Raw genomic sequence first — 398190 nt, 5'->3', positions numbered from 1 at the left:
ACGTCGTTGCCCAGCACGCCGGTCGCGGCGACCGTCAGCAGGGCGCCTTCATTGACATTGCCGCTGTCGGCGGTGGCCGTCGGCACGTCGTCGACGATGGCGACGTTGATGGTGCCGGTGGTGGTGTTGCCGTTGGCGTCGGTGACCTTGTAGGTGAAGCTCTCTGCGGCGTTGACGGTGTCGGTACCGGCGGTCGCCGGTCCATGCACCGGTGAGGTCAGCGTGTAGACATAGGTGCCGTCGGTATTGACCTGGATGGTGCCGTAGGTGCCTGCGGTGGCGGCATTGCCGCCGCTCAGCAGCTGATAGGTCAGCGGTGCGAAGCCGCCAGTGGCGTTGAGCTGGTTGGAGGCATCGGTCTCGGTGGCCAGGGCCGGCAGCGAGCCGGTCACCGAGCCGTGCGCAAGGTCGGCGCCGCTCGTGGTGGTGTCGAGTGCGGCTTCGTTGACCGTCACGTCGTTGTCGGCCGGTGCAACAAGCCCGGCATCGGCCAGGTTGATGGTCAGCGTCGTCGTCGACAGGTCGCCGTCACCGTCCTTGAGCGTGTAGACGAACACGTCCGTGGTGTCGGCGGCGATGTTGTTGGCCGTCGACTGGTAGGTGTAGGAGCCGTCGGCGTTGAGATGCAAAGTGCCGTGCAGGCCGGCAATGTCGGTGCCGACACCGCCCGATACGGCCGTCGTGGTGTTGCCGCCGGCGGCGCGCACGCCATCGATGGTGGCGCCGTCGGCGCCGGCCACGTCGTTGCCCAGCACGCCGGTCGCGGCGACCGTCAGCAGGGCGCCTTCATTGACATTGCCGCTGTCGGCGGTGGCCGTCGGCACGTCGTCGACGATGGCGATGACGATTGCCGCCGGGGCTGACGAGGAGGTGCCGTCCGACACGGTGAGCGAGAAGGTCTCGGTCTCGGTGACCGCGGGAACGTCCGTGGTCGGACTGGTCAGCGTGTACTGGTAGGTCGCTACGCCAGTTACCGCGTTGTAGCCGGTGATCAGCAGCGTGCCGTGGTCGCCCGGGAAGGTCGAACCGTCGAGGCTGCCGATGGCAACCGTGGTGCCGCCGATGGTGACGCTCTGGACGTCGTCGAGGCCGTCGGGGTCCGATACCGTGAAGGTGCCGGTCGCCACCGTGCTGCCGTTGCCGGCCGCCGAGCCCGCCGCAAGGCCGGCTTCATAGACCAGGTCGTGCGCGCCGGCCGGGTTGCCCTGGTCGACGACGATCTGCGGCACGTCGTTGGTGCCGTTGATGGTGATGGTCAGGGACGCCAGAGCGGTATCGCCGTCGCCATCCGCCACAGCATAGTCGAAGCTCTCGGCCACGGTCTGGCCGACATCCAGCGCCTGTACCGCGGCATACCCGGCCGGGTTCTGGGCTTGGGTGTAGAGCACATATGTGTAGCTGCCGTCGGCGCCCACCGTAAGCTGGCCGTAGGTTCCAGCAACGTGGTTGGCAACGGCGCCGTCCCAGGTGATCGAGCCCAAGCCGTCGGTGCCGAGGTGATCCGCGTGGCCGTCGGTTGCGTTTGCGTCGGCGCCACCCACGCCCGTGATCACATTGCCGTCTGCCGTGAGCGGCCCATCTTCGGTGACCGAGTCCTGATCGTTGACCGCAACCGGGCCATCATCCTGGAATTCGATGCTCAACGCGACATGGGATACGGCGGTGCTCGTGTCGCCGTCGAAATCGGTGATGGTGGCCTTGACGTGCAGGTCGGCGGCGACGGTCGCTATGTCGTCAAAGGCTGCGGTGCTTGAACCGTCGACATTGTGAGCGATCGGCTGATATTGCCCGATCCAGACCGCTCCGGTCGGATCGACATAAACCTTGAAGACGTCGACGCCGTTGGCAGAACCAACGAGAACGCCGTCCGCATTTGTCGAGAGCATGATCGCCGAGCCGTCGAGTGTCTTCAGGCCGGAATCGACGTTTGACAGCGGATTGCCAATCGCGTCGGTGACGGCAAACGAGAATGTCGCGTCGTCATCGGCGCCGACCGAGGCGTTGAAAAGGCCGAGCGCGCTGGCTGACGATTTTGCGTAGCCCAACGCCCCCGGCTCGTCCACCAGAGCTGGCGGGGAGAGAGCGGTGTCATCCGCCGGATTGGGATCTGCGGCGTTGTTGACGCCGGCGGACTCGTCGTGGCTGACCCGGAAGACCTCGGTCTGCGTTGTGACTGTCGTGACCTTGGCTTCGATGCCGAAGATCTTGAACGGGTTGCCGCCAGTCAGGGTCGCATCGGTTCCGCCAGCGTTGGAATCGAAGGTAAAATCGTTGTAGTTGCCCACCTTGAGCTGGTCGAACGGGGTGCTGCCGATGACCTCGGCAGTCGCACCATCGGGCACGCCGGCGAAGGCATAGCCCACCTGCACGCCGCCCTCGAAGACAGCCGTGCCGGCCGTCAGCACACCATTGATGCTCACGGTGAACGGCTCGAATGTGCCACCGTCCTTGGCGCCGATGAACATCACGGCGGCTTCGACACCCTGGGCTTCCGCAACATCGATCGTGAACTTGACCGAGTCGACGTCGTATGAACCACCGTCGGTGATGCTGGGCGGATTCGGATTGTTGGGGGCGATGACAAGATTGTTGACGAAGTCCATCGTCACGATTTCGGGGCCGGTCAAATGCGGATGGGTTTCGTATCCGTCGATGATCTGGCCGTCGCCAACGCCGATCTTGGTGCCGGTGGTGTTGACGGAATTGTCGCCTTCGTTGATGTCGACGGCGCTGAGCTTGATGTCGTGGTTGCCTGCGCCATCCATGCCGCGAACATCGGTGTTGCCGGCCTGCAGCGTGTAGACGATCGTTTCGGTCGTGGTTGTGGTCGTCGTGCCGGCATCCCGCGCGACGATCTGCGGAACGTCGTCGAGCACCTGGACCTTGAATGTACCAGCCGCCAGTCCGATGGTATCGCCGTCACCGTCCATGGCAACGACAAAGGCCGAAAGATCGATACCGCCATTGGCAAGCGTATTTTCGGTGTTGTCGCCCGGGAGCATATCCAGAGTCGGATGATCGATCTGATCGATCAGGGTGAAGACATAGGAGCCGTCCGCACCGACGGTCAGGGTGAAAACAGGACGATCCGTGCCCGCCTGATAGCCGGCACCGGCGCCTACATCGACATAGCCGGTCAGGGTCGTGCCGTCGGAGACGATGAGGACATTGCCGCCTTTCGAATCAAATCCCGAATCCGATGGGGTGGTTTGGGTGACAAGGCCGAAGGCCGAAGTCGCATTCGGGCCGTCAGAGCCGAAGTCGACGATTGCATTCAATGCGCCGGCAGCACCGATGGCAACCGCGGAGTTTGTTCCGGTCACTTCGCCAGGCTGAAGATTGTCGGCATTTCCGGTGGACTGGCTGTTGTGCAGACCGTCTTCGTCGACATTCGCGGTGACCTGGGCGGTGCCAGTAACCTTCGGCCCGTCATCGTCGAAGGAGAATGCGGAGCCTTGGCCGTTGATCAGGTCGACGGTCGCCTTCTCTGTGATGGTGTCGCCGTCGCCATCCTGGCGCGTTACCTCATATTGCAGCTGAACCTGGCCGCCATTGGTCAGCGACAGATTGAGTTCGGAATCGAACTTGTTGCCGTCGGCGCCATGGTTGAGCGCTTCGTAGAGCGTGGTCTGCAGCTGCTCGGCGCCAGGCGCCCCGGTGATCGCGATGGTCAGAACCTGATCGCCATGCGTGTCGCGGCCGACGATCACTCCTCCTTCGAGGAAGAGCGTGACGGCGCCGCCGTCGGTGGCGGTGAGATTCGTGGCAAGGCCACCGGCCGGAATGCCGGTAAAGCTCAGATTCCCGGTAACGGTACCAGGACCGTCCGAACCATAGCTGCCGCCGACAGTGAACAGATTGGTCAGTCCGCCTGCTACCGCGGTGTTGACCTGCGCCAGGCCCGGACCGGCATCATCCGTGTTGGCGTTGCCGCCGGCATCTTCGGTCTCGCCGATAGCGCCATTGTAGCGATCCGCGCCAACCGTCTCGTCAAGCTCGACGGAAAGCAGGCCAGCCGCTCCATCGTGGGCGCCGACCGTTAGGCTTGGCCCATCGTCGTCGAAGGAGAATGCGGAGCCTTGGCCGTTGATCAGGTCGACGGTCGCCTTCTCGGTAATGGTGTCGCCGTCGCCGTCCTGGCGCGTTACCTCATATTGCAGCTGAACCTGGCCGCCATTGGTCAGCGACAGATTGAGTTCGGAATCGAACTTGTTGCCGTCGGCGCCATGGTTGAGCGCTTCGTAGAGCGTGGTCTGCAACTGCTCTGCGCCGGGCGCGCCGGTGATCGCAATGGTCAGGACCTGATCACCCTGCGTGTCGCGGCCGACAATCACTCCTCCTTCGAGGAAGAGCGTAATGGCCCCGCCGTTCGTGGCAATGAGATTCGTGGCAAGGCCACCGGCCGAAATGCCGGTGAATGCCAACTGCGCGGTCGTGCTGCCTGGCCCGTCGGCACCGTAGACGCCGCCAACGGCGAACAGCGAAGAAAGGCCACCCGCCAGGCCGGTCGTCACCTGGGCCAGGCCAACGCCGTCATCGGTGTTGGCGTTGCCGCCGGCATCTTCGGTCTCGCCGGCATTATAGCGGTCGCCGCCGACCGTCTCGTCGAGCTCGACTGAAAGCAACTGTGCCGCTTGCGCGGTTGCCTGGACCGAAAGCGTAGGGCCGTCGTCCAGCACACCAATATTGAGGGTCGCGGTGGCCGGATCATTGTCTGTGTCTGTAACCACGACGGCAAAGCTGTCGGAAACCCCCTCGGTCGTTCCGGTCGATGAGATGTCGTGATGATCAAGAGTGTTGTCGGCAAGGGTATAAATCCAGCTATAGCCGTTCGTCGGATTGCCGGTGACCACGAGCGTGCCGTATTGCCCGGCAACGCTGCCGCCGTTGGTTACGTCCACACCGTCAATGACAAGCGTCCCGATGCCATCACCCGAGACGATGTTGAAGGTCCCTGAAACCTGCTCGGCGGTGCTGGCCGGGTCCGTCCCGTCGGCAAGCGCGGCCTCGTTGACGACAAATCCGGAGCCAATGTCGATTGTCGGCGTCGTATCTTCTTCCCTGACCCCGATCGTCAGCTCACGCGGCTCCAGCCGTCCAAATTGCAGGTCCGTCGGCGGCAACAATGCGGAAAGATCGAAGCCGTCGCCGATACCACCTGGGGGAATGGTGAAGTCGCCGCCGGCACTGCCTGGGGCGCCGCCCGGGCCGGCCGAGATCGAACCATCGGCACCGAAGGCGACATCGACGTGGCTCGCTTCAAGAGCGGCCAGCAAGGCCACGCGCGGAACTTCGACATCACCGATGATGAAGGTCGGCACGTTGAGCGCGCCATCCTTGATGAGGATGACTGAACCGTCGGCCTGTTCCAGCAACAGATTGTGGCCGTCGACCTTGATGTTGTCGATGGAGACGTCCGCCGGAAGTTTCACGATGTTGCTGGCGTCGGCCACGTATTCATGCGGCGCGGCTGCCGCCGGCGCTTTCGCCTCCGCGGGTGCTGCCGGCTGAACGGGTGCGCCACTGCCGACATCGACCGGCACCGGCTCGGCAGGCGCCGCCTGAGCGACCTGCGCTACCTGGATGCCTGCCTGCGATGGCGAGCCGCCATGTTCATGTGAAGAGTGCTCGTCCCAAGAATTCGAGACGGTATCCAAATCGTTACTGGTCGTCATCGCCAAACCCCTCCGGCATTTCCCGGATAGAGACAGTGACGACTTCTGCTTTGCAACTGTCCCGCAATCAATTTCATATATCCCGGTATGCAAGTCTCGGCATTTTTTACGTGTGGTAAACCCGGAAGATATAATCTGATATACATTGGCCGCGCCGCGCTTCGTTTGATATCCGCCGGCTGAGCTGGATTGGTAAACAGAAGTATAAATTTGAATAAAGTTTTACACAAAATAGGTATTCCCGATTGAAGGAAACTTATCCACCTTCCTTTCCAGTAATTTGAGACAATATTGGTACCGTCCACAGTCAAGAGGTGGGCGTCATGAAAAAAGAAAAATCTGCCCTGGGAATAACCGGGCTCAGGCTCCTCCTGCTGGCAATGGCGATTGCAAGCCTGCCGCAGCCATCATCCGCGAAAGCAATTGCCGTGAATGCCGGCGCTGCCGCTGGAGTTCTGGCGGCGGTCGAAACCCCGTCCAGTCTCGGCGGCGTTTCGCTGGCTCGGCCGCAGCCATGGCAGCCGGTTTCAGCCTACCGGATCGGCATGATTTTCAGCAGCTCTGTTGCCGTTGATGAAAAGCGTGGTTCTTCGATCGCGCCGCCCGCCGCCGGGATCGACCTGATCCAGACGGCGGCGATCATTCCCGGCGTGTTCGGTTCTGTTGCCCTGTCGATGCGCAATTTCCCGGTTTCGGCGCGCTGGGCGCCGGTCTACAAGGCAATTGTCGACTGTACCGCGAGCAGCGCGTGCGAACGCAAGAACAGCGCCTTTGCCGAGATCGTCAAGGCAGCCGGGAACAAGCGCTTCATCGACAAGTTGTCCTTCGTCAACTCAAGTATAAATCGCGCCATCGCCTACAAGAAGGACAGCGTGGTTTACGGCAAGCTCGACTACTGGGCCAAGCCCCGGGAAATCCTTGAGCGGCGGGCAGGGGACTGCGAGGATTTCGCCATCCTCAAGATGGCCGCGCTGCTGCATGCAGGCATCCCGGCGCAGAGCATGTCGCTGGTCGTCTTGCAGGATCGCAAGCGCGGTTTCTTTCATGCCGTGCTGTCGGTCAGCACCGGCAGCGGCGTCTTCATTCTCGACAGTTTGAGCAATGTAGTTTCCCGCGACACAGACCTGCCGACCTACGTGCCGCTGTATTCGTTCAGCACCGATCGCGCGTGGATCCATGGCGCGAAGACCGGTTCTGCTCAAATAGCCGATATCAAGGGCGGCCTTTCGACGGTCGCGCCTGGTGAAGGTGTGCAGCCGTAAGCTCCCATCAGAGAGTCTTGAGCGCTCTATCTCTTGTTTGACGCAATTTTCCACGAAAACCGCTCACACTTTTCCCGGAATTGCTCTAGCCGCCGAAGACGAACGCCATCAGCAGTTCCGGCTCGACCACCGGCGCCCGCACCGCGCTCAGTTGACCGCGGTAGCGGCGGTCGCCGGCGCCTATGACGAAACCGGTCGCGACCGGCGTCTCGCCATTGGCGTCGAGCCTAGCGAATATGTCGGCGACATTGAGGTCCAGCGCCAGCTTGAGATCCTGGCGCGCGTCCTCGTTCGGCGCCACCGGCAATTGCCGCCGCACCAGTTGCTGGAACGGCGCGTTGAAGGTCAGGATCTTCTTCGACGATGCCAGGGCAAAGGCCGGCGAGGGACAGGCGACGAGAATGGCGCTGATGGTCTTGATCGACGCGAGCCTCTGCAAGGTGAGGTTTTGGTCGGCCAATCCACGCATGCAGGCTACGCGAATTGCCGATGTCAGGTTTCCGGCGTTGGCGTGGCTCTCTGCAATTTCCTCGATCAGTGTGCCGATCGTGCATTTGCGGCTTTCCGCCATCTGCTTCAGCGATGTCCAGAACGCCCGTTCCAGACGAATGCCGCGGCGCATGCCGCCACGCGCCACAACCCGGAACTCGAGACCGAAATCCTCACTCGCCAGCGGTGGCAGCAGCCGGTCGCGATCGACCGGGCGGGCGATCGCACTATCGCTCACTCATTGCCTCCTCCCGCGCCTTGTTGATTGGTTTCAGAAGGTAGGTGAGAATCGTTTTGCGTCCGGTCTTGATGTCGACCGAACAGATCATGCCGGGGATGATCGAATAGGTCTTGCCGTCGCGTGTCAGGGTCGATTTGTCGGTGGCGACACGCACCTGATAGTACGGTTCGCCGGTCTTCTGGTCGACAAGGCTGTCGGCAGTGATGTTCGACACCTTGCCTTCGATGCCGCCGAAGATCGAGAAGTCATAGGCGGTCACCTTGATCAGGGCATCCTGGCCCGGCCGGATGAAGGCGACGTCCCGCGGTGAGACCCGGGCTTCGACCAGCAGGGTCTCGGACGTCGGCACGATACCCGCGACGACCGCGCCGGGCTGGACGAAGGCGCCGACCGTGTTGATGTCAAGCGTGTTGACGATACCATCGACAGGCGAACGGATATCGGTACGCGCCACCTTGTCGGTGGCACCGCGTATCGTCTCGTCCACCACCGAGAGATCGGCCAGCGCCTGCGTCAGATCGCTGAGCGCTTCCTGTTGCAGCTGGAGGCCAAGTTCGTCGACCTGAAGCTTGGCTTCCGTGATGGCAGACCTGGCTTTCTTGATGGTCTCTCCGGCAAGCGTCAGCTGACCATTGAGTTCGGTCTGCTCGCGCTCGACGCGGAGCTGCTCGGTTCGCGCCATCAGGCCCTTCTTGACCATCGCTTCGACCAGCTTCGCCTCCTGGTCGCTGACGGCCAGGTTCTTGGTGAGGCGATCGGCATTGGCGTTGGCTTCGTCGAGTTCCTTCTCACGCTGATCGAGGCGCGACTTGAGAACCGACAGTTTGACTTCGAAGTTGTCGCGCCGCGCGATCAGCAGCTTCTGCTCGTTGTCGCAGATTTCCGGCGCCACCTTCTGGATCTCGGGTGGGCAGGGAAACGCGCCCTCGAGACTGCCGGTCTGTTCGAATTGGAGCCGTGCAATGCGCGTCTGCAGCGCCCGAGCTTTGGCCTGCTGCTCGCCAAGGCTGGAAGTGTTGAAGGTGTTGTCGAGACGAATGATGAGGTCATTCTTCTTGACGACCTGACCGATCGTCACGGCGATTTCCTGAACCACGCCCGGCTCGCTGGCCTGGATGATCTGGGTCTTCGACGCCGGTATGATCTTGCCGTCGCCGCGTGCGATTTCATCGACCTCGGCGAAGGATGCCCAGGCTACCGAACTCGCAAAAAGCGCTCCGATAATGAATATCGAAGCCGACGCAAAAAGCGGCGGACGGTCTTCCCTGGCTAGCATTTCCAACGCCCCAACGTGTTGTATTCACGCATAAGTCTGTTCGTCAGGCGCTTGTTTTCTGCAGCGCCTGTATCACTTGGTCTTTCGGTCCATCGGCAACGATCTTGCCCTGCTCGATGACAATGAGGCGGTCGGCCAGCTCGAGCATGCTGAAGCGGTGCGTCGAAACGATCAGGGTCGTGTTGCGATCGAAAGCCACTTTGAGCTGCTTGATCAGCTGGCGCTCGGAAGCCAGATCCATCGAGCCGGACGGCTCGTCCAGGAACACGATTTTCGGTTTGGTCAGCAACAGGCGGGCAATTGCCATTGTCTGCCTCTGACCGCCCGAGAGATTGGTGCCGCGCTCGCCGACATTCATGTCGTAACCTCGCGGATGGCGGGAGACGAAGTCGTCGACGCCGGCAGCCTTGGCCGCGTCGACGATCTGCTCATCGGTCGCCTCCGGGCACGCCATCAGGAGATTTTCCTTGATGGTGCCGGAAAATAGATCGTTGGCTTGCGCGACGATCCCGACCGCGGCGCGAACCTCAGATGGGTGGTATTGGCGGATGTCGATCCCGTCCAGCAGCAGCTCGCCGGAGGTCGGCAGGAAAAGCCTGCCGATCAGCCTCCCCATGGTCGTCTTTCCCGAGCCTATGCGGCCGATGATGCCAATCCGCTCACCGGGCTTCACCGAGAAATTCAGGCCGGTCAGCACTTCGTTTTCGGAACCCGGGTAGACAAAGCCGACATTCCTGAATGCCATTGCACCGTTGCGAATGGGGCGGTTGACGAAACCAACCGTGTCCGGCCGATCCTCAGGCTGCGCCATGATCGAATTCACCATTCGCAGGGACAGCATCGCCTGGCGAAGTCTGGACAAGGTGATCGCAATCTGCCCAAGCGGGGCCACCGCCCGGCCCGCCAGCATGACGGTGCCGATGATGGCGCCGGTCGAGACATGCCCTTCCGAAAAGGCATAGGCGCCGGCCACGATCAAAGCGACGGTGACCATCTGCTGGATGGCTTGGGTTATGTTGCCGGCGGCAGCCGAAAGCTGTTTGATCTTCTCGGACGTGTTGGATGCGTTCTTGGAATGCTCCGCCCATTTTCGCAGAAGGTACGCCTCTGCCCGCAGCGATTTGATCGTTTCCAGCGTGGAGATGGATTCCACCAGCAGGGCCTGGCGCTGCGAAGCCTCGTTCATGGAAGCGGCAACGCGTTTGCCGATGCGCCGTTGCGTGATCAGCCCGACGATCACCGAGGCGACAAAGGCAATGGCCGGTATGACGACCAGCCAACCGCCTATCGCATAGATGACAAGAAGAAAGACGAAGACGAAGGCTGTGTCGATGAAGACGCTGATGGTGTTCGACGTGAAAAACTCGCGCACGAACTCGTACTGGGTCACCCGATTTGCATATTCGCCGGTTGAGCCGGGCCTTGCCGACAAGGACGAGTTCAGCACCTTCTCGAAAAGCATATAGGAGATGCGAAGATCGGCCTTGCGCCCGGCATAGTCGATCAGTGACGCTCTGGCGGTCTTCAAGAGCAGGTCGAACAGAATGACCGCGCCGATCCCGATCGACAGCACCCAGAGAGTCGATATCGCCTTGTTCGGCAAGATCCTGTCGTAGACGTTCATGGTGAAGATCGGTGAGGCAAGAGCCAGCAGATTGATGAATACCGCCGACAGGATGACCTTCGAATAGGTGCGCCAGAACGGCCCCATCGTGCCGGTCAGCCAATGTCGCCGCTCGATCTTGGCCGCCGAACCGACGCTCATCGCCTCTACTGCGTTGGCATAGGTTATCGAGAAGGAAACGCCGCCACTAATATAACTTCCGGAAAACTCGGATTTGCTGATTGTCGTGCGGCCGTCTTCCTGGGGAGCGGTCGTAAATCCACCGTCCTCGGTCTGGGCAAGCAGCGCTACAGGCAACTGGCTGACGCGAAACAGAATGGCGGGAAGGTCGATGCGTCCGCGAAGAAAGTCGCGATGGCTGAATTCCGTGATTTCAAGACCGATGCGTTCGGCAAGATGCCGGATGGCGTCGATATCGATGCGGGTGTCTGACAGCGGCACGCCGGCAAACAGCACGGTCTCGGAACTCGGCCTGCCGAGGTACCCGGCAACAGCGGAGAAGCAGGCCTTGAACGCCTCTTTTGGGGAGAGGATTTTGGGTTGTGGGTTCACGATTGGCCCGCAGGACTATCGTTCGTCCTTGACCTTCCTACTTCTTTCTTACCGGTGCGAGGATGTCGAAAGGCAGATCGTTCGTCTGCTCCGACGGCGTGCGCGCATAGGTTTCGGTGTCGGCCGTTTCAGGCGCATTGAACTCGGCCTTGGCATAGGCGGTGGCCTGTTTTGCCGGCTGAAGATTCATGGTCTTCAGCAACTGCCCGGTTGCCGCCAGCAGCCGGTACTGCGCGAAAAGCGACGCGTAGGATGCGGTGTCGGCAAGCGTAGCTGTGTTGAACCGCGTGTTCTGCGCGTCGAGCACGTCGAGCAGCGAGCGCTGTCCGACCTTGAACTGCTCGCGATAGGACGCCACCAGCCTTTCGTTGGCGGCAGCCTGAAGCTTCAATGTCTTTGCCAGATCGGCCTGCCGGAAGCGGCGATCCCATGACGTACGGACGGCTTCCTCGATCTCGCGCAGAACCTGGTGCAGCACAAGGCGCTGCTCGCTGGTGCGGCGGACCTGCTCTTGCTCGTTGGCTTTGTCGATGCCGCCGCGATAGAGGTTCCAGCGCAGCACCAGCCGCGCCTGCAGGTCGCTAGCGTCGCCATCGTCGCCGTCGATGTCATAGCCGCCGCGGGCGCGGCCTTCGGCGATGACGGAGGGCCCGAATTTCGCCCGCGCCGCATCCACCAGGGAGGCGGCGGCGTCGATATCGCTGTTGGCCATGTGGACGCGCGGATTGTTCTGTCGCGCCAGCCCTAGCGCGTCGTCGAGCGACCTTGGCAGCGCGCTCGAGACATCGCTCGGCCTTGACGCGTTGGTCAGCGGCTTACCGACCGTCTTGAAGAACCGTATCTTGGAAGCCTCCAGTTCTTCGGTCGCCTCCTGCACACGTGCCTTGGCAGCGAACAGCCGCTCCTCGGCCTGCTGGCGATCAGCCTCGTTCAACGCGCCCCCTGCAATACCTTGCCGGATGTCGCCGAGGATTGCCTGGTGAAAGCCCAGATTCTTCTTCGCTTCCGAAACGATCGAAGCCTGCAGCATGTATTCGAGATAGTCCTGGACGACAGACAGTCCAATGAATTCAGACCGTTCCAGCACCCGGAACGATGCGCCGTCGACCCGCGACGCCTGACGGTTCAGTTCCGCCCGCCTTGCGCCGCTGTCATAAAGCGTCTGCGTGACAACGACATCGGCTTCCGACGGATAGAGCGCGTCATCCTCTATGGACAGCGAACGCCGGGAGGAATTGTCGAGACGACGAACCCCCGCCGACGCCTCGACATCGACGCTGGGAAGATAAAGTCCCTTCGCTTGGCGTAGCTCGAATTCGATTGCTTCGCGGTTTTCGATCGCTTGGCCAATTTCGGGGTTGGACTCCACCGCAACCGCCATCGCCTCCTGGAGAGTGAGCGCGTGAGCATTCCCACAACTCAATATGGCGACCGTCGTCAGCAGGCCGAGGCGCTTGCCTATCGCCGACATAGATGTCGTATTCATTTCACCCCACCCCAACGTTCCCCTGCGCCATTATTGCCAGGCGTTACAACTCAACCGTGATTGTTCACAAATTTGCAAAATATGGGAGCACTTATTGATTTAGTGACCGCTAAAACGCTAAATTCAAGCAAAATTCTATAGAATGTCGCAAAAATGGCACATAAAATACCCACTGCGGTTTTTGAGTAACAGCCGTCCGAGTTTGAACAGGCAAGCGAAACCGCTCCGGGAAGGAGGACCGCAAGGCCACCTTACGACCTATTTGCTCCTGATAGCTTGACTATTTCTGGGTGTATTTTTTCAGCGAGGTGACCGACAACATCTTGGTTGGCGGCTACAATCGGCAGGATAATCTTAGCCCGCTTGCCAGAGCCTGGAACCGACACCCCGGTCTTTCTTCGACCTGAAGCGTGGGCATAAATCCCTGAGCCGGCGAATAAAGGCCGACAACTGCTTCACTGGCCAGCGTGCCAGCATAGGGCTCATATGACGGCCGATCAACGACTCGGTCAACCGAAGAGGTGACGGTACTTTTTGAGGCGGTTCTGTAGGCCATCGAATGCCGCAAGGTCCAAAAATCGCTCCAGTGAACCCGATAGCTGGTGAAACCTCAAAATAGTTCTTGCGGCGATTTTCCGTTAAAATCAAAAGCGCAATTTTTTTGACGGTTAGTGTCCGCCTTTTCGCAGCTCAGAAAAAAATCTGACTGGAATTGAGTCATACGCTGTTTAAACAATGCGGAACGAAGTGGTCGGTTGCGCCACCACTTTGCGGGACGACATACGAGAGTTGCAGGACGAGCGCGGTCAAACATCGAGGGCCGCCGGCTCGTTAGATACCACTACTCGTTCCTCCGCGCCATTCCAACAGGCTGAACTTCGAGGCAAGTGAGCCGGTCCTGGTCCGGCGCCTCGACTCGTAAATCCATTCCACCGATCACAACTGCCTGCAAGCTGCCGCTTGTTTGTTACTTCCCAAGTCTCATCGGCCATATCGAGGCGCTAGACCGTCAGCTGGTCGCGCGCTGTTGCCACAGCTGCCGATCTGCAATCGTCCCCATTTCCGCCGTTCTGGACCCTGTCTCCCAACGTTTGCAAAACGAGGTCAGCTATGGTCGGCAGTTTGGGGTCGCGGGAGCATACGGGATGATACGGGACCTTTCAGATTTTGGCCCACCAAAATCCAGCAAAATCAACAATTTCCGTTCGCCCTCCGGGCCCACCAATAACTCACGGCTTACGCCGAACTCTTTGTTTTGTGATCGCATCCGCGAAAAAGCACTCTACCGTCAAAGCTTTTCCCCACCTCTCGATAATTTCGCAAGCTGCCGCTGGCTATCGGCGGATCGTTGATGCGCAACTGTGACGGCGGTCGTTACCGTGGCTCGAGTGTCAGCAGATGTGGTAAGGCTGATTGTCGACGAGTAGCAGAGGGTCCAGCAACAATGACTTTGAGACGAACCAGAGCTTACGGCGGATCCGGCTTGGTTCTGGCGGTTTGCACTGTATTGGCTTGGCAAAACGCCACCGCCGCTCAAGATTGCTACGCAGCCGCGACGCCTGGCGTCAATTGGCAGGAGTGTGACAAAAAGCTTCTCATCCTGGAAGGACAGGACCTGAGCGGGGCAAACCTGTTCGGTGTTGATTTCACTTCGACCGACCTCAGGAACAGCAATCTCCTTGCGGCAAATTTTGAGAAGGCAACGCTTGTGCGCGCTTCCCTGGCCGGCTCGACCGCCAAAGGCGCCCGGTTCGACAAAATCGAGGCGTACAGGACCGACTTCAGCCAGATGGACGCGCAGGGCGCTGTGTTTACGGGCGCGGAAGTGCAGCGCTCGAATTTCCAGAACGCCAATCTGGTCAATGTTGATTTCACAAAGGCGGAATTGGGGCGTGCACAGTTCCATGACGCCGATATCAGCGGCAGCCACTTTTCGTTTGCCAATCTCGCGCGGGCGGATTTCCGAGGAGCGAAGTTCACCGCACCGATAGACTTTGACGGCGCTTTTTTCTTTCTGACCCGTATCGAGGGCCTCGATCTATCCAATTCGGCGGGTCTGTCCCAGTGGCAGCTCAACATGGCTTGTGGAGACGCCCGGACCGAGTTGCCTTCTGGCATGACGAGGCCAGAAGATTGGCCCTGTCAATTCCAGCAGGAATAGCCCGCCCGTCCGCTTCCCGCCCAAAGGCTGCCGGGCGGCAAAGCGCCTCAATTCAGTCCTCGGCCGCGGGTCAAAGCACGACACTGCGGGACATTTCCGGCAATCTCATTTACCGGCGAACGACAACGACCAAATGGAGGACGGATGCCCAAGGTCAAAGGTGATACCGCTCTGGACAAGGAGCGCGCCAAAACAGAGAAGCTCCTCAAAAAGGTTGGATACACAGCCTTGAAGGAGGCCGGTGTGGTATCCAAGCGACCCGACCTCCCAAATCTAAAGATTGAAAAGCGAGGGAAGTAGCGGACACTCCCATGCTGACCTGACCGAAGGCACGCCCAAAATGTAGACGTCTGCTTTGCCTTCTCAAGCTAGGAGTGTGCAGGCGGCGCTTGCGACAACCACAAAGCGGACTGCTGGGGCCGGAAGAAGCTGTCGTATTTCCGCCCCGGTGCGATCCGATACTTCACAACTTTTTCACTTTCCAATTGGGGGGCCATAGCAAATGAACGAAGAGACCGGCGTTCAGAAGTTGGTGCGCACGCTGCGTGCTCGAGCACCTGATGACGCAGCTGAATTGCTCGCTAGAGAGTCTCCCGAGTTCATCCGCGACACACTAAAGCTGTTGCCGGACGGGCACGCCCATAAGGTGGCCGAGCATTTGCCACTGCATATGCGGCCTATCAGCTCTCATGACGGTGAGATGGGTTTCGCGATCCCCGAGTCGCTCGTCGACGTGATGGACCCGATCCCCGCCAGCGTTCCTGTCGGGACGACGGTTGCTGCCGCGGTGGAAGCTGTCAGAGGCGCCCAGGTGCCGACCGAGCTCACTTATCTCTACGTCACGGACGAGGGCAATAGACTGGTTGGCCTAGCGGTCCTGCGCGATCTGATGCTGAGCGAACCCGACGCGATTGTCGATCACATCATGCTGCCCAGGCCGTTCGCTCTTGATGTCGGTCTCTCTTTGAGTAACGCATGCAAGGCGGCGGTACGGCGTCACTATCCTGTCTATCCGGTGGTGGATGCGGAGAACCGGCTGCTCGGGCAGGTTCGCGGCTGGCGATTGTTCGAGCAGCAAATCATCGAGATTTCCGCCCAGTCTGGCCAGATGGTAGGCCTCCAGAAGGAGGAGCGCTCTTTTACGCCGCTGTTTTCAGCCTTCCTGAAGCGTCATCCGTGGCTGCAGTTGAATCTCCTGACGGCCTTCATGGCCGCATTCGTGGTCAGTTCGTTCACAGGCACGATCGAGAAGATCGTCGCTCTGGCGGCGTTTCTCCCGGTCTTGGCCGGGCAGAGCGGAAACACCGGCTGCCAGGCACTGGCTATGACGCTGCGTGGCCTTGCCCTGGGGGATGTGGACAAACGACCGAAGCTGCACTTGGTGATGAGAGAGGGCGCGCTCGCGGCCGCCAACGGCGTGCTCGTCGGCGTTGTTGCGGCTGCGGCGATGTGGTTCTATGCCTCGAGGCAACCGGAGTCGGCGGCGCAGGCGCCGATGCTGGCACTTGTGATCCTGCTTGCCATGTCCGGAGCGTGCCTCATGTCCGGCATCTCCGGCGTGCTGATCCCGTTGGGCCTGCGCCGGGTAGGCGCCGATCCGGCGGTCGCCTCGGCGATCTTCCTCACCACCGTGACCGATATTGTAGGCATGGGCCTGATGCTGGGGCTGGCCACCATGCTCGTGCTGTAGCAAGCTGCGTGCGGTGACGCGTCCCTGGGCGTTGAGGCAATGAGCTGACCTCGCGTTCAAAGAAATTGCAAGACCCGGGCCGAATCGCACACGCGTCGTGAGAAGCACCTTCCGGCAGCTCTCCGGCCCCTTGCGAAACGCGACGGAAGGCCTTTGGAAAAGCCGTGGGTGACCTTGAAGCCTGGTGACCAGATACGCAGGATCGCCCACCCAATATTAATCTTGTCGGCTGTGCGATCCACGCTGATGAGATTTGATTTTGTTAAGCCTTGGGCCAAATACTTCAATCACGTGCAGCAATGTTGAGAAGAGTTTTTGACAATCAGCGGAGCCGAAAAAGGAATAAACCGGATATCTCGTTGCGCAGCTGCAACAGCTGCTGAGACTCGCATAAGTCAGGCGACCGTTCAGTCGCCTTTTTCTTGCAGTCGTGCTAAATCCCTCGCACTAGTCGGGTTTGGGGTGGGTTCTCGGCATGCAATCTTCGTTTCGAACGATCTTCGGCGTCGCCGCAGCGCTGCTTTGTGCCGGCGTGTTGCCGGCCGGCGCACAAGGTCTTTTTGGGGCCTATGACGATGCGTTTGCGGCCCGCATCGCCAGTCCGGCCGACAATGGAACGCTCGCCCAATTCGTCACGGTTGCGGTCAACGCTGGGCAATACGATCAGGCGATCTCCTCGATCGAGCAGTATCTGATCCAATACCCGCGCGATGCGCGCGCCCGGCTTGCGGCCAGCCGTTTGTATTATCATGTCGGGTCCTATGAATTGGCCCGGCGGCAGGTGCAGTACGGCATCGAAGTCGGAGGTCTGACCGCAAGTGAGCAACAGGAAGCTGTTCGCCTGCTCGCCCGCATCGAGCGCGCGTTGCGTGGCGTCACCTGGGAACTCGCCCTGACCGGCGGCGTATTCAGCGCATTCACCGATTTTGAGCCAGGCGGGGCGCAGGACGACGACAGCTTCGTCTCGCCTTACGGGCAGGCGGAAGGTTTTGTGCGGTGGGACCTCGGCACGCCAAGTGCCGACGCGCTCGTTCTTTCGGGGTCGTTGACCGCGACTGAGCGTCTTTTCACGGAAGACCTGTCGGTTCCGGGTGGCGAGAAGACTTTTATCCATGGCAACGCAGCGATTACCTGGGACAAGGGACTGCCCAACAGCGGGATCGATTCGCTGCGCCTGCTGCTTTCCGCGTTCACCGTTACGGATCGTTTCGACAGCGACATTTACGAAACCGGTATCGGCCTCAGTGGACGTTTCGTCGTTCGCCCGACGGTCGAGACGACGCTCTTCGCCGGTGGCGGCTACATCGATCTAAGCGCCTCGCAAGGCATTTTCGCGGATAGCAGGGTCTTCTATGAGGCAGGCGGCAGCTACCGCTTCCGCAATGGCCAGGCGCTCGGCTTGCGCTTTGTCGGCTCGAATGACTTCGCTTCCGGATCGGGCGAAATCAGCCGCAGCTATACGGGCGAGGTCCGCTATGGCGGCCTGTTGATGAACGTACCGGATTTTTTCGCATGGTCGCACCAGATCGCCTTATCGGCCGGCCACAGCGACACTCCCGATCTGTCCGTCGGCATCGGCACAAATATCAAGAGCGACTTCTGGCGCATTGCCTCGGAAAGCGATTTTCAGCTGACCGAAGCGCAGAAGATCAGCGTCGATCTCGCCTACCGCAAAACCAACTTCGCCCTCGCCAACCGCGACCGAAAATCGTTCGAAATGCTCATGAGCTATACGTTGACGCTCAATTGAAAGAGGCCGCGATGAGGTATCATCTGATCGTCATTTTTATCGCCTGCCTCGCCTTCGCGGCACCATCCGCTGCTGAGACGGTCGGGTCGATGACGGCCTATCAGACCATCATCGTCCGCAATAACGGCGGGACGATGAACGTTGGCGCCGGCGTCGAACTCGGCGACCAGTTGCGCAGCAATCCCACCGGTCTCGGAATGCTGGTGTTCCGGGATGAATCGAGCGCCAAGATTGGTCCAAACACCAGCCTGACGATCGATGAGTTCGTCTACAATCCGGGCTCCGGGTCGGGAAAGATCGACATCGGGATGAACAGCGGCCTGGCCCGTTTTTATGGCGGCCAGGTTTCGAAAGGGGGCGTCATGCAGGTTGCGACGCCACACATGGTGCTCGGAGCGAGAGGCGGCATCATCGAAGTGCTGGTGGCAGCCGGCCAGACCGTCGGCATATTGCGCGCCGGCCGTATGACCTGCACGATCAATGGCAAACGGCTGGTCATCACGAACCCGGGCTACGCCTGCACGTCGGACGATGGCAAGCTTCTGGCCGGCTACGGCGGCATCGACGCCTTCCCGATCTTGGACAGTATCGACCGGATAGCGGGAACCGGCCTGCCGGGCGCACCGGGTCCTGGGTTGGACGTAAGCGCAATTTGTGCGTCGGCTCTAGGCTCCTCGCTCAAAGTCTGCGGGTCCAGGGACGGCGCACTGCCAGGAGTGGTCATGGAATTCCCTGACAGCCCAACGCCACCTGCGGGCAGCGGGGGGCGGCGGGGCGAGTGTGAGGGTGAGGGTTGCTGCTACTACTACAACTGCGATTAGGCCTGGCTGCACGAGATGAGCCACTCGGTTGGTAGGCGCTGGGCTGATTGGCGGCAAGCCGGCAGGCGCAAAATATCCGGCCTTGTGGTCGTGCTCCTGCTGCTCGCTTGCCATTTGGCTTTTGACGGGCCGTTGTCGCGCCTGCGTGAGCGGACGTACGACTTTTATCAGTTTCTCGCCCCACGCCAGGCGACGAGCAATCCTGTCGTGATCGTCTCGATAGACGACGACAGCCTCAAGGCACATGGGCGATGGCCCTGGAACCGTGGCCTCCTGGCCGATCTGGTCGATGGCATCACGCAATCCGGCGCGGCGGTGGTCGGGCTTGCGCTGGTACTCCCCGAGGCTGACACCTCGCCTGAGGGCATCGCCGGAGACAAGCGCCTGGCAGCGGCGCTGTCCAAAAATCGAACGGCGCTTGCCGTCAGCCTGGGCAATGAAGCGACGGTTTCAGAAGCAGAACCCAAAGCCGGCTGGTCGATCGTCGGGCAAGTACCCGATACACTTCCCGGCTTCACCGGTCTTACCGGCTCGCTTGCCGAATTCTCGAACGCCGCCGCAGGCCTCGGCGTGATTCGCACCTTGCCCGATCCCGACGGCGTACTGCGCCATGTGCCGCTGCTCTGGCTTCGCAATACCCCTCAACGCGCGCAGCTGTGGCCGTCTTTCGCACTCGAGCTCCTGCGCCTTTACGCTGGACAGGACGGTTACACAGCCCGGATGAATGCAGCCGGGTTCGACGCACTCAGGATGGCAGGCGCCATTGTGCCGCTCGAGCCGGAGGGGAGCATCCGCCTCTGGGAAACCGCCACGGACACGCCTCGCCTGTCTGCCAGCACTATCCTTTCGGGCCATGGCGATCCGCGGCTGCGGGACGCCATCGCCATTGTCGACCTGTCGGCTGTGGGCCTGACGCAGTACCTGCCCACGCCGACGAGTCCAGCGCGACCAGGAGCGGAGATCCACGCCGATGCGATCGGCCAGATGCTTGCCGGGCGCTTCCTGGCAGAGCCAGCGCACGCGCGTATGCTCGAGCGGCTCTGGTTTCTCCTCAGTGCCGTCGTTTTCATCGGGCTTTCTGGAGTGCTCGCCGGGCGTGTCGTGCTTGGCGCCATCTCCCTGGCGCTGCTGGCCCTCACGCCGTTCGTGTTCGGCGCTCTCGAGTACAGCCTGCAGGGTGCACTCTATGACCCGCTGCAGCCGGCGCTTGCAACCATCATGGTTGCGGGCTTCGAAGGCTATGTCCTCTACAGGCGCAGCGAGCAGCGCCGGTCCACCCTGACGCGACAGTTCTCCCAATATCTGTCGCCCTCCGTGGTGCAGCGCCTCGCAAGCTCGGACACCGAGGCAATCCTGTCCGGCGAGAAGCGCGAGATCACAATTTTGATCAGCGACATACGTGGCTTCACGACCATGAGCGAACAGCTCGACACCCAAGAGATCGCCAAGGTGGTCAACCATTTCCTCGGCATTGCGACCGATGAGATCCTCAAGCGCGACGGCACCATCGACAAGTTCATGGGCGATGCGGTGCTGGCCTTCTGGAACGCACCGCTAGATCAACCCGATCATCGTGAGCGTGCGCTCGACGCGGGCCTGGCCCTTATCGAGCGGGTGAGGCGCGAAGACGCCGCCTTCACCGCGGATGGCCATCGCTCCATCGAAATCGGCGTCGCCATCGAGACCGGCATCTGCTCGGTAGGCAATTTCGGCTCCGAACGGCGCTTCGATTACACCGCGATCGGCTCCCCCGTGAACCGCGCGGCACGGCTCGAATCGACGACCAAGAAGCTGGGCATCCCCCTGGTGCTTGGACCCGGCTTTGCGGCAGCAGCATCGATGCCGGTCGTCCAGGCGGGCGCCTTTGAGCTCCAGGGTTTCAAGGGCGAGGTGCCGGTTTTCACCGTTCCGGAGATGCAAGCTGCTCAACAAGGTATGAGCCGCGAAGTAGAGAGCCAACGTGGTGAGAAATCTGGCGCCCCCGCCATGGTGGTTGGTTCGCCGCCATCCGTGCAAATGGCGCCGCTTGACCTGACACCCCGAACCCGGAGCATCCGCTGATCGGATCCAGCGGATCGCAAGATGCAATTGTCACGGGCACAGACGGACATCTTGTTTCGGCGACCATCGAGGGATGCGACGGCTTGCGTCACTCGTCCTTGAAAGTCACCTTCATATGTTTTTGGACCATCGAGGCGAGGTCCTCGGCATCCCAGTTCGTGAGCCTGATGCAGCCGTGAGAGAAGGTCTTCCCGATCTTGCCGGGTTCGGGCGTGCCGTGAATGCCGTAGCTTTCGATGGAGAGGTCGATCCAGATTGATCCCACGGGATTGTTAGGGCCGGCAGCAATGGTGAAGGGCCGCTTGGTTTTGACTCCCTTGAATGCAAAATCGGGATCGTAGTGATAGGTCGGGTTGTGCACCACCCTTTGGATCTCTGCCTGCCCACTTGGTGCCGGCTTCTCGTCGCTCCCGATCGAGGCAGGGTAGACGGCAAGCGCTTTATTGGAGGGGTCGAGCACGCGCACCTGATGAGCGCCTTTGTCGACTTCCACGCCGGCAATGGTGGCGGGAGGTTCACCCCGGCCAACATCTGGTACCAGCAGCGTGGTTCCAGCTTTCCTGAATCCGGTGCCTGGGTTTAGCCTCCTGAGCAATGGTTCGCTCACATGGAAGCGCTCCGCCAGCTTCTCGATCGAGTCGTGATAGCCAAGCCTTCTCAGGCGAGCCATCCTCTCCATGCGCCCCGGAATGCGTTTGGTGAAGGGGCCGCGTACATCTTTGCGGGTCAGTTCATAGGTGACCAGAGCTGGGCTGGTGGAGGTTGCCATCAGCTTGTCCCAAGTCGCCTGGGTGAGCTTGCCATCTGGCGCCAGTCCGTTCGACGCCTGGAAGGCCTTGACCGCCTTGGCGAAGTTCTCTCCAAGGCGGCCGTCGATGAGCCCCGGTGAGAAGCGCGCACGATCCAAAAAAATTTGCGCCTTCAGCACGGCAGGATCGAGCCCTTTCGGACCGCCGGCGGAGAATTGCGCCTGATTTACCGCGGCTAGATCCAGCTTGGCCGCCTCCGTCCCGCCGCATGCGAAGGCGAGTGCAATGGCGAGGAGGAGAAGGAGCCTGATCATCGATGTCACTCCTTACGTTAAATCGCACCTGATCTGTCTCTATGACGCGCTGTGGCAGATCTGGTTCCATTCGCCGGTAGGAGGATCATAGGCAACCAGCCTTACGCCGCCGACCGGTCCGCGACGTTCGATGCCCATGCCTTGCCCCTCACGAGAGGCGTTGCTGGCCGCGCAGATCGGCAGTGTAAAAATGGTCTGGCCATCTTGACGTGAGCTTCTACCTTCAAAACTGCCCAATTACCTGGACCGGCAGTCAAATGGTCTCAGGGCAGCAATGAGGAGATGCGCTGGGAACCCGGCTCGTCGGGCGGGTATTCTATTGATCTTCGGTATCGACAGATCCATGTTCCGTCGTCACTGTGATCGCGTTGTCGCCCGCGATTGCCCTAGCGTATTCGAAGCGCTCCAACTTCTGTTCTGCCGACAGGCCTTTGAACATCGCGGTGGCCGAGTTCGTGATTTTGAAGTCGCCGCAACTCGGACAGCGAAACTCCCGGATGTCGCCAACTGTCTCCGAATTAACGAGTGCCTGCTCATCTGTGATAGGGCAAATTGCGGCCATCCAAGCCATCGTGGTCCTCCGTCCTAAGGCCGTCCTCGATTACCCAAAAGGCATCGTCGAGTGCAAAATCCATTTCTGCCGACGCTCACCCCACCTGGAGTACTCCACTGAGTAGATTGCGCTCTCCACTCTCCAACCCGGAATGTGGATTAAAGCCAGTTCCTCGGCGAGCGATTTGCTGGTGAGCGGTAGGCGCTCTCGCTCTGGAGCCTCTCCCAAACGATCGGAGATGTTCATGTAGCGTCGGGCAGGACCGAAGGGCCGGAACGTGGCGTTTTCATCTCTTCGGCAATCACCAGTAGCGCCTCCAGAGCGACGGCGATCCCCGACATCACCGTACTTATGTCTGCGCTGCCGCCGAGCGTCGAAAGTTCGGCCGCTCGCGTTTGCATGCTTTGGCTCAGCTCTTGTAACTTCAGGCGCAGCTCGTCATCCATGTATGTTCTCCAAGCTTGACGCTGGAGGAACGCGCCTGCTTACAACCCGTTCCGCCGGTGGCCGCAGAGAACCAGAGACACCGCAGATGCTACAACTCGCGCTGTGGCGGCGCTTAGGATGGGCGGTGGATTGAGCCTCAGCGACTGACCGTCGGCAAATAGCGGATGCTTCAGTCTCGAAAAGGTGCTGGACGGCTCGATATGCACCGCCCCTTGGCCCTGGGTGCTGGTCCCATGCACAGTAAGGCCGTGCAAGTGCGCGCGGCCTCTGGGCTCAACATTCCAGTCGTCATGGTCCAAAGTTGTCCCAAGGCGGGTTCTCACCAAAGTGGGCGGCGAGAAGCGTTACGAAGCTTTGAACTTTGGCGGAAAGATGCCTTCTTGACGGGTACATAGCGTAGATCGACCGGCTTACCGGCTTGAACTGGGGCATCACTGTCTCCAGTTGGCCCGAACGAATGGCTTCTCCAACAAGGAAAGTGGGGCAAAGTACTATGCCTGCTCCACCCAGCGCCGCATCGCGCAGGAGCTGCCCGTTCGTTGCCGTCATCCGTGCAGTGATTTTTACCGCCACTTGCCCCTTTGGTCCGTCGAACCGCCATTTTCCGCGGCTGGCGCGCAACGCGTAGTCCAGACAATCATGGTCGTGGAGATCCGACGGCTTTGTGGGACGCCCGCGTCTGTCCAGATAATCGCGCGAAGCGCAGACCACCTCGCGTGACGGCGCGATTCGGCGAGCAACCAGATTGGAAACCGTGAGTGGAGCGATGCGTACCGCGACATCCAGGCCCTCTTCCACGATGTCAACCACACGGTCGTCCAACACCAACTCAACCGACACCTCCGGGTAGACCGCGAGATATTCTGCAACGACTCTCCCAAGGTGCATCGCGCCGAAGGAGATCGGCGCGCTGACACGCAGTGAGCCGGTCGGACGTGTCTTGCTCTCGGCCGCGCTCGTACGAACTTCCTCGACATCCTCGATTATGCGCAGACTGCGCTCGTAGACGGAGGCGCCGAGCTCTGTCAGGCTGATGCGCCGGGTCGTCCGGTTGAGAAGGCGTGCGCCAAGCCACTCTTCCAGCATTTGGACATGCTTGCTCACAGCCGCTGGCGATAGTCGCATCCGCTTGGCCGCTCCAGCGAAGCTGCCTTCACCGACGACGTTGGCAAACACGGTCATGCTGGTCAGCCGGTCCAACTGCAATCACCTCTTTCATTCACGTTTCGTGAATTCACCATCCATATCTCCCTCGATTATCAATCCGCAGTGGACAGATTATCTGAAACCAGGCCGGGATCAATTGCCCGATCCGTCTCTCTAACGTTTGCCCGAAACGTTGGCGTCGAGTGCCTTCTCGCGGGCTGGAGGTGATCATGTCTCTGACCAAAGCAGCCCTTCGGGAGAAACAGGGAGCCACTTTTCGCATGTGGCTCTCCGTGCTCACTGTATCGCTGGGTATTTTTTCGATGATCACTGCGGAGCAACTCCCTGTGGGGCTGATTCCGGCAATTTCTTCCGAGTTGAATGTCTCTATTGGGAGTGGCGGTCTCACGGTGACGATACCCGGCGTAATTGCGGCGTTCGCTTCTATCGGTTTGCCGTTGGCAGTGGGGAGGCTCGACCGGCGTATTCTGATGGCGGGCCTGCTCGCGGTAATGGCTGCGGCGAGCGTGAATTCAGCGCTCGCAACGAACTTTCCCGTTCTGCTCGCGTCCAGGCTGCTCGTCGGGATCACCATCGGTGGCTTTTGGGCGATAGCCGGAAGCATCGCAGTACGCCTTGTTCCTGGACCGTCCGTGCCGCGCGCCATGACTATTGTCTTCGGCGGTGTAAGTGCCGCTGCGGTGCTGGGCGTGCCGGCCGGCACGATCATCGGTGATCTAGTCGGCTGGCGCGGCGCGTTCTGGTCTCTCGCCGGCCTGAGCTTTGCCATACTGCTCGCCGCCCTGCTTGTGCTTCCGAAGCTGGAGGCGGCGCAGCCTGTGGAGGTGAAAGCCCTGCGTGCGCAATTGCGCAATCCCGCCCTCCTGTCGGGCGTGGTTGCGACCGCACTGCTGGTGGCTGCCCACTACGGTGCCTACACTTTCGTGAGCCCGGTGTTGCTGGAGGTCTCGGGCGTCACTGCAGGGAGCATAGGTTGGTTACTGTTGGGGTATGGCATTCTCGGAATGATTGGCAACGCCGTCGCAGGCGTCTGGGCCGCCAAATCCGTCGGTCGCACATTGGCCTGCATCGTCATTGGGCTCGGCGCCACGCTGGCTCTCTTCCCGTTGCTCGGGGTCACGCCGCTCACAGGAACCATCCTGCTGCTGGTGTGGGGCTTCGCGTATGGCGCGGCGCCCATCACGCTGCAGACGTGGGTGCTGAGTGCAGCACCAGAAAGCGCGGAGACCGCGACGGCCATCTACTGCTTCACTTTCAATCTTGCCATCTCCGTGGGTACCCTAGCGACCAGTCAGATCGTCGACACGATGGGCGTGAACAGGGTCCTCTGGGTCGACTCCGCCATCATCCTGCTGGTGCTGCTGCCGGTGTGCCGCGCACCCATGCTTAACCGGAACATCGGAAACTCGTAGACAGCAAGCCATCCTGTGCCGCCCATCTGGCAATGATGTGATAGGTTGAAGTAGATCTTCGTTTCCTCTGTCTTGAAAGTCACGCGCATCACATCAAACGCGGGTTCCGCCGCACCGTGCGGGTGCCGATGCTTTGCGCCCCCGGAGGACAACTGGCTACTTGAAAAAGGACTTGATCCCCTCGTCGATATGTGTGCTGATATGAGATCGATCTCATGCCGCGCTCTCAGTTGCTGTTTCTCTACGGGAGCGCGCTCTGGGAAGCATATGTCTGAATGACGGTGAAGAGGGAGGTTCAAGTGAGGAAATTGATCGCGTGGCTGGCCTTGGCCACTACCACGCTCGCGTTCGCGTCTGCGGCCTCGGCGGGTGAAACCATCAACCGGGTTACCTCGAAGAAGGCAATGGTGGTCGCCACAAACAGCGGTTGGCCGCCGCAGAGTTTCCTCGACGACAGCAATCAGTTGGTCGGCTTCGACATAGATGTCTCGAAAGAGATCGCAAGGCGCCTCGGTGTCGAGGTCAGTTTCGATACGCCGGACTGGGCGACGATGACGGGCGGCCATTGGCAGGGACGTTACGATCTGGGTGTCGGCTCGGTGACGCCGACCAAAGCGCGCGCCAAGGTGATCGATTTCGAAGGCATCTATTATTATAGCCCCTACGTTTACGTGGTTCACAAGGACAGCCCGGCCAAATCGGTCGCCGACCTGAACGGCAAGATCATCGGCGTCGAGACCGCCACCACGTCGGAGGATTTCATCCGTAGACAACTCGAGATCGATGCTCCCGGCCTGCCGCCCATCGAATACAAGCTGGAGCCCGGTGAGATCAGGACTTTCGCTGACTCAATGCTGCCGTTCGACGATTTGAGGCTCGGCGACGGCGTGCGCCTCAACGCGGTCATCGCACCAGAACAGACGGCTCAGAACGCGATAAAGAACGGCTACCCGTTGCGTGTCCTGGAAGGCGGCTATGCCTTCCGTGAGCCACTGGTGGTGATCGCGGAAAAAGGTGATGCCGAGTGGAATGCCAAGATCGGCGGCATTCTCGACGAGATGAAGAAGGACGGTACCCTCGCGAAACTGACCACCAAGTGGTACGGCAAGGATTACAGCTCTGACTGAGAGGCATCGTGGATAAAGCTTGAGCGGGGTGCATTCAATTGAACATCCCGCTCCATCTGTTTTGTTTCAGCCGCATTTCCACGACACCGGGCGGCTCCGCCTGCCTGCAAAATGCTCTAGTGCCGCCACCTCATCATATTGATCATGACATGTCCTGACACATATTACCGACGCACGCTTGCCGACAACACCATCAGACCGCCGCTGAGCGGCGTTTCCGAGTGCGAGACAGTCGTTGTCGGCGGCGGACTGGCCGGCCTGACGACGGCGTTGCAGCTGGCTCGCGCCGGCCAGCAGGTCGTCGTGCTTGAGGCGCAGCGGATAGGATTCGGCGCTTCCGGTCGCAATGGCGGCTTCGTTAATCCCGGTTTCGCCACCGGCACCGACAACATCGCCGCGATGGCCGGCGTCGACGCGGCACAAAAACTGCACCGCCTGTCCATCGAAGGCGTCGACTTCGTGCGGCAGACGATCCGCGATCTCGACGTCAAGGCGGCAGAGCCGCGCTCCGGTATATTGAGCGTGCTTCGCCACGATGGCGGCGCCGTGCTCAAGGCATATGCCGAGCAACTGGCGCGGGATTTCGACTACCGGCTCGACTATCTCGATCGCGACCAGGTGCGAGCGGTGCTGCATTCGGATCGCTACCACCAAGGCCTGCGCGATCCCAGCGCCTTCCACATGCATCCGCTTAACTATCTGCGCGCCGTTGCTGGCGAGATCGAGCGGCTGGGCGGCAGGATATACGAGAGAACGGCTGCCGTTGAAGCCAACCTTGACGGCGCCGAAAAGATCTTGCGTACCGACAGCGGCGAAGTGCGCGCCCGCCAGGCCGTAGTTGCCACCGGCGGATATACGGGCCCACTGGTCGGCCGGCTGCAGCGGGCATTCCTGCCTATCGCCACTTACGTTATGGTGAGCGAGGAGGCGCCTGACCTCATCGCCAAGGCGATTACGACGACCGACGCCGTCGGCGATAACCGTCGCGCAGGCGATTATTACCGTGTTGTCGAAGGCGGCAGGCGGCTGCTCTGGGGAGGGCGCATCACCACCCGGGCAGCCTCATCGGGCGTGTTGGCGAGGCAATTGCGCCGTGAGATGGTCACCACTTATCCGCAGCTCGAACACCTCAAGACCGAACTCGCCTGGTCCGGGCTCATGTCTTATGCCCGGCACATGATGCCCCAGATAGGCCCGTTGCAGCCGGGCGTCTGGTACCTCACGGCTTTTGGTGGCCATGGCATCAACACCACGGCGATCGCCGGCAAGTTGATCGCCGAAGCCATACTGGGACAATCGGACCGTTACCGGCTGTTTGCACCATTCGGCCTTGCCTGGGCGGGCGGCCCGGCTGGACTTGCGGTTGCGCAACTCACCTACTGGAAGCTGCAGGCGCAGGATTGGTGGCGCGAGCGGGCCCGCTGACCGCAGGGAGATCGAAGACGTGATCGGCCGACTATTGCTCAACCACCCGGACGCGGCGCGCCGCGTTGGCGTGTTCTTCGTGCTCGCCGCCATCGCCGCCGGCCTGTATGGGCTCGGCATCAAAGCCAGTTGGCTCGGCAAGCTCGTTCCGGGGTCGGTCGAGTGGCTCGCCGCCAACCCGGACGTCGGGCGGGCGGTCTCGGCGGTGCTGATCGCATTGATCTTGGTGGCGAACTGGAACGCGCTGCGGTATCTCAGCCGCAAACAGCAGATTGTGGCAGTTTGGATAGAGCTGTTCGTGTTGCTAATGTTGTTTTTCTATTCCTTCGACCTGTCCTTCGCGTTCATCGCCAAGAAGATCGGCTTCCTCGTCTCGAAGGGTGTGGTGACGACCCTCTACATTTCGGCCATTTCGATCGCCATCGCCACCCTCATCGCCTTCGTTGGCGCCATCGCCAAACTTTCCCGCAACGGCGTGGTCTATGGCTTGGCGACCTTCTATACCTCTCTGTTTCGTGGCTTGCCGTTGCTGATGCAGATCTACATCATCTATCTCGGCCTGCCGCAGATTGGCTACGTGATCGGCGCCGTGCCGGCTGGCATCATGGCGCTGTCGCTCTGCTACGGCGCGTACATGACCGAGATCTTCCGGGCCGGCATCGAAAGCATCTCGCGCGGCCAGACCGAGGGTGCTACGGCACTCGGCCTTAGCGCTAACCAGACGATGTTCCTGGTCATCCTGCCGCAGGCGATGCGCGTCATCGTGCCGCCGACCGGCAACCAGTTCATTGCGATGCTGAAGGATTCTTCGCTGGTCTCGGTGGTCGGGGTCTGGGAGATCATGTATCTCGCACGCACGCAGGGCCAGACCGAGTTCCGCCACATCGAGATGCTCATCACCGCCTCGATGATCTATTGGCTGCTCTCGATGGGGCTCGAGTTCCTTCAGTCGCGGATCGAGGACCGGTTCGGGCGCTCACTCAAGCGCTGATCGTCATCCGTGATCTTCGCCAAAGCGAGTTGCACAGCACCGCAACAGCCAGCTTCGGAGAGCAGCTGCAGATTGTACGCGACAGCATGCCGTTCGGCGACGTCGTGAGGGGTGAATCAACCCGGTATTTCATCGGCTTAGCCCGATCGGAGGGCAGAATAGAGCAAGTGCTGGACGAGCATGTTCGTTGGCCGACCGCCCGGCAACTACGACCGATTGCTGGATTTCACCCGCGCCAATAAGTTAACAAAATTAATGACTCTAACATGTCTCCGGCCAACCATTATCGCTATGTATCGATGGTAGCCGAGTTCGCCACGTGGTTCGCCAATAGGTTTGTCAGCAGTGGTTTGCGCGTTACCAGCCGCACGACTCGGTCCATGCCCTGCACAGCCAAACGCACCGGCGAGACTTCCCGGGAATGAAGCTCGGCATGGTGTTTCGTTCCTTTGAAGTGGGCGTGGTTGGGGGAAGACCGTAGTCGGCGTGTTCGCGCCCGGTGGAATTTTCGAAGAGTTGTTTCCAACGGCGGGAACGAACCAAACTTCCATGCATTTAGCTCTGGCTTCGTTCATTCACTCTTTCTTCTGGGAGCTGGACCATTGTCATCCGGAGGCTATCTCTTGGCCGACCAACAAACCAATGACGTTTCCATCGTTGATCTGATACCTGCCCTGCGGGCTTTCGCGCGCACCTTCTGCCGCGTTCCAGACGATGCCGACGATCTGGTGCAGGAAACGTTGACCAAAGGGCTCGCCAACATCGACAAGTTCGAACCTGGTACACGCATGAAGTCGTGGCTCTTCACCATCATGCGCAACACCTACTACACCCGGATCAAGATCGCTGCACGGGAAGCGCCAGGCCTTCTCGACTGCGCGTCTTCGAGACCGATTTCGGAAGCTACCCAGGAATGGATCGTTCAGAGCAAGGAAGTTCACGGCGCCATCCAAAAGCTGCCCGAACATCAGCGCGAGGTGCTGATGCTGATCGGCGTTTTAGGAGTGGGCTACGAGGAAACCGCCGAAATCTGCGGCTGCGCGGTAGGGACGGTCAAGAGCCGGCTGAACCGTGCCCGCGCCAACATCCTTGAGCTACTCGGGGAGAGCTCGTTGCAGACATTGATAGAAAGGCGAAATCAGCTGTCGGATGGTCAGCTCGATATAGAGGTCGACAGCCGCAGATAATCAGCTCTTCACCTCTCGCCGACGCTTCTCGACGAGAGCATTTTGCAATTGGATCGCCAGCTTGGATAGGCGGTCTGGTATCTTTTCCTGCTCTATGGCGGCCAGCAGGGAAGCAATCTCCTGATCCACTGCCATCTCGACAAGCAGATCCGTGGTATCGTCGCTCGAATGAGACATCACGTTCTCTTGATAGCATCCCTAGATCCAAGTCTGATGATGAGCGCTCGGCACTACAAGGCGTTGTCGACCGCCGAGAGGCTCACCGGCGGCCCTTGCACAGTTTTCCTCCGTGCCGCGGCAAGACGCGGCGCGGTGGCGTCAGTCCTTCAGCAACCGGTTTGCGGCGTGATCCTGAAATTGATCGGACTTGATTCGATTGCCGTCCAGCCCGCGCTCTCGGCTATGTTGCTTCCTGTCGCGGTTGGACAAAACCGCGTTTTCTTCGATCTTGTCCTTGTCCAAGGTGGTCATTGCGCCGGCGCCGGCACCTTTGCCTTGGCTGCCTTGGCCGAAATGCTTTTTGCCGCCGGATGCCATGATCTCCTCCTTCGAATCCAGGACACCGATCGGTGCCGACGCCCGAACCGGCATCGCGCTGTAATGTTCCGTCTCACCCAGCAAGCAGGAAGGCGTCGCCATCCCATGACCCAAACGGCTTCTCGCCGTCGATGACGACCCGCAATTGGTGAGCTTGCGCAAGACGGCCGATGTCGGCCCGGTCCAAAGAAAGCGATCCGCGATAAGAATAGTTGAGCAATGCGAGCCGGCCCGGCCGTTTGAGAACGCGCGCAATTTCATCGAAAAGCCGCTCAGCCATGCCGGCCAGGACCAGGTAGGGAAAGCTGTCGACCGCCAACACGCAATCGAAACTGTCGTCGTCGAAGTCGGCCAGATCGAGACCGGAGGTTTGGCGCAGTTCGACATTGCCGAGCGCTGCGCATTGCTCGGAGGCGATAGAGATCATCCGCGATGATATGTCGATGCCGACCATCCGCTTGAAGGAATTGGACAGCGCGCGCTCGAAACGTCCGATGCCGCAACCGATGTCGAGAATGTCTCGTTCAATTCCGGTGAATTCTCGCGCCTCGAGCCATTCAACGATTTCGTCGGTCATGGCTGTCAGCCGCTCGTCATCGCCAAGGGATCCTAACTGGACACTTGCGGCTGTCGAAATTGCTGCCGCGGCATCAAAACTCGAGGCCAGCCGCGTGACGACGGCAATATCCGTCTCGCCGTTACCGCGTTCATGCCGAACGGCGCCGCCTGTCGCTCGCAAAGTGGCAAGGACGCCCGGTCTGTGGCGCAGCAGTCCAGCGACCTTTCGCAGTCTTTCAGCATCGCCGGTATCCGCCGGACGGACTTTCAGCACGAACTCCGCCAATTCCGCCGCTTCAATTGTGGGCGGCAGGTGAAGCGCCAGCCTGACGAGAACAGCTTCGGCGCAGGCACCATCGGCCATGCAATCTTCGACCGCCCGTCTGACCGATGTCCGGCGCTGCGCGTGCACACTCATGACATCAACTCCGCGTCCAGATCCTCCGCATCGTCCACCTGTCGACGGCGCCCCAGCCATATTTGTAGGCCTCCTGGCCGCGCAGGAAGTCGAATTCGCGCGCATCCTCGCGGATCGACTCCGCGATCGCGTGGCCGATCAGGATCGCCCCTGGGCTCTCCTCGGCATATGCAGGATCTAGGCCGCCGAGATAGGCATAGGCGCGGCCGCGGTGGTGAAATCCGTAATAGGCGGCGACAGTCGTGCCATCGATCGCGAGCAACCAGCATCGGACCAGGCCGTGAGCATCGAGCAAGGGAAGTGAAAGCCCATGGAAGTGCTGCACGGCGGGGTCGGCCAATACACCACCTCCATGTCCAACCCAGCGTGCCTGGTGCAGGCGGATCAATTGGTTCAGGAAGTTCTGATCGCCCCGCGCTGACGCCAACGCGAGCCGGCCGCGTCTGGACGCCGCTTGGCGCGCCCGGCGCAACTGGCGCCTGCGCCGAGCGGGAACGCAGCCGGCCAACGTGTCGTCGCCGGCAACAGCAAGCACGGGACAGGCTGCATGAATTACCGGCCTCTCGACCGTTAAACCGGGATGCGCGATCGTAAGACCGGCACTGTTTTGCGGCAGATCAGACAAGATCCATTGTGACCACCCGACCGAGCAGATCGTTTCGGCAATGGTGGCGACAACCGCCGCCTCGATATCCCGGACAGCCAGGATGTCCAGATAATCACTGAGCGAAATACCGACCGGAAGCAGCTTCGAACCGGCCGTTCCATGCTCGAGATAGAGTGGCGCCAGCCCGACCAGATCGCCGCCACGCCAGACCGCAACTGTCGCCAGTTCACCGGGTGCGAATGCGCGCCACCATGGCACCAGCCAGGCGGGGGATTGGAACGGCGTCGCAGAGGAACTCTGCTCCCACAGTTTCCACCAGTGCGGCGTCAAGGCATCGAATTTTACGGGGTCATCGATGATTTCGCTGCGCAACACTGCTTTTCTCACGGTGCCGCAGCGAAGCGCCGGCAATCTGTGCCAAGTTGTGCCAGCGCCTGATAGGCAGCCATATACGACGAGATCATCCGTTCCAGCGAAAACCGCCGTCGCGCCTCCACCCGGCACGCCTCGGCGTCCAGGCTGGGCGCCGCAAGAATGGCTTGGGCCATCTCGTCGACTGTGTTGACGAGAAAGCCCGTCCTGCCGTGCTCGATGACATCCGCAAGCGCACCATTCGGGAATGCGACCACCGGGGTACCGCAGGCGAGGGCCTCCATGGCGACAAGCGAGCTTGTCTCGGCGGCGAGGCTTGGAATGACCAGACAGCGGGCTGCGTTGAGAAAGCGCCTCTTGGCGTTAAAACCGAGCGGGCCCAGGAAGCGGCGGCGAGCATCAAGACGGGATTGGACCTCGTCGCGAAAGTAGCGCGTATGTGTTTCGTAGGGATAGACCTTGCCGCCGATGACCAGGGGCACGCGCGCCTGTTTGGCCGCGTCCAGGGCCAGGTGAATGCCCTTTTCCGGGCAGACCCGGCTGAGAACCAGGGCAAAGTCTCGCTTCGGCTGCACCAGGCTCAGTGCTTCGATGTCAACGCCGTTGGGAATCGGCGCCACCAGTCTGGCCCCTGGTGGCGCCGTTTGCTGCTGGGTGGGCGAGACCGCATGGAGCCACAGGTCGTCGCGCGTCGGTCGCAGAGCCTCGGCCGGATACCAGTCCAAGGGCAGGTGGAGGCTCACCAGGGTCGGACCATCGTCGGGCAGATAGGCATGAAAATCGATGCCGTGCAGATGAACCACATCGATCGGCCATCGGGCGCGGGCAGCGGCGATCGCTTTGCGATGAGCCTGCTGCGCGCGGCTCTTCGCCGCCTCGTCGAGCACGCCGTTTTCAGCCGGTATTTCCACAAGGGTACCGCTCGCGCTGGAGCCGCGGCAGCCAATGACGATAGAGCGGTGGCCGGCGCGAACCAGCTCCCGATCGAGCATCGACAGAACCTGTTCGGCACCGCCGACAGCATCGGGTCCGACGGGTGCGAGAGGGTAGGCGACATTGAGGACAGTGAGCGCCGCGGCTGGTTGCGCCTCGGTCCCGTATGCCGCACCACCTGCCGATGATGCCGCTAATTCGTCCAATGTGTCAGGCGTCTGATGCATTGGCAGCATGACACTTTCACGCTGCCGAGGCCCGCCGCGTCGGGAGCGAAGCGGACGTCATGCCGGGCGCATAGCGGCGGATCATGGTTGCGCAGAATTCCGCGAACTCCTCCGGCGCCAGTGGCGGGCTGGTGTGGTGGGGCATCATTCCGCGATGCTGCGGTGTAAAGCAAAAGGTGACCGTCACGTCGAAATCGGCGAGTGCCTCCATCTGCCGGTCGAACCAGTCCAGCGCGTTCGGCCGGAAGCTGTCTGCCCAGGAAAGCCCCGTGCGCATATTGGTGACGCCCAGCCGCTTCATCCAGGCGACGGCATCGTCCAGCCGGGGGTCCTCGAAATGAAACCACTGCACCAGCCCCATTGCGGGCGTGTAGCGCAGGAACTCCTCCAGCGCAGGTTTTGGCGTACCGTCCTGGCGCAGCAGCCCCATGTGGAAATGTCGATAGTAAGAAGAGCCCTCCGCCTCGCGATGCCGCGTCGTTGCTTCCCATTCGCGCGGAAGATCGTAGAGGCTGTACCACTGGATGCGTGGTGCGTTGCCAATCAGCAACTCGGCGGTGCGCTTGAGCCCCCAAACCTGGATTTCTTCCGCGCCGAAGGTCGATACGCCGACTTCGCTGACCCAGATGGGAAGGTTGGTGACGGTCGCGATCTCGCCGATCTTCTGTGGCCATTCGTGGATCTGCCACAGGTTCCAGTCGAGCGGAAAGCCGTGCACGGCGACGGCATCGACATGGTCCAGCACGCTGAATTCCTTCATGCGGGTGATAAAGCCCGGATCTATCGGCGAGATGCCACCGAGTACTTTCGTCAAAGACGGGTTCTCCGACGCGATTGCGTCAGCCGACAAGATCGCCATCCTGGCAAAGCGGCTCCAATCGGGATCGAGCTCTGGGTCCCAATGCGATTTGTTGTTGGGCTCGTTCCAGATCATGGCGGCTTCAATCATGGAGCTGTCCTTTCGAGGGGTAGATGGCGCCGCCGCCGGCCGGGTCCCCGGCTGCGCGGCAGAAATAGACCTCCTGCTCGGGGTGCAGAACGATCTCGAAACCGGCGCTGCGCAGCATCGCTTCGGTGCAGGCGCGGTTTGGAATCCACCAGTTGGTGGGATCGTCGGCATAGCGGTGCTCGATGAAATGCAGCTTGGGAAACTGCGGCTGGTCGAACAGGTCATGCGTCCAGAAATGATAGTTTTCCTCCAACTCGGGCAGATCCGCGCTGCCGCGCTGCATGGACTGGAAGATCATCAGGTCACGGGCGACATGTTCGCGGATCAGGTCGAGCGCGAGCAAGGGGTGGCGCAAATGGTAAAGCACCCCCATGAACAGCACGACATCGAACGTCTCGCGCAGCGACCCGACATCGTAGACCGAAAGCTTCTGGAATTCGATCTCGCAATCGGCAACCTCGGCGGCAAAGCGAGCTTGGGCCAGATAGGCGTCATCGAAATCGATGCCGAGGACACGGTCAGCACCTCGCCGCTTCATCTCGATGGAGTAAAATCCTGCATTGCAGCCGATATCGAGTACCGCCTTGCCCGTCAGATCAGCAGGAATGGCATTGGCAAATTTGCGCCATTTGATCAGCGGGTAGTTGCCCAGAAAATGGTTGGGAGCGGTTTCGACGCCGGCAAGTTCCATGTTGTGGAACCACGGGCCGAGCGCATCGATGCGGCGGCGGATTTCGGCATGGGAATGCAGCATGGCTCAGGCTCCTTCGCCAGGAACGACGGGTACATGCGACTGCGCGCCGGGCATGATCATGGTGGGCCGGCGCTGCGCGGATGAGGCGTCGTTTTCAAGCAACCGCAGAGCTGTTCGATAGCCGTTGAAAGTGCCGACATCGACATAGTCCGACCCAGCCCTGACACCAAAAGCTGTACCGCCGGCCGCAATATAGGCGTTGACCAAAGTGCCGATATATTCGTCACTGCGCTCGCGCTCACGCCAGAGTGCCGCAAGCTGATGCAGGATATGGCCCGGCATCTTGAACGCACCCCAAACCCAGTTCGTGGCGGCATCCTGTCGTTTGACCTGGATTTCGATCACGCGCTCGTGGACGTCGGTGACGACGGCGTCGAAGAATTCCGGCTGATCCACCGGGAAAAGCAGAAATGAGAGCTGATCGTCGGGCAAATGGCGGAAACCGTCCTCGGGAAACCAGATCGTATCGGGAAGGCCGACCAGGACGACCTCGTCGGGCGCGACGAGGGGCGCCGCCCGGAAGATCGCATCGCACAGACCGACGGGGTTCGGCTGCACCACGAAGAGAGCCGCCGCGTCACCGTAGCCGGCGGCGTAGTATTCAAGGATGTCGGATTTGCCCGATCCGATGATGAAGCAAATCTTGTCGACGCCGGCCTGCACCATGCGCCGTACCAGATACTCGCTCACGGCGCATGGACGCTCGGTCTGTCCATCGATCCGGCTACCGACCGGCAGCAGCTCTTTCGAGAAGCCGAGCGGCTGAATGCGGCTGCCGCGCCCGGCAGCGGGTACGATGCCCAACATTAGACCGCTTCCCTCATCGGTTCGCCGGGAGATCTTTGAAAGGCCTCGTTCAGGATGCGATCCAGTTCCGCCGCGCGCCGTGCGGAAGTGTGTTCGCCCAAGACCCGGTCGCGGGCACGCCTTCGAATGCCGTCGAGCTCGCGCTCCGGCAATCGCAATGCGGCGACCACATCATCGGTGTCATGCGCCAACAAGATTTCGCGGCCGGGTTCGAAAAATTCGGCCAGGCCCGGCCATGCATCGGTGACGATGGCAGCCCCACACGCGGCCGCTTCGAAGAGCCGTCCCGACGGGCACCAGCCCTTTTGCGCCATCGCCTCCCGGGTGACGTTCAGTGTCAGGCGAGATGATGAGAAGAAAGCCGGATGGTCGGCTGGCGGAAGATGCCTGACAAAGAAGATGTTGTCGCTCCATGGGAATTCCTGCGGATATTGCGCGCCGCCAATGATGAAACGGTGGTCGGGCAGGCGCGCGGCCGGGCGGACCAGCAGCTTTTCGACGCCGGCCTGGCGATCCGCCGCGTAAGTTCCGAGATAGGACAGATCACCGGCGAATTCGGCCCGCTTCTCTGCCGGCCGGTGTTGGTCGGGATCGACATGCCCATAGAGAGGCACCACGTGACGCGCGCCTAAAACCGACTTAAGCGCCTCGATCGCAGAGCCGCCGGTGTAACTCAAAACGAGGTCGAAATCGGCAAGACCCTCAGGTCCGAAATAGGGCGGACGCTCGCCTTGCTCGATGCGGGCAAGCGTGACCGGAGTGTCGAGATCGTAGAAGACACGCAATCCGCGACCTGTCTGCTGCGCCAGCCGCGAGGCCTCCACGGCGTCGGCACAGTAGGAGGTAACGACGACGACATCCGCTTGCTTCATTGCCCGCTCCGCAACGCGACGGATGTCTTCCCAGTCCGGATAAATGACGACGTTGCCGCCATCGAGCCGATCGAGATCACGCGTCCCGGCATAGTAGGGGGTATCGCGTTCGAAGAAGGTGATGGACCATCCCAGCCGACCCAGGGCGCGGATCAGTCCGCGCCAGAGCGTGGCATGGCCGTTGCCCCATGATGATGTAACGGTGAGACCGAAAATGACCATCTGCATCCGGAAAGTCCTCGTCAGGCAGCTTCGTTCATTCGCAGGAGCTTGGAGCCCCAGTCACCCGACACGATCGTCGTGATCGAGGCTGGATCGATGTCGAAGCGGAAGCAGTCGCCGACCGGCAAGCCAAGCACCTTGCAGACGGCGGCTTTGATCACGTCGGCGTGGCTGACCAGGGCGACACACTGATTCGGATGCCGCTCGCGCACTGCGTTCATCAGTGCGACGATCCGCTCCTGGACATCCAGCATGGTCTCGCCGCTCGGTGTCCTGGCCTCCTGCCGCTGGTCGTTCCACGCCCGCCAACCGGCATCGCCATTCAACTCGTCGAAAGTCTTTCCCGACCAATCGCCGAAATCGATCTCGTCGAGTTCGGCGCAGATCGCGATTTCGCCGACGCCGCAGGCAAGCGCGATCGGCACGGCCGTCTCTTGCGTACGCTCACGCGGGCTGCACAAGATGGCTTCAATCGGCTCCCGGGCCATGCGGCCACCAAGATGCGCGGCCTGCGCCTTCCCAGCCTCGCCAAGGCAAACGCCGTCCATCCGTCCTGCAAGATAGGAGCCGACATTGTCGTGCGCTGCATGACGGATCAAAAAGAACGTTGTCGTCATTCCGCGGCATCCAGCAAAGGCTCGTCCTTGCCGGCGATGAAAGCGAGCGTGCGCTGCCGCGCTTCGGCGTCGGTGAACTGTTCGGGAGGCGACTTCATGAAATAGCTGCAGGGGCCGGTCAGTGCTCCCGCTATGCCACGATCGAGCGCAAGCTTGGCGCAGCGTATCGCATCGATCACCACGCCGGCTGAATTTGGAGAATCCCAGACTTCCAGCTTGAGTTCGGCGTTGAGCGGCACGCCGCCGAAGGTCGTCCCTTCCACCCGGATATAGGCCCATTTGCGATCGGTCAGCCACGGTACGTGGTCGCTGGGTCCGACATGAATATTGCCCGGCTCCAGGGGAACATCGAACTGGCTGGCCACGGACTGGGTCTTGGAAATCTTCTTTGATTCCAGCCGCTCGCGTTCCAGCATGTTGAGGAAGTCGGTGTTGCCGCCGAAATTCAGCTGATAAGTGCGATCGATGCGCACGCCGCGCTCGCGGAAGAGATTGGCCAGCAGGCGGTGAACGATGGTCGCCCCGACCTGGCTCTTGATATCATCGCCGACCAGCGGCAGCCCTCGCTGCTCGAAGCGCCGGCGCCATTCCGGACGTGAGGCGATGAAAACGGGTATGCAGTTGACGAAGGCGCAGCCGGCCTCGAGCGCGCATTCGGCGTAGAAGCGCGTCGCCTCCTCGGAGCCCACCGGCAGGTAAGAGACCAGCACGTCGGCGCCGCTGTTGCGCAGGATTTCGCTGACGTCGGCAACCGGCTCCGGCGCCTCCTCGATTTCGTCGCGCAAGTATTTTCCGATGCCGTCAAGTGTCGGTCCGCGCTCGACGCGAACGCCGTTTGCCGCCGCATCGGCAAAGCGGAACGTGTTGTTGGGGGCGGCGTAGATTGCTTCAGCGACGTCGAGGCCAACCTTGCTCCTGGCGACGTCGAACGCGCAGACAATCTCGACGTCGTCGACATGGTAGCCGCCGAGGTCGGCATGCATCAGCCCTGGGATTGGTTCGTTGCTTTTTGCGTGACGATAATAGGAGAGGCCCTGCACCAGGGAGGATGCGCAATTGCCGACCCCGACGATACCGACACGAACCTTTTTCGATCCCACGAAACTGCCGCCCTATGCTGTTCAAAGGTAAGTTCCTGCCGCCGAACCACCAGCGTGCCGGAATGTTCCTTGGCCTGCCGAAAAATTGCGCAAGACAGCATGGATCGAAGCAGCGCTCGCTGCGTTGCCGCAAGGCAAAGCATTGGAAAACCGATCGATGATCGTTTACGGCGACCAGAAGCGGAGGCAGAGCGCAGAACGGCTTCGCGAAGCTGCCAGCGAGATTGCTCAAAGTCTGGACCGCATGGCTCATGGCGTCCGACGCCATGCCGCGTTGGTTGGGCTGTTCATCAGCGTATCGGAACTGGTTCGCGCGCTTGCCGATGTCGATTTCGAGACCAGCGGCATCGACATCTTTTCGCCGCGGCAACAGCAAGGCGCCAGATTGCTGGTTGGTCTTGCGGCAGAGGTGGCGAAGTCGTGGCGAAGCGGTTTCGCCGTGGGCGGTGGCATCGAGCCGGGACTTCTCCAACTGCTGGACGGGTTGGATTGCGAGGCTGAGGTTCTGACCGGTTCTGCCGAGGGTTACGCGCATTACGCGCTTTATCCCGAAAGCTATTTGGGAGCGGCGCAGGAGTCAGGTCTCGATGCGAACACATGCGTGATCGGCATCCGCAGCATCGGCCTGGGGCTTGCCGCCATAGTGGCTGCCGCGATTGGCGCGCCGGCGCCGTTCAGCGTTCGTCCGGTCGGCCATCCTTTCCGCAGGCACATCAATGCCGATCCGCGCTCGATCGCTTCCTGGAAGAACAATCCATCGGCACGCTTCGCCGTTGTAGACGAAGGTCCCGGTCTGTCCGGCAGTTCGATGCACGCCGTCGTCGCGTGGCTGCGGGAACTGGGTATTGGTATGGACCGCATTCACCTGTTTCCCAGCCATCCTGGCAACCCGGGCATCGAAGCGTCACGGGAGGCCAGGGAGACATGGTCGCGCTGTCCGAAACATGTGGCGACGGCGCTCGAATGCACCTTCCCCGAAAGCTCGAACATTCCCACGCTGCGCGACTGGGTGGCCGAGGCGGTCGGCAGCCCCGAATTACGCCTGACCGAACTGTCTGGTGGCGAATGGAGGAGCGTCCACTACGTCGACGAAAAGCATTGGCCGCCGAGCCCGCGCGGCATCGAGCGGCGTAAATTCCTGGCGTCCGCGGGGTGTGGTCGCTGGCTCGTCAAATTCGCCGGCCTCGGCGAAACCGGACGGCATAAGAAACGAGCCGCGGAAATGTTGGGGAAAGCCGGGTTGGGATCGCAAGTGGTCGGGCTTTGCCACGGCTTTCTGGTCGAACGGTGGATTGACGGCACCACGATGGACCAGGCGCCGCTGCCCAGAGGAAGGCTGGTCGCGGAGTTGACGCGCTATCTAACCTGGCGGGCGCTCAATCTCCGAACCTGCGAACCGGGTGCATCATTGCTCGCACTCGCGGAAATGGCTGCTTCCAATACATCTGAAGCCCTGGGCGAGAACCGAGCGGCGACGTTGCGCGGTTGGCTCTCGAAAAAAACCCCTGCGCATGTTCTGCGGCCGGTGGAAATCGACGGAAAGCTTCACGCGTGGGAGTTTCTCGTTTGTGCCGACGGCACGGTGGTCAAGACAGATGCTGTCGACCATTGCCGGGCACACGATTTGATTGGCTGCCAGCCGATAGAGTGGGACATTGCCGGCGCCCGTGTCGAATATGGACTGTCCGACAGCGATGTGACGACATTGGTCGAGGGGATGGGGCTCGATATTGACAATGGCCACATCGATTTTTTCGAACCCTGCTATTTGGCGTTCCAAATCGGGCTCTGGAGCACGGCTGCGCAATCCGAAAATGGCCAGGAAAAAGCAAAGCTGGCCGCGACCGCAGACCGATACAGGGCGGGGCTGATACGATTCCTGGACGAATCTCAGGTGTAGCGTTTCGATCAATCCAGCCTTCGTAGCATGTCTGCTTCCTGCTCGAGAATAGCGGCCACTTCCTCGCGCTGCAGATGCGTCATCATCAGGCTGACGCAGCACTCGAGATAGGTGATCGAGGAGCGCCGCAGATAGGCAGCCGCCTCGCGTTCGGCAATCTTGTCGACATCCTTCGCGGGTCGCTTGGGTTGCATGAGGATGATCCTCCGTATCGGGTCCCTCCCGCCAAACTACAAGGTTGGATGGATGTTCCGCACGATCTCCGGGCAGGTCCGGCCGCGGCCCACGTCATGCAGGAAGGTTCTGCAGCCCGCCTGCGGGTCTCCTTTTGGCAAGGCCTGTCATCTGATCGCCGATGCCGGTGCCTTCGAGCGCCGCGAAATAATCGATCGTCAGCTTGAGCCCTTCGTTGAGCGGCACTCTCGGCGACCAGCCGAGCAGCGTTTTCGCACGCGAAATATCAGGCTGCCTGCGCCGAGGATCGTCTTGCGGCAGGGGCAGAAATTTCAGATCCGACTTGGTGCCGGTCATCGCCTTCACCAATGCCGCCAGTCGCACGATGGTGAATTCTCCGGGATTGCCCAGATTGACCGGCTTGCCCGGATTGGGGTCGATGTTCATCAGGCGCATCAATCCATCAATCAAGTCGGAGACATAGCAGAAGGATCGCGTCTGCTGGCCGTCGCCGAATATCGTCAGCGGACGCTTCTCGAGCGCCTGCATGATCAAATTCGAGACGATGCGACCGTCGGCCGGATCCATTCTCGGACCGTAGGTGTTGAAGATGCGCGCGACGCGGACGTCGGCCTTGCCGGCCCTTAGATAGTCGAAGCAAAGCGTTTCGGCGGTGCGCTTGCCCTCGTCGTAGCAGGCGCGTGGGCCGGTGCAGTTCACATGACCTACGTAATCCTCCCTTTGCGGGTGTTGTTCCGGATCGCCATACACTTCGCTCGTCGAGGCCTGCAGCAGTCGCGCGTCATTGCGGACAGCGAGTTCAAGCAGGTTGAGGGTTCCGATCACGCAGGTACGCGTGGTGTGTATCGGGTCGGCCTGATAACGCGGCGGTGAGGCGGCGCAGGCCAGGTTGAAGATGTGATCCACGGGCTCGCCGAGATCCAGTGGCCGGCAGATGTCCTGCTCGATCAACCGGAAACCCGGCCGGTCCATGATCGAGATGATGTTTTCCATGCGCCCGGTCAGAAAATTGTCGACGCAGATCACGCGCCAGCCGTTGCGGAGCAATACTTCGCAAAGATGCGAACCGAGGAAACCCGCGCCGCCGGCAACAAGCACCGTCTTTGCCCTGTGCGCCTTTCTTGTCTGTCGCATCGCTGTTTTCTCCTGTCTGCCGTTCATGCTGCACTTCCAATGTCGAGATCGAGGGCCGTCGCCCTTGGTTGGGTCAGCGCCGCCACGAATTCGCGAGCCCTGGCCGCGCCGGTGTGGGAAGCGAGGACGAGTTTGCGAGCCCGGCCGGCCATGGCCAGGCGTGCGCGCTCGGACTCGCCAACGAGGATATCGATGACATCGTCCGTCTCCGCGGCGGTGTGGATCGCCGACGCGGGAAAGAAGCTGTCGAGCCCTGGCCAGCGGTCGCTGACGATGGGCGTGCCGCAAGCCGCCGCTTCGAACAGGCGCACGCTGGGCGACCATCCTGCGGTGATCATGGAACTGCGTGTGACATTCAGCGTGTAGCGCTGACGGCTATAGAACGCGGCGTGATCGGCTGGCGGCAAATGTTCGATGCGTTCGACATTGTCCGGCCAGATGATGTCGGATGGATATTGGGAGCCGGCCACGACGAAACGGAGGTTCGGCATATGCCGTGCGGGCTCGAGCAGCAGAGCGTTCAGCGTTGTCTGCCGGTCCATGCTGTAGGTGCCGAGATAGCCGAGATCCCAGCGGATCGGATCTCCTGTCGGGTGATGCCGTTCTGGATCGACCGAACAATAGAGAGGTTCGGCATGGCGCGCGCCGAAGTCTTGCGCCAGATGGTTGAGCGTTGGTCCGCCAGTGAAGGAGAAATAGACATCGAAATACGGAATTTGCCGCGAACTCAGATAATCGCAATCGTCGGCTGAAAGCTTGGCCAGGGTCACCGGGGTGTCGATGTCGTAAAAGCAGAGCTGCCCCTTGCAAAGCGAGGCGACGATGTCGATGACCTGGCGTCCTTCTGGAACAAAGGATCCGATGACGATGATGTCGGCCTGCTCCAGGCACTGTGCGTAGTCGCGTTGCAGCTCCGCAGTGGTTTCGTAGTAGCGCAAGGCGCAGAACTCCGGATCGCGCAGATCGCGGTGATTGGCGTACCACGGCACGTTGCGCTCCAGAAAAGTCACGTGGTGACCGAGTCCGTGCAAGCCTTTCAAAAGACCCCGGAAAGTCGTGGCGTGGCCGTTTCCCCAGGATGAGGACAGCGACAGGCCGAGAAAGACGATGTCCAGTTTCTTGGTCATTCCGCTGCCTCCACGGCCCCGTGCTCGAAATGACGTTTGAAGACGGCATCCGCCACATCCGCCCGAAGCGCGTAGGTATGGTCCGCCAGCACGCGGTGAAGTGCGGCTTGGCCGATTGCCTTGGCCCGCCCGGGGGTCAGCGAGCGCATTATTTCGGCGACATCGCCGCCGTCACGCGCGACCAGGATCTCCTCGCCTGGTTTCAGGAACAGTTCCACGCCCAGCCATGCATCCGTGATGAGACAGGCGCCCGCGCCGGCCGCCTCGAACACTCGCGTGGCCGGTGAAAAACCGTTGGCGGCCATGCTGTCGCGGCTGATGTTCAACACGGCTTTTGGGGTGACATTGAAGGCGTTGTGATCGCGGGTGCCGACATGGCCGAGCCAGCCTACATTGGTGGGGAGCGGCTTGTCGCCCCAACCCGAGCCTCCGAGCAGGAAACGCTGTTTCGGCAGCTGGCTGGCGGGATCGAGGAAAAACGATTCGACACGCGCTTCACGGTCCGGCAGCCGGTTTCCGAGGAACGCCAGGTCGCAGGCAAAACGCGCTTTGCTGGCGACCGGATGGTGCGTTTCGGGATCGAGCGCATTGTAGATGGGCACGCACTCCTTGGCGCCCATGGCACGATAGGCCCAGACAACGGGATCGCCGCCACCATAGGTCAGCACGAGGTCGATCTCCTGCAGTGCACGATGGAGCGAGTGGTCCGGCTCGTCGCGCAACTGGGCAAGCGTGGCTGGCGCATCCACGTCCCAGAATACGACAAGCGCGTCGCTGCGGGCGTGGTCGAGAACGGCGCGAAGCAGCGCCTCGTCTTCGAAACCGACGCCACTCGCCTTGACGACGATGTCGGCGCCGGCGGCACGTGCCGCGACCTGCATCAGCGCATGCTGGGTCGCCTCATAAACGACGACAGTGCACCAGTCGGGAGCTTCGATGTCGCGGTTCTTCTGCCGGTCGTAGACATCGGGTTCGTAGAACGTGATCTCGTAACCCAATTGCGAAAGTGCCTTGAGCAAACCGCGATAGTACGTCGCGGCACCGTTCCAGTAGGACGACAAAAGGCTCGATCCATAGAATGCGATCTTCATGCGACGGCTTCCTTTGCGGCTGTCGGGACGGCGGTGTGTCGGCTCGCGCATTGCGTGAGCACGCCGAGCAACTCGTCGACGCGGTGGCGGCAGGTGTGCCGCGAGCGGATGGTCTCGAGACCCGAGGTCACCAGGGAGGCCGCAAAGTCCTCGTCGGACAACACCGTCCGAAGCTGTTGCCGCATTTGCGAGCCATTCTCGGCAAACAGGAAGTCGACACCGGGCCTGAAAAGCTGCTCGACATCGGACCATGGCGCTGAAATCAGCGGAATGCCGCAGGCGAGTGCCTCGAACATGCGGATCGTCGGGATTCCGGGCAACCTCTCGCGATAGGGGCGCCGTGGGATGTGAAGTGTGACACGATGCGCGGCGAAGGCCTTCGGCACGTCGGCATTGGCGATCCACCCCTCATAGCGCAGTCCTGCGGTGGCCAGATCCGCAAGTGCGGTCTTGGGGTAGCGTACGCCGTGAACAGCGGCATCAAGGCCGAGATCGTGCACCGGCTCGATCAGAAACTCCTTGAGTTCGGCGGTCCGCTCATCATCGCCCCAGTTGCCGATCCAGACCAGATCGGAGGTGGGGTGGATCTCCGGGTGCGGCTTGAACAGGCGATCGTCCGCCGCTTCATGCCAAGTGAAGACGCGCTTGCCCCAGCCGGCGCGCAGATAGCTCTCGCGCAAGGTTTCGCCAAAGGCGAGAACGCCGTCATAGTGCTCCAGCCGGAGCGCCGAGAGTGCCTCGGTCGCAGACACGGCCCGGTGGTGGGTGTCGTGAAAAAGAAGGATGAAGTTGCCGCCGGCGGCCCGGGCACGGCCAATACGTGCGACAAGCTCCGGATCCGTCCACTCATGAACGATCACAACGTCGGCCTCGGCAATCCAGGCTTCGTGATCAAATCCGGCATCGTAGGTCACCGGCATCAGTTCGGGAAAATCCTTGCGGAAGCGTTCGATGGCGAACGACCCCTTCTCAGCCAGCAGATTCGACCGGCTCCAGCCATTCGCCGGCTCCAGCGCAATCGCCTGATGCCGGCGCTGGACCAGCTCTCGCATGACGCCGCGCAGGAAATGGGCATTGCCATGGTTCCAGTCGGAAACGACCGAGTGGGTGTAGAACACAAAGCGCATGATCAGCGCTCCGCCATCGCTAAGGCCGCTTTGTCGTAGACGCCGCGCATAGCCGCTGTCTGCTTTGTCAGCCTAAACCTGCGGCTGCGTCGGATGGCTGCCTGGCCAAGCTCTCGCCGGAGCTCGGCATCGCTGGAGAGACGGTTGAGGCAGGCAGCGAGATCGTGCGGATCGCGCGCGTCAAAGAATATCGCGGCCCCGTCCCATAGTTCGCGATAGGTGGCGATATCGGAAAGCACCAGGGGCGTAGCCGACATGGCGGCTTCCAGCGCGGCCAGGCCGAATGGCTCGTAGAGCGATGGCGATACGAAAATACCCGCGCGAGCCATCAACGAACGCACCTCATCGGACGGCACTGCTCCCAGAGGAACAGCATGGCTGAAGCTGACATGCTCGCCGTTTGGACCGTTCGTCGACCCGGCGGCAAACAGAGGCCATCGCGTCAGGGACGCCGCCTGATCGACCACCGCCGCATTTTTGCCCTCGTCCCACCAGCGGGCAGCGGCGAAGACGAGCGGTTGATGCTTTTCGGCCTTCGGCAGAGGACGGGCACCATTTCTGACCACACTCAAGCGCGCGATCGGGCCGTAGCAGGTCTCTAGCATGTCGGCATGGCTGCGGCTCGGCGCGATGACCGCGTCGGCCCGATCCATGCCGCGTCTGTTGCGCTCCTTCTGCCAGGCCCATGCGCCATCCGCCGCCTGTCCTCTGACCGCATGGAACCAAGTCGTCACGCAGGAATGGGAGACCACCACGACCGGGCATGGCGCGTCGAATCCCGCCGCCTGCGAAGGCGCGTTGAAATGGACAAGGTCGATGGCGTGGTCGCGCATGGGCGCATGCAACTCTCGCGTCAGCGCGTCGAGATCACCGCCGTTGCGGGTCATCCAATCCGGCGGCGTGTTCAGCCAGATCAGCTTCGCGAAAGCCTCCGCCTCGTCGGCCTGCTGCCTGGACGGTGGCGGACCGAGACCGGCAAGCACTACGCTATCGCCGCCGTTGACAAGTTCCCTGGCCAGGTCGAGCGCATAGCGCCACACGCCGCCCACGGCATCGACCGTCATCAGGATGCGCCGCGATCGCGGCGTCAGTGTCCGCAACATGTCGCCTCCAGTTCCGCCAGCGGACGCGGGCGCCTTTCCTGGATATCGCTGAACTTCTGGAATGATGCGAGATAGTGATCATGGGCGCGCTCCCAGGCGAGGTCGTCGGGTTCGCCCCAAAGCTCGCGATAGCTTGGCGAACTCGGATATGGATAAAGCGGTACGGGTTCATTGGCCCACACGCCGTTGTCGATGAGGTGCGTTCGCCAGTAATCGACGAGGGCAGGGTCATCCTCGACGACGCCGATCAGATTGGCCTGTACGAATGGAACGTGACGCCTGGCATTGACGAGCAGCGCGGCGAGTTCCTCGGTACCCAGCCGGCAGCGCTTCGCGAGCATCGCACGACCTTCCACGGTCAGGCTTTCGAGACCGGCCTCGATGGAGACGCAGCCGGCCGCACCAAGCAATTCCAGCAGCTCGGGCTTCCAAAGGTCGATGCGGGTCTGCACACCGAACTTCACGTCGCGATGGATCAACGCTTCCAACAGCGCTTTTTGCGGCAGGAAGATTTCATCGATGAAATAAATGTAGCCGACGCCCTGGGCAATCAGCCGATCGATTTCCGCTATGACCGCCTCGTGGTTGCGGCGGCGATAGGCATCGCGGAAATCGATCTTGGCGCAGAAGCTGCAATTGTAGGGGCAGCCGCGCGATGCTTCGACCTCCGCGCCGAACCCAACCTGCTTGTCATCGAACCTGTGATGGTGATGCGAATGGGCTGCGATCCAGTCTGATGGCCATTGGAGTGGCGGATGATCGACAAACGAGCTGGCGTGGACGCCGCCGTTCAAAACCACCTTGGCGTCGCGCAGGTAAGCGGTCGAGGGGACCGCGCTCCAGTCGTCGCGCCGGGCAAGTTCCGCGACGATTTCCTCGCATTCGCCGCGCACAACAATGTCGACGCCAAGCTTGCGCAAGGTTGGCGCGGGCGTAGCCGAGCCATGCGGCCCGACCGCGACTGTGCGTCCACCGCGCCCGGCGAGACGGTTGAGGAAATCGGCCGGCACGCGCAACTCGGGTGGTGCGCAGCGCCAGAACAGATAAGTCGGGGCGGTACTGACGACCGTCATTGCAGGCGCGAAATCAGCCACACGCTCGGAGAGGTCCGAGTTGTCGAGCTTCTGCAATTGCCCATCCAGCATCAACACCTCATGGCCGGCTGTTTCGAGGAGGGATTTCGAATAGCCGAGTTCCAGCGGGAGATGTGGTTGGCGGCAGCCGAAATAGATGCTGTCGTCATAGGTCCAGAACGGGTTTACCAGGGCGATTTTCATGCGACGTACCTCACGACTTCGGGGCGAGGCTGGAGCCGGTGTTGTTGCAGCCAGTCTGCGAGATCGCGAATGCCTTCGCGCCATGAAACACGAGCTTTCCAGCCAAGCATCGCTTTGATCTTGCGGGTGTCGGCGACGAAGAAGGGCTGATCGCCGGTGCGTTCGCCATCATGGCGGATCGAAAGCTCATGGCCGGTCAAGCTACGGATCTCGCTCAACAGCATGCGCAGGCTGATCGCATTATCGGGGCCGCCGCCAAGATTGAATGCCTGGCCTTTGGTCGTCTCGATACGATCGAGCGTGGCCCTGTAGGCGGCGACCGCATCGGAGACATGCAGTATATCGCGCACTTGTCTGCCGTCGCCGTAAATGGTGATCGGACGTCCCGTCAGCGCACTCAGCAGGAAGTGCGCGACCCAGCCTTGATCCTCGGTTCCGAACTGGCGCGGCCCGTAAATGCAGCTCATCCGCAGCACCGCCGTCGGCATGCCGTAGGATTTGGCATAGTCGAGCACATATTGGTCCGCCGCGCCTTTGGAACAACCATAGGGCGTGCAGAAATCCAGGCCGTGGGTCTCGTCGATGCCATTCGCTTGGATGATGCCGTCGCAAGGCAGGTAACGATCGCCGTCCTCGCGCACCGCGACGTCGGGCAGACTGCCATAGACCTTGTTGGTGCTGGCGAAGACCACCGGAACAAACTCACTGCTCAGCCGCGCCGCCTCGAGGACATTGAAGGTTCCTCGAAGGTTGATATCGAAATCCTCGTCCGGTTGGACCAGGCTCGTTGTGACGGCGGTTTGCGCGGCCAGGTGGAAGATCGCCTTGGAACTCCTCAGAACGGGCGCAAGCGCGTTGGCGTCGCGCACGTCAATCGTTTCGACCGTGAGGCGGCTTCCGTGTTTCTGCGCCAGCCATTCAAGGTTCTGTTCGACGCCGGGGCGGCTGAGATTGTCGATCACCAGCACCGGCTCGCCATCCGACAACAGGCTGTCGGCCAGGTTCGATCCTATGAAGCCGCTGCCGCCGACAATGGCGACGGGCGCGTCGCGTCGATTGCGCGTATTCATGACACCAGCCCACGTTCTTCAAGCTCGCGTTTCATGTCGGCGCCGCGGTCGATGGCGGACGAGTTGCGCACCCAGGAAACGAAATCGGCGAGCGAATTCTCCAGTTGTTGCCTCGGCTCGAAACCGAGCAGCTCACGGGCCTTGGAAATATCGGCGAAGCAGTTGCGGATATCCCCGGAGCGCGCCTTGCCGAGCAACTCTGGCGAGCGGTCCGGCGTTCCCATGGCCTCGGCAAGTACCCGCGCGACGTCGCTGATAGCATAGGCTCGGCCGCTGCCGATGTTGATGACGTGACCCCTTGCCTGGCGTTGCTGCAGCGCAAGACGAAAGGCGCGGGCGACGTCATCCACATGGACGAAATCGCGTTTCTGTTCGCCATCCTCGAAGATCATTGGACGTTGGCCGTTGGCGAGACGCGAAGCAAAATTGGCCAACACGCCGGTATAGGGGTTCGATAACGCCTGGCCGGCGCCGAAGACGTTGAACAGGCGCAGCGCGACCGTATCGATGCCATAGGCTTCGCCGAAGATCAGCACGGCGCGTTCCTGGGCGTATTTCGTCAGTGCATAGATAGAGGCGAGATCGACCGGCTTTTCCTCGTCCGTCGGCAGGGGGGAGAGGGGTTCGCCTTCCGGCGACAGCGGATTCCACTGTCCGTTTTTGGTGTCGCTCGCCTTGCGCCGGGCATTGTCGATGCGCCGGCCGTCCGATGTAGCATAGAGGCCCTCGCCATAGACACTCATCGATGAGGCGACGACAATGCGCTCGACCGGGTGTTTGATCAGCGCCTCAAGCAGCGTCGCGGTGCCGAGATCGTTGGTGCCGACATAGCGCGCGATCTCGTACATCGACTGTCCGACGCCGACTTCCGCGGCTAGATGAATGACCGCGTCAACGCCTTCCAGCGCCTTGGCGACCGCCTCCCGGTCCCGAATGTCGCCCTTGATCAGCTCGGCCCCGGCGGGAAGGGCGACTGTTTCGCCTGCGTGCACCTGCTCCAGCAGCACATCCAAAATGCGAACCGAATAATCCTGCTCGATGAGTTCCTGGGCGACATGCCGGCCAATGAAGCCGCAGCCCCCTGTAACCAATATCCGTTTCACGACCACTCCTCAGACAGGTAATCTTGGCGACCCGAACTTTTCGGCAAAAGGTTTGTTCCCTTGGCTTCAACAAAGTTCCTTTGGCCGGCTTCGTTCGGAAGCAGCCACATCGCGCTCGCCGCGCCGTGCCGGAACATTGCCGCCCTTGTGCTGTTAGGACGCCGGCAGCCCCGACGATGCCCGATGTTGGCAACGCCGATGATCAAAGGAGATTTCAATGTCCCAGTCGCAAACGACCACCAATCACGACGAAATCCGCAAATGGGCCGAGGAGCGGGATGGACGGCCGGCAGTGGTTCGCACCAAAGGCGCGGGCGGCATCCTGCGGATCGACTTCGGCAAACCCGAGGAAGCATTCGAGCCGGTCGAATGGGACGAGTTCTTCCGCATATTCGACGAGAACGATCTGGCCTTTCTTTACCAGTCCAAGACTGGTGACGGACAAACCAGCCGTTTCAACAAGTTCGTCGAGCGCAACCAGAAAGGCGAATGACGCACTTCGAGCCGGCCGATTTGCCTGACCTGGTTCTCGGGCAAATTTTTCTGGATGCAGTGGAACAATAGAGGGCTCCGATCCTTCGGTCGCTGAACCACAGCCGCAGCAAGGATCGAAGGCCTTGGCCCTGAGCTCAGGAGGCGGCGGGGCTGGATAGGCGTCAAAAGCTGGAAACCCGCTACTCGTCCTGCCGTGAAACCAAAACGCCGCTCATCAGTCGTCCTGCTGCCTGCGGTGGCGGTGTTTTTCGATTTCCTCGGGCTCTTCATCGTCGATCCGCGTGATGTTCGAGGCATTGTGGTCTGATCGCAGGATCTCATCCAGTTTGGCGTGAATGGCCTGAGTGTCGCGGTGCTCGGCACGCTGGATGAACAGCGTCATGGCCCACGTAAACAAGGTAGCCGCTCCATGCCAGTCCAGGGTCTGTCGCTCGAAGATCATCCAAAGGATTGCGTAGACCAACAGGATCAGGAATGCCGCGGGGCGGGAGGTTAATGTGCCGATTGAGGTAAGCACGCCGGTGACGGGATGATTGGCCATGCGAAAGAACTCGCGGCAGTGACCGTGGTTCCCGACCGCAGTGCATCGCGCCGGCACGAGCCAGCTAGGCGCGACGGATGAATTCACGGCGCAGTGCTTGCCGATCGCAGCTACAACGATGACCACACGATTGCCGGGCGCGCAATCATCAGCCAGAAGATGGCGAGCACGGCGCCGAAAGCTGGGAAGCCGAAGACAAACCAGCGTCTGAACAGCTGATGGTAGCGCTCGGGAGGAGGTTGGTTGGAGAGTGCGGCCTGTGTGGCTAGATTTCGCATCTCGATCTGTATCCACACGACAGGCAGCCAGAACAGGCCCGTTAAGATGTAGAGCAGGATCGAGAGAACGATCCATCCTTCGGACAGCGAATACCCCGCAACCCTAGCGAGGCCCAGTCCGGTCAGAGGTTGTGCGACAACGGCCGTAGCCGTGAACAGGAAATCAGCCAGCACGACAATTCGGGCGACAGCTGCGATCGTCGCGGCATTCCCGGTCCGGTGTGCCAAAAGCATGAAAAAAGCAATGCCGGCACCAGTTCCGAGCAGCACAGCAGCGCCGATCACGTGCAGGTATTTAAGCACGAAGTACGTCATCAGCGTTCCTCCAGAATGGCCAGCGCTGCAAAATGCAGAACGAGGATCGGGAGGATTTTGATCAACGGCCCGAGTGGCTCAAGCCAAAGATCCGGCCGCAGAATGCTCCCAGCGATCGCATAGAAAAGCGATACCGCGATTGCGCCGAAAAGACCAAGCCGGCTGGTTGGGCGCCAGGCGATAAGCGCCCCGACGGCGATGTCAGCCAGCGCGCCGGCGACTACCGCCGGTTCGGCCAAGGGGCCGGCAGCAGTGCCAATCAGCAAGTCAACTCCGCTGCGCCAGCCGGCAGTGAGGGAAATGATGCCCGTCATGATCCAGAAGAGCGGCAAGATGACAAAGAGCGCCGGCTTGACGAAGTAAAGACCGGCGAACCATCGCTCCTGCACCGTCGCAGGGTTTAAACGCAGTGCAGATGTAAGACTTGATGGTTGAATGCCGGTCGCCGTCATCCAGGGTTGGGGATCGCCGACAGCGCCACGGGCAATCTCTTTTGCTGCATTGCTGCGCATGGGCGGGCGCCAGCCCAGCTGAGCCGCGGCATCCCCGAACCTGTACAAGATAGCTGCGGCCCAATTCGGCAAGATGAACTCCCGAGCACTGCTCCATCCGAACCAGCGGCGATAGCGACCCACGACCTCGCTCATCGAAAGTGCCTCGGGCCCAGCCAGGTCCAGCGTGAGGTGCGATGGGCTGCCGGGTTTGAGGAAGAACAGGACGGTGGAGATGACGTCATCGAGCTGGACGACTTGGAGACGGCCCGTGCCGGGCATCAACGGCAAGAGCGGCAAAGCCGCGAGGCCGCGAAACAGTGCACTTGCGCCGAAGGCCGGCCTTCCCAGCACTACGGAGGGGCGCAGGATGACCCAGTCAAGGCTACGTGCCATCAGTGCTTCATCGCCGGCGAGCTTGCTGGCGGAAAAGGCGGACGGCTGCTGGCGATCGACCCCGATGGCAGAAAAGTGAATCACCTTGTTCACACCTGCTTGCTCACACGCGGTGAAGAGAGCCGAGGCGCCGGTAGAATGGACATGCCGGGTGTTTTCCCGGGCACTATCCTGCAGGACGCCGGCACAGTTTACGACGGCGTCCACACCGGCGAGATAGGGGATCCAGTCCTGAGGTCGCAAGGCCCGCGCGATATCCAGGGAAACGGTTTGGATCTCCGGGTGGACGCCAGTGTCTGGGTGGTGAAGCACGCGAACCACTTCATGACTCTCGCCGGCCAGGCGCGCGCAAAGCGCGGCTCCAATCAGACCTGACGCGCCGGTGACGAGAATTTTCATTCCTTCCTCCAGCCGTTCGCCAGCGCGTGCCCGTCCATCAACCCAGCGGCTGCGCCTGGGACAACTCTAGCAAAGCCGAAGCCGGTAGTCTCACGCCGGGTGGAACAGGTTCCGGGCATCAACGCAGCCAAAGGTGAGCCGGTAAAGTGCGTTCGCATCTGCAGGTCAACTTCGCCGGAAGTTCGTCGCCGGCTCGGCGCAATCGCGGAGGTCGTTATGAATGTGAGTTGCAGCCTTGGCGGCGTCTCCGAACGCAACAGCAATTTGATTGAGCCCCTCGGCCACGTCGCCAATGGCATAGAGTCCTGGCGTTGAAGTCTCAAGGTGTCGGTTGACCAGGACATAGCTTCTGCGTCACAGTTAGCCCCCAGAGCAACCGCTAGTCCGGAGCGTACGTCGCTGCCCATCGAAGGGTACACCACATCGATGTTGCGCATCGGGGCGCCCTCGGCCATGACGACATCGAACCCGGTTCGTCGAGGGATCAGGTCATCGACAGCGTCCCAGATTTCAACTCCGCCTGCCAAGGCGGCGCCGCGGGCAGCTTCGGAAACATCATCCTGGTTATTGGCGAGCAAGGCGACCTGACTGCCATATCCCTTCAGGAACAGAGCCTCCCTGACGGCGAGATGCTCCGGACCAACAACGCCGATGCGGCTACCCCGGGCCTCATATGCATCGCAAACCGGGCACAGTCTGACAATGCCGGTTGCGATCGCCTCCTCCAGTCTTTCAATGGGAGGTGCCTTGTCCACAATGCCCGTTGCCAGAATCACGCGCCTTGCTTGGACAATCCCGCAGGTGGTCGTCAGAACAAAAAACCCCTCGCGTTTTTCGGCGTGGCCTACGCAACCATGGACAAGGCTCGCGCCGTATAGCTGTGCCTGGGCTCGTAGGCGGCCGAGCAGTTCTTCCCCGCTGATGCCGTCGGGGAAGCCGGGACAGTTGCGGGATTTTGGGATGAGCTTGGCACGCGCATGCCCCGCGTCGAGCGAGATCACCGAACGCAGAAACCTGGCTAAATACATGGCTGCAGCGAGCCCCGCGGGGCCGCCGCCGACGATGGCAACGTCAAAAACTTGTGCGCCCGAAAAGCTTGGTTCGCCCGAAAAGCTTGGCATCGGGCCTAACTTCAACTCAACGAGCTTGTTCCACAGGGTCGAAATGGACGCAATCAGGATGCACACTGCACAATAAGAGTGAACTCCAATCGAGTCGTGAAGAGAAAGGCCACTGCCTCATCAAGCCTGCAAAAACCTCGTGGCTCCCAACGCTGTGAGTACAGCACCACTGGGAAAGTGAACGCATCATGGAACTTCGGCTCACCGTCGCGCTTAGTTTGGCGAAAGGGTGGTCTGAGATGAGCGCGACCAGAGAGTTTTTTCAAAACTGGCTACAGGAGAATGTCGGCACACTTCCTGGTCGAGAGGAAGTCAGCGTCGCGGTGCTCGCTCAGCAATTCGAGCAGGATGCCGAGGTGGCTGGTTATGGGCGTGAAGTAAGGGAGGACGAACTCGGAAACATCGAAGATGCTATCGTGCAAGCGATCGAGAACGCCGGGTCCGGGGTGCAGAGCCCGAGCTCCGAAAAGAGCGATCCGGCACCTGTAATGGACGCGTTGGAGGTCGATGATGCCAAGAGCGGACCGTAGCCCCTGACACCTTCTTCTGTTCGCCTGAACAAGCCCCCCGGCTGCTATACGAGCTGAAAAACGGACCTTAGGTGCTTTCCCGTTAGTTCCATGCACCATCGAGGAACATTCCTGCCGCCACGGCGTTAGGAAAGTTCCTTCACACCCGGTGCGCCCGTGCTGACTGCTACCCTTCCAGGCGAATGGCTGACCCGGCATGATCAGGGTCACATCTCGCGGCGGGCCGCTCTTGCGGGTATTTGTTGCTGGCTGTTGGGTGCTTCCGCAGAAGCCGCGTCACAGCCGTCGCCGCTCGTGCGATTTGGCGTGCTGGGATTTGGCACCGCCGCCTGGGAAGTTGACGTCATGCGGCGACATGCGTTGGACACTGTGCACGGCGTATCAATCGAGGCTCAGCGGCTTGCCGGTACCGAAGCCGGTAAGACCGCATTGCTGGCGGGCAGCGTCGACGTCATCGTTTCCGATTGGGTTTGGGTCATGCGCCAGCGCAGCGAAGGCGCTGATCTGGTCTTCTATCCCTATTCTCGTGCCGTCGGCGCGCTGGAACTGCCGCAAGGCTCGCCCATTCGAACTCTTGCGGACCTCAAGGGCAAAAGGCTGGGGATCGCAGGTGGTCCGCTGGACAAAAGCTGGATCCTGTTGCGCGCGCTCGGCCTCCGTCAGGTGAAGCGCGATCTTGCTGAAGAGGTGGAGCCAGTGTTCGGCGCGCCGCCTTTGTTGGAGCAGGAATTTCTGGCGGGGCGACTGGATGCACTGCTGACGTTCTGGAATTTCGCCGCCCGTCTCGAGTCGGAGGGGGCAAGGCCTCTGCTCAGTGTCGCGCAAATCCTGCAGGGGCTTGGCGTATCCGTGGACTTGCCGATGCTCGGCTACGTCTTCCATGAAAGCTGGGCGCGGGCCAACCCGATAGCCCTCGCGCGATTCACGAGCGCGACCGCGGCAGCGAAGTCGCTGCTCGAGTCTTCGGACGACGAATGGCGGGTGCTCGCGCCCCAATTGGGCACGGACGATCCTCACCTACAGGCGGCGTTACGCGCCGCCTATCGAGCCGGAATCCCTCGTCGGTTCGGCAAAGACGAACGTGATGGCGCGGCCCGGTTGTTTGCAATCCTGGCCGAATTGGGCGGCGAGGATCTGGTCGGCAAGGCGACGAGCCTCGATCCTGGTGTCTTCCGGGCCATACCGGCTTGAGCTCGCGCCAATGACCGATGTCCCAGCGTTCCCCATCACAATGCAGCGTTCGCAATCCACTGCGGCATTGCTGACCATGGTGCTCGTCTGGCAGATTGCATCATTGATCGCCGCCGATCGCCTGTTTCCTGGTCCGGTCCAGGTTGTTTCGGTTCTCCTGCACGAAGTGGTTCGGGGCGAGCTGCCATACCATTTGGGCATCTCGCTTGCGCGCGTCGTGGCAAGCCTCGGGTCGGCAATAGTCATCGGCGCGGCCCTTGGCTACGCGGCAGGCCGCTCGCACAGAGCCGACATATGGATGAGGCCTTGGATCGTGTTACTCCTCAACATGCCGGCGCTGATCACGGTCATTCTAATTTATATCTGGCTTGGTCTTGCCGAGACTGCGCTTGTCCTTGCGGTCGCGCTCAACAAGATCCCCAATGTCGTGGTGACTATTCGTGAAGGCGCCAGTCGGCTGGACAAGGACTTTGCCGAAATGGCTGAGCTCTATCGCTTCGGGCATGCTGCAAAGCTGCGGGATGTCGTGCTGCCGCAATTGGCGCCGTTCTTTCTCGTCACCCTGCGCAGCGGGCTGGCACTAACGTGGAAGATCGTGTTGCTCGCCGAACTGCTCGGCCGCTCCAACGGCGTCGGGTTCCAGCTACAGGTCTATTTTCAGAACTTCGACGTCACCCACATCCTTGCCTATGCGATCAGCTTCGGCGTTGTGATGCTTGCCATAGAGTATGGACTGCTTGTGCCGTTGGAACGTCGTCTGTTCGCCTGGCGACGCTGATGCTGAGGATCAGGATCGAGGACAAGACTTTCCCCGGTGACGACGGCCAGCGCCGGACGATCTTTCGCGCGCTGTCGCTTGATATAGCCGACGGACAGGTCTGCGTCCTGACCGGCCCTTCCGGTGTCGGCAAGTCGACGCTGCTGTCGATCGTTTCGGGCGTCGACCGCGAATTTCGCGGCAGCGTGAGCGGACGACCGCTTCCGATAGGCATGCTGTTCCAGACACCGAGGCTGCTGCCCTGGCTCACCGCCTTGCGCAATGTAGAGATGGCCATCCCGGATCGCGCGCCCGATGCGGCCCGGTGGCTTGCCGCTGTCGGCCTGAAAGGCAATGAGAAGAGCTATCCGCAGCGACTCTCGGGCGGCATGGCGCGGCGCGTAGCGCTTGCCCGGGCGCTCGCCGTGGAGCCTGCGCTCCTGCTCCTCGACGAGCCATTCGCTTCACTCGACGAGGCGACCGCGCAAGCCATGCGCCGCCTGCTGCAGGATTGTTTCGCCAGTCGGCGGACTACCACGCTGCTGGTTACGCATGATCTCGCATATGCCTCGTCGCTGGGGGATCGGGTTATTGTTCTGGAGGGATCGCCGGCCCGCATCGTGCGCGATGTCCCAATCTCTCGTGGCGATGAAGCGGGATCGTCGCGCTTTGGGCTGGGGGCGACACAATGAGACTGTTGCTGGGCCTTCTCTTTCTTTTGCTGATCACCGGCCCTGGCGCCACCGAGCAACAGACGATGGTGATCGGGTATATCGGCCAGGAGCGCAAACCGGCTCTGCCCCTTGGACCCCTTGATGAAACCGTCACCGACGACGGCCTGCAAGGCGCACGGCTCGGCATTGCCGACGACGAAAGCACCGGCCGGTTTCTTGGGCAGAAATTTCGGCTGGAGGAAAGGATATTGAAACCAACCGAAACGCCGGACGACGCGGTAAGACAATTCGCCGATGCCGGCATCGCCTTTGTCGTCGCCGATCTCGACGCCAGTCAGCTTCTACAGGCCAGTGCCGCGCCCGGTGCCGAGCAGATGACGTTGCTCAACAGCCGGGCGCCGGACGACGTGCTTCGCCAACAGGACTGCCGTCGGAACGTGCTGCACACGATCCCGAGCCGCGCCATGCTCGCCGACGGGCTGGCGCAATATCTCGCCTGGAAGCGCTGGCAGCGTTGGTTCCTGCTTGTGGGGCCGCATTCGCAGGATCAGGCGATGGCTGCGGCCTTTCGACGGGCGGCGGCTCGCTTCGGAGCCGAGATCACGATCGACCAGCCGTGGACATTCAGGCCCGCCAACGGACGTGCCGATACAGGGCATGTCACGCTGCAGACCGAAATACCGGCGGTCACGCAGGTCAGCGACTATGATGTGCTCGTGGTCGCCGACGAGGCGGATGAATTCGGCGCCTATCTGGAGGGCCGCACCGCGCTGCCGAGAATCGTCGCCGGCACGCAAGGGCTTGTCGCCACAGGCTGGAGCGCTGTCAGCGAGGAATGGGGCGCCACGCAACTGCAGGACCGTTTCCACAGGCAGGCAGGGCGCTGGATGTTGCCCAGCGACTACGCGGCCTGGCTCGCTGTGCGCAGTATCGGCGAAGCGGCGACGCGCCTGCACAGTCTCGATCCCGCGGCAATCGGCAGATATATACGCGGCGACGCGTTTCTTCTCGCTGGCTTCAAGGGGCAGGGGCTTAGTTTCCGTCCCTGGGACGGACAGATGCGCCAGCCCATTTTGATCGCCGGGCCTCGCCTCTTGATTTCCAGCTCACCGCAACCGGGCTTCCTGCATCAGCGCACGCCGCTCGACACGCTGGGCATCGACCTGGAGGAGAGCACATGCAAGTTCTGATGACGCTGTTGTTGGCGGCGTTCGCTCTTGCTGCTCCCGCCGCCGCCGAGACCATCTACGTTTCCAATGAGCAGGACAATACCGTCGCGGTCGTCGACGGCGTGACAATGACTTTGCTGGCGACGATCGATGTCGGCCGCCGTCCGCGCGGGCTGGCACTGTCGATCGACAACAAGATGCTGTTCGTCGCGGAAGGCGACGACAACCGCATCGACGTGGTCGACGTCGCGAAGCGGCGGGTCGTCGGCGAATTGCCTTCGGGAGCCGATCCGGAATTCTTCGCAGTCCATCCCGATGGCAAGCGGCTGTTCGTCGCCAACGAGAATGACAATCTGGTGTCGGTGGTGGACATCGCCGCGGCCAAGGTCATCGGTACCGTGGATGTCGGCGTCGAACCGGAAGGAATGGCGGCCAGCGCCGACGGCCGCTATGTCGCCTGCACTTCGGAGACCACCAGCATGGTGCATCTGATCGACGCAGGCACGCTTGAACTCGTCGACAATCTGCTGGTCGATACCCGGCCGCGCGCGGCTTTATTCTCGCCGGACGGGAAGCAATTCTGGGTGTCCTCGGAGATCCGGGGCACTGTCACCGTCTTCGACACGGCAACGCGCGCGCAGACCGGCAAAGTCGAGTTCGAGGTGCCGGGTATACGACGCGAGGGCGTGCAGGCGGTCGGCATGGGGACGTCCCGCGATGGCACGACCGTCTATGTGGCGCTCGGCCCCGCCAACAGGATTGCGGAAGTCGATGTGAAAACGCTGGCGGTCCGTCGGCTCTACCTTGTTGGTCAACGACCCTGGCACGTTGCGCTCTCCGGCGACCAGAAGCGCCTGGTCACCGCAAACGGGAATTCCGGCGATATCTCGTTTATCGATCTGGAAAACCAGGAGGTGGTGAAATCGCTGCCGGTGGGGCGGGGGCCGTGGGGCGTCGTGATCGGGCCATGAACGCCTTGTCGGTCGAGAATCTGGGTCATAGTTTCGGGAACCGGCGGGTTCTCGACGGCGTCTCTTTCTCTGTGGCCCAAGGCAGGATGTGCATCTTGCTAGGCCGCAACGGCGCCGGCAAGACGACGTTGTTCTCGCTGATCACCGGTCTTTATCACGCCCGCTCCGGCTCGGTGCATGTCTTCGACCAGGCGATGGATGTCAACCCGTCCGCCGCGTTGGCGCAGATGGGCGTCGTCTTCCAGTTGCCGACCCTCGATCTCGATCTGACGGCCGGCGAGAACCTGCGTTACCACGCGGCCTTGCATGGGCTTAGCCAGGCCTTGAGCAAGGAGCGCTCCATCCACGAACTCGGCCGGCTGGACGTGCTGGACAGGATCGACGATCCTGCCCGAGCGCTTTCCGGGGGGCAGCGTCGCCGTGTCGAGATAGCACGCGCTCTGATGCATAGCCCACGCCTTTTGCTGCTGGACGAGCCGACCACCGGGCTCGACGTGCCGGGCCGCCGCGCGCTCGAGCGGCACGTGCGGGAGCTTTGCCGCCAGCGCGGCATTGCCGTCCTGTGGGCAACACATTTTCTGGAGGAACTAACGGCGGATGACGATGTGGTGGTGCTGCATCGAGGCACAATCCGGTGGGCCGGCCGCGCCGATCGGCTGGCTGCCGATCTCGGTGTGGCGAGCACGGGCGAGGCCTTCGCGTCGCTGACGGAGTCCGAATGAAAACGTCTCACGCGGTGCGCGCGCTCAACGGCATCCTGCGCAGGGAGATGCTGCGCACGTTGCGGCAACGCGGCCGGCTGCTCTCGGCGATGGTACGGCCGCTGGTCTGGCTGGCAATCTTTGCCGCTGGCTTCCGCTCCGTTCTCGGTCTGTCGATCACGCCACCCTACCAGACCTATGTTCTCTATGACGTGTATGTGGTGCCCGGGCTAGCGGCCATGATGCTGCTCTTCCATGCCATGGCGAGTTCGCTGGCCATGGTCTACGATCGCGAGATGGGCAGCATGCGCTTGTTGCTGACCGCACCATTGCCGCGCTGGTACCTGCTTGCGGCGCGCCTGCTGGCCAGCGTGATCGTCGGCGTGCCGCTGGTCTATTTGTTTCTGTTGATCGCGCGTTTCTGGGATGTGCGGCCGCCCGTTCTCGGCTACGTCGCGGTATTTCCGGCGCTCGTGCTGGCGGGCCTGATGCTTGGCGCGTTCGGCCTGCTTGTCTCCTCGGTTTCGACACAGATGGAGAACTTTGCCGGTGTCATGAATTTCGTCATCTTTCCGGTGTTCTTTGCCTCGACGGCGCTCTATCCGCTGTGGCGGCTTGCCGAGGCGGGACCGGTGCTGGCAACAATCGCCGCCTGGAACCCGTTCAGCTCGGCGGTCGAGCTGATACGCTTCGCGCTCTATCTGCGGTTCGATCCTGTCGCGGCGATTGTGGTCCTTGGCTGCCTCATCGCCTTCTTCCTCGCGGCGGTCATCGGCTACGATCCCGGCCGCGGCTTGTGGTCCCGGCGCGGCGGCGAGGGCTGATTTACCTCAAAGCATAGAGATAAGCGGCGATGTCCCGCGCCTGTTGCTCGGTGATCCTCGTCGACGGCATGGCCGTGTGCGGATTGACTTCCCTCGCCGAGCGTATCCAGCGGATCATGTTCTCCGGATTGTTTGCCAGCAGGCCACCGATAAAGACCCTGTCGGCAAGGCCACCGTCTAGGCGGGGTCCGACCTGGCCTTGCGCACCCGGCACGCCGGGTATCGTATGGCAGCCGGAGCAGCCATTCGCCGTCATGATTGGAATGGCGCGGGCGCCTACGCCGCCGGTCGCCGCATCCGACTCGTGCCGGACGCGCTCGCGCCTGTCGGACCACAAAGTCGCCGCTGCGACAGCCGCAGCCAGCAGCAGGATTGCGGCAAGGGCGCCCCCGATCAGCCTACCCAGGTCGGAGCGCATGTGTTGCCTCCCTGGTTGCGCTGCTGCTTATCCAGAGGCCGGCGAGCAGCAAGGCGGCGCCGCCATAGATCAAGCCTGCCGGAACCCACATTACCAATCCGGCGAGCTGCTGGTCCTCGATCGCGGTCATTCCCCACAATGCCGCGCCGGCGCCATTCTCCGGATACCAGAGTTTGGGCGACATCAGCAGCAGGACACCGAGCAGGCCGGTATGAAGCGAGGTGAAGAAAAGATGCATGACGGAGTTGCCATAGGTCTGCTGTCGACCGGGGCGCGGTAGGAGCGCCCACCAGAACAGCAAGGCTGTGCCGAGGAAGCTCGCATGCTGGGCATAATGGAGAAAGCCCTGCTGGAGCGCTGCCTGGAACAACGCCGGAATGTGCCAGATCCAGATGGCGACGCCGTGAATGATCGTCGCGTTGAGGGGGCGGATCACCAGGGCCCAAACCGATTGCAGCGTCTTTGCGCGCGTGAGCTTGCCCGTTCCGCGGCGAAGTGAGGCCGGCAAGGACCAGAGCAGGACTGCGCCTGGGCACGCGGCGACAAGGAGAGGCGCCGCCACCGCCATCAGCAGTTCATGCTCGATCATATGGGCGGCAAACACCCGCTCGCCGAGCGCATGGATGGGGCTGACCAGTGCTGCCGTCAGCACGCCCCAACCGGCGGCGAACAACAACGCCTGCCGCATCCGCTCGGGACGGCCTCGGCTGCTGCGGCGCCACAACCGAGTCGCTCCGATGGCATAAAGGAAGGCAATCGCGGCCAGCGGAAACGTGATGGGAAATGCGAGCGTCCATCCGGCCTCGGGCGCGCCGGCGCCGTAGCAGATCGAGGTCGAGAAGAACGCGTCGAAGCTCATCGCAGGCACTCGTCGAGAATGAGAGCCGCGCTGCCTTGCATGATGATGACGAGGGCAAACAGCAATGCCGCAAGCATGCCGAGATCGGCGACGAACTGCTCGGTGCTGCGCGTGCGCTCAGGCTTGAAGGCGGCGCCGCCCTGCCGCTTCGCCCGCCATGACAAGGCACCGCCGAGCAGCGAAAGCACGGCGAGCACCAGTGCCACGGGAAGCACCACCGGCACCTGGCGGTTGCACTGCCATGGTACGAGTGCGTAGTTCAGCTGCGTCGAGATTGCCCAAGCCATCGGCCCCGACAGAAGACCACCCCAGGACGTTCCCATTTTCAACGCACGCATCAGCCTAGCCTCGGCATCCAGTAGATGAGCAAATAGATCGGGATCCAGGTCAGCACCACGAAATCCCAATAGAAGACATTGTCGCCGACATCGCCGAAGCGCCGGCCGCTATAGCCATGGCGTGTGAACATCAGCACCGTCAAAACGATGGTGTCGCCGACATCGGTGATCAGGTGTGTGGTGTGCAGCCCGAGCAGCACCCAGAGCATCGAGCCGTAGGCGTTCGTGTCCCAGTAGATGTTCAGCGCGGGGAATTCGAACCAGCGCACGACAAGCGGGGCCAGACCGAGCAGCGACATCACCACCAGCCCGATCCGCACCGGAACGATCGCGCATTGCTTGGCATGGCCGTGGAGGATGTGATTCGGCACCACGCTGATGATAAACAGGATGGTGACGATCGTCCCGGGCCAATGGTCGGGGTGCGGGGCGCTTAGACGCCAGTTGGGCCACAAAGTGGCGAGATAGAGATAAGCGCCCGCGGCCAACGCAAAGCCCATGCCTTCCAGCGCCATGAAGCCGAGCGTTCCCCACCAGGTCGGGCTGCGCGGACCATGTCCAAAGGTTGGGAGGTCCGAAAGATCCAAGCTGGGACGCTCACTCATCCCTCATCCTCCGGGTCGTCCTTGGGCCAGAACCAGCCGATCAAGGTGATGGCGATCGGCGCGGCGCCCCAGACGATCGCCCAGGGCGTGAAGATCGAATAGACAAACGTACCGCCGACGGCGATTGCCGCCAGCAGCGGCCAGATCGACGGTGTCGCCGATTTCTCGCGAATGTCGGGATGGGCTTCCGCCACGGTTGAGATCAACAACTCACGTACATCGACGCGGAGTCCGGTCGCCACAGGCAGCGCCTCGCGTTCGGCCCAGAGCGGCTCGACATGTGTGACAATCGGTATCCGCGCGAAATTATAGCTTGGCGGCGGCGAAGACGTCGCCCATTCGAGCGTACCGGCATCCCAGGGATTGTTTCCGGCCAGTGCGCCCTTCAACGCGCCGTGTACAAGATTGAAAGTGAACAGTACGAAGCTGAGGAAAAAGAGCACCGCGCCGGCGCTGATGAACAGGTTGATGTTGCCCCAGCCAAGCTCGGCCGGATAGGTGTAGACCCTGCGTGGCATGCCCCAGAGCCCGACGAGATGCATTGGGAAAAAAGCCGCGTTGAAGCCGATGAAAGCCAGCCAGAAATGCCAGCGCCCGAGACGCTCGCTCATCATGCGGCCGCTGATCTTGGGGAACCAGAAATAGGCCGCGCCCAGCAGCGGGAAGACCGAACCGCCGATCAGCACGTAATGGAAATGGGCGACGACGAAATAGGTGTCGTGCACCTGGAGGTCCAGCGGCACCGAAGCGAGCATGACGCCGGTGAGGCCGCCGATGACGAAGATGAAAAAGAAGCCGAACACGAACAGCAGCGGCGTGCGGATCACCGGCCTGCCGTCCCACAAGGTCGCCAGCCAGCAGAAGATCTGAACGCCATTGGGGATGGCGATCAGCATGCTCGACGCGGTGAAGAAGCTGGCGCCGAGCTTGGGTAGCCCCGTCGCGAACATGTGATGGACCCAGAGGCCGAACGAAAGGAAACCGACGGCGATCAGCGACAAGACCAGCCCGAGATGCCCGAACACGGGACGCCGGGCGAAGACCGGGATGATCGCGGAGACCATGCCCGTCGCCGGCAGGAAGATGATGTAGACCTCGGGATGGCCAAAGAACCAGAACAGATGCTGGAAGAGCAGTGCGTCGCCGCCCTCGGCGGGGTTGAAGATATGTGTGCCGACCAGCCGGTCGAGGATCAGGAAGGTCGAGGTGATCATCACCGCGGGCATGGCGAAGACGACGACGAAGGAGGTAACCAGCATTGCCCAGACGTAGAGCGGAATCCTGTCCAGCGACATGCCGGGGGCTCGCTGCTTGAACACGGTGACGATGGTTGCCACCGCGACGGCCAGTGAGGAAACTTCTGTATAAGTGATCATCTGGGCCCAGACGTCGGCCCGCTTGCCCGGCGCGAATTCGGGGCCTGACAGCGGCACATAAGCAAACCAGCCGACGTCGGGCGCCATGTTGAGCGCGAAAGACACCCAGGCGAATATGCCGCCCGAAACATAGATCCAGTAGCTGAACGCGTTCAGGCGGGGAAAGGCGATGTTGCGGCTGCCGACCATCAGCGGGACGAGATAAATGCCTGTCGCCTGCACGACGGGCACGGCGAACAGGAACATCATGGTCACACCATGCATCGTGAACAGCTGGTTGTAGAGGTCCGGGCCGATCAAACCGCGCTGCGGCCCTGAGAGCTGGATGCGCATGGCGACAGCGTTGAGCCCGCCCAGGCACAGAAACACGAAGGCGGTGATCAGATAGCGCCGTGCGACGACCTTGTGGTCGACGCTCGACAGCGCGCCGATGATGCCGGGAGGCGTGCGCCATGTCCGCGCCAGCCAGCGATCCAGGCTGGCATCGTCCATGCCGGTGTCGCGCGGTCCGTCATGCTCGGGTGCGACGTCGCCCGCGGTAGAGGTTTCACGCACCGGCGGCAGGTCGCGTTCGCTTGTGAGGTCCGCGCTGCTCATTTAAGCGCCTCGAGGTAGGCGACCATGGCGTTGAGTTCGTCGCCGCTGAGCTCCACCACCGGCATGTGGGATCCGGGCTTGATGCCCTGTGGGTCGGCTATCCAGGCGGCGAGATTGCCGCGGCTCATTGTCAATGTCCCGGCGGCAAGCGTCTGCCGGCTGGCTATATGGGTGAGGTCAGGGGCGACCGTTCCTCCGGCAGGCGTGCCGCCTATTCTGTGACACATCACGCAAGGGCGCTTCAGAAACAGATCCTGGCCGGCCTTGGCTTCGTCCCCCGTCGGAGTAGCGGCCGGCTGCAACTGGTCGTTCCACCAGGCGTCGAACTTCGCACGCGGCTCGGCGATGATGAAGGTGCCCATGTTTGCGTGCTGCGCCCCGCAGAACTCGGCGCATTGACCTCGGTAAACACCAGGCTTGTCTGCCTTGAGGTCGAGCACGTTCATGTGGCCGGGAATGAGGTCGAGCTTGCCCGAAAGGCTCGGGATCCAGAAGGAATGGATGACGTCGGTCGAGGTCAGAAGAAGCCGCACCGGCTCCCCGGCGGGGATATGGATCTCGTTCGCCGTGGTCAGGATGCGGCTTGGCGTGGCATCCTCATAGCGCACCTCCCACCACCATTGATGGCCGGTCACCCGAATGGTCAGTGCGGCATCCGAGCCGATCGCGGCGAGCGTCCTGTTGGCGAAGAAGCTCAGCAAGGTCAGTCCGATCAGGACAATGGCGGTCAACCCGACGGCGGTCATCACCGCGCGCAGCTTCCGGTCGTCGGCGCCGGCCTTGATCGCGAGCGGCTCCGCCTGCGCGCGCGACCGCATCATCAAGGGCACGACGAGGGCGATCATCACCAGCACCCACACCACGGCGCAGAGCGCGGTGAAGAACCAGATCAGCCATGCCAGTTCGCTCGCCGCGGGACCTTTCGGGTCGAGGGCGGATTGCCAGCCCGCGCATCCCTGGAGCAACAGAGCGCCGGCGGTGGCGAACGCCATCGAGACGAGACGTTTCACGGCGACTTCCCCAGCGTGGCCGCGTCCGGCATGCGGTTTTCCGAAGGATGCGCCATCATGTCGTCATTGCGTTGCGGTGCGGCGGAAGACGGCGCGTTGCCGCTCAGCGAGCGCACGAAAGCCGCGAGCTCCCAGATCTGGTCGTCGGGAATCTTGTCGCGGAAGCTCGGCATGCCGTTTGGCCGACCGTCGCGGATCGTGGCATGGATGCTTTCGATCGAGCTGCCATAGAGCCACTTCTGGTCCATCAGGGCCGGCCCCATGCCGCCGCCGCCATTGGCGTGGCATCCCGAACAGTTGAACCAGCCGAAAAGCCGTTTCCCTTCGCTCATGTGGAAGGCGTTGGCCTCGAAGCTCGCCGCCTTGTTGTCGCTGGCGGGGGGCCGCTGTCCGCCGGGCTCCAGCGTGGTCACAGGCGTCGGCTGCTCGCCCGATCCGAGCGCCGATTGCGGGCGCGTGTCACGTTCCTCGCGCTGGCAGGCAGCGAGCGCCAGGACTGGAAACAGGAGCATGGCCACAGCGGCTCTCATCGCACCGGGCTCCCCGAGGCATCGAGGCGCGGCACGCCATATTGTGACAGCAAGGCATCTATCTCGACCTTGTGCCTGGACAGGGCGCCATTGACATCGCCGCGCAGCGCATCGTCTTCGCGGCGGACGCCCATCGAGATGTCGTAGATCATCGGCAGTTGCGGTCCGTCGATGCGGGGCGCAACCGGCGTGATGCGGAGCGGCACCTTCTGCCTGGCGGCGAAGTAGCCGGCGAGGGGGCCCCAGACCACGGCAAGGTCGATCTCGCCACTCGCCACCGCTTCGACGATGCGCGCCGGCGGGTTGGGGGCGGAATAATCGCCATAGACCGGATAGCCGACGAGGTGCCCGACGATACCGCGGCGGCCAAGCGCCTGGACCGGAGGCGAATTGGCGCCATCGTCGCCGATGAGCTGAACACCGATCCGCATGTCGCGCAGCCGCGGATCATTGAACGATGCTACGTCGGGGCCGTCCCTGCGGGTGACGAAGACATAGGACGATCGGTAGTAGGGCGTGGTGGTGCGCAGCATTTCGAGGTTGCTCGGCGTGCCCGGCACGAGATCGCATAGACCGGCCTTCAGCGTGTTTCGGATGAAGCCGCGGCGCTGCGCCCACCAGGTATAGGTCAGCTTCGCGCCGAGATCGGACGCAACGATTTCGGCGATCCTGTTCTCGAAGCCCTGACCGGCCGCGTTGGAGAACGGCATGTTGTTCGGATCGGCGCAGACCCTCAGCTCACGTGCGTCGGCTGTGGCCGTCAAGAACACGAAGGCGATGGCGGCCATGCCGATCGCCAGTCGTTGACACGCCTTTCGCGCCGGACCTACGGTCAAGTACAATCCATCAAGGCAGCCGGAACACATAAAGCGTGCCTCCCGAGGTTGTCGCGTTCTTCAGATCCTTCATGGCATTGACGAAACCGAGCGCGGCGGTGGCGTCACGCGGATCAAGATCGCCCGATACAATTGCGCCGGCCCAGCCGCCGACGCCTGAGAGGATGGCGACATATTGGTGCCCGTCGGGACCGCGATAGGTGATAGGCTGGCCGATGATCCCGGACGAGGTCTTGAACTGCCAAAGCAGGTCTCCGGTCTTGGCGCTGACCGCCTTGAACCAGCCTTCCATCGTGCCATAGAAGACAACGTCGCCGGCGGTCACCACCGCGCCGCTCCACACCGGGAAATTCTCCTTGAGGCTCCAGGCGGGTTTCTCCGCGGCGATGTCCCAGGCGGTGAAGGCGCCGCGATTACCGCCGGGCCCTGGTATCATGCGGACGTTCATGCCCACATAGGGCGTGCCGGCGATGTAGTTCACCTCGACGCCTTCTTCATCCATGCACAGATTGTTGTGCGGGATGTAGAGCAGGCCGGTCTTCGGCGAGAACGCGGAAGGCTGCCAGTCCTTGAGGCCCGACGCCGTCGGACAGATATCGCGAACGACCTTGCCGGTGCCGGTCTTCTTGTCCGGGTTTACGATCAGCCGACCGGTTTTCAGATCCACACCTTTGCTGGAGTTGACCGGACCAAACGGTTTTGCCGACAGCACCTCGCCGGTTGTCCGGTCGAGGATGTAGAGATAGCCGTTGCGCTCCGGCCGGATCAGCACCTTGCGCGGCTTGCCCTGCCAGGTCATGTCGAGCAGGATCTGCTCGTTGATGCCGTCATAATCGTGGAGGTCATGCGGGCTCCACTGATAGAACCATTTCGCCGCGCCGGTGTCTGGATCGCGCGCGAAAATGCCAGACGTCCACTTGTTGTCGCCCGGCCGCAAATCCGGATTCCATGGTCCGGGATTGCCGGTGCCGTGGAAAATCAGGTTCAGATCGGGATCATAGGAAATCCAGCCCCACATGTTGCCGCCGCCGATCTTCCAGGCTTCCGGCGGCCACGTCGTGACGCCAAGATCCTTGCCTTTGTCCATGTCGTAGTGCGGCTTGAAGTCCGGTCCGATCAGCACGTCCTTGTCCGGCCCGGTGCTATAGGCGATCCAGACGACATGACCGTCGCCGGCGTCGAGCGCCTTTACCCAGCCGCGAACGCCCATCTCGCCGCCGGAATTGCCGACCAGCACTTTGCCCTTCACCACAAGCGGCGCCATGGTGATGGTCTCGCCGATGTTGATGTTGCCGACATGAGTGTTCCAGATCGGCTTGCCCGTGTTCGCATCAAGGGCAATCGTGTGGCCGTCCAGCGTATTGAAAAAGATGCGCCCGTCGGCGAATACCACCCCTCGGTTGACGACGTCGCAGCAGGCCACTCCCTGTGCCGCCGGCTCGGGATTGGGTTCGTACTTCCACTTCATCGGGGCGCCGGGCTTGGAGAGATCGAGCGCATAGACGAAGTTGGGAAACGGCGTCACGATATACATGGTGTTGCCGACGACCAGCGGCGCTGCTTCCTGGCCCTTGTTCACGCCTGTCGAGAACGTGAACGCGACCTGCAGGTTCTTGACGTTGCCTTCATTGACCTCGGAGAGGTCGCTGAAGCGCGTCGACGCGTAGTTCTTGGCCGGCATCGTCCATTGGCCGTCATCGGGTGGCGAGGCTGCGGCTGGTGGTACGATCGCTGGTGTTTTAGGGGGCTCGGACGCAGCGCCCAGAAGCAGCAGGCAGGCGAGCAGCGTCACCAAAAGGATGGCGCCAAAAGAATTCCCGGCTGCCAATTTGCGGGTATGTCGTTCTACGTCAACGCGCGTTAATGCCAACTGCGGCATAGCTTTCATTTATTGATCGAGCCTCCCACGCCGGCGCCGAGTTCGGCCGCGATGTCGGCCTCCGTTCCGGCACAAAGCGGATGGCCCCAGCCCGAAGCGCTTTTGCCGCCGGGGTCCAGATCGTAGACAATGGCATCCTTGCGATTTGGATTGACGCCTGCCGGGACCTTGTCGAAGCCGAGCGCCGCGCGGATACGCCAGGCGACATTGTGATCGGCGCATGAGGAGTCGCCTGAAACGCCGAGGCCGCCGACAATGCTCTTGCCGTCGTAGAGGGCAAGCCCGCCGCCAAACACCACGACGCCTCCGATCGGCTTGCCGACGAGCGGGTCGCCGGCGCTTCCGAACGTTTTGGGATCGCCCGTATAGGCCGCGGCCTGGTTGACGGGATTGGTCTCCTGCAGGCCAAATAGCGGCCCGCCCGGCTGCACCCCCGCATAGAGATTGGCCGTAGAGAGGGCCATCTGAGCCAGGCTGAGACCGTTGGCCGTGTTGGCTTTCTCCGCTGCTATGAGCCGACTTCCCGGCCATTGCGAGTCGGGGGTGGGGCCGCTGAACGCAATCGCGCAGACAGTGCCGTCACGGGCAACGATGGCTGCCCATTCGTTGGTTTCAAAGCCGCCATTGGCTGGTCCGCCGCTTGCCTTCACGTTGGCTTTGAGGGCTGCAAGCAGCTTATCGTGATCGGCCGGACAGGGCTCCTGCGCCATGGCATCGTGCCCGTGGAACAGGCCACCCATCAGCAACAGCAGGCCAAAAAGAGGTACGAAAAGCTGCGAGCGATACATTGTCCTGGCATTCGTTTACATAACAAGGACCACCCCGGCAGACCGCAGAATGCGAGGATACGTCCAGTGCGTCAGTGCCTAACTCGCGTAATGCTTCTATGTTCCTGCTTTGCATAAAATTCGTGCAGTTGGATTTGGGTGCAGGTGTTCAATCAAAGCATGGGACCTGGATACCCGTGGCCACAGGCCAAGCGGTGAGGCAACGCGGCTGATCCAGGAAAATGCGATCGGGATGGCGCAGACGCACCCGCCCTGACAAACGCTGTTGCCTTGTCAAGGCGTTCGACGATGGATGATCTCTTCAATAAGTTTCGCGTCGGCTTCGTACTCCGCGGCCCGCGCAGCCATTTGACTGGCCAGGCTGTGTCTTTCCCGCGCGGCTTCGCGTTTTGCCGTACGTTTCGCCAACTCAGCCCGCTGCTGGTGCGCTCTTAAAAGGCTCCAAAGAGCCTGCTCCGCATCGTCAGCCTGGGCCTGCATCAAAACGTCTGCCCCGAACGCATGTCCGGTGTGGCAGCGGTAACGGGTAATCGGCCCGTCTTCTATCTCCCATAGGGGGCCATGACATTCGGGGCAGACAAATGTCGAGGGGGTGCCAAGCTGGCCTTCGGTCAATTCCATTGTGCTGTGCTCCTGAGCTGCAATCGCTGCCTCAAGGCGGATGCCGGACGGGATTTCTGGTGTCGGTCCTGCGATTTCGGAAGCAAGCCTGTGCAACAGGCCAGCCATTTCGGACAGAGGGACGCAATGGTCGATTTCCACATTCTGCAAGGCGCTCAGCGGCATGTCGGGTACTGCGGCGTCGCCGGGGTCCTGGACTACGCTGACGCCTCCGCACATCTTGATTGCGTGCAGGCCGGCGGTGCCGTCGGAGAGGCTGCCTGTGAGCACGACGCCGATCACGCTGCCGCCAAAGCTGCAGGCCGCCGATCGAAACAGGGGGTCGATGGCGGGGCGCGCCAGGTTCTCGCGCGGCCCGCGCCGCAGCAGCATATGATCGTCATGTAACAGAAGGTGAGCTCCGGGCGGTGCAACGAAGATGTGCCCGTTTTTAACCTTCATGCCGTTGGAGGCATTTGCAACGGGCATGTTGGCAGCGCGACCGAGAATGTCGCCGAGGTAACTCGTGGGACCAACGTGCTGTACGACGAGGAGAGCCGCCGGGATGTCCGGCGAAAGATCGCGGACAAGTCTCTTCAGCGCGTCGACGCCGCCGGCCGATGCTCCGATTGTCACGATGCACCGGTTCTCGCAACCGTCGGGACGGACCTTGTCCGGCTGGCCCGCACGCTCCGAATCTGATCGTGGTGCGGCGGTGGCCATGGTTGCTTCACCCACATTCAGCACAGATGTCGATGCGAGCGCTCCGGCCAGTCCGTTGCTGGTCGGGCGCCCTGCCTTCGTCGGTGTTAGCTTCCGGCCGCATCGCGGAACATAGATGCCCGCGTCGGCTCTGTACTAACGCCTACGTGCGCGTTTGACAGCAGCCTCTGCCACGGCCGGGGCCTCCTGAATGCTTGCCGCGCCGCCGAAATCGGCGTTCTTGGTACGGCCAGCTCCCGGGCCTGCTCCTAGATCAGCGCCTGTTGTCGGATCGGAAGCCGGATCGGAAAGCGTACGGTCGGCCATCCTGGCCACCACCTTCATGTCTTTGGCCCCCAGCTTGACAGTTGCCAGGCCGTCTCCGCCGTCGACGGGCATCACCTCTTCAAGGTCATCGATCCGATCCCACTCTTCGCCGGAATTCCATGGGCCAGCGACATCGCCGTCGCCTTGAGAGGTGTTGACATACATGCTGGCGTACTTCTCTACGCCTGGGAGCTTGCCGGAAGGGAAATTGTTTTCGATCGCGTAGAGTGCTTTCTCAAACGACTTCTGGTGCGCGATCTCGCGGGTCATCAGGAAGCCGAGCGCGTCCTTGATTCCCGGGTCGTCGGTGATGTTGATGAGGCGTTCGTAAACGATCTTGGCGCGGGCTTCGGCGGCGATATTCGACCGCAAATCCACCGTAGGTTCACCGCGCGAGTCGACATAGGCCGCGGTCCAGGGAACGCCGGCTGAGTCGCACAGCGCGGGAGCGCCGCCGAACAGAATTGATTCCTTGGCTGTTGTGCCGCTGGCGCCGATCATCAGGTAAAGGTCGGCTTCCTTCATTTGGCCCTCGGCCAGCTGTGCCTTGAGCCCCTTGTTGAGCATGGTGACGATTGATCCCACCACTTCGAGATGGCTGAGTTCTTCGGTCGCAATATCGAGCAACATGTCACGACGGCCAAGATCGTCCTCGCCAAGCCCTTGCGTGAAATAGCGCATGGCCGCTGCAAGCTCGCCATCGGCGCCGCCGAACTGTTCCATGATCATGCAGGCCAGGCGAGGATTCGGCTCCGAGACGCGAACGGTGTATTGCAGGCGCTTGTTGTGCATGAACATGGACATCTCTCCGGTTAGATCATCCGAACATCCCGGCAAGTTGATTGTTCCATCCGGCCATCGGCCAGCGAGCATTTTTACGGTAACTTCAGTGTTGAGCATCGCAGGGAGCCAGAGGCGGCATTTATTTCTCCGACCGGTGACCGGCGGCAACGAGATTTCGATCGTGCTGCGCCATCACGGCAATGAGCAAGGCCGCGGATGGGCAAGAGGTAGACAAAATCTGGAGGGATACTGGCTCGGAAAAGTGAAGCCGGGCCATATTAATACGATGTCGGTGTCGACACCTTCGGCCCTTTTCGCTGCACACCCACGCGGCAAACGGCGCGTTCGGTCACGGGGCGAGCGTCGCGGGCTGTTGCCCGTTCACTTTCGATCCAGCACCTTCCGGACTTTCTCTGCCAATTCGTCGATCGTGTAGGGCTTGGTCAAAAGTTCGGTTCCGAAATCGAGCGTGCCGTTGTGGACAATCGCATTTCGTGTGTAGCCGGTGGTGTAGAGCACTTTTAGCGACGGGTGCATTGTCTTGACCTGATCCACCAGCTCCCGGCCCGACATCTCCGGCATCACCACGTCGGTGAACAGAAGCGACGGCACTTGCCCGCTTTCGACGGCCACCAGCGCTTCGCGTGGACCTTGCATTTCCAGCACGGAGTAGCCCAGTTCCCGCAGCGCTTCCGCGGCCATCAGCCGGACGCGATCTTCATCCTCGACAACCATGATGATCTCGTCTGCACAGCCGGGGTGCTCGCCTGCCACGACGTCGATTTGGCTGTCGAGCACGCCATGGTGCGAGCGCGGCAAATATATTTTCAAGGTGGTTCCGATGCCCTGCTCGGAATAGATCTTCACACTGCCGCCGGACTGGCGAACAAACCCATAGACTTGGCTGAGTCCCAGCCCGGTGCCTTTGCCGACCCCCTTGGTGGTGAAGAACGGATCGAAGGCTCTTGCGACAACATCAGCAGTCATGCCCGTTCCTGTATCGGTGACCGCTATCATCACATACTGGCCGGAGGGGATCGCGTTCTCCCTGGCATAGCGATCGTCGACGTGGGCGTTTGATGTCTCGATCGTCAGCTTGCCGCCAGCAGGCATGGCATCCCTTGCGTTGACGCAGAGGTTGAGCAGCGCGCTTTCCAATTGCCCTGCGTCGGCCTCGACATGCCATAGGCCCGCAGCGAGCACGGTCTCGATCTGGATGGTCTCGCCAAGCGTCCGGTTCAGCAATTCGCTCATACCGGAGACGAGGCGATTTGGATTCAGCCGCTTCGGCGCCAGTGGTTGCTGGCGGGAAAAGGCGAGCAGTCGTCTGGTAAGTTCTGCGGCACGTTGTGCTCCATCGATCGCGCCGGTTACGAATTGGTGGACGTTGGTATCGCCGTTTCTGAGCTTGCGCTGCACAAGGTTCAGGCCGCCGATGATGACGGCCAGCATATTGTTGAAGTCGTGCGCGATGCCACCGGTGAGCTGTCCGACAGCTTCCATCTTCTGGGCTTGGCGCAGGTGCTCTTCTGCTCTGGCGCGTTCCGCAACTTCATCTTTGACACGTTGTTCGAGCGTGCCGTTGAGTGTCTGCAGCGCCTTGAACAGCCGGGAGTTGTCGATGGCCGTCGCGGCATGGCCGGCAAGCCCCAGCAAGGCCGCTTCTTGCTGTTCGGCGAACACGCCGGTCTCTGAATGACCAAGGAAGAGGCCGCCCAGGACCTCGCCCGAACGCGAGACGACCGGCACGGCGAGATAGGAACGCACCGGCAGATGGCCCTCCGGCATTCCCTTGCGGGGCCAGTTCTTTCCGTAACGGGGATCCGTGAGGATATCATCGGAACGCACCACGCTTGTTCCGCGGAAAGTGGGCTCGAACACCGCGGTGTTGCGCGGCATGGGAAAGTTTTCGAAAGCAGAACGAGGTGCCCCCGAAAGGGCGTAGAGCACATAGCTGTCGCCCTTGTCGTCGATCACATTGTAGAAGAAAGCTCCAAATTGTGCGCCCGACAGCACGACGCCGGCATCGGTTACCGTCTGGACAATTCGCTCCACGTCAAGCTCGGCCGCCACGGCTGCCGCAGTAGTGTTCATCAACTGAAGCTGATGCTCCACCCGCTTTCGCGCGGTGACATCAACCACGGTGCCGATGAAGCGGATCGCACGGCCGGACTGGAAAAGTGCTTCCCCAGTTGCGGCAATCCAGCGCTCCTTGCCATCCCGAAGGCCGATCGTCCGGTATTCGATGTCGTAGCGGGAGGGGGTGCCCGGCGCGAGCGACTGGCGTACGGCCTCGTCGGCCCGTGCGCGATCTTCCGGGTGGAGGCCCGCCAGGAAGGCGCTTTCATATGTCACCTCCGCGTCCGGCGGCAAACCAAAAAGGGCTTTGCACCGGTCGTCCCAACGCAGCACTCCGCTGATGGGATCGTAATCCCAGGTGCCAATAGCGGCCGCGTCGGTGGCAAGCCTCAGCCTCTCCTCGCTGGCCCGTGCCGCCTGTTCCGAGCGAACGCGCTCGATGTGAGCCCAGGACCGCTCCGTCACCTCGGTCAGCAAGGACAGTTCGAGTTGCGACCAGACGCGGCGCTGCTTGTCGTGGATGGCCATCAGGGCAGTCAGTCGGCCTTGTTTGACCAAAGGCATACAGATGGTTGCCGTTATCCCGATATCCTGAAAGGTCTTCGCTTCCTCGGGAGCAATTTCCTCAAGGTTGTTGTTGATGATAAGCGGCTTGTTGGCGCTGAGGTTGGTGACAGCCAGGCGACCGAAATCGGCAAGACTGTAATATCCCCTGATGCTGGGCGAGCCAGGTGCGCTCCAATCGCCGCGGATGGTGAAATGGTCTTGGTCCTGCTCCATGTCGGCATAGGCGCAAATCGAGACGCCAAGATGTTCGCCGAGGAGCCGAGTGGTGATCTGCATGACAGCATCGGCGTCGGCCGCGAGGGCTATCTCCCTGCCGAGGCGGTCGAGAAAAGCAAGGCGTTCGGCGTTCTCACGCAGGGCCAGTTCGGCGCGAAGGCGTTCTATCGCCGTACGCGTCCGGTCAGCGACTGCCGAAATGAGGGCTACTTCCTCCGTCGCCCAGCGTCTGGGCGCGGAGTGGTTCAGGTATAACAGCGCCACCAGCCCGCCATGCTCGGTGACGGGCATGTTGATGACGGATTGGGCGCTGATGGCTTTGAGTGCCTCCGCATGGCCGCTGGTTCGCGGATCTGTCTCGGCGTTTTCAAAGACAACGGTTTCGCCTCGCTTCAAATCCTCGATATACGAGCCGTAGTTCCTGAAATTCAGCGTCCCAGCCAGGCTTTTGATGCCTGGCGCGTTCCAGTCCCTGTCGATGGTGATCGTTTCTTTCTCTAGATCGATCGTGCCGTATCCGGCTCGGCTGATGCCAAAATGGTTCCCCAGCAGTTCCGCGGCTGCGTAGGCCAGTTCTGCGGGATCCGTAATCTCGCGGATACGGTCGCCCAACGCTGCCAAAAGCTCGAAGCGCTGCAGTTCAGATCGCAGATTGCTTGAAGTGGCCCCCATTTCGCCCCCGTTTTGCCCGGACTTAAATGCAGTCTGCGGCCAAGAGTTCCCCGCAGGACGGCAGTTTCTTTGGCGGGCCGGTCAGCCGAACACGCCGCACCGGTCATAAGTTAATGACAGCTTGGCGCGCTGTGGCGGATAAAGGGGAAACCAGCGGGCACTTGACGAGCTCCCGCTGGCTGGGTGCCCGAACCGCACTTCACTCGTTTGGAGACGTTTTGATGCTTGACCGACCCATTCTTACGAATACGGACGCTCTCTATCCAGACGACCTGAAAACGCTTCGGTCGGTTTTCGACGCGCTGTGTGAGGAATTTGAGATTTCGTCGGACACTACCGCGGCAGAATCCATCGCGAGAGAGCTGGTCAGACTTTTCCAGACCGGGATGACGGAAGCGGCCATGCTGATCATTGCCGTGCGCGCACGTTGGCAGGGTGATTGGAAAATGGGAGGCAGCAGCGCTGCCCAGGCTTAACGGTCCCAACTCCATGGAGAAGGCCTACTTTAGCCGCTTGAGCCGGTTGTACAGCGTTGTCTTGTCTGGCGGAACAAGCTTTCGCCCCGAGAGTTGGGGTCGGGAGATAGTTTCCAACAGGCACGGGCATGGCGTTCGACAGAGATGGACCGAAACTCGCGACCGGGTTGCTCGCGGCCTCGTTGGCGGCGCTGGCGGCATACAACGCCATCCGCGCCAAACGTGCGATTGCCGGCCGGGCATGCGGACGTGTGATGGAGATCGATGGTGTGCGCCTGCATTTTATCGAAGCCGGAACCGGCATGCCGCTGCTTCTCCTGCATGGCAATGGATCCATGGCGGAGGATTTCAAGTCGAGCGGCATCTTCGATGAGGCGGCAAAGACCTACCGGGTGATTGCATTTGATCGTCCCGGTTTTGGGCGAAGCTCACGGCCGCGCGGCCGGCGTTGGTCCGCTCGCGACCAAGCCGACCTTATACATGCCGCCGCCTGCGGGCTGGGTATAGAGAAATACCTCGTGCTTGGACATTCCTGGGGAGCTTGGATCGCCCTCGAATTGGCGCGCAGGCATTCTCAATCGGTCGCCGGCATCGTGCTGGTCTCGGGTTACTACTATCCGCCACCGCGGCTGGATCTTGCACTGGCCGCACTCCCTGCATTGCCTGTGATCGGCACCGCGTTTCGTCACACCTTGCTGCCCCCGCTTGTAAGGCTTGCTTGGCATTGGGCAATGGAGAAGATCTTTAAACCCGCCGTCGTCGCCAGCGACTTCGCCGCACTGGCCAAAGATGTCGCCAGCCGCCCTTCCCAACTGCGGGCGGTTTCTCTGGAGACAGCATCGATGCTGGCCGCGTCCCTCTTGGGAAAAGCCAACTATAGGGACATTGCCGTGCCCACCGGCATCATGGCGGGATCCGGGGACCGGTTGTTCGACGCGCAACGCGATGCACGACGCTTGCACGTGGAAGTCGGTGGGTCTCTCCTTGAGGTGGTTCCGGGCGCCGGCCATATGGTTCATCAGAGCGCCCCGCAAGCGGTGGTTGGCATGGTGCACACTATTGCAGGCCGGCACACCTTGTTCCAAGCGGGCCGTCGGCAGCGACCCAAGTCTCGTGCCGTCGAGTTCAAGGCAGATCCGGCCTCGCGGGAGCCACCGGCGATAAGCGACGCCGCTTGCACGGAATGATCTCCAAACGGGGCTTTCAAATGAGCGACCAACGTCCAGCCGACATGCAGTCGGTGCTCCACCAGAACATACAGGCCCTGGTGGAGCACAGGCGGCAGCAAGAGGAGCACCAAGGCGTTCAAGCGTGGGTCGCCGGCGCTGTTTCGCGCTTCGCGGGAAGCATGACTTTCGTCTATCTGCACCTTGCAATTCTTGTCGTCTGGGTCCTCGCGAACCTTGGCGCGATACCAGCCGTCCCAGCCTGGGACCCGACTTTCGTGATCCTGGCCATGGTCGCCTCGGTTGAGGCAATCTTCCTGTCTACTTTCGTGCTGATCAATCAGAACAGAATGGCCGCACACAGCGAGCGGCGAGCCGAACTGGATTTGCAGATCAGCCTTCTGAACGAACATGAAACCACGCGGCTGATCGAGATGGTGGCTGCCTTGACGGCGCGTCTGAATATCTCGACTCCGGCCGACAAAGAGCTGCCGGAACTCGCCGAGAATGTCGATCCCCAAAAGGTGATGACGCAAATCCAGCAAGCTTCTGAAGATCAGGAGAACGCTTGATCAAAGCGACCTCGCCGGCAACGGTTCAGCGTCGGCTGCAGCCTGAATCAGCCTCATTGTCCAGGGCTGTCGAAGCAGCTAAGCCGGCGTCGGCGTTCTCCAGGGCGGCTTCCCGACGTCACAAGTCCGCCGCGCAATCGAAGCAGCGTAGAACTTCGATAACCAACAGGCTGCTGCGCGTCAGATGGAACCAAGTTGACGCCGAAATCGTATTAGCGGGCGGCTTGGGGAGATTCCGGATGAGCGAAGGTGCTGTTCTGATCGTCGAAGATGAGACAATGATCCTGCTCGACCTCGAGTCAGCTTTGGAGGAGGCCGGCTTCCAGGTGGTCGGCACTCGGAGTGCCGCCGAGGCGCTGGCGGCTTTCGACCCCGATCCGACCAAGTTCAAGGCCGTGCTCACGGACATCCGTTTGGGACCAGGACAGTCGGGGTGGGAGGTCGCTCGGCACTTGCGAAGGTCCAACTCGACCATCCCGGTTGTCTATATCAGTGGCGACAGCGCGGTACACTGGGGAGCGGAAGGCGTGCCCAACAGCATAATGATCACCAAGCCCTTTTTTCTGCCGCAGATCATAACTGCCGTTTCTCAACTTTTAAACGCGCAGCAAGGTGCAGAAACTCACCTCTAGGAATCGGACCGCGGCTCCGCGAACACCACCGAACATTCTTCTTCGGCCAATCGGCGCCGTCCGGCGTAAAGCGTTCGCGTCTGCCTGGGTCAAATGTCGGCGGCCTCAACCAGATGTCGACCTCAGCTCCTTTCCCCTCGCCACCGGCTCGCATCCACTCGGGAGCCCTCCCGAAAGCAGGGGCGCTCATTGGTTGAGCTTTCGGTCGAGTTCGTCAAGCAATGACCGATGCTCGCTAGGCATGTCCGCGTCTGTCGGAAGATCCAGCAACTGGCGAAGCTGGCGACGATTGGCGTCCGATGAAATCCACTCCCGTATGAGGCGGGCTATGACCTTTTGTTGTGCCTTGCCGATTTCTTCCATGTTAGATTCCGAGCTTGTCCGTTGGACGAACTCGGCGGCTCTTTGATGGTTCCCCGTCCTGTACACAAATCGAGGCACAATCTATGGGTTAATGCATGTCGCTCAAAAGTGGCCCTGGTTTTGAGACACGACATGCCAGTGGATGTTTGCAGTCCCAGTCCGCTCGCCTAACGCTGCGCGTAGAGTGCAAATTTATACGTTCGATTTTACCCGAAGCGAGAGGCTCAGCCGCAAAATCTTGGCGCCATTTTCATCGCGCACTTCGATAAACAATTGCTGCCCGTCGACGCTCTTCAGTGACTCTCTCGTGAGGTCGACAAGGCCCTCGAATCCCGCGCGGCGGACCTCCTCGAGGCCAGCGCATTCGACACCTATTTCGTCCTCGAAGATGAGATCGCCATCGCCGCTGTCGAAGAAAAATCGTGCCATCGGAGAGCTTCCGTCACTGCTAATCTGCGGGGTTCCTTTGGTGCAGGTAGGTCGTGTCGAAATCTCCTGCGTGAGTGAGGCCAGCCCAGTCCAGTGCGTGAACTTTTGATCCCGAGGTGGCAATGAGGCCTCTGCGTCGTAGTTCCTGGAGCATCCGGTTGACGTGGACCGTGGACAAACCCAGTGCATCGCCAAGGGCCGCCTGTGTAATGGGAATATCCGCCACGTGATCCTCAATGCGCCCCATGGAGCGCAAGCGAAAAATCAGTTCGCACAGGATGTGAGCCATGCGGGTGTATGCCTCGCGTCTTCCCACATTGATGACCCACTCCCTATAAATCGCGGCATCTATCAACGTCGACCGCCAAAAAGCGGTGGCGATGCGAGGGTGCTGGTCGCAAACGGCACGCAGAGTGTCATGCCGCATGAAACCTACTCGGGCCGGCGTAAGGGTCGAGAAGTTACAATCCATGACCGACAGATGCAGCCCATGCAGATCAGGAATGTCGCCAGCGACGAAGAATGATGTGATTTGTCGCTTTCCTTCGCCCGTATGTTTGGTGGAACCGACCAAGCCATCAAGAACGATAAACGAGTAAACAGGACGGTCGCCCTCACGCACCAGATCGTGGTTGGCCGAATATTCCTTCTCCTGGATCGGAATGCCTTTCAGAACGCCGATGTCGGCCTCTCGAAGATCCGAGATGGTCTGAAGCTTGCGAATGAGTACATCCGAGGATGAGGTGGGGAACAAATTGACTACCTGGCTGATGTTGGTGATCGAACTATTATCCGCGCCAAAAGTTCCGACTGGCATGGGGACATATGCGCGGCGGCAGAAGGCGCCGCCGTGCGGCATGGTCCCATGCCTGGAGCGTTTTGCCAGCGTCGAGCGTGGTTGAAGATCCCGGAATGATCGAAGCACCAGTTTTTTAGGACAGCCATAGGTGAGCAAGGCAGCAATGCATTAACCTATGACATAGGCTCGGTTAGAAATTTTCCCGCTGGGCAGCCAGCCCCAGGAGTTCGCCGATCACGGCGCAGCTTTGACCCTGTCGCTCCGCCCATTTCAAGGGCTGCACCCGCAGCCCGTCCTGGAACTCTTTGATGCGCCGCCAGGAACGGGGTGGCTCCGCTGACGTTGTCTCAGTGGCAAGGTGAGATTTCAGTGAACAGGCATATTTCGCGGACGGATGTCGAACAAATCGATCACACGGATGACAGCGGGTTTGCGATAGGGCACGGCGGACCGCCATCCTCAGCAATCGCGGTAGCGCTGGCCCGTGGCCTGGAGACCAGTCGGGACAAGCACATCATCCATATAGCTCCCTCGGAACGCAGTGCCGAGGAGATCGCCGGCGCCTTGCGTCAGTTCCTGCCTGACGCGGATATCATCTTGCTGCCGTCCTGGGATTGTCTGCCCTACGACAGGGTATGGCCCACACGCGCCAATATGGGGCGAAGGCTTCGCGCGTTGCGTGAGATCGCAACGAAGCCGGATCGCCCGCGCATCGCTGTAATGTCGCTCGAAGCCATTCTGCAGCGGGTGCCGCCTGCTCCGGTCATCGCTGGCGGTTTCACAATTCTGGAGGTGGGACAAAAGCTCGACCGTGACGATTTCAGAACCAGGTCCGAAGCCATTGGCTATGTCGTCGACGAGAGGGTCGACGAACCGGGTGAGATAGCCTTTCGGGGCGATCTCATCGATATTTTCCCTGCTGGCGCGGATGGCCCCGTTCGCGTCATCGTTGGTCCCGATGCCTGCATCCGCCAGCTCAAGACCTACGACCCGCTCAGTCAGCTCAGCGATCAGGTTCGAGACTCGGTTACGGTCGGACCGGCATCCGAGCTGATCTTTAAAGCTGGTGAGCATCCTGAGCTGACAGCGATGCGCGCGACGTCGATGGAAGAGCGCCTGGTCGCATCGTATGGCGCTATGCCGTCCGTCTTCGATGCGGCTTCCAGCGCCTCGATCTCCTTCCTTGAAGGGACCGACGGGCAGCCGCTCGGCAGAGTTCTGGATCTGGTCGAGGATGCACGTCGTGCCAGGCAGGAGGCAGCCGGAACGAAAAAACCTTTGCCGGGACGATTTTACCTATCCCGTGAAGAGTGGGACGCTGCTCTGCTTAACCGCTGCTGCGTGAGACTTGCCGTTTCTGCCGTGGGAGTTCCCAAATTCTTCCGCCAGGCCCGACCCGGGCATGATTTCGCGGAATTCGTCACAAGGCAGACGAGCGCCGGAGTCAGAGTAGTGTTCACCGGCGATGCCTCTGAATTGCAGCGAGCAGATCGCCTGCTCGATAGGAGACTAGGCCGGCGGGCAGAGGAAGCGGCCGACTTGCCGCAAATCCTTTCGGCCGCAAGGGGCTCTCTGCTCAAGGCTGAATTCGTCCTCGACGAAGGGTTTGTCGACGCGCAATCCAATATCGCCGTGGTGGCCGCATCCGACCTGTTTGGTCCCGCGTTGAAGGCGAACGGGAGCGCGACCACGGGCATACTCGAACCCGAGTTGCGCATTGGCGATGTCGTCGTCCATGAAGACCATGGCCTGGGCGTGCTCGCCGCGGTCGAACAGGTCGAGTTGGCTGGCCAGCAACAGGATGTCGTCAGACTGGAATATCATGGCGGGGCTTCCTTGCTGGTTCCGGTCGACGACTTTGGACGAATATGGCGCTACGGCTCGGAACCGGAGGCAGTGTCCCTTGATCGCCTCAACGGCGAGGGCTGGCCGAAGCGACGCGAAGCTGCGTTGCGCGAGATCGACAGGCTGGCCAAACGCCTCTTGGGCCTTGCCAAAATCAGGTCCAGCCAGCCTGCCGAGATCATGAAGCCCTCCCGCACGGACTTGGCCCGTTTTGCGGCGAGATTTCCCTATACGGAGACGCCCGACCAAGCGGCCGCCATCCGCGCTGTGCTCGATGATCTTTCGTCGGGAAGAACAATGAACCGGCTCGTCTGCGGCGATGTCGGCTTCGGCAAGACAGAGGTCGCCCTGCGTGCTTGCGCCGTCGCCGCTCTCTGCGGGAAACAGGTTGCTATCATAGCACCGACAACAGTGTTGGCACGACAGCACTATGAGACGTTCAGCCGCCGCTTCGCAGGAACCGGCCTGCAGGTCGCCCACCTTTCTAGGATGGTCGGGGCTGCGGAGGCGAGAGCGGCAAAAGAGGGTCTGCGGAGCGGCCAGGTTACGGTCGTTGTGGGTACTCAGGCCCTGGCGTCCAGGAGCGTCACCTTCGCCAATCTTGGACTGCTGGTGATCGACGAGGAGCACCGGTTCGGGGTCAAGTTGAAGCGGGCCCTGCGGACCATGACGCCTCGCCTCCATACGCTGAGCATGAGCGCCACACCGATACCCCGGACGCTGCAATCGGCGTTGTCGGGCATCCAGGACGTCAGCGTTCTAAACTCTCCGCCCGCCAAAAGACGTCCCGTTCGCACGATCTTGGCAGCGTTCGATCCAGCATCGGTGCGCGCGGCCCTCCTGCGTGAATTTCACCGGGGTGGACAGAGCTTTTTCGTGGTCCCGCGGATCGAGGATATTGCCCAGGCCTGTGACCAGCTGAACAGACTGGTGCCGGAACTCGGGGTCAAGACGGCGCATGGTGAAATGAAGGGGAGACAGCTGGACGAAGTCATGGTCGGATTCGCCGACGGTGATGGCGACATTTTGTTGAGCACCGACATCATCGAGAGCGGCCTCGATGTGCCGCGGGCCAACACCATCATCGTTTGGCGCCCCGACCGGTTCGGTCTGGCGCAGTTGCACCAGCTGCGGGGCCGGGTCGGAAGGGGGGCGGTGCAGGCCGTTGCGTTTCTTCTGACCCAGCCTGGCGTTGAACTGGCCGACGGCACCAGGGCCCGGCTTTCGACGATGCTTGCGCTCGATCGGCTCGGCTCAGGCCTGGCAATCAGTCAAAGGGACCTCGACCTGCGTGGCGCCGGCGATCTTTTCGGAGAAGACCAGGCCGGGCATATGAAGCTGATCGGAGTGGGCTTGTACGAGCACTTGCTGGAGCGCGCGGTCTCGGCGGCTGGCGGAGGGGCCGACTTCGGCAAGCAACTTGCCGAGATCAATGGCTCGGGAAAGGGGGCTTTTCCCGAGAGCTATGTCGACGAGCCTACGGTGCGCGTTGGCCTCTATGCGCGGCTCTCCCGAATCCGTTCGGAGCCGGACCTCGATACATTCAGCGAAGAGCTCGAGGACCGCTTTGGAGACATGCCTGGCGAAGTAGCCCTTTTGCTGGAATTTACCAGGTTGCGAATAGCAGCGTCGGAATTGGGCGTCGGCAAAGTCGATGTGGGTCCCGAGGCCATCGCGATCACCCCTCGGAACAAGCCGTCGGCGTCCCGATGGCGGAACAGCAAGGCGTTGGGCCTGGACTACCGGAACGGCCGCCTGATTTTCAGGCCGACCCAGCCCAGCGTCTCAGGCATCGATGCGGTTCGCTTAGCGCTTGATGCCCTACGTGCAGCCCAGCCAAAGCACGAGATCTGACGAGCCTTTTGTCTCCTGGGGCCATCGGTGCGAATGGCGCTGCGGGCGGCCGTGCGTTCGCGGGGAGCGTTCAAGGCATGGTTCCGGCTTGATGGGGTGTCATGGCAGCCATGTTTTCATTCAGATGGGCCATGATCCAGATAGAGCCCAGAACCACCAGCGCGACGATCAGCACGCCGAAGGCCAGGGCCAGGATGTTGTTGGTGTTATCCGGCCCGGTGGTCAGGTGCAGAAAGAAGACAAGATGAACGCCCATCTGCGCAACAGCGAGCACCACCAGGGCCGAGATGACCGCGGGCTGGTAAATCAGATCGGTTCGCGCCGCCAGGAATGACGCGATCGTGAGCAGAATGGCCAGCCCGAAGCCGAGCACATAGCCCGAGAGGCCCCCAGCGGTTTCGTGCTCGCTTATGTGTTCCTCGCCCGGCGCTGAATCGCGGCGGTCCTGCAACTCGCCGGTCTTGCTCTCGATCTCGGTCATGACGATGCTCCCAGCAGATAGACCAGGGTGAAGATGGCAACCCAGATGATGTCGAGGGCGTGCCAGAAGAGCCCGAAGCAGTGGAGCCGCCGCAAAATGTCGGGCCGAAAGCCCTTGACCCACAGCTGCGCCATCATCGTTCCCAGCCAGAGCAGGCCGAGACCGACATGGGCACCGTGGCAGCCAACGAGCGCAAAGAAGGCAGAAAGAAATGCGCTGCGCGAGGGGCCTGCCTGCTCGCCGATCATTGCCGCGAACTCCTGTAGTTCCAGGAACAGGAACGCTGCCCCGAGCAACCCCGTGACGAGAAGCCAGAACTGCGTGGCAGCCATTGATCTGCGACGGGTGGCGAGTGTTGCCACGCCGCCGGTGAAGCTCGAAGTGAGCAGAAGGCCCGTCTGGACCGCAACCCGTGTCGGTTCGAACAGATCCTTGCCTGTCGGTCCGCCGGCGGTTGCCTTGGCCAGCACGGCGTAGGCGGCGAAAAATGCCGAGAACATGATGATGTCGGACAGGAGAAAGATCCAGAAGCCGTAGGTCACCGTGACGAACTTTGAGGCCGGGCCGCCTTCTCCGTGGCCCGTCGCAGAGCGCACCGCATGCCGACCGGTGTGATTAAGCCGATACGGGTCCCGTGCCTGGGTGCCGGCGCTGATGTCGCCGGAGAATGCGTGATCGCTCATGCCGGGCGCTCCCACCCGCGCAACCGGGCAAACTGGGCTGCCTTGTGGTCATGGTCGATGCGGGCGACCTCGTCGACAGGGATCTCGTAGTCTCCATGATCGCGCCAGGCGAATACGACGAAGGTTGCGTAGGCGCCGATGAAGCCGACGATCGCCAGCCACCATATATGCCAGATCAGCGCGAAGCCGATCAGTGTGCTGAAGAAGGCGGTGACGAAGCCAGTCGGGCTGTTGCGAGGCATCTCGATCGGCTCATATGCCTTTTCCTCGTCCGAGCTCTGTCCGATCCCTCGTTGCTTGATGCTCCAGTAGGGCTCTTCGTCTTCCACGTGAGGCAGCCGTGCATAATTGAAGACAGGAGGAGGAGAAGATGTCGACCACTCCAGCGAACGCCCGTCCCACGGGTCGCCGGTTTCGTCGCGAAACTTGTCGCGATGCCGGATCGAAACGAAAAGCTGTGTGATCTGCAGCGCCGCGCCGGCGATCATCACCACCACGCCGAAAGCGGCCACCACCAGCCACGGTCCCCAAAGGTCCATATCGATATGTTGCAGGCGCCGCGTCATGCCGAGCAGACCGACAATATAGAGCGGTACGAAGACCAGCATGTAGCCGGCCAAGGTGACCCAAAATGCCGCCTTTCCCCAGCCTTCGTGCAAACGGAAGCCGAACGCCTTGGGGAACCAGTAGGTGAAGCCGGCGAATGCTCCAAACAACACGCCCGAGATGATGACGTTATGGAAATGCGCGACGAGGAAAAGGGAATTGTGTAGCACGAAGTCGGCCGGCGGGACGGCAAGCAGGACGCCAGTCATGCCGCCGACGGTGAAGGTGGTCACGAAAGCCAGTGCCCAAAGCATCGGCGTGTCGAAACGAACGCGCCCGCCATACATGGTGAAGAGCCAGTTGTAGATTTTCACACCGGTTCCCACGGCAATGACCGACGTGGCGATGCCGAAGGCGGCATTAACATCCGCTCCGGCACCCATGGTGAAGAAGTGATGCAGCCAGACCATGAACGAGACGATGCAGATGAACATCGTGGCCGCGACCATCGAACGGTATCCGAACAGCGGCTTCGATGAAAAAGTCGAGAAAATCTCGGAAAAGATTCCGAAGGCGGGAAGCACCAGGATGTATACTTCGGGATGGCCCCACGCCCAGATCAGGTTGACGAACATCATCTGATTTCCACCAGCTTCGTTGGTGAAGAAGTGGAAGCCGAGATACCGGTCCAGCGTCAGCATTGCGAGCGTGGCGGTAAGGATCGGGAAGGCTGCGACAATGAGCAGGTTGGACGCGAGCGAGGTCCAACAGAACATCGGCATTCGCAGATAGCCCATTCCCGGCGCCCGCATCTTGAGGATGGTCGTCACCAGGTTGACGCCGGTGAGCAGCGTGCCGACGCCGGAGATCTGGATCGCCCACAGATAATAATCGACACCGACGCCCGGCGAGTAGGCGGTTTCCGACAAAGGGGCATAGGGCAGCCAGCCGGTGCGCGCGAACTCGCCGATCACAAGCGAGATGTTGACCAGCAGGGCTCCGGAAGCCGTCAGCCAGAAGCTGACGGAATTGAGCGTCGGAAAAGCGACATCGCGTACACCAAGCTGCAGCGGCACGACGAAATTCATCAGGCCAATCATGAACGGCATCGCGGCGAAGAAGATCATGATCGTGCCGTGCGCGGAAAAGATCTGGTCGTAATGCTCCGGCGGGAGGTAGCCCGGCCCGTGAATCGCCAGCACCTGTTGTGTGCGCATCATGATAGCATCGATAAAACCACGAAGAAGCATGAGCATCGCCAGCACAATGTACATCACGCCGATGCGCTTGTGGTCGACCGAGCTTATCCACTCGCTCCACAGATATGGCCAGTACCCCTTCACCGTTATCCAGCCAAGCACGGCGGCTGCTGCCAGAAAGACGCCAAGGGCTGCGCCGAGGGGGATGGGTTGATCGAAAGGAACGGCCGACCAGTCGAGCTTGCCCAGCATCGTCATTCTGCGCCTTGTGGATGATGGGTCATCGTTGCCGCCGCCGCGGGTAATGCCCTTGGGCTCACCTGTGGCTCGCCGCTGGCTGCGCTCTCAGCAGGCCCCGGACCCGGTGGGAGCGTCTGCTGAACGACCGCTTCGAACAGCCCAGGCTGGACATGACCGAAGGAAGCCGGCGCCACATTTGTGCTTTGCCGGGCGAGTTCGCGATAGGCGTTGGCGTTGAGCACGCCGCCCCCGCCACGCAGCGATGACGCCCAGCGGGTGAAGGCATCGGCTGAAACCGCGCTCACACTGAAATTCATATCCGAGAAGCCGTCGCCGCTGAAGTGCGCCGACTGGCCGAAAAAGCTGCCCTCGCGGTCGGCCTGCAGATGCAATTCGGTCTGCATGCCGTTCATGACGTAGACCATGCTGCCAAGCTGGGGCACGAAGAACGTGTTCATCACGCTGGCCGAGGTCAACTTGAAACGCACTGGAACACCGGCGGGGATAACCAGTTGATTGACAGCGCCCACGCCCTGCTCGGGATAGAGGAACAGCCATTTCCAGTCGAGCGCCACCACCTGAATGTCGAGCGGCGGCTGGCTAGAAGGGATCGGTTTGCGCGGATCGAGCTGATACGATCCGTAGTAGATCAGACCGCCAATGAACAGGATGGTGAGCGTCGGGATCGACCAGACGATCAACTCCACGCGTCCCGAATAGGTGAACTCCGGGTTATAGCGGGCGTTGCTGTTCGAGGCGCGGAACTTCCAGGCGAATGCCAGAAGTGCAACAAGCGTGGGAACAACGATCACCAGCATCACCGCCAGCGAGTTCAAAAGGATCGTGCGATTACCGACACCAATTGGTCCTTGGGGATCGAGCACTCCCCCCGCGCAACCGGGCAAGAATGCGCCTCCGACGATCCAGAGCAGTTGGCGTGTCAACTTAGGGCTGGATGGCAAGAACACCGGCTCTGCAATCTCTCTTTGCGGGAACGCGGGCTAGAGGCATGCGTTCGTCGGGTTTCCATCTGAGCCTCCCCATGGCGCGGAACCTCGCGGCACTTCGCAGGGTGTCGCCACCTGAGCGAGTGCCCCAACTGTCGCCGGCCGGGTTTGTTCCGCTGGACCGAGTTACTCTGTCCGATGGTCCCGCGTTGGCCAATCCACCATAATTTCAGAACGATGGCGGCTCGATTGGCCTAGCTATCGGCGACGCTGGCTCGCGCACGAATTTCAATTTCGGCGGGACGGCGAATACCCTGAATCGCTCAGCCAGGTTATCGAGAGCCTGCCGCATGCCCACTCCCGCAGCAGCCGCACCGTGTCCACTGATGACCATCTGGGGGCCCAAGGCAGCCAGATGCTTCACGGACCTTTCCGCTGCATCCCAGTCTGGCGTGAAATAGCGCGGCGGACCGTGCATCTCGAGATCCTGAATGGCGACTTCATAGACCGACTCCTGACCGGTGGTGATGAAAGCGTCTCCTACGATGAGCGAGCGGTCTTGCTCGCGCCAGAGCGAGATATGCCCAGGGGCATGTCCGGGTGTGTGCAGCCATTGCCATCCGGGCATTCCGGGGATCGATCCATCGGCGGGCAAGGGTTCCAAACGGCTGCCAAGATCGATTGGCCCGCGTGGAAAAAGCGGTGAAAGCAGCGCCATCAGTCCACCCCCAACCCAGGGATCCGGTGGCGGATAGGATGTGGTTCCGTCCAAATAGGGGTGCTCGAGTGGATGGGCGAAGACAGGCACGTCCCAGCCATTTGCGAGTTCTAGAACCGTTCCCACATGGTCGAAATGGCCATGGGTCAGGATGATTGCAGCCGGCCGTGCGTTGACGCCGAACCGCTTTTCCGCGACCGCTAGAATGCTGCTGCGAGACGTCGGCAACCCGGTATCGATCAACACCCAGTTCCGATCTCCGCTGCCCGGTGCGCCGAAGAACACGACATTGACGATTGCTAGCCGCAAGTAACCCAGGTCCGGTGCGATGCTCCAAGCGCCGTCGCCACGATCCTCGCGCCTGGCGTGGTCGATCTCGGAAAGTCGAATCTGAACGGTCATGTGATCCCATGCCTCTGTTGTTGCTGAGCAGCCGCTCGAGTGGATGATGGCGGCGGTACATCGCCCCGAACTTGGGACGGGCCTCCTTGTTCCTCATTTGCCACGTGGCTCCCGGACAGTTCACCACCGGAACAAAGGCTCTACCAATGGGTTCGGCACTACCCGGCCACGCAAGGACGAGCTGGACTGAGCAACGAACATGGGGCGCGCCCGACTGAATTCGGTATTTCGCCAACGCGGTTCCCGGTCCGGACAAGGCGGCCGAGTTCGAAGCCGATTGCCCAAAGGAGACTTCGAAAAATGAGCGAAGTGGGACGCCAGACGGAGGCCTCGGTTCCGGAAGCTTCGCGCTTCGCCAGTTTTTTCATGGCAGGCTTTGAATGCTCCTCGCACCGGCGCAAGGACGGCGTTCGCCTCGATCTTATTCGTGCGACCTCGCATAATTTGCATGCCCTGGGCGACTACCGCGGCTGCGCCGAACTCGGCCTTCGCACCATCCGCGACGGCCTGCGTTGGCATTTGATCGAAACCGCTCCCGGAACCTATGACTGGTCAAGTTGGGCGCCAATGGTGGAGGCAGCCCGATCGGCAGGTGTTCAGGTAATCTGGGACATCTTTCACTACGGATCTCCGGACCATGTCGATCAGGGCTCGCTGCATTTCATCGACGCCTATGCCTCGTTCGCGGCAGAAGCCGTCAAGGTACACCGTTCGATCACCGGAACATCGCCTCTGTTGTGTCCCATCAACGAAATCTCCTTTTTCGCATGGGCTGTTGAGGTCGGCTATTTCCCGCGCGTGGGGCCGAACAAACGTGGATGGTTCAAGCGGCACCTCGTGAAGGCCGCCATCGCGGGTGTTCGTGCAATGCGGGAGATCGACCCCGCCTGCAGATTTGTCTGGGCCGAGCCGCTTATCCATATCGCCCCTCGCGACCGAACCCGCAGCGAACGGCGCCGGGCCGAAAACGCCCGACAGGGGCAGTTCGAAGCTTACGACATGTTGCTGGGCCGCGTCGAACCTGAGTTGGGCGGGAGCGAAGATGTTGTCGATGTCGTGGGCTTGAATTTTTATCCGCACAATCAATGGTACGTAAACGGGCCGACGATTCCGATGGGACACCACGAGTACCGCGCCCTGTCGGAAATGTTGCTAGAAGTTGCTCACCGGTACGGCAAGCCGATGTTCATTGCGGAGACCGGTTCCGAGGGATCCGGCGGGCCGGCTTGGCTCCACTATGTCTGCGACGAGGTGCGTTCCGCAATCAGTCTCGGAGCGCCGATCGAGGGTATTTGCCTGTACCCGATAACGGCCTACCCGGGCTGGGACAATTCGCGACATGCCGAGGTCGGTTTGTTTTCCGTCATCCAGGCTGATGGCAGGCGACACCTGCGCAAACCCACAGCAGATGAACTGGCCCGTCAGCAAGCTCTTCTCGTGGCGGACACGACGCCTTGAAGGGGCCTACAAACGGGGGAGGGGCGGGCGGGCGTCTGTTTCGAAACGCCGCCCGCGCCGGTGCGGTGCATCAGCTTTTTGCAGTCGCCCCAGCCTCGCGCAGCCTGGCATATCGCATGGTAACGTCGCTCAGATTTTCCTTGAGCCAGTTGGCCATGGCTTCCTCTTCGTTCAGGTTCTGCTTGAGGGCCCTTTCAGCATCCTGGAAGCCCCCGGCGTCGGCCAGTACCAGCAGCGAATTGTAGGCAGCGATCTCGTAGTTCTCGAATGCGAAATTCGCCAGGCTGTTCTTGATGATCTCGTCGCCGGCCATCGAATGTCCAATGGCGGCCACGCTGCCAACCATCGACAAGGCAGTGTCCTTGAGGGTGGAGTGCTCCTCACCAAGGCCCTCCAGGACGGACTCGAGTCTCGTGATCTGGCCTTCGGTTTCCTGAATGTGCCGGCGCAAGCGATCGGCCACCTCCGGATAGTTCTCTATACGCTCGACCTGAGGCTTCATGATCGACAGCGCTTGATTCTCCATGGCGTGCGCGTTGCGCAAGCCGACGATAAATATCTCACGGCTTTCCGAGTTGAAGTTTGTATCCATCGAGTTTCTCCTTCTGATACCCGCCCGATCTTCCGTCTTGGAAGAAACTATCTTCTCGGCTCGGCCAACAACGGCTCCTCCGTGCGTGCCCAGGCCGGGAGGCTTTTTTGGATGCGCGCGAAAGTGGCCAGAGCCTGTCCCACTACCTGGTCCATGTTGTAATAGCGGTAAGTTGCAAGCCGACCGACAAACCACACGTCTGGGCAGCTTGCCGCGAGCGCTTCATAGCGCTTATAGAGCACTTCGTTTTCGGGCCGGGGCACGGGATAGTACGGGTCCCCGATGTCCGTGGGGTATTCGTAGGTCAGGCTGGTCCGCGAACTCTGCTGGCCGGTCAGATGTTTGTACTCGGTAATGCGCGTGTAATCTTCCGTCTGGGGATAATTGACCACGGCAACCGGCTGAAATTGCTCGCAATCCAGTGTGACGTGCTCGAAACGAAGCGAACGGTACGGAAGGTGCCCGAGCTGCCAGCCGAAATATTCATCGATCGGGCCGGTATAAACCATGCGCCTGAACGGTATCTTCTCACGAATTTCACGGAAGTCGGTCTGCAGCATGATCTTGATGTTTGGATGATCGAGCATGCGTTCGAACATCCGCGTGTACCCGCCGGCCGGCATTTTCTGGAAGCTGTCGCTGAAATAGCGGTCGTCACGGTTGGTCCTGGTCGGCACTCGTGCCGTGACGGATTTGCTCAGCTGACTGGGATCGACGCCCCATTGCTTTCTAGTGTAGCCGCGGAAGAATTTTTCATAGAGCTCGCGCCCCACGGTGCTGACGACGACGTCCTCAGCCGTTCGGACGTCCTCCACCGTTTCGCGTCGCGACGCGAAGAAATCCTCCAGCTGTGCCGAGGTCAGGTCCAGCCCGTAAAGCCGGTTGATGGTGTCGAGATTGATCGGGATGGGAACCAGTTGCCCGTCTACGGCCGCCAACACCCTGTGCTCGTACGGCCGCCATTGCGTGAACTGCGAAAGGTAGTCCACTATGGCTTGGCTGTTGGTGTGGAAGATGTGCGGGCCGTAGCGATGGATGAGGATGCCGGCTTCATTGTAGCAGTCATAGGCGTTGCCTCCGACATGGCTGCGGCGATCGATCAGCAAAACGCTTTCCTGACGCTGCGACGCTATCCTTTCGGCAAGCACGCTGCCGGCGAAACCCGCGCCGACGATCAGCCAATCGAACATGGCTATGCACTCCTGCGAAGGGGCACGACCTTCTTGCGTTGATAGGCGCGCTCAATGTGAGCTGCCATGGCATTCCATGTCCGTTCCCAGGACATGTCCGCAAGATAGGCATCGACTTGCTGCAGGAGCATCTGACGCGGTCGCGAAAGGACGGAGCGCAGCTTGATTTCCAGATCGTCACAGTCGGCGATTTCCACCAGCCCGGCAGCACCGTAACTGCGAACCACGTCGACGATTGCCGTCGAGATCACCGGCAGACCCGCCGCGAGAAATTCCGGCGTCTTGGTCGGGCTGATGAAACGCGTCGCCTCGTTGAGGGCAAACGGCATCCATCCGGCGTCCCAATGGCGCAAATAGTCGGGCAGATCGCAGTAGGCTTTCGGCCCAAGCCAATGAAGGTTTTCGGCTTGCGGCAGGCTTGCAGGGTCGATCTTGACAACCGGACCGAGCATGACGAAATGCACGTCCGGCATTGTCTTTGCCGCTAGCGCCACGAGATCGACGTCCAGCCGCTCGTCGATGACGCCGAAATATCCAACCCTCGGGGAAGGAATGCCCGCCTGGTCGGCTGGGTCCCTTCCTGGCCGTCTTGCGGTGTGAAAGTGCCTCACATCGATGCTGCTCGGAAATGGAAAGATGGCGGGATGGAGGTGACGCTTGGTCTCGAACAAGCTTAGACCACCGGTGAAAACGAGATCCGCGCGGCGAAGAAGCGCCTTTTCCATCTGGCCCAGCTCGGGGGGCGCATTCCTGAACGCAGAGAGTTCGTCCATGCAGTCATAGACGCATATGTCTGGGTCGAGGAATTCCGTAAAGCGAAGAGCCATTGGGGTGTAGTACCAGGCGATCAGCCGGCTATGCGGCATAGAAGCGATGGTCTGCTGCACAAATCTCCGCTGGACGGCATCTGCTTTCGCGGCCGAGGTGCCAAGCGGCAGCACTGGTGTGACAATCAGAATGTTTTCCGATGCCACGCTCGTCCGCATCAGCGGCTGCGGCAATTCTTCGAAAACGGGTTCTTCAAAGTAGACCACTCGCTGCTGAGCGGATGCGAGAGTGAGGAGATGCTGCGGACGCTGGTGAACAAAATTCCATCGTAAGTGGGAGAAGCAAACCAGTATATTTTCGCGACGAACATATTGACTGCCGGTTACCCCGCCAAAGGCCGCTTCCATTGACATACTCCCTCTGTGACACTATTTATGTTACGATTAACATTTGTTAATCGCGAATGGAGAGAACTACTTAGTTCCAGCTCCTAACTTTCGATCAGGTGAGTTGTTCCAACTGAAATGAAGAAGGCCCGGTCGCCCGCTTGGTCCACGCACGAAGCGGGATCTGGTTGCGGAGGCGAGGGCGGCTGTCGGAACCCGGCCGCCACTGAAAGCGTGGTTGAACGAGGAATGCTGGTGGACAGCGGCATTGCCGTATTTGCGTTGAACTCGTTGGCTATAGAATGTGCCTAACATCAATGATTCGCCTGTATCTCTGCGCGTCTCCGACTGCCGAGGCGAATTCCGGGGCTGACATGAACATCAACTTTGAAACCAACGTTTTTCCACTGTTTCATCCGCAAAGCGTGGATGATCTCAAGGACCCGTGTCCTGTCTTCGATGGCCGTGTCTGGCACGTCTTCGGGTCAAGCGGCACGGTCACCACCGAGACGTGGAGAATCTTGCATGCCACGGCGCCCGATCTTTATGGGCCGTGGGCCGAGCATGATCCGATCGAACTTCCAATCAACGGCACTGGTGTTGCGGCTCCCGGTGTGACCCACGAGTGCGGCGTCTTCCACATGTTCATCCAGACGGAATTCATGAAGTCGGGTGGCCGTTGCGAGCATGCGGTTTCCAACGACGGGTTCCATTGGGTAGTCCTCAGTCCGGCCATTCTGGCCATCCCGGACACGGAAGAGGACGGCATTTACGATCCACATCCAGCAGTCATCGGAGGTGGGCGCTACCTGGTTTATTCGGCTATGCCAAAATTCACGAGGGTGCCTCAGCCCGACATCTATCTGGCACGTAGCCAGTCCGACTCGTGGTTCGGTCCGTGGAAGCGGATCGGCAAAATCCTCGACCACAACGATGTTCCCCACCATAACACCAGAGATGATCCCGACTACGAATGGGGCATTGAGGGCGCGCAACTGATCGAGCTGCCGGACGGCCGGGTGCTTCTCAACGCCACTTGCTTTCTTCCGAATGGCCTTCGGGGAAACCGGCAACGGGTGTTTTTTGCCATCGCCGACGAGGTCAGCGGGCCTTACGTTTCGATCGGCCCGGTGCTGGAGCCAGGTCAACCGGGCGAGAACGGCCACTCGACGGTGATGATCGATGGCAGTCAGCTTTCACTGTTCTACCAGAGCCGGGTTGCCACAACCGATCACCGATGGCGCTATGGTTTAGCCAGATGCGACGTCGCTCTCTTTTCAAAGGTCGCGTGATTTCCAGGCTGCCATTAGCGCCTTGAGGCCGATGCGCGTCATGCAACTCCGGAGGGTTGAAGGTGATCCGCGTCGGTGACGGTAGCAAAGTGTCATCCGACGCAGTAGGAGACACGACATGGCCGATGCGGATCGACGATTGCCGCGATCGCACTGGCGGGAGGCAAGTCGGGAAGGCCGGCCTTAACTCTGTCGCTTTTAGCGCAATGACTTGAGCCGTTCGTCAATTTTCTCAGTGGCATTGATGACACCGCCAGATGCCCTGCCAATGAGCTCATAGCTATTTCTTCGGTCCCTTGACAGGGAATGTCGCGTCGCCGTCTTTTTTGCCGGAGATCACCCGCGGATCGGCGCTGGCGACGCCATCGTTTCCGCCGCCCTTGTGGTCCTTTTCCGACTGACCCTTAGCGTCCTGCTCGGGTGTCCGTCTTGATGTTCGAAGCGTCTTGTCCGCCATCATGGCCTCGCGTTTGCCATCCAAACTTCCGGCAATTTCGAAAGTTCCACCGCTTTAGCAAGCCGAAGGACCCAGTGAGTTGGAACGTCGTGGCGGGACGTGAGTTGTAAGCGAGGATATTCACCCGCAGGAGGACGCTTATGGCTAACCGCCGAGAGCAGCAGACGGACCTCACGCCCGCCGAGGCAACAGACCGCATCTGGGAACTCGCCGAGGACATCGACGTCTGCATGTTTGTGACCTGGGACGGCGAGTACAATCGAGCCCGTCCGCTATCTGCGCGTGTGGTCCGTGAAGAAAACGCCATATACTTCCTCGTCAATGACGACAGCGCCAAGAGCGAGCAACTGTCGACCTATCCAAAGGTCACATTGGCCTGGAGTGACAACAGCCACTACAAATACGTCACGATGTCAGGCCCGGCCACAGTGACAAATGATAGGGAAAAGATCACCGAACTCTGGGAGAAAACTGACGCAGCCTGGTGGGATAATGCCGATGATCCCGAGATTCGTCTGATAACGGTCAAACCCGACGAAGGCGAATTGTGGGACAGCCCGGGGCTAATCATGGCTACCGCAACGATGGTGTTTGCGGCCGTTACCGGCGCCAAGCCGAATGTGGGCGACAACGCAAAGGTCGAGCTCTGAGCGAGCGGCTAAACTAACCTCTGCTTTAGAGGCAGCGTCGATGAGCATTTTGGAAACCAGCAAGAAAGTGATCGAGAACGTCACCGGTTTCGCAAGACCGCGCAAGCAAGCTGTCGCCGGATTTGTGAGGCAGCGAAAGTCGAATGAGTTCTGGTTCAAGGATGATGGACTTGTACCCAATCATCCAGCATGGCCGCTCGTCGTTTATCGAGGCGCCGTCGAATTGCCCGAAGGACTTGATCCAGCAGCCGTCATGGAGGTGCTTTTCGAGGCAAACGGATGGGGCGATAGCTGGCGAAACGGCATCTATGATTATGTTCACTATCATTCGCAAATACACGAGGTTCTGGGCATTGCGCGCGGAAACGCTGAAGTCCGGTTTGGCGGCAAGAAAGGACGAACGCTGTCGCTGAAGGCCGGTGACGTCGCGGTCCTCCCGGCAGGCACCGGGCACCAATGCCTCTTGGCATCCGATGATTTTTTGGTTGTCGGCGCGTATCCTCCGTTTGGGACTTATGACGAATGTAGGAGCAAGGATCAGCATAGCGGTGCGCTCGCAACGATCCCCAGGGTGGGGCGTCCGCGTAAGGATCCTGCATATGGGAGCCAAGGTCCGCTGCTGAAAAGTTGGAAGCGCTAATCTAGTCGTCGGGGTCGAAAGCCTTGGCAACCGCATCTTTCTCAGCCTGCGGCAGGACTGTCATTGTGAGAATGAACGCTGACAGCAGGAGACAGACGCCATTCGTGATTATGATCGGCCACTCTGCCTTCATGATGCCGAAGGCCAGCCACAAGGCGAAGCCCAACACAGTGATGGCATACATCGGTGCGGAGATGCCGCTTGTCTCTCGTGTCCTGATGATTTTCCAGGCTTGCGGGGTGAAACTGCTCATCGAGCAGACAGTCGCGAGATAGCCGATGAGCGTGACTGTCTACATGGAAGCGGCCCTGACCTACGTCGCAGATACGCGCTTGAGATCAGATACGCGGACCACGCCGTGCTGGCTGACAAAGGTCAGGGTGGAGTCCGTGCTCTGGCTCTGCGAAACACCGGATATGCGATGGTCGCCTGTGTCATAAATCTCCATCTTTCCATGATCGTCCATGACCAGGCGGCTTTGCTCAGGAAACGCTGCGTAGCGCATATTGTTTTGAGAACCAGCGGCAGACGGGCTCCCAAACTCCTCAGGCCACCATGAGCCGGCGTGGGCCATAGCTGCAGAACGATAGCTCGTGTCGTCGCGTTGTGGCTTGGCGGGATGATCGCGCAGGTAGGCCGAGAGCTCCGCCGCGATAGTGTTGAGCTTCGCCTTGAGGCTGTCATCGAACATGTCGCCGACCATCGTCATGCCGGAGGACCATTGTGACATTCCTCCGAAGTCGACGTGGCTGAACTGGGCCATGGTTCCACCACCACGCCGCAACGCCTCAAGGACAGCCATGACAGCGCCATCAGTGACGCCATGCTGGCGTGCAAGGCGCGCAATCAGTTCAGCTTCCTTTTGAGTGGTTGTCATCATTGCGTCCTTGATCGCTTGGCGCCGGCAGTCCTCATTGTTGACGATAGACATGCGCGGCCAAATGTAATCACGAAGGAGCGCCACCAGGTCTTCAGGCTCCTTGCCGAGGAAGCTCAATCAAGTTCTATCCAGGCTGGCGCATGATCGCTCGGCTTGTCCCATGCACGCGTTTCGGCATCTACTCCGGCATTCTTCAGGCGATCCAATAGGGATGAACTCAGCAAGAGATGGTCCATCCGGAGCCCGGAACTCCGATCGTACCCGCCGCGGTAGGAGAAGTTCCAATAGGTGTAAATTCCCTTTTCTGGATGAATGCGACGAACCGCATCGATCCAGCCCTGAGCAAGCATTTCGGCGTACGCGCTCCGGCTCTCGGGGAAGTAAACGGCATCGCCAACCCAGCGCCCCGGCACCGCCGCGTCGATCGGGCCTGGAACGACGTTATAGTCGCCGCACAGGATGGTCGGTGAGCTATCGCCGAGCAGCACCTGGCCATAGGTGATCAAACGTCGGAACCAGCGAAGTTTGTAGTCGAACTTCGGCCCCGGCGCTGGATTGCCATTGGGCAAATACAGGCAGCCGACAACAAGCCCATTCACATCTGCCTCGATGTAGCGGCTGTGCGAATCGTCGGAATCGCCCGGCAGACCTCGACGACGTTCCAGCGGCTCAATCCCGCGAGCGAGGATTGCCACGCCATTGTAGGACTTCTGTCCGTGCCAGATTGCGCCATAGCCGGCGTTTCTAATCGCATCGACGGGAAATTTTTCGTCAGAGGTCTTCAGTTCTTGAAGGCAGACGATGTCATAGCCGGTTTCGCCAAGCCACTTGAGAAGCACTGGCAGTCGGCCGTTGACGCCATTGACGTTGAAGGTTGCGATGCGGGTCATCTCGACGATTTAACGTCTTTGCGCCGCTTCGATGCGACCTAGAGTCGGTAGCCAAATCTTGCCTTTTGTCATCGTCCATCTGCATTTTTGCTCGAAGCATTGGTGCTTTGACCGGAAGCAGCGGATGTCTTTGCATCTTTGGAATGCGCGGCAATTGCCGGACCCGCGCCGGTAGCTTTCCGCATATCGCCGCTCCCCTTGCCGTCAGTCGATTTCTTGCTCAACAGTCCTGAGAAATATTTTCCAAAGAAGCCCATCCGACTCTCCATCTTGGCGCTCATTCGGCGGCTTTGCGGGCCCTGAACTCATCTCTGCGCTGTTCTCGCAGCTGCCGAGGACCGCTGCGCGAACCGCCAAGCGCGCGGCGCCTGACCAGCGCGGCCGAACACTCAAGCAGGAAACATTCCAGTCCTTTGTAGATATGCGTGATCATGTCCTTCATCTCCCGGGACCGCCTCGGCACATGGGTCGCCGAGGCGGTTGGGTAGGCGATCAATCAAGCCGCTTTCCGTTCTGCCGCTCGTTCGTTGACGCCGGCTTCACCGAGGGCAGTCAACGCCTCGTCGGTGGCCTTCTCCTCTTCAAGTGTCGCATTGAGGAGCGCAACCACGTCGTCCTTGCCGAGCGTCGTAGCCCAGGCGATCAGGGTTCCATACCTGGCGATCTCGTAGTGCTCCACGGCTTGCGCGGCACCGACGAGCCCTGCATCGAGCGAAGTCGAACCCTTGTACTCCTGAAGGATTTCAGATCCTTCCTCCAGGATGCCGTCGATCGCCGGGCAGGTTTTGCCGCGCGCGGCAGCGCCGAGAATCTCGAAGACCTCCTCCAGACGTTCGACCTGCCCCTCGGTTTCAGCGAGGTGCTTCTCGAATGCTGCCGAAACTTGCTCTTCGGATGCGCCTTTGGCCATCTTCGGCAAGGCTTTCAGAATTTTCTTCTCGGCATAGTAGATGTCTTTGAGGCCATCGAGGAAAAGGTCCTCCAGGTCCTTGTTGTTGCCATTGGCTTTCTTGGCAGTGGGCATTGTGCCGTCTCCTCTGTTGAAAATTGCCCGTCGCGAGCATTTTCTTAACTCGGAAACCCGAACCCGGTTCCGGCATAATGGAGATATCTAAATTTAAAGGGTCGTGCGCTTCAGTGAGAACAACGACCACGTCATTCTCGTCGAAGAGCCGCGGCGGGGCGCACGCCATCGGGCTCTCGCCAACAGTTCACGGTGTGAGGGGCTGGGACTACAGGAGAAGCAAGTTCCGCGGCGGCAGCAGAGCAGTCGGGGCAACGCCTCTCAAGCCTCCTGACCGCTCTGCAGCCGCTTGATTGCTGGGCCCCGCTTGCATCCAGGAATTGGGTGATTGGACGCTGCGTATGCAACCAGAATACCTCAGAATGGTTCTAGCTATGATTTGAGCGGGATGGCGCGAGCGCCGTCCAAAGGTGGCAATTTTCATGGACGTATCGGTTTCGCGAACCGCAGACCACAACATCAAGGCCGGCAAGAGCGGCTTGCTGCTTGTCTCGGACAATTATGACGCTTTCGCCGTGCGCGTGCTGGCGGCAAGGAGCGCTGAGCGCAGCCTCGACCTGATGTATTACCTTTGGCATGATGACCACACCGGCCGCTTGCTGCTTCGCGAGGTTTTTCGAGCTGCTGAGCGCGGTGTTCGGGTGCGCATGCTCCTTGACGACGTCAATCCGCGTAAAAATGATGCGGCATATCTGGCGCTGAACAACCATCCAAACATCGAATTGAAGTTGTTCAATCCGAGCGGTATCAGGCGCGGCCGGATCATGCGTGGTGTGGAAGTGCTGTTGCGGCTCTTTGCATTGACACGACGGATGCACAACAAGGCTTGGATCGTTGACGACAAATTTGCCATTGTCGGCGGTCGGAATGTTGGCGATGCCTATTTCGATGCGGCAGAAACCAATTTCCGGGACCTCGATCTGCTGCTCCTGGGGCCTGCGGTACGGCAAACCGCGGCGATATTCGATGCCTTCTGGGCTTGCAATGAAGCCAAGCCAATCAAAACCTTGGGATCAGTGGCTGAGCATGAGCATGCCAAATGGCTTGAAGGAAGCGATACCGGCCCCGATCCCAAATTCTTGAACGGCATCGGCAACCGGGGCTCGATCACGGAGTTTATTGCGGCCAGCAACGACGTTCATTGGGTGGATGGCGTGCGGGTCATTTCCGATCCGCCGGAGAAGGTTCGTGGTTGGAGACGTCGCAGCTGGCTTATGAAAGAGCTGCGTCCGATCATCCAATCCACGCGCGGGTGTCTGGAAATTGTGTCGCCCTATTTCATCCCCGGCAAAAGGGGCACAGCGATCTTGCTGGACCTTGTCGGCGCCGGTGTTGACGTTTCGGTTCTGACCAATTCCCTGGCCGCCACGGACGTCGCCGCAGTCCATGGCGCTTACGCAAATTATCGCAAGCGGCTGCTGAGGAATGGCGTCAATATTTTCGAGCTTCAGCCGTTCAACCGGCGCTCGGCAATCTCGGTGTTTGGCTCGAAGGGCGCCAGTCTGCATACGAAAGCTTTCACCGTCGACGACAATATCGGCTTCGTCGGTTCCTTCAATTTCGATCCACGGTCAGTGTCCTTGAACTCGGAAATGGGCGTGCTGTTTGAGGATCCGAAATTGGTCGCCGAGTTGCGGCATCGATTCCAATCGGAAATATCTCCGGAAACAAGCTATCGGCTCGAACTGAAACACAATGTCCTGCATTGGCATGGATGCGGCGAAGGCAAGATTCAGGACTATACGCATGAACCAGAAGCCGGATTTTTTCGCCGTATCCTGGCGGTCTTCGTCCGTCACCTCCCGATCGAATCTCAGCTCTAGCATCCGACGATGGCCGAGGACCTCGCGATCTCAGCAAATTGCCCTGCCGGGGATCGCGTGAGCGAAACGTGAAACCCTGATCTACCACGGGTCAGCCAGACCGCATCACACCCGGTTCTTCGACAACCGCGTCGCCAGTCCCATGCTGTCCGGCGTCCGGATCACTCGGCAACACGTCGGAAAAATTGACTGTGGCGACCAGATATCCGGCTTCATCGTAGACCTTGATAGTCGATCCCGATTGCTTGGTTCCTGACCCAGGTTCCGCCGCCACCGCTACGCGCGCCATCTCTATTGCTCTTGGACTGGCCATCTCCGCACTCGCTAGCTCTTCCTGGAAAGCAGTAGTCTGGCCGGATACTGTCGTCTCAAAGCGAAATTTTGGCATGGGCAACCTCCTGTTCCTATGCAATTCCGGTGTCCGGGTTGCGTTCCAAAGAAACAGAATTGGTGGGAAGCAGCTAAGATCGCCGCGATGGCCAGACCCGTGTCGCCACGAAGGTCAGCAAACCCGTGATCACAATCCAGGCTTGCACCTCGCGTTGGATAGTTGGCCCAGGGTTCGATGTCTGTCGCGACGGGCTCTCTGCCTCCACTATCGGTTGAAGGTCGGACCGACTGCCGAGACGGACGGAATAGGCCCGCGTGAACTCGGCGCCGAGCAGGAAGATCTCAGACGAATAGTAAACCCAAAGCAGCACGACCAGCAGTGCACCCGCCGCGCCATAGGAGGATGCGATCGCGCTGGTTCCGATATACCAGCCAATCAGCGACTTGCCGATGGTGAAGAGCAAAGCGGTCACTGCCGCGCCAATTGCGACATCGCGCCAAGCGAGCGACCGGTCCGGCAGGATCTTGAAGATCGCGGCAAACAGAGCGGAAATCAGCACGAAGGATACAACGCCGTTTATCGACGCGAGAATGATCGTGCCGAACGGCAGATGGGCGTTGATGACAGCGCCAAGCGCGGAAATGGCGGCGCTTGCCGCCAACGACACAAGCAGTAGAAATCCCAACGCCGCAACCAGGCCCAGGCTGGCCGCCCGCGCCCGCACCAATCGCGACACAGACATGGGTGGTGGGTCAATCTTCCAGATTGTGTTGAGCGAAAGCTGCATTTCGCCAAACACCCCGGAGGCTGTCACGAAGAGGGTGACGATGCCCACCAAGGTGGCAAGAGTGCCGGCGGTTCTGTGAGAAGCGCTTTCGATGGTGCTGCGCAGAAGGTCGCCGGTTTGCGATCCCATCACGCCTGCGATTTCGGCCGACAGAGCGAGTTGAGCTGCTTCATGCCCAAAGACAAGTCCAGCAATCGCAACAACGATCAACAAGATCGGGGCCAGGGACGTAACGGCATAGAACGCCATCGCCGCACCGTGGCTGAGGGCATTGTCGTTGATGAATCCGAGGATGCTCTCCTTGCCAAGAACCCAGGCTTCGCGTGCCACCCGCATGGGGAATTCCTTTTACCTCAACGAGCAACCTAGTGCTGTCGGCAACGAAAGCGAGACCTGCCGCCAGTGCGCGAGGCGCGATTGCAGAGACACGCCCGCTTGTCTCTGCACGAACGGCCAGAAATGTTCCATGCGGCGCCGGAACTCGCCGGGCTCGTAATGGTTATCGGTCATCCGATTGGAGTGATCAAAAATGCCTGATAATGAAAACCGTCGCGAGACCGGCGCAACGAAGTACCCGGCTAGAACAGGTCCTGATCCTTCGGATGCGTTCTCTCAGGATGCGGCCGGCAACAAGAAACCCAAGAGTGGGGTCGGTCTGACGCGGCCAGTCAATGAGGTGGATGACAAGACGCACCAATCCGATGGCCAGAACGCCCCGGCGAGGCCGGGCAGCGGAAACACGGTTAAGCCATGAACGTTGCCAATCTTCAGCTTGAAGGGTTGATGATGGCGGTCGCGTCAATCAACAACCTGCTCGTTCACAAAGGTCTGCTGTCAATTGACGAGATCGATACCGCCCTGCGAAAGGCAGAGGCGTCCATGACAGGTGACGAGCGGACCTACGAAGACATGTCACCGGCCAACCGTGACGCGATCTGCTTCCCGATCAGGCTTCTGCAGATCGCAAACAACGCGCAAGGCGAACTGGACATCCCACCATTTTCAGAGCTTGCAAAAATGGTTGGGCAAACCAAGGAACCTTAACGTCAGCGGTGACGACATGACGTGTAATCTCCGTGAAGGCCTACATTTGACGGCGATGCCACTCTGAAGCGGAAAAGCAGCATCGGCGCCGTCTCGGCCATGAACCGAACCAAATCTCACCCACTGCGTTGAGTCCGGCGTTGCGTCATTAGTCGGGGCACTTCCATGAAAACGGGCGAGCTTTCAACCTACCGGGCCAAAAGGGACTTCGCGAAGACGAAAGAGCCCAGCGGCGAAAGCTCGATTGCGGGTTCGAATCGACTTCGGTTTGTCATCCAAAAACACGCGGCCACGCGGCTGCACTATGATCTTCGCCTCGAGCTTGGCGGGGTCTTCAAATCATGGGCTGTGACCAAAGGTCCATCACTGGATCCTCACGACAAACGACTTGCCGTGGAGGTTGAGGACCACCCGCTGGAGTACGGCGACTTCGAAGGCACAATTCCCAAAGGACAATATGGTGGCGGCACGGTGCAGTTGTGGGATCGCGGATATTGGGAACCGGAAGGCGCCATGTCTCCCGAAAAGGCGTTGGAAAAAGGCGACCTGAAATTCACGCTGCAGGGCAAGCGCCTGCATGGAAGCTTCGTCCTCGTGCGCATGAAGCATGACCGCAATGGCGGGAAGCGGACCAACTGGCTGCTGATCAAACACCGCGACAAATACGCGACAGAGGGCAATGGCGATGCGGTGCTGGCTCAGGATCGATCCGTCGCCTCGGGTCGGAGCATGGAGAGGATTGCAGCGGGGAAGGGGGCAGGTCCGAAGCCGTTCATGATGAAAGGTTCATCGTTGGCCGATGCGGATGCCGTTTGGGACAGCAAGCGCGGCCATGCCGACAAGCGCGCCGCCAGGTCGGCAAAGCCTGCTCCGCGGCCGAAGCGAGCCGCTGGTGCCTCAGCGGCGAAGATGCCCGACTTCATCCCACCACAGCTTTGCGCGACGCTCTCCCGGCCGCCGGCCGGGACGAACTGGGTTCACGAAATCAAGTTTGACGGTTATCGCGTCCAGTTGCGCGTGGAAGACAAGGACATCGCGCTTAGGACCCGCAAGGGTCTTGACTGGACGGAGAAATTTGGCGCCATCGCAAAGGAGGCCGCCAGTCTTCCCAACGTCATCATCGACGGCGAGATCGTAGCGCTTGGCGAGAACGGCGCGCCCGATTTTGCCGCACTGCAGGCAGCGCTGTCGGAGCGCCGGACGAAGGACCTGATCTACTTTGCCTTTGACCTGCTCTTCGCAAATGGCGTCGATCTGCGAAAGATGCCTCTCTCACAACGGAAGGAACGTCTGAGCGAGATGCTCGGCGAAGTCGATCGCGGCGAGCAAAATCTCATCCGCTATGTCGAGCACTTCAGCAATGGCGGCGACGCGGTGCTGCGTTCTGCCTGTCGCCTTTCGCTTGAGGGGATTGTCTCCAAGAGGGCCGATGCAACCTATGTTTCGGGGAGGACCGACACCTGGGCCAAATCGAAATGCCGCGCCGGGCATGAGGTGGTCATCGGCGGCTGGTCGACGACCAACGGCAAATTCCGGTCATTGCTCGTCGGCGTCAATCGCGGTGAACATTTCGCCTATATCGGCCGTGTGGGGACCGGATTCAGCGAGGCAAAGGTCAAGCAGCTGATGCCCAGGCTGCAGGAGATGAAAGCCGCGACGTCGCCGTTTACCGGCGATGGCGCACCGAAAAGGAATTCAACCGTCTTCTGGACGAAGCCGGAATTGGTCGCGGAAATCGAGTTCGCCGGCTGGACCGGGGGTGGCAATATCCGGCAGGCCGCCTTCAAAGGCCTGCGTGAAGACAAGCCCGCAAAAGACGTCGAGGCCGAGCGTCCAGCTGATCCTCAAGAGACGCCGATTGCCGACCCTGCCAAGGTGACTGGCAAGACAGGAAAAAGCCCGGTTGTCATGGGCGTCATCATTTCCAAGCCGGACAAGCCGCTTTGGCCGAATGCCGGCGACGGTCAGCCCGTCGACAAGCTCGATCTTGCAGAATATTTCGAGACCGTTGGCCCCTGGATGATCAGACATATCAAAGGTCGTCCCTGTTCACTCGTGCGCGCGCCGGATGGCTACGCCGGCGAGCAGTTTTTCCAGCGCCACGCAATGCCAGGCACATCCAATCTGCTGGAACTGGTAAAAGTCTTCGGCGATCACAAACCGTATCTGCAAATCGACCGCGTCGAGGGTCTGGCCGCGATCGCCCAGATAGGCGGCCTTGAGCTTCACCCCTGGAATTGCCAGCCGGGTCATCCCGAAATACCTGGCCGACTTGTCTTCGACCTTGACCCCGGTCCGGAAGTCCCTTTTGCGAAGGTGGTCGCGGCAGCCAAGGAAATGCGCGATCGTCTCGAAGATCTGGGCTTGGTGAGCTTCTGCAAAACCACGGGGGGCAAAGGCTTGCATGTCGTGACGCCATTGGCGGCCGAACGCAGCAAGACGACATGGGCCGAGGCCAAGGCCTTCGCAAAGGCCGTCTGCATCCAGATGGCGGCAGACAGCCCGGATCTCTACCTCGTCAACATGGCCAAGAAGCTGCGGACATCCCGGATTTTTCTCGACTATCTCAGGAATGATCGCATGGCGACAGCCGTCGCCCCTCTCTCCCCTCGCGCCAGGGAAGGCGCGACTGTATCCATGCCGCTGACCTGGAGTCAGGTGAAGGCGGATCTCGATCCGAAAAAATACACCGTTCGCACGGTTCCGGGCCACCTGAAAAAGACCGTCGCCTGGGCCGACTACGACGATGGCGAACGGTCGATCAGCATCGCCATCAAACGGATCGGTTCAGCAAAGCTCGCCGCCTGACGACGTCGGTTCGCGCAAGAACGCCATGACGGCTGCGGCTACCGCCTCGGCTGCTTCTTCGGCCATATGATGTCCGCTTTCGATCGGTTGGCCCTTCAGTTCGGTGGTCCAGGGTCGCCAAACATCGAGCACGTTGCCGTAGAGTGCCTCAAGGTCATCGCGGGCGGACCAGAGCGCCAAGGTCGGGCACGCGACCCGGCGACCAGCTTTCCTGTCGTCGGCATCGTGCAATTGGTCGATGGCCAGACCTGCCCGATAGTCTTCAAGCATGCCGTGAACAACATTCGGATCGTGGATTGCGTCCTTGTAGTCGACATAGGCCTCAGCCCCCATGGACTCGGCTGAGCCGCCATACCATGCGTCAGGATCGGCCATGATTGCGCGTTCGGGCTTGTCCGGCTGTGCGAAAAAGAACCAATGCCACCAGAGCTTCGCAAAGCGGGCGTCGCAGCGTTCGAGGGCTTCCAGGATAGGGACGCTGTCCATGACGATCAGATGGCTGATCGCCGGCGGGTGATCCATGGCTGTTCGGAACGCTGTGTAGCTGCCGCGGTCATGGCCTGCGATGGCAAACCGGCGAAAGCCGAGATGTCCCATGAGAGCAATGCAGTCCCTGGCCTTGGCACGCTTGGAGGATCCAGCATGGTCCACGGCGTCCGCCGGTACCGAGGACTGGCCAAAGCCCCTCAGATCGGGGCAGACAACTGTGTGGTCGGCGGCGAGAAGTGGGGCTACCCGGTGCCAGGTAACGTGCGTCCGAGGATGGCCATGCAGCAAAAGAAGCGGCGGGCCTGAACCTCCATACCTGACTCTTAGTGAGGACTCGGGCAGTTCCACGGTCTCTAGCTTGAATCCTTCAAACATCCGCTTCTTTGTCGTCAGACTGTGAAAACAAGTCCCGCATGTCCATCTTCAACCCACCCCGGTGAAATTGGTTTCGGGCATTTGTCCGTTTGGACATTTCTCTCATTCCAATGGTTCGGCCGCCGTTCAGGATCCGCCAGCCCTGGCGCTGACGCCCGGATCCAGCCTCCTGCCTCACCGGTCTCTGGGATTGCCCTGGGTGGGGTCGCGCGCCCGGGTGTAGCCCTCGACGCGAGGCAAACCGTCATCCATCCTGATAAACGGCAGCCGCATTTCCCAATAGGCTTGAGCTTGGGGATGGAACTTCTCGGGCGCGTCCATGAATCCGATCGAGATGTAGAACTCGTTTGGCAAGCCTTCATCGGTGTACCCAATCGAGGTGCCACATTCCGAACAGAAGGAGCGCACGACGCCCCTGGTTTTCGAGAATGTTTTTGGTTTTGGGCCGAGCCAATGGACCTGATCTGGACGATAGCCAATCCAGATCGTCAGTGGGCTGCCGATCGCTCGTCGGCAGTCATCGTCGTGGTCGAAACAAATCCAAAAGGGATCGCCACTGAATTCAGCTGTGATGGCTCCGCAAAAGCAATGCCCTCGATCAATCCGGGCCGGTTTTCTGATCGTCGTTCGCGGTTTGTCGTCCATGGTAATCTTCCGGCCAGCGTGGTGGCGTAACGCCGCAGACGGCAAGCAGTTCCTTTGGACGTCACAGGGCCGCAGATGCGCGCAACCGGCGGGCTGCTCGTCAATATCATTTGAGGCAGATCAGGCCTTAATTTGTTGGGAACATTTTTTCAGGTCCGCACTTTGTTCGCCGTCTGACCAAAGGAGGCGACCTTGAAAACACGACGCATCGACAGGGAAAAGATCGAGAGGGCGGATCGAGAAGCCAAGTTGCTGTTGGAAGCGGAGCGGCATGCCAGGGAAGCCAAGACGGCGCGGCTTAGAGAACAGCGACAGTTGTTGGAGGCATCGATAGCGCAGACCCCGCCCGCGCCCGTAGCCGCAAAGCAGCCGCCCCGCCAACGAAAGCCGACGCGCAAGGTAATCGAGGTGGACTGACGGTTTGGTCAGTTGGGGCTTTTGCCAAGGTGGGGAGTTGATATGACAGGGCAGGGGATCCGGCAGCATGAATACCAAAGCGGTAAGTCCGGCCGTCGCCAAAGCGGCTGCTCGGCGTGCTGGATCGGGGTCTCATCACCGGTGCGTCCGACGACGATCCTGCGAGAGCCGCTGAAAAAGGCGCCGAGCGGGCCGAGAATGTGATCCAGCGAGTCCGGCTGGACACTTACGTCGGGAACAATCGCACGCGCGGACCGTTCCCCAAGCGATCTTCACGCTCAGGATTTGCTCTTGTTGCAGCGACCGGATGAAATTTTCAACGAGGCCTCGCAAACGGTTGGTGATCCCCTTGAGCGCGACGCTTTAGGTGGGGAGGCTAAGCTAACGGGCGATCGCGCCATCCCGCGTCGTCTGGTTGTCGTCTCGAACAGGCTGGGGAACATTCGCGATCTGCAAGCCGGCGGACTTGCTGTAGGCATCGGGGATGCGTTGGCCGAGCGTGGAGGCCTATGGCTAGGAGCAAGCGCCGAGTATCAGGACTACGCCGCGAGCGACGAACCGCTGATCCGCTTGGAACGCGTGGGAAAGATCGAGACAGCTGCGCTTACCCTGCCGTATGAGGAGTATTCGCTCTATTACAATGGCTATGCCAACAGCACGCTGTGGCCGCTTTTTCATTACCGACTGGACCTCGTGAACCACCGGGCAGAGTTTCTACAGGCTTACCGGCAGATCAATGCGCGGTTCGCGAAGGCGCTCGCAGGACTGCTGTCGGGCGACGACGACCTGGTGTGGGTTCACGACTACCACCTTATCCCCTTGGCCGCCCAGTTGCGGCGGCTGGGAGTCCGGAATCGGATCGGGTTTTTTCTTCACATACCGTTCCCGCCGCCTGACCTGTTTGTAGCCACGCCCGATCATAAAGAACTCATCGATGACCTGCTTCAATATGACGTCGTGGGGTTCCAGACCGAAACGGACGTGGGGAATTTCCGGCGCTCAGTGCAGGCGGCCAACTCCATTACTTTTGATATCAATGGTTCGGCTGAGATGAACGGCCGCACGGTGTTGTCGAGATGTTTTCCGATCGGCATCGACGTCGATTCAATCGCACGCATGGCCAATGAGGCGGCGGAGGATGTGCAGATCGATTCCATGCGCCGCCAGATTCTGGGCCTCAAGCAAATCATCGGCGTCGATCGGCTGGACTACTCCAAGGGTCTCCCCGGCCGCATGCAGGCTTTCGCTCGTCTTTTGGAAAGGCATCCGGAACACGAGCGAGCGGCAACCTATTTGCAGATTGCGTCGCCGACGCGCGAGGAGGTCAGCGCCTATGCCGACATCCGGGCCCAGCTTGAGGCAACCGCCGGCGCGATCAACGGAAGATACGCGGATTTGGCTTGGACCCCGATCCGCTACATCCACCGTGCCGTATCACGCTCTCGGCTTGCTGGCCTGTTGCGCGCTAGCCAGGTCGGATTGGTCACGCCCCTGCGTGACGGAATGAACCTCGTCGCCAAGGAATACATAGCCGCGCAGGACGAAGCCGATCCCGGAGTGCTGGTATTGTCGCGTTTTGCAGGTGCGGCCGAAGAACTTGCCGAATCCTTGATCGTGAACCCGTATGCGGTCGACGAGGTTGCCGACGCGATCGCAAAAGCGCTCGCGATGCCGCTTGGGCAAAGAATTGCAAGGCATAGTGCACTGCTCAAGCGCATCACGCGCAATGACGCAGCAGAATGGCGGCGGTCATTTCTCGCCACGCTCGCGGGCGAGAACTAGCGCCTGGCATCGATGCCTGAATCAGTCCGTGTGTCACGGGTTCCCACGCGGCCATAGCCCGGCCATAACCCGGCTTGCCTAGCAGTTCGAAAGGCCTTGAAGCTGATCATGTATCTTGTCCGTCCGCATCAGAAACTTTTCGCTCGTTGCCGGAAGCGCGATAGCCCGCCTCAATCGGTGGCCTATCGAAGGTTCCACGGAACACACCGCCGGTCCGGTCGTTTGGGCTCTGATAGGAGATCTGCGATGACAAGGAACCCCACGCGAAAGGACAGTGATCTCTCTGAAAAAGAGGCAATCAAGTTGGCCGAAGTCACCGACGTGTCACCCGGGCAGGCCAAAGAGCTTGCAGCCGAGCACGGCAAAGACGGCGCCAAGAAGGAAGCAAGAAATTACAAGGCGGAGGGCTGACTATGGCGGCCAGTGGATCCGCAAACGACAGAGACGCACGAGCCACCCTCTACGCACAAGGCGTAATGGAAGCCGAGCGCAAGGCGCGGGAAGAGAAAACGGCGCGATTGCGCAAAGCCCGTTTGGCGCACGAGGCGATCAATCCGCCTGCACCCGAGCGGAAACCGGCAGTGCCGAAAGCCCCAAAGCGGGCCGCCAAACCAGGCAGCCGAAAAGCTGGAGAAGATTAGCTTCAGCTTCTTCGGCTGTGCCGGCGGCACGCGTCGGGGAAGAGCAGACCGTGCGGTCGATCTGCACGATAAATTTGTACCTCGTCGAATGACACAAAGGAGTCCAGTGATGACGGAGCATGTGTCCCGGAAGGAAGAACAGCGTGGCACCCGAAATGTACTCGGGTGGGGCGTCGTCATTGCGGCTGTGATCTTCGTCGCCCTGCTAGCCTTCTTTGTGTTCATACCCCTTTCAGGCGGATCGTGGCAGACATCGCCAGTAAAGCGCACCCCGGAACAGAACCAAGGCGGTAATGCCCCCGCTGAGACATCACCCGCGCCCGGCGTTAAAAAGAACCCGCAAGAAAATACCGAGATGCCAGGGCAGCAGTGATCGACCTTGGGCTGCGACCCAAGTTGGCCCTGATCTTCCTGGTCGTCTCATCGGCGTCTGATGGGATCAGGGCCTTTTTCTGGGCGCAGGAACCGCTGAGCTATTGAGACTGGGGTTTCGCCCACATCAAGCGCAGAAAGATTACCGCAGCAGCATGGGTCTGGCGAACGAGGCGATGACACCATCGTGGAACTCGAGGCGAATCAAGATGCCTAGCTGCAGGCCGTTCAGTTGGGATTTTTCAGCTGCTTTGACAACAGCAGTTGCTGCTGCAGCTCAATGGCGAGCTTCAACAGCCGTTCAGGTGTTTCCTCTTCCGCGATTTCGTCGAGCAGCGCTGCGAGTGCGTCGCCCTCAACAGGATCGCGGAATGAGTCAGGTTTGGTTTGCGGAGGTTTGGCCACGAGGATTTCTAGCAGGAATGCGGCCGTATTTGCAAGACGAAGCGAAGCGCTCTTGGGGAGGGGTACCGTAGCGGGGGCGGTCGACAGGGCGGCCTGCGGCAAACTATCGGACAATCTTAATTCATGATGCCAGACCTGTCGTTGCGGAGCACCTCCTCCATGAGTGTATTGAGCCATTCGCTCAAGGGAAGGTCATGCCGCGTCGACAACCGCTCCTCCAGCGCCGCCTTCAATGTCCGTTCGACGAGGCGATCGGCCGCCTGTGGGTCGCCCAGCAGCAGCCGCGCGGACAGCCTCAGTTTTGGAAGAGCGCGGAAAACATTGTCTTCACCAAGCGCTGTTGATTGCGCGGCGAGGATCCCGGCAACCGTCCTGAACCCGGCCGGCTTGGAGAGGTTTTGGGTGTACCGGAACCGCTCCGGTAGGGTGATCTGATCGTTTCCGGAGAAGAATACGAACGGGATGCCTCTGTCCGTCAGCTCATCGGCGAGGGGAAAAACAGTCTCACCGTTAAGATCGATGTCCAGCACCGCCCCGTCCGCTGAATCGATATATCGTCGAGCCCGGCTGACTGACGACACCGGCCCCAAAACGGTCGCCCCACAATCGCTGAAATAAGAGGCAAGTTCGCTTGCCAGCAAGAATTCGTCCTCGACGAGCAGAATTCGCATGCCTAATAACATAGCAGCCCTCCGGGCTCTAAACGGCGGTCGCGTCCATCGGTTCCGTGGCTATCGGCGGTGCGGGATGGGAATTCGACCAGGAACGGTTTACACATTGGATCGAAATCAGCGCTGCCGCGTTGCATTTCACTGAAGCAGGACAATTGATGCAAAAGCTGCCGAGGTTCCCCATAGTCGGTATTGGCGCCTCTGCGGGCGGCATTGCCGCCATGGAGGGATTTTTTCGCGGGATGCCGTCTTCGAGCGGGATGGCGTTCGTGATCGTCACGCATCTCAGCCCGGAACGGGAAAGTCTGCTGCACGAAGTGATTGCGCTTTACACCGGAATTCCGGTTCGTGTCGCTGAAGATGCAATGGATATCCATCCTGACACCGTCTATGTGATGCCGCACAACGCGATCCTCACCATCGAAAATTCCAGCCTAAAGCTGCGCCAACCGAATTCGGTGTCCAGGGAGCGCAAGCCCATCGATATCTTTTTCAGCGCGCTGGCCGAGGATCAGGGCGAATACGCCGTCGGCGTCGTCCTGTCGGGCGGCGATTCCGACGGTACGTTGGGCATCAAGGCAATCAAGGAGCATGGCGGCCTGACGCTGGCGCAACTCTCCGACGAGTCGGGCCCGAGCAATCCCGACATGCCGCGCAGCGCGATCAGTTCCGGTCTGATCGATATCGCCATCCCGGCCGATGAGATGGGTGCGAAACTCATGGAATTTGCCCACAGCTTTGAACTGCTCGACGAGCTTGAAGCTGACGATGGCAAGGCCAGTGCTTTGAAACTCCGCAAGGGCCAGGAAGAAATCTACGCCATCCTGCGCAGCCATTCGGGACATGATTTCTCGGGCTACAAGGCCAAGACGTTCTTGCGCCGCGTCAGGCGACGCATGCAAATAACACAGAACACCGCGATCGATGCCTATATAGAGTTGCTTCGTTCAAATGCGGAGGAAGTGCGGTCGCTGTTTCGCGACCTGCTGATCAACGTGACAAATTTCTTCCGCGATACGGACGCTTTCAAGACCCTGGAAGAAACCGTCATCCCCAAACTTTTCGAAGGCAAGGACGCCAACGATACGATCCGCGTCTGGGTGCCCGGCTGCGCAACCGGCGAGGAAGTCTTCTCGATCGGAATGCTGATGCGCGAGCATATGGATACACTTTCGGCTGTGCCGCGCATCCAGATTTTCGCCACGGACATCGATGACGCGGCGTTGGGCATCGCACGTTCGGCGCGCTATCCGGAGTCATTGCTTGCGGGCGTTTCGCCTGAACGTCGCGAACGCTTCTTCAGCAATGACGGCACAAGTTTCATCTTGAGCAAGAGCGTACGTGATCTCTGCATCTTCTCGGCGCACAGCGTCATCCGCGATCCACCCTTCTCGCGCATGGACATGGTGTCGTGCCGGAACCTGCTGATCTATTTCGGCCCCGATGTGCAAAAGCAGGTTATTCCGACCTTCCACTATTCGCTGAAGCCCGGCGGCTATCTGTTCCTTGGCACCTCCGAGAGCATAAGCCAGCATGCCGATCTGTTTGCACCGGTCGACAAGAAACAACGGATATTCAAGGCACGAGAACATACGGCGCCGCCGCGGCTGCCGATCTTGTTGAATGCTGCGCCTGCAAGCAACTTTTCCAGCGCCAATGACACTCATGCCCGCCGCGGCTTGTCTTATTCCCTAAGGCAAACCGTTGAAGCCCATGTTCTCGAACGCTACGCTCCGGCCCATGTCGTCATCAATGGTGATGGAGATGTCGTCTATTACTCGGTCAGAACCGGCAAATATCTCGAGCCGCCGCAAGGGGTGCCGAGCAGACAATTGCTCACAATGGCACGCAGCGGCCTGCGTCTGGAACTGCGCGGCGCTTTGCGGGAAGCGGCCGAAGGCCGGCGCACGGTTGTGCGCGAAGCGATAGCCATTGAAGAAGATGAAGATCGGGTCCAGTTCGTCACATTGACGATCGAGCCCTTGGTTGATCGCGGCAGCGGCGAGCCGCTGTTTCTCGTCCTGTTCGAACCGGTGGGCCAGCCGCAGCCGCGGCTGGAGGCTCTAAAGGTTCGTCAGCCATCCGGGATTGCTGATTTCGAGCGCGAACTCCGCGATACGCGCGAGCGCCTGCAATCGACGATCGAAGAATATGAGACCGCATTGGAGGAGTTGAAATCTTCCAATGAGGAACTCGTCTCGGTCAACGAAGAAGCCCAGTCCTCCAATGAGGAGCTTGAGGCCTCCAAGGAAGAAATGCAGTCCCTCAATGAGGAATTGAACACCATCAATGCCGAACTGGTTTCCAAGATCGAGGATCTCGATCGGGCCAACAGCGATCTGAAGAACCTGTTCGAGAGCACACAGATCGCGACTGTTTTTCTCGATACCAAGCTGGTTATCCGCAGCTTCACGCCGGCGGCGTCTTCGTTCTTCAATTTGCTGCCGACCGACATCGGAAGACCGCTTACCGATCTTGCCAGCCGGCTCGATTATCCGCACCTGCGCGACCATATCGCGCAGGTTTTCAGGGCCGGCGAGATGATCGAGCACCAGCTACCGCGCGATAGCGACGGCATCCACTATCTCGTGCGGCTGATCCCCTACCGCGACAGCGTGCGGAAAATCCAAGGTGTGGTGGTGACCTTTGTCGATGTGACGACCATGGCTGAAGCCGAAGCCCACCAGCGGGTATTGATCTCGGAACTCAATCATCGGGTCAAGAACATGCTGGCCGTTACGGTCAGCATTGCCAGTCAGACCCTGAAAAATGCTCCCTCTTCGGAGGCTTTCGCCGAAGCGCTCATCGGTCGCCTGCGCGCCATGGCGCGGGCCTACGGAGTGCTCTCGCGCGAAAGCTGGAAAGAGGTCTCGGTAGAGGAAATCGTGCGGCAGGAAGTCGAGCCGTTCGGGCTGGAACGCATCAACACCACAGGCGAGGACATTCGGCTCAAGCCTCAGCAGGGCCTGTCGCTTGGCATGGTGATCCATGAACTTGCCACGAATGCTGGAAAATATGGCGCCTTGTCCGTGCCAAACGGCGTGGTGTCCGTGACTTGGTCGGCGTCGGATCACGGTTTTCAGCTCGAATGGTTAGAAAGCGGCGGTCCCGCTGTCACTCCACCTGAGAAGACGGGATTTGGTCTTTCGCTGGTAAAAGGCGAAATTGAGTATCGGCTTGGCGGAAATTTTGAAACATCTTTCGGTTCCGATGGTTTGAGCTTGCGGATTGAGTTTCCGTTTGATCATCGGGAGAGCGAAACGTGACTGCATCTCGTATCCTTATCGTCGAAGATGAATGGCTGGTCGCGGAGGAGCACCGAGCAATTCTGGAAGAGGCCGGCTTCGCCATCGCCGGGCCAGTGCCGTCCGTTGCTCGCGCGAAAAAGCTGATCGAGAGTGAAGTCATATCTGCCGCGGTCCTGGACATTGGTCTCGGCGGCGAGACCAGCGCTGCCCTTGTCCCTCTTCTAGCGCAACGCGGAATTCCGTTTGTTTTCGTCAGTGGGTACACGGCATCCGACATCCCGCAAGATTTGCGTCATCACAAGATGCTGTCAAAACCCGTGTGGGCTGCTGCGCTGGTCGAGGCCGTGCGAAATATGCTCGGTGTTCAACCGACAGCTTTGGCAAGACACCAGGACAGCGGAACGGTGCCAACCCAGCGAGAAGCCCGGTAACTGCACAAAGACACTGGTTTTTCATCAGATATGCGACGACATTCGGGTCCAGGCCCGAGACGACGTCGCCGGCAAGTGCCTGCGATCCGGCCGGCACGATTGGCATGCTCCCGGTCTGGCGTATTCCAGAGCTGGGCGAAACTTCGCGACCGCGCGACGATTGGTCAGGCGATGAGCCTAGCAAACAACGGGCAGTTCGCCCTCGGTTTGCTTCGCGTCGAATAGGACGCCAAGGCCGTAAGTGACGGCGCCAGCGGCAATCATCTCTGCCAACGCTGCGTTTGACACCGGGCAATGCGGCATGACCGCCTTGATCGCGAGTTCGGCATTCGCGATCGACACGAAATCGTGCCGTCGCTTACGGGTCTCCAGATATTGTTCGATCAACATCTGCAGTCGCCTTCTTTCTATTTCATCGCCAGCCATTGGTTCCTCCTGTAGACAGTCTGAAAGCCCACCACGCCTAAGGAGCGGTGGCCTTGGCGGCCCTTTTTGAGGACCGTGGACTCGAGTGAGGCGGGCAGCGTTGCTGACCAGGATGTCGAGACCGCCGAGGGGCGTTGCTGCTTCATCGACCAGCTTTCTGCAAAAGGCCTCATTGCGGATATCGCCGGCAAGCCTTTTGACCTGCCGCTTTTATTAGGTCCACCAGTTCGTCGGCGTCTTCCTGTTCTTCGGGGAGGTAGCCGAAAGCAACGTCCGCACGCTCGCGCGCGAATGCAATCGCCGCCGCACGACCAATACCGGAATCGCCGCCGGTTATCAGCGCTTTGCGGCCGGCAAGCCTGCCTGATCCTTTGTAGGTTGTTTCGCCGTGATCCGGGCGCGGCACCATCTTGCTGGCCAAACCCGGCCACTTCTGTTCCTGTGGCTTGAAAGGCGGCTGGTGATATTGCGTCACCGGATTCTGTTTTAGCATCGGGCTCGCAGGGCCTGCTTTAGCAGGCACTGTTCCCGTATCGGCTGACGCCGTGGAAGCATAAGCGGCGAGAATTCCTCCCGCCATGCTTCCGACGACAAGTCTGCGCGCTGCGTCTGGTACATAGTCATGCTGGTCGTGGTTCATCATGGGCTCGCTTTGACGGCAGGTGACCGTTACGGAAGTGGCACCTAACCGGCCGTCGACGCGAATGTTCCCTTGTGATTGCAGTGAGTGTCGGTCGCCTTGCCCGTCTTAGCTGTGAGGCCGCATCACCACTTTGACACAACCTCCTGATTGTCGCGAAACGTCTTGTAGAGATCCGGCCCTGCTTTCAGATCGGTCCGGTGGGTAATCACAAGGAGCGGTCGATTGCGCCGTTCTGGACCATGGCCAATAAAGGTTCCAGGTAGCGTTGCGTATGCGTCTGGCCCATCCGGAAAGCCGGTCCCTTATTCATTGCCGCCAAACGGGATGTGATCGACCAGACCAACATAGACGCCGGGAACCGAGATGGTGCCGCCCCTGCGGCAGCGATAGATTGCCTCGCGCAGCACATGCGGCCTTGGGAATGCCAGCCCTTTTGATGACGCGAATATTGGCTCAGTCGCTGGACGCCGACCCCGGCTCGGCCATCCTACGGTGCTGTTCGGCCAAGGTGCCTGCCGGCGTGACATGCGCGGCGGCGACCTGCAGCTTGTTTTTCCAACCGCTGACGACCTGTTCATCACCGGCCATCATCGCCTCGTAACCCGTCTTGGCGACATCGGCCGGATTGTCCTTTTCATCGGAGCCGACCTTGGTATCCATCATTTCAGCGCGCTCGAAGAATCGCGTCTGCGTGGGGCCAGGCATCAGCACGGTGACCGTCACGCCGCTATCTTTCAGCTCATGGCGGAGCGCGATCGAGAAGGAATCGATGAACGCCTTCGTGCCGTTGTAGACGGCCTGGAATGTTCCGGGCATGAAGCCGGCGATCGACCCGGTGAACAGGATGCGTCCGCGACCTCGCCGGGCCATCTTGGCGCCGAGTTCATGCGCCAGATAGACCGTTCCGGTGACATTGGTGTCGATGATCCGGCGGACTTTTCGCCAGTCCTGGTCGACGAAGCCGTTGCCGAGCCCGCGTCCCGCATTGAGAAACAACAGGTCGATATCGCGATCGCCGATCTGGGAGATCAACCGATCGGCGCCCTCGACGGTCGCCAGATCGGCCTCAATGGCTTCGACCGTTACATTGTGGGTTTCAAGTGCCTCTGCCGCCTGCCGGATAGCCGGCTCGTCGGCGGCGATGATCAGGTCGTAACCGTCTTTAGCGCACAGCTTTGCGAGTTCCCTTCCGATGCCACTCGAGGCGCCGGTCACCACAGCGAGTTTGGCGTCCGTCATCATATCCTCCATCTTCGTGCCATCGGAACCACGAGTGGGCACAATTGTTCCGCGGCGTTTGGGCTGGATTGATCGTGCGCTGTCATGACGGTCAGGCGACGGTCGTCGTCGCGGTCCTCGCGCGCATTCATGGATGGGCCGTTGCGACAAAAACCGTTCTACGCCATGAGAACTCGCGATGGCCTACCTTCAAAAGGCCCCCAAACGCATGGATTAAGTACTCAGAACGGATCAGTTGAAGTTGGAACAAGTGGCCCGGTTGGAAGTTCGAACCGTGCAGCGTTGTTGCCCTCCCATGTTGATGCTGCGCGATCGGGTCATCCCCTCGGCCCGATCTGCCCGCGCTTCTCCGCGCCAAAGAGAAGCGCGGGCCCCCCTCTTTTAACGGCTGTCCGGGATGGAGCGTTTTGTTACGTTGGACTAGCCGACCTCACAGGCTCGTCGTCGGTTTCGTTTGACGAGCTCTCCGAGCGCTCTAGATCATTGATGCCGGACGCAGTTGGTTCGGGCCGGGGAGGAAATCCGCGTGGCGCATCCAACGCGCGCTGTACCCCATAACGACCGTCATTTTCCGGTTGGCTGGCTGTGCTTGCTGCTGATTCTAGCCGGGTTGGCCGGATGCTCGTCTTCCAATCAGGTGGCGCAGCAATCACGAACCGCGGCCTCCGCGGCACAGACCGTATCGATGGTGCTGGATGCCTGGGTGGAGGGAGCGGCACCGTCCCCCTATGCCACGGCCGCACTGCACTCGGTCGGAAAAACGCTGGCCGATGTCGAGGCGCAAATTCGATCGGCCGAGACCCCTGAACCAGCCGGGCGAGCAGGACTGACGGCAGCAGTCAACAGTTTGTCGGTGGCGGTGGCGCATGCCGAGGCGGGATTGCGGGTGGACAATCGCACTGAGGTGAAAAGCGCACAACAGGATCTTCGGGCGGCCATGCGCTCGCTCGCCGCCGCTTACACCAGCGCTTTCGGACCAAAGCCGTGAAGAAGCTTCTGGAAATATCGCTTGGCGTCGTCACCAGTGTCGGAGGTTTCCTCGAAGTCGGGTCGATGGCTACGGCGGCGCAGGCGGGTGCCGCCTTCGGATTCCAGCTAATCTGGGCCATAGTTCTCGGCACCATATGCATCATCTTTTTGGTTGAAATGGCCGGTCGGTTCGCCGCGATGAGCCATCACACGATCTCAGAGGGCATTCGTGAAAGATTTGGGTTCAACGTCTTCCTATGGCCGTTGCTAGTCGTCCTTCTCGTCAATTTCATGGTGCTGTCCGCTGAGATCGGCGGTGTGGCCATCGCACTCGAACTTGCCACCGGCATAGGCTTCCAGTGGTGGGCACTGCCGGTGGCGTTGCTGGCATGGCTGCTGCTGTGGAAAGGCACGTTTGGCTTTATCGAGAAAGGCGTTTCGGTCCTCGGCCTCGTGACGCTGTGCTTCGTGGTTGGTGCGGTGATGTTAAAGCCCGACTGGACAGCGGTCGCTGGCAGCGCCGTGCCTTCGCTGCCGGCTCACGATGCCATCAATTACTGGTTCATGGCGGCCAGCATTCTCGGCGCGTCAATATCGCCTTATCTTTTCATGTTCTATTCCTCGGGAGCTATCGAGGACAAATGGGATGAAAGCCACCTTGGGGCCAATCGTGCCATCGCCGGGCTGGGCATGACCTTCGGTGGGACCATTTCGATCGGCGTGTTGATCGTCGCTGCTCTCGTTCTCGCGACGCGCGGCATCGACCAGGTGGACGACTATCACCAACTGCCGTTGATGCTGATCCCTATATTCGGCTTCTGGGGGTTCGTTCTATTCGTTGCCTCGCTCGCCATTGCCTGTTTCGGCGCCGCACTCGAAGTCGGGTTGCAACAGGCATATCTGGTGGCACAGGGCTTTGGCTGGACCTGGGGCGAGGATCGCAAGCCGCGCGATGATCCGGGCTTCAGTGCCGTCTATACGGCATCATTGTTTTTGGCCGCCATTCCGATCATGCTTGGCCTCGACCCACTGAGGCTGACCATCTTTTCCATGGCGGTAACGGCGGCGAGCCTTCCGCTGACGGTAGTTCCATTTCTCTTCCTGCTGAATGACGAACGCTATGTCGGCGAACATCGCAACGGCATCATTTCGAATGCCGCCGTTGTCTTCATTATCGCGCTTGCCTTCGTGCTCGCCGTGGTGACGATTCCGCTGCAGATATTCGGAGGCACATGATGGAATTGATGCGTGATCTCCTGGACAAGCAGGTGTTCGACCGCCGGCGGGTCAAGATCGGCAAGGTCGACGGAGTGGTGGCCGAGTTGCGGCGGGGCAAACCACCAAGGATTGTCGCGATAGAACTCGGCTCCATCACTTTGGCGCGCCGCCTTGGCGCGCGGCCCGGGGAATGGATGGCGCAACTGGCGACGAGGGTGGGTGGCAAACGCCACGCCGAGCCACACAGGATTGCGTGGAAAAAGGTGCAGGACAACGGGCTCGACATCGAATGTGACATCGAGGTGGGCGAGACGTCGATTTTCGCCTGGCAGGACTGGTTGCGCGATCATGTCATCGGGCGCATCCCAGGAGCGTGATGATGAGGACAGTCAACCTCGAACATCTTGCCGGGCGACGCGTGCTCTCGCAGCGTGGAAAGAGCATCGGTCACATCGAAGAGATTCTCGCCGAACAGCGTGGCGACGAGCTCGTCGTTACTGAATTCCACGTTGGCATCTACGCCGCGTTCGAGCGTCTGTCGGCTTCGACCATCGGCATCGCGATGCTCGACCTGTTTCGGCTGCGCCGTCGCGACGGCCTGTACCGCATTCCCTGGGATAAACTCGATATCTCCGATCCGGCGCGACCGCGGCTGCTATGCCCGATGACCGAGCTTCCCGGATGGAAAGGGCAAAAGGACCTTCGGGAGTAGATGGCTACGGCTGGGAGGGCTAAGGCGCCGGCGTTTTGCCGGCGAACAGCCGTTCGTGCAGATGGCGCCTCCGCAAAGATTACTGCAGGTTTCTTGCGAAGGAAGATGCGGGCATGTCCTGGAATAACGAATTCGACTTTGCCGAATTCCTCAAACCCATGAAGCCGGTAAAATTGAGGCGCCTGGAAACTGCTCGTCTCGACGACGGCTCTCTTGCATCCGCGCCTAATGGCTTCCTCCTCAATCGCCATAAGAAGCTGTGATCCATAGGATCGGCCACGCAATTTGTCAGGCAAGAAGAACATGTCGAGAAACAGGAGCCCCAGTTCCGTTCTGCCCCAAATTCCACCCCAGATCTTTCCCGAGGGGTCGGTAAGCTCCGCGCCGATCACTGCCCGGTCATCGATTCCGGTTTGTTCGATGTTGTGTCGATAGAGCGCAGCGGCCGCCTGCGTTCGTGCATCCCCGTTGTGAGCCAGAGCGATTGTAAATCCTTCGGATCGAGCCGGCATGCGTTCTGCTCCTGCGTCGGAATGGTCTTGAGATTCAACCGTCAGACTAACATCAAGGCGGCCGGTTCGCTCGCAGCTCTGATCGCCGCTTCTGTTGTAACCCGTCTTGCCCACATTCCGCATCGCGATCCGCGTCGGATGCATGCAGCCGCGCCCAACATATCGCTTTGGTGTTGAACAAAGCCCATCCTGCCCTTGTCAGGTCTCATCACAATTCGTGCGACGTCAAGAGTGTCCACCTCGACGAAGGCTGCTGCGGATCACAATCCATTACGCCGGGAACAATGAGAAAAACCTGTCGTTGGGAAAGCGATCGCAATTCGGCGATTCAAACACGGAGACTCCAATGTTGAAGAAAATTCTAGCCGCGTCGGTGCTAACTATTGCCTTGGCCGGTTCCGCCTTGGCGCAGACAAATGGAACGGGTGCTGGCGGCACGGCTGGCACGGGTAATGGAACTGGTACTGGAACTGTTGGCAGCGGCGGCGCCGCTGGCACTGGCAGCGGGAATGCGGCCGTGCCAACCGATCCGAATTCCACAAACTCGACTACAAAATCGAACGGCATGACCGACCGTTGCAAGGACGCCGCAGGCAATGACATCGATAACAACACTGCAAGTGGCGCAACGACCTCGACCGTGCAAAATTGCAACAAGTAGTCGATGGACCTAGCGGCTTCGGCCGCCCGAAGGCCCGCCATCAAGACAATGGCGGGCCTCCGAATACGTGCCTCGCATGCTGCCTGGATACATAGGAGCACATGTGTCCAAAGAGACCCGGCGGGCCAAACTCGATCGCTTAGCAGCCTCGATTCCGAAGCACGAATTCGAATTCCTAATGAAGATTGCAAAGCTAAGCCGTCATGACCTACTTGGCCTGATCGCTAAACACGATGGCGGCAGGGGCAAGGTCTATAGGGACCTTGCGGCCCACTTGGCAGCAACTCAGGCCGCCCCGGAGCCCGTGCGTGAGGCGGCAGCTGACGACGGCCAAACAGCTGGAGCATCTCCTGCCAGGAACTCGCCCGCCGGCAAGTAGCGGCGAAGATCATTTCGGTGCCAGCCCTGACGCTCCACGGAAGCGACCACCGTGTCGTCTTCCAAAGTCTTCGAATGGGTTGGACGAGCATTTCACCGCGCCTTACCGACGAGTACTGCTGGATACGGCAACCGATAGGCGCTTTAAGTCCGGCTGCAATTCAGGTTCATCGGTCATGCCGGAACCTGAAGCGCCGCCGCGCATTTCGTCTCCAAGCATGACCGATCTTGCGGTAATCGCCAGGGAGAAATCCAAATGCAAACTTCAGGCGCAACTTCACAGCAAAACCTTGGCCGATTGGCCATAGAACCGTTTTCCGGCACGGTGACGGTGCGGTTTTCCGACGCCATCGTCGCAGCTACGGAGCGGGCGAAGGTCCTGCGTGAAGACGGGCACGAGCCCGTTTTCTATATCCCCTTCGAGGACATCTATTTCGATCTTTTCGAAAAGACCGACACCACCACCCGGTGCCCGCTTAAAGGCACCGCAACCTACTGGCGTGTCCACGCCGTCGGCAGTTCTTCCGACGATTTCATGTGGGCCTACGAAACGCCCGATGCGGCCGCTCTGGCTATTGCAGGTCACGCCGCTTTCGATCCGGAAAAGGCCCGTATCGATGTCGACCCTGCCGAGGACAAGCGACACACGCCACATATCGTCGAATAGGTTTCATCAGGCAGAGACAATCACGGTAACGACAGGCGCGATGAGCAGTTTCTACCAGGCGGCAAAGATTGCGGAGGAGGTTCACGCGTCGCAGCGCGATAAGACCGGGCGGCCCTACATCGAGCATTGCCGCCGTGTCGTCGACGCTGTCGAGACAATCGATCAGAAGACTGTTGCCTACCTTCATGACGTTCTGGAGAAAGGCGAAGGCTGGACCCGCGCCAAGCTCGAAGAAGCAGGCTTCGGACCGACAATTGCCGCGGCGGTCGATGCCATGTCGCGCAGGCCGGATGAGGAGTATTTCGCCTTTGTCCGGCGGGCTGCGTCGAACCCAGTGGCGCTCCCCGTAAAACGCGCCGATCTGGAGGACAACATCTGGCAGTCGAGGCAGGTCGGAGCGTCGGCGGCCAAATATGAAGAGGGCCTTCGCATACCTGACCAAGAGTTCTCCCGACAATAGTGCGCGCCCGACGCTGGCATTGCATCTGCCGAGGCAGCCATCGCCTGCGAGAGCTTGCGGCGCACAGCACGTTTCGGCTCTCCTGGCCGTCAGTTTTTCCGCGCCGGCGTGCGCCTGGGGGTCGTCGTCTGGACCATGGAACGTGTGATCGGGTCAAAGCTCCTCCGGAGATGGATCGCAGCGTCTCGAAAAGGAGTAACGGCCCGGCTCGGAATCAGGAACTCCTCCGGCACCGGCGCGTTGACCAGCAAGCCGGGACGAGTTCCCGGCCTCCGCGGGTGGCGGGCAAGCCGCCGCCAAACCCGAACTTCTGCACAATGAAAGGTAAGGCCATGGGCTTCTTTTCGAAGGACATCAAGACACTCGACGATCTCTTCGTGCACACGCTGCGCGACATCTATTACGCCGAAAAGCAGATCGAGAAAGCGCTGCCGAAGATGATCGGCAAGGCAACCGATCCGCAATTGAAGGCCGGATTCGAAAAACACCTCGAGCAGACCAAAGGCCATATCGAGCGCGTCGAACAGGTGTTCGAATTGCATGGCGTCAAGGCCAAGGAGGTCAACTGCCCGGCGATAGACGGCATTCTCGAAGAAGCCGACGATGTGAGCGGCGACGTTGACGACAAGGAGGTCCTAGACGCGGCACTGATAGCGTCGGCGCAGGCGGTCGAACATTATGAGATGACCAGATATGGCACGCTCATCGCCTGGGCCAAGCAGCTTGGCCGCAGCGACTGCGCCAACGTGTTGGCCAAGAACCTGAAAGAAGAGCAGGCGACCGATCGCAAGCTCACCGAAATGGCGGAAAGCAAGATCAACATGCAGGCTGCCGAGTAGACCGTCCGAGGTCATGATGAGATCTGGTTGAAATCTCATCATGACCTAACCCTGTTGAAGCATGATTTTTCCAAAACCGGCACCAGTGCTGCGTTGAGTCGATCTCCATCGTTGTCCACGGAACTTTCATGACGGGCGAATCTGCCATCTCTCGCGATCTGCCGACGAGTGTAAAATCGTCTTTCGGCGTGGCGTTGAGCACGGCGCCGATGGAAGCAAAGGCTGCCGACACGTTGCCGGCCGATGCTGGCCGATGGCAATACGAACCCAAATGGGACGGGTTCCGCTGCCTGGCCTTTAAAGCCGGCGCGGCCGTGGAGTTGCGTGCAAAATCCGGCAAGCCGTTAGGGCGGTATTTCCCGGAAGTCGTCGCGATGTTGCATGAACTGAAAACAAAAGAGTTCGTGGTCGATGGTGAGATCGTCATCGAAATTGCAGGCTCTCTTTCTTTCGACGCCTTGCAGATGCGGCTGCATCCGGCGGAAAGCAGGATCCGGAAACTGTCGGTCGCGACGCCGGCAAAGCTGATCCTCTTTGACATGTTGGCGACCTCCGAGGGCGCCTTGATGCAGCAGCCGCTCTCGGTTCGGCGCGCTGCACTCGAACTGTTCGTGAAGTCGGCCGGGCGAAAGGATCTCGAACTGTCTCGGGCAACGCGTGATTTGGCGGCGGCAGGCAGATGGCTTGGCCAATCCGGACAAGGTTCGACCGACGGGGTCGTTGCCAAGCTTCTCGATGATGAATATCGGCCCGGCGAGCGCGCCATGGTCAAAGTCAAGCGCCTGCGCACGGCCGATTGTGTCGTCGGAGGGTTCCGCTACCTGGCGAATTCGCGTGAAGTCGGCTCCCTGTTGCTTGGCCTGTACAATGACCAGGGGCAACTCGACCATGTCGGGTTCACTTCGACGATTGCCCGGGAGGACAGGGCCAAGCTTACGCGACAACTTGAAGCTTTGCGATCGGCTCCTGGCTTCGCGGGAAAAGCGCCGGGCGGTCCCAGTCGGTGGAGCACGGAAAGAAGCGGACAATGGGAGCCATTGCGGCCCGAACTGGTGGCGGAGGTGCGGTTCGATCATGTCACCGGCGATCGTTTCCGTCATGGCACCAAATTTCTGCGATGGCGTCCTGACAAAAGCCCGAAGCAATGCACGTTCGAACAGATACTTGGAAAATGAGGCTTGGCGAAGCGTCGATAGGTCCACACTATCGAGACCAAATCCGTCAAGCATTCGGCGCAGCCAAATCCAGTCGCATTTCACTGGCGATCATGAACCCGGCGCCGAGATAAACGCCTTTGCAGGAGGATGCCGGACCAAACCCGTTGTTCAGTCTGTCACCACGCCTCGCTTTGGCGGATCACGGTTCTCGTCCGGATTAGGAACTGGCACTTCGTCGGGAAGAAGATCCGGCTCAGGCTCGCGTATGTCCGGCGTCCACGTCGGCGCATCCACTGGCGGCTCTTCGGTTGGCTCTGGTTTGGGGGGCACATCTATTCTCCGGGTTTCGCTTGGGCGTGGGTTCGGCCGCCACAGGTCGCGCGTCGCCGCGTCTGGAGGCGAAAGGGTCTTTTCACACCCCATGTATTTTTACCGATGGCCGGCGGTCCTGGGGCTTGTCGGCGCTCGATCAGAGTCCTGCGTTCCGGCTCCTTTGAGCGCAATGTTGGCATCCGCTGCATCTGGCTCTTTGAGGACTGCCCTGTCGACGTTCTTGATCTCGGCCGTAAGGCATCGTCCTTGGTGGCCAACGGGCAACCGCGAGAATTGTTCCAAACGATTTAGGGGCGGCTGGGGCTGCTGTGCGGACCTTCTGGCTGGGCAGTTATCAACTATGCTGTCTTGCGTTTCGGTGAGGCTCTCTTTGTGGATCTCGCCAGCCCTTCCTGTTTGAGGCTCTTCTTCAGCACCTCAGCGAGGTTGATGACATTCTCCTGTGGCCTTGGTGCGGGCTTCGGCAGCTTCTTGCCTTTGCGCTTTGCATCGATCATGGCGATCAGCGCGTCTTCATAGGTGTCTTCAAATTTCGAGGGATCGAAGGTCGTCACTTTTTTGTCAATAAGCATGCCGGCGATTTCGAGCAGATCGGGGTCGTATTTCTGCTTGGCCAATCCATCGAACACAGTGCTTTCCGAAACCATTTCGTTGTGGTTGCGAAGCTCGGTCATCACCATCCCCTTGCCATAGGGCTGAATCAGCACTTCGCGGCCGCGCTGGTAGAGCACCACGCAGGATCGAGCGGCCACGCCCTTGTTCTTCATGGCATCGCGGATCACTCCGTATGCTTCGATTGCGGCGCCGTCGGCCGGGATCAGATAGTAGGGCTTCTCGAGATAGCGCGTATCGATATCGTCAATCGATACGAATTCGCCGACTTCGAGCGTGTGCTTCGACGTCAGCTTCAACGCCTTTATGTCGTCAGGTTCGATCTGGAGAAATTCGTCCTTTTCGATCTCGAAACCCTTCACCTGATCCGCTGAATCCACCAGCTTTCCGGTCTCCTCGTCGGCGTAGACGCTCCTGACCGGCAGACCGTCCTTGCGGTTCAAAATCTTGAAATGGATCTTGGATGCTTCGCTGGTTGCGCCGACAATCTTCACGCCGCAAGTAACCGAACCAACCTTCAAGAAGCCCTTCCAGGCAGCACGTGGCGCGGCCATTTTGCGCTTATCCCGTTTCCAACTAGGGCAACGCGTTTCCGTTCGAATTGTTCCTGCGGCGGGGGCTCGGTGCACCGTGAATGTCCGGTGGGGGAAATCCTGTCGGTCTCGACAGCGATTTTCATCGGCACGGTGCATCTTTTGGCAACCTGTCGGCGTTGGAAGTGAGCCCATTTGCCGAGGTGAGTTCCATGAAAGTGTCGACGAGGGACGATTTGAAAACCGAGGCGCAGCTCTCGGAAGACGCTGACCTCATCGTAAATCGCACAGTCCATTTCGTCGGAGTATGGATTGAGGAGCATGTGATCGAAAAGCCTGCTCTCATGCGGAAGGGCGTCGATGCCGCAGAGGAACTCGCAAGCCAATGCATCGCGGATGCAGACGAGGAAGGCATCGCCCCTGAGGACATTCAGGACGAAGTCGGGGACCTCAAGGAGTACATTGCCGAGATGATCGTGGAGCAAGGCGGTCGCGGCTCTGCAGTTAATTCTGAACCAGACATGAGCTACTTCAGCGCAACGGCCTCGGCGCCGCAGCTTCGCGTTGACCGGCTATATCGCCGCTCCAAGTCCAACAAGAGCATCATTGTTGAGAGGAACAAGTCATCGATCCCGCCCACTGGATAGCATTCGTGGGAACGGTCGTCCTGCTGCAGATGCCGCCCGGGCCGGATAGCATGCTGGTGACGGCGCGCGGCATAGGGCAGGGACGCAGGGTTGCGCTGTTCACGGTATTGGGGATGACGGCCGGCGCCGGCATGGTTCAGCTTCCTCTCATAGCGTTCGGTGTTCGTCTCTCGTGCGAACCTCCCCACTAGCTTTTGGAGCACTGCAATGGCTTGGGGCGGCGTATCTCGTATGGCTCGGGCTAGGGCTGGTCGTCACGAAGCCGGAAACACAGGCCCGGCCGGATACGACCCCGATCAAGGCCGTTGCCGCGGCGCGGGAAGGCATGATTGCCAATCTGTTCAATCCGTGGCCCATCACGTTTATGGTAGCGTTGCTGCCTCAGTTCGTTGATCCGCATGGGAGTTCCGTGACGCTTCAACTGTTGCTGCTGGGAGCAACTCAGAAAATGACGGGCGTGTTGGTGTTGGGGACCTATGCCGTGGCCTCCGGCAGCATAGGCGCCTGGATCCTGAAGCGCCCTCGTGTGCGGCTTTGGCAGCAGCGGATCGCCGGCCTCTTCATTGTTGGCCTTGGGTTCCGAATGGCCTTTGGCGGCTGCGCAAGCCGTTAAGTTGCCGGGCCAGCGCCTGCATCCGCAGGAACCGAAAGCGCACCATGAACATTGTCAGACACAGGCAGGAGAGTGTCATGCAAGTCGTTCGGACCGAAGTGGTGAATGCCAGGGCGCCAGACGGGCAGTCGGTTCGCCGGGTGATATTTTGCGGCGAGGGCGGCGACTGCGTTACGGTGGACATGGCAAACGTCGGGATACAAGCTGAAGATGACGTGCTTGCCCGCGCAAAGGCAATCCTGGTCCAGACAGCGACCTTTGATCTCGCAGCCAATGGATATGACGCGAGCAGCAACGGCAATTTCGACCAGGTCGAGATAACCTCTGCAAGCGACGGCGCCGGCGACGTATATGTCTTTGAGTATCGCGATGGCGAAACCAGCCGACGCATACCGCCGTCGAGGATGGCGAGCCTTGAGGCGGCCCGGTCCGAAGCTATCCGCTGCGCAATCGATCTTCTTGCCGACCTGCAGCCTGGCACGGACGCTCTGTCCGGCTGGCTTGTGAGGGTATCCAACGAAAACGGTGAATTGCTTTACACTGTTGATGTGGCTGAGGCCGATGCAGCGCGGCAGGCAGGCCAGTAACCCAAACCCGACGGAATCCACCAGTGGCCGCCCAAGGATTGATTCACGGACCAATAGGCGACGATGGCCTGCATCTGTGCGTCGACATGCAGCGCCTGTTTGCGCCGGGTGGACCTTGGCCCGTGCCGTGGGCTGAAAAGGTGGTCCCGGCGATCGAAGAACTGGTCGCCAGACATGCCAGCCGTACCCTGTTCACGCGCTTCATTCCTGCCGCCCGCCCGGGCGAGGCGCCGGGAATGTGGGCAAACTACTATCGTCGGTGGGCGGAGGTAACCCTTTCCAACATCGATCCGCGCCTGATTGAGCTGATGCCTCAACTTGCACGATTTGTACCGCCGGCGACGGTGGTCGACAAACATGTCTATTCGCCCTGGACCGAGGGGCGGCTCGACGCGCTGCTGAGTGGCTCCGGCGTGCGTGCGCTCGTGATCACCGGTGGCGAAACCGACGTTTGCGTTCTCGCGACCGTGCTTGGCGCCATCGATCGTGGCTTCCGCGTCATTCTCGTCACCGATGCCATCTGCAGCTCTGCCGACCAGACCCATGACGCACTGATGGAAGTCTACCATTCCCGCTTCAGTGAGCAGATTGAGGCGGCCAGCATGGCGGAGGTGTTGGAGTGTTGGCCACAACTCACTCGCTGATCTGGGGGGCTTCAAGTGAAAGGGCCGACAATCGTCATTCTGGTCGGGTGGACTGTTTCAGTTGGCGGACGGCACTACAGTGAACCGGAAAACGTATATGAACGGCACGATTGCCTGATCTGGTCGCTCGCGTGAATCAGTGTCTGGAAGCGTACAAAGCCTTGCAGAGCTATCGACAGCGCGGCCAACCGTCATAGAATGAACAGGATACAGCGCCGAAGACTCGATGCCGGCATCTAGCAATCGTTGCGAGACATCCGGCGCCTCTGCCGTCGGCCTTCCGCAGGGAGGATGATGTGCTGAAAACCGAAGTCATTGACCTTGAAACCTATAGCGCAGTACGCGGTGATCTCTGGCTATCGCGCTGACGACATTATCTCGACGGCGTTTGCGGTCGATGAAATCCGCGCAAGGTTTCCTGAGTGTCGCTGCGACGACGAGGAATTGGTCGGGCTTATGGTCCATGCCATGTCCGGCAAGAAAATTGCCGTGAGCTTCGACCACCGGGTGGAACAGGTCAGGCGGCGTGCTGCGCTGCCGATCGCTTCGGAGAGCAAAGGACTGCGATAATTGGACCACCATAGGTCCGTTGCGATTTTGGAAGACGAGGCGTTTATCGCGCTCGAACTTGAAGACATGTTGCGCGACGCGGGGTTCGACATCGCTGCGGTCTTTTCGTCCTGCGTCGACGCGCTGGAATGGTTCAGGGGCAGTTCTCCCGACATTGTTGTCATGGATATCGGCCTGGCGGACGGGGATTGCGTACGAATAGCTACGTTGCTTGACGCCCGAAACATCCCCTTTGTCGTCCATTCGGCAAGCTACGCCAATTCGGGTTTTCACGATCCGATTTTCCTTCAAGGGACATGGGTCGCAAAGCCTGCCTCGCCTTCCGAGTTGCGCAACGCAATTCATGCCTCTCTGGCAATGGCAAACGGCGATGACGTGTCGTGGTCGGCTGAAGCCCGATAAATCGCAACCGCATCATGAAATCCGGCGTTCAAACCAAGGCGCAATCGTCGGCCTGGAATTTTCACGGCACGATGGAACAAAATGGAAAATGCGGCGTTTGGGGTCTCGCGGCGCGATCCACCATTGGCCGCGGGGGCAACTTTATCCGTATAAATCCATAGGGCTGGGAGTGGCGCTGTGACCGTGCAGGCATCCAAGAAGCAATTGGACCGTCGAAGCATCCTGAATTCTCTGAAAGCCTTCCGGCGTGGCGATTTCTCCGTCCGCATCGACAATGTTTATGAAGGCCTCGATTCCGAGATAGCTGAGACTTTCAATGAGATCGCTGACCTCAACGACCAAGTAACGCGTGAGTTCGAGCGCTTGAGCCGGGTCGTCGGCAAGGAAGGGCGGATAGGCGAGCGCGGCCGGGTTCGCAATGCCACCGGCAGTTGGGAATCCAGTGTCCGTTCAGTCAATGATCTCATAGAAGACATGGTTCAGCCAACGGCTGAGGTTGCGCGCGTTATCGGCGCCGTCGCCAAGGGCGACCTGTCGCAGACCATGATGGTCGAAATTGACGGCCGACCGCTGCGTGGCGAATTCCTGCGCATCGGCAAGATCGTCAACACCATGGTCGGCCAGTTGGCCTCCTTCGCCTCTGAGGTGACGCGCGTGGCGCGCGAGGTCGGTACGGAAGGCAAGCTCGGCGGCCAGGCCCGGGTCAAGGGCGTCGCCGGCACGTGGAAAGATCTGACCGACAACGTCAACGCGATGGCCACGAACCTGACCGGGCAAGTGCGCAACATCGCGGAGGTTACGACCGCAGTCGCGTCGGGCGACCTGTCGAAGAAGATCACAGTCGATGTCAAGGGCGAAATCCTAGAACTGAAGAACACCATCAACACGATGGTGGACCAGCTTAATTCCTTCGCTTCGGAAGTGACGCGCGTGGCGCGCGAGGTCGGCACTGAAGGCAAGCTTGGCGGCCAGGCGCGCGTTGAGGGTGTTGGTGGTACGTGGAAGGATCTGACCGACAATGTGAATTCCATGGCCGAGAACCTGACTGGCCAGGTGCGCAACATCGCCGAAGTGACGACCGCAGTGGCTTTGGGCGACCTGTCGAAGAAGATTACGGTCGACGTGAAGGGCGAGATTCTCGAGCTGAAATCCACGATAAACACAATGGTGGACCAGCTGAATTCATTCGCGGGCGAGGTCACGCGCGTGGCACGCGAGGTTGGCACCGAAGGCAAGCTTGGCGGTCAGGCGCAGGTGCGCGGCGTCGCCGGCACCTGGAAGGACCTCACCGACAACGTCAACTCGATGGCCGAGAACCTGACCGGTCAGGTGCGCAATATCGCCGAGGTGACGACGGCGGTCGCGTCGGGCGATCTGTCCAAGAAGATCACGGTCGCCGTGCAAGGCGAAATCCTGGAACTCAAGGACACCATCAACACGATGGTCGACCAACTGAACTCCTTTGCCTCGGAAGTGACGCGCGTGGCACGCGAGGTCGGCACCGAAGGCAAGCTGGGCGGCCAGGCAGAGGTGAGGGGCGTCGGCGGCACATGGAAGGATTTGACCGACAACGTCAATCTCATGGCCGCCAACCTGACTGGCCAGGTTCGAAACATCGCAGAAGTCACCACCGCCGTGGCGCGCGGCGACCTGTCGAAGAAGATCACCGTCGACGTCAAAGGCGAGATCCTGGAGCTCAAGGACACCGTCAACACGATGGTCGACCAACTGAACTCCTTTGCCTCTGAGGTCACGCGTGTGGCCCGCGAAGTGGGATCGGAAGGCAAGCTTGGTGGCCAGGCGCATGTCGAAGGCGTCGGTGGCACCTGGAAGGATCTGACCGACAACGTCAACGCCATGGCCGGCAATTTGACGGTGCAATTGCGCGACGTGTCCAAGGTGGCAACGGCCATCGCGACCGGCGACTTGACCCAGAAGATCACCGTCGACGCGCTGGGCGAGATCTTGCAGATCAAGGACGTCATCAACACGATGGTCGACCAGCTCAATTCCTTCGCTTCGGAAGTGACACGTGTGGCGCGCGAGGTCGGCTCCGATGGCAAGCTCGGCGGCCAGGCCCAGGTGCGCGGCATCGGCGGCACGTGGAAGGATCTGACCGAAAACGTCAACGCCATGGCGGCCAACCTGACCGGCCAGGTGCGCAACATCGCCGAGGTAACCACCGCCGTGGCGCTCGGGGACCTTTCGAAGAAGATCACCGTCGATGTCCGCGGCGAGATCCTGGAGCTGAAGGACACCATCAACACAATGGTGGACCAGCTTAATTCCTTCGCTTCGGAAGTCACGCGCGTGGCACGCGAGGTCGGCACGGAAGGCAAGTTGGGAGGCCAGGCGCAGGTGCGCGGCGTTGCCGGCACGTGGAAGGATCTCACAGACAATGTGAACTCGATGGCCGAGAATCTGACCGGCCAGGTGCGCAACATCGCCGAAGTCACGACCGCCGTGGCGCGCGGCGACCTGTCGAAGAAGATCACCGTCGATGTGAAGGGCGAAATCCTGGAGCTCAAGTCGACCATCAACACCATGGTGGACCAGTTGAACTCCTTCGCCGGCGAGGTCACCCGAGTCGCGCGTGAGGTTGGCACCGAGGGCAAGCTTGGTGGCCAGGCGCGCGTCGAAGGTGTTGCCGGTACCTGGAAGGACCTGACCGACAACGTCAACCTGATGGCGACGAACTTGACCAATCAGGTGCGCGGCATCGCCGATGTCGTGACGGCGGTCGCGCAAGGCAATCTCAGGCGCAAACTGACGGTCGACGCGAAGGGAGAGATCGCCCTGCTGGCCGACACCATCAACGGCATGATCGAGACGCTTGCCACCTTTGCCGACCAGGTGACCAACGTCGCCCGTGAGGTGGGCATCGAGGGTAAGCTCGGTGGTCAGGCGCGTGTGCCAGGTGCCGCCGGCCTCTGGCGCGACCTGACCGACAATGTCAATCAACTCGCTGCCAATCTGACCACCCAGGTGCGTGCCATCGCCGAGGTTTCGACGGCGGTGACCAAGGGCGATCTTACCCGTTCGATCAGCGTCGAAGCCTCCGGCGAGGTCGCCGCGCTGAAAGACAACATCAACGAAATGATCCGCAATCTGAAGGATCAGACGCTGAAGAATGCCGAGCAGGACTGGTTGAAGACCAATCTCGCCCGGTTTTCGCGCATGCTGCAAGGCGAGCGCGACCTTGCCACCGTCTCGCGGCTCATCATGTCCGAACTCGCTCCTCTGGTGAACGCCCAGTATGGGGTGTTCTACGTCACCAATCGCGACGAGGAGGAATCCTATCTTGAGCTGGCGGCTTCCTATGGCGCCGAGAGCAAGGCTGCCATCAAGCAGCGGCTTGATCTGCGAGAGGGCCTGGTTGGGCAAAGTGCCGCCGACAAGCGCGCCATCATGCTGGACAATGTGCCGCCAGAATTCCTTCGGGTCACATCTGGTCTTGGCAGCGCCTCGCCAGCCAATGTCATCATCCTGCCTGCCCTGTTCGAGGATGAAGTCAAAGCCGTCATCGAGCTCGCCTCGTTCGGCGAGTTTCGTGACACACACCAGTCGTTCCTCAACCAGCTCATGGAATCCGTCGGCATCGTTCTCAACACCATCGCTGCGACGATGCGCACGGAGGGCCTGCTCAAGCAGTCGCAACTGCTGACGTCGGAATTGCAAGCGCGTCAAACCGAGCTGACAAAAAAGCAGGAAGAGCTGCATGCGACAAACGAGGAGCTGCAGGAAAAGGCGCAGCTGCTCGAGAACGAAAAGAAGCAGGTCGAAAACAAGAATCTCGAAATCGAGATGGCGCGACGCGCGCTGGAGGAAAAAGCCGAGCAACTGGCGCTCACGTCGAAATACAAATCCGAATTCCTGGCCAATATGAGCCACGAACTGCGCACGCCGCTCAATTCGCTGCTCATTTTGTCAAACCTGCTGGCGACCAACCAGCACGGCAACCTCAACGAAAAACAGGTAGAGTTCGCCCGCACCATCAATTCGGCAGGAACCGATCTTCTCAGCCTCATCAACGATATCCTCGATCTGTCGAAGATCGAGTCGGGCACTGTTTCCATCGACATCAACGATATGCCGGTGACGCATCTTCGCCAGCATATGGAACGAACTTTTCGTCAGCTGGCAGCCGACAAGGGACTTGGCTTCACCATCAAGGTCGATCCGGCGCTTCCCGACACGGTCCGCACAGATGAGAAACGCTTGCAGCAGATTGTCCTCAACCTGCTTTCCAACGCATTCAAATTCACCTCGGAAGGCGAGGTCAGCCTGAACTTCCGGGTTGAAAAGGCCGGCCGCCGCAATGGCGCGACGCAGCCGGTGAAGGCTCTCGCGATCGCCGTCACCGACACCGGCATTGGCATTCCAGAAGACAAACAGAAGCTGATTTTCGAGGCCTTCCAGCAGGCCGACGGCACCACCAGCCGCAAGTATGGCGGCACCGGCCTTGGGCTCTCGATCAGCCGCGAGATCGCTCGCTTGCTTGGCGGCGAATTGCGGGTCGAAAGCACGCCGGGCAAGGGGTCGACATTTACCCTCATCATCCCGTTCGACGGCCCCCGCGTGACGACAGTACAGTCGACCTTGGCTCCGGCGGCGGAGGCGGTTGCTGCGACAGCTCTGCTCAGCAGTCCGCCCTCGGCAGAGCTGATCGACGACCGCGATTCAATCCTACCCACCGATCGGATCGTGTTGATCGTCGAAGACGATCCGACCTTTGGCGGGTTGCTGCTTGGCCTCGCCCGGTCGGCCGGGCTGAAAGGCGTTCTGTCGACTGCAGGTTCCGGCACGCTGGCATTGGCCCGCAAGCTCGTTCCCGACGCAATCACACTTGATCTCGGACTTTCGGATATCGATGGCTGGGTGCTTTTCGATCTGCTGCGGCATGACCAGAAGACGAGGGGAATTCCTATCCATGTCATCTCGGGTGCCGAAGACATCGACAGTCTCGCACGCAAGGGGGCGTCCAGCATTTCCACCAAGCCCGTTTCCTCGGACGAGCTGATGAAGGTGTTTCAGGATATCCACTCGAAGAAGCTCCGCGTTCAGCGCCGCGTTCTGGTCGTGGACCCTGACCCGGAGCGGCGTCTGGCTCTGGTCGAGGCAATCCGCGACGGCGTAACGTCGGTCACCGCGATCGGTCGTGTTGCGGCAAATGCAGAAGACGTTGGCCTCGCCTTCTATGATGCCGTCGTGCTCGGCTTTGGACGCTCCGCCAAGGACAACGCAAAGGCGCTGGACGAGATCACCGGCCAATTCGGCGAAGCCTTGCCGCAGCTGCTGTTCTTTACACCTCACCCGGACGCGCTTGAACAGGTACTGGCATTGAACCCGGCCTTGGCAGAAGCACCGCGGGCGGAGAACTTCGCTCAATTGGCGCTGCATATTTCGGCAACGCTGCCGGGAGAAGGTCGCCAAGAGGCCTGGGCAGGAACTGAACACAACGGCAAGTCCGATCTCGCCGGGGCGAAAGTTCTCATCGTCGACGACGACATTCGTAACATCTATTCGCTCACGAGTGTTCTGGAGACCTATGACATACAGGTTCTGCATGCCGAGCGGGGCCGTGATGGCATCGCGCTTCTTGAACAGACGCCCGATGTCGACGTGGCATTGATCGATATCATGATGCCGGAGATGGACGGCTACGAGACGATGCGGCGGATTCGCGGCACACCGGCGATTGCTCATATCCCGCTGATTTCCGTCACCGCAAAGGCGATGAAGGGGGATCGGCAAAAATGTCTGGATGCCGGGGCTTCCGACTACATCGCCAAACCCGTCGACCTGGATCTCCTGCTGGCGCTGCTTCGTGTCTGGATCGGGCGTGCCCGATCCCGTGTCGAGAGCCCGGAAAAAATTCTCCTGGCAGCGAACTGACGGCCGTTCGATGCAAAAGCTGGCAAGAAACAGGGTAAGGAAACTTGAGGTGGCAGCTCTTGCCGAAGGGCCGGCAAGAGCCCGCATCCTGGCGGTGGACGACGATGAGCGCAATCTGCTGGCGATCAGCGAAGTGCTCGCGACTATCGGAGAGGTCATCTGCGCCCAATCGGGCGAAGAGGCTCTGCGCTTTCTGCTGAAAGAGGAGTTCGCCGTCATTCTCCTGGATGTCCTCATGCCAGGGTTGGACGGGTATGAAACGGCCGCACTTATCCGCCAGCGCGAGCAATCCAAGCGCACCCCAATCATCTTCTTGACCGCCATCAACAAGGAGGATGCGCATATGCTGCGCGGCTACGACGCCGGCGCAGTCGACTATGTGTTCAAGCCATTCGATCCGATCATGCTGCGTTCGAAAGTCGCGGTTTTCGTCGAACTCCACGAGAAGACGCTCGAGATCCAGCGCAAGGCGGAGGTCGAGCAGGGACTATTGGCGCAGGCGTTGCAGGCGCATAAGGACAAGCTTCAGGCCGAACGCGCGCTGCGCAGCGCCGAGCAACGGCAGGACGCCATCCTGAATTCGTTGCCGGTCTGCTTTCATGCTCGGGCAGCCGAGCCGCCCTTTGCGGCGCGCTTTGTTACGGAGGGCGTCGAGCGCTTGACCGGCTTTGCGCCTGAATACCTGACATCGGATCCAGAGTTCGGTCTCAGCCGCGTTCATCCGGACGACCTGCCGCGATTGAGGGAAGCGCTGCTGGCGGCAAAAACCACCGGCTCCTATACGTGCGAGTTCCGCTGGCAATGCGCCAATGGCGAGTATCGCATTTTTCTCGACCAGGGGGTGATGTCGGACGGCTTAGATGGCCGTGAACCGGAAATCATCGGCACATTGCTTGACATCACCGAGCGGCGCGGTCTTGAGGATCAGCTGCTTCAATCCCAGCGCATCGACGCTATCGGCAAGCTAACCGGCGGCCTGGCGCATGATTTCAACAACCTGCTCGCCGCAATTCTCAGTGGGTTAGGGCTGCTTGAACGCCGAGCCACGTTGGATGATCAGGCGCAACAGGTACTCGACCTGACGCGGCGTTCTGCAAAACAAGGCGCTGACCTTGTGGCGCGAATGCTGGCATTCTCGCGGCGCCAGACCCTGAAGCCGGAAGCGGTGCGCCTTGCTGCGCTGAACGACACGATGAACGGATTGGTGGCGCCCGTGCTGGGGGGGTTGATCCGTTTCGACTGGCAGATCGATGACACGATCTGGCCGGTGCATGTCGATGCAGGCCAACTTGAATTGGCCTTGATGAATCTGGTTTTCAACGCGCGTGACGCCATGCCCTCTGGCGGGACAATAACCGTGCATGCGCAGAATCGATCGATCGGGACGCCAACAGAGGATATTCCGCCGGGCGACTATGTCATGATCGCCGTCAAGGACACCGGATCCGGCATACCCCCCGATCTTGTCGCCAAGGTCGTCGAACCGTTCTTCACCACCAAGCCGGTCGGTAAGGGAACGGGCCTCGGCCTCAGCACGGTCTACGGCTTCATGAAGCAGTCAGGTGGGACACTTCGCATAGAAAGCGTCGTCAACCGCGGAACTACCATGCAACTCTGGCTGCCACGATCGACCGAACAGCCGGTCGATCCTGTGGTGGAACCCGACATTGAACGAGCGTTCGCCGATGCCGGGATGGAGCACCCATCAATCCTCCTGATCGACGACAGCCATGTTTTGCGGCAATTGACCGCCGAGTCCCTTCGCCAGCGTGGTTTCGAGGTGACCTGCGCGGGAGGAGGGGCGGAGGCGCTGGCCATGATGGAGCGCACTCCCGACGAGTTCGACGTCATTATCACCGATTTCGCCATGCCACTCGTATCCGGCGTCGACGTGATCCGCTTCGCGCGCAATTTGCGCTCGGACTGGCCAGCGGTCATGATCACGGGCTATGCCGATGCCCGGGAGATTGCCGATCGGCCAGCCGACGTGCCCTTGCTCGGCAAGCCCTTCCGGGACGAGGATCTGTTCGAAGCGATTTTCCTCGCGATAGAGAATGCGGCCCCCCAAAGGATCAAAACCGGCTAGCGCTTAGGGGTTGTCAACGGTCTGGCCACGTCGCAAAGGGCCGCATTCCTGATCGGCAATCTTGGTCATTCGCAACAGGCGGCGCTACCAGCGTTCCTCGGTGTCGCGGTCCGGTAGGTCTATTCCGCAGCACACCCAACCAAGGCGCTGCGCTGAACCATAGTTGTACCGAGGCTCCAGATGAGCCGGATCATCGAAGGTACCGACGTGCAGCGCGATCTCGGTTGGCGACGCGTCATAGCAAAGGCTGAGCGGCGACCCGCATTCTGGGCAGAAGCCTCTTTGCGCGATCGGCGAAGACCTTCGATATGTTGGCGTTCCGGAATTCCAGGTCAGGCTTTGGCAGGGCATCCAGGCAAGAACTGCAAACGCGCTGCCGGTCGCTCGTCTGCACATATCGCAGTGGCAGTAGTGAACCCTCGGTTCGATCCCGGCGCTGAATCGGATCCTGCCACAGAGACATCCGCCCTTGATGGCCAAGGAGCCGGGTAGGCGCTTGCCAACCTCACGCATTAAGATCGATCAAGGCGGCGCCGAACGCTCCGATCGCAGTCAAAGAGGCACTGCCGAGGTTTTGGTCGGTTGCGAAGGCTGTCAGCGCACCGAAGCCTTCGTCGCCGAGGTCGAGCACGACGACGAAAGTCCTTTGCCCGCTGACCTGATTGACGAGCTTGGGTTTCATGGCGTTCCGAACCTGTTGCGGGGCAGTTAATGGGCATGGTGCTCGGCATTCCGCTTGCGGGTTGCCGCTGCCTTCTTTGCCGATTCCGATCGGCTTTCGGCTGACCGTGAAGCCGATGCCTTGCCGCCGCTTTTCCCACCCTTGTGGGCCGCGGGGTGTCCGGTGTGTTTACCACGACCCGAGCCGCCTTCTTTCTTGCCGCCGCCATCGTCCTTGTTGATGGTCGCCCATGCCCGGCGCTCGGATTCCTTCTCGGAAACACCGCGCTTCTCATAGCCTGCGGCAATGTGGTCGGCTGTGCGTTCCTGTTTGTCGCTGTATTTCGATTTGTCGCCTCGTGGCATGGTCGTTCTCCTGGCTCAATGATGTTTGAACGGTATGCCGGCGGGAGAGTTCCAAGCGGAAATTCAGAAAATTGAAAACGCGAGCGAGGATTTCGACCAACACGGAGCGCTATTGCTCCGGAGCCGTGGCGGGTGCCGTGTAGCGGCGGCGCACGGCACCGATCACGCGTTTCTTGAAGCGATCGAGCGCGGCAAGCGTCTCCCTGGAGACGACGTCGTCGCGTGCCGTCTACTCGGTAGCCCAATGCAACGAAATACGTTCCGCGACCTCAGTAGCCACCGACCACCGGCAGGATCTCTCCCGTGATGTAACTCGAGCAATGCGACGAGGCGAGGAACACGTAAGCCGGGGCAAGTTCTTCCGGTTGCGCTGGCCGTTTCATCGGCGTATCCGCGCCGAATTTCGAGACGTCGTCGGCTTCCTTGTCCGAAGGGTTGAGCGGCGTCCACACCGGACCTGGCGCGACCGCGTTTACCCGGATGCCCTTGCCGATCAGATTGCCCGAAAGCGCTCGCGTGAAGGCATGAATGCCGCCCTTGGTCATCGAATAGTCAACCAGTTGCTTGGAACCGTCGATGCCGGTCACCGAACCGGTATTGATGATCGCGGAGCCCGGCTCCATGTGCGGCACGCTCTCCTGCGCCATATGAAAATAGCCGTAAAGATTGGTCTTCAGCGTCGTGTCGAAATGTTCCTCGGTCAGGTCGTTGAAGTCACTGGAATGGATTTGGAAAGCGGCGTTGTTGACCAGCACGTCGATCCTGCCGAATTTTTCGACCGTCAGCGCCACGGCGTTGCGGCAATGCTCGCGTTCACTGAGATCGGCTTTTATCAGTATGCAACGCCGGCCTTCCTTTTCGACGGCGTTTTTGGTCGCTTCGGCGTCCCTGTCTTCACTCAAGTATACGATCGCAATGTCGGCGCCCTCGCGGGCGAACAAGACTGCCACGGAACGGCCGATGCCGGAATCACCACCCGTGATAAGCGCTACCTTGTCGTCGAGTTTTTTCGATCCGAGGTAGTAAGGCGCATCGTAGAGCGGAGCGGGCTCGATCGCCCATTCATGCCCCGGTTTGGGTTGATGCTGCTCGGGAAAAGGCGGCTCGGGATATTTGCGGGCGCCGGCTTGCATCGCTTGTTGCATTTTGCCATTGCTCTTCGTCTCGTCTTTGGCGTCGATACCACGCTGGATATGGCGTTGCTTGGCGGCTTCAGCTGAAGTCTGCGACTTAGTCTGCATGGCTTTCTCCTGTGCTCGGAGAACGAACAACGCATGCCGGGCAAAAAAGTTTGCGCAAATATCTCGATCCCGAAAGGGCTCGCCATTGCGAACAGCCCGCGAGGAGCGTGGAGCATTGGTCGTCAATGAGACCGGAATTGCCATGCCGGTGGCGTTCAGACAAACACCACATTCATTACCCGCTCAAAGCGCGCTCTTTTCAGAACCATAGGGTTTGGCAATGCGGACCATGCCTTTCGTCCGGAGGCGCTGGTATAAATAGAAAATCGTCATCAAGCCGATTGCTGTTCCAGCACCAAGACACAGCGCGAGCAATAGTTCTGCACCGACACGAAACGCAAGCAGAGTAACGCCGGCCGCAGCGACGATGGCATTTATGAATGCGATCATAGTCGCTGCAGTGGTCAGGTACGCCAGGAGAGGCCCAGTACGAAGAGAAGGTTCGGCGTCATTTTCGGGCCAGCGACCGAATTCCTTGGAAAACTGGAAGGCAGCCTCGTCGCCCAAAGTTCGATAGTAGGCTCTGATCCGGGCAATGCCGATATGGGCCTGCATGTTCTCAGCGGCGATGTCGACCAACCTCAAGACGGTAAAGGCACCCAGTAAAAAGACCGATGGCAGCACAACCGCGACAAACGGCAGGAAGAACTCGGAGGACTGCGTAACAAAGCCCGTTGCCACCAGAGCGCTCGACAGAGACATAATGTAGATGGTCGTTCGCGACGCCATTTCACTTATGGACGTGCTGATCGCTGTCTGCTGCACGAAATGCTCTGTCGTCAGGGCCGCGAGAAACGAAGCATCGGGTATCGGCGTGTCAGCCATGGAGTATGCTCCTGTCGGGTCGACCTGAGTTTTTCTTCGATATAGTGCTTGCGAGGCTGGCCGCCACTGGATGCTCCCGACGCCTGACCCATGCCGGTTTATTGTGCCATATCCAGCGAGCCCGCATCACCGATCAGAAAGGGCCGATCATGTGGTCAGCAGATGCTGGCCATATCGCAGGCGAAATGTCTGCCGTGGTCAATCTGTATGGCCTCCTGTTGGGGATCGTGGTCGAAGCGCATTCGCGGCGCGGTTGCAGTTGGAGCGGTTCCGCGGCGGCGCTGACGCGAGTTCGCGCATTCGTGGCAGCTGCCTCGAAACAAATTCGGTCTCTAGGCCGGCAACGCGAATTCACCGGCAAGTTCAATGGTGCGGCTTGCGGGCCGACTTTTCGGTGGCGAAGCCCATGACCACGTCCACCAGAGTCATAAATCAGCAGCCCGGATCCTGCCTACTGCGGTATCTCCAGGCCCTGCCGCAATCCTGTCGCGACGACTGAGACCCTGAATTTTCCGGCGAGTGCCCGGTCGAATATGGCGCCGACGATGATGTCGGCGTCGGCGTCGACCTCCTCGCGGATGCGGGTGGCGGCCTCATCGACTTCGAACAGCGTCATGTCCATGCCGCCCGAGATCGAGACCAGGACGCCCTTGGCGCCGATCATCGAGGCTTCGTCGAGAAGCGGGTTGGCTATCGCCGCTTCGGCGGCCTTCCTGGCGCGGTCCTCGCCCGTGGCTTCCCCGGTACCCATCATTGCGCGGCCCATGTCGCGCATCACCGACTTCACGTCAGCGAAGTCGAGATTGATCAGCCCCTCCTTGACGATGAGATCGGTTATGCAGCCGACGCCGGAATAAAGGACGCGATCAGCCATGGCGAAGGCGTCCGCGAAAGTCGTCTTTGCGTCAGCGATCCTGAAGAGGTTCTGGTTCGGAATAACGATCACGGTATCGGCGCATTCGCGAAGCTGCTCGATGCCCTCTTCGGCGGCTTGCATACGGCGCTTCCCTTCGAAGGTGAACGGCTTGGTGACGACCGCCACCGTCAGGATGCCGGCTGCCCGTGCAGCGTTCGCTATGACGGGCGCGGCACCGGTTCCAGTTCCGCCTCCCATGCCGGCGGTCACGAAGCACATATGGGTTCCCGCAAGGTGGTCCCTGATCTCGTCGATCGATTCCTCGGCTGCCGCGCGGCCGACCGCGGGCAGCGACCCGGCGCCCAGGCCTTCCGTGACATGGGCGCCCAGCTGGATCAGCCGCGATGCTTTCGACATGGTCAGTGCCTGGGCATCGGTGTTGGCGACGATGAACTCCGCACCCTGCAGATTTTCGGCAATCATGTTGTTGACCGCGTTGCCGCCGCCACCGCCCACACCGATAACGGTTATCTTCGGCCGCATTTCCGAGATGACGGGCCTTGCCGCGGTGCTCATCGTCTTGTCTCCTTGGAATTGATCGACAAAAAAGTTCCCGGAACGCGCCGCTTGAACACGCCAGGTGCAAGAATCAGGTTCTATCGCCTTGGCACAGGGAATCAGAGGGTGAACTTTGCGGCAAGACAAGATGTGGGACTTGTACCATATACGCCTGAACGAGCCGACCTTTTGGACGAGTCTCCAGCCGATTTCCGGGATTGGCCCGGCTTCTGGCCAGCCAAAATCCACAATCCGGGATCCAACCCCTTCAAGCTTCACGCGCCCGCCTCACGCGCCAGAACCTTGAGAATCTGGCGGCCGATCGACGCCTGACGCTTAGCGGATCGGCATCTTGCCGCGAAACAACGGCTGATGGGCCCGCATCAGAGCGGCAATCCGGTCGGCAATCTTTCGTACCGGCGGGGAGTGGCGTTCCTCATGGTGGGTGACGATCCACTGGTCGGTTTCGAGTTCTGGGATAGGATGAGCGACGCGAACCAGCCGCGGATCGCTGTCACCGACGAAGCACGGAAAGATCGAAAGGCCGGCGCCTGCGGCCACCAATTCGCGCACTGAATGGGTGTTGTTGCCGCGCACGGCGATGCGATCGCCGTGATGGGCTTGCAGCCAGCGCGCCGAGGCAATGTTTGCCCCTTCGCCGGTGACGCCGACGAACAACCCGGCGGCGATGCCGTTGATCAGGTGGCGTCCGGAATAGATGGCATACGCGACCTTGCCGCTCTGACGGCCGGCCAGCCACTGTTCGGTCGGGCGCTCGCTGCGGATGCCGATATCGGCGGCGCGGCGACCGATGTCGACCCGGTCGGTGGTGGTGACGAGTTCCACCCTGATGCCGTCATCGACGGTCCAGATTTCGCCGATATGGGTGGAAACGAAGGCCGAGGTCCATGGCCCGGCCGAGACGCGGACAATGCGGTCGGGCAGGTTTCCCTCGCGCCAGCGGGTTAGCGACTGCATTGCTGCTTCGACGTCTTCGGCGCGCCGCAGCAGTTCTTCACCGACCGGGGTTAGTCGGTAGCCGGTCTGCTGACGTACGAACAGCGCTTCGCCGATCTGCTTTTCGAGCGCGGTGACGCGTCGTCCGAGTGTGGCTGCGCTGAGGCGCGTGGTTGCCGTCGCCGCGCTCAGGCCACCCAGCCGCGCAACGTCGAGAAACAACCTCAGATCGTCCCAGCCAATATCCATTTTGCAGAAATGAAAAACTCCTTGCGACCGTGGCTGTAGCGCGAAGCGGCCATCACGCGCAAGTATATAGGCATTGGAAGCGCTTGATAATTCTGCCCTGGCGGGAAAATGACAGGCACCTCGGTTGGCCAGGCAGTCAGCGCAATCCGTTCGATCGTGCATACGCTTTGCGCGATTGCTTTGCGTTTTCGACCAATCCAAGAGCGTGGGTATCCCGCTCGCCAAGGAGACGATCATGTTGCATGAACTTCGACACCGTTTCGCCCGCTGGCTTGCCTATCGCCAGACGCTTGCGAGCTTGAGGCGGCTTCCAGACAGCATATTGGCGGATGCGGGCCTTTCTCGCGAAGAGCTCCGCGAGCGTGCCCGCGACGCCAGCCTGCGTCGCTGAGATTGGAGGCGGGCATGCAGAGAATGGAGCCTGCGGCGAGAAGCAATCATGCGTCGTCTCCTCACTGCTGAGCTGCGGCTGAATGCGCCAATACGGTTGCCACGCTTGATGCCGCCGCAGTTTCGCTCCACATCGTGAGGGATGAAGACCGAGACATCCGAGCGGCGGCGGACTTTGCTGTGGGCCTTGCCCGCATCGCTGGTCCTGCATGCGCTCATCACCGCGTTCCTGGTCTATGGCCTGCCCGTTCCTGCCCAGCAGCCGCAGGAGGAGCAACCTATCAATGTCGCACTCGTGCCGCCGCCCGAACCACCAAAGCCGAAACCCGAAGCCAAAAGTCAGCCTGAAAAGAAGGTCGAAAAGTCGGTACCGGACAACCTGCCGTCAGAGAAAGTCCTGAAGCCTGCATTCCAGTTCGGTGACAAAGACACCGGCCCCAGGAAATCGCTGGATGGGAGAAGCGCTCAGGACCAAGCGTCGTCCACCGCCAAGGACAGCGAGCCCAAGCCGGCTGCCACGCCAACCGATGCGGAGAGCAGATCTGAACCGACGCCCGACGCTGCAAAGCCGGCGGAGCCAGCCAGCATCGATGAGAAGCCGGAAGCTGACAAACAGGAGGCGGGAGCTCCTGACGCCGACAGGCACGAATCGGCCGCTGCAACACCTTCGGCTGATGATGGCGGTGAGATCGAGCTTCCTGCGTCGGCTCAGGCGCCTGAGGCCAGACCCGACACTGCACCGAAACCCAGCCCGGCGAAGGCCGCGAAGCCGCCGCGCGCAAAGGCCGCAGAGCCAAACCCCACGGCCAACTCACTAGCGTATGCGGGGCTTCCGGGTGTTCGCAAGCTTTTTTCAAAAGGCGCTACCGGCGATCCCTTCGCAACGAACTCGATGGCCGACGTGCCACGGGGGCAACGCGTAGCCGACCTTTGCTCCAATCTTCTGGGTCAGCAACTGAACGACGCCGCTTATCGCCCCGTATTGCTCCCAAGCATTCCACTAGAGGTCGGCAATCTTCTGGACGCCCCGGATACCGCTTTTCGTACCGCGACGACTTGGTATCATGTGCGCTTTCACTGTGGGATCGACACCAATGCGACGCATGTGACGTCCTTCACCTTCCGTATCGGAGCCGCCGCTTCACCCGAGGAAAGCGTTTTTCTGGATCGGGAGGCCCGTCGGCAGGGTTTTCGAGTGGGACCAGGCATGTAGCCGAAGGCAAGGGTCTCAAAACCCACGTATTGCGGGCAACAATCACCTCTTGAACGGCTGCATGCCGAATGCCGTTGCTGCCGGGCCTCAGCCCTTCACTGGATTGGCTTTGCGCCACTCCTCATATTCGCCGCGAGCATCGTCGTGCAGCGGATAGTAGCGCTGCAGCGGGGCGCCCTGCATGAGCTTCTCGCGCGAGAACTCCTCCCAATCGTGATGTTTTTTCGATTCTTCAATTACCTTTGCCGCCATTGCGACGGGAAGCACAACCGCCCCGTCGTCGTCTGCGATGATAATGTCGCCCGGGATCACCGTGACACCACCACAGGCTATCGGAACGTTGACGGCGTTCGGATAGATGCTGGTTTGCACATGGTAGTTGGGCGTCCAGCCGCGCAGCCATAGGGGCAGATCGAGCTTCTCGACATTGGGCCGGTCGCGCATGCAGCCGTCGATTACGATGCCCGCGCCGCCTCTGCCCTTGAAATAGGTCGACATCATATCGCCGAAGACGCCCGAGCTCATGTCGCCGCGCGCGTCGACGACGACCACATCGCCTTCCTGCGCGTGATAGAGCACGTGCCGGTGCAGTTGCGTTTCCGGGTCGGCGTATTCTCCCTCGCTGAAGAGGTCCGGCCGCTGCGGCAGGAACTGCAGCGTCAGCGCCGGCCCGACGATCGACTTCCCATGGTTCTGCGCCACCGGACCGACCATGTGAGGATTGCGGAAACCCATATGGCCAAGCGTGCCGGCGACCGTCGCGGCGCCGATTTCCCTCAGGGCGTCAATGAGGTCTTTGGGCGGTCGCGTGATGTCAGGGATATGCGTCATCGTGGACTCCGGTTGAGATGGAACTACCAGTTCGTAACAGACCCGTCCCGGCGCCTGAGGTGAGGCGCTTCCCAGAAACGAAAAGCCTCCGCCTGGACCGCCGCTTCGTTGACCTCGACGCCGAGGCCCGGCAGGTCGCTGACCGGATAGTCGGGACCGTCGAGCCGTGGCTGCACGGGGAAGAAGTCGGAATTGTCGAAGCCCAGCTTCGTCTCGGGTTCCCTGGTCTCGAGCCACGCGAAGTTGGGTACCGCGGCGGCGAGATGTAGGGTCGCGGCCGTGCACACCGGACCAAGCGGATTGTGCGGCATCAGGTCGACATAGTGCGCCTCGCTCCAGCCGGCGACTTTCATCGCCTCGGTGAGCCCGCCGACATTGCAGACATCGAGACGGTTGAACTGATGGATGCCGCGCTCGATGTAGGGCAGGAACTGCCACTTGCTGGCAAATTCCTCGCCGATGGCAAAGGGAATGTCGGTCATCCTGCGCAGGGATTCGTAGGCTTCAGGTGTCTCGTCGCGGATCGGCTCCTCGAGAAAATCAAGCACGCCGCGGCCGAGCTTGTTGCAGAAGCTCGCCGCCTCTGCCACCGACAGCCGATGATGATAGTCGATGCCGAGAACGACGTCGTCGCCAAGCGCCTCGCGCGCCTTGTTCAGCATGCTCGCGGTAGCGCCGATCGACTCGCGGGGTTCGAAGATGTCCCTGCTGCTTTGCCCTGCGGGGAAGAAGCGGATCGCCTGCCACCCCCGTGCGCGCAGCTCCCGGGCTCGTTCGATGGCGAGGTCGCCCTCGGCCTCGTCTCCGGTCGAGGCGAAGGTGGGGATGCGGTCGCGCTGCTTGCCGCCCAGCAGTTCGTAGACCGGCACCCCCAGCGCCTTGCCCTTGATGTCGTGAAGGGCGATGTCGATGGCGGAGATAGCCGCCTGCAGAACGCGCCCGCCTTCGAAGTACTGGCTGCGATAGGCCTCCTGCCAGATTCGCCCGATCTGCATCGGGTCACGGCCGATGAGAAACTCGCGAAAATGCTCGACCGCGCCGGCAACGGCCTTTTCGCGCCCGCTCAAGCCGCTCTCGCCCCAGCCGAAGACGCCCTGGTCGGTCTCGATCTTGACGAGCATCTGATTACGCGTTCCAACCCATACAGGATAGGGTTTGATCGCGGTGATCTTAAGCTTTTCAGTCATCCCCAACGTTCCCAATGAACCCCCGTCTTGTCTCAGCCGGCCTTGAGGGCCAGTTCAGTTTCGCCATCGAACAGATGCAGCCGCTCCTGGTCGAACTCGAGCCAGATCTGCTCGTCAGGTGCGACGGCGATGTTGGGGGACACGCTGATGTTGACGATGGCGCCTGACAGCAACGCCTGCACGAAGGTGACGTCTCCGGTCGGCTCCACTGTATAGGCCCTGGCCGGGACGCTGCCTGGCACCGCGCTCTTGTGGAGCCTGATGGTCGAGTGACGTGCGCCGAGCACGACTTTCCTCGACGTTGCCCCCGCAACCTTCCGGGCGTTGAGCGGCGAGAGCTCAAGGCTCCAGCCCTCCGCGCCGGTCAACGCAGTGTTGCCGTTTGCTGTCGATGCCTCCAGTGGAACAAGGCTCATCGCCGGGCTGCCGATGAAGCTGGCGACGAACATGTTCACCGGATGGGCAAAGACCTGCGCCGGAGAATCGTATTGCAACAGGTAGCCGCCGTTCATCACCGCCATCTTGTCGGCCATGGTCACGGCTTCGAGCTGGTCGTGCGTGACATAGATGATGGTCGCCTTGAGATCCTGGTGGAAGCGCTTGATCTCCGAGCGCATCTGGACGCGCAGTTTGGCGTCGAGGTTGGAGAGCGGCTCGTCCATAAGGAAAACGGCAGGGTCGCGGACGAGGGCGCGCCCCAAGGCGACACGTTGCTGCTGCCCGCCTGAAAGTTCGCGCGGCTTGCGCTCGAGCAGGTGCGTCATGTCGAGCACGCGCGCCGCTTCCTTGACCTTCCTGTCGATCTCGTCCCTGGGCAGCTTGCGCATCTGCAGCGGGAACGCCAGGTTCTTGTAGACCGATTTCTGCGGGTAGAGCGCGTAGTTCTGGAACACCATCGCGATGTCCCGGTCCTTGGGGTCGAGGTCGTTGACCACGCGGTCGCCGATGACGATGTCGCCCGATGTGACCGGGATCAATCCCGCGACAAGATTGAGCGTGGTTGTCTTGCCGCAGCCCGAAGGGCCGACGAGCGCAACGAACTCGCCGTCATTGACCGTCAGCGAAACGTCGTTGACAGCTTTGAAGCCGCCATAGGTCTTGACGAGATCTCTCAGGTCCACGTGGGCCATCGGCAACTCCCTACGGCATGATGCCGAAAAGTGTGAAGCGGTTTTCGGACGACATCATGCTCTATCTCTTTGATTTAGAGGCGGATTCAGATTTGAGGTCGAACAGACCTGAAATCATCCGGCTCTAGTGTTTGACCGCGCCTTCTGTAAGGGCGCGTACGAAGTATCGTTGCAGGAGGAGGAACAGCACCACGACGGGCACGCTCATCATGAAGCTGGCCGCCATCAGGCCCGGAAAGTCCGTCGTATTCTCCGAGAAGAAACGCTGTATGCCGACCGGCAGGGTCAACTGCTCGTTCTTGGAAAGGAAGGTGTAGGCATAGATGTACTCGTTCCAGGCGCCAATGAAGGAATAGATAGCTGTGGCGATGATTCCGGGCGTCGAGAGAGGCATCACGATCAGGATGAAGGCCTGGAACCGGGTCGCCCCATCGATCCGCGCCGCCTGCTCGAGCTGCACCGGAATGTTGTCGTAAAAGCCCTTGAGCAGCCAGATCGCCAGCGGCAGGCCGAAGGTGAGATAGGTGAGAATGAGCGAGCCATGCGTGTTCACCAGCCCGATCGCGCGCATCAGGATGAAGAGCGGCACGAGAAAGATCACCGCCGGGAACATGTTGCGCAAAAGCACGGTGAAGAACAGGAAGTTTCGACCGGGGAAACGAAAGCGCGAAAAGGCGTAGGCCGCAGGAACGGCCACGATCACCGAAAGGATTGTGGTGACGGTCGACACGTAGAGGCTGTTCCAGAAAAAACGCAGGAAGTCCTGGCCGACGCTGTTTTGCGGATCGAGCAGCTTTTGGTAGCTGGCCAGGGTAGGCTCTTCCGGCCACCATTGCGGTGGGAACTGCATCGCCGCGAAGCCGGACTTGATCGAGGTGATCAGCATCCAGATCATCGGCAACGCGGTGTAAAGCAGCATGAACACGAGGAAGATGCGCCCGGCCCAACGCCATCCGTCGATGCGCATGCGGCGCCGGGCCGGACGTCGAGGGACTGTCTCGACGATCGTGCTCATGCGCTCCCCTCGTTGCGCTCGTTGCCGGCCAGCGCACGGACGTAGAAGTAGCCCAGCACCATCAGCATGAGGAACAGGAGTACCGAATAGGCCGATGCGACGCCCCATCGCTGCCGGCCGAAGGCGAGCTCATAAATGTGGGTGATCCAGATGTGCGAAGCGTTCGACGGCCCGCCACCGGTCATGATCCACGGGATGATGAAGGAATTGAAATTGGCCACTGCGAGCAGCAGGATCGTCACCGTCGAGACGTTGCGCAGATGCGGGAAGGTGACGTGCCAGAAACGCTGCCATGCATTGGCCCCGTCGACTTCCGCGGCGCGCAACAACTGGTCGGGGACCGTCTGCAAACCGGCCATCATCATGATCATGGCAAACGGAAACTCGCGCCAGATATTGACGACAATCAAGGAGGGCAGCACCGTGCTGACGTTGTCGATGAAGTTCGGCGGCCGGTCAGCCAATCCGAGGCCGACCAGCACCGCGCCGATGATGCCGAAGTCCGAATGGTAGATCCACTTCCAGATATAGGAGGCGGCAACCGCGCTGATGACCCAGGGAATGATCAGGATAGCGCGCAGGACACCCCGGCCGATAAACTCGCGGTGGAGGGCCAGCGCGGCGGCAAATCCCAAGGCAAAGGCAACGAAGGTAGATGCGATCGTCCAGATCAGGGTGTTCAAGGTGACTTTCCAGAACACCTGACTGGTGAGGATGGCCGTGTAGTTGTCCAATCCGATGAAGGTCTTGTCGCGGAGCTGCAGGCCAGGCGGCGTCTTAAAGAACGACAGCTCGACCGTGTAGTAGATCGGATAGGCGATGACGATGAGCATCACGGCGATCGCTGGAAGCACGTATGCGTAGTCGGCGCGATGCTCCCAGATATTCCGCAGCATGCCGGAGCTACCGGGTTGCAATCTTCGGCGAGCCTCGGCCTTGCCGGTCACGATCGTCACGATGGCGTGCCCTTGTTGTTAGGAGCAAACCGGCTGCACGCACTGTCGGCACAGCCGGTCGGATCGCAGGTCAGGCCCGGACTAGAGTCCGTCCATCAGGTTCTTCACCTTCTCGGCCGCGTCGTCCGCTGCCTGGTCGACGGTCATCGCTCCGGTCAGGGCGTTCTGCAGCATGTCCGGGACGATGATATTCATGATCTCGGGCGATTGCGGCAGCGCCGGGAACGGAATGCCGTATGGCAACATCGAGGTGGTGACATCGAGGAACTTGATGTTGTCCAGACGTTCCTTCATCCATTTGGTCTTGAAGCCGTTGAGGTTGCCCGGGTTCGAGCCGGCATACGCCATCTTCAACGACCATTCAGGGCTCGTCCACATGCAGATGATGGCCTTTGCGGCCGGCTCGTCCACCTTGCCGCCCTCGACATATTCGGGCTTCAGGATGTGAATGTTCGAGCCGCCAAACACGACGGCCCGCTTGCCGTCGGGGCCGGTCGGAATCAGGCCATAGCGCATGTTGTCGATGACAGTCTGCGCCTTGTCCTTGTCGGCGCCCGTTGCCTTCTTCTGCAGGTCGAGCATGACGTTATAGTCGGACGGGTGCGAGACCATCATGCCGAGTTGGCCGGCGACGAACAGGGGCTGGTTATCGGCCTGCTGGTTGGTGAGGGCCGAAACCGGAACCGACTTGTCGCGAACATACATGTCGTAGGAGGCTTGCAACGCCGCCTTGCTCTGCGGGCTATTGAGCTCGACCTCCTTATAGGTCGGGTTCGCGGAGGCTTCGTCGAAGACACCGCCGCCATAGGCCCATAGTTGCGGCATGAAGCGGTACGGCGTGTTGCCGGCGTTCTTGCGCGCCACGAGGCCGTAGCCGGCTATGCCGAGCTTGTCATGGATCTGCTTGGAATATTTGACGACGTCGTCCCAGGTAGCCGGAGCCTTGTCCGGATCGAGGCCCGCACGCTTGAAAATGTCGGCGTTCCAGATGAACGCCATCGTCTCATTGTTGGTGGGAATGCCGTAGGTCACGCCATCCCAGGTTACCGCCTTCATGGCGCCGGGCCAGAAATCCTCTGTGGGATAGCCCACATCTTCCGGCTTGAGCGGCTGCAGATAACCCTTCGAGGCGAACTCGGTTCCGCCCAGGATTTGCAGGCGGACCGCCATCGGCGCGGCATTGCCCAGCAGCGCCGTGCGGAACTTGTCGAGAAGGTCGTTGTAGGTGAGGGCCTGATCCTCGAGCTGGATGTTCGGATAGGTCTTGCGGAAGGTCTCGAAGAAATCCTTGTAGTACTGACGCAGCAGGTCGGGGTCGCCCTCGAACACGCCCTGATACCAGAACGTCAGTCGCCCCTTGTAGTCGAGCGGAGTGACCTTGCCGCAATCGGCGGCCGTGTCGAAATCCTGTGTGCCGGCGATGGAGCGCACATATTCCGGCGACCACTTGCTCAAATCGACTGGCGGCGAACCCAGCGCCGATCCCGACATGAGCGACGCCATCAAAGCAGTGGCGACAGTGCCGCGCAGGACGGCACCGCCGAGTGTAATCCTCGTCATAGTATCCTCCCAGATTCTCCCATGCCGCTGTGCGCCAAGGGGCTCGTCCGACCGTGCGGGATGCGTCCTTCTGCTCAATGTATCCCTTCGATCATCTGGTACGTTTTCAGATCGTGGATTGCCTGTCAACGCACCCGATCGTACATTGTTTGCAAAACGCGTGTATGATATCGAGCATGCGATGTACTAATCGGGGGAGCCGGCTTTGGCCGAAACAAGTGATTTCAAAGCAGAGCCACCCGTGGGGATTGATCCCATCGGGGCGTCCAGCGAGGGCGCCTCGCTTTATGAGCTGATCCGGGAAGACATCATCGAGGGACGGCTCGCCGCCAACGAACGGCTTGTGGTCACCGATCTCGCCCGGCGTCACGGCACCTCGACCAACCCCGTACGCGAGGCGCTGCAGCTGTTGCGAGGGGAGGGCTTCGTCACCTTTGTCGCCAACCGTGGCGCGCGCGTCCGGCCCATAGACCAGGATTTTGTCCGGGATATCTACGAGATCGGAGTCCTGATCGAGCCGGCCCTGACGCGATGGTTCGTGAACATGGCGACCGGCGAGGACATCGCCGAACTCGAACGCATCCAGGCTCTGATCGAAGAGAACAACTTCACCGACACATTGCGGCACAGTGAACTGGATACCGCCTTCCACACCGTGATGTACCAGCGCCACTACAACCGCCATGCCGCCGAGCTTTGGTGGAAGCATCGCGAAGTGCTGCGAGCCGTGAGCCGGCGTTTCAATTTCACGCTCGCGCGGCGGGCCGCCATTATGCGTGAACACCGCGAGCTCATCGCGCATATCAGAGCGGGAAATGCCGACGAGGCGGCCGAACTCATTTCCCGCCATGTCGAGGGTTCCGGTCGGCACGTCCTCGAACAGATGCGTGCGCGCAATGCCGCTCGGGCCGGATAGAGTTTCCAGCCCAGAACATCATTGGTCCAGCCATCAGACAGAGGTAGTTGAGAGATGAAAATCACGAGCGTTCGGCCGTGGCTGATCAAGTCCGATGCTTCCTATTGGGGAGAGTTCCTGTTCGTCGAGGTGACGACCGACGAAGGGGTGAGTGGCTGGGGGGAAATCACCACCACCACAAGGCTCGCCAACCGCGCGCTGTGCACGATCCTGCGGCAGATCGGTGTTGCCGTCACAGGTGAGGATCCGGTGCGCATCGAGCATCTCTGGCACAAGATTTTCCGCAGCTTCACCTATATGGGCAGCCGCGGCGCCGCAGTCGAATGCGTGAGCGCTATCGACATAGCGCTCTGGGACATTCGCGGCAAAGTTCTAGGCAAGCCGATCTACGAGCTGCTGGGCGGACCGGTGCGCGATGAAATCGCGCTCTATACCCATCCCAACCAGGCCAAGTTTACCAGCAAGGAGGCTGTGGTCCGCGAAATTCGAGACATCGTCGAATCCGGACACACCGGGCTGAAGTTCGATCCTTTCCCCCACCAGGGCCGCATCGCCGATGGCTTGGCGCGCGAACAGCGGGACGGCTACCTCGATGGCAGCATGACCCGCAAGGACGAGCGCGAGGCTGCCGAACTAACGGCTTTGATCCGTGAAACGGCGGGGCCCGATGTCGACATTCTCATCGACGCGCATGGCCGCTTCGACGTCCCCACCGCCATTCGCCTCTGCCGAAGCCTCGAGGAAGCCGGCCAGATCGACTGGTTCGAGGAGCCATGCCCGCCAGAAAGCCTCAATGCTCTCAAGCAAGTGCGTGAGAAGGTCAGTGCCGCCATCTCGTGGGGCGAGCGCGGCCACACCAAATGGGATTTCGTGCCGGTGCTCGAGAACAGGCTTGCGGACTACATCATGCCGGACGTTACCTGGACCGGCGGCATTACCGAACTGAAGAAGATTTCCGCCCTGTGCGAAGCCTACTACATCCCGGTCTCGCCCCATGACGCCGCGGGACCGATCAATGTGGTTGCGGGAGCGCAGGTGATGATGACGGTTCCCAACTTCTACAAGCTCGAAACGTCGGAGTGGAACCTGGACAAATATAATCACCTCATCGACGAGCCACTCGATGTCTCGAACGGCAGCCTCAAGCTGGCGTCGAAGCCGGGTCTCGGTGTCGAGATGAACCGAGACTACCTGCAGGCCCACGAGATAGAGCTTGGCTAGCAACGCTTATGCAGGCCGGGGTGCGGGGCGCCACCAATCAGAACGAGGATAAGCTATGGCAAAGACGGGTAGCGCCGGCGAGGCGCTCAATCGGGTAAATACGAACTCCAGGCCGAGCGACCTGCGCATCACCGACCTGCGCGTTGCCGAGATCGTCGGCGCGCCGTTCACCTCCGCGCTGGTCAAGATCTACACCAACCAGGGCATTGTCGGCCTGGGCGAAGTGCGCGACGGCGCCAGCGCGACCTATGCGCTGATGCTGAAGAGCCGGTTGCTGGGCGAGAACCCTTGCGACGTCGACCGGCTGTTCCGCCGCATCAAACAATTTGGCGGCCATGGGCGGCAAGGTGGCGGTGTCTCGGCAATCGAGATCGCGCTTTGGGACCTCGCCGGCAAGGCGTATGGCGTGCCGATCTACCAGATGCTGGGAGGACGGTTTCGCGACAAGGTGCGTGTCTATTGCGACACCGACGCGGACAAGCCCAGCGGCACCGAGACCGGAAAGCGGCTCAAGGCGCGGATGGATCTCGGTTTCACCTTCCTCAAGATGGATCTCGGTCTGGCGCAGATTTCGCACATATCGGGCGCAGTGGTGGCGCCGGCCGGCGTGCTCGACGGTTTCCGCAGCCATGCCGCGCGCGGTCCGGCACGCACGCTGGACGAGCGCCGGGCGCGTAATGCCGCCTATGACGCGCAAAACGTGCCGCATCCCTTCACCGGCCTCCACTTCACCGAAAAGGGCATCGACCTGCTCGACCAATATATCCACGAGGTCCGCGAGGTGATCGGCTACGAGGTTCCGCTCGCCATCGACCATGTCGGCCACATCTCGCTGCAGGACGGCATCCGTCTGGCCCGGCGGATCGAGAAATACGCACCGGCCTGGCTCGAGGACGTGATCCCCTGGCAGTACACCGAGCAGTATCGGCAGTTGCAGCAGGCGACCTCGGTGCCGATCTGCACGGGTGAGGACATCTACCTCAAGGAAGGCTTCGAGCCGCTGCTCAACGCCGGCATCTCGGTCATCCATCCGGATCTGCTGACCACCGGCGGCATTCTCGAGACCAAGAAGATCGGCGACGCGGCGCAGGAGCATGGCGTCGCCATGGCCATTCACATGGCGGAAAGCCCGATCGCGGCAATGGCCGCCGCGCATGTCGCGGTGGCGACGGAAAACTTCATGGCGCTCGAATATCACAGCGTCGAAGTCGACTGGTGGGACGATATCGTCACCGGCCTGCCCAAGCCGCTGGTCAAGGACGGCTTCATCACCGTGCCCGACAAGCCTGGTCTGGGCATCGACGACATCGTCGACGAAGTGATCAGCCAGCACCTGCAGCCCGGCGTCACCGGCATCTGGCAACCGACCGATCACTGGGACGACGAATACTCCTGGGACCGCACCTGGAGCTGACTCTACACTTCTCTCCTCGGAGGGAGAGGTGAACAGAAGGATGGACCATGATCTACGAACTTCGCATTTACGACTGCGTGCCGGGCCGGCTGCCGGCGCTGCTCAAGCGTTTCAACGACCATACCTTGGCGCTGTGGGATAGACATGGCATTCGCCAGGCCGGGTTCTTCACCACGGTGGTCGGCGAAAGCAGCAATCGACTGACCTATTTCATCGCCTGGGAATCCCTTGCCGAGCGCGAAGTGAAATGGAAGGCCTTCACCACCGATCCGGCATGGCTCGAGGCCCGCGACGAGTCCGAGCGCGATGGCCCGATCCTGGCCAATATTTCCAGCCAGTTTCTCGCGCCAACCGCCTTCTCGTCGGTGAAATAGAGGACATCATGAAGATCACCGATCTCAGGTGCGCCGTCATCGGCAAGCATCCCATCGTGCGCATCGTCACCGACGAAGGCCTCCATGGCCTCGGCGAGGTTGAGTACACCAAGTCTTATCTCAAGCCCTGGGTGCTGCATTTCCGCGACGCGCTGATCGGCGAGGACCCGACCGATGTCGAACGCGTGATGTTGAAAATCCGCCAGCGCGGCTCGTTCAAGCCCTACGGCGCCGCCGTCAGCGCTATCGAGCATGCTCTGTGGGACATCGCCGGCAAGGCGGCAGGCGTTCCGGTCTACAAGCTGCTCGGCGGCAAGGTGCGCGACAAGGTGCGGGTCTATAACGGTTCCATCCGCAAGAAGCGCACCGGCGACAGGCCGGAGGATTACGCGGCCGACGTCAAATGGATGATGGAGCGGCCGGAAGGTTTCTTCATGGTCAAGCAAGGCATCAGCTTTCATTCCAACATGAAGACCAGCGTCCCCGACTTCCACTACGGCGTGCGTCAGCCGCCGACCTATCACGGCGCGATGGACCAGGGGCAGATCAGCGAGCGCGGCATGGCGCATATGATCGAATGCGTCATCGCCATGAAGGAGGTGCTCGGCGACAAGGTCTCGCTGGCGCTGGATTGCGGCCCCGGCTGGTTCCTGCCCGACGCCATCCGCTTCGCGCGGGCCGTCGAAAAATACAATCTGATGTGGCTGGAGGACATGTTGACCGGCGACTATGTGCCGTGGGTCAACCCGCAAGCCTACCGCGAACTCACCACATCGACGTCCACCCCCATCCACACGGGCGAGCAGATCTACCTGCGCCATAACTTCAAGGAACTGATCGAGACGCAGGCGGTTCGCGTCATCGGTCCGGATCCCGCCGACATCGGCGGCATCGCCGAGCTCAAATGGGTGGCCGAGCACGCCTACATGCACTCGATCATGATGGCGCCGCACGGCACGGCGAACGGGCTGCTCGGCCTCGGCGCGCTGATCAATGTCTGCGCCACGCTGCCGGCCAACTACATCGCCTTCGAATATCCCAGCGCCTCCGACCCCTGGTGGGAGGACATCGTCATCGGCCTGCCCAAGGGGCAGATCGTCAGGGACAGTATGGTGGACCTGCTCGAAGCTCCGGGACTCGGCCTCGACATCGATGCCAAAGCGGCGAAGAAATACCTGGCGGAAGAGGACGCCGGTTTCTTCGACCGATAACGATCCGACGCGACCTGAGCACATCGTCGAAGACCATGCGGCCAGCGCCAGGCCGTCAGCCTGCTGATGTCGACGCTGACCGGCATGAAGATCCTGCTCCTGGACAAGCACGCCGCCGCATTTGATCCGCGCATGGCGGCCTTCGTTCTCGATCTGACGCGCAAGATCGTCGAGGAGCGGAGACTGACGGCATTGATGGTGACGGATTCGATGCGCGACGCGCTCGACCACGGCACCCGTACCTCATGCTGCACGAAGGCACCATCGTGTTCGACATTGCCGGCGACCAGCGCAATAGCCTGGACGTTCCCGATATGCCGAACCTGTTTCGGCAGGCAGGGGCGACGAACTCTCCGACGGGGAGCGCCCATATGTGATCGCTCCACTGGCAGGGCGCTTGGCGCTCTCTGCGCAACCCATGCGTGCAAAATAAAGCTGTGGATATCTGGGTTGTGACGGGTTGCCGTCGTATAAACCAAGTCAAGCCGGAGTAGCGTCAAGCAACTTGGCTAGGGGGACTCAATGAAGCGGTTGCTTTTGGGCGCGGCTGTGCTTGCCGCTGGCGTCTTCGGCGCGGATACATCTCTCGTTTCTTATATTAGAGGTGGCGCAGGGACAGAGGCCTTTGCGCAGAGTACCTCGCCGGCTGCGCCAGCCAGTGGCGGGCTCGGCAATGGCGGGGCGGCGTTAGGCGGCTCCTCGGCGAAGCCGCCGGTGGGCGCGCCAGGCGACACGGCAACCGCGACCGGCAGTCCCGATGCGGCGGCCAAGGTCGGCGCCAAGCCGGCGGACGCCAAGGCTGATGATGCGAGCGACGCCAAGGCTGCCGATGCCAAAACGACCGACGCGAAGGGCAAGGCCACAGAGAAGAAGGCCGATACGGAAGCAGCGCCGGAGGAACCTGCCGCGGCAGCGGGGGCAGTGGAAGCGGCCACGGCAACCGACAGCGGCGATCCCGAAGCTATCGGCACGCCGAAGGTGGATCTACCCAAGGCTGGGGGCAACGGCAATCTGGGCTACGACATCGGCATCGACGTGCCCGGTTTCCACGGCATCGAGCCGCAGATCGCGCTGAACTACAATTCCTCACGCAAGAGCAAGCTCGGTGGCCTCTACCAGGGCTGGCTCGGCTATGGCTGGGGTCTCGATGGTTTCGATGTCATTGAGCGGGCCACGCCTGGCTATGGCATGCCGGCATACGATGCCAATGACATTTATCTGCTCGACGGCCAGGCGATGGTGGCCTGTGCGGCCGGCATGGTGTCGCCTTCCTGCGCGACCGGCGGTACGCATGCGACCGAGAATGAAAGCTATCGCCGCATTGCGCTGAACAGCACCAGCAACGAATGGAGGGTTACCGACCGCGACGGCACGGTCTCGACTTTCCGCTCGGTGGCGGCGGTAGCCAATCTGACGCCGACCGCCGGCACGCCGGCCTATGATCTGGCGATGAGCTATCGCTGGCTGCTGACCTCGGTCACCGACACCAATGGCAATAGCGTAACCTATACCTACACCTGTCCGGCAAGTCCGGTCTGTTATCCCGACGCCGTCAGCTACAACGGTACGGTGGTCAAGTTCTACTACGAGACGCGTCCCGACCTGATCCTGATGGGCAATGGCCGCGACATCTCCGTCACCGACAAGCGCATCAAGACGATCGGCGTCACGGTCTCAGGTATGCTGCGGGGTGCCTACAAGCTGACTTACGATCAGGCGCCGTTTTCCAACACCTCACGGCTGACCGCCGTCACGCGTTACGGCACGGACGCCAGCGTCGCCACAGACGGCGCCATCTCCGGTGGCACCTCGAAGGTGCTCGGCCAGATGACCTATCAGAACACCGATGGGGTCTATGGGTCGGTGGCAGCGCCCTCATTTGCGGGTGGAGGTGTGTCTTCGCCGAGGCAGGTTGGGGATTTGGATGCAGACGGTCGAGATGAGATCTTTGGCGACGCCATCAGGAACGTGGACACCTGCACGCACAATCAAGGTCCTTGCCCAGCTCTAGAGCGGACCAAGTACATATACAAATTCAGTTCGAGCGGCGATCCGGCCGGAACCGTGTCCCTGCTTTTAGACACGTTAGCTAACCCTAACAGTGATCCAGATCCCCCTGAGTATTCATCAGAAGCTGGTCACTTCTTGGCGACTAAGAGTTCTACGGATTTCGCAGATACGTCCATTCAGAACTATGTAGACGGTGCAACCGGTCGGATTACCTATACGGCCACCAAATCAATCATCAAGGCTGATGCTTCTCTGGGTCTGTCAAAGATACCCTGTACTCCAACCGGTTATCAGGCGGTGTGTGATGGTCTTCCAAACGTTGGGCCGGGGGGATTATCACCGCAGGGGCATCACTCGTTGCCGATGCAGGCGGCAACGGCATCGACGTTGTCAATGCTGTCGCTGGCAACTGGTCTACACCAGCAATAGGCGTCGGCGATTTTCTCGGTAGCGGCCGGCAGCAACCACTCTTTTGGGGTAGCGGCGGGACGGCGAGAAAAGGAGCGCTGTCGAACGGCGTTTGGCAGAAGAGTGGACCATCCTTCAGCATCAGTTGCCCGGCACAGGAATCTGAGACCTCCGGCACATGCGTTTTTGCCGATATCAATGGCGATGGGGCAACGGATGTCTTCCGCTACGGTCGTAATGCCAGCCCTGCGATTTGGCTGTCGACCGGCGTTGGCTTCAAAAGCTATTCGATATCCTCGGTCTCTGGTGCCTCCGCTGTCCTTCGCGACTTCGACAATGATGGCCGCATGGATGTCATCACAGCCGGCAGCAACCAGTCGGCGCCGCCACCCTGGCCTCTGTCGATCGGCCCTATCAAGATTTACTCGCTGCAGCCGTCCTCGACGGCGATGACGCCGGTGCAATTCACTATGCCTACGACAGCGAACGTCGGCACAGTCATCGGCGACTTTAACGGCGACGGGCTGCCAGACTTCACCAACTACAACAGCATGTTCATCTCGAATGCCGGCACGGGCAATCCGAACCTGCTGAAGCAGATCGTGACGGAACTTGGCGGCACGGTGGCGATGGAGTATTCGCCGTCCTCGACCTGGGTGAACAATTACCTGCCGCAGGTCGTGCATGCGGTGACCAAGCTGTCGGTCAGCGATGGCCGTGGCCAGACGGCGGTGAGCGCTTACGCCTATTCCGGCGGCAAATACGATCCGGCGGCGCGCAAGTTCCTGAGCTTTGCCTCGATCGTCGAGACAAAGCCGCTGGCCAATGGCGAGACGGCGCCGTCGAAGATCGAGACCACCTTCCGCCAGGATCTCGCAAGCTATGGCCTGCCGTCACTGACGGTGTGGAAGGATGGCGCTGGTACGGTCCATAAGCAGGTGGCCGAGACCTATGTCGTCAACACCACGGCAAAACCCTACACGGTGCAAAACACGGTCACCGACACGACGCTGACCGAGAACATCAGCCGCACCTTGCGGGTCCAACGCTGGTTCGATGCCTACAACAACATCTTCTTGCAGGACGACTACGGCCGCACCGATGTCAGTGGCGACGAGACCCGGACCGGGCGGTGGTTTGCGCCCAACACGTCGGCCTATATCGTGTCGCTACCGCGCATCCAGACGGTACAGGCGGGTCTTGACGAGACATTCCCGTTCATCAGCTACAAGGCGTTTTTCTATGACAACCAGCATGGCGACAACAGTGCGCCGCCGACCAAGGGCAATCTGACCTGGTCGATCGATTATGCCGATGTCTACTCGACGCCGCAGAAATATTCCTATCAGGTCTTCGCCTACGACGCCTATGGCAACAAGATCTCCGCCATCAACGCGCTCGGCCACAAGACCGAGTGGGACTATGACGCGACCTATCACGTCTATCCCGTAACCGAGCGGGCGCCGAAGTATTTTGCCACGGGCGGGCAACCAGCAGACACGCGCTTTGTCTCGACAGCCACATACAACGCCACCTGCGGGCTGCTGGCGACGAAGACCGACCCCAATGGTCTCGTCAAAACCTTCACCTACGATCCGTTCTGCCGGCTCTACCAGGTCTCGCAGAGCGTCACCGGCGCCTATGCCAAGATCCGCTTCGAGAACGAGGGCAATCCGGCAACTCAGGCGCTGGTCAAGTACACGCCGCTGCCCAATGGCGCCGGTGAGGATTTTATCCGCTCGTATTATGACGGGCTCGGCCGGGTCTATCGGGTAGAGACTCCCGGAGAGACAGCGGCCGGCGCCAGGCGCATTGCCGAGACCGACTACGATCTTCGCGGCAATGTCCTGCGCAGCGCCTTCCCTAGATTTGTCGGCGAGGCCGCGCAGTGGACCACCAACAGCTATGACTGGGCCGACCGGTTGCTGCTGACGGTCAATCCGGATGCCAGCCAGCGCAGCTACCTACCCTATCTCGCCACCGCCGAAACCCTCCCGCCGCGGCTGTGGGGAACAACGCTGACCGACGAACTCGGCCATAAAAGCACAACGGTCAGTTCGGCACGGGGCGATGTTGTGGCTGTCTATCGCGACACTTTGGGTCTCGGCCTGATGGAGGCCCGCAACTACGACAGGCTCGGCCGTTTGATCGGTGTGACCGATCCCGGTGGTTCAAACTGGACATACACCTACGACATGGTCGGCAACCGGCTGACGGCGTCCGATCCCGATCTCGGCACATGGTCCTACGTCTACGATGCCGCCAACCGGCTGGTCAGCCAGACTGATGCCAGAGACACGGTCACCACGCTGAGCTATGACCAGATGGACCGGCTGACGCTGAAGACGGCGACGGCGCCGGGTGGCAGTGCGGTGACGCAGATGCAGAACAGCTACGACCAGGCGGCTGCCGGCTTCTACAACATCGGCCAGCTGACTGCCTCGACCAATCCGGCGGCCACGCAAGCGTACAAATATGACGGCTTCAGCAAGCCGGCGCGGCAGGATACCACCATCGGCACGCTGACCCACACCACGACCAGCGTACGCGATGCGTCGGGGCAAACACTGGCGACGCAATATCTGCCGGTGCAGCTCGACTTCGGCACGTCAGCCGCACCGCTGCAATACAGCGCCGGCAACAGGCTCGTCTCCGCTCCCGGTTTCATCACCTCGACGGTCTACGAGGCCGATGGCCAGACCAAAGAGATCACCTACGCCAACGGCGTGAAGACCTCCTTCGCCTATTCGCCGACCCGACACTGGCTCACGAGAATAACCACCGCCAAGGATGCCACCATTCTGATGGATCGTCAGTACGTGCGTGACGCCATCGGCCGCATCACCAGCATCATCGGCATCGACCCTGCAGGCTCGGCCAGTTGGACCTATGGCTACGACAATGCCGACCGGTTGATTTCGGCCGACAATGCCGGCGACAACACGCTGGACGAAACCTTCGTCTATGCCGCAAACGACAACATGATCTCGCGCACGCGCGTTGCCGGGAGCTATGTCTATCCCGCCGGGAACGCGGCACGTCCGCATGCGCCAACATCCGTCGGCGCCAATGCCATGGCCTATGACGCCAATGGCAATCTAACCTCCGACGGCACTCGAACGCTGACCTGGGATGAAGCCAACCGGCTGAAGACCGTCACGCGGGCCTCCAACAGTGTCTCGCTGTTCTATGGCCCAGATGGTGCGCGGGTAAAGAAGGCTTCAACCTTCGCCACCACGCTCTATCCCGACGCTTCCGTCGAGATCAATCCGGCGACGCCGGGTGCGGAGATCTACACCCGCTATCCCCACCCAGACATCAAGGTAGTCGGCACGACCAAATACTTCCTGCACCGCGAGCACCTGGCCTCGGTGCGCAATGTCACCGACATGTCGGGCGCCATTGTCGAGTACACCAACTACGCCACCTATGGCGAGCAGCTCAACACCGGCTTCAAGACGCAGAAAAGCTATATCGGCGAGCGCTTCGACCCCGAGACCGGGCTGCTCTATCTCAATGCACGCTACATGGATCCGGTGCTGGGGCGGTTCATCTCGCCGGATGACTGGGACCCGACACTGCCCGGCGTTGGGACGAACCGATATGCCTATGCTCGAAATGATCCCGTGAACAAGAGCGACCCAAATGGACATATGTTCGGCGACTGGTTCTCGAAATCTGAGGATCGAGATGCGACAAACTCTTCAAACGCTGATCATGCGGATACTGAGGCACAAAAGGCGAGAGAAGAAGGTGATCCTTACAATGTAGCGCCAGATTGGGACAAATTTTCACGCCAGAGCCGCGCGCGTGTTGGCAAGACGACACCCGAACTGATGGCGATGGATGCCATGTCAGTGCTTGAAAGCGTTGGGTGGGTATCCGGCGCACGAGCAATTGCTGCTGCCCCGAGTGTAGTCGCTCCCAAAGCTGTGGAAAGCGTTTGGTCTCTTGGTCCGGCGCCCCGGGGAAAGGCGATTGAGAAGGCGCTCGGGCAAAATTTGCCTGACAGTTACCCGGTGGTCGACAAAATTGCGGGCGGCACTGTCACGAGCATCAAGAGCGTAGACCTCAACGCGAAGACATACCAAAATGCTAGTACGCTAAGTCAAGTACTGAAAGGATATGTGGACAAGGTCAAAGCGTTCAATGGTGCGACCTACGCTGGCCGGACAATCAACTCGGCACAAATATCTGAACGAGCGTTGCAGGTTGCTGTGCCCAATAGCGGTAATGCGGCACAGCAGGCAGCTATTAGCGAAGCTATGCGATATGGGGCATCGCGAGGTGTTGCTGTGAGCGTTTCCACATTTCCATGACAATAGGAGGAGTACAGCTTGAAATCTGCAACGGCCTACGAGCGGAATGGGAAGCTTTTTATCTTTGGTCAGTCGAAGACAATTATGGGATTGTGGATTGAGGAGCGCCCAACTCTAGTCATTCAAAAGAATGAGGTCGCTGAAATAAGGAAGGCCGTTTTGAACTGTCTCCATCTATCTAAAGATGGCGTTCCTCATCCTCGGCAAGAGGACTGGCCTAAGTTGAATAAAGAGTTTGCCGAATCTCTTGGCGTGAAATCCTTCAGCGCCTTTGCCAAAACTGCTAGATGCGTCAACATCAGTCAAGATGGTGGCATCATTAGGCTTGTTCCTACACAGAACCGCGGAAGCAAAATTGGCTTTACGCCACTAGAGGATAAAAGTCAGACATTGCGCGAGACCGACGATGGCCTAGGTGAGGCAGTAATATTTGCGCTCAGTGATTCCAAATGAAGGATTCTTTCGCTGGAATCTTCCTCTTCGAATAGCAGTAATTACAGCAACAATGCATATTTTACCCTGCCCTTGGCTGAGCTGCGTATAGATTGACCGCATGCTCCTCCTTGCTCGCATTGTCGTTCCGCCGCATCACGCAGCGCGGTAAGGGGCCATGCGCTCTACAAGACCCTGCTAGTCGAGCCTTGCCGCGTCACAGATGTCGGCATCTGGGCCTGGTGGCTGATGCCGGACCGTGTCAGCTCAAACCAAATAACAAAAGCTGTGGCTAATCCGCTCCCCGCGCCTTCGCTGATATCCCCGTCACACCAGCCCCTGTAACCTCAGCCTGAAAACCCTCGGCTTAGAATCAGCCGGGGTGGGGTGGGTCGTGGCGGGACTTGGCGCGCAATGTCTGGATTTCCGGGACTGGTGGCTCGAAGAGCTGCGAGGGGCGCGGCTTTCGCCGAAGCAGAAGCAGGCGCCCACCGGCGACTGGATCGTCAGCCTGGCGGATGATGGCATTCGCGTGCGTGAGGCCGGGGCGCCGGAGTTTCAGTCGATCCCGCTGGCGCTGACCGCCTCTTCCGACGAAATCCTGGCGCTGCTGCAGGGCGGGCGCCGCGTCAGGCGGCCGCGCTTCGATATTGTCATTCAGCCCGGCCTGTTCCTGACAAGGCAGCTGGCGCCGCGGCTTCTGCCGGTTCGGCAGGCGCGCGACATGGCCGAGCTCGACCTGCTGGCCGCAACGCCGCTCGACCCGGCGCAGGTGCATGTCGTGTTTGCCAGGGATGCCGGGGCCAGGCCTGCCGGGCAGGACAGTTCCTATCATGTCGTCAAGGGGAAGACGCTTGCCGCGGTGCTGGATGCGGTGCACCGCGCCGGCGGGTCGGTGCGCAGCCTGTCGCTGGCGCAGCCCGAAGAGACGCTGCGCGCCGATCCGCTCAGCCTGGCCGCCATCTGGCCGCCGACGGCGCGCGACCGGCGGAAGCGCAGCACCTGGATCGCGGCCTGTTCGGCGCTGGCGGCGGCACTGCTCATCACCTTCGCCCATGCGCATTGGCTGATATGGCAGGCCGATGGCCAACTCGACGCCGAGATTGCCGATGCGCAGGTTCTGGCCAAAACGGCACGCGCGTCGCTGCAGAAGCGCCAGGCCGGCATCGAGCGGGTCGAGAAAATCCGCCAGGAGAAGAAGACCACGGCCTCGCTGGTGCGGGTCTGGGCCGAACTCACGCATCTGCTTCCCGACACAGCCTGGCTGACCGATCTCTCGGCCAAAGGCGACGACCTGACCATCACCGGCTTTGCCACGTCCGCCGCCGAACTGATCCAGCCGATCGATGCCTCGCCGCTGTTTTCGGCGCCGGAATTTGCCTCGCCCGTGGTCAAGGTGCCCGGACAGGACGGCGAACATTTCACCATTTCGGCCAAGATCGGAGCGCTCTGACGATGCTCTCCGCCATCCTCAACACCAGCCCGCCGCTGCGCCGCCTGATCGCGCTGGCGCTGGCGGCTGTGGCGGCCTGCCTGTGTGTCTGGCTGGTGTTCGCGGCATTCGACAGCGTCGCCTCGGCGCGGGCCGGCATCGAGGAAAAGCGCGCGCTGCTCGGCCAGTTGCAAAACGTGGCAGCCCTTGCCAAGCGCCTCGACGGCGACACCAGCCCGGTGGAAGCGGCCAATCCCGAATTCCTCACCGGCGAAAGCGAAGCGATGATTCGCGGCGGGCTGCAGAAGCGGCTGAACGCCATCGCCGCCGCCAATGGCGTCAGCGTGCTGTCGGCCGGCAACGCCCCGGTGCTGAGCGAAGGCGGCGTCGATTTCATCGGGCTGCGGGTCAATCTGGCGGGGTCGCTGGAGGGCATCCACAACGCCGTGCTCGCCTTGGAGACCTCGCTGCCGGTGCTGTTCATCCGCGAGGCGACGCTGCGCACCACCGATGTCAGCCCTGCCGCGGGACGGATGGGCGACCCCGAGCTGTCTGCCGAGATCCTGTTTTACGGCCCGCTGCAGACGTCGAGCCCGCCAGCAGGGGTCAAGCCATGAGCGGGAAATTCGCGGGCCTGGCGATTGCTGGAGGTATCGCGGTTCTCGTGCTGATCAATGTCGCGCTCTACAACACGCCGGTCGACATCTCGCCGATCGCCTCCGGCAAGGGGCATGATGGCGGCCCGGCTTCGGCGACGGGCGCGCTGCAATTTCCCGAGGCCGGCGATTTCAGCGAGACGTTCCAGCGGCCGCTGTTCACCCCGTCGCGGCGGAAAATCATACCGCCGCCGCCAGCACCTCTGCCGGTGGAGGTTGCCGTGGCACCCGTCGAACAGGCGCCGGCGCCAGTGGAAGTTGCACCGGCGGCTGCGCCATCGCTGCTGGGCATCAGCATTCAGGGCGGAGCGGGAAAAGCCCTGTTGCGCGTCGCCGGCAAAGATGAAGCGCTCTGGTATGCCAGTGGCGAGACCGTCGATGGCTGGACGGTCTCGACGATCGACAAGGACCAGGCCGTGCTGGAGCGCGACGGCAAGGTGGCGCGCATCCCGCTTCATCCGCCATGGCAGAACCCGCTACCGGCGCCGCCGCCAGCGCCAGCCCCGCCACCGCCGCCACCTGAGCCGGAACTATGAGCGCGCGCATGTTTGCCGAGAGTAAAGGCAGGGCAATCGCATTTGGTTGTGCCAGTCCCCCAATCCGTCCGCTGCGCGGCCACCTCTCCCCCATGTCCATGGGGGAGAGGAAACCCAAGCCTTTCAAGGCAGCGATGTCGGCGATTGGCATTTCCTCTTCCCCCACGAATGTGGGGGAGAGATGGCTCGGCGAAGCCGAGACGCAGTGGGGGAACGCCATATGCGATTGCCCTGCTTCCCCTTGCGGGAAGGGGCCAAGGGTAGGGGTATTCTTAAAACGCAAAGCTCTCCCAGCCATAGACGCAGATAGCACCAGCGCCGGCTTTTCGCTGGTCGCGGTGCTGGTGTTCACGCTGATCGTCTCGGCCATCGTCGTTCCCTTCGCCGTCACCGCCAGGACGCGGCTGATGATTGCCAGTAACGAGCTGGAGCAGGAGCGTCTGTCGCTGCTTGCCGAGGGTCTCGGCAATCTGGTGGCGAGCGAATTGACCAGTGACCAGCCCGCGGAAAAGCTGCCGCTGGATTCCACGCCGGCCGCGTGCCGGTCGGGAAAATACAGCTTTGTCCTGCGCGTCCAGGATCATGGCGGGCTGATCGATCTCAATGCCGCCGATGACCGCCTGCTGGGGCTGGGCTTTGCTGCGCTCGGTTTCGACCAGCAGATGGCGGACGAACTGGCAAAGGCCGCGATCCGGTTTCGCGACAGCGCCAAATTGTTCGCCGGCCTGCCCCAGGCCAGAAGCCCGGTCGGGCCGCCCGAGGACAAGCAGGCGCCGTTCGAATCCGTATCCGAGCTGCAGGAATTTTCTGCACTTGCGCAAATCCCGCTGCGCAGCCTGCAGGGCATTTTCACCGTCAACTCCAAGCGCGGCACGGTCAGCTCCGATCGGGCGCCGCGCCGGCTGCGCGCTGTTCTCGTCGGCGGCCCCAACGCATCGGTCGTTGCGGGCGCGAGCGATGTATCGGCCTACACGGTTGACATCGTTATCAGGCGGGACGGTTCCGGCATTACGGGCGAGGCCGGCTTCATCATCGAGAAATCCCAAGCCAACTCGTCGCCATTCTCGCGCGTCTCGCGTAGCCCGGCCGGCTCCGCCGCCGCACTGCCACCGTCCACGGCCACTGCCGGCTGTGAGATGCTGTTCGGCACTGAAGCCGCGCAATTGCTGGCGAGGTTGAGCGTATGAACGCTTCCGCCCAGGCCAAGGGGATCGAGGCGTTTCTCACCTTTCTCGAAGGCGAGAAAGTGCTGACCGCGCATGCCGCCCAGCGCGCCCTCGGCGCGTCGCGAACATCCGGCCATCCGTTCGATACGGTGATGACCGAACTCGGGCTGATCGGCGAGCAGGAGCTTGCCAACAGCCTCAGCAGTTACCTTGAAGCGCCGACGCCGGTGGATGTCCCCGAGCAGATCAGCGCCGAAATGTTGGCCGGCGTGCCGCTCGCCTATCTCCGCGAGAACGCCATCCTGCCCTTGCAGATGGACGCCGAGCGGCTGGTTGTCGCCGTCGCCGATCCGTTCTCGTCGGCAACCATCGATGCGCTTGCCTTCCACTATGAGCGGACGCTGGCGCTGCGCATTCTGCCGAGGCGCGTGATCGCCGAATGCATCGACCGTGTCGAGCAGTCGGCCCTGGCGGCGGCGTCGAATGGCGGCAGTGCCGGCGAGATCATGGATTTCGGTCCTGACGATCTCGAGCGGCTGAAGGATTTCGCCCGCGAGGCGCCCATCGTGCGCTTCGTCGCCGAGACCATCCACAAGGCGGTCGATGCCAGGGCCACCGACATTCACATCGAGCCGCTCGAGGATCATGTCCGCATCCGCTTCCGCCATGACGGCATGCTGTCCACCGTCGACACCGCCTCGATTGCGATGCTGTCGGGCATCTCAACGCGGATCAAAATCCTGTCGCGGCTCAACATTGCCGAGCGCCGCCTGCCGCAGGACGGGCGCATGCGCATTGCCGTGCGCGGCAGGGATATCGACCTGCGCGTCTCGGTCATCCCGTCCATCCATGGCGAAGCCATCGTGCTGCGCATTCTCGACCGCGCCGGGGTCGAGCTGAAGCTGGAGAAGCTCGGCTTCGACAGCGCCGCGCAAGCCAAGATCCGCTCCATGTCGCAATCGGCCAACGGCATCGTGCTGGTCACCGGGCCGACCGGCAGCGGCAAGACGACGACGCTCTATTCGATCCTTGCCGAACGGTCGCGGCCCGACGTCAAGATCTTCACCGTCGAGGATCCGGTGGAATACCGCATGGCCGGGATCACCCAGCTGCAGGTCAATCCGGCGATCGACCTCGACTTTGCCGCGGCCCTGCGGTCGATCCTGCGCCAGGACCCCGACATCATCCTGCTCGGCGAAATCCGCGACCGCGAGACGGCGCAGGTCGCGGTGCAGGCAGCACTGACCGGGCATCTGGTGTTCTCGACGCTGCACACCAACAGCGCGGCGGGCGCGTTGACACGGCTGCGCGACATGGGCATCGATGGTTACCTGCTGGGCGCGACGATCCGCGGCGTCATCGCGCAGCGGCTGCTGCGCCATGTCTGTCCGGCCTGCCACGGCGTTGAGCCGCCCGGTTCGCCCTGCCGCACCTGCAATGGCTCGGGCTATAGCGGCCGCACGGTGACCTACGAAATGCTGCAGGTTTCGCCGCGCATTGCCGAACTGATCGACCAGGGCGCCGGCGAAATGGAGATCGGCCGCATAGCCGCGCAAGACGATCTGGTGCCGATGTCGATCCATGCCACAGCGCTTGCCCGCTCCGGGGTTACCACGATGGACGAGGTCCGCCGCGTCATCGATCTCGCGGGGGATGGCTGATGCCGGCCTTTGCCTATCGCGCCTATCTCGTCGACGGCAGCACGGAGAGCGGCGTCCTCGATGCCTCGACCAAGCAGGAGGCCGCCCGCAAGCTGGCGCAGCAAGGGCGCCGTTCCTATCACCTCGCCCCGGTAAGCAGCGACAGACCGCAGTTGCGCCTGCCGGGGCGAAGCGCGCTGACCTTTACCCGGAAGGTCGATCTCAGCCGGCTGTTTTCCGAGCTGTCGGTGCTGCTCAACGCCGGCTTCACCGTCGACCGGGCCCTGGGCGCGGTCATCGCCGGCGAGGCGAACCTCCAACGGCGCCAGCAGCTGCAATCGGTGCTCGATCTCACCACGGGCGGGCGGCCGATCGCCGAGGCCTTTGCCGCCCTGCCGGGCATCACCTCCGATGTCGCGGCACTTCTCGCCAGCGGTGAGCGCAGCGGCAAGATGGCCTATATCTGCCAGCGGCTGGCCGACACGTTCGAGGCCACCGCCAAGCGCCGCGCGGCAATCGGCGAGGCACTGGCCTATCCGGCCTTTCTGCTTTCGGTGATGAGCGGGGCGCTGGTCATTCTGGCGACCGTGCTGGTGCCGGCGCTGGAGCCGATCTTCGAGGGCTCATCCGCGCCCAAGCCGTTCACCATGAAGATGCTGTCGGTCTTCGGCACGGTGTTCCGCGACTACCCCTTCGTCTTCCCGCTGGCGGCAGTGCTCGGCCTTTTGTCCTATCTCGTGCTGTCTCGCTCTGCCGGCGCCAGAAAACAGTTCTCGCACGCGGTGTTGAAGATACCGCTGATCGGCGCGCTGGTCAGGGATGCCGTCATCGCGCGCTACCTTGAAACGCTGGCCTTGCTGCTCGGCAATGGCGTGGCGATGACCGAGGCGCTTGGGCTCGCCGCCAATGTGTCGAGGCAGAGCTCGCTGGCAGCAAGCTTTGCCTCGATCGAGGACAATGTCGCCAACGGCGCCCGCCTGCACGGCGCGGTCGTCAAGGCGGGGATTTTCGATCATGCGACGATGTCGCTGGTGTCGCTCGGCGAAGAGGCGAACGCGCTGCCGGTGGTGCTGGATCGCGCCGCGAAAATGCTGCAGCTGACGCTGACGCGGCGGATCGACACGGTGCTGAAGCTGCTGACGCCGGCGCTGACGATTTCGCTTGGCTTCCTCGTCGGCAGCCTGGTCATTTCGGTGATGACCACGATCCTCTCGATCAACGATCTGGCGCTGCAATGACCGCCGCCGCCGCGAAAGCCAGCCAGCAGGCGGAGGCCGGATTCACCCTGGTCGAAATGCTGGTGGTGCTGGCGATCATGGCGCTCATGGCGGCCATCGCCGCACCCGGGCTGGTCAGCCACTACCGCAGCAAGAGCCTGGAGACGCTGGCCGGCGAGATCACCATGCGGCTGCGCCTGTCGCGCACCTCGGCCATTGCCACCGCGCGGCCGAGAGAGGTCCTCGTCGATCTCGGCGCCCGCACCATTCGCTTTGGCGAGCGCGATGTTTTCGCATTGCCGGATGACGTCAAACTGACGGTCGTTACCGGCCAGGAGACCGTCGTCGCCGGACGGCAAACGGTGCTGACTTTCCTGCCCGACGGCAGCGCGTCGGGCATGGATATTTCGCTGCAGCAAAAGGCGCGGACCGCGCGCATTGCGGTCAACTGGCTGACCGGACTTCCGACATGGCGGGCATTGCCGTGACAGAGCCTTCGTCCGAAGACGGGTTTTCGATCCTGGAAATGATCGTCGCCATGACGATCCTGGCGCTGGTGCTCGGCATCGCCAGCCAGTCGATCGTGCTGGCCAGCCGCAGCATCGCCATCGCCAAGGCGCAGATCGAAGCGGCGAGGGCCGCGCGCATCATGCTGTCGGAGTACGAGGCCGGAACGGACAGCAGGCGATCCGGCTGGCAGTTGCAGACGCGCCCGATCGTGGTGTCGAAGACGAAGATGGTTGCCGTCGTCATTGGCAGGAGTAACGGCGCCGGCCAGCCGTTCCTGACCTTCGTGCCCGCGAAGGATCGGCAATGATCCGGCGGCTGGTCCAAGCCCATGCGCGTCGTGGGGGCCGGCCATCCGGGCAGCGTGTTCTCAAGCAAATATTCGGGACCGACCGGCGCCCCAAATCATCGGCATCGGTCGAAGGCTTCGCGCTGATCGACGTGCTGGTCGGACTGGCGATGATCGGCGTGATCTCCGCGCTGATGATCGTCTTTCTCGGACAGGCGCGGACCATGATGCGGATCCAGAAGACGACCGAGATGCAGATGGAGGTCGATGCCGCGGCGCGGTTTCTCGAAACGGCGATCGGCAGCGCCGAGCCGCTGCCGTTGTCGCAGTCGACGCCCGACATGGTGCTTTATCTCAGCGGCACCGGCGCGCGCATCGAGTTCAACGCCGTTCAGGCCATCGGCTTCAAATCCTCAGCCTTGCGCGAGGTCGCCGTTTCGCTTGGAAGTGACCTGACCATCGTGCAGAAAATCCGACGCGGCAGCGATGCCGCCAAATCGACTGGAGGCCAACCGGTGCTGCTGATCGCCGGCGTCAGCGCGGTAAGGTTCGAATATCTCGACGCCTCGGCCAAAGTCCCGTCATGGTCGGCGAGCTGGTCCGCTCCACGGCGTCTGCCTGCTGCCGTGCGGTTCACCATCTCGGTGGCGAGGGACGGCGCGACCTACTCGTCGACGGGCTTTGCCCGCCTCGATCTGGCAACCGCCGTGCCGCCGCCGGTGAGCTGAAGAGCCTGACCCATAACGCGTCCCGTCTCGCTTCAGTTGGCGGGCATCAGTTGGTGATGTCCTGGTCCTCGCCGGTGCCGTCGGGCTTGCCGTCCTTGCCAAGCGTGCGGATGACGACGCCGCTCGCATCGGCCTTCACCTCGTAGGAATAGGGCTTGCCCCAGGGATCCTTCAGGCCGCCCTTGAGATAGGGGCCGTTCCAGCGCGCTTCGCTGGCCGGCTGTGTGACCAGGGCGGCGAGCCCTTCTTCGTCGGTCGGGTATTTCGCGTTGTCGACATAATAGAGTTCGAGCGCGCTTTCGATGTTGCGGATCTGCGCCTTGGCGGCGTTGGTCCGCGCCGAGCCGAGATAGCGCAACACCTGAGGCGCGGCGAGCGTCGCGATCAAGGCAATGATGGCGAGAACGACCAGAAGCTCGACCAGCGTGAACCCGCTTTCGCTGGTGTCGCGGCCGGATTTTTCGGAAGCTTGCTTAAAGCGAAGCATGATCATCAGAGCAGTCCCATGTTCAAACCGGCGAATTGTTCCAGCACCCAGCTGGCGCCGAGGCCGATGGTGATAAACGGGCCGAAGGCAATGCGGGCCCGCGCGGCTGCCGGACCGCTCGCTACCACCTGGCCACCAACGAACAGCAGCGCGGTGGCGCTGGCGATGAACAGCAACACCGGCAGAAGCAACGGGTCGATCCAGCATGCGGCGGCGGCCAGCATCTTGACGTCGCCGAGGCCAAGCCCGATCCGGCCGGTCATCAGGAAGTGCCCGCGCCGCAGCAGCCAGGCGGCGGCGAATGTGGCAGCCGCAAACAGGAGATGCAGCGGCAGGCCGTCCGCCGCCACCTGATAGCCAAGGCCCGTTGCCGCCAGCGCCAGGTTCAACCCGTCCGGGATGATCTGGCGGCGGAAATCGGCGATCGAAATGGCGGCGAGAATTGCCGCCAGGGCGATCGTGGCAGCCAGCAGGAGCGATGGGTGCGCAGCCGCGATCAATAGGCCAGCCTCTTCAAATCCTGCTGCAGCTTGGTGCCGCCGCGGCGTTTCTGGATCGGCGTCTGCAGGCTGATCTTGCCGCGGAATTCGTCGGTCACCTCGCGGGCTTCGTTGATGTCGCGCACGACGTGCGGCCGGATGAAGATGATCAGTTCGGTGCGCACAATCTTGTCGTTTTTCTGTTTGAACGCGTTGCCGATTATGGGGATGTCGCCGAGAATTGGCACCTGCGTGCGGCCGACACTGTTGTTCTGCTGGATGAGGCCGCCCAGCGCCAAGCTCTCGCCGTCATTGACCAGCACGCGGGTCTGGATCTTGCGCTGCTGTATGGTCGGTGAGTCGATGCCGGAGCTCTTCGTCTCGGCAACGTTGCTGACCTCCTGCTGAATGTCGAGCATCACCCGCCCCGCATTATTGATGCGCGGCGTCACCGTCAGGATGACGCCGGTGTCCTTCATCTGCACCGAGTTGATGATCGGCGCCGTGCCGCTGCCGGTATCCTGCGATTGCTGGGTCAGGATCGGCACCTGGTCGCCGACCTGCAAGATCGCCTTCTGGTTGTTCAGCGCCATGATGGTCGGCGCCGAAATGACGTTGACATCGGTGATCGAGGACAGCGCATTCAGCGTCACCTGTATGTTGTCGGTGGCATAACTCCAGTTGAAACCCGGCAAAGTGGCGGCGGCAGCCGCCTTGGCCACGTCGGTCACCGATACCTTCGTGCCGCCATTCTCGAAGAACCAGCGCAGGCCGTATTTCAGCTCGTCGTTGAGCGTGACTTCGGCAATGACCGCTTCCAGCATGACCTGCGTCGGCAAGATGTCGACCTTGGTCAGGATCTGCTCGATGCGCTCATAGTCGCGCGCCGTGGTCTGGATCAGCAGCGCGTTGTTTTCAATGTCGGCGACGACGGTGGCGTGGGCGGGCGGCTGTCCGTCCTGCTGCGGCATCGAAGGCGACGGTCCGGTCAACGGCACCGGGGTAATGCCGTCCGACTGCATGGCGATCGGCGTCTGGTCGGGCGACACGTTCGAGCCGTCCGCGCCGCCCTCGGTCTTGACCGAGGTGCCGAGAACCGAGCTCAGCACAGCGGCCAGTTCCTTGGCCGGGCGGTTCTGTATCTGGTAGACGAAGAGCTGGTCCTCGTTGGACTCCGCCAGCCTGTCGAGCTTGTTGATCCAGCTGGCGGCGCGCGCGAGATAGGCCGGGCGCGAGGTGATCACCAGCACCGAATTCAGCCGGTCGTTGGGGATGAACTGGATGAGCTTGGCGCCCGGCCCGTCTTTTGTGCCGAAGATGGAGTCGAGTTCGGCAGCGACCGCTTCCGGCTTGGAGGTCTTCAGCGGATGCAGCGCCACCGACATGCCCCGCATCCAGTCGACGTCGAACACCGACACCGCCTCCCTGATGGCATTGAGGTCGCTGTCATTGCCGGCGACGGTGATCAGGTTGCGGGTGGAATCGACCCGCAGCACCGAACCCTGGCGGGTGATCGGCTCGAGAATGGTCCTCATCTCGTCGGCGGCGATGAACTGCAGCTGCAGCACCTGCACCTTGACGCCGGGGCCCGACGGCGACACCGAGGGCACGCTGACCGGCGGTGTGTTGGACATGATCTCGGACAGCGGCACGATCTGGTAGGTGCCGGCACGCTTGGTGATGCCCGCGCCATTCACCGCAAGTGCTGATTCCAGTATGTCGACCAGTGCATCCTTCGACACCGGCTGCGAGGTCTGCAGTGTCACCGTGCCCTGTACGCGCGGGTCGACGATGTAGTTGAGATGCAGCGCGTCACCCAGCACCGCCTTGGCCGCATCAGTGATCGGCGCGCTGACCAGATTGAGCTCGAACTGGCCGGAGCCGTCCGTCGTCACCTGGGTGACGGGGGCGCTGGACGAGACGAACTGGCCCGACCCCTGATATTGCGCGCCGTTGAAGCGCTGCCCGGCACTCGCGGCCGAAGTGACGGTGGACGGTCCGGTGTATCCAGCCCGCAAGGGCGAGTTCTTGGCGTGCAGGCTGTCGATAGTCTCGGTGAAAAAGTCCTTGCCCGGCGTGGAATTGCAGCCGGCAAGTGCAAGCAACAGGCACAATACGACGCGATTGCTTGACCCGATTGACATACACCCGATTCCCCAAGGGCCTTAGTTTAGGACGTCCTGAGGTTGAGTGCTTGGATTGATGGGGGGATTTGGAGTCTATCCACAGGGTTGGTGGTGGGGGGTGGGTGCGACCGGGGGTTGGGTTTCTCCTGCAGAACCGAGAGCGCGTCGGTCAGCGCATTGAGCACCAGCGGGATCGAGTTAATGCTCCACCGCCTGAAAAGCGGTGGCTTCAAGTTACGGCTGAAAGCCAGATCGGTCTGCCTGCGGCGGACCGGGGTGCCTCGCCAGTTAAGGTTGAAGTCGTCATCCGGGCTCTCATCCTCATTGGAACAAAATCGGAAGATTCCGCTGCGTACTCAGTTGAGCCAAGCCAATCAGACGGTCCAAGAGAGGCTCGCCGTCTACATCAAAAAAACAGTCATAAAGGCTGTTCGGCCGAAGCCCAAACATCTGGGCTACTTCTGGTTTCCAACCATCCCCAAGAGGCTCAGGGGGCAGCTTCAAGAAGCTATCGGTGATCAACAATAGCTCCGCTTGCAATAGAGCTGCCTCTTCGGGCGACCATTGTCCGTCACTGTCAGAATGAACCATCAGTGTTGGACACCGCGATCCTGCGACGCCCTGTTCTACGTGCGTCGCAACCTTAGAGCGGAACGTTTCGAAGTCAGCATACGAGCCTACCTCAACCCCATCCAGCTCCTCATCGCCATCAAAGACAGCTAGATATAGTCCCATCAGGTCCTCGTGATTTCAAAATTACGGCGATGCTCTTTAGCCAAGGCCTTCAAATTGGCGCTCAACTTGCATTCTTTTGGAAGGTCTAAAACCAACCGCGTACCTTCCTGCACAGCTCGATAAAGGAGAAGTCTGACCTGATAAGTTGCCCTCATTTCAGAGACGTTTTTGATCAGAAAGATTTTATTATTTATTTCGGCATCGGCGCGCGCGCCCCTCGCAACATGCCACTTCGTCATCATAAATTCCACAGCCCATCCCTTCGTATGCCTATCACTTCTGTCTCGGAACCAAAACACCCCACCGGTTTAGCCAGTTCTGGAAGGTAGGGTTGATGGGCCGCGTCGTCTCGATCGTAAGAGGCATGTTCGTTTTCAGCGATCGATACGTTTGGAGCCTAAGTTGGTAGGTCGAATCCAGCATGCTAAGCCCTCCCTTGATCTCGAAATTTCCAACCTTCATGCCGTCAAAGATCGTTCCCTTTGGCAATCCGCCCCGGCTAAACTTTGCGTCTCCCACAATGACTTTGAACGCCGCGCTGTCGAAATCAGCTTGGTTTGGCCTCCAACCGGCATTGTTCTTGGTAAGACCTAACTGCGCTAGCCGTTCGGCTTCGTGAGTAACCCCCCCTCGAAGCGAAGCAACACTTGTTGCAGCGGCTGTTGCTCCTACTCCAGCAACCGTGGCTGCTCCTGGTGCAAAAAGGCCTGTTTCAGCGGCAGCCAATTCGGAAAGCACGTGGCCACCTTGCCGCCGCTGACATTGTCAAAAAATGGTGCTTTTGCCGCAAGTAGTGGTGTGGCAGCTCCCATTGCCATGTTTGCTATCAATTGGCCACCGCTGACACTTTTAGCCGTATCCGTTGGTGCAGGAGCATTTGCAGGCTCGACACTCATGAAATATGCACCGAGGATCGCAGCAGCCCAAATGAGGGGTGCTATGTGGCCATTATTGTCCCCCCTATTGATCGGATCATTGCATGCGTAAGCATATCTGTTGGTGCCAACGCCTTCCTTAGTCGGATCCCAGTCATCCGGCGAGATGAACCGTCCAAGCACCGGATCCATGTACCTGGCATTGAGATACAGCAGCCCGGTCTCGGCATCGAAGCGCTCGCCGATATAGCCCTTTTGGGTATGGAAGCCGGTGTTGAGGCTTTCGCCGTATGTGGCGTAGCTATTGCCTTCGACAGTGTTGCCCGAGATGTCGGTGACCATGCGCACCGAGGCCAGGTGTTCACGGTGGAGAGCCACAATCTGACGACGCTGGCGCTCGAGCACACTGCCTTCATCGACAGCATCGTCGACCCGATTGCACGCGACCCCGCGGAACTGGTCGCGACGACCATCATCCACGGCTGCACGTCCGCTAAGGCTCTTCCCGTTAGCCGGACGGAATGCCTCCAGGCATGGCGTTTTCGCCTATTTGACACCTCCTGGTTGTGGGCACATAAATCGCGCCCCAAGTTACGGAGACACCGATGACTGTCCAGCAGACGCTGCCGGATGCGCGGCCCGTTGAGGCCCAAGTCAGGCCCGACCTTACGACCTTGATCGTCTATTTCGGCGCGCTGATCGCCATGTTCATGGCAACCATCGACATGCAGATCGTCGTCACCGCCTTGCCCACCATTGCCGGCGAACTCGGCAATCTGCATTTGTTCGGCTGGGTCGGTGCCGCCTACCTGCTCTCGACCGCCGCGGTCTCGCCATTCTACGGCAAGCTCGGCGACATGTATGGCCGCAAGAATGTCGTGCTGACGGCGATCGGCCTGTTCCTCGTGGGCTCGCTGGTCTGCGGCATGGCATGGTCGATGGAGAGCCTCATCGCCGCGCGCGTGCTGCAAGGCATCGGCGGCGGCGGCCTGATGGTCTCGGCCTTCGCCATGATCGGCGAACTGTTTTCGCCGCGCGACCGCGCGAAATATCAGGGCTACAGTTCGGCGGTGTTCGCGCTGTCATCAGTGCTCGGCCCGTTGGCCGGCGGCTACATCACCAGCCTGTTCGGCTGGCGCTGGGTGTTCCTGGTCAATCTGCCGATAGGCATCATCGTGCTGGCGGTGCTGGCCTTCGCCATGCGCAGCCGGTTCAACGAAAAACGGCACCGCATCGACTATCTCGGCGGCGCGCTGCTCGCCATCGGCACAACGGCGGTCGTCTATTGGGGCTATCATGTGCTCGACCCCAGCGGACCGGACCTGCTCACCTTCGTATTGCCACTCCTCGCGCTGGTCGCCATCACCTTGTTCATCATGGTGGAGCGCCGGGCCGAAGAGCCGATCGTGCCGTTGCGGCTGTTCGGCAATTCGACGGTCAGCATCGTCTCGGGCGTGTCGCTGGTCGCCGGAACGGTGACGCTGGGCATGTTCTTCTATTTCGCCCTCTACATGCAGACGCTGACGGGTCTCAGCCCGGCCGAAGTCGGCTTCCTGTTCCTGCCGGCGTCGCTGACATCGATGGTCATCTCGATCGTCGCCGGGCGGGTAATTGCCGCAACCGGACGCTACAAATGGATGCCGGTGGTCGCCATGGGTATTGGCGGGTTTCTGATGCTGGGCTTTGTCCTCACCAACCAGCACACGCCGATCTGGGTGCTGGCAACGATGATGGCTGTGTTCGGCATCAGCATGGGCCTGCAGTTCCAGGTGCTGATCGTGGCGATCCAGGCGGCGGCACCGCTGCAGGATATCGGCGCGGTGACGTCGCTGATCACCCAGGCGCGGACGCTCGGAGCATCGCTGGGTCTGGCGCTGAACGGCGCGGTGATGATCTGGGCGCTGAACCGGCAGACAGCCGAGCTTCCTGCAGACGCCGCCGCCCTGCTGCCGGGTGGCCTGAACGGGTTGACGCCGCACCTCGCATCGAGCCTGCCGGGCGCGATCCGCGAAGTGGTGCTCGACCATTACTCCAGTGGCTTCAACGTGATGTTCATCTGGGTGGCGGCGCTCTATTTCGTCGCCATGGGGCTGACGCTGCTGCTCGAGGACAAAGAGATCCCGAAGCGGGCCTGAGCCAAAGCTTGTGTCATGCGCTGGGTTTAGGCATTTGGCGATGATCTGAAATCACCGAGGAGGACAGCCATGATCATCGACACTCATCTGCACCTGATCGACCTGTCGGCGCTGCGCTATCCCTGGCTCAGCCGCGAGCCGGCGCTCAACCGCGATTTCCCGCACGCAGAATATGCGATCCAGGCCCGCCGCGCCGGTATCGAGGCCGCGCTGCATATGGAGGTCGACGTCGATGAAGCCGACATCCAGGCCGAGACCAGCCATGTGAAGGCGCAGTCGCTGGAGAAGGGCAGTCTGTTGCGCGGGGCGATCGCCTCCTGCCGCCCGGAGGAGGCCGGCTTCGCCGCCTATCTCGGGCGCCAGCAGGCCGATCCCTTCGTCAAGGGGTTCCGCCGCGTGCTGCATGTCATGCCGGACGAGCTTTCGGACAGCGCGCTGTTTCGCGAAAACATCAAGCGGCTTGCCGGCACCGGCCTGACCTTCGACCTCGTCGTCCTGCCGCATCAGATTCCAAGGGCGGTTGCGCTCGCCGATCTGGCGCCGGATGTGCAGTTCGTGCTCGACCATTGCGGCGTGCCCGACATCAAGGCCAGTGCGGAACATCCGTGGCGCGAGCATATGACCGAGATCGCGCGGCGTCCCAATGTCATCGGCAAGATCTCCGGTGTCGTCGCCTATGCCGATGCCGGCTCATGGACCGTCGAGACCTTGCGCCCCTATGTCGAGCACACGATCGGCTGCTTCGGCTGGGACCGCGTCGTGTGGGGCAGCGACTGGCCGGTGTGCACGCTTGGCGGTGGCCTTGCGACCTGGGTGACAGCGACGCATGCGCTGATCGCGGGAGCCAGTCCCGACGAACGGGCGAAGCTGCTTTCGGGCAATGCCAGGCGGACGTGGAAGCTATAGAGGCGGTACATAGCGCTCGAGATCGCCGGCAAGCGTGCAGAGCACGATCAGTGCTCTATCTGACGCCGATGCCGGCGGTCAGTCCGCCATCAATCCTGTAGTCCGCGCCGGTGCAGAAGCCGGCCTTCGACGAGCAAAGGAAGGCGATGAGTTCCGCCACTTCCTCCGGTTCGCCGATGCGGCCGAGCGGATGCGCCGCGCCGAAGCGCTTGTAGGCCTCTTCGACATCGGCATCGCTGCCGCCGTCACCGCGCGCAGCCTTCTCCAGGATCGGCGTGCGGATCGAGCCCGGGCTGACCGAATTGACGCGGATGCCTGATGCCGCGTAGTCGAGCGCCAGCGAGCGCGTCAGCGTGTGGATGGCGCCCTTGGTCGTGGCATAGGCGGCGACGTTCTGCTGGCAGGCAAAGCCCTGCACCGAGGCGACGTTGACGATGGCGCCGCCTCCGCGCTTGATCATTTCCGGAATGCCGAAATGCGCGGTCAGGTAGATCGAGCCGACATTGACCGTCATCGTTCGGTTCCAGGTTTCCCAGTCGGTGGTCGTCGCCGTGCCATAGGGATGGACGGCGGCTGAATTGACGATGACATCCAGGCCGCCGAACTTCGCGACGCCAGCCGCGACCGCGTCGCGCACCTGATCGGAGACGGACACATCGGTGTCGATGACCAGCACCGCGGCACCAGCACTTTCTAGTTGCGCTTTCATCGCCGCGTTGGCGGCGCGGTCGATGCCGCAGGCGATGATTGCGGCGCCACCGGTCGCAAGGCGTGTGGCGGTTGCCAGGCCGATTCCGGTCGTCCCGGTCACCAGGGCGACCTTGCCGTCGAAATCCGTCATTTCTAAAAACTCCTCCATTTTCTATCGACTCCCATCGGGGTCCAACAATAAGTTGCCAGCCTGTCGCAGAAGGAAAGCCGAAATGGAACAATGCTGGCGCTGGTATGGGCCCGATGATCCGGTGACGCTCGATCATGTCAAGCAGGCGGGCGCCACCGGCGTGGTCTCGGCGCTCCACCATATCTATGACGGCCGGGCGTGGCCTGAGGCCGAAGTGCTGGAGCGCAAGCGCATTATCCAGGAAGCAGGACTGACCTGGTCGGTCGTCGAGAGCATTCCGGTCCACAATTCCTTCAAGATCGGCGCGCAGGAACGCGAGCGCTATGCCGGCTATTACCGCGATTCGATCCGCGCGCTGGCCAGGGCCGGCATCGCCACGATCTGCTACAATTTCATGCCGGTGGTGGACTGGACCCGCACTGATCTAGCCTACCGTCTGCCGACGACAGGCTACGCCCTGCGTTTTGATGCCGTTGATTTCGCCGCCTACGATCTGTTCGTGCTGAAGCGCAAGAACGGTGCTGACAGCTATACGCCGGCGCGTATTGCGCAAGCGGAAGCGCGGCTGAAGGAATTGCCGCCCGAGAAGATCGACCAGATCGAGCGCAATCTGATCGCCGGCCTGCCGGCGACAGAGCGCAAGTATGACCGCGACAGTTTTCGCGAGGCGCTTGCGGACTATGACGGAATCGGGCCGAAGGAGTTGCGCGGCAACCTCGCGTGGTTCCTGCGCGAGATCATTCCGGTGGCGGAAGAGGAGGGGGTGCGCATGTGTATCCACCCCGACGATCCGCCGTTTTCGCTCTACGGCCTGCCGCGCGTCGTTTCGACCGCCGAGGATGCGCGTTTCATTCTCAATGCCGTCGACAGCCAGGCCAATGGGCTGACGTTCTGCACCGGGTCCTACGGCACGCGCGCCGACAACGACATCGTCGCCATGGTCAAGGAATTCGCCGACCGCATCCACTTCGCCCATCTGCGCAACATCACCATCGAGGATGACGGCTCGTTCTACGAGGCCGAGCATCTCGAGGGCGGCACCGACATGGCGCACGTCATTCTGGTGCTGATGCAGGAAGAGAAACGCCGCCACAGAGAAGGCCGCGCCGACTGGCAAATCCCGATGCGGCCGGACCATGGCCACCTGCTCGCCGACGATATCGGCAAGACAAGGATCAATCCCGGCTACTCGCTGATCGGCCGCCTGAAGGGCTTGGCCGAATTGCGCGGCATCATGCGGGCTGTGGAAACGTTTGGGCTGGCTTGAAGGGGCAACGAACTGCGTTCAATGCCGACGCCGGCTCAGCGTGCGTCGCTGTAGATAATGCGGCCGGCGCGGACGCAAGACACCTCCGATTGCCAGGTTGACAGAAAGCTGACAATGTATCATATCCGAAAAGCTGAGTATGTATCATATTATTCAGCGCTAGGAGAAAGACCGGCAAAGCCGGCGTCCCAGGGAGGCAATTTTGGGAGAGGCTATCAGCCAGTGGAGCAATTGGTCGGGCTATGTCACGGCCACGCCGCAGGCTTTTGCCGAACCGCAGAGTCTCGATGAGCTGAGTGGTGCCATTCGCAACGCGCCGGGACCAGTTCGATTCGCTGGCACGGGCCATTCCTTCACGCCTCTGGTTAAGAATGACGGGACGATCCTGTCGCTTGATCGCTTCGAGGGCCTGAGGTCGCACGATCCCGAAAGGCTGACAGCACGGGTCGGCGCCGGCACCAAGATCGGCGCGCTGGCAAAGCTGTTGCACGGCGTCGGCCAGGCGCTGCCGAACATGGGCGACATCGACAAGCAGGCGTTCGGCGGGGCGCTGGGCACCGCCACCCACGGCTCGGGCATCACGCTCGGCGCTTACCATACCCAGCTCGAGGCGATGCAGATCGTCGACGGGCGTGGCGCCGTGAAAGAGTTCGACCGTGCCAAGAGCCCCGACATGATCGAAGCCATGGGCGCTTCGCTCGGCGCTTTCGGCGCCGTCACCGAAGTGACGATCCGCAACGTGGCGAGTTACCGGATGCGGCACCGCCGCTGGACGGCGCCGATCGCCGATGTGCTTGCGCAATTCGAAAGCACCATGACGGCGCATCGTTCGGCCGAGTTCTACTATGTGCCGTTTTCCGGCCAGGCGCTGCTGATTGCCAGCGACATCACCGAGGCGCCGGCGACGGTGCGTCCGCCGACGGAAGACGACGATGCGGTGACGACGCTGAGAAAACTGCGCGACTATCTCAGCTGGCTCCCTTGGCTGCGCCGCCGTCTCATCGGCTCGGCCTTCGCCAAGGTGCCGGCCGAGGATTATGTCGAGGAGTGGCTGAAGGTCTTCACCTCCGAGCGCAACGTCAAGTTCAACGAGATGGAATACCACCTGCCGTTCGAGGAAGGGGCGCCCGCACTCAGCGAAATCATTGCGCTGCTCGAGACGCGGTTTCCAGAGGTCTATTTTCCGATGGAGGTGCGCGTCGTCGCGCCCGACAATGTCTGGCTCAGCCCCTTCTACAAGCGCCCAACCTGTTCCATCGCCATCCATCACGGCGTCGAGCGCGATCCGATGGCGTTCTTCAACGCCGCCGAGCCGATCTTCAGGAAGCGCGGCGGCCGCCCGCATTGGGGCAAGATGCACAGCCTGACATCAAGGGAATTGAGCGCGCTCTATCCGCGCTGGAACGATGCGATGGCGGTCCGCCGCGAGATGGACCCGGACAACCGCTTCGTGTCGCCCTATATTGCCAGGCTGCTCGGCGTCGCGGCATGAGCCTGACCGACACCTATTTCGCGGAAATGTCGGGCGCGCTCAGGGCAGCCGGGATCTTTCAGCCTTGCCTGGTGCTCGATCTCGACCGGCTCGATCACAACATCGCTGCGATCAAGGCGAAGTTCGCCACGGGCCTCGATCTGCGCCTCGTCGACAAGTCGCTGCCATGCCTGCCGCTGATCGACCATATCCGCGCGGCGTTTGCGACCGACAGGCTGATGACCTTTCATCTGCCGATCAGCGCCGAGATGCTGAAAATGTTTCCCCAAGTCGATCTCCTGTTGGGCAAGCCGATGCCGGTTGCCGGCGCCAGGCACGCGCTGACGAAGGGCGTTCTCGCCGGGCTCGGCGAAGCTACGTCGCGCATCGTCTGGCTGATCGATACCGAGGAGCGGCTGGCCGCCTATGGCTCGCTTGCCGCCGAGCTCGACCGCGAGCTGCGCGTCTGCTTCGAGGTCGATGTCGGCCTTCATCGCGGCGGTATCAGCGATCCCGACTCACTGGCCCGGGCAGTTTCCGCGTTGGCGAATTACCCGCGGCTGAAATGCGAAGGCGTCATGGCCTACGAGGCGCATATCGGCCATATCCCCAAACTGCTGGGAGGACCGGCCAAGGCGCGCGTCAAGGCGATCAGCCTGTTTCGCCAGTATGTCGCTTGCCTTGCCGCCGACCAGCGCAAGATCCTCAATCTTGGCGGCAGCAGCACCGCATTGCTCTATGACAGCTGGGTCGGCGCCAATGAATTGTCCATCGGATCGGCTTTTATGCTGCCGACCGATTTCGATGTGCCGAGCCTCAGCCAATTGTGGCCTGCCGCATTCATCGCGACGCCGATCCTGAAAGTGGTCGATGTCCAGGCGCCGGGCCTCGACCAGCGCTCCTGGCTGCTGCAGAAGCTCGGGCTGTTGCCGCGGCGCGGCTGTTTTCTCTATGGCGGAAAATGGATGGCGAAGCCCGTCCATCCCGTGGGGATGAAGACCGACAAGACGTTCGGCTTTTCGACCAATCAGCAATTCATGGCGCTGCCCGACAACGTCAATGTCGGGCCTGACGACTACGCCTTCCTGCGTCCGACGCAGAGCGAATTCGTGCTACAGCAGTTCGGTTCGATCCAGGTCTATTCCGGCGGGAAATTCGTCGAGCAATGGGCCGCACTGCCGTTTTCGTAGAGCAATTCCAGGAAAAGTGTGAAGCGGTTTTCCCACTGGAATTGCGTCAAACCAAGAGACCGAAGTGGAGGAGGATAGGATGGTCGCCAAGGCAGTCAAAACTCAGCCCGTGCAGCCTGAATGGGCAGCCGAACTCGACCTCGCGCTCACCGATCTCGACGCCAGGAAGGACGACTGGGCGCAGACCTCGAATGGCGAGCGGATCGCCTTGCTGCGGCAGGTCAAGGATCACGTCCGCGAGGTCGCCGGGGCGTGGGTCAAAACCGCGACGCGCAAGAAGGGCATCCCGACCGGCTCGCCGCTGGAAGGTGAGGAATGGCTGGCTGGCCCGGCGGCGCTGATGGATGGCTGCAACCAGTTCATCCACACGCTGAGCCTTATGGAGGGCAAGAAGTTCCTTGACAGTCTGCCGGTTCGCACCTTGCCCAACGGACAGGTGGCTGTGACGGTGGTTCCGAATTCGCTCTGGGACAAGGTGTTGTTCACCGGGCTGAAGGCCGAGATCTGGATGCAGCCCGGCGTGACCAAGGCGAACCTCGCCGCAAACACCGCATCGGCCTATGACGCGCCGCGCACCAGCCGCAAGGGCAAGATCGGCCTCGTGCTCGGCGCCGGCAATGTCGCCTCGATCGCGCCGCTCGACTGCCTGCACAAGCTTTTGGTCGAGCACCAGGTGGTTCTGCTCAAGATGAACCCGGTCAACGACTATCTGATCGATTTCCTGCGGCCGGCGCTGCGGCCGCTGATCGAATTCGGAGCGCTGCGCATCGTGCGCGGTGGCGCCGATGTCGGCGCGTATCTGTGCAACCACGATCTCGTCGACGACATCCACATCACCGGTGCCGCCGCCTCGCATGACGCGATCGTCTGGGGGCCTGGCGAGGAGGGCCGCAAGAACAAGGCGGCGGGCACGCCGCGCAACAGCCGGCGTATCACCTCGGAGCTTGGCGGCGTGGCACCCACCATCGTGGTGCCCGGTCCGTGGTCGGATGCCGATATCACCTACCACGCCGAACTGATCGCTACCCAAAAGCTCAACAATTCCGGTTTCAACTGCATCGCCTGCCAAATGCTCGTGTTGCCCGAAGGCTGGGGCAAATCCGATGCGCTTCTGGCGGCCCTCGAAAAGGTGATGCAGAAAGCCCCGTCGCGCCCGGCCTATTATCCCGGCGCGACCGAGCGCCTCGCCGCCTTCGAGGCGCATGCCGACAGCGTACAGAAATTCGAGCGGCCCGGCGGGCCGGCCTGCGTGGTGGTGCCGTTCCGGCCGGGCACGGATACCTATCTCGAAAATGCCGAGGTGTTCGCGCCGGCGCTCAGCGTCATGCGGCTGCCGGCGGGCAATGCGGAATCCTATCTGCGCGCCGCTGTCGCCTACGCCAATGAAAAGCTGCACGGCACGCTTGCCGCCAACATCCTCATCCATCCCAGGACGATCGCCGAGATCGGCCGGCAGCGCTTCGAGGAAATCATTGCCGAACTGCGCTATGGCGGCATCGGCATCAATTCCTGGAGCGGCGTTCTGTTCGCGCTGCTGCGCCCGACCTGGGGTGCTTTCCTTGGCCACACGCTCGACGATGTGCAGAGCGGCATCGGCGTCGTCCACAACACCTATTTGTTCGACAGACCGGAGCGCAGCGTGCTCGAAGCGCCGTTCCGCATCATGCCGAAGCCGGCCTGGTTCCTGACCCACAAAAGGGCACACATGGTCGGCCGCCTGATCACCGAGTTCAACTACCAGCCGAGCCTCCTGAAGCTGCCGCGCATCATCTGGAACGCGCTGCGCGGCTAGCAACGAGCATCCGATCTCGAAAACAAAAGCCGGCACAGGAGCTACGACAATGGCTGACGCGGACGCAATCATCGTTGGCGGCGGGCTGGCCGGCCTGGCCGCAGCCGCGGAACTCGGCGATGCCGGCAAGCGCGTGATCATCGTCGAGCAAGAGGGTGGCGGTTTTCTCGGCGGCCAGGCATTCTGGTCGCTCGGCGGCCTGTTTTTGGTCAACACGCCCGAGCAACGCCGCCTGCGCATCAAGGACAGCCGCGACCTCGCCTGGCAGGATTGGCTGGGCTCTGCCCAGTTCGACCGGCCCGAGGACCATTGGCCAAGGAAAGTGGCGGAAGCCTATGTCGATTTCGCCGCCGGCGAGATGCGGCCGTGGCTCTACGCCATGGGCATGCGCTGGTGGCCGGTGGTCGGCTGGGCCGAGCGCGGCGGCGCGCTGGCCAATGGCCACGGCAATTCAGTGCCGCGCTTCCACCTGACATGGGGCACTGGGCCGGGCGTGGTCGCGCCGTTCGAAAGGCGCGTGCGCGAGCACGTCGCCAAAGGGCTGATCACGCTGAAATTCCGCCATCAGGTCAACCGGCTGGTCAAAACCAATGGTGCGGTCACCGGCGTCATGGGTGAAATGCTGGAGGCGTCCAATGTCGAGCGCGGCAAGCAGTCGAGCCGCACGGCCGTCGGCGATTTCGAGCTTTCGGCCGGTGTCGTGATCGTCACCTCGGGCGGCATCGGCGGCAATCATGAGTTGGTTCGCAAGGTTTGGCCGGTCGGGCGGCTGGGGCCAGCGCCGAAGCGTATGGTTGCCGGCGTGCCGCACCATGTCGACGGCCGCATGGTGGCGATCACCCAGGACGCCGGCGGGGCCGTCATCAACGCCGACCGCATGTGGCACTATGTCGAGGGGATCAAGAACTGGGATCCGATCTGGCCGAACCACGGCATTCGCATCCTGTCGGCGCCGTCGCCGCTATGGTTCGATGCTCTGGGACAACGCATGGAGGCGCCGTTCTTCCCGAGCTTCGATTCGCTCGGCACCTTGAAGCGTATCCTGTCGACGGGACACGATTATTCCTGGTTCGTGCTGAGCAAGACGATCGCTTCGAAGGAGTTCGTGCTGTCGGGTTCGGAGCAAAACCTAGACTTTACGGCCAAGGATTGGCGGGCCGTGCTGAAGAACCGGCGCGGCGGCAAGGCGCCACCATCGGTGGCAGCGTTCCTGGAAAAGGGCGAGGACTTCGTCGTCCGCGACAACCTGGCCGACTTGGTCGCCGGCATGAACGCGCTGTCAGGCGACAATCTGCTCGACTACGACCGGCTCAAGGCGCAGATCGTGGCGCGCGATCGCGAGGTCGACCATGCCTATACCAAGGATGCGCAGGTCACAGCCGTCCGCGGCGCCCGCAACTACATTGGCGACAAGATCTTCCGGGTGACCAAGCCGCACAAGATACTCGATCCCAGGCACGGGCCGCTGATCGCGGTGCGCCTCAACATCCTGACGCGCAAAACGCTTGGCGGCCTGCACACCAATCTCAATTCGCAGGTTCTCGACGGCAATGGCGAACCCATTGCCGGGCTCTATGCGGCAGGCGAGGTGGCCGGCGGCGGTGGCGGCGGCTATCACGGCTACAATGCGCTGGAAGGGACATTTCTCGGGAGCTGCATCTTCTCCGGCAGGAACGCAGGCCGGCACGCCGCGGGCAGGTGACGCGGCTGGCGGGCCAAGAAAAGGTCGATAAGAACAGGACATCCGCCATGTCCCATGGATAGCGAATGCTTTCGATCGAATGTCAAAGGCATCAAACGGCGTGATGTTTGCAAGCAACCACTGCTAGCTAAAATATGTTTCCGGTTGCATTTACTTGCCGATCCTTCTCTTGCCATGCGTCGAGAATTTTGACGCCGCTGCTTGCCGCAACCCAGGCGGTCAGCCAGTTGCGGCTTGCCGGCGCCGACGGTTCCCATGCGCTGGTGCTCGGCGCTGCGGCACATCAGAGGCCTGCGTTACGCTGGCGCCACCGCGAAATTGAGCTCGAGGTCCTGAAGGCCTGGCCGCAAGGTCGGCCGGGCTACCACTCGGCGAAGGAGCCGTCCTTGTGACGCCAGACCGGGTTGCGCCAGCGGTGGCCTTCCTTGGCCCTTTCCTTGACGTAGTCCTCGTCGATCTCGACGCCGAGGCCGGGACCATCGGGGATTGCGACATAGCCATCCTCGTAGCGAAAGACGTCCTTGTTGGCGGCATAATCGAGCAAATCGTTTGCGGCGTTGTAGTGGATGCCGAGGCTCTGTTCCTGGATGAAGCAGTTGTAGCTGACGGCATCGAGCTGCAGGCAGGCGGCAAGCGCGATCGGCCCGAGCGGGCAGTGTGGCGCCACCGCAATGTCATAGGCCTCGGCCATCGCCGCGATCTTGCGGCATTCGGTGATGCCGCCGGCATGCGACAGGTCCGGCTGGATGATATCGACGGCGCCTTGCTCGAACACCGACTTGAAATCCCAGCGGCTGTAAAGACGCTCGCCGAGCGCGATCGGCGTCGAGCCCAGCGCTGCGATCTCCTTCAGCGCCTCGCGATTTTCGCTCAGCACCGGCTCCTCGATGAACATCAGCCGGTAGGGTTCGAGCTCCTTAACCAGCATGCGCGCCATCGGCCGATGCACGCGGCCGTGGAAATCGACGGCGATGCCAATGTTGGACCCAACGGCCTCGCGCACCATGGCGACTCGTTCGACAGCCGCATCTATTCTGTCATGGCTGTCGACGATCTGCAGTTCCTCGGTGCCATTCATCTTCAGCGCCTGGAAGCCGCGCGCCACCACTTCCCTGGCGCCCGCGGCCACTTCCGCCGGCCGATCGCCGCCGATCCAGGAATAGACCTTGATGCTGTCGCGCAATTTGCCGCCGAGCAGTTCATGCACCGGGACGCCGAGCGCCTTGCCCTTGATGTCCCACAGCGCCTGGTCGATGCCGGCAATGGCGCTCATCAGGATCGGCCCGCCGCGGTAGAAGCCGCCGCGATGCATCACCGTCCAATGGTCCTCGATCAGGCGCGGGTCCTTGCCGATGAGATAATCGCCGAGTTCCTTGACCGCTGCCTCGACCGTCAGCGCACGGCCTTCGACCACAGGCTCGCCCCAGCCGGTAACGCCGGCATCAGTCTCGATCTTCAGGAACAGCCAGCGCGGCGGGACGATGTAGGTGGTGAGCGAGATGATTTTCATGCTGGTCTCAGTTGTTCTTGAGTTTCTTGGCGCTGACCAGGTCGCGCGCCGCAAGGTCGAGGATCCGGCCTGCCGCCGCACGCGCCGCCGCGGCATCGCGCATGCGCAGCGCCTCGACCACCTCACGGTGCGCCGCCACCGCTTCCATGCGCCGGGCGAGCGAAATGGTCGCCGTTGCTTCGAGCGAGAATTTCAGCCCGGTGTCGATCAGATTGCCGATCTGGCGGAAGATCGGGTTGTGGCTCGCGGCATAGACGATCTGGTGGAAAGTGATGTCCGAGCGCGAGAAGGCGGCGAGATCCTCGCCGGCATTGGCCATGCCGCGCCAGGCGGCTTCGAGATCGGCGATCTCCTGCAGCGTCGCACGAGTCGCCGCCAGTTCAGCTACCAGCGGCTCGATGGCGCGGCGCGTCTCGAGGATGGCGTCGAACAATTTGTCGTCCAGCGCATGCGGCGCGTGCCAGGCCAGCACCTGCGGGTCGATGATGTTCCAGTTGTCCTGTTCACATACAACCGTGCCGATGCGCGGCCGCGACAGCACCAGCCCCTTGGCGGCCAGCACCTTCAGCGCCTCGCGGATGACGGTGCGGCTGACGCCATATTCGACTCCGAGTTCGTTTTCGGTCGGCAGAGACGAGCCGGCGGGATAGCGTCCGGAAAAGATGTCTGAGGCAAGCGCCTTGGTCACATCGGGCATGACGCGCGGGCGGCGGGTGTCGCCTGATGCCTTCTTCGAAGTTTCGGTCACCTCAGCCCTCCTCCAAGGCGGCGAAACCACTGATCTCGCGTCCCCGGCCTTACCGGATGCGGATGATTTGCGCCAGCGGTCCCTGGTCAGAGCATGTAGCTCAATTATCATACCAGATCAATTGACGAGTATGATAAAAAGAATTAGAGACTCTGCATCCGGGCTGAGCGCCCGGCCATCGCTGGGAGGTAATCATGCGACTTCTGAAGACCGCGCTCGTCGCGGGCGCGCTTGCCGTGCTGTCCGTCACGACCATCGCTGCATATGCTCAGGACACCAAGATAGGTTTTATCGTCAAACAGCCCGAGGAGCCGTGGTTCCAGGACGAATGGAAGTTCGCCGACCAGGCCGCCAAGGAGAAGGGTTTTACCCTGGTCAAGATCGGCGCCGAGGACGGTGAGAAGCTGATGTCGGCGATCGACAATCTCGGCGCGCAGGGCGCGCAAGGCTTCATCGTCTGCACGCCTGATGTGAAGCTCGGCCCCGGCATCGTCGCCAAGGCCGCCGCCAACAATCTCAAGCTGATGACGGTTGATGACCGTCTGGTCGGCGCAGACGGGAAGGCGCTGGAAGACGTGCCGCATATGGGCATTTCGGCGACCAAGATCGGCGAGGCCGTCGGCCAGGCGATCGTCGACGAAATGAAGGCGCGCGGCTGGAAGGCCGACGAGGTTGGCGCCATCCGCGTCTCCTATGATCAGTTGCCGACCGCCGTCGACCGGGTCGAAGGCGCCATTTCGGTGCTGAAGGCCAACGGCTTCAAGGCCGAAAACATCTTTGACGCGCCGCAGGCCAAGACCGATACCGAGGCTGCGCTCAATGCGGCGACGGTGGTACTCAACGCCCATGCCGACATCAAGAAGTGGGTCTCCTTCGGCCTCAACGACGAAGCCGTTCTCGGCGCCGTGCGCGCTTCCGAAAGCGTCGGCATCCCGGCCGAAAACGTGATTGGCGTCGGCATTGGCGGCGCGGATTCGGCGATCAACGAGTTCAAGAAGCCGACCGCCACCGGCTTCGTCGGCACGGTGATCATCTCGCCGAAGCGTCACGGCTACGAGACTGCGCTCAACATGTATGACTGGGTCGCCAACAACAAGGAACCCGAGAAGCTCATCCTGACCGCCGGTGCGCTGGCCAAGCGCGACGACTACCAGACGGTCCGCAAGGGTCTCGGCATCGAATAATCCTCCCTGTACAAACAGGCGGCGGCTCATAGCCGCCGCCTGTTTGGCATGGCAAAAGGATAGGCGCCCCATGTCCCTTCTCGACTTCTCGGAAATCACCAAGACCTATCCGGGCGTCAAGGCGCTGTCCGGCGTCTCGTTCAGCGTCGACAAGGGCGCCGTGCATGGCTTGATGGGCGAGAACGGCGCCGGCAAATCCACGCTGATCAAGATCCTGTCGGGCGACCAGCATGCCGATGACGGCGCAATCAGCATCGACGGCGAGGTCCAGGCCTATTCATCGACGAGGGATGCCTTCGACAATGGCGTCATCGTCATCCACCAGGAACTGCAGCTGGTTCCTGAGCTCACTGTTGCCGAAAACCTCAGCCTCGGCCGCTTCCCCGCCAACGCCGGCATCATCGCCCGTGCCAGGATGCTGGACGATGTTGGCGCCAAGCTGAAATCGGCGGGCATCGACATCGACATCAGCCGCAAGGTCAAGACGCTGTCGATCGGCGAGCGCCAGATGGTCGAGATCGCCAAGGCGATCATGCTCGACGCGCGCGTCATCGCTCTGGACGAGCCGACCTCGTCATTGTCGTCGCGCGAAAGCGAAATCCTGTTTGCCCTGATCGACCGCCTGCGCGGCGAGGGCAAGGTCATCATCTATGTATCGCACCGGCTGGACGAAGTGTTCCGCCTCTGCGACAGCCTGACCGTGCTGCGCGACGGCAAGCTCGCGGCGCACCATGCGTCGCTGAAAAACGTCACACGCGACCAGGTCGTCGCCGAAATGGTCGGCCGCGAAATCTCCGATATCTGGGGGTTTCGCCCACGCCCGGCCGGCGATGTCCGGCTGAAGGTCGACGCTGTTTGCGGAGTAAAACTGACGACGCCCGCCAGCTTCGAGGCGAGGGCGGGCGAGATCGTCGGCTTCTTCGGCCTGATCGGCGCGGGGCGCTCGGAACTGATGCGGCTGGTGTTCGGCGCCGACCCGCGCTCAGGTGGCACCATTACCGTTGATGGCAAGGTCGTGCATGCCACCGATCCGCATGACGCGATCCGCGCCGGGATCGTTTTGTGCTCGGAAGACCGCAAGCATGACGGCATCATCCAGGGCCGCTCGATCGAGGAGAACATCAACATCTCGTCGCGGCGTCATCACACACGCTTCGGAATCTTGAACCGCGCTAACGAGATCGCCACCGCCGAGACCTTCATCAAGAAGCTCAAGGTGCGCACGCCGTCGCGCAAGCAGGACATCATCAACCTCTCCGGTGGCAACCAGCAGAAGGTCATTCTCGGCCGCTGGCTGTCGGAGCAGGGCGTGCGCGTGCTTATCGTCGACGAGCCGACACGCGGTATCGATGTCGGCGCCAAAGCGGAAATCTACGAACTGCTCTACCAGCTTGCCGAAGACGGCATGGCGATCGTCGTCGTCTCGTCCGAACTGCCGGAAGTGATGGGCATTTGCGACCGCATCCTGGTGATGTGCGGCGGGCGCATCAGCGCCGAACTCGCGCGCGACCAGTTCGCCGAAAAAGCGATCCTGGCCGCCGCTCTTCCCGATCAGAAAACCCCCGACGCGATCGCATCCTGAGGATCTTTGCCATGACCGATCAGTTGAAGAAGATCCTGCTCGGCGAACAGGGCCTCGTCGTGATCTTCATCGTCGCCTTCGCGCTGGTGTCGCTGCTGGTGCCGAATTTTCTGACCGACCGCAACATGCTCGGCCTGCTGCAATCGGTGGTCACCGTCGGCATCGTCGCCTGCACGATGATGTTCTGCCTCGCCGCGCGCGACTTCGACCTCTCGGTCGGTTCGATCGTTGCTTTCGCCGGCATGGTCGCGGTGATGGCGTCGAACTATACCGGATCGATCATCCTCGGGCTTCTTGCGGCAATCGCCTGCGGCGCCTTCGTCGGCTTCATCAACGGCGTCGTCATCGCCAAGTTCCGCATCAACGCGCTGATCACGACGCTTGCTACCATGCAGATCGTGCGCGGCCTTGCGCTGATCGCATCCGATGGCCGCGCCGTCGGCATCAACAGCCCGGATTTCTACCAACTGGCGCTGTCGAAGCTGTTCGGCATTCCGACGCCGGTCTGGGTCCTGGCCGTGCTGTTCTGCATCTTCGGTTTTGTCCTCAATCGTACCGTGTTCGGCAAGAACACGCTGGCCATCGGCGGTAACCCGGAGGCTTCGCGCCTGGCCGGCGTCAATGTCGACTGGACGCGCATCTGGATCTTTGCGCTGCAAGGCGTGGTTTGCGGCATCGCCGGCATCCTTTTGGCCTCGCGCATCACGTCGGGCCAACCCAATGCGGCGGTGGGGCTTGAACTCTCGGTCATCTCGGCCTGCGTGCTCGGCGGCGTCTCGCTTGCCGGCGGCCGCGCCACCATGTCGGGCGTCATCGTCGGCGTGCTGATCATGGGCATCGCCGAAAACGCCATGAACCTGCTCAACATCCCAGCCTTCTACCAATACATTGTGCGCGGCGTGATCCTGCTGCTTGCCGTTTTGCTCGACAATCTGCGTTCGTCGGCACTGGGCCGGCGCTGATCCGTCTTCCAGTGGAGTGACAGCCATGGCTGAGCGCCTGTCCGGCAAACGCATCTTCCTCACCGGCGCCGCGCAAGGCATCGGGCTTGCCATCGCCGAGGCCTGCCTGGCCGAAGGGGCAAAACTGTTCCTGGTCGATCGCGACGGCGCGCTGCTGGACAAAACGGTCGCCGGCCTTGCCGCACCGCAGGGCCATGTCGGACATACCGCAGCCGACATCAGCGACGGGGCCGCGATTGCCGCTGCCGTCAGCCGGGCGACCGACGCGATCGGGCCGATCAACGCGCTGATCAACAATGCCGGGATGAATGTGTTCTCGACGCCGCTCGAGGCGACCGAGGAGGAGTGGAATCGCAATTTCGATGTCAACGTCAAAGGCGCCTGGAACTGCGCCAAGGCGGTGCTGCCGGCAATGATCGCAAATGGCGGTGGCGCGATCCTCAACATCGCCTCGACGCACAGCTTCACCATCATCCCTCATACCTTCCCCTATCCCGTGGCCAAGCACGCGCTGCTTGGGCTGACCAAGTCGCTGGCGCTGGAATATGCCGGGCAGGGCGTGCGCGTGAACGCGCTGGCGCCCGGTTATGTCGAGACGCAGAAGGCGACCGACTATTGGAACAGTTTTGCCGATCCGGTTGCGGCGCGCGCCAAGACGCTGGCGCTGCATCCCGGCGGCCGCATCGCCTCGGCGCGCGAGATCGCGCTGGCCGCTGTGTTCATGATTTCTGAGGAGTGCCCGTTCATGAACGCGGCGACCCTCGTCGTCGATGGCGGGCTCAGCCAGCTACAGCATCCCGCCTGAACGCTGGAGAGGCTCTATTTCTACCGCATCGACCGCCGGCCTAATGGAGCAAGCAGTCGCGATCAGAAACGCTCGCGATAGGCGCGCGGATTGGTGCCCAGCACGCGCAGAAAGCCGCGCCGCATGGTTTCTTCCGAGCCGAAACCGCAGCGGCGGGCCGTCTGGTTGACGGGCTGGCCCCGCTCCAGCATCCGCCGCGCCGCCTCGATCCGGATCTCCTCGATCGCGCGGGCAGGTGTCCGGCCGGTGGCCTCGCGATAGCGCCGCGAGAAGCTGCGCGGGCTCATATTGGCGTGGTCGGCCAACTGCGTGAGCGACAGGTCACCGGCCAGATTTTCGAGGATCCAGCCATGCAGCCGGTCGAAGCGCCCGTCGCCTTGCTGCAGCTTGAGGGTCTGGCTGAATTGCGCCTGGCCACCGGGACGTTTCAGGAAGACCACCAACTCGCGCGCCACGCCGAGCGCCGTGTGCCGGCCAAGGTCGGCCTCGACAAGGGAGAGGGCGAGATCGATCCCCGCCGTTACGCCGGCGGATGTCCAGACATTGCCGTCGCGGATGAAGATCGGATCGGGTTCGAGGCGGACCGCGGGAAAGCGCCGGGCGAACTCCGCGCAGCGTCCCCAATGGGTCACCGCGCGGCGGCCGTCGAGCAGGCCAGCCGTCGCCAGCAGCATGGCGCCGCTGCAGACGGAAGCGCTTCGCGTGGCATCGCGCGAGCGGCTGGCAATCCATTCGACCAGCTGGGCATCGTCGCAGGCCGCGTTGACGCCCCATCCGCCGGGGACAAGCAGCGTGTCGATCTCACCTCCGTGGGTTGGCAGCGCCGTGGCTTCCAGCACCAGACCGGCCGAGGTCCTTATCCGGGGCGAGGCGGCGACGACCACGACCTCGTAGGGGGCCGGCTCGCCCGCCTGCCGCTTGAAGTCGTTGGCGCTGGCAAAGACCTGGAGCGGTCCGCTGACGTCGAGGAGCTGGATGTCGGGATAGGCAAGCACTTCGATACGGCGCATCGGGTTTTGGCCTGAAACGAGGGGTGAATGGCAATCGTGCCAAACCATGATGCCGTAGATTGCCCGAAGTCAACCCACGGAGATTTCCATGCCCCTTCGTTTCGGCATCCTCGTATTCCCCGACGTCCAACAACTCGACCTCACCGGCCCATACGAAGTCCTGGCATCGGCCAAGGATGCCGAGGTGGAACTGATCTGGAAGGATCGCAACCCGGTGACGTCATCGACGCGCCTCTCGCTGACGCCAACCGCGACCTTTGACGATTGCCGGCCCCTCGACGCGCTGTGCATTCCTGGCGGGGGCGGGGTCAACGCGCTGCTGGAGGACCAGACAGTCCTCGATTTCGTGTGGGAGCGCGCGGGGCAGGTGCGCTACATCACCACCGTTTGCAGCGGTGCCCTGGTGCTTGGGGCGGCCGGACTGCTGAGGGGCAAGCGCGCGACCACGCACTGGTATGCGCATGATTTCCTTGAGGAGTTCGGAGCGATCCCGGTCGACGAGCGTATCGTCGAAGACGGCAAGCTCATCACCGCCGGCGGCGTCACTTCGGGGATCGACTTCGGCCTGGCGCTGGTTGCGAGGCTGCTTGGACAGGAGGAGGCCGAGATCGTGCAGCTCTCGCTCGAATACGCCCCGGCTCCTCCCTTTCGGTCCGGCACGCCCGCCGAGGCTTCGCCGGCCGTGCTGGCGCAGGCAAAGGAGCGGCTCGCGGGTTCAAGGCGGGTTCGCGAGGAAATGTTCGCTCGCTGGCGCGAGGCTCGCGCCGCCGCTGCGCCGGCGCGCATCCACGGCTGAAGCAGCAGGGCCGAAGGTGCATCCCCTGGCCCTTCGGCCTTGCTGCGTTTCCACTGTTGACAGGTCCCTTCGTCTGTGCAGAAATTGGTTGGACCATTGAACCACTTCGGTAATAGCCCCGGTGACCGAATTCAGCCTTCCGCCGATCCAGACGACGGCCCGCGACGACGCGGTGCTGAAGGCGTTGGCCGGCTTCGTCATGCGCGAGAAGCTGGAACCCGGTGAGAGGCTGCCGACCGAACGCATCCTCGCTGAGCGTCTGAAGGTCAGCCGCAACACGGTGCGCGAGGCGCTGACGCGCTGGGAAGGGCTTGGCCTGGTCGAGCGCCGGCAGGGCTCGGGCACCTATCTCAAGGCCGCCGTCTCGCTCGACATGCTGCACATGCCGCTGACGCTTGCCGGCGGCAATGATTTCACCGGCCTGATGCGCACGCTGGAAATCCGCCGCGCGCTGGAAGCGGAAGCCGCCGCCCTTTGCGCCATTCGTGCCGACAAGGACGACCTCGCCGAGATCGAGCGCAAGCTCGACATCATGGAGGAAGAGTTTCTCAGCCGCGCCGGCATGTCGTCGGAAGAGGACTGGGAATTCCATCAGGCGATCTACCGCGCCTGCGGCAATCCGCTGTTCGAGCAGATTATCGCCGCCATGCACGAACTGTTCCACCGCTTCTGGGAACATCCGCTCGGCGTGCGCGATTTCGGCCACGCAAGCTTTCCCTACCACCGCACCATGTTCGACTGCATCGCCGCGAACGATCCGGAAGGCGCCCGGGCCGAAGCGCTGAAGCTGATCGCCACGGTCGAGGACGATTTGAAGCGCGGCGCCGCCAACCTCAAACTTTCGGTCCGCACATGAACGAGCACAGCTTCGACCCAGGCATTTCCGGCAGCGACTATCTCGCCGAGGCGGCGACGCTTCTGGCGCATGACGACCCGTTCCCCGGCAATGCGGTGGTGCCGCCGATCTACCAGACCTCGCTGTTCACCTTCGCCAGCTATGCCGACATGGCCGACACCTTTGCCGGGCGCAGGAAACAGCCGATCTATTCGCGCGGCGACAATCCGACGGTGATGGAATTCGAGTCGCGCGTCGCAGCGCTTGAAGGTGCTGAAGCCGCACGTGGTTTTTCGAGCGGCATGGCTGCGATCAGCGCGACGTTGCTGGCTTTCGTCGGCGCAGGCGAACGCATCCTTGCGGTGCGCAATTGCTATGGCGACGCCTACCGACTGTTCGAGCGGCTGTTTCCGCGCCTGCATATCAAGGTCGACTATGTCGACGGCTCCGATCCGGATGCGGTGGCCGCGGCACTTCCCGGTGCGAAACTGCTCTACCTGGAAAGCCCGACCTCGATGATGTTCGAGCTGCAGGATCTCGAACATCTGACGCGGCTGGCGAAAGAGCAGGGCATCGTCACCACAATCGACAATTCCTGGGCGACGCCGGTGTTCCAGAAGCCGATCCTGCACGGCGTGGATCTGGTGCTGCATTCCGCCTCGAAATATCTCGGCGGTCACAGCGATACTGTCGCCGGCGTGGTGGCCGGCTCGGCCGCCCACATCAAGCATATCAACGACCAGACCTATTCGCAGCTCGGCGCCAAGCTGTCGCCTTTCGAGGGCTGGCTGCTGTTGCGCGGCCTGCGCACGCTGCCGCTGAGACTGCCGCATCACATGAAGAGCGGGCTCATCATCGCCGAGCGCTTGAAGGCGCATGACAAGGTCGAGCGGGTCAATCATCCCGCCTATTCCAACCATCCCGGCAAGAAGACGCTTGCCGGCTATGCCGGGCTGTTCTCCTTCGAGGTGACGGAGGATGTCGACATTCCCGCTTTCGTCGATGCGCTGAAATTTTTCCGCATCGGCGTCAGCTGGGGTGGTCATGAAAGCCTGGTCGTGCCGGCAAAGGCCTCGCTCGAGCAGACGCCGGGTCTCAATTCGATGGCGCGCTTCGGCGTCAGCCCCCGAACCATCCGCTTCAATGTCGGATTGGAAAGCGTCGAAGACCTCTGGGCCGACATCGGCCAGGCCTTCGACAAAGCAAAAAAATGACTGGGTTCAAAATGGGAGTTCTGAACATGAAACGACTGAGCATCATGCTTGCCACCGCTGCCGGCCTGGCGATGTCCGCCAGCGGCGCATTGGCCGACACCACCCTCAAGCTGGTCGAGGTCATCACCAGCCCGCAGCGCACCGAATTCCTGAAGAAGCAGATCGCCGAGTTCGAGGCCGCCAATGCCGGCGTCAAGGTCGAGGTGGTCTCGCTGCCCTGGGGCCAGGCGTTCGAGAAATTCCTCACCATGGTGCAGGCCGGCGATACGCCCGACATCGTCGAGATGCCGGAGCGCTGGATGGGCCTCTACGCCACCAACGGCCAGCTCGAGGATCTCGGTCCCTACATGGCCAAATGGGATGATGCCAAAACGCTCGGCGACCGCGCCAAGCAGTTCGGCTCGACCGTCAACAACACCCAGTTCATGATCCCGTACGGCTACTATGTGAATGCGCTGTTCTGGAACAAGAAGCTGTTCAAGGAGGCCGGTCTCGACGGCCCGCCGGCGACACTCGACGACTTCATCGCCGACTCCAAGAAGATCTCCGCCATTCCAGGCAAGTACGGCTATTGCCTGCGTGGTGGGCCGGGCGCCTTCAACGGCATGCACATGTTCATGAACATCGCCGCCGGCAAGGGCGGCTACTTCAACGAGGACGGCACCTCGACCATCAACGAGGAGGGCTCGGTCAAGGGCCTGCAGATGCTGGCCGACATGTACAAGGACGGGCTGGCGCCCAAGGATGCGGTGAGCTGGGGCTTTAACGAGACCGTCACCGGCTTCTATTCCGGCACCTGCGCCATGCTCAACCAGGATCCGGATGCGCTGATCGGCATTGCCGACAAGATGAGTGCCGACGATTTTGCCGTGGCGCCGCTGCCTGTGGGGCCAAGCGGCAAATCCTATCCGACGCTGGGCTATGCCGGCTGGGCGATGTTCGCCAATTCGCAGCACAAGGACGATGCCTGGAAGCTGATGGCGACGCTGTTGTCGCCCAAGGACAATCTCGAATGGGCCAAGGAAGTCGGCGTCGTGCCGATCCACAATGGCGCCGACCAGGATGCCCACTTCAAGACCGAGCAGTTCAAAGGCTGGTTCACCGAACTCAGCGACACTTCCAAATATGAAATGGTGACGCCGCCGACACATCTGGAGAACCTCGGCAATTTCGTCGACCAGGTGGCGATCAAGAATTTCCAGGAAGTGCTGCTCGGCCAGAAGTCGGCCAAGGACGTTGCCGATCAATGGGCCGCGTTCCTGACCAAGGAACAGCAGGACTGGCTGGCCAAGAACAAGAAGTAGTTCTTCCACCTTCTCCCCGTTTACGGGGAGAAGGTGGCCCGAATGCATGTCGCCCAAAAGTGCGTAGCGGTTTTGGGACAACGACATGCACAGACAGGCCCGGATGAGGGGCAGCGCGAGCACCCCAAGGTTGGCGCCGCCCCTCATCTGCCTGCCCGTCCTCCGCAGCAGCTGCGCTGCAGCTACGGAGGGTGGACCGGCATCTTCCTCGTGAGCGGGTAGGACGCTTGTCGCCAATCCCGGCGCTCCTCCAGGAGACGATTTAGCACCCAATGACCTACGCCGTGTCCGAAATACGATCCGCAGGCCGGCCGCGAAAGAAGCGGCTGACGCATGCGGCCATCGAGCCCTGGCTTTATCTTTCGCCGGCAATCGTTCTGCTGGTCGTGGTGCTGCTGGTGCCGCTGATCATCGGCATCAGCTATTCGTTCCGGAAGTTCTCCGCCTTCAAATCCGAATATGTCGGTCTAGGCCAGTACCAGGCGATGCTGACCGACCAGGTGCTGGGGCAGGCGCTGGTCAACACGCTGTGGTGGACCGTCGCCAGCCTGTTCTTCCAGTTCTTCCTCGGCCTGGGTCTGGCGTTGCTGCTCGACAAACCGTTTGTCGGGCGCAAGTTCGTGCAGGCGGTGGTGTTCCTGCCCTGGGCGGTGCCATCTTTCCTGTCGGGCCTGACCTGGGCGTGGTTGTTCAATCCGATCATCGGACCACTGCCGCATTGGCTTTTCACGCTCGGGCTGAAGGCCGAGCCGACCAATGTGCTGTCCGATCCGGCCACCGCCATGTGGGGGCCGATCATCGCCAACATCTGGTTCGGCATTCCGTTCTTCGCCATCACGCTGCTGGCGGCGCTGAAGTCGATCCCGTCGGAACTGCATGAGGCGGCCGCAATCGACGGCGCTTCGCCTTGGCAGCGCTTCACCAAGGTGACGCTGCCGTTCCTGGCGCCGACCATCGTCATCACCGTCATGCTGCGTACGATCTGGATCGCGACCTTCGCCGATCTGATCTTCGTCATGACCGAGGGCGGGCCGGCCGGCTCGACCAGCACGGTGCCGGTCTACATCTATGTCAGCGCCTTCAAGTCGCTGGACAAGGGCTATGCCTCCGCGGTGGCGGTGCTGCTACTGGTACTGCTCATCGCCTATGCGATCGCGCTGATCGCCATCCGCCGGTTGCTGGTGAGGCACGTCTGATGATTGCCGGACGCTCTACCTCCTCGCGCATCTTCAGCGGCGTCGGCCTCTACGCGGCGATTGCCGCCTATATGATCTTCGCCCTGTTCCCGATCTTCTGGACGCTGAAGATTTCGGTGACGCCGGAGCGGCTGCTCTATTCCGAGGGCATCACGCTGTGGCCGTCGCAGACGACCTTCCGCAACTTCATCACTGTCCTGGAAGCCTCTGACTTCCCCCGCTATTTCCTCAACAGCGTTATCGTCTCGGTGTCGACGGCGGCCCTGGTGACAGTCATCGCCACGCTCGCCGGCTACGCCATGTCGCGCTTCACCTTTCGCGGCAAGGCAACGCTGGCGATCATGCTTTTGCTGACGCAAACCTTCCCGCTGGTGATGGTCATTCCGCCGATCTACCGCGTCATGGGCGAGCTTGGCCTGACCAACAGTCTGGTTGGTCTGATCATCATCTACACCGCCTTCAACACCGCCTTCGCCACCTTTCTGATGCAGTCCTTCTTCGACGGCATTCCGAAGGATCTGGAGGAAGCGGCGATGATCGACGGCTGCACCCGGGCGCAGGCGATGCGCAAGGTGATCGTGCCGCTGACCTTGCCCGGCATGGGCGCCACGCTCGGCTTCGTCTTCACCGCCGCCTGGAGCGAATTGCTGTTCGCGCTGATGCTGATCTCCAGCGACGACCAGAAGACCTTTGCCGTCGGCCTGCTCACCTATATCGGCAAGTTCGCCGTGGACTGGGGGCAGATGATGGCGGCGTCGATCCTGGCGCTGATCCCGGTCTGCATCTTCTTCGCCTTCCTGCAACGCTATCTCGTCACCGGCCTCACCGCCGGCGCGGTCAAAGGATAATCGATGGCTTCCGTCACGCTGCAAAACGTCGAGAAGGACTACGGTTCGCTGCGCATCCTGCACGGCGTCGACCTCGAAATCGCCGATGGCGAGTTCGTCGTTCTGGTCGGCCCGTCCGGCTGCGGCAAGTCGACCCTTTTGCGCATGATTGCCGGGCTGGAGGAAGTGTCGGGCGGCGAGATCCATATCGGCGATCGGCTGGTCAACGATGTCGCGCCGAAGGACCGCGATATTGCCATGGTTTTCCAGTCCTACGCGCTCTATCCGCACATGGACGTGTCGTCGAACATGGGCTTCAGCCTGCTTTTGAAGAAGGCGGAGAAGACGACGATCGACGGCAGGGTAGGGGCGGCGGCCAAGCGCCTCGGCCTCGACAGTTTCCTCGGACGTCTGCCCAGGCAACTGTCCGGCGGCCAGCGCCAGCGCGTCGCCATGGGCCGCGCCATCGTGCGCGATCCCAAAGTGTTCCTGTTCGACGAACCGCTCAGCAATCTCGACGCCAAATTGCGCGTCCATATGCGCGCCGAGATCAAGGCGCTGCACCAGCAGCTCAAGACCACATCGGTCTATGTCACCCACGACCAGATCGAAGCCATGACTATGGCCGACCGCATCGTCGTCATGCATGACGGTTACGTCCAGCAGGTCGGCCATCCGCTCGAACTCTACGATCGGCCGATCAACACTTTTGTGGCCGGCTTCATCGGCTCGCCCGGCATGAATTTCTTTCCGGCGACAGTCGCCAAGGGCGGAAAGGTGGATGCGGTGCTGGCCGACGGCCAGAAGCTGAGATTGCCTGATGGCTTGCCATCGAAGGATGGCGATGTGCTCACCGTCGGGCTACGGCCGGAGCACATCCAGCTTGCCGACGATGGTCCGCTCAAGGCAGAAGTCGAGGTGGTCGAGCCGCTCGGCCTGTCGACGCAGTTCTATGTCCGGCTCGCCAACCAGCTGGTTTGTGTCTTCGTCATGGGACGCAGCACTATCCGACCGCGCGATACGGTGCGGCTGTCTGCCGATCCGGCGGCGCTGCATCTGTTCGATCCCGCAAGCGGCAACCGCATCGGGTAATCCTATCGAAGGCTGCCCAGGCTGGCATACATGCCGGTGGTACGGAACTGCGTCGGGTTGATGCCGTAGAGCCGGCGGAAGACTTTCGAGAAATAGTTGGCGTCCTCGAAGCCGCACAGGATGGCGACCTCCTTGACCGGCAGGAAATCGGCTTTGGTTAGCAGCTTCGCCGCCCGCTGCAGCCGCTGCTGCAGCACGAACTCGGCCGGCGGAACGCCTTCGCTCTCGGCGAAGCAGCGCGAGAAATGGGCGCGGCTGAGGCCGCTGATCTGGACGAGCTCGGCCACGGGCAACGGCTTGTCGAGATTGGCGTTGATATGATCGATGACCGGCTGCATGACGCTCTGTTTCTCAGTGAAGGCGTGCGAGCCGAAGACATCGTCGTAAAGCGCCATCGCCGCCTCATAGGCGATTGCCGAAGCAGCGCCAGGCGAAGCGCCGCCCTTGATCAGGCGCAGGCTGCAATCGGCGAGATGATCGATCGTCTCCGGCTGCAGCCGAAACACCGGGCCGGAGACGCTGAGTATGGATTTGTGGACGCGCAGCGCCTCCTCGCCATTCATCGAGATCCAGAAATATTCCCAGCGGTCGCCCTTCTCCAGCCAGTAGCGATGGTTGTGTGGCACCAGCACCAGCAGCGTGTCGTTGGCCTGCAGGCGGTAGTTGCGGTTCTCGTAGCGCAGCTGGCCGGTGCCGCTGATCGTGTGCTGCAGCACGGTGAACGGTGTCTGGCCGCGCTTGCGCCCATCCCAGTCATAGGTCACGCCCTCGCGTACTTCATAGCCGGTGCTGGTTGGCATGGCATGCAGGCGCTGGCGGCCGCGCGGCAGCGAGATGGTGCGCATCAACTGTCCGTTGGCGATCAGATCATGCAGCACAAAATTACCCTCGAAAGCATAATCGTTCTCTGGCCGCGCCCTGGAATAACGGCATAATCCAAATCCTGAGAACGCGAAAGACCCGCGGTCGAGGAGCGGGCGGGGAGGAGAACGAGCCGGAATTCCGGCTCGAATGGCATGCGCGCCGAGGCGAGCCGCCATTCCCTTTCCTGTTGCTCCTTACCCGGCATTTCGAATGCATCGAGGTGAGGTGATGAGTTTCAAAATCGCTATTATCGGCGCCGGCAGCGTCGGCTTCACCAAGAAACTGTTCACCGATATTTTGTGCGTCCCGGAATTCAGCGACATCGAATTCGCGCTGACCGATCTCAGCGAACACAATCTGCAAATGATCAAGGCGATCCTCGACCGCATCGTCGAGGCCAACAAGCTGCCGACCAGGGTGACGGCGACGACCGACCGCCGCAAGGCGCTGGAAGGCGCGCGCTACGTCATCAGCTGCGTGCGGGTGGGCGGGCTCGAAGCCTATGCCGACGATATCCGCATTCCCTTGAAATACGGCATCGACCAGTGCGTCGGTGACACGATTTGCGCCGGGGGCATCCTCTACGGCCAGCGCAACATCCCGGTCATCCTCGACTTCTGCGAGGATATATTGGAGGTCGCCGAGCCAGGCGCCAAATTCCTCAACTATGCCAACCCGATGGCGATGAACACCTGGGCGGCGATCGAATATGGCAAGGTCGATACGGTCGGCCTCTGCCACGGTGTCCAGCACGGCGCCGAACAGATCGCCGAAGTGCTCGGCGCCAAGTCGCACAGCGAACTCGATTATGTCTGCTCCGGTATCAACCACCAGACCTGGTTCATCGATTTGCGGCTCAACGGCCGCAAGATCGGCAAGGACGAACTGGTGGCTGCCTTCGAGGCGCATCCGGTCTATTCGCAGCAGGAAAAGCTGCGCATCGACGTGCTGAAGCGCTTCGGCGTCTACTCCACCGAAAGCAACGGTCATCTCTCCGAATATCTGCCCTGGTATCGCAAGCGGCCGGACGAAATCACCCGCTGGATCGACATGTCCGACTGGATCCATGGCGAGACCGGCGGCTATCTTCGCTACTCCACGGAAACCCGCAACTGGTTCGAGACGGAATATCCGCAATTCCTCGAAGCGGCGTCGAAGCCGCTCGACGTCTCGAAGCGCTCGAACGAGCATGCCAGCCATATTCTCGAAGCGCTGGAGACGAACCGCGTCTATCGCGGCCACTTCAACGTCAAGAACACCGGCATCATCACCAATCTGCCGCAGGACGCGATCATCGAATCACCCGGTTTCGTCGATCGCTTCGGCATCAACATGGCGTCAGGCATCACGCTGCCGGAAGCCTGCGCGGCCACCTGCATGGCTTCGATCAACGTTCAGCGCATGTCGGTGCATGCGGCTGTTACGGGCGACATTGACCTGCTCAAGCTCGCGGTGCTGCACGATCCGCTGGTGGGTGCGGTGTCGACGCCGGAAGAGGTCTGGCAGATGGTCGACGAGATGGTCGTCGCCCAGGCGCGTTGGCTGCCGCAATACGCCGATGCCGTGCCGGCCGCCAAGGAGCGGCTTTCGAAATCGATGGTGAAAACCCGCGACTGGGCGGGTGCGGCGCGGCGCAAAGTGCGCTCGATCGAGGAACTGCGCGCCGAAAAAACGGCTCTGAAACAGGCCGGCTGAGAATGCTGGCAGGCGGACAGCGGGAGGCCGGTTCGCCAATCAGCCGTCATGAATAGATGCGGGCAGCAGCAGACGTCGAAACATCTGGGAGGAACACAATGAGGAACTTTCGTGGAATTGGCATTCTCGCCGGGCGAAGAATTGGCATTCTCGCCGGGCGAAGAATTGGCATCCTCGCCGGGCTGGCGCTGAGCGTCTCGGCATCGGCGCTTGGCAGTGCATACGCGTCCGAGCCGACCACGCCGCCGGCGCCGGCGGCGTTTCCCGCCGAGGGCAAGATCAAATACGTCGCCCGCGATTCCATCCTGGAGTTCAAGGCGCTGCCCGAATATCACGAGCCCGAGTGGGTCACCGAGAAATACGTCAAGACTGGCAAGCTGCCGCCGGTCAAGGATCGCCTGCCGAAGGAGCCGCTGGTGTTCAAGACCGGCAACATGCCGGACGGCATCGGCGTTTATGGCGACACCATGCGCCACGTCATTGGCGGCCGGCCGGAAGGCTGGAATTATGGCGCCGGCCAGACCCAAGGATGGGGCGGCATCGACATCGGCCTTTCGGAATGCCTGACGCGCACCGCGCCTTTGTTCCAGGTCGAGGCCAAGGACACCGAGCCGCTGCCCAACCTCGCCAGGAGCTGGGACTGGTCGAAGGATGGCCACACGCTGACCATGCACCTGGTCGAAGGCGCCAAATGGTCTGACGGCGTTGCCTTCAATGCCGACGATGTCATGTTCTACTGGGACGATGAGGTCGTCGACCCCAATGTCTCGCCGTTGAACGGCGCCACAGCGGAAACCTTCGGTGTCGGCACGACGCTGAAGAAGGTCGACGATTACACCGTCGAGTGGACCTTCAAGGACGCTTTCCCCAAACAGTATCTCTACGCCATGGCCTATGGCACCTTCTGCCCCGGCCCAGCGCATATCCTCAAGCCGCAGCATCCGAAGTACTCGAAGAATACCTACGAGCAGTTCAAGAACGCGTTCCCGCCGGAATATATGAACATTCCGGTGATGGGCGCCTGGGTGCCGGTGGAGTATAGGCCTGACGACATCATCGTCTTGCGCCGCAATCCCTACTACTGGAAGGTCGACGAGAAGGGCAACCAGCTGCCCTATCTCAACGAACTGCATTACAAGCTGTCGACCTGGGCCGACCGCGACGTGCAGGCGGTGGCAGGGGCCGCCGACTTCTCCAACCTCGAGCAGCCGGAGAATTTCGTCGCTTCGCTGAAGCGAGCGGCGGACAAGGACGCGCCGGCCCGGCTCGCCTTTGGCCCGCGCCTGATCGGCTACAATCTGCGCATGAACTTTTCCGCCAATGGCTGGGGCAATCCCGACGAACGCGGCCAGGCGATCCGCGAGCTCAATCGCAATGAGGACTTCCGCAAGGGCATCACCATGGCGCTCGACCGCAAGGCGCTCGGCGACTCGCTGGTCAAGGGGCCGTTCACCGCCATCTACCCCGGTGGCTTTTCCTCGGGCACCAGCTTCTATGACCGCAACTCGACCGTCTACTATCCCTTCGACATCGAGGGCGCCAAGGCGGAACTGGCCAAGGCTGGTCTCAAGGATACGGATGGCGACGGCTTCGTGAACTTCCCGGCCGGGACCGCCGGCGGCAAGAATGTCGAGATCGTGATGCTGGTCAACAATGACTACGGCACTGACAAGAGCCTCGCCGAAGGCGTCGTCGGCCAGATGGAAAAGCTTGGCATCAGGGTCGTGCTCAACGGCCTCAACGGCACCCAGCGTGATGCCTCGCAATATTCCGGCCGCTTCGACTGGCTGATCAGGCGCAACGAGCAGGAGCTGACTTCCGTCGTGCAGAATACCGTGCAACTCGCGCCCGTCGGACCCAAGACCAGCTGGGATCACCGCGCGCCCGAAAGCGGCGTGGTCGACCTGATGCCGTTCGAAAAGGAGCTTGTCGACATCGTCAACAAGTTCGTCTCCTCGTCAGACAATGACGAGCGCGCCAGCCTGATGAAGACGTTCCAGAAGATCTCGACGGAGCATGTCTACAATATCGGACTGACCGAATATCCCGGCGCCCTGATCATCAACAAGCGCTTCTCCAACATCCCGCAGGGAACGCCGATCTTCATGTTCAACTGGGCCGAGGATTCGATCGTGCGCGAACGCGTCTTCGTCGCCGCCGACAAGCAGCAGAAATACGAACTCTTTCCCGACCAGCTTCCCGGCAAGCCCGGCGACAAGGGTCCGACGAACTGAGTTTCCTCCCCTGGCTGACGCCCGGCCGCGCTGCGCGCGGCCGGGACGGAGTAAGGTCAGCGGCAACAGATTAGATCAAAGGAGGAGAAACGGTCCGATGCTGCGATTCCTGGCCATGCGCATAGCATCGGCGGTCCCGGTCATGGTCATCCTGAGCCTGGTCACCTTTGCCATCATCCAGGCGCCGCCGGGCGACTATGCCGACTATATCCGCTCGCAGCTTATCAACCAGGGCGGGGCGTCTTTTGCCGAAGCCGACGCGCAGGCGCAGGCCTATAGGGTCGAGCACGGCCTCGATAAACCGCTGCCCGTCCAGTACCTGAACTGGGTCGCCGGCATCATCACCCGCGGCGATTTCGGCTACAGCCTCTATTACAACAAGCCGGTCGCCGCCGTGGTCGGCGAGCGGCTGCCGCGCACGCTGCTGCTGGCACTGGTCTGCCATCTGCTGGCGTCGGTGCTCGGCATCACCTTCGGCATCTGGGCGGCGACCAGGCAATACACATGGATCGACTCGGCGCTGTCGGCCATCTCCTTCCTCGGCATGACCGTGCCGCGCTTCCTGATGGCGCTGATCATCGTCTATCTCCTGGTCTTCCAGTTCAACGTGTCGGAGATCGGCAGCTTCTTCTCGCCGCAATATGGCGGCGCGCCGTGGTCGTGGGCGAAATTCGCCGATCTCGTCAAGCATGTCTGGCCGGTGGTGGCGATCGCCACCTTCGGCGGGCTCGCCTACAATATGCGCGTCATGCGCGGCAATCTGCTCGATACGCTGAACGCGCAATATGTCGAGACGGCCAAGGCCAAGGGCCTGACCGGCAGCGCCGTCGTCATGCGCCATGCCGTGCCCAACGCACTGCACCCGCTCATCATGTATCAGGGCGTGGTGCTGCCCTACATGCTGACCGGCGAGATCGAGACGGCGATCATCTTTGCGCTGCCCACGGTCGGTCCCGCCCTCGTCGGCTCGATGGCGGTCGGCGACGTTTATGTCACGGCGACCTTCATGATGGTGCTGTCGGCAACGCTGATCGTCGGCAACATCATCGCCGACATGCTGCTCGCGCTGCTCGATCCGCGCGTACGCCAGTTCAGGGAGAGCTAGATGCTGGCGCGTGACCCATCCCCGCCGCCGCCCCCGGCTGAAGCAACCGCGATTGCGACCCCACGCGGCAATGAGAGCTATATGGCGCTGGTCTGGCGCCGGCTGAGGCGCTCCTGGACCGGCATGGCCGGGCTGATCCTGGTCGTGCTTCTGGTGCTGATGGCGCTGTTTGCCGATTTCTTCGCGCCGATGGACCCCAAGGCGACCGATGTCGCTTTCGCCCCGCCGCAAGTGATGAGTTTTCACGACAGAGACGGGAATTTCGTGCTCCAGCCGCGGGTCTATGCGCTGGCGGATTCTGCAGACCTCGACCCGGTCACCTTCCAGCCGGTCGTCGGGCCGGATTACGAGCATCCGCGCCTGCTCGGCTTCTTCGTCAAGGGCGCCGACTACCGGCTGCTTGGACTGATCCCCGCCAACCGGCATTTCTTCGCTTCGGCCGACGGCCAGCCGGTGCATTTTCTCGGCACCGACAAATTCGGCCGGGATGTGTTGTCGCGCGCCATCCAGGGCTCGCGCGTCTCGCTGATGATCGCGCTGACGGTGGTGTTCATCATCACCGTCATCGGCACCACGGTCGGCATGGTCTCGGGCTATTTCGGCGGCCGCTTCGACGTCTGGATGCAGCGCTTCGTCGAGTTGGTGCTCGCCTTCCCGCAATTGCCGCTCTATCTTGCGCTGACGACGCTGATCCCGGTGACCGCGCCGACCAACGTCTTCCTCGCCTTTGTCATCATCGTCATGTCGGCGCTGGGCTGGGCGCAGATGTCGCGCGAGGTGCGCGGCAAGACGCTGGCACTGGCGCGGATCGACTATGTGCGCGCTGCCATGGCGGTCGGCGCCACCGACATGCGTATCATCATGCAGCACATTTTTCCCAATGTGATGAGCCACGTCATCGTCGCCGTGACGATCGCGATCCCGACGGTGGTACTGCTCGAAGCCTTTCTCGGCTTCCTCGGCTTCGCCGTGAAACCGCCGCTGATCTCATGGGGGCTGATGCTGCAGGACACGGCTACCTATTCGGTCATCGGCACCTATCCGTGGATCCTGTCGCCGGTCGGCTTCGTGCTGATCACCGTCTTTGCCTTCAACGCGCTGGGCGACGGCCTGCGCGATGCCGTCGATCCCTATTGAGGTGGCCGGGATGACCGTAGCGCTCGCAGCCACCTTCGCACCAGCCGTCCGGTTCGACCATGCCGGCCGCCACGACCAACCCATCATCGATGCCCGCAACATCGAGGTCGCCTTCAAGGTCGAGCACGGCGTCGTCGACGCGGTGAAGGATGTCTCGTTCCAGCTCTATCGCGGGGAGACGATCGCCATCGTCGGCGAGTCCGGTTCCGGCAAGTCGGTGACGGCGCGCGCTGTCATGGGGCTCTTGTCAAAGCGGGCCACCGTGTCGCCGAAATCCACCATCGACTATTGCGGGCAGGACATACTGAAATTCCCCGAGAGCGCCCGGCGCAAGTTGCGCGGCAATCGCATCTCGATGATTTTCCAGGAGCCGATGAGTTCGCTCAACCCGATCTATACGGTCGGCAGCCAGATCGTGGAGGCGATCAGGGTGCATCGAAAGGTCAGCCGCAAGCAAGCCTGGGCGCGGGCGCTCGAGCTTTTGCGGCATGTCCAGATCCCCGAGCCGGAAGCGCGCATCAAGCAGTATCCGCACCAGATGTCGGGCGGGCAGCGCCAGCGCGTGATGATCGCCATGGCGCTCGCCAACGACCCCGATGTGCTGATCGCCGACGAGCCGACGACGGCACTCGACGTCACGGTGCAGGCGCAGATCCTCAATTTGATCCGCAATCTGCAAAAAGAACTCAGGATGGCGGTCATCCTGATCACCCACGACCTCACCGTGGTGCGAAAATTCTCCGACTATGTCTATGTCATGCAGCATGGCGAGATGTGCGAGCACAACGTCACCGAGCGGCTGTTCGCCGACCCGCAGCATGCCTATACGAAGCGGCTGCTCGCTTCAGAGCCGCACGGCAAGCCGCAGCCGCTGCCGGAAAACAGCGGCACCATCCTCGAGGCCCGCGACATGCGCGTCTGCTTCATGCTGCGCCATGGCAGCTTCCTGAAGCCGGACTGGCGCGAGCTGGTCGCCGTCGACGATCTCGGCCTGAAGCTTTGCCGCCACGAGACACTAGGGCTGGTTGGCGAATCCGGCTCCGGCAAGACCACCTTCGGTCTCGCCTTGCTCAAGCTCACCGAGGCCAAGCGCGGCGAGGTCAGCTTCGACGGCCAGCCGATCCACGGCCTGTCGCGCGCCGAGATGCGGCCGCTGCGCTCGCGCATGCAGGTCGTTTTTCAGGATCCGTTCTCGTCGCTCAACCCGCGTATGACGATCGGCCAGATCATCGAGGAAGGGCTGGTCGTCAACAGGATCGGCGCGACACGGCGCGAGCGGGTCGGTCGGGTTCGCGACGCCCTGGTCAGCGCCGGCATGCCCGGCGATATCCTGTCGCGGTTCCCGCACGAATTTTCCGGCGGCCAGCGGCAGCGCATCGCCATTGCCCGAGCCATCGCGCTGGAGCCCGAATTCATCCTGCTCGATGAACCGACATCGGCGCTCGACCTTTCGGTGCAGGCGCAGATCATCGACTTGTTGCGCAAGCTGCAGGACGAACGCGGCCTTAGCTATCTCTTCATTTCGCACGACCTCAAGGTGGTGCGCGCGCTCTGCCATCGCGTCATCGTCATGCAGAACGGCAAGATCGTCGAACAGGGACCCGTCGACGAGGTCCTCACCCATCCCAAGACCGCCTACACCGAACGGCTCGTCAGGGCCGCCTTCGACGTGGCGTAGCAAAGTGCCGGAGGTTTAATAGTGGCAAGACATCCCAGGATCACCTTCATTGGCGCGGGTTCGACCGTGTTCATGAAGAACATTGTCGGCGACGTGCTGCAGCGCCCATCGCTGTCAGGCGCGACGATCGCGCTGATGGACATCAATCCGCAGCGGCTGGAAGAGAGCGCCATCGTCGTCAACAAGCTGATCGCGACGCTGGGCGTGAAGGCGAAGGCCGAGACCTATTCCGACCAACGCAAGGCGCTCGCCGGCGCCGACTTCGTCGTCGTCGCCTTCCAGATCGGCGGTTACGAGCCCTGCACCGTCACCGATTTCGAGGTGCCGAAGAAATACGGCCTGCGCCAGACCATTGCCGACACGCTCGGCGTCGGCGGCATCATGCGCGGCCTCCGGACCGTGCCGCATCTGTGGAAGATCTGCGAGGACATGCTGGCCGTCTGCCCCGACGCGATCATGCTGCAATACGTCAACCCGATGGCGATCAACACCTGGGCGATTTCAGAGAAATTTCCTGACATCAAGCAGGTAGGCCTCTGCCACTCGGTGCAAGGCACGGCGATGGAACTGGCGCACGATCTCGACATTCCCTACGACGAGATACGCTACCGCTCGGCCGGCATCAACCACATGGCCTTCTACCTGAAGTTCGAGCACCGGCAGCCGGATGGCTCTTACCGCAACCTCTATCCGGACCTGGTCCGCGCCTATCGCGAGGGCAGGGCGCCGAAGCCGGGCTGGAACCCGCGCTGCCCCAACAAGGTGCGCTACGAGATGCTGACGCGTCTCGGCTATTTCGTCACCGAAAGCTCCGAGCATTTCGCCGAATACACGCCCTATTTCATCAAGGAAGGCCGCCCCGACCTGATCGACAAGTTCGGCATTCCGCTCGACGAATATCCCAAGCGCTGCATCGAACAGATCGAGCGCTGGAAGGGCCAGGCCGAGGCCTATCGCTCGGCCGACCGCATCGAGGTCGAGCAATCGAAGGAATACGCGTCCTCGATCATGAACTCGGTGTGGACCGGGGAGCCTTCGGTGATCTACGGCAATGTCCGCAACAATGGCTGCATCACCTCGCTGCCGGACAATTGCGCCGCCGAGGTGCCGTGTCTAGTGGACGCCTCCGGCATCCAGCCGACCTATATTGGCGAGCTGCCGCCGCAACTCACCGCGTTGATACGCACCAACATCAATGTGCAGGAGCTGACGGTGCAGGCGTTGATGACCGAAAACCGCGAGCACATCTACCACGCGGCGATGATGGACCCGCATACGGCGGCCGAACTCGATCTCGACCAGATCTGGGCGCTGGTCGATGAGTTGCTGGCGACACATGGCGACTGGCTGCCAACCTGGGCGCGTGGGAGCGCCAAGGTCCGGGCCGCCTGAGCGCTGCTGCGGCGGTATCTACTCCACCGTCAGGCCTCCGGTGGCGCCGGCAACCGGTGGCGCAGTTCCTCGACCAGCACGCGCTCGTTCTCCGAATAGTCGATCGGAACGACGACGAGATGGACGCCACCGCCGGCAAAAGCCTGTTCAAGCGTCGATTGTATTTCTGAGACGGCGCCGACCCTGGTTCCCTTGGCGCCATAGGCCTCGGCATATCTGACGAAATCGGGATTGCCGAAGGTCATGCCGAAATCGGGGAACTGGTCGACCGCCTGCTTCCAGCGGATCATGCCGAAAGCATTGTCCTCGATGATCAGCACGACGAGGTTAAGTTTCAGCCTGACGGCGGTTTCCAGTTCCTGGCTGTTCATCATGAAGCCGCCATCCCCGCAGATCGCCATGACGCGGCGGCCGGGATAGAGCATCGCGGCCGTCATCGCCGAGGGCAGGCCGGCGCCCATCGTGGCCAGGGCGTTGTCGAGCAGCAAAGTGTTGGCGACGCGCGTGCGGTAATTGCGCGCAAACCAGATCTTGTACATGCCGTTGTCGAGCGCCAGGATGCCATCGGCCGGCATCACAGCGCGCACATCGTGCACCAAGCGCTGCGGCGTGAAACGGTCTTCGGTGGCGCGGGCGGCAATGCGGCTCAAAATCCCTTCGCGCAGCGGCAGTAGCGCCTGCGCGTTGGGGATCTTGCCCTCGAGGCGGTCGGCAAGCAGCCTGAGCGAAGCGCCGATGTCGCCGACCACTTCGGTCTGCGGGAAATAGACCTGCTCGACATTGGCCGGCTGGTAACCGACATGGATCACCTTCGGTCCCTTGTCGCCCATAATGAAGGGCGGCTTCTCGATCGTGTCGTGGCCGATAGTGATGATGAGGTCGGCCTGTTCGATGGCCTCATGCACATAGTCGCGCTCGGAGAGCGCGGCGGTGCCCATGTAGAGTTCGGTGCCGCCGGGCACCGTGCCCTTGCCCATCTGCGTGGTGAAATAGGGAATGCCGGTCCTGATCACGAACTGGGCGAGGTCGGACGTCGAGCGCGGCCGCGATGCGGCGGCGCCCAGCATCGCCAGAGGACGCTGCGCCTTGATGATCATCTCGGCGGCGCGGTCGAGCGCAAGCGGGCTGGCCAGCGGAAGCTCGACCGGATGCGGCGGGATCAGCGCGACATCGTCGCACTCCTCGGCCGCGATGTCTTCGGGCAGTTCCAGATGCACCGGTCCCGGACGCTCCTCTTCGGCAATCCGAAACGCTTCGCGCACCACGGCGGGAATGGTCTTCGCCGAGATGATCTGGCGTGACAGCTTGGTCAGCGGCTTCATCGCGGCGACGATGTCGACGATCTGGAAGCGGGCCTGGCGCGACGACCGGATGCCCTTCTGCCCGGTGATCATGATCATCGGCATGGCGCCGAGCAGCGCATAGGCGGCACCCGTCGTCAGGTTCAGGGCGCCGGGTCCCAGCGTGGTGATGCACACACCTGGCTTGCCGGTGAGCCTGCCATGGGTGGCGGCCATGAACGCCGCCGCCTGCTCATGACGGGTGAGGATGAGCTGGATCGAGGATTTGCGGATGGATTCGACGACGTCCAGGTTTTCTTCGCCGGGAATGCCGAAGATGCGATCGACGCCCTCATTCTCGAGGGCGGCAACAAGCAGGTCAGAACCTTTGGGCACGAAGCATCTCCTGGGCAAAGCGGCGGCGAACCGCGTCGGGATATGATCAGACATAGTGCTGGCAAAGCCCTAGCGCGAGGCGCGGCCGCCGCCAATATCGCTCTGCCTTACAGATCCTTCCGTTTCCTGAATTGGCCGGGCGAGACGCCGGCGTGGCGGCTGAAGGCGGTGGAGAAGGCGGCTTCCGAGCTGTAGCCGACCGCCTCGGCGACTTGGCCCAGGCTCTTGCCCTCGTGCAGCAGCCGGCTGGCCTGCCGCATGCGGCAGCCGAAGAGATAGGCCATGGGCGCTTCGCCGACGAGATCGCGAAAGCGGGCGGCAAAGGTTGCCCTGGAGAGCCCGACCGCGCGTGCCAGGGTCTCGATCGTCCAGTCGTGGTCATAGGCTTCATGCAGGGTCGCGAGCGCTCTGGCGATCGCGGGGTCCTGCAATCCCCTCAGCCAACCTGGATTGTCCATGCTTTCCAGACCGGAGCGCAAGGCGCGCGTGACGATGGCCCCAGACAGGCGAGCCATGACTACGTCGCTGCCGGGACCTTCGTCGGTCGCTTCCACCAGCAAGGCCTCGACATAGCCACGCAGCCATTTGGGCAGACGGCCATTCGATCCCCGGATGTGAACGATGCGCGGCAGGCCGGCAAGTGCCGGATGGTCGGCGTCGCGAAAGGCGAAGGCGCCGCACAGGATGACGGTCTTTTCGCCTTCGCCGCCGCTGCGAATACGCCCGGCTGCGGTTTGGGTCGCCAGTTCGGCGGCGGGGACGTTCGCGCTTTTGAGCGCGCCGGGCGACCGCAGCACATGCGGATCGGCGCGCGGTGCAATGATCAGGTCGCCGGCATCGAGAGGCTCGACATCTTCCTCACCGAACACCGCCTCGCATCGCCCCTTGATGACGACGTGAATGCCGCGAAGCCCAGCCTGGCTGAACGAGATCGCCCAGGGCGCGGCCAGTTCGAGGCGCCGGTACCCGGCGGCTGCGAAGTGCAATTCGCGCATGAGGGTAGCCAGGAGGTCCACGCTTCGCTCCAGAAACAGACGATCGATATATCAATCCAGACGCTGTCGAATAGCGCGCCGGCCTTACTGGACCTAGCTATGCCCGACAGGCCGCTTGTCGGCGATAACGAAACTCAGGAGTTATTCATGCCGCCAATCGAGCTTTTTGTCGCGCAGCTTTGTCCCTATGCGCACCGTGTCAGGCTCGCCCTTGCCGAGAAAGGCCTGCAGGCGACGGAAATCGAAATCGATCTGCGCAACAAGCCGGCGTGGTTCCTGAAACTCACGCCGACGGGAAAGGTGCCGCTGCTGCGCCATCAGGGGCAATATGTCAGGGAGTCGTCGATCATCTGCGAATATCTCGATGATGCATTCCCCGAACGGCCGATTTTCCCCAGGGATGCTCAGGCCCGCGCTGAGGCGCGCATCTGGATCAGCTTCGCCGACACGCAGCTTTACGCCCGGACGGCAACCATGATGCACAGTTCCGACGCTATGGTTCATAAGCGGATCAAGGCCCAGCTTGCCGACGATCTGCGCTTTGTGGAACAGCATGCCTTCGCCCTGCGAGGGGCGGACGAACGGTTTTTGCTGGGCTCGGAATTCAGCGCCGCCGACATCGCCTTCTATCCCTGGTTCGAACAGCTGTGCGTGCTTGAGAAATATCTGGGCTTCGTCATGCCGACCGAATGCGAGCGCCTGCTGCGGTGGCAGGAAACGGTTGCCGCCAGGGAGGCGGTGCGGACCTGCGCCAGGTCGCCCGGCTTCTACCTGGAATCCTATGGCCCGCTTCTCGCCGCCTGAGACGAGCGGGCAAACGGAAAAAAATTCCTCACTATGGTGCTGCAAGGTCAGTCATTTGCTTCTTGCGGCAGGCGCAAGCCTGTAAATATGCGGTATGAAACCCCGCCGCGAGAGGTGAGAGAAACATGCCCAATCCAACCGTCGTCGGGTTTTCCGGCAATTTCACCAGGCCGTCCAAGACGCGTGGTTTTGTCGACCAGGTTGTCAGGGATATTGCGCGCCAGCATGGCCTGTCGGCGAGCACCTATGACATCGAAGACCTCGGCCCGTCGCTCGGCGCTGCCAAATGGGCGCGCGATCTCGACGGCCAGTCCCGGGCAGTCTTCGACAGCGTCGTCAATGCCGATGTGCTGGTGGTGGGGTCACCGACCTACAAGGGCAGCTACACCGGCCTGTTCAAGCACTTCTTCGACCTCTTCGATCCCGCTTCCTTGCGCGGCAAGCCGGTGGTGCTGCTTGCCACCGGCGGCAACGATCGCCACGCGTTGATCGTCGAGCACCAGTTGCGGCCGTTGTTCGGCTTCTTCGAGGCGCTGACGCTGCCGACAGGGGTCTATGCCACGGACAAGGACTTTTCCGACGGCGTGCTGCGGGCCGAACCCATCCTGAAGCGCGTCGAGCAGGTTGTCGGCGAGGTCGGGCTGGTGCTGGCCAATCGCTCGCCAGCCGGCGTTGCTGCCGGATAGAGCGAGGCGGGCAGGCCGGCTCCGGCTTTGCTCGGAGTGAATAAAAAGGCCCGCCACCGACGCGAATCGTGACGAGCCTCCTTGGAGTAGGCCAGGCCTCCCACAGCCCGATTGCTTTCGAATCAATAGCCCGCCGGCTAGGCCTGGCGGGGCATCGATAGTAGGGTCTGGATCGAATGGGAGCGATCCGGCTGAAAAACGCCAATACCGGTCGAAGGTTCCCGGTCATCCTGAGCGGCGATGACAAAGGGGTTTAGCCCAACTGCGAAATCCATCTCAGGCGGATTTATCGCGACAACTAGTTCCTGTCCGCCGGCTTCGAACGCATCCTTGCTACCGTCTCGCGCTCGGCGCGCTTGGAGCGCAGCGGCGGCAGGCCGCGGTCGATCAGGTCCATGTCCTCCAGCACCATGTCGCCCATGCGCTTGAAGGCGATGTCAAGCGCACCGGCGCGGTGGGCGGAGCGCAGGAAGCCGGGGATCGTTCGGACCGGATGGTCCTGCGCCAGCGGTTCTTCAGGGAAGACATCGCTGGCGGCGACGATGTGGCCGCTTTTCACCGCCGCCATCAGGGCAGGGAAGTCGACGACGCCGGCGCGGCTGAGCAGGATGAAGGCGGCGCCCTTGCGCATACTTGCAAAGGCCTCAGCGCCGAGGAAACCCTGGTTCTCCGAGGTCACCGAAGCGACGACGAAGACGAAATCGCTGGTCGACAGCACCTCGTCCAGCGAGGCCGGCTCGACGCCACTGTCGATCAGGATCGATGGCGGCAGCCAGGGATCGAAGACCTTGGTGCGGGTGCGAAAACCCGACAGCAGTCGGTTGAGCGCACGGCCGAGATCGCCGAAGCCGATGATGCCGACATCGGCGCCGGACAGAAGCCGCGCCGTCAAATTGCCGTCGCCGCCCCACAGCTCTTCGCCTTTGCGGAAGGCGAGGTCGGCATCGACGATGTTGCGGGCGAGGTTGAGCGCCATGGCGAGGCCAAGCTCGGCCACCGGCTCGGCGAAGACGAGGCCGGTGGTGACGACATGGATGCCGCGCGCAAACAGCGTCTCATAGGGCATGTTGTTGATGAGGTTGGTCTCGACATTGAAGACGCAACGCAGCGCCTGCATCCGGTCCAAGGTCTCGGGCGAGATCGGCGGCTGGCCGATAATATAGCGGGCTTCGGCAAGCACGTCGGCGGGCAAGTTCGCCACCCCCTCGGCCGTCGTCTCGACGACGCGGTAATGCGCTTTGAGGCGCGCCAGCTGCGGTGAGGTGAAGATCAGGTCGAGCGTGCGTGGTTCCGGCGCGCTGATGACCAGCGGCAGGGCCTTGTTTGGCATAACGATTCCTCCCCGGCGCGATGCGTATCGCGTATTCTTGCTTGCACTTGTGGTAGTCCCCAAAACCGCTTGCCGCCGTCCGGCGGCATGTGCTTGAGGGGTAAAATACCCACCATTAAACGATTTACAACTCCGGGAGGGGCCGCCGATCGCGCGGCTCGAGCCTTGCCGGGTTTTGATGCGGGAATCCGTTGGCTCGCCAGGCAACCGGCCCTGAGGGCTCCTTCCCTTCTCCCCCTGTCGGAGAAGGTGCAGTCAAAACGGATAGTGCTGCCCCGGATCCTCGATGGTTAGCCAGCGCAGGTCGGTGAACTCGGCAATCGAGGCCTTGCCGCCGAAGCGGCCGTAGCCTGAACCCTTGACGCCGCCGAACGGCATTTGCGCCTCGTCGCCGACGGTCGGGCCATTGATGTGGCAGATGCCAGCTTCGATGCGCGCGGCAACCGCCATGGCACGGCGGATGTCGCGGCTGAACACGGCTGAAGACAGGCCGTATTCGGTATCGTTGGCGACACGTACCGCTTCGTTCTCGCCCTTGACGCGGATCACCGGCTTGACCGGGCCGAAAGATTCTTCCGAATAGGCGCGCATTGCCGGCGTCACGTGGTCGAGCAATGTCGCCTCGACCACGGTTCCGGTGCGCTTGCCGCCGGCCACAAGCCTGGCGCCCTTGGCGACGGCGTCGGCAACCAGTTCTTCCATCTTGTCGGCGGCCTGGCTGCTGATCAGCGAACCGAGCACGACATGGCCGCGCGGGTCGCCGGCCGGCAACTGCGCCGCGCGGACGGCGAGCTTGGCGACGAATTCGTCGGCGACCTTTTCATCAACGACCAGACGCTCGGTCGACATGCAGATCTGGCCCTGATGCATGTAGGCGCCGAAGGTCGCCGCATTGACCGCCGCATCGATGTCGGCATCGTCGAGCACGACCAGCGGCGCCTTGCCGCCGAGTTCGAGCAGCGCCGGCTTCAAGTGACGGCCGGCGAGTTCGGCAATGATTCTGCCGACCTTGGTCGAGCCGGTGAAGTTGACACGCCTGACTGCAGGGTGCGCGACCAGTGCCTCGACGATTGCCGCTGCGTCCTTGGGGTCATTGGTGACGACATTGATGACGCCCTTGGGCAGGCCCGCCTCGACCAGCACCTGGCCGATCAGCCGGTGTGTGCCGGGGCACATTTCGGAGGCTTTCAGCACAACCGTGTTGCCGCAGGCGATCGGCATGGCGATGGCACGGGTACCGAGGATGACCGGCGCATTCCACGGCGCGATGCCGAGGCAGACGCCGGCCGGCTGGCGGATCGCCATGGCCAGCGTGCCGGGCTTGTCGGAGGGAATGACCTCGCCCGAAATCTGCGTCGTCATGGCGGCTGCCTCGCGCAGCATTTTGGCGGCGAGCATGACGTTGAAGCCGGCCCAGGGGCCGGTCGCGCCGGTTTCTTCCATCATCAATTTGGTGAATTCGCCGACCTTGGAGTCCATGACATCGGCCGCCTTGGACAGCAAAGCGCGGCGCTCGCCCGGGCCGGTCTTCGACCACGTCTTGAAAGCGGCAGCAGCGGCTTCGACAGCGGCATTGGCGTCGGCGATGCTGGCTGCGGCAGCGCGGGTCGCCAGCTTGCCGGTGAACGGGTCCATGCGCTCGTAAGAGGCTGAGCCGGAGGCATCCCTTTTGTCGCCGTCGATCAGAAGTCCGATGTCCATTGTTCTCTCCCTCGCTCGCCGTGGAGCGTCTTTTCTATCTATTATCGACCACGATCTGATCCGAACACCGGCTCCCACTTTTCGGGATCATGGTCTAGAAGCCGAGTACCTCGGCATTGATCGATGCTTCAAGCCCACCGTCAACCGGCACATTGACGCCGTTGACCCAGCGTGCGCCGTCCGAGCACAGGAACAGCACGACAGGCGCGATGTCGCCCGAGGTTCCGGCGCGCCCGACCCTGGCGATGTCGCTGTCCACGCGGGCGTCACCCAGCACATTGCGGAACTGTTTGAGGATCGGCGTCTCGACCGGGCCGGGGCTCACTGCATTGACGCGGATGCCGCGGCTCCTGAACAGATCCTGATGTGCGGCGCGCTGCGTCCACAACAGCAGCAGCTCCTTGGAAACGGGATAGCCTTCCTCGTTCTTCACCTGATGGTCGGCGATCATCTTCGCCACATCGGGAAAGCCTTCGATGCCGACCATCGATGCCGCGCGGTTGAGATTGGCGCGCCAGCCATAGCCGGCGATCGAGGCGACGTTGACCACGGCGCCGCCTTCACGAAGTCTTGGTGCGAGGCCTTCCGAGAGCGCGCGCAGGCCGTAGAAGTTGACGGCCAGTGTCGACACCGCACCGGTGTTGCCGGGGAGGCCGGCGACATTGCAGAGCGCATCGATGCGCTGCGGCAGGCGCCCGAGGAGATCGTCGACGCCGGCCTTGAACGAGATGTCGGCCTTGACGAAGAAGCCGACCGGTGCGGCAGGTTCACGCACGTCGACGCCGATCACGTCAGCGCCCAGTTGGCCGGCAAGTTCGGCCGTGCGAGCGCCGATACCAGAGGCGACACCGGTGATGAGGATGGTCTTGCCGAACAGCATGGTCACGCCTTTTCTGGATGCGTTGCGGCCTGTTGCGGCGAGGGCGCCGCGTCGCCATCTGCGGCGTTTGGCGGGAGCCTGACGCGATAGCCGACCGGCAGCAGGCGCAGGCCAAAGCGCTCCTCCAGCGTTCCCCACAGGCCGCGCGGCAGGAAGAGCGAGAACAGCACCGCCGTGGCGCCGAGGCCGATCAGATACCAGACGCCGGTGCCGCCGAACCAGGTCTCGATGAGGAAGAACAGCAGCGCACCCAGAATGGCGCCCTCGAAGGTGCCGATGCCGCCGACCAGCACCATGAAGATCATGTAGGCGGTCCACTGGACGTTGAAGTAGGTTTTCGGCTGGAAGGTGATCGACGTGGCCAACCACAGCGCGCCGGCCATGCCGATGCCGAAGGCGGCGAGCACGAAGAGCAGCCGCTTGGTTCCGGTGACGCGCACGCCGACCGATGCCGCGGCCTCCTCATTGTCCCTGATGGCGCGGATGGCCGCACCCGTGCTGCCACGCAGCAGGCTAAACAGGGTGGCGAGCAGCGCCGTCATCGCGGCCAACGCCAGCCAGTAGATCGTTGCCCGCCTGGAGCCGGCGTCATAGCCGTTGAGCGAGATCAGCGACGTCCCGGTCTCGCCTTGCACCAGCCGGTCGAGATTGACCAGGAGATGGGTGAGCGCCGCGATCACCCACATGCCGATGGCGAACTCGCCGTTCTTCAGCTTCAGCATGAATAGCGACATTGGCCAGGAGATCGCGCCGACAATGATCGCCGAGACAAACAGAGAAGCGAACGGGTTGAGGCCGGCATCGGCCAGGCGGATGGTGAAATAGGCGCCGAGGCCGAAGAACACTTGCTGTCCCACCGAAACCAGCCCGCCGAAGCCGGCCAGCGCGTTCCACATCGCCGCCAGGATCACATAGATGAACAAGGCGGTCATGCGGTCGACGGCGCCGGCCGACAGGAAATGCGGCGCAACAGCGAGCAGCGCGATGATGACGACGACCGCGATCGCCGAGATGCGCGAGGCGGAGGTGCCGCGCTCGATGACGGGGGCGTTTAAAACCGCACTCATGATGCTTTCCTCGCGGGCAGGCGCAGCAGGCCGCGCAGGCCGAGGCCGGAGGTGGAGAGCCGGATGAACAGCACGATCAGGAAGGTGACATGGCCGCCGATCAGAAAACCTTGCGGATGGATCTGCGCGCCGAGGGTCTGGGCGAGCGCCAGCACGATGCCGCCGACCAGCGTGCCCCATAGCGAACCGGCGCCGCCGATCACCGCCGCCTCGAAAGCGAACAGCAATTGAGGTGCGCCGGTATAGGGATCGAAGGTGGCGCGCATGGCGAGGAAGGCGCCGGCCAGCCCAACGGTGACCATGGCGATGGCGGCGGCGAGGGCATTGGCGCGGCGCGCATCGACGCCGACGAGACCGGCCGTGTCGGGATCTTCCGACGTGGCGCGGATCGAGCGGCCAAGCCTGGTGCGGGTGAGGAACAGCTGCAGTCCGCCAAGCAATATGACGGCGGCGGCGAACATGATCACGGCAAGCTTGCCGACATAGATGCTGCCCGGCCATTCCCAGGAATCGTAGGAGAGGCTGCCGATATAGGGCGCCAGCGAACGTGTGTCGGCGCCGAACTGCTCGAACAGCGCATTGTCGATGACGATGGCGAGGCCGAACGTGGTCAGGATCGGCAGGAGCGCGCCGCCGCGGGCGCTGCGCTCGAGCAGGAAGCGCTGCAGCGCCCAGCCGATGGCCGCCATCAGCGGCAGCACGATGAGCAGGCCGACGAAGGGCGAGATATGGAATTGCGAGGCGAGCCACCACAGCGCGTAGGCGGAAAACACGGCCAGGCTGCCATGCGCGAGGTTGATTATGCGCATCACCGAAAACATGAAGGAGAGGCCGCAGGCGATCAGCGCGTAGTAGCCGCCGAGCAGGATGCCCTGGACGATCTGGTTGCTCATGCCGGCACACTCCCGGCGCTTTTCCTGTGCAGGCCGAAATAGGCTTTCGTCACTTCATCGCGGGACATGCCCTTGCTCGGGCTTTCCAGCGCGACGCGTCCTTCGAGCATGCAGATGACCTTGTCCGAGACCGAGAGCGCGCGATTGAGGTCCTGTTCGACCAGGATGATCGTCGTGCCGGAGCTGATCAGCCCTTGCAGCGAAGCGTATACGCGATCGACCACCAGCGGCGACAGGCCGAGCGAGACCTCGTCGAGCAGCAGCAGCTCCGGATTGCTCATCAACGCGCGGCCGATGGCGGTGGCCTGCTGCTCGCCACCGGAGAGATGCCCGGTCTTGGCGTGGCGGCGCGGCTTCAGATTGGGGAACGTGTCGAGCACTCGTTCCACGCTCCAGTCGCCGGGACGGCCGGCGGCCTTGCCAAGCAGGAGGTTCTCCTCGACCGTCATCTGCACGAACAGTTTTCGCCCTTCCGGCACCAGCGCGACGCCCATGCCGACGCGCTTGTGCGAGGGAACGCCGGTGATATCGGCGCCATTCAGCAGCACGCGGCCGGCCGTCGGCTCATGGGCGCCGGCGATCGCCCGCAGCAGCGTCGTCTTGCCGGCGCCGTTGGCGCCGACCAGCGCCAGCGTTTCGCCGCGCTCGATCGTAAAGCTCACACCGCGCACCGCCTGCAACAGGCCATGGCGGACGACCAGATTCTCGATTGCGAGCAGGCTCATTTCGGGCCTCCGCCGAGATAGGCGCGCACGACTTCCGGGTCGGCCATCACCGCTTGCGGCTCGCCATCGGCGATGATCTTGCCGGCGTCCATACAGATCAGCCGCTCTGCCACCTGCAGCAGGATGTGGACGATGTGCTCGATCCAGACGATGCCGATCTTGCGGCGGCGCAATTCCTTGATGGTATCGACAAGTTCGCTCGCCTCGCCATCGGTCAGTCCGCCGCCGATCTCGTCGAGCAGAAGCAGCGTAGGCCTTGCCGCGAGCGCGCGGGCAAGTTCCAGCCGCTTGCGGTCGAGCAGGCCGAGCGTTTCGGCGCGCCGGTTGGCCACGCCCATCATGCCGCACAGTTTCAGCGCCTCCAGCGCCTCTTCATAGGCCTCGTCGCGGGCGAGACCGGCGCCATGCGACGCGGCAACAAAAACGTTCTCGAACGTGGTCATGCCGCTGAACGGCTTGGGCACCTGGTGCGTGCGCACCAGGCCGAGACGACAGCGCGCTGTAGCCGGCATCGCGGTCACATCGCCACCCTTGAAGGCGACCGTGCCGGCGCTCGGCGGGAAGGCGCCTGACAAGATGCTGAGCAGCGTCGTCTTGCCGGCGCCGTTGGGGCCGACGATGCCGACGGCCTCATCGGCATTCATGGCGAAGTCGACATCGTCGAGCACCACCAGCGCGCCGAAGCGTTTCTGGATGCCGGCAGCGCGGAGGATCGCGGCGTTTGCTGAACCGTTCACGATGCGATCCCCGTAACCGACCGTCAGCTGTTATACGGCTGGAGCTTGGCCTCGACCGGAACCTTCGGGTCGGTGGCGTTCTCGGTCACGACGTAGTCGAGCGGGAATTTGCCGCCTTCCTTGGCCGCCACCCATTGCGTGCCGATGATCGGGCCGGGAGAGACATTGGCGACCGGGCCGCTGGTGAAGTCGACCTTGCCGATCATGGTCTCGGTGTTGAGCGTGCTCAGCGCCTGGGCGACGGCCGCCTTGTCCTTGGCGTCGGTGCTTGCCTTCAGCGCCTCGAAGCCGGCGTCGAGCAGCGACATCGAGGCGCCGAGCTGCTGCGTCCACTGCTTGCCGCTGGCGGCCTCATAACCGTCGGCCAGTTCGATCCCCGAAACGCCGGTCAGCGGCGACTTGTAGGGAAAGGCCTTGTGCCAGTAAGCGGCGCTCGAAATCTTGTTGCCGAGATCGCCGAGCGCCTCGATGTCGGACGGGAACAATCCGGTCTTGGCGACCTGGCAGATCTTGATCTGCTTGATCAGGCCTTGCTGTGCAGCCTGACGCCAGAAGGCGGCGAAGTCCGGCGGGATCGGGAAGGAGTTGAAGATCTCGACGCCTTCCTGCTTGAACAGCGCGATCTGCGAGGAATAGTCGGTGGTGCCGGTCTCGTAGGCGCCGGGATCGACGATGGTGAAACCCTGCTTTGCCAGCAACGGCGCCAGATGGGTGCGGATGGCATTGCCGTCGGCGTCGTTGGGATACATGACGCCGACCTTCTTGTTGGTCTCGATCAGGTTCCATTGCGAGATGTAGGTCCGGAAGAACTCGTCGACGCCGAAGCCGAAATGATAGGTCCATTTGAACGGCGAGGGTTCCCCGGGCTTGGCGCCGCGGCCGAAATACCAGGCCTCCCACGGCATGACGGTGGAGAGGCAAGGCACGCCGGCGGCTTCGCAGGCGTCGGCGACCGGGTTGATCACCTCCGGCGTCGACACCGCCAGCATCAGGTCGACGGCCTGGTTGTTGATGAGGTCCTTGGCGAGCTGGCCGGCGCGGGACGGGTCGGATTGCGTGTCCTGGTCGATGATCTCGACACTGTATTTCTTGCCGCCGATGTCGATGCCGTTGGCGAGCGCCTTGCGGGCGAGGTCGAGCACATAGCCGTCGGTCTGGCCGAAGCCGGCGAGCGGCCCGGTGCGCGGGCTGACAAAGCCGACCTTCAGCGTGTCGGCGGCCTGCGCGAAGGCCTGGCCGCGGCTGAGCGCAAGTGCCGCGCCGCCGGCGAGCGATGTGGCGATGAACTGGCGCCGCGAGACGCCGGATTTGCTTGAGGTCATGCTGGTATTCCTCCCTTTCCTGACGGCACCTGGAGGTCACCGCCGGCCTGCTCAAAATCGATGCCGCCCGTTCTTAAGATCGGAGATCGCCCCGGCAGGCCTTGAGGCGGCAGCGGAACGCCGCCAATGCCGATAACGGCACGATTTCGATCCTCCCATCGTCACAGTGCCCTAGGTGTTTGGTTTGGTAAAATGATATTTTGCGGTGTTTCGTTAACCAACAGGTTATGGAAATACGGCTGAAGGCCCGCTCTGCGCCAGATTGGCGAAAGGTACTCAGGCGTTCTGGCTGGCCGCCTCGCGAATGGTCTGCAGCAGGATGGTGAAGGCCGGCGAAGGCGCAGTGTCGGTCCGCATCGTCAGGCCGACGGGCCCTTTGGTTTCCTCGGTGTTGACGGGCAAGGCGACGAAGGCGCCGCTGGAGAGTTCGTTGGCGACGACGCCGGTCGATATGATCCAGACCGCATTGCTTTGGCGCAGGAAGGCACGGCCGAAGGAATCCGAGACGGTCTCGATCTCGGTCGCAGGCGCCGTCATGCCGTTGGTGATGAACAGGCGGTCGACGAACGGGCGGATGACCGACTCCCGCGTCGGCATCAGCACCGGGAATTCATCGAGCCGGGCGAAGATGTCCTGGCCCGGCTGCAGCAGCGGATGGCCGGCCCTCACCACGAACAGCACCGGTTCGGAATAGAGATGCTCGAAGAAGAAGCCGGTCATGTTTTCCGGCGCCGCAAGCCGGCCGACGACGAGATCGAGCGCACCGACGCGCAACTGTTCCAGCAGGACCGCGTTCTCGCCGGTGACGATCTTGATCGCAGCACCGGTATTTTCACTCAGGAACAGGCTTATGGCGCGTGGCATCACCTTGGCCGACACTGTCGGGAGCGCGCCGATGCGGATCGGATGCCGGTTGATGGCGCCGTCCTGGCGGACGGAATCGACGCCGCGCTTCAGTGCCGTGATCGCCGTGCCGGCATGGCCGAGAAAGATTTCGCCAAGCCGCGTCACCCTGATGCCGCGGCCGTCGCGTTCGACGACAGCGATGCCAAGCGCCTCCTCCAATTCGCGCAACGTCTTGGTCACGGCCGGTGGGCTGACATGGAGAAAGTCGGCCGCCCTCGCCACGCTGCCTTGCCGCGCTACCTCAAGGAATGCCTGCAGGTGACGGAACCTTATGCGGCTTTCGGACATGTTCTCATAACCTAGCAGTTAATGAAACGGCGTAAAATATCATTTTACCAAACCAAATGCCTTGTGCAATGTGAACACGGAGGATCGAAATCGTGCCATTCGTCAACATTGGCGGCATCACGCTGCACCATCGCCATATCAAGGCGAAGGGAAATGCGCGGCCGATCGTGTTCATCAATTCGCTGGGCACCGACTTCCGCATCTGGGACGAGGTGTTGTCCGAACTGGGTGGCGAAATGCCTGTGTTGGTCTACGACAAGCGCGGCCATGGCCTGTCCGACATTGGTGGCGTCAGCTCGATCGACGAGCATGTCGATGATCTGTCGGGCCTGATCGATCATTTCGAACTGAACAATGCGGTGCTGTGCGGCCTGTCGGTGGGCGGCCTGATTGCGCAAGGGTTTTATGCCCGGCGCCCCGAAATCGTCGACGGCCTCATCCTGTGCGACACCGCCCACAAGATCGGCACGGCCGACAGCTGGAACACCCGCATCGAAACGGTCGAAAGCAAAGGCATCCAGGCCATCGCCGATGCCGTGCTCAAAATGTGGTTTACGCCTGCCTTCCACGCGGACCGTGTCGCCGAGCTCGACGGCTACTGGAACATGATGACCCGGCAAGCCGTCGCCGGCTATGTCGGCACCTGCGCCGCGGTGCGCGATGCCGATTTCACCGAGGCCGCGCAGGGGATCGCGGTACCCACGCTTTGCGTCGTTGGCGACCAGGACGGCTCGACGCCGCCGGATCTCGTCCGCTGGCTGGCCGATCTGATCCCAGGCGCACATTTCGAAATCATTCGTGACGCCGCGCACATCCCTTGCGTCGAACAGCCCAAGGCGCTGACCACCCTGATCCGCGATTTCGTCGCGGCGCTTCCCCTGAGAAAGCAGACCCATGGATGAACTGCCCAAAAACGAAACCAGATATCAGACCGGGCTGACCGTCAGGCGCTCGGTGCTCGGCGACCCGCATGTTGATCGCAGCGAGGATGCCGTCACCGATTTCGACCGGCCGTTCCAGGAGCTGATCACCGAGGCAGCCTGGGGCACTGTGTGGGCGCGTCCGGGCTTCAGCAGGCGCGAACGCTCGATCGTGACGCTGGCACTGCTGGCCGCCCTTGGCCATGATGAAGAGGTCGCCATGCATGTGCGCGCCACCGCCAACACCGGTGCGTCGCGCGACGATATCTGCGAAGCGTTCCTGCATGTCGCGATCTATGCCGGCGTGCCGGCCGCCAACCGCGCCTTCAGGATCGCCAAGGAGGTGTTTTCGGAAATGGACGGAAGCAGGGCTGGCCATGCCAGCTGATGCCGGCTCGAACCGCAGGCCCGAGAGCGGAGCCTTCTTCCAGCGCGACCGTGGCTGGCATCCGCCGGCGCTGACGCCCGACTACAAGACTTCGGTGCTGCGCTCGCCGCAAAAGGCGCTGCTGGCCTTCGACAACACGGCGTCCGAAATCACCGGTCCGGTGTTCGGCCACGCCATGCTCGGCGAACTCGACAATGACCTGATCCACAACTTCGCCAAGCCCGGCGAGAGCGCAATCGGCGAGCGTATCATCGTCTATGGCCGCGTGCTCGACGAGCGCGGCCAGGGCGTCTCCGGCGCGCTGCTCGAATTCTGGCAGGCCAATGCAGGCGGCCGTTACCGCCACAAGAAGGACGGCTATCTCGCGCCGCTCGATCCGAATTTCGGCGGCTGCGGCCGCACCATCACCGATGCCGATGGCGGCTATGCCTTTCGCACGGTGAAGCCCGGTCCCTATCCCTGGCCGAACGGGCCCAATGACTGGCGGCCATCGCACATCCATTTCTCGGTGTTCGGCCACGGCTTCGCACAGCGGCTGATCACGCAGATGTATTTCGAGGGCGACCCGCTGATCTGGCGGTGCCCGATCGTGCGCGGTATCCGTGACAAGGCGGCCGTTGAGACGCTGGTCGCGGCGCTCGACATGCAGGCGACGATCCCGTTCGACGCGCGCGCCTACAAGTTCGACATCGTGCTGCGCGGGCGCCGCGCCGCGCTGTTCGAAAACCGGCCGGAGGGCAATTGATGGCGCAATCGCTGACCCGGCTGAAGGAGAGCCCGTCGCAGACCGCCGGGCCCTACGTGCATATCGGGCTGACGCCGAATTTCGGTGGTATCGGCGGCGTCTATCCGACAGACCTCGGCGCGACGATGCTCAACGACAAGACCAAGGGCGAGCGCATCGGTTTGCGCATCCGCGTGCTCGACGGCACCGGCACGCCGCTCAGGGATGCCTTGATCGAAATCTGGCAAGCGGATGCCAATGGCTTCTACAATTCGCCGGCCGAATTGCGCGGCGATGCCGATCCGGATTTTCAGGGCTGGGGCCGTCAGCCGACCGACATGGAAACCGGCCTGTGCAGTTTTCAGACGATCAAGCCGGGACGCGTGCCGTATGGCGACGGCCGGCTGATGGCGCCGCATATCAGCCTGTGGATCGTCGCCCGCGGCATCAATATCGGCCTCCACACGCGGCTCTATTTCTCCGACGAGGCCAAGGCCAATGCCGAGGATCCGATCCTGGCCCGCATCGAGCACAAGGTGCGCGTGCCGACGCTGATCGCCGAGCGGCAAGGCGACAACTATATTTTCGACGTCCATCTCCAAGGGGAGAAGGAAACGGTCTTCTTCGACAGCTGACGGTCAGGAAACCAATGACATGACCGTATCGCCCTTCGACCATCCGCTGCTCTCCGGCCTGCTCGGCGACGAGGAGGCGGCTCGGCATTTTTCGGTGGATGCGGAAATCGCCGCCATGCTCGATTTCGAGCGCGCGCTGGCGCAAGCGGAAGCCGAAAGCGGGACTATCGGCACGGATGCCGCCGCGGCGATTGTACCTGTCCTGTTGTCATACAAGCCGGACACCGCGCGGCTGCGGGCCGGTGTGGCGAAGGATGGCGTGATCGTGCCCGAACTGGTGCGCCAGTTGAAGGCAGCGGTCGGGGCGCCGCACGACGCCGGCGTGCATTTCGGCGCAACCAGCCAGGACGTCATCGACACTGGCCTGGTGCTTCGGCTGCGCCGGCTCATTGAACATCTCGACCTGCTGCTGACTGAAAACATTCTGCGGCTGGTGGGGCTGGAAGAACGTTTTGGCAGCCGTGCATTGACAGCGATGACGCGCATGCAGCCGGCGATCCCAATTCAGGCGTCGGACCGCGTGGCGGTGTGGCGCACGCCGCTGCAACGGCATCAGCAGAGACTGTCGGAGCAATCCAAGCGTCTGATCGTGGTGCAGTTTGGCGGCGCCGCCGGCACGCTGGAGAAGCTGGGCGACAAAGGACCTGCCGTGCGCGCGGCCCTTGCCGCAAAGCTCGGCCTTGGCGACGCGCCGCAATGGCACAGCCAGCGGGATGCGCTGGCCGAATTCGCCGGGCTGCTATCGCTCATCACCGGCAGCCTCGGCAAGTTCGGTCAGGACATTGCGCTGATGGCGCAAGATGGAACCGACATCAAGCTGTCCGGCGGCGGCGGCTCGTCGGCCATGCCGCACAAGCAGAACCCGGTGAAGGCGGAAGTGCTGGTGACGCTGGCGCGCTTCAACGCCACCCAGCTTTCCGGCATGCATCAGGCGCTGGTGCATGAGCAGGAGCGCTCCGGTGCTGCCTGGACGCTGGAATGGCTGCTCTTGCCGCAGATGGCGGTTGCGACCGCGGCTGCGCTACGGCTCGCCGCCGAACTCGCCGGACAGATCGAAAGCCTGGGACACTGATGCGCACCCGGATTGTCATTGTCGGCTCCGGACCGTCCGGGCTGCTGCTTGGCCAGCTTCTCGGCACCATTGGCGTCGAGACGGTGATCCTCGAACGTTCGAGCCGGGAGCATGTGCTTGGCCGGGTGCGGGCAGGGGTGCTCGAACAAGGCACCGTCGAGTTGCTCGAAGAGGCGGGCGCAGCTGCAAGGCTGCATGCCGAGGGCCTGCTGCATGCCGGCATCTCGCTTGCGTTCGGCGGCGGCCTGCACCGGCTCGACCTCACGGCACTGACCGGCGGAAAACACGTCACCGTCTATGGTCAAACCGAAGTGACGCACGATCTGATGGACAAGCGCGAGGCGGCCGGGCTGACCACCGTCTATGAGGCGGCCAACGTCGCGCTGCATGGTTTCGATGGCGAGGCGCCTTACGTCACCTATAGCAAGGACGGCGTCGGCCATCGCATCGACTGCGACTTCATCGCCGGATGCGACGGCTATCACGGCGTCAGCCGCAAATCGGCGCCCGAGCGGGCGCTGAAAACCTTCGAGCGGACCTATCCCTTCGGCTGGCTCGGCGTGCTGGCCGAAGTGCCGCCGGCCGATCACGAACTGGTCTACGCCAACCATGAGCGGGGCTTTGCGCTGTGCTCGATGCGGTCGACGCATCGCAGCCGCTACTATGTGCAGGTTCCCGCTGACGAACAGGTCGAGACCTGGAGCGACGATCGCTTCTGGGACGAGTTGCGCAGTCGCCTGCCGGAACCGACCGCAGCCGCCGTCGTTACCGGCCCGTCCTTCGAAAAATCGATCGCGCCGCTGCGCTCCTTCGTAGCCGAACCGATGCGCTTCGGCCGGCTGTTCCTGGTCGGCGACGCCGCCCATATCGTGCCGCCGACGGGCGCCAAGGGGCTCAACCTCGCCGCCAGCGACGTGCGCTATCTCTTTGCCGGGCTTCGCGAATTCTATCTGGACAAGTCGCCGGCCGGGCTCGACGCCTATTCAGCCAAAGCGCTGGCTCGGGTGTGGAAGGCGGTGCGCTTCTCCTGGTGGATGACGACGATGCTGCACCGCTTTCCCGATACGGGCGAGTTCGGCCAGCGCATCCAGGAAGCCGAGCTCGACTATCTCATGCATTCGCAGGCGGCGTCGACCGCGCTGGCGGAGAACTATGTCGGTTTGCCCTATTAAGGGCAGTGCGATCTCAAACCCGTTCGAGCGCCACTGCGATGCCCTGGCCGACGCCGATGCACATGGTGGCGAGCGCATAGCGGGCGCCGCGCTCGCGAAGTTCCAGCGCAGCCGTGCCTGCAATGCGCGCGCCCGACATGCCCAAGGGATGACCAAGCGCGATGGCGCCGCCATTGGGGTTGACGTGCTCCGCATACACGGCGATGCCGAGTTGGCGGAGCACGGCGATGCCTTGGGAGGCGAAGGCTTCGTTGAGTTCGATGACATCGAATTGGTGCGGTGTCAGGCCGAGGCGAGCGCAGAGCTTTTGTGTCGCCGGAGCAGGGCCGATGCCCATGATGCGCGGCGCCACGCCGGCGGCAGCGCCGCCGAGGATGCGGGCGATCGGCGTCAGGCCGTGTTTTTTCACAGCCGCTTCGGAGGCGATGATCAGCGCCGCCGCGCCATCGTTGACGCCCGATGCGTTGCCGGCGGTGACCGTGCCGTCTTGCCGGAACGGCGTCGGCAATTTGGCCAGCGACTCGACCGTGGTGCCGGCGCGGGGATGCTCATCCTTCGATACGATAGTCGCATCGCCCTTTTTCTGCGGGACCGTCACCGGGGTGATCTCCTTCGCCAGCCGGCCATTGGCCTGTGCCGCGACAGCCTTGTCCTGGCTGCGCATGGCAAAGGCATCCTGGTCGGCGCGCGACACTGAATAATCCTCGGCGACGTTCTCGCCGGTCTCCGGCATGGAATCGACGCCATATTGTTTCTTCATCAGCGGGTTGATGAAGCGCCAGCCAATGGTGGTGTCATGGATCTCGGCATGGCGTGAAAAGGCGGTCTCGGCCTTGGGCATGACGAAGGGGGCGCGACTCATCGATTCGACGCCGCCGGCGATCATCAGCTCGGCCTCACCAGCCTTGATGGCGCGGGCGGCGATGGTGAGCGCGTCCATGCCGGAGCCGCACAGGCGATTGACGGTCGCGCCCGAAACTTCCTTGGGCAGTCCGGCCAGGAGCAGCGACATGCGGGCTACATTGCGGTTGTCCTCGCCGGCCTGATTGGCGCAGCCATAGACGACGTCGTCGACAGCCTGCCAGTCGATGCCGGCATTGCGCTCGACCAGCGCCTTCAGCGGGATGGCGCCAAGATCGTCGGCCCGCACCGACGACAGCGAGCCGCCGAAACGGCCGATCGGGGTGCGGATGTAATCGCAGATGAATGCCTCGGTCATGTCATGCGGCCTTTTCTTTTCCGCTTCCCTCATGCGCCGCCTTGGTGCGGGCCTGCAGGTCGCGCAATGTCGTCAGCTCGAGTTCCGTCGGCGCCGGCGTTTCGTCAAGCGCCTCGGCGAACTTTACGATCCAGCCACAGCTGTCCTGCACCTCAAGCCGCGTTGCGCCGGGATGCAACGACACCACGGTGAATTCCTTGCTCACCGTATCTGGCTTCCAGATGGCAAGGTCGGTGATCAGCAGCGTCGGCCCTGATGTCTCGATGCCGAGGCGCTGGCGATGGTCGCCGCCAACGCCATGGCCGAAGGAGGTGAAGAAGTCGATCTTCTCGACCATGCCGCGCTTGGACTGCGCCATGGTGATGTAGATCTCCTTCGACGAGGTGGCGATCTCCGGCGCGCCGCCGCCGCCGGGCAGGCGGGTCTTGGGACGCGCATAGTCGCCGATGATTGTGGTGTTGATGTTGCCGAACTTGTCGAGCTGGGCGGCACCGAGGAAACCGATCGAAATGCGGCCGCCCTGCAGCCAGTAACGAAACATCTCCGGCACCGAGACGGTCGTGACGGCGGTGTCGCAAAGTTCGCCGTCACCGATCGACAGCGGCAAAACATCGGGCGCGGTGCCGATGGTGCCGCTTTCATAGATCAGCGTGATGTCGGGCGCATGCGTCAGTCGCGCGACGTTGCAGCCGGCCGACGGCGCGCCAATGCCGACGAAGCAGACATCGTCGTTTTTCAGGGCTCGGCTGGCGGCAATCGTCATCATCTCATTGGGAGTAAAGCCGCTCATGCCGCGCTCCTCAGATGCTTTACGCGGCCGGCGAAATCGTCCGCGGTGCGCTCGAGGACATTGGCCTGCATCCAGGCCTGGAATCTTTTACGGTCGGCGGCGATGTCGTCCCATTCGAGATAGGCGGCATTGTCGCGCACATAATAGCCGTGCGTGTAGGAGGGATGCGAACCGCCTGATACCACCGAGATCGCAGCGATGGTCCAGCGCGGCAGCACGGTGAGGTTGGGATGCAGGTCGTCGAAATTGTCGACGACTTCCTCTACCGTCACCACGGCGCGCTTGGCCGCGAGCACCGCTTCCTTCTGGATGCCGATAATGCCTTCGACCAGCACATTGCCTTTTTTGTCGGCCTTCTGAGCGTGGATGAAGGTCACGTCCGGTCGGATGGAAGGAACGGCGGCAAGCACCTCGCCGGTGAACGGGCAGGTGACCGAGCGGATGTTGGGATTGACTGCCGCCAGCCCGGCGCCGCGATAGCCGCGGAACACCGCGCAAGGCAGGCCGGCAGCTCCCGCCTCGTAGGCGTTGGCCATGCCGGCATGGCTGTGCTCCTCGATCTCGATCGACCGGGGGAAGCCGTTCTCGATGGCGTCGCGGGCGCGGCGCAGCAGGCCGACGCCGGGATTGCCGACATAGGAGAAGATGATCTTCTTGGCCATGCCCATGCCGATCATCTGGTCGTAGATCAGGTCGGGGGTCATGCGGATGAGCGTCAGGTCGCGAAAGCCCTGGCGGATGGCCTCATGCGCCGCCGCCGTCGGGATCAGATGCGTGAAGCCTTCGAAGGCGACCGTATCGCCATCATGCAGGTTCTCAGCCACGGCCTGTTTGAGCGGCAGGAAATTGACCATCGCCAAGAACTCCGAAGTTCAAAAAGTTCGTATTGCGAACATTTGTTTTGTATGAGATATTTTTACATCGCGCCGCCGAGACGAGTCAAGGCGGCGCATTGTCTTGCGGAGGCCGCATGGAGGACAAGGCAAAGACGCGCGACCATGTCGGCTCGCTGGAGCGCGGCCTTGCAGTCATGGAGATACTGGCCCGACATCCGGCCGGGATGACGCTGACCGAAATGGCGGAGGAGGCGGGGCTGACCCGCGCCGGCGCGCGTCGCTTCCTGCTGACGCTGACCGCCACCGGCTATGCCACGCAATCCGGCCGGCAGTTTTCGCTGTCGCCGCGCCTGCTCACCATCGTGCGCTCTTGGCTCGGCGGCGCCTCGCTGTGGACATTCGCGGCATCCATCATGCGCGACGTCGCGGGCCAATTCGACGAGGCCTGTAACGCGGCGGTGCTGTCGGGCGAGGAAGTCGTCTATGTCGCGCGCATTCCTGGCCGCCGCATCCTCAGCGTTTCGCTCGATGTCGGCACCAGGCTGCCGGCGCATTGCACCTCGATGGGGCGCGTCCTGCTTGCGGGGCTGGGCGCGGATGAGCTGAAGGCCTTGCTTGCAGAGGCGAGGATCGAACGGCGCACGCCGAAGACGATCACCAGCCGCGCCGCGCTGGCCAAGGCCATCGACGCGGCGAGGGCGGATGGCTTTGCCGTCGTCGATGAAGAGCTGGAACTTGGCCTGCGCTCGATAGCGGTGCCGATCTATGACCGCGCCGGCAAGACCGTGGCGGCGATCAACGTCTCGACGCAGTCGGCGCGGTTCTCCGTCGAGGCGATGGAGCGGGATATCCTGCCAGCGCTGCGGACGGCCAAGCAACGGATTGAGGAATTTTTCTTCGTGTGAGCGCAAGGCTAATCGCCGGAGGGAAGCGCTGCCCCCGCTCTGTCTCGGAGACGGGACGCCCTGCGCGGTTAGCGTCGCCATGCGAACAAACGATGCCCGGGGCACCTGAGCACAATGCATATGCGTTAATCCAAATATATCGTTGACGTCGCCCTTCAACTCCAATATCGAACAGGACTATACAGGTTTACTGAACAGGTACCCATATGAAGCGGCGCGCGGTTCAACTTTCTCCCGGCACGGGCAAGCCCGAGCAGATCGCCACCGTTCTCGAACATGAGATCCGCTCCGGCGTGCTTGGCTTCGGCGACCGCCTGCAAAGCGAGAACGAACTCGTCCAGCGCTTTTCCGTCAGCCGCAACACGGTCCGCAAGGGCCTCGAGGAGTTGTCCAGCCGTGGGCTGATCACGACCAAGGTCGGCATCGGCTCCTTCGTCACTTTCGACGGCAAGCCGGTCGATGACAGCATTGGCTGGTCGCGGGCGCTGGCCAATGCCGGCGCCAATGCCGAGACGCGGACGCTGCGGCTTGAAGTGATCGAGGATGCCGATCTTGCCGCGCTGCTTGGCATCGAAAGCCCGTTTTTCATCGCCGTCGACCGGGTGCGCACCAATGCCAGCGACGGCCATGCGATCTCCATCGAACGCAGCCGCCTGCCGCTGTCGCCCGAACTGGAGGACGTGCCGCTGCGCGGTCTGCGCGAAGGCTCGCTGCACCAGACGCTGCGCGGCGCCGGCCTCATCCCAGACCATGGCGAGGAATGGGTCGGCATCGAGATGCTGAATGCCGAAGACGCCGCCATTCTCGGCTGCCCGCAAGGCACGCCGTTCCTGCGCGGACGCCGGCTGACGCGTGCGGCTGACGACCGGCCGATCGAATATGTAACCAGCCTGCTCAACCCGGCGCATTTCGCGCTGCATATGAGGTTTTGAGCGATGCCGGACAGAACCAACGACACGCTCGATCGCGCCATGGGCGCGCTTGTCGGTGGGGCGCTCGGTGATGCGCTGGGCATGCCGACGCAGCTTCTGTCGCCGGCCCGCATTGCCGAACTCTACGGCCATGTCGAGGATTTCGTGGCGCCGTTTGCCGATCATCCGGTGTCGAAGGGGCTCGTTGCCGGCACCATCACCGACGATACCGAACAGGCGCTGCTGCTCGGCCGCATTCTGGTCCAGTCCGGCGACCGCTTCGATCATGCGCGCTGGGTGAACGCACTGCTCGACTGGGAGCGCGAGGTCAAGGCGCGCGGCAGCTATGACCTGCTGGGACCATCGACCAAGCGCGCCATCGACGCCATCAATGACGGCGTGCCGGCGGAAGAGGCGGGAATCCGGGGCGACACCAATGGCGCGGCCATGCGCATCGCGCCGGTCGGCATCATGATGCCGCTGGAACCGTTCGATGCTTTTATCGCCAAGGTGGCGGAGACCTGCCGTGCGACGCACAACACCTCGATCGCCATCGCTTCGGCCGCAGCAGTTGCCGCCGCCGCCAGCCACGGCGTCGCCGGTGGCGACTGGCGTGCCGCTTCCGACAGCGCGGTAGCAGCCGCGCGGCGAGGCGCCCGGCTCGGACATTGGGTGACTGGTGGCGATATCGCCGCGCGTATCGCCTGGGCGCAGGAGCTCGTGCGCGGCAAGACCATGCGGGATGCGATCGGGCTCATCACCGATCTCGTCGGCACCGGTGTGGCCAGCCAGGAGTCCGTGCCGGCAGCTTTCGCCGTGCTTGAAGTCGCGCAGGGCGATCCCTGGCAAGCGGCAATCATCAGCGCCAATCTCGGCGGCGACACCGACACGATCGGCGCGATTGCCTCAGGCATGGCCGGCGCCTGCGTCGGCTTTTCGCAACTGCCGCAACAACACATTGCCGGGCTCGTCGGCATAGATATGGGGGAGGTGCGCTCGCTTGCCGAAGACCTCGTCGCGGCGCGCACGGCAAAGGCCAGCAAGGATGCCGCGGCATGAGTGGGCGTCTGGTCCATATCGGCAGCGCCGTCGTCGACTATGTCTACCGCATCGACGCCTTGCCGGCCCCGGGCTGCGAGAAGACCGCGTCGAGCTTTGCGCAGGTCGCCGGCGGCGGCTTCAACATGATGGTCGCGGCCAGCCGCACCGGCATGACGGTGGTGTTCGGCGGCCAGCTCGGCAGCGGACCGAATGGCGATTTTTTGCGCGCCGCGTTTGCGGCCGAAGGCATCATAACGCTGACGTCGCCATCCCCTGTCATGGACAGCGGCAATTGCGTCGCCATGATCTCCGGGGATGCCGAGCGCACCTTCGTGTCGTGGCCCGGTGCGGAGAGCATTCTCAGCCTCGAGATGATGAGGCCCGTGGTGGTCGCGTCTGATGATTGGGTGTTCACGTCGGGCTACACGCTGAGCTATCTCGGAAGCCGCAACGCGCTGACCGACTGGATCGAGGCGCTGCCAGAAAACATTCCCTTCGTTTTCGATCCAACGCCGGTCATCGCGGATATCCCGCGTCCCATCCTGTCGCGGGTGCTTGCCCGTACGACATGGCTGAGCTGCAACATGACGGAAGCGGTCGAGATCGCTGGGCAAGGCGATGTCGAGGCACTCGCCGCCCGGCTGCTCGCCGACCACTGCCCAAAGGCCGAAGGCGTCGTTATCCGCGCCGGCGCCAAGGGCTGTTTCGTGAGGTTGGTCAATGGCGAGACGCAGACCATTGCCGGCTTCAAGGTCGATGCCATCGACACCAATGGCGCCGGCGACACCCATATCGGCGGTTTCGTCAGTGCACTCTCGCGCGGCGTGCATCCCTTCGAGGCGGCGCGCTATGCCAATGCGGCGGCAGCACTTTCCGTCACCCGCCATGGCGGCTCATCGGCGCCGACCGACAGCGAGATCCAGACTTTCCTGAGCCAGGCCGCCACGGGCGAGCCGGGCCAGAACCAGAAGGCCCATCAGACAGCCTGACCCGCCAAGCGGGCAAACAAGAGAGGAACGAACATGCGCATGCCAAGACTGACTGCCCTGCTGACGGCGACCGCCGTCATCACCTCCGCGCTCACGCTGGCCGCCAGTGCCGCCGAAGTGCATGTGCTCAACTGGAAGGGCTACGGCGCCGACGAGCCGTGGGCGATCGAAGCCTTCGAAAAGGCGACCGGCAACAAGGTCGTCAACGACTTCTTCAATTCCGAACAGGAAATGCTGACCAAGATCCGCACCAATCCGGGCCTCTATGACGTGGTCATGATCAACGCCGCCTTCAACGATCAGGCGATGGCGGAAAAGCTGATCCAGCCGATCGATGTCTCGAAGCTGCCGAACTATGCCGACATCAGCAAGGACAAGGCGCAATCACCGATGCTCGACCATGACGGCAAGGTCTATGGCGTGCCGTGGGTGTGGGGCCTGACGGCGCTGGCAATCAACGAAAAGTCCTTCGACAAGCCGCCGACCTCGATCGCCGAAATGTGGGACCCAGCGCATAAGGGCCGGGTCGTCATTCGCGACGACGCTGTCGAAGCGGTGCAGTTCGGCGCCATCGCCACCGGTCAGAATATCAACGACATCAAGGATATGGAAGCGGTCAAGGCGAAGCTGACCTCGCTGATGCCGCAGATCAAGACGTTCTGGAGTTCGGAGAACGACTGGAACCAGATGGTCGCCTCCAACCAGATCGACATCGGCACCTATTGGAGCGGCTCGGCCGACCGTGCCAAGACGCATTTCAAGCTGCCGGTCTCGCTGGTCGTTCCGCAGGAAGGCGCCGTCGCCTGGCTCGACGCCTTCTCGATCCCGGTGGGCTCGAAGAATGTCGAGGGTGCGCAGGCCTTCATCAACTGGATGATCGATCCGAAATTCTATGTCGAATGGGTCACCAAGGTCGGCGCGCCGGTGTCGGCCAACACCAAGGCGGTGGAAGCGCTGCCTGAAGACTCCTTCAACCGCAAGGTGATGGGCGATCCCGAGGTGGCCAAGCGCATCCAGTTCCAGGCGCCGATCACCGACTCGCAGCGCGAGGCCTATCTGGCGCTGTGGCAGCAGCTCAAGGTCGACGTGAAGTAACGCTCACGTCCGGACCAGCCGGCGGTTGCGCCGGCTGGCCCTTCAATCCTGGGGAGGAGGGTATCATGGCAGTACAGGGTGCGGTCGCGTCGCGCAGCGGGCTGAGATCGGCCCTGCCGCTGCTGGCGCCGGCCTATCTCTGGCTGACGGTGGCGATCTTCCTGCCGCTCTCGGCCATGGTATTCTTCTCCTTCATGACCGACCTGCCGCTGTCGGGAAAGCCATGGGCGTTCACCCTTGGCAATTACGCCGCCTTCTTCTCGCAGAGCCTGTACCTGACGCTGCTGCTCGCTTCGCTGCGGCTCGGCCTCGAAGTGACTTTGTGGTGCGTCGTCATCGGCTATCCCGCCGCCTATGTGCTGGCCAAGGTGCTGAAGGGGCGCAGCCGCGAGGCGATCTTCCTGCTGGTCATCCTGCCGTTCTGGTCGAACGGGCTGGTGCGCATCTTCTCCTGGGCGATGGTGCTGCGCGAGGGCGGCATCCTCGACACGGCGCTCAACGCCGTGCTGCCGTTCAAGATCAACATCGACCTGATGTATTCCTATCCCGCAATCATCATCGGCCTGGTGCACTCCTACGTGCCCTATATGGTGCTGACCTGCTATCTCACGCTGCAGGCAATCGACGACTCGCTGATCGAGGCCGGGCGCTCGCTCGGCGCCTCGCGGCTGCAGGTGCTGAAGCGGGTGATCATCCCGCTGTCTATGCCCGGCCTGGTGGCAGGTGCGGCACTGATCTTCGTGCCGGTCGTCGGCTCGTTCATGGAGCCGCGCATTCTCGGCGGTCGCACCGGCACCTTCTACGGCACGGTGATCGAAGACCAGTTCGTCGCCGTGTTCAACTGGCCGCTTGGTGCGGCATTGTCGTTCATCCTGCTCGCCGTCGTGCTGGTCATCCTCGCAGTTGCCTCGCCGGTGCTGCGGAGGGCTGCTTGATGATGACGACCCGCATAATCGAAGGACTAGGCCGCTTCTACATCGGACTGCTGCTCGTCTTCCTCTATCTGCCGATCATCATCATGGCGCTGATGTCGTTCAACGTCTCGCCCTTCTACCAATTGCCGTTCGAATGGACGACGGAATGGTATGCCTCGCTCTGGCAGAACGACCAGCTGATCGCGGCGACCTGGAACAGCCTCGAGATCGCGGTCATCACCACGCTCATCTCAGTGGTGCTTGGCTCGGCCGCTTCGCTGGCGCTCTTCCGCTACGACTTCCGCGGCAAGAAAGTGCTGCAGGCGTTGCTGTTCCCGCCAATCGCCATACCATGGCTGATCACCGGCACGGCGATGCTGATCTTCTTCTTCGGCGTCGGCATCGGCCGCGGCCTGTCCGCCATCCTGCTCGGCCATGTCGCGCTGGCGCTGCCCTATGTCATCGTCGTCGTCTCGGCCCGGCTGCAGACTTTTGCACCGGAGCTGGAAGAGGCGGCGCGCTCGCTCGGCGCCAACCAGTGGCAAGTGACGAGGCGTGTGACGCTGCCGTGGATCATGCCCGGCGTCATTGCCGGCGGCTTGTTCGCATTTGCCGTGTCGTTCGACCAGTTTGTCGTCTCCTACTTCCTGGCGACGCCGGGGCAGACGACGCTGCCGGTGGAAATCTACGCCGCGATCCGCAAGGGGTTCACGCCCGAGATCAACGCGGTCTCGACCATCATCATCGTCGTGTCGATGGCGCTGATGCTGCTCACGGCGCGCTTCTTCAAATTCGGCGGAGAGAAATAATGGCCGGCGTGCAGGTATCGAACGTCTCGCGCAGTTTTGGCGCGCACAAGGCGCTGGACGACGTCTCCATCGATTTTGCCGATGGCGGCTTTTATGGGCTGCTTGGCCCCTCGGGCAGCGGCAAGACCACGCTGCTGCGCCAGATCGCCGGCTTCGACTTTCCCGACTCCGGGCGCATCGCCATTGGCGGCGAGAGCGTCGAACGGGTGCCGGTCGAAAAGCGGCGCATCGGCATGGTGTTCCAGAACTATGCGCTGTTTCCCAATATGAGCGTTGCCGACAATGTCGCCTTCGGCCTGTCGGTGCGCGGCGAAACGAAAGCGACGATCGCCACCGAAGTGCAGCGCGCGCTCGATCTCGTCCAACTCGGGAAGCTCGGCGAGCGCCGGCCGCACCAGCTCTCCGGCGGTCAACGCCAGCGTGTGGCGCTGGCGCGCGCCATCGTCACCAAGCCGCGCGTGCTGCTGCTCGACGAGCCGCTCGGCGCGCTCGACAAGGCGCTGCGTGTCGACATGCAGATCGAGCTGAAGCGCATCCAGCGCGAGATCGGCATCACCACCATCTTCGTCACCCACGACCAGGAAGAGGCGCTGACGATGAGCGACCGCATCGGAATCTTGCGGGACGGCAGGCTCGTGCAGGAAGGGCCGCCGGAGGAGATCTACGACCGGCCGAAGAGCGAGTTCGCCGCCACCTTCCTCGGTGACGCCAACATTTTTCGCGGCGATGCGACCGGCAACGGCATCCGCCTGCCGGACGGCACGGCGATTGCCGCCGGGGTGGGTGATCGGCTTGCCGCCGGTACGAAGGCCAGCTGCGCGGTGCGTCCCGAACGCATTCGCATCGCCACCGATGCCGGGGCATCGAGCGGCAATGCCAACACGCTGAAGGGGCAAGTCTCCAAGCGCATCTTCGCCGGCAACAACAGCACCTATTTCGTCGAGCGCGCCGGCCAGACGTTGAAAGTCATCGTCCAGAATACCGGCAGTGACCGGCTGGCCGAGGGCCAGAATGTAATGCTCAGCTGGTCGCCGGAAAGCACTGTGCTGATTGCCGCAAACTAGTTCGCACCGTCACCCCGGCATGGTTCTGATGGGAATTGATGGAGCGGACCTTGGCTGATGGGCCGGCCATGGCGTTATATCCTGTCGTCCAAGGGAGGAATGGATGGCAGGCCAGGGTTTCGAGCCGGATGTAAGGGTTCGCGCCAGCGAATACCGGATCGGCTGCATCGGCGCCGGCATGATCATGGCCGAATGCCATCTTGCCGCCTATGGGCAGGCCGGTTTCCCAGTCGTTGCCATCGCTTCGCGCACCAAGGCCAGCGCCGAGAAGGTAGCTGCACGCTGGAGCATTCCGACCGTCCACGACACGCCGGAACAACTGATCGAGAATCCCGAGATCGAGATCGTCGACCTTGCCTTTCCACCCGACCAGCAGCCGGCATTGATCCGCCATGCGCTGAAGCAGCCTCACATCAAGGCGATCCTGGCGCAGAAGCCGCTGGCGCTGTCGGTCGATGAAGCCGTGAAACTGCGCGACGAAGCCGCAAAGTCCGGCAAGATCCTCTCGGTCAACCAGAACATGCGCTACGACCAGTCGATGCGCGTCCTGAAGCAGATCATCGACAGCGGCGCACTGGGCGACATCGTCTTTGCGCAGATCGACATGCATGCGATCCCGCACTGGCAGACTTTCCTTCAGGACTACGACCGGCTGACGCTCGCCAATATGAGCGTGCATCATCTCGACGTGCTGCGCTTCCTGTTCGGCGATCCCTCGGAAATCGCCACGCTGACACGCAAGGACCCGCGCACTACATTCGAGCATAGCGACGGCATCACCGTCTCGACGCTGCGCTTTCCCTCCGGCGTGCTCGCCGTGTCGCTGGAGGATGTCTGGTCCGGACCGCGCCAGGAGGGCTATGAGGACGACCAGCACATCAACTGGCGCGTCGACGGCACCAAGGGTGTCGCCAAAGGCACGATCGGCTGGCCGAAAGGCGTGGCCTCGACGCTGACCTATGCGTCGACCAAGACGACCGGCGGCGAATGGGTCAGCCCGAGCTGGGACACGATGTGGTTCCCGCATGCCTTCATCGGCGTGATGGAGCAATTGCAGCATGCGGTGAAGACAGGCGCGCCGCCGGCGCTCTCCGTCGCCGATAACGTCAAGACAATGGCACTGGTCGAGGCGGGCTACCGCTCGATGGCGCAAGGCCGCACCGTCAAACTGTCCGAGATATCGATCGACTGAACATGCCGCCGAATAGTGTGGCGGCTGAATCGCTTACCGGGAGGAGTTCACATCATGATGCAGGCAGGTATCTTCACCGGCTATTTCCCCTATGAGCTCGCGGAGGCCGCCCGCCGCATCCGTGCACTCGGCTTCAACACAGTGCAGCTCGACATGCATTTCAGGGATGTCGATCTCACGGCCGGGCAGATCACCGGGGACAAGGCGAGAACAGTGCGCGACACGTTTCGCGACCACAATCTGCCGGTCTGCTGCATCTCGGGCTACACCAACATCATCCATCCCGACAAATCCGAGCGCGAGAAGCGCGTCGGCTATCTCAAGGAAATCATCCGCAATGCGCGCGACTTCGGCTCGCCCTACGTGATCTCGGAGACCGGCACCTACAACACCGAATCCGACTGGGTGCATCATCCCAAAAACAAGACCGAGGAAGGCTTCGAGGAATGCCGCAAGGTGATCTCGGATCTTGCCCAGACGGCTTACGACCATGGCGCGGTGTTCCTGCTCGAAACCTATGTCAACAATGTCGTCGGTTCGGTCGAGGAGACGGTCAAAATGTTCGCGCAGGTCGACCATCCGGGCCTCGGCCTGCTGATGGATCCGACCAATTATTTCGAGGCGCACAATATCGACCGCATGGACCAGGTGCTGAACCAGGTGTTCGACACGCTGGCCGACAAGATCCGCATCGCGCACGCCAAGGACGTCAAGCGCTCAGGCAGCGACAAGACCGAGAAGCATGCCGATATCGGCGACGCGGACGCGCATGAGGGGCTGACCTTCCGCGGCGTCGGCGAGATCGAGCTGCCGGCGCCCGGGCTGGGATCGCTGAATTACGATCTCTATCTGCAGCGGCTCAGTGAGAAGCACCCGAACATCCCTGTTATCATCGAGCATCTGACCGAGGACGACGTGCCGCGGGCGAAAACATTTCTCGACGGGAAGTTCCGCGCCAACGGGCTTTGAGGTAGGCGAGACGGTGATGGCGACGGCGGCCAAGACAAAGCGCGATTACGGCCTGGTCGGCGAAAGCACCCGCCGGGCGATCGAGACCGGGATGGCCTCGGCCGAGTGGTATCACACCGACGTGCCGCGCAAGGCAATGAAGGAAATGATGCAGCGCTCCGACGGGCCGGCGATCCGCGATACAGTGATCTGGATCGCAGCCATCCTGGGCTCGGCCGCCGGCATCGTGTGGTTCTGGGGCACGTGGTGGGTGGTGCCGTTCCTGCTCGTCTATGGCGTGCTCTATGGATCGTCGAGCGATTCGCGCTGGCACGAATGCGGCCATGGCACCGCCTTCCGCACACGCTGGATGAACGATGCGATCTACGAAATCGCCAGCTTCATGGTGGTGCGCAATCCGGTGCAATGGCGCTGGAGCCATGCGCGGCATCACACCGACACGATCATCGTCGGCCGTGACGCCGAGATCGCGGTAATGCGGCCGCCAAATCTGGTCAAGGCGGCGCTTGCCTTCACCGGCATTCTCGATTTCCGTTATTCGCTGCCGATCCTGGCGCGCCAGGCGTTGGGCAAGCTGTCGGACGACGAAAAGAGCTACATTCCTGAGACCGAACAGGGCAAGGCCATCACGGCGGCGCGCTGGCATGTCGCCGTGTACGTTGCGACGATCGCCCTCGCGATCGCGCTGGGTTCATGGCTGCCGCTGGTGCTGATCGGCCTGCCGCGTTTTTATGGCAGCTGGCACATGGTTCTGACCGGCCTGCTGCAGCATATCGGGTTGGCCGACAATGTCGTCGACCACCGGCTGAACACGCGCACCGTCTACATGAACCCGGTCAGCCGCTTCATCTACTGGAACATGAATTACCACGTCGAGCATCACATGTTTCCGATGGTGCCCTACCATGCGCTGCCGAGGCTGCACGAGCTGGTCAAGCACGACCTGCCGGCGGCGAACCCGTCCATGTGGCATGCCTATCGCGAGGTCTGGCCGGTGCTGCTGAAGCAGCTGCGGTACGAGGATTATTTCCTCAAGCGCGAATTGCCGCCGACGGCGCGGCCCTATCGCGGTGAATTTCACGAGCTCGATATGTCGGCAGCGGCCGAGTAGCGAATAAACCACCCGCCTTCTATCCGGCCTGTTACGGGGCCGGTAAGGTGACCGGGAAAGGCAACCAGCCAACAGGGACATCCCGATGAGCCGAAAGAGACCGACCGTCGCCGATCTGCGCGCCATGAAGGGCAAGCGCCAGCTGACCATGCTGCGCGTCCTGACCATGGACGAGGCCGAGGCTGCCGAGCGGGCAGGGGTCGATATCGTCTCGGTGCCGCCCGAGCTGGTGCTCAACCCTGAGTATCGCGATGCGGCGCCCAGCCTGTTCACCATGCCGGGCGAGAATTTTTATGAGATCGGCACGGCGGACGATTTCCTGCGCTGGGCGTTCCGGCTCTACAAGGCCGGCGCCGACGCCGTTTATTGCAGCGCCGGTTTCGCCACCGTGAAGCGGCTCGCCGACGACGCGATCCCCGTCATCGGCCATGTCGGCCTCATTCCGTCCCGCGCCACCTGGACCGGCGGCTTCAAGGCCGTCGGCAAGACCGCCGACACCGCCATGCAGATTTTTGAGGCGGTCAAGCAGTATGAGGCCGTTGGAGCTCTCGGCGCCGAGATCGAAGTGGTGCCGATCGAGGTGGCGAAGGCGATCTCGGAACGGACCTCGCTGATCATGCTGTCGATGGGTGCGGGCACCGGCTGCGACGCGCAATATCTGTTTGCCGACGATATTCTTGGCCAGAACCGGGGCCACATGCCGCGCCATTCCAAGGTCTACCGCAACTTCGCCGCCGAGTACGATCGTCTGCAGGCGGAACGCGTCGCGGCGTTTTCCGAGTACGTTGCCGACGTCGATAGCGGCGCCTATCCGGAAGACAGGCATGTCGTGCGCATGGATCCGGCCGAGCTCAGCCTGTTCATGAAACGGGTGGACGCAAAGGGCTAACTACTCGGCCTCCTTGCCGATCATCGCTGCACCTTGCCATGTTCCGTCAGCGAGCATGGCATGGAGCACCTCGGCATCCGTTCCCAGCGGCCGGTCCTCCCTGAGCATCGCTACATGCGCGCGCACCGCGGTATGGACCGCTGCTGTGCCGGGCGCCAGCTTGAGACCGTCGCGCAGGTCCACGGCCTGTGCGGCGGCCATCAGTTCGAAGGCGATCAGCCGTCGCCACAGCGCGATCATCCCGGCGCATTTCGACACGGCAAGCGGCGTCTGCGTGGCGTGGTCCTCTACGCCTTCGGACACGGCCAGGAAATCCAGCATCACCGGATTGGCCTTGTGGCGGATGCCGGCCAGGATTGCCGTTGCGGTCTTTTGCAGCGGCACGAAACCGGCCGAGGCGCCGCCGACCGGTGACAAATATTTTGGCAGGCCGTTGCGGCCGGAGCCGGCGAGCTGGATGAAGCGGGCAACGCTTGCCGCGGCACATTGCGCGATCGCCAGGCCGAGCGTCTCGAAGGCAAGCGCCAGCGATGCGGTGTGGAAATTGCCGGTCGACAGAACCAGCCCGTCATCGCCCAGCACCAGCGGATTGTCGGCGGCGGCATTGAGTTCGATCTCCAGCGCCAGCCGCGCCTGATCGATCGCCTGGATCAATGCACCATGGATCGACGGCATGCAGCGGATCGACAACGGGTCCTGCAAGGTGGTCGGCGCCGGCTCCTCGTCACGGGCAAGCAGGTCGCGCAGGCCCTTGGCCGCGAGTTGCTGGCAGGCTGCCGGCCGCGCCAGATGCAGGCGCGGATCGAGGATGGTGCGGTTGGCGCCAAACCCTTCCATGGTCAGCGCGCCGGCCTGCTGCTGTTGCGCAAAGGCCGACAGCGCGTCGGCCAGTACCAACGCGCCAGTGCCGGCTGATACCGCCGAGGCGTTGATCAGCGACAGGCCGTCTTTCGGCGCCAGGCTGATCGGAGCCAACCGCGCCATCATCAACGCCTTGGCCGCCGGCATGCGCCGACCCTGATAGTCAGCTTCGCCGTCGCCGGTCAGCAGACGGGCGAGCGCCGTCATCAGCACGAGATCGCCGGCGCCGATCGAGCCCAGCTGCGGCATTACCGGATGCACGCCGGCATTGAGCGCATCGACAAGGGCGGTGAAAGCCGCCGGCGAAATGCCGGAACCGCCAACAGAGAACATCGCGGCACGGGCAAACATGGTCGCCCGCACCGCTTCTTGCGGCAGCGGCTCGCCGACAGCGCCGCTTCGCCCTTCCAGCAACTGGCGCTGGAAGGCGCTGGCATCGCCCTCGACCGACGTGCCGAGATTGGCGCCGAGCCCGGTGTTGAGGCCGTAAATCTGCTGGCCGGACGCGGCGACCTGATCGAGCACTTTTCGCGCTTTGTCGAGCCTCTCGATGACTGTCGGTTCAACCTCGACCTTGCGGCCGCCGCGGGCGACCTGCGCAACGTCCTCGACGCTGACGCCGGCGCCGGTGAGGACGAGCGCGCTCATGCGAAGCGCAGCCTCTGGCCGATGCCTTTATCAGCAGCCTTGGCCAGCATCGCCTTGCCCAGCGCAATGTCGGACAGCGACAGGCCGCGATGCCAGAACAGGATCGTCTCGTCGTCGCTCTGGCGTCCCGGCTTGAGACCGGCAGCGATCTGGCCGAGCTCGGCGTGCAGCGTCGCTTCGCTCAGCCGCCCGGTCTCGACATGGGCGCGCAGCGAGCCGAACTTGCCGCCTTTGCACTGGCCCCAGTCGTCGACGACCATTTTCTGCATGATGTCGGTCAATGACAGCTCCACCGCGCTCATCGTACCATAGGGCACGACCAGCGCACCGGGCTTGATCCATTCGGTCTTGAGCAGCGGCTGCGGCTCCGGCAGCCGCGAGGCCTCGACGACGATGTCGGCGCCCTTGATGCAGCTTTCCCAGTCGGCAACCGCGGTAACTTTCTTGCCGAGATCGGCCGAGAGTTTGGCGGCGAAGCCGTCGCGGCTTTCCGGGCGGCGCGAATGGACGCGGATCTCGTCGAAGTCGAAGAGATGGTCGAGCAGGCGCACATTCCAATAGGCGGTGCCGCGCGCGCCGATATGGGCCAGCACCTTGGAGTTCTTGCGCGCCAGATGTTTGGCGCCAATGGCGGTGACGGCGCCGGTGCGCATGTCGGTGATGACGGTGGCGTCGAGAATGGCGCGCGGCGTGCCGGTGCGCGGATCGAACAGGTTCAAAATGCCAAATTCTGAAGGGAGCCCGTGCAGATAGTTGTCGACATAGTCGCCGACGATTTTCACGCCCGCCGTATCGAGCGGCGCAACGTAGCCGCGCAGAACGTTGAAATGGCCATGGAAGGAAGGGGCGGGTTCAAGATGGACGCGCGGCTCGATCACCGTCTGGCCATTGCCTTGCGCGATAAGCCCGGCTTCGACAGCGGCAATGATTTCGCCGTCGGTCATCTCCAGGGCTTCGATATCGAGGCCATTGAGGTAGTCGATATAGATAGGCTTCATGCAATGTCCTTGGCCGCCCGCCCATCCATAACAGGCTGCGAGCCGACACGGAAGTTTGTTGGATAAGCTCTGGACGGGGCCAGCCATATGCTGTTCAACGCGGTTCGCCATGACTGCCGTTCCCGACACCGAGGCCTCCGCCGTAACCGCCAGCAATGCGCGGCGCGTGGCGTTGATCGTTGCCATCGCCTTTTTCATGCAGCTGCTGGATTCGACGATCATCTCGACCTCGCTGCCGCAGATGGGACAATCCTTCGGCGTGCCGGCGGTGGCGATGAGCATCGGCATCACCGCCTATATGCTGACCATGGCAGTGTTCGTGCCGCTGTCGGGCTGGCTTGCCGACCGCTTCGGCGCGCGCAACATCTTCCTGCTGGCGATCGTACTGTTCACGCTGGCCTCGCTGGCCTGCGGCTTCTCGCAAAGTCTGCCTCAGTTCGTTGCCGCTCGCGTCGTGCAAGGCCTTGGCAGCGCGCTGATGACGCCGGTCGGGCGAATTCTGGTGCTGCGCAATGCGTCGAAATCGGAGCTGCTCAACGCCACGGCGCTGATCACCTGGCCGGCGTTGTTTGCGCCCGTGGTCGGGCCGGTGCTTGGCGGCTTCATCACAACCTATCTCTCCTGGCACTGGAATTTCTTCATCAACGTCCCGCTTGGGCTCGTCGGGCTGGCGCTGGTCGCGCGCTTCATTCCGGGCGACCGCGCGGCCGATCCCAAGCCGCTGGATTGGCCGGGGTTTTTCCTCACGTCGCTGGGGCTCGCGCTGCTGCTCTACGGCCTTGAGCGCATCGCACATCCGGAAGACGGCGCCTTGCCCGCCGTGCTGCTGGTTGCCGCCGGCATCGTCATCGGCTGGCTGGCGGTGCGGCATCTCCGGCGCGCGCCGCATCCGCTGCTCGATCTCAGCGCGTTCAGGGTGCAGACCTTCGCCATCTCTACGCTTGCCGCCGGCACCATTTTTCGCGTGGCGATCAACGCCACGCCGTTCCTTTTGGCGCTGCTGTTTCAGGTCGGCTTTGGCCTTTCGCCGGTCGATGCCGGCTTGATGATCCTGGCCTATTTCCTCGGCAATCTCGGCATGAAGACGGTGACGACGCCGACGCTGCGGCGCTTTGGTTTTCGCACGGTCATGGTCGTCAACGGCCTGATCGCCTCGGCCTCGATCATGGCCTGCGCTGCGATCTCGCCGGAGACGCCGCAGGCGCTGGTGGTAGCGCTGATGCTGATCGCCGGCCTGACGCGCTCGATGCAGTTCACAGCGCTGAATACTCTGGCCTTCGCCGATATCGATGCGGCGCAGCGCAGCTCGGCGGCAACTTTGTCGTCCATGCTGCAGCAGATGTCGATGCTGTTCGGCGTAGCGGTGGCGGCTGCCATTCTGAACCTGTCGCAGATCGTCAGGCACCGGCCGGCGCTCGACCTCGTCGATTTTCGCATCGCCTTCCTGGTCATCGGCGCCATCGGGCTGGCGGCGGCGTTGCGGTTCCTCGTGCTGCCGCCCGGTGCAGGCGCCGAAGTTTCAGGCCACACGTCCAGGACCTGAATTCGCAATTTTCGCCGCTCAGGCGGCAATTAATTCCGCCTTGTGCTTTCGCCTCAGAACGGCACCTTCGCGCATACGCGCAATGGTGCAACCAAATGCCAAAAGCGCAGCCTTTTCCTAGGATTGCGCCAGTTCTAGCAATCGGTGCGTCCACTGGAAGATTATCACTGCCAACGGGTGTTCCGAGCGCGGATTCATTTGACGAAGCGGCGCCGAGCCGATTAGCTTTCTCGGAAGGGGTGGCAGAGCTGCCATCGGGGCGAATGCAGACATGAACACGATTGGCTGGCCAAATGTCAGGAGCCTGAATCAGGAAGGCATTGTCTTTGCCATCGCCGTGGTGCTGTTCGTCGCCGCTGCCATTGGGCTGCCTGGTTTCATCGCTGCCAACAATCTCGTTGCCATCGTCCGCTCGGTGTCGGTGCTGGGCATTTTGGCGCTCGGCATGGCGGTCGTCATAATCGGCAGGGGCATCGACCTGTCGGCGGTGGCGATCATGGCGATGTCGGTCGCCTGGTATCTACAATTGCTCAACGCCGGAACGCCTGATGGGCTCGCCTTCGCCTATGTGCTGGCAGGCGTGCTCGCCATCGGCCTGCTCAACGGTTTTCTCGTCGCTTATGCCGACGTGCCGGCGATCTTCGTGACGCTGGCGACCGGCTCCTTCGTCTTCGGCTATGTCCGCTCGCAACTGATCACACAGGATGCGGTGCCGGTGCCTCAGGGCCATTGGGTGGAGTTGCTCGGCGGCCTGCGTTTCCTCGACATTCCGATCGAAGTGTTCGTCTTCGCCGGGCTCGCCTTCCTGTTCTTCCTGTTCCTGCGCTACACCAAATGGGGCCGCTACATCTATTTCGCCGGCGACAATCCAGTCGCCGCGCGCAACATCGGCATTCCGGTGCGGCCAATGCTGGTGCTGCGTTATGTGGTTTCGGCCTTTGTCGCGCTGATCGCCGGCCTGCTGACGGCGTCGAGCCTGCACTCGATCAACACCCGCGTCGTCAACTCGACGCTGCTCTATGACATCGTGCTGGTGGCGGTGATCGGCGGCATCGGCCTGTCCGGCGGGCGGGGCGGAGTGCGCAATGTGCTGGTGGGCGCTGCACTTATCGGCATCCTGTCGAACGCGATGACCATCATCGACATTCCGCTGCTCTATCAAAACCTGATCAAGGCGGCGATCCTGCTCGGAGCCATCATCGTCGACGGCATCATCAATCCGCGCGACGAACAGACCGCGCAGCAGGGCGACATCTAAGGGGTACCCGACGGGTCATGCGGACCGGCCGGCAATAAGTGAAAAACAGAGGATGTGACATGAAACTGATCAGAACACTGATGGCGGCCGCCACGGCGCTTGCCGCTACCGCCTTCGTCGCGCCGACCTTCGCCGCCGACGATCCGGGCCCGGCCGCATACGCGCAGGCGCTCAAGGGCAAGCGCGTCATGCTGGTGCCGCTGGCGATGGGCTTCGACCTTGCGCAGGGCTGGTCGCACTATCTGAAGACGGAAGTCGAGGCCTGGGGCGGCACCTTCGAAACACGCGATCCGAACTGGGTCGTCGATGCCGGCGCACAGGCGATCACCGACGCGATCTCGTCCGACACAAGGCCGGACGTGCTGATCATCCATGCGCCGGATCTCAACTCCTATTCCAAGCTGATGAAGAAGGCGCAGGCTGCCGGAACCTACGTCATACTGGTCGACAATCCCGCCAACTTCCCGGCCGACGCCTTTGTCGGCAGTGACTGGGACCGGCTCGGCCAACTCGAGGCCGAAGCGGCGATCAAGGGCTGCGGCGAGAATTCGTCGAAGAAGATCGGCCTTGTGCAGGGTGATCAGGCCAACTCGTCCAGTCTCTACCAGTATGCCGGCATCATGAAGGTGCTGGAGAAGCACCCCGACTTCAAAGTCGTGGCCAAGCCCGACTCCAACTGGGATCCGACGACGTCGCGCAACGTGACGACGACAATGCTGCAGCAGAACCCGGACATCTGCTCTATCATCGACTTCTGGGATGGCGACGCCACCGGCGCATCCGCCGCCATCCGCGACGCTAAGCTCGACGGCAAGGTGTTTTTGGTCACCACCGGCGGCGGTGAAAAGGCGGCCGATTGCGACAAGCTGCAGGACGGCACCTATGGCGCCGTTGTCATGACAGACCTTGCCCGCCAGTCCGGCGACATGAACGCTATCATCAAGTTCCTGCTGCAGAGCGGCCAGCCGGCCGGCACGTCGCACACCTACATCTACACGCTGGAGAAGGCTACGACCAAGGCCGACCTCAAGCCCGACAGCTGCTGGGACCTGAAGGCGCTGCAGGCCGAAGCGGCGGCGAAGTAAGCCGCGCTTTTCGACTGAAATAAACGAGGTGACTGGACAATCCGGTCACCTCGTTCCCTCATGGAATAGCAGCCGCCGATGTCCTTTCGCGAACGCCTCCAGTCCTGGCGCTACAATCTCGTGCCCGACCATCTGGTCGGCGAGATCCTGACAAAACGCTGGACCGACAACGCCATTCCGTTCCTGGCGCTGGTGGCGACGCTCAGCGTGTTCGGCTCGATCATTCCCGGCTTCTTCAAGCTGACCTCGCTGCAGGAATCGACCCGCCAGCTCGGCGAGTTCTCGATGGTAGTCACCGGCATGACGGTGGTGATGCTGGGCGGCGGCATCGACCTGTCCGTCGGCTCGATCTTCGCGCTGTCCTGTTTCTCCGCCGTCTATGTCTTCTTCATTCTCGAACAGTCTATCTGGCTGGCGCTGGCGGCATCGCTCGCCACCGGCCTGATCTTCGGCGCCGTCAACGGCTACCTCGTCGGCTACCTCAGGCTGCGCGCCTTCCTCACCACCCTGGTGACGTTCATCTTCGGCCGGGCGCTGTTCGATATTCTCGTCACCACCTATGCCGCCGACGTGCAGCTTTCCCAGGCGACATCGGATGTGCTCGACTTCATCGGCGACAGCACCTTCTGGGGGCTTTCGGTCTCGGTGTGGCTGGCGATCATTCTTGCCATCGTCACCCATATCGCGCTGACGCGCTCACGGCCGGGCTGGCATGTGCTGGCGGTCGGAGGCTCCAGGCGCTCGGCGCACAATGCCGGCATTCGCGTGCGCCGCACCGTGTTCATGACCTATGTCTTTTCCGGCTTCTGCGCCTCGATCGGCGGCTTCCTGATCGCTTGCCGCCTGAGTGGGGCAGGGCCGGGCACCGGCCTCAACCTTGAGATCATGGCGCTGACGGCGGCGGTGGTCGGCGGCGTCAGCCTGGGTGGTGGCCGCGGCTCGGTCATCAAGGGGCTGATGGGCGCCATCATCGTGCTGACCATGACCAACGGGCTGATCCGGCTGGGCTATGGCACCGGCACCAACCAGATGGTGCTGGGCATCATGCTGGCGGTGGCGGTGACGATCGACATTCGCTGGCTGAAGAACCGCCATAAGGTGCTCAACGAAGTCTATGTCGCGCCGGTCTATCTCAAGATGGGCGAGACACAGTCTGCGGTGCCGGGCTCAGGCACGCCCTACGCGCTCGACAACCGGCTGTCGGCGGCCGACCATATCGGGCTCGGCGAGTTGGAAGGGCCGGAAGACGTCATCCTCGACCGCGACGATCACCTCTATTGCGGCACGCGCCATGGCGAGATCGTCCGCTTCTTCGCGCCGGACTATGTGAAATCGGAGGTGTTTGCCCACATCGGCGGCTTTCCGCTGGGCCTGGCCTTCGACAAATCGGGCAATCTGATCAGCTGCGTCGGCGCCATGGGGCTCTATTCCGTCTCGCCGGATCGGGAAGTGAAGCGCCTGTCGGCCGAGACGTCGCGCTCCTGGACCTCGATCGTCGACGATGCGCGGCTGCGCGACCCCAATGATTGCGACATCGCGCCGGACGGGCGCATCTATTTCACTGACTCCACCAAGCGCTATGACGCCCACGATTGGGCACTGGACTCGATCGAGAACCGCGCCACCGGCCGGCTGCTGGTCTATGACCCGAAGGACGGTTCGACGAAGACACTGCTCGACGGCTACCGCTACACCAACGGTGTGTGCATGGCGCATGACGGCAAGTCGCTGTTCTTCGCTGAGAGCTGGGCCTGCCGCGTGCATCGCTACTGGCTGGAAGGGCCGAAGGCGGGCGCCGCCGAATGCGTCATCCGCGACATGCCGGGCTATCCCGACAACATCAACCGCGCCTCCGACGGCAATTACTGGATGGCATGGCTCGGCATGCGCACGCCGAGCTTCGACCTGTCGCTGCGCCATCCCGATATGCGCAAGCGCATGACGCGCCGGCTGCCGCAGGACGAGTGGCTGTTCCCCAACATCAACACCGGCGGCGTGGTGAAATTCAACGACAAGGGCGGCATTATCGAGGCGATGGGCGACCTCACCGGCGGCGCGCATCCGATGGTCACCTCGATGCGCGAGCACAAGGGTTTCCTGTTCGTCGGCGGCATCCTCAACAACCGCATCGGCCGCTACAAGATTGCGGGCGCGGACCCGACCTGGACCAGCTCCGCTTCTTATTGGGGAACGCAGCCATGATCCTCGATCCCATCTTGGACATGTTTCGCGGCAAGGCCGTCACCATCCCGCCGCTCGACGGCGCCTTCCGGCCCAACACGCGGCTCGATGATGCGCCGGTTTTTGCCGGACTGATCGAACCCGACAATCTGCTGGTTGCCGATGGCCGGCTGCTCGCTTCCAGCGGCAACGCCATCTATTCGCTTGCCGCAGAAGTGGAGCCGAAGGTTGTCGAGACCTTTCCTTCCCCCATCACTGCGCTGGCTCTATCACTGTCGGGAGAACTGACGGTCGGACTTGAGAGCGGCAAGCTGCTGGTCGCCGGCAAGGAGGTTTCGCTGCCGTCTGGCGTCAGCTGCATCACCGCGCTTGCCTATGCCGAGGACGACACGTTGTGGCTGGCCAATGGCTCGGCTGAGCATGCGCCGTCGCTATGGGCCGCCGACCTGATGAAGAAGGGCGCGTCCGGATCGCTTTGGAGGCGGGACGCAGCCGGCGGCGGGTTCCGCAAAGTGGCCGGCGAGATCGCCTTTCCCTATGGGCTCCATCCCACGGGGCGAGATGTGCTGGTCAGCGAAAGCTGGCGTCACCAGCTCGTTCGCTTCGATGGTGCAACCGGTAGCCGCTCGACCGTGCTGACGCATCTGCCCGGCTATCCCGCGCGCCTTGCGCCGGCCGGCGATGGCGGCGCGTGGCTGGCCCTGTTCGCGCCGCGCAACCGGCTGATCGAATTCGTGCTGCAGGAAACGCATTACCGGCGCGACATGATCGACCAAGTGCCGCCGGCCTATTGGATCGCGCCGGCGCTGGCCTCCAACCGCAGCTTCCTCGAACCGCTGCAATGTGGCGGCATCCGCACCATGGGCATCCACAAGCCCTGGTCGCCGAGCCGCTCCTACGGGCTGGTGGTGAAGCTCGACCGGACCATGCAGCCGCAATTCAGCCTGCACAGCCGCGCCGACGGCACGCGCCACGGCATTTGCAGCGTGGCGGAGAAGGACGGACTTCTATTCATCGCCTCCAGGGGCGGCGATTGCGTGCTCGACGCGGGAGGTTTCTGATGGAACCGATCGTGCGCCTGGAAAATGTCACCAAGAACTATCGCGGCGTGCCCGCGGTCAGACAAGTCAGCTTCGAACTGCGCAAGGGCGAAATCCACGCGCTGCTCGGCGAGAATGGCGCCGGAAAATCGACACTGACCAAGATCATTGCCGGCGTCGTCGACGCCACTTCCGGCAAGATGTTCCACAAAGGCCGCGAGATCGCCTACGCCTCGCCGCATGCGGCGCTCGAGGCCGGCATCGCCATGGTGTTCCAGGAGACCAGCCTGGTGCCGTCGATGACAGTGGCGCAGAACCTCTATCTCGGCACCGAAAAGTTTCTCAACCGGCTGCGCGGCACCTACATTTCGGCGCAACAGTTTTTGCAATCGCTGAACTTCCCGGTCGACCCGAACGCCATGGTGGCAACGCTCGGCGCGGCCAAGCGTCAGATGGTCGAGATCGCGCGCGCCGTTCACCACAATGCCGAGATTATCATCTTCGACGAGCCGACGGCGACGCTGACGCCGGAGGAGAAGCGGCACTTTTTCGCACTGATCCGGCGGCTGAAGGCGAACGGCGTCTCGATCGTCTTCATCAGCCATGCATTGGAAGAGGCGCTAATGATCGCCGACCGCATCACAATCCTGCGCGATGGCGAGTTGGTCATAACCGACGACACATCGGCCTTCGATCGCGACAAGATCGTCGCCGCCATGGTAGGGCGCACTTTGTCGGGACAGATCTACCGCCAGCGCGACGAGGCGAAGCTGCGCAAGGCCGGCAAGAAGGTGCTGTCGGTGCAGGACATTTCGATGAGCAATGTCGTGCGCAACACCTCCTTCTCGATCTTTCAGGGACAGATCACCGGCGTGTTCGGGCTGATCGGCTCGGGCCGCACCGAGACCTTCAAGATCGTGTCGGGCATCTACAAGCGCGATTTCCTGCGCGGCGGCGCCATCGAGCTGGACGACCGGCCGGTACGCTATCTCGTGCCGAGCGAAGCGGTCGCCGACGGCATCGTCTATGTTACCGAGGACCGCAAAAGCGAGGGCATTTTCGAGACGATGGGCATTGCCGAGAATTTGTTCGGCGGGCTCCTGGCGGCGGGCCGCGAAAAGGCCTGGGTGATCAACCAGCAGGAGATGCGCACGCTTTCCGCAGAATGGACGAAGACGCTGAACATCAAGGCGATAAACGACAACGCCCGCGTGGTCGAGCTTTCCGGTGGCAACCAGCAGAAGGTGGTGATCGGCAAGGGGCTGGTGCAGCAGCCGCGCATCGTCATCTTCGACGAGCCGACGCGCGGCGTCGATGTCGGCGCCATCGCCGAGATCCACCAGATCATCAACCGGCTGGCCGATGAGGGGCTGGCGGTGGTGGTGATCTCGTCCTACCTGCCGGAAATCATGAACCTGTCGGATCGGATTCTGGTGTGCCGACAGGGGCGCATCGTGGAGGAGTTCTCGCCGGCGGAGGCGACGGAGGAGAAGATCATGTATGCGGCAGTGCACTAGGTTGCCGGTCGGTGTTTGACGGTGCGCATACGTCACCAATTGGCGAAGGCCTCAGCGCCTTCGTCATCCTCGGGTCTCCGCGACGGCGCTTCGCGCCTGCTTCGCCCGTGAATGACGAAGCTGAGATGCTTCGGCCAATCGCCATGGTTCTGTCAGCATCAAAAACTGAATCGGAATAGCCGGTTAGCCGCCCTTGCTCGAAACCTGATTCAACCACCTGATCCACCGATTCAACGAAAGGAAACGCCATGGCCGTCACAAAACTCCTCAGCGATGCCGAGGTCGAAAAAATCCCGGTTGCGAAGGCTGTGTTCGACGACATCCGCGCGACGCGCAAGTCGGACTTCGTCAACAATTTCTGGCGCGGGCTGGCCAACGATCCGGCCTTGCTGAAACGGACATGGGACCAGGTGAAAGTGGTGATGGCTACGGAAAGCGCCATCGATCCGCTGACCAAGGAGATGATCTACATCGCTGTGTCGACCGCCAATGGCTGTTCCTATTGCGTCCACTCGCATACGGCAGCTGCCCGCGCCAAAGGCTTGACCGATGCGCAGCATGGCGAGCTGGCGTCGATCATCGGGCTGGCCGGGCAGACCAACCATCTGGTGACTGCGATGCAGATTCCGGTCGATCCTGAGTTTGAAGTGAAGTGAGGGGCGGCTTTCGCTTCTCCCCTGTGGGAGAAGGGAAAGCGTGCGCTATGCCGGTCTGTAAACCTTCTCTGCTGTATTCCAAAAGATATCCGCTTCCGCCACCGGACCGTGCTTCGCCACGGCTGCACGATGCGCCTTGATCAGTTCGGCGTGGCTGGTCCAGAGCTTCTCTATCGGGAAGTTGGAGCCGAACATCAGGTGGTCAGCGCCCAGAATGTCGATCGCATTGTCGACGATGTAGGCAATCAACGCCGGATCGTTGCGGTGGGCGAAGGTGCCGAGGCCCGACAGCTTGGCGTAGAAGTTCGGCGCTGTTGATAGAGTACTCAGGCCGGCTTTCCAGGCCTCGGTGGTTTCCGGCTCCATGCCGGTCAGCATGCCGGCATGGGTGAGGATGAAGTTGATCTGCGGGTTCTCGCCGACCAGCGTCAGCCCATCCTTCATCTGGGCAGGGAAAAGCTGCAGGTCGAAGGACAGGCCATAGTCTTTAAGCCGCGCGACATTGGCCCGCACCTTGGGGTCGATGACCTGATCGGCCGAGGCAGCGAAGCGGAAGGCCGGCGTCTCGTGCCAATGCAGCTGCATGCGCACGCCGCGCAGCAGCGGGTACTTTTTCAATCGATCGATCTGGGGCCGGACATCGTCGACAGTCATATCGGTATAGCCGACGATAGCGTGCGGCCAGCCGGTCTCGTCGGCAGTCTTCTGCAGGAAGGCGACTTCTTTTTCGAAATCCTCCTTGGCCCAGTTGGTCTGGACATAGACGGCCTTCTCGACACCTGCGCCTTGCTGATCGGCGAGAAATTCCTCGATCGGATAGTCGCGGCGAATCGGCTCGTAGGGGCCAAAAATGCGTGGCACCATCGGGCCGACCAGCCAGGGCTGATCCTGCTGGCGCCAGATGTGGAAATGCGCGTCGATGGCTTTCTGCATCACGATACCCTTTTCCAGATTGCCGACGCCGCCGGGGCAGGGCGGGCGAGCGACAGGATGAAATCGGTGAGGCTCCCGGGCGACGAGCCGTCGATGAGATCGTCGAGATCAGGCAGGATGGCGCGGAGTGCTGCCGTGGCGGGAAGGAAACGCGGGTCACCGGCCAGCGGTGTGGCCAGCGACAGGCGAAAGGCGCGGGCGCTCAGGCGGCGTATCGCGGTCTCGAGATCGGCATGGTCGCCGCGCTCCAGCGCGTCCGACAGGATGATCACAGCGGCACCGCGCGTGAAGGCCGAGAACCGCGGCACCGAGAGGAAGGCGAGCAGGGTCGGTCCCATGCGCGTGCCGCCGTCCCAGTCGTCTACGAGTGCCGCCGCTCGGGCGAGAGCCTGGTCGCGATCGCGGATACGCAGTGCGGACGTGATTCGGGTGAGCTGCGTGCCGAAGGTGAAGATTTCGGCACGGTCAGCACCTTGTACGGCGGCGTGCGCCAATTTGAGATAATCCGATGTGTGCAGCTTCATCGAGCCGGAGACGTCGATGAGGATCAGCAGTTTGCGCGGCACCGTCTGGCGGCGGCGGAGCTGCGGCGAGGGGATATCGCCATCGGCGCTGACGATTTCCCTGAGCGAGCGGCGCAGGTCGAGCTTGCCGCGCGAATGGGTGCGCACGGTGCGGAATGAGCGGCGCGCGGGGAGGGCAGCCGACAGCTTGCGGCGAAAGGCGGTCAGCCTGTCATCGTCGCGCTGAAAATCGCGCGTGCTCAGTTGCTCCAGGCCCGACGACAGCTCGCCGCCTTTCTCCTGGCGCGTCGTCTGTTTCTCCTCCTGGCGCGTGCCGTGATCGTCCTTGATGCGGGTTTCCTCGTCTTCCTCGCCTTCGATCGAGGGTTGGCCATCGCCATGGAAGTGATTGCGAAAATGCGCCTCGAATTCGCCGCGGCGATCGGGCGGGGGGGCAAGCGTTGCGAGCGCCGCCTCGCGGATGTCGGCCATGGAGCGCGGGCCGAGCAGGGTTATGGCCTGCATGAAGCTGGAGACCTGCTCGGGGGCGACGGCAAAGGCGTGGCGGCGCAGCAGCCGGGCGAAGTCGAGGAAGGGCGCGGAGGCGAGAGGAAGGGTTCCCTGACGCATCATTCCTTCGCGCCCCCCTCTGTCCTGCCAGCGTTGCAGAGTGCCCAGGTGAGGCCACCTCGCTATGAACGAGCTGTTGACCTCACACGTCACCCCAGCGCCTCCTCGACAATCTGGCCAAGCTCCGGCGCGATCGCGGACAAATCCTCCTCGTCCTTGATCAGCACACCGATGGCTCGGCGGAAGGCTTGCGGCCATGGGCTGCCGCCCTTCTCCAGTATGGTGGCGGCGTTGGCCCATTCGACGGCCTCGGAGATGCCGGGCGGCTTGGCCAGTGGCCGCGCGCGGATCGACTGCACGGCATTCGCCACGGCGCGCGCGGTGGTCTCGGCGACATCGCCGGCGCGCAGCATGATGATGGCGGCTTCGCGCTCGGCGTCGGGATAGCCGATCCAGTGATAGACGCAACGCCGACGCAGCGCCTCCGCCAGTTCGCGGGTTCGGTTCGAGGTCAGGATGACGATCGGCTGCGCTTCGGCGCGGATGGTGCCGCGTTCGGGAATGCTGATCTGGAAGTCGGAGAGGAATTCCAGAAGTAGCGCTTCGAATTCGTGGTCGGAGCGGTCGATCTCGTCGACCAGCAGCACGCGCTGCTCCGGCGCCCGCAGCACCTGCAGCAATGGCCGCGCGATCAGAAAGCGGTCGTCATAGATGTCGATCTCATGCTCGCCGGCATGGCGGATGGCGAGCAGCTGGCGCTGGTAGTTCCATTCGTAGAGCGCGTGTGCTGCGTCGATGCCTTCATAGCATTGCAGCCGCACCAGATCGCGGCCAAGCAGTTGCGCGATCGCCTTCGCAGCTTCGGTCTTGCCAACGCCGGGCGCGCCTTCCAGCAGCAGCGGCTTGCCGAGCCGTATGGCCAGGAAGATGGCGGTGGCCAGGCTGTCGTCGGCGAGGTAGCGCGATCCAGCGAGGTGGCGTGCCACCGCCTCCGGCGAGGTCGCGACAGTCTCGGCATTCGGCTCCTGCATGTCGTCCTCAGTTCGCCGCTTGCGCTTTCAGCGCGCGCAAGATGCGTTCCGGCGTGATCGGCAGCGTGTCGATGCGCACGCCGACGGCGTCGAAGACGGCATTGGCAACCGCGGGGATCTGCGGGTTCGCGCACATTTCGCCTGGCCCTTTGGCGCCATAAGGCCCGTCGGCCGAAGGCCGCTCCAGCACGATGATCTCGGTTTGGGCGAGATCGCCCGGTCCCGGCATCAGATACTGGTTGAAGTCGGTGCCGCCATGGTCGCGGTTGGGATAATAGGGCTCGGTCGTTTCGTAGAGCGCGTGGCTGATGCCCATCCAGGAACCGCCGACCAGTTGCTGCTCGACCATTTTCGGGTTCAGCGCGCGGCCGATCTCGAAGACGTTCTTGACGGTCAGCACCGTAACCTCGCCCGTCTCGTCATCGACCTCGACCTCGGCCACCGTGCAGGCATGGGCGTAGCAGGTCGACGGCTTCATCGCGCCGGTCTCTTTCTCCGGATAGGAGCGCGGGATCAGGAACATGCCGCGGCCTGAGATCGAGCGGCCACGCTTGAAATGAGCCGACAGCGCGACATCGAAGATCGAGATCGACTTTTGCGGCGCGCCCTTGACCAGAATGTTGCCCTGGCCATCAGTTTCGAGATCGGAAGCGTTGACCTCCAGCTCTTCCGCCGCCACTTCCAGCATCACCTGGCGCGCTTCCTTGGCCGCCTGGATGACGGCGTTGCCGGCGCGGTGGGTGCCGCGCGAGGCGAAGGTGCCCATGCAGTGCGGACCGGTGTCGGTGTCGGCGGTGTCGATGGTAACCCGGTCCGTCGGCACGCCGATGGTCTCGGCGCAGATCTGCGCCATGATCTGCTTCAAGCCCTGACCGAGATCGACGCTGGAAAGCGTCACCATGAAATTGCCGGTCGGCGTCGAATGCACCAGCGCCTGCGTCGGGTCGCCGCCAAGGTTCATGCCCGTCGGATAGTTGATCGCGGCGACGCCGCGTCCGCGCCTTAGCGCCATCTCAAGCTCCCTTCTTGTAGGAGGACATCGCCATATACTTCTCCGCCACCGGCCAGTTGGCGGCGCGCGACGCCTCCTGCATGCACTCGATCAGCGCCGCTCCTTCGGTCGGCTGGCGATGCGCCTTCATGTCGCCATCGCGATAGGCGTTGATGAAGCGGAATTCGAGCGGGTCCATGCCGATCAGCCGCGCCAGCTTGTCCATCTGCACCTCAAGCGCGAAGTCGCCGATGGTGACGCCGAAGCCGCGCATCGCGGAGGAGGGTGTGCGGTTGGTGTAGACGCAGTAGGTGTCGATCCAGACATTGGGAATGGTGTAGGGGCCGGGATAGTGCGCCGCTCCCTTCTGCGCGCCATAAGGCGAGTGACGCGAATAGGCGCCGGCATCGGTGTAGCCGGTGACCTTGCGCGCAACGATGCGGCCGTCGTTCATCACGCCGTCCTTGATGATTATCTTTTCGGCGGCGCGCGGCGAGGAGATCTGCATCTCCTCCTCGCGGCTGTAGATGAAGGAGACGGGACGTCCTGTGAGCTTGGCGCCAAGAATGGCGATCGGCTCGACGATGACGTCGACCTTGCCGCCAAAGCCGCCGCCGACGGTGCCGCCGACGAAATGCAGTTTGGAGCCGGGCATCTGCAGGATGATCGACGCGTTGTCGAGGGTGAAGAACATCGCCTGGGTGTTGGTGTAGCAGGTGAAGCGGTCATTGCCTTCGGGCACCACGACGCAGCCCGTGGTCTCGGTCGGCGCATGCTCGATCGGCGAGGACTGGTAGCTCTGTTCCAGGATGTGGTCGGCGCCAGCGAAGCCCGCCTCGACATCGCCGAAGCGCACCTTGCGGCATTCGCCGCTGTCATAGAGGTAATAATTCTGGCCGTGATATTCGTTGACCAAAGGCGCGCCGGGCTTCAGCGCTTCCTCCATGTCGAAGACGGCCGGCAGCACCTCGTAGTCGACCTTGACCTTGGCTGCCGCTTCCTGAGCCGCGCGCTCGGTCTCGGCCAGCACCGCCACCACGGCCTCGCCCTTCCAGCGCACCTTGCCGTCGGCCAGCACCGTCTCGTCCTCCGGCCCGACCTGGATCAGGATCAGGATGGTGTAGACATTGTGCGGCACATCCTTGGCGGTGAGGATTTTCACCACGCCGGGATGCTTCTCCGCTTCGGAAGTGTCGATCGAACGGATGCGGGCATGGTGGTGCGGACTGCGCACCATTTTCAGGTGAAGCATATTCGGGACGTTGCGGTCGGCGAAATAGGCGGTCTTGCCCGTCACATGACCCGGCGAATCCAGCCGCGGCCGCCCATGGCCGATCTCGTGCAGGCCGTCCTTGCGCTGATCGGCGAAATAGTTTTTGCGCAGTTCCATTCTTTTGGTCCTTAGGCCGCGTTCTGCGAATTGGCTCGGGCCGCCGTCAGCACCGCCTGGATGATCGGCTCGTAGCCGGTGCAGCGGCAGATGTTGCCGGACAGCGCCTCGATCACGTCCTCGCGGCTCGGATTGGGCGTGTGGTCGAGCAGCACCTTGGCGGCCATGATCATGCCCGGCGTGCAGAAGCCGCATTGCGTGGCGAAGGCATCGAGGAAGGCACGCTGCAGCGGGTGCAGCACGCCGGCCTCAGCGAGGCCCGATGTGGTGCGGATGTCGGCGCCGCTGCAGGTCTCGGCCAGGGTCAGGCAAGAGAGCCGGAGTTCGCCGTCGATGATGACCGAACAGGCGCCGCAGGTGCCCTGGTGGCAGCCGCCCTTGGGCGAGGTGTCGCCGATCTTGTCGCGCAGCGCGTGCAGCAGTGTCGTGCCGCTGTCGACAAATTCGGCCTTCTCCGAGCCGTTGAGCGTGAACTGAACCGGAACCTTTGCCATGTTTTCCTCCCAGCGCGCCTGCCCGATTGATCGGACAGACGCGCGCCCCCCAAGCGGTGGTTAAGCAAGCAGCAGCCGGCCGAGATGGACCGGGAGAACCTCGGCGCGATACCAGGCGCTGGCGATCGGATCGGTGATTGGCGAAGTGCCTTCACCAGCTGCAGCCAGCGACGCTGCGATGCCGCCCTGGTCAAGCCTGCTGCCGATCAGTGCCTTTTCCGCAGCGCGGGCGCGCATCGGCCGGTCTGCCATGCAGCCGAGCGCGATCCGCGCCGAGGAGACAGTGCCGTCGCCGGCCTGTTCGAGAACGGCGGCGATGCTGAGTACCGAGACGCCCTTCGGCTTGACCCGCGACACTTTCAGGAAGCGGAAATTCTCGGCCTTCGGCAGTGCGAAGGCGACTGACGTGACGATGGCGCGGCTGCCGTCCCGCCTGGCCAGAAAATCCTCGATAGGCAATTCCCCATCATCGGTGCCGACCGTCGCATCCAACGCCAGCAGGGCGACAGCGAAATCACCGTAGGGCGCGGGTGCGATCAGATTGCCGCCGACAGTCGCCATGTTGCGGATTGCCGGGCCGCCGACGGCGCGTGCGCCCTTGGACAGCGCCGCAAGCTCCGGATGGCGGGCGATGGCCGCCATTGTCACCGAAGCGCCGATGCGGACCTTGCCGCCGGCAATGGTGATCCCGGAGAGGGTCGGATCGGTCGAGCGGACGAGGCCGGTGACGGAGACATCGCCTTCATTGGCGGCGCGCACGACCAGCGTGCCGCCGCCGAGATAGCGGGTGCCGGGCGCCTTCAGCGCCGCGTTGGCATCCCTGACGGCCGAAAAGGTCTGGAGGGCAAGCGCCATGGCAGTCTCCCCTGACTCAGCTCTGGCCAGAAAAATGGCTCTTCAACGCATTGAAGCCACCCTGGAAGACATTGGCGGCCATGCCGGCGGCGATCTTGTCGGCCTCGTCGGGTGCCGCGTCGAAGCTCGCGGTCCATTCGGCATAGGTGCGGTCGCCGTCTGTCACGCGGCGCAATTGCAGCGTCGCCTTGTGATTGGTCAGCGGTTGCGGCGTTTCGAGGATCGAATAGCTGACGCGGAAATCCGCATCGGAGAAGTCGAGCAGTTTTTCGCGGATACGCGCGCCGCTGGCGAGCTCGAAATTACGCACGCAGCCGATGGTTTCGGCGCTCTTGCCGTCTTCGATATGGCTCTTGACCATGCGCGGATGCCAGCCCGGCAGGTCATTGAAGTCGCGGATGCGCGCCCAGACCTTTTCGACCGGCGCGTCGATGACGCTGGAGACGGTGACTTCAGCCATATGATCATTCCCCTACGAATCGATACGCAGCAGGGTAGGGCGGCGGCTGGTGCTGCGCTTATCAATGGGTCTTGCGGCCCTATCAAGGAGTCTGAAAAACGAACGGCCCGTTCAAGCCATGGCACGCGCCGCTTCGCGGTAAAGCGTCGGCGGCACGCCGACATGGTCGCGGAAGAAGCGCGAGAAATTGCCCTGGGTGGTGAAGCCGAGATTGCAGGCGACCGAGATCAGCGGTTCCTGCGACCACTGCAACTGCCGCACGGCTTCCTCCATGCGCAGCGTGTTCCAGTAGACATTGGGCGTCAGATTGGTCTGTTCCTTGAACAAAGCGAAGAAATGCGGCCGCGACAGGCCGACGCTGCGGGCGACGTCGTCGAACGAGATGCGTTCGCAGACATTGGCCTTCATCAGCTGGATTGCCTTGCGGACGCGAAAGTCCTGCATGGTGTTGATGCGGATGCGTACCTCCGGCGGCGCCGAGGCGTCGGCGGCGTCGAGCACGCTATCGATGAAGCGCTCGATCTCGTAATTGGCGACGTCGTCGATGCTTTCATTTTCGCTCAAATGGTCGAGCAGATTGGCGGCGGCCTGGTGCAGCCATGGTTCGAGCGTGATTGCGGCCTGTGCAAACAACGGCGCCGACGAAGGCAGGTCGCGGCGCCGGCGCGCCCAATCCGGATCGATGTAGAAGGCGAGGAACAGGCCGGGCCTGCCGTTCTGCGACAGAATGTGGCTGTGCGGCTGGTAGGAATTGATGCCGGCGGCGGTGCCGGGACCCAGCGGCACCGTCTCGCGTCCGACGGTCATCTCGCCGGCCGTGCCCTCCAGCCAGATGATGATGTGGGCCTCGACATGCGCATGGGTGACGAAGTCGCTGGCGACATTCAGGACAGAAACATGTCCGAACCGGCCCCAATAGAGCCTGATCGCGTCCGTCATGGGTTATACCTCCCGCAGACGACTGGCCTCCCTTCGCCTGCAACGGGATTGTGCGGCTGAGTTCGGGGTCGCGTCAAGGCGCAGGGCGAAAGCCGCTGTGTGCTGCCGGCCGCAGTGGTGGATTTTCAGACTGAGCGATAGGGTTTCCCGTCAAACCGAAGCCGTCATGCCGCCGTCGACATAAAGCGTATGGCCGTTGACGAAGGATGAGGCGTCGGAGGCGAGGAACACGGCGGCGCCGATCAGTTCGTCGACATACCCCCAGCGGCCAGCCGGCGTGCGCTTTTCCAGCCAGGCGGAGAATTCCTGGTTGTCGACAAGCGCCTGGTTCATCTCGGTGCGGAAATAGCCGGGGGCGATGGCATTGATCTGCAAGCCGTATTTCGCCCAGTCGGTGCACATGCCACGTGTCAAATTGCGGATTGCGCCCTTGGTGGCCGTATAGGGCGCGATGTTGGGCCGGGCGAGTTCGCTCTGCACCGAGCCGATGTTGATGATCTTGCCCTTGCCGCGCGCGATCATGTTGCGGGCGACCGCCTTGCCGGCATGGAAGGCGCCGGAGACATTGGTCTTGAACAGCCGCTCCCACTGCTCCTCGGGAAAGTCCTCGAGCGGGGCGCGAAACTGCACGCCGGCATTGTTGATCAGGATGTCGATGGCGCCGATCTCGGCCTCGACGCGGGCGACATCGGCATCGACCGCGCGAAAATCCGTCACGTCGAAGGTCGAGGGGTGCGCTTTGAAGCCGGCGTCGCGCAAGCCGGCGACGGCACCGGCAACCTTGCCGGCATCGCGGCCGTTGAGCACGACACTTGCGCCATGCTCGGCAAGGCCGCGCGCCAGCGCCAGGCCGATGCCCTGGCCGGAGCCGGTGATCAGCGCCAGCCGGCCGTTGAGCTCGAACAGGGATTTCGATGTCAAGGCAACGGTTTCCAGCCGAAAGGTTCAGTCCAAAAACATTCAGTCATTGCGCCTGAAGTTGCGGATCCGGTCGAACAGCACCGCGAGCAGGATGGCGCCGCCGATGAACACGCCTTGCCAGAAAGCATTGATGCCGAGCAGACCAAGGCTGTTGCGGATCACTTCGATGAGCGCGGCACCGACAATGGCGCCGAAGGCGGTGCCGACGCCGCCGGCGAGATTGGCGCCGCCAATGACCGTGGCGGCGATGACCTGCAGTTCCATGCCGGTTCCGAGATTGGTGGTGACGGCGCCCAGCCATCCGGTCTGGATGATGCCGGCAATGCCCGCCGCCAGCGCCGAGATCATATAGACGGCGACCTTGATCTGCTTGACGGGAACGCCGGTCAGCGTCGCCGCGTGCTCATTGCCGCCAATGGCGAAGATGTGGCGGCCAAACTTGGTCCAGCGCAGCGTGAAGCCGGTGATCAGCGCCAAAAGGATCATGTAGAGCACCGGATTGGCGATGCCGAACACCCAGGCACCGCCGCCCAGCGCCAGAAGCTTGTCGTGATCCGGGCCGAACTGGAAGACGACGGTGTTGTTGGAGGCGACCATGGCGAGGCTGCGGGCAATCGACAGCATACCGAGCGTCACCACGAAGGGTGGAAAGCCGAGATAGGCGATCATGATGCCGTTGAAGGCGCCTATGGCGAGCGCGGTGGCGATCGAGGCGAGGATGCCGACCTCGATGGAGTAGCCGGCATGCATGGTGACGGCCAGCACCATCGACGACAGGCAGAGCACCGAACCGACCGACAGGTCGATGCCACCTGTGATGATGACGAAGGTCATGCCGAGCGCGATGATGGCGACGAAGGTGATGTTGCGGGTGATGTTGTAAAGGTTCTTCGACGTGGCGAAGGCGTCGGTGGCAAAAGACAGGAACAGGCAGGCCAGGATGACCGCGATCACCACCCAGAAGGTCTGGCTGGCAAACAGTCTTGCCGGCAAGGATTGCTGCTTTTGTTCGATCGGCTGGTCAATTGTCAGTGCCATCGTCGACCTTCATGTGCTGTGCGTGGTGAAATTCGCTGAGATCAAACCTGTTCGATGGCGCCGGTGATCAGCCCGGTGACTTCCTCGGGCGAACTTGACGCAATCGTCTTGTCGGCGACCTTGCGGCCGCGCCGCATGACGATGACGCGGTCGGCGACGGTGAACACGTCAGGCATGCGGTGGCTGATCAGCACCACTGCGATACCCTGGTCGCGCAAATGGCGGATCAGGTTCAGCACTTCGGCGACCTGGCGCACCGAGATCGCGGCCGTCGGTTCGTCCATCAACACGATCTTCGCCTGCGACAGCATGGTGCGCGCGATCGCTACTGCCTGGCGCTGGCCGCCCGACATCTGCTTGACGAGGTCGCGCGGACGGGTCTCGGACTTCAACTCGGCGAAGAGCTGGCCGGCGCGCTTGTACATGGCGGCATAGTCGAGGATGCGTAAAGGGCCGAAGCCGCGGCGCAATTCACGGCCGAGATAGACATTGGCGGCAGCGGTCAGATTGTTGCACAGCGCCAGGTCCTGGTGGACGATCTCGATGCCGTGCTGGCGAGCTTCCGCCGGCTTGTGCAGGATCAACTCCTTGCCGTCCATGCGCATGACGCCATGGCTGGGGCGGAAATTGCCGGCGATCATCTTGACCAGCGTCGACTTGCCGGCGCCGTTGTCGCCCATCAGGCCGACCACCTGTCCGGGCTCGATCGACAGCGATACGTCGTTGACCGCCTGGATGGCGCCGAAATGCCTCGAGATATTGGTGAGTTCGAGAACCGCCACCAGTCTTTGCCTCCCCGTGTTTTGCGACCCGCTGCTGTTCCCGGCGTGAATGCCGGCGCTGCTTTGGCCCCGCTCTCCCCATCTCCTCCCGGAAACAGCGTCAGCGTTCTTTTACGCAAAAGCCGGCGCTCGTCAATCAATTGTCGGACGAATTGAAGCCTTGGTTATCCAAAAATCCGTTTTGTAGGACAAATAGCATTGACGTTGGCCGCAAGCCGATATTAGCTAAGCGTCGGAGGAGATTATGCCGATGCCGCTGGCGGTTAGCCGGGCGGAATCGGCGGAGGTTTATCGGTCGAGGTTGCGGCGCCACCCTTGTGTGAGCCGGGCCAATGCCGCATCTGGAAATGCTTATCGATCTGTCTTGGCGACACGAGTGCTCGTGAAACGAACCTCGGTCATTAAGCATCCGGTCGATCTGTGTGGCGGGCACGCCGTGTCCGTCTGTTTCAAGGGAGGACTGACATGAGGAAAACACTTTTGCTCGCCGCCGTCGCCGCCATGGCGCTGGGCGCCGGGCCGGCTTTGGCCAAGAAACAGCTCGTCATCGTGGTGAAGGGTCTCGACAATCCATTCTTCGAAGCCATCCACCAGGGCTGCGAGAAATGGAACAAGGAAAATGCAAGCTCGGAATATGAATGCTTCTACACCGGCCCGGCATCGACCTCCGACGAGGCCGGCGAAGCGCAGATCGTTCAGGACATGCTGAGCAAGGCCGACACGGTGGCAATGGCGATTTCGCCATCCAACGCGCCGCTGATCGCTCAGACGATCAAGACCGCCAATCCGACGATCCCGATCATGACGCTCGACGCCGATCTCAGCAAGGAAGATGCCGCGCTGCGCAAGACCTATCTCGGCACCGACAACTATTTGATGGGTCACAAGATCGGCGAGTACATCAAGAAGGGCAAGCCGAACGGCGGCACGATCTGTACCATCGAAGGCAATCCCGCGGCCGACAACATCCTGCGCCGCGCGCAGGGCATGCGTGACGCGCTGTCGGGCAAGGAAGGCCTGGCGGCACTTGCCGGCGAAGGCGGCTGGACCGAAGTCGCCGGTTGCCCGGTGTTCACCAATGACGACGGCGCCAAGGGCGTGCAGGCGATGACCGACATCCTCGCCGCCAATCCCAAGCTCGACGCCTTCGGCATCATGGGCGGCTGGCCGCTGTTTGGCGCACCGCAGCCCTATCGCGACCTGTTCGGGCCGCTCAAGGACCGCATCGCCAGCAACGACTTCGTCATCGGCGCCGCCGATACGATCGGCGATGAAGTGGCGATCGCCCGTGACGGCCTTGTAACCGCTCTGGTTGGTCAGCGGCCGTTCGAAATGGGCTACAAGGCACCGTCGGTGATGATCGATCTGGTCGAAGGCAAGGCCGTCGCCGATCCGGTGTTCACCGGCCTCGACGAATGCACAAAGGACACGGTCGACACCTGCATCCAGAAGTAGGTTCTCGATTTCGGGGCGCCCTTTGACGGGCGCCCCGTCTCTTCCCGGACGGACGCAACGGTTGGGGCAGCAGGCTCCGGCTTTGACGCGTCTGTAGTTTGGATTTTCGGCAACGAGATCGGCGCGCCGTGCAGGTTCGGACCAGTCCGGACGCAGACGGCCGACGCATTGGAACGTGAATGCCGGACGAGAAATCAAAGAAGCGAACCGAGCGGGCCAAGGCACAAGCCAGCCGCGGTCCGGCTGTCATGCGCAGGGCCGGTGCCGCGCATTTTCCGGGAGCGAGCGTCCATGTCTCGCTGGCCGGCGAGATCGGCCTCAGAATCGTGCGCGGCGATTATCCGCCCGGCACCATTCTGCCCAACGAGGCCAAATGGGCCGAGATCTTCGATGTCAGTCGTTCGGCGGTGCGCGAAGCCATCAAGATGCTGATGGCCAAAAGCCTGCTGGCTTCACGGCCCAAGATCGGCAGTTGGGTCGAGCCCAGGGAACGCTGGAACCTGCTCGACCGCGATGTGCTGGCCTGGTACGCGACCGGGCCGGACCGGGAAGCCTTCCTGCGCACGGTGCAGGAGTTCCGTCACATCATCGAGCCGGAAGCGTCGGCCTTTGCCGCCACGCGGCGCAACGACGAGCAGATGGACGAGATCAGCCAGGCCTGTCGTGAGATGGGCGAGGCTCTGAACCTGCAGGAGCGTATCCGCGCCGATACGCGTTTTCACCTCGCCATACTGCGCGCCTCGGGCAACGATCTGCTGGTGCCGCTTGGCGTTCTGATCGAGTCGGCGCTCGATCATCTCTTTGTCTTCGTCACACGCGAGACCAGCGATCAGCGGCGGGCGCAGGCGCTGCATGAGGCGATCGAGAAGAACATCCGCCTGCAGCGTCCTGCGGCCGCGCGCAATGCGGTGCACAAACTGCTCGCCAACACCGACGATGTTATCGGCCGGTCGAGGCGCTGACACAGGCTTTTCGCCACCTCAAATCGTCTGCTTCTTGCCATCCTTGCTGGGCATCAGGTCGACGCCGTTGACCTTGCCGATATATGTCGCCAGCATCGGCACGAATTGCTCGGCCGGGCCAGTGGCATGGGCACCGGCGAAGGAGTTCTTGGTGGCGTTGCCGAGCGGGTTGGCGATGCCGGCCGCGCCCGCCATCGATTCCAGATAGGTCAGGTCCTTGAAGGCGTTGGCGATGGTGAATTTATGTGCGTCGCGGTCGCCCTCCAGCGTCCAGCGCATGAAGGTCTGGTAGAAGCCGCAATCCATGCGGCCGTTGCGGATGACGCTGTTGAAACGCGGTGGCGAGATGCCGACCTTTTCGGCCAGCGCCAGCGCCTCGGAATAGATCGCGGCATAGCCCAGCGAGATGAAGTTGTTGAGCAGCTTCATGCGGTGGCCGTCACCTGTATCGCCAATATGGACGATGCGGCCGGCCCAGGTTTCGATGACCGGCTTCACACGGGCAAACAGCGCGTCGGGCGCGCCGACCATGGCGTCGAGCGTGCCTTCCCAGGCTTCCTTCGGCGTGCGGCTGAGCGGTGCATCGACGAAGTCGACGCCGATCTCCTTCAGTTCCGCCGCCAGCGCCACGGTCGAGACCGGATCGGCGGTCGAGCAATCGACGACAACCGAGCCTCTTTTCAGGCCCTCCTTGAGGCCGCCGGGGCCACGGATGATGGCTTCGACCTCGCGCGAGCCGGTGACGCAGATGAAGACGATATCGGATGCCGCTGCCACCTCACGCGAGGTGGCCACTTCCTTCGCACCGCGGCCAGCCAAGTCTTCCGCCGGCTTGCGGTTCTTGCGGCCGAGGAAGGTCAGGCCATAGCCCTTGTCGACGATGTTCTTGGCAATGCCGTGCCCCATCAGGCCAAGGCCGATAAAGCCGATCTTTTCGCTCGCGGCGGTCGTGGTCATGTCTTGAAGTCCTGTTGCGATGATTGATATTGGGCGCCGCCGTCTTGCGGGCGAGGGTGGTTGCAGAATGCCATATTGTCTGACAATACACAGAAATCCTAGGCATTGGAGACGAAAATGACGAAGCGGATCATGTTCACCGGCGGCAGCGGCAAGGCCGGTCGCCATGTCGTGCAATATCTGATCGAACAGGGCTGCCAGGTGCTCAACATCGACACCAAGCCGCTCGACAATCCCAAGGTACGCACGCTGATCACCGACATCACCGACAGCGGCCAGGTGTTCAACGCGCTGTCGAGCTATATGGGTCTGCACGAATTCGACCCGTCGCTGCGCCCGCAGCCGGTCGATGCCGTGGTGCATTTCGCCGCCATACCGCGCATCATGATCACGACCGACAATGAGGTGTTCCGCATCAATGCGATGGGCACCTACAACGTCATCGAGGCGGCGGTGAAACTCGGCATCCCTAAGGTGGTGATCGCGTCCAGCGAGACCACCTATGGCGTGGTGTTCGCCAACGAACCGCGCGACCCCAAATATTTTCCCCTCGATGAAGAATACGACGTCGATCCGATGGACAGCTATGCTCTGTCCAAGGTCGTCAACGAGCACACGGCGCGCGCCTTTGCGCAGCGCAACGGCACCGATATCTATGCCTTGCGCATCGGCAACGTCATCGAACCGCACGAATATTCGCTGTTTCCGAAGTGGTTTGCCGATCCGGGCTTTCGCAAGCGCATCGCCTGGAGCTATGTCGACGCGCGCGATCTCGGCCAGATCACGCTGCGCGCCGTTGAAACGGACGGGCTCGGCTTCCAGGTGTTCAACGCCGCCAATGACGACACCTCGTCCGACCTGCCGACGGCCGAACTTTTGAAGCGGTTTTACCCCGACGTGCCGGTCAAGGCGGATCTCGGCGAATATGAAACGCTGCTCTCGAACCGCAAGGCCAGGGACATGCTCGGCTTCCGTCCCGAGCACAGCTGGCGCAAATACGTCAAATAGGACGGCCGGGGGCAAGGTTGCGACCTGATCTGTGCACAGCCGCAGGCTTTGCCGTCAACGTCCCGTCCTTTGCTTGACAGCTTTCGAAATCCGGACTTTGTGGACGCATGAGGGACGGAAAGCCGAATAAGGGAAAGAAGCCTGAAAAGGCGGCATCCGGCGAGCGCCCGGCGACCCTTCGCCGGGCTGACGCCACCCGGATGCCCGGCACCAGCGTGCATGCCTCGCTGGCCAGCGAAATCGGGCTTCGGATCGTGCGCGGCGACTATCCGCCAGGCACCATCCTGCCCAATGAAGCCAAATGGTCCGAAACCTTCAACGTCAGTCGCTCTGCGGTGCGCGAAGCGATCAAGATGCTGATGGCCAAAAGCCTTTTGGCGTCGCGCCCCAAGATCGGCAGTTGGGTGGAGCCCAGGGAGCGCTGGAACCTGCTCGATCGCGATGTGCTCGCCTGGTACGCGACCGCGCCCGACCGTGAGGTGTTCCTGAAGACGGTGCAGGAATTCCGCCACATCATCGAGCCGGAAGCGACTGCCTTCGCAGCCATGCGACGCACCGAGGAGCAGATGGCCGAGATCAGCCAGGCCTGCCGCGAGATGGGCGAGGCGTCGAGCCTGCAGGAGCGCACGCGCGCCGACACACGTTTCCATCTGGCCATCCTGCGTGCCTCCGGCAATGACCTGCTGGTGCCGCTCGGCGTGCTGATCGAATCCGCCTTCGATCATCTGTTCACCTATACGACGCGCGAACTCGACGATCTGCAGCATGCACAGCAACTGCACGAGGCGATCGAGAAGGCCATCCGCCTGCAGCGGCCGGAGGCGGCCCGCAACGCGGTGCGCAAGCTGCTCGCCAATACAGACGGCGTCATCAACACCCGGTAGGATGTGCTGAAATTCAGGTGAGGCGGGCCTGCAAACGCCGGCTTTCTGCGCTTCCGGTGCTCACGTACTTAAGTACGCTCCGCTCCGGTTCTCGAACCCAATGTTTTCGGCGCGGCCTGACCTGAATCTCAACACATCCTGCGAGCGCTCAGCCGGCCTGCGAAGTGGCCAAATGCTGCCTGGTCAGCGCGATCAGCAGCGCCTGGTCGCGCGCGGCGTGCTCGGGGCGGTTGACCACCTCGTCGCCATTGACGATCGCACCCCAGAAGCCGCGCAGTTCCTCGACGAAGGCTTCGCCGTAGCCGGCGCGCAGATCCTTCGTCGACAGTGTGTGGCCGTCCGAGGTCTTCACAGTCAGCCGGGTCGGGTGATGGTTGAGCCAGGGCGAGGGGAATTCGAGCTCGAGGCTGGCAGCGTCGAAGAACAGCGTGATGCGTTCCTTGTAGTCGGCGAGCTTCGGCACGGTGAGATGCGTCATCGTCCACAGCGCCTGGCCGTCGAGCAGTTTTACTGCGCCCTGGCCGCCCTCGCCATTGGCGAAGATCTGCGCGCCGACGACCTCGCCATCCGGCACGCTGAGCGCGTCGAGCAGTCCGTGCACGGCATTCACATCGTGAATCACGGCGGAGCTGTAAGCGCCGGTAAATCCACGGAAAGCCAGATCGGTTATGGGCTGGCCGATGGCGCGCTCGACCTGTTGTTTCTGCCTGGCTTGCGCGGCGGCAATCAGCTCCTCGGGAATGTCGTTGCCGCGCTTGTAGCGCTGGTGGGCGATGAACGGCCAGGCATCGGGATCGTTAACCTCGACCGAGACGGACCGCAACGTCTTTGCCGTGCCGGGCAGCGAGGCCAGCGCCAGCCGGTAGCTCGGATCGAAGCGCTTCATATAGCCGACCTGCATGACCTTGCCGGCCTTATCGCGCGCGGCGATGATCTCGGCGATTTCCGCCGGGGAATAGCAGAGCGGCTTTTCGCAGAAGACATGCAGGCCGCGCCCCAGTGCGGCCAGCACCTGCTCGTGATGCAGCGGGTCGGGCGAGCCGATCACGACGGCGTCGAGCTTATGGTCGAACAGTTGCTCCGGCGTTTCGAAATTGGCGATGCCGTGAATTTCGCTGACATATTCCCGCGAAATCCTTGACGGGTCGGCAACGCCGACCAGTTCGAACAGGTCGCCGAGCCGCAACAGGTTTGGAATATGCTCGACCTGCGAAATCATGCCAGCGCCGATGACGCCGACGCGTATCCTGCTCATGCTGTCATTACTCTCTGCAAAAGTGTTCCAGGCTCAGGGTGCGGCGGCCGGCCGGTTGCCGATCTGCGCCAACAGCCCGGCAATCTCAGCTTCCACCGCCTTCAGATCCTCGCCGCCCGACATGATGGAAATCACCTCGTCGCGCGAGATCTCGGACTTGGCGTATGTGCCGCGATTGCGGCCGCGGTTGAGCAGCGTGAAAGTGTCACCGACGGGGTAGGCGTGGTGGATGTTGTGGCTGATGAAGATCACCGCCAGCCCGCGCATGCGCGCCTCGATGATGAATTTCAGCACCATGGCCGCCTGATGCACGCCGAGCGCCGAGGTCGGCTCGTCGAGGATCAGCACCTTGGCGCCGAAGTGGACTGCGCGCGCGATGGCCACCGATTGGCGCTCGCCGCCCGACAGCGTGCCGACTGCCTGTGTCGGGTCGCGCACGTCGATGCCGATATCGGCCATCGCCTGACGGGCAATTGTGTTGGCGCGCTCCTTGTCGAAGCGCGAGAAGGGCAGGCGGCTTCTGGTCGGCTCGCGGCCGAGGAAGAAGTTGCGCGTGATCGACATCAGCGAGATCATGCCGAGGTCCTGGAAGACCGTCGCGACGCCGAGGTCCTGCGCGTCGCGCGGGCTGCGGAAGCTGACGGGCTTGCCGTCGACGAAAATCTCGCCCTTGGTCGGCCGGTGCACGCCCGACAGAACCTTGATCAGTGTCGACTTGCCGGCGCCATTGTCGCCGAGCAGGCAGTGCACCTCGCCGGGATAGACCTTGATGTCGATATCCTGCAGCGCGCGCACCGAGCCGAAATTGACCGACACACCACGTAATTCCATGGCTGGCTGAATGGCCGGGGATGGGTTTGGGTAGGTCATTTGCCGCCTCCGCGTCCGAGCGCCTTGAGGCGGATGTAGTTGTTGACCAGCACGGCCATCAAAATGACGATGCCGAGGAAGACCTTGAACCAGTCGGTGTCGATGCCGGTGTAGAAGATGCCCATCTGCACAAGGCCGAAGATCAGCGCGCCGAACAGCACGCCATAGACGGTGCCGTAGCCGCCGGTCAGCAGCACGCCGCCGATGACCGCGGCGATGATCGCCTCGAATTCCTTGAGCAGGCCGCGCGTGGTGTCGGCGGAGCCGGCCTCCATCACCTGGATGGTGGCAAGCAAGGTCGCGGCACAGGCGGTGTAGATGAACAGCGCGATCTTAACCCGGTCGACCGGCACGCCGACATTGCGGGCGGCATTGAGGTCGCCGCCGGTGGCGAAGATCCAGTTGCCGTATTTGGTCTGGGTCAAGACATAGCCGGCAAGCGCTGTCAGTCCGAGCCACCAGACGATCGACATCGGAATGCCGACGACGAAGGGAATGCCGTCGGTGCGGGTGGCGATCCAACCTTGCGTGCCCATCCATTGGAAGAAGCCGGTCAGGAGATGGCCGTTGAACAGGCCCGCGGTTGCCGGGTCCGGCGCGCCGTCGAGGATGTAGGGGATCTGCGTGCGGCCGGTGACGGCGCGGGTGATGCCGATCGACAGGCCGCGCAGGATGTAGAGCGACGCCAGCGTCACGATGAAGGAGGGCAGGCGGGTCTTCACCACGATCAGGCCGTTGACGTAGCCGGTGAGGATGGCGACAGCGAAGGCGCAGGCGATGCCGCCCCACAGCGGCAAGCCCCAGTATTTGACGGTCAGGCCGATGACGACGCCGGCGAAGCCGACCATCGAGCCGACGGAGAGATCGAACTCGCCGGCGATGATGAGAAGGGCTGCGGCCGTGGCGATGATGCCGAGTTCGGCTGCCAGCGTCAGGAAGGTCATCGACCCCTGTAGCGAATAGAGGTTCGACGCACCCGGCAGCAGGGCGAAGATGATGACGGTGGCGATGAGGCCGCCGGCGGCACCGGCTTCGGGCCGGCGCAGCCATTGCGTCAGCCGGCCGGTGCTGGCCAGCCGCTCGTCAGTGCCGGCAGCCCGTTTCGACGTCATGCCGAAACGGTCCTTGCCCAGTACCCCGGGGGCCGGCGCTTCTGGAGGTATCGCCTTGTCTTCCACAACAGCCATTAGGCTCCCCAATCGCTCACTTCGCAATCTCGACCAGAGACGGGGAGCGCATGGCGGCTCCCCGATCCGTTTTGGTCTTGCCTTAGCGGATGCCGTCCTTGGCGAGCGCCAGGATCGCCTTGGCCTTGTCGGGCGAGTCGATGAACAGCGGCCCGGTGTAGGCGTTGTTCTGCGGCCAGAAGCCATGTGTGGCATGCTCGACCAGATAGATCACCGGCAGGTATCCCATCAGATATTGCTGGGCGTCCATGCCGAAGCCCATTTCGCCGGCGACGACGGAATCCAGGACTTCGGGGCTGATGTCGAAGGTGTAGAGCTTGATCTTGCCGAACAGTTCCTTCTGCCGGAAGAACGGGATCAGCGGATTGGCGGCGGTGGCGCCGAGCGCAAACACCGCCTGGGTGTCGGGATGCGCCGACAGATAGGCCTCGGTGCGGCGCTGGATGTCGGCCGGATCGGGCGACACGGTAAGCACCTCGGTGCCGCCGCCTGACGGCTTCAGCCCGTCATTCAACCCCTGGCAGCGCTGGTCGAGGCTGACATTGCCGACCTCGTGGTTGATGCAGACGACCTTGAGCGTGCCTTCCTTGGCCAGCCGCTCGCCCGCCTTCTTGCCGGAATCATATTCGGAGACTGTGCCGACGTAGAGAGAGGTGCCGAGTTCGGCGCCTTCCTTCTCGCCGGAATCCAGGACGACCATCGGAATGTTGGCGGCAAGGCCGGCCTTGACCGATTTACCAAGCGCATTGGCGTCGGCAATGGAGACGGCGATGCCGTCGGGATTGGTGGCGATGGCCGCGTCGAGCAGGCGGGCCTGTTCGACCACGTCGAACACTTGCGGCGCATAATATTCGACCTTGGCGCCGGTGAGCGCCGCCGCATCGTCGACGCCGCGCTTGACCACCGACCAGTAGGGATCGGAGGCCGAGCCATGCACCACGAAGGTGATGCGGACATCCTTGGGATCCTTCAGGCCGGCCGCTTGCACGACGCCCGCCAGCATACTCATCGAGACAAGCGCGCCGAGCGCCAGTTTCAGAACAGTCTTCATGTCATTCTCCCATTGTCGTTGCAGTTCCAATTCCCTCTTTGCGCCTCGGCCGACGGATCGGCTTACGGCGCTGACCGGGTGGCCGCTTTGCGAGCCTTTGCCGGTGTCGATGCCCCGAGCCGTGCACGAAGCTCCTCGCGCAGCGGCTTCATGCCGATGATGTCGATGTCCTGCGCGCCGAGCCAGTCGCGGAAAGCCTGGTCGCGGAAGAGTTCGTATTCCTCGGTGCGGATATAGGCGGAGCGCGGCTCGATGAGTTCCAACTCGCCCGGCGCATTGAAATGCAGGCAAAAGAAGGTCAGGCCTTCGCGGACCCCTTCGACCAATGCCTTGTAGGCTGGCTCTATCGGTTTTGAGCGTGGACGGCCCCAGGTCGTCTGTATGGCGGCGTCGAAGATGACAAAGCCCTTGGCCCGGGCTTCAGTGACGCCGCGCTGGAACGCCGCTTCGGTGACGCCGACGAGATTGTCATTGGGCGAATAGGCCGACAGCGTTTTGGTCAACAGCACCGGCAGCCGATATTCCAGGCCGAGCTTGATGTAGACGTCGCAAAACTCCGGCGACAGCGCTGCCCCCATATGGGCGTCAAGATGAGTGACGTCGATGCCGGCGCGGTAGGCGGTGTCGATCTGGGCGCGAAGCTCGGTTTCCACCGCTTGCGGTGCTGCCTTGCGGCGGGTGGTCGCGACATCGGGCCAGAAATAGCCGAACTCGTCCGTCAGGCCGGCCGCGCGCGACGGCGACGTCAGCGGCCGCCATTTGTAGTGCTGCTTTTCGCTGTTCAGCGTCAGGTGGACGCCGAGATCGAGCCGGGGATTGGCGGCTGCCGCTTCGGCCATCTCAGGGAACCATGGGCACGGCACCATCACGGCGCCGGAGCTGCAGGCGCCCAATGCGGTCAGTTCGAGGAAGGCGCTGTTGGCGCCATGGCACATGCCGACATCGTCTTCATGCAGGACGAGCTGTCGCGTCATGGACGGCCACCGTCTTGCCGGCCACCATCTTGCCGGCACGCCGGTTTCGAGGGTCTTCCAAAGTGTGTCCCGTGCTGCATGGAACCGACCGTTTGCCCAACTGGACGCGATGGAACGCCCAAAGCCGGCCTTCCGACAGGGCCACTTCAGCGAATTCGGATGGGTACGATTTTTCCGTGAGCCTGCGTTCTGGAATGCCGATTTCATTCGCTATGCCTACAGTCGGCGCTAAACGCCGCTCCGACGTGAGCAGGATGGCTTGGTCCGATCGCAGCGGAGTGGTTCTTTCAAACAGCGGCCCCAGGCGTACTGCTTTCATACCATCAGCGATGTGGAGACTTGCCATGTACACTGCCGGCGAAGAAGAGATCGAAGCCATTGCCAGGGTGATCCGCTCGGGTGCGCTGTTTCGCTATGGCGAGAACAGCGAGTGCAACCGCTTCGAGGCGCGCTATGCAAGGCATCTCGGCGTCGAGCATTTCGCGCTTGCCGCCAGCGGCACCTATGGGCTCGCCGCCGGCCTGATCGGCCTCGGCATCGGCCCGGGCGATGAGGTGCTGGTGCCGGCGCACACCTATATGGCGACCGCAACGGCAGTGCTGTCGGTCGGCGCCATTCCGGTCATTGTCGACATCGACGAGAGCCTGACCATCGACCCGGCCGCTCTGCGCGACGCGATCGGCCCGCGCACCAAGGCGGTCATCCCGGTACATATGTGGGGTGCGGCCTGCAACATGAACGCGATCATGGACATCGCTAAAAAACGCGGTCTGCTCGTGCTGGAAGATGTCTGCCAGGGCATTGGCGGCGGCTATGAGGGCAAGAAGCTCGGCTCCATCGGCCATGCCGGCGCCTACTCCTTCAACTACTTCAAGAACATGACGTCGGGCGAGGGCGGCGGCATCGCCACCAGCGATCCGAAAGTGGCCGAGCGCGCGCGCTGCGCCATCGACCCCTGCCATTTCTACTGGCAGGGCCGCAGCGACAGCATCAAGCCGTTCGCCGGCATCGGCGCGCGCGCCTCGGAATTGATGGGCGCGATGCTCAATGTCCAGCTCGACCGTCTGGACGGCATCATCGAGGCGATGCGGGCGGAGAAGAAGAAGGTGCTGGCCGGCACGCGCCATCTCGGCAATCTCGGCCTGACGCCGTCGCCGATGAACAGCCCCGACGACGATTGCGCGGCACAGGTAATGTATCTGCTGCCCAGCGAACAGGCGGCGCAGACTTTTTCGAAGACCATTCCGAGCGTCATTGCCGGCAAGACCGGCCGCCACAATTTCACCCAGTGGGACCAGGTGCTGATGCATGAGGGCGCGCATCATCCGGCGCTCAATCCGTACACGCTGCCGGAAAACAAGGGCCTGCGGCTGACCTATGCCGACGACCTCGGCAAGGGTTCTCTCGACATCCTTAACCGCACGGTGATGATCGCGATGAATCCGGCGCATGGCGACGCCGACATCGACGACATGATCCATAACATCGATGCGGCGGCCCGTGTGGCGCTGGAGAATGCCTCGCTCGACGATGTCGAGGTGCGCAAGGCAGCGCCCGTCGATCTGCAGAAGTTTGACAGCGTGAATTGAAGAGCCGCGTTGAACCGGCTTATTGCTGCCGGTCCAGCCGCATGAAGGCGGCGCGCAGCGCCAGCACTGCGCGCAGGATCTGGCGTTCGTCCATCGCGGCGTAGCCGAGCAGCAGGCCGTGTTCCGGCTCGCTCGAATGGTAGTTGATCGAGATGCCCTGCACGTCGAGGCCCTCCTTGACGGCAGCGGCGACGACGTCACTGTCCTTGTAGGGTCGGACAAAACTGGCCAGCAGTTGCATGCCGGAATCGTTCTCGGTCACTGTCAGCCATTCGGCCAGATGCTCCTGGCACAGCTTGACGAAATTGGCTTGCCGGCGCGCATAAAGGCGGCGCATGCGTTTCAGATGCGTGGCGAAATAGCCTTGCGTGATGAAGTCGTTGACCGTCGCCTGCAGGATCAGCGGCGCGAACTGGCCGGTGATCGAGACGGCACGGTCGAAGGGCACGGACAGTTCGCGGGGTACGATGAGATAGCCGATGCGCAGCGCCGGGATCAGCGTCTTGCCGAAGGAACCAATATAGACGACGCGGTCGGCATGATCGAGGCCGCGCAGCGCCGGCACCGGCCGGCCGCGATAACGATATTCGCCGTCATAATCGTCCTCGACGATCCAGGCGCCGTGGCGTTCCGCGATGTCAAGCAGCTGCAGTCGTTCCTCGATGCGCATGATGGTGCCGAACGGCCACTGGCAGGATGGCGTCACATAGATCAGGCGCGGCGGCGGCAGCTCTGGGTCTGCGAGATGCCATCCAAGGCGATCGACCTTCAAGGGCGCAAGCTGCGCGCCGCTGGCGAGAAAGGCGCTCTTGGCGCCGAGATAGCCGGGCTCCTCCATCCAGACATGGTCGCCTTCGTCCATCAGCACGCGCGAAGCGAGGTCGAGTGCTGCCTGCGCGCCGGTGACGATGATGACCTGGTCGGCGGTGCAATTGATGCCGCGCGACAGGCTTATGGTCGAGGCGATGGCCTGGCGCAGGCCGGGATGGCCGGCAAAGGAGATATAGCCGAGCAAATTCTCATCCCGGCTGCGCGCATTGCGCACCAGAAGGCTCGACCAGATGGTGAAGGGAAAGGATGCCGATTCCGGCACGCCCGGATGGAAGTTGATGACGCCGGCATTGCGTGGCGGCTGCGGGCCGTTGACGATGGTCTGACCGCGCCGCGAGAGTTTTTGCGGGGCGGCGAGGCCGGCGCGCAGCGCGGCCGGCGGGCGTTTCTGCTGGATCGGCGCCACCCAGGTGCCGGACCCGGCGCGCGCCTCTATAAACCCTTCGGCGAGCAGCTGGTCGTAGGCGGCGATCACCGTGTTGCGGCCGACCTTGAGATCCTCGGCCAGCGAGCGTGTCGAAGGAAGCAGCGTGTTCTGCTGGATCTGGCCGTCGAGGATGAAGCGCCGCAGGGCGCCGTAGATCTGCCGGTGCATCGGTTCGTCCGAGCCGCGGTCGACCGACATGATGTCGAGGGAAAGGCGCATATGGTCGGCCAAGCTAGTCTCCGACGAACCTGGCGGCGCGGGCGATCTTCTCTTCGTTAAGCAGGCAGACAGTCTCCAGCACCAGCCGTCTGGTTTCGGGATGAACCTCGCGGCTGTTCTTCAGCGCGCGGTGAACGGTTGCCGCGCTGAGTTCCGCCTTCTCGGCGATCTCACGGATGGTGCAAAGCCGTTCCATGCCGAGTGCCGCCTCGAATGCCATGTCGCTCCTCCATCTGCATCAAGGCATGCCTCGTCGCCAGCCTCAAGCTGGAAACGCCGGGCCGGCAACTCGGGGGCAAAATTTCGATGCCAAGAACTGTGCGATCCGCGCCGCCAAGGGAGGGCGGCGGCGCGGATCGCCGGGCGCTTTCGCGTCGCTACCCCTACCGAGGCGCGCGCCCAACCGGCCCAACCACCAGCCCCCCGGCGGTGGTCAGGCCATGTCTCGTGTAGCCACCTCGAACCCGGCCTTGCGGGCCGTGGTGAGAAGCGAGGCGTAGCCCTTCGTGGCATAGGTCAAGGGATGTGCCTTGGCCGGGTCCTGTTCGGCCTCGACGACGATCCAGCCTTCGAAGCCGCGCTTGGCCAGCGGCTTCAGTAGCGACAGGAAATCGACGGAACCGTCGCCGGGCACAGTGAAAATCCCTTCCATCACCGCTGCCATGAAACTCATGTCCTGCCGCCGTGCCTTTTCCAGCACGGCCGCGCGGACGTCCTTGCAATGGAAATGCACGATGCGGTCGAGATGCCGGTTCAGGAGGGAGGCCGGGTCGCCGCCTGAAAACAGGCAATGGCCGGTATCGAACAGCAGGCCGACGCTCTTGCCGGTTGCGACCATCAGCCTGTCGACCTCGTCATCGCTCTCGACGATCGTGCCCATATGGTGATGGAAAGCCATGCCGACGCCGAAGGCAGCCATGCGGTCGGCGAGTTCGGTCAGCTTCTCGCCATAGGCGGTCCATTCGCCGTCAGCGAGGCGCGGACGCTGTGAGATCGGCGCGAAAATGCCGTCATGACGGCCGCGCGAGGTGTCGGCATAGACGACGACCTTGGCGCCGAGGTCGCGCAGCAGGGTCAGATGCGAGGTGATGGCGGCGAATTCCTCGTCGACCGTGCGGTCCAGAATGCGGCCGTCATACCAGCCGGAGACGAGCTCCAGTCCGTAAGAAGACAGGATCGGTCCAAGCTCGTCGCTTCGCCTGGGGAATTTGCCGCCGAGTTCGGTGCCGCGATAGCCGGCCTGCCTGGTTTCCGACAGGCATGTCGCGAGCGGCGTATCGCCGCCGAGTGCGGGAACATCGTCATTGCTCCAGGTGATGGGATTGATGCCGATCTTGACCGTCATGCCGCTACTTCAAAGGGCTCGGGGAAACACAAAGCCGAGGCCGGCAAACTGAGGGGAAAGAGGACCTGTCACTAGGTCCAGTTGAGGTGAATTTGGCAGAGCCAATCGGGAGCGCTAAAGCGCGTCCCGTTTGAACGGACTAAGTCGACGCGCTTAGGTCTTTGTTTATGCATGTCGTTGTCTCAAAACCGGCGCCACTTTTGAGCGACATGCATTAATCCTGCTGCGGCCTTCCGAAGGCCGCGCGCAGTTCGTCCTTGGCGTCCTCGAGCACTTTCCGGCGCGCCTGTGGCAGGTTCTTGCCGGCGCGGTTGATGTAGAAATTCAGCATCGACATGGCCGACTGGAACGGCTCGGCCTTGCGGCGGTCGCTGTGCTCGGCCGAGCGCTTGAGCGAGGCCGCGATCTTCCTGGCGTCGTCGGCTTCGAAGATGTGGCCCTCAAGGTCCATCGCATCGCTATGCTCGGTCACCTCGGCCGACCATTTCTTTTTCGCGGTCATGACAAACTCCTTCCTGTCGCAAAAACTCGGGCAGGCCGCCGCCGGTTCCCGAGAAAGTCGCCGGGCCGCTGGAGCCACGGATCATGGCCCTGTGGCGCTGCCCGTCGCGGTGAATGCGCCGATAGTGGCGACACAACGGTCGACTTCCCAGGACCGTAGACAGGAAACGCCTTGACCCCGATCGTCGCCAATCAGGCGGATAGCCCCGGCATCGACAGCAGCTACGCCTGGATGCGGCTTGCCATCTCAATGCTGCTGGCGACGATCGGTGCGGTCGGCATGTGGGCCGTCGTCGTCGTGCTGCCGGCCGTGCAGGCCGAGTTCGGCGTTGACCGCGCCGCGGCATCGATGCCCTACACCGCAACCATGGTCGGCTTCGCCGCCGGCAATGTGCTGGTTGGCCGCGCGGTCGATCGCATGGGGTATTGGATCCCGGCACTGCTATCCTCGGTGGCTCTCGCCGCCGGCCTGCTGCTCGCCGCGCTGTCGACCTCTATCCTGCAATTCACCCTTGCCCAGGGCGTGCTGATTGGTGTCGGCACATCGGTGATCTTCGGGCCGCTGATCGCCGACATCTCGCACTGGTTCAACCGTCGGCGCGGCGTCGCCGTCACAGCTGCGGCGGCTGGCAACTATCTCGCCGGAGCGCTCTGGCCAACCATCATGCCGACACTGATCAAGGCGGAAGGCTGGCGCTTCACCTATGCCGGCATCGGTGTCTTCTGCCTGGTCACCATGGTGCCACTGGTTCTGTTGTTGCGGCGCGCTGCTCCGACGGCGGCTGCCGCCGGTTCGCCCGGAAGCCGGCCAGTGCAGTCGATTTCGCTGTCGCCGGCGGCGTTACAGGTGCTGCTGATCGTTGCCGGTCTCGGCTGCTGCGTGGCGATGTCGATGCCGCAGGTGCACATCGTCGCCTATTGCATGGATCTTGGCTACGGCATTGCGCATGGCGCCGACATGCTGTCGATCATGATGGCGGCGGGCGTCGTCAGCCGGCTCGCCTCCGGCTTTGTCGCCGACCGCATCGGCGGCGTGAAAACCCTGCTTATCGGTTCCGTGCTGCAATGCCTGTCGCTTTTGTTTTACATCCCGTTCGACGGGCTTGCCTCGCTCTATGTCGTGTCGCTGGTGTTCGGCCTGTCGCAAGGCGGCATCGTGCCTTGCTATGCCATCATCGTGCGCGAATACCTGCCCGCCAGGGAGGCCGGCCAGCGTATCGGCATCGTCATGATGGCGACCATCTTCGGCATGGCGATCGGTGGCTGGATGTCGGGCTGGATCTACGACCTGACCGGCTCTTACGCCGCCGCGTTCCTCAACGGGATCGCGTGGAACTTGCTGAACATAGTGGCCATCGGGCTGCTGCTGTGGAAAGCAAAACGCAGTGCTGCCCTGATGGCTTAGGAAGGCAGGATTGCCCTGTTGCTTGACAAGGGCGATTGGCTGCGCGACGCCAGCAGGCGAGTGGGTGCGGCAGCAGCCGGTTGGCATGGTGGCAGTGGAAAAGCTGAACATGGTTTCGCAAGGGCGCAGCGGCCGGGGCCCGGCACGTGGAGGATGTCCATGACCAAGCCGCGCTCGCGTCGTGGGGGCGGCCGCCCGACCCTATCAGATGTGGCGCGCAAGGCCGGCGTCGGCGCCATCACCGTGTCGCGGGCGCTGCGCGAACCGGAACGCGTCAGCCAGGATCTGCGGCGCCAGATCCAGGCCGCCGTCGACGAACTCGGTTATGTCCCGGATCCCAATGCACGGGCGCTGGCCTCGGCGCGCGCCGATGTGTTCGGCGTGCTGGTGCCGTCGCTGACCAACAACGTCTTCGCCGAAGTGGTGCGCGGCATCTATGACAGCCTGTCGGACGGCCCGTTCCGCGTCCAGCTCGGCAACACCCATTATTCCGGCCTCGAGGAGGAGCGCCTGCTGCAGGTGTTCGCACCGCAGCGCCCGGCGGCGCTGATCGTGGCCGGCATCGACCAGACGCCGACCTCGCGAAAGCTGCTGGAGAGCGCAGGCTGCCCGGTGGTGCAGGTGATGGAGACCGGGCCCGATCCGGTCGACATGCTGGTCGGCTTCTCGCATTTCGACGGCGGCCGCACCGCGACCGAGCATCTGATCGAGGCGGGCTACCGGCGGATCGGCTTCATCGGCGCACGCATGGACCCGCGCTCGCAGCGGCGGCTTGCCGGCTATCGCGCGGCAATGGAGAAGGCCGGCCTGTTCGACCCGCGGCTGGTCACCACCACGCCGCTACTGTCCAGCGTGACGCTCGGCCGCGAGCTGCTTCGCGATGCGCTGGCCAAGATGCCGGCGCTCGACGGCGTCTTCTGCAACAATGACGACATCGCGCTCGGCGTTTTGTTCGAATGCCATAGCGCCGCGCTCAACGTGCCGAAAACAATCGGCATTGTCGGCTTCAACGACCTCGAAATGATGCAGGCGGCGTTCCCGCCGCTCACCAGTATCCGCACCCCTCGCTATGAAATCGGCCGTCGGTCTGTCGCCATGGCGCTGGCGGCGATCGCAGGACGAAGGCCTGAGCAGCGGGTCGTCGATCTTGGTTTCGAACTCAAGCCCCGCGAGAGCACCGCACGCTGAACACGCTTTGGCCGGCCTCAGCAAATGGTGCTTTACACAACGTCATGGTAGCGCTACCATTTTCGTCGGGCAGACGTTTTGATGAAAGGCCGCCCCTGTTTATTATACATAAGCAACAGCTCATGCTTGTTTATTATGTATAATATGCTAGTTTCGTTTCTCGCCTGTGAAGCGGCGAGGGGGAGGGGATCGGGCCGGCTTCGGGCCCTTGAGACGTGGCGCCGGCCAGGCTGGAGGGCCTTCGGCAGGCGTGGAAACACACCACGACAAACAGCATCAAATAAACAAGCAGCAGCAAACAAAACTACAACTGGGAGGAATATCGATGATCAAGTCACTTGTTGGTGGCATCGTTGCCGCCACTGCATTCGTCATGCTGAGTTCGTCGGCCATGGCCGACCCGGAAGTCGTCAAGGGACCGTCGGCTGAGCCGGATTGCTTTGCGCCCTGGGCGGCTGATACGCAGTTCTTCAAGTTCCCCAAGAAAGACGGCCCATACCGCATCGCGCTCGCCAATGGCTATATCGCCAACACTTGGCGCATCCAGATGGTGCAGACCGCCAAGGCCTATGCGGCCCAGCCGGAGGTCGCCGCGAAACTGAAGGAATTCAAGGTCGTCTCGACCGGCGAGGACGTGCCGGCTCAGATTTCGGCGATCAACAACTTCATCGATTCCGGCTATGACGCGATCGTCGTCAACGCCCAGAACCCGACCGCTTTCGGGCCGGTCATCAAGCGCGCCAAGGAAGCTGGCGTCATCCTCGTCGCCTTCGACAATATTCTCGATACCAAGGACGCCATCAACGTCAATGTCGACCAGAAGGGCCTTGGCGAATTGTGGGGCAAATGGCTGGTCGGCCATGTGCCGAATGGCGGCAAGGTGCTCGAAGTGCGCGGCGTTGCCGGGACTTCCGTCGACACCGACCGTCACAACGGCATCCATGAAGCGCTCGATGCCTCCGGCAAGAAATGGGACGTCACCGAGGTGGTCGGCAAATGGGACGACGGCGTGGCACAGAAGGCCACGGCCGACGCCATTGCCACCAACGGTCCGTTCGACGGCATAACCGGGCAAGGCGGCGACACCGGAATCGTGCAGGCGATGATCGATGCCAAGCATGCTTTCGTGCCGTTCGGCGGGGAGACCGAGAACGGTTTCCGCAAGTTCTGCGCGGCACATGCCGGCGACGGGCTGAAATGCTCATCGGCCGGCACCGGTCCGGCGCAGGTCGCGGTCGCCATCAAGACGGCGATTGCCGCGCTCGAAGGCAACGTCGTTCCGCAAGCAGTGAAACTGCCACTGGCGATCGTCGAGGATCCGAACTTCAAGGCCGGTCAGGATTTCTTCCCCGACCAGTCCGACAATTTCTTCGTCGGCAATTCCTTCCCGACCTGCGGCATCAATTTCACCGCGCAGGAAATCATGGGCCAGACCAAAGCTGACCAATAGGGCTGACCAATAGGCGGCATATCCGGCGCCGCGGGATCTCCGCGGCGCCGGCCACTCGATATCCCTTGAAGTCAAACTGCCTCGGGAGGGCCGATGGACGGTGCGGTTCCGCTCTTCCGGATGGAAGGCATATCCAAGCGCTATGGTGGTGTGCGGGCGCTGGAAAAGGCCGAGCTTTCGGTCTCGTCCGGTAGCATCCACGCCATTCTCGGCGAAAACGGCGCCGGCAAATCGACGCTGATCAAGGTCATGGCGGGCGTCGTCGCGCCCGACGAAGGCCGCATGATGCTGAACGGCAGCGAGGTGACGTTCGCTTCGCCTGCTGCTGCAAACAAGACCGGCATCGTCTGCATCTTCCAGGAGCTGTCGCTGGTTCCCGAACTCAGCGTTGCCGACAACATCGTCATCTCCGATCCGCCGAAGCGTTTCGGCATGATCGACCGCAAGGCGCAGCGCCGCATTGCCGAGGATGCGCTGGCACGCGCAGGTGCGGCCGACATCCATCCATTGGCGCTGGTCAAGGATCTTCCGCTTTCAAGAAGACAGATGGTCGAGATCGCCAAGGCATTGGCCAGGAAGCCGCGCATCCTGATCCTCGACGAGGCGACCTCGGCGCTGACCGCGACGGACGTCGCCAGGATATTCAGCGTGCTCAAGCGATTGCGCTCGGAAGGGCTGGCGCTGCTTTACATTTCGCACCGCATGAACGAGATCGCCGAGCTTGCCGACCACTGCACGGTGTTTCGCAACGGCCGCAATGTCGCCAGCTACAAGGCAGGCACAAAGAGCGACAACGAAGTCGTCGAACTGATGATCGGGCGCGAATACAGCCATATTTTCCCGCCGAAACCCGCGCGCACCGCAGCCGCCGCCGTTCCCGTGCTGGAGGCGCGCAAGCTGTCCTGGACGGACCGGCTGGACAATGTCTCGCTGACGGTCGGGGCAGGCGAGGTCGTCGGCCTTGGCGGCCTGGACGGCCAGGGCCAGCGCGAATTGCTGCTTGCCTTTTTCGGTGTGCTGCGCGGCCTCGGCGGACAGATCCTTATCGACGGCAAGCCTGTTTCGATCGCCAGCCCGCAAGCGGCGCGCGACGACCGCATCGGCATGGCGCTGATCCCGGAGGACCGCAAGACCGAAGGCCTGATGCTGCCGATGACGGTGCGCGAGAACCTCTCCTTTGCCGCCCTAGACCGGCTGTCCAAGGCCGGCATCATCGACCGCGCCGCCGAACAGCGGCTGATCGACGACATGGTCGGGCTGCTGGCGATCAAGACGGCCGGCCTCGACATTCCGGTCGGTGCGCTGTCGGGGGGCAACCAGCAGAAGGTGGTCATCGCCAAATGGCTGATGCGCCAGCCGCGCATCATCCTGCTCAACGATCCGACGCGCGGCATCGATGTCGGCACCAAGCAGGAACTCTATCAACTGATGCGCAAGCTGGCGGATGCGGGGGCGGCGATCCTGTTCTATTCGACCGACTATGACGAACTGATCGGCTGCTGCGACCGCGTGCTGGTGCTCTATGACGGCGCGGTCAAGCGCGAGCTGGTCGGGGCCGAGATCACCGAGCGGGCGCTCATTGCAAGCGCGCTCAACATCCACGGCGATGACGGCGGCGCGAGAGACGATGCCGGCGCAAGACAGGGAGCGGACGCGTGAAAGAGTGGCGCTACTGGCTGGCCGAGCAGCGCGGAACACTGATGGCACTCGGCATATTCATTGTCATGTTCGTCATCTACACCTCGAACCATCCGGCGGGCTTCACCGCCAATGTCGTGCAGACGGCGTCCAACAAGGGCGTGCTGCTCGCCTTCGTCGCCATGGCGCAGACACTGGTCGTGATCACCGCCGGCATCGACCTCTCCGTCGGCATGATCTTCACGCTGACCAATTGCCTCGCCTCCTGGCTGGTCATCGGCACCGGCCTCGAGACCGCTTTCGGCGTCATCGCCGTGCTCGGCACCGGGCTCCTTTGCGGGGCGATCAACGGCGCCATCGTCATCTACGGCCGCCTGCAGCCGATCGTCGCCACGATCGCCACGGGTGCGGTCTATTTCGGCATCGCGCTGCTGCTCAGGCCGTTTCCCGGCGGTTCGGTCAACGAAGGTCTCGCCGACGCGCTGACCGGACGCCTGTTCGGCGTGATGCCGGCGAGCCTGGTCGTGCTGCTCGCCGTCGTGCTCGTGGTCTGGGTACCGTTCAGCCGCTCGGTGCTCGGGCGGGCGGCCTATGCGGCCGGCTCGTCGGAGACGGCGGCCTACATGTCCGGTGTGCCGATAAGGCGCGGCAAGTTCGCTGCCTACGCGCTCGCAGGCCTGTTGGCCGCGATCGGCGGACTGTTCCTGACCTTCTTCACCTATACCGGCGATGCAGCCTATGCCAGCGGCAACGCCTATACGCTGTTTTCGATTGCCGCCGTGGTGCTGGGCGGCGTCTCGCTGTTTGGCGGCAAGGGCAGCGCCATCGGCGCCATCTTCGGCGCGCTGGCCTTCCGCACCATCGGCGACCTGTTGTTCGTTTTCGATTTCGATCCGCTATGGCAGCCGCTGTTCCAGGGCGTTATCCTGCTGGTCGCGGTCAGCCTTGGCGCCTTTGCGCTGTTTCGGGTCCGCAACCGGCTGGAGTGGTTCCTGTGAGCGAAACGACATTGGGCGGTATCGCCGGCCGCATGCCGAAATTCATCCGCCGCGCCGATCCGGCGGTGCTGACGGCCTTCGCCTGCATCGTGCTGTTGCTGTTCCTAGGCAGCCTCTATTCCAGGAGCTTTCTGTCGCCTGAATATCTCTTGCAGCAGCTCAAGGTGGCCTCGTTCCTCGGCGTCATCGCCACAGGCATGATGCTGGTCATCCTGCTAGGCCAGATCGACCTGTCGGTGCCGTGGGCGGTGGCGGCGGGCGCGATGATGGCGTGTGCGGCCGCGGCCTATGGCCCGATCGGTGTGGCGCTGGCCATCCCGTTCGGCATCTTCTGCGGGGTGCTGATCGGCATCGTCAACGGCTTTGGCGTCGCCTATTTGCGCATACCCTCGATGATCATCACGCTCGCCACCAACGCTGTCGCGCAAGGGCTCATGGTCGTTTATACCGGCGGCTACTCGCCACAGGATTCGGCCACCGGCGCCATGCGCTATCTTGCGACAGGTTTTACCATTCCTGGCGTGCCTAACGCCGTCATCATCTGGGCGCTGATTGGTGCCGCGATGGTGTTCGTGCTGTCCCGCACCAGCTTCGGCCGCACCGTCTACGGCATCGGCAACCGCGAGCGTGCCGCCTATCTCTCCGGCATCGATACAAGGCGCGTGGTGATGATCGCCTTCGCTATCTCAGGCGGGCTGTCCGCCTTTGGCGGGGTGCTTCTCGCCGGCTATGCCTCCAAGGCGGCGCAATCGATGGGCGATGCCTATCTCTTGCCGTCGATCGCCGCCGTGGTTCTGGGCGGCACCTCGATCCTGGGTGGCCGCGGCTCCTATCTCGGCACCGTCGCCGGTGTCATCCTGATTACGCTCCTGCAGTCCATCCTCTCGGTCATGCAGATGCCGGAGGCGGGGCGGCAGATCGTCTATGGCCTGGTCATCGTTGCCATGCTCCTGCTCTACGGCCGCGCGCCGGCAAGCCGCTGACCGTGGACGAAAAGACGGCACAGGCGCCAATGGGCGCTACCGGCTCAGTGCCTCGGGCCATTGTGGTGATGGGCGTCGCCGGCTGCGGAAAGTCGGCTGTCGGCAAAGCATTGGCAGCAGAGGAAGGGGCCGTCTTTGTCGAAGGCGACAGGCTGCACCCGCCCGAAAACGTCGCCCGCATGGCGAGCGGTGAGCCGCTCACAGATCAACTGCGTGAGGGCTGGCTCGATGCCATTGGCGAGCGGATCGCGGACCTGACCGGCAGCGGCCAAAGCGTGGTTGCCGCCTGCTCGGCGCTGAAGCGCAGCTACCGCGATCGTCTGAGCGGCTTCCGCCGGGACATCGTTTTCATCTATCTGAAGATCGATCCCGCTACCGCCAAGCAGCGTGTCGCCAGCCGCAAGGGGCATTTCATGCCGGCAAGCCTGGTCGAAAGCCAGTTCGCCATCCTTGAACCGCCTGGCGCCGACGAGCGGGCGCTGACGGCCGACGCCACACTTCCAGTGGCTGAAATCGTCACCGCCGTTGCCAGCCTGCTGGCCGGCGCAAAATCATGAACCACCCTCGTCGGGCAAGGCGGTTTCCGGCCGTTCGGTGAACCGGTCATGGCCTGACCAGACCATCATTTGCTCGGGATAGAGTTTCAGCGCCTCCAGCAAGCGGTCGCGCTTGAGCAATATGTACTCGGCCTGAAGCGCCATGTTCTTGGCGCCGCCGGCTCTGGTCGCGGGCGCGCCGGCCTCTGCCGGGGCCGGCACCAGTTCGGGACTTAGGACGGCGCGGTATTGGCGGAACGGATCGGTCTCGAAGGTCGACATGGAAAACAGCGCCGCCTTGCCTCTGGCAGCGAAATTCGTCGGCGCCGAAGCCAGGTGGGTCCAGCCGCTCTCGCCAAGGCCGACTTCGGTGAATGTCGAGCCGGCATGCACCGTGTTGGTCACCAACACCACGCCGTTGCTGCCAAGGATCTTCTGGATCCGGCCGGTGACCTGGTAGGCGTCACTGCGGTCGAACACGATCCGGCTTTTCAGGAAACGGTTCTCGACCCGAACCATCGGCGGGTTCAGGAAGCGCAAGCCGAAGGTCGAATCGGATATGCCGTGAGCCCTGACGCTGAGCTGGTGTGTCTCGATGCCGGCTTCATGGAGAGCGCGTTTGCCGATGATGGTCTGGGTCGTGAACTGATCGCACCAGATGATAGCGCCGTGGCCGCGCTTCAGCGCCGCTTGCAGGCCTTCCAGGCCCTCCAGCCGGATATCAGGTGACCAGCGGCGGCCGATGAGATGCGCGGCAAGTAGCAAACGCCGGCGGTGGTTGGCGCAGAGCAAGGCCCTGAACTGCCTTTGCGCATCGATGCCATTGCCGAGCACGGCGCGCGTCGCGGCAGCGTAGCGCACGAAATCCTTGCGGATATGGCGCTTGAGGCGCAGCCCCGATACGCGGCTGCAGATCGCGGCCCACCAATTGACCGGCAGCAATGCCGCGACCCCGAGATAAAAGGCGGCCAGCAGCAGCTCGCGGAAATCCCTGTTGTTGAAGGTGCGCAACTTGCCGGCGCGGACCTGCTTGCGGCTGAAGAAGCGGACATGCTCGGCGCGTTCGGGCACCAGGATGTCGGCGATGATTTCCGTATGATAAATGACGGCGGAAGATGGTGTCCGGTCGGCTTTCCGGGATTTTCCCAGCCACGGCAGCCTCATCCGATCGGTGTCCACCTGTTCTTGCGTGCGTCCGGAAATCGCTTTACTGCGTCTGCCACGGGCGCGCAATCGGCGCCGGCAAGGCCATGGTGAACGCCATTCAGGGTTCGAACTTGAAACAGGCCCTATCGGTAGCACTTCCTCAACTGGAGCCCTGGCAGCCGGCTGCTGTGGCGCTGATGGCGCCGGACCGGCCATCCCTGAGCTTTGCCGGCCTCGCCAATCTTGTCGACAAGCTCTGCGGCGATCTCGCCAGGCGTGGCGTTGCCCGCGGCACGGCCGTCGGCATCGTCTTGCCCAACGGCCCGGAAATGGCGGCCTGTTTCCTGGCGGTCTCGGCGTTGGCGACGGCTGCGCCGCTCAATCCGGCTTACGGCGAAGACGAATTCCGCTTCTATCTCGGCGATCTCGATGTGAAGCTGCTGCTGTGCGGACAAGGCATGGGCGATGCCGCGCGCAACACCGCAAAGGGGCTCGGCATTGCGGTGCTCGACGTCGTCGTGACTGACGGCGCCAAGGCCGGCGAGTTTCTCCTCTTGGGCGACGCCGAACTTGCGGCTGCCGGCGAGGCACGCCGCGACAAGGTGCAGCTCAACGGGCCCGACGATTTCGCGCTTGTCCTGCACACATCGGGAACCACGGCGCGGCCGAAGATCGTCGGCTTGCGGCAGCGCAATCTGCTGGCATCAATGGCCAACATCGCCCGCACCTTGGCGCTTTCGGCAGACGATATCTGTCTCAACGTGATGCCGCTGTTCCACATTCACGGGCTGATGGCGGCGCTCAGCGCACAGCTGGCAGTCGGCGGCGCTGTTGTCTGCACGCCGGGCTTCAACCCGCTCAAATTCTACGGCTGGCTGGGCGATTTCCGGCCGAGCTGGTACAGCGCGGTGCCGACCATGCATCAGGCGATCCTGGCGCGCGCCGCCCGCAATGGCGAAACCATCGCGGCTGCGCGGCTGCGCTTCATCCGCTCGTCTTCGGCAGCGCTTCCCGACACCGTGTTCCGCGACCTCGAGCGCGTCTTCGGCTGTCCGGTGGTCGAGGCCTATGGCATGACCGAGGCGGCGCACCAGATGACATCCAACGGCCTGCCGCCGGCACGCCGCAAGCCAGGCTCGGTCGGCCTGCCTGCGGGTCCGCAGGTGACGATCCTGGACGACAAGGGGACGATCCTGCCGGCGGGTGAAAAGGGCGAGATCGCGGTGCGCGGCGCCAACATCCATGATGGCTATCTCGACAATCCGGTGGCCAATGAAGCTGCCTTCAGCGATGGCTGGTTCCGCACCGGCGACCAGGGTCTCATCGACGAGGATGGCGATCTGAAGATCACCGGGCGGCTGAAGGAGATCATCAACCGCGGCGGCGAAAAGATCTCGCCGCTCGAGGTCGACAATGTGCTGCTCGATCATCCGCTGGTGGCGCAGGCGGTGACCTTCGCCGTGCCGCATGCCATGCTCGGCGAGGAGGTGGGTGCGGCTATCGTGCTGGCCGAGGGCGCCATCGCCGACGCCGATGAGATACGCGATTTCGCGCGCAGCCGCATTGTCGAGTTCAAGGTGCCGCGCCACATCTTGTTTCTTCAGGAGATACCCAAGGGTCCCACAGGCAAGATCCAGCGCGTCGGCCTGGCCGGCAAGCTCGGCCTGGTCTGAGGACTCTCATTTGAGCATGATCTTGTCCGAAAACCGGTTCCCACTTTTCGGGACCATGCTCTAATTTAGATCTGCGATGTCAGCTCGACCGGAAAATCATCATTGTCGGCGTCGCGCATGGCGGCGAGGCTGCGATTGTCCAGCACTTCGGCGATCGCCTGGCGCACTTCCAGCATCATGTGCCGGACCTGGCAGGTCGCCTCGTCGCAATCCTCGCAGCGCTGGTATTGCGTGCGGCTGGCGCAGGGTATGGGAGCGAGCGGGCCGTCCAGCACGCGCACGACGTGGCCGATCTTGATTTCGGAAGCCGGCCGGGCGAGGCGATAACCGCCTTCCTTGCCCTTGCGACTGAGGACGAAACCGGCATTGCGCAGCTCGCCCAGAATGGCATCCAGAAATTTCTTCGGGATGTTGTTGGCGATCGCGATGTCGTTGACGAATGCAAGCTGGCCGACCGGCAGGCCGGAAAGATGCACGAGGGCCTTGAGGCCGTATTTGCCTTTTTTGGTAAGCATGCCCGCTTCAGTTCATGAAAACCCCAACCACCCGCATCTGGCGGTTGTTTGTGTGCAAATCATGACGTTTCGCCTGAACAACCCGGTTTCGCGTAGAACAAGCCGCCCGGTTGAGATGTTAGGCACAAAGGCGTTGATTCTTTGTAACGTTTTCGCCGATCGCGACAGATTCCGCCTGAAAGCCGTTTGTCGGCGCGCGAAATCAAAAAAGCCGGCAAAGCGCCGGCTTTCTTGTGAGGTGAGGTCGAACGCTGCTGATATCAGCGGCTGCCATAGGTCTGGTCGAGCAGACCGCCGGCGGCGAAGTGCTCCTTCTGTACCTTGTCCCAGCCGCCAAAGACGTCTTCCACCGTCAGCAGGCGGACATCGGGGAAGTCGGCCTTGTATTTTGCCGCGACTTCAGCGTTGCGGGCGCGCAGGCCATTTTCAGCCGCGATGGTCTGGCCCTCGGGCGTGTAGAGGAAGTCGAGATAGGTCTTGGCGAGGTCACGGCTGCCGTGCTCGTCGGCGACCTTGTCGACGATCGCCACCGGGAATTCGGCGAGCAGGCTGACCGTTGGCGTGACCTGTTCGAACTTGTCGTTGCCATACTCCTTGCGGATGCCGCGCGTTTCCGACTCGAAGGTGATCAGCACGTCGCCGATCTCGCGCTGCACGAAGGTGGTGGTGGCGGCGCGCCCGCCGGTGTCGAAGATCGGCACGTTGTTGAACAGCTTGGTGACGAACTCCTTCACCTTGGCGTCGTCGCCCTTGAAGGCTTCCTTGGCGTAGGCGGTTGCGGCCAGATAGGTGTAGCGCGCATTGCCCGACGTCTTGGGGTTGGGGAAGATCACCTGCACGTCGTCGCGCACGAGGTCGTTCCAGTCCTTGATGTGCTTGGGGTTGCCCGCGCGGACGAGAAAGGATGGGAGCGAATAGAAGGGCGAGGCGTTGTCGGGGAAATCCTTCTGCCAGTCGGCGGAGACGAGGCCTTTCTTGACCAGAAAGTCGATGTCGGTGACCTGGTTGAAGGTGACGACATCGGCGCCGAGGCCTTCGGCAATGGCGCGCGCTTGCGCTGAGGTGCCGGCGTGCGACTGGTCGACGGTGAAGCCCGGATGGCCGGCGACGAAAGCCTTGTTCACCTGGGCGAACAATTCGCGGCCGACATCATAGGAAGCGTTGAGCAATTTGTCGGCCGACCAGGCCTGCGAACAGGCGAGGATCAGGCCGGCGACAGTGGCGACGCTGAGGAAAAATCGCTTCATGAAAACAGGCTCCGATGTGCAATGCGTTGCCAGAACATAGCTGGGCCGGAGGGTGTACTGCGAGGCACACGGGGCAGACGTATGGCGTTGCAGCGAAAAAGAAATCGCTGAAGCAGGTTATCGGCGAAATTTCATTCCAGCCGAAATGCCGATGCGTTGGGGTTTTCTGTGGTTTGCAATTCGAGGCCGAGTGGCATATACAAATGGCATATACAAATGGAACAGACAGGGAGGCTGCCATGCCGCAGCACCGTCACTCGATACCACCGTCCAGGGAGGCGAAGTTGTTTCGCAACAACCGCAGTCAGGCGGTTCGCATCCCTGTCGAATTCGAGCTGCCTGGCGAGAAGGTCCTGATCAGCCGCGATGGCGACCGGCTGATCATCGAGCCGGTCCGCAAACCCGGCCTCGTCGCGCTCCTTGCCCAATGGGCGAAAGAGCCGCCGCTTGGTCCTGAAGACGACTTTCCCGAGATTCATGATGCGCCCGTGGGGCCCGAGGACATCTTCTGATGCGGTTCATGCTGGACACGAACATCATCAGCGACATGATCCGAAATCCGGCCGGCAAAGCCGCCAGTACGGCGGTTCGCGCGGGAGACGGTGCCCTGTGCACCAGCATCGTTGTCGCCTCGGAGCTGCGTTATGGCTGCGCCCGCAAGGGATCGGCCAAGCTGCTCGCCAAGGTCGAGCAATTGCTCGCCGAGTTACCTGTGCTGCCGCTCGATGTGCCGATGGATAACGAATACGGAGCACTTCGTGCCGAGCTGGAGGCCAGAGGCCAGCCAATCGGCCACAATGATCTTTTCATTGCTGCCCATGCCTGTGTGTTGGGGACGACACTGGTGACGGCCAACACCGCTGAGTTCCGTCGGATCAAGGGCCTGACGCTCGAGAACTGGCTGGAGTAGCGCCGGATCGATGTCTATGCCGCCGGGAAAAGCTTCCAGCGCCTTGGCCTGAACGCCACCCGGCTCTTCTGCGCCGCAGGATGGTCCACAGGCAGTTCGATCTCGACGCGCTGGCGCTCGCCGCCGATTTCCAGTTCGACGCGTCTTGTGCCGGCGACGCGGCGGCTGGCGGCGACCGTGCCGGCGATGCAGCCGCTGCAGCCGTCGAGCAGTTCGATATCGTGCGGGCGGAAATACAGCGTCGCATCGCCCTCGGGTGCGTGCGGCGCCGACACGCCGATCGGACGGTCGGCGAGCCAGATTTCGCCATTCTCAACCTTGACCGGCAGCATGCTCGATTCGCCGATGAAGGAGTAGACGAAGGGCGAGTTCGGCGTGTCGTAGATCTCGTCGGCGGAGCCGACCTGCTCGATGCGGCCCTGGCTCATCACCACGACGCGGTCGGCAAGCTCGAGCGCCTCTTCCTGGTCGTGGGTGACGAAGACGGTGGTGTGGCCGGTACGGTCATGGATCTCGCGCAGCCAGCGGCGGAGTTCCCGGCGCACCTGCGCATCGAGCGCGCCGAACGGCTCGTCGAGCAACAGCACCTTGGGCTCGATGGCCATGGCCCGGGCGAGCGCCACGCGCTGGCGCTGGCCACCGGAAAGTTGCGCCGGATAGCGCTTTTCCAGGCCGGAAAGCTGAACGAGATCGAGCAGTTCGGAGGCGCGTCGGCGGATTTCGGCCGCCGGTGGTCGCGACGGTCCATGCCGCACCTTGAGGCCGAAGCCGATATTGTCGGCGACCGTCATGTGCCGGAAGAGCGCATAGTGCTGGAAGACGAAGCCGACATTGCGCTCCTGGATCGAGCGGTGCGAGGCGTCCTCGTCGCCGAAGAAGATCTTTCCGCGCGTCGGCCGCTCCAGGCCGGCGATAAGCCTCAGCAGCGTCGTCTTGCCGGAGCCGGATGGCCCAAGCAGCGCGATCAGCTCACCCGACTTGATGTCAAGCGATACGTCATGGAGGGCCGGAAACCGGTCAAACTCCTTGCGTACGTTGGCAACGCGAACTTCCATGTAGATCCCTCAGTAATTTGGTGCATGTCGTTGTCCCAAAACCGGTTCCCAGTCTTGGGCGATATGCATTTAGTCAGTGCCCGCGCGTCGCGGCGATCTCGGCGCCGTAGCGCATCTCGAGAAGTGTTTTCAAGACCAGCGTGACCAGCGCCAGGCCGGCAAGCAGCGAAGCGACGGCAAAAGCGCCGACGGCGTTGTACTCGTTGTAGAGGATTTCGACATGCAACGGCATGGTGTTGGTCAGCCCGCGTATGTGGCCCGACACGACCGAGACCGCGCCGAATTCGCCCATCGAGCGGGCGTTGCACAGAAGCACGCCGTAGAGCAATCCCCATTTGACGTTGGGCAGCGTCACGTACCAGAAGGTCTGCCAGCCATTGGCGCCCAGAGAGAGCGCGGCTTCCTCGTCGCCGTTGCCCTGTTCCTGCATCAGCGGGATCAGTTCGCGGGCAACGAAGGGGAAGGTGACGAAGATGGTCGCGAGCACGATGCCGGGCACGGCGAACAAGATCTGGATGCCGTGCGCCTTCAGCCATTCACCGAACAGTCCCTGAGCGCCAAACAAAAGCACATAGACCAGGCCGGAAATGACCGGCGAGACCGAGAAGGGCAGGTCGATCAGCGTGGTTAGAAAAGCCTTGCCCTTGAACTCGAACTTGGCGATCGCCCAGGCAGCCGAAATGCCGAAGACGACGTTGAGCGGAACGGCGATCACCGCCACCAGCAGCGTCAGCCGGATCGCCGAGCGCGTATCGGGATTGGAGAGCGATTCCGTGTAGGCGCCAATGCCTTTCGCCAGCGCCTCGTGGAAGACGATGATCAGCGGCAGCAGCAGGAAGATGGCGAGGAAGGCGAAGGCCACCGCCATCAGCAGCAGCCGCACCGGCCGGCTTTCGGTCACCGCCGCCGACCGGCTCTCGTGATGCGGTTCGTAGGATTTGATCTCGGGGTCAGCCATAGCGCTTGCGACTCCATGACTGCGCCAGGTTGATGACCAGCAGCATCACGAACGACAGCAAAAGCATGATCGCCGCGATCGCGGTGGCCGCCGGATAATTGTACTCCTCGAGCCGGATGACGATCAGAAGCGGTGCGATCTCCGACTTGTAGGGAAGGTTGCCGGCGATGAAGATGACCGAGCCGTATTCGCCGACGCCGCGCGCGAAAGCGAGTGAGAAGCCGGTGATGATGGCCGGCGCCAGGCCGGGAAACAGGATGCGGGTGATGATCTGGAAGCGGTTGGCGCCGAGCGTCGCAGCGGCCTCCTCCACTTCCTTGTCGATCTCCTCCATGATCGGCTGCACCGTGCGCACGACAAACGGCAGGCCGATGAAGACAAGCGCCACGACAATGCCGAGCGGCGTGTACGCGACCTTGATGCCGAGCGGCGCCAGGAGATGGCCGATCCAGCCATTGGGCGCATAAAGAGTGGTCAGCGCAATGCCCGCGACCGCGGTCGGCAGCGCGAAGGGCAGGTCGACCATGGCGTCGACGACGCGGCGGCCGGGGAAGCGGTAGCGCACCAGCACCCAGGCGACGAGCGTGCCGAAGACGATGTTGACGGCGGCTGCGATGAAGGCTGTGCCGAAGCTGATTTCGAGTGCGTTGATGGTCCGGCGGTCGGTGGCGATCGCCCAGAAATCGGTCCAGCCGAGGGCTGCCGAGCGCCAGATCAGGCCCGACAGGGGGATGAGGATGATGAGCGTGAGGTAGGCAAGCGAGAAGCCGAGCGTCAATCCGAAACCCGGAATGACACTCGGCTGTCTGAATCGCCACCCCGCCTTGGCGGGTGCTATGGTCATGTCGTCCTGATCTAAATCCTACTGGGCCGGCTTGTAGATCTGGTCGAATATACCACCATCGCCGAAATGATAAGGCTGTGCCTTCTTCCAGCCGCCAAAAAGCGGATCGTCGATGGAGATCAGCTTGATTTCGGGCGTCTTCGGAATGTCAGCCGCATCCACCAGCTCGGGCTTGGCCGGACGATAGTGGTTCTTGGCGATGATCGTCTGGGCTTCCTTGGAATAGAGCCAGCCGAGATAGGCTTCGGCGACCTTGCGGGTGCCCTTGGCATCGACATTGGCGTCGACGATCGCCACCGGCGGCTCGGCCAGGATCGAGGTCGGGGGATAGACGATCTCGAAATTGTCGGCTCCGAATTCATTGAGCGCCAGATAGGCGTCGTTTTCCCAGCCGATCAGCACGTCGCCGATGCCCTTTTGCGCGAAGGTGACCGTCGAGCCGCGCGCACCGGTGTCGAGCACCGGAGCATTGGCGTAGAGCTTGCCGACGAATTCCTTGTTCTTGGCCTCGTCGCCGCCATCATTGGCGTTGGCATAGGCCCAGGCGGCAAGGTAGTTCCAGCGGGCGCCACCCGACGTCTTCGGGTTCGGCGTGATCACCTGGACACCGTCCTTGACCAGATCGCTCCAGTCGTGGATGCCCTTCGGGTTGCCCTTGCGGACCAGGAAGATGATGGTCGAGGTGTAAGGCGCCGAATTGTTCTCGAACTTCTTGCGCCAGTCCGGGTTGATCTTCTTCGACTTGGTGACGATGGCGTTGATGTCGCCTTCGAGCGCCAGCGTCACCACATCGGCATCGAGGCCGTCGATCACGGCGCGGGCCTGGGCGCCGGAGCCGCCATGCGATTGCTGGATGGTGACCGTCTCGCCGGTCTCGGCCTTCCAGTGTGCGACGAAGGCTTCGTCATAGGCCTTGTAGAGTTCGCGTGTCGGGTCGTAGGACACGTTCAGAATGGTCGTATCGGCAAACGCGAAACCGAGCGTGCCGAACTGGATCGATGTGGCGACCAGTGCGCCGAGCAGTTTCTTGAAATGAGGTTTGGTCATTTCCGCCTCCGTTGATGACGGCTGAACTCTATCGAATTGATAGAAATTAGATGCATTCAACGTTGCATTTTTTGTCCCCCCGAAGGAAATTTTCGCCGATATTGGGTTTCGGGAGGAAATATTTTCCTCATATTGGTCTAACCCGAATCCGGCCGGTTTGACGCTATCTAGGAGCTGACAGCGCAGAAGCAAGGCCGAGCGAGGGAAGGCTCGGTGTAGCACCGGGCGGTTCAGCCCGCAGTGATGGGAAAATCGAAGCGCAGCTTTGGATACGGCTCATCCCGAAGCGTGTAGTGCCACCACTCGCGCGCATAATTCTTGAAGCCGCCGGCGCGCATGGCGTCGAGCAGCCTTTTGCGGTTTGCCGCCGCTTCTGCCGCCAATGGGCGATGGGCGGTTTCGCTTGCCGGGTCGAAACAGTCGAAGCTGGTGCCGAAACCGAGCGTGCCGGCGCCGGCCGCGCCGCAAGCGGCGGATGACTTGTTCTTGCCGTCGCTGCGGGCGATGGCGACATCGACGGTCGAGCCGCGCGAATGGGTGGACAATTCGCCGATATAGCCCTTGGCGATGAGGTCGCCGCGCGGCACCAGAGGGTACCATTGCGGATCGGGCGGGCCGCCCTCTCTGGTCCATTTGCCCATGTCGGCAACGGCGCGGGCCGGGCGGTAGCAGTCGAAGACGACCAGCGTCAGGCCGTCGGCGGCGAGCGCTTTCTGCACGCCGGACAGCGCTTGCGCAGCTTGCTTCGTGAGGATGCAGACTGGGGCGTCGTAGCCATCGGCCTTGCGATGCAGGAAATTTTCCAGGCCGGCATAGCGGATGTCCTGGCGGATCGAGGGATCGACATCGGCCAGGCGGACGAAGCCGGCGGGCAGGGGATCGGCGTGGGCGGGGGGTGCAACGAGGATCATCAGCGTTGCCGCCATGAAGCTTGCCAACGAAGGACAGCGCGAGGCACCCCCCTCTGCCCTGCCGGGCATCTCCCCCTCAAGGGGGGAGATTGGCGGTTTGGACCTCGCGCTTACTACTCGACCGTTGGAGATTGGCGAAGGCAGCGAGGCGAATAATCTCCCTCCTTGCGGGGGAGATGGCCGGCAGGCCAGAGGGGGGTGCCTCGCGCCGGGTCTCGGGCGAAGAAGCCCAATCCCCTGAATCGCTTGGCGCCATCTATTCAACGAACACCTTCACGCTTGCCGCGCGTCCCACGGCGTCGATGACGGTGAGCGTCGAATAGCCGGCGCCGTCGGGCAGCCAGGTCGCAGTGCGGCGGCGGTCGATGCCGACGAGCGGCTTGCCATTGGCCAGCCAGCGGAACGGCGCGCGGCCGCCTTGCAGTTTCAGCACCAGCGGCGAGGCCTCGGCGGAATTGGTGGCGAGATCGACGCGGGCGCCGTTGGGCGGGAAAATGATCGTTGGCGCCGGTTCCGTCGGGCCTGCCTGCACCAGTCCGTCGGCGCCGGCGCCGAAGCGCGCCAATGTCACCGGCAGGTCTTCGCGCCTGGCCTTGACGACGCCGGCCGGCTGGCTGGGCAACGGGACGGCGGTCAGGCCTGAACGGACGAAGCCCTCGAACAGGATGGGGGCGGCCGAGACATAGCCGGACAGGCCGGGCACCGCACCGGCATCGGCGCGGCCGACCCACACACCCAGCACGTAGCGGCCGTCGAAGCCGACCGACCAGGCATCGCGATAGCCGTAGGACGTGCCGGTCTTGTAGGCGATGCCGCGCTGCAAGGCGCCCTCAGGCGGCTTTACGCCCGACAATATGTCGGTGATCTGCCAGTTCGCCTGGGCGTCGAGGATGGTGGCGGTGGCGCGCTCGTCGTTGGCCGGCTCGGTGCCGTCATGCAGCGTGTTTGCCTTGCCGCCATTGGCCAGGCCGGTATAGAGCTGGACGAGATCGCGCAGCGTTACGCCGACGCCTCCGAGGCCGATGGCGAGGCCCGGCGCCTCGTTGACCGGTAGCACCGGGCTGACGCCGGCCTGGCGGAAGCGCGCCATCAGCCGTGCCGGGCCGACCGAGTCGAGCACGCGGATCGCCGGAACGTTGAGCGACAGCTGCAGCGCCTGGCGGATCGAGACATCCCCCTGATAGCCCATGTCGAAATTCTTTGGCCGGTAGCCGCCGAAATCGACCGGACTGTCCTCGATCAGCATTTCCTGCGCCACCAGCCCCTGCTCGAAGGCGAGGCCATAGATGAACGGCTTCAGCGTCGAACCGGGCGAACGCACGATCCTGGTCATGTCGATCCAGCCGGAGCGGCTGGCATCGAAGAAATCGGCCGAGCCGACTTCGCCAAGAATGTCGCCGGTGCGTGCGTCCGCCATCACCATGGCGACCGACAGGCGCGGGCCAAGCTTGATCGCGGCATCGCGCGCCACCTGTTCCAGCCCTTGCTGGACGCTTTTGCGGATCGTAAGCTGCAGTGGCTTGCCGGGCACGGCCTTGGGCAGCATGGCGTAGGCGGCGTGCGGCGCCAGCGCCGGCAATTTGCGGCGCAGGCCCGAGACATCGTCGAGGGCGGCGCGCGCGGCCTCGCGCTCGCCAAGCAGGCCTGCCGAAACCATGCGGGTCAGCACGCGGTCGCGGGCGGCATGAGCGATGGTGAGATTGCGGTCGGGCCGGCGCTTTTCCGGCAATTGCGGCAAGGCGACGAGCAGTGCTGCTTCCGAGACCGTCAGCCGCTTCGGCTCTTTGCCGAAATAGGCGAGCGAGGCGGCGCGCACACCTTCAAGATTGCCGCCATAGGGCGCCAAGGTCAGGTAGCGTTCGAGGATCTCCTGCTTGGACAGCCGCCGCTCGATCTGGATGGCACGCAGCATCTGCTTGATCTTCGAGCCGAGGCTGCGGTTTTCGCGTGGCTCGATCAGCCGGGCAAGCTGCATCGACAGGGTCGAGCCGCCGGAGACGATATGGCCGCTGGTGGCGAACTGGCCGGCGGCGCGCGCCAGCGCCAGCACATCGACGCCATCATGGTCCCAGAAGCGCTTGTCTTCATAGGTGACCAGCATGTCGACGAACTGCTTGTCGACCTGGTCGAGATGAGTGTCGAGCCGCCAGTAACCGTCCGGCGTGGCGAAGGCGCGCAACAGCTGGCCGTCGCGGTCCTGGACCTCGGTGCAGACGGTGAGCCTTCCGGGCAGCGGCGGCGGAAAAGCGCGGTCGAGTTCCCAGAGAGAAGCGGCAGCGATCGCCGCAAAGCCGACGAGGGAGGCGGCGGCGATGCCTGTTCGACGGAGAAATTTTCTGGAGAGCATGGTGGTGCCCTTCATCCGCCTGCCGGCTCCTTCTCTCCGCATAGCGGGGAGAAGGAGATGGTCGCGGACATCGGCGTGTTCATCTTCGTCAAGGCGCCTTACGGCGCCTTGATCTCCATCATACCGGTGGCGGTGCGGGCCGAATATTGCGGCCGGTACATGTCCTCCACCGTGGCCGCCGGATGGGCATAGGTGCCCGGCGTCACCGCACGCACGACATAGGCCAGCATGATGTTGCGGTCGCCATCGCCGTCATTGGGATTGAATGCCGCGACGAAACGGTCGTCGCGGAATTCGAGATGGGCGGCGTCGGTTTGCGCCAGCCAGGTGAAGTTCGACAGCTGGGCGCTGGAAACAAGGCCCGGATTGTCGATCTCGAAGCCGGCCGGCAACAGGTCGGTGATCAGCAGGCGCGAAGGCCAGCGGTTCTGCTCGTAAACCTTGAGCACGACCACGTAGCGTTCGTTCTGCGTCGCCTCGGTGACGTTGGCTTCGGTGCCATCGAGCTTGTAGTAGGTGCGGTCGATGGTGAAGCCGTCGCCGCCGGCCGGCAAGGGCTCTACCGGCGAGGCGACCGTGGTGACGACCGCCTGCAGCGGCGTGGCGCCGGTGTTGGCGATGGTCAGCGGGCTGTCGGCAATGTCGGTGCCGCTGAGGTGGTTGGAATACCCACCGGCATGCGGCGCGCCGTTGACCGAGAGCGTGATCGAGTCGTTGCCCGACTTCAGCGCGCGGGCCGCCAGAAGCATCCAGGACTCGTCCTGCGTGCTGGTCCAGCGGGCATCGGCGCGTTCCCTTGCCACCAGCCGGATCAGCTCCGGCACGATGGTCGGCACCGGCTTCGATTCGGCGGCGAGCGCCAGGATCGCGGCGCCATCACGCAGCCGCGAGCCATAGTCGGACCGGTAGTAGTCGTACTCGGTGGTCGACTTGGCCAGCTGCAGCGCCGTCTGGAAGGTTGCTTCCGAACGTTGCGCGTCGCCGTAGAGCGCCAGGCTCGCCGCCAACTGGGCGATGGCCATCGGGCTCGAGAAGGCTTCGAGCTTGGTGTCGGCGTAGTAGCGCAGATCGCCGACCGAGGCCTTCTTGTTGCGGGCCAGAACATAGAGCGCGTAGGCGATTTCGCTGCCGCGATCCTGGACGTCCTGGTCGTAACCGACCGAGTTTTGCAGATTGCTCAGCGCCTGGCTCATCGCCGGGGCCGGCACGTCGTAGTTCTGCTCGCGCGCCCGGGTCAGGAAGTCGGTGACGTAAGAGTCAAGCCACAGATCGCCGGAGCCCGGACCCCACAGGCCGAAGCTGCCGGCCGAAGCCTGGTAGCTCAGCACCTTGTAGATGGCCGCCTGGACGCGGTCGTGCAGTTCGGGATCGCTTTGCATGCCGACGCCGGACGCCAGATCGTTGACGTAGAGAAGCGGCATGGCGCGGCTGGTGGTCTGCTCGGCGCAACCATAGGGGTAACGGTCGAGCGTCATCAGCAGCGACGGCACGTCGAAGGCGGCAGCCTGCGAAACGCCGACGCTGATCGAGGCGCCGTCGAGCAGGCTTGCCGCGAGCAGCTCCTTGTCGATGCGCAGCGAGCCGCCATTGCCCTTGAGGTCGACGACCAGACGGGTGGTGACCGGCAATTGCGCCGGACGCATCGGAACATACAGCGTCTGCTCGACGGCGGTGCCGTCGCCATGGGCGAGCTTGATGGTGATCGAGGCATTACCCGCCGTCTGTGCAACCAGCGGCACAGTCAGCGTCTGGCGCTTGCCCTTGGCGAGAGTCAGCTTTTCGGGCAACGGCTTGTCGCCGGTCGAGAGGTCGCCGGTCGTGGCGATCGACAGGGCATAGTCGCCCTCCGGACCGTCGGTGTCGGCGACATCGAGCCGCATGATCGCTGCATCTCCAGGCGCCAGGAAGCGGGGCAGGCCGGCGGTGATCACCACCGGATCGCGCACGATGACATCGGTCGTGGCATGGCCGACGGCCTCCTTGGTCCAGGCGACGGCCATGACGCGCACGGTGCCGTTGAACTGCGGGATGTCGAAGTCGATCCTCGCCTTGCCGTCGGCGTCGAGCTGGACCGGGCCGGAGAAGAAGGCGACCAGCTTTTCGGTCGGCGGACTGCCTTGCGGCTGCATCGAGGCGCCGTCGCCGCCGGTCCTGAGCTTGCCGCTGGTGCCGAGCGAGCCGTCGATGAGACGGCCATAGATGTCGCGGACTTCGAGCCCGAGCATGCGCTGGCCGAAATACCAGCCCTCCGGATCCGGCGCCTTGTAGTTGGTGAGGTTCAAAATGCCGACATCGACGGCAGCGACCGTGACATAGGCATTGCTGCCCGGCGCTACGCCGGCGACCGAAACCGGGATCGACAGCTGCTGGCGCGGCATCGTCTTGTCCGGCGGCGTCAGGGTAACCGCGAGCTTTTTCGAGCCTGGGTCGACCGTCAGCCATTTTACGCCGATGGCGCGCGCCGGCATGCGGGTTTCCTGCGCATCGCCGGGCCGGAACAGGGTTGCGGTGATGTAGGCGCCGGCGCCCCAGTCGTCACCGACCGGGATGTCGACCGTGCTGCCGCCGGCCGGCACGGTTGCCGTGACCGTCTTGAGCAGCTTGTCGGCGCCGATGGTGACCAGCAGTTCGCCGGCAAAATGCGGCGACACTTTCAGCTTGGCCACGTCGCCGACGGCATAGCTGTCCTTGTCGAGAGCGATCTCGAGCCCGTCAGGCGTTTCGGTGGAGGTCGAGGAGACATACCAGCCGGCGTCGAACTCATAGCTGGTCGCCGGGCCCTCGGGATCGGCAGTCTCGATCTCGAGCCGGTACTGGCCCCAGTCGACCGGCATCGTCACGGTCGCCTCGGCATCGGCGCTGAGATCGACCTGGCCGTTGGCGATCGATTTGGTGAAGGTGACCGGTTCGTAGTTCCACGAGTTGTTGTTGCGATACCACTGGTAATTGCGTTCGACCTTGACCAGCGACCACTGCGCGCCCTTCAGCGTCTCGCGCTTGCCGTCGGGATCGACCGCGATGAGGCTGAATTTGGCGGTGCCGCCCTGCGGCACCTCATTGTCGGCGAAATCCGGACGAATGCCGATCATGTGGCCTTGCGGGCGGATGCCGATGTTGAGCGAGCGCTCGATGGCGCGGCCGCCGGTTTCGCGCATGCGAACCGTGACCTTGGCGTCGACCAGCTTGGTGGTCGCGGGCAATTGGTCGACCGTGACCGGGAAGGTCGCCTTGCCGTCGTCGCCGACCACCGGCAGACCGGTGAACGGGGTCACCGAAGGCTCGGCCGACTGCTCGTCGGCAAGGCCGAACGAATAGCCGGCGAAACGGTCCCAGTCGCGCGCTGTCGACAACGTCAGCTCGCCTTCGAGCGCGAGGCCGGCGGCCGGCGCGCCATAGAGGAAGCGGCCGTCAATGTCGATGTTGGCGGTTTCGCCCTGTGCGATCTCCTGCTTGTCGGACTTCATGTCGAACTCGATGCGATCCGGCACGAAGTCTTCGACCAGGAACATCTGGCTGGAAACGGCCGCCTGCTTGGGATCGGTATAGATCGACACCGTCCAGGTGCCGCGCATGGCGTTGGCTTCCAGCGGCAGGTCGACGGCATAGCCGCCGGCCGAGACGCCATCGGCAACGATGCGGCGGTTCTCGACGCCGTCGGGACGGGTGAAGATGAAGGTCAGCGGCAGGTTTTCCACCGCTTTGGAGGCGCCGTCGCGGGCAAGGGCTGCGACATGCACATCCTCGCCGGCGCGGTAGATGCCGCGTTCGGTCCAGGCATAGACATCGAGCGCGCCCGGTGCGGCGCGTCCGGCGACGCCGCGATCGGACAGATCGAAGCCGGCGCGGCCCATGTCGAGGAAGACGAAATCGTTGTCGCCCTGCTTGGCCATCAGAACGGCCGGCACCATGCCGCCGTCGCCGCGCGTCAGGCCGGGGTTGAAGACAGCATGGCCTTCGGCGTCCGACGTGGCTGTGCCGAGGAGTTCATTGTTCCTGGCCAGCAGCGTCAGTTCGGCGCCGGCGATCGGCTTGGCGGTTCCGAGCGAGCGGGCAAAGACATTGAGGCCATCCTGGCCGGTATAGGTCGACAGGCCGATGTCCGAGACGACGAACCACTGCGTGGCAAGCGAATTGTAATTGTCCTCGTCATTTTCATTTACCGCTTGCGCGGTCAGCACGTAGACGCCGGGCTTGCGCTGCGGCAAGGCTTCGTCGACCGGGAACGAAGTCGTGACGTCCTTGTTGAGGTCGTTGGCGATATCGAGCTGCCCCTGCCAGACCGGCTCACCCATCTGGTCGGAAATGCTGGAGATATCATAGCCGTCGAGCTGCTTCAGGAACTGATAGCCGGACAGAAGCTGCGCCAGCGAACGATCCCCGATGCGGTAGAGCTTCATCTGTGCGGCATTCATGTTGACGGTGACGACCGGGATGCCGCGGCGGGCGCCGGCGGGCAGCACGAAGCTGTCGCCGGTGAAGCGGGCGGACGGCGCGCGGTCCTGCACATAGATCGACAGCACGACCGGAGCGGCGGTGACCTCGCCAATGGCGGCCGGCAGACCGGCGCGGAAGGTCACTTCGTAATGTTGGCCGTGCTCCAGGCCTTCGACGCAGATCTGCTTGTCCTTGGCCTCGACGCCCTTGGGCGGCTGGTTGTCGACGGTGACGAACTGGGCGTAGTCGACGCCGGTCTTCACCAGCTCCTCGGAAAACTGCGCGCAAATGCGCGGCGCGCTGGTGTCGGCGTCGATCGAGTGATCGATGACGCGGAAGCCCTTGCGGGCCTTGAGATCCTCATATTCGGCCTTGACCGCCGGCGAACTGACCAGCGCGAGGCTGGCTTCATAAGCCTGCAGGGCCGGACGGTAGAGATCGCGGCGGTCGAGGCCGTTGCCGAGCAGCGCCAGCACTTCGGCGCGGGTCTTGGTGGTGCGCAGCAATTTGTAGGCGTTGATGGCGGCGGAGGTGCCTTTGACCGGCAGATTGTAGGATTCGGAGGTGCCGCTGGCCGGCTGTATGGCAAGCGTTTCACGCGCCAGACCGAGCCAAAGCTGGCCGTCGTCAGGCAGGACCGAGACCGCGGCCTCGTATTTGTTCATGGCCTGGCCATGGTCGCCGGTCAGTGCAGCCTGTTCGGCGGCGGCGCGGAGTGATTCCAGCCCGTCGGTCGGCTTGTCATAGGCCGGATCGGTCAGCTTGTTGCGGTATTGCTGGGCCTGGTCGGCCATCCAGTTGGGGAAGAAGGCGAGTTCCGGCGGGGCGCCGATATCGGGGTCGCCATCGACATTGACGACCTTGCCCGCGACCGCGCCGCTGAAGGGTTTCAACTGGTTATAGTCGGATTTTAGGAAGCACCATTTGGCCTTGTTGTTGTAAGTAAAGGCGCGGCAGGCGGGGTCGCCGAGGCATGTCGTCTTGCACTGATCGAGGCTGACATTCTGGTCCGATCTGAGATCGAAGCCGAAATAGTCGGAATTATTTGAGGTCACCACCCGGCGGGCTTCGGCCGCTTGCGCTACAGACCCCCAGGCGAAAATGAGAAGAATCAAGATCGACAGACCACGAGCCGCCGCGCGCATCGCCATAACACCCTCCAGACACTGCTACGTCCGCGGCATGTTCAAGCTTCAGTCAAGCTTGTCAACACGAGGACGGGCAGGTTTCCGCCCGCCAACGGTTCCCAAACCGGCCAATGACCGGTATGCCGATAGTTCATCCACGGGAAAGGGATCACGCTTTCTTGCGAAAACGCAGAAGGTGTGAATTCCAAGCCCTGCCTATTTCAGACAATTGGATTGTGGCCCCTTTACGAGCGCTTCAAAACTTCATTCCAATTTTAGTTTTGTAACCTAGGTTGTCCTGATGCCGGCGTATGAAGCGCAGATGTCGAAGGTAAGTGCGCCACGGTGCACGCTTTCGCGCGCGCTGATTGTGGCGTTGGCGTGCTCGACCGTGCTCGTTGCCGAATCGGGGTCGGCGGCCGCCTTCGAGCTCTTCGGCATCAAATTGTGGGGCTCTTCGAATGACGAGGACGCCGATATCGTCGACCCGCTGCGCTATGCGGTGACCATCGAAGCGCCCGATGCCGACAAGGACTTGGTTAAGAAGCTCGAAAACGCCTCGTCGCTGAAATCCGACGAGGACCGCCCGGTTTCCGGCTCGCTCGGCCTTTTGGCCAAGGCGCGTAGCGACCGCGAACAGCTGGTCGCCGCGCTTTATGCCGACGCCCGTTATGAAGGCGTCGTCACCATCACCATCCAGGGCAAGGCGCTGGACGATTTGCCGCCCGATGCCGAATTTACGGGTCCGCAGCCGATCCCGGTGGTGATCAGCATCTCGAGCGGGCCCAAATTCACGCTCGGCAATATTCGGCTGGAGGGCGATGCCGCCGGGCTGGCGAGCGCCGATTTCGGCCTGATAGCCGGCGGCGATGCCGGCTCGGGCGCCGTGCTCAAGGCCGAGGCGCTGATCGTGCGGGCGCTGAAGCAGGAGGGCCGGCCGCTGGCCCGGATCACCGACAGGCAGGTCGTGGCCGAGCACACCACCTCGACGCTAGACGTGACGCTGACGGTGGCCGCCGGGCCGGTTGCCGGTTATGGCGACACCACCGTCGATGGCACCGAGAAGGTCAATCGCGAGTTCACTGAATATATGACCGGGCTGAAACGCGGCCGGCAATATTCGCCCGACGAGATCGACGATGCCCGCGACCGGCTGCTGAGGCTCGAAGTGTTCAACAGCGTGACGCTGAAGGAAGCCGACAGTCTCGACGCCGACGGCAACATTCCGATCGGCGTTCAGGTCAGCGAGCGCAAACCACGCTATTTCGGCGTCGGCGGCACTTTCTCCAACACCGAAGGGCTAGGCCTGGAAGGCTATTGGGGCCACCGAAATCTGTTCGGCCGGGCCGAAAAGCTGCGCATCGAGGGCAAGATCAGCGGCATCGGCAGCAACGATCTCAGCGAGCTCAACTACAATGCCGGCATCATGTTCGAGAAGCCGGGCGTGATCGGGCCGGCTTCGAAATTCATCGCCAGCGTCAAGACCGTCCTCGAACATCCCGATGCCTACGACCATTTCTCGGTCAAGGGCAGCACCGGCCTGTCCTATGAGATCGACAAGAAGCAGACGGTTTCGGCTGAAATCGCGCTGGACTATTCCAGGATCACCGACGCCTTCGGCAAGCACAAATACCTGATCGCCAGCATTCCGCTGCAATATGTCTATGACAACAGGGACAACCGGCTCAACCCGACCAGCGGCTTCAGGGTTCTGGCCTATGCCGAACCGAGCTACGACATTCTGAGCGGCGCCGCCTTCCTCAAGCTCAGGGGCGAGGGGTCGGCCTATCAGTCGCTCGACACGGCCTCGAAATTCGTGCTTGCCGAACGCGTCGCGCTGGGTTCGATCGTCGGCACCGGCCTTCAGAACGTTCCAGCCGACAGGCGCTTCTATTCCGGCGGTGGCGGCTCGGTGCGGGGCTATGCCTATCAGGGCATCGGACCGAAGGACATCGACAACCAGCCGATCGGCGGGCTTTCCTTCTTCGAAACATCGGTCGAAATGCGCATTGCGCTGACCGACACGATCGGCATCGTGCCGTTCGTCGACGCTGGCACTGTCTCGACCACAGCGACGCCGGACTTTTCCGACGTGAAGGTCGGCGCGGGCGTTGGCCTGCGCTACATCACGCCGTTCGGGCCGCTGCGCATCGACGCCGCCGTGCCGCTCAACCGCGACCGTGGCGACCCGCGTTTCGGCATCTATGCCGGGATCGGACAGGCGTTCTGACGATGAAGATTTTGAAACGCATCCTTCGCCTGTTTTTCTACACGCTGCTGATCGTGGCGGCGGCGGGCATCGGCGCGTTGGTCGTGCTGACCAAAACCGAGCGCGGCCGCGAAAATCTCGCCGGCATCATCTCTGACATGGCCTCGTCAGGGGACAGCAAAGTCACGGTCAGCGGCATTAACGGTATCTGGTCCGGCGCGCTGACGGTCGACCATGTCGTGCTGGAAGACCGCGAGGGCGCCTGGCTGGTGGCCCGCAAGGTGGCCGTCGACTGGTCGCCGCTGGCGCTGTTGTCGAAGAATTTCAGCGCCGACCGCATAGCGGCCGAACGGATAGAACTGGCACGGCTGCCTGTGGCGAGCACCGAGCCGAGCAAGAGCGGGTCGACCGGCCTGCCGGTTTCGCTTGATATCAGAGCGATCGATTTGCCGGAGATCGCGCTCGGCCAGCAACTTGCCGGCAGCGGCATTGCCGAACTTGCGGCCAAGGGATCGGCCAAGGTCGATGCGTCGCCGCTGGCGATCCAGACGGTGCTCAACGTTACCCGCCATGACGGCAAGCAAGGCAATGTCGACGCCAACATCCACTTCGCGCCGGATGAAAACAAGCTTGACCTCGATCTCAAGGCTTCCGAGCCGGCCGGCGGCATCATCGCCAACCTGCTCAAGCTACCCGGCGCGCCGCCGGTCAACATCGTCGTCTCGGGCACCGGGCCGCTGGCCAACTGGAGCGGCGTCGGCACCTTCATGGTCGATGGGCAGATCGTTACCCAGCTCACCGGCCGGCACCAGCTGACCGACAAGGGCAACCGGATCGAGGCCAAGGGCGACGGTTCGTTCGAAGGGTTCCTGCCGGAACGGTTCAAGTCGCTGTTTGCCGGCAAGACCAGTTTCGACCTCGCCGGCACCGCGACCGCAGCCGGCGGCGTCGACATCGAGCGCGCTGCAATCGAGAGCGACGCAGTTCATGGTACCGCTGCCGGCATGGTCGACCCCAACGGCGCCAGCGACCTTTCGGTCGAACTCGTGGCCAAAGCCAAGCCGGTCACGGTCAATGTCGGTACCCAGGCGCAGCCGATCATGGTGGCCATCAACAATGTGACCGCGCGCGCCTTCGGTGACGGCAAGGCGCCGATGATTGACGCCAGCGCTTCACTGGTCTCGGTGGTGGCGGGCGGCTCTCAGGTGAACAATCTGGATGCGAAGATCCATTCCGACGGTTTCGACTTCGAGAACCGCAGCGGCCCGGTCAGCGTGTCGCTGGCGGCGGCCGGACTGAAGACCGACGTCGCGACGCTGGCGCCGCTGGTGACCGGCAAGCTGACGGCCTCTCTTGCCGGTTCGATCAGCAGGGACGAGATTTCGCTCGACGAAGGCACGCTGCGCAGCGATGCTCTCAATGCCGGGCTGACGGCCAAGGTGACGCTGGCCGATCTCGCCATGACGCTCAAGATGAATGCCGATGCTGTGTCGACGGCGCTGCCGCCGCAGATCAGTTCGCTGCTTGGCGAACGGGTCAAATTCTCGGCGACCGCGACGCGCGATCCGCAGGGCTCTTTCGCCGCCAACTCGATCGAACTCACTTCCGGTTCGCTGAGCGCCAGCGGCACCGCCAGCGCGCAAGGCAGCGATATCCAGGCCGACATCAAGGGCAAGCTCGGCGACGTCTCGGTGCTGTCTTCGCTGGTCGGCGTGCCGGTCGCCGGCGGGATCGATTTCGCGCTGACGGCAAGCGGCGCGCGCAACGCACCGGATTTCTCGGTTTCGGCCGACAGTGCCAGCCTGACGGCCTCCGGCCGCACGGTCAAGGACATCAAGCTGACCGCATCGGGCAAGGCCGACATTGTGAGCCCGGCCGCAGATGTCTCGCTGACCGGCGCGGTCGACGAACAGCCGCTCGCCATCAAGGCGGCGCTGGTGACGAGCGATGGCAAGCGCTCCATCAAGGGGCTCAGCGTAGCGCTGGGCGACAACAAGGTGTCGGGCGACCTCGCGCTCGATGAAAAATTCTTGCCGCTGGGGACGCTGACGATCTCCGCCCCCGACATCGCGCCGCTGGCGTCGCTGGCCGGGCAGACGGTGGCCGGCGATATCGGCGGCACCGTGGTGTTCTCCAAAGACGGCGAGGCGCCCACCGTCACCATCAATGCAGCCAGCGTGTCGATCGCGCGCGGTGATGTGGCAGCCAAGGCAGTCACCGTCAGCGCACTGATCGCCAACTATCTCAACAGCCCTGCGATCTCCGGCACGATCAAGGCCGACAGCGTGACCTCGGGAACGACCGTCGTCAGCGGCATCGGCGTCGACCTCAAGCGTGACGGCGACTGGACGAATTTCACCGGCGGCGCGACCATATCAGGCATTCCGGCGACAGCTGCCGGGCGGGCGAAGATTGCCGGCGGCGCGACCAGCGTCGAGATCGCGTCCGGCGAGGCGACGGTGCGCGGCATCAAGGTGGCGATCGCCGAGCCGTCGAGCCTGACCATTGCCGATGGCATCACCAACATTCAAAGGCTGGTAGTCGATCTCGGCGGCGGCTCGGTGACGCTGTCGGGCACGGCGGGCCAGACGCTCGATCTGGCGGCGACCTTCTCGGCGCTGCCGGCTGCGCTTGCCAATGGCTTTTCGCCCGGCCTCGATGCCGCGGGCACGCTCGACGGCACGGCGCAAATCACCGGGCCGTCAGCAAATCCCGACATTCGCTTTAATGCAAAACTGGCCGGCGCCGAGACCAGCCAGACCCGTCAGGCCGGGCTCGGACCGCTCGATGTCGATGCGGCCGGCAGCTATTCGACGGCCGGCGGCGTCGTGCTGGATCAGGCGACGCTGTCGGGCCAAAAAATCTCCGGCAAGGCAGCCGGCACCGTCAACCCGAACGGCGCCAGCGATTTCGCGCTCGATCTGACATCGTCCGGTCCGAGCCTGCCGTTGACGCTGGGCAGCGCGGAAAGCCCGATCAAGCTCGAATTGCAGGCGCTGTCGGTGAAGGCGGCCGGGCAGGCTGCGCAAGCCAAGCTCGACATCTCGGCGGTACTGCCTTCGGTGGCGACGGATGACGCCAAGGTCGAGGGCATTGCGCTTGCGCTGCATTCCGATGCATTTGATATGAAAAGCCGAACCGGTCCGATCTCGGGCACGGCGACGGCGGACAAGATCGGTCTGGACAATCCGACCATCGCGCCGCTGATCGCCGGCAAGATCACCGCCAAGATCGCCGGCACCCTGGCGGCGGACGCGATCACCATCGACAGCGGCTCGGTGCAGGCCGATGCGCTGGGCAGCGCCTTCAATGGCCGTGTCGGCTTTGCCGATGGAGCAATCGACCTCAACCTCAACGCCGACGTGCTGTCGGCGGCATTGCCGGCGGCGGCGCGCAGCGTGCTGGCAGAGCGCACGCAGCTCAGCGCCACGCTGAAGCGGGATGCCAATGGCAATTTCAGCGCCAATCCGGTCAGACTGGTGTCGGGCGCACTGACCGCGGACGGTCAGGCCAGTCTCGCCGACAACAAGCTCAGCGCAGATATCAAGGGTGCACTGGCCGACATCTCACTGTTGTCGAAAGATGCCAAAGGCGCGATCAGCTTCGCACTCAGCGCGCAGGGGCCTAGCCTGGCGCCGGACCTGTCGCTGACAGTCAACAGCGACCGGCTGCTGGTGGCGGAACGCGAAATCACCGGGTTGAAGCTGACCGCCACCGGCAAGGCCGACGCCGCCAATCCGGCGGCCAATGTGCAACTGACCGGCAATGTCGCAGGGCAGGCGCTGCAAGGCAGCGCGGTGCTGGCGACGGCCGACGGCAAGAGCGCCATCAACGGCCTGCTGCTGTCGCTCGGCAACAACAAGATCTCCGGCGACCTTGCGCTCGACGAGGCTTTCGTGCCGGTCGGCACCATCGCGCTCGACCTGCCGGATATCGGGCCCCTGGCGGCGCTGGCGCTGGAAAAGGCCGAAGGCGACGTGCGCGGCACCATCGCCTTCTCAAAGACCGCGGATGGCCCGAACGTCGCCGTCAAGGCTGCGACCGCTTCGATTACGCACGGCGACCTGCAGGCGAAGACGGTGTCGATCGATGCGCTGGTCGCCAACTATCTCGCCGCGCCGGTCATCTCGGGCAAGATTCGCGCCGACAGCGTCATTTCCGGCGGCACCGCCATCAGCGGCATCGATGTCGATTTGAAGCGCGACGGCGACTGGACCGGGTTTTCCGGCGGCGCCACCGTCAAGGGCATTCCGGCGAAGGCTGCGGGCAGGGTAAAGGCGGCTGGCGGCACCACCACCATCGAACTCGCTTCCGGCCAGGCCACGGTGCAGGGCATCAAGGCGGCCATCGCCCAGGCCTCGACCGTCAGCATCGCGAACGGCACCATGACGCTGGACAAGCTGGTGCTCAATCTCGGTGGCGGCACGGCGACGGTGACCGGCAAGGTCGGGCAGGCACTCGACATCAGCGCCGCGCTGTCGAAGGTGCCGGCCTCACTCGCCAACAGTTTTTCGCAGGGCCTCCAGGCCGCCGGTTCGATTTCGGGAACAGTCGAGGTAACCGGCGCGCCGGGCAATCCGGCTGTCGCTTTCGATATCGATGCTGGTGGGGTGCAGACCTCGCAGACGCGCAGCGCCGGTCTTGGCGGCATGAATATCTCTTCGTCGGGAACATTCGCCGGCAAGAAGCTCACCTTCAACGCCGACATCAGCGACGGCGCCGGGCTTGGCCTCAAGGGCGGCGGTACGGTGACGACGGCCGGCACACCAGCGCTGGTGCTCGACTTCAACGGCAAGGTGCCATTTTCCTTCCTGGCCGCCAAGCTTGCGGCGCAAGGGCTGTCGCTCAGCGGCACCGCCAACGTCAATATCCAGATGCGCGGCCCGGCGGCGTCGCCGGTGATCGGCGGCACGGTCAGCACGTCGGGCGCCCGCCTGGTCGACGCGCGTTCCGGCCTTGCCGTCAACGACATTGCCGCCGACATTTCGATCGGCAACGGCGTTGCCCGGATCAACCGGCTGACCGGCACGCTGTCGACACGCGGCAGCCTGTCGGCCTCCGGCACCCTCGGCATCAATCCGGCGCAAGGTTTCCCAGCCGATTTGTCGATCAAGCTGGTTGACGGCCGCTATACCGACGGCAGGGTGGTGACAGCCAATCTCGGCGGCGACCTGACCATCAAGGGGCCGCTCACCTCTGCGCCGGTGATTTCGGGCACCGTCAACCTGGCCAAGACCGTCATCACCGTTCCCGATAAGCTGCCGGGCTCGCTGGCAGCGCTCGGTGTCAAGCACAAGAACGCGCCCGCCTCCGTGCGGGCGCAGGACAAGGCCTTGCGACCGGCGGCGGCCAGCGGGGGTGGCGGCAGTGGACTTGTCCTCGACGTCACGGTCAATGCGCCGAACCAGATCTTCATCCAGGGCAGGGGTGTCGATGCCGAGTTCGGCGGTTCGCTGAGGCTGACCGGCCCGGCGGCTTCGCCGCAGGCGGTCGGCACCTTCACCTTGCAGCGTGGGCGGCTGTCGATCCTCGGCAAGCGGCTGACCTTTACCGAAGGCACGGTCGGCTTTTCGGGCTCGCTGGTGCCCTACCTCAACTTGACCGCGACATCGACCACGACCAGCGCCACCGTCACCATCGTCGTCTCGGGCGAAGCGACCAATCCGAAATTCGACTTCTCATCGGTGCCGGCGCTGCCCGAGGACGAGGTGCTGGCGCAGCTGATTTTCGGCCGCTCTATGTCGAACCTGTCGCCGCTTCAGATCGCGCAGTTGGCCGAGGCCGCCGGCCAACTGGCCGGCGTCGGCGGCTCGACCTCGCTGCTCGAAAACCTGCGCAGTGCAATCGGCGTCGATGACCTGGATGTGACCACCGATGACCAGGGCGGCACCGCCGTGTCGGCGGGCAAGTACCTCAATGACCGCACCTATGTGACGATCCAGAAAGGCGACAGGCCAGGATCGGGCAAGGCGACGATCGACCTCAATGTGGGACGCGGCGTCAAGCTGCGCGGCGAGGCCAACGATGGCGGCGAGGCCAAGGGCGGCATATTCTACGAAAAGGAATATTGAGTTCCTGGCCCTTACCGCCACCGGAACTGGCGCTGTCTCAACCCGCCCAAATGTATCAATTACTCGCCTAAGCAGATTCCGGCGGAATCTGGGCGCGCTAGCACTTTTGCGCCAAGTCTGTCGTTATCACGCGAACCGCTCCCTTTTCAAAGTTGCACATTCCCTAACAGGTTCCGTAGCCATGCCGTCTTTGACATCACGGCAGGGATGCGGAATGTTAAAAGGCGGAAAGCCAACAATGGGAGTTAAGGTATGACAAATTACAAGAGTAATGGCGATCGCGTTCCCGATCACATCCTGGCCATGGCCGAAGAAGCCAAGGCAGGCAAAGTCGATCGCCGCGAGTTCCTCGCCATGGCGAGCGTGTTCGGCGCGTCGACTGCGATGGCCTACGGCATGCTCGGCGTAGCCGTGCCGACCCAAGCCAGGGCCGAAGAGGTGCAGGGCAAGAAGGGCGGCATCCTTAAAGTCGCGCAATGGGTCAAGGATCCCAAGGATCCGCGCAAGGCCGACTGGTCGGAAATCGCCAATGCCGAGCGTCAGGCGCTTGAGCCGCTGGTCAAGTACACCAGCGAATACACGTTCCGCCCGTACCTTCTGGAGAGCTGGGAGGTCAACGACGACGCCACCGAGTACACGCTGCATGTGCGCAAGGGTGTGACCTGGTCGAATGGCGATGCCTTCACCGCCGATGACGTCATCTTCAATCTCAAGCGCTGGGCCGACAAGAAGGCCGAGGGCAATTCGATGCCTGGCCGTCTCGGCACGCTGGTCAAGGACGACAAACTCGACGAAAGCGCCGTGACCAAGGTTGACGACCACACCGTCAAGCTGAAGCTCGGCAAGGCCGACATCGCGCTCATTCCGAACATGTGCGATTATCCCGGTCTCATCGTCCACAAGAGCTTCGACGAGAAGGGCGGCGACTTCAAAGCCTGCCCGATCGGTACCGGTCCGTTCGAGCTCGTCTCCTACGATGTCGGCCAGAAGGTGGTCTACAAGCGCCGCGAGGACAACAAGTGGTGGGACGGCGAGGTGTTCCTCGACGGCATCGAATTCGTCGACTACGGCACCGATCCGGCAGCCATGGTCAGTGCCTTCGAGGCGGGCGAAGTCCATACCAATTTCGAGACCTCGGCCGACTATGTGTCGATCCTCGACGGACTGGACCTGGTCAAGTCCGAAATCGTCACCGCCTCGACCATCGTGTGCCGCACCAACATCAACAACAAGCCTTACGGCGATCAGAAGGTGCGCAACGCGCTGCAGTTGGCGGTCGACAACAATGTCGTTCTGCAGCTTGGCTACGGAAATGCCGGCACGGTGGCTGAAAACCACCATGTCTGCCAAATCCACCCGGAATATTACGAGCTGCCCAAAGTCGCTCGCGATCCGGCCAAGGCCAAGGCGCTGATGGCGGAAGCCGGCCAGGCCGACTTCGAGCATGAGCTGATCACGGTCGACGAAGACTGGCACAAGAATACCGGCGACGCCATCGCCGCGCAGATGCGCGACGCCGGCCTCAAGGTAAAGCGCACGGTGCTGCCGGGCTCGACGTTCTGGAACGACTGGACCAAGTACCCGCTGTCGATGACCAACTGGAACATGCGCCCGCTCGGCGTTCAGGTTCTGGCGATCGGCTATCGCACTGGCGAGGCGTGGAACGAGTCGGCCTATTCCAACCCCGAATGGGATGCCAAGCTCAATGCAGCATTGGCTGTCGCCGATGCGGCCAAGCGCAAGGAAATGATGAAGGACATCGAGCAGATCCTGCAGGATTCCGGCATCATGATCCAGCCATACTGGCGCAAGCTCTACAGCCACTCGGTCAAGGCGGTGCAGAATTACAAGATGCATCCGACCTTCGAGCGCGACTACGGCAAGGTCTGGCTCGACCAGGCGTGATTGGAACGTCAGGGAAGGGGCGCTTCGCTCCTTCCCGTCACGCCTCGCATGGCCCAGAACCGGAAGCCGCCGCAGCAAAAAGTTGCGGACTCTCCTGAAAGACCGTTCAATAAAACTGGGTTGATTGCATCCGAGTGCCGATTTGACGGCCAACTCTGCCGGCAACGGCAAAGCTGGTTTTTCGAACTGGCTCCAACCCCAACCAGACCGGCAGGGGACCGCCATGCTTTCTTTCGTAATCCGGCGTCTCGGCACCATGGCATTGACGATGCTGTGCCTGACGATGATCGTCTTCTTCCTGATCAACCTCGAGCCTAATTTGAAGAAGCTGGCGATCAGCCAGACCGAAATGCACACATCGGCCGAACAGCTCGAAAGCTGGCTGGTCAACCATGGCTACCGGCAGAACTTCTTCGTGCGCTACGGGCAATGGCTGGGCGTCGTCCCGAAGCAACCGGTGACCGATCCGGCGACCGGCAAGCCGACGCAGCGTTTCTCCTTCTGCAACGATCCGCTGGAGCCGAAATTCTCCGGCATCCTGGAAGGTGATTTCGGCTGCTCGACCAAGTTCAAAACCTCCGTTGCGTCAAAGCTCTTCCCCGCACTCGCCGCCACCGGTATCCTGATGCTCTGTGTGCTGTTGGTGATGGTGCCAATTTCGCTGCTGATTGGCATCCTGGCCGGCATGCGCGAGGGCTCGCGAACGGACCGAACGCTGTCCGTCGCATCGATCGCGTCGACCGCGACGCCCGAATATGTGTCCGGCGTCATCTTCACCGTCATCTTCGCCTCCTGGCTCGGCTGGCTGAACGGTTCGGCCGCCTCGGCAAGCCAGGGCATCACCTTCTACAATTTCACCCTGCCGGTGATGACGCTGGCGATCTACGGCATCGGCTACATCGCCCGCATGACACGCGCCTCGATGGTCGAGGTGATGACGCAGCAATATATCCGCACCGCCCGGCTGAAAGGGCTTTCCTTCGGCAGCGTCGTCGTCAAGCACGCGCTGCGCAATGCGCTGATTGCGCCGTTCACCGTCATCATGCTGCAATTTCCCTGGCTGCTTACCGGCGTCGTCATCGTCGAGGTGATGTTCCGCTACCAGGGCTTTGGCTACACGCTGGTCGAGGCCGCCGGCAACAACGACATCGATCTGCTGCTTGGCTGTTCACTGGTCTCGGTGTTCATCGTGCTGATCACGCAGCTCATTTCGGATGTCGGCTACGCGTTCCTCAATCCGCGTATCAGAGTTCAATAGGGGGCTGGGGCAGATGCAGGTCGAATATATCGGTGCCTTCAATGTCGTGCTCGGCGTGATTGGGCGTTTCTGGCCAGTCTGGTTAGGGCTTGCCCTGGTGATGGGGGTGAGCTTCACCTACAAGAAAAGGCTCGGCCTCTACGGCCAGTTGTTCGATAGCGGCGTCGGCATAGTCGGTGTCGGCATCTGCCTGTTCTGGCTGTTCACGGCAATCTTCGCGTCGACCGTCGCGCCCTTCGATCCGCTCGCCCAGGTCCCGATCATGAAGGATGCGCTGCCGGGCGCGCTCGAGCCGGTATCGAAACTCATCTACTATTTCGGCGGCGACAAGCTCGCCCGCGATGTCTTTTCGCGCATGGTCTATGGCAGCCAGATCGTGCTGATCATCGCACCGGCGGCGACCGGTTTCGCGCTGATGGTCGGCATCACGCTCGGTCTGCCCGCCGGCTACTATGGCGGCCGCATCGACACCGTGCTGTCGTTCCTGGCCAATCTGGTGCTGGCCTTCCCGGTGATCCTGCTGTTCTACCTGCTGGTGACGCCGGGCATCATGGACACGCCGATCCCCTACGCCATGGCCGGGCTGTTCTTCATGTTCCCGATCATCTTCTTTTCCGTGCTGTTCTGGACCCGCTACAAGAACCGGCCAGACCGGCTCTACATATTGCTTGGGCTGACGCTGGTCATCGGCGGCTGGGTCTATGCCGGCCTGGTGTTCGATGCCGATCCGTTCAAGATCATCCACATCGACCCCAACCAGCTCAACATCTTTGTGGCGGTGGTGTTTGCTTCCAGCCCCGGCGTGTTCCGCATCGTGCGCGGCCTGGTCATGGACATCAAGACCCGGGACTATGTGGCGGCGGCGCAGACGCGCGGTGAATCGCCCTGGTACATCATGCTGTGGGAGATCCTGCCCAATGCGCGCGGTCCGCTGATCGTCGATGCCTGCCTGCGCATCGGCTACACCACGATCCTGCTCGGCACGCTCGGCTATTTCGGCCTCGGCCTGGCGCCGGAGAGCCCGGACTGGGGCACCGCGATCAAGGACGCCAGCCGCCTGCTGCGCTCCTTCATCCATCCGGCGCTGCCGCCGACGATCGCGCTGATGTCGTTCGTGCTGGGCCTGAACCTGCTCGCGGACTCGCTGCGCGAACAATCGATGAAAGACTGATCAGCGGGTTCGGCCCGCAGAGCATGATCCCGAAAAGTGGTACGCGGTTTTCGGATAAGATCATGCTCAAACAAGAAGACAAGGATTGGAGCGACCCATGAATGAGGCAGTTCGAAATCCCGGAGAACCGATCATCGAGATCGAGAACCTGTCGATCTCCTTCTTCACCCGCAAGGGCGAGATCCCTGCCGTCATGGATTTTTCCTGCACAGTGATGCCGGGCGAGGCGATGGGCATCGTTGGCGAATCCGGCTGCGGCAAGTCGACCGTGTCCCTTGGCATCATGCGCGACCTCTCCAACATCGGAAAGATCGTCGGCGGCAAGATCAAGTTCCAGGGCAAGGACATGGGCGAGCTGTCCGACGAGGAACTGCGCTCCATCCGCGGCAACAAGATCGCCATGATCTACCAGGAGCCGATGGCGAGCCTCAATCCGGCGATGAAGGTCGGCCAGCAATTGATGGAAGTGCCGCTGATCCACGACAAGGTGTCGAAGGAAGAGGCTTACAAAAGAGCGCTTGAAATGGTGCGCTCGGTGAGATTGCCCGATCCCGAACGCATGATGCGCTCCTATCCGCACCAGCTTTCCGGCGGCCAGCAGCAGCGCATCGTCATTGCCATGGCGCTGCTGTCGAAGCCGGCGCTGCTGCTGCTCGACGAGCCGACGACGGCGCTCGACGTGACAGTGGAGGCCGGCATCGTCGAACTGGTCAGGGGGCTCGGCGAGAAGTTCGGCACGTCGATGATCTTCGTGTCGCACAATCTGGGTCTCATCCTCGAGACCTGCGACCGCATCACGGTGATGTACTCGGGCGAAGCGGTCGAGACCGGCAAGATCAAGGACGTGTTCGATCGGATGCGCCATCCGTATACGCAAGGGCTGTTCCGCTCGATCCCGCTGCCGGGCGCCGACAAGAATTCACGGCCGCTGATCGCCATCCCCGGCCAATTGCCGCTGCCGCATGAGCGGCCCAAGGGCTGCAATTTCGGCCCGCGCTGCCACCATTTCGTCGAGGGCGTCTGCAATGCCGCCGAAATCCCGATGATCGAGGTTGCCGGTCACGAAGGGCATTTCTCGCGCTGCGTGCGCTTCAACGAGATCGACTGGGAGGCGCTGCCTCCCGGCGCCAAGAAGGTCAATGAAAAGGTGGTGCCCGGCGCGCCGGTGCTCAAGATCGAGGATCTCAGAAAATACTACAAGGTCGGCGGCAGCGAAGTCTTCGGCTCGAGCGAAGGCCGCGTCGTCAAGGCCAATGAGACGATCTCGTTCATGGCGCGCGAATCCGAGACCGTCGCCATCGTCGGCGAGTCCGGTTGCGGAAAGTCGACACTGGCCAAGGTTCTGCTCGGACTGGAGACGGCAAGCGCCGGCACAGTGACGCTGGGCAACAAGGAGATCCAGTCGACCAGCATCGAGAAGCGCAGTGTCGAAACGGTGTCGTCGATCCAGATGGTGTTCCAGAACCCGTTCGATACGCTCAATCCCAGCCACTCCGTCGGTTCGCAGATCATCCGCACGCTGGAAAAATTCAAAGTCGGCAACAATGTCGCCGAGCGGCGCAAGCGCATGCTGGAACTGCTCGACCTGGTTAAGCTGCCGCGCGCCTTCGAGACGCGCAAGCCGCGTCAGCTGTCAGGCGGCCAGAAGCAGCGCATCGGCGTGGCGCGCGCCTTTGCCGGCGATGCCAAGGTGGTGGTGGCCGACGAGCCGGTCTCGGCACTCGACGTCTCGGTGCAGGCGGCGGTGACCGAACTGCTGATGGACATCCAGCGCAAGAACAAGACGACGATGCTGTTCATCAGCCACGATCTGTCCGTCGTGCGCTACATCGCCGACCGGGTCGTCGTCATGTATCTCGGCTACATCGTCGAGCAGGGCACGACCGACCAGATCTTCGCGCCGCCCTATCACCCCTACACAGAGGCGCTGCTGTCGGCGATCCCGATCGCCGACACCAGCGTGGTGAAGAGGCACATCGTGCTCGAGGGCGATATCCCGTCGGCGATGAACCCGCCGAGCGGCTGCCCGTTCCAGACGCGCTGCGGCTACAAGAAACTGGTGCCCGACAATCTGTGCGAGACCAAGGTTCCGCCGGTTAAACATCTCGGCGACGGCCATATGAGCCTGTGCTGGCTGTCCGACGATGTGCTGGCGACGATGGAGCCGGTGATCAAGTTCGACAAGGAACATGCCGCGCATGAAGGCGTGCCGGAAGACGCACCGCATGGCAGCGGCCCGGGTTCTACAGGAACAGCGCCCAACCGGCCGCGTGGCAAATCGTCGAGCGCGGAAGCGGACGAGATCGGCGAGGCCGTGGAGCAGGGCCAGGCTGGGATGCGAGCCCGTCGCACCAAAGTAGTCGACGAGGCTTCCGAAACCGGTGTTAAGAAGCCGAAAGATACGACAAGGCGGCACTAAACAGCGAAAGGTGCTAGTTTTCGCATTGCCGTAACTGCGCGTTCAGTTGCTGCATTGCTGCAACTGAACGGCATAGTCGCGGGCCATCTTTTCGGTCGCCCTGGCATAGCCCTGCACGCCGGCATCGCCACGGTTGCCGCGGCCGTAGGCGGTCCAGCCGAGATAGTAGGCGAGATAGAGATTGTAGGTGTCGTTGCGGGCGACGCCGAACGTGTCTGATGTCTTGGAATGATACCAGCCGACGAAATCGACGGCATCGGCAAACTTGGTCCGCCGCGCCGCCCAGCTGCCGGTTTCGCTCTGATATTGCGACCAGGTGCCGTCGAGCGCCTGCGAGAAACCGGTGGCCGACGAGACATGTTTCCACGGAATGAAGCCGAGCAGTTTGGTACGCGGCGGCCTGGCATTGCTCTTGAAACCGGATTCCTTGCGCACCGTCGCCATCAGCACGGGGACAGGGACGCCGTATTTCTGCGAGGCGCGCTCGGCGGCCGACTGCCAGTTGTCGAACCAGCCGTCGTTCTGGTCGAAGACGGCGCAGACATTGTTGATATGGTTGGGCGGCGTCGCGCAGGCCGGCAAAGCCAGCAGCACGCCAACCGCTACAATTTTACTCAAACTCGAACTACGCATTGGAAAACGAATAGGCCGAAATCATAAAGGGAATCTTGCGGTGTTTCTTAACGGCTTGCCGGCCTGGCTGCGCTCGGTGGGCCTGTATCATTATTCCGACCTTTCGCGTCGCCTTTATCTCCATCAGAATTCAAAAATGCCGCCTTGGATAAAATCACGCCCGCGAAGGGCGGATTTCTGACAGCGATATCCGGATGCCGGCGCTCTGATGCCAGGCATGAATGAACCAAGACGAAAGCGCGGCGCGGAGCGAACCAGCAACCGGGGGCCCGCCGCCATCCCGCAACTTCCACTGCGGCGGGTGACCAATCCCTATCCGCCGATGGCGATGCTCTCAGTCGGCCAGGTCGAAGCGATCCACCAGGCGTCGATGCACATTCTGGAAAATTTCGGCATCGAGGTGATGTCTCAGCGGGCGCTGGCGCTGTTCGAGAAGGCGGGCGCAAAAGTCGACCATGCGACCGCGAATGTCCGCATCGACCGGGGCCTTGTCGCCGAGGCGCTGAAGACCACGCAGTCCAGCTATCGGCTGACGCCGCGCAACCCCGCCAACACCATTCATCTCGGCGGCAACACGATCAATTTCACCCTCGTCGCCGGGCCGCCCAATGTGCACGACATGGAGCGCGGCCGGCGCGCTGGAAACTTGCACGACTATGCCGATCTGACCCGGCTGGCGCAGCATTTCAACTGCATCCACATGCTCGGCAACCAGGTCTGCGCGCCGGTGGAACTGCCGGCCAACACCAGGCACATGGATACCTATTTCACCAACCTGACGCTGACCGACAAATCGTTCCATGTCTCGGCGATCGGACGAGGCCGGGCGCTGGACGGCATCGAGATGATGGCAATCGCGCGCGGGCTGACGCTGGACGAGATGCGCGATGATCCCGGCATTGCCACCATCATCTCGGTCAACTCGCCGCGGCGTTTCGACGAGATGATGGCCGAAGGGCTGATGACCATGGCTGAGTTCGGCCAGTCGGTGGCGGTGACGCCGTTCACGCTGATGGGCGCGATGAGCCCGGTGACGCTCGCCGGCGCCCTGGCGCAGCAGAATGCCGAGGCGCTGTTCGGCGTGGTGCTGACGCAACTGGTGCGCCCCGGCGCGCCGGTGATGTACGGCGCCTTCACCTCCAACGTCGACATGAAGTCGGGCGCGCCGGCCTTCGGAACGCCGGAGAACACCAAGGCCAACATCGCCTCGGGGCAATTGGCGCGGCGCTACAATCTGCCCTACCGCACGACACCGGGGTCGGCATCGAATGCGGCGGACGCGCAAGGCGCCTACGAGACGCTGATGGCGCTGTGGGGCGCTGTGCTCGGCCACGGCAACCTCGTCTATCATGCCGCCGGCTGGCAGGAGGGCGGGCTGACGGCATCGTTCGAAAAGCTCATCATTGATGTCGAGATGATCCAGCACATGATGGAGTTCTTGCGCCCGATCGTCGTCGACGAGGCGGAGCTTGCGGTCGAGGCGCTGGGCGCGGTGCCGACCGGCGGCCATTTCTTCGGCGAACCGCACACGCTGGAACGCTATGCCACCGCCTTCTACCAGCCGATACTGTCCAACTGGCAGAATTACGAGGCATGGCAGGAGGCCGGCGGCCTCGACACGACGGCGCGCGCGACCCGGCTGTGGAAGAAGGCGCTGGAAGACTATGTCGAGCCGGTGATGGATATCGCCGTGCGCGAGGCGCTGGAGGCGTATGTGGCCAGGCGCAAGGAAGCGATCGGGCAGGGCGAGCCGTGACTTTTTCAGCGTCGGCGCGCGGCGCTGCCTTTCTGATTCACCTTATCTCCTCAACTCATTGATAACAGAGCAAAACTCATGAAATCGCATGCAAAGGTCGTGGTCATTGGCGGTGGCGTCGTCGGGTGCTCCGTGCTGTTCCATCTGGCGCGTCATGGCTGGACCGATGTCATGCTTTTGGAGCGCGACGAGCTGACCTCCGGCTCGACCTGGCATGCGGCCGGCGGCATGCACACGATCAATGGCGACCCCAACGTCGCCAAGCTGCAGAAATACACGATCTCGCTCTACAAGGAGATCGAGGAGCTGTCGGGACAGGCGACCGGCGTACATCTGACCGGCGGCGTGCTTCTGGCTGCAACCGAGGCGCGGCTCGACTGGCTGCGCGGCGTCGTCGCCAAGGGGCGTTACCTCGGCATCGACCTCGAGGAGATATCGGCCAATGAAGCGGCCGAGCTGATGCCGCTGCTCGACCCGAAACAATTCGTCGGCGCCGTCCGCAACAAGGAGGACGGCCATCTCGATCCCTCCGGCGTGACGCATGCCTATGCCAAGGCCGCGCGGAAACTGGGCGCCGAGGTCGAGCGCTTCACCAAGGTCGAGGACATTGTGCGCCGGCCCGACGGCATGTGGCGCGTCATCACCAACAAGGGCGAAGTGGTGGCCGAGCATGTCGTCAATGCCGGCGGGTTATGGGCGCGCGAGGTCGGCCGCATGGTCGGGCTGGAGCTGCCGGTGCTGGCAATGGAGCACATGTACCTGATCACCGAGGATATGCCCGAGGTGGCGGCGTGGAACGCCAAGACGGGGACCGAGATCATCCATGCCGTCGATTTCGATGGTGAGCTGTACCTGCGCCAGGAGCGCGGCGGCATGCTGATGGGCACGTACGAGAAGGCCAATAAGGTCTGGTCCGAATTCCAGACGCCGTGGAATTTCGGTCATGAATTGCTGGAGCCGGACATCGACCGCATCGCGCCGTCGCTCGAAGTCGGCTTCAGGCATTTCCCGGCCTTCGAGAGGACCGGCATCAAGCAGATCATCAACGGGCCCTTCACCTTCGCGCCGGACGGCAATCCGCTGGTTGGGCCGGTGCGTGGCCTTCCCGGCTTCTGGGTCGCCTGCGGCGTCATGGCGGGCTTTTCACAAGGCGGCGGCGTCGGCCTGGCGCTGTCCAACTGGATAATCGAGGGCGATCCCGGCGCCGACATCTGGGCGATGGATGTCGCGCGCTACGGCGACTGGGCGACGATGGCCTACACCAATGCCAAGGTGCGCGAGAACTATTCGCGCCGCTTCTCGATCCGTTTCCCCAATGAGGAGCTGCCCGCCGGGCGGCAGCTGAAGACGACGCCGATCTATGATCTGCTGTCGGCCAAGGGCGCGCAATGGGGCGTGTCCTATGGGCTGGAAGTGCCGCTCTGGTTTGCGCCCGAGGGTGTCAAGGACGAGTTCTCGTGGCGGCGGTCCAGCGATTTTTCCCATGTCGCCAATGAGGTCGCGACTGTTCGTGAGAGCGTCGGCCTGGCGGAGATTTCGAACTTCGCCAAATACAAGGTGACGGGAGGAGGGGCGGCCGCTTGGCTCGACCGGGTCTTTGCCTGCAAGTTGCCCAAGCCAGGCCGCATGACGCTGGCGCCGATGCTGAAGGATGACGGCAAGCTCATCGGCGATTTCACGCTGGCCAATATCGGTGCCACCAATTCCAACGGGACCGAGTGGTTCATCGCCGGCTCCGGTATCGCCGAGCAGTATCATATGCGCTGGTTCGAGGCGCATTTACCTGCGGATAGCTCAGTGCGCATGGAGGCGCTGGGGCAGAAACTGACCGGTCTGGCGATCGCCGGACCCAAGGCGAGGGAGGTGCTGGCGAAGGTCAGCCGCGCGGATGTCGCCAACACCGCATTCCCCTTCATGGCGGTCGCGAAAATGGACATCGGCACGGCGCCATGCCTGGTCGGCCGCGTCAGCTACACCGGCGATCTCGGCTACGAGATCTGGGTGCCGCCGGAATATCAGCGCGCTGCCTTCCAGGCGTTGATGGCGGCAGGCGAGGAATTCGGCCTCGGCCTGTTCGGCTCGCGCGCGCTCAATGCGCTGCGGCTGGAGAAAAACTACGGCTCATGGGCGCGCGAATACCGGCCGATCTACGGGCCGCTGGAGGCCGGGCTCGACCGTTTCGTCGCCTATGGCAAGGATGCCGATTTCGTCGGCAAGGCCGGCGCTCTTGCCGAGCGCAAGCAGGGGGGCAAGCTCAGGCTGCGCACATTTATCCTCGATGCCGACGATGCCGATGTCATCGGCGACGAGCCGATCTGGTACGATGGCGCGGTGCGCGGCTGGGTGACGTCGGGCGGCTATGCGCATCACTCGAAGAAATCCGTCGCCATCGGCTATGTGCCGAAGGAGATCGCAGACAAGAGCGACGGCTTCGAAATCGAACTTTTGGGCAAGCGCCACGCGGCGCGCGTTCAGGCAGCGCCGCTCTTTGACGCGAACTTCGAGCGAATGCGCGCCTGAAGCGCTTCGGCTTCGCCGAGGCGCTTCAGATTCCTTTGTGCATGTCGTTATCCCAAAACCGCTGCGCACCTTTGGGCGACATGCATTGCGCGTCAGACGTTGCGGCGGTTGTCGAGCGCGAAGGCGCCGGCGCCGGCAAACACCAGATAGAGGAAGATGAAGCAGAAGGAGATTGCCGCGTCGCCGCTGTTGTTGACCGGGAAGAAGTCGCGCGGGTAGTGCGCCATGAAATAGGCGATGGCCATCTCGCCGGCCAGAAGGAACGCGACCGGGCGGGTCAACAGACCGAGCGCCAGCAGGATGCCACCGGCGAATTCCAGGATGCCTGCCGTCGCCGTCAGGCCGCTAAGAGCGTGAGGCTCGGCGCTGACCGGAAAATTGAACAGTTTCTGCGAGCCATGCTCGAGGAACTGCAGGGCTGTGATGATGCGCAGGACGCCGAGTGCCTGCGGCTGAAATCTGGCGAGACCGTCAAAAAGCTTCATCTAAACTCCATTTTTCCAACCATGTGGCCCGGCCATAAATCATCACCCGGCGCTGGACCATTCACTTCCCATGGCCTGTCATCAACAATCGGTGATTGCAATTATTTCCAGTCTGACTTCGAAATTTGCTCTCGTTATGGTTGCATACATCTCGTTAAGGTTGTATATGTGCGAGTAGACACTCCAAACCAGACGGGTTCCTTCGCCATGAAAAAAGTCGCCATCAGCCTGTTCGCAATCCTCGCAAGCACCAGTTTCGCCGTGGCCGCTGATGCTGGCTGCGATGCCTTCAAATGGCCGGTAACACGCGAGCAGGAACTGTTTCCGGCAGCGCCCGCCGCGCAGTCCGGTGCCTCTCTTGCTTTCGGCGAAGCCGCGGATATGGCGCTGGAGCCGGTCGATGCGGTCAGCTTCATGGTCTCACCGCAACGCGCGCCGGCAGCCGGCACGTTCGGCGCGACGGCAAACGTGGCCGTGCCAACGGAAGGAGAGCTCCAGATCAGCCTGTCCGATGAGGCCTGGGTCGACGTCATTCAGGATGGCCAGGCCGTGAAATCAGCCGGTTTCAGCGGCGTGAAGACCTGCCTCGGCGTCCGCAAGAGCCTGCGCTTCAAGCTGACGCCTGGCGCAGCCACGATCCAGCTCAGCGGCGCCAGGAAAGAGAACCTCAAAGTTGCGGTGCTGGCGCCGGAGTGACCGCGCCCGGACGCGCCTCTCATCGCACCAGCGGCGCGATGAGAGCAGTTCCGTGCAGGCGAGTACCGGAGGGGATCAGCGGCCCGGCGCGATCAGCGCGAAATAAGCGCCTTGCGGATCGGTGAACTGGGCAATCCATTGGCCGGTCGGCACCGGCATCGGACCCATGACAATCTTGCCGCCATTGTCGGTGACGCGTTTGGCGGCTGCGTCGATGACGTCGACATTGAAGTAGAACAGCCAGACCGGCACCGGCAGCTGTTGCGGCTTGTTCATGATGCCGCCGCCGGATTCAGGGCCGGCCGAGAAGGTCTGATAGATGCCCATCTCGCCGACGTCCATGCTACCGGCATCAGTCCAGCCGAACTGGCTTGAGTAGAAATCGAAGGCCTTCTGGCGGTCGGACGCATAAAGCTCGTGCCAGCCGACATGGCCCGGCGTCGTTGCCGGAAGGACGGGCTGGTCGGGACCATTGGGCTGCAGGAACATGAAGGCGGCGCCTTGCGGGTCGGCGACGACGGAGAAGCGGCCGACGCCGGGAATGTCGTCGGGTTCGCGGTGAACAGCCCCGCCGGCGGCTTTCAGTGCCTCGGTCGAGGCATCGGTATCGCTGGTGTGGATATAGCCGAACCAGGCCGGCTTCAGACCCGTCCTGGCTGCTTCCTCGGGCAGGGTCATCAGCCCGCCGACGCCACGCTCGGCGGAGTTCACCACGATATAGCGCGGCATGCCGGGCGCCTTGTCGAAGGGCTCAGCCCGCCAGCCGACCACGGTGGTGTAGAACGCTTGCGCCGCATCGAGGTCGCTGGTCATCAACTCGTACCAGAAGAAGGGCATTGGGGATTTCGGCATTTTTAGTCTCCTCACCTTCATGCATCGATCGTTGTCCGATCTATCAAAGGACGTTTTCAGCGACGCGAATCCGACAGCGAACCGGAGAAAATTCAACGGCTGCGTTGACACATCGTTCCGCACTTCGCCCCACCGGCGGCTTGCACTTGGGGCGGTTTTCGACTTTCCTTGGGGCAAACGAGGGGTAGTAGTTTCATGCGCCTTATGTCGCTCACGCCTGAGCTTGTGTCACTGTGTCATCGCGAAGAGGTCGATCCCGGACCCGACTGCAGTTGGACGCAGCTGAACGATGAGGATTACCGGACATTAGCCTTGCGGCTGTCTGAAGAAGCAGACGAGGGGCCTTTGTGGGTGTTCGCCTATGGCTCGCTGATCTGGAAGCCGGCTTTCGAATCAGTCGAACGCCAGCGCGCCACCGCTTTCGGCTGGCACCGCTCCTTCTGCCTCGACATGGTGCGCTGGCGCGGCAGCGTCGCGCAGCCGGGGCTGATGATGGCGCTCGAACGCGGCGGCCGATGCGACGGCGTCATCTACCGCCTGCCCGACGGCGACAAGCCGGAGCAGATCGAAAGACTGTTGCGGCGCGAGATCGACGACCATGAGAGTGTCAGCTCGGTCCGGTGGGTTCCGGTGCGCACGGAGCAGGGCCGGATACGGGCGCTCGGCTTCTGGGTCGGGGTGACGGGCAGGGGAACCTCGCTTGGGCAGCCGCTAGATCGGGTGGCGCGGGTGTTGGCGCGGGCCTGCGGCCATGTCGGCTCGGGTGCCGAATATCTCTACAACACCGTCAGCCACCTCGAGGAATTCGGCATTTGCGACCGCAATCTGTGGCGACTGCAGCAACTGGTTGCCGACGAGATACGGTCGATCCACGGCGGCGTTCCAAGCTCTAATTTTTCGACTGTCAAAAGCCTAGGCAACTGAGGTTAACCGTTTGGCATCTGCACATCGTAGCGCTCAGAAGTCGATGACCGTCGTGTCCTTGACCAGCGGAATCGACTTGTCTGGCCGGGCGTAGATGTCGCCTTTTCCCTCTTGAGGGTGCCAGTTGAGTTTAGCCGCCGCCCGGTCCCCTTGATTGTAGAAATATCCGTAAGTTTCAATTTTTGCATTTTCAGGGTGGATGCCGAGATGGTCGACAAGAAACTTTATCCGACGATAAATGCGCCATTTCTCCTGCTTGATTTGCGGCAGGGCGTTGAACGCCCAGCAGCGCTCGCCTGCGGTGTCCAAAGACCTGAGGACATCAAGTTCTTCATCAGTAATCATGGCCGACGAGGCTTTCCGCCGAAGGCTCAGTCTTTGGCTACTGATATTGCTGCTCATGCGGTGACCTGCTCCTTTGTACCATGTTACGGCGATCTGAAAAGTTCGAAAGCGACTCATTGTATTTCATCCTCTATGGCGATTTCAGCAACTGGTTGCCGACGAGATCCGGTCGATCCATAGCGGCGCTACGAGCTCCGGCCTTTCGCCCGTGCCATAAGCTGAAAGTCATAACATGAGTAGCAAAATCATATTATGAGCTAGTCTTTTCAGTGGCTTGCGGCGAAAATTGACCAATTGATAAAAAAATAAAACGTGCTAGCCTTCCCCAAAACGAAAACAGGGGAACTGACGATGCCAGAAGGCCAGTTCAAGGACGGCATTGCCGGCGGCCGGCTTGCCGCCGACCAGTACGCCGAGAATTTTTCCGACCTGCATCCGCCGCTCGATCACCACGAGGCGCTGGTCGAATCCGACCGCTGCTATTTCTGTTACGATGCGCCGTGCATGAATGCGTGCCCGACCTCGATCGACATTCCGCTGTTCATCCGCCAGATCTCGACCGGCAACCCGATCGGTTCGGCCAAGACGATTTTCGACCAGAACATACTGGGTGGCATGTGCGCCCGCGTCTGCCCGACCGAGACGCTTTGCGAAGAGGTCTGCGTGCGCGAGGTGGCGGAAGGCAAGCCGGTGCAGATCGGCCGCCTGCAACGCTACGCCACCGATGTCGCCATGGCCGAGCACAAGCAGTTTTATCCGCGCGCTGAATCGACCGGCAAGTCGGTCGCCGTCGTGGGCGCCGGACCGGCCGGTCTTGCCGCGGCCCACCGGCTCGCCCGCCAGGGCCATGACGTCACCATTCTGGAAGCCCGCCCGAAGGCCGGCGGCCTCAATGAATATGGCATCGCCGCCTACAAGAGCATCGACAATTTCGCCCAGGCCGAGGTCGACTATGTCACGGGGATCGGCGGCATCGATATCCATAACGGCAAGGCGCTCGGTCGCGACTACCAGCTGTCGGACCTGATCCTCAATTATGATGCCGTCTTCCTCGGCATGGGGCTTGGCGGCGTCAATGCGCTGCGCGCCGATGGCGAGGAGGCCGGTGGCGTCGTCAATGCAGTCGAATTCATCGCCGAACTGCGCCAGGCCAGCGATCTCTCGAGCCTGCCAATCGGCCGGCGCGTCGTCGTCATCGGCGGCGGCATGACGGCGATCGACGCCGCCGTGCAGTCGAAGCTGCTCGGCGCCGAGGAGGTGACGATCTGCTACCGGCGCGGCCAGGAACACATGAACGCTTCCGAGTTCGAGCAGGATCTGGCAGCCGCCAACGGCGTCACCATCCGCCACTGGCTGCAGCCGAAGCGGGTCATTGTCGAAGGTGGCAAAGTGTCGGGCATCGAGCTCGAATACACAGCGATGAACGGCGACACGCTTGTCGGCACCGGCGAGCGGCTGACGCTGGCCGCCGACCAGGTGTTCAAGGCGATCGGCCAGAGCTTTGTGCCGGCGGCACTTAACGGCAGCGGTGCTGCGATCGAACTCGAAGCCGGCCGCATCAAGGTCGACGCAGAAGGGCGCACCTCGCTCGCCAATGTCTGGGCCGGCGGCGACTGCATTTTTGGCGGCGACGATTTGACGGTATCGGCCGTCGCGCAAGGCCGCGATGCGGCGGAGAGCATCAACCGGAGTCTGGCACAGGGATAGAGATCATGGCCTCAGTGGAATCAGGCATCGCGCGTCACTACGACGTCTCGGATCTAGAGCAGCACATTCTTGCCGTGGTCGCCGATACCGGCGTGGAAATTGCCCATCTACGCGCTGGCGATCTCGAAGCGGTCGACGAGTTCCACATTGGCGGTATCGCCGCCACCAGGGAACTCATCGGCCAGATGGGTTTGAAGCCGGGGGCCAGGCTGCTCGACATTGGTTCCGGCGTGGGTGGTCCAGCCCGCTTCGCCGCCAACAATGCCGGCGCCGATGTCACCGGCATTGATCTGACGCAAAGCTATGTCGACATCGCGACCAGCCTGTCGAAGCGGGTGGGAATGGCCGACAAAGTCCGGTTCGTGCAGGGCAGCGCGCTGGACATGCCGTTCAGCAACAAAAGCTTTGATACGGCCATGATCCTGCATGTCGGCATGAATCTTCCCGACAAGAAAAAGCTGATGAGCGAGGCGGCGCGTGTGCTCAAGCCGGGCGGCGTCTTTGCCGTCTACGATGTGATGCGGCTCAAGGCAGGTGCGCTGACCTATCCGCTGCCATGGGCATCCGACGAGAGCATGTCCTTCGTTGCCACGCCCGACGACTATCGTTCGGCTGCCGCCGCCGCGGGGTTCTCTGTAACCGCCGAGCGCCCTCGTGGCGCCTTCGCCATCGAATTTTTCGACACGATACGGGCGCGCATGGCTGCGGCGCAGGCGGAAGGAAAAAAGCCGCCGCCTGGCGTTAATCTTATCATGGGCGAGAACGCCGGCACCAAGATCGCCAATCTCACCCCCGCGCTTAAAGGCGGCATTCTCGCACCCGTGGAAATGCTCCTTCGTCTCGGTTGAAAGGGACCTGTCATGGCAGACATCCGCAACAATTTCGTCGGCATCAAATCGCCCAATCCGTTCTGGCTGGCTTCGGCGCCGCCGACCGACAAGGCCTACAACGTCATCCGCGCCTTCAAGGCGGGCTGGGGTGGCGTGGTCTGGAAAACGCTGGGCGAGGAAGGCCCGCCGGTGGTCAATGTCAACGGCCCGCGTTATGGCGCGATCTGGGGCGCCGACCGCCGCCTGCTCGGCCTCAACAATATCGAGCTGATCACCGACCGCGATTTGCAGGTCAATCTGCGCGAGATCAAGCAGGTCAAGAAGGACTGGCCCGACCGCGCCATCGTCGTCTCGCTGATGGTGCCATGCGTCGAGGAAAGCTGGAAGGCGATCCTGCCGGTGGTCGAGGAGACCGAGGCCGACGGCATCGAGCTCAATTTCGGCTGCCCGCACGGCATGTCGGAACGTGGCATGGGCGCGGCTGTCGGCCAGGTGCCGGAGTATATCGAAATGGTGGTGCGCTGGTGCAAAGCCAACACCCGCATGCCTGTCATCACCAAGCTGACGCCCAACATCACCGATGTGCGCAAGCCGGCGCGCGCCGCCCACGCCGGCGGCACCGACGCGGTGTCGCTGATCAACACCATCAACTCGATCACCGGCGTCGATCTCGACAGTTTCGCGCCGCAGCCGACCATCGACGGCAAGGGCTCGCATGGCGGCTATTGTGGCCCGGCGGTGAAGCCGATCGCCATGAACATGGTGGCCGAGATCGCCCGCGATCCCGAAACGCACGGCCTGCCGATCTCCGGCATTGGCGGCATCACCACCTGGCGGGATGCTGCCGAGTTCATGGCGCTCGGCGCCGGCAATGTGCAGGTGTGCACGGCGGCGATGACCTACGGCTTCAAGATCGTGCAGGAGATGATCGCCGGTCTCGAAAACTGGATGGACGAGAAGGGCCATGCCTCGCTCGACGACATCGTCGGCCGCGCCACGCCCAACGTCACCGACTGGCAGTATCTCAACCTCAATTACATCGCCAAGGCGCATATCGACCAGGACGCCTGCATCAAATGCGGCCGCTGCCACATCGCCTGCGAGGACACCTCGCACCAGGCAATCACCAACATGGTCGACGGCGTCAGGCATTTCGAGGTGATCGAGGCCGAATGCGTCGGCTGCAATCTGTGCGTCAATGTCTGCCCGGTCGAGAACTGCATCACCATGGAGCCGCTGGCCGCCGGCGTGATGGACCAGCGCACCGGCAAGCCGGTGTCGCCGGTCTATGCCAACTGGACGACGCACCCGAACAACCCGATGGCCAAGGTGGCTGCGGAGTAGGGGACGGGTCGAAGAAAAAAGCGGCGCCTTCGAGCGCCGTTTTTCATTTTCCTATTGCAGATAAATTTTATCTAGGATAAAAGATATCCATGAATAGGAGCGCAACATCGTGAAGCTGGGCGAGGGTGTAGAAGCGGCCATCCATTGCGCGGCCACACTGGCCAGCGTGGAGGGCAACAGCACGATACCGGGTGCTGCCTTGGCAGAGTCCTTCGGCCTGTCGCCGAGCTATCTGCTGAAACATCTGAACCAGCTGACTGCTGCGCGCATCCTGGAATCGGTGCCGGGACCGGCGGGCGGCTACCGGCTGGCGCGTCCGGCCGAGCGCATCACGCTGCTCGATATCGTGCTTGCGGTCGAGGGTCGCGAGCCGGCCTTCCGCTGCGGCGAGATCCGCCAGCGCGGCCCGGTCAAGATCGATGCTTCGGCCTATGTGAAGCCGTGCGGCATCAATGCCGCGATGCTGAAAGCCGAGCGTGCCTATCGTGCCGCTCTCGCGGAAACCCGGTTGTCCGACATCGTGGCTGACTACAAGGCCGAAGGCGATCCGCGATCGTTTGCCGCCAGCTGTGCCTTTGTGGCGCGCCATCAGCGGCCGCAGAAACCCGCTTCGACCAAACAGATTTAATCCCCCGCCAAACAGATGTGAAGGAAAGACGATGAAACAGAGACTGCAATTCTTCGCCAAGGCGCCTGAGATCATGAAAGCCGTGTCGGCGCTCAACAAGGCGGTCGACGAATGCGGGCTTGAAGTGAGCCTGCTGCATTTGATCAAGCTCCGCGCCTCGCAGATCAATGGCTGCTCCTACTGCGTCGAGATGCATAGCCGCGAGGCGAGGCGCGATGGCGAAACCGAGACACGGCTCTATCTGGTTTCGGCCTGGAAGGAATCGCCGCTGTTTTCCGAGCGCGAACGCGCGGCGCTTGCCTGGACCGAGGCAACGACCCTGATCGCCAACAATGGCGTTTCGGACGAACTCTATGCCCGCACGCTAGAGCACTTCTCGGAAGAGGAACTGGTCAAGCTGTCGGTCGCGATCGGCATGATCAACACCTGGAACCGGCTCTGCATCCCGTTCCACGCCATTCACCCGATGCCGGCGGCCAAAGCAGCCTGACCGTGCGGTTAGTCATGGAGCGCCGTGGAAAGGGCGGCGCTCCACCTGTTTCATGCTTAAGTACGGGGAAGATTTCATGCCTGTCGATTTGCCTTCGACCCTGTTGTTTCTCGGCCGCCTGTTGCTCGGCGGCGCCTTCGTTGTCGCGGGACTGCGCAATGTTCAAAACGAGGCGTTCCTGACCGGGCTGATGGCCGCGCGCGGCGTGCCGCAGGCGAGATTGGCGTTGTGGGCCGGCATCGTCCTGCAGACCGTTGCCGGCGCGCTGGTGATGGCCGGCCTGTGGACCGCGATCGCCAGTGCTGTGCTGGTGCTGTTTCTCATCGTTGCTACGCCGATGTTCCACAATTTCTGGGACCATCAGGGCCCGGACCGGGCATCGCGCATCAACGGCTTCGTCGGCAATGTCGCGCTGGCCGGTGGTTTTCTGACGCTGATCGCGCAGTCGCTTTAAGGTTACGCTGCGTATCTCAGGCCGCCGTCGCAGGTCAGCACCTGGCCGGTCATGAAGCTGTTGGAGACGAGGAAGGCGATTGCGCCGGCGACGTCTTCGGCGTGGCCGATCCTGCCCACAGGGGTCTTTCCGGCATAGTCGCTGAACACCGCCTGCCGCTGGCCGTCGGGCAAGAAATCCCACCATGGCGTGTCGATGACGCCGGGCGCGACGACATTGACGCGCAGCGGTTTCAGCTCGACCGCCAGGATCGGCACCACAGTCAAAAGCATGCCGTTGACGGCGGCGATGCCGGCCACGCCGGGCGCCGACAATTGTGCCGAAACCGCCGAGATGAAGGTGACCGATCCCGATCTGTTGAGCGTCGGCAAGGCAGCCTGCAGGCAGGACAGCTGCGGCCGGACTTTCTCGTCGACGCCGCCGGCGATGTCTGAGAGGTCAAGGGTTTCGAATGGCCCAAGTCCCTTGCCGCCGCTGGCGCCCAGAACGAGGTGATCGAACGGTCCGAGGCGCTCGAAGAACCCGCGGACCTCGTCCGGCTTCGAAGCATCGAAGGCGGCCTTGTCGGCGGCGCCGCCCAGGCTCTTCCAAGCGCTGGTGAGCTTGTCCTGGTTTCGTCCGGTGATGGTCACCTTCATGCCCGGGCCAAGCAGTTTTCGCGCCGTCGCCAGGCCGATGCCGGATGAGCCGCCGATGACGACCGTGTGTTCGATCTTGCCGGTCATGAATGCTGTTCCTTCGATTTTGGGGAAGCCTGGCCGACGAAGTCGAGGCTCAGGGTTCGCAATTGCTGTCTGGCCTTGGCGTCATAGGCTTGTGCGTCGGCGCGGGCCTCCCTTTGGCCGTCGAAATAGAGGCCGCTGCGGCCCTCCAGCGCGGGCGATGTCGCGAGGTTGAGAATGGCGTCGGCGCCGGTTTCGACCGAGCTCCATGGCGTCACGCCGGCCTGGCGGACCATGGTGGTGTTCATGTAGCTCGCCGGATGCAGAGCGTTGACGGTGACGCCGCTGCCTTTCAACTCTCCGGCCAGGTCGATGGTGAACAGGATCTGCGCCAGCTTGCTCTGGCAATAGGCGCGCACGCCGTCATAGGAACGTGTCAGCATGACATCGCCGAAATCGATCGCCTGCTGGCCGGCCGAAGCGACGTTGATGATGCGCGCCGGCGAACTCGCCTTGAGCAGCGGCAGCAGTTCCGAGGTCAGCAGGAAACCGGCGAGATAGTTGACCGCAAGGCGCAGTTCGAAGCCGTCGGCGCTGAGCTGTCGCTTGGCGCCGGCCGTGCCGATGCCGGCATTGTTGATGAGGATGTCGAGCCGGTCGGTTTTTGCGCGTACGGCCTCGGCAAGGCGGCGGATCTCGGCTAGCGAGGCGAGGTCGGCGGCGAGGAACTCGGCTTTGCCGCCGGCGGATTCGATTTCTGCGACGGTTGCCTTGCCGCGAGCCGCGTCACGGCCATGCACCAGCACGCGCGCGCCGCCGGCGCCCAGCCTTTGCGCGACGACACGGCCGACGCCGTCGGTCGAACCGGTGATGAGGATTGTCTTGTCTTTCAGATCCATATTCAGAGCCTCCATCTCTCTGGATGGAAGATGGGGCGCCTGACCCAGCCCAAACAGTTCAAACTTTATCCTGGTATCAATACTGCTATAATAGCTCTCATGGATGCCCCCACGCACTCCGCTGAAGACAGCCGCCGGCGCGAGCTTGGCGCCTTCCTGCGCTCGCGCCGCGAAAGATTGACGCCGTCCGCCACCGGCATCGCGACCGGCCTGCGGAGACGCACGCCAGGCTTGCGTCGCGAGGAAGTGGCGATGATCGCCGGCGTCGGCACCACCTGGTACACATGGCTAGAGCAGGGGCGCGAGGTCAGACCCTCGGTGGAGGTGCTAGCGGCGCTCAGCGAAGCGCTGCGCCTCGACGCCGTTGAAAGGCGGCATCTGTTCATCCTGGCAGGCCGCCAGCAACCGGAGAACCGCGTGGCTGCGCCGGAAAAGGTCGATGGCCCGCTAATGCATATGCTGGAGAGCCTGGTGCTGCAGCCGGCCTATGTCGTCGGGCGGCGCTGGGATGTGCTGGCCTGGAATCCGGCGGCGGTAGCGGTGTTCGGTGATTATGGCCTGCTAGAGGGCGACGCCCGCAACATCGTCCACATGGTGTTCACCAATCCGCATCACCGGCGCCTGCTGGTTGACTGGGAGCAATTGGCGCGCACCGTGCTGGCCTCGTTCCGGGCGGAAAGCGCCCGCTATGTGGGCGATGCGGATTTCGAGCGGCTGATCGTGCTTATGACGCGCTCAAGTCCGGAGTTTCGCGACTGGTGGCCGCAACGCGACGTGGCACGCCGATTGTCGGGGGTGAAACATGTCCGACATCCGAGCGCCGGCGCCATGACGTTCGAGCATATGAGCCTGTCGATCGACGACGGCTCGGACATGAAGCTGATCGTCTACACGCCGCTGGCCGAACAGAATTCGATCGAGAAGCTGCAGAATTTGCTTGAGGCGATGCCGGCGGAGCGCCGCAGCGCCTGACGCCCAAGGTCAGCCCTTCGGCTTCAGCCCATCAATGAACAACTGCTCCAGAAACCGCGCCGCATCCTCGAAGCGGCCGTCGCCGCCGCGATCGGGCCCAAGCACCGCGCGGACCTGGACATCGAAATCGGCATAGTGCTGCGTCGTCGCCCAGATCGAAAAGATCAGGTGCCAGGGATCGGTGCGGGCGATTTTTCCCGCGCGCATCCAGCCCTTGATGACGTTGGCCTTCTCGTCGACCAGCGTTTTCAGCTCACCCGCCAGCAGCGGCATGATGCGCGGCGCGCCTTGCAGGATCTCGTTGGCGAACAGCCGGCTTTCCCTGGGAAAATCACGCGCCATTTCGAGCTTGCGCCGGATGTAGCTCCTGAGCTCGGTCAGGGGGTCGCCGATGTCGTCGAGTTCACGTAGTGGCGCCAGCCACGTCGCCAGCAGCCGCTCCATCAGCGTTTCGTGGATGTCTTCCTTGCGGCGGAAATAGTAGAGCAGGTTCGGCTTCGACATCCCGGCGGCCTCGGCGATCTGGTCGATGGTCGAACCGCGAAAGCCGTTGGCGGAGAAGACTTCGAGGGCTGCCTCCAGGATCAGTTCGCGCTTTTCCTGCTGGATGCGGGTGCGGCGAGGGGCTGAGCCTTCCATGGCGCCGCTCACCCCTGCAAGCCTTGGCCGCAGGGTTCATCTGGACCAATTCTCTGGACCAGTTTTTCTCTTACCCGTGGAGCGCACTTCGCAGGCCGCATTTCCGCTAGTAATCCCTTGACCGCCGACAGGGCGGTGCTAACGTTTGTCCAATCGGTCAAAAATTTGCGTAGCATGAAAACGCAGCAAAGACCAAGCTTTGGAAAGACCAAGCGTTAGCCGCACCGAAACAGGTTACAAGGGGAAGTCTTGGTCATGTCCAACCGGCTGAAAGTCACGCCGAACGATCTCAGCGCATTCTGGATGCCGTTCACCGCGAACCGGCAGTTCAAACAGGCGCCACGCATGTTCGTGTCCGCCAAGGACATGCACTACACCACCAGCGACGGCCGCAAGGTGCTCGACGGCACCGCCGGCCTGTGGTGCGTCAATGCCGGCCATTGCCGTCCCAAGATCACGGAAGCGATCCAGCATCAGGCGGCCGAACTCGACTATGCGCCGGCCTTCCAGATGGGACACCCGATCGTGTTCGAACTGGCAAACCGCCTGGTCGATCTCGCGCCCAAGGGCATGGACCATGTCTTCTTCACCAATTCCGGTTCGGAATCGGTCGAAACGGCGCTGAAGATGGCGATCGCCTATCACCGTGTGAAGGGCGAGGGCGCGCGCACCCGCCTGATCGGCCGCGAACGCGGCTATCACGGCGTCAATTTCGGCGGCATCTCGGTCGGCGGCATCGTCACCAACCGCAAGATGTTCGGCACGCTGCTCGGCGGCGTCGACCACATGCCGCACACGCATCTGCCGGAAAAGAACGCCTTCTCCAAGGGCGTGCCGGAATATGGCGCGGAACTCGCCAACGAGCTGGAGCGCATCGTTGCCCTGCATGACGCCTCGACCATCGCCGCCGTCATCGTCGAACCGGTCGCCGGCTCCACCGGCGTCATCCTGCCGCCGAAGGGCTATCTGCAGAAACTGCGCGAGATCTGCACCAAGCACGGCATTTTGCTGATCTTCGACGAGGTCATCACCGGTTTCGGCCGTCTCGGCGCGCCGTTCGCAGCGGATTATTTCGGCGTCACGCCCGACATCATGACCACCGCCAAGGGCGTCTCCAACGGCGTCATCCCGATGGGCGCGGTGTTCGTGAAGAAGGAAATCCACGACGCCTTCATGACCGGCCCCGAGCACATGATCGAGTTCTTCCACGGCTACACCTATTCGGGCAATCCGATCGCCTGTGCCGCCGCACTCGGCACGCTCGACACCTACAAGGAAGAGGGCCTGCTCACCCGTGGCGAGGAACTGGCGCCGTACTGGGAAGATGCGCTGCATTCGCTGAAGGGCGAGCCGCATGTCATCGACATCCGGAATATCGGCCTGATCGGCGCGATCGAACTGGCGCCGATCGCCGGCAGCCCGACCAAGCGGGCCTTCTCGGCCTTCGTCAAGGCGTTCGAGCGCGGCGCGCTGATCCGCACCACCGGCGACATCATCGCGCTGTCGCCGCCACTGATCATCACCAAGGGCCAGATCAACGAATTGATCGACCATGTCAGAGAAGTGCTGAGGGCGATCGATTGACAAACCGGGCGCGGATAGCCCTCCCCCTCGAGGGGAGGGTGGCCGCGAAGCGGTCGGGTGGGGTCGGTGCGACCGGACGCCGACCTGCTCTTTTGTTCCGAGGCCGCTCCTGATGCCCCGTACCCGCGTGAGCTTCGAAATGCGCCAAAAGGCGCGAGCGCTTCGAATTCACGCGACCAAGGGAGAATCGCTGCTGTGGTATGAACTGCGGGACCTGAAATCAGCCGGCATCAAGTTTCGCCGTCAGTGCCCGATTGGCCCGTACATCGTGGATTTTGCCTGCTTGGCGGTGAAGCTGATCGTTGAGGTCGATGGCGACATGCACGAACACGACAGGGGTAGGCGGCACGATGCCGTTCGCGATGCTTATCTGCGATCGCTCGGATTTGAAGTCTTCCGTGTTGACGAGCCCGATGTCATAAACAGCGCTTGGCACGTCGCGCAGGTGGTCAAAGAGAAGGTCGCGCGCGTCGCGGGCGACCCCACCCGACCGCTTCGCGGCCACCCTCCCCTCGAGGGGGAGGGGGACGCCGCCGCCCCGCAACCGATGAGGTTTTAGAGCATGGCCGCCCCGGGCGAGAATCTGCGAATCAATTCAGACCGTTTGTGGGATTCCATCATGGAGATGGCGAAGATCGGCCCCGGTATTGCCGGCGGCAACAATCGCCAGACCGTGACCGACGAGGACGGCGAGGGACGGCATCTGTTCAAGCGCTGGTGCGAGGCGGCCGGGCTCGAAATGGGGCTCGACGAAATGGGCACCATGTTTGCCCGCCGGGAAGGCGCTGATCCCAGCCTGCCGCCGGTTTATGTCGGCAGCCATCTCGACACGCAGCCGACCGGCGGCAAATATGACGGCGTGCTCGGCGTGCTCGGCGGGCTGGAGATTATTCGCTCGCTTAACGATCTCGGCATCCAGACCAGGCATCCGATCGTCGTTACCAACTGGACCAATGAGGAAGGCTCGCGCTTTGCCCCGGCTATGATGGCGTCCGGCGTGTTCGCCGGTGTGCTCGATCAGGCGGACGTGTATCAGCACACTGATAAACAGGGCAGGAAATTTGGCGAGGAGCTGGAGCGCATCGGCTGGAAAGGCACCGAGAAAGTCGGTGATCGCAAGATCCACGCCTTCTTCGAACTGCATATTGAGCAGGGGCCGATCCTCGAGGACGAAGGCATCGACATTGGCGTCGTCACCCACGGCCAGGGCCTGAAATGGCTGCAGGTAACGCTGACCGGCAAGGAGGCGCATACCGGCTCGACCCCGATGCCCAAGCGCCGTAATGCCGGGCTCGGCATGGCTCGGGTCATCGAACTGGTGCACGAGATCGCCATGGACTACCAGCCCGACGCCGTCGGCGCGGTCGGCCACATGGAGGTGTTTCCGAACTCGCGCAACATCATCGCCGGGCGCACCGTCTTCACCATCGACATCCGCTCGCCCGAGAAGGAAGTGCTGGACGCGATGGATGGGCGCATACGCGAAGGCATCGACACGATCTGTGAGGCGCTCGACATCCAGTACAAGGTCGAGCAGGTCGGCGCTTTCGATCCGGTCACCTTCGATGCCGGCTGCGTCAAGGCGATCCGCGACGCCGCCGATCGGCTCGGCTATTCCCACCGCAACATCGTCTCCGGCGCCGGCCACGACGCCTGCTGGATCAACCGCGTTGCGCCGACCGCCATGGTGATGTGCCCCTGCGTTGACGGGTTGTCACACAACGAGGCTGAGGAAATCACCAAGGAATGGGCCGGCGCCGGCGCCGACGTGCTGTTCCATGCGGTGGTAGAGACAGCGGGGATCGTGGCGTGAACTAAGATCTGTATTCAAAACGACGCTCACAAGAAGCGCGAAGAGAACAAGGGAACACGACAATGACCAAAGTCATCCGAAACGGCACCATCGTCACCGCCGACCGGACCTGGAAGGCCGATGTGCTGATGCAGCACGGCAAGATCGTCGCCATTGGCTCGAACCTGCATGGCGACCATGAGTTCGACGCCAGCGGCTGTTACGTCATGCCGGGCGGCATCGATCCGCACACCCATCTCGAAATGCCGTTCATGGGCACCTATTCGGCCGACGATTTCGAGTCCGGGACGCGTGCGGCCCTTTCCGGTGGCACCACGATGGTGGTCGATTTCTGCCTGCCGGCGCCGCAGCAATCGCTGCTGGAAGCGTTGCAGATGTGGGACAACAAGACCTCGAAGGCTGCCTGCGACTACTCCTTCCACATGGCGATCACCTGGTGGGGCAAGCAGGTGTTCGACGAGATGGCCACCGTCGTCGACAGAGGCATTACCTCGTTCAAGCATTTCATGGCCTACAAGGGCGCGCTGATGGTGGACGACGACGAGATGTACGCGTCGTTCCAGCGCTGCGCCGATCTCGGCGCGCTGCCGCTTGTTCATGCCGAGAATGGCGACGTGGTTGCGGCGCTGTCGCAAAAGCTGCTCGCCGCCGGCAATAATGGCCCCGAGGGACACGCCTATTCGCGGCCGCCGGAAGTGGAGGGCGAGGCGACCAACCGCGCCATCATGATCGCCGACATGGCCGGCGTGCCGCTCTATGTCGTGCATGTGTCCTGCGAGCAGAGCCACGAAGCCATCCGCCGCGCCCGCCAGAAGGGCATTCGGGTTTTCGGCGAGCCGCTGATCCAGCATCTGACGCTGGATGAAAGCGAGTATTTCGACAAGGATTGGGACCATGCGGCGCGCCGCGTCATGAGTCCGCCCTTCCGCAACAAGCTGCACCAGGATTCGCTGTGGGCCGGCCTGCAGGCGGGATCGCTGCAGGTGGTGGCGACCGACCACTGCGCCTTCACCACCAAGCAGAAGCGCAACGGCCTCGGCGATTTCACCAAGATCCCGAACGGCACTGGCGGGCTTGAAGACCGCTTGCCCGTGCTGTGGACGACGGGCGTCAACACCGGGCGGCTGACGATGAACGAGTTCGTCGCGGTGACTTCGACCAACATCGCCAAGATCCTCAACATGTATCCTAGGAAGGGCGCCATCGTCGAAGGCGCGGACGCCGACATCGTGGTGTGGGACCCCAGCGCCAAGAAGACCATCACCTCGAAGAAGCAGCAATCGGTGATCGACTACAACGTCTTCGAAGGTTTTGAGGTGACCGGCCTGCCGCGCTTCGTCTTTTCGCGCGGCGAATTGTCGGTCGAGGAAGCGGAGGTCAAGGCCAAGCCCGGCCATGGCGAATTCGTCGCCCGCGAGCCGAACGCGGCGGTCAACCGGGCTCTGTCGACCTGGAAGGACATTACCGCGCCGCGCAAGGTGGAACGCACCGGCATTCCGGCGACAGGCGTTTGACGTTGCGGAGCCCGGGGGCGCTCATTTCACTGGTCGTGGCGATGGTGGTCGCTGGTCCGGCAACAGGGGCCGAGAGGCTGGCCGGCTCCTGGGGCAACGATGCCGGCTGTGTCTTTGCAAAGGCCGGTTTTCAGGGCCGGGACGATTATATCGTGCTGACCGCCGAAGGCATCGAGACCTATGGCAGCGGCTGCCGGTTCGCGCAGCAATTGACGTGGGCGCCGGGCACGCAATCGCTTGATGCGACCTGTTCCGCCGAAGGCGAGGCGGGGACGACGGCTGAAACCGTTGTGGTCACCAACAAGGGCGAGGGTGGGTTCTTCGTGACCATTCCCGGTCTTGAAGAAATGGGGCCGTTGCAACCGTGTTCGTGACGTTGGAGCTGGGGGAATGAGCGCGCGCGGTTTGGGGCCGTCTGTTGCGATGATAGTCGTTCTGGCTGCGGGTCAGGCCCTTGCGGCAGGCATCGACCTGACGAAACCCTATGGGGACAAATATGGCTGCATCAACCGCAATGGCCAGGAAGTCGCCGCCGATCGGATGCTGCTTTTGACCGACGAGGCATTGGTCACCGCCGCCAGCGCCTGCACCTTCACGGACAAGCAGGCGCAGGCTGATGGGTCGCTGGTGGTGACGGCAACATGCGAGGCGGAAGGCGAAGAAGGACAGGAGCCGACCAAATTCACCATCAAGCGCAGCGCCAAGAACGCCAAGAAGCTGACGGTGGCCGACGACGACGGCAATGTCATGGGCGAAGTGGCGCGGTGCAAATGACGGCAGTCCCGTCAGCGTCAGGCCACCAGCGCATCCAGTTCCGGCAACAGGACGACGCTTTCCTGTTCATTGGGATCGGTGCGGGCGATGACGGCCGAGGACGGGGCGTTGCTCAGATTGGCCGGCAGATGCGGTACGCCGGCCGGGATGTAGAAGAGGTCGCCGGCCTTGACGACGATGTGGTTCTCGAGCCTGTCGCCATACCATGTGTGGACCTCGCCCGAGAGCACATAGATCGCCGTCTCATGGCTTTCATGCAGATGCGCCTTGGCGCGGGCGCCAGGCGGCAGGGTGAGCAGATGCATGCAGATGCCGGACGAGCCGACCGTCTCGGCTGCAATGCCGGCAAAATAGGTCAATCCCTGCTTGCCTTCATAAGTGCTTTCAGGACGGATAAGGTGACAAGTGGGTTTGGGCGACATCGGCAAGGCTCCGGGCGTCGATTGGGTGGGATTGGACGAGTGGAAAGCAACATCAACGCGAATGCAACGGCATTTCATCCTGGGCGGCTGCGAGAAGCAGGCAGCAAGCGATGACGGGACGATCGCCAGCCGTCGTCTCGGCAAGCAAACTTGGCCTTACCTTTCAGACCAATGACGGTCCGGTAGAGGCGCTCTCCAAAGTCGACCTGACAATCGGCAAGGGCGAGTTCGTCTCCTTCATCGGCCCATCTGGCTGCGGCAAGACCACCTTGCTGCGCGTCATCGCCGATCTGGAAAAACCGACATCGGGCACGATCTCGGTCAACGGCATGACGCCGGAACAGGCGCGCGAGAAACGCGCTTATGGCTACGTCTTCCAGGCGGCAGCCCTTTTCCCGTGGCGCACGATCGAGCGTAACGTGGCGCTGCCGCTGGAGATCATCGGCCTTTCGAGAGCGGAGCAGGCCGAGCGCATCAAGCGCACGATGGAGCTCGTCAACCTCTCCGGCTTCGAGAAGAAATACCCTTGGCAGCTTTCCGGCGGCATGCAGCAGCGCGCTTCGATCGCCCGCGCGCTCGCCTTCGACGCCGACCTGTTGCTGATGGACGAGCCCTTCGGCGCGCTGGACGAGATCGTGCGCGACCATCTCAATGAACAGCTTCTGGAATTGTGGGCGCGCACCAACAAGACGATCTGCTTCGTCACCCATTCCATCCCCGAGGCGGTGTATCTGTCGACGCGCATCGTCGTCATGTCGCCGCGCCCAGGTCGGGTTACCGACATCATCGAATCGACGCTGCCAAAGGAGCGGCCACTGGACATCCGCGAGACGCCTGAGTTTCTGGCGATCGCGGCCCGCGTGCGCGATGGGTTGCGGGCAGGGCACAGCTATGATGATTGAGGGGGTAGCGAATGAGTGCGGACGTCGCCGCCACGCCTTCGTCATCCTAGGGCGAAGCAAGGAGCGAAGCGACGCGGCGCAGACCCTAGGATCCATGCCGTTACCTATACGGTCCGCAACGGTGCAAAACGGTGCACACGCCGCTGCGCCCGCGAAGGCGAACATTCTCAACCGCTTATACCCCTCGGCCAACGTCACGGAATGGATCCTAGGGTCTGCACGACGCTTCGCGTCGCTCCGCCCTAGGATACCGAGCGCACCGGTGATCGGCCTCCGCTTCGCTCCGGCCACCCTCTTCCCGGCGGGGAGAGGAGAAGGGGAGCGCGCCTGATGGACACCTTCCGCGAAAAACTCATCCCCGTGACCTCCATCCTCCTGGGCGTGGTGGTGCTCTGGTATGTCTTCGCCGTCATCCTAAACGCGCCCTTCCAGCGCGACCTCGACCGGCGCGCCGGGGAAACCCACGACACCGTCGAATTAATCGGCAAGACGCTGTCGCAGCCCAAGCCGACGCTGCCGGCGCCGCATCAGGTGGCGGTGAACTTCTTCGAGAACACCTTCCTGCGGCCCATCACATCGAGCCGAAGCCTCGTCTACAATGCTTGGGTGACCCTGTCGTCGACGTTGCTCGGCTTTGCCTTCGGCACGGCGCTCGGCATCGTCATCGCGGTTGGCATCGTGCATGTGGCGACGCTCGACCGCAGCCTGATGCCGTGGATCATCGCCTCCCAGACGATTCCCATTCTGGCGGTGGCGCCGATGATCATCGTCGTGCTGGGGGCGATCGGCATCAGCGGTCTGATCCCAAAGGCGATGATCTCGACCTACCTGTCGTTCTTCCCGGTGACGGTGGGCATGGTGAAGGGCCTGCGCTCGCCCGAACTCATGCATCTCGACCTGATGCACACCTACAATGCCAGTGTCTCGCAGACCTTCTGGAAGCTGCGGGTGCCGGCCTCGGTGCCGTTCCTGTTCACCTCGATGAAGGTGGCGGTGGCGGCGAGCCTGGTCGGCGCCATTGTCGGCGAACTGCCGACCGGTGCTGTCGCCGGCATCGGCGCCAAGCTTTTGGCAGGCGCCTATTACAGCCAGTCCATCGACATCTGGTCCGCCCTTGTGGCGGGCTCGGTGGTGGCGGCCCTTCTGGTCATGGTGGTCGGCATAGCCGGGCGCCTCGTTGACCGCGCGATGGGCGGGAGGCCGGCATGAACTGGCTGAAGCCCTCCTGGCAAGCGGTGCTGGCCATTACGCTGTGTCTTGTAGCCCTGTCGCTCGGCGCGATGTCGAAGCCGGAAGCGGCCACCCTTGCAGACCCGACGGCAAGTTTCGACTACCCCTATTTCGGTATAAAGACCCCGATGATCGGCCTGGCCGTGCTGGCGGGGCTGATCTCGATGCTCAGGATTTCGGCGGTGGCCGAGGCTGCGGTGCTGTTTATCGGCGCTCACCTTGTCGCCTGGATGCTGATCTCGGGCATTACAGGGTTCGAAGGCATGGCATTGGCGCCGTATTTCCTGCTGCTCGCCGCTGCCTGGCTGCTGGCATGGCGCTGCGTCGCCGTGCTGTCGGGGCTTCGCCCGATGGCAAAAGGGGCGCGGATGGCGCTGCGCCTCATCATACCGGCGATCTTCGGCGCCTGGATCCTGATCATATGGGAAGCGATGACGCGTGGCGCCGGCATTCCCTTCATCCTTTTGCCGCCGCCGAGCGCCATCGGTGTGCGCATCGCCAGTTCCCTGCCGGTGCTCGGCGCCGATATCAGGCAGACCATCTTCAAGGCGGTGATCTTCGGTTATGTCATCGGCAGCGGCGCCGGCTTCCTGGTGGCGATTGCGGCCGACCGCGTGCCGTTCCTGCGCCGCGGTCTGCTGCCGATCGGCAATATGGTCTCGGCGCTGCCGATCATCGGTGTGGCGCCAATCATGGTGATGTGGTTCGGCTTCGACTGGCCGTCCAAGGCCGCGGTCGTCATCATCATGACCTTCTTCCCAATGCTGGTGAACACGGTTGCCGGTCTTGCCGCCTCCGGCCATATGGAGCGCGACCTGATGCGCACCTATGCGTCGGGCTACTGGCCAACACTCTTGAAGCTCCGGCTGCCGGCGGCAGCGCCCTTCATCTTCAACGCGCTGAAGATCAACTCGACGCTGGCGCTGATCGGCGCCATCGTCGCCGAGTTCTTCGGCACGCCTGTGGTCGGCATGGGCTTTCGCATCTCGACCGAGGTCGGGCGGATGAACATCGACATGGTCTGGGCCGAAATCGCAGTTGCAGCACTGGCGGGTTCGGTCTTTTATGGCGTGGTCGCTCTCGTCGAGAGAGCCGTCACGTTTTGGCATCCCTCTGTCCGTGGTGGATAGGGCGGTGGGTTCGGGTGTTAACTTCAGAGGGTAAAAACATGAAAAGACTGATCATTCCGATGCTGGCCGGCGCGATGTCGCTGGCCGCGTTCCAGGCAATGGCCGCCGACAAGGTGACCTTGCAGCTGAAATGGGTCACGCAGGCGCAGTTTGCCGGCTACTATGTCGCCAAGGCCAAGGGTTTTTATGAAGCAGAAGGCCTCGACGTCGACATCAAGCCGGGCGGTCCCGATATCGCACCCGAGCAGGTGATCGCCGGCGGTGGCGCCGACGTCATCGTCGACTGGATGGGCGGGGCGCTCGCCGCGCGCGAAAAGGGCGTGCCGCTGGTCAACATCGCCCAGCCGTTCAAGAAGGCCGGTATGGAGCTGGTCTGCCCGAAGGACGGCCCGATCAAGACCGAAGCCGATTTCAAGGGTCACACGCTGGGCGTCTGGTTCTTCGGTAACGAATATCCATTCTACGCCTGGATGAACAAGCTCGGCCTGAAGACCGAAGGCGGCCCGGACGGCGTCACGGTTTTGAAGCAGAGCTTCGACGTGCAGCCGCTGATCCAGAAGCAGGCGGATTGCATTTCGGTCATGACCTACAACGAGTACTGGCAGCTGATCGATGCCGGCTACAAGCCGGACCAGCTCACCGTGTTCAACTACTCGGCGATGGGCAACGACCTGCTTGAGGACGGGCTCTATGCCTCGGAAGACAAGCTCAAGGATCCGGCTTTCGAAGACAAGATGGTGCGTTTCGTGCGCGCCTCGATGAAGGGCTGGAAATATGCCATCGACAACAATGACGAGGCCGCGGGCATTGTCATGGACGGCGGTGGCCAGGACGAAAACCACCAGAAGCGGATGATGAGCGAAGTCGCCAAGCTGATCGACAATGCCGACGGCAAGCTCGACCCGGCGACCTACGAGCGCACCGCCAAGGCGCTGCTCGACCAGAAGATCATCACCAAGGCGCCGACCGGCGCCTACACCACAGCCATCACCGACAAGGCGATCAAATAAGCCTGGCCAGGCAATTTCGACCTCGAGAGCGGCGCCTTTGACCAAATGTCAGAGGCGCCGTTCCTTTATGGTGTTCATGACGAAGCTGGTCTCGATCGACGCGACGCATTTCAGCCGCGCGATCTTTTCCTTGATGAAGCGCTCGTACTGTTCGAGGCTGCCGGTCACCACTTTCAACACATAATCGCGTGACCCGGTGACGAGGTGGCATTCCAGTACCTCTTCCCAACCGCGGATGGCGTCTTCGAACATGACGATCTCGTCCTCGTTCTGGCGGCTGAGCCGGACGGTGGCGATGGCGACCATGTTCCAGCCGAAGGCGGCCGGGTCGACCAGCGTGGTATAGCCCCGGATAATGCCGGCCTCCTCCAGCCGGCGTACCCTCCTCAAACATGGCGACGGCGACAGGCCGATGCGCTCCGCAAGCTCATTGTTGGTGATGCGGGCGTCGGCCTGCAGCTCGCGCAGGATCTTGCGGTCGAAATCGTCGGCTATCTTCTGTTGCACTTTTGCTCTCGCTCGGCAATTTGTTGCCGGGATGCAGCCATGCGAGGCCGAAAATAGCAAGGACTGGTGGACCGGGATCGCATAAATTGCTGGACGAGACTCCTCCAGAACGCAGGAAAAGCCATGACCGCGCCGCGCCCGTCGAAAACCCACATCGGCAACCACAAGCTCCATCCGGAAACGTTGATGTTGAGCTATGGCTTCGATCCGCAACTGTCGGAAGGCGCCGTCAAGCCGCCGGTGTTCCTGACCTCGACCTTCGTGTTCAAATCGGCGGAGGAGGGACGCGACTTCTTCGACTACACATCCGGCCGCAAGGAGCCGCCGAGCGGCACGGCGTCCGGCCTGGTCTATTCGCGCTTCAATCATCCCAACTCGGAGATCGTCGAGGACCGGCTGGCGGTCTATGAGGGAACGGACGCCTGCATCCTGTTCTCGTCGGGCATGTCGGCGATCGCCACGACGCTGCTCGCCTATGCCCGGCCGGGCGATGTCATCCTGCATTCGCAGCCGCTTTACGGCGGCACCGAGACGCTTTTGACGCGCACGCTGTCCGGCTTCGGCATCGGCGCTGTCGGCTTCGCCGACGGCGTCGACGACAAGGCGGTGCGGGCCGCTGCTGATGCAGCGGTGGCGAAGGGGCGTGTCTCGGTCATTCTCATCGAAACGCCGTCGAATCCGACCAACAGCCTGGTCGACATCGCACTGATCCGGAAGTTTGCCGACGAGATCGGCGCAAGCCAAGGATCAACGCCGATCATCGTCTGCGACAACACGCTGCTCGGCCCGGTGTTCCAGCGACCGATCGAACATGGCGCGGATGTCTCCGTCTATTCGCTGACCAAATATGTCGGCGGCCATTCCGACCTGATCGCCGGTGCGGCGATGGGCAGCAAGGCGGTGACCAAGCCGATCAAGGCGCTGCGCGGCGCCATCGGCACGCAACTCGACCCGCATTCCTGCTGGATGCTCGGCCGCTCGCTGGAGACGCTGTCCATCCGCATGGAGCGCGCCAACGACAATGCGCGGCTCGTGGCCGAATTCCTGCGCGATCACGCCAAGGTCGAGAAGGTGCATTACCTGCCGTTCCTGGGCGAGGATACGGCAGCGGGACGGGCCTACAAGGCGCAATGCAGCGGCGCCGGGTCGACATTTTCTTTCGATATCAAAGGCGGAGAGAAGGCGGCCTTCGCATTTCTCAACGGGCTGCAAATATTCAAGCTGGCGGTGAGCCTCGGCGGCACGGAGTCACTCGCCAGCCACCCGGCGGCGATGACGCACTCCGGCATTCCCTTCGACGTGCGCCAGCGCATTGGCGTGCTGGAGACCACGGTCAGGCTGTCGATCGGCGTCGAGCATCCGGACGATCTTATCGCCGACCTGACGCAGGCGCTGGCAGCGGTCTGATAGCTCGCTTGTAGATATCAGGAAAGGGGCGATCGTCTTGGCAGCGTCGGCGGGACAGCACCCCCCTCTGTCCTGCCGGACATCTCCCCCTCAAGGGGGGAGATCAGCAGCTCTGACCATAGCGCCCTGTCTGCAACGCTGCAGATTGGCGAAGGGCGACATGACATCCAATCTCCCCCCTTGAGGGGGAGATGTCCGGCAGGACAGAGGGGGGTGTGACGGAACTCGGCTTTCGCTGCTAACTTCTCAGCTCTTGTCGCGGATCTGCGTCATCGTCCGCGTCGGCGTGATCGCCTCGGGGTCGAGCCTGATTTCGACGATCGCCGGCTTGCCGCTGGCGCGGGCACGCTCGAAGGCAGGGGCAAAATCTGCCGTGTTCTCGACCGTCTCGCCGTGGCCGCCATAGGCGCGGGCAAGAGCGGCAAAGTCAGGGTTCTTCAGATCGGTGGCGACGACACGGCCGGGATAGTCGCGCTCCTGGTGCATGCGGATGGTGCCGTAGATGCCGTTGTTCACGACGATAACGATGATCGGCAGGTCGTATTGCACGGCGGTAGCGAATTCCTGTCCGTTCATCAGGAAGCAGCCGTCGCCGGCAAAGGCGATCACGGTGCGGTCGGGATGGAGCGCCTTGGCGGCAACCGCGGCCGGCGTGCCATAACCCATCGAACCGGAGGTCGGCGCGCCCTGCGTGGCGAAGCGGCGAAAGCGGTGGAAGCGGTGCAGCCAGGTGGCGTAATTGCCGGCGCCGTTGGTGAAAATGGCGTCGTCGGGCAGAACCTTTTCCAGGTAATTCATGATCGGTCCCATCTGGACCGTGCCGGGGCCGGTCTCAGGAGGCGTCGACCAGTCGAGGTAGGCAGCGTGTGCTTTCGCTGTCTCATCCGCCCAGGCTGGCGCGGAGGCTGGCTTGCGCTTGGCGAAGGCTTCGACGAAGGCTGACGGCGCAGCGTTGATCGCCAGGGTCGGCCGGTAGACACGGCCGAGTTCGCCGGCATCGGCATGGACATGGACCAGCGTCTGGTCGGGATAGGGGCTTTTCAGCAACGTGTAGTCGGAGGACGGCATCTCGCCCATGCGGCCGCCGATCAGCAGCACCAGGTCGGCCTGCTTGATGGCGGTGGCCAGCGTCGGGTTGATGCCGATGCCGACATCGCCGGCATAGTTCGGGTGCAGATGGTCGAACAGCATCTGGCGGCGGAAGGAGCAGCCGACCGGCAGCGACCAGGCCTCGGCAATGGTGCGCATACGTGCCACCGCTTCCTCGTCCCAGCGTGTGCCGCCGAGGATGACGAAGGGACGCTTGGCTTTGGCCAGAAGCTTTTCCAAAGCATCGAGTTCGGCTTCGCCGGGCCGGGTTTCGACCGGCGTGTGCGGCAAGGCCGCGGGCGCGTCGACAAGACTGGTCAGCATGTCCTCCGGCAGCGAGACGACGACGGGGCCGGGGCGGCCCGATGTCGCGACAGCAAAGGCGCGGGTGACGAGTTCGGGGATGCGCGCGGCATCGTCGATCTCCACCACCCATTTGGCGATGTCGCCGAAGAAGCGCTTGTAGTTGACCTCCTGGAAAGCCTCGCGCTCCTTGGCGTGGCTGGCGACCTGGCCGATGAACAGGATGACGGGTATCGAATCCTGCATGGCAATGTGAATGCCGGCCGACGCATTGGTGGCGCCGGGGCCGCGGGTGACGAAGCAGATGCCGGGCTGGCCGGTCAGCCGCCCCTGGCAGTCGGCCATCATGGCGGCGCCGCCTTCCTGTCGGCAGACAATGGTGCGGATGGGCGAGTCATGCAATGCGTCGAGCACCGCGAGATAGGATTCGCCGGGCACGCAGAAGATGCGGTCGGTGCCGTTCGCCTCGAGTGCGTCGACAATCAGTTGTCCACCGGTCTTCATCGTCCAGACTTCTCCAGTTCGGCAAGAATTTCTTCGGTATGTTCGCCAAGGCGTGGCGAAGGGCGTTCATAGACCAGCGGTGTGCCGGACATCACCATCGGCGCGCGCACCGAGGGCAGACGATTGCCATGGCCATCGTCGAGGTCGAGGCGCATGCCGCGTGCGATCGTCTGCGGGTCGGCAAACATCTGGCCGATATTGTTGATCGGGCTCGCCGGCACGCTTGCCGCTTCGAGCTTGGCCAGCAACGGGTCTCGGTCCCAGTTCTTCAGCGTCTCGATCATGTGCTCGCGCAATTTCACCCGGTTGGCGACGCGGGCCGGATTGGTGGCGAAATCGGGATTCGCTGAGAGATGGTCGAGTCCGACGGCGGCGCAGAATTTGGCGAACTGGCCGTCATTGCCGACCGCCAGGATGATATGGCCGTCCCTGACCGGGACAACCTCATAGGGCGCAATGTTCATATGCGCATTGCCCATCTGCACCGGCGCCTTGCCGGAGACGAGATAGTTGAGGTTCTGGTTGCCGAGTGCGGAAATCTGCGTGTCGAACAGGGCCATGTCGATATGCTGGCCTTCGCCGGTCTTTTCGGCATGGCGAAGCGCTGCCTGGATGGCGATCACCGAATAGAGGCCGGTGAAGATGTCCGATATGGCGACGCCGGCCTTTTGCGGCTCGCGCCCGACCTCGCCGGTGATCGACATCATGCCGGCCATGGCCTGGATGATGAAATCATAGCCGGCGCGTGGGGCGTAAGGCCCGTCCTGGCCGAAGCCGGTGATCGAGCAGTAGACGAGCTTTGGATTGATCGCCTTCAGGCTCTCGTAATCGAGCCCGTATTTCTTCAGGCCGCCGAGCTTGAAATTCTCGATCAGAACGTCGGCCGTGGCAACCAGCCGGCGCACCGTCTCGGCCCCTTCCGATGTTGAGAAATCGACGGCGATGGAACGCTTGCCGCGATTGCAGGAATGGTAATAGGCGGCCGACAGGTTCTCGCCATCATGGCTCATGACGAAGGGCGGACCCCATTTGCGGGTATCGTCGCCGCCGTCGGGGCTCTCGACCTTGATGACATCGGCGCCGAGATCGGCCAGCAATTGTCCTGCCCAGGGGCCGGCCAGGATGCGGGCGAGTTCGACGACGCGGACGCCTTTCAGCGGAGGTTCAGCCATAAATCACCTAAAACGGGTCGGAACCGCAGCCTCTATCAACCCGGGATGCCGCTGTCACGGGCCTTGCGGTGGGCCAGCGATGTCAGCGTTTCAACACACCATCGGCCCACGCGGCAAAATCGTTCATGACGGTGTCGCGGTTCACCTCGTTCAGGCTTTCGTGGCGGGTGTCGGCGTAAATTTTTGAAACCAGATTCGAAAAGCCCATCGCGCGCATGCGTTTGGCGAGATGATCGATGCCCTTGCCATACTCGGAGGCCGGATCCTTCTCGCCGCCGACGATGCTGACGGGCAGGTCGCGCCTGATGCCGGCAAAGCCCGCATCCATGCCGCCTTTCTGCGTCATCTCCACGACGTCGCGCCACATCGAGATCGAGGCATCCCAGCCGCACAGCGGGTCGGCAATGTACTTGGCCACTTCAGCCTCGTCGCGCGACAGCCAGTCGAACAGCGTCTTGTGGTTGGGCACCGCCTTGCCCCAGGCCTGGAAGGTCAGTTTGGGCAAGACGCGTGAGGGAACATCGGAGCCGAGCCTGAAGCGCTCATAAGCGAGGATGGCGAGTGCAAGCTGACCAAGCAGGCCTTGTGAGAAATTGCCGTTCCAGATCGCCGCGGCGTGGACGCGCGGCGAGTGCGCCAGCAGGTAGTTGAGCGCCACCGACGCACCCATCGAATGGCCGAACAAGATGACCGGCAGGCCGGGCTGCTCCTTCGCAATCAAATCGTGGACTGCGTCGACATCGGAGATCACCTTGGCCGGGCCGCTTGTGCCGGCGAATCTGCCGAGCGGGGCATCGGGCGCCTTGGTCGCGCCATGGCCGCGATGGTCGTGGACGTAGACATGAAAGCCGCGGGTGCTGAGGTAATCGGCGAAGCGGGCATAGCGCGCGGCGTGTTCGGCCAGGCCGTGATTGACCTGGACTACCGCGCGTGGAGAGCCCCCCGCGTGCTTCACATAGAGATTGAGCGTGGCCCCGGTCGGTGAGGCCAGCGTCGTCTGCTTGTCAAATGCCATGTCTCGCTCCCTTGGCGACTGTTGGGCGACGGCGTGACCGACGTCAAGGGGAGGTCGAAATCAGCCGGCGTCACTATTGACAGTGTGCTGTCAATTTGGCTATATGACAGCATGCTGTCAAATTACATCGGGAATATGAGCATGAAAACCGTTTCGACCGTTTCGCGCCGCGCGTTTCTGCTGGCGAGCCTTTCATCCGCAATGCTCCTGCCCGGCATTGCTTCCAGCCAGACCAGGGAGACGACCATGAAGACCTCAACCATTGCCGGCCCGCAGGGCCAGCTTGCCGGCTACGACATCAAATCCGGCGGCGGCCTGCCGATCCTGTTCGCGCATGGCGATTGCAGCCGCGCCACACAGTGGAACCGGGTGATGCAGCTCACCGTAGGTGGCCGTGAGGCGGTCGCCTTCGATTTTCGCGGCCATGGCGCATCGGCGCCTGCAGCTGATGCCGACTACGGCTATGACGGCCGTGCCGACGATATTGGTGCGGTGGCCGATGCGTTCGGCCTGAAGCGGTTTGTCCTCGTTGCACATAGCGGCGGCAGTGGGGCCGCGCTCGCCTATGCCGCCGGCCATGCCGACCGTGTTGCCGGCATCCTGCTGGTCGATCCGGCGACCGATCCGCGCGCCCTGCCCAGAGAGATTCGCGACGGGTTCGTGCGCGATCTGGCGGGGCCAAACGGCGGCGATGTGCTAAGCGCTTATTACACCTTGATCGCCGGCTCCAACCCAGATGTCCGCAAACAGGTCATCGCCGATGCGGCGGTGGTCGATCCGGCGGCTCGGGCAGGCGTCGGCAAGGCGCTGGCGGAATGGAATCCCGAACCGACGCTCGACGCCTACCACGGGCCGATCTTCGTGCTGGCCACGGAGGCCAATGACAATGCGGCGGCCCTGTTTCGGCTGCGCAGCCGAATTGGCCACAGAACCGTCGCCGGTTCCGGCCATTGGGTGATGCTTGACGAGCCGGAGGCGGTGGCGGAAGCCGTCAACACCTTCGTTTCCACCATCGAGGCCGGCCAGAAATGACAAGCAGGACCGAAGCGGGAGATGTGCTCACCGAAGTGGTGCTTGCCGTGTTCCGGCTGAATGGCGGGTTTCTCGACGCGGCCGACCGGCTGGCGGAGCCTGCCGGGTTGACGGCGGCGCGCTGGCAGGTTCTGGGCGCGGTGCTGAAGGAGCCAAAATCGGTGGCCGACATTGCCCGCGACATGGGGCTTGCCCGTCAGAGCGTGCAGCGCCTTGCCGACATTCTGGCCGCCGAAGGGCTCGCCGCCTATGCGGACAACCCGGCGCACCGCCGCGCCAAGCTCCTGGCGATGACCGATGCGGGCCGGGCCGCGATCAGGGATATCGGCACGCGCCAGCATGTCTGGGCCAACCGCATCAGCGAGGGCATCGAGCCTCGCGTGCTTGAGACCGCGCTTGATCTGCTGCGTATGTTGACGAAGCGGGTCGAGGAGGGCGGGGTCTGATCGACCGAGCGATTGTTTTTTGCGGCGGACGAAAGAAATCGTAATTCTGACATGTCACACGTTTCTAGCTTGCGCTATGAAACGCTAGGAGTGCTGGAATGCGGATATCGGCGATATGGGGTGCGGTGTTGGTGGCGCTGGCCGGTGTCGGCCTAGCGCGCGCCGATGTGAAGATGAGCGGCTCCTTCGTGGCCGATGCTGCCTGTCCAGCAACCCAGGCAATCAAGAGCGGCAAGAACCCCGGCAATATCGCGACAACGGCTGGACAGAGCTACGACCTCCTGGCCGGCAACAAGGATGCGCCGACGCATTACCTCATCCGCGTGCCGGGCGCCGATCCTGAGCGTCGCTGGGTCAAGATCAGCTGCGGTCACGTCGCCGGCGGCAGCGCAGCCGCCCTGCCGGCCGCGCCCGCCGATCAGGGCAAGCCTGCGGCGCCGGCTTCAGGAAAACCCGAATATGTTTTCGCGCTGAGCTGGCAGCCGGCCTTCTGCGAAACCAAGTCGAGCAAGCCCGAATGCCAGGCGCAGACGGCGGGCGGCTTCGACGCGTCGCATTTCACGTTGCATGGGCTCTGGCCGCAGCCGAACGGCAATTTCTATTGCCAGGTGCCGGCGAGCGACAAGGCCAATGACAATCCGGCCCATTGGGCAGACCTGCCGCCGGTCGATCTCGATGCCGCTACGCGCGCCGAGCTCGACCAGGTTATGCCGGGCACCGCCTCCAAGCTCGAACGGCATGAATGGATCAAGCACGGCACCTGCTACGGCAAGAGCCAGCAGGAGTATTTTGCCGAGGCGCTGAACCTGATGCGGGCGGTGAATGCCTCGCCGGTGCGCGAGCTCTTCACCAGGAACGTCGGCAAGCAGCTGACTTCGGACCAGATCCGCAGCACCTTCGACAGCGCCTTCGGCGCCGGGGCGGGCGCGCGGGTGCGTGTCTCCTGCCTGGTCGATCCGTCGAGCGGCAGGCGGCTGATCGGCGAGCTGACGCTCGGCCTGACCGGCCCGATCGGCCCCGACAGTTCGCTGGGCACTCTCATGCTCGCCTCTGCGCCGACGACCAAGGCGGGCTGTCCGAAGGGTTCAGTCGATGCGGCCGGGTTCCAGTAGGATATCCGTCTGTCGCTTGGCAGTGACGCGGTGATATGGTCTGGATGTGTTTCATTCGGCGGGGGTGGCGATGAGTGGCATGACATCAGGCGCGCTGGCGCGGCTGGCTTTCTGGGCCAGGGGGATGACCGCCATAAAAGACGGCCGCATGGAATGGCCGGGCTTTTCCTATACCGATGCCGAGTGGGCGCGCATGCGCGTGCTTGCCGCGCCGATCGGGGCAGGCCGCTACCAGCTGTTCACTTGGGTCAATGCCGCGATCTTCATCGCCATTGCCGCGCTCGGCATCGGCTGTGTCTTCCTGCCGCTGGCGACACTTTTGTTTCCGGTGCCGGCCGAGACCAGCGCGCTCAAATTCTCGGCTCTGCTGGCGGCGTGTGCCTTCCTCATAATCGGGCTCGGCTTGCCGATCTCCATGCGCCTGTCGAGCGCGTTGGCCATCTCCCGGGAGATGCGCGCCGGTCTTGTCGGCGAAGCCGGTGACGAAGCGCTGGCAGCAAAAGTGTCTTGGCAGATCAACCGCATCATGCTGGTCATGTGCGGCCTGCTGGTGCCCGGCATTCTGTTGTTCATCGCTTATGACATCGACGCCAGTCCGATCATCACCACGCTGAAATGGCTGGCCATCGCGCTGATAGCCGTTTCAGTTGCGGTCGGCGCGTTGCAGCAGCGCAAGCGGAGCTGACAACCTTATCCGCTGACGCCACGTGTGGACAATGTCCAGGCACTGAGGTCTTCGGCATCGTCATGCGCTTCGCCGACGACGCGGTCACGCCCGGTGGATTTGGCCCTGTAGAGACGCTCGTCGGCAAGGGCGAAGAGATCGGCAAGCGAGGCTACGGTCTCGTCGACAGTGGCGATGCCGGCGCTGACGCTGATGTCGAACCGGTTTACGCACGCCTTGACGGCCTGGCGGAGGTTTTCTCCGAGCAACCTGGCGACCGCATGCGGCTGCGAGCAAAGGATGGCGAACTCCTCGCCGCCGATCCTGAAAACCTGATCGTGCGCGCCGGCCGCCTGGGTCAGTACCTGGGCGATGGATCTCAGCACCCTGTCGCCCTCGGCATGGCCGAAGCGATCGTTGATCGACTTGAAATGGTCGACGTCGACGATCAGCAGGCTGAGCGGCTGGGCCGTGCGCAGGCTGACAGCAACCAGACGTTCGCCGTCGCTGTCAAAGCGTCCCCTGTGCAAGAGGCCGGTGAGGCCGTCGCGGCCGACATGTTCGACCAGGGCTTCGTAGCGCTCGCGATAGGTCAACGTGTCGAAGACGTCGGACAGCCCGCGGGGTGCCACGACCTGACGCGTTTCGAACCATCTGAGGTAGGCGACAAGCATGGCGCTGTAGGCAAAAGCGGCACCCATCTTGGCCAACCAGCCGCCGAAGAAGACCGCAATCGGTGCGCCTGCGACGAAATGCAGGGCGGTGAAAAATCCGGCCTGGTCGAAGGTGAGCACGCAGGCGACGCAAATCAGGATGCGGGAGAACGGCGCCTTGCGCAGATAACGCCCGAGCTTTTCGTAAAGCAGGATGATCAGGATGGCGTCGATGAAGAGCAGCGTCGTGCCCCACACCATCAGCCAGCCCAACTGGTCGATGAAACCGATATCGGGAAGCTTGCCGTCGGAAAGGGCTGAAATATCGTGCAGGCGCAGGATCAGGACCAGCCCGATCATCAAGGCGTTGCCGAGCAAAAGGCCATAGATCGGCTGGCGCACCGTGGCCGCATCTTCCTTCATGTAGAGCAGAAGCAGCATCACCAGCTTGCCGGAAAACAGCACCGCCGAGCCTGGCGAGACCATGCCGAAGGGCAGGGCGACATAGAAGACGCTGGCGAGATAGGTTTCGAGGAAATGCATGGCGCCCAGCGCGCAGACGAAGACGCCGAGGCCGATGCGATCCCTGAAGCGGAACAGCGTGACCATGACGCTGAAGTAGACGACCGCTTCGGCAAGGAGCAGGAAACTGTTCAGCACTACCTTCGGTCCGATCTCTACTTTCGATCGCGACAGGCCAGCGATCGATCCTGTTTTGACGCTGAAGGGTTAACCGGGGATTTCAACGCTCCCTACAACCGGCGGAAAACTTAACGTGCGGTGTACACCCGGCTTGAAATGGCAAAAGCGATTGCCGTTCGGCCCGGCATCGCCTACATAGCGGCCAACCTCCATTCAATCCGACATTTTCGGTCAATCATCAAGGAAAGCGCGCGTGGCACGCCAGTTCATCTATCACATGGCCGGCCTCAACAAGGCCTATGGCACCAAGAAGGTGCTTGAGAATGTCCATCTCTCCTTCTATCCCGACGCCAAGATCGGCATCCTCGGCCCCAACGGCTCGGGCAAGTCGACGATCCTCAAGATCATGGCCGGGCTCGACAAGGAGTGGAACGGCGAAGCGTGGCTCGCCGAAGGCGCCACCGTCGGCTATCTCGCGCAGGAGCCGGCGCTCGATGCCAACAAGACGGTGTTCGAGAACATCATGGAAGGCGTCGCCGCCAAGACCGCCATCATCGAGCGCTACAACGAATTGATGATGAACTACTCCGACGAGACGGCTGACGAGTCGGCCAAGCTCCAGGACGAGATGGACCGGCTCAATTTGTGGGATCTCGAACAGCAGGTCGAGATGGCGATGGAAGCGCTGGGCTGCCCGCCCAAGGATTCCGAGGTCACCAAGCTTTCGGGCGGTGAGCGCCGCCGCGTCGCGCTCTGCCAGCTGCTGCTGCGTCAGCCCGACCTCTTGCTGCTCGACGAACCGACCAACCATCTCGACGCCGAAACCACGGCGTGGCTCGAAAAGCATCTGCGCGCCTATCCGGGCGCCGTGATGATCATCACCCACGATCGCTACTTCCTCGACAATGTCACGGGATGGATCCTCGAGCTCGATCGCGGCCGCGGCATTCCCTATGAGGGCAACTACACCAAATACCTCGAAGCCAAGGCCAAGCGCCTCAAGCAGGAAGGTCGCGAGGACGACGCCCGCCAGCGCGCCATCGGCCGCGAGCGCGAGTGGATCCAGTCCAGCCCGAAAGCCCGCCAGACCAAGTCCAAGGCGCGTATCCAGGCGTTCCAGGAGCTGCTGGATGCAGCCGACAAGCGGCGTCCGAGCGATACGCAGATCGTCATTCCGCATGGCGAGCGGCTCGGCAATGTGGTGATCGAGGCGGAAGGCTTGTCGAAGGGCTTTGGCGACACGCTGTTGATCGAAGGCCTGGAATTCAAGCTGCCGCCAGGCGGCATCGTCGGCGTCATCGGCCCGAACGGCGCCGGCAAGACGACGCTGTTCCGCATGATCACCGGCCAGGAAACGCCGGATGCCGGCTCTGTCCGCATCGGCGAAACGGTGAAGCTCGGCTATGTCGATCAGAGCCGCGATGCGCTCGATCCGTCAAAGACCGTCTGGGAAGAAATCTCGGGCGGCGCCGAAGTGGTCAAGCTCGGCAAGTTCGAAGCCAACACCCGCGCCTATTGCGCATCGTTCAACTTCCGTGGCGGCGACCAGCAGCAGAAGGTCGGCAACCTCTCCGGCGGCCAGCGCAACCGCGTGCATCTGGCAAAAATGCTGAAGACCGGCGGCAATGTGCTGCTGCTCGACGAACCGACCAACGATCTCGACACCGAAACGCTGGCGGCGCTCGAAGACGCGCTGGAAAACTTTGGCGGCTGCGCCGTCATCATCTCGCACGATCGTATGTTCCTCGACCGGCTGGCCACCCACATCCTGGCCTTTGAAGGTGACAGTCATGTCGAATGGTTCGAGGGCAATTTCGAGGACTACGAGCAGGACAAGATCCGTCGTCTCGGCCCCGAAGCCGTCAACCCGCACAGGATGACCTACAAGAGGCTGACGCGGTAAGGGAGCAACCGGGGCGGCGAATTTCTCAACTGATACGAGGAAAGCTTGAATGACCGACTGGTCAGCCGCCCAATATCTGAAATTCGAGGATGAGCGCACACGGCCGGCGCGCGATCTTGTTGCGCAGGTGCCGGTGGATTTCCCGCGCCGGGTGGTCGACATCGGCTGCGGCCCGGGTAATTCGACCGAGCTGCTGGTCGAGCGCTGGCCGGATGCTGATATCAGCGGCTTCGACACCTCTCCCGACATGATCGAGAAGGCGAAGGCGCGCCTGCCCAGCGTCAATTTCGACCTCGCCGATGCCTCGACATGGCGACCGGCCGAGCCGGTCAACGTCATCTTCGCCAACGCGGTATTCCAGTGGCTGCCCACCCACCCGGTAGTGTTTCAGCGGCTGATGGGCTTTCTCGCCCCCGGTGGCGCGCTCGCCGTCCAGATGCCCGACAATCTGCTTGAGCCGTCGCATCAGGTGATGCGCGAGACGGCCGCCGAAATGCCGTTCGCCGCCAAGATGGCAGGTGCTGCGCGCGGACCGCTGCCGGCGGTGTCGTTCTATTATGATCTCTTGTCGCCGCTCTCCGACCGGGTGGATATCTGGCATACGGCCTACAATCATCCGCTGACCGACGCCGAGGCGATCGTCGAATGGGTGAAGTCGACGGGGCTGAAGCCTTTCCTCGATCCGCTGGACGCCGACGAGCGCAAGATCTTCCTCGACAGCTACACGGCCAAAATTGCCAAGGCCTATCCGAAGACCGCAAACGGCAAGGTGCTGCTGCGCTTCCCGCGCATTTTCATCGTCGCCAAGCGGGCCGGCTAGCACTCCCGATGACATCCGGCCACAGCCTATGGTTTAAGCCGGCGTAAACCGGTGGGGTGAGAAAAGTGTTGTGTCGCGCCCCCTGGTCGTTCACATGAGAACGACAACGCCTGCGCATGGACGGACTGGATATGCATCGCGTCATCATCAGCGGCATCGGCGTTGAAATCCCTGAAGCCAAGATCACCAATGAAGAACTGGTCGCCAGTTTCAACGCTTGGGTCGACACGGAGAATGCGCGCCGGCAAGGCCCGGATGAGACGCTGCTGCAGAAATCCGACAGCGCCTTCATCGTCCATGCCTCAGGCGTCCAGACCCGGCATGTCATCGAGCGCGAAGGCATTCTCGATCCGACCCGCATGGCGCCGCGCATTCCGGCGCGGCCCGATGATGCGCTGTCGCTGCAGGCCGAGTTTGGAGTGGCCGCGGCCCGGAAGGCGCTCGACCATGCCGGCCTGAAGCCGTCCGACATCGACCTGGTGATCTGCTCGGCCTCGCACCAGCAACGGCCCTATCCGGCGATCGCCATCGAAATGCAGGAGGCGCTGGGCACCAAGGGCGCCGGCTTCGACATGGGGCTTGGTTGTTCATCGGCCGCGGCCGCCTTGCACATTGCGGCCAATCTGGTCCGGGCGGGCGCGCACAAGCGCGTGCTGGTGGTCACGCCGGAGATCATCACCGGCCATCTCAATTTCCGCGACCGGCAGACGCATTTCATCTTCGGCGATGCATCGGTGGCGATGGTGGTCGAGGGGCTGGGCGAGGGCGAGAGGCGGCCGGGGCGTTTCGAGGTGCTGGACACGCGCACCTGGACGCAGATGTCGAACAATATCCGCACCAATCTGGGCTATCACACCCGCACCGCCCAGGACGATCCTTACATGATCAACCTCGAAGGCAATCTGATCAAACAGGTCGGCAACAAGGTGTTCAAGGAAGTCACCGTCGCCGGCCACAAATTCATTGTCGAATTCCTCGCCGAGCACGGGCTGACGCCGCAAGCCATCAGGCGATTCTGGCTGCATCAGGCCAATGCGCGAATGAACGCCATGATCCTGAAACTAGCCTTCGGCCACGAGGTCGACCATGACCGCGCGCCGATGGTGCTGGAGCGGCTCGGCAACACCGCCGGCGCTGGCGCCATCATCGCGCTGTCGGAAAACCACGCCGACATGAAGCCCGGCGATTTCGGCGTGCTGTGCGCCTTCGGCGCCGGCTATTCGATCGGCGGCGCGCTTTTGCGGATGCTGTAATCAGGCCGGCATGAACGGCACCAGCATCGGTACGCTGCGGGCATAATCGTCATAGGCGTTGCCGAGTTCTCCGCGCAGAAAGCGTTCCTCCAGCCTTGCCTTCATGACGATGCCGATGGACGCTATCAGCCGGTTTGATCGAATCATCATCGCTTTCGACTGGACCCGAGCCCACGGCTACGGCTATTTGCGACGTCATCCTGCAGAAGGAACGAAGCCATGCTGGACCTCTTCCCGGAGTCTGAGAAGCCGGTCGACATCATCCCCGCCAGGAAGCTGTCCGCCAAAGTGGCCGCTTTGTACGTCGCACCGTCGAATCACTTCCAGACGCGCCCGGTGGAAGCATTGCAGCTCGGTTTCGAAGGCATCGACGGCGACTTCCACGCCGGCGCCACCCGTCGTTCCGGCGGTCGCGAACCCTGGTATCCGCGCGGCACCGAAATCCGCAACGAGCGGCAGATATCAATCGTAGCAGCGAATGAACTCGGCGTCGTTGCCGAGCGGATGGGGCTGGCCGAGATCAAGCCGGAATGGATCGGCGCCAATCTGCTGATCGAAGGCGTGCCGCATCTCTCGATGCTGCCGTCAGGCACGCTGCTGTTCTTTAGAGGTGGCGTGACGATCAAGGTTGATGCGCAGAACGGGCCTTGCCGGCTTGCTGGACGTTCGATCGCCGAAAACGCCGGGATGGCCGATCGGGAGGCCGGCGCGCTGGCCTTCCCGAAGGCGGCGAAACGGCTGCGCGGCCTCGTTGCCTGGGTCGAGAAACCGGGTCGTATGACAACAGGGGAAGAGATCTCGGTGCGCGTGCCCGAGCAGTGGATTTATCGATCCTAGTACCGGGCTAGGGCACGGGCTGCGCCGCCGGGGCGACGCAGCCGAATTTCAAGACGCGCTCAGGCCGCCTTGCGGTTCTTCTTGGCGCCCTGCGCCTCGACGGAAAGGTGGTCCCACTTTTCCCAAAGCGCGATGCGGTTGGCGTATTCCTGCTTGATCATCGGCAGGCCACCATCGCCGAAGAAGACGCGCAGCGGCGGCTCGGCCGCGTCGACGATTTCAAGCATCGCCGGTCCGGTGGCCTCGGGGTCGCCGGCGACCGAGTTGGCGCGGCGTTCCGCCATCTTGGCGCGGGCCGGCGCGTAAGCCTCGATCGCTTTGGAGACCTTGGCCGAGGCGCCGGACCAATCGGTGGAGAAGCCTCCCGGTTCGACAAGCGTCACATGGATGCCGAATTCGGCGACCTCGATGCTGAGCGACTGGCTGAAGGCTTCGAGCGCCCATTTCGAGGCATGGTAAAGGCCGAGCGACGCAAAGGCGTTGACGCCGCCGATCGACGAGATCTGGATGATATGGCCGGAGCCCTGCGCCCGCATGATCGGCAAAGCCGCCTGGGTGACCCAGAGCGCGCCGAACACATTGGTTTCGATCTGGTCGCGGGCTTCCTGTTCGCTGACTTCCTCGATGGCGCCGAAATGGCCATAGCCGGCATTGTTGATGGCGACGTCGAGCCGGCCAAAGCGCTTGTGCGCCTCGGCGATGGCCGCATCGACAGCCTTCTTGTCGGTGACGTCGAGCTTGATCGCGGCGACATTATCGCCGTATTTCGCGACGAGATCGGCGAGCGTGCCGGCATCGCGCGCGGTTGCGGCGACACGGTCGCCGCGGGCGAGTGCGGCCTCGGCCCAGACTCGGCCAAAGCCTTTCGACGATCCGGTGATGAACCAAACCTTGCTTGTCATGACGTGGAATCCTTGCCCATGCGGGCCGTGAACTGGGAAGCGGAGGCTTCTCCGCTTCCGCGATATACGGTGCGTCGAGCGATTTTCCAGAGGCGAGGGGGAATCTTTTTGGTCACGACATCGTGTGGAGCAGGACCTTCGCCGGTCAGGGATAGCGCACCGGGCTCGACCAGGCCGGGTCGTCATGCTTTTGCCAGTAGAGCGCCATCAAGCGCTTTGTGATCCCGCCTATCTTGCCGTCGGCGACAGCAGCGCCGTCGATCACTGTCACCGGCATGATGCCGCCGGCCGTGGAGGTGATGAAGACTTCGTCGGCTCCCTTCAGTGCGGTGACGCTGACATCGACTGGAGCGGCGACAAGGCCTGCCTCGGCGCAAAGGTCGAAGACGGTGCGCCTGGTGATGCCGGGCAGCACGCCGGCGGCTGGCGTCGACAGCCTGCCGTCCTTGACGCAGAACACGTTGAAGCCGGGGCCTTCGGCGACATTGCCATTGAAGTCGAGAATCAATGCGGTTTCGGCCCCACGGTCATAAGCGTCGTAGAGGCCGCGCACGAGGTCGAGCCAGTGGTAGTTCTTGATCGCCGGATCGATCGAGACCGGCGGAATGCGCACCCTGTCGCTAATGGCGACATGCAGGCCGCGCCGCAACTGCTCGGCATTGGCGACCGAGCCGAAGGGAACTGCGAAGGCCATGAAGCGGTTGACCGCCTGGCGCGGATCGCGGCTGAAGGTCGGCGAGGCGCCGCGTGTGCACAGCATTTCGACATAGGCGGCGCGATGGCCCGACAGCGCCACGCAATTGTGCAGAATCTCGGCCACACCATCGCGGTCGGACGGGATCGTCATGCGCAGTTTTTGCAAGCCGGCGAAGAAGCGGTCGAGATGCAGGTCGAGTCGGAAGAAGCTCCCGTCCCAGACATGCACGGTGTCGTAGGTGGCGTCGGAATGCAGAAAGCCCCAATCCAGCACCGAGATCTTGGCTTGCGACATCGGCAGATACTGACCATCGAGAAAGGCGATGCCGTCGGGATAGGAATGCGGATCGATATGGCGATCCGACAAAGCCGGCAATGGCACAATGCTACCGGCTGCTGCGCTTCGGTTCATGGCGATTGGTCCCTTCGGCTTGATGCGGCAGAGTCAAGCTAGTGGTCCCCTGCAGGCGGCATAGGGCCACCCAACCATCGCTGTTTGTCCTAGGTAGCACATTCGATATGCCCTATGGTCCGGCTTGAAAATATCCGGCCGGGAGGGGCAAAATGGGCAGATCTTTTCGGACCATCAGCTTTGCAATTTTCCTCGTCTTCGTCACTGGCCATGCCTTCGCGCAATGCGCTCGCGAGGGCGAGGCGCTGTGCCAGAACGGCCAGACCTATCGTTGCGAGAAGACGGGCAGCGAGCTGACGCCGATCTTTCAGAACGTGCCTTGCGTGGTCAACGCGGCGGGGCTCAACGGCGTCTGGACCGGCAGCGGTCATCAAAGTCCGGCCGGTGCTGCCGGCGCCGATTGGGCGATCGCAATGACAATCGGCGATGGCGCCGCGTCGATCGACTATCCGTCGCTCGGCTGCGGCGGATCGTTGACCCAGATTTCTCGCGACGACAGTTCGGCGGAATACCGGGAAAACATCAGCTACGGCCAGGACAAGTGCATCGACGGTGGCGGCATCACCGTCCGATTTTTCAAAGGGAACCTGTCCTGGACCTGGGTTGGCCAGGCCGACGGCCAGCCCTACAATGCGGTTGCCGTATTGAAGCGACGGTAGCTGAAGTTATTCCTCTTCGTCCTCTGCATCGAGCAGGCGCGTGGCGCGCCAACGGGTCAGCACCGTGTTTGTTTGCTCGATGACGAAGAACCGCGCCGAGTCGCGGTCATAGCCCTCGGCCAGCAGCTTTTCATAGTCGGTATGGCCGTGCCTGATATGGGCGATCGTCGCCAGCCAGACCGCGATGCCCGGCGGCAGCGTCTTCATGTGCACGGCGCCGGCCTCGGTGCGGATTTTCTCCATATCGGCATAGGGCGCCAGGGGCAGCAGTGCGGTCAGCGCCTTGGCGATGGCGCGGCGGCGGCCGGTGGGCGCGCTCATTTTTCGTCACGCCCGGCAATGGTCGCCTCGGGAAAGGCGTCGGTCGAGGCGAAATAGGGCTTGATGTCGATCACCGGGGTGGCGTCGAGCACATCGATGGCGTCGATGGCGATGCGGCCGTGGTCGATGTCGACGGCGATCAGGCCGGCGATATGCAGCCCGACTGGGTTCGGCCGGGCAGGGGAGCGCAGCGAGAAAACGCCTTTCGGCTCAGCCGCATGGCGGGGTCTCTGGACAATCAGTGCCCGCGGCGCGTGATGCAGCCAGGACAGGATGACGATGTGGCTGGCCCGCTCCAGCGCAAGCAGGCCGTCGCGATAGGCAGGGTCGATGAGAACCGTGGCCGCCTGTCCGGCCTCGTGCGCCGCGCGCATGTTCTTTGGGCAGGTTTGCCTGGATGTCCATGGCGAGGCGATGCGGCCGATGAACACGATATGGCCATCCGCCGGCATGTCAGCCGGGTCAGTCTGCAGGAGCTTTTCGCCGTCGCGCGTCTCGAACATGGCTTTCGCCCTAGCACAAGTTTGCAGCCGATCGTCAGGGAAAAGCGGTTCTCTCGGGCGGGGACCATGTGTGCGGCATTTTCTTGTCAGGAAGCGACATAGGCCTTGCTATGCCGCCAAAGCTGACATAAACATATGTTTATATCTTTTCAACGAGAATACGCCAATGCATGTTTCGCTCGATACGATGGTTGATACGTTGAAGGCTGCGGCCGAATCGAGCCGGCTCCGCATCCTGGCGCTGCTGTCGCGCGGCGATCTCACCGTGTCCGACCTCACCGAGATCCTCAGCCAGTCGCAACCGCGGGTGTCGCGGCATTTGAAGCTGCTGCTGGAGGCCGGGTTGATCGGCCGCTACCAGGAGGGCTCGTGGGCCTTCTTCCGGCTGTCGGATACGGATTCCGCGCGCGACTTCGTCATGGGGCTCGTCTCTGGCATTCGCGGCGCCGATCCACAGGTCGAGCGCGATCTCGAGCGGTTGGCATCGGTCAAGCGCAAGCGCCAGGACCGTGCCGCCGAGTATTTCTCCGAGAACGCCGCCAGCTGGGATCACATCCGCTCGCTGCATGTGCCGGACCGCGCGGTGGAAGCCGCACTCCTCAAGCTGGTCGGCAAGCGGCCATTCCGGTCGATGCTAGACCTCGGCACCGGCACCGGGCGGCTGCTGGAGATATTCTCACCGCTCTACCGGCGCGGCGTCGGCATCGACATGTCGCGCGAAATGCTGACGGTGGCGCGGGCCAATCTCGACAAGGCAGGCATCGCCAATGCGCAGGTCCGCCAAGGCGACATTTTCGCGCCGCCGGTCGAGCGCGACGCCTTCGACCTCGTCACCATCCATCAGGTGCTGCACTATCTCGATGATCCGGCACGCGCCATTCGCGAGGCGGCGCGGCTGCTGCGTCCGGCGGGCCGGCTGGTGATCGTCGACTTCGCGCCGCATGCGCTGGAGTTCCTGCGCGACCAGCACGCGCATGTCAGGCTGGGCTTTTCCGACCGGCAGATCTCCGAATGGTTTGCCGAGGCCGGGCTCGATCTCGAGGATGCCCAGGAATTCGAGCCGCGCGGCGGCAACGAAGCCAGGCTCACCGTCAAACTGTGGCTCGGCCGCGACCGCCGCATGCTGATGGCCGAGCCTTCAAATGACACCCAACCCACCAAAGCGTACCCTATGGGGGAAATCGCCTGATGAACCAGTTCCGCTTTTCCCGCCGTCCCGACATTGGCGACAAGGTCCGCGTCTCCTTCGAGTTCTTCCCGCCGAAGACCGACGAGATGGAAGCCAGGCTCTGGGACACCGTCACCAGGTTGGAGCCGCTGAAGCCGAGATTCGTCTCGGTGACCTATGGCGCCGGCGGCTCGACGCGGGAGCGCACGGCGCGCACGGTCAAGCGCATCCTGAACGAGACGACGCTGACGCCGGCGGCGCACATGACCTGCGTCGACGCCGCCCGCCATGAGGTCGACGCCGTCGTCCGCGAATTCGCCGACATGGGCGTGAAGCGCTTCGTCGCCTTGCGTGGCGATCCGGCGGCCGGTGTCGGCACCGCCTACCGGCCCCACCCCGATGGCTATGCCAATGGCGCCGAACTGGTTGGGGCATTGAAAGACGCCGGCGATTTCGACATCTCGGTCTCGGCCTACCCGGAAAAGCATCCGGAAAGCCCGGACTTTGCCACCGACTTCGACATGCTGAAGCGCAAGGCCGACAATGGCGCGACGCGGGCGATCACCCAGTTCTTCTTCGACAACGATCTCTACGAGCGTTACGTCGAGAAGGCGCGCCGCGCCGGCATCTACATCCCGATCGTGCCCGGCATCCTGCCGGTGCACAATTTCACCCAGGTCGCCAATTTCTCGGCACGCTGCGGCGCGCTGGTGCCGGCATGGCTGGCCGAGCGTTTCGAAGGGCTGCACAACGATCCGCAGACGCATGCGCTCGTGGCGTCTGCCGTGGCGGCCGAGCAGGTGCTCGATCTCGTCGAGCGCGGCGTCAGCGACTTCCATTTCTACACCATGAACCGGGCCGACCTGGTGTTTGCCATCTGCCATATGATCGGCATCCGCTCCCACGAAACAGAGGCAGCTGGATCCGCCGCCGCCTGAGCTTCATCGTGGTATGAAATCTGAAATGCAAAAGGCCGGGTGTTTCGCCCGGCCTTTCGAATTTGTGGGCTATTGCTGCTGTTCTTCCGCTCCGGCGGTTACGGAAGAACACCTATGATAAGGGCGCCAATGAAGGCAAATGCAGCACAGATCATCAATGCGTTGATTGGCCTCGTAAGTCCCATGTCATAGTCTCCTCTTCAAGAGCTATGGGTGGAGTCTAGGGGCATTTGTGCCACAGGCAAGCGGAAAATATGCTGCAATGCGACGCGATTGTGGAATTTGCGACCTGCCACCTGTCGTTAAGCGTTGAAACTCTTCGGCAAAAGCCGCTGGCAGCCTGTGAATAAATTGTGACGCGGCCGTGGCAAAAGCGAGGCATGGCAGCGCTACCAGACCTAAAGCGCGTCGTTGTCCCAAAACCGCTGCGCACTTTTGGTCGACAGGCATTAGCGCCGACCAAACAACCGCCCGTCGATCGTCACCAGGCCAAGCGCGATCAGTGCCATGCCGCAGAACTCGAACAGAGCGAGCCGCTCGCCGAGGAACAGGAGGCCGAGCAGGATGGCGCTGGCCGGGACGATGAGCGTGACCAGCGAGGCGTTGGTGGCGCCGGCCGAGGCGACGAGGTTGAAATAGAGGATGTAGGCGAAGGCGGTGGAGAGCAGCGCCAGCGCCAGCACCGCCGTCCAGACCGGCGGCGAGGCCGAGAACAGGCCGGCCGGGCCATAGGTGAGCAGCACCACCGGGATCATGATGATGGTCGACGCCGTCAATTGTCCGGCGGCGATGACCGGCGAGGGCACGCCCTTGAAGCGGCGGGCAATCATCAGCGCGACGGCGTACGACAGCGAGGCGCCGATCAGCGCGAATTTCGCCCAGACCGGGCCGCCGAGCCCGGCCAGCAGGCCGGGGCCGATCATGACAGCGGTGCCGGCGATGCCGAGCCCGATGCCGGCAAGCTTGTTCCAGGAGAGCTTTTCGTCCGCTGTCAGCGCGTTGGCGAGGATCAGCGTCCAGAACGGCGTCGTCGCGTTGAGCACCGAGGCGACGCCGGCGCCAAGCGCGGTCTGGCCGGCAAAGATCAGCGAGAACGGGACGACATTGTTGGCGAGCGCCAAAAGGAAAAACGGGCCGGCATGCGGGAAGGCGAGGCGGAAGGACGGACCGCGAATGCCGAGATAGAGCTGAAGTGCGATGGCCGCGATGGCAACGCGAAACAGCACCAGCACCAGCGGGTGCATTTCGGCAACGGCGATGCGGGCAAAGAAGAACGAGCCGCCCCAGATGGCGCCGAGCAGCAGAAGCTGTCCCCAGTCCCTCAGCGTCATCGGTCCGCGCTGCACGGCTGTCGTGGCTATTGCCATCGTGAACGTCCTTCCCCGCGGCATCAATGCCAGCCACTCAGGCAGAAGGCATATCGGGTCCGGCGACAAGAGCCACCCGAAACCTGATTGCTGGCAACAGTGCTGCCAGGAGGGTGCGCCGCTGGGTCAGTGCCCGCCAGACACAGAATTGTTTTCTTTGGCCGCTAGCTTGGATTAATTGTGCGCAGCCGAGAAGTCAGGGGATTCGTCCATGCAGCGATTCGAGAATGCCCGCGAGGCGGCGCTGGCGCTTCGGCCGGACGATCCGGTCTACTGCTTTCGCCCGCAGGTGCTGAAGGCGGATGCCAAACAGTTCATGGGCATGTTTCCCGGCAAGACCGCCTACGCAGTCAAGACCAATGGCGAGCAGATCGTGCTGAAGGCGCTGGTCGAAGCCGGCGTCACCGCCTTCGATGTGGCCTCGCCCGGCGAGTTCGCCGCAGTGCGCGCCGTCTCACCCGACGCCGAGATGCTCTACATGCATCCGGTCAAGGCGCAGTCGGACATCAAGCTTGCGCTGGAAAAATACGCCATCCGGGTCATTTCGCTCGACCATGAGGACGAGATCACCAAGCTGACGCGGGTGGTGCGGGCGCTTGACATCGATCCGGGCTCCATCAGCGTGTTCGTGCGCATCCAGACCAAGGGTTCGGCGGCCTATGAACTGTCGAAGAAATTCGGCGCCGGGCCGGCCTATGCGGTGGAACTCGCCGAGCGGCTCAACCGCACCGGCTACAAGGTCGGCCTGTGCTTCCATGTCGGCAGCCAGATCGAGGATCCCGACACCTATGAACGGGCGCTGGCCTCCGCCGATTGGGTGCGCAACCGGCTGACCTCCGACATTGCGGGCCTCGATGTCGGCGGCGGCTTTCCCGCCGAGTACGGCCATGACCCCAATCGCAAGCAGATCGAGATGCCGTCGCTCGGCCAGATCATGTCGCGGCTGTCGGGCGACCTGAGGGAATACCAGTTCGACCAGATCCCGTTGGTGGCCGAGCCCGGCCGGGTGATCGTGGCGCGCTGCCTGTCGCTGATCGTGCGGGTGCTGCTGCGCAAGGGCAAGCGGCTCTACATCAATGACGGCATCTGGGCGTCGCTGTCGGATTCTTGGACCGGCAAGATCACACTGCCGGCCCGCTTCATCCCCGATCCGGCGATCCGCTCGCGCAATGGCGAGGAGAAGAACATCGTGCCGTTCAAGGTCTGCGGCGCGACCTGCGATTCCGTCGACATCCTGTCGCGGCCGTTCTGGCTGCCGGAAACCGTCGACACCGGCGACTGGATCGAGATCGGCCATATCGGCGCCTATTCGCTGTCGCTAAGAACCCGCTTCAACGGCTTTTATCCCGATACCTTCGTCGAGGTGACGACGCCGTTTGACGAAGGCGATGCGCCGCAGGGATTCGCCAGCCTGGAGACGATGGCGGACTAAGCGACCCCGCCACCGGCCTGGATATTCTCGCCGGTCAGCCAGCGGGCCTCGTCGCTGGCCAGGAAGACCGCGACATCGGCAACGTCGCGGGGCGCGCCGATCCTGCCAAATGGAGACATGCCGGCCGCCACGGCGCGATCGCGCTCGGGAAGCAGGTCCGTGTCGGTGAAGCCAGGCGACAGCGCATTCACGGTGATGCCGCGCGGTCCGAGTTCACGCGAGAGCACACGGACGAATTGTTCGACGGCGCCCTTGCTGCCGAGATAGAGCGCCGTTTGCGTGAAGAACATCTTGGTGCCGCCGGTGGAGACCGCGATGATGCGGCCGCCGTTTCGCACACGGCGCGCTGCTTCCTGAAGCACGAAGAACGTGCCCTTGGCATTGGTGCCGAAGACATGGTCGAAATCGGCTTCGGTTGCCTCGGTCAGAGGCTTGATGACGGCGACGCCGACATTGGCAACCACGATGTCGATCGCGCCGAACTCACTCTCAGCCTCGTCAAACAGGCGATGAATATCCGAGACGCTTGATATGTCGGCCTGGACGGCGATCGCCTTTCCTCCCTTGCCGGCGATGGCGGCCACGACCTCGTCAGCGGCTTCGTGGTTGCCGACATAGTTGACGACGACGGCAGCGCCCTTGGAGGCGAGTCCTTCGGCGATGGCTCGCCCAATGCCGCGCGAACTGCCGGTGACGAGTGCGGTTTTGCCTTGCAAGGACTTGGGCATGATACGTTTCCTTCAATCATTCAGGCCCGTGCCGGTTTCATCTGACGGGGCCGCTAGTCGAGAAATAGGGCCATGCAACTGATCAGATAATGGCCTATTATCTGACTAGCTTGTTAATCTAGGGATACACAATGCGCGGTTCTGAATTCACCGAGTTCAAGGCATTCGCCGCAATCGTGGAAGAGCGTAGTTTCGTCCGCGCCGCCGCCCGGCTGCGTGTTTCCCCGCCGGCGCTCAGCCAGTCGATCCGGCAACTGGAGGCTCGCATCGGCGTCAGGTTGCTGAATCGCACGACGCGTAGTGTTTCACCCACTGGTGCCGGCGAGACGCTGTTTGCGCGCCTTGCCGTTGCGTTCGAAGAGCTAGAGGGCGCCGTAGCGGACATTCATGCCGCGCGTGATCGACCGGCGGGTTCGCTACGAATAAACGTGCCGCGTGTTGCCGCGGTGCGGTTCATCGGCCCGATCCTTGGCGACTTCCAACGCGCCTATCCTGATATCGCGCTGACCGTCATCGTCGACGATACGCTGACCGACATTGTTCGAGGACGGTTCGATGCCGGAATCAGGCTTGGCGAGCGGCTGGAGAAGGACATGGTGGCAGTGAAACTGAGCGGGGATTTGCAGATGGCGGCGGTGGCCGCTCCCGTCTATCTCGAAAATCGGGCCATACCGCGCCATCCGCAGGAGTTGCATCAGCACCAATGCATAAAATTCCAGTGGCCTGGTGGCGGCAGCCTCTATCGATGGGAGTTCGCGCGCGGCAAACGGTCTCTGGAAATCGCCGTCGAGGGCAGCCTGACTGTCAACGACACCGAGCTGATGCTGAACGCGGCGCTGGGTGGAGCAGGCGTTGCTTACATGATCGACTATCAGGTCCAGTCCTGGATCGATGCGGGCAGGCTGATGAGATTTCTAGAGCCCTGGTCGCCCAGCTTTCCAGGCTTCTTCCTGTATCACCCGAGTTCGAGGCACGTCCCCCCGGCTTTGCGGGCATTTATCGACTTCGTCCGGGCAAGGAGTAGGGAATAGGGAACCCAGCTTGGGCAGATTCTACTCACAGTTTCCCCAAAAGCTCCGGCGTCGGCCAGCCGTCTACCGGCATGCCGAGCCGCATCTGTTCCTTGCGGATGGCTTCGCGGGTGTTGGTGCCCAGAATGCCGTCGACGGTGCCGACGTCATAGCCCCTGGCTTCGAGCTTGGTCTGCAATTCCTTCATCTGGTCGCCATTGAGACCGGTTTCGGGATTGCGCGGGTCGAACTGCTTTGCCCCGGCCAGCCGGCTGGCGAAGTTGGCGGCGGTCAGCGCGTAGGTGAAGGACTGGTTCCATTCGAGATAGACGTCGAAATTGTCGTAGGCGAGGAAGGCCGGACCTTTGCGGCCCATCGGCAGCGCCAGGCCGGCCTTCAGGCCATTGTCGATCAGCGGCGTGCCATCGGGATTGGTGACGCCCCAGGCGGCCCATTGCGACAGCGGCAGCTTGTTGGTGCGGCCGGTCTGCTCCCAAGGCATGTCCTCGGGCACGCGCACTTCCTCGATCCAGGGCTGGTCGCGTTTCCAGCCGCGCGACAGCACCTTGTTGGCCGTGGTCATGATCACGTCGGGCACACTGCGCCTGAGATCGACGATGCCGTCGCCATCGCCGTCGACGCCCCGCGCGAGATAGTCGGAAGGCAGGATCTGCGTCTGGCCGATCTCGCCGGCCCAGGCGCCGGTGACGTCGGCCGGAACGACGCCGCGATCGATCAGCGTCAACAGCGGCACCAGTTGCGGCCGAAACAGCTGCGGGCGGCGGCAGTCATGCGACAGCGTCACCAAGGCGCTCAGCGTGTGGAAATCGCCCTGCACGGCGCCGAAATCGGTCTCCAGCCCCCAGAAGGCGGTGATGATCGGCGCCTGGACACCGAACTGCTGGTCGGCGCGCGCAAAGATTTCGGCGTATTTCTTCAGATTGGCCGCGCCCTGCTTCAGCCGGTAGGCCGAGATCATGCGGTTGGAGAACTGGATGAAGGTCTGTGCGAAGACGCCCTGGGCGCGGTCACGCGCCAGCACCTTGTCGTCGATGGTGGCGGCTTCCAGTGCGTCAAGGCCGACAGCGCCGACACCGGCCGCCTTGGCTTCCGCCGCCACGCCTTGCTTCCAGGTTTCGAAGTCGCCGCCGCATTCCTGCGCCCCCGCCGGCATCGCCGTAGCGCCGAGCAGCAGGGCCGCGAGCAGCCCGGAGCGCAGGCGGCTCTTCGACTGTTTCCGGCGTGGATATCCCAGTGGTTGCAGGTAGGTGCGCATGGGACGTCGAAAAGCAGGCGGCAGAGCCGGTGTCAACGGGTGTTCTGCCGCAGCCACTTTTTCCAGGCTGCCTCAGTGCCGTTGAAGACGTTGATATCGGACTTGCCGTTCATGCCGGGCACGATACCGGTTCCGGTGTATTGCCAGAAGGTGAAAGGGTGGCTGCCGTACTTCTGGCGGGGGTGGCCGGCCACCGAGCGCAGCCAGTAGGGATAGCCGCGGAAGGTCGCAAGGTCGTTATCGTCGAAGAAGTCGACCGAGGTGTAGATGATCGGCTTCTTGCCATAGTGCCGCTCGATCATCTCGAGAAAGGTGGTCATTTCGGCCCGCACCGTCGCCGAATCCGGGCGCAGCCGGCAGGTCGGCGATTGCGGGTTCCACTCCATGTCGAGCACCGGCGGCATGGCCGAGCGGTCGACGGGCACGTTCTGGATGAACCAGCGCGCCTGGGTGGCGGCAGGCGTGCAGAAATAGAAGAAATGGTAGGCCGCGCGCGGAATGCCATTGGCCTTGGTGCGCGACCAATGCTCGTTGAAATACTCGTCGAAACGGTCGCCGCCCTCGGTCGCCTTGATGAAGGCGAAGGAGATGCCGCTGGCCTTGGCCGTCGGCCAGTCGACCGAGGTCTGGTATTTGGAGACGTCGGTGCCGTGAACGGCATAGTTCCAAGGCGCGCCGCTATCCCATTCATGCGGCTTGGAGTCTTCGAAACGCGGTGCGCGCACGGCAACCGTCGGGCTGCTGGATGGCGACATCGAGGGCACGAGATCGCCGGCGGTCGAGCAGGCGGCCAGCAGCGTCAACGTGATGAGGGCCGCGAAACGGCGCATCGCATTTCCCGAGCCGGAATCAGCCGGTCGCTGTTGGGTTGTCGTTGCAGGTGCCCCTCAGGCGATCGCCCCACAGCATCGCCTGATACGCTATTTTCGTGCATGTCGTTGTTCCAAAACCGCTGCGCACTTTTGGGCGACATGCACCAGTGATCGCCGATCATGGTTGATAACAGGTTGACGGCGCTCGACAAGAACACCGATTTTGCGGAAGCAATGGCGGCAAATCGATGACATAAAATCGGGCCGCAAGCCACGGGCAGCGGAAAAGCAGGGACGGAAAGATGCGGATCGCCGTGAAGATCATCAAATGGCTGCTCGGCCTGGTCGTGTTGGCCATAGCCGCCCTGTTTACCTGGCTCTACGTCGCGCCGCCCGAACTGATCCGCGTCGGTTCCGGCTATTCCGCCAAGATTGTCTGCTCGAATGTTTTTATCGCCGGCCGTGATCCCAATGAGGTGCTTGCCATCGACGTGCAGGCGCCCGGCCATCCGCTTCTCAGGCTGATGAAGGTGTCGGTCGACAAGAACAGGGGGACCGTCTCGGCCGGGCTGCTTGGCTTCCTCGGCAAGAGCGTTGCCGTTGCGCGCGCCGGCCTGGGTTGCGCCTCGGTTCCCGATGGCGACGTCGGCAAGGCACGGCGCACGTCAATCCCTGCCGAGGCGTCGGCGGCCACCAAGGGCGATCTGTGGCCCGAGGGAGATCGAGTCGATGCCTCGCAAAATCCCGAAATCAACAAGATCCTCGACGGTGCGGCGATGACCGGCATCGGCATGCGCGCCGTGGTGGTGGTCAAAAATGGCCACATTGTTGCGGAGCGTTATGGCGACGGCTTTTCGGCGAAAACGCCGCTGCTGGGCTGGTCGATGACCAAGACAGTCAACGCCGCGCTCGTCGGCACGCTGGTCAAGGACGGCAAGATGGCGGTGACCAATCAGGGCCTGTTCGGCTCATGGAAGGCGGACGGCCGCGCCGCCATCAGCCTTGCCGATATGATGGCGATGTCGAGCGGACTCGAGTTCAACGAGGATTATGGCGACGTTGCCGATGTGACGCGCATGCTCTACCTCGAACCGGATATGGCGGGCTTCGCCGAGGCCAAGCCGCTGACCGGCGACGTCGGCAAGGTCTTTTCCTATTCGAGCGGCACGGCGGTGATGCTGTCGCGGCTGTGGCAGGATGCTATCGGCGACAAGGACAAGGCGCTGATGTGGCCAAGGGCAGCGCTGTTCGGGCCGCTCGGCATGCAAAGCGCGGTGCTCGAAACCGACGAGGAGGGTACCTTTGTCGGCTCATCCTACCTCTATGCCACGGGGCATGACTGGGCGCGGTTCGGCCAATTCCTGCTGCAGGGCGGCGTCTGGAACGGCAACCAGATCCTGCCGGCCGGTTTCGTCGACTGGATGCGCGAACCGGCACCGGCCTCGAAAGTCTACGGCAAGGGGCAACTTTGGATCGAAGCCCCGGGGGACGAAGGAAATCCCGGCGCCGGCGTCGCCGCCGGCCTGCCCAACGATACCTACTGGATGGAGGGCCATGACGGCCAGACGGTCGCCATCATCCCGTCGGAGCAACTGGTGGTGGTGCGGCTGGGGTTGACGCCGGCCAAGCTCGGCTACCGGCCGCAGGTGATGGTCAGCGCGCTGATGAAGGCACTGCGCTAGCTCCCTTTACCCTCCCCTTGATGGGGAGGGTCGGCGCGTAGCGCCGGGGCGGGGTGCCTGGCCACCCGCGCCTTCGGCGCGACCTCCCCCATCGAGGGGGAGGTAAGAGTGCGCGATCTTGACGACCGCCAGCCAAGCATAGCCGCGATAAAGCGCGCGGAAACAGAAGCTTGCGCCGGTTCGCCGAGATTCCGATTCCAAGACTTCGCGCAATGATTCACGTGGCGTGACATGGAATTTCTTGAGCCAGCCGCGCAGCAATGTCCGGAACCAGTTGGGCAAGCCTTCCTGCTGGCCGAAATCGACGACATGCAGCGAGCCGCCGGGCGCGAGTGCCGCAAGGGCTGCCGAAACCGTCTTTTCCCAACCGGGGATCATCGACAGCGAATAGGACACGAAGATGCGGTCGAAGCGCTCGACGCCGAACAGCGTCTTGGCGTCGAAATCGGTGGCGTCGCCGCGCGCCAGCACGGCGCGGCCGGACAGGCCGTCGCGGCCGATCGCCTTGCTCGCCGTCTCCAGCATCTCGGCCGAGATGTCGAGGCCGTAGAGGCGGGCGTCGGGATAGCGGCGGGCGGCAAGCGCGATGTTGCGGCCGGTGCCGCAGCCAAGTTCGAGCACTCTGCCATTCGCCGGCACATCCAGCCCGACTATCATCTGGTCGCGGCCAAGCAGATAGTATTTGCGGGTCAGGTCGTAGATCTGGCGTTGCCATCGATAGACGCCGTCCATCAGTTCGGCATGGTCGGCCGGCAGCTCGCTCGCGCTCATGCCGCGCGCTTCACATAGAGGTGGAAGCCGCCATAGATGGCCGAGCGGTCGCGGGCCGAACAGTCGCGCGAGGCCTCGTCCTCGTAGGTCCACTGGTCGAGCAGCGAGATCGAGACGCGGCCCGGCAGCAGGCTGGGCTCGGCGGCGGTACGGAAGATGACTCGGGCGCCGACCGAGGCGGTGCGGGTGATCTCCGACCAAAGGGCATTGAGCTGGTCGTTCGTCATCCAGTCCTGCGCGTCGAGCAGGACGAAACGGTCGACGGTGCCTGCGTCCTTGCCGGCCAGAAATTCGATCAGATTGGCGTGGTGGATGCCGATGCGATCGACATTGTTGCGGATCGCCTTGTAGTTGGCCTCTTCTAGATAGGCGGGCAGGGCGGCCTCACCCGGATTGGGATAGCGACGGGCGAAGGCTTGCCAAGCGAAGTAGTTGTTCTTCAGCGGAAAATCGCAAGCGAGCTTTTCCAGCCGGGCCTTCAGCACGCTGGCCATCGAACCATCGCCCGAGGTGATCAGCGAATCGTACTGCGCCGGCGGAATGCCGAGGCCGAACAGCGAAGCCTTGCGCGAGGTAGCCCAGCGCAACAGCTTCTTGTCGAAGACCGGCGCCAGCTCTTCGTTGAAGAAGCGGCGCTGGTCGGCGAGGCTCTTCGACGCCATGATACCGGCGGGATCGACGCCGAAGAATTTGGCGATGCGGTGGCCCATGGCGATGAACAGGCCGAGCAGGCCGGTCTGGTAGAAATTGCGGTCGAAGACGGTGATGCGCCGGCGGCCGCGCCAGCTGCGACGCTCCCAATAGTGGCGGCTGACCGGGTCGAGATGCGGCGCGATGAAGCGGTCATAGGCTTGCGAATTGTGGTTGGTGTCGGCGGCGCCGAAGAAACGGAACAGATCGCCCTGCGAGGGCAGATGCCGCACCGCCTCCAGCTTCATCCGGTTCAAGGCGATGTGGGCGGCGTTGAGGTCGACCGCATCGACGCGTTCAGGCGAGCGGGTGAGGTAGGCGAGGATGTTGCAGCCGCCCGACGCTATGGTGACGACGCGGTGGCCCTGGCCAAGCTGCATGGCCTCCATGTCGACTTCAGGGTCTTCCCAGATCTGCGGATAGACGAGACCGGAAAACAGAAGCGCAAACAGCCGTTCGGAAAGGCCGGCCTGCGAAAGCGGGCGGTTCTGGTAGACGGCCTTTCCAACTTCCTTGCCGCGGCGAAAAACGAGATCCGAGGAGACGTCCGTCATGGCAAAGTGATTCCCCATTTGCTTTGCCGCAAGCGGGTAACTCAGGGGCATGACAGGCGGGTGACAGCCTGTTGACGCGAGTTCAGGCCTTGTCAAATCCCCCCGGTGTCGGCGTCGTCAGGATAACGGCGTCGCCGGCGTCGAGCACGGTCTGGTCGCAGGCCTTCAGCGTCTCGACGCTGCCGTCCTGGCGGCGGACCTTGGTCGAGCCGACCTCGCCGTCACTGCCGCCATCGAGGCCTTGCGGCGGGCGGTTGCGGTGCGAGGACAGGATGGCGCATTCCATCTTTTCGAGGAAGCGGATGGTGCGCCTGGTGCCGTCGCCGGCGCTCCATTTGCCCTTGCCGCCGGAACCTTCGCGGATGTGGAAATCCTCGAGCATGACGGGAAAGCGCAGTTCCAGCACCTCCGGATCGGTGAGGCGCGAATTGGTCATGTGGGTGTGGACGCCGGATGTGCCGGCAAAGCCGCGGCCGGAGTTCATCCGGCCTGCCGGCGAACCGGAGCAGATGGTCTCGTAATACTGGTACTGCTTGTTGCCGAAGGTCAGGTTGTTCATCGTGCCTTGCGCATTGGCCATGGCACCCATGGCGCCGAACAGCGCGTTGGTGACGTGCTGCGAGGTCTCGACATTGCCGGCGACGACGGCGGCGGGGTAGGCGGGCTTCAGCATCGAGCCTTCGGGGATGATGATGTTGATCGGCCGCAGGCAGCCGGCATTCATCGGGATCATGTCCTCGACCATGACACGGAAGGCATAGAGCACGGCGGCGCGGGCGACGGGCTCGGGCGCGTTGAAATTGTTCTTCTCGACCTTCGAGGTGCCGGTGAAGTCCACGGTCGCCTCGCGCTTTTGCCGATCGACGGTAATCTTCACCTTGATCACCTGGCCGGTGTCGGTCGGGTATTCGTACTCGGAACTATCGGGCAGCCGCTCCAGCACGCGGCGAACGCTTTCGGCGGCGTTGTCCTGGACATGGCCCATATAGGCTTCGACGACATCGAGGCCGAAATGGCCGACCATCTTGCGCAATTCCGCCACGCCCTTTTCGTTCGCGGCGATCTGCGCCTTGAGGTCGGCGATGTTCTGGTGCGGGTTGCGGGCGGGGTAGGCGTGGTCGGTGAGCAGCGTTTGCAACTCCGCCTCGCGGAATTTTCCACGATCGACGACCCGGAAATTGTCGAACAGCACGCCTTCCTCGTCGACCGTGGTGGCAAGCGGCGTCATCGAGCCGGGAGCCGTGCCGCCAATGTCGGCATGGTGGCCGCGCGAGGCTACGTAGAAGATTACTTCCTCCCCCCTTGAGGGGGAGGTGGCGGCGGAGCCGCCGGAGGGGGTCGTTGCGGCAGTGCTCGACGCTCTTGTGGTGCCTTCTGAGAGGACCCCACCCGGCCGCTGCGCGGCCACCCTCCCCTCAAGGGGGAGGGAAAACACCGGCGTCACCACCGTGATATCAGGCAAATGCGTGCCGCCATTATAGGGGGCGTTCAGCGCAAAGACGTCGCCGGGATGGATGTCGCCGGAGTTCAGCCGGATGATGGTTTCGACCGAGCGGTCCATGGAGCCGAGATGCACCGGCATGTGCGGCGCGTTGGCGACCAGCGCTCCATGACGGTCGAAGACGGCGCAGGAAAAGTCCAGCCTTTCCTTGATGTTGACGGAATAGGCGGTGTTCTGCAGCGTGACGCCCATCTGCTCGGCGATCGACATGAAGAGGTTGTTGAAGACCTCCAGCATCACCGGATCGGCTTCGGTACCGAGGGCAGCCGTGCGAACTTTCCGTTCCGTGCGGCGAATGACGACGTGATTGAGGTTGGTGATTTCGGCCTGCCAGCCCGGCTCGACGACGATGGTCTGGTTCGGCTCGATGATCAAAGCGGGGCCTGGGACCAGATTGGATGGGCGCAGGTTTTCGCGGCGATGGATGCCGGCCTCATGCCAGCGGCCCTCGGTGTAGATGCGCCGCGTTCCCGACGCACCCGCTTCAACCCTTGCCGGTCCGGCGGGCGCAACGGCTTCGGCCGTGGTCTCGACGATCTCGGCGCCTTCCACGCCAACGGTCTCGACGATCATCGGCTTGTCATCATAGACGAACCCGAACTGCGCCTTGTGGGCGATTTCGAAATCGCGCCTGGCCTGGAAGATCGAGTCGCCTTCGAAATTCACCGGCAGCGTGGTGTCGGTGCCGTCATAGCGGATGTGCAGCACCGGCTTTGCCGCAATCTTGTCCTCGGCGATGCCTTGCGCTGCCAATTCAGCGATGACGGCTTTTTTCAACGTGCCGATGAGGCTGCCCATCTGGGTCCTGGATTCTTCGGCAAGCGGCTTCAGGAGCGCCTGCTGGCGCGACGCGAAAACCGACGACAGGCCGATACCATAGGCTGAGAGCAGACCGGAGAAGGGGTGGATCAGTACCGCCTCCATGCCGAGCGCGTCGGCAACCAGGCAGGCATGCTGGCCGCCGGCGCCGCCAAAACAGTTCAAGAGATATTCGGTGACATCGTAGCCGCGCTGCACGGAGATCTTCTTGATAGCATTGGCCATGTTTTCCACCGCGATGGTAACGAACCCTTCGGCGACGGCTTCCGGCGTGCGGCCATCGCCGATTTCGGCGGCGAGCGCAGCGAATTTTTTATGCACGGCGGCGACGTCCAGCGGCTGGTCCTGGCCGGGTCCGAAAATCGCCGGAAAGAAATCGGGCTGCAGCTTGCCCAGCATGACATTGGCGTCGGTGACGGCAAGCGGGCCGCCGCGCCGGTAGGCGGCGGGGCCAGGATTGGCGCCTGCGGAATCCGGGCCGGCGCGGAAACGGCCGGCTTCGTAGTGCAGGATCGAGCCGCCGCCGGCAGCGACGGTATGGATGCGCATCATCGGCGCGCGGATGCGCACCCCGGCGACCTCGGTGTCGAAGGCGCGCTCATAATCGCCGTCATAATGGGCGACGTCGGTCGAGGTGCCGCCCATGTCGAAACCGATGACTTTCTCGAATCCGGCGAGTTTCGCCGTCTCGACCATGCCGACGACACCGCCGGCCGGGCCGGACAGCAGCGCGTCCTTGCCCTGAAACATGTCGGCGGCGGTAAGCCCGCCCGACGACATCATGAACATCAGGCGAGGGTTTTCCCTCCCCCTCGAGGGGAGGGTGGCGGCGGAGCCGCCGGGTGGGGTTGGATCGACCGGGCTCAGCGCATTGGCGGTGCCTTCCGAGAGGACCCCCCCTGGCCGCTTTGCGGACTGCCCTTCGCTATGGCTCCGGGCGTTCGTCGCTGAAAAAGCCAAATCATTGGCTTTTTCTCGGCCTTTGGCCGACCGCTCCTCACCCCCCACAAGTGGGGAGATTGGCGTCGCCCCCAGTTCTCCCGCCACCCTTTGCACATAGCGCGACAGGATCGGCGACAGATAGGCATCGACCACGGTGGTGTCGCCGCGGCCGACCAGCTTGATCAGCGGCGAGACCTCATGGCTGACCGAGACTTGGCTGAACCCGATCTTGCGGCAGACTTTCGCCACCGCCTTCTCGTGGTCGGGATATTTCCAGGCATGCATGAAGACGATGGCCACCGCATCGATGCCGTCAGCCTTCGCCTGTTCGATGGCGGGGCGGCAGGCGGCGATGTCGAGCAAGCGCTCGACCTCGCCATTGGCGCGCACACGCTCGTCGATCTCGATGACTCGCTCGTAGAGCTGTTCCGGAAGGATGATCTCCTTGGCGAAGATGTCCGGCCGCGCCTGATAGGCGATCTTCAGCGCATCGCGAAAGCCCTTGGTGATGAGCAAAAGCACACGGTCGCCCTTGCGCTCCAGCAGCGCATTCGTGGCAACGGTGGTACCCATCTTGACGTCACCGACCAGGCCCGGAGGAATAGCGGTGCCGGATTTCAGCCCCAGAAGCTCGCGGATGCCGGCTATGGCCGCGTCGGGATAGGCTTCGGGATTTTCCGACAGGAATTTCCTGGGATGCAAACCGCCTTGCGGATCACGTCCGATCACGTCGGTGAAGGTGCCGCCGCGGTCGATCCAAAAATCCCATTTCTTGTCCACGCAGAACTCCGGCATTGCATTTGGGTCCAGACTGTTAGTTCGGCATCGCCCGGCCCGCAATCGGTAGTGAGCGGATGTTACATCAGGAAACGCAACGTTACGAAACTCATGGCCGTTTGATGCATTTTGCCTTCGACCGTTCACCGCAACGTGAGCGTGTGTTGAAGGAGAGATGTCATGAAAAAGCTCATTCTTGCTTCCGTTTCCGCCCTGGCCCTGTTCGGCGTTGCCGCCTGCAGCGACAGCGGTACGGATAACACCACCACCCAGAGCACCAATCCGCCAGCCGCCGAGCCCATGAAGCCGGCGACGCCGGATGCACCGAAGCCTGCAGAACCGGCTCCGGCAACACCTGCTCCTGCCCCCGCGCAGTAGCAGCAGTCTCGGTCACTTTGACGTGACGAGAGAGGAGGCCGGCTTCGCGCCGGCCTTCCTGCGTTTAGGTCGATTCGGGGCTCAAGGGTCTTGAACCGGCTCTTTCCTACGGTTTGGGATCTGGCGCGTCGGTTGCTTGCGTGAATTCGATCCACTCTGCGGCGCTGTCTTGGCTTGATAGCGATGGCCGGCGGCCCTAATAAGCGCTCATGTCGATTTGGGATCGCCTCGGCGACTTCATCAACCGCGTTTCATCTTCAGCCACGTCCGGCGTAGCCGATGTGGTCGAGGCCGTGCGCACGGTTTTCTCCGGTGACGCCGATCTGCGCCGGCGCGTCGCCTTCTCTGTGGCGATGATTGCGCTGTCAGCCAAGATGGCCAAGGCCGATGGCATCGTCACCCAGGACGAGGTTCGCGCGTTCCAGGAAATATTCGAGGTGCCGCGAGAACAGACCCGCAATGTGGCGCGGCTTTACGATCTGGCCAAGCGCGACGTCGCCGGGTTCGAGACCTATGCCGAGAGTATGGCGCAGATGTGCGGCTCGGGCCATTCGAACTGCGTCATGCTGGAAGACATACTCGACGGTCTGTTCCATATCGCCAAGGCGGACGGGCTGGTGCATGAGCGCGAAGGGATTTTCCTGCACCGTATTGCCGAGATTTTCCGCATCGACGAGGTGCACTACGAGGCCATCCTGGCCAGGCACGTCAATCTCGGCGCCGGCGATCCCTATATCGTGCTCGGCATTGAGCGCGGGAAACCGTTCGAGGAGGTCAGGAAGCGATACCGCAAGCTGGTCTCCGACAATCATCCGGACCGGCTGATCGCGCGCGGCCTGCCGCAGGAATTCATCAAGATTGCAACGACCAGGGTCGCGGCGATCAACGCGGCCTATGAAATGATCGAGCGGGGCCTCAGGCACGCATGAGCGGCTTCCCGCCCGACGAGCCAAGCGCGGAGGTCAGGGTATCGCCGAATTTCGGCCCGCGGCGCGAAACCCTCAGGCCCGACATGATCGTGCTGCACTATACCGGCATGGCGACGGGTGCTGCCGCGGAAGCCTGGTTGTGCGACCCCGCAAGCGAAGTCTCGTCGCACTACCTCGTCCACGAGGATGGCCGCATTATCCAGATGGTGCGCGAAAGCGACCGCGCCTGGCACGCCGGTGCAAGTTCCTGGTTCGGTCGTCGCGACATCAACTCCTGTTCGGTCGGCATCGAAATCGTCAATCCCGGCCATTTGCTCGGCTATTCGGCCTTTCCCAAGCGGCAGGTGGAAGCGGTGATCGGGCTTTGCCTTGGTATCATCGAACGCCATTGCATTTCGGCGCAAAGGGTGCTTGCCCATTCCGACATCGCGCCGGGGCGCAAGATCGACCCGGGCGAGAAATTCCCCTGGAAAGCGCTGTTTGCGGCCGGGGTCGGCCATCTCGTGCCTGCGGCGCCGGTCCGGCGCGGCGCGGTGCTGAAAGCCGGCGATACCGGCGCCGAGGTCGAGGCACTGCAGTCGATGCTGGCGCTCTATGGCTATGGCGTCGAGATATCAGGTGTCTTCGACCGCCAGACCGAAATCGTCGTCGAAGCTTTTCAGCGGCATTTCCGACCACGCCTGGTGGATGGCGTCGCCGACGGCTCTACGTCTAGCACGCTGCAAAGCCTGCTGACTTCCCTTAGGTCAGTTGCGTCTAAATAATCTTTTCCTAATATTCAAGTTACAGCCTGTCACTGAAAGTGAATTGCCTCGCCTTGTTCGACACAAATTCCGCCCTCAAAGGCAGTTCGTGCAAATTATCGGACCTCCAGCCCCCCGGATGCTCCGATATTGATTAGGCGTTGCTGCGTGAAGATCTTCGCGCGGCCAAACAGAACAGGACCACATGCAGAAATTGACCGTTGTAACGGCAGCTATTGCTGCCGGCGTAATGACTTTTGCCTTCAGCACGGCCGATGCCGCACCACTGAGCCAGAGGGCAGACCAGGGCTTCATCGCCGCACCCGCCAAGGCCACCATGACGAAAGCAAACCCGAAAGCAAAAAGAGCAACCACCGCGAATGTGCGCAAAGCAGCCGTGGTGAAGGCCAGAAAAGCCACGGCCAAGAGGCATTTTAAGCGCAACAGGAAGAGCGTCGACCTGACGACGACCGCATCGATCCGCCCAAGCACCGCTGCGGAGTCGACTGCGGCAGCCGCGCTTGGCGACCAGTATTCGGCAATCATTGCCCGCTATGCTGCGGCCGAAGGCGTGCCGGTGTCGCTGGCCCAGGCGGTCATCAAGATCGAGAGCAACTACCGGCCGAACATCGTCGGCAGCGCGGGTGAAATCGGCCTGATGCAGATCAAGCCGGCAACGGCGCGGATGATGGGGTATAGCGGCTCGGCCAAGGGTCTGTTCGATCCCGACACCAACATCAAATACGGCATGAAGTACCTTGCCATGGCGCGCAATCTCGGCGGCGGCACCACCTGCGGCACGATCCTGAAATACAATGCCGGCCATGCCGCGACGCGGATGAACCCGGTGTCGGCGGCCTATTGCGGCAAGGTCAAGGTGCAGTTGGCGGCATTGGGATCGCCGGCATAAGTCTGCTTTTTCATTTGCGTTTTGGAACGTGAACCCCTTTATACGCTCTGCCAGCTGGCCGGGCGGCCGCACCCGCAAAGCCGAAAGGCTGCGGGTGAGGAAAGTCCGGGCTCCATGGAGACACGGTGCCGGTTAATGGCCGGCGGGGGCGACCCCAGGGAAAGTGCCACAGAAAGCAAACCGCCACGATTTATCGGGGCAAGGGTGAAAGGGTGGGGTAAGAGCCCACCGCGCGACTGGCAACAGGAGCGGCACGGTAAACCCCACCGGGAGCAAGACCGAATAGGGACGGTGCGAGGGGAAACCTTCGAGGGCTGTTTCCGGCTCACCGTCCGGGTAGGTTGCGTGAGGCGCATGGCAACATGCGCCCAAGATGAATGGCCGCCACGTTCTCGCCCCGAAAGGGGCGAGGGCCATACAAAACCCGGCTTACAGGCCAGCTGGCAATTTCTCCCCCATATCGCGATTAATCCTTTGGATCAGCAGTCTGCGCCTTCGGGCGCAGCTGGCGATTCAGGTGCTTGAGCGATTGAATCAAGTACGCATACTGGGGTCGAGACAAACGCATCCTTGAAGCTGGTACGATTTAATCGTACCATGATTGTCATGGTTTGATCAGGAGCGCATCATGGGTCACGTCGACAAACGCAGCATCACGCTTTCGCCGGAACTGGCGGCGGCGGTCGACGATGTCGTGGCCGCCGGCGAATATGCCTCGGCCAGCGAAGTCATCCGTGATGCGCTGCGGCAATGGAAAGACCGCCGCGATCTGCTCGGCTATACGGTCGAGGAACTGCGCAGGCTGGTTCAGGAGGGGATCGACAGCGGACCGGCGGTGGACGGCCAGCCCTTCATGGACCGGCTGCGAGCCAAATATCACAGGATGTCGGAAGCTGCAGGCTCGGAAGAGTGAAATATCGGCTGCTTCCTCAGGCGATATCAGATGTCGAAGGCATCGGTGACTACATTGCGGAACATAGCCCAAAGGGAGCCATGCGCCTTGTGGACGCTTTGGAGAGGCGCTAGACACTGCTCACCTTGCACCCGTTCTCAGGTGCGCCGCGCGATGATATCGCGCCCGGCATTCGTCATCTGATCGTCGGCGAATATGTCACTCTGTATCGCATGGGCGAAGACGCGATCGAGATCGTCCGCGTTTTGCACGGCAGGCGCGATATTGGCGCCGACGACTTGGTGACCTAATCCACCAGTTCAGACGCCGATCTTGTCCAGCGATGCCTCGATCGCCTGCCAGAGTTCTTCCACCGGCTCGCAGCCCACCGACAGGCGCACGAAGCCGGGCGGAACCGAATCTCCTCGCTTGGCCCGCCGCTCGGCGGAGGTGTGGACACCCCCGAACGACGTTGCCGCCTGCATCAGCGTGCAGTTGTTGATGAAATCCTCGGCCTTTTCCTGGGAGAGGAGTTCGAAGGACACGAGGAAGCCGAAGCGCTCCATCTGCGCCCGGGCGAGGTTGTGCGACGGGTCGCCCTCCAGCCCGGGGTAGCGCAAGCCGCTAACGGCGCGATGGTTTTTCAGGCGCTTCGCGATCACCTCGGCAGAAGAACACATGCGGTCGAAGCGTACGTCCAGCGTCTCCAGGCCGCGATGCACCAGCCAAGCCTCGAACGGGCCGGGAATGCCGCCCGCGGTCTCGCGCCAGCCGGTGACGGCCGCGATGATATCTGGATTGCGGCTGGCGACATGGCCGAACAGCACGTCGGAATGCCCGTTGGCCGCCTTGGTGTCGGCAGCAACGATGATGTCGGCGCCGAGATCGAGCGGACGCTGGCCGAACGGCGTCATCGTGGTGTTGTCGACGACGACGATCGCGCCCGCTTGGTGCGCGGCCTCGGTGACGGCTGTGATGTCGCAAATGTCCAATCGCGGATTTGACGGGGTTTCAACGTAGACAAGGCGGTAGCCGTCGAAGCCGCCGTCGAGGAATGTAGCTGTCGGCCGCAGATCATAGGCGACGCCGAAGGGCTTGAGGAAACGTTCGGCCAGCGCGCGTGTGGCATGGTAGCCGTCCGAAGGCAAAAGCACGCGGTCGCCGGATTTCAACAGGCCGAAAAACACCGCCGAGATTGCCGCCATTCCTGAGGGGAAGCCGACGCATGGCGCGTCTTCCAGATGCGCCAGCATGTGCTCGACCGCATCCCAGGTGGCGTTGCTGTAACGGCCGTACTGACTGTAGCCGGCGCCGTCGCCCGGGTTGTGGAAAATAGCGGCCATGGTCAGCGGCAATGGGATGGGGTCGCCTTTGACAAGTCCGTCGCGACGCAGATGGGCAAGGGAGGCCGCGCGGGACCTGGCTGTTTCGGACATGGATTTCTGACCTTGTTGCTCAGCGAAAAGACTGACGACGCTATTCGCGGCAGTGATGCGCGGCAAGCCGCTTCCGCTTGGGCCAGCCCGCTCTAAACGGTTCGTTAGGCTTAATGGGAGATAAAGACGGGAGTGTTGTCAGAGCTGCTCTCACCGGTTGTGGCGCGCGCGTTTGTGAAGCCTGTTCCCGTTGACGCCCATAGTGCCCCATGATATCCCATTTCGATACCAAAGCCTTCGTTCCGCGTCAGGGTAAAGCGTACGCCAATCGGGCAGCCGCGGCGGCTGTGCGTTTGCGGGGTTTTGCCGCTGGGATCGAAGCGGACTTTCGGCAGGGGACGCGCTTCGGCGCGGACGAAAACATGGAGAGGGGTGCGGCGGCGGAAGCGGCTGCAGCGTGTCATGGACCGGTTTCTGTCAAGCGCGGTGAACAGGATCGATGCGAAGGGGCGGGTCTCCGTTCCGGCGCATTTCCGCGCGGTCGTGCAGAAGCGTGGCTATTCGGAACTCTATGCGCTGCGCGGCCTGGACGTGCCTGCGATGGATGTCGGCGGGCTCGATCTGCTCGACCGCTACGAGCAGCGCATCGCGCTGGAAGACCCTTTTTTGCAGACGGCGGACGATATGTCGTTCTTCTGCCATGGCGACGGGACGTTCCTGAAGCTCGATCAGGATGGCCGCATCACGATGAGCGATTTCATCCGCGAGCATACGGGCATCACGAGCGAAGTGGCCTTTGTCGGCCGTGGCAATTTCTTTCAAGTTTGGGAGCCTGGACGGCTGGCCGCCTATGGGGCGCAGGCGCGCGCTCGGCTTTTGCAGCTTCGGCAGGGGACGAAGGCTCACGAGGCCAAGGCTGGGGAGCGGCCGGAATGATGGCGGATCACGGCGATGATCTCAGCGCCGTTGGCGGACCGGTCCGCCACATTCCGGTCCTCCTCGCCGAAGTGCTGGAGGCGCTCTCACCCAAAGCCGGCGATGTGATCGTCGACGGCACGTTTGGCGCCGGCGGCTACACCAAGGCGATCTTGGCGAGCGGCGCCTCGGTGGTGGCGATCGATCGCGATCCCGATGCGATTGCCGCCGGGCGCGGCCTGGAACAGCAATCCGGCGGCAGGCTAAGGCTGGTGCAGGCGCCATTTTCGACGCTGGACGAGCAGGTCGAAAGCGCCGACGGCGTTGTCCTCGACATCGGCATTTCCTCCATGCAGGTCGACCAGCCCGAGCGCGGCTTTTCGTTCCGCACCGACGGGCCGCTCGACATGCGCATGGCGCAGGCGGGCTTGAGTGCTGCCGACGTCGTCAATTCGTTCAAGATAGGCGACCTTGCCCGCATCTTCGGCTTCCTCGGCGAAGAGCGGAATGCCGGCCGCATTGCCCGCATGATCGAGTCACGCCGCGAAAAACGTCCGTTCGAGCGCACGCTCGATCTCGCCGACGCCATCGAAACGCATATCGGCCGCGCGCCGAAGGACAAGATTCATCCGGCCACCCGCGTCTTCCAGGCGCTGCGCATTTTCGTCAATGACGAGTTGAGCGAATTGGCCAAGGCTCTGGTGGCGTCGGAGCGGATATTGAAGCCCGGCGGGCGGCTTGCCGTGGTGACGTTCCATTCGCTGGAAGACCGCATCGTCAAGCGGTTCATCGCCGACCGCGCCGACGTCGCCACCGGCTCACGTCATTTGCCCGAGGCGCATGCGCGCACCGCGACCTTCCGCAAGGCCGGTGGCGGCGTGACGGCAGGCGATGCGGAGGTCGCTGCCAATCCGCGGGCGCGCTCGGCCAGGCTGCGCGCCGCAATCCGCACCGAGGCGCCGGCGCGCGCCGGGGATCTCACCATTTTCGGCCTTCCAAAACTTCCCGGCATCCAGGCGCCGCGAGAGAGGTGAATACGTGTTTCGAACCAGCGACATAGTCCTGATCGCCGTCATGGTCTCGGCCGCGGCTCTGACCTACAAGGCCAAGCGCGAGGCCGAGGAACAGCTGGCTTCGGTGCAGAAGATCGAGGCGCAGATCCGCTATGAGGAGGACACGATCGACCTGCTCAAGGCCGACTGGAGCCTGCTGACCCAGCCGTCGCGCCTGCAGAAGCTGGCTGAAATCTACAAATCGCAGCTCGCACTCGAGCCGGTCAATGCGCGGCAGATCGTCGGGCTCGACGACCTGC

At 62.3% G+C, this 398190-nt stretch carries 364 protein-coding genes, 1 other RNA gene and 4 pseudogenes (1 of these 369 only partly in view); 195 read left to right on the top strand and 174 right to left on the bottom strand.

What is annotated here, in order from left to right; translation table 11 throughout:
- Positions 1 to 5675 (bottom strand): beta strand repeat-containing protein (locus NKI64_RS13570; RefSeq protein ID WP_352668364.1); only part of this gene is annotated, 5675 nt, incomplete at its 3' end.
- Positions 5676 to 5998: 323 nt separating this feature from the next.
- Between NKI64_RS13570 and NKI64_RS13565 the strand changes: the two genes are divergently transcribed.
- Positions 5999 to 6937, top strand: coding sequence for a transglutaminase-like cysteine peptidase (locus NKI64_RS13565; RefSeq protein ID WP_023696389.1), 939 nt, complete (start codon positions 5999 to 6001; stop codon positions 6935 to 6937).
- 85 nt (positions 6938 to 7022) lie between these two features.
- Here the strand turns inward: NKI64_RS13565 and NKI64_RS13560 are convergent, their stop codons facing one another.
- From NKI64_RS13560 to NKI64_RS13545, 4 genes are read right to left on the bottom strand one after another with little or no spacing between them, the layout of a single operon-like run.
- Entirely contained in the window at positions 7023 to 7664 is a 642-nt protein-coding gene (locus NKI64_RS13560) for a ribbon-helix-helix domain-containing protein (protein WP_023829118.1), read from the bottom strand.
- Complete coding sequence (locus NKI64_RS13555; RefSeq protein ID WP_352668360.1) at positions 7654 to 8943, bottom strand: HlyD family type I secretion periplasmic adaptor subunit; 1290 nt, start codon at positions 8941 to 8943, stop codon at positions 7654 to 7656. Before NKI64_RS13555 ends, NKI64_RS13560 begins: the two co-directional genes overlap by 11 nt.
- A gap of 43 nt (positions 8944 to 8986) precedes the next feature.
- The gene (locus tag NKI64_RS13550; RefSeq protein WP_023687775.1) at positions 8987 to 11119 is read right to left on the bottom strand and encodes a type I secretion system permease/ATPase; all 2133 of its coding nucleotides are present in this window, start codon (positions 11117 to 11119) and stop codon (positions 8987 to 8989) included.
- A 37-nt stretch (positions 11120 to 11156) separates the two neighbouring features.
- On the bottom strand, positions 11157 to 12605 hold the full coding sequence (locus NKI64_RS13545; RefSeq protein ID WP_352668358.1) for a TolC family protein: 1449 nt from the start codon (positions 12603 to 12605) through the stop codon (positions 11157 to 11159).
- Positions 12606 to 14049: 1444 nt separating this feature from the next.
- Here NKI64_RS13545 and NKI64_RS13540 point away from each other — a divergent pair.
- The 5 genes from NKI64_RS13540 (at position 14050) to NKI64_RS13520 (ending at position 21088) form a co-directional block, all read left to right on the top strand.
- On the top strand, positions 14050 to 14766 hold the full coding sequence (locus tag NKI64_RS13540; protein ID WP_023687777.1) for a pentapeptide repeat-containing protein: 717 nt from the start codon (positions 14050 to 14052) through the stop codon (positions 14764 to 14766).
- A gap of 502 nt (positions 14767 to 15268) precedes the next feature.
- Complete coding sequence (locus NKI64_RS13535; protein ID WP_352668355.1) at positions 15269 to 16456, top strand: magnesium transporter; 1188 nt, start codon at positions 15269 to 15271, stop codon at positions 16454 to 16456.
- Positions 16457 to 16988: 532 nt separating this feature from the next.
- The gene (locus NKI64_RS13530) at positions 16989 to 18206 is read left to right on the top strand and encodes a tetratricopeptide repeat protein (RefSeq protein ID WP_197031261.1); all 1218 of its coding nucleotides are present in this window, start codon (positions 16989 to 16991) and stop codon (positions 18204 to 18206) included.
- Positions 18203 to 19027, top strand: a complete 825-nt coding sequence (locus tag NKI64_RS13525) for a FecR family protein (RefSeq protein ID WP_031197857.1) — start codon at positions 18203 to 18205, stop codon at positions 19025 to 19027. The genes NKI64_RS13530 and NKI64_RS13525 overlap by 4 nt, the downstream gene beginning before the upstream one ends.
- A 90-nt stretch (positions 19028 to 19117) precedes the next feature.
- Positions 19118 to 21088, top strand: a complete 1971-nt coding sequence (locus NKI64_RS13520; RefSeq protein ID WP_352518780.1) for a CHASE2 domain-containing protein — start codon at positions 19118 to 19120, stop codon at positions 21086 to 21088.
- A gap of 88 nt (positions 21089 to 21176) precedes the next feature.
- On the opposite strand, the gene NKI64_RS13515 is transcribed toward NKI64_RS13520, so the two are convergent.
- The 4 genes from NKI64_RS13515 to NKI64_RS13500 all read right to left on the bottom strand — a co-directional run bounded on the left by NKI64_RS13515 (position 21177) and on the right by NKI64_RS13500 (position 24351).
- A complete protein-coding gene (locus NKI64_RS13515) occupies positions 21177 to 22151 on the bottom strand; it encodes a L,D-transpeptidase family protein (RefSeq protein ID WP_023712243.1) in 975 nt (324 codons plus the stop codon).
- 316 nt (positions 22152 to 22467) lie between these two features.
- Positions 22468 to 22722, bottom strand: a complete 255-nt coding sequence (locus tag NKI64_RS13510; RefSeq protein ID WP_023712242.1) for a hypothetical protein — start codon at positions 22720 to 22722, stop codon at positions 22468 to 22470.
- A 224-nt stretch (positions 22723 to 22946) separates the two neighbouring features.
- Positions 22947 to 23150: a hypothetical protein gene (locus NKI64_RS13505; protein WP_023667962.1), complete on the bottom strand. Its 204-nt coding sequence runs from the start codon at positions 23148 to 23150 to the stop codon at positions 22947 to 22949.
- Positions 23151 to 23439: 289 nt separating this feature from the next.
- Positions 23440 to 24351: a LysR family transcriptional regulator gene (locus NKI64_RS13500; protein ID WP_023681081.1), complete on the bottom strand. Its 912-nt coding sequence runs from the start codon at positions 24349 to 24351 to the stop codon at positions 23440 to 23442.
- 176 nt (positions 24352 to 24527) lie between these two features.
- Between NKI64_RS13500 and NKI64_RS13495 the strand changes: the two genes are divergently transcribed.
- The 5 genes from NKI64_RS13495 (at position 24528) to NKI64_RS13475 (ending at position 30460) form a co-directional block, all read left to right on the top strand.
- Positions 24528 to 25730: an MFS transporter gene (locus NKI64_RS13495; RefSeq protein ID WP_352668350.1), complete on the top strand. Its 1203-nt coding sequence runs from the start codon at positions 24528 to 24530 to the stop codon at positions 25728 to 25730.
- Between the two features lie 299 nt (positions 25731 to 26029).
- Positions 26030 to 26857 (top strand): transporter substrate-binding domain-containing protein, encoded by an 828-nt coding sequence (locus tag NKI64_RS13490; RefSeq protein ID WP_023691453.1) that lies wholly within the window; start codon positions 26030 to 26032, stop codon positions 26855 to 26857.
- Positions 26858 to 27001: 144 nt separating this feature from the next.
- Positions 27002 to 28282, top strand: a complete 1281-nt coding sequence (locus NKI64_RS13485) for an NAD(P)/FAD-dependent oxidoreductase (protein ID WP_023687784.1) — start codon at positions 27002 to 27004, stop codon at positions 28280 to 28282.
- 19 nt (positions 28283 to 28301) lie between these two features.
- Positions 28302 to 29273, top strand: coding sequence for an amino acid ABC transporter permease (locus tag NKI64_RS13480; RefSeq protein WP_023687785.1), 972 nt, complete (start codon positions 28302 to 28304; stop codon positions 29271 to 29273).
- 623 nt (positions 29274 to 29896) lie between these two features.
- Positions 29897 to 30460, top strand: coding sequence for a sigma-70 family RNA polymerase sigma factor (locus NKI64_RS13475; protein WP_352668346.1), 564 nt, complete (start codon positions 29897 to 29899; stop codon positions 30458 to 30460).
- Here NKI64_RS13475 and NKI64_RS13470 read toward each other — a convergent pair whose 3' ends face one another.
- From NKI64_RS13470 to NKI64_RS13420, 11 genes are all read right to left on the bottom strand, one after another.
- Complete coding sequence (locus NKI64_RS13470; protein ID WP_352668344.1) at positions 30461 to 30637, bottom strand: hypothetical protein; 177 nt, start codon at positions 30635 to 30637, stop codon at positions 30461 to 30463. It abuts the gene before it with no gap.
- Between the two features lie 141 nt (positions 30638 to 30778).
- Positions 30779 to 30997 carry a hypothetical protein gene (locus tag NKI64_RS13465; protein WP_023691451.1) on the bottom strand — a complete coding sequence of 73 codons (219 nt, stop codon included), beginning with the start codon at positions 30995 to 30997 and terminating at the stop codon, positions 30779 to 30781.
- A gap of 73 nt (positions 30998 to 31070) precedes the next feature.
- The gene (locus tag NKI64_RS13460; RefSeq protein ID WP_023691450.1) at positions 31071 to 31973 is read right to left on the bottom strand and encodes a class I SAM-dependent methyltransferase; all 903 of its coding nucleotides are present in this window, start codon (positions 31971 to 31973) and stop codon (positions 31071 to 31073) included.
- Between the two features lie 4 nt (positions 31974 to 31977).
- Positions 31978 to 32955, bottom strand: coding sequence for a GNAT family N-acetyltransferase (locus NKI64_RS13455; protein WP_023667972.1), 978 nt, complete (start codon positions 32953 to 32955; stop codon positions 31978 to 31980).
- A gap of 8 nt (positions 32956 to 32963) precedes the next feature.
- Positions 32964 to 34121, bottom strand: a complete 1158-nt coding sequence (locus tag NKI64_RS13450; protein WP_023744465.1) for a glycosyltransferase — start codon at positions 34119 to 34121, stop codon at positions 32964 to 32966.
- A gap of 7 nt (positions 34122 to 34128) precedes the next feature.
- Positions 34129 to 35061: a glycoside hydrolase 5 family protein gene (locus NKI64_RS13445; protein ID WP_352513842.1), complete on the bottom strand. Its 933-nt coding sequence runs from the start codon at positions 35059 to 35061 to the stop codon at positions 34129 to 34131.
- Positions 35054 to 35815: a TIGR04290 family methyltransferase gene (locus NKI64_RS13440; RefSeq protein WP_023687791.1), complete on the bottom strand. Its 762-nt coding sequence runs from the start codon at positions 35813 to 35815 to the stop codon at positions 35054 to 35056. Before NKI64_RS13440 ends, NKI64_RS13445 begins: the two co-directional genes overlap by 8 nt.
- A gap of 3 nt (positions 35816 to 35818) precedes the next feature.
- Positions 35819 to 36622 (bottom strand): sugar phosphate nucleotidyltransferase, encoded by an 804-nt coding sequence (locus NKI64_RS13435; RefSeq protein WP_023667976.1) that lies wholly within the window; start codon positions 36620 to 36622, stop codon positions 35819 to 35821.
- Positions 36622 to 37722: a CgeB family protein gene (locus tag NKI64_RS13430; protein WP_023699986.1), complete on the bottom strand. Its 1101-nt coding sequence runs from the start codon at positions 37720 to 37722 to the stop codon at positions 36622 to 36624. Before NKI64_RS13430 ends, NKI64_RS13435 begins: the two co-directional genes overlap by 1 nt.
- Positions 37723 to 37736: 14 nt before the next feature.
- Positions 37737 to 38333 (bottom strand): histidine phosphatase family protein, encoded by a 597-nt coding sequence (locus tag NKI64_RS13425; RefSeq protein ID WP_023667978.1) that lies wholly within the window; start codon positions 38331 to 38333, stop codon positions 37737 to 37739.
- Positions 38330 to 39433: an inositol-3-phosphate synthase gene (locus NKI64_RS13420; RefSeq protein WP_023736084.1), complete on the bottom strand. Its 1104-nt coding sequence runs from the start codon at positions 39431 to 39433 to the stop codon at positions 38330 to 38332. Before NKI64_RS13420 ends, NKI64_RS13425 begins: the two co-directional genes overlap by 4 nt.
- Positions 39434 to 39518: 85 nt before the next feature.
- On the opposite strand from NKI64_RS13420, the gene NKI64_RS13415 reads away from it, so the two are divergent.
- The gene (locus NKI64_RS13415) at positions 39519 to 41333 is read left to right on the top strand and encodes a hypothetical protein (protein WP_352668340.1); all 1815 of its coding nucleotides are present in this window, start codon (positions 39519 to 39521) and stop codon (positions 41331 to 41333) included.
- Positions 41334 to 41341: 8 nt separating this feature from the next.
- Here the strand turns inward: NKI64_RS13415 and NKI64_RS13410 are convergent, their stop codons facing one another.
- The 9 genes from NKI64_RS13410 to NKI64_RS13370 form a co-directional block, all read right to left on the bottom strand.
- The gene (locus NKI64_RS13410; protein WP_023667982.1) at positions 41342 to 41527 is read right to left on the bottom strand and encodes a hypothetical protein; all 186 of its coding nucleotides are present in this window, start codon (positions 41525 to 41527) and stop codon (positions 41342 to 41344) included.
- A 94-nt stretch (positions 41528 to 41621) separates the two neighbouring features.
- Complete coding sequence (locus NKI64_RS13405; RefSeq protein ID WP_023681096.1) at positions 41622 to 42662, bottom strand: UDP-glucuronic acid decarboxylase family protein; 1041 nt, start codon at positions 42660 to 42662, stop codon at positions 41622 to 41624.
- Between the two features lie 23 nt (positions 42663 to 42685).
- On the bottom strand, positions 42686 to 43789 hold the full coding sequence (locus NKI64_RS13400) for a CgeB family protein (RefSeq protein WP_023733219.1): 1104 nt from the start codon (positions 43787 to 43789) through the stop codon (positions 42686 to 42688).
- Complete coding sequence (locus NKI64_RS13395; protein WP_352668337.1) at positions 43786 to 44880, bottom strand: CgeB family protein; 1095 nt, start codon at positions 44878 to 44880, stop codon at positions 43786 to 43788. Before NKI64_RS13395 ends, NKI64_RS13400 begins: the two co-directional genes overlap by 4 nt.
- Positions 44877 to 46007 (bottom strand): CgeB family protein, encoded by a 1131-nt coding sequence (locus NKI64_RS13390; RefSeq protein WP_023733218.1) that lies wholly within the window; start codon positions 46005 to 46007, stop codon positions 44877 to 44879. Before NKI64_RS13390 ends, NKI64_RS13395 begins: the two co-directional genes overlap by 4 nt.
- 2 nt (positions 46008 to 46009) lie before the next feature.
- Entirely contained in the window at positions 46010 to 47110 is a 1101-nt protein-coding gene (locus tag NKI64_RS13385) for a glycosyltransferase family 4 protein (protein WP_023748046.1), read from the bottom strand.
- Complete coding sequence (locus NKI64_RS13380) at positions 47095 to 48387, bottom strand: TIGR04295 family B12-binding domain-containing radical SAM protein (protein WP_023712229.1); 1293 nt, start codon at positions 48385 to 48387, stop codon at positions 47095 to 47097. The genes NKI64_RS13385 and NKI64_RS13380 overlap by 16 nt, the downstream gene beginning before the upstream one ends.
- Positions 48384 to 49457 carry a GDP-mannose 4,6-dehydratase gene (locus NKI64_RS13375; RefSeq protein ID WP_352668334.1) on the bottom strand — a complete coding sequence of 358 codons (1074 nt, stop codon included), beginning with the start codon at positions 49455 to 49457 and terminating at the stop codon, positions 48384 to 48386. Before NKI64_RS13375 ends, NKI64_RS13380 begins: the two co-directional genes overlap by 4 nt.
- The gene (locus NKI64_RS13370; RefSeq protein ID WP_031214589.1) at positions 49454 to 50560 is read right to left on the bottom strand and encodes an NAD-dependent epimerase/dehydratase family protein; all 1107 of its coding nucleotides are present in this window, start codon (positions 50558 to 50560) and stop codon (positions 49454 to 49456) included. The genes NKI64_RS13375 and NKI64_RS13370 overlap by 4 nt, the downstream gene beginning before the upstream one ends.
- Positions 50561 to 50777: 217 nt before the next feature.
- On the opposite strand from NKI64_RS13370, the gene NKI64_RS13365 reads away from it, so the two are divergent.
- The gene (locus tag NKI64_RS13365) at positions 50778 to 51053 is read left to right on the top strand and encodes a hypothetical protein (protein WP_023667991.1); all 276 of its coding nucleotides are present in this window, start codon (positions 50778 to 50780) and stop codon (positions 51051 to 51053) included.
- A 216-nt stretch (positions 51054 to 51269) separates the two neighbouring features.
- On the opposite strand, the gene NKI64_RS13360 is transcribed toward NKI64_RS13365, so the two are convergent.
- The 4 genes from NKI64_RS13360 to NKI64_RS32135 form a co-directional block, all read right to left on the bottom strand.
- Positions 51270 to 51596 carry a low affinity iron permease family protein gene (locus NKI64_RS13360; RefSeq protein WP_023681103.1) on the bottom strand — a complete coding sequence of 109 codons (327 nt, stop codon included), beginning with the start codon at positions 51594 to 51596 and terminating at the stop codon, positions 51270 to 51272.
- Between the two features lie 110 nt (positions 51597 to 51706).
- Positions 51707 to 52189: a DUF2269 family protein gene (locus NKI64_RS13355; RefSeq protein ID WP_023733215.1), complete on the bottom strand. Its 483-nt coding sequence runs from the start codon at positions 52187 to 52189 to the stop codon at positions 51707 to 51709.
- Positions 52189 to 53475 carry an SDR family oxidoreductase gene (locus tag NKI64_RS13350; RefSeq protein WP_023733214.1) on the bottom strand — a complete coding sequence of 429 codons (1287 nt, stop codon included), beginning with the start codon at positions 53473 to 53475 and terminating at the stop codon, positions 52189 to 52191. The genes NKI64_RS13355 and NKI64_RS13350 overlap by 1 nt, the downstream gene beginning before the upstream one ends.
- Positions 53472 to 54596 (bottom strand): NAD(P)/FAD-dependent oxidoreductase, encoded by a 1125-nt coding sequence (locus NKI64_RS32135; RefSeq protein ID WP_502901374.1) that lies wholly within the window; start codon positions 54594 to 54596, stop codon positions 53472 to 53474. The genes NKI64_RS13350 and NKI64_RS32135 overlap by 4 nt, the downstream gene beginning before the upstream one ends.
- A 188-nt stretch (positions 54597 to 54784) precedes the next feature.
- On the opposite strand from NKI64_RS32135, the gene NKI64_RS13335 reads away from it, so the two are divergent.
- The 8 genes from NKI64_RS13335 to NKI64_RS13300 all read left to right on the top strand — a co-directional run bounded on the left by NKI64_RS13335 (position 54785) and on the right by NKI64_RS13300 (position 61413).
- Positions 54785 to 55126: a DUF768 domain-containing protein gene (locus tag NKI64_RS13335; protein ID WP_023696361.1), complete on the top strand. Its 342-nt coding sequence runs from the start codon at positions 54785 to 54787 to the stop codon at positions 55124 to 55126.
- Positions 55127 to 55282: 156 nt separating this feature from the next.
- Positions 55283 to 56317, top strand: coding sequence for an ABC transporter substrate-binding protein (locus NKI64_RS13330; protein WP_352668330.1), 1035 nt, complete (start codon positions 55283 to 55285; stop codon positions 56315 to 56317).
- 10 nt (positions 56318 to 56327) lie between these two features.
- Positions 56328 to 57095 carry an ABC transporter permease gene (locus NKI64_RS13325; protein WP_352668328.1) on the top strand — a complete coding sequence of 256 codons (768 nt, stop codon included), beginning with the start codon at positions 56328 to 56330 and terminating at the stop codon, positions 57093 to 57095.
- The gene (locus tag NKI64_RS13320) at positions 57095 to 57766 is read left to right on the top strand and encodes an ABC transporter ATP-binding protein (protein WP_352668326.1); all 672 of its coding nucleotides are present in this window, start codon (positions 57095 to 57097) and stop codon (positions 57764 to 57766) included. Before NKI64_RS13325 ends, NKI64_RS13320 begins: the two co-directional genes overlap by 1 nt.
- The gene (locus tag NKI64_RS13315) at positions 57763 to 58938 is read left to right on the top strand and encodes a lanthanide ABC transporter ABC transporter substrate-binding protein PedA1 (protein WP_352462698.1); all 1176 of its coding nucleotides are present in this window, start codon (positions 57763 to 57765) and stop codon (positions 58936 to 58938) included. The genes NKI64_RS13320 and NKI64_RS13315 overlap by 4 nt, the downstream gene beginning before the upstream one ends.
- On the top strand, positions 58926 to 59888 hold the full coding sequence (locus tag NKI64_RS13310; RefSeq protein WP_023741837.1) for a PQQ-dependent catabolism-associated beta-propeller protein: 963 nt from the start codon (positions 58926 to 58928) through the stop codon (positions 59886 to 59888). Before NKI64_RS13315 ends, NKI64_RS13310 begins: the two co-directional genes overlap by 13 nt.
- Positions 59885 to 60610 (top strand): lanthanide ABC transporter ATP-binding protein PedB/LutE, encoded by a 726-nt coding sequence (locus NKI64_RS13305; RefSeq protein WP_023733211.1) that lies wholly within the window; start codon positions 59885 to 59887, stop codon positions 60608 to 60610. Before NKI64_RS13310 ends, NKI64_RS13305 begins: the two co-directional genes overlap by 4 nt.
- On the top strand, positions 60607 to 61413 hold the full coding sequence (locus tag NKI64_RS13300) for a lanthanide ABC transporter permease protein PedC (RefSeq protein WP_023681112.1): 807 nt from the start codon (positions 60607 to 60609) through the stop codon (positions 61411 to 61413). The genes NKI64_RS13305 and NKI64_RS13300 overlap by 4 nt, the downstream gene beginning before the upstream one ends.
- 1 nt (position 61414) lies before the next feature.
- Here NKI64_RS13300 and NKI64_RS13295 read toward each other — a convergent pair whose 3' ends face one another.
- The 13 genes from NKI64_RS13295 to NKI64_RS13235 all read right to left on the bottom strand — a co-directional run bounded on the left by NKI64_RS13295 (position 61415) and on the right by NKI64_RS13235 (position 76595).
- Positions 61415 to 61831, bottom strand: coding sequence for a c-type cytochrome (locus NKI64_RS13295; protein WP_023681113.1), 417 nt, complete (start codon positions 61829 to 61831; stop codon positions 61415 to 61417).
- Entirely contained in the window at positions 61812 to 62690 is an 879-nt protein-coding gene (locus NKI64_RS13290) for a cytochrome c oxidase assembly protein (RefSeq protein ID WP_023681114.1), read from the bottom strand. The genes NKI64_RS13295 and NKI64_RS13290 overlap by 20 nt, the downstream gene beginning before the upstream one ends.
- Positions 62687 to 63028, bottom strand: a complete 342-nt coding sequence (locus tag NKI64_RS13285) for a hypothetical protein (protein ID WP_023681115.1) — start codon at positions 63026 to 63028, stop codon at positions 62687 to 62689. The genes NKI64_RS13290 and NKI64_RS13285 overlap by 4 nt, the downstream gene beginning before the upstream one ends.
- The gene (locus NKI64_RS13280) at positions 63028 to 63633 is read right to left on the bottom strand and encodes a cytochrome c oxidase subunit 3 (RefSeq protein WP_023712215.1); all 606 of its coding nucleotides are present in this window, start codon (positions 63631 to 63633) and stop codon (positions 63028 to 63030) included. The genes NKI64_RS13285 and NKI64_RS13280 overlap by 1 nt, the downstream gene beginning before the upstream one ends.
- Positions 63630 to 65606, bottom strand: a complete 1977-nt coding sequence (gene ctaD / locus NKI64_RS13275; RefSeq protein WP_352656591.1) for a cytochrome c oxidase subunit I — start codon at positions 65604 to 65606, stop codon at positions 63630 to 63632. Before ctaD ends, NKI64_RS13280 begins: the two co-directional genes overlap by 4 nt.
- The gene (coxB, locus tag NKI64_RS13270; protein WP_023668010.1) at positions 65603 to 66616 is read right to left on the bottom strand and encodes a cytochrome c oxidase subunit II; all 1014 of its coding nucleotides are present in this window, start codon (positions 66614 to 66616) and stop codon (positions 65603 to 65605) included. The genes ctaD and coxB overlap by 4 nt, the downstream gene beginning before the upstream one ends.
- On the bottom strand, positions 66613 to 67146 hold the full coding sequence (locus NKI64_RS13265; protein ID WP_023681119.1) for a c-type cytochrome: 534 nt from the start codon (positions 67144 to 67146) through the stop codon (positions 66613 to 66615). The genes coxB and NKI64_RS13265 overlap by 4 nt, the downstream gene beginning before the upstream one ends.
- The gene (locus NKI64_RS13260) at positions 67143 to 67934 is read right to left on the bottom strand and encodes a substrate-binding domain-containing protein (protein ID WP_023815901.1); all 792 of its coding nucleotides are present in this window, start codon (positions 67932 to 67934) and stop codon (positions 67143 to 67145) included. The genes NKI64_RS13265 and NKI64_RS13260 overlap by 4 nt, the downstream gene beginning before the upstream one ends.
- A gap of 58 nt (positions 67935 to 67992) precedes the next feature.
- Positions 67993 to 69870: a methanol/ethanol family PQQ-dependent dehydrogenase gene (locus NKI64_RS13255; protein ID WP_352668320.1), complete on the bottom strand. Its 1878-nt coding sequence runs from the start codon at positions 69868 to 69870 to the stop codon at positions 67993 to 67995.
- Positions 69867 to 70649, bottom strand: coding sequence for a heme-binding protein (locus NKI64_RS13250; protein ID WP_023826387.1), 783 nt, complete (start codon positions 70647 to 70649; stop codon positions 69867 to 69869). The genes NKI64_RS13255 and NKI64_RS13250 overlap by 4 nt, the downstream gene beginning before the upstream one ends.
- A 273-nt stretch (positions 70650 to 70922) precedes the next feature.
- Positions 70923 to 71972, bottom strand: a complete 1050-nt coding sequence (locus tag NKI64_RS13245; RefSeq protein ID WP_023815899.1) for a chemotaxis protein CheB — start codon at positions 71970 to 71972, stop codon at positions 70923 to 70925.
- 135 nt (positions 71973 to 72107) lie between these two features.
- A complete protein-coding gene (locus NKI64_RS13240; protein ID WP_023681124.1) occupies positions 72108 to 73076 on the bottom strand; it encodes a manganese catalase family protein in 969 nt (322 codons plus the stop codon).
- 366 nt (positions 73077 to 73442) lie between these two features.
- Positions 73443 to 76595 carry a GAF domain-containing protein gene (locus tag NKI64_RS13235; protein ID WP_352668317.1) on the bottom strand — a complete coding sequence of 1051 codons (3153 nt, stop codon included), beginning with the start codon at positions 76593 to 76595 and terminating at the stop codon, positions 73443 to 73445.
- A gap of 221 nt (positions 76596 to 76816) precedes the next feature.
- Here NKI64_RS13235 and NKI64_RS13230 point away from each other — a divergent pair, with 221 nt between their 5' ends.
- The 4 genes from NKI64_RS13230 to NKI64_RS13215 all read left to right on the top strand — a co-directional run bounded on the left by NKI64_RS13230 (position 76817) and on the right by NKI64_RS13215 (position 79441).
- Positions 76817 to 77071 carry a hypothetical protein gene (locus tag NKI64_RS13230; RefSeq protein WP_023681126.1) on the top strand — a complete coding sequence of 85 codons (255 nt, stop codon included), beginning with the start codon at positions 76817 to 76819 and terminating at the stop codon, positions 77069 to 77071.
- Positions 77072 to 77199: 128 nt separating this feature from the next.
- Positions 77200 to 78258, top strand: coding sequence for an alpha/beta fold hydrolase (locus tag NKI64_RS13225; protein ID WP_352668315.1), 1059 nt, complete (start codon positions 77200 to 77202; stop codon positions 78256 to 78258).
- Between the two features lie 20 nt (positions 78259 to 78278).
- Entirely contained in the window at positions 78279 to 78809 is a 531-nt protein-coding gene (locus NKI64_RS13220) for a DUF1003 domain-containing protein (protein WP_023668020.1), read from the top strand.
- A gap of 239 nt (positions 78810 to 79048) precedes the next feature.
- The gene (locus NKI64_RS13215) at positions 79049 to 79441 is read left to right on the top strand and encodes a response regulator (protein ID WP_023668021.1); all 393 of its coding nucleotides are present in this window, start codon (positions 79049 to 79051) and stop codon (positions 79439 to 79441) included.
- Between the two features lie 186 nt (positions 79442 to 79627).
- Here NKI64_RS13215 and NKI64_RS13210 read toward each other — a convergent pair whose 3' ends face one another.
- From NKI64_RS13210 to NKI64_RS13200, 3 genes are all read right to left on the bottom strand, one after another.
- Positions 79628 to 79804, bottom strand: a complete 177-nt coding sequence (locus NKI64_RS13210) for a hypothetical protein (RefSeq protein ID WP_023687819.1) — start codon at positions 79802 to 79804, stop codon at positions 79628 to 79630.
- Between the two features lie 192 nt (positions 79805 to 79996).
- Entirely contained in the window at positions 79997 to 80233 is a 237-nt protein-coding gene (locus NKI64_RS13205; protein ID WP_023668023.1) for a DUF6894 family protein, read from the bottom strand.
- Between the two features lie 19 nt (positions 80234 to 80252).
- Complete coding sequence (locus NKI64_RS13200) at positions 80253 to 81188, bottom strand: Crp/Fnr family transcriptional regulator (RefSeq protein WP_245260616.1); 936 nt, start codon at positions 81186 to 81188, stop codon at positions 80253 to 80255.
- Between the two features lie 213 nt (positions 81189 to 81401).
- Between NKI64_RS13200 and NKI64_RS13195 the strand changes: the two genes are divergently transcribed.
- A complete protein-coding gene (locus NKI64_RS13195) occupies positions 81402 to 84731 on the top strand; it encodes a DEAD/DEAH box helicase (RefSeq protein WP_352668311.1) in 3330 nt (1109 codons plus the stop codon).
- Between the two features lie 70 nt (positions 84732 to 84801).
- On the opposite strand, the gene cyoD is transcribed toward NKI64_RS13195, so the two are convergent.
- From cyoD to NKI64_RS13170, 5 genes are all read right to left on the bottom strand, one after another.
- On the bottom strand, positions 84802 to 85212 hold the full coding sequence (cyoD, locus tag NKI64_RS13190; RefSeq protein WP_023712206.1) for a cytochrome o ubiquinol oxidase subunit IV: 411 nt from the start codon (positions 85210 to 85212) through the stop codon (positions 84802 to 84804).
- A complete protein-coding gene (locus tag NKI64_RS13185) occupies positions 85209 to 85895 on the bottom strand; it encodes a cytochrome (ubi)quinol oxidase subunit III (protein ID WP_023681134.1) in 687 nt (228 codons plus the stop codon). The genes cyoD and NKI64_RS13185 overlap by 4 nt, the downstream gene beginning before the upstream one ends.
- Complete coding sequence (gene cyoB / locus NKI64_RS13180) at positions 85892 to 87892, bottom strand: cytochrome o ubiquinol oxidase subunit I (RefSeq protein ID WP_352668378.1); 2001 nt, start codon at positions 87890 to 87892, stop codon at positions 85892 to 85894. The genes NKI64_RS13185 and cyoB overlap by 4 nt, the downstream gene beginning before the upstream one ends.
- A 2-nt stretch (positions 87893 to 87894) precedes the next feature.
- Positions 87895 to 88824 (bottom strand): ubiquinol oxidase subunit II, encoded by a 930-nt coding sequence (gene cyoA / locus NKI64_RS13175; RefSeq protein WP_245260110.1) that lies wholly within the window; start codon positions 88822 to 88824, stop codon positions 87895 to 87897.
- A gap of 232 nt (positions 88825 to 89056) precedes the next feature.
- Entirely contained in the window at positions 89057 to 89947 is an 891-nt protein-coding gene (locus NKI64_RS13170) for an MBL fold metallo-hydrolase (protein WP_023741832.1), read from the bottom strand.
- A 300-nt stretch (positions 89948 to 90247) separates the two neighbouring features.
- Here NKI64_RS13170 and NKI64_RS13165 point away from each other — a divergent pair, with 300 nt between their 5' ends.
- Positions 90248 to 91405 (top strand): hypothetical protein, encoded by a 1158-nt coding sequence (locus NKI64_RS13165; RefSeq protein ID WP_023691420.1) that lies wholly within the window; start codon positions 90248 to 90250, stop codon positions 91403 to 91405.
- 70 nt (positions 91406 to 91475) lie between these two features.
- On the opposite strand, the gene NKI64_RS13160 is transcribed toward NKI64_RS13165, so the two are convergent.
- The 3 genes from NKI64_RS13160 to NKI64_RS13150 are packed head-to-tail and all read right to left on the bottom strand — an operon-like array spanning position 91476 to position 94362.
- On the bottom strand, positions 91476 to 91997 hold the full coding sequence (locus NKI64_RS13160) for a ferritin-like domain-containing protein (protein ID WP_023687824.1): 522 nt from the start codon (positions 91995 to 91997) through the stop codon (positions 91476 to 91478).
- A 47-nt stretch (positions 91998 to 92044) separates the two neighbouring features.
- The gene (gene glf, locus NKI64_RS13155) at positions 92045 to 93187 is read right to left on the bottom strand and encodes a UDP-galactopyranose mutase (protein ID WP_023733195.1); all 1143 of its coding nucleotides are present in this window, start codon (positions 93185 to 93187) and stop codon (positions 92045 to 92047) included.
- A 2-nt stretch (positions 93188 to 93189) separates the two neighbouring features.
- Positions 93190 to 94362, bottom strand: coding sequence for a glycosyltransferase family protein (locus NKI64_RS13150; RefSeq protein WP_023704621.1), 1173 nt, complete (start codon positions 94360 to 94362; stop codon positions 93190 to 93192).
- 353 nt (positions 94363 to 94715) lie between these two features.
- Here NKI64_RS13150 and NKI64_RS13145 point away from each other — a divergent pair, with 353 nt between their 5' ends.
- Positions 94716 to 95633 (top strand): glycoside hydrolase family protein, encoded by a 918-nt coding sequence (locus tag NKI64_RS13145; protein WP_023668035.1) that lies wholly within the window; start codon positions 94716 to 94718, stop codon positions 95631 to 95633.
- A 280-nt stretch (positions 95634 to 95913) separates the two neighbouring features.
- Here the strand turns inward: NKI64_RS13145 and NKI64_RS13140 are convergent, their stop codons facing one another.
- Complete coding sequence (locus tag NKI64_RS13140; RefSeq protein WP_155922451.1) at positions 95914 to 96090, bottom strand: hypothetical protein; 177 nt, start codon at positions 96088 to 96090, stop codon at positions 95914 to 95916.
- Between the two features lie 140 nt (positions 96091 to 96230).
- Here NKI64_RS13140 and NKI64_RS13135 point away from each other — a divergent pair, with 140 nt between their 5' ends.
- Both NKI64_RS13135 and NKI64_RS13130 read left to right on the top strand, forming a co-directional pair.
- Positions 96231 to 96740 carry a pyridoxamine 5'-phosphate oxidase family protein gene (locus NKI64_RS13135; RefSeq protein ID WP_023700023.1) on the top strand — a complete coding sequence of 170 codons (510 nt, stop codon included), beginning with the start codon at positions 96231 to 96233 and terminating at the stop codon, positions 96738 to 96740.
- Positions 96741 to 96780: 40 nt separating this feature from the next.
- On the top strand, positions 96781 to 97380 hold the full coding sequence (locus NKI64_RS13130; RefSeq protein WP_023687829.1) for a cupin: 600 nt from the start codon (positions 96781 to 96783) through the stop codon (positions 97378 to 97380).
- A 1-nt stretch (position 97381) separates the two neighbouring features.
- On the opposite strand, the gene NKI64_RS13125 is transcribed toward NKI64_RS13130, so the two are convergent.
- The 5 genes from NKI64_RS13125 to NKI64_RS13105 all read right to left on the bottom strand — a co-directional run bounded on the left by NKI64_RS13125 (position 97382) and on the right by NKI64_RS13105 (position 100174).
- Positions 97382 to 97660: a SemiSWEET family sugar transporter gene (locus tag NKI64_RS13125; RefSeq protein ID WP_352668376.1), complete on the bottom strand. Its 279-nt coding sequence runs from the start codon at positions 97658 to 97660 to the stop codon at positions 97382 to 97384.
- A 33-nt stretch (positions 97661 to 97693) separates the two neighbouring features.
- Positions 97694 to 98377: a hypothetical protein gene (locus tag NKI64_RS13120; RefSeq protein ID WP_023714643.1), complete on the bottom strand. Its 684-nt coding sequence runs from the start codon at positions 98375 to 98377 to the stop codon at positions 97694 to 97696.
- Positions 98374 to 99150 carry an exodeoxyribonuclease III gene (gene xth / locus NKI64_RS13115; RefSeq protein ID WP_352543006.1) on the bottom strand — a complete coding sequence of 259 codons (777 nt, stop codon included), beginning with the start codon at positions 99148 to 99150 and terminating at the stop codon, positions 98374 to 98376. The genes NKI64_RS13120 and xth overlap by 4 nt, the downstream gene beginning before the upstream one ends.
- Positions 99151 to 99218: 68 nt before the next feature.
- Positions 99219 to 99431: a hypothetical protein gene (locus tag NKI64_RS13110; RefSeq protein ID WP_245259911.1), complete on the bottom strand. Its 213-nt coding sequence runs from the start codon at positions 99429 to 99431 to the stop codon at positions 99219 to 99221.
- A gap of 215 nt (positions 99432 to 99646) precedes the next feature.
- Entirely contained in the window at positions 99647 to 100174 is a 528-nt protein-coding gene (locus NKI64_RS13105; RefSeq protein WP_023681150.1) for a YciE/YciF ferroxidase family protein, read from the bottom strand.
- A 422-nt stretch (positions 100175 to 100596) separates the two neighbouring features.
- Here NKI64_RS13105 and NKI64_RS13100 point away from each other — a divergent pair, with 422 nt between their 5' ends.
- The gene (locus tag NKI64_RS13100) at positions 100597 to 101997 is read left to right on the top strand and encodes a phospholipase D family protein (RefSeq protein ID WP_023752159.1); all 1401 of its coding nucleotides are present in this window, start codon (positions 100597 to 100599) and stop codon (positions 101995 to 101997) included.
- A 91-nt stretch (positions 101998 to 102088) separates the two neighbouring features.
- Here NKI64_RS13100 and NKI64_RS13095 read toward each other — a convergent pair whose 3' ends face one another.
- Together NKI64_RS13095 and NKI64_RS13090 are read right to left on the bottom strand one after the other, a co-directional pair.
- Positions 102089 to 102385 carry a hypothetical protein gene (locus NKI64_RS13095; RefSeq protein ID WP_023752158.1) on the bottom strand — a complete coding sequence of 99 codons (297 nt, stop codon included), beginning with the start codon at positions 102383 to 102385 and terminating at the stop codon, positions 102089 to 102091.
- A gap of 73 nt (positions 102386 to 102458) precedes the next feature.
- Positions 102459 to 103451 (bottom strand): YihY/virulence factor BrkB family protein, encoded by a 993-nt coding sequence (locus NKI64_RS13090; RefSeq protein WP_023752157.1) that lies wholly within the window; start codon positions 103449 to 103451, stop codon positions 102459 to 102461.
- A gap of 414 nt (positions 103452 to 103865) precedes the next feature.
- Here NKI64_RS13090 and NKI64_RS13085 point away from each other — a divergent pair, with 414 nt between their 5' ends.
- Together NKI64_RS13085 and ligD are read left to right on the top strand one after the other, a co-directional pair.
- Positions 103866 to 104159 (top strand): hypothetical protein, encoded by a 294-nt coding sequence (locus NKI64_RS13085; RefSeq protein ID WP_023687836.1) that lies wholly within the window; start codon positions 103866 to 103868, stop codon positions 104157 to 104159.
- 165 nt (positions 104160 to 104324) lie between these two features.
- On the top strand, positions 104325 to 106967 hold the full coding sequence (ligD, locus tag NKI64_RS13080) for a DNA ligase D (RefSeq protein WP_352668305.1): 2643 nt from the start codon (positions 104325 to 104327) through the stop codon (positions 106965 to 106967).
- On the opposite strand, the gene NKI64_RS13075 is transcribed toward ligD, so the two are convergent.
- Positions 106947 to 107831: an alpha/beta fold hydrolase gene (locus tag NKI64_RS13075; protein WP_352668303.1), complete on the bottom strand. Its 885-nt coding sequence runs from the start codon at positions 107829 to 107831 to the stop codon at positions 106947 to 106949. The two genes, ligD and NKI64_RS13075, sit on opposite strands and share 21 nt — an antisense overlap.
- 174 nt (positions 107832 to 108005) lie before the next feature.
- Positions 108006 to 108476 carry a GFA family protein gene (locus tag NKI64_RS13070; protein ID WP_023691407.1) on the bottom strand — a complete coding sequence of 157 codons (471 nt, stop codon included), beginning with the start codon at positions 108474 to 108476 and terminating at the stop codon, positions 108006 to 108008.
- A gap of 192 nt (positions 108477 to 108668) precedes the next feature.
- Between NKI64_RS13070 and NKI64_RS13065 the strand changes: the two genes are divergently transcribed.
- From NKI64_RS13065 to NKI64_RS13050, 4 genes are all read left to right on the top strand, one after another.
- Positions 108669 to 108893 carry a hypothetical protein gene (locus NKI64_RS13065; protein WP_023668054.1) on the top strand — a complete coding sequence of 75 codons (225 nt, stop codon included), beginning with the start codon at positions 108669 to 108671 and terminating at the stop codon, positions 108891 to 108893.
- Positions 108894 to 109184: 291 nt separating this feature from the next.
- The gene (locus NKI64_RS13060) at positions 109185 to 110675 is read left to right on the top strand and encodes an alpha,alpha-trehalose-phosphate synthase (UDP-forming) (protein WP_352668300.1); all 1491 of its coding nucleotides are present in this window, start codon (positions 109185 to 109187) and stop codon (positions 110673 to 110675) included.
- A 246-nt stretch (positions 110676 to 110921) separates the two neighbouring features.
- Positions 110922 to 111086 (top strand): hypothetical protein, encoded by a 165-nt coding sequence (locus NKI64_RS13055; protein WP_023668056.1) that lies wholly within the window; start codon positions 110922 to 110924, stop codon positions 111084 to 111086.
- A 339-nt stretch (positions 111087 to 111425) separates the two neighbouring features.
- Positions 111426 to 111689, top strand: a complete 264-nt coding sequence (locus NKI64_RS13050; RefSeq protein ID WP_023681159.1) for a hypothetical protein — start codon at positions 111426 to 111428, stop codon at positions 111687 to 111689.
- A gap of 227 nt (positions 111690 to 111916) precedes the next feature.
- Here NKI64_RS13050 and NKI64_RS13045 read toward each other — a convergent pair whose 3' ends face one another.
- Positions 111917 to 112207 (bottom strand): hypothetical protein, encoded by a 291-nt coding sequence (locus tag NKI64_RS13045; RefSeq protein ID WP_352668297.1) that lies wholly within the window; start codon positions 112205 to 112207, stop codon positions 111917 to 111919.
- A gap of 2 nt (positions 112208 to 112209) precedes the next feature.
- A complete protein-coding gene (locus NKI64_RS13040; RefSeq protein WP_050588792.1) occupies positions 112210 to 112764 on the bottom strand; it encodes a response regulator in 555 nt (184 codons plus the stop codon).
- A gap of 158 nt (positions 112765 to 112922) precedes the next feature.
- Between NKI64_RS13040 and NKI64_RS13035 the strand changes: the two genes are divergently transcribed.
- Together NKI64_RS13035 and NKI64_RS13030 are read left to right on the top strand one after the other, a co-directional pair.
- Positions 112923 to 116030 (top strand): CheR family methyltransferase, encoded by a 3108-nt coding sequence (locus NKI64_RS13035; protein ID WP_023687842.1) that lies wholly within the window; start codon positions 112923 to 112925, stop codon positions 116028 to 116030.
- Positions 116027 to 116443 (top strand): response regulator, encoded by a 417-nt coding sequence (locus NKI64_RS13030; protein WP_023804850.1) that lies wholly within the window; start codon positions 116027 to 116029, stop codon positions 116441 to 116443. The genes NKI64_RS13035 and NKI64_RS13030 overlap by 4 nt, the downstream gene beginning before the upstream one ends.
- A gap of 177 nt (positions 116444 to 116620) precedes the next feature.
- Here NKI64_RS13030 and NKI64_RS13025 read toward each other — a convergent pair whose 3' ends face one another.
- The 4 genes and pseudogenes from NKI64_RS13025 to NKI64_RS13010 form a co-directional block, all read right to left on the bottom strand.
- Complete coding sequence (locus tag NKI64_RS13025) at positions 116621 to 116869, bottom strand: hypothetical protein (protein WP_023681163.1); 249 nt, start codon at positions 116867 to 116869, stop codon at positions 116621 to 116623.
- Positions 116870 to 116959: 90 nt separating this feature from the next.
- Positions 116960 to 117362 (bottom strand): annotated as a pseudogene (locus NKI64_RS13020) (SDR family NAD(P)-dependent oxidoreductase); the annotation flags it as partial.
- Positions 117363 to 117617: 255 nt separating this feature from the next.
- Positions 117618 to 117928 (bottom strand): annotated as a pseudogene (locus tag NKI64_RS13015) (glutathione-dependent formaldehyde dehydrogenase); the annotation flags it as partial.
- A gap of 37 nt (positions 117929 to 117965) precedes the next feature.
- A complete protein-coding gene (locus NKI64_RS13010; protein ID WP_023696321.1) occupies positions 117966 to 118763 on the bottom strand; it encodes an SDR family NAD(P)-dependent oxidoreductase in 798 nt (265 codons plus the stop codon).
- A gap of 514 nt (positions 118764 to 119277) precedes the next feature.
- On the opposite strand from NKI64_RS13010, the gene NKI64_RS13005 reads away from it, so the two are divergent.
- From NKI64_RS13005 to NKI64_RS12985, 5 genes are all read left to right on the top strand, one after another.
- The gene (locus NKI64_RS13005; RefSeq protein WP_352668294.1) at positions 119278 to 119739 is read left to right on the top strand and encodes a hypothetical protein; all 462 of its coding nucleotides are present in this window, start codon (positions 119278 to 119280) and stop codon (positions 119737 to 119739) included.
- The gene (locus NKI64_RS13000) at positions 119736 to 120956 is read left to right on the top strand and encodes an NRAMP family divalent metal transporter (protein WP_023668066.1); all 1221 of its coding nucleotides are present in this window, start codon (positions 119736 to 119738) and stop codon (positions 120954 to 120956) included. The genes NKI64_RS13005 and NKI64_RS13000 overlap by 4 nt, the downstream gene beginning before the upstream one ends.
- Entirely contained in the window at positions 120953 to 121315 is a 363-nt protein-coding gene (locus NKI64_RS12995) for a hypothetical protein (protein ID WP_245260251.1), read from the top strand. Before NKI64_RS13000 ends, NKI64_RS12995 begins: the two co-directional genes overlap by 4 nt.
- Before the next feature lie 2 nt (positions 121316 to 121317).
- On the top strand, positions 121318 to 121650 hold the full coding sequence (locus tag NKI64_RS12990; protein WP_023681169.1) for a hypothetical protein: 333 nt from the start codon (positions 121318 to 121320) through the stop codon (positions 121648 to 121650).
- A gap of 113 nt (positions 121651 to 121763) precedes the next feature.
- The gene (locus NKI64_RS12985) at positions 121764 to 121913 is read left to right on the top strand and encodes a hypothetical protein (RefSeq protein WP_023668069.1); all 150 of its coding nucleotides are present in this window, start codon (positions 121764 to 121766) and stop codon (positions 121911 to 121913) included.
- On the opposite strand, the pseudogene NKI64_RS12980 reads toward NKI64_RS12985, so the two are convergent.
- Positions 121857 to 122162, bottom strand: a pseudogene (locus NKI64_RS12980) (GNAT family N-acetyltransferase); the annotation flags it as partial. The gene NKI64_RS12985 and the pseudogene NKI64_RS12980 overlap by 57 nt on opposite strands.
- 346 nt (positions 122163 to 122508) lie before the next feature.
- Here NKI64_RS12980 and NKI64_RS12975 point away from each other — a divergent pair.
- The 5 genes from NKI64_RS12975 (at position 122509) to NKI64_RS12955 (ending at position 126342) form a co-directional block, all read left to right on the top strand.
- Entirely contained in the window at positions 122509 to 122823 is a 315-nt protein-coding gene (locus NKI64_RS12975; RefSeq protein ID WP_031201473.1) for a hypothetical protein, read from the top strand.
- A 634-nt stretch (positions 122824 to 123457) separates the two neighbouring features.
- A complete protein-coding gene (locus tag NKI64_RS12970; protein WP_031214606.1) occupies positions 123458 to 123868 on the top strand; it encodes a DUF427 domain-containing protein in 411 nt (136 codons plus the stop codon).
- Between the two features lie 40 nt (positions 123869 to 123908).
- Positions 123909 to 124328 (top strand): HD domain-containing protein, encoded by a 420-nt coding sequence (locus NKI64_RS12965; RefSeq protein WP_023668074.1) that lies wholly within the window; start codon positions 123909 to 123911, stop codon positions 124326 to 124328.
- A gap of 332 nt (positions 124329 to 124660) precedes the next feature.
- Positions 124661 to 125167, top strand: a complete 507-nt coding sequence (locus tag NKI64_RS12960) for a YciE/YciF ferroxidase family protein (protein WP_023668075.1) — start codon at positions 124661 to 124663, stop codon at positions 125165 to 125167.
- Between the two features lie 128 nt (positions 125168 to 125295).
- Positions 125296 to 126342 carry an ATP-dependent DNA ligase gene (locus tag NKI64_RS12955; protein WP_352668291.1) on the top strand — a complete coding sequence of 349 codons (1047 nt, stop codon included), beginning with the start codon at positions 125296 to 125298 and terminating at the stop codon, positions 126340 to 126342.
- 653 nt (positions 126343 to 126995) lie between these two features.
- Here the strand turns inward: NKI64_RS12955 and ku are convergent.
- On the bottom strand, positions 126996 to 127961 hold the full coding sequence (gene ku / locus NKI64_RS12950; RefSeq protein ID WP_502901373.1) for a non-homologous end joining protein Ku: 966 nt from the start codon (positions 127959 to 127961) through the stop codon (positions 126996 to 126998).
- A 53-nt stretch (positions 127962 to 128014) separates the two neighbouring features.
- On the opposite strand from ku, the gene NKI64_RS12945 reads away from it, so the two are divergent.
- The 8 genes from NKI64_RS12945 to NKI64_RS12910 all read left to right on the top strand — a co-directional run bounded on the left by NKI64_RS12945 (position 128015) and on the right by NKI64_RS12910 (position 139246).
- On the top strand, positions 128015 to 128449 hold the full coding sequence (locus tag NKI64_RS12945; RefSeq protein WP_352668289.1) for a hypothetical protein: 435 nt from the start codon (positions 128015 to 128017) through the stop codon (positions 128447 to 128449).
- 172 nt (positions 128450 to 128621) lie between these two features.
- Positions 128622 to 129062: a LysE family translocator gene (locus NKI64_RS12940; RefSeq protein WP_352668286.1), complete on the top strand. Its 441-nt coding sequence runs from the start codon at positions 128622 to 128624 to the stop codon at positions 129060 to 129062.
- Between the two features lie 44 nt (positions 129063 to 129106).
- A complete protein-coding gene (locus tag NKI64_RS12935) occupies positions 129107 to 129649 on the top strand; it encodes a DUF6894 family protein (RefSeq protein WP_023714623.1) in 543 nt (180 codons plus the stop codon).
- Positions 129650 to 129672: 23 nt separating this feature from the next.
- Complete coding sequence (locus NKI64_RS12930) at positions 129673 to 130293, top strand: cysteine hydrolase family protein (RefSeq protein WP_023687850.1); 621 nt, start codon at positions 129673 to 129675, stop codon at positions 130291 to 130293.
- Between the two features lie 315 nt (positions 130294 to 130608).
- Positions 130609 to 130863 (top strand): hypothetical protein, encoded by a 255-nt coding sequence (locus NKI64_RS12925; RefSeq protein WP_352668284.1) that lies wholly within the window; start codon positions 130609 to 130611, stop codon positions 130861 to 130863.
- A gap of 27 nt (positions 130864 to 130890) precedes the next feature.
- On the top strand, positions 130891 to 131265 hold the full coding sequence (locus NKI64_RS12920; protein ID WP_352668282.1) for a response regulator: 375 nt from the start codon (positions 130891 to 130893) through the stop codon (positions 131263 to 131265).
- A 183-nt stretch (positions 131266 to 131448) separates the two neighbouring features.
- Positions 131449 to 137160: a HAMP domain-containing protein gene (locus NKI64_RS12915; protein ID WP_027048647.1), complete on the top strand. Its 5712-nt coding sequence runs from the start codon at positions 131449 to 131451 to the stop codon at positions 137158 to 137160.
- 49 nt (positions 137161 to 137209) lie between these two features.
- Complete coding sequence (locus tag NKI64_RS12910) at positions 137210 to 139246, top strand: PAS domain-containing hybrid sensor histidine kinase/response regulator (RefSeq protein WP_245265500.1); 2037 nt, start codon at positions 137210 to 137212, stop codon at positions 139244 to 139246.
- 84 nt (positions 139247 to 139330) lie between these two features.
- Here the strand turns inward: NKI64_RS12910 and NKI64_RS12905 are convergent, their stop codons facing one another.
- The 7 genes from NKI64_RS12905 to NKI64_RS12875 all read right to left on the bottom strand — a co-directional run bounded on the left by NKI64_RS12905 (position 139331) and on the right by NKI64_RS12875 (position 144958).
- A complete protein-coding gene (locus NKI64_RS12905) occupies positions 139331 to 139759 on the bottom strand; it encodes a GFA family protein (protein ID WP_081839719.1) in 429 nt (142 codons plus the stop codon).
- Entirely contained in the window at positions 139752 to 139928 is a 177-nt protein-coding gene (locus tag NKI64_RS12900) for a PCC domain-containing protein (RefSeq protein WP_023704643.1), read from the bottom strand. Before NKI64_RS12900 ends, NKI64_RS12905 begins: the two co-directional genes overlap by 8 nt.
- Before the next feature lie 26 nt (positions 139929 to 139954).
- The gene (locus tag NKI64_RS12895; RefSeq protein WP_352668280.1) at positions 139955 to 140272 is read right to left on the bottom strand and encodes a plasmid stabilization protein; all 318 of its coding nucleotides are present in this window, start codon (positions 140270 to 140272) and stop codon (positions 139955 to 139957) included.
- Positions 140273 to 140541: 269 nt separating this feature from the next.
- On the bottom strand, positions 140542 to 141513 hold the full coding sequence (locus NKI64_RS12890; RefSeq protein ID WP_352668372.1) for an SDR family oxidoreductase: 972 nt from the start codon (positions 141511 to 141513) through the stop codon (positions 140542 to 140544).
- A 183-nt stretch (positions 141514 to 141696) separates the two neighbouring features.
- Entirely contained in the window at positions 141697 to 142338 is a 642-nt protein-coding gene (locus tag NKI64_RS12885) for a hypothetical protein (RefSeq protein WP_352668277.1), read from the bottom strand.
- A gap of 451 nt (positions 142339 to 142789) precedes the next feature.
- Positions 142790 to 143770: a cell division protein FtsZ gene (ftsZ, locus tag NKI64_RS12880; RefSeq protein WP_023702103.1), complete on the bottom strand. Its 981-nt coding sequence runs from the start codon at positions 143768 to 143770 to the stop codon at positions 142790 to 142792.
- Positions 143771 to 144088: 318 nt separating this feature from the next.
- Positions 144089 to 144958, bottom strand: coding sequence for a LysR family transcriptional regulator (locus NKI64_RS12875; protein WP_023668092.1), 870 nt, complete (start codon positions 144956 to 144958; stop codon positions 144089 to 144091).
- A gap of 235 nt (positions 144959 to 145193) precedes the next feature.
- Here NKI64_RS12875 and NKI64_RS12870 point away from each other — a divergent pair, with 235 nt between their 5' ends.
- Positions 145194 to 145349, top strand: coding sequence for a YjiS-like domain-containing protein (locus NKI64_RS12870; protein ID WP_023681184.1), 156 nt, complete (start codon positions 145194 to 145196; stop codon positions 145347 to 145349).
- 141 nt (positions 145350 to 145490) lie between these two features.
- Entirely contained in the window at positions 145491 to 146561 is a 1071-nt protein-coding gene (locus NKI64_RS12865) for a DUF930 domain-containing protein (RefSeq protein WP_023681185.1), read from the top strand.
- Positions 146562 to 146648: 87 nt separating this feature from the next.
- Here NKI64_RS12865 and NKI64_RS12860 read toward each other — a convergent pair whose 3' ends face one another.
- The 6 genes from NKI64_RS12860 to NKI64_RS12835 form a co-directional block, all read right to left on the bottom strand.
- Positions 146649 to 147392, bottom strand: a complete 744-nt coding sequence (locus tag NKI64_RS12860) for a ribonuclease activity regulator RraA (protein WP_352668274.1) — start codon at positions 147390 to 147392, stop codon at positions 146649 to 146651.
- A gap of 23 nt (positions 147393 to 147415) precedes the next feature.
- Positions 147416 to 148579 carry a mandelate racemase/muconate lactonizing enzyme family protein gene (locus NKI64_RS12855; protein WP_023754437.1) on the bottom strand — a complete coding sequence of 388 codons (1164 nt, stop codon included), beginning with the start codon at positions 148577 to 148579 and terminating at the stop codon, positions 147416 to 147418.
- Between the two features lie 32 nt (positions 148580 to 148611).
- The gene (locus tag NKI64_RS12850; protein ID WP_023681188.1) at positions 148612 to 149709 is read right to left on the bottom strand and encodes an ABC transporter ATP-binding protein; all 1098 of its coding nucleotides are present in this window, start codon (positions 149707 to 149709) and stop codon (positions 148612 to 148614) included.
- 124 nt (positions 149710 to 149833) lie between these two features.
- Entirely contained in the window at positions 149834 to 150724 is an 891-nt protein-coding gene (locus NKI64_RS12845; protein ID WP_023714612.1) for a carbohydrate ABC transporter permease, read from the bottom strand.
- On the bottom strand, positions 150721 to 151680 hold the full coding sequence (locus NKI64_RS12840; protein ID WP_023733177.1) for a carbohydrate ABC transporter permease: 960 nt from the start codon (positions 151678 to 151680) through the stop codon (positions 150721 to 150723). Before NKI64_RS12840 ends, NKI64_RS12845 begins: the two co-directional genes overlap by 4 nt.
- An 81-nt stretch (positions 151681 to 151761) precedes the next feature.
- A complete protein-coding gene (locus tag NKI64_RS12835; RefSeq protein ID WP_023668101.1) occupies positions 151762 to 153240 on the bottom strand; it encodes an ABC transporter substrate-binding protein in 1479 nt (492 codons plus the stop codon).
- A 205-nt stretch (positions 153241 to 153445) separates the two neighbouring features.
- On the opposite strand from NKI64_RS12835, the gene NKI64_RS12830 reads away from it, so the two are divergent.
- From NKI64_RS12830 to NKI64_RS12745, 18 genes and pseudogenes are all read left to right on the top strand, one after another.
- Positions 153446 to 154156: a GntR family transcriptional regulator gene (locus NKI64_RS12830; protein ID WP_023739522.1), complete on the top strand. Its 711-nt coding sequence runs from the start codon at positions 153446 to 153448 to the stop codon at positions 154154 to 154156.
- A gap of 54 nt (positions 154157 to 154210) precedes the next feature.
- On the top strand, positions 154211 to 155377 hold the full coding sequence (locus tag NKI64_RS12825) for a mandelate racemase/muconate lactonizing enzyme family protein (RefSeq protein WP_023752135.1): 1167 nt from the start codon (positions 154211 to 154213) through the stop codon (positions 155375 to 155377).
- Positions 155378 to 155432: 55 nt separating this feature from the next.
- The gene (locus tag NKI64_RS12820; protein ID WP_023704649.1) at positions 155433 to 156791 is read left to right on the top strand and encodes a mandelate racemase/muconate lactonizing enzyme family protein; all 1359 of its coding nucleotides are present in this window, start codon (positions 155433 to 155435) and stop codon (positions 156789 to 156791) included.
- A 47-nt stretch (positions 156792 to 156838) separates the two neighbouring features.
- Positions 156839 to 157165, top strand: coding sequence for an NIPSNAP family protein (locus NKI64_RS12815; protein ID WP_352668270.1), 327 nt, complete (start codon positions 156839 to 156841; stop codon positions 157163 to 157165).
- 8 nt (positions 157166 to 157173) lie between these two features.
- A complete protein-coding gene (locus NKI64_RS12810) occupies positions 157174 to 158376 on the top strand; it encodes a mandelate racemase/muconate lactonizing enzyme family protein (RefSeq protein ID WP_352668268.1) in 1203 nt (400 codons plus the stop codon).
- A 39-nt stretch (positions 158377 to 158415) separates the two neighbouring features.
- Positions 158416 to 158809, top strand: a pseudogene (locus tag NKI64_RS12805) (ATP-binding cassette domain-containing protein); the annotation flags it as partial.
- A gap of 89 nt (positions 158810 to 158898) precedes the next feature.
- The gene (locus NKI64_RS12800) at positions 158899 to 160815 is read left to right on the top strand and encodes a SpvB/TcaC N-terminal domain-containing protein (protein WP_352668266.1); all 1917 of its coding nucleotides are present in this window, start codon (positions 158899 to 158901) and stop codon (positions 160813 to 160815) included.
- Entirely contained in the window at positions 160719 to 165113 is a 4395-nt protein-coding gene (locus tag NKI64_RS12795) for an endonuclease toxin domain-containing protein (protein WP_352668370.1), read from the top strand. The genes NKI64_RS12800 and NKI64_RS12795 overlap by 97 nt, the downstream gene beginning before the upstream one ends.
- An 18-nt stretch (positions 165114 to 165131) precedes the next feature.
- On the top strand, positions 165132 to 165566 hold the full coding sequence (locus NKI64_RS12790) for a contact-dependent growth inhibition system immunity protein (RefSeq protein ID WP_023815871.1): 435 nt from the start codon (positions 165132 to 165134) through the stop codon (positions 165564 to 165566).
- A 373-nt stretch (positions 165567 to 165939) separates the two neighbouring features.
- Positions 165940 to 166998, top strand: coding sequence for a PilN domain-containing protein (locus tag NKI64_RS12785; protein WP_352668264.1), 1059 nt, complete (start codon positions 165940 to 165942; stop codon positions 166996 to 166998).
- A 2-nt stretch (positions 166999 to 167000) separates the two neighbouring features.
- Positions 167001 to 167594 (top strand): type II secretion system protein GspM, encoded by a 594-nt coding sequence (gene gspM, locus NKI64_RS12780; protein WP_352668261.1) that lies wholly within the window; start codon positions 167001 to 167003, stop codon positions 167592 to 167594.
- Positions 167591 to 168169: a hypothetical protein gene (locus tag NKI64_RS12775; protein ID WP_352668259.1), complete on the top strand. Its 579-nt coding sequence runs from the start codon at positions 167591 to 167593 to the stop codon at positions 168167 to 168169. The genes gspM and NKI64_RS12775 overlap by 4 nt, the downstream gene beginning before the upstream one ends.
- The gene (locus NKI64_RS12770; protein WP_352668257.1) at positions 168166 to 169356 is read left to right on the top strand and encodes a hypothetical protein; all 1191 of its coding nucleotides are present in this window, start codon (positions 168166 to 168168) and stop codon (positions 169354 to 169356) included. The genes NKI64_RS12775 and NKI64_RS12770 overlap by 4 nt, the downstream gene beginning before the upstream one ends.
- Positions 169353 to 170996 (top strand): GspE/PulE family protein, encoded by a 1644-nt coding sequence (locus tag NKI64_RS12765; RefSeq protein ID WP_352668254.1) that lies wholly within the window; start codon positions 169353 to 169355, stop codon positions 170994 to 170996. The genes NKI64_RS12770 and NKI64_RS12765 overlap by 4 nt, the downstream gene beginning before the upstream one ends.
- Positions 170996 to 172213 (top strand): type II secretion system F family protein, encoded by a 1218-nt coding sequence (locus tag NKI64_RS12760; RefSeq protein WP_352668252.1) that lies wholly within the window; start codon positions 170996 to 170998, stop codon positions 172211 to 172213. The genes NKI64_RS12765 and NKI64_RS12760 overlap by 1 nt, the downstream gene beginning before the upstream one ends.
- A complete protein-coding gene (locus NKI64_RS12755) occupies positions 172210 to 172680 on the top strand; it encodes a prepilin-type N-terminal cleavage/methylation domain-containing protein (RefSeq protein ID WP_023687880.1) in 471 nt (156 codons plus the stop codon). The genes NKI64_RS12760 and NKI64_RS12755 overlap by 4 nt, the downstream gene beginning before the upstream one ends.
- Positions 172662 to 173009 (top strand): PulJ/GspJ family protein, encoded by a 348-nt coding sequence (locus NKI64_RS12750; RefSeq protein ID WP_023687881.1) that lies wholly within the window; start codon positions 172662 to 172664, stop codon positions 173007 to 173009. Before NKI64_RS12755 ends, NKI64_RS12750 begins: the two co-directional genes overlap by 19 nt.
- Positions 173006 to 173716: a type II secretion system protein GspJ gene (locus NKI64_RS12745; RefSeq protein ID WP_023687882.1), complete on the top strand. Its 711-nt coding sequence runs from the start codon at positions 173006 to 173008 to the stop codon at positions 173714 to 173716. Before NKI64_RS12750 ends, NKI64_RS12745 begins: the two co-directional genes overlap by 4 nt.
- A gap of 46 nt (positions 173717 to 173762) precedes the next feature.
- Here the strand turns inward: NKI64_RS12745 and gspG are convergent, their stop codons facing one another.
- The 6 genes from gspG to NKI64_RS12715 form a co-directional block, all read right to left on the bottom strand.
- Complete coding sequence (gene gspG / locus NKI64_RS12740) at positions 173763 to 174209, bottom strand: type II secretion system major pseudopilin GspG (RefSeq protein WP_023696276.1); 447 nt, start codon at positions 174207 to 174209, stop codon at positions 173763 to 173765.
- A complete protein-coding gene (locus NKI64_RS12735; protein WP_352668248.1) occupies positions 174209 to 174703 on the bottom strand; it encodes a prepilin peptidase in 495 nt (164 codons plus the stop codon). Before NKI64_RS12735 ends, gspG begins: the two co-directional genes overlap by 1 nt.
- Positions 174700 to 176826 carry a type II secretion system secretin GspD gene (gene gspD, locus NKI64_RS12730; protein WP_352497923.1) on the bottom strand — a complete coding sequence of 709 codons (2127 nt, stop codon included), beginning with the start codon at positions 176824 to 176826 and terminating at the stop codon, positions 174700 to 174702. Before gspD ends, NKI64_RS12735 begins: the two co-directional genes overlap by 4 nt.
- Before the next feature lie 303 nt (positions 176827 to 177129).
- Positions 177130 to 177543: an Imm70 family immunity protein gene (locus tag NKI64_RS12725; RefSeq protein ID WP_023687886.1), complete on the bottom strand. Its 414-nt coding sequence runs from the start codon at positions 177541 to 177543 to the stop codon at positions 177130 to 177132.
- Positions 177543 to 177782, bottom strand: a complete 240-nt coding sequence (locus tag NKI64_RS12720) for a hypothetical protein (protein WP_023696274.1) — start codon at positions 177780 to 177782, stop codon at positions 177543 to 177545. The genes NKI64_RS12725 and NKI64_RS12720 overlap by 1 nt, the downstream gene beginning before the upstream one ends.
- A gap of 429 nt (positions 177783 to 178211) precedes the next feature.
- Positions 178212 to 178898, bottom strand: coding sequence for an RHS repeat-associated core domain-containing protein (locus NKI64_RS12715; RefSeq protein ID WP_352668245.1), 687 nt, complete (start codon positions 178896 to 178898; stop codon positions 178212 to 178214).
- A gap of 125 nt (positions 178899 to 179023) precedes the next feature.
- Between NKI64_RS12715 and NKI64_RS12710 the strand changes: the two genes are divergently transcribed.
- Both NKI64_RS12710 and NKI64_RS12705 read left to right on the top strand, forming a co-directional pair.
- Positions 179024 to 180553, top strand: a complete 1530-nt coding sequence (locus tag NKI64_RS12710) for an MDR family MFS transporter (RefSeq protein WP_352668243.1) — start codon at positions 179024 to 179026, stop codon at positions 180551 to 180553.
- Positions 180554 to 180622: 69 nt separating this feature from the next.
- Complete coding sequence (locus tag NKI64_RS12705; protein WP_286442641.1) at positions 180623 to 181459, top strand: amidohydrolase family protein; 837 nt, start codon at positions 180623 to 180625, stop codon at positions 181457 to 181459.
- Between the two features lie 55 nt (positions 181460 to 181514).
- On the opposite strand, the gene NKI64_RS12700 is transcribed toward NKI64_RS12705, so the two are convergent.
- Positions 181515 to 182300: an SDR family NAD(P)-dependent oxidoreductase gene (locus NKI64_RS12700; protein ID WP_352668239.1), complete on the bottom strand. Its 786-nt coding sequence runs from the start codon at positions 182298 to 182300 to the stop codon at positions 181515 to 181517.
- Between the two features lie 82 nt (positions 182301 to 182382).
- Here NKI64_RS12700 and uxuA point away from each other — a divergent pair, with 82 nt between their 5' ends.
- The 5 genes from uxuA to NKI64_RS12675 all read left to right on the top strand — a co-directional run bounded on the left by uxuA (position 182383) and on the right by NKI64_RS12675 (position 189722).
- A complete protein-coding gene (uxuA, locus tag NKI64_RS12695; protein ID WP_352668236.1) occupies positions 182383 to 183567 on the top strand; it encodes a mannonate dehydratase in 1185 nt (394 codons plus the stop codon).
- A gap of 202 nt (positions 183568 to 183769) precedes the next feature.
- Positions 183770 to 185059 (top strand): D-arabinono-1,4-lactone oxidase, encoded by a 1290-nt coding sequence (locus NKI64_RS12690; RefSeq protein ID WP_023815861.1) that lies wholly within the window; start codon positions 183770 to 183772, stop codon positions 185057 to 185059.
- A complete protein-coding gene (locus tag NKI64_RS12685; RefSeq protein WP_352668233.1) occupies positions 185056 to 186228 on the top strand; it encodes an alanine racemase in 1173 nt (390 codons plus the stop codon). Before NKI64_RS12690 ends, NKI64_RS12685 begins: the two co-directional genes overlap by 4 nt.
- Before the next feature lie 79 nt (positions 186229 to 186307).
- On the top strand, positions 186308 to 188020 hold the full coding sequence (locus tag NKI64_RS12680) for an aldehyde dehydrogenase family protein (protein WP_352668231.1): 1713 nt from the start codon (positions 186308 to 186310) through the stop codon (positions 188018 to 188020).
- A 49-nt stretch (positions 188021 to 188069) separates the two neighbouring features.
- Complete coding sequence (locus NKI64_RS12675) at positions 188070 to 189722, top strand: FAD-binding dehydrogenase (protein WP_352668228.1); 1653 nt, start codon at positions 188070 to 188072, stop codon at positions 189720 to 189722.
- 361 nt (positions 189723 to 190083) lie between these two features.
- Here the strand turns inward: NKI64_RS12675 and dgoD are convergent, their stop codons facing one another.
- Positions 190084 to 191232, bottom strand: coding sequence for a galactonate dehydratase (gene dgoD, locus NKI64_RS12670; protein ID WP_352668226.1), 1149 nt, complete (start codon positions 191230 to 191232; stop codon positions 190084 to 190086).
- A 7-nt stretch (positions 191233 to 191239) separates the two neighbouring features.
- Positions 191240 to 191929 carry a FadR/GntR family transcriptional regulator gene (locus NKI64_RS12665; RefSeq protein WP_245259915.1) on the bottom strand — a complete coding sequence of 230 codons (690 nt, stop codon included), beginning with the start codon at positions 191927 to 191929 and terminating at the stop codon, positions 191240 to 191242.
- Between the two features lie 245 nt (positions 191930 to 192174).
- Between NKI64_RS12665 and NKI64_RS12660 the strand changes: the two genes are divergently transcribed.
- From NKI64_RS12660 to NKI64_RS12645, 4 genes are all read left to right on the top strand, one after another.
- A complete protein-coding gene (locus NKI64_RS12660) occupies positions 192175 to 193164 on the top strand; it encodes an arabinose ABC transporter substrate-binding protein (RefSeq protein ID WP_023668118.1) in 990 nt (329 codons plus the stop codon).
- 70 nt (positions 193165 to 193234) lie between these two features.
- Complete coding sequence (araG, locus tag NKI64_RS12655; protein ID WP_352668224.1) at positions 193235 to 194746, top strand: L-arabinose ABC transporter ATP-binding protein AraG; 1512 nt, start codon at positions 193235 to 193237, stop codon at positions 194744 to 194746.
- A gap of 11 nt (positions 194747 to 194757) precedes the next feature.
- Positions 194758 to 195708, top strand: a complete 951-nt coding sequence (gene araH / locus NKI64_RS12650; protein WP_023815856.1) for an L-arabinose ABC transporter permease AraH — start codon at positions 194758 to 194760, stop codon at positions 195706 to 195708.
- 25 nt (positions 195709 to 195733) lie between these two features.
- On the top strand, positions 195734 to 196513 hold the full coding sequence (locus NKI64_RS12645) for an SDR family oxidoreductase (protein ID WP_023739508.1): 780 nt from the start codon (positions 195734 to 195736) through the stop codon (positions 196511 to 196513).
- A gap of 62 nt (positions 196514 to 196575) precedes the next feature.
- Here the strand turns inward: NKI64_RS12645 and NKI64_RS12640 are convergent, their stop codons facing one another.
- Positions 196576 to 197523, bottom strand: coding sequence for a GlxA family transcriptional regulator (locus NKI64_RS12640; protein WP_352668220.1), 948 nt, complete (start codon positions 197521 to 197523; stop codon positions 196576 to 196578).
- 88 nt (positions 197524 to 197611) lie between these two features.
- Between NKI64_RS12640 and NKI64_RS12635 the strand changes: the two genes are divergently transcribed.
- From NKI64_RS12635 to NKI64_RS12605, 7 genes are all read left to right on the top strand, one after another.
- On the top strand, positions 197612 to 198319 hold the full coding sequence (locus NKI64_RS12635) for a DJ-1/PfpI family protein (RefSeq protein WP_352668218.1): 708 nt from the start codon (positions 197612 to 197614) through the stop codon (positions 198317 to 198319).
- A gap of 121 nt (positions 198320 to 198440) precedes the next feature.
- Positions 198441 to 199175 (top strand): FadR/GntR family transcriptional regulator, encoded by a 735-nt coding sequence (locus tag NKI64_RS12630; protein WP_352668216.1) that lies wholly within the window; start codon positions 198441 to 198443, stop codon positions 199173 to 199175.
- Positions 199172 to 200368, top strand: coding sequence for a PLP-dependent transferase (locus NKI64_RS12625; RefSeq protein WP_023712132.1), 1197 nt, complete (start codon positions 199172 to 199174; stop codon positions 200366 to 200368). Before NKI64_RS12630 ends, NKI64_RS12625 begins: the two co-directional genes overlap by 4 nt.
- A 26-nt stretch (positions 200369 to 200394) precedes the next feature.
- Positions 200395 to 201672: an ABC transporter substrate-binding protein gene (locus NKI64_RS12620; protein ID WP_023685297.1), complete on the top strand. Its 1278-nt coding sequence runs from the start codon at positions 200395 to 200397 to the stop codon at positions 201670 to 201672.
- Positions 201673 to 201944: 272 nt separating this feature from the next.
- Positions 201945 to 202868: a carbohydrate ABC transporter permease gene (locus tag NKI64_RS12615; protein WP_023685296.1), complete on the top strand. Its 924-nt coding sequence runs from the start codon at positions 201945 to 201947 to the stop codon at positions 202866 to 202868.
- Complete coding sequence (locus tag NKI64_RS12610; protein WP_023691354.1) at positions 202868 to 203716, top strand: carbohydrate ABC transporter permease; 849 nt, start codon at positions 202868 to 202870, stop codon at positions 203714 to 203716. Before NKI64_RS12615 ends, NKI64_RS12610 begins: the two co-directional genes overlap by 1 nt.
- A 3-nt stretch (positions 203717 to 203719) precedes the next feature.
- Positions 203720 to 204787, top strand: a complete 1068-nt coding sequence (locus tag NKI64_RS12605) for an ABC transporter ATP-binding protein (RefSeq protein WP_023668129.1) — start codon at positions 203720 to 203722, stop codon at positions 204785 to 204787.
- A gap of 2 nt (positions 204788 to 204789) precedes the next feature.
- Here NKI64_RS12605 and NKI64_RS12600 read toward each other — a convergent pair whose 3' ends face one another.
- On the bottom strand, positions 204790 to 205632 hold the full coding sequence (locus NKI64_RS12600) for an AraC family ligand binding domain-containing protein (protein ID WP_081725414.1): 843 nt from the start codon (positions 205630 to 205632) through the stop codon (positions 204790 to 204792).
- 247 nt (positions 205633 to 205879) lie between these two features.
- On the opposite strand from NKI64_RS12600, the gene NKI64_RS12595 reads away from it, so the two are divergent.
- The 6 genes from NKI64_RS12595 (at position 205880) to NKI64_RS12570 (ending at position 214892) form a co-directional block, all read left to right on the top strand.
- Complete coding sequence (locus NKI64_RS12595; protein ID WP_023729456.1) at positions 205880 to 207346, top strand: alpha-glucosidase/alpha-galactosidase; 1467 nt, start codon at positions 205880 to 205882, stop codon at positions 207344 to 207346.
- 98 nt (positions 207347 to 207444) lie between these two features.
- Positions 207445 to 209580 (top strand): ABC transporter substrate-binding protein, encoded by a 2136-nt coding sequence (locus NKI64_RS12590; protein WP_023696254.1) that lies wholly within the window; start codon positions 207445 to 207447, stop codon positions 209578 to 209580.
- Positions 209581 to 209677: 97 nt separating this feature from the next.
- Complete coding sequence (locus NKI64_RS12585; RefSeq protein ID WP_352668212.1) at positions 209678 to 210685, top strand: ABC transporter permease; 1008 nt, start codon at positions 209678 to 209680, stop codon at positions 210683 to 210685.
- On the top strand, positions 210686 to 211822 hold the full coding sequence (locus NKI64_RS12580; RefSeq protein WP_023696252.1) for an ABC transporter permease: 1137 nt from the start codon (positions 210686 to 210688) through the stop codon (positions 211820 to 211822). It begins immediately after the preceding gene.
- Positions 211823 to 211832: 10 nt separating this feature from the next.
- Positions 211833 to 213500, top strand: a complete 1668-nt coding sequence (locus NKI64_RS12575; protein ID WP_352668209.1) for an ABC transporter ATP-binding protein — start codon at positions 211833 to 211835, stop codon at positions 213498 to 213500.
- A gap of 21 nt (positions 213501 to 213521) precedes the next feature.
- Positions 213522 to 214892 carry an alpha-glucosidase/alpha-galactosidase gene (locus NKI64_RS12570; RefSeq protein WP_352668207.1) on the top strand — a complete coding sequence of 457 codons (1371 nt, stop codon included), beginning with the start codon at positions 213522 to 213524 and terminating at the stop codon, positions 214890 to 214892.
- 29 nt (positions 214893 to 214921) lie between these two features.
- Here the strand turns inward: NKI64_RS12570 and NKI64_RS12565 are convergent, their stop codons facing one another.
- Both NKI64_RS12565 and NKI64_RS12560 read right to left on the bottom strand, forming a co-directional pair.
- Positions 214922 to 216568 (bottom strand): acetolactate synthase large subunit, encoded by a 1647-nt coding sequence (locus NKI64_RS12565; RefSeq protein WP_023752111.1) that lies wholly within the window; start codon positions 216566 to 216568, stop codon positions 214922 to 214924.
- A 107-nt stretch (positions 216569 to 216675) separates the two neighbouring features.
- Complete coding sequence (locus NKI64_RS12560) at positions 216676 to 217584, bottom strand: AraC family transcriptional regulator (RefSeq protein ID WP_197031340.1); 909 nt, start codon at positions 217582 to 217584, stop codon at positions 216676 to 216678.
- 126 nt (positions 217585 to 217710) lie between these two features.
- Between NKI64_RS12560 and NKI64_RS12555 the strand changes: the two genes are divergently transcribed.
- Both NKI64_RS12555 and msuE read left to right on the top strand, forming a co-directional pair.
- A complete protein-coding gene (locus NKI64_RS12555) occupies positions 217711 to 218367 on the top strand; it encodes a glutathione S-transferase family protein (protein ID WP_023752109.1) in 657 nt (218 codons plus the stop codon).
- A 125-nt stretch (positions 218368 to 218492) separates the two neighbouring features.
- A complete protein-coding gene (gene msuE / locus NKI64_RS12550; protein WP_352668204.1) occupies positions 218493 to 219053 on the top strand; it encodes an FMN reductase in 561 nt (186 codons plus the stop codon).
- A 298-nt stretch (positions 219054 to 219351) separates the two neighbouring features.
- Here the strand turns inward: msuE and NKI64_RS12545 are convergent, their stop codons facing one another.
- From NKI64_RS12545 to pcaQ, 9 genes are all read right to left on the bottom strand, one after another.
- Entirely contained in the window at positions 219352 to 220383 is a 1032-nt protein-coding gene (locus NKI64_RS12545) for a hydroxyacid dehydrogenase (RefSeq protein ID WP_352512541.1), read from the bottom strand.
- Positions 220384 to 220638: 255 nt separating this feature from the next.
- On the bottom strand, positions 220639 to 222084 hold the full coding sequence (locus NKI64_RS12540; protein WP_352668201.1) for an aldehyde dehydrogenase: 1446 nt from the start codon (positions 222082 to 222084) through the stop codon (positions 220639 to 220641).
- 94 nt (positions 222085 to 222178) lie between these two features.
- The gene (locus NKI64_RS12535) at positions 222179 to 222964 is read right to left on the bottom strand and encodes a coniferyl-alcohol dehydrogenase (RefSeq protein WP_023824832.1); all 786 of its coding nucleotides are present in this window, start codon (positions 222962 to 222964) and stop codon (positions 222179 to 222181) included.
- Positions 222965 to 222966: 2 nt separating this feature from the next.
- Positions 222967 to 224031, bottom strand: coding sequence for a branched-chain amino acid ABC transporter permease (locus tag NKI64_RS12530; RefSeq protein WP_023712120.1), 1065 nt, complete (start codon positions 224029 to 224031; stop codon positions 222967 to 222969).
- Positions 224028 to 224924 carry a branched-chain amino acid ABC transporter permease gene (locus NKI64_RS12525; RefSeq protein WP_352668198.1) on the bottom strand — a complete coding sequence of 299 codons (897 nt, stop codon included), beginning with the start codon at positions 224922 to 224924 and terminating at the stop codon, positions 224028 to 224030. Before NKI64_RS12525 ends, NKI64_RS12530 begins: the two co-directional genes overlap by 4 nt.
- The gene (locus NKI64_RS12520; protein WP_352668196.1) at positions 224921 to 225649 is read right to left on the bottom strand and encodes an ABC transporter ATP-binding protein; all 729 of its coding nucleotides are present in this window, start codon (positions 225647 to 225649) and stop codon (positions 224921 to 224923) included. The genes NKI64_RS12525 and NKI64_RS12520 overlap by 4 nt, the downstream gene beginning before the upstream one ends.
- Positions 225646 to 226386 carry an ABC transporter ATP-binding protein gene (locus NKI64_RS12515; RefSeq protein ID WP_023668149.1) on the bottom strand — a complete coding sequence of 247 codons (741 nt, stop codon included), beginning with the start codon at positions 226384 to 226386 and terminating at the stop codon, positions 225646 to 225648. The genes NKI64_RS12520 and NKI64_RS12515 overlap by 4 nt, the downstream gene beginning before the upstream one ends.
- Before the next feature lie 23 nt (positions 226387 to 226409).
- Positions 226410 to 227708: an ABC transporter substrate-binding protein gene (locus NKI64_RS12510; RefSeq protein ID WP_352668194.1), complete on the bottom strand. Its 1299-nt coding sequence runs from the start codon at positions 227706 to 227708 to the stop codon at positions 226410 to 226412.
- 276 nt (positions 227709 to 227984) lie between these two features.
- Complete coding sequence (pcaQ, locus tag NKI64_RS12505; protein ID WP_023685275.1) at positions 227985 to 228902, bottom strand: pca operon transcription factor PcaQ; 918 nt, start codon at positions 228900 to 228902, stop codon at positions 227985 to 227987.
- A gap of 92 nt (positions 228903 to 228994) precedes the next feature.
- Between pcaQ and pcaD the strand changes: the two genes are divergently transcribed.
- From pcaD to pobA, 6 genes are read left to right on the top strand one after another with little or no spacing between them, the layout of a single operon-like run.
- Positions 228995 to 229804, top strand: a complete 810-nt coding sequence (gene pcaD / locus NKI64_RS12500; RefSeq protein WP_023696241.1) for a 3-oxoadipate enol-lactonase — start codon at positions 228995 to 228997, stop codon at positions 229802 to 229804.
- Positions 229797 to 230210, top strand: a complete 414-nt coding sequence (gene pcaC / locus NKI64_RS12495) for a 4-carboxymuconolactone decarboxylase (RefSeq protein WP_023685273.1) — start codon at positions 229797 to 229799, stop codon at positions 230208 to 230210. Before pcaD ends, pcaC begins: the two co-directional genes overlap by 8 nt.
- Complete coding sequence (pcaH, locus tag NKI64_RS12490) at positions 230200 to 230955, top strand: protocatechuate 3,4-dioxygenase subunit beta (protein ID WP_352668190.1); 756 nt, start codon at positions 230200 to 230202, stop codon at positions 230953 to 230955. The genes pcaC and pcaH overlap by 11 nt, the downstream gene beginning before the upstream one ends.
- Complete coding sequence (gene pcaG / locus NKI64_RS12485) at positions 230955 to 231569, top strand: protocatechuate 3,4-dioxygenase subunit alpha (RefSeq protein WP_023685271.1); 615 nt, start codon at positions 230955 to 230957, stop codon at positions 231567 to 231569. The genes pcaH and pcaG overlap by 1 nt, the downstream gene beginning before the upstream one ends.
- Positions 231570 to 231588: 19 nt before the next feature.
- The gene (locus tag NKI64_RS12480) at positions 231589 to 232641 is read left to right on the top strand and encodes a 3-carboxy-cis,cis-muconate cycloisomerase (RefSeq protein ID WP_023815842.1); all 1053 of its coding nucleotides are present in this window, start codon (positions 231589 to 231591) and stop codon (positions 232639 to 232641) included.
- Positions 232641 to 233813: a 4-hydroxybenzoate 3-monooxygenase gene (pobA, locus tag NKI64_RS12475; protein WP_352444539.1), complete on the top strand. Its 1173-nt coding sequence runs from the start codon at positions 232641 to 232643 to the stop codon at positions 233811 to 233813. Before NKI64_RS12480 ends, pobA begins: the two co-directional genes overlap by 1 nt.
- Before the next feature lie 13 nt (positions 233814 to 233826).
- Here pobA and pcaF read toward each other — a convergent pair whose 3' ends face one another.
- From pcaF to NKI64_RS12460, 3 genes are read right to left on the bottom strand one after another with little or no spacing between them, the layout of a single operon-like run.
- The gene (gene pcaF, locus NKI64_RS12470) at positions 233827 to 235032 is read right to left on the bottom strand and encodes a 3-oxoadipyl-CoA thiolase (protein WP_352668188.1); all 1206 of its coding nucleotides are present in this window, start codon (positions 235030 to 235032) and stop codon (positions 233827 to 233829) included.
- 1 nt (position 235033) lies between these two features.
- Complete coding sequence (locus tag NKI64_RS12465) at positions 235034 to 235822, bottom strand: CoA-transferase subunit beta (protein WP_352446112.1); 789 nt, start codon at positions 235820 to 235822, stop codon at positions 235034 to 235036.
- Complete coding sequence (locus NKI64_RS12460) at positions 235819 to 236676, bottom strand: CoA transferase subunit A (RefSeq protein WP_352668185.1); 858 nt, start codon at positions 236674 to 236676, stop codon at positions 235819 to 235821. Before NKI64_RS12460 ends, NKI64_RS12465 begins: the two co-directional genes overlap by 4 nt.
- 116 nt (positions 236677 to 236792) lie before the next feature.
- On the opposite strand from NKI64_RS12460, the gene NKI64_RS12455 reads away from it, so the two are divergent.
- The 12 genes from NKI64_RS12455 (at position 236793) to NKI64_RS12400 (ending at position 248547) form a co-directional block, all read left to right on the top strand.
- Positions 236793 to 237563, top strand: a complete 771-nt coding sequence (locus NKI64_RS12455) for an IclR family transcriptional regulator domain-containing protein (protein WP_352668183.1) — start codon at positions 236793 to 236795, stop codon at positions 237561 to 237563.
- 206 nt (positions 237564 to 237769) lie between these two features.
- On the top strand, positions 237770 to 238495 hold the full coding sequence (locus tag NKI64_RS12450) for a GntR family transcriptional regulator (RefSeq protein ID WP_023687928.1): 726 nt from the start codon (positions 237770 to 237772) through the stop codon (positions 238493 to 238495).
- A gap of 3 nt (positions 238496 to 238498) precedes the next feature.
- The gene (locus tag NKI64_RS12445; RefSeq protein WP_352668180.1) at positions 238499 to 239533 is read left to right on the top strand and encodes an ADP-ribosylglycohydrolase family protein; all 1035 of its coding nucleotides are present in this window, start codon (positions 238499 to 238501) and stop codon (positions 239531 to 239533) included.
- Positions 239530 to 240504 (top strand): PfkB family carbohydrate kinase, encoded by a 975-nt coding sequence (locus tag NKI64_RS12440; RefSeq protein ID WP_023752094.1) that lies wholly within the window; start codon positions 239530 to 239532, stop codon positions 240502 to 240504. The genes NKI64_RS12445 and NKI64_RS12440 overlap by 4 nt, the downstream gene beginning before the upstream one ends.
- A 33-nt stretch (positions 240505 to 240537) precedes the next feature.
- On the top strand, positions 240538 to 241599 hold the full coding sequence (locus NKI64_RS12435; RefSeq protein WP_023749929.1) for an ABC transporter substrate-binding protein: 1062 nt from the start codon (positions 240538 to 240540) through the stop codon (positions 241597 to 241599).
- A gap of 65 nt (positions 241600 to 241664) precedes the next feature.
- Positions 241665 to 242534, top strand: a complete 870-nt coding sequence (locus NKI64_RS12430; RefSeq protein WP_023685260.1) for an ABC transporter permease — start codon at positions 241665 to 241667, stop codon at positions 242532 to 242534.
- Positions 242534 to 243322 (top strand): ABC transporter permease, encoded by a 789-nt coding sequence (locus NKI64_RS12425; RefSeq protein ID WP_352668176.1) that lies wholly within the window; start codon positions 242534 to 242536, stop codon positions 243320 to 243322. Before NKI64_RS12430 ends, NKI64_RS12425 begins: the two co-directional genes overlap by 1 nt.
- Entirely contained in the window at positions 243322 to 244386 is a 1065-nt protein-coding gene (locus NKI64_RS12420; RefSeq protein WP_023707705.1) for an ABC transporter ATP-binding protein, read from the top strand. The genes NKI64_RS12425 and NKI64_RS12420 overlap by 1 nt, the downstream gene beginning before the upstream one ends.
- A 103-nt stretch (positions 244387 to 244489) precedes the next feature.
- The gene (locus NKI64_RS12415; protein ID WP_023709068.1) at positions 244490 to 245578 is read left to right on the top strand and encodes a Gfo/Idh/MocA family protein; all 1089 of its coding nucleotides are present in this window, start codon (positions 244490 to 244492) and stop codon (positions 245576 to 245578) included.
- A gap of 54 nt (positions 245579 to 245632) precedes the next feature.
- The gene (locus tag NKI64_RS12410; protein WP_023705643.1) at positions 245633 to 246547 is read left to right on the top strand and encodes a sugar phosphate isomerase/epimerase family protein; all 915 of its coding nucleotides are present in this window, start codon (positions 245633 to 245635) and stop codon (positions 246545 to 246547) included.
- A 16-nt stretch (positions 246548 to 246563) separates the two neighbouring features.
- A complete protein-coding gene (locus NKI64_RS12405; protein WP_023753589.1) occupies positions 246564 to 247658 on the top strand; it encodes a fatty acid desaturase family protein in 1095 nt (364 codons plus the stop codon).
- Between the two features lie 85 nt (positions 247659 to 247743).
- On the top strand, positions 247744 to 248547 hold the full coding sequence (locus tag NKI64_RS12400) for a 3-methyl-2-oxobutanoate hydroxymethyltransferase (RefSeq protein WP_023682254.1): 804 nt from the start codon (positions 247744 to 247746) through the stop codon (positions 248545 to 248547).
- On the opposite strand, the gene NKI64_RS12395 is transcribed toward NKI64_RS12400, so the two are convergent.
- Positions 248548 to 250056, bottom strand: a complete 1509-nt coding sequence (locus tag NKI64_RS12395) for an HAL/PAL/TAL family ammonia-lyase (protein ID WP_023687937.1) — start codon at positions 250054 to 250056, stop codon at positions 248548 to 248550. It abuts the gene before it with no gap.
- Entirely contained in the window at positions 250053 to 251054 is a 1002-nt protein-coding gene (locus NKI64_RS12390; RefSeq protein ID WP_023687938.1) for an ornithine cyclodeaminase family protein, read from the bottom strand. The genes NKI64_RS12395 and NKI64_RS12390 overlap by 4 nt, the downstream gene beginning before the upstream one ends.
- Positions 251055 to 251163: 109 nt before the next feature.
- On the opposite strand from NKI64_RS12390, the gene NKI64_RS12385 reads away from it, so the two are divergent.
- The 7 genes from NKI64_RS12385 (at position 251164) to NKI64_RS12355 (ending at position 260334) form a co-directional block, all read left to right on the top strand.
- Positions 251164 to 252597: a DHA2 family efflux MFS transporter permease subunit gene (locus NKI64_RS12385; protein ID WP_023687939.1), complete on the top strand. Its 1434-nt coding sequence runs from the start codon at positions 251164 to 251166 to the stop codon at positions 252595 to 252597.
- A 271-nt stretch (positions 252598 to 252868) separates the two neighbouring features.
- Positions 252869 to 253855, top strand: a complete 987-nt coding sequence (locus NKI64_RS12380) for an ABC transporter permease (protein WP_023668176.1) — start codon at positions 252869 to 252871, stop codon at positions 253853 to 253855.
- Between the two features lie 59 nt (positions 253856 to 253914).
- Entirely contained in the window at positions 253915 to 254940 is a 1026-nt protein-coding gene (locus tag NKI64_RS12375) for a sugar ABC transporter substrate-binding protein (RefSeq protein ID WP_023668177.1), read from the top strand.
- A gap of 78 nt (positions 254941 to 255018) precedes the next feature.
- Positions 255019 to 257142 carry an ABC transporter permease gene (locus tag NKI64_RS12370; RefSeq protein ID WP_023714822.1) on the top strand — a complete coding sequence of 708 codons (2124 nt, stop codon included), beginning with the start codon at positions 255019 to 255021 and terminating at the stop codon, positions 257140 to 257142.
- Entirely contained in the window at positions 257139 to 258182 is a 1044-nt protein-coding gene (locus tag NKI64_RS12365; RefSeq protein ID WP_023696217.1) for an SMP-30/gluconolactonase/LRE family protein, read from the top strand. Before NKI64_RS12370 ends, NKI64_RS12365 begins: the two co-directional genes overlap by 4 nt.
- Positions 258182 to 259678 (top strand): sugar ABC transporter ATP-binding protein, encoded by a 1497-nt coding sequence (locus NKI64_RS12360; RefSeq protein WP_352668171.1) that lies wholly within the window; start codon positions 258182 to 258184, stop codon positions 259676 to 259678. The genes NKI64_RS12365 and NKI64_RS12360 overlap by 1 nt, the downstream gene beginning before the upstream one ends.
- 248 nt (positions 259679 to 259926) lie before the next feature.
- Entirely contained in the window at positions 259927 to 260334 is a 408-nt protein-coding gene (locus NKI64_RS12355) for a carboxymuconolactone decarboxylase family protein (protein WP_352668169.1), read from the top strand.
- 45 nt (positions 260335 to 260379) lie between these two features.
- Here the strand turns inward: NKI64_RS12355 and NKI64_RS12350 are convergent, their stop codons facing one another.
- The 12 genes from NKI64_RS12350 to NKI64_RS12295 all read right to left on the bottom strand — a co-directional run bounded on the left by NKI64_RS12350 (position 260380) and on the right by NKI64_RS12295 (position 271241).
- Positions 260380 to 261267, bottom strand: coding sequence for an amidohydrolase family protein (locus NKI64_RS12350; protein ID WP_023687944.1), 888 nt, complete (start codon positions 261265 to 261267; stop codon positions 260380 to 260382).
- Positions 261267 to 262403: a vWA domain-containing protein gene (locus NKI64_RS12345; RefSeq protein WP_352668167.1), complete on the bottom strand. Its 1137-nt coding sequence runs from the start codon at positions 262401 to 262403 to the stop codon at positions 261267 to 261269. The genes NKI64_RS12350 and NKI64_RS12345 overlap by 1 nt, the downstream gene beginning before the upstream one ends.
- A gap of 86 nt (positions 262404 to 262489) precedes the next feature.
- Entirely contained in the window at positions 262490 to 263371 is an 882-nt protein-coding gene (locus NKI64_RS12340; RefSeq protein WP_352463515.1) for an AAA family ATPase, read from the bottom strand.
- 7 nt (positions 263372 to 263378) lie between these two features.
- Positions 263379 to 264383 carry a xanthine dehydrogenase family protein molybdopterin-binding subunit gene (locus tag NKI64_RS12335; protein ID WP_023733134.1) on the bottom strand — a complete coding sequence of 335 codons (1005 nt, stop codon included), beginning with the start codon at positions 264381 to 264383 and terminating at the stop codon, positions 263379 to 263381.
- A gap of 1 nt (position 264384) precedes the next feature.
- Positions 264385 to 265752: a xanthine dehydrogenase family protein molybdopterin-binding subunit gene (locus NKI64_RS12330; protein ID WP_023736010.1), complete on the bottom strand. Its 1368-nt coding sequence runs from the start codon at positions 265750 to 265752 to the stop codon at positions 264385 to 264387.
- A gap of 11 nt (positions 265753 to 265763) precedes the next feature.
- Entirely contained in the window at positions 265764 to 266246 is a 483-nt protein-coding gene (locus tag NKI64_RS12325; protein WP_023746979.1) for a (2Fe-2S)-binding protein, read from the bottom strand.
- A gap of 60 nt (positions 266247 to 266306) precedes the next feature.
- Positions 266307 to 267101, bottom strand: a complete 795-nt coding sequence (locus NKI64_RS12320; RefSeq protein WP_352668165.1) for an FAD binding domain-containing protein — start codon at positions 267099 to 267101, stop codon at positions 266307 to 266309.
- Between the two features lie 16 nt (positions 267102 to 267117).
- Complete coding sequence (locus NKI64_RS12315; protein ID WP_352668163.1) at positions 267118 to 267561, bottom strand: SRPBCC family protein; 444 nt, start codon at positions 267559 to 267561, stop codon at positions 267118 to 267120.
- 111 nt (positions 267562 to 267672) lie between these two features.
- Complete coding sequence (locus NKI64_RS12310) at positions 267673 to 268500, bottom strand: AraC family transcriptional regulator (RefSeq protein ID WP_023696208.1); 828 nt, start codon at positions 268498 to 268500, stop codon at positions 267673 to 267675.
- 150 nt (positions 268501 to 268650) lie between these two features.
- Positions 268651 to 269421, bottom strand: a complete 771-nt coding sequence (locus NKI64_RS12305) for an SDR family oxidoreductase (RefSeq protein WP_352668161.1) — start codon at positions 269419 to 269421, stop codon at positions 268651 to 268653.
- A 39-nt stretch (positions 269422 to 269460) separates the two neighbouring features.
- Positions 269461 to 270459, bottom strand: coding sequence for an ABC transporter permease (locus NKI64_RS12300; protein ID WP_023673048.1), 999 nt, complete (start codon positions 270457 to 270459; stop codon positions 269461 to 269463).
- A 41-nt stretch (positions 270460 to 270500) separates the two neighbouring features.
- A complete protein-coding gene (locus NKI64_RS12295; protein WP_023673049.1) occupies positions 270501 to 271241 on the bottom strand; it encodes an ATP-binding cassette domain-containing protein in 741 nt (246 codons plus the stop codon).
- Positions 271242 to 271706: 465 nt separating this feature from the next.
- Here NKI64_RS12295 and NKI64_RS12290 point away from each other — a divergent pair, with 465 nt between their 5' ends.
- A complete protein-coding gene (locus NKI64_RS12290; protein ID WP_023673050.1) occupies positions 271707 to 272696 on the top strand; it encodes a sugar-binding protein in 990 nt (329 codons plus the stop codon).
- 179 nt (positions 272697 to 272875) lie between these two features.
- Positions 272876 to 273658: a FadR/GntR family transcriptional regulator gene (locus NKI64_RS12285; protein WP_023673051.1), complete on the top strand. Its 783-nt coding sequence runs from the start codon at positions 272876 to 272878 to the stop codon at positions 273656 to 273658.
- Between the two features lie 18 nt (positions 273659 to 273676).
- Here NKI64_RS12285 and NKI64_RS12280 read toward each other — a convergent pair whose 3' ends face one another.
- A complete protein-coding gene (locus tag NKI64_RS12280) occupies positions 273677 to 274615 on the bottom strand; it encodes an NAD(P)-dependent oxidoreductase (protein WP_352668159.1) in 939 nt (312 codons plus the stop codon).
- Positions 274616 to 274732: 117 nt separating this feature from the next.
- Here NKI64_RS12280 and NKI64_RS12275 point away from each other — a divergent pair, with 117 nt between their 5' ends.
- Positions 274733 to 275623, top strand: coding sequence for an NAD-dependent epimerase/dehydratase family protein (locus NKI64_RS12275; RefSeq protein WP_352497888.1), 891 nt, complete (start codon positions 274733 to 274735; stop codon positions 275621 to 275623).
- Positions 275624 to 275730: 107 nt separating this feature from the next.
- Positions 275731 to 276507: a FadR/GntR family transcriptional regulator gene (locus NKI64_RS12270; RefSeq protein ID WP_023687956.1), complete on the top strand. Its 777-nt coding sequence runs from the start codon at positions 275731 to 275733 to the stop codon at positions 276505 to 276507.
- Positions 276508 to 276655: 148 nt separating this feature from the next.
- Here the strand turns inward: NKI64_RS12270 and NKI64_RS12265 are convergent, their stop codons facing one another.
- The 6 genes from NKI64_RS12265 to NKI64_RS12240 form a co-directional block, all read right to left on the bottom strand.
- On the bottom strand, positions 276656 to 277762 hold the full coding sequence (locus tag NKI64_RS12265) for a Gfo/Idh/MocA family protein (RefSeq protein WP_352668157.1): 1107 nt from the start codon (positions 277760 to 277762) through the stop codon (positions 276656 to 276658).
- A gap of 33 nt (positions 277763 to 277795) precedes the next feature.
- Positions 277796 to 278632: an ATP-binding cassette domain-containing protein gene (locus NKI64_RS12260; RefSeq protein ID WP_050593919.1), complete on the bottom strand. Its 837-nt coding sequence runs from the start codon at positions 278630 to 278632 to the stop codon at positions 277796 to 277798.
- The gene (locus NKI64_RS12255) at positions 278629 to 279744 is read right to left on the bottom strand and encodes an ABC transporter permease (RefSeq protein WP_023687958.1); all 1116 of its coding nucleotides are present in this window, start codon (positions 279742 to 279744) and stop codon (positions 278629 to 278631) included. The genes NKI64_RS12260 and NKI64_RS12255 overlap by 4 nt, the downstream gene beginning before the upstream one ends.
- Positions 279745 to 279901: 157 nt before the next feature.
- On the bottom strand, positions 279902 to 280870 hold the full coding sequence (locus NKI64_RS12250) for a rhizopine catabolism ABC transporter substrate-binding protein (protein ID WP_023687959.1): 969 nt from the start codon (positions 280868 to 280870) through the stop codon (positions 279902 to 279904).
- 62 nt (positions 280871 to 280932) lie between these two features.
- Positions 280933 to 281844 carry a polysaccharide deacetylase family protein gene (locus NKI64_RS12245; protein WP_023826548.1) on the bottom strand — a complete coding sequence of 304 codons (912 nt, stop codon included), beginning with the start codon at positions 281842 to 281844 and terminating at the stop codon, positions 280933 to 280935.
- A complete protein-coding gene (locus NKI64_RS12240) occupies positions 281819 to 282190 on the bottom strand; it encodes a hypothetical protein (RefSeq protein ID WP_352668156.1) in 372 nt (123 codons plus the stop codon). The genes NKI64_RS12245 and NKI64_RS12240 overlap by 26 nt, the downstream gene beginning before the upstream one ends.
- Between NKI64_RS12240 and NKI64_RS12235 the strand changes: the two genes are divergently transcribed.
- Complete coding sequence (locus NKI64_RS12235) at positions 282189 to 283433, top strand: DegT/DnrJ/EryC1/StrS family aminotransferase (protein ID WP_352668154.1); 1245 nt, start codon at positions 282189 to 282191, stop codon at positions 283431 to 283433. The two genes, NKI64_RS12240 and NKI64_RS12235, sit on opposite strands and share 2 nt — an antisense overlap.
- A 19-nt stretch (positions 283434 to 283452) precedes the next feature.
- Here NKI64_RS12235 and mocR read toward each other — a convergent pair whose 3' ends face one another.
- The 4 genes from mocR to NKI64_RS12215 all read right to left on the bottom strand — a co-directional run bounded on the left by mocR (position 283453) and on the right by NKI64_RS12215 (position 286757).
- Positions 283453 to 284922 (bottom strand): rhizopine catabolism transcriptional regulator MocR, encoded by a 1470-nt coding sequence (gene mocR, locus NKI64_RS12230; protein ID WP_352538908.1) that lies wholly within the window; start codon positions 284920 to 284922, stop codon positions 283453 to 283455.
- 1 nt (position 284923) lies between these two features.
- Positions 284924 to 285130: a LacI family DNA-binding transcriptional regulator gene (locus NKI64_RS12225; protein ID WP_352668151.1), complete on the bottom strand. Its 207-nt coding sequence runs from the start codon at positions 285128 to 285130 to the stop codon at positions 284924 to 284926.
- 213 nt (positions 285131 to 285343) lie between these two features.
- Positions 285344 to 286255, bottom strand: coding sequence for a myo-inosose-2 dehydratase (gene iolE, locus NKI64_RS12220; RefSeq protein WP_352668149.1), 912 nt, complete (start codon positions 286253 to 286255; stop codon positions 285344 to 285346).
- A gap of 214 nt (positions 286256 to 286469) precedes the next feature.
- Positions 286470 to 286757 carry a DUF3175 domain-containing protein gene (locus NKI64_RS12215; RefSeq protein WP_352668148.1) on the bottom strand — a complete coding sequence of 96 codons (288 nt, stop codon included), beginning with the start codon at positions 286755 to 286757 and terminating at the stop codon, positions 286470 to 286472.
- 231 nt (positions 286758 to 286988) lie between these two features.
- Between NKI64_RS12215 and NKI64_RS12210 the strand changes: the two genes are divergently transcribed.
- The 7 genes from NKI64_RS12210 to NKI64_RS12180 all read left to right on the top strand — a co-directional run bounded on the left by NKI64_RS12210 (position 286989) and on the right by NKI64_RS12180 (position 294975).
- Complete coding sequence (locus tag NKI64_RS12210; RefSeq protein WP_050588124.1) at positions 286989 to 288161, top strand: MFS transporter; 1173 nt, start codon at positions 286989 to 286991, stop codon at positions 288159 to 288161.
- A 159-nt stretch (positions 288162 to 288320) separates the two neighbouring features.
- Complete coding sequence (gene gntR, locus NKI64_RS12205; protein WP_023682222.1) at positions 288321 to 289349, top strand: HTH-type transcriptional regulator GntR; 1029 nt, start codon at positions 288321 to 288323, stop codon at positions 289347 to 289349.
- A 325-nt stretch (positions 289350 to 289674) separates the two neighbouring features.
- On the top strand, positions 289675 to 290799 hold the full coding sequence (locus NKI64_RS12200) for a sugar ABC transporter substrate-binding protein (RefSeq protein WP_023682221.1): 1125 nt from the start codon (positions 289675 to 289677) through the stop codon (positions 290797 to 290799).
- A gap of 93 nt (positions 290800 to 290892) precedes the next feature.
- Positions 290893 to 292458 (top strand): sugar ABC transporter ATP-binding protein, encoded by a 1566-nt coding sequence (locus tag NKI64_RS12195; RefSeq protein WP_352668147.1) that lies wholly within the window; start codon positions 290893 to 290895, stop codon positions 292456 to 292458.
- Entirely contained in the window at positions 292455 to 293435 is a 981-nt protein-coding gene (locus NKI64_RS12190) for an ABC transporter permease (RefSeq protein ID WP_023725417.1), read from the top strand. Before NKI64_RS12195 ends, NKI64_RS12190 begins: the two co-directional genes overlap by 4 nt.
- A complete protein-coding gene (locus tag NKI64_RS12185) occupies positions 293432 to 294418 on the top strand; it encodes an ABC transporter permease (RefSeq protein WP_023673071.1) in 987 nt (328 codons plus the stop codon). Before NKI64_RS12190 ends, NKI64_RS12185 begins: the two co-directional genes overlap by 4 nt.
- Positions 294419 to 294420: 2 nt before the next feature.
- Positions 294421 to 294975, top strand: coding sequence for a gluconokinase (locus NKI64_RS12180; RefSeq protein WP_023725416.1), 555 nt, complete (start codon positions 294421 to 294423; stop codon positions 294973 to 294975).
- Here the strand turns inward: NKI64_RS12180 and NKI64_RS12175 are convergent.
- Positions 294970 to 296118: a hypothetical protein gene (locus NKI64_RS12175; RefSeq protein ID WP_352668144.1), complete on the bottom strand. Its 1149-nt coding sequence runs from the start codon at positions 296116 to 296118 to the stop codon at positions 294970 to 294972. The genes NKI64_RS12180 and NKI64_RS12175 overlap by 6 nt on opposite strands.
- Before the next feature lie 113 nt (positions 296119 to 296231).
- Here NKI64_RS12175 and NKI64_RS12170 point away from each other — a divergent pair, with 113 nt between their 5' ends.
- Complete coding sequence (locus tag NKI64_RS12170) at positions 296232 to 297773, top strand: acyl--CoA ligase (RefSeq protein WP_502901372.1); 1542 nt, start codon at positions 296232 to 296234, stop codon at positions 297771 to 297773.
- A gap of 65 nt (positions 297774 to 297838) precedes the next feature.
- Here the strand turns inward: NKI64_RS12170 and NKI64_RS12165 are convergent, their stop codons facing one another.
- Entirely contained in the window at positions 297839 to 298288 is a 450-nt protein-coding gene (locus NKI64_RS12165) for an RrF2 family transcriptional regulator (RefSeq protein ID WP_023673075.1), read from the bottom strand.
- 260 nt (positions 298289 to 298548) lie between these two features.
- Entirely contained in the window at positions 298549 to 299535 is a 987-nt protein-coding gene (locus tag NKI64_RS12160) for a sulfate ABC transporter substrate-binding protein (protein WP_023744562.1), read from the bottom strand.
- Between the two features lie 239 nt (positions 299536 to 299774).
- On the opposite strand from NKI64_RS12160, the gene NKI64_RS12155 reads away from it, so the two are divergent.
- Positions 299775 to 300047: an antitoxin gene (locus NKI64_RS12155; RefSeq protein WP_352668140.1), complete on the top strand. Its 273-nt coding sequence runs from the start codon at positions 299775 to 299777 to the stop codon at positions 300045 to 300047.
- Positions 300047 to 300445 carry a type II toxin-antitoxin system VapC family toxin gene (locus tag NKI64_RS12150; protein WP_023725412.1) on the top strand — a complete coding sequence of 133 codons (399 nt, stop codon included), beginning with the start codon at positions 300047 to 300049 and terminating at the stop codon, positions 300443 to 300445. The genes NKI64_RS12155 and NKI64_RS12150 overlap by 1 nt, the downstream gene beginning before the upstream one ends.
- Positions 300446 to 300459: 14 nt before the next feature.
- Here NKI64_RS12150 and NKI64_RS12145 read toward each other — a convergent pair whose 3' ends face one another.
- The 7 genes from NKI64_RS12145 to NKI64_RS12115 all read right to left on the bottom strand — a co-directional run bounded on the left by NKI64_RS12145 (position 300460) and on the right by NKI64_RS12115 (position 313192).
- Entirely contained in the window at positions 300460 to 301500 is a 1041-nt protein-coding gene (locus tag NKI64_RS12145; RefSeq protein ID WP_023673079.1) for a sulfate/molybdate ABC transporter ATP-binding protein, read from the bottom strand.
- Between the two features lie 73 nt (positions 301501 to 301573).
- Positions 301574 to 302458, bottom strand: coding sequence for a sulfate ABC transporter permease subunit CysW (cysW, locus tag NKI64_RS12140; protein ID WP_023690809.1), 885 nt, complete (start codon positions 302456 to 302458; stop codon positions 301574 to 301576).
- Positions 302451 to 303302 carry a sulfate ABC transporter permease subunit CysT gene (gene cysT, locus NKI64_RS12135; RefSeq protein ID WP_352668137.1) on the bottom strand — a complete coding sequence of 284 codons (852 nt, stop codon included), beginning with the start codon at positions 303300 to 303302 and terminating at the stop codon, positions 302451 to 302453. The genes cysW and cysT overlap by 8 nt, the downstream gene beginning before the upstream one ends.
- 18 nt (positions 303303 to 303320) lie before the next feature.
- Positions 303321 to 304349, bottom strand: a complete 1029-nt coding sequence (locus NKI64_RS12130) for a sulfate ABC transporter substrate-binding protein (RefSeq protein WP_023673082.1) — start codon at positions 304347 to 304349, stop codon at positions 303321 to 303323.
- Positions 304350 to 304579: 230 nt separating this feature from the next.
- Complete coding sequence (locus NKI64_RS12125) at positions 304580 to 305275, bottom strand: M15 family metallopeptidase (protein ID WP_023714805.1); 696 nt, start codon at positions 305273 to 305275, stop codon at positions 304580 to 304582.
- Positions 305276 to 305516: 241 nt separating this feature from the next.
- On the bottom strand, positions 305517 to 307622 hold the full coding sequence (gene pbpC, locus NKI64_RS12120) for a penicillin-binding protein 1C (protein WP_031203746.1): 2106 nt from the start codon (positions 307620 to 307622) through the stop codon (positions 305517 to 305519).
- 83 nt (positions 307623 to 307705) lie between these two features.
- Entirely contained in the window at positions 307706 to 313192 is a 5487-nt protein-coding gene (locus tag NKI64_RS12115; RefSeq protein ID WP_352668135.1) for an alpha-2-macroglobulin family protein, read from the bottom strand.
- A 277-nt stretch (positions 313193 to 313469) separates the two neighbouring features.
- On the opposite strand from NKI64_RS12115, the gene NKI64_RS12110 reads away from it, so the two are divergent.
- The 6 genes from NKI64_RS12110 (at position 313470) to NKI64_RS12085 (ending at position 328201) form a co-directional block, all read left to right on the top strand.
- Positions 313470 to 315398: an autotransporter assembly complex protein TamA gene (locus tag NKI64_RS12110; protein WP_352668133.1), complete on the top strand. Its 1929-nt coding sequence runs from the start codon at positions 313470 to 313472 to the stop codon at positions 315396 to 315398.
- 2 nt (positions 315399 to 315400) lie between these two features.
- On the top strand, positions 315401 to 321448 hold the full coding sequence (locus NKI64_RS12105; RefSeq protein WP_352668130.1) for a translocation/assembly module TamB domain-containing protein: 6048 nt from the start codon (positions 315401 to 315403) through the stop codon (positions 321446 to 321448).
- Between the two features lie 252 nt (positions 321449 to 321700).
- On the top strand, positions 321701 to 323353 hold the full coding sequence (locus tag NKI64_RS12100; RefSeq protein WP_023668187.1) for an ABC transporter substrate-binding protein: 1653 nt from the start codon (positions 321701 to 321703) through the stop codon (positions 323351 to 323353).
- Between the two features lie 223 nt (positions 323354 to 323576).
- Positions 323577 to 324611 carry an ABC transporter permease gene (locus NKI64_RS12095; RefSeq protein ID WP_023668188.1) on the top strand — a complete coding sequence of 345 codons (1035 nt, stop codon included), beginning with the start codon at positions 323577 to 323579 and terminating at the stop codon, positions 324609 to 324611.
- Positions 324612 to 324624: 13 nt separating this feature from the next.
- Positions 324625 to 325782 (top strand): ABC transporter permease, encoded by a 1158-nt coding sequence (locus NKI64_RS12090; RefSeq protein ID WP_352668128.1) that lies wholly within the window; start codon positions 324625 to 324627, stop codon positions 325780 to 325782.
- 97 nt (positions 325783 to 325879) lie between these two features.
- Complete coding sequence (locus NKI64_RS12085) at positions 325880 to 328201, top strand: dipeptide ABC transporter ATP-binding protein (protein WP_352668126.1); 2322 nt, start codon at positions 325880 to 325882, stop codon at positions 328199 to 328201.
- A gap of 42 nt (positions 328202 to 328243) precedes the next feature.
- Here the strand turns inward: NKI64_RS12085 and NKI64_RS12080 are convergent, their stop codons facing one another.
- A complete protein-coding gene (locus NKI64_RS12080; RefSeq protein ID WP_352668123.1) occupies positions 328244 to 328834 on the bottom strand; it encodes a transglycosylase SLT domain-containing protein in 591 nt (196 codons plus the stop codon).
- Between the two features lie 217 nt (positions 328835 to 329051).
- Here NKI64_RS12080 and NKI64_RS12075 point away from each other — a divergent pair, with 217 nt between their 5' ends.
- Both NKI64_RS12075 and NKI64_RS12070 read left to right on the top strand, forming a co-directional pair.
- Complete coding sequence (locus tag NKI64_RS12075; RefSeq protein WP_352668121.1) at positions 329052 to 330590, top strand: trimethylamine methyltransferase family protein; 1539 nt, start codon at positions 329052 to 329054, stop codon at positions 330588 to 330590.
- A gap of 78 nt (positions 330591 to 330668) precedes the next feature.
- A complete protein-coding gene (locus NKI64_RS12070; protein WP_352668120.1) occupies positions 330669 to 333110 on the top strand; it encodes a GcvT family protein in 2442 nt (813 codons plus the stop codon).
- A gap of 92 nt (positions 333111 to 333202) precedes the next feature.
- Here the strand turns inward: NKI64_RS12070 and NKI64_RS12065 are convergent, their stop codons facing one another.
- Positions 333203 to 333595, bottom strand: coding sequence for a DoxX family protein (locus NKI64_RS12065; RefSeq protein ID WP_023687981.1), 393 nt, complete (start codon positions 333593 to 333595; stop codon positions 333203 to 333205).
- A 21-nt stretch (positions 333596 to 333616) separates the two neighbouring features.
- Here NKI64_RS12065 and NKI64_RS12060 point away from each other — a divergent pair, with 21 nt between their 5' ends.
- Positions 333617 to 334291, top strand: a complete 675-nt coding sequence (locus NKI64_RS12060) for a hypothetical protein (RefSeq protein ID WP_352668117.1) — start codon at positions 333617 to 333619, stop codon at positions 334289 to 334291.
- Positions 334292 to 334366: 75 nt separating this feature from the next.
- On the opposite strand, the gene NKI64_RS12055 is transcribed toward NKI64_RS12060, so the two are convergent.
- Positions 334367 to 335143 (bottom strand): VOC family protein, encoded by a 777-nt coding sequence (locus NKI64_RS12055; protein ID WP_352668115.1) that lies wholly within the window; start codon positions 335141 to 335143, stop codon positions 334367 to 334369.
- 195 nt (positions 335144 to 335338) lie between these two features.
- On the opposite strand from NKI64_RS12055, the gene NKI64_RS12050 reads away from it, so the two are divergent.
- A complete protein-coding gene (locus tag NKI64_RS12050; protein ID WP_352668113.1) occupies positions 335339 to 336067 on the top strand; it encodes a gamma-glutamylcyclotransferase in 729 nt (242 codons plus the stop codon).
- A gap of 33 nt (positions 336068 to 336100) precedes the next feature.
- On the opposite strand, the gene NKI64_RS12045 is transcribed toward NKI64_RS12050, so the two are convergent.
- Positions 336101 to 336469, bottom strand: coding sequence for a hypothetical protein (locus tag NKI64_RS12045; RefSeq protein ID WP_352668111.1), 369 nt, complete (start codon positions 336467 to 336469; stop codon positions 336101 to 336103).
- A gap of 294 nt (positions 336470 to 336763) precedes the next feature.
- On the opposite strand from NKI64_RS12045, the gene NKI64_RS12040 reads away from it, so the two are divergent.
- The 6 genes from NKI64_RS12040 to NKI64_RS12015 all read left to right on the top strand — a co-directional run bounded on the left by NKI64_RS12040 (position 336764) and on the right by NKI64_RS12015 (position 341865).
- Complete coding sequence (locus NKI64_RS12040; protein ID WP_352668108.1) at positions 336764 to 338119, top strand: NAD(P)-dependent oxidoreductase; 1356 nt, start codon at positions 336764 to 336766, stop codon at positions 338117 to 338119.
- A 5-nt stretch (positions 338120 to 338124) separates the two neighbouring features.
- Complete coding sequence (locus tag NKI64_RS12035) at positions 338125 to 338967, top strand: class I SAM-dependent methyltransferase (RefSeq protein WP_023687987.1); 843 nt, start codon at positions 338125 to 338127, stop codon at positions 338965 to 338967.
- A gap of 12 nt (positions 338968 to 338979) precedes the next feature.
- Complete coding sequence (gene preA, locus NKI64_RS12030; RefSeq protein WP_023712066.1) at positions 338980 to 340293, top strand: NAD-dependent dihydropyrimidine dehydrogenase subunit PreA; 1314 nt, start codon at positions 338980 to 338982, stop codon at positions 340291 to 340293.
- Positions 340294 to 340402: 109 nt separating this feature from the next.
- Entirely contained in the window at positions 340403 to 340921 is a 519-nt protein-coding gene (locus NKI64_RS12025) for an RrF2 family transcriptional regulator (protein WP_023668205.1), read from the top strand.
- 31 nt (positions 340922 to 340952) lie between these two features.
- Entirely contained in the window at positions 340953 to 341411 is a 459-nt protein-coding gene (locus NKI64_RS12020; protein ID WP_023668206.1) for a carboxymuconolactone decarboxylase family protein, read from the top strand.
- Positions 341412 to 341487: 76 nt separating this feature from the next.
- The gene (locus tag NKI64_RS12015; RefSeq protein WP_023682193.1) at positions 341488 to 341865 is read left to right on the top strand and encodes a DoxX family protein; all 378 of its coding nucleotides are present in this window, start codon (positions 341488 to 341490) and stop codon (positions 341863 to 341865) included.
- Between the two features lie 2 nt (positions 341866 to 341867).
- Here NKI64_RS12015 and NKI64_RS12010 read toward each other — a convergent pair whose 3' ends face one another.
- Positions 341868 to 342590, bottom strand: coding sequence for an SDR family oxidoreductase (locus tag NKI64_RS12010; RefSeq protein WP_352668105.1), 723 nt, complete (start codon positions 342588 to 342590; stop codon positions 341868 to 341870).
- Positions 342587 to 343426, bottom strand: a complete 840-nt coding sequence (locus tag NKI64_RS12005) for an SDR family oxidoreductase (RefSeq protein ID WP_023821794.1) — start codon at positions 343424 to 343426, stop codon at positions 342587 to 342589. Before NKI64_RS12005 ends, NKI64_RS12010 begins: the two co-directional genes overlap by 4 nt.
- A 99-nt stretch (positions 343427 to 343525) precedes the next feature.
- Here NKI64_RS12005 and NKI64_RS12000 point away from each other — a divergent pair, with 99 nt between their 5' ends.
- Positions 343526 to 344398 (top strand): helix-turn-helix transcriptional regulator, encoded by an 873-nt coding sequence (locus NKI64_RS12000; RefSeq protein WP_023697054.1) that lies wholly within the window; start codon positions 343526 to 343528, stop codon positions 344396 to 344398.
- A 9-nt stretch (positions 344399 to 344407) separates the two neighbouring features.
- On the opposite strand, the gene NKI64_RS11995 is transcribed toward NKI64_RS12000, so the two are convergent.
- Positions 344408 to 345037, bottom strand: coding sequence for a TetR family transcriptional regulator C-terminal domain-containing protein (locus tag NKI64_RS11995; RefSeq protein ID WP_023668211.1), 630 nt, complete (start codon positions 345035 to 345037; stop codon positions 344408 to 344410).
- 255 nt (positions 345038 to 345292) lie between these two features.
- Here NKI64_RS11995 and aptA point away from each other — a divergent pair, with 255 nt between their 5' ends.
- The 6 genes from aptA to NKI64_RS11965 all read left to right on the top strand — a co-directional run bounded on the left by aptA (position 345293) and on the right by NKI64_RS11965 (position 350722).
- A complete protein-coding gene (gene aptA / locus NKI64_RS11990) occupies positions 345293 to 346621 on the top strand; it encodes an omega-aminotransferase AptA (RefSeq protein WP_023687994.1) in 1329 nt (442 codons plus the stop codon).
- Positions 346622 to 346733: 112 nt separating this feature from the next.
- A complete protein-coding gene (locus NKI64_RS11985; RefSeq protein WP_023690831.1) occupies positions 346734 to 347180 on the top strand; it encodes an endonuclease domain-containing protein in 447 nt (148 codons plus the stop codon).
- A gap of 3 nt (positions 347181 to 347183) precedes the next feature.
- Complete coding sequence (locus NKI64_RS11980; protein WP_023690832.1) at positions 347184 to 348434, top strand: Zn-dependent hydrolase; 1251 nt, start codon at positions 347184 to 347186, stop codon at positions 348432 to 348434.
- A 62-nt stretch (positions 348435 to 348496) separates the two neighbouring features.
- On the top strand, positions 348497 to 349948 hold the full coding sequence (hydA, locus tag NKI64_RS11975) for a dihydropyrimidinase (RefSeq protein ID WP_023668215.1): 1452 nt from the start codon (positions 348497 to 348499) through the stop codon (positions 349946 to 349948).
- Positions 349945 to 350322: a hypothetical protein gene (locus NKI64_RS11970; RefSeq protein ID WP_023668216.1), complete on the top strand. Its 378-nt coding sequence runs from the start codon at positions 349945 to 349947 to the stop codon at positions 350320 to 350322. The genes hydA and NKI64_RS11970 overlap by 4 nt, the downstream gene beginning before the upstream one ends.
- A gap of 16 nt (positions 350323 to 350338) precedes the next feature.
- A complete protein-coding gene (locus NKI64_RS11965) occupies positions 350339 to 350722 on the top strand; it encodes a hypothetical protein (RefSeq protein ID WP_023729378.1) in 384 nt (127 codons plus the stop codon).
- Between the two features lie 17 nt (positions 350723 to 350739).
- On the opposite strand, the gene NKI64_RS11960 is transcribed toward NKI64_RS11965, so the two are convergent.
- Positions 350740 to 351144, bottom strand: coding sequence for a cupin domain-containing protein (locus NKI64_RS11960; protein ID WP_031193071.1), 405 nt, complete (start codon positions 351142 to 351144; stop codon positions 350740 to 350742).
- A gap of 110 nt (positions 351145 to 351254) precedes the next feature.
- Between NKI64_RS11960 and NKI64_RS11955 the strand changes: the two genes are divergently transcribed.
- The 4 genes from NKI64_RS11955 (at position 351255) to NKI64_RS11940 (ending at position 355416) form a co-directional block, all read left to right on the top strand.
- Positions 351255 to 352046 (top strand): ABC transporter ATP-binding protein, encoded by a 792-nt coding sequence (locus NKI64_RS11955; RefSeq protein WP_023668219.1) that lies wholly within the window; start codon positions 351255 to 351257, stop codon positions 352044 to 352046.
- A 330-nt stretch (positions 352047 to 352376) separates the two neighbouring features.
- Positions 352377 to 353255, top strand: a complete 879-nt coding sequence (locus NKI64_RS11950; protein ID WP_352668100.1) for an ABC transporter permease — start codon at positions 352377 to 352379, stop codon at positions 353253 to 353255.
- A complete protein-coding gene (locus NKI64_RS11945) occupies positions 353252 to 354406 on the top strand; it encodes an ABC transporter permease (protein ID WP_023753550.1) in 1155 nt (384 codons plus the stop codon). Before NKI64_RS11950 ends, NKI64_RS11945 begins: the two co-directional genes overlap by 4 nt.
- 38 nt (positions 354407 to 354444) lie before the next feature.
- Positions 354445 to 355416: an ABC transporter substrate-binding protein gene (locus NKI64_RS11940; RefSeq protein WP_023682178.1), complete on the top strand. Its 972-nt coding sequence runs from the start codon at positions 354445 to 354447 to the stop codon at positions 355414 to 355416.
- Between the two features lie 48 nt (positions 355417 to 355464).
- On the opposite strand, the gene NKI64_RS11935 is transcribed toward NKI64_RS11940, so the two are convergent.
- Entirely contained in the window at positions 355465 to 355923 is a 459-nt protein-coding gene (locus tag NKI64_RS11935) for an Lrp/AsnC family transcriptional regulator (protein ID WP_023682177.1), read from the bottom strand.
- A gap of 123 nt (positions 355924 to 356046) precedes the next feature.
- On the opposite strand from NKI64_RS11935, the gene NKI64_RS11930 reads away from it, so the two are divergent.
- Positions 356047 to 357330: a cystathionine gamma-synthase family protein gene (locus NKI64_RS11930; RefSeq protein WP_023668225.1), complete on the top strand. Its 1284-nt coding sequence runs from the start codon at positions 356047 to 356049 to the stop codon at positions 357328 to 357330.
- A 246-nt stretch (positions 357331 to 357576) separates the two neighbouring features.
- Here NKI64_RS11930 and NKI64_RS11925 read toward each other — a convergent pair whose 3' ends face one another.
- The 3 genes from NKI64_RS11925 to NKI64_RS11915 all read right to left on the bottom strand — a co-directional run bounded on the left by NKI64_RS11925 (position 357577) and on the right by NKI64_RS11915 (position 361413).
- Positions 357577 to 359226: a thiamine pyrophosphate-binding protein gene (locus NKI64_RS11925; protein ID WP_023735984.1), complete on the bottom strand. Its 1650-nt coding sequence runs from the start codon at positions 359224 to 359226 to the stop codon at positions 357577 to 357579.
- Positions 359223 to 360398: a CaiB/BaiF CoA transferase family protein gene (locus NKI64_RS11920; RefSeq protein WP_023725387.1), complete on the bottom strand. Its 1176-nt coding sequence runs from the start codon at positions 360396 to 360398 to the stop codon at positions 359223 to 359225. The genes NKI64_RS11925 and NKI64_RS11920 overlap by 4 nt, the downstream gene beginning before the upstream one ends.
- 82 nt (positions 360399 to 360480) lie before the next feature.
- Complete coding sequence (locus NKI64_RS11915; RefSeq protein ID WP_023725386.1) at positions 360481 to 361413, bottom strand: alpha/beta fold hydrolase; 933 nt, start codon at positions 361411 to 361413, stop codon at positions 360481 to 360483.
- A gap of 141 nt (positions 361414 to 361554) precedes the next feature.
- On the opposite strand from NKI64_RS11915, the gene NKI64_RS11910 reads away from it, so the two are divergent.
- The 4 genes from NKI64_RS11910 (at position 361555) to NKI64_RS11895 (ending at position 364688) form a co-directional block, all read left to right on the top strand.
- The gene (locus tag NKI64_RS11910) at positions 361555 to 362445 is read left to right on the top strand and encodes an alpha/beta fold hydrolase (protein WP_352668095.1); all 891 of its coding nucleotides are present in this window, start codon (positions 361555 to 361557) and stop codon (positions 362443 to 362445) included.
- Positions 362442 to 362891: a MarR family winged helix-turn-helix transcriptional regulator gene (locus NKI64_RS11905; RefSeq protein ID WP_023725383.1), complete on the top strand. Its 450-nt coding sequence runs from the start codon at positions 362442 to 362444 to the stop codon at positions 362889 to 362891. The genes NKI64_RS11910 and NKI64_RS11905 overlap by 4 nt, the downstream gene beginning before the upstream one ends.
- 98 nt (positions 362892 to 362989) lie before the next feature.
- Positions 362990 to 364003 (top strand): ribonuclease T2 family protein, encoded by a 1014-nt coding sequence (locus NKI64_RS11900; RefSeq protein WP_023725382.1) that lies wholly within the window; start codon positions 362990 to 362992, stop codon positions 364001 to 364003.
- 70 nt (positions 364004 to 364073) lie between these two features.
- Positions 364074 to 364688, top strand: a complete 615-nt coding sequence (locus NKI64_RS11895) for a hypothetical protein (RefSeq protein WP_352463559.1) — start codon at positions 364074 to 364076, stop codon at positions 364686 to 364688.
- Positions 364689 to 364693: 5 nt separating this feature from the next.
- Here the strand turns inward: NKI64_RS11895 and NKI64_RS11890 are convergent, their stop codons facing one another.
- Positions 364694 to 365980 (bottom strand): GGDEF domain-containing protein, encoded by a 1287-nt coding sequence (locus NKI64_RS11890; RefSeq protein WP_023725380.1) that lies wholly within the window; start codon positions 365978 to 365980, stop codon positions 364694 to 364696.
- 235 nt (positions 365981 to 366215) lie between these two features.
- Here NKI64_RS11890 and ettA point away from each other — a divergent pair, with 235 nt between their 5' ends.
- From ettA to NKI64_RS11875, 3 genes are all read left to right on the top strand, one after another.
- Positions 366216 to 367865: an energy-dependent translational throttle protein EttA gene (gene ettA / locus NKI64_RS11885; protein ID WP_023725379.1), complete on the top strand. Its 1650-nt coding sequence runs from the start codon at positions 366216 to 366218 to the stop codon at positions 367863 to 367865.
- Between the two features lie 49 nt (positions 367866 to 367914).
- Positions 367915 to 368685, top strand: coding sequence for a trans-aconitate 2-methyltransferase (tam, locus tag NKI64_RS11880; protein ID WP_023725378.1), 771 nt, complete (start codon positions 367915 to 367917; stop codon positions 368683 to 368685).
- 131 nt (positions 368686 to 368816) lie between these two features.
- Positions 368817 to 369938 (top strand): beta-ketoacyl-ACP synthase III, encoded by a 1122-nt coding sequence (locus tag NKI64_RS11875; protein ID WP_023714787.1) that lies wholly within the window; start codon positions 368817 to 368819, stop codon positions 369936 to 369938.
- On the opposite strand, the gene NKI64_RS11870 is transcribed toward NKI64_RS11875, so the two are convergent.
- A complete protein-coding gene (locus tag NKI64_RS11870; RefSeq protein ID WP_245262584.1) occupies positions 369939 to 370085 on the bottom strand; it encodes a hypothetical protein in 147 nt (48 codons plus the stop codon).
- A 72-nt stretch (positions 370086 to 370157) separates the two neighbouring features.
- Here NKI64_RS11870 and NKI64_RS11865 point away from each other — a divergent pair, with 72 nt between their 5' ends.
- Positions 370158 to 370775, top strand: coding sequence for an MOSC domain-containing protein (locus NKI64_RS11865; RefSeq protein ID WP_023725377.1), 618 nt, complete (start codon positions 370158 to 370160; stop codon positions 370773 to 370775).
- Positions 370776 to 370834: 59 nt separating this feature from the next.
- Here NKI64_RS11865 and NKI64_RS11860 read toward each other — a convergent pair whose 3' ends face one another.
- Both NKI64_RS11860 and NKI64_RS11855 read right to left on the bottom strand, forming a co-directional pair.
- Complete coding sequence (locus tag NKI64_RS11860; RefSeq protein WP_023688012.1) at positions 370835 to 371677, bottom strand: SDR family oxidoreductase; 843 nt, start codon at positions 371675 to 371677, stop codon at positions 370835 to 370837.
- A 145-nt stretch (positions 371678 to 371822) separates the two neighbouring features.
- On the bottom strand, positions 371823 to 372785 hold the full coding sequence (locus NKI64_RS11855; protein WP_352668091.1) for an aminotransferase class IV: 963 nt from the start codon (positions 372783 to 372785) through the stop codon (positions 371823 to 371825).
- Between the two features lie 152 nt (positions 372786 to 372937).
- Here NKI64_RS11855 and NKI64_RS11850 point away from each other — a divergent pair, with 152 nt between their 5' ends.
- The gene (locus NKI64_RS11850) at positions 372938 to 373444 is read left to right on the top strand and encodes a hypothetical protein (protein ID WP_023682159.1); all 507 of its coding nucleotides are present in this window, start codon (positions 372938 to 372940) and stop codon (positions 373442 to 373444) included.
- Positions 373445 to 373450: 6 nt separating this feature from the next.
- Here NKI64_RS11850 and NKI64_RS11845 read toward each other — a convergent pair whose 3' ends face one another.
- The gene (locus NKI64_RS11845; RefSeq protein WP_352668089.1) at positions 373451 to 373765 is read right to left on the bottom strand and encodes a DUF2293 domain-containing protein; all 315 of its coding nucleotides are present in this window, start codon (positions 373763 to 373765) and stop codon (positions 373451 to 373453) included.
- Positions 373762 to 374268 (bottom strand): tRNA (N6-threonylcarbamoyladenosine(37)-N6)-methyltransferase TrmO, encoded by a 507-nt coding sequence (gene tsaA, locus NKI64_RS11840; protein WP_352668087.1) that lies wholly within the window; start codon positions 374266 to 374268, stop codon positions 373762 to 373764. The genes NKI64_RS11845 and tsaA overlap by 4 nt, the downstream gene beginning before the upstream one ends.
- A 166-nt stretch (positions 374269 to 374434) precedes the next feature.
- Here tsaA and NKI64_RS11835 point away from each other — a divergent pair, with 166 nt between their 5' ends.
- Positions 374435 to 375457: an ArsR/SmtB family transcription factor gene (locus NKI64_RS11835; protein WP_352668084.1), complete on the top strand. Its 1023-nt coding sequence runs from the start codon at positions 374435 to 374437 to the stop codon at positions 375455 to 375457.
- Positions 375457 to 376374, top strand: coding sequence for a methylenetetrahydrofolate reductase [NAD(P)H] (gene metF / locus NKI64_RS11830; RefSeq protein ID WP_023688016.1), 918 nt, complete (start codon positions 375457 to 375459; stop codon positions 376372 to 376374). Before NKI64_RS11835 ends, metF begins: the two co-directional genes overlap by 1 nt.
- Positions 376375 to 376823: 449 nt before the next feature.
- On the opposite strand, the gene NKI64_RS11825 is transcribed toward metF, so the two are convergent.
- On the bottom strand, positions 376824 to 377741 hold the full coding sequence (locus NKI64_RS11825; RefSeq protein ID WP_352545505.1) for a DMT family transporter: 918 nt from the start codon (positions 377739 to 377741) through the stop codon (positions 376824 to 376826).
- A 211-nt stretch (positions 377742 to 377952) separates the two neighbouring features.
- Between NKI64_RS11825 and NKI64_RS11820 the strand changes: the two genes are divergently transcribed.
- Positions 377953 to 379173 carry an alanine racemase gene (locus NKI64_RS11820; protein ID WP_352545504.1) on the top strand — a complete coding sequence of 407 codons (1221 nt, stop codon included), beginning with the start codon at positions 377953 to 377955 and terminating at the stop codon, positions 379171 to 379173.
- Here the strand turns inward: NKI64_RS11820 and NKI64_RS11815 are convergent.
- Positions 379170 to 379901: an SDR family oxidoreductase gene (locus NKI64_RS11815; RefSeq protein WP_023690857.1), complete on the bottom strand. Its 732-nt coding sequence runs from the start codon at positions 379899 to 379901 to the stop codon at positions 379170 to 379172. The two genes, NKI64_RS11820 and NKI64_RS11815, sit on opposite strands and share 4 nt — an antisense overlap.
- Positions 379902 to 380032: 131 nt before the next feature.
- Between NKI64_RS11815 and NKI64_RS11810 the strand changes: the two genes are divergently transcribed.
- Complete coding sequence (locus NKI64_RS11810) at positions 380033 to 380932, top strand: LysR family transcriptional regulator (RefSeq protein WP_023741707.1); 900 nt, start codon at positions 380033 to 380035, stop codon at positions 380930 to 380932.
- A 25-nt stretch (positions 380933 to 380957) separates the two neighbouring features.
- Here NKI64_RS11810 and NKI64_RS11805 read toward each other — a convergent pair whose 3' ends face one another.
- Together NKI64_RS11805 and NKI64_RS11800 are read right to left on the bottom strand one after the other, a co-directional pair.
- Entirely contained in the window at positions 380958 to 382187 is a 1230-nt protein-coding gene (locus tag NKI64_RS11805; RefSeq protein WP_023741706.1) for a lytic murein transglycosylase, read from the bottom strand.
- 32 nt (positions 382188 to 382219) lie between these two features.
- A complete protein-coding gene (locus tag NKI64_RS11800; protein WP_023682151.1) occupies positions 382220 to 383017 on the bottom strand; it encodes a glycoside hydrolase family 25 protein in 798 nt (265 codons plus the stop codon).
- A 284-nt stretch (positions 383018 to 383301) separates the two neighbouring features.
- On the opposite strand from NKI64_RS11800, the gene NKI64_RS11795 reads away from it, so the two are divergent.
- Entirely contained in the window at positions 383302 to 384681 is a 1380-nt protein-coding gene (locus tag NKI64_RS11795; protein ID WP_352668081.1) for a serine hydrolase domain-containing protein, read from the top strand.
- Between the two features lie 6 nt (positions 384682 to 384687).
- Here NKI64_RS11795 and NKI64_RS11790 read toward each other — a convergent pair whose 3' ends face one another.
- Genes NKI64_RS11790 through NKI64_RS11780 form a run of 3 tightly spaced genes read right to left on the bottom strand, consistent with a single transcriptional unit; the run spans position 384688 to position 390738 of the window.
- Positions 384688 to 385452, bottom strand: coding sequence for a class I SAM-dependent methyltransferase (locus NKI64_RS11790; protein WP_352668078.1), 765 nt, complete (start codon positions 385450 to 385452; stop codon positions 384688 to 384690).
- On the bottom strand, positions 385449 to 386747 hold the full coding sequence (locus tag NKI64_RS11785) for a BtaA family protein (protein WP_352668076.1): 1299 nt from the start codon (positions 386745 to 386747) through the stop codon (positions 385449 to 385451). Before NKI64_RS11785 ends, NKI64_RS11790 begins: the two co-directional genes overlap by 4 nt.
- A 31-nt stretch (positions 386748 to 386778) precedes the next feature.
- Entirely contained in the window at positions 386779 to 390738 is a 3960-nt protein-coding gene (locus NKI64_RS11780; protein ID WP_352668074.1) for a hydantoinase B/oxoprolinase family protein, read from the bottom strand.
- A gap of 177 nt (positions 390739 to 390915) precedes the next feature.
- Here NKI64_RS11780 and NKI64_RS11775 point away from each other — a divergent pair, with 177 nt between their 5' ends.
- The 7 genes from NKI64_RS11775 (at position 390916) to NKI64_RS11745 (ending at position 394898) form a co-directional block, all read left to right on the top strand.
- A complete protein-coding gene (locus NKI64_RS11775; RefSeq protein ID WP_023668260.1) occupies positions 390916 to 391113 on the top strand; it encodes a hypothetical protein in 198 nt (65 codons plus the stop codon).
- A gap of 209 nt (positions 391114 to 391322) precedes the next feature.
- Positions 391323 to 392042 (top strand): J domain-containing protein, encoded by a 720-nt coding sequence (locus NKI64_RS11770; protein ID WP_023744594.1) that lies wholly within the window; start codon positions 391323 to 391325, stop codon positions 392040 to 392042.
- Positions 392039 to 392806, top strand: a complete 768-nt coding sequence (locus tag NKI64_RS11765; RefSeq protein WP_352668072.1) for an N-acetylmuramoyl-L-alanine amidase — start codon at positions 392039 to 392041, stop codon at positions 392804 to 392806. The genes NKI64_RS11770 and NKI64_RS11765 overlap by 4 nt, the downstream gene beginning before the upstream one ends.
- A gap of 184 nt (positions 392807 to 392990) precedes the next feature.
- On the top strand, positions 392991 to 393695 hold the full coding sequence (locus tag NKI64_RS11760) for a lytic transglycosylase domain-containing protein (protein ID WP_352668069.1): 705 nt from the start codon (positions 392991 to 392993) through the stop codon (positions 393693 to 393695).
- Between the two features lie 50 nt (positions 393696 to 393745).
- An RNA gene (gene rnpB, locus NKI64_RS11755) (RNase P RNA component class A) lies at positions 393746 to 394143 on the top strand.
- Positions 394144 to 394323: 180 nt separating this feature from the next.
- Entirely contained in the window at positions 394324 to 394608 is a 285-nt protein-coding gene (locus NKI64_RS11750; RefSeq protein WP_023668264.1) for a type II toxin-antitoxin system ParD family antitoxin, read from the top strand.
- Positions 394609 to 394733: 125 nt separating this feature from the next.
- Positions 394734 to 394898, top strand: a complete 165-nt coding sequence (locus NKI64_RS11745; RefSeq protein ID WP_245259999.1) for a type II toxin-antitoxin system RelE/ParE family toxin — start codon at positions 394734 to 394736, stop codon at positions 394896 to 394898.
- 9 nt (positions 394899 to 394907) lie between these two features.
- Here NKI64_RS11745 and NKI64_RS11740 read toward each other — a convergent pair whose 3' ends face one another.
- Positions 394908 to 396023: a cystathionine gamma-lyase gene (locus tag NKI64_RS11740; protein ID WP_352668067.1), complete on the bottom strand. Its 1116-nt coding sequence runs from the start codon at positions 396021 to 396023 to the stop codon at positions 394908 to 394910.
- Between the two features lie 402 nt (positions 396024 to 396425).
- Here NKI64_RS11740 and mraZ point away from each other — a divergent pair, with 402 nt between their 5' ends.
- The 3 genes in view from mraZ to ftsL are tightly spaced (at most 4 nt apart) and all read left to right on the top strand, a layout consistent with a single transcriptional unit that may run on beyond the window.
- Positions 396426 to 396899: a division/cell wall cluster transcriptional repressor MraZ gene (mraZ, locus tag NKI64_RS11735; protein ID WP_023682144.1), complete on the top strand. Its 474-nt coding sequence runs from the start codon at positions 396426 to 396428 to the stop codon at positions 396897 to 396899.
- The gene (rsmH, locus tag NKI64_RS11730) at positions 396896 to 397912 is read left to right on the top strand and encodes a 16S rRNA (cytosine(1402)-N(4))-methyltransferase RsmH (RefSeq protein ID WP_352668065.1); all 1017 of its coding nucleotides are present in this window, start codon (positions 396896 to 396898) and stop codon (positions 397910 to 397912) included. The genes mraZ and rsmH overlap by 4 nt, the downstream gene beginning before the upstream one ends.
- 4 nt (positions 397913 to 397916) lie before the next feature.
- Positions 397917 to 398190 carry the 5' portion of a cell division protein FtsL gene (gene ftsL / locus NKI64_RS11725; RefSeq protein WP_023682142.1) on the top strand. Its footprint extends 119 nt past the window's final position, so only the first 274 of its 393 coding nucleotides appear in the window; the start codon lies at positions 397917 to 397919; its stop codon lies beyond the right edge, outside the window.

This window comes from Mesorhizobium sp. M0478 (assembly GCF_040321305.1).
In the GTDB taxonomy this organism is placed as follows: Bacteria; Pseudomonadota; Alphaproteobacteria; order Rhizobiales; family Rhizobiaceae; genus Mesorhizobium.
This window is presented reverse-complemented; position numbering and strand designations above follow the sequence as displayed.

What these genes read in the sequence shown, in the direction of transcription:
- NKI64_RS13565 (WP_023696389.1), top strand. Translation starts at nt 5,999, where the DNA reads ATGAAAAAAGAAAAATCTGCCCTGGGAATAACCGGGCTCAGGCTCCTC.
- NKI64_RS13555 (WP_352668360.1), bottom strand. Translation starts at nt 8,943, where the DNA reads ATGCTAGCCAGGGAAGACCGTCCGCCGCTTTTTGCGTCGGCTTCGATA.
- NKI64_RS13545 (WP_352668358.1), bottom strand. Translation starts at nt 12,605, where the DNA reads ATGAATACGACATCTATGTCGGCGATAGGCAAGCGCCTCGGCCTGCTG.
- NKI64_RS13540 (WP_023687777.1), top strand. Translation starts at nt 14,050, where the DNA reads ATGACTTTGAGACGAACCAGAGCTTACGGCGGATCCGGCTTGGTTCTG.
- NKI64_RS13535 (WP_352668355.1), top strand. Translation starts at nt 15,269, where the DNA reads ATGAACGAAGAGACCGGCGTTCAGAAGTTGGTGCGCACGCTGCGTGCT.
- NKI64_RS13515 (WP_023712243.1), bottom strand. Translation starts at nt 22,151, where the DNA reads ATGATCAGGCTCCTTCTCCTCCTCGCCATTGCACTCGCCTTCGCATGC.
- NKI64_RS13510 (WP_023712242.1), bottom strand. Translation starts at nt 22,722, where the DNA reads ATGGCTTGGATGGCCGCAATTTGCCCTATCACAGATGAGCAGGCACTC.
- NKI64_RS13505 (WP_023667962.1), bottom strand. Translation starts at nt 23,150, where the DNA reads ATGGATGACGAGCTGCGCCTGAAGTTACAAGAGCTGAGCCAAAGCATG.
- NKI64_RS13495 (WP_352668350.1), top strand. Translation starts at nt 24,528, where the DNA reads ATGTCTCTGACCAAAGCAGCCCTTCGGGAGAAACAGGGAGCCACTTTT.
- NKI64_RS13485 (WP_023687784.1), top strand. Translation starts at nt 27,002, where the DNA reads ATGACATGTCCTGACACATATTACCGACGCACGCTTGCCGACAACACC.
- NKI64_RS13470 (WP_352668344.1), bottom strand. Translation starts at nt 30,637, where the DNA reads ATGTCTCATTCGAGCGACGATACCACGGATCTGCTTGTCGAGATGGCA.
- NKI64_RS13465 (WP_023691451.1), bottom strand. Translation starts at nt 30,997, where the DNA reads ATGGCATCCGGCGGCAAAAAGCATTTCGGCCAAGGCAGCCAAGGCAAA.
- NKI64_RS13460 (WP_023691450.1), bottom strand. Translation starts at nt 31,973, where the DNA reads ATGAGTGTGCACGCGCAGCGCCGGACATCGGTCAGACGGGCGGTCGAA.
- NKI64_RS13450 (WP_023744465.1), bottom strand. Translation starts at nt 34,121, where the DNA reads ATGCTGCCAATGCATCAGACGCCTGACACATTGGACGAATTAGCGGCA.
- NKI64_RS13445 (WP_352513842.1), bottom strand. Translation starts at nt 35,061, where the DNA reads ATGATTGAAGCCGCCATGATCTGGAACGAGCCCAACAACAAATCGCAT.
- NKI64_RS13440 (WP_023687791.1), bottom strand. Translation starts at nt 35,815, where the DNA reads ATGCTGCATTCCCATGCCGAAATCCGCCGCCGCATCGATGCGCTCGGC.
- NKI64_RS13435 (WP_023667976.1), bottom strand. Translation starts at nt 36,622, where the DNA reads ATGTTGGGCATCGTACCCGCTGCCGGGCGCGGCAGCCGCATTCAGCCG.
- NKI64_RS13430 (WP_023699986.1), bottom strand. Translation starts at nt 37,722, where the DNA reads ATGCAGATGGTCATTTTCGGTCTCACCGTTACATCATCATGGGGCAAC.
- NKI64_RS13425 (WP_023667978.1), bottom strand. Translation starts at nt 38,333, where the DNA reads ATGACGACAACGTTCTTTTTGATCCGTCATGCAGCGCACGACAATGTC.
- NKI64_RS13410 (WP_023667982.1), bottom strand. Translation starts at nt 41,527, where the DNA reads ATGCAACCCAAGCGACCCGCGAAGGATGTCGACAAGATTGCCGAACGC.
- NKI64_RS13405 (WP_023681096.1), bottom strand. Translation starts at nt 42,662, where the DNA reads ATGCGACAGACAAGAAAGGCGCACAGGGCAAAGACGGTGCTTGTTGCC.
- NKI64_RS13400 (WP_023733219.1), bottom strand. Translation starts at nt 43,789, where the DNA reads ATGACCAAGAAACTGGACATCGTCTTTCTCGGCCTGTCGCTGTCCTCA.
- NKI64_RS13395 (WP_352668337.1), bottom strand. Translation starts at nt 44,880, where the DNA reads ATGAAGATCGCATTCTATGGATCGAGCCTTTTGTCGTCCTACTGGAAC.
- NKI64_RS13390 (WP_023733218.1), bottom strand. Translation starts at nt 46,007, where the DNA reads ATGCGCTTTGTGTTCTACACCCACTCGGTCGTTTCCGACTGGAACCAT.
- NKI64_RS13385 (WP_023748046.1), bottom strand. Translation starts at nt 47,110, where the DNA reads ATGTTGCGGACACTGACGCCGCGATCGCGGCGCATCCTGATGACGGTC.
- NKI64_RS13380 (WP_023712229.1), bottom strand. Translation starts at nt 48,387, where the DNA reads ATGAAAATCGCCCTGGTAAACCCGTTCTGGACCTATGACGACAGCATC.
- NKI64_RS13375 (WP_352668334.1), bottom strand. Translation starts at nt 49,457, where the DNA reads ATGAATACGCGCAATCGACGCGACGCGCCCGTCGCCATTGTCGGCGGC.
- NKI64_RS13365 (WP_023667991.1), top strand. Translation starts at nt 50,778, where the DNA reads ATGTCCCAGTCGCAAACGACCACCAATCACGACGAAATCCGCAAATGG.
- NKI64_RS13360 (WP_023681103.1), bottom strand. Translation starts at nt 51,596, where the DNA reads ATGGCCAATCATCCCGTCACCGGCGTGCTTACCTCAATCGGCACATTA.
- NKI64_RS13355 (WP_023733215.1), bottom strand. Translation starts at nt 52,189, where the DNA reads ATGACGTACTTCGTGCTTAAATACCTGCACGTGATCGGCGCTGCTGTG.
- NKI64_RS13350 (WP_023733214.1), bottom strand. Translation starts at nt 53,475, where the DNA reads ATGAAAATTCTCGTCACCGGCGCGTCAGGTCTGATTGGAGCCGCGCTT.
- NKI64_RS32135 (WP_502901374.1), bottom strand. Translation starts at nt 54,596, where the DNA reads ATGCCAAGCTTTTCGGGCGAACCAAGCTTTTCGGGCGCACAAGTTTTT.
- NKI64_RS13335 (WP_023696361.1), top strand. Translation starts at nt 54,785, where the DNA reads ATGGAACTTCGGCTCACCGTCGCGCTTAGTTTGGCGAAAGGGTGGTCT.
- NKI64_RS13325 (WP_352668328.1), top strand. Translation starts at nt 56,328, where the DNA reads ATGACCGATGTCCCAGCGTTCCCCATCACAATGCAGCGTTCGCAATCC.
- NKI64_RS13320 (WP_352668326.1), top strand. Translation starts at nt 57,095, where the DNA reads ATGCTGAGGATCAGGATCGAGGACAAGACTTTCCCCGGTGACGACGGC.
- NKI64_RS13315 (WP_352462698.1), top strand. Translation starts at nt 57,763, where the DNA reads ATGAGACTGTTGCTGGGCCTTCTCTTTCTTTTGCTGATCACCGGCCCT.
- NKI64_RS13310 (WP_023741837.1), top strand. Translation starts at nt 58,926, where the DNA reads ATGCAAGTTCTGATGACGCTGTTGTTGGCGGCGTTCGCTCTTGCTGCT.
- NKI64_RS13305 (WP_023733211.1), top strand. Translation starts at nt 59,885, where the DNA reads ATGAACGCCTTGTCGGTCGAGAATCTGGGTCATAGTTTCGGGAACCGG.
- NKI64_RS13300 (WP_023681112.1), top strand. Translation starts at nt 60,607, where the DNA reads ATGAAAACGTCTCACGCGGTGCGCGCGCTCAACGGCATCCTGCGCAGG.
- NKI64_RS13295 (WP_023681113.1), bottom strand. Translation starts at nt 61,831, where the DNA reads ATGCGCTCCGACCTGGGTAGGCTGATCGGGGGCGCCCTTGCCGCAATC.
- NKI64_RS13290 (WP_023681114.1), bottom strand. Translation starts at nt 62,690, where the DNA reads ATGAGCTTCGACGCGTTCTTCTCGACCTCGATCTGCTACGGCGCCGGC.
- NKI64_RS13285 (WP_023681115.1), bottom strand. Translation starts at nt 63,028, where the DNA reads ATGCGTGCGTTGAAAATGGGAACGTCCTGGGGTGGTCTTCTGTCGGGG.
- NKI64_RS13280 (WP_023712215.1), bottom strand. Translation starts at nt 63,633, where the DNA reads ATGAGTGAGCGTCCCAGCTTGGATCTTTCGGACCTCCCAACCTTTGGA.
- ctaD (WP_352656591.1), bottom strand. Translation starts at nt 65,606, where the DNA reads ATGAGCAGCGCGGACCTCACAAGCGAACGCGACCTGCCGCCGGTGCGT.
- NKI64_RS13265 (WP_023681119.1), bottom strand. Translation starts at nt 67,146, where the DNA reads ATGAGAGCCGCTGTGGCCATGCTCCTGTTTCCAGTCCTGGCGCTCGCT.
- NKI64_RS13260 (WP_023815901.1), bottom strand. Translation starts at nt 67,934, where the DNA reads ATGGCCGCCATCGCCTTCGTGTTCTTGACGGCCACAGCCGACGCACGT.
- NKI64_RS13255 (WP_352668320.1), bottom strand. Translation starts at nt 69,870, where the DNA reads ATGAAAGCTATGCCGCAGTTGGCATTAACGCGCGTTGACGTAGAACGA.
- NKI64_RS13250 (WP_023826387.1), bottom strand. Translation starts at nt 70,649, where the DNA reads ATGTATCGCTCGCAGCTTTTCGTACCTCTTTTTGGCCTGCTGTTGCTG.
- NKI64_RS13245 (WP_023815899.1), bottom strand. Translation starts at nt 71,972, where the DNA reads ATGGCCACCGCCGCACCACGATCAGATTCGGAGCGTGCGGGCCAGCCG.
- NKI64_RS13240 (WP_023681124.1), bottom strand. Translation starts at nt 73,076, where the DNA reads ATGTTCATGCACAACAAGCGCCTGCAATACACCGTTCGCGTCTCGGAG.
- NKI64_RS13235 (WP_352668317.1), bottom strand. Translation starts at nt 76,595, where the DNA reads ATGGGGGCCACTTCAAGCAATCTGCGATCTGAACTGCAGCGCTTCGAG.
- NKI64_RS13230 (WP_023681126.1), top strand. Translation starts at nt 76,817, where the DNA reads ATGCTTGACCGACCCATTCTTACGAATACGGACGCTCTCTATCCAGAC.
- NKI64_RS13225 (WP_352668315.1), top strand. Translation starts at nt 77,200, where the DNA reads ATGGCGTTCGACAGAGATGGACCGAAACTCGCGACCGGGTTGCTCGCG.
- NKI64_RS13220 (WP_023668020.1), top strand. Translation starts at nt 78,279, where the DNA reads ATGAGCGACCAACGTCCAGCCGACATGCAGTCGGTGCTCCACCAGAAC.
- NKI64_RS13215 (WP_023668021.1), top strand. Translation starts at nt 79,049, where the DNA reads ATGAGCGAAGGTGCTGTTCTGATCGTCGAAGATGAGACAATGATCCTG.
- NKI64_RS13210 (WP_023687819.1), bottom strand. Translation starts at nt 79,804, where the DNA reads ATGGAAGAAATCGGCAAGGCACAACAAAAGGTCATAGCCCGCCTCATA.
- NKI64_RS13205 (WP_023668023.1), bottom strand. Translation starts at nt 80,233, where the DNA reads ATGGCACGATTTTTCTTCGACAGCGGCGATGGCGATCTCATCTTCGAG.
- cyoD (WP_023712206.1), bottom strand. Translation starts at nt 85,212, where the DNA reads ATGACCGAGATCGAGAGCAAGACCGGCGAGTTGCAGGACCGCCGCGAT.
- NKI64_RS13185 (WP_023681134.1), bottom strand. Translation starts at nt 85,895, where the DNA reads ATGAGCGATCACGCATTCTCCGGCGACATCAGCGCCGGCACCCAGGCA.
- cyoB (WP_352668378.1), bottom strand. Translation starts at nt 87,892, where the DNA reads ATGCTGGGCAAGCTCGACTGGTCGGCCGTTCCTTTCGATCAACCCATC.
- NKI64_RS13170 (WP_023741832.1), bottom strand. Translation starts at nt 89,947, where the DNA reads ATGACCGTTCAGATTCGACTTTCCGAGATCGACCACGCCAGGCGCGAG.
- NKI64_RS13165 (WP_023691420.1), top strand. Translation starts at nt 90,248, where the DNA reads ATGAGCGAAGTGGGACGCCAGACGGAGGCCTCGGTTCCGGAAGCTTCG.
- NKI64_RS13160 (WP_023687824.1), bottom strand. Translation starts at nt 91,997, where the DNA reads ATGGATACAAACTTCAACTCGGAAAGCCGTGAGATATTTATCGTCGGC.
- glf (WP_023733195.1), bottom strand. Translation starts at nt 93,187, where the DNA reads ATGTTCGATTGGCTGATCGTCGGCGCGGGTTTCGCCGGCAGCGTGCTT.
- NKI64_RS13150 (WP_023704621.1), bottom strand. Translation starts at nt 94,362, where the DNA reads ATGGAAGCGGCCTTTGGCGGGGTAACCGGCAGTCAATATGTTCGTCGC.
- NKI64_RS13145 (WP_023668035.1), top strand. Translation starts at nt 94,716, where the DNA reads ATGAACATCAACTTTGAAACCAACGTTTTTCCACTGTTTCATCCGCAA.
- NKI64_RS13140 (WP_155922451.1), bottom strand. Translation starts at nt 96,090, where the DNA reads ATGGCGGACAAGACGCTTCGAACATCAAGACGGACACCCGAGCAGGAC.
- NKI64_RS13135 (WP_023700023.1), top strand. Translation starts at nt 96,231, where the DNA reads ATGGCTAACCGCCGAGAGCAGCAGACGGACCTCACGCCCGCCGAGGCA.
- NKI64_RS13130 (WP_023687829.1), top strand. Translation starts at nt 96,781, where the DNA reads ATGAGCATTTTGGAAACCAGCAAGAAAGTGATCGAGAACGTCACCGGT.
- xth (WP_352543006.1), bottom strand. Translation starts at nt 99,150, where the DNA reads ATGACCCGCATCGCAACCTTCAACGTCAATGGCGTCAACGGCCGACTG.
- NKI64_RS13110 (WP_245259911.1), bottom strand. Translation starts at nt 99,431, where the DNA reads ATGAGCGCCAAGATGGAGAGTCGGATGGGCTTCTTTGGAAAATATTTC.
- NKI64_RS13105 (WP_023681150.1), bottom strand. Translation starts at nt 100,174, where the DNA reads ATGCCCACTGCCAAGAAAGCCAATGGCAACAACAAGGACCTGGAGGAC.
- NKI64_RS13100 (WP_023752159.1), top strand. Translation starts at nt 100,597, where the DNA reads ATGGACGTATCGGTTTCGCGAACCGCAGACCACAACATCAAGGCCGGC.
- NKI64_RS13095 (WP_023752158.1), bottom strand. Translation starts at nt 102,385, where the DNA reads ATGCCAAAATTTCGCTTTGAGACGACAGTATCCGGCCAGACTACTGCT.
- NKI64_RS13090 (WP_023752157.1), bottom strand. Translation starts at nt 103,451, where the DNA reads ATGCGGGTGGCACGCGAAGCCTGGGTTCTTGGCAAGGAGAGCATCCTC.
- NKI64_RS13085 (WP_023687836.1), top strand. Translation starts at nt 103,866, where the DNA reads ATGAACGTTGCCAATCTTCAGCTTGAAGGGTTGATGATGGCGGTCGCG.
- ligD (WP_352668305.1), top strand. Translation starts at nt 104,325, where the DNA reads ATGAAAACGGGCGAGCTTTCAACCTACCGGGCCAAAAGGGACTTCGCG.
- NKI64_RS13075 (WP_352668303.1), bottom strand. Translation starts at nt 107,831, where the DNA reads ATGTTTGAAGGATTCAAGCTAGAGACCGTGGAACTGCCCGAGTCCTCA.
- NKI64_RS13070 (WP_023691407.1), bottom strand. Translation starts at nt 108,476, where the DNA reads ATGGACGACAAACCGCGAACGACGATCAGAAAACCGGCCCGGATTGAT.
- NKI64_RS13055 (WP_023668056.1), top strand. Translation starts at nt 110,922, where the DNA reads ATGACAAGGAACCCCACGCGAAAGGACAGTGATCTCTCTGAAAAAGAG.
- NKI64_RS13050 (WP_023681159.1), top strand. Translation starts at nt 111,426, where the DNA reads ATGACGGAGCATGTGTCCCGGAAGGAAGAACAGCGTGGCACCCGAAAT.
- NKI64_RS13040 (WP_050588792.1), bottom strand. Translation starts at nt 112,764, where the DNA reads ATGCGAATTCTGCTCGTCGAGGACGAATTCTTGCTGGCAAGCGAACTT.
- NKI64_RS13035 (WP_023687842.1), top strand. Translation starts at nt 112,923, where the DNA reads ATGCAAAAGCTGCCGAGGTTCCCCATAGTCGGTATTGGCGCCTCTGCG.
- NKI64_RS13025 (WP_023681163.1), bottom strand. Translation starts at nt 116,869, where the DNA reads ATGGCTGGCGATGAAATAGAAAGAAGGCGACTGCAGATGTTGATCGAA.
- NKI64_RS13010 (WP_023696321.1), bottom strand. Translation starts at nt 118,763, where the DNA reads ATGGAGGATATGATGACGGACGCCAAACTCGCTGTGGTGACCGGCGCC.
- NKI64_RS12995 (WP_245260251.1), top strand. Translation starts at nt 120,953, where the DNA reads ATGATGGAATTGATGCGTGATCTCCTGGACAAGCAGGTGTTCGACCGC.
- NKI64_RS12990 (WP_023681169.1), top strand. Translation starts at nt 121,318, where the DNA reads ATGAGGACAGTCAACCTCGAACATCTTGCCGGGCGACGCGTGCTCTCG.
- NKI64_RS12985 (WP_023668069.1), top strand. Translation starts at nt 121,764, where the DNA reads ATGTCCTGGAATAACGAATTCGACTTTGCCGAATTCCTCAAACCCATG.
- NKI64_RS12975 (WP_031201473.1), top strand. Translation starts at nt 122,509, where the DNA reads ATGTTGAAGAAAATTCTAGCCGCGTCGGTGCTAACTATTGCCTTGGCC.
- NKI64_RS12970 (WP_031214606.1), top strand. Translation starts at nt 123,458, where the DNA reads ATGCAAACTTCAGGCGCAACTTCACAGCAAAACCTTGGCCGATTGGCC.
- NKI64_RS12965 (WP_023668074.1), top strand. Translation starts at nt 123,909, where the DNA reads ATGAGCAGTTTCTACCAGGCGGCAAAGATTGCGGAGGAGGTTCACGCG.
- NKI64_RS12960 (WP_023668075.1), top strand. Translation starts at nt 124,661, where the DNA reads ATGGGCTTCTTTTCGAAGGACATCAAGACACTCGACGATCTCTTCGTG.
- NKI64_RS12955 (WP_352668291.1), top strand. Translation starts at nt 125,296, where the DNA reads ATGACGGGCGAATCTGCCATCTCTCGCGATCTGCCGACGAGTGTAAAA.
- ku (WP_502901373.1), bottom strand. Translation starts at nt 127,961, where the DNA reads ATGCACCGTGCCGATGAAAATCGCTGTCGAGACCGACAGGATTTCCCC.
- NKI64_RS12945 (WP_352668289.1), top strand. Translation starts at nt 128,015, where the DNA reads ATGAAAGTGTCGACGAGGGACGATTTGAAAACCGAGGCGCAGCTCTCG.
- NKI64_RS12935 (WP_023714623.1), top strand. Translation starts at nt 129,107, where the DNA reads ATGAACATTGTCAGACACAGGCAGGAGAGTGTCATGCAAGTCGTTCGG.
- NKI64_RS12905 (WP_081839719.1), bottom strand. Translation starts at nt 139,759, where the DNA reads ATGCGTGAGGTTGGCAAGCGCCTACCCGGCTCCTTGGCCATCAAGGGC.
- NKI64_RS12900 (WP_023704643.1), bottom strand. Translation starts at nt 139,928, where the DNA reads ATGAAACCCAAGCTCGTCAATCAGGTCAGCGGGCAAAGGACTTTCGTC.
- NKI64_RS12895 (WP_352668280.1), bottom strand. Translation starts at nt 140,272, where the DNA reads ATGCCACGAGGCGACAAATCGAAATACAGCGACAAACAGGAACGCACA.
- NKI64_RS12890 (WP_352668372.1), bottom strand. Translation starts at nt 141,513, where the DNA reads ATGCAGACTAAGTCGCAGACTTCAGCTGAAGCCGCCAAGCAACGCCAT.
- NKI64_RS12885 (WP_352668277.1), bottom strand. Translation starts at nt 142,338, where the DNA reads ATGGCTGACACGCCGATACCCGATGCTTCGTTTCTCGCGGCCCTGACG.
- ftsZ (WP_023702103.1), bottom strand. Translation starts at nt 143,770, where the DNA reads ATGAGCACCGCGGCAAGGCCCGTCATCTCGGAAATGCGGCCGAAGATA.
- NKI64_RS12875 (WP_023668092.1), bottom strand. Translation starts at nt 144,958, where the DNA reads ATGGATATTGGCTGGGACGATCTGAGGTTGTTTCTCGACGTTGCGCGG.
- NKI64_RS12870 (WP_023681184.1), top strand. Translation starts at nt 145,194, where the DNA reads ATGTTGCATGAACTTCGACACCGTTTCGCCCGCTGGCTTGCCTATCGC.
- NKI64_RS12865 (WP_023681185.1), top strand. Translation starts at nt 145,491, where the DNA reads ATGAAGACCGAGACATCCGAGCGGCGGCGGACTTTGCTGTGGGCCTTG.
- NKI64_RS12860 (WP_352668274.1), bottom strand. Translation starts at nt 147,392, where the DNA reads ATGACGCATATCCCTGACATCACGCGACCGCCCAAAGACCTCATTGAC.
- NKI64_RS12855 (WP_023754437.1), bottom strand. Translation starts at nt 148,579, where the DNA reads ATGACTGAAAAGCTTAAGATCACCGCGATCAAACCCTATCCTGTATGG.
- NKI64_RS12850 (WP_023681188.1), bottom strand. Translation starts at nt 149,709, where the DNA reads ATGGCCCACGTGGACCTGAGAGATCTCGTCAAGACCTATGGCGGCTTC.
- NKI64_RS12845 (WP_023714612.1), bottom strand. Translation starts at nt 150,724, where the DNA reads ATGAGCACGATCGTCGAGACAGTCCCTCGACGTCCGGCCCGGCGCCGC.
- NKI64_RS12835 (WP_023668101.1), bottom strand. Translation starts at nt 153,240, where the DNA reads ATGACGAGGATTACACTCGGCGGTGCCGTCCTGCGCGGCACTGTCGCC.
- NKI64_RS12825 (WP_023752135.1), top strand. Translation starts at nt 154,211, where the DNA reads ATGAAAATCACGAGCGTTCGGCCGTGGCTGATCAAGTCCGATGCTTCC.
- NKI64_RS12820 (WP_023704649.1), top strand. Translation starts at nt 155,433, where the DNA reads ATGGCAAAGACGGGTAGCGCCGGCGAGGCGCTCAATCGGGTAAATACG.
- NKI64_RS12815 (WP_352668270.1), top strand. Translation starts at nt 156,839, where the DNA reads ATGATCTACGAACTTCGCATTTACGACTGCGTGCCGGGCCGGCTGCCG.
- NKI64_RS12810 (WP_352668268.1), top strand. Translation starts at nt 157,174, where the DNA reads ATGAAGATCACCGATCTCAGGTGCGCCGTCATCGGCAAGCATCCCATC.
- NKI64_RS12800 (WP_352668266.1), top strand. Translation starts at nt 158,899, where the DNA reads ATGAAGCGGTTGCTTTTGGGCGCGGCTGTGCTTGCCGCTGGCGTCTTC.
- gspM (WP_352668261.1), top strand. Translation starts at nt 167,001, where the DNA reads ATGCTCTCCGCCATCCTCAACACCAGCCCGCCGCTGCGCCGCCTGATC.
- NKI64_RS12775 (WP_352668259.1), top strand. Translation starts at nt 167,591, where the DNA reads ATGAGCGGGAAATTCGCGGGCCTGGCGATTGCTGGAGGTATCGCGGTT.
- NKI64_RS12770 (WP_352668257.1), top strand. Translation starts at nt 168,166, where the DNA reads ATGAGCGCGCGCATGTTTGCCGAGAGTAAAGGCAGGGCAATCGCATTT.
- NKI64_RS12765 (WP_352668254.1), top strand. Translation starts at nt 169,353, where the DNA reads ATGAACGCTTCCGCCCAGGCCAAGGGGATCGAGGCGTTTCTCACCTTT.
- NKI64_RS12760 (WP_352668252.1), top strand. Translation starts at nt 170,996, where the DNA reads ATGCCGGCCTTTGCCTATCGCGCCTATCTCGTCGACGGCAGCACGGAG.
- NKI64_RS12755 (WP_023687880.1), top strand. Translation starts at nt 172,210, where the DNA reads ATGACCGCCGCCGCCGCGAAAGCCAGCCAGCAGGCGGAGGCCGGATTC.
- NKI64_RS12750 (WP_023687881.1), top strand. Translation starts at nt 172,662, where the DNA reads ATGGCGGGCATTGCCGTGACAGAGCCTTCGTCCGAAGACGGGTTTTCG.
- NKI64_RS12745 (WP_023687882.1), top strand. Translation starts at nt 173,006, where the DNA reads ATGATCCGGCGGCTGGTCCAAGCCCATGCGCGTCGTGGGGGCCGGCCA.
- gspG (WP_023696276.1), bottom strand. Translation starts at nt 174,209, where the DNA reads ATGATCATGCTTCGCTTTAAGCAAGCTTCCGAAAAATCCGGCCGCGAC.
- gspD (WP_352497923.1), bottom strand. Translation starts at nt 176,826, where the DNA reads ATGTCAATCGGGTCAAGCAATCGCGTCGTATTGTGCCTGTTGCTTGCA.
- NKI64_RS12725 (WP_023687886.1), bottom strand. Translation starts at nt 177,543, where the DNA reads ATGGGACTATATCTAGCTGTCTTTGATGGCGATGAGGAGCTGGATGGG.
- NKI64_RS12720 (WP_023696274.1), bottom strand. Translation starts at nt 177,782, where the DNA reads ATGACGAAGTGGCATGTTGCGAGGGGCGCGCGCGCCGATGCCGAAATA.
- NKI64_RS12710 (WP_352668243.1), top strand. Translation starts at nt 179,024, where the DNA reads ATGACTGTCCAGCAGACGCTGCCGGATGCGCGGCCCGTTGAGGCCCAA.
- NKI64_RS12705 (WP_286442641.1), top strand. Translation starts at nt 180,623, where the DNA reads ATGATCATCGACACTCATCTGCACCTGATCGACCTGTCGGCGCTGCGC.
- NKI64_RS12700 (WP_352668239.1), bottom strand. Translation starts at nt 182,300, where the DNA reads ATGACGGATTTCGACGGCAAGGTCGCCCTGGTGACCGGGACGACCGGA.
- uxuA (WP_352668236.1), top strand. Translation starts at nt 182,383, where the DNA reads ATGGAACAATGCTGGCGCTGGTATGGGCCCGATGATCCGGTGACGCTC.
- NKI64_RS12685 (WP_352668233.1), top strand. Translation starts at nt 185,056, where the DNA reads ATGAGCCTGACCGACACCTATTTCGCGGAAATGTCGGGCGCGCTCAGG.
- NKI64_RS12680 (WP_352668231.1), top strand. Translation starts at nt 186,308, where the DNA reads ATGGTCGCCAAGGCAGTCAAAACTCAGCCCGTGCAGCCTGAATGGGCA.
- NKI64_RS12675 (WP_352668228.1), top strand. Translation starts at nt 188,070, where the DNA reads ATGGCTGACGCGGACGCAATCATCGTTGGCGGCGGGCTGGCCGGCCTG.
- dgoD (WP_352668226.1), bottom strand. Translation starts at nt 191,232, where the DNA reads ATGAAAATCATCTCGCTCACCACCTACATCGTCCCGCCGCGCTGGCTG.
- NKI64_RS12665 (WP_245259915.1), bottom strand. Translation starts at nt 191,929, where the DNA reads ATGCCCGATGTGACCAAGGCGCTTGCCTCAGACATCTTTTCCGGACGC.
- NKI64_RS12660 (WP_023668118.1), top strand. Translation starts at nt 192,175, where the DNA reads ATGCGACTTCTGAAGACCGCGCTCGTCGCGGGCGCGCTTGCCGTGCTG.
- araG (WP_352668224.1), top strand. Translation starts at nt 193,235, where the DNA reads ATGTCCCTTCTCGACTTCTCGGAAATCACCAAGACCTATCCGGGCGTC.
- araH (WP_023815856.1), top strand. Translation starts at nt 194,758, where the DNA reads ATGACCGATCAGTTGAAGAAGATCCTGCTCGGCGAACAGGGCCTCGTC.
- NKI64_RS12645 (WP_023739508.1), top strand. Translation starts at nt 195,734, where the DNA reads ATGGCTGAGCGCCTGTCCGGCAAACGCATCTTCCTCACCGGCGCCGCG.
- NKI64_RS12640 (WP_352668220.1), bottom strand. Translation starts at nt 197,523, where the DNA reads ATGCGCCGTATCGAAGTGCTTGCCTATCCCGACATCCAGCTCCTCGAC.
- NKI64_RS12635 (WP_352668218.1), top strand. Translation starts at nt 197,612, where the DNA reads ATGCCCCTTCGTTTCGGCATCCTCGTATTCCCCGACGTCCAACAACTC.
- NKI64_RS12625 (WP_023712132.1), top strand. Translation starts at nt 199,172, where the DNA reads ATGAACGAGCACAGCTTCGACCCAGGCATTTCCGGCAGCGACTATCTC.
- NKI64_RS12620 (WP_023685297.1), top strand. Translation starts at nt 200,395, where the DNA reads ATGAAACGACTGAGCATCATGCTTGCCACCGCTGCCGGCCTGGCGATG.
- NKI64_RS12615 (WP_023685296.1), top strand. Translation starts at nt 201,945, where the DNA reads ATGACCTACGCCGTGTCCGAAATACGATCCGCAGGCCGGCCGCGAAAG.
- NKI64_RS12610 (WP_023691354.1), top strand. Translation starts at nt 202,868, where the DNA reads ATGATTGCCGGACGCTCTACCTCCTCGCGCATCTTCAGCGGCGTCGGC.
- NKI64_RS12605 (WP_023668129.1), top strand. Translation starts at nt 203,720, where the DNA reads ATGGCTTCCGTCACGCTGCAAAACGTCGAGAAGGACTACGGTTCGCTG.
- NKI64_RS12600 (WP_081725414.1), bottom strand. Translation starts at nt 205,632, where the DNA reads ATGCGCACCATCTCGCTGCCGCGCGGCCGCCAGCGCCTGCATGCCATG.
- NKI64_RS12595 (WP_023729456.1), top strand. Translation starts at nt 205,880, where the DNA reads ATGAGTTTCAAAATCGCTATTATCGGCGCCGGCAGCGTCGGCTTCACC.
- NKI64_RS12590 (WP_023696254.1), top strand. Translation starts at nt 207,445, where the DNA reads ATGAGGAACTTTCGTGGAATTGGCATTCTCGCCGGGCGAAGAATTGGC.
- NKI64_RS12585 (WP_352668212.1), top strand. Translation starts at nt 209,678, where the DNA reads ATGCTGCGATTCCTGGCCATGCGCATAGCATCGGCGGTCCCGGTCATG.
- NKI64_RS12580 (WP_023696252.1), top strand. Translation starts at nt 210,686, where the DNA reads ATGCTGGCGCGTGACCCATCCCCGCCGCCGCCCCCGGCTGAAGCAACC.
- NKI64_RS12575 (WP_352668209.1), top strand. Translation starts at nt 211,833, where the DNA reads ATGACCGTAGCGCTCGCAGCCACCTTCGCACCAGCCGTCCGGTTCGAC.
- NKI64_RS12555 (WP_023752109.1), top strand. Translation starts at nt 217,711, where the DNA reads ATGCCGCCAATCGAGCTTTTTGTCGCGCAGCTTTGTCCCTATGCGCAC.
- msuE (WP_352668204.1), top strand. Translation starts at nt 218,493, where the DNA reads ATGCCCAATCCAACCGTCGTCGGGTTTTCCGGCAATTTCACCAGGCCG.
- NKI64_RS12545 (WP_352512541.1), bottom strand. Translation starts at nt 220,383, where the DNA reads ATGCCAAACAAGGCCCTGCCGCTGGTCATCAGCGCGCCGGAACCACGC.
- NKI64_RS12540 (WP_352668201.1), bottom strand. Translation starts at nt 222,084, where the DNA reads ATGGACATCGGACTTCTGATCGACGGCGACAAAAGGGATGCCTCCGGC.
- NKI64_RS12535 (WP_023824832.1), bottom strand. Translation starts at nt 222,964, where the DNA reads ATGCTGTTCGGCAAGACCATCCTCATCACCGGTGTCGCCTCTGGTATC.
- NKI64_RS12530 (WP_023712120.1), bottom strand. Translation starts at nt 224,031, where the DNA reads ATGAGTGCGGTTTTAAACGCCCCCGTCATCGAGCGCGGCACCTCCGCC.
- NKI64_RS12525 (WP_352668198.1), bottom strand. Translation starts at nt 224,924, where the DNA reads ATGAGCAACCAGATCGTCCAGGGCATCCTGCTCGGCGGCTACTACGCG.
- NKI64_RS12520 (WP_352668196.1), bottom strand. Translation starts at nt 225,649, where the DNA reads ATGAGCCTGCTCGCAATCGAGAATCTGGTCGTCCGCCATGGCCTGTTG.
- NKI64_RS12510 (WP_352668194.1), bottom strand. Translation starts at nt 227,708, where the DNA reads ATGACCTCAAGCAAATCCGGCGTCTCGCGGCGCCAGTTCATCGCCACA.
- pcaQ (WP_023685275.1), bottom strand. Translation starts at nt 228,902, where the DNA reads ATGTCCGAAAGCCGCATAAGGTTCCGTCACCTGCAGGCATTCCTTGAG.
- pcaC (WP_023685273.1), top strand. Translation starts at nt 229,797, where the DNA reads ATGGATGAACTGCCCAAAAACGAAACCAGATATCAGACCGGGCTGACC.
- pcaH (WP_352668190.1), top strand. Translation starts at nt 230,200, where the DNA reads ATGCCAGCTGATGCCGGCTCGAACCGCAGGCCCGAGAGCGGAGCCTTC.
- pcaG (WP_023685271.1), top strand. Translation starts at nt 230,955, where the DNA reads ATGGCGCAATCGCTGACCCGGCTGAAGGAGAGCCCGTCGCAGACCGCC.
- NKI64_RS12480 (WP_023815842.1), top strand. Translation starts at nt 231,589, where the DNA reads ATGACCGTATCGCCCTTCGACCATCCGCTGCTCTCCGGCCTGCTCGGC.
- pobA (WP_352444539.1), top strand. Translation starts at nt 232,641, where the DNA reads ATGCGCACCCGGATTGTCATTGTCGGCTCCGGACCGTCCGGGCTGCTG.
- pcaF (WP_352668188.1), bottom strand. Translation starts at nt 235,032, where the DNA reads ATGACCGAGGCATTCATCTGCGATTACATCCGCACCCCGATCGGCCGT.
- NKI64_RS12465 (WP_352446112.1), bottom strand. Translation starts at nt 235,822, where the DNA reads ATGAGCGGCTTTACTCCCAATGAGATGATGACGATTGCCGCCAGCCGA.
- NKI64_RS12460 (WP_352668185.1), bottom strand. Translation starts at nt 236,676, where the DNA reads ATGGTCAATTTCCTGCCGCTCAAACAGGCCGTGGCTGAGAACCTGCAT.
- NKI64_RS12455 (WP_352668183.1), top strand. Translation starts at nt 236,793, where the DNA reads ATGGAGGACAAGGCAAAGACGCGCGACCATGTCGGCTCGCTGGAGCGC.
- NKI64_RS12450 (WP_023687928.1), top strand. Translation starts at nt 237,770, where the DNA reads ATGAAGCGGCGCGCGGTTCAACTTTCTCCCGGCACGGGCAAGCCCGAG.
- NKI64_RS12445 (WP_352668180.1), top strand. Translation starts at nt 238,499, where the DNA reads ATGCCGGACAGAACCAACGACACGCTCGATCGCGCCATGGGCGCGCTT.
- NKI64_RS12440 (WP_023752094.1), top strand. Translation starts at nt 239,530, where the DNA reads ATGAGTGGGCGTCTGGTCCATATCGGCAGCGCCGTCGTCGACTATGTC.
- NKI64_RS12435 (WP_023749929.1), top strand. Translation starts at nt 240,538, where the DNA reads ATGCGCATGCCAAGACTGACTGCCCTGCTGACGGCGACCGCCGTCATC.
- NKI64_RS12430 (WP_023685260.1), top strand. Translation starts at nt 241,665, where the DNA reads ATGGCAGTACAGGGTGCGGTCGCGTCGCGCAGCGGGCTGAGATCGGCC.
- NKI64_RS12425 (WP_352668176.1), top strand. Translation starts at nt 242,534, where the DNA reads ATGATGACGACCCGCATAATCGAAGGACTAGGCCGCTTCTACATCGGA.
- NKI64_RS12420 (WP_023707705.1), top strand. Translation starts at nt 243,322, where the DNA reads ATGGCCGGCGTGCAGGTATCGAACGTCTCGCGCAGTTTTGGCGCGCAC.
- NKI64_RS12415 (WP_023709068.1), top strand. Translation starts at nt 244,490, where the DNA reads ATGGCAGGCCAGGGTTTCGAGCCGGATGTAAGGGTTCGCGCCAGCGAA.
- NKI64_RS12410 (WP_023705643.1), top strand. Translation starts at nt 245,633, where the DNA reads ATGATGCAGGCAGGTATCTTCACCGGCTATTTCCCCTATGAGCTCGCG.
- NKI64_RS12405 (WP_023753589.1), top strand. Translation starts at nt 246,564, where the DNA reads ATGGCGACGGCGGCCAAGACAAAGCGCGATTACGGCCTGGTCGGCGAA.
- NKI64_RS12400 (WP_023682254.1), top strand. Translation starts at nt 247,744, where the DNA reads ATGAGCCGAAAGAGACCGACCGTCGCCGATCTGCGCGCCATGAAGGGC.
- NKI64_RS12395 (WP_023687937.1), bottom strand. Translation starts at nt 250,056, where the DNA reads ATGAGCGCGCTCGTCCTCACCGGCGCCGGCGTCAGCGTCGAGGACGTT.
- NKI64_RS12390 (WP_023687938.1), bottom strand. Translation starts at nt 251,054, where the DNA reads ATGAAGCCTATCTATATCGACTACCTCAATGGCCTCGATATCGAAGCC.
- NKI64_RS12385 (WP_023687939.1), top strand. Translation starts at nt 251,164, where the DNA reads ATGACTGCCGTTCCCGACACCGAGGCCTCCGCCGTAACCGCCAGCAAT.
- NKI64_RS12380 (WP_023668176.1), top strand. Translation starts at nt 252,869, where the DNA reads ATGAACACGATTGGCTGGCCAAATGTCAGGAGCCTGAATCAGGAAGGC.
- NKI64_RS12375 (WP_023668177.1), top strand. Translation starts at nt 253,915, where the DNA reads ATGAAACTGATCAGAACACTGATGGCGGCCGCCACGGCGCTTGCCGCT.
- NKI64_RS12370 (WP_023714822.1), top strand. Translation starts at nt 255,019, where the DNA reads ATGTCCTTTCGCGAACGCCTCCAGTCCTGGCGCTACAATCTCGTGCCC.
- NKI64_RS12365 (WP_023696217.1), top strand. Translation starts at nt 257,139, where the DNA reads ATGATCCTCGATCCCATCTTGGACATGTTTCGCGGCAAGGCCGTCACC.
- NKI64_RS12360 (WP_352668171.1), top strand. Translation starts at nt 258,182, where the DNA reads ATGGAACCGATCGTGCGCCTGGAAAATGTCACCAAGAACTATCGCGGC.
- NKI64_RS12355 (WP_352668169.1), top strand. Translation starts at nt 259,927, where the DNA reads ATGGCCGTCACAAAACTCCTCAGCGATGCCGAGGTCGAAAAAATCCCG.
- NKI64_RS12350 (WP_023687944.1), bottom strand. Translation starts at nt 261,267, where the DNA reads ATGCAGAAAGCCATCGACGCGCATTTCCACATCTGGCGCCAGCAGGAT.
- NKI64_RS12345 (WP_352668167.1), bottom strand. Translation starts at nt 262,403, where the DNA reads ATGATGCGTCAGGGAACCCTTCCTCTCGCCTCCGCGCCCTTCCTCGAC.
- NKI64_RS12340 (WP_352463515.1), bottom strand. Translation starts at nt 263,371, where the DNA reads ATGCAGGAGCCGAATGCCGAGACTGTCGCGACCTCGCCGGAGGCGGTG.
- NKI64_RS12335 (WP_023733134.1), bottom strand. Translation starts at nt 264,383, where the DNA reads ATGGCGCTAAGGCGCGGACGCGGCGTCGCCGCGATCAACTATCCGACG.
- NKI64_RS12330 (WP_023736010.1), bottom strand. Translation starts at nt 265,752, where the DNA reads ATGGAACTGCGCAAAAACTATTTCGCCGATCAGCGCAAGGACGGCCTG.
- NKI64_RS12325 (WP_023746979.1), bottom strand. Translation starts at nt 266,246, where the DNA reads ATGGCAAAGGTTCCGGTTCAGTTCACGCTCAACGGCTCGGAGAAGGCC.
- NKI64_RS12320 (WP_352668165.1), bottom strand. Translation starts at nt 267,101, where the DNA reads ATGGCGCTTGCCCTCCAGACCTTTTCGGCCGTCAGGGATGCCAACGCG.
- NKI64_RS12315 (WP_352668163.1), bottom strand. Translation starts at nt 267,561, where the DNA reads ATGGCTGAAGTCACCGTCTCCAGCGTCATCGACGCGCCGGTCGAAAAG.
- NKI64_RS12310 (WP_023696208.1), bottom strand. Translation starts at nt 268,500, where the DNA reads ATGACGGACGCGATCAGGCTCTATTGGGGCCGGTTCGGACATGTTTCT.
- NKI64_RS12300 (WP_023673048.1), bottom strand. Translation starts at nt 270,459, where the DNA reads ATGGCACTGACAATTGACCAGCCGATCGAACAAAAGCAGCAATCCTTG.
- NKI64_RS12290 (WP_023673050.1), top strand. Translation starts at nt 271,707, where the DNA reads ATGAGGAAAACACTTTTGCTCGCCGCCGTCGCCGCCATGGCGCTGGGC.
- NKI64_RS12285 (WP_023673051.1), top strand. Translation starts at nt 272,876, where the DNA reads ATGCCGGACGAGAAATCAAAGAAGCGAACCGAGCGGGCCAAGGCACAA.
- NKI64_RS12280 (WP_352668159.1), bottom strand. Translation starts at nt 274,615, where the DNA reads ATGACCACGACCGCCGCGAGCGAAAAGATCGGCTTTATCGGCCTTGGC.
- NKI64_RS12275 (WP_352497888.1), top strand. Translation starts at nt 274,733, where the DNA reads ATGACGAAGCGGATCATGTTCACCGGCGGCAGCGGCAAGGCCGGTCGC.
- NKI64_RS12270 (WP_023687956.1), top strand. Translation starts at nt 275,731, where the DNA reads ATGAGGGACGGAAAGCCGAATAAGGGAAAGAAGCCTGAAAAGGCGGCA.
- NKI64_RS12265 (WP_352668157.1), bottom strand. Translation starts at nt 277,762, where the DNA reads ATGAGCAGGATACGCGTCGGCGTCATCGGCGCTGGCATGATTTCGCAG.
- NKI64_RS12260 (WP_050593919.1), bottom strand. Translation starts at nt 278,632, where the DNA reads ATGACCTACCCAAACCCATCCCCGGCCATTCAGCCAGCCATGGAATTA.
- NKI64_RS12255 (WP_023687958.1), bottom strand. Translation starts at nt 279,744, where the DNA reads ATGACGTCGAAACGGGCTGCCGGCACTGACGAGCGGCTGGCCAGCACC.
- NKI64_RS12250 (WP_023687959.1), bottom strand. Translation starts at nt 280,870, where the DNA reads ATGAAGACTGTTCTGAAACTGGCGCTCGGCGCGCTTGTCTCGATGAGT.
- NKI64_RS12245 (WP_023826548.1), bottom strand. Translation starts at nt 281,844, where the DNA reads ATGACGCGACAGCTCGTCCTGCATGAAGACGATGTCGGCATGTGCCAT.
- NKI64_RS12235 (WP_352668154.1), top strand. Translation starts at nt 282,189, where the DNA reads ATGTACACTGCCGGCGAAGAAGAGATCGAAGCCATTGCCAGGGTGATC.
- NKI64_RS12240 (WP_352668156.1), bottom strand. Translation starts at nt 282,190, where the DNA reads ATGGCAAGTCTCCACATCGCTGATGGTATGAAAGCAGTACGCCTGGGG.
- NKI64_RS12225 (WP_352668151.1), bottom strand. Translation starts at nt 285,130, where the DNA reads ATGGCATTCGAGGCGGCACTCGGCATGGAACGGCTTTGCACCATCCGT.
- iolE (WP_352668149.1), bottom strand. Translation starts at nt 286,255, where the DNA reads ATGACGGTCAAGATCGGCATCAATCCCATCACCTGGAGCAATGACGAT.
- NKI64_RS12215 (WP_352668148.1), bottom strand. Translation starts at nt 286,757, where the DNA reads ATGACCGCGAAAAAGAAATGGTCGGCCGAGGTGACCGAGCATAGCGAT.
- NKI64_RS12210 (WP_050588124.1), top strand. Translation starts at nt 286,989, where the DNA reads ATGCGGCTTGCCATCTCAATGCTGCTGGCGACGATCGGTGCGGTCGGC.
- gntR (WP_023682222.1), top strand. Translation starts at nt 288,321, where the DNA reads ATGACCAAGCCGCGCTCGCGTCGTGGGGGCGGCCGCCCGACCCTATCA.
- NKI64_RS12200 (WP_023682221.1), top strand. Translation starts at nt 289,675, where the DNA reads ATGATCAAGTCACTTGTTGGTGGCATCGTTGCCGCCACTGCATTCGTC.
- NKI64_RS12195 (WP_352668147.1), top strand. Translation starts at nt 290,893, where the DNA reads ATGGACGGTGCGGTTCCGCTCTTCCGGATGGAAGGCATATCCAAGCGC.
- NKI64_RS12175 (WP_352668144.1), bottom strand. Translation starts at nt 296,118, where the DNA reads ATGAGGCTGCCGTGGCTGGGAAAATCCCGGAAAGCCGACCGGACACCA.
- NKI64_RS12165 (WP_023673075.1), bottom strand. Translation starts at nt 298,288, where the DNA reads ATGCTTACCAAAAAAGGCAAATACGGCCTCAAGGCCCTCGTGCATCTT.
- NKI64_RS12160 (WP_023744562.1), bottom strand. Translation starts at nt 299,535, where the DNA reads ATGAAGCGATTTTTCCTCAGCGTCGCCACTGTCGCCGGCCTGATCCTC.
- NKI64_RS12155 (WP_352668140.1), top strand. Translation starts at nt 299,775, where the DNA reads ATGCCGCAGCACCGTCACTCGATACCACCGTCCAGGGAGGCGAAGTTG.
- NKI64_RS12150 (WP_023725412.1), top strand. Translation starts at nt 300,047, where the DNA reads ATGCGGTTCATGCTGGACACGAACATCATCAGCGACATGATCCGAAAT.
- NKI64_RS12145 (WP_023673079.1), bottom strand. Translation starts at nt 301,500, where the DNA reads ATGGAAGTTCGCGTTGCCAACGTACGCAAGGAGTTTGACCGGTTTCCG.
- cysW (WP_023690809.1), bottom strand. Translation starts at nt 302,458, where the DNA reads ATGGCTGACCCCGAGATCAAATCCTACGAACCGCATCACGAGAGCCGG.
- cysT (WP_352668137.1), bottom strand. Translation starts at nt 303,302, where the DNA reads ATGACCATAGCACCCGCCAAGGCGGGGTGGCGATTCAGACAGCCGAGT.
- NKI64_RS12130 (WP_023673082.1), bottom strand. Translation starts at nt 304,349, where the DNA reads ATGACCAAACCTCATTTCAAGAAACTGCTCGGCGCACTGGTCGCCACA.
- NKI64_RS12125 (WP_023714805.1), bottom strand. Translation starts at nt 305,275, where the DNA reads ATGGCGGCAACGCTGATGATCCTCGTTGCACCCCCCGCCCACGCCGAT.
- pbpC (WP_031203746.1), bottom strand. Translation starts at nt 307,622, where the DNA reads ATGAAGGGCACCACCATGCTCTCCAGAAAATTTCTCCGTCGAACAGGC.
- NKI64_RS12115 (WP_352668135.1), bottom strand. Translation starts at nt 313,192, where the DNA reads ATGGCGATGCGCGCGGCGGCTCGTGGTCTGTCGATCTTGATTCTTCTC.
- NKI64_RS12110 (WP_352668133.1), top strand. Translation starts at nt 313,470, where the DNA reads ATGCCGGCGTATGAAGCGCAGATGTCGAAGGTAAGTGCGCCACGGTGC.
- NKI64_RS12105 (WP_352668130.1), top strand. Translation starts at nt 315,401, where the DNA reads ATGAAGATTTTGAAACGCATCCTTCGCCTGTTTTTCTACACGCTGCTG.
- NKI64_RS12100 (WP_023668187.1), top strand. Translation starts at nt 321,701, where the DNA reads ATGACAAATTACAAGAGTAATGGCGATCGCGTTCCCGATCACATCCTG.
- NKI64_RS12095 (WP_023668188.1), top strand. Translation starts at nt 323,577, where the DNA reads ATGCTTTCTTTCGTAATCCGGCGTCTCGGCACCATGGCATTGACGATG.
- NKI64_RS12090 (WP_352668128.1), top strand. Translation starts at nt 324,625, where the DNA reads ATGCAGGTCGAATATATCGGTGCCTTCAATGTCGTGCTCGGCGTGATT.
- NKI64_RS12085 (WP_352668126.1), top strand. Translation starts at nt 325,880, where the DNA reads ATGAATGAGGCAGTTCGAAATCCCGGAGAACCGATCATCGAGATCGAG.
- NKI64_RS12080 (WP_352668123.1), bottom strand. Translation starts at nt 328,834, where the DNA reads ATGCGTAGTTCGAGTTTGAGTAAAATTGTAGCGGTTGGCGTGCTGCTG.
- NKI64_RS12075 (WP_352668121.1), top strand. Translation starts at nt 329,052, where the DNA reads ATGAATGAACCAAGACGAAAGCGCGGCGCGGAGCGAACCAGCAACCGG.
- NKI64_RS12070 (WP_352668120.1), top strand. Translation starts at nt 330,669, where the DNA reads ATGAAATCGCATGCAAAGGTCGTGGTCATTGGCGGTGGCGTCGTCGGG.
- NKI64_RS12065 (WP_023687981.1), bottom strand. Translation starts at nt 333,595, where the DNA reads ATGAAGCTTTTTGACGGTCTCGCCAGATTTCAGCCGCAGGCACTCGGC.
- NKI64_RS12060 (WP_352668117.1), top strand. Translation starts at nt 333,617, where the DNA reads ATGTGGCCCGGCCATAAATCATCACCCGGCGCTGGACCATTCACTTCC.
- NKI64_RS12055 (WP_352668115.1), bottom strand. Translation starts at nt 335,143, where the DNA reads ATGCCGAAATCCCCAATGCCCTTCTTCTGGTACGAGTTGATGACCAGC.
- NKI64_RS12050 (WP_352668113.1), top strand. Translation starts at nt 335,339, where the DNA reads ATGCGCCTTATGTCGCTCACGCCTGAGCTTGTGTCACTGTGTCATCGC.
- NKI64_RS12045 (WP_352668111.1), bottom strand. Translation starts at nt 336,469, where the DNA reads ATGAGCAGCAATATCAGTAGCCAAAGACTGAGCCTTCGGCGGAAAGCC.
- NKI64_RS12040 (WP_352668108.1), top strand. Translation starts at nt 336,764, where the DNA reads ATGCCAGAAGGCCAGTTCAAGGACGGCATTGCCGGCGGCCGGCTTGCC.
- NKI64_RS12035 (WP_023687987.1), top strand. Translation starts at nt 338,125, where the DNA reads ATGGCCTCAGTGGAATCAGGCATCGCGCGTCACTACGACGTCTCGGAT.
- preA (WP_023712066.1), top strand. Translation starts at nt 338,980, where the DNA reads ATGGCAGACATCCGCAACAATTTCGTCGGCATCAAATCGCCCAATCCG.
- NKI64_RS12020 (WP_023668206.1), top strand. Translation starts at nt 340,953, where the DNA reads ATGAAACAGAGACTGCAATTCTTCGCCAAGGCGCCTGAGATCATGAAA.
- NKI64_RS12015 (WP_023682193.1), top strand. Translation starts at nt 341,488, where the DNA reads ATGCCTGTCGATTTGCCTTCGACCCTGTTGTTTCTCGGCCGCCTGTTG.
- NKI64_RS12010 (WP_352668105.1), bottom strand. Translation starts at nt 342,590, where the DNA reads ATGACCGGCAAGATCGAACACACGGTCGTCATCGGCGGCTCATCCGGC.
- NKI64_RS12005 (WP_023821794.1), bottom strand. Translation starts at nt 343,426, where the DNA reads ATGGATCTGAAAGACAAGACAATCCTCATCACCGGTTCGACCGACGGC.
- NKI64_RS12000 (WP_023697054.1), top strand. Translation starts at nt 343,526, where the DNA reads ATGGATGCCCCCACGCACTCCGCTGAAGACAGCCGCCGGCGCGAGCTT.
- NKI64_RS11995 (WP_023668211.1), bottom strand. Translation starts at nt 345,037, where the DNA reads ATGGAAGGCTCAGCCCCTCGCCGCACCCGCATCCAGCAGGAAAAGCGC.
- aptA (WP_023687994.1), top strand. Translation starts at nt 345,293, where the DNA reads ATGTCCAACCGGCTGAAAGTCACGCCGAACGATCTCAGCGCATTCTGG.
- NKI64_RS11985 (WP_023690831.1), top strand. Translation starts at nt 346,734, where the DNA reads ATGCCCCGTACCCGCGTGAGCTTCGAAATGCGCCAAAAGGCGCGAGCG.
- NKI64_RS11980 (WP_023690832.1), top strand. Translation starts at nt 347,184, where the DNA reads ATGGCCGCCCCGGGCGAGAATCTGCGAATCAATTCAGACCGTTTGTGG.
- hydA (WP_023668215.1), top strand. Translation starts at nt 348,497, where the DNA reads ATGACCAAAGTCATCCGAAACGGCACCATCGTCACCGCCGACCGGACC.
- NKI64_RS11965 (WP_023729378.1), top strand. Translation starts at nt 350,339, where the DNA reads ATGAGCGCGCGCGGTTTGGGGCCGTCTGTTGCGATGATAGTCGTTCTG.
- NKI64_RS11960 (WP_031193071.1), bottom strand. Translation starts at nt 351,144, where the DNA reads ATGTCGCCCAAACCCACTTGTCACCTTATCCGTCCTGAAAGCACTTAT.
- NKI64_RS11955 (WP_023668219.1), top strand. Translation starts at nt 351,255, where the DNA reads ATGACGGGACGATCGCCAGCCGTCGTCTCGGCAAGCAAACTTGGCCTT.
- NKI64_RS11950 (WP_352668100.1), top strand. Translation starts at nt 352,377, where the DNA reads ATGGACACCTTCCGCGAAAAACTCATCCCCGTGACCTCCATCCTCCTG.
- NKI64_RS11945 (WP_023753550.1), top strand. Translation starts at nt 353,252, where the DNA reads ATGAACTGGCTGAAGCCCTCCTGGCAAGCGGTGCTGGCCATTACGCTG.
- NKI64_RS11940 (WP_023682178.1), top strand. Translation starts at nt 354,445, where the DNA reads ATGAAAAGACTGATCATTCCGATGCTGGCCGGCGCGATGTCGCTGGCC.
- NKI64_RS11930 (WP_023668225.1), top strand. Translation starts at nt 356,047, where the DNA reads ATGACCGCGCCGCGCCCGTCGAAAACCCACATCGGCAACCACAAGCTC.
- NKI64_RS11925 (WP_023735984.1), bottom strand. Translation starts at nt 359,226, where the DNA reads ATGAAGACCGGTGGACAACTGATTGTCGACGCACTCGAGGCGAACGGC.
- NKI64_RS11920 (WP_023725387.1), bottom strand. Translation starts at nt 360,398, where the DNA reads ATGGCTGAACCTCCGCTGAAAGGCGTCCGCGTCGTCGAACTCGCCCGC.
- NKI64_RS11915 (WP_023725386.1), bottom strand. Translation starts at nt 361,413, where the DNA reads ATGGCATTTGACAAGCAGACGACGCTGGCCTCACCGACCGGGGCCACG.
- NKI64_RS11910 (WP_352668095.1), top strand. Translation starts at nt 361,555, where the DNA reads ATGAAAACCGTTTCGACCGTTTCGCGCCGCGCGTTTCTGCTGGCGAGC.
- NKI64_RS11905 (WP_023725383.1), top strand. Translation starts at nt 362,442, where the DNA reads ATGACAAGCAGGACCGAAGCGGGAGATGTGCTCACCGAAGTGGTGCTT.
- NKI64_RS11900 (WP_023725382.1), top strand. Translation starts at nt 362,990, where the DNA reads ATGCGGATATCGGCGATATGGGGTGCGGTGTTGGTGGCGCTGGCCGGT.
- NKI64_RS11895 (WP_352463559.1), top strand. Translation starts at nt 364,074, where the DNA reads ATGAGTGGCATGACATCAGGCGCGCTGGCGCGGCTGGCTTTCTGGGCC.
- tam (WP_023725378.1), top strand. Translation starts at nt 367,915, where the DNA reads ATGACCGACTGGTCAGCCGCCCAATATCTGAAATTCGAGGATGAGCGC.
- NKI64_RS11875 (WP_023714787.1), top strand. Translation starts at nt 368,817, where the DNA reads ATGCATCGCGTCATCATCAGCGGCATCGGCGTTGAAATCCCTGAAGCC.
- NKI64_RS11870 (WP_245262584.1), bottom strand. Translation starts at nt 370,085, where the DNA reads ATGATTCGATCAAACCGGCTGATAGCGTCCATCGGCATCGTCATGAAG.
- NKI64_RS11865 (WP_023725377.1), top strand. Translation starts at nt 370,158, where the DNA reads ATGCTGGACCTCTTCCCGGAGTCTGAGAAGCCGGTCGACATCATCCCC.
- NKI64_RS11860 (WP_023688012.1), bottom strand. Translation starts at nt 371,677, where the DNA reads ATGACAAGCAAGGTTTGGTTCATCACCGGATCGTCGAAAGGCTTTGGC.
- NKI64_RS11855 (WP_352668091.1), bottom strand. Translation starts at nt 372,785, where the DNA reads ATGAACCGAAGCGCAGCAGCCGGTAGCATTGTGCCATTGCCGGCTTTG.
- NKI64_RS11850 (WP_023682159.1), top strand. Translation starts at nt 372,938, where the DNA reads ATGGGCAGATCTTTTCGGACCATCAGCTTTGCAATTTTCCTCGTCTTC.
- NKI64_RS11845 (WP_352668089.1), bottom strand. Translation starts at nt 373,765, where the DNA reads ATGAGCGCGCCCACCGGCCGCCGCCGCGCCATCGCCAAGGCGCTGACC.
- tsaA (WP_352668087.1), bottom strand. Translation starts at nt 374,268, where the DNA reads ATGTTCGAGACGCGCGACGGCGAAAAGCTCCTGCAGACTGACCCGGCT.
- NKI64_RS11835 (WP_352668084.1), top strand. Translation starts at nt 374,435, where the DNA reads ATGCATGTTTCGCTCGATACGATGGTTGATACGTTGAAGGCTGCGGCC.
- metF (WP_023688016.1), top strand. Translation starts at nt 375,457, where the DNA reads ATGAACCAGTTCCGCTTTTCCCGCCGTCCCGACATTGGCGACAAGGTC.
- NKI64_RS11825 (WP_352545505.1), bottom strand. Translation starts at nt 377,741, where the DNA reads ATGGCAATAGCCACGACAGCCGTGCAGCGCGGACCGATGACGCTGAGG.
- NKI64_RS11820 (WP_352545504.1), top strand. Translation starts at nt 377,953, where the DNA reads ATGCAGCGATTCGAGAATGCCCGCGAGGCGGCGCTGGCGCTTCGGCCG.
- NKI64_RS11815 (WP_023690857.1), bottom strand. Translation starts at nt 379,901, where the DNA reads ATGCCCAAGTCCTTGCAAGGCAAAACCGCACTCGTCACCGGCAGTTCG.
- NKI64_RS11810 (WP_023741707.1), top strand. Translation starts at nt 380,033, where the DNA reads ATGCGCGGTTCTGAATTCACCGAGTTCAAGGCATTCGCCGCAATCGTG.
- NKI64_RS11805 (WP_023741706.1), bottom strand. Translation starts at nt 382,187, where the DNA reads ATGCGCACCTACCTGCAACCACTGGGATATCCACGCCGGAAACAGTCG.
- NKI64_RS11800 (WP_023682151.1), bottom strand. Translation starts at nt 383,017, where the DNA reads ATGCGCCGTTTCGCGGCCCTCATCACGTTGACGCTGCTGGCCGCCTGC.
- NKI64_RS11795 (WP_352668081.1), top strand. Translation starts at nt 383,302, where the DNA reads ATGCGGATCGCCGTGAAGATCATCAAATGGCTGCTCGGCCTGGTCGTG.
- NKI64_RS11790 (WP_352668078.1), bottom strand. Translation starts at nt 385,452, where the DNA reads ATGAGCGCGAGCGAGCTGCCGGCCGACCATGCCGAACTGATGGACGGC.
- NKI64_RS11785 (WP_352668076.1), bottom strand. Translation starts at nt 386,747, where the DNA reads ATGCCCCTGAGTTACCCGCTTGCGGCAAAGCAAATGGGGAATCACTTT.
- NKI64_RS11775 (WP_023668260.1), top strand. Translation starts at nt 390,916, where the DNA reads ATGAAAAAGCTCATTCTTGCTTCCGTTTCCGCCCTGGCCCTGTTCGGC.
- NKI64_RS11770 (WP_023744594.1), top strand. Translation starts at nt 391,323, where the DNA reads ATGTCGATTTGGGATCGCCTCGGCGACTTCATCAACCGCGTTTCATCT.
- NKI64_RS11765 (WP_352668072.1), top strand. Translation starts at nt 392,039, where the DNA reads ATGAGCGGCTTCCCGCCCGACGAGCCAAGCGCGGAGGTCAGGGTATCG.
- NKI64_RS11760 (WP_352668069.1), top strand. Translation starts at nt 392,991, where the DNA reads ATGCAGAAATTGACCGTTGTAACGGCAGCTATTGCTGCCGGCGTAATG.
- NKI64_RS11750 (WP_023668264.1), top strand. Translation starts at nt 394,324, where the DNA reads ATGGGTCACGTCGACAAACGCAGCATCACGCTTTCGCCGGAACTGGCG.
- NKI64_RS11740 (WP_352668067.1), bottom strand. Translation starts at nt 396,023, where the DNA reads ATGTCCGAAACAGCCAGGTCCCGCGCGGCCTCCCTTGCCCATCTGCGT.
- mraZ (WP_023682144.1), top strand. Translation starts at nt 396,426, where the DNA reads ATGGACCGGTTTCTGTCAAGCGCGGTGAACAGGATCGATGCGAAGGGG.
- rsmH (WP_352668065.1), top strand. Translation starts at nt 396,896, where the DNA reads ATGATGGCGGATCACGGCGATGATCTCAGCGCCGTTGGCGGACCGGTC.